The organism is Gloeotrichia echinulata CP02 (genome assembly GCA_038087035.1).
Taxonomy (GTDB): Bacteria; Cyanobacteriota; Cyanobacteriia; order Cyanobacteriales; family Nostocaceae; genus Gloeotrichia; species Gloeotrichia echinulata.
Genome location: CP051187.1, coordinates 5400001 through 5861373, shown reverse-complemented (window position 1 = coordinate 5861373; position 461373 = coordinate 5400001). Strand labels below are relative to the sequence as shown.

Annotated in this window: 425 protein-coding genes, 2 tRNA genes and 11 pseudogenes (2 of these 438 cut by a window edge); 226 read left to right on the top strand and 212 right to left on the bottom strand. The window is 42.2% G+C overall.

Annotation, left to right across the window (positions count from 1 at the left end):
• Nucleotides 1-3346, top strand: partial view of a DUF4912 domain-containing protein gene (locus HEQ19_26030; protein WYM02421.1) — the 3' portion only. The gene continues 1454 nt to the left of window position 1, outside the view; 3346 of the gene's 4800 nt are visible here — the last part of the coding sequence; its start codon lies off the left edge, out of view; it ends in the stop codon at nt 3344-3346.
• A 281-nt stretch (nt 3347-3627) separates the two neighbouring features.
• On the opposite strand, the gene HEQ19_26025 is transcribed toward HEQ19_26030, so the two are convergent.
• Both HEQ19_26025 and HEQ19_26020 read right to left on the bottom strand, forming a co-directional pair.
• Nucleotides 3628-5262 carry an AAA-like domain-containing protein gene (locus HEQ19_26025; GenBank protein ID WYM03632.2) on the bottom strand — a complete coding sequence of 545 codons (1635 nt, stop codon included), beginning with the start codon at nt 5260-5262 and terminating at the stop codon, nt 3628-3630.
• Nucleotides 5255-6586 (bottom strand): transposase, encoded by a 1332-nt coding sequence (locus HEQ19_26020; GenBank protein ID WYM02420.1) that lies wholly within the window; start codon nt 6584-6586, stop codon nt 5255-5257. Before HEQ19_26020 ends, HEQ19_26025 begins: the two co-directional genes overlap by 8 nt.
• Before the next feature lie 281 nt (nt 6587-6867).
• On the opposite strand from HEQ19_26020, the gene tnpA (HEQ19_26015) reads away from it, so the two are divergent.
• Nucleotides 6868-7299 carry an IS200/IS605 family transposase gene (tnpA, locus tag HEQ19_26015; GenBank protein ID WYM03631.1) on the top strand — a complete coding sequence of 144 codons (432 nt, stop codon included), beginning with the start codon at nt 6868-6870 and terminating at the stop codon, nt 7297-7299.
• A 124-nt stretch (nt 7300-7423) separates the two neighbouring features.
• Here the strand turns inward: tnpA (HEQ19_26015) and HEQ19_26010 are convergent, their stop codons facing one another.
• Nucleotides 7424-8491 (bottom strand): AAA-like domain-containing protein, encoded by a 1068-nt coding sequence (locus HEQ19_26010; GenBank protein WYM02419.1) that lies wholly within the window; start codon nt 8489-8491, stop codon nt 7424-7426.
• A 438-nt stretch (nt 8492-8929) separates the two neighbouring features.
• Here HEQ19_26010 and HEQ19_26005 point away from each other — a divergent pair, with 438 nt between their 5' ends.
• Nucleotides 8930-9421 carry a hypothetical protein gene (locus HEQ19_26005; GenBank protein ID WYM02418.1) on the top strand — a complete coding sequence of 164 codons (492 nt, stop codon included), beginning with the start codon at nt 8930-8932 and terminating at the stop codon, nt 9419-9421.
• 66 nt (nt 9422-9487) lie between these two features.
• Here the strand turns inward: HEQ19_26005 and HEQ19_26000 are convergent, their stop codons facing one another.
• The 4 genes from HEQ19_26000 to HEQ19_25985 form a co-directional block, all read right to left on the bottom strand.
• Nucleotides 9488-9775 (bottom strand): TMEM165/GDT1 family protein, encoded by a 288-nt coding sequence (locus HEQ19_26000; protein WYM02417.1) that lies wholly within the window; start codon nt 9773-9775, stop codon nt 9488-9490.
• A 34-nt stretch (nt 9776-9809) separates the two neighbouring features.
• Nucleotides 9810-10241 carry a TMEM165/GDT1 family protein gene (locus HEQ19_25995; GenBank protein ID WYM02416.1) on the bottom strand — a complete coding sequence of 144 codons (432 nt, stop codon included), beginning with the start codon at nt 10239-10241 and terminating at the stop codon, nt 9810-9812.
• A 146-nt stretch (nt 10242-10387) separates the two neighbouring features.
• The gene (locus HEQ19_25990) at nt 10388-11494 is read right to left on the bottom strand and encodes an RNA-guided endonuclease TnpB family protein (GenBank protein ID WYM02415.1); all 1107 of its coding nucleotides are present in this window, start codon (nt 11492-11494) and stop codon (nt 10388-10390) included.
• Nucleotides 11495-11754: 260 nt separating this feature from the next.
• Entirely contained in the window at nt 11755-12105 is a 351-nt protein-coding gene (locus HEQ19_25985) for a YkgJ family cysteine cluster protein (GenBank protein ID WYM02414.1), read from the bottom strand.
• On the opposite strand from HEQ19_25985, the gene HEQ19_25980 reads away from it, so the two are divergent.
• Both HEQ19_25980 and HEQ19_25975 read left to right on the top strand, forming a co-directional pair.
• Nucleotides 12099-12317: a hypothetical protein gene (locus tag HEQ19_25980; GenBank protein WYM02413.1), complete on the top strand. Its 219-nt coding sequence runs from the start codon at nt 12099-12101 to the stop codon at nt 12315-12317. The genes HEQ19_25985 and HEQ19_25980 overlap by 7 nt on opposite strands.
• 149 nt (nt 12318-12466) lie before the next feature.
• Nucleotides 12467-12589 carry a photosystem II reaction center protein Ycf12 gene (locus HEQ19_25975; protein WYM02412.1) on the top strand — a complete coding sequence of 41 codons (123 nt, stop codon included), beginning with the start codon at nt 12467-12469 and terminating at the stop codon, nt 12587-12589.
• A 32-nt stretch (nt 12590-12621) separates the two neighbouring features.
• On the opposite strand, the gene recJ is transcribed toward HEQ19_25975, so the two are convergent.
• Nucleotides 12622-14688: a single-stranded-DNA-specific exonuclease RecJ gene (gene recJ, locus HEQ19_25970; GenBank protein ID WYM02411.1), complete on the bottom strand. Its 2067-nt coding sequence runs from the start codon at nt 14686-14688 to the stop codon at nt 12622-12624.
• A gap of 459 nt (nt 14689-15147) precedes the next feature.
• Here recJ and lepB point away from each other — a divergent pair, with 459 nt between their 5' ends.
• A complete protein-coding gene (lepB, locus tag HEQ19_25965; protein ID WYM02410.1) occupies nt 15148-15741 on the top strand; it encodes a signal peptidase I in 594 nt (197 codons plus the stop codon).
• 572 nt (nt 15742-16313) lie between these two features.
• On the opposite strand, the gene HEQ19_25960 is transcribed toward lepB, so the two are convergent.
• The 3 genes from HEQ19_25960 to HEQ19_25950 all read right to left on the bottom strand — a co-directional run bounded on the left by HEQ19_25960 (nt 16314) and on the right by HEQ19_25950 (nt 18681).
• On the bottom strand, nt 16314-16847 hold the full coding sequence (locus HEQ19_25960) for a ComEA family DNA-binding protein (GenBank protein WYM03630.1): 534 nt from the start codon (nt 16845-16847) through the stop codon (nt 16314-16316).
• A gap of 15 nt (nt 16848-16862) precedes the next feature.
• Entirely contained in the window at nt 16863-17237 is a 375-nt protein-coding gene (locus tag HEQ19_25955; GenBank protein WYM02409.1) for an NINE protein, read from the bottom strand.
• Nucleotides 17238-17349: 112 nt separating this feature from the next.
• On the bottom strand, nt 17350-18681 hold the full coding sequence (locus HEQ19_25950) for a transposase (GenBank protein ID WYM02408.1): 1332 nt from the start codon (nt 18679-18681) through the stop codon (nt 17350-17352).
• A gap of 281 nt (nt 18682-18962) precedes the next feature.
• Between HEQ19_25950 and tnpA (HEQ19_25945) the strand changes: the two genes are divergently transcribed.
• From tnpA (HEQ19_25945) to HEQ19_25930, 4 genes are all read left to right on the top strand, one after another.
• On the top strand, nt 18963-19394 hold the full coding sequence (tnpA, locus tag HEQ19_25945) for an IS200/IS605 family transposase (protein ID WYM03629.1): 432 nt from the start codon (nt 18963-18965) through the stop codon (nt 19392-19394).
• A 254-nt stretch (nt 19395-19648) separates the two neighbouring features.
• Nucleotides 19649-21478: a calcium-binding protein gene (locus HEQ19_25940; protein ID WYM02407.1), complete on the top strand. Its 1830-nt coding sequence runs from the start codon at nt 19649-19651 to the stop codon at nt 21476-21478.
• A gap of 138 nt (nt 21479-21616) precedes the next feature.
• Nucleotides 21617-21781, top strand: coding sequence for a hypothetical protein (locus tag HEQ19_25935; protein WYM02406.1), 165 nt, complete (start codon nt 21617-21619; stop codon nt 21779-21781).
• Nucleotides 21782-21838: 57 nt separating this feature from the next.
• On the top strand, nt 21839-22162 hold the full coding sequence (locus tag HEQ19_25930; protein WYM02405.1) for a DUF1825 family protein: 324 nt from the start codon (nt 21839-21841) through the stop codon (nt 22160-22162).
• A gap of 286 nt (nt 22163-22448) precedes the next feature.
• Here HEQ19_25930 and HEQ19_25925 read toward each other — a convergent pair whose 3' ends face one another.
• Nucleotides 22449-24371, bottom strand: coding sequence for a transglycosylase domain-containing protein (locus tag HEQ19_25925; protein WYM02404.1), 1923 nt, complete (start codon nt 24369-24371; stop codon nt 22449-22451).
• A gap of 176 nt (nt 24372-24547) precedes the next feature.
• Between HEQ19_25925 and tyrS the strand changes: the two genes are divergently transcribed.
• From tyrS to HEQ19_25890, 8 genes are all read left to right on the top strand, one after another.
• Nucleotides 24548-25744 carry a tyrosine--tRNA ligase gene (gene tyrS / locus HEQ19_25920; GenBank protein ID WYM03628.1) on the top strand — a complete coding sequence of 399 codons (1197 nt, stop codon included), beginning with the start codon at nt 24548-24550 and terminating at the stop codon, nt 25742-25744.
• Between the two features lie 72 nt (nt 25745-25816).
• Nucleotides 25817-26530 carry an orotidine-5'-phosphate decarboxylase gene (gene pyrF / locus HEQ19_25915; protein ID WYM02403.1) on the top strand — a complete coding sequence of 238 codons (714 nt, stop codon included), beginning with the start codon at nt 25817-25819 and terminating at the stop codon, nt 26528-26530.
• A complete protein-coding gene (locus HEQ19_25910) occupies nt 26527-27150 on the top strand; it encodes a hypothetical protein (protein ID WYM02402.1) in 624 nt (207 codons plus the stop codon). The genes pyrF and HEQ19_25910 overlap by 4 nt, the downstream gene beginning before the upstream one ends.
• Nucleotides 27123-27245, top strand: a complete 123-nt coding sequence (locus tag HEQ19_31365; protein ID WZI67024.1) for a hypothetical protein — start codon at nt 27123-27125, stop codon at nt 27243-27245. The genes HEQ19_25910 and HEQ19_31365 overlap by 28 nt, the downstream gene beginning before the upstream one ends.
• A gap of 560 nt (nt 27246-27805) precedes the next feature.
• The gene (locus tag HEQ19_25905) at nt 27806-28618 is read left to right on the top strand and encodes a carbon-nitrogen hydrolase family protein (GenBank protein WYM02401.1); all 813 of its coding nucleotides are present in this window, start codon (nt 27806-27808) and stop codon (nt 28616-28618) included.
• 36 nt (nt 28619-28654) lie between these two features.
• Entirely contained in the window at nt 28655-28864 is a 210-nt protein-coding gene (locus tag HEQ19_25900; GenBank protein WYL98133.1) for a hypothetical protein, read from the top strand.
• 193 nt (nt 28865-29057) lie between these two features.
• Nucleotides 29058-30233, top strand: coding sequence for a phosphodiester glycosidase family protein (locus tag HEQ19_25895; GenBank protein WYM02400.1), 1176 nt, complete (start codon nt 29058-29060; stop codon nt 30231-30233).
• Between the two features lie 210 nt (nt 30234-30443).
• On the top strand, nt 30444-31511 hold the full coding sequence (locus tag HEQ19_25890) for a polysaccharide deacetylase family protein (GenBank protein ID WYM02399.1): 1068 nt from the start codon (nt 30444-30446) through the stop codon (nt 31509-31511).
• A 261-nt stretch (nt 31512-31772) separates the two neighbouring features.
• On the opposite strand, the gene fba is transcribed toward HEQ19_25890, so the two are convergent.
• Nucleotides 31773-32852, bottom strand: coding sequence for a class II fructose-bisphosphate aldolase (gene fba, locus HEQ19_25885; protein WYM02398.1), 1080 nt, complete (start codon nt 32850-32852; stop codon nt 31773-31775).
• A 474-nt stretch (nt 32853-33326) separates the two neighbouring features.
• On the opposite strand from fba, the gene HEQ19_25880 reads away from it, so the two are divergent.
• Nucleotides 33327-33512, top strand: coding sequence for a high light inducible protein (locus HEQ19_25880; protein WYM02397.1), 186 nt, complete (start codon nt 33327-33329; stop codon nt 33510-33512).
• Nucleotides 33513-33858: 346 nt separating this feature from the next.
• Here the strand turns inward: HEQ19_25880 and HEQ19_25875 are convergent, their stop codons facing one another.
• The 4 genes and pseudogenes from HEQ19_25875 to HEQ19_25860 all read right to left on the bottom strand — a co-directional run bounded on the left by HEQ19_25875 (nt 33859) and on the right by HEQ19_25860 (nt 38001).
• Nucleotides 33859-34974: a saccharopine dehydrogenase NADP-binding domain-containing protein gene (locus tag HEQ19_25875; GenBank protein WYM02396.1), complete on the bottom strand. Its 1116-nt coding sequence runs from the start codon at nt 34972-34974 to the stop codon at nt 33859-33861.
• Nucleotides 34975-35055: 81 nt separating this feature from the next.
• Nucleotides 35056-36750, bottom strand: coding sequence for a beta-carotene ketolase CrtO (gene crtO / locus HEQ19_25870; GenBank protein WYM02395.1), 1695 nt, complete (start codon nt 36748-36750; stop codon nt 35056-35058).
• A gap of 202 nt (nt 36751-36952) precedes the next feature.
• A pseudogene (locus HEQ19_25865) lies at nt 36953-37786 on the bottom strand (ATP-binding protein).
• 2 nt (nt 37787-37788) lie between these two features.
• A pseudogene (locus HEQ19_25860) lies at nt 37789-38001 on the bottom strand (response regulator).
• 338 nt (nt 38002-38339) lie between these two features.
• Here HEQ19_25860 and HEQ19_25855 point away from each other — a divergent pair.
• Nucleotides 38340-39434 carry a cysteine synthase family protein gene (locus tag HEQ19_25855; protein ID WYM02394.1) on the top strand — a complete coding sequence of 365 codons (1095 nt, stop codon included), beginning with the start codon at nt 38340-38342 and terminating at the stop codon, nt 39432-39434.
• Between the two features lie 356 nt (nt 39435-39790).
• On the top strand, nt 39791-41116 hold the full coding sequence (locus tag HEQ19_25850) for a hypothetical protein (GenBank protein WYM02393.1): 1326 nt from the start codon (nt 39791-39793) through the stop codon (nt 41114-41116).
• An 82-nt stretch (nt 41117-41198) separates the two neighbouring features.
• Here HEQ19_25850 and HEQ19_25845 read toward each other — a convergent pair whose 3' ends face one another.
• Together HEQ19_25845 and HEQ19_25840 are read right to left on the bottom strand one after the other, a co-directional pair.
• Complete coding sequence (locus tag HEQ19_25845) at nt 41199-41882, bottom strand: DUF305 domain-containing protein (GenBank protein WYM03627.1); 684 nt, start codon at nt 41880-41882, stop codon at nt 41199-41201.
• A gap of 240 nt (nt 41883-42122) precedes the next feature.
• A complete protein-coding gene (locus HEQ19_25840; protein WYL98132.1) occupies nt 42123-42548 on the bottom strand; it encodes a hypothetical protein in 426 nt (141 codons plus the stop codon).
• A gap of 245 nt (nt 42549-42793) precedes the next feature.
• Between HEQ19_25840 and HEQ19_25835 the strand changes: the two genes are divergently transcribed.
• Entirely contained in the window at nt 42794-45007 is a 2214-nt protein-coding gene (locus HEQ19_25835; GenBank protein ID WYM02392.1) for a phosphoketolase, read from the top strand.
• Between the two features lie 214 nt (nt 45008-45221).
• The gene (locus HEQ19_25830) at nt 45222-45587 is read left to right on the top strand and encodes a hypothetical protein (protein ID WYM02391.1); all 366 of its coding nucleotides are present in this window, start codon (nt 45222-45224) and stop codon (nt 45585-45587) included.
• A 163-nt stretch (nt 45588-45750) separates the two neighbouring features.
• Here HEQ19_25830 and HEQ19_25825 read toward each other — a convergent pair whose 3' ends face one another.
• The 4 genes from HEQ19_25825 to HEQ19_25810 all read right to left on the bottom strand — a co-directional run bounded on the left by HEQ19_25825 (nt 45751) and on the right by HEQ19_25810 (nt 47216).
• Nucleotides 45751-46152 carry a PIN domain-containing protein gene (locus tag HEQ19_25825; GenBank protein ID WYM02390.2) on the bottom strand — a complete coding sequence of 134 codons (402 nt, stop codon included), beginning with the start codon at nt 46150-46152 and terminating at the stop codon, nt 45751-45753.
• 14 nt (nt 46153-46166) lie between these two features.
• On the bottom strand, nt 46167-46403 hold the full coding sequence (locus HEQ19_25820; protein ID WYM02389.1) for a DUF2281 domain-containing protein: 237 nt from the start codon (nt 46401-46403) through the stop codon (nt 46167-46169).
• A 244-nt stretch (nt 46404-46647) separates the two neighbouring features.
• Nucleotides 46648-46872, bottom strand: a complete 225-nt coding sequence (locus HEQ19_25815) for a DUF4926 domain-containing protein (protein WYM02388.1) — start codon at nt 46870-46872, stop codon at nt 46648-46650.
• Complete coding sequence (locus tag HEQ19_25810) at nt 46869-47216, bottom strand: DUF6883 domain-containing protein (GenBank protein ID WYM02387.1); 348 nt, start codon at nt 47214-47216, stop codon at nt 46869-46871. Before HEQ19_25810 ends, HEQ19_25815 begins: the two co-directional genes overlap by 4 nt.
• 411 nt (nt 47217-47627) lie before the next feature.
• Here HEQ19_25810 and HEQ19_25805 point away from each other — a divergent pair, with 411 nt between their 5' ends.
• The 7 genes from HEQ19_25805 to HEQ19_25775 all read left to right on the top strand — a co-directional run bounded on the left by HEQ19_25805 (nt 47628) and on the right by HEQ19_25775 (nt 51405).
• Nucleotides 47628-47903 carry a hypothetical protein gene (locus HEQ19_25805; protein WYM02386.1) on the top strand — a complete coding sequence of 92 codons (276 nt, stop codon included), beginning with the start codon at nt 47628-47630 and terminating at the stop codon, nt 47901-47903.
• Nucleotides 47904-47966: 63 nt separating this feature from the next.
• On the top strand, nt 47967-48257 hold the full coding sequence (locus HEQ19_25800; GenBank protein WYM02385.1) for a type II toxin-antitoxin system HicB family antitoxin: 291 nt from the start codon (nt 47967-47969) through the stop codon (nt 48255-48257).
• Between the two features lie 27 nt (nt 48258-48284).
• Nucleotides 48285-48839, top strand: a complete 555-nt coding sequence (locus HEQ19_25795) for a hypothetical protein (GenBank protein ID WYM02384.1) — start codon at nt 48285-48287, stop codon at nt 48837-48839.
• A gap of 50 nt (nt 48840-48889) precedes the next feature.
• Nucleotides 48890-49141 carry a type II toxin-antitoxin system ParD family antitoxin gene (locus HEQ19_25790; protein WYM02383.1) on the top strand — a complete coding sequence of 84 codons (252 nt, stop codon included), beginning with the start codon at nt 48890-48892 and terminating at the stop codon, nt 49139-49141.
• A 55-nt stretch (nt 49142-49196) separates the two neighbouring features.
• On the top strand, nt 49197-49778 hold the full coding sequence (locus HEQ19_25785) for a Uma2 family endonuclease (protein ID WYM02382.1): 582 nt from the start codon (nt 49197-49199) through the stop codon (nt 49776-49778).
• A gap of 79 nt (nt 49779-49857) precedes the next feature.
• The gene (locus tag HEQ19_25780; GenBank protein ID WYM02381.1) at nt 49858-50151 is read left to right on the top strand and encodes a hypothetical protein; all 294 of its coding nucleotides are present in this window, start codon (nt 49858-49860) and stop codon (nt 50149-50151) included.
• Nucleotides 50152-50439: 288 nt separating this feature from the next.
• Nucleotides 50440-51405, top strand: a complete 966-nt coding sequence (locus HEQ19_25775) for a DUF4760 domain-containing protein (GenBank protein WYM02380.1) — start codon at nt 50440-50442, stop codon at nt 51403-51405.
• Nucleotide 51406: 1 nt separating this feature from the next.
• Here HEQ19_25775 and HEQ19_25770 read toward each other — a convergent pair whose 3' ends face one another.
• A complete protein-coding gene (locus tag HEQ19_25770) occupies nt 51407-52549 on the bottom strand; it encodes an IS4 family transposase (protein ID WYM03626.1) in 1143 nt (380 codons plus the stop codon).
• A gap of 497 nt (nt 52550-53046) precedes the next feature.
• Between HEQ19_25770 and HEQ19_31360 the strand changes: the two genes are divergently transcribed.
• The gene (locus tag HEQ19_31360) at nt 53047-53436 is read left to right on the top strand and encodes a hypothetical protein (GenBank protein WZI67023.1); all 390 of its coding nucleotides are present in this window, start codon (nt 53047-53049) and stop codon (nt 53434-53436) included.
• 295 nt (nt 53437-53731) lie between these two features.
• On the opposite strand, the gene HEQ19_25760 is transcribed toward HEQ19_31360, so the two are convergent.
• Both HEQ19_25760 and hisF read right to left on the bottom strand, forming a co-directional pair.
• Nucleotides 53732-53923, bottom strand: coding sequence for a hypothetical protein (locus tag HEQ19_25760; GenBank protein WYM02379.1), 192 nt, complete (start codon nt 53921-53923; stop codon nt 53732-53734).
• Nucleotides 53924-54100: 177 nt separating this feature from the next.
• Nucleotides 54101-54892, bottom strand: coding sequence for an imidazole glycerol phosphate synthase subunit HisF (hisF, locus tag HEQ19_25755; GenBank protein WYM02378.1), 792 nt, complete (start codon nt 54890-54892; stop codon nt 54101-54103).
• A gap of 154 nt (nt 54893-55046) precedes the next feature.
• On the opposite strand from hisF, the gene ruvB reads away from it, so the two are divergent.
• The 3 genes from ruvB to HEQ19_25740 all read left to right on the top strand — a co-directional run bounded on the left by ruvB (nt 55047) and on the right by HEQ19_25740 (nt 58002).
• The gene (gene ruvB, locus HEQ19_25750) at nt 55047-56147 is read left to right on the top strand and encodes a Holliday junction branch migration DNA helicase RuvB (GenBank protein ID WYM02377.1); all 1101 of its coding nucleotides are present in this window, start codon (nt 55047-55049) and stop codon (nt 56145-56147) included.
• 466 nt (nt 56148-56613) lie between these two features.
• Nucleotides 56614-57369, top strand: coding sequence for a tetratricopeptide repeat protein (locus HEQ19_25745; protein ID WYM03624.2), 756 nt, complete (start codon nt 56614-56616; stop codon nt 57367-57369).
• A 132-nt stretch (nt 57370-57501) separates the two neighbouring features.
• A complete protein-coding gene (locus HEQ19_25740; protein ID WZI67022.1) occupies nt 57502-58002 on the top strand; it encodes a cytochrome P450 in 501 nt (166 codons plus the stop codon).
• A 457-nt stretch (nt 58003-58459) separates the two neighbouring features.
• Here HEQ19_25740 and HEQ19_25735 read toward each other — a convergent pair.
• Nucleotides 58460-59729 (bottom strand): annotated as a pseudogene (locus tag HEQ19_25735) (transposase).
• A 258-nt stretch (nt 59730-59987) separates the two neighbouring features.
• Here HEQ19_25735 and HEQ19_25730 point away from each other — a divergent pair.
• Nucleotides 59988-60647, top strand: a complete 660-nt coding sequence (locus tag HEQ19_25730; protein WZI67021.1) for an FkbM family methyltransferase — start codon at nt 59988-59990, stop codon at nt 60645-60647.
• 98 nt (nt 60648-60745) lie between these two features.
• Here the strand turns inward: HEQ19_25730 and HEQ19_25725 are convergent, their stop codons facing one another.
• From HEQ19_25725 to HEQ19_25715, 3 genes are all read right to left on the bottom strand, one after another.
• Nucleotides 60746-61531, bottom strand: a complete 786-nt coding sequence (locus HEQ19_25725) for a TIGR01548 family HAD-type hydrolase (GenBank protein ID WYM02376.1) — start codon at nt 61529-61531, stop codon at nt 60746-60748.
• 139 nt (nt 61532-61670) lie between these two features.
• Complete coding sequence (locus tag HEQ19_25720) at nt 61671-62147, bottom strand: DUF29 domain-containing protein (GenBank protein ID WYM02375.1); 477 nt, start codon at nt 62145-62147, stop codon at nt 61671-61673.
• 27 nt (nt 62148-62174) lie between these two features.
• Nucleotides 62175-63230, bottom strand: a complete 1056-nt coding sequence (locus HEQ19_25715) for an RRXRR domain-containing protein (protein WYM02374.2) — start codon at nt 63228-63230, stop codon at nt 62175-62177.
• Nucleotides 63231-63673: 443 nt separating this feature from the next.
• Between HEQ19_25715 and HEQ19_25710 the strand changes: the two genes are divergently transcribed.
• Nucleotides 63674-63973, top strand: coding sequence for a 30S ribosomal protein PSRP-3 (locus HEQ19_25710; protein WYM02373.1), 300 nt, complete (start codon nt 63674-63676; stop codon nt 63971-63973).
• A gap of 96 nt (nt 63974-64069) precedes the next feature.
• Here the strand turns inward: HEQ19_25710 and HEQ19_25705 are convergent, their stop codons facing one another.
• Nucleotides 64070-65827, bottom strand: coding sequence for a serine/threonine-protein kinase (locus HEQ19_25705; GenBank protein ID WYM03623.1), 1758 nt, complete (start codon nt 65825-65827; stop codon nt 64070-64072).
• 541 nt (nt 65828-66368) lie between these two features.
• On the opposite strand from HEQ19_25705, the gene HEQ19_31355 reads away from it, so the two are divergent.
• Nucleotides 66369-68663: a carotenoid oxygenase family protein gene (locus tag HEQ19_31355; GenBank protein ID WZI67020.1), complete on the top strand. Its 2295-nt coding sequence runs from the start codon at nt 66369-66371 to the stop codon at nt 68661-68663.
• A 748-nt stretch (nt 68664-69411) separates the two neighbouring features.
• On the opposite strand, the gene HEQ19_25695 is transcribed toward HEQ19_31355, so the two are convergent.
• The 4 genes from HEQ19_25695 to HEQ19_25680 form a co-directional block, all read right to left on the bottom strand.
• On the bottom strand, nt 69412-71526 hold the full coding sequence (locus tag HEQ19_25695; protein WYM02372.1) for a flotillin family protein: 2115 nt from the start codon (nt 71524-71526) through the stop codon (nt 69412-69414).
• A gap of 181 nt (nt 71527-71707) precedes the next feature.
• Nucleotides 71708-72121: an ATP synthase F1 subunit epsilon gene (gene atpC / locus HEQ19_25690; GenBank protein ID WYM02371.1), complete on the bottom strand. Its 414-nt coding sequence runs from the start codon at nt 72119-72121 to the stop codon at nt 71708-71710.
• 103 nt (nt 72122-72224) lie between these two features.
• A complete protein-coding gene (gene atpD / locus HEQ19_25685; GenBank protein WYM02370.1) occupies nt 72225-73673 on the bottom strand; it encodes a F0F1 ATP synthase subunit beta in 1449 nt (482 codons plus the stop codon).
• A 422-nt stretch (nt 73674-74095) separates the two neighbouring features.
• Nucleotides 74096-74275 carry a PEP-CTERM sorting domain-containing protein gene (locus tag HEQ19_25680; GenBank protein WYM02369.1) on the bottom strand — a complete coding sequence of 60 codons (180 nt, stop codon included), beginning with the start codon at nt 74273-74275 and terminating at the stop codon, nt 74096-74098.
• A 21-nt stretch (nt 74276-74296) separates the two neighbouring features.
• Here HEQ19_25680 and HEQ19_25675 point away from each other — a divergent pair, with 21 nt between their 5' ends.
• The gene (locus HEQ19_25675; GenBank protein WYM02368.1) at nt 74297-75115 is read left to right on the top strand and encodes a SirB1 family protein; all 819 of its coding nucleotides are present in this window, start codon (nt 74297-74299) and stop codon (nt 75113-75115) included.
• Between the two features lie 157 nt (nt 75116-75272).
• Here HEQ19_25675 and HEQ19_25670 read toward each other — a convergent pair whose 3' ends face one another.
• On the bottom strand, nt 75273-75716 hold the full coding sequence (locus HEQ19_25670; GenBank protein ID WYM02367.1) for an SRPBCC family protein: 444 nt from the start codon (nt 75714-75716) through the stop codon (nt 75273-75275).
• Nucleotides 75717-75999: 283 nt separating this feature from the next.
• Here HEQ19_25670 and HEQ19_25665 point away from each other — a divergent pair, with 283 nt between their 5' ends.
• On the top strand, nt 76000-77655 hold the full coding sequence (locus HEQ19_25665; GenBank protein ID WYM02366.1) for a mechanosensitive ion channel: 1656 nt from the start codon (nt 76000-76002) through the stop codon (nt 77653-77655).
• Between the two features lie 128 nt (nt 77656-77783).
• Nucleotides 77784-78035 (top strand): hypothetical protein, encoded by a 252-nt coding sequence (locus HEQ19_25660; protein WYM02365.1) that lies wholly within the window; start codon nt 77784-77786, stop codon nt 78033-78035.
• Nucleotides 78036-78230: 195 nt separating this feature from the next.
• Here HEQ19_25660 and argC read toward each other — a convergent pair whose 3' ends face one another.
• The 3 genes from argC to HEQ19_25645 form a co-directional block, all read right to left on the bottom strand.
• Entirely contained in the window at nt 78231-79202 is a 972-nt protein-coding gene (gene argC / locus HEQ19_25655; GenBank protein WYM02364.1) for an N-acetyl-gamma-glutamyl-phosphate reductase, read from the bottom strand.
• A gap of 155 nt (nt 79203-79357) precedes the next feature.
• Nucleotides 79358-79645, bottom strand: coding sequence for a type II toxin-antitoxin system RelE/ParE family toxin (locus HEQ19_25650; protein ID WYM02363.1), 288 nt, complete (start codon nt 79643-79645; stop codon nt 79358-79360).
• Nucleotides 79646-79769: 124 nt separating this feature from the next.
• Entirely contained in the window at nt 79770-80855 is a 1086-nt protein-coding gene (locus HEQ19_25645; protein ID WYM02362.1) for an RNA-guided endonuclease TnpB family protein, read from the bottom strand.
• 71 nt (nt 80856-80926) lie between these two features.
• Between HEQ19_25645 and HEQ19_25640 the strand changes: the two genes are divergently transcribed.
• Nucleotides 80927-81100 carry a hypothetical protein gene (locus tag HEQ19_25640; protein WYM02361.1) on the top strand — a complete coding sequence of 58 codons (174 nt, stop codon included), beginning with the start codon at nt 80927-80929 and terminating at the stop codon, nt 81098-81100.
• Nucleotides 81101-81128: 28 nt separating this feature from the next.
• On the opposite strand, the gene HEQ19_25635 is transcribed toward HEQ19_25640, so the two are convergent.
• The 3 genes from HEQ19_25635 to HEQ19_31350 form a co-directional block, all read right to left on the bottom strand.
• The gene (locus HEQ19_25635) at nt 81129-81401 is read right to left on the bottom strand and encodes a ribbon-helix-helix domain-containing protein (protein WYM03621.2); all 273 of its coding nucleotides are present in this window, start codon (nt 81399-81401) and stop codon (nt 81129-81131) included.
• A gap of 53 nt (nt 81402-81454) precedes the next feature.
• On the bottom strand, nt 81455-82900 hold the full coding sequence (locus HEQ19_25630; protein WYM02360.1) for a GTP-binding protein: 1446 nt from the start codon (nt 82898-82900) through the stop codon (nt 81455-81457).
• Nucleotides 82901-83645: 745 nt separating this feature from the next.
• The gene (locus HEQ19_31350; GenBank protein WZI67019.1) at nt 83646-84056 is read right to left on the bottom strand and encodes a hypothetical protein; all 411 of its coding nucleotides are present in this window, start codon (nt 84054-84056) and stop codon (nt 83646-83648) included.
• Nucleotides 84057-84096: 40 nt separating this feature from the next.
• Between HEQ19_31350 and HEQ19_25620 the strand changes: the two genes are divergently transcribed.
• From HEQ19_25620 to folP, 4 genes are all read left to right on the top strand, one after another.
• Nucleotides 84097-84420, top strand: a complete 324-nt coding sequence (locus HEQ19_25620; GenBank protein WYM03619.2) for a hypothetical protein — start codon at nt 84097-84099, stop codon at nt 84418-84420.
• A gap of 114 nt (nt 84421-84534) precedes the next feature.
• Nucleotides 84535-85287, top strand: coding sequence for a triose-phosphate isomerase (gene tpiA / locus HEQ19_25615; GenBank protein ID WYM03618.1), 753 nt, complete (start codon nt 84535-84537; stop codon nt 85285-85287).
• Nucleotides 85288-85573: 286 nt separating this feature from the next.
• A complete protein-coding gene (gene iscB, locus HEQ19_25610) occupies nt 85574-86857 on the top strand; it encodes an RNA-guided endonuclease IscB (GenBank protein WYM02359.1) in 1284 nt (427 codons plus the stop codon).
• A 163-nt stretch (nt 86858-87020) separates the two neighbouring features.
• Complete coding sequence (gene folP, locus HEQ19_25605) at nt 87021-87851, top strand: dihydropteroate synthase (GenBank protein WYM02358.1); 831 nt, start codon at nt 87021-87023, stop codon at nt 87849-87851.
• Nucleotides 87852-88563: 712 nt separating this feature from the next.
• On the opposite strand, the gene HEQ19_25600 is transcribed toward folP, so the two are convergent.
• From HEQ19_25600 to HEQ19_25595, 3 genes are all read right to left on the bottom strand, one after another.
• Nucleotides 88564-89403 carry an SPFH domain-containing protein gene (locus HEQ19_25600; protein ID WYM03617.1) on the bottom strand — a complete coding sequence of 280 codons (840 nt, stop codon included), beginning with the start codon at nt 89401-89403 and terminating at the stop codon, nt 88564-88566.
• A 266-nt stretch (nt 89404-89669) separates the two neighbouring features.
• The gene (locus HEQ19_31345) at nt 89670-89828 is read right to left on the bottom strand and encodes a zinc ribbon domain-containing protein (protein ID WZI67018.1); all 159 of its coding nucleotides are present in this window, start codon (nt 89826-89828) and stop codon (nt 89670-89672) included.
• A 3-nt stretch (nt 89829-89831) separates the two neighbouring features.
• Complete coding sequence (locus HEQ19_25595) at nt 89832-90860, bottom strand: transposase (protein WZI67017.1); 1029 nt, start codon at nt 90858-90860, stop codon at nt 89832-89834.
• 51 nt (nt 90861-90911) lie between these two features.
• On the opposite strand from HEQ19_25595, the gene tnpA (HEQ19_25590) reads away from it, so the two are divergent.
• Entirely contained in the window at nt 90912-91313 is a 402-nt protein-coding gene (tnpA, locus tag HEQ19_25590) for an IS200/IS605 family transposase (GenBank protein WYM02357.1), read from the top strand.
• A gap of 144 nt (nt 91314-91457) precedes the next feature.
• Here tnpA (HEQ19_25590) and HEQ19_25585 read toward each other — a convergent pair whose 3' ends face one another.
• Nucleotides 91458-91700 carry a hypothetical protein gene (locus HEQ19_25585; GenBank protein ID WYM02356.1) on the bottom strand — a complete coding sequence of 81 codons (243 nt, stop codon included), beginning with the start codon at nt 91698-91700 and terminating at the stop codon, nt 91458-91460.
• 180 nt (nt 91701-91880) lie between these two features.
• Between HEQ19_25585 and HEQ19_25580 the strand changes: the two are divergent.
• Nucleotides 91881-92291: pseudogene (locus tag HEQ19_25580) on the top strand (RNA-guided endonuclease TnpB family protein).
• Between the two features lie 144 nt (nt 92292-92435).
• Here HEQ19_25580 and HEQ19_25575 read toward each other — a convergent pair.
• Nucleotides 92436-93530, bottom strand: a complete 1095-nt coding sequence (locus HEQ19_25575; protein WYM02355.1) for a tetratricopeptide repeat protein — start codon at nt 93528-93530, stop codon at nt 92436-92438.
• A gap of 211 nt (nt 93531-93741) precedes the next feature.
• On the opposite strand from HEQ19_25575, the gene HEQ19_31340 reads away from it, so the two are divergent.
• Both HEQ19_31340 and HEQ19_25570 read left to right on the top strand, forming a co-directional pair.
• Nucleotides 93742-94113, top strand: a complete 372-nt coding sequence (locus HEQ19_31340; GenBank protein WZI67016.1) for a transposase family protein — start codon at nt 93742-93744, stop codon at nt 94111-94113.
• 9 nt (nt 94114-94122) lie between these two features.
• Nucleotides 94123-94947, top strand: a complete 825-nt coding sequence (locus tag HEQ19_25570; protein WZI67015.1) for an ISL3 family transposase — start codon at nt 94123-94125, stop codon at nt 94945-94947.
• Here HEQ19_25570 and HEQ19_25565 read toward each other — a convergent pair.
• From HEQ19_25565 to HEQ19_25555, 3 genes are all read right to left on the bottom strand, one after another.
• Entirely contained in the window at nt 94936-95328 is a 393-nt protein-coding gene (locus tag HEQ19_25565) for a hypothetical protein (GenBank protein WYM02354.1), read from the bottom strand. The two genes, HEQ19_25570 and HEQ19_25565, sit on opposite strands and share 12 nt — an antisense overlap.
• A gap of 370 nt (nt 95329-95698) precedes the next feature.
• Complete coding sequence (locus HEQ19_25560) at nt 95699-96208, bottom strand: transposase (protein ID WYM02353.2); 510 nt, start codon at nt 96206-96208, stop codon at nt 95699-95701.
• Complete coding sequence (locus HEQ19_25555) at nt 96171-96542, bottom strand: transposase (protein WYM02352.1); 372 nt, start codon at nt 96540-96542, stop codon at nt 96171-96173. The genes HEQ19_25560 and HEQ19_25555 overlap by 38 nt, the downstream gene beginning before the upstream one ends.
• A 379-nt stretch (nt 96543-96921) precedes the next feature.
• Between HEQ19_25555 and HEQ19_25550 the strand changes: the two genes are divergently transcribed.
• On the top strand, nt 96922-97530 hold the full coding sequence (locus tag HEQ19_25550; protein ID WYM02351.1) for a DUF3318 domain-containing protein: 609 nt from the start codon (nt 96922-96924) through the stop codon (nt 97528-97530).
• Nucleotides 97531-97587: 57 nt separating this feature from the next.
• Here HEQ19_25550 and HEQ19_25545 read toward each other — a convergent pair whose 3' ends face one another.
• Nucleotides 97588-99321 (bottom strand): glycosyltransferase, encoded by a 1734-nt coding sequence (locus HEQ19_25545; GenBank protein WYM02350.1) that lies wholly within the window; start codon nt 99319-99321, stop codon nt 97588-97590.
• A 219-nt stretch (nt 99322-99540) separates the two neighbouring features.
• A complete protein-coding gene (locus HEQ19_25540; GenBank protein ID WYM02349.1) occupies nt 99541-99696 on the bottom strand; it encodes a hypothetical protein in 156 nt (51 codons plus the stop codon).
• Nucleotides 99697-99756: 60 nt separating this feature from the next.
• Between HEQ19_25540 and HEQ19_25535 the strand changes: the two genes are divergently transcribed.
• Nucleotides 99757-100956 (top strand): transposase, encoded by a 1200-nt coding sequence (locus tag HEQ19_25535; GenBank protein ID WYM03616.2) that lies wholly within the window; start codon nt 99757-99759, stop codon nt 100954-100956.
• 51 nt (nt 100957-101007) lie between these two features.
• On the opposite strand, the gene HEQ19_25530 is transcribed toward HEQ19_25535, so the two are convergent.
• Nucleotides 101008-102231, bottom strand: coding sequence for a glycosyltransferase (locus HEQ19_25530; GenBank protein WYM02348.1), 1224 nt, complete (start codon nt 102229-102231; stop codon nt 101008-101010).
• Between the two features lie 1454 nt (nt 102232-103685).
• On the opposite strand from HEQ19_25530, the gene cofH reads away from it, so the two are divergent.
• The 7 genes from cofH (at nt 103686) to HEQ19_25495 (ending at nt 109464) form a co-directional block, all read left to right on the top strand.
• Nucleotides 103686-104828 carry a 7,8-didemethyl-8-hydroxy-5-deazariboflavin synthase subunit CofH gene (cofH, locus tag HEQ19_25525; GenBank protein WYM02347.1) on the top strand — a complete coding sequence of 381 codons (1143 nt, stop codon included), beginning with the start codon at nt 103686-103688 and terminating at the stop codon, nt 104826-104828.
• Nucleotides 104829-104906: 78 nt separating this feature from the next.
• Nucleotides 104907-105305 carry a photosystem II protein Psb27 gene (psb27, locus tag HEQ19_25520; GenBank protein ID WYM02346.1) on the top strand — a complete coding sequence of 133 codons (399 nt, stop codon included), beginning with the start codon at nt 104907-104909 and terminating at the stop codon, nt 105303-105305.
• A gap of 208 nt (nt 105306-105513) precedes the next feature.
• Nucleotides 105514-105735 carry a hypothetical protein gene (locus HEQ19_25515; GenBank protein WYM02345.1) on the top strand — a complete coding sequence of 74 codons (222 nt, stop codon included), beginning with the start codon at nt 105514-105516 and terminating at the stop codon, nt 105733-105735.
• Between the two features lie 5 nt (nt 105736-105740).
• Entirely contained in the window at nt 105741-106154 is a 414-nt protein-coding gene (locus tag HEQ19_25510; protein WYM02344.1) for a hypothetical protein, read from the top strand.
• A 367-nt stretch (nt 106155-106521) separates the two neighbouring features.
• A complete protein-coding gene (locus HEQ19_25505; protein ID WYM02343.1) occupies nt 106522-107706 on the top strand; it encodes a transposase in 1185 nt (394 codons plus the stop codon).
• 14 nt (nt 107707-107720) lie between these two features.
• Complete coding sequence (locus tag HEQ19_25500; GenBank protein WYM03615.1) at nt 107721-109220, top strand: family 10 glycosylhydrolase; 1500 nt, start codon at nt 107721-107723, stop codon at nt 109218-109220.
• Nucleotides 109186-109464: a hypothetical protein gene (locus tag HEQ19_25495; protein ID WYM02342.1), complete on the top strand. Its 279-nt coding sequence runs from the start codon at nt 109186-109188 to the stop codon at nt 109462-109464. Before HEQ19_25500 ends, HEQ19_25495 begins: the two co-directional genes overlap by 35 nt.
• Nucleotides 109465-110054: 590 nt before the next feature.
• On the opposite strand, the gene HEQ19_25490 is transcribed toward HEQ19_25495, so the two are convergent.
• The 6 genes from HEQ19_25490 to HEQ19_25465 form a co-directional block, all read right to left on the bottom strand.
• Nucleotides 110055-110486: a ferritin-like domain-containing protein gene (locus HEQ19_25490; protein WYM02341.1), complete on the bottom strand. Its 432-nt coding sequence runs from the start codon at nt 110484-110486 to the stop codon at nt 110055-110057.
• Between the two features lie 589 nt (nt 110487-111075).
• Entirely contained in the window at nt 111076-112017 is a 942-nt protein-coding gene (locus HEQ19_25485; protein WYM02340.1) for an FTR1 family protein, read from the bottom strand.
• Between the two features lie 87 nt (nt 112018-112104).
• Nucleotides 112105-112539 (bottom strand): ferritin-like domain-containing protein, encoded by a 435-nt coding sequence (locus HEQ19_25480; protein ID WYM02339.1) that lies wholly within the window; start codon nt 112537-112539, stop codon nt 112105-112107.
• Between the two features lie 179 nt (nt 112540-112718).
• Nucleotides 112719-113762, bottom strand: a complete 1044-nt coding sequence (locus HEQ19_25475; protein WYM03614.1) for a helix-hairpin-helix domain-containing protein — start codon at nt 113760-113762, stop codon at nt 112719-112721.
• 179 nt (nt 113763-113941) lie between these two features.
• Complete coding sequence (locus HEQ19_25470) at nt 113942-114238, bottom strand: hypothetical protein (GenBank protein ID WYM02338.1); 297 nt, start codon at nt 114236-114238, stop codon at nt 113942-113944.
• 78 nt (nt 114239-114316) lie between these two features.
• The gene (locus HEQ19_25465) at nt 114317-115312 is read right to left on the bottom strand and encodes a multicopper oxidase domain-containing protein (GenBank protein ID WYM02337.1); all 996 of its coding nucleotides are present in this window, start codon (nt 115310-115312) and stop codon (nt 114317-114319) included.
• A 602-nt stretch (nt 115313-115914) separates the two neighbouring features.
• Between HEQ19_25465 and HEQ19_25460 the strand changes: the two genes are divergently transcribed.
• The 6 genes from HEQ19_25460 to HEQ19_25435 all read left to right on the top strand — a co-directional run bounded on the left by HEQ19_25460 (nt 115915) and on the right by HEQ19_25435 (nt 120344).
• Complete coding sequence (locus HEQ19_25460; protein ID WYM02336.1) at nt 115915-116838, top strand: energy-coupling factor ABC transporter permease; 924 nt, start codon at nt 115915-115917, stop codon at nt 116836-116838.
• Nucleotides 116831-117484 (top strand): energy-coupling factor transporter transmembrane protein EcfT, encoded by a 654-nt coding sequence (locus HEQ19_25455; protein ID WYM02335.1) that lies wholly within the window; start codon nt 116831-116833, stop codon nt 117482-117484. Before HEQ19_25460 ends, HEQ19_25455 begins: the two co-directional genes overlap by 8 nt.
• A 14-nt stretch (nt 117485-117498) precedes the next feature.
• Entirely contained in the window at nt 117499-118263 is a 765-nt protein-coding gene (locus tag HEQ19_25450) for an ABC transporter ATP-binding protein (GenBank protein ID WYM02334.1), read from the top strand.
• Between the two features lie 293 nt (nt 118264-118556).
• Nucleotides 118557-119036 (top strand): hypothetical protein, encoded by a 480-nt coding sequence (locus HEQ19_25445; GenBank protein ID WYM03613.1) that lies wholly within the window; start codon nt 118557-118559, stop codon nt 119034-119036.
• Between the two features lie 485 nt (nt 119037-119521).
• Nucleotides 119522-120190 carry a DUF1361 domain-containing protein gene (locus HEQ19_25440; GenBank protein ID WYM02333.1) on the top strand — a complete coding sequence of 223 codons (669 nt, stop codon included), beginning with the start codon at nt 119522-119524 and terminating at the stop codon, nt 120188-120190.
• On the top strand, nt 120138-120344 hold the full coding sequence (locus HEQ19_25435) for a hypothetical protein (GenBank protein ID WYL98131.1): 207 nt from the start codon (nt 120138-120140) through the stop codon (nt 120342-120344). Before HEQ19_25440 ends, HEQ19_25435 begins: the two co-directional genes overlap by 53 nt.
• Nucleotides 120345-121093: 749 nt before the next feature.
• Here HEQ19_25435 and HEQ19_25430 read toward each other — a convergent pair.
• The 4 genes from HEQ19_25430 to HEQ19_25415 all read right to left on the bottom strand — a co-directional run bounded on the left by HEQ19_25430 (nt 121094) and on the right by HEQ19_25415 (nt 129732).
• Nucleotides 121094-123466 carry a putative PEP-binding protein gene (locus tag HEQ19_25430; protein ID WYM02332.1) on the bottom strand — a complete coding sequence of 791 codons (2373 nt, stop codon included), beginning with the start codon at nt 123464-123466 and terminating at the stop codon, nt 121094-121096.
• Between the two features lie 63 nt (nt 123467-123529).
• Complete coding sequence (locus HEQ19_25425) at nt 123530-125008, bottom strand: transposase (protein WYM03612.2); 1479 nt, start codon at nt 125006-125008, stop codon at nt 123530-123532.
• Between the two features lie 521 nt (nt 125009-125529).
• Entirely contained in the window at nt 125530-126663 is a 1134-nt protein-coding gene (recF, locus tag HEQ19_25420) for a DNA replication/repair protein RecF (protein WYM02331.1), read from the bottom strand.
• A gap of 186 nt (nt 126664-126849) precedes the next feature.
• Nucleotides 126850-129732, bottom strand: a complete 2883-nt coding sequence (locus HEQ19_25415) for a cation-translocating P-type ATPase (protein WYM02330.1) — start codon at nt 129730-129732, stop codon at nt 126850-126852.
• Nucleotides 129733-130023: 291 nt separating this feature from the next.
• Here HEQ19_25415 and HEQ19_25410 point away from each other — a divergent pair, with 291 nt between their 5' ends.
• The 4 genes from HEQ19_25410 to HEQ19_25395 all read left to right on the top strand — a co-directional run bounded on the left by HEQ19_25410 (nt 130024) and on the right by HEQ19_25395 (nt 132627).
• Nucleotides 130024-131694 carry a transglutaminase domain-containing protein gene (locus HEQ19_25410; protein ID WYM02329.1) on the top strand — a complete coding sequence of 557 codons (1671 nt, stop codon included), beginning with the start codon at nt 130024-130026 and terminating at the stop codon, nt 131692-131694.
• A gap of 19 nt (nt 131695-131713) precedes the next feature.
• Complete coding sequence (locus HEQ19_25405) at nt 131714-131854, top strand: hypothetical protein (protein ID WYM02328.1); 141 nt, start codon at nt 131714-131716, stop codon at nt 131852-131854.
• Between the two features lie 329 nt (nt 131855-132183).
• A complete protein-coding gene (locus tag HEQ19_25400) occupies nt 132184-132369 on the top strand; it encodes a type II toxin-antitoxin system HicA family toxin (protein ID WYM03611.2) in 186 nt (61 codons plus the stop codon).
• Between the two features lie 21 nt (nt 132370-132390).
• Nucleotides 132391-132627: a type II toxin-antitoxin system HicB family antitoxin gene (locus HEQ19_25395; protein ID WYM02327.1), complete on the top strand. Its 237-nt coding sequence runs from the start codon at nt 132391-132393 to the stop codon at nt 132625-132627.
• A gap of 58 nt (nt 132628-132685) precedes the next feature.
• On the opposite strand, the gene HEQ19_25390 is transcribed toward HEQ19_25395, so the two are convergent.
• The 3 genes from HEQ19_25390 to HEQ19_25380 all read right to left on the bottom strand — a co-directional run bounded on the left by HEQ19_25390 (nt 132686) and on the right by HEQ19_25380 (nt 137153).
• A complete protein-coding gene (locus tag HEQ19_25390) occupies nt 132686-133885 on the bottom strand; it encodes a hypothetical protein (GenBank protein ID WYM02326.1) in 1200 nt (399 codons plus the stop codon).
• 101 nt (nt 133886-133986) lie between these two features.
• Entirely contained in the window at nt 133987-134202 is a 216-nt protein-coding gene (locus HEQ19_25385) for a hypothetical protein (GenBank protein ID WYM02325.1), read from the bottom strand.
• Nucleotides 134203-135260: 1058 nt separating this feature from the next.
• A complete protein-coding gene (locus tag HEQ19_25380) occupies nt 135261-137153 on the bottom strand; it encodes a PatA/PatG family cyanobactin maturation protease (protein WYM02324.2) in 1893 nt (630 codons plus the stop codon).
• Nucleotides 137154-137647: 494 nt separating this feature from the next.
• Here HEQ19_25380 and HEQ19_25375 point away from each other — a divergent pair, with 494 nt between their 5' ends.
• Nucleotides 137648-138199 (top strand): DUF6036 family nucleotidyltransferase, encoded by a 552-nt coding sequence (locus HEQ19_25375; GenBank protein WYM02323.1) that lies wholly within the window; start codon nt 137648-137650, stop codon nt 138197-138199.
• Nucleotides 138196-138486, top strand: a complete 291-nt coding sequence (locus HEQ19_25370; GenBank protein WYM02322.1) for a hypothetical protein — start codon at nt 138196-138198, stop codon at nt 138484-138486. Before HEQ19_25375 ends, HEQ19_25370 begins: the two co-directional genes overlap by 4 nt.
• A gap of 3 nt (nt 138487-138489) precedes the next feature.
• On the opposite strand, the gene HEQ19_25365 is transcribed toward HEQ19_25370, so the two are convergent.
• Together HEQ19_25365 and HEQ19_25360 are read right to left on the bottom strand one after the other, a co-directional pair.
• Nucleotides 138490-139614 (bottom strand): mechanosensitive ion channel domain-containing protein, encoded by a 1125-nt coding sequence (locus tag HEQ19_25365; protein WYM02321.2) that lies wholly within the window; start codon nt 139612-139614, stop codon nt 138490-138492.
• A gap of 30 nt (nt 139615-139644) precedes the next feature.
• Nucleotides 139645-140694 carry a mechanosensitive ion channel domain-containing protein gene (locus HEQ19_25360; GenBank protein ID WYM02320.1) on the bottom strand — a complete coding sequence of 350 codons (1050 nt, stop codon included), beginning with the start codon at nt 140692-140694 and terminating at the stop codon, nt 139645-139647.
• Between HEQ19_25360 and HEQ19_25355 the strand changes: the two genes are divergently transcribed.
• Both HEQ19_25355 and HEQ19_25350 read left to right on the top strand, forming a co-directional pair.
• Nucleotides 140678-140944 carry a hypothetical protein gene (locus HEQ19_25355; protein WYM02319.1) on the top strand — a complete coding sequence of 89 codons (267 nt, stop codon included), beginning with the start codon at nt 140678-140680 and terminating at the stop codon, nt 140942-140944. The genes HEQ19_25360 and HEQ19_25355 overlap by 17 nt on opposite strands.
• 760 nt (nt 140945-141704) lie before the next feature.
• Complete coding sequence (locus HEQ19_25350) at nt 141705-142295, top strand: Uma2 family endonuclease (GenBank protein ID WYM02318.1); 591 nt, start codon at nt 141705-141707, stop codon at nt 142293-142295.
• A 116-nt stretch (nt 142296-142411) separates the two neighbouring features.
• Here the strand turns inward: HEQ19_25350 and HEQ19_25345 are convergent, their stop codons facing one another.
• Nucleotides 142412-143266 (bottom strand): PD-(D/E)XK nuclease family protein, encoded by an 855-nt coding sequence (locus HEQ19_25345; protein ID WYM02317.1) that lies wholly within the window; start codon nt 143264-143266, stop codon nt 142412-142414.
• Between the two features lie 106 nt (nt 143267-143372).
• On the opposite strand from HEQ19_25345, the gene HEQ19_25340 reads away from it, so the two are divergent.
• A complete protein-coding gene (locus HEQ19_25340) occupies nt 143373-144800 on the top strand; it encodes a phosphoglucomutase/phosphomannomutase family protein (protein ID WYM03610.1) in 1428 nt (475 codons plus the stop codon).
• A 100-nt stretch (nt 144801-144900) separates the two neighbouring features.
• On the opposite strand, the gene HEQ19_25335 is transcribed toward HEQ19_25340, so the two are convergent.
• Nucleotides 144901-145062, bottom strand: a complete 162-nt coding sequence (locus tag HEQ19_25335; protein ID WYM02316.1) for a hypothetical protein — start codon at nt 145060-145062, stop codon at nt 144901-144903.
• An 88-nt stretch (nt 145063-145150) separates the two neighbouring features.
• On the opposite strand from HEQ19_25335, the gene HEQ19_25330 reads away from it, so the two are divergent.
• The 7 genes from HEQ19_25330 to HEQ19_25300 all read left to right on the top strand — a co-directional run bounded on the left by HEQ19_25330 (nt 145151) and on the right by HEQ19_25300 (nt 148841).
• Nucleotides 145151-146551 carry a transposase gene (locus tag HEQ19_25330; protein WYM02315.1) on the top strand — a complete coding sequence of 467 codons (1401 nt, stop codon included), beginning with the start codon at nt 145151-145153 and terminating at the stop codon, nt 146549-146551.
• Between the two features lie 118 nt (nt 146552-146669).
• Entirely contained in the window at nt 146670-146945 is a 276-nt protein-coding gene (locus HEQ19_25325; protein ID WYM02314.1) for a LapA family protein, read from the top strand.
• Nucleotides 146946-146993: 48 nt separating this feature from the next.
• Entirely contained in the window at nt 146994-147281 is a 288-nt protein-coding gene (locus HEQ19_25320) for a BrnT family toxin (GenBank protein ID WYM02313.1), read from the top strand.
• On the top strand, nt 147235-147528 hold the full coding sequence (locus HEQ19_25315) for a BrnA antitoxin family protein (GenBank protein WYM02312.1): 294 nt from the start codon (nt 147235-147237) through the stop codon (nt 147526-147528). Before HEQ19_25320 ends, HEQ19_25315 begins: the two co-directional genes overlap by 47 nt.
• Before the next feature lie 15 nt (nt 147529-147543).
• A complete protein-coding gene (locus tag HEQ19_25310) occupies nt 147544-148164 on the top strand; it encodes a hypothetical protein (protein WYM02311.1) in 621 nt (206 codons plus the stop codon).
• A gap of 213 nt (nt 148165-148377) precedes the next feature.
• Nucleotides 148378-148584, top strand: coding sequence for a hypothetical protein (locus tag HEQ19_25305; protein ID WYM02310.2), 207 nt, complete (start codon nt 148378-148380; stop codon nt 148582-148584).
• Complete coding sequence (locus tag HEQ19_25300) at nt 148581-148841, top strand: hypothetical protein (GenBank protein ID WYM02309.1); 261 nt, start codon at nt 148581-148583, stop codon at nt 148839-148841. Before HEQ19_25305 ends, HEQ19_25300 begins: the two co-directional genes overlap by 4 nt.
• A 74-nt stretch (nt 148842-148915) precedes the next feature.
• On the opposite strand, the gene HEQ19_25295 is transcribed toward HEQ19_25300, so the two are convergent.
• Nucleotides 148916-149320, bottom strand: a complete 405-nt coding sequence (locus tag HEQ19_25295; protein WYM03609.2) for a hypothetical protein — start codon at nt 149318-149320, stop codon at nt 148916-148918.
• Between the two features lie 2 nt (nt 149321-149322).
• On the bottom strand, nt 149323-150294 hold the full coding sequence (locus HEQ19_25290) for a hypothetical protein (GenBank protein ID WYM02308.1): 972 nt from the start codon (nt 150292-150294) through the stop codon (nt 149323-149325).
• Nucleotides 150295-150679: 385 nt separating this feature from the next.
• Here HEQ19_25290 and HEQ19_25285 point away from each other — a divergent pair, with 385 nt between their 5' ends.
• The 7 genes from HEQ19_25285 to HEQ19_25260 all read left to right on the top strand — a co-directional run bounded on the left by HEQ19_25285 (nt 150680) and on the right by HEQ19_25260 (nt 152318).
• The gene (locus HEQ19_25285) at nt 150680-150880 is read left to right on the top strand and encodes a type II toxin-antitoxin system HicB family antitoxin (GenBank protein WYM03608.1); all 201 of its coding nucleotides are present in this window, start codon (nt 150680-150682) and stop codon (nt 150878-150880) included.
• Nucleotides 150877-151086 (top strand): type II toxin-antitoxin system HicA family toxin, encoded by a 210-nt coding sequence (locus HEQ19_25280; protein WYM02307.1) that lies wholly within the window; start codon nt 150877-150879, stop codon nt 151084-151086. The genes HEQ19_25285 and HEQ19_25280 overlap by 4 nt, the downstream gene beginning before the upstream one ends.
• 65 nt (nt 151087-151151) lie before the next feature.
• A complete protein-coding gene (locus HEQ19_25275; protein ID WYM02306.1) occupies nt 151152-151376 on the top strand; it encodes a hypothetical protein in 225 nt (74 codons plus the stop codon).
• Complete coding sequence (locus tag HEQ19_25270) at nt 151373-151717, top strand: type II toxin-antitoxin system PemK/MazF family toxin (GenBank protein ID WYM02305.1); 345 nt, start codon at nt 151373-151375, stop codon at nt 151715-151717. The genes HEQ19_25275 and HEQ19_25270 overlap by 4 nt, the downstream gene beginning before the upstream one ends.
• A 25-nt stretch (nt 151718-151742) precedes the next feature.
• On the top strand, nt 151743-151877 hold the full coding sequence (locus HEQ19_31335) for a hypothetical protein (protein WZI67014.1): 135 nt from the start codon (nt 151743-151745) through the stop codon (nt 151875-151877).
• Between the two features lie 7 nt (nt 151878-151884).
• Nucleotides 151885-152115 (top strand): DUF433 domain-containing protein, encoded by a 231-nt coding sequence (locus tag HEQ19_25265; GenBank protein WYM02304.1) that lies wholly within the window; start codon nt 151885-151887, stop codon nt 152113-152115.
• A complete protein-coding gene (locus tag HEQ19_25260) occupies nt 152112-152318 on the top strand; it encodes a DUF29 family protein (protein WYM02303.1) in 207 nt (68 codons plus the stop codon). The genes HEQ19_25265 and HEQ19_25260 overlap by 4 nt, the downstream gene beginning before the upstream one ends.
• A gap of 189 nt (nt 152319-152507) precedes the next feature.
• On the opposite strand, the gene HEQ19_25255 is transcribed toward HEQ19_25260, so the two are convergent.
• The 3 genes from HEQ19_25255 to HEQ19_31330 form a co-directional block, all read right to left on the bottom strand.
• Nucleotides 152508-153230, bottom strand: coding sequence for a Uma2 family endonuclease (locus tag HEQ19_25255; protein ID WYM02302.1), 723 nt, complete (start codon nt 153228-153230; stop codon nt 152508-152510).
• A gap of 292 nt (nt 153231-153522) precedes the next feature.
• On the bottom strand, nt 153523-155097 hold the full coding sequence (ndhD1, locus tag HEQ19_25250; GenBank protein WYM02301.1) for a photosynthetic/respiratory NAD(P)H-quinone oxidoreductase subunit D1: 1575 nt from the start codon (nt 155095-155097) through the stop codon (nt 153523-153525).
• 307 nt (nt 155098-155404) lie between these two features.
• A complete protein-coding gene (locus HEQ19_31330) occupies nt 155405-155539 on the bottom strand; it encodes a hypothetical protein (GenBank protein WZI67013.1) in 135 nt (44 codons plus the stop codon).
• A gap of 478 nt (nt 155540-156017) precedes the next feature.
• Here HEQ19_31330 and argB point away from each other — a divergent pair, with 478 nt between their 5' ends.
• The 4 genes from argB (at nt 156018) to HEQ19_25230 (ending at nt 158628) form a co-directional block, all read left to right on the top strand.
• Nucleotides 156018-156911, top strand: coding sequence for an acetylglutamate kinase (argB, locus tag HEQ19_25245; protein ID WYM03607.2), 894 nt, complete (start codon nt 156018-156020; stop codon nt 156909-156911).
• A 112-nt stretch (nt 156912-157023) separates the two neighbouring features.
• Entirely contained in the window at nt 157024-157545 is a 522-nt protein-coding gene (locus HEQ19_25240) for a tetratricopeptide repeat protein (protein WYM03606.1), read from the top strand.
• 4 nt (nt 157546-157549) lie between these two features.
• A complete protein-coding gene (locus HEQ19_25235; GenBank protein ID WYL98130.1) occupies nt 157550-157726 on the top strand; it encodes a hypothetical protein in 177 nt (58 codons plus the stop codon).
• Nucleotides 157727-157803: 77 nt separating this feature from the next.
• Nucleotides 157804-158628, top strand: a complete 825-nt coding sequence (locus tag HEQ19_25230; protein WYM02300.1) for a DUF3153 domain-containing protein — start codon at nt 157804-157806, stop codon at nt 158626-158628.
• Nucleotides 158629-158957: 329 nt separating this feature from the next.
• On the opposite strand, the pseudogene HEQ19_25225 reads toward HEQ19_25230, so the two are convergent.
• The 7 genes and pseudogenes from HEQ19_25225 to pdxH all read right to left on the bottom strand — a co-directional run bounded on the left by HEQ19_25225 (nt 158958) and on the right by pdxH (nt 164675).
• A pseudogene (locus tag HEQ19_25225) lies at nt 158958-159086 on the bottom strand (IS4 family transposase).
• Nucleotides 159087-159195: 109 nt separating this feature from the next.
• Complete coding sequence (locus HEQ19_25220) at nt 159196-160401, bottom strand: ISL3 family transposase (protein ID WYM02299.1); 1206 nt, start codon at nt 160399-160401, stop codon at nt 159196-159198.
• A 227-nt stretch (nt 160402-160628) separates the two neighbouring features.
• Nucleotides 160629-161264, bottom strand: coding sequence for a transposase (locus HEQ19_25215; protein WYM03605.1), 636 nt, complete (start codon nt 161262-161264; stop codon nt 160629-160631).
• A gap of 142 nt (nt 161265-161406) precedes the next feature.
• On the bottom strand, nt 161407-162549 hold the full coding sequence (locus HEQ19_25210) for an IS4 family transposase (protein ID WYM03604.1): 1143 nt from the start codon (nt 162547-162549) through the stop codon (nt 161407-161409).
• A gap of 103 nt (nt 162550-162652) precedes the next feature.
• Complete coding sequence (locus HEQ19_25205) at nt 162653-162952, bottom strand: hypothetical protein (protein ID WYM02298.1); 300 nt, start codon at nt 162950-162952, stop codon at nt 162653-162655.
• Between the two features lie 392 nt (nt 162953-163344).
• Nucleotides 163345-163794, bottom strand: a pseudogene (iscB, locus tag HEQ19_25200) (RNA-guided endonuclease IscB).
• Between the two features lie 236 nt (nt 163795-164030).
• Nucleotides 164031-164675 carry a pyridoxamine 5'-phosphate oxidase gene (pdxH, locus tag HEQ19_25195; protein ID WYM02297.1) on the bottom strand — a complete coding sequence of 215 codons (645 nt, stop codon included), beginning with the start codon at nt 164673-164675 and terminating at the stop codon, nt 164031-164033.
• Between the two features lie 127 nt (nt 164676-164802).
• On the opposite strand from pdxH, the gene HEQ19_25190 reads away from it, so the two are divergent.
• The 5 genes from HEQ19_25190 to HEQ19_25170 all read left to right on the top strand — a co-directional run bounded on the left by HEQ19_25190 (nt 164803) and on the right by HEQ19_25170 (nt 170177).
• A complete protein-coding gene (locus tag HEQ19_25190) occupies nt 164803-165894 on the top strand; it encodes an AI-2E family transporter (GenBank protein WYM02296.1) in 1092 nt (363 codons plus the stop codon).
• A gap of 277 nt (nt 165895-166171) precedes the next feature.
• A complete protein-coding gene (locus HEQ19_25185) occupies nt 166172-166516 on the top strand; it encodes a LapA family protein (GenBank protein WYM02295.1) in 345 nt (114 codons plus the stop codon).
• 34 nt (nt 166517-166550) lie between these two features.
• Entirely contained in the window at nt 166551-167348 is a 798-nt protein-coding gene (locus tag HEQ19_25180; protein WYM03603.1) for a ScpA family protein, read from the top strand.
• 159 nt (nt 167349-167507) lie between these two features.
• On the top strand, nt 167508-168773 hold the full coding sequence (locus HEQ19_25175; protein ID WYM02294.1) for a transposase: 1266 nt from the start codon (nt 167508-167510) through the stop codon (nt 168771-168773).
• Between the two features lie 237 nt (nt 168774-169010).
• On the top strand, nt 169011-170177 hold the full coding sequence (locus tag HEQ19_25170; GenBank protein WYM02293.1) for an NDP-sugar synthase: 1167 nt from the start codon (nt 169011-169013) through the stop codon (nt 170175-170177).
• A gap of 108 nt (nt 170178-170285) precedes the next feature.
• Here HEQ19_25170 and speA read toward each other — a convergent pair whose 3' ends face one another.
• The gene (gene speA / locus HEQ19_25165) at nt 170286-172310 is read right to left on the bottom strand and encodes a biosynthetic arginine decarboxylase (protein ID WYM03602.1); all 2025 of its coding nucleotides are present in this window, start codon (nt 172308-172310) and stop codon (nt 170286-170288) included.
• 316 nt (nt 172311-172626) lie between these two features.
• Here speA and ndk point away from each other — a divergent pair, with 316 nt between their 5' ends.
• Complete coding sequence (gene ndk, locus HEQ19_25160; protein WYM02292.1) at nt 172627-173076, top strand: nucleoside-diphosphate kinase; 450 nt, start codon at nt 172627-172629, stop codon at nt 173074-173076.
• A gap of 248 nt (nt 173077-173324) precedes the next feature.
• Here ndk and HEQ19_25155 read toward each other — a convergent pair whose 3' ends face one another.
• The 6 genes from HEQ19_25155 to HEQ19_25130 all read right to left on the bottom strand — a co-directional run bounded on the left by HEQ19_25155 (nt 173325) and on the right by HEQ19_25130 (nt 179499).
• Nucleotides 173325-174047, bottom strand: a complete 723-nt coding sequence (locus HEQ19_25155; protein ID WYM02291.1) for a hypothetical protein — start codon at nt 174045-174047, stop codon at nt 173325-173327.
• A 301-nt stretch (nt 174048-174348) separates the two neighbouring features.
• A complete protein-coding gene (locus tag HEQ19_25150; GenBank protein WYM02290.1) occupies nt 174349-174564 on the bottom strand; it encodes a hypothetical protein in 216 nt (71 codons plus the stop codon).
• Between the two features lie 115 nt (nt 174565-174679).
• The gene (locus HEQ19_25145) at nt 174680-176083 is read right to left on the bottom strand and encodes an EH signature domain-containing protein (protein ID WYM02289.1); all 1404 of its coding nucleotides are present in this window, start codon (nt 176081-176083) and stop codon (nt 174680-174682) included.
• 135 nt (nt 176084-176218) lie between these two features.
• Entirely contained in the window at nt 176219-176869 is a 651-nt protein-coding gene (locus tag HEQ19_25140; GenBank protein ID WYM02288.1) for an OmpA family protein, read from the bottom strand.
• Nucleotides 176862-179138: a hypothetical protein gene (locus HEQ19_25135; protein WYM02287.1), complete on the bottom strand. Its 2277-nt coding sequence runs from the start codon at nt 179136-179138 to the stop codon at nt 176862-176864. The genes HEQ19_25140 and HEQ19_25135 overlap by 8 nt, the downstream gene beginning before the upstream one ends.
• A gap of 16 nt (nt 179139-179154) precedes the next feature.
• Nucleotides 179155-179499, bottom strand: a complete 345-nt coding sequence (locus HEQ19_25130; protein WYM02286.1) for a hypothetical protein — start codon at nt 179497-179499, stop codon at nt 179155-179157.
• Between the two features lie 252 nt (nt 179500-179751).
• Between HEQ19_25130 and HEQ19_25125 the strand changes: the two genes are divergently transcribed.
• From HEQ19_25125 to HEQ19_25115, 3 genes are all read left to right on the top strand, one after another.
• Nucleotides 179752-179907, top strand: a complete 156-nt coding sequence (locus HEQ19_25125) for a hypothetical protein (GenBank protein ID WYM02285.1) — start codon at nt 179752-179754, stop codon at nt 179905-179907.
• Between the two features lie 146 nt (nt 179908-180053).
• Complete coding sequence (locus HEQ19_25120) at nt 180054-182144, top strand: thioredoxin domain-containing protein (protein ID WYM02284.1); 2091 nt, start codon at nt 180054-180056, stop codon at nt 182142-182144.
• A 130-nt stretch (nt 182145-182274) separates the two neighbouring features.
• Nucleotides 182275-182895, top strand: a complete 621-nt coding sequence (locus HEQ19_25115; GenBank protein WYM02283.1) for a molybdenum cofactor guanylyltransferase — start codon at nt 182275-182277, stop codon at nt 182893-182895.
• 28 nt (nt 182896-182923) lie between these two features.
• On the opposite strand, the gene HEQ19_25110 is transcribed toward HEQ19_25115, so the two are convergent.
• Together HEQ19_25110 and polA are read right to left on the bottom strand one after the other, a co-directional pair.
• Nucleotides 182924-183910 (bottom strand): DUF4351 domain-containing protein, encoded by a 987-nt coding sequence (locus HEQ19_25110; protein WYM03601.1) that lies wholly within the window; start codon nt 183908-183910, stop codon nt 182924-182926.
• Nucleotides 183910-186852, bottom strand: a complete 2943-nt coding sequence (polA, locus tag HEQ19_25105) for a DNA polymerase I (GenBank protein ID WYM02282.1) — start codon at nt 186850-186852, stop codon at nt 183910-183912. The genes HEQ19_25110 and polA overlap by 1 nt, the downstream gene beginning before the upstream one ends.
• Before the next feature lie 486 nt (nt 186853-187338).
• On the opposite strand from polA, the gene HEQ19_25100 reads away from it, so the two are divergent.
• Together HEQ19_25100 and HEQ19_25095 are read left to right on the top strand one after the other, a co-directional pair.
• Nucleotides 187339-188064 (top strand): choice-of-anchor E domain-containing protein, encoded by a 726-nt coding sequence (locus HEQ19_25100; GenBank protein ID WYM02281.1) that lies wholly within the window; start codon nt 187339-187341, stop codon nt 188062-188064.
• 409 nt (nt 188065-188473) lie between these two features.
• Nucleotides 188474-189319 carry a Cof-type HAD-IIB family hydrolase gene (locus HEQ19_25095; protein ID WYM02280.1) on the top strand — a complete coding sequence of 282 codons (846 nt, stop codon included), beginning with the start codon at nt 188474-188476 and terminating at the stop codon, nt 189317-189319.
• A gap of 1069 nt (nt 189320-190388) precedes the next feature.
• Here HEQ19_25095 and HEQ19_25090 read toward each other — a convergent pair.
• Nucleotides 190389-191294 (bottom strand): DALR anticodon-binding domain-containing protein, encoded by a 906-nt coding sequence (locus tag HEQ19_25090; protein WYM03600.2) that lies wholly within the window; start codon nt 191292-191294, stop codon nt 190389-190391.
• Nucleotides 191295-191603: 309 nt separating this feature from the next.
• Between HEQ19_25090 and HEQ19_25085 the strand changes: the two genes are divergently transcribed.
• Nucleotides 191604-192323, top strand: coding sequence for a Crp/Fnr family transcriptional regulator (locus HEQ19_25085; GenBank protein WYM03599.1), 720 nt, complete (start codon nt 191604-191606; stop codon nt 192321-192323).
• Between the two features lie 194 nt (nt 192324-192517).
• On the opposite strand, the gene HEQ19_25080 is transcribed toward HEQ19_25085, so the two are convergent.
• From HEQ19_25080 to HEQ19_25050, 7 genes are all read right to left on the bottom strand, one after another.
• Nucleotides 192518-193588, bottom strand: a complete 1071-nt coding sequence (locus HEQ19_25080) for a PstS family phosphate ABC transporter substrate-binding protein (GenBank protein ID WYM02279.1) — start codon at nt 193586-193588, stop codon at nt 192518-192520.
• A 75-nt stretch (nt 193589-193663) separates the two neighbouring features.
• Complete coding sequence (locus HEQ19_25075; GenBank protein ID WYM02278.1) at nt 193664-194698, bottom strand: PstS family phosphate ABC transporter substrate-binding protein; 1035 nt, start codon at nt 194696-194698, stop codon at nt 193664-193666.
• Nucleotides 194699-194775: 77 nt separating this feature from the next.
• Nucleotides 194776-196194, bottom strand: coding sequence for an ABC transporter substrate-binding protein (locus tag HEQ19_25070; protein ID WYM02277.1), 1419 nt, complete (start codon nt 196192-196194; stop codon nt 194776-194778).
• Between the two features lie 132 nt (nt 196195-196326).
• Nucleotides 196327-197811 carry an ABC transporter substrate-binding protein gene (locus HEQ19_25065; GenBank protein ID WYM02276.1) on the bottom strand — a complete coding sequence of 495 codons (1485 nt, stop codon included), beginning with the start codon at nt 197809-197811 and terminating at the stop codon, nt 196327-196329.
• 72 nt (nt 197812-197883) lie between these two features.
• Entirely contained in the window at nt 197884-198789 is a 906-nt protein-coding gene (locus HEQ19_25060; GenBank protein ID WYM02275.1) for a hypothetical protein, read from the bottom strand.
• A 309-nt stretch (nt 198790-199098) separates the two neighbouring features.
• A complete protein-coding gene (locus HEQ19_25055) occupies nt 199099-200541 on the bottom strand; it encodes a serine/threonine-protein kinase (protein ID WYM02274.1) in 1443 nt (480 codons plus the stop codon).
• 117 nt (nt 200542-200658) lie between these two features.
• Nucleotides 200659-201672 carry a LysR family transcriptional regulator gene (locus tag HEQ19_25050; GenBank protein WYM02273.1) on the bottom strand — a complete coding sequence of 338 codons (1014 nt, stop codon included), beginning with the start codon at nt 201670-201672 and terminating at the stop codon, nt 200659-200661.
• 221 nt (nt 201673-201893) lie between these two features.
• Here HEQ19_25050 and HEQ19_25045 point away from each other — a divergent pair, with 221 nt between their 5' ends.
• Entirely contained in the window at nt 201894-202607 is a 714-nt protein-coding gene (locus tag HEQ19_25045; GenBank protein WYM02272.1) for an NnrU family protein, read from the top strand.
• A gap of 176 nt (nt 202608-202783) precedes the next feature.
• Here HEQ19_25045 and HEQ19_25040 read toward each other — a convergent pair whose 3' ends face one another.
• Nucleotides 202784-202960 carry a hypothetical protein gene (locus tag HEQ19_25040; GenBank protein WYM02271.1) on the bottom strand — a complete coding sequence of 59 codons (177 nt, stop codon included), beginning with the start codon at nt 202958-202960 and terminating at the stop codon, nt 202784-202786.
• 50 nt (nt 202961-203010) lie between these two features.
• Between HEQ19_25040 and HEQ19_25035 the strand changes: the two genes are divergently transcribed.
• Both HEQ19_25035 and HEQ19_25030 read left to right on the top strand, forming a co-directional pair.
• On the top strand, nt 203011-203397 hold the full coding sequence (locus HEQ19_25035) for a thioredoxin domain-containing protein (GenBank protein WYM03598.1): 387 nt from the start codon (nt 203011-203013) through the stop codon (nt 203395-203397).
• A gap of 748 nt (nt 203398-204145) precedes the next feature.
• Nucleotides 204146-206254: an NAD(P)H-quinone oxidoreductase subunit 5 gene (locus HEQ19_25030; protein ID WYM03597.1), complete on the top strand. Its 2109-nt coding sequence runs from the start codon at nt 204146-204148 to the stop codon at nt 206252-206254.
• 154 nt (nt 206255-206408) lie between these two features.
• Here the strand turns inward: HEQ19_25030 and HEQ19_25025 are convergent, their stop codons facing one another.
• Nucleotides 206409-206591, bottom strand: coding sequence for a hypothetical protein (locus HEQ19_25025; protein WYM02270.1), 183 nt, complete (start codon nt 206589-206591; stop codon nt 206409-206411).
• 24 nt (nt 206592-206615) lie between these two features.
• Nucleotides 206616-207905 (bottom strand): transposase, encoded by a 1290-nt coding sequence (locus HEQ19_25020; protein ID WYM03596.2) that lies wholly within the window; start codon nt 207903-207905, stop codon nt 206616-206618.
• A 35-nt stretch (nt 207906-207940) separates the two neighbouring features.
• Between HEQ19_25020 and HEQ19_25015 the strand changes: the two genes are divergently transcribed.
• Nucleotides 207941-208096, top strand: a complete 156-nt coding sequence (locus tag HEQ19_25015) for a hypothetical protein (protein WYL98129.1) — start codon at nt 207941-207943, stop codon at nt 208094-208096.
• A gap of 169 nt (nt 208097-208265) precedes the next feature.
• Nucleotides 208266-208871, top strand: coding sequence for an ATP-dependent Clp endopeptidase proteolytic subunit ClpP (gene clpP / locus HEQ19_25010; protein WYM02269.1), 606 nt, complete (start codon nt 208266-208268; stop codon nt 208869-208871).
• Between the two features lie 103 nt (nt 208872-208974).
• Here the strand turns inward: clpP (HEQ19_25010) and HEQ19_25005 are convergent, their stop codons facing one another.
• Nucleotides 208975-209799: a hypothetical protein gene (locus tag HEQ19_25005; protein ID WYM02268.1), complete on the bottom strand. Its 825-nt coding sequence runs from the start codon at nt 209797-209799 to the stop codon at nt 208975-208977.
• Between the two features lie 617 nt (nt 209800-210416).
• Between HEQ19_25005 and HEQ19_25000 the strand changes: the two genes are divergently transcribed.
• From HEQ19_25000 to HEQ19_24985, 4 genes are all read left to right on the top strand, one after another.
• On the top strand, nt 210417-210668 hold the full coding sequence (locus tag HEQ19_25000; GenBank protein WYM02267.1) for a hypothetical protein: 252 nt from the start codon (nt 210417-210419) through the stop codon (nt 210666-210668).
• A 120-nt stretch (nt 210669-210788) separates the two neighbouring features.
• Entirely contained in the window at nt 210789-213143 is a 2355-nt protein-coding gene (locus HEQ19_24995; protein WYM02266.1) for a ribonuclease R family protein, read from the top strand.
• A 16-nt stretch (nt 213144-213159) separates the two neighbouring features.
• Nucleotides 213160-213780, top strand: coding sequence for a flavin prenyltransferase UbiX (locus HEQ19_24990; GenBank protein ID WYM02265.1), 621 nt, complete (start codon nt 213160-213162; stop codon nt 213778-213780).
• 227 nt (nt 213781-214007) lie between these two features.
• The gene (locus HEQ19_24985; protein WYM02264.1) at nt 214008-214697 is read left to right on the top strand and encodes a LapA family protein; all 690 of its coding nucleotides are present in this window, start codon (nt 214008-214010) and stop codon (nt 214695-214697) included.
• On the opposite strand, the gene HEQ19_24980 is transcribed toward HEQ19_24985, so the two are convergent.
• Nucleotides 214694-214900, bottom strand: a complete 207-nt coding sequence (locus HEQ19_24980) for a hypothetical protein (GenBank protein ID WYM02263.1) — start codon at nt 214898-214900, stop codon at nt 214694-214696. The two genes, HEQ19_24985 and HEQ19_24980, sit on opposite strands and share 4 nt — an antisense overlap.
• Before the next feature lie 465 nt (nt 214901-215365).
• Here HEQ19_24980 and HEQ19_24975 point away from each other — a divergent pair.
• The 6 genes and pseudogenes from HEQ19_24975 (at nt 215366) to HEQ19_24945 (ending at nt 221086) form a co-directional block, all read left to right on the top strand.
• Nucleotides 215366-216028 (top strand): annotated as a pseudogene (locus HEQ19_24975) (NB-ARC domain-containing protein).
• Nucleotides 216029-216578: 550 nt separating this feature from the next.
• Entirely contained in the window at nt 216579-217139 is a 561-nt protein-coding gene (locus HEQ19_24965) for a shikimate kinase (protein ID WYM02261.1), read from the top strand.
• Nucleotides 217140-217674: 535 nt separating this feature from the next.
• Nucleotides 217675-219645 carry an acetate--CoA ligase gene (gene acs, locus HEQ19_24960; GenBank protein WYM02260.1) on the top strand — a complete coding sequence of 657 codons (1971 nt, stop codon included), beginning with the start codon at nt 217675-217677 and terminating at the stop codon, nt 219643-219645.
• Between the two features lie 178 nt (nt 219646-219823).
• Nucleotides 219824-220144 (top strand): transcriptional regulator, encoded by a 321-nt coding sequence (locus HEQ19_24955; protein ID WYM02259.1) that lies wholly within the window; start codon nt 219824-219826, stop codon nt 220142-220144.
• Between the two features lie 14 nt (nt 220145-220158).
• Nucleotides 220159-220317: pseudogene (locus tag HEQ19_24950) on the top strand (Uma2 family endonuclease).
• Between the two features lie 82 nt (nt 220318-220399).
• A complete protein-coding gene (locus tag HEQ19_24945; protein ID WYM02258.1) occupies nt 220400-221086 on the top strand; it encodes a tetratricopeptide repeat protein in 687 nt (228 codons plus the stop codon).
• A gap of 19 nt (nt 221087-221105) precedes the next feature.
• Here the strand turns inward: HEQ19_24945 and HEQ19_24940 are convergent, their stop codons facing one another.
• Complete coding sequence (locus HEQ19_24940; GenBank protein ID WYM03595.1) at nt 221106-221687, bottom strand: Uma2 family endonuclease; 582 nt, start codon at nt 221685-221687, stop codon at nt 221106-221108.
• Nucleotides 221688-221832: 145 nt separating this feature from the next.
• Between HEQ19_24940 and HEQ19_24935 the strand changes: the two genes are divergently transcribed.
• From HEQ19_24935 to HEQ19_24915, 5 genes are all read left to right on the top strand, one after another.
• Complete coding sequence (locus HEQ19_24935; protein ID WYM02257.1) at nt 221833-222630, top strand: PD-(D/E)XK nuclease family protein; 798 nt, start codon at nt 221833-221835, stop codon at nt 222628-222630.
• Nucleotides 222631-222669: 39 nt separating this feature from the next.
• Complete coding sequence (locus tag HEQ19_24930; GenBank protein ID WYM02256.1) at nt 222670-223311, top strand: GNAT family N-acetyltransferase; 642 nt, start codon at nt 222670-222672, stop codon at nt 223309-223311.
• Between the two features lie 5 nt (nt 223312-223316).
• A complete protein-coding gene (locus HEQ19_24925) occupies nt 223317-223742 on the top strand; it encodes a hypothetical protein (protein WYM02255.1) in 426 nt (141 codons plus the stop codon).
• Nucleotides 223743-223865: 123 nt separating this feature from the next.
• Entirely contained in the window at nt 223866-226406 is a 2541-nt protein-coding gene (locus HEQ19_31325; GenBank protein WZI67012.1) for a DHH family phosphoesterase, read from the top strand.
• 245 nt (nt 226407-226651) lie between these two features.
• On the top strand, nt 226652-227329 hold the full coding sequence (locus HEQ19_24915; protein ID WYM02254.1) for a Uma2 family endonuclease: 678 nt from the start codon (nt 226652-226654) through the stop codon (nt 227327-227329).
• A 287-nt stretch (nt 227330-227616) separates the two neighbouring features.
• Here HEQ19_24915 and HEQ19_24910 read toward each other — a convergent pair whose 3' ends face one another.
• From HEQ19_24910 to HEQ19_24890, 5 genes are all read right to left on the bottom strand, one after another.
• Nucleotides 227617-228045 (bottom strand): hypothetical protein, encoded by a 429-nt coding sequence (locus tag HEQ19_24910; GenBank protein WYM02253.1) that lies wholly within the window; start codon nt 228043-228045, stop codon nt 227617-227619.
• 87 nt (nt 228046-228132) lie between these two features.
• A complete protein-coding gene (locus tag HEQ19_24905; GenBank protein ID WYM03593.2) occupies nt 228133-231831 on the bottom strand; it encodes a tetratricopeptide repeat protein in 3699 nt (1232 codons plus the stop codon).
• A gap of 443 nt (nt 231832-232274) precedes the next feature.
• Nucleotides 232275-232601, bottom strand: a complete 327-nt coding sequence (locus HEQ19_24900) for a hypothetical protein (protein WYM03592.2) — start codon at nt 232599-232601, stop codon at nt 232275-232277.
• Nucleotides 232602-232741: 140 nt separating this feature from the next.
• Nucleotides 232742-232885 carry a hypothetical protein gene (locus HEQ19_24895; protein WYM02252.1) on the bottom strand — a complete coding sequence of 48 codons (144 nt, stop codon included), beginning with the start codon at nt 232883-232885 and terminating at the stop codon, nt 232742-232744.
• Nucleotides 232857-233555 (bottom strand): YdcF family protein, encoded by a 699-nt coding sequence (locus tag HEQ19_24890; protein WYM02251.1) that lies wholly within the window; start codon nt 233553-233555, stop codon nt 232857-232859. The genes HEQ19_24895 and HEQ19_24890 overlap by 29 nt, the downstream gene beginning before the upstream one ends.
• 311 nt (nt 233556-233866) lie before the next feature.
• On the opposite strand from HEQ19_24890, the gene ctpB reads away from it, so the two are divergent.
• The 3 genes from ctpB to HEQ19_24875 all read left to right on the top strand — a co-directional run bounded on the left by ctpB (nt 233867) and on the right by HEQ19_24875 (nt 237298).
• Nucleotides 233867-235204 (top strand): carboxyl-terminal processing protease CtpB, encoded by a 1338-nt coding sequence (ctpB, locus tag HEQ19_24885; GenBank protein ID WYM02250.1) that lies wholly within the window; start codon nt 233867-233869, stop codon nt 235202-235204.
• A 330-nt stretch (nt 235205-235534) separates the two neighbouring features.
• Complete coding sequence (locus HEQ19_24880) at nt 235535-236503, top strand: glycosyltransferase (GenBank protein WYM02249.1); 969 nt, start codon at nt 235535-235537, stop codon at nt 236501-236503.
• 99 nt (nt 236504-236602) lie between these two features.
• Entirely contained in the window at nt 236603-237298 is a 696-nt protein-coding gene (locus HEQ19_24875; GenBank protein ID WYM02248.1) for a response regulator transcription factor, read from the top strand.
• A gap of 1091 nt (nt 237299-238389) precedes the next feature.
• Here HEQ19_24875 and HEQ19_24870 read toward each other — a convergent pair.
• A complete protein-coding gene (locus HEQ19_24870; GenBank protein WYM02247.1) occupies nt 238390-238671 on the bottom strand; it encodes an Npun_R1517 family heterocyst differentiation transcriptional regulator in 282 nt (93 codons plus the stop codon).
• 911 nt (nt 238672-239582) lie between these two features.
• On the opposite strand from HEQ19_24870, the gene HEQ19_24865 reads away from it, so the two are divergent.
• Nucleotides 239583-239933, top strand: coding sequence for an NAD(P)H-quinone oxidoreductase subunit M (locus HEQ19_24865; GenBank protein ID WYM02246.1), 351 nt, complete (start codon nt 239583-239585; stop codon nt 239931-239933).
• 778 nt (nt 239934-240711) lie between these two features.
• Here HEQ19_24865 and HEQ19_24860 read toward each other — a convergent pair.
• Both HEQ19_24860 and HEQ19_24850 read right to left on the bottom strand, forming a co-directional pair.
• Nucleotides 240712-241584, bottom strand: a complete 873-nt coding sequence (locus tag HEQ19_24860) for a lysophospholipase (protein ID WYM02245.1) — start codon at nt 241582-241584, stop codon at nt 240712-240714.
• Between the two features lie 802 nt (nt 241585-242386).
• Nucleotides 242387-243970, bottom strand: coding sequence for a hypothetical protein (locus HEQ19_24850; protein WYM02243.1), 1584 nt, complete (start codon nt 243968-243970; stop codon nt 242387-242389).
• Between the two features lie 105 nt (nt 243971-244075).
• Between HEQ19_24850 and HEQ19_24845 the strand changes: the two genes are divergently transcribed.
• The gene (locus HEQ19_24845) at nt 244076-247171 is read left to right on the top strand and encodes an alpha-mannosidase (protein ID WYM02242.1); all 3096 of its coding nucleotides are present in this window, start codon (nt 244076-244078) and stop codon (nt 247169-247171) included.
• Nucleotides 247172-247307: 136 nt separating this feature from the next.
• Here HEQ19_24845 and psbN read toward each other — a convergent pair whose 3' ends face one another.
• On the bottom strand, nt 247308-247439 hold the full coding sequence (gene psbN, locus HEQ19_24840; protein ID WYM02241.1) for a photosystem II reaction center protein PsbN: 132 nt from the start codon (nt 247437-247439) through the stop codon (nt 247308-247310).
• Between the two features lie 394 nt (nt 247440-247833).
• Between psbN and psbH the strand changes: the two genes are divergently transcribed.
• The 4 genes from psbH to pth all read left to right on the top strand — a co-directional run bounded on the left by psbH (nt 247834) and on the right by pth (nt 250775).
• The gene (psbH, locus tag HEQ19_24835; GenBank protein ID WYM02240.1) at nt 247834-248040 is read left to right on the top strand and encodes a photosystem II reaction center protein PsbH; all 207 of its coding nucleotides are present in this window, start codon (nt 247834-247836) and stop codon (nt 248038-248040) included.
• 311 nt (nt 248041-248351) lie between these two features.
• Nucleotides 248352-248597 (top strand): TatA/E family twin arginine-targeting protein translocase, encoded by a 246-nt coding sequence (locus tag HEQ19_24830; protein ID WYM02239.1) that lies wholly within the window; start codon nt 248352-248354, stop codon nt 248595-248597.
• 201 nt (nt 248598-248798) lie between these two features.
• Nucleotides 248799-249905: an RNA-guided endonuclease TnpB family protein gene (locus tag HEQ19_24825; protein WYM02238.1), complete on the top strand. Its 1107-nt coding sequence runs from the start codon at nt 248799-248801 to the stop codon at nt 249903-249905.
• Between the two features lie 228 nt (nt 249906-250133).
• Nucleotides 250134-250775 (top strand): aminoacyl-tRNA hydrolase, encoded by a 642-nt coding sequence (gene pth / locus HEQ19_24820; protein WYM02237.1) that lies wholly within the window; start codon nt 250134-250136, stop codon nt 250773-250775.
• A 192-nt stretch (nt 250776-250967) separates the two neighbouring features.
• Here the strand turns inward: pth and rpsU (HEQ19_24815) are convergent, their stop codons facing one another.
• From rpsU (HEQ19_24815) to HEQ19_24800, 4 genes are all read right to left on the bottom strand, one after another.
• The gene (gene rpsU, locus HEQ19_24815; GenBank protein WYM02236.1) at nt 250968-251147 is read right to left on the bottom strand and encodes a 30S ribosomal protein S21; all 180 of its coding nucleotides are present in this window, start codon (nt 251145-251147) and stop codon (nt 250968-250970) included.
• A 270-nt stretch (nt 251148-251417) separates the two neighbouring features.
• The gene (locus tag HEQ19_24810) at nt 251418-251687 is read right to left on the bottom strand and encodes a hypothetical protein (GenBank protein ID WYM02235.1); all 270 of its coding nucleotides are present in this window, start codon (nt 251685-251687) and stop codon (nt 251418-251420) included.
• A complete protein-coding gene (gene rsmI, locus HEQ19_24805; protein ID WYM02234.1) occupies nt 251684-252544 on the bottom strand; it encodes a 16S rRNA (cytidine(1402)-2'-O)-methyltransferase in 861 nt (286 codons plus the stop codon). The genes HEQ19_24810 and rsmI overlap by 4 nt, the downstream gene beginning before the upstream one ends.
• 110 nt (nt 252545-252654) lie before the next feature.
• Entirely contained in the window at nt 252655-254697 is a 2043-nt protein-coding gene (locus HEQ19_24800) for a S8 family peptidase (protein WZI67011.1), read from the bottom strand.
• A 174-nt stretch (nt 254698-254871) separates the two neighbouring features.
• On the opposite strand from HEQ19_24800, the gene HEQ19_31320 reads away from it, so the two are divergent.
• Entirely contained in the window at nt 254872-255078 is a 207-nt protein-coding gene (locus HEQ19_31320) for a hypothetical protein (protein ID WZI67010.1), read from the top strand.
• Nucleotides 255079-255243: 165 nt separating this feature from the next.
• Nucleotides 255244-255723, top strand: a complete 480-nt coding sequence (locus tag HEQ19_31315; protein WZI67009.1) for a transposase family protein — start codon at nt 255244-255246, stop codon at nt 255721-255723.
• Nucleotides 255724-255883: 160 nt separating this feature from the next.
• On the opposite strand, the gene HEQ19_24790 is transcribed toward HEQ19_31315, so the two are convergent.
• Nucleotides 255884-256264, bottom strand: coding sequence for a hypothetical protein (locus HEQ19_24790; GenBank protein ID WZI67008.1), 381 nt, complete (start codon nt 256262-256264; stop codon nt 255884-255886).
• A gap of 19 nt (nt 256265-256283) precedes the next feature.
• Nucleotides 256284-257294: an AAA family ATPase gene (locus HEQ19_24785; protein ID WYM02233.1), complete on the bottom strand. Its 1011-nt coding sequence runs from the start codon at nt 257292-257294 to the stop codon at nt 256284-256286.
• A 281-nt stretch (nt 257295-257575) separates the two neighbouring features.
• Between HEQ19_24785 and HEQ19_24780 the strand changes: the two genes are divergently transcribed.
• The gene (locus HEQ19_24780) at nt 257576-257776 is read left to right on the top strand and encodes a hypothetical protein (protein ID WYM02232.1); all 201 of its coding nucleotides are present in this window, start codon (nt 257576-257578) and stop codon (nt 257774-257776) included.
• Nucleotides 257777-258051: 275 nt separating this feature from the next.
• Complete coding sequence (locus HEQ19_24775; protein WYM02231.1) at nt 258052-258915, top strand: sugar kinase; 864 nt, start codon at nt 258052-258054, stop codon at nt 258913-258915.
• A 94-nt stretch (nt 258916-259009) separates the two neighbouring features.
• Here HEQ19_24775 and HEQ19_31310 read toward each other — a convergent pair whose 3' ends face one another.
• Nucleotides 259010-259141, bottom strand: coding sequence for a hypothetical protein (locus HEQ19_31310; protein ID WZI67007.1), 132 nt, complete (start codon nt 259139-259141; stop codon nt 259010-259012).
• Between the two features lie 7 nt (nt 259142-259148).
• On the opposite strand from HEQ19_31310, the gene HEQ19_24765 reads away from it, so the two are divergent.
• The 5 genes and pseudogenes from HEQ19_24765 (at nt 259149) to HEQ19_24745 (ending at nt 263754) form a co-directional block, all read left to right on the top strand.
• Nucleotides 259149-260012: a 3'(2'),5'-bisphosphate nucleotidase CysQ gene (locus HEQ19_24765; protein WYM02230.1), complete on the top strand. Its 864-nt coding sequence runs from the start codon at nt 259149-259151 to the stop codon at nt 260010-260012.
• Nucleotides 260013-260366: 354 nt separating this feature from the next.
• Nucleotides 260367-260684 carry an RNA-binding protein gene (locus HEQ19_24760; GenBank protein ID WYM02229.1) on the top strand — a complete coding sequence of 106 codons (318 nt, stop codon included), beginning with the start codon at nt 260367-260369 and terminating at the stop codon, nt 260682-260684.
• Nucleotides 260685-260806: 122 nt separating this feature from the next.
• A complete protein-coding gene (rpsU, locus tag HEQ19_24755; protein WYM02228.1) occupies nt 260807-261001 on the top strand; it encodes a 30S ribosomal protein S21 in 195 nt (64 codons plus the stop codon).
• A 765-nt stretch (nt 261002-261766) separates the two neighbouring features.
• Nucleotides 261767-262315, top strand: coding sequence for an alkaline phosphatase family protein (locus HEQ19_24750; GenBank protein ID WYM02227.1), 549 nt, complete (start codon nt 261767-261769; stop codon nt 262313-262315).
• A gap of 215 nt (nt 262316-262530) precedes the next feature.
• Nucleotides 262531-263754, top strand: a pseudogene (locus tag HEQ19_24745) (alkaline phosphatase D family protein).
• 134 nt (nt 263755-263888) lie between these two features.
• Here the strand turns inward: HEQ19_24745 and HEQ19_24740 are convergent.
• Nucleotides 263889-264842, bottom strand: coding sequence for a DUF4351 domain-containing protein (locus HEQ19_24740; protein ID WYM02226.1), 954 nt, complete (start codon nt 264840-264842; stop codon nt 263889-263891).
• A gap of 1216 nt (nt 264843-266058) precedes the next feature.
• Here HEQ19_24740 and HEQ19_24735 point away from each other — a divergent pair.
• Nucleotides 266059-270351, top strand: a complete 4293-nt coding sequence (locus tag HEQ19_24735) for a choice-of-anchor I family protein (GenBank protein WYM02225.1) — start codon at nt 266059-266061, stop codon at nt 270349-270351.
• Nucleotides 270352-270493: 142 nt separating this feature from the next.
• On the opposite strand, the gene HEQ19_24730 is transcribed toward HEQ19_24735, so the two are convergent.
• A complete protein-coding gene (locus HEQ19_24730) occupies nt 270494-271459 on the bottom strand; it encodes a DUF4351 domain-containing protein (GenBank protein ID WYM02224.1) in 966 nt (321 codons plus the stop codon).
• A gap of 784 nt (nt 271460-272243) precedes the next feature.
• Here HEQ19_24730 and HEQ19_24725 point away from each other — a divergent pair.
• A complete protein-coding gene (locus HEQ19_24725) occupies nt 272244-273101 on the top strand; it encodes a pentapeptide repeat-containing protein (GenBank protein ID WYM02223.1) in 858 nt (285 codons plus the stop codon).
• A 362-nt stretch (nt 273102-273463) separates the two neighbouring features.
• Here the strand turns inward: HEQ19_24725 and mnmE are convergent, their stop codons facing one another.
• Nucleotides 273464-274858, bottom strand: a complete 1395-nt coding sequence (gene mnmE / locus HEQ19_24720; GenBank protein ID WYM02222.1) for a tRNA uridine-5-carboxymethylaminomethyl(34) synthesis GTPase MnmE — start codon at nt 274856-274858, stop codon at nt 273464-273466.
• Nucleotides 274859-275051: 193 nt separating this feature from the next.
• On the opposite strand from mnmE, the gene HEQ19_24715 reads away from it, so the two are divergent.
• Nucleotides 275052-275252, top strand: coding sequence for a hypothetical protein (locus HEQ19_24715; GenBank protein ID WYM02221.1), 201 nt, complete (start codon nt 275052-275054; stop codon nt 275250-275252).
• 16 nt (nt 275253-275268) lie between these two features.
• On the opposite strand, the gene HEQ19_24710 is transcribed toward HEQ19_24715, so the two are convergent.
• From HEQ19_24710 to HEQ19_24670, 9 genes are all read right to left on the bottom strand, one after another.
• Complete coding sequence (locus HEQ19_24710) at nt 275269-276000, bottom strand: Uma2 family endonuclease (GenBank protein WYM02220.1); 732 nt, start codon at nt 275998-276000, stop codon at nt 275269-275271.
• Between the two features lie 450 nt (nt 276001-276450).
• The gene (locus tag HEQ19_24705; protein ID WYM02219.1) at nt 276451-278073 is read right to left on the bottom strand and encodes a mucoidy inhibitor MuiA family protein; all 1623 of its coding nucleotides are present in this window, start codon (nt 278071-278073) and stop codon (nt 276451-276453) included.
• Between the two features lie 517 nt (nt 278074-278590).
• Nucleotides 278591-279532 carry a LysR substrate-binding domain-containing protein gene (locus tag HEQ19_24700; GenBank protein WYM02218.1) on the bottom strand — a complete coding sequence of 314 codons (942 nt, stop codon included), beginning with the start codon at nt 279530-279532 and terminating at the stop codon, nt 278591-278593.
• A 289-nt stretch (nt 279533-279821) separates the two neighbouring features.
• Nucleotides 279822-280595, bottom strand: coding sequence for a BMC domain-containing protein (locus HEQ19_24695; protein WYM02217.1), 774 nt, complete (start codon nt 280593-280595; stop codon nt 279822-279824).
• A gap of 47 nt (nt 280596-280642) precedes the next feature.
• A complete protein-coding gene (locus HEQ19_24690) occupies nt 280643-281410 on the bottom strand; it encodes a transferase (GenBank protein WYM02216.1) in 768 nt (255 codons plus the stop codon).
• A 72-nt stretch (nt 281411-281482) separates the two neighbouring features.
• Nucleotides 281483-283138 (bottom strand): ribulose bisphosphate carboxylase small subunit, encoded by a 1656-nt coding sequence (locus tag HEQ19_24685; protein WYM02215.1) that lies wholly within the window; start codon nt 283136-283138, stop codon nt 281483-281485.
• A gap of 89 nt (nt 283139-283227) precedes the next feature.
• The gene (locus tag HEQ19_24680; GenBank protein ID WYM02214.1) at nt 283228-283530 is read right to left on the bottom strand and encodes a EutN/CcmL family microcompartment protein; all 303 of its coding nucleotides are present in this window, start codon (nt 283528-283530) and stop codon (nt 283228-283230) included.
• 6 nt (nt 283531-283536) lie between these two features.
• Entirely contained in the window at nt 283537-283881 is a 345-nt protein-coding gene (locus HEQ19_24675) for a BMC domain-containing protein (GenBank protein WYM02213.1), read from the bottom strand.
• 89 nt (nt 283882-283970) lie between these two features.
• Nucleotides 283971-284279, bottom strand: coding sequence for a BMC domain-containing protein (locus tag HEQ19_24670; GenBank protein ID WYM02212.1), 309 nt, complete (start codon nt 284277-284279; stop codon nt 283971-283973).
• A 591-nt stretch (nt 284280-284870) separates the two neighbouring features.
• Here HEQ19_24670 and HEQ19_24665 point away from each other — a divergent pair.
• Nucleotides 284871-286727 carry an NAD(P)H-quinone oxidoreductase subunit F gene (locus HEQ19_24665; protein WYM02211.1) on the top strand — a complete coding sequence of 619 codons (1857 nt, stop codon included), beginning with the start codon at nt 284871-284873 and terminating at the stop codon, nt 286725-286727.
• Between the two features lie 46 nt (nt 286728-286773).
• Nucleotides 286774-288276 (top strand): NADH-quinone oxidoreductase subunit M, encoded by a 1503-nt coding sequence (locus HEQ19_24660; protein WYM02210.1) that lies wholly within the window; start codon nt 286774-286776, stop codon nt 288274-288276.
• Here the strand turns inward: HEQ19_24660 and HEQ19_24655 are convergent.
• Entirely contained in the window at nt 288273-288500 is a 228-nt protein-coding gene (locus HEQ19_24655; protein WYM02209.1) for a hypothetical protein, read from the bottom strand. The two genes, HEQ19_24660 and HEQ19_24655, sit on opposite strands and share 4 nt — an antisense overlap.
• Nucleotides 288501-288538: 38 nt before the next feature.
• Between HEQ19_24655 and HEQ19_24650 the strand changes: the two genes are divergently transcribed.
• The gene (locus HEQ19_24650; protein ID WYM02208.1) at nt 288539-289669 is read left to right on the top strand and encodes a CO2 hydration protein; all 1131 of its coding nucleotides are present in this window, start codon (nt 288539-288541) and stop codon (nt 289667-289669) included.
• A gap of 59 nt (nt 289670-289728) precedes the next feature.
• Here the strand turns inward: HEQ19_24650 and HEQ19_24645 are convergent, their stop codons facing one another.
• Nucleotides 289729-290463, bottom strand: a complete 735-nt coding sequence (locus HEQ19_24645) for a DUF1995 family protein (GenBank protein WYM02207.1) — start codon at nt 290461-290463, stop codon at nt 289729-289731.
• A gap of 425 nt (nt 290464-290888) precedes the next feature.
• Entirely contained in the window at nt 290889-292055 is a 1167-nt protein-coding gene (locus HEQ19_24640) for a cysteine desulfurase family protein (protein ID WYM03590.1), read from the bottom strand.
• A gap of 95 nt (nt 292056-292150) precedes the next feature.
• On the opposite strand from HEQ19_24640, the gene HEQ19_24635 reads away from it, so the two are divergent.
• Complete coding sequence (locus tag HEQ19_24635; GenBank protein ID WYM02206.1) at nt 292151-293557, top strand: phospholipase D-like domain-containing protein; 1407 nt, start codon at nt 292151-292153, stop codon at nt 293555-293557.
• A 507-nt stretch (nt 293558-294064) separates the two neighbouring features.
• Here HEQ19_24635 and HEQ19_24630 read toward each other — a convergent pair.
• From HEQ19_24630 to HEQ19_24615, 4 genes and pseudogenes are all read right to left on the bottom strand, one after another.
• On the bottom strand, nt 294065-296125 hold the full coding sequence (locus HEQ19_24630; GenBank protein WYM02205.1) for a ribonuclease R family protein: 2061 nt from the start codon (nt 296123-296125) through the stop codon (nt 294065-294067).
• 110 nt (nt 296126-296235) lie between these two features.
• Nucleotides 296236-296451, bottom strand: a complete 216-nt coding sequence (gene rpsR / locus HEQ19_24625; GenBank protein WYM02204.1) for a 30S ribosomal protein S18 — start codon at nt 296449-296451, stop codon at nt 296236-296238.
• 2 nt (nt 296452-296453) lie between these two features.
• Nucleotides 296454-296648 carry a 50S ribosomal protein L33 gene (rpmG, locus tag HEQ19_24620; protein WYM02203.1) on the bottom strand — a complete coding sequence of 65 codons (195 nt, stop codon included), beginning with the start codon at nt 296646-296648 and terminating at the stop codon, nt 296454-296456.
• 574 nt (nt 296649-297222) lie between these two features.
• Nucleotides 297223-297642 (bottom strand): annotated as a pseudogene (locus HEQ19_24615) (RDD family protein).
• An 812-nt stretch (nt 297643-298454) separates the two neighbouring features.
• On the opposite strand from HEQ19_24615, the gene glp reads away from it, so the two are divergent.
• The gene (glp, locus tag HEQ19_24610) at nt 298455-299693 is read left to right on the top strand and encodes a gephyrin-like molybdotransferase Glp (protein WYM02201.1); all 1239 of its coding nucleotides are present in this window, start codon (nt 298455-298457) and stop codon (nt 299691-299693) included.
• Between the two features lie 138 nt (nt 299694-299831).
• Here glp and HEQ19_24605 read toward each other — a convergent pair whose 3' ends face one another.
• Nucleotides 299832-300482 carry an HAD family hydrolase gene (locus HEQ19_24605; GenBank protein WYM02200.1) on the bottom strand — a complete coding sequence of 217 codons (651 nt, stop codon included), beginning with the start codon at nt 300480-300482 and terminating at the stop codon, nt 299832-299834.
• 60 nt (nt 300483-300542) lie between these two features.
• Nucleotides 300543-301736, bottom strand: coding sequence for an NAD(P)/FAD-dependent oxidoreductase (locus HEQ19_24600; GenBank protein ID WYM02199.1), 1194 nt, complete (start codon nt 301734-301736; stop codon nt 300543-300545).
• 589 nt (nt 301737-302325) lie between these two features.
• Here HEQ19_24600 and HEQ19_24595 point away from each other — a divergent pair.
• The 8 genes from HEQ19_24595 (at nt 302326) to HEQ19_24560 (ending at nt 313061) form a co-directional block, all read left to right on the top strand.
• Nucleotides 302326-303468 (top strand): radical SAM protein, encoded by a 1143-nt coding sequence (locus tag HEQ19_24595; protein WYM02198.1) that lies wholly within the window; start codon nt 302326-302328, stop codon nt 303466-303468.
• Between the two features lie 277 nt (nt 303469-303745).
• Entirely contained in the window at nt 303746-304774 is a 1029-nt protein-coding gene (locus HEQ19_24590) for a hypothetical protein (protein ID WYM02197.1), read from the top strand.
• Entirely contained in the window at nt 304771-305217 is a 447-nt protein-coding gene (locus HEQ19_24585; GenBank protein WYM02196.1) for a hypothetical protein, read from the top strand. Before HEQ19_24590 ends, HEQ19_24585 begins: the two co-directional genes overlap by 4 nt.
• A complete protein-coding gene (locus tag HEQ19_24580) occupies nt 305162-306184 on the top strand; it encodes a UbiA family prenyltransferase (GenBank protein WYM02195.1) in 1023 nt (340 codons plus the stop codon). The genes HEQ19_24585 and HEQ19_24580 overlap by 56 nt, the downstream gene beginning before the upstream one ends.
• A 215-nt stretch (nt 306185-306399) precedes the next feature.
• Entirely contained in the window at nt 306400-309030 is a 2631-nt protein-coding gene (locus tag HEQ19_24575) for a PEP/pyruvate-binding domain-containing protein (protein ID WYM02194.1), read from the top strand.
• A gap of 111 nt (nt 309031-309141) precedes the next feature.
• On the top strand, nt 309142-310254 hold the full coding sequence (locus HEQ19_24570) for a DUF3419 family protein (protein WYM02193.1): 1113 nt from the start codon (nt 309142-309144) through the stop codon (nt 310252-310254).
• A gap of 123 nt (nt 310255-310377) precedes the next feature.
• Nucleotides 310378-311391, top strand: coding sequence for a GNAT family N-acetyltransferase (locus tag HEQ19_24565; GenBank protein ID WYM02192.1), 1014 nt, complete (start codon nt 310378-310380; stop codon nt 311389-311391).
• Nucleotides 311392-311483: 92 nt separating this feature from the next.
• Nucleotides 311484-313061: an AMP-binding protein gene (locus tag HEQ19_24560; GenBank protein WYM02191.1), complete on the top strand. Its 1578-nt coding sequence runs from the start codon at nt 311484-311486 to the stop codon at nt 313059-313061.
• Nucleotides 313062-313103: 42 nt separating this feature from the next.
• On the opposite strand, the gene HEQ19_24555 is transcribed toward HEQ19_24560, so the two are convergent.
• From HEQ19_24555 to HEQ19_24545, 3 genes are all read right to left on the bottom strand, one after another.
• On the bottom strand, nt 313104-313625 hold the full coding sequence (locus HEQ19_24555; protein WYM02190.1) for a Ycf51 family protein: 522 nt from the start codon (nt 313623-313625) through the stop codon (nt 313104-313106).
• A 733-nt stretch (nt 313626-314358) separates the two neighbouring features.
• Nucleotides 314359-315687, bottom strand: a complete 1329-nt coding sequence (locus tag HEQ19_24550; protein ID WYM03589.1) for an O-antigen ligase family protein — start codon at nt 315685-315687, stop codon at nt 314359-314361.
• Nucleotides 315669-316514 (bottom strand): YaaW family protein, encoded by an 846-nt coding sequence (locus HEQ19_24545; GenBank protein ID WYM02189.1) that lies wholly within the window; start codon nt 316512-316514, stop codon nt 315669-315671. Before HEQ19_24545 ends, HEQ19_24550 begins: the two co-directional genes overlap by 19 nt.
• A gap of 599 nt (nt 316515-317113) precedes the next feature.
• Here HEQ19_24545 and HEQ19_24540 point away from each other — a divergent pair.
• From HEQ19_24540 to HEQ19_24525, 4 genes are all read left to right on the top strand, one after another.
• Nucleotides 317114-317488 carry a hypothetical protein gene (locus HEQ19_24540; protein WYM02188.1) on the top strand — a complete coding sequence of 125 codons (375 nt, stop codon included), beginning with the start codon at nt 317114-317116 and terminating at the stop codon, nt 317486-317488.
• Between the two features lie 194 nt (nt 317489-317682).
• On the top strand, nt 317683-319389 hold the full coding sequence (locus tag HEQ19_24535; GenBank protein WYM02187.1) for an AIPR family protein: 1707 nt from the start codon (nt 317683-317685) through the stop codon (nt 319387-319389).
• Between the two features lie 21 nt (nt 319390-319410).
• Nucleotides 319411-321048, top strand: a complete 1638-nt coding sequence (locus tag HEQ19_24530) for a site-specific DNA-methyltransferase (GenBank protein ID WYM02186.1) — start codon at nt 319411-319413, stop codon at nt 321046-321048.
• Nucleotides 321048-323738, top strand: coding sequence for a DEAD/DEAH box helicase family protein (locus HEQ19_24525; protein ID WYM02185.1), 2691 nt, complete (start codon nt 321048-321050; stop codon nt 323736-323738). Before HEQ19_24530 ends, HEQ19_24525 begins: the two co-directional genes overlap by 1 nt.
• A 224-nt stretch (nt 323739-323962) precedes the next feature.
• On the opposite strand, the gene HEQ19_24520 is transcribed toward HEQ19_24525, so the two are convergent.
• Entirely contained in the window at nt 323963-327589 is a 3627-nt protein-coding gene (locus HEQ19_24520; GenBank protein WYM02184.1) for a hydantoinase B/oxoprolinase family protein, read from the bottom strand.
• Nucleotides 327590-327883: 294 nt separating this feature from the next.
• On the opposite strand from HEQ19_24520, the gene HEQ19_24515 reads away from it, so the two are divergent.
• The gene (locus HEQ19_24515) at nt 327884-328774 is read left to right on the top strand and encodes a bestrophin family ion channel (GenBank protein ID WYM02183.1); all 891 of its coding nucleotides are present in this window, start codon (nt 327884-327886) and stop codon (nt 328772-328774) included.
• 5 nt (nt 328775-328779) lie between these two features.
• Here the strand turns inward: HEQ19_24515 and HEQ19_24510 are convergent, their stop codons facing one another.
• The 5 genes from HEQ19_24510 to HEQ19_24490 form a co-directional block, all read right to left on the bottom strand.
• Nucleotides 328780-328947 carry a hypothetical protein gene (locus HEQ19_24510; protein WYM02182.1) on the bottom strand — a complete coding sequence of 56 codons (168 nt, stop codon included), beginning with the start codon at nt 328945-328947 and terminating at the stop codon, nt 328780-328782.
• A 55-nt stretch (nt 328948-329002) separates the two neighbouring features.
• Nucleotides 329003-329188, bottom strand: coding sequence for a hypothetical protein (locus tag HEQ19_24505; protein ID WYM02181.1), 186 nt, complete (start codon nt 329186-329188; stop codon nt 329003-329005).
• Nucleotides 329175-329825: an XcyI family restriction endonuclease gene (locus tag HEQ19_24500; protein WYM02180.1), complete on the bottom strand. Its 651-nt coding sequence runs from the start codon at nt 329823-329825 to the stop codon at nt 329175-329177. Before HEQ19_24500 ends, HEQ19_24505 begins: the two co-directional genes overlap by 14 nt.
• Nucleotides 329822-331318: a DNA methyltransferase gene (locus HEQ19_24495; protein WYM02179.1), complete on the bottom strand. Its 1497-nt coding sequence runs from the start codon at nt 331316-331318 to the stop codon at nt 329822-329824. The genes HEQ19_24500 and HEQ19_24495 overlap by 4 nt, the downstream gene beginning before the upstream one ends.
• A 67-nt stretch (nt 331319-331385) precedes the next feature.
• Nucleotides 331386-332231: a M28 family peptidase gene (locus tag HEQ19_24490; protein ID WYM02178.1), complete on the bottom strand. Its 846-nt coding sequence runs from the start codon at nt 332229-332231 to the stop codon at nt 331386-331388.
• 246 nt (nt 332232-332477) lie between these two features.
• Between HEQ19_24490 and dnaK the strand changes: the two genes are divergently transcribed.
• The 7 genes from dnaK (at nt 332478) to HEQ19_24455 (ending at nt 339243) form a co-directional block, all read left to right on the top strand.
• Nucleotides 332478-334625, top strand: a complete 2148-nt coding sequence (gene dnaK, locus HEQ19_24485) for a molecular chaperone DnaK (GenBank protein ID WYM02177.1) — start codon at nt 332478-332480, stop codon at nt 334623-334625.
• A 93-nt stretch (nt 334626-334718) separates the two neighbouring features.
• A complete protein-coding gene (locus HEQ19_24480; GenBank protein WYM02176.1) occupies nt 334719-335717 on the top strand; it encodes a DnaJ C-terminal domain-containing protein in 999 nt (332 codons plus the stop codon).
• 110 nt (nt 335718-335827) lie between these two features.
• Nucleotides 335828-336058: a hypothetical protein gene (locus HEQ19_24475; GenBank protein WYM02175.1), complete on the top strand. Its 231-nt coding sequence runs from the start codon at nt 335828-335830 to the stop codon at nt 336056-336058.
• Nucleotides 336039-336320, top strand: coding sequence for a type II toxin-antitoxin system YafQ family toxin (locus tag HEQ19_24470; GenBank protein ID WYM03588.1), 282 nt, complete (start codon nt 336039-336041; stop codon nt 336318-336320). Before HEQ19_24475 ends, HEQ19_24470 begins: the two co-directional genes overlap by 20 nt.
• Nucleotides 336321-336664: 344 nt before the next feature.
• Entirely contained in the window at nt 336665-337198 is a 534-nt protein-coding gene (locus HEQ19_24465; protein ID WYM02174.1) for a J domain-containing protein, read from the top strand.
• 26 nt (nt 337199-337224) lie between these two features.
• Nucleotides 337225-337497: a DUF3143 domain-containing protein gene (locus HEQ19_24460; protein WYM02173.1), complete on the top strand. Its 273-nt coding sequence runs from the start codon at nt 337225-337227 to the stop codon at nt 337495-337497.
• Nucleotides 337498-338271: 774 nt separating this feature from the next.
• Nucleotides 338272-339243, top strand: coding sequence for a hypothetical protein (locus tag HEQ19_24455; GenBank protein WYM02172.1), 972 nt, complete (start codon nt 338272-338274; stop codon nt 339241-339243).
• A gap of 138 nt (nt 339244-339381) precedes the next feature.
• On the opposite strand, the gene uppS is transcribed toward HEQ19_24455, so the two are convergent.
• The 4 genes from uppS to lysA form a co-directional block, all read right to left on the bottom strand.
• The gene (gene uppS / locus HEQ19_24450) at nt 339382-340131 is read right to left on the bottom strand and encodes a polyprenyl diphosphate synthase (protein ID WYM02171.1); all 750 of its coding nucleotides are present in this window, start codon (nt 340129-340131) and stop codon (nt 339382-339384) included.
• A complete protein-coding gene (cdaA, locus tag HEQ19_24445; GenBank protein WYM02170.1) occupies nt 340128-341051 on the bottom strand; it encodes a diadenylate cyclase CdaA in 924 nt (307 codons plus the stop codon). Before cdaA ends, uppS begins: the two co-directional genes overlap by 4 nt.
• A 321-nt stretch (nt 341052-341372) precedes the next feature.
• Nucleotides 341373-342674, bottom strand: coding sequence for an RNA-guided endonuclease IscB (gene iscB / locus HEQ19_24440; GenBank protein ID WYM02169.1), 1302 nt, complete (start codon nt 342672-342674; stop codon nt 341373-341375).
• Nucleotides 342675-342935: 261 nt separating this feature from the next.
• Nucleotides 342936-344345 carry a diaminopimelate decarboxylase gene (lysA, locus tag HEQ19_24435; GenBank protein WYM02168.1) on the bottom strand — a complete coding sequence of 470 codons (1410 nt, stop codon included), beginning with the start codon at nt 344343-344345 and terminating at the stop codon, nt 342936-342938.
• Nucleotides 344346-344575: 230 nt separating this feature from the next.
• Here lysA and rimI point away from each other — a divergent pair, with 230 nt between their 5' ends.
• The 5 genes from rimI to HEQ19_24410 all read left to right on the top strand — a co-directional run bounded on the left by rimI (nt 344576) and on the right by HEQ19_24410 (nt 349170).
• Nucleotides 344576-345124 (top strand): ribosomal protein S18-alanine N-acetyltransferase, encoded by a 549-nt coding sequence (gene rimI, locus HEQ19_24430; protein ID WYM02167.1) that lies wholly within the window; start codon nt 344576-344578, stop codon nt 345122-345124.
• A gap of 356 nt (nt 345125-345480) precedes the next feature.
• On the top strand, nt 345481-347949 hold the full coding sequence (locus HEQ19_24425; GenBank protein WYM02166.1) for an ATP-dependent Clp protease ATP-binding subunit: 2469 nt from the start codon (nt 345481-345483) through the stop codon (nt 347947-347949).
• Between the two features lie 344 nt (nt 347950-348293).
• Nucleotides 348294-348446 (top strand): hypothetical protein, encoded by a 153-nt coding sequence (locus tag HEQ19_24420; GenBank protein WZI67006.1) that lies wholly within the window; start codon nt 348294-348296, stop codon nt 348444-348446.
• A 192-nt stretch (nt 348447-348638) separates the two neighbouring features.
• The gene (locus HEQ19_24415; protein ID WYM03587.2) at nt 348639-348830 is read left to right on the top strand and encodes a cold shock domain-containing protein; all 192 of its coding nucleotides are present in this window, start codon (nt 348639-348641) and stop codon (nt 348828-348830) included.
• 142 nt (nt 348831-348972) lie between these two features.
• A complete protein-coding gene (locus HEQ19_24410) occupies nt 348973-349170 on the top strand; it encodes a hypothetical protein (GenBank protein WYM02165.1) in 198 nt (65 codons plus the stop codon).
• Nucleotides 349171-349426: 256 nt separating this feature from the next.
• On the opposite strand, the gene HEQ19_24405 is transcribed toward HEQ19_24410, so the two are convergent.
• A tRNA-Ala gene (locus tag HEQ19_24405) sits at nt 349427-349499 on the bottom strand.
• Nucleotides 349500-349994: 495 nt separating this feature from the next.
• Nucleotides 349995-351692, bottom strand: coding sequence for an S-layer homology domain-containing protein (locus tag HEQ19_24400; protein ID WYM03586.2), 1698 nt, complete (start codon nt 351690-351692; stop codon nt 349995-349997).
• A 933-nt stretch (nt 351693-352625) separates the two neighbouring features.
• Here HEQ19_24400 and HEQ19_24395 point away from each other — a divergent pair.
• From HEQ19_24395 to HEQ19_24380, 4 genes are all read left to right on the top strand, one after another.
• Entirely contained in the window at nt 352626-353825 is a 1200-nt protein-coding gene (locus HEQ19_24395) for a transposase (protein ID WYM02164.1), read from the top strand.
• 431 nt (nt 353826-354256) lie between these two features.
• Complete coding sequence (locus tag HEQ19_24390) at nt 354257-354988, top strand: hypothetical protein (GenBank protein WYM02163.1); 732 nt, start codon at nt 354257-354259, stop codon at nt 354986-354988.
• A 149-nt stretch (nt 354989-355137) separates the two neighbouring features.
• On the top strand, nt 355138-355905 hold the full coding sequence (locus HEQ19_24385; protein WYM02162.1) for a DUF1350 family protein: 768 nt from the start codon (nt 355138-355140) through the stop codon (nt 355903-355905).
• A 467-nt stretch (nt 355906-356372) separates the two neighbouring features.
• Nucleotides 356373-357509, top strand: coding sequence for a SpoIIE family protein phosphatase (locus HEQ19_24380; protein WYM02161.1), 1137 nt, complete (start codon nt 356373-356375; stop codon nt 357507-357509).
• On the opposite strand, the gene HEQ19_24375 is transcribed toward HEQ19_24380, so the two are convergent.
• From HEQ19_24375 to grpE, 3 genes are all read right to left on the bottom strand, one after another.
• Entirely contained in the window at nt 357510-357836 is a 327-nt protein-coding gene (locus HEQ19_24375; GenBank protein ID WYM02160.1) for an STAS domain-containing protein, read from the bottom strand. It abuts the gene before it with no gap.
• Nucleotides 357837-358417: 581 nt separating this feature from the next.
• Entirely contained in the window at nt 358418-360982 is a 2565-nt protein-coding gene (locus HEQ19_24370) for a PAS domain-containing protein (protein WYM02159.1), read from the bottom strand.
• A 15-nt stretch (nt 360983-360997) separates the two neighbouring features.
• Nucleotides 360998-361687: a nucleotide exchange factor GrpE gene (gene grpE, locus HEQ19_24365; protein ID WYM02158.1), complete on the bottom strand. Its 690-nt coding sequence runs from the start codon at nt 361685-361687 to the stop codon at nt 360998-361000.
• 138 nt (nt 361688-361825) lie between these two features.
• Here grpE and HEQ19_24360 point away from each other — a divergent pair, with 138 nt between their 5' ends.
• Nucleotides 361826-363040 carry an RNA-guided endonuclease TnpB family protein gene (locus HEQ19_24360; GenBank protein ID WYM02157.1) on the top strand — a complete coding sequence of 405 codons (1215 nt, stop codon included), beginning with the start codon at nt 361826-361828 and terminating at the stop codon, nt 363038-363040.
• Between the two features lie 152 nt (nt 363041-363192).
• Here the strand turns inward: HEQ19_24360 and HEQ19_24355 are convergent, their stop codons facing one another.
• Complete coding sequence (locus HEQ19_24355) at nt 363193-363456, bottom strand: sulfiredoxin (protein ID WYM02156.1); 264 nt, start codon at nt 363454-363456, stop codon at nt 363193-363195.
• 112 nt (nt 363457-363568) lie between these two features.
• Between HEQ19_24355 and HEQ19_24350 the strand changes: the two genes are divergently transcribed.
• Complete coding sequence (locus HEQ19_24350) at nt 363569-365236, top strand: SpoIID/LytB domain-containing protein (protein WYM02155.1); 1668 nt, start codon at nt 363569-363571, stop codon at nt 365234-365236.
• Nucleotides 365237-365440: 204 nt separating this feature from the next.
• Here HEQ19_24350 and HEQ19_24345 read toward each other — a convergent pair whose 3' ends face one another.
• Together HEQ19_24345 and HEQ19_24340 are read right to left on the bottom strand one after the other, a co-directional pair.
• A complete protein-coding gene (locus HEQ19_24345; GenBank protein WYM02154.1) occupies nt 365441-365740 on the bottom strand; it encodes a ferredoxin in 300 nt (99 codons plus the stop codon).
• Nucleotides 365741-366037: 297 nt separating this feature from the next.
• Nucleotides 366038-367285: a transposase gene (locus HEQ19_24340; protein ID WYM03585.1), complete on the bottom strand. Its 1248-nt coding sequence runs from the start codon at nt 367283-367285 to the stop codon at nt 366038-366040.
• A 183-nt stretch (nt 367286-367468) separates the two neighbouring features.
• Here HEQ19_24340 and HEQ19_24335 point away from each other — a divergent pair, with 183 nt between their 5' ends.
• Entirely contained in the window at nt 367469-368473 is a 1005-nt protein-coding gene (locus tag HEQ19_24335) for a Gfo/Idh/MocA family oxidoreductase (protein ID WYM02153.1), read from the top strand.
• 17 nt (nt 368474-368490) lie between these two features.
• Entirely contained in the window at nt 368491-369255 is a 765-nt protein-coding gene (gene map, locus HEQ19_24330) for a type I methionyl aminopeptidase (GenBank protein WYM02152.1), read from the top strand.
• Between the two features lie 111 nt (nt 369256-369366).
• Here the strand turns inward: map and HEQ19_24325 are convergent, their stop codons facing one another.
• From HEQ19_24325 to HEQ19_24315, 3 genes are all read right to left on the bottom strand, one after another.
• Nucleotides 369367-369750, bottom strand: a complete 384-nt coding sequence (locus tag HEQ19_24325) for a type II toxin-antitoxin system VapC family toxin (GenBank protein WYM02151.1) — start codon at nt 369748-369750, stop codon at nt 369367-369369.
• Nucleotides 369747-369944 (bottom strand): hypothetical protein, encoded by a 198-nt coding sequence (locus tag HEQ19_24320; GenBank protein ID WYM02150.1) that lies wholly within the window; start codon nt 369942-369944, stop codon nt 369747-369749. The genes HEQ19_24325 and HEQ19_24320 overlap by 4 nt, the downstream gene beginning before the upstream one ends.
• A 74-nt stretch (nt 369945-370018) precedes the next feature.
• On the bottom strand, nt 370019-371386 hold the full coding sequence (locus tag HEQ19_24315; protein WYM02149.1) for a pentapeptide repeat-containing protein: 1368 nt from the start codon (nt 371384-371386) through the stop codon (nt 370019-370021).
• 489 nt (nt 371387-371875) lie between these two features.
• On the opposite strand from HEQ19_24315, the gene HEQ19_24310 reads away from it, so the two are divergent.
• The gene (locus HEQ19_24310) at nt 371876-372619 is read left to right on the top strand and encodes a tetratricopeptide repeat protein (protein WYM02148.1); all 744 of its coding nucleotides are present in this window, start codon (nt 371876-371878) and stop codon (nt 372617-372619) included.
• 7 nt (nt 372620-372626) lie between these two features.
• Nucleotides 372627-373505, top strand: coding sequence for an NAD(P)-dependent oxidoreductase (locus tag HEQ19_24305; protein ID WYM02147.1), 879 nt, complete (start codon nt 372627-372629; stop codon nt 373503-373505).
• A gap of 26 nt (nt 373506-373531) precedes the next feature.
• Here the strand turns inward: HEQ19_24305 and HEQ19_24300 are convergent, their stop codons facing one another.
• The 4 genes from HEQ19_24300 to gcvT all read right to left on the bottom strand — a co-directional run bounded on the left by HEQ19_24300 (nt 373532) and on the right by gcvT (nt 379671).
• On the bottom strand, nt 373532-374440 hold the full coding sequence (locus HEQ19_24300) for a hypothetical protein (GenBank protein ID WYM02146.1): 909 nt from the start codon (nt 374438-374440) through the stop codon (nt 373532-373534).
• A 324-nt stretch (nt 374441-374764) separates the two neighbouring features.
• Complete coding sequence (gene gcvP, locus HEQ19_24295; GenBank protein WYM02145.1) at nt 374765-377728, bottom strand: aminomethyl-transferring glycine dehydrogenase; 2964 nt, start codon at nt 377726-377728, stop codon at nt 374765-374767.
• 192 nt (nt 377729-377920) lie between these two features.
• Nucleotides 377921-378310, bottom strand: coding sequence for a glycine cleavage system protein GcvH (gene gcvH, locus HEQ19_24290; GenBank protein WYM02144.1), 390 nt, complete (start codon nt 378308-378310; stop codon nt 377921-377923).
• 221 nt (nt 378311-378531) lie between these two features.
• On the bottom strand, nt 378532-379671 hold the full coding sequence (gene gcvT / locus HEQ19_24285; GenBank protein WYM02143.1) for a glycine cleavage system aminomethyltransferase GcvT: 1140 nt from the start codon (nt 379669-379671) through the stop codon (nt 378532-378534).
• 8 nt (nt 379672-379679) lie between these two features.
• Here gcvT and HEQ19_31305 point away from each other — a divergent pair, with 8 nt between their 5' ends.
• On the top strand, nt 379680-379808 hold the full coding sequence (locus tag HEQ19_31305; GenBank protein WZI67005.1) for a hypothetical protein: 129 nt from the start codon (nt 379680-379682) through the stop codon (nt 379806-379808).
• Between the two features lie 71 nt (nt 379809-379879).
• Here the strand turns inward: HEQ19_31305 and HEQ19_24280 are convergent, their stop codons facing one another.
• On the bottom strand, nt 379880-381394 hold the full coding sequence (locus HEQ19_24280) for an NACHT domain-containing protein (GenBank protein ID WYM02142.1): 1515 nt from the start codon (nt 381392-381394) through the stop codon (nt 379880-379882).
• Between the two features lie 269 nt (nt 381395-381663).
• On the opposite strand from HEQ19_24280, the gene HEQ19_24275 reads away from it, so the two are divergent.
• From HEQ19_24275 to HEQ19_24260, 4 genes are all read left to right on the top strand, one after another.
• Complete coding sequence (locus tag HEQ19_24275; protein ID WZI67004.1) at nt 381664-382410, top strand: hypothetical protein; 747 nt, start codon at nt 381664-381666, stop codon at nt 382408-382410.
• Nucleotides 382411-382474: 64 nt separating this feature from the next.
• Nucleotides 382475-382930, top strand: coding sequence for a DUF29 domain-containing protein (locus HEQ19_24270; protein WYM02141.1), 456 nt, complete (start codon nt 382475-382477; stop codon nt 382928-382930).
• Nucleotides 382931-382935: 5 nt separating this feature from the next.
• Nucleotides 382936-383097, top strand: coding sequence for a hypothetical protein (locus HEQ19_24265; protein WZI67003.1), 162 nt, complete (start codon nt 382936-382938; stop codon nt 383095-383097).
• 394 nt (nt 383098-383491) lie between these two features.
• Complete coding sequence (locus tag HEQ19_24260) at nt 383492-383695, top strand: hypothetical protein (protein WZI67002.1); 204 nt, start codon at nt 383492-383494, stop codon at nt 383693-383695.
• A 269-nt stretch (nt 383696-383964) separates the two neighbouring features.
• On the opposite strand, the gene HEQ19_24255 is transcribed toward HEQ19_24260, so the two are convergent.
• The 5 genes from HEQ19_24255 to HEQ19_24235 form a co-directional block, all read right to left on the bottom strand.
• A complete protein-coding gene (locus tag HEQ19_24255; protein WYM02140.1) occupies nt 383965-386175 on the bottom strand; it encodes a tetratricopeptide repeat protein in 2211 nt (736 codons plus the stop codon).
• Nucleotides 386176-386941: 766 nt separating this feature from the next.
• Nucleotides 386942-387121: a ssl1498 family light-harvesting-like protein gene (locus HEQ19_24250; protein WYM02139.1), complete on the bottom strand. Its 180-nt coding sequence runs from the start codon at nt 387119-387121 to the stop codon at nt 386942-386944.
• A gap of 241 nt (nt 387122-387362) precedes the next feature.
• Nucleotides 387363-389333: a glycine oxidase ThiO gene (gene thiO, locus HEQ19_24245; GenBank protein ID WYM02138.1), complete on the bottom strand. Its 1971-nt coding sequence runs from the start codon at nt 389331-389333 to the stop codon at nt 387363-387365.
• Between the two features lie 83 nt (nt 389334-389416).
• Nucleotides 389417-389800, bottom strand: coding sequence for a hypothetical protein (locus HEQ19_24240; GenBank protein WYM02137.1), 384 nt, complete (start codon nt 389798-389800; stop codon nt 389417-389419).
• Nucleotides 389801-389816: 16 nt separating this feature from the next.
• Nucleotides 389817-390155 carry a 2Fe-2S iron-sulfur cluster-binding protein gene (locus HEQ19_24235; protein WYM02136.1) on the bottom strand — a complete coding sequence of 113 codons (339 nt, stop codon included), beginning with the start codon at nt 390153-390155 and terminating at the stop codon, nt 389817-389819.
• Between the two features lie 77 nt (nt 390156-390232).
• Here HEQ19_24235 and cimA point away from each other — a divergent pair, with 77 nt between their 5' ends.
• The 3 genes from cimA (at nt 390233) to HEQ19_24220 (ending at nt 392752) form a co-directional block, all read left to right on the top strand.
• The gene (cimA, locus tag HEQ19_24230; GenBank protein WYM02135.1) at nt 390233-391912 is read left to right on the top strand and encodes a citramalate synthase; all 1680 of its coding nucleotides are present in this window, start codon (nt 390233-390235) and stop codon (nt 391910-391912) included.
• A 201-nt stretch (nt 391913-392113) separates the two neighbouring features.
• Nucleotides 392114-392428, top strand: a complete 315-nt coding sequence (locus tag HEQ19_24225) for a type II toxin-antitoxin system RelE/ParE family toxin (GenBank protein ID WYM03584.2) — start codon at nt 392114-392116, stop codon at nt 392426-392428.
• A 15-nt stretch (nt 392429-392443) separates the two neighbouring features.
• Complete coding sequence (locus tag HEQ19_24220) at nt 392444-392752, top strand: HigA family addiction module antitoxin (protein WYM02134.1); 309 nt, start codon at nt 392444-392446, stop codon at nt 392750-392752.
• Nucleotides 392753-393061: 309 nt separating this feature from the next.
• Here the strand turns inward: HEQ19_24220 and HEQ19_24215 are convergent, their stop codons facing one another.
• A complete protein-coding gene (locus tag HEQ19_24215) occupies nt 393062-393295 on the bottom strand; it encodes a hypothetical protein (GenBank protein WYM02133.1) in 234 nt (77 codons plus the stop codon).
• A 159-nt stretch (nt 393296-393454) separates the two neighbouring features.
• On the opposite strand from HEQ19_24215, the gene HEQ19_24210 reads away from it, so the two are divergent.
• A complete protein-coding gene (locus HEQ19_24210) occupies nt 393455-395545 on the top strand; it encodes a flavin-dependent dehydrogenase (protein WYM02132.1) in 2091 nt (696 codons plus the stop codon).
• A gap of 773 nt (nt 395546-396318) precedes the next feature.
• Here HEQ19_24210 and purF read toward each other — a convergent pair.
• The 4 genes from purF to HEQ19_24190 all read right to left on the bottom strand — a co-directional run bounded on the left by purF (nt 396319) and on the right by HEQ19_24190 (nt 401222).
• On the bottom strand, nt 396319-397824 hold the full coding sequence (gene purF, locus HEQ19_24205; protein ID WYM02131.1) for an amidophosphoribosyltransferase: 1506 nt from the start codon (nt 397822-397824) through the stop codon (nt 396319-396321).
• A 299-nt stretch (nt 397825-398123) separates the two neighbouring features.
• Nucleotides 398124-400487 (bottom strand): phosphoribosylformylglycinamidine synthase subunit PurL, encoded by a 2364-nt coding sequence (gene purL / locus HEQ19_24200; GenBank protein WYM02130.1) that lies wholly within the window; start codon nt 400485-400487, stop codon nt 398124-398126.
• A 41-nt stretch (nt 400488-400528) separates the two neighbouring features.
• Entirely contained in the window at nt 400529-400921 is a 393-nt protein-coding gene (locus tag HEQ19_24195; protein WYM02129.1) for a type II toxin-antitoxin system death-on-curing family toxin, read from the bottom strand.
• Complete coding sequence (locus HEQ19_24190; GenBank protein ID WYM02128.1) at nt 400908-401222, bottom strand: hypothetical protein; 315 nt, start codon at nt 401220-401222, stop codon at nt 400908-400910. Before HEQ19_24190 ends, HEQ19_24195 begins: the two co-directional genes overlap by 14 nt.
• Nucleotides 401223-401308: 86 nt before the next feature.
• On the opposite strand from HEQ19_24190, the gene HEQ19_24185 reads away from it, so the two are divergent.
• Nucleotides 401309-401602, top strand: coding sequence for a hypothetical protein (locus HEQ19_24185; protein WYM02127.1), 294 nt, complete (start codon nt 401309-401311; stop codon nt 401600-401602).
• 46 nt (nt 401603-401648) lie between these two features.
• On the opposite strand, the gene HEQ19_24180 is transcribed toward HEQ19_24185, so the two are convergent.
• The 4 genes from HEQ19_24180 to HEQ19_24160 all read right to left on the bottom strand — a co-directional run bounded on the left by HEQ19_24180 (nt 401649) and on the right by HEQ19_24160 (nt 405605).
• Nucleotides 401649-402311, bottom strand: a complete 663-nt coding sequence (locus tag HEQ19_24180) for a hypothetical protein (protein WYM02126.1) — start codon at nt 402309-402311, stop codon at nt 401649-401651.
• A gap of 722 nt (nt 402312-403033) precedes the next feature.
• Nucleotides 403034-403519, bottom strand: coding sequence for an allophycocyanin subunit alpha-B (apcD, locus tag HEQ19_24170; protein ID WYM02125.1), 486 nt, complete (start codon nt 403517-403519; stop codon nt 403034-403036).
• A 505-nt stretch (nt 403520-404024) separates the two neighbouring features.
• Entirely contained in the window at nt 404025-405308 is a 1284-nt protein-coding gene (locus HEQ19_24165; GenBank protein WYM02124.1) for a transposase, read from the bottom strand.
• 123 nt (nt 405309-405431) lie between these two features.
• Nucleotides 405432-405605, bottom strand: coding sequence for a hypothetical protein (locus tag HEQ19_24160; GenBank protein WYM02123.1), 174 nt, complete (start codon nt 405603-405605; stop codon nt 405432-405434).
• 258 nt (nt 405606-405863) lie between these two features.
• Between HEQ19_24160 and rlmD the strand changes: the two genes are divergently transcribed.
• Both rlmD and HEQ19_24150 read left to right on the top strand, forming a co-directional pair.
• The gene (gene rlmD, locus HEQ19_24155) at nt 405864-407234 is read left to right on the top strand and encodes a 23S rRNA (uracil(1939)-C(5))-methyltransferase RlmD (GenBank protein ID WYM02122.1); all 1371 of its coding nucleotides are present in this window, start codon (nt 405864-405866) and stop codon (nt 407232-407234) included.
• Nucleotides 407235-407664: 430 nt separating this feature from the next.
• A complete protein-coding gene (locus HEQ19_24150; GenBank protein WYM02121.1) occupies nt 407665-408117 on the top strand; it encodes an anti-sigma regulatory factor in 453 nt (150 codons plus the stop codon).
• A 148-nt stretch (nt 408118-408265) separates the two neighbouring features.
• Here HEQ19_24150 and HEQ19_24145 read toward each other — a convergent pair whose 3' ends face one another.
• A complete protein-coding gene (locus HEQ19_24145) occupies nt 408266-408568 on the bottom strand; it encodes a DUF6439 family protein (GenBank protein ID WYM02120.1) in 303 nt (100 codons plus the stop codon).
• A gap of 67 nt (nt 408569-408635) precedes the next feature.
• Here HEQ19_24145 and HEQ19_24140 point away from each other — a divergent pair, with 67 nt between their 5' ends.
• The 3 genes from HEQ19_24140 (at nt 408636) to HEQ19_24130 (ending at nt 411677) form a co-directional block, all read left to right on the top strand.
• On the top strand, nt 408636-408998 hold the full coding sequence (locus HEQ19_24140) for a hypothetical protein (protein WYM02119.1): 363 nt from the start codon (nt 408636-408638) through the stop codon (nt 408996-408998).
• Nucleotides 408999-409001: 3 nt separating this feature from the next.
• Nucleotides 409002-410393 (top strand): asparagine--tRNA ligase, encoded by a 1392-nt coding sequence (gene asnS / locus HEQ19_24135; protein WYM02118.1) that lies wholly within the window; start codon nt 409002-409004, stop codon nt 410391-410393.
• Between the two features lie 930 nt (nt 410394-411323).
• Nucleotides 411324-411677 carry an NIL domain-containing protein gene (locus tag HEQ19_24130; protein ID WYM03582.2) on the top strand — a complete coding sequence of 118 codons (354 nt, stop codon included), beginning with the start codon at nt 411324-411326 and terminating at the stop codon, nt 411675-411677.
• Nucleotides 411678-411753: 76 nt separating this feature from the next.
• Here the strand turns inward: HEQ19_24130 and HEQ19_24125 are convergent, their stop codons facing one another.
• Nucleotides 411754-412431: a response regulator transcription factor gene (locus tag HEQ19_24125; GenBank protein WYM03581.1), complete on the bottom strand. Its 678-nt coding sequence runs from the start codon at nt 412429-412431 to the stop codon at nt 411754-411756.
• A gap of 368 nt (nt 412432-412799) precedes the next feature.
• Nucleotides 412800-413234 (bottom strand): ferredoxin, encoded by a 435-nt coding sequence (locus HEQ19_24120; protein ID WYM02117.1) that lies wholly within the window; start codon nt 413232-413234, stop codon nt 412800-412802.
• 488 nt (nt 413235-413722) lie between these two features.
• Here HEQ19_24120 and groES point away from each other — a divergent pair, with 488 nt between their 5' ends.
• From groES to HEQ19_24105, 3 genes are all read left to right on the top strand, one after another.
• On the top strand, nt 413723-414034 hold the full coding sequence (gene groES / locus HEQ19_24115) for a co-chaperone GroES (GenBank protein WYM02116.1): 312 nt from the start codon (nt 413723-413725) through the stop codon (nt 414032-414034).
• 70 nt (nt 414035-414104) lie between these two features.
• Complete coding sequence (gene groL / locus HEQ19_24110) at nt 414105-415739, top strand: chaperonin GroEL (protein WYM02115.1); 1635 nt, start codon at nt 414105-414107, stop codon at nt 415737-415739.
• A gap of 494 nt (nt 415740-416233) precedes the next feature.
• Complete coding sequence (locus HEQ19_24105; protein WYM02114.1) at nt 416234-417016, top strand: class I SAM-dependent methyltransferase; 783 nt, start codon at nt 416234-416236, stop codon at nt 417014-417016.
• A gap of 126 nt (nt 417017-417142) precedes the next feature.
• Here the strand turns inward: HEQ19_24105 and HEQ19_24100 are convergent, their stop codons facing one another.
• Complete coding sequence (locus tag HEQ19_24100) at nt 417143-417514, bottom strand: hypothetical protein (GenBank protein WYM02113.1); 372 nt, start codon at nt 417512-417514, stop codon at nt 417143-417145.
• Nucleotides 417515-417654: 140 nt separating this feature from the next.
• Between HEQ19_24100 and HEQ19_24095 the strand changes: the two genes are divergently transcribed.
• From HEQ19_24095 to HEQ19_24085, 3 genes are read left to right on the top strand one after another with little or no spacing between them, the layout of a single operon-like run.
• Entirely contained in the window at nt 417655-418500 is an 846-nt protein-coding gene (locus HEQ19_24095) for an urease accessory protein UreD (GenBank protein ID WYM02112.1), read from the top strand.
• 27 nt (nt 418501-418527) lie between these two features.
• On the top strand, nt 418528-418830 hold the full coding sequence (gene ureA, locus HEQ19_24090) for an urease subunit gamma (GenBank protein WYM02111.1): 303 nt from the start codon (nt 418528-418530) through the stop codon (nt 418828-418830).
• A 30-nt stretch (nt 418831-418860) separates the two neighbouring features.
• Nucleotides 418861-419166 (top strand): urease subunit beta, encoded by a 306-nt coding sequence (locus HEQ19_24085; GenBank protein ID WYM02110.1) that lies wholly within the window; start codon nt 418861-418863, stop codon nt 419164-419166.
• 109 nt (nt 419167-419275) lie between these two features.
• Here the strand turns inward: HEQ19_24085 and HEQ19_24080 are convergent, their stop codons facing one another.
• Nucleotides 419276-419653, bottom strand: coding sequence for a GxxExxY protein (locus HEQ19_24080; protein WYM02109.1), 378 nt, complete (start codon nt 419651-419653; stop codon nt 419276-419278).
• A 79-nt stretch (nt 419654-419732) separates the two neighbouring features.
• On the opposite strand from HEQ19_24080, the gene ureC reads away from it, so the two are divergent.
• The 4 genes from ureC (at nt 419733) to HEQ19_24060 (ending at nt 425425) form a co-directional block, all read left to right on the top strand.
• Nucleotides 419733-421439, top strand: coding sequence for an urease subunit alpha (gene ureC, locus HEQ19_24075; GenBank protein ID WYM02108.1), 1707 nt, complete (start codon nt 419733-419735; stop codon nt 421437-421439).
• Nucleotides 421440-421442: 3 nt separating this feature from the next.
• Nucleotides 421443-422396, top strand: coding sequence for a transposase (locus HEQ19_24070; protein WYM02107.1), 954 nt, complete (start codon nt 421443-421445; stop codon nt 422394-422396).
• A 496-nt stretch (nt 422397-422892) separates the two neighbouring features.
• Complete coding sequence (locus HEQ19_24065) at nt 422893-424038, top strand: hybrid sensor histidine kinase/response regulator (GenBank protein WYM03580.1); 1146 nt, start codon at nt 422893-422895, stop codon at nt 424036-424038.
• A gap of 4 nt (nt 424039-424042) precedes the next feature.
• Nucleotides 424043-425425, top strand: coding sequence for an aldehyde dehydrogenase (locus HEQ19_24060; protein WYM02106.1), 1383 nt, complete (start codon nt 424043-424045; stop codon nt 425423-425425).
• Between the two features lie 140 nt (nt 425426-425565).
• Here HEQ19_24060 and HEQ19_24055 read toward each other — a convergent pair whose 3' ends face one another.
• The 4 genes from HEQ19_24055 to HEQ19_24045 all read right to left on the bottom strand — a co-directional run bounded on the left by HEQ19_24055 (nt 425566) and on the right by HEQ19_24045 (nt 427387).
• Nucleotides 425566-426156 (bottom strand): sulfite oxidase-like oxidoreductase, encoded by a 591-nt coding sequence (locus HEQ19_24055; GenBank protein ID WYM02105.1) that lies wholly within the window; start codon nt 426154-426156, stop codon nt 425566-425568.
• On the bottom strand, nt 426116-426301 hold the full coding sequence (locus HEQ19_31300; protein ID WZI67001.1) for a hypothetical protein: 186 nt from the start codon (nt 426299-426301) through the stop codon (nt 426116-426118). Before HEQ19_31300 ends, HEQ19_24055 begins: the two co-directional genes overlap by 41 nt.
• A 31-nt stretch (nt 426302-426332) precedes the next feature.
• The gene (gene rpmF, locus HEQ19_24050) at nt 426333-426506 is read right to left on the bottom strand and encodes a 50S ribosomal protein L32 (protein ID WYM03579.1); all 174 of its coding nucleotides are present in this window, start codon (nt 426504-426506) and stop codon (nt 426333-426335) included.
• Between the two features lie 398 nt (nt 426507-426904).
• The gene (locus HEQ19_24045) at nt 426905-427387 is read right to left on the bottom strand and encodes a hypothetical protein (GenBank protein ID WYM02104.1); all 483 of its coding nucleotides are present in this window, start codon (nt 427385-427387) and stop codon (nt 426905-426907) included.
• Between the two features lie 303 nt (nt 427388-427690).
• On the opposite strand from HEQ19_24045, the gene HEQ19_24040 reads away from it, so the two are divergent.
• A complete protein-coding gene (locus HEQ19_24040; protein WYM02103.1) occupies nt 427691-429652 on the top strand; it encodes a caspase family protein in 1962 nt (653 codons plus the stop codon).
• Nucleotides 429653-429865: 213 nt separating this feature from the next.
• Here HEQ19_24040 and HEQ19_24035 read toward each other — a convergent pair whose 3' ends face one another.
• Nucleotides 429866-430243, bottom strand: coding sequence for a Mo-dependent nitrogenase C-terminal domain-containing protein (locus tag HEQ19_24035; protein ID WYM02102.1), 378 nt, complete (start codon nt 430241-430243; stop codon nt 429866-429868).
• Nucleotides 430244-430696: 453 nt separating this feature from the next.
• Here HEQ19_24035 and HEQ19_24030 point away from each other — a divergent pair.
• Nucleotides 430697-430816: pseudogene (locus HEQ19_24030) on the top strand (anion transporter).
• A gap of 182 nt (nt 430817-430998) precedes the next feature.
• Here HEQ19_24030 and HEQ19_24025 read toward each other — a convergent pair.
• The 6 genes from HEQ19_24025 to HEQ19_24000 form a co-directional block, all read right to left on the bottom strand.
• Entirely contained in the window at nt 430999-431613 is a 615-nt protein-coding gene (locus HEQ19_24025) for a Uma2 family endonuclease (protein ID WYM02101.1), read from the bottom strand.
• A 305-nt stretch (nt 431614-431918) separates the two neighbouring features.
• On the bottom strand, nt 431919-432971 hold the full coding sequence (locus HEQ19_24020) for a Bpu10I family restriction endonuclease (GenBank protein ID WYM02100.1): 1053 nt from the start codon (nt 432969-432971) through the stop codon (nt 431919-431921).
• Nucleotides 432972-432982: 11 nt separating this feature from the next.
• Nucleotides 432983-434161, bottom strand: coding sequence for a DNA cytosine methyltransferase (locus HEQ19_24015; GenBank protein WYM02099.1), 1179 nt, complete (start codon nt 434159-434161; stop codon nt 432983-432985).
• Nucleotides 434162-434400: 239 nt separating this feature from the next.
• Nucleotides 434401-436173, bottom strand: coding sequence for a ribonuclease J (locus HEQ19_24010; GenBank protein WYM02098.1), 1773 nt, complete (start codon nt 436171-436173; stop codon nt 434401-434403).
• Between the two features lie 257 nt (nt 436174-436430).
• Complete coding sequence (dapA, locus tag HEQ19_24005; protein WYM02097.1) at nt 436431-437315, bottom strand: 4-hydroxy-tetrahydrodipicolinate synthase; 885 nt, start codon at nt 437313-437315, stop codon at nt 436431-436433.
• A 160-nt stretch (nt 437316-437475) separates the two neighbouring features.
• The gene (locus HEQ19_24000) at nt 437476-438519 is read right to left on the bottom strand and encodes an aspartate-semialdehyde dehydrogenase (protein ID WYM02096.1); all 1044 of its coding nucleotides are present in this window, start codon (nt 438517-438519) and stop codon (nt 437476-437478) included.
• Nucleotides 438520-439982: 1463 nt separating this feature from the next.
• On the opposite strand from HEQ19_24000, the gene tig reads away from it, so the two are divergent.
• From tig to HEQ19_23970, 6 genes are all read left to right on the top strand, one after another.
• Nucleotides 439983-441401, top strand: a complete 1419-nt coding sequence (tig, locus tag HEQ19_23995) for a trigger factor (GenBank protein ID WYM02095.1) — start codon at nt 439983-439985, stop codon at nt 441399-441401.
• A 275-nt stretch (nt 441402-441676) separates the two neighbouring features.
• Nucleotides 441677-442375, top strand: a complete 699-nt coding sequence (gene clpP / locus HEQ19_23990; GenBank protein ID WYM02094.1) for an ATP-dependent Clp endopeptidase proteolytic subunit ClpP — start codon at nt 441677-441679, stop codon at nt 442373-442375.
• A 9-nt stretch (nt 442376-442384) separates the two neighbouring features.
• On the top strand, nt 442385-443728 hold the full coding sequence (clpX, locus tag HEQ19_23985; GenBank protein ID WYM02093.1) for an ATP-dependent protease ATP-binding subunit ClpX: 1344 nt from the start codon (nt 442385-442387) through the stop codon (nt 443726-443728).
• 210 nt (nt 443729-443938) lie between these two features.
• Entirely contained in the window at nt 443939-444859 is a 921-nt protein-coding gene (locus HEQ19_23980) for an alpha/beta hydrolase (protein ID WYM02092.1), read from the top strand.
• Nucleotides 444860-445157: 298 nt separating this feature from the next.
• Nucleotides 445158-445394, top strand: coding sequence for a DUF433 domain-containing protein (locus tag HEQ19_23975; protein WYM02091.1), 237 nt, complete (start codon nt 445158-445160; stop codon nt 445392-445394).
• On the top strand, nt 445391-445744 hold the full coding sequence (locus HEQ19_23970; GenBank protein ID WYM02090.1) for a DUF5615 family PIN-like protein: 354 nt from the start codon (nt 445391-445393) through the stop codon (nt 445742-445744). The genes HEQ19_23975 and HEQ19_23970 overlap by 4 nt, the downstream gene beginning before the upstream one ends.
• 15 nt (nt 445745-445759) lie before the next feature.
• On the opposite strand, the gene HEQ19_23965 is transcribed toward HEQ19_23970, so the two are convergent.
• Both HEQ19_23965 and HEQ19_23960 read right to left on the bottom strand, forming a co-directional pair.
• A complete protein-coding gene (locus HEQ19_23965) occupies nt 445760-446014 on the bottom strand; it encodes a UPF0175 family protein (GenBank protein WYM02089.1) in 255 nt (84 codons plus the stop codon).
• A 289-nt stretch (nt 446015-446303) separates the two neighbouring features.
• A complete protein-coding gene (locus HEQ19_23960; GenBank protein WYM02088.1) occupies nt 446304-446540 on the bottom strand; it encodes a hypothetical protein in 237 nt (78 codons plus the stop codon).
• Nucleotides 446541-446700: 160 nt separating this feature from the next.
• Between HEQ19_23960 and HEQ19_23955 the strand changes: the two genes are divergently transcribed.
• The gene (locus HEQ19_23955) at nt 446701-446874 is read left to right on the top strand and encodes a hypothetical protein (GenBank protein WYM02087.1); all 174 of its coding nucleotides are present in this window, start codon (nt 446701-446703) and stop codon (nt 446872-446874) included.
• Nucleotides 446875-446974: 100 nt separating this feature from the next.
• On the opposite strand, the gene HEQ19_23950 is transcribed toward HEQ19_23955, so the two are convergent.
• A complete protein-coding gene (locus tag HEQ19_23950) occupies nt 446975-447526 on the bottom strand; it encodes a hypothetical protein (GenBank protein ID WYM02086.2) in 552 nt (183 codons plus the stop codon).
• 206 nt (nt 447527-447732) lie between these two features.
• On the opposite strand from HEQ19_23950, the gene HEQ19_23945 reads away from it, so the two are divergent.
• Nucleotides 447733-448230 carry a helix-turn-helix domain-containing protein gene (locus HEQ19_23945; protein ID WYM02085.1) on the top strand — a complete coding sequence of 166 codons (498 nt, stop codon included), beginning with the start codon at nt 447733-447735 and terminating at the stop codon, nt 448228-448230.
• A gap of 237 nt (nt 448231-448467) precedes the next feature.
• Here the strand turns inward: HEQ19_23945 and HEQ19_23940 are convergent, their stop codons facing one another.
• Both HEQ19_23940 and HEQ19_23935 read right to left on the bottom strand, forming a co-directional pair.
• Nucleotides 448468-448713 (bottom strand): Uma2 family endonuclease, encoded by a 246-nt coding sequence (locus tag HEQ19_23940; protein WZI67000.1) that lies wholly within the window; start codon nt 448711-448713, stop codon nt 448468-448470.
• 92 nt (nt 448714-448805) lie between these two features.
• A complete protein-coding gene (locus HEQ19_23935) occupies nt 448806-449789 on the bottom strand; it encodes a GntR family transcriptional regulator (protein WYM02084.1) in 984 nt (327 codons plus the stop codon).
• Nucleotides 449790-450146: 357 nt separating this feature from the next.
• On the opposite strand from HEQ19_23935, the gene HEQ19_23930 reads away from it, so the two are divergent.
• Both HEQ19_23930 and HEQ19_23925 read left to right on the top strand, forming a co-directional pair.
• Nucleotides 450147-450887 carry a dienelactone hydrolase family protein gene (locus HEQ19_23930; protein ID WYM02083.1) on the top strand — a complete coding sequence of 247 codons (741 nt, stop codon included), beginning with the start codon at nt 450147-450149 and terminating at the stop codon, nt 450885-450887.
• A gap of 125 nt (nt 450888-451012) precedes the next feature.
• Nucleotides 451013-451915: a S1 RNA-binding domain-containing protein gene (locus HEQ19_23925; GenBank protein ID WYM03578.1), complete on the top strand. Its 903-nt coding sequence runs from the start codon at nt 451013-451015 to the stop codon at nt 451913-451915.
• Between the two features lie 30 nt (nt 451916-451945).
• On the opposite strand, the gene HEQ19_23920 is transcribed toward HEQ19_23925, so the two are convergent.
• Nucleotides 451946-452467, bottom strand: a complete 522-nt coding sequence (locus HEQ19_23920; protein WYM02082.1) for a hypothetical protein — start codon at nt 452465-452467, stop codon at nt 451946-451948.
• 181 nt (nt 452468-452648) lie between these two features.
• On the opposite strand from HEQ19_23920, the gene HEQ19_23915 reads away from it, so the two are divergent.
• Complete coding sequence (locus HEQ19_23915) at nt 452649-452861, top strand: helix-turn-helix transcriptional regulator (protein ID WYM03577.1); 213 nt, start codon at nt 452649-452651, stop codon at nt 452859-452861.
• A 46-nt stretch (nt 452862-452907) separates the two neighbouring features.
• Nucleotides 452908-453120, top strand: a complete 213-nt coding sequence (locus HEQ19_23910; protein ID WYM02081.1) for a helix-turn-helix transcriptional regulator — start codon at nt 452908-452910, stop codon at nt 453118-453120.
• A 97-nt stretch (nt 453121-453217) separates the two neighbouring features.
• Here HEQ19_23910 and HEQ19_23905 read toward each other — a convergent pair whose 3' ends face one another.
• Together HEQ19_23905 and HEQ19_23900 are read right to left on the bottom strand one after the other, a co-directional pair.
• On the bottom strand, nt 453218-455392 hold the full coding sequence (locus HEQ19_23905; GenBank protein ID WYM02080.1) for an ATP-binding domain-containing protein: 2175 nt from the start codon (nt 455390-455392) through the stop codon (nt 453218-453220).
• A 242-nt stretch (nt 455393-455634) separates the two neighbouring features.
• The gene (locus HEQ19_23900) at nt 455635-456669 is read right to left on the bottom strand and encodes a serine/threonine-protein kinase (protein ID WYM02079.1); all 1035 of its coding nucleotides are present in this window, start codon (nt 456667-456669) and stop codon (nt 455635-455637) included.
• A gap of 208 nt (nt 456670-456877) precedes the next feature.
• Between HEQ19_23900 and HEQ19_23895 the strand changes: the two genes are divergently transcribed.
• Entirely contained in the window at nt 456878-458224 is a 1347-nt protein-coding gene (locus tag HEQ19_23895) for a hypothetical protein (GenBank protein WYM02078.1), read from the top strand.
• 43 nt (nt 458225-458267) lie between these two features.
• Nucleotides 458268-458981, top strand: coding sequence for a flagellar motor protein (locus tag HEQ19_23890; GenBank protein ID WYM02077.1), 714 nt, complete (start codon nt 458268-458270; stop codon nt 458979-458981).
• Between the two features lie 26 nt (nt 458982-459007).
• Here HEQ19_23890 and HEQ19_23885 read toward each other — a convergent pair.
• Together HEQ19_23885 and HEQ19_23880 are read right to left on the bottom strand one after the other, a co-directional pair.
• Nucleotides 459008-459092 (bottom strand) — tRNA-Ser (locus HEQ19_23885).
• A 65-nt stretch (nt 459093-459157) separates the two neighbouring features.
• Nucleotides 459158-460087, bottom strand: a complete 930-nt coding sequence (locus HEQ19_23880) for a TIGR04168 family protein (GenBank protein ID WYM02076.1) — start codon at nt 460085-460087, stop codon at nt 459158-459160.
• 167 nt (nt 460088-460254) lie between these two features.
• On the opposite strand from HEQ19_23880, the gene nadA reads away from it, so the two are divergent.
• Nucleotides 460255-461229 (top strand): quinolinate synthase NadA, encoded by a 975-nt coding sequence (gene nadA, locus HEQ19_23875; protein ID WYM02075.1) that lies wholly within the window; start codon nt 460255-460257, stop codon nt 461227-461229.
• A gap of 58 nt (nt 461230-461287) precedes the next feature.
• On the opposite strand, the gene HEQ19_23870 is transcribed toward nadA, so the two are convergent.
• On the bottom strand, nt 461288-461373 hold the 3' end of the coding sequence (locus HEQ19_23870; protein WYM02074.1) for a hypothetical protein. The gene runs 790 nt beyond the window's last position; 86 of the gene's 876 nt are visible here — the last part of the coding sequence; its start codon lies off the right edge, out of view; it ends in the stop codon at nt 461288-461290.

Sequence of the window (461373 nt, the reverse complement as noted above, 5' to 3'; positions counted from 1 at the left end):
TTGGTCTACGGTTTCCGGTACAGGAGCAGAGTCTGAACCAGCTAATGATACAGCTATTAGGGATTCAGTTGCAGTAAATCCTCCTGAATCAGCCGAAAATGCTTGGGATATAGAAGCACCGGCGGCGGTTGTCAATACTTCCTATCCGCAACTGTCAGATGTCACCCCAGATGTGGAATTACCCACAGTTGAAGCTACCACAATTCCTGAATTGCCAGAGGTAACATCAGATGTAGAATTGCCTACAGTTGAAGCCACTGCAATTCCTGAATTGCCAGAAGTGACAGCAGATGTAGAATTGCCTACAGTTGAAGCTACTGAAATTCCTGAATTGCCAGAGGTAACATCAGATGTAGAATTGCCTACAGTTGAAGCTACCACAATTCCTGAATTGCCAGAGGTGACAGCAGATGTGGAATCACCCACGGTAGAGAACCCAGAACAACCGCAGACAGAATCCAACTGGCTAGAGAATATCACCTCAACTGGAGGAGCAACCTTAGCCGCAGGTGCAGCCTTAGCCGCAGGCGCCGGAACGGTCATCTGGTCTAGCATCTCCGGCAAAGGAACGGATTCACAAAATGGCGAAGAAGTCAATACATCGATTCAATTGCCAGAAGTGACAGCAGATGTGGAATTACCCACAGTTGAAGCTACCACAATTCCTGAATTGCCAGAAGTGACAGCAGATGTAGAATTGCCTACAGCCGAAGCTACCACAATTCCCGAATTGCCAGAACTGACAGCAGATGTGGAATTACCCACAGTTGAAGCTACCACAATTCCCGAATTGCCAGAAGTGACAGCAGATGTGGAATTACCCACAGTTGAAGCTACCACAATTCCCGAATTGCCAGAAGTGACAGCAGATGTGGAATTACCCACAGTTGAAGCTACCACAATTCCCGAATTGCCAGATGTCACCCCAGATGTGGAATTACCCACGGTAGAGAACCCAGAACAACCGCAGACACAATCCAACTGGCTAGAGAATATCACCTCAACTGGAGGAGCAACCTTAGCCGCAGGTGCAGCCTTAGCCGCAGGCGCCGGAACGGTCATCTGGTCTAGCATCTCCGGCAAAGGAACGGACTCACAAAATGGCGAAGAAGTCAATACATCGGCTCAATTGCCAGAGGTGACAGCAGATGTGGAATTACCCACAGTTGAAGCTACCACAATTCCTGAATTGCCAGAGGTGACAGCAGATGTGGAATTACCTACAGTTGAAGCTACCACAATTCCCGAATTGCCAGAGGTGACAGCAGATGTGGAATTACCCACAGTTGAAGCTACCACAATTCCCGAATTGCCAGAGGTGACAGCAGATGTGGAATTACCCACAGTTGAAGCTACTGAAATTCCCGAATTGCCAGATGTCACCCCAGATGTGGAATTACCCACAGTTGAAGCTACCACAATTCCCGAATTGCCAGAGGTGACAGCAGACGTGGAATTACCCACAGTTGAAGCTACCACAATTCCCGAATTGCCAGAAGTGACAGCAGATGTGGAATTACCCACGGTAGAGAACCCAGAACAACCGCAGACAGAATCCAACTGGCTAGAAAATATCACCTCAACTGGAGGAGCAACCTTAGCCGCAGGTGCAGCCTTAGCCGCAGGCGCCGGAACGGTCATCTGGTCTAGCATCTCCGGCAAAGGAACGGATTCACAAAATGGCGAAGAAGTCAATACATTGGCTCAATTGCCAGAACTGACAGCAGATGTGGAATTACCCACAGTTGAAGCTACCACAATTCCCGAATTGCCAGAAGTGACAGCAGATGTGGAATTACCCACAGTTGAAGCTACTGAAATTCCTGAATTGCCAGAAGTGACAGCAGATGTGGAATTACCCACAGTTGAAGCTACCACAATTCCTGAATTGCCAGAACTGACAGCAGATGTGGAATTGCCTACAGTTGAAGCTACCACAATTCCCGAATTGCCAGAAGTGACAGCAGATGTGGAATTACCCACAGTTGAAGCTACCACAATTCCCGAATTGCCAGAAGTGACAGCAGATGTGGAATTACCCACAGTTGAAGCTACCACAATTCCCGAATTGCCAGAGGTAACATCAGATGTAGAATTACCCACAGTTGAAGCTACCATAATTCCTGAATTGCCAGAAGTACCAGATGTAGAATTAAATGCAGTAGCAGATGAAGCTGAATCAACTGGCAATTTTACGGAGGAAGATATCACCGAAATCCCCTCTAATCAGCCAGAAGAGACAACAGAAGATGATAGGGGTATCAACCCAGTAACTATAGCAGGCGGTGCAGCCTTAGCAGCAGGTGTAGGGATTGCAGCCTGGGCGAACATTGATGGTATTCAGGAATCTCTGGAATCGGAAGTACAAACTCATAACCAGGGTGACAATGCACCAGTAGTTAGCCACGAAACGGCTGATTACCCAAATGCAAGTATTATCCTCAGACCCCACACTCCCAAATGGGCTTATGCATCGTGGGAAATTTCTGAGATTCAGAAGGAAGCATTGCAGAATGCAGATATATATCAATTAACACTGCGTCTGTATGATGTAAACGAAATTGATCTCAGCTATCAGAGTCCCCACCTTGTCGAGGAGTATGAAGTTGAGGAAACAACACAAGATCGGTTTGTCGCCATTCCCACAAGCGATCGCGACTACATAGCCGAAATTGGCTACGTCACTGATGACGAACAGTGGCTGACCATCGCCCGTTCGGCTACTGTTCGAGTTTTCAGCAATGCCCACCTAGAGGAAGAAACTGCTGATACACTAGATGCTAATGCTCAAAGCAGTATTATTCTCACACCCCGCACTCCCAAATGGGCTTATGCATCGTGGGAAATTGCCGACACTGAAAAAGCAGCCTTGCGGAATGCTCAAATATCCCAATTGGCATTGAGGCTGTATGATATCACAGATATTGATCTCAGCTATCAGAGTCCCCATCTGGTACAACAGTATGAAGTCGAGGAAATCACACAAGATCGGTTTGTCGCCATTCCCACAAGCGATCGCGACTACATAGCCGAAATTGGCTACCTCACTGATGAGGAACACTGGGTTTTAATCGCCCGTTCAGCGACTGTTCGCGTTTTTAGCCGTCCCCACACAGATTTCTGGTTTGTGGCTGATGCAGAGCTAATTATCCACGGAGCAACTACCCCAGATGCAAACGTCACCATTGCCGGTCAGTCCATCAAACTGAAGCCAGATGGTACTTTCCATTTGCGTGTTCCATTTTCCCAAAGCTTAATTGAATATCTCATCACCGCAGCTGCTGCTGATGGACAACAAGCTAGAACTATCCATAAAAAGTTCTCTCAGGAAACTCCAGAAGACTAGCGTTTGAGGATCATTGTCCCTAGGGGCGCAAGGCCTTGCGCCCCGACAAATCATCAAACAACGCCAAAAACCCTAATTTTTCCGTCCTATGAGGGGTAACACCCATTTTATCGGCTATGTGAGGAAGGATGATTGTCCCTAGGGGCGCAAGGCCTTGCGCCCCGACAAATCATCAAACAACGCCAAAAACCCTAATTTTTCCGTCCTATGAGGGGTAACACCCATTTTATCGGCTATGTGAGGAAGGATGATTGTCCCTAGGGGCGCAAGGCCTTGCGCCCCTACAAAGCTCTAAAATACTGCCGATATAATTCACAGGTTGGTATCACTTTATGTCTTAACTGTTTAATCAGCCCCATACGGCTGAGTTTATACGTCATCAGCGAATCTAATGATATCGGTTCTGGAGCATTGATGACGGTATCTAATGCTTTTGCTAATTCAGGTTGTTCTTGCAATATTACTTGATAACGCTGCAAATGAGAAGAATAAATTCCGCTTGATGTAGCTGCTGTATCGAGGAATTGAGCAAAGGTAATTTCGCCCCGACTGAGATGATAAATAGCCATATGTACCAATGCTGGATGTCCTTCTACCAGAGTCATCAGTTGTGTAGCTTCCTGTCCATCAGTCCAGTTGAGTCCATAGCGTTGAGCTAACTGCTGTACCTGCTCTAGATTGAAATTATTTAACTCTATGGGTAGCCCGACATTAAATGGAGATTGCTTTAACTGCAGAGGTACATAAATTTCTGTTGAGTGAACTATAATCAGCCGTAACTTTTGCCAGATTGGTTCTCTCTTAGCGTCCTCATACCACGAACGAAACAAAGGTAAGACATCTTTCGCTACCAAAGGATGCTCAAAAATACATTGGACTTCATCTAGTGATAATAGCACAGGAGCATCAATTTGCTTTAATATATGGTTGCGAAAATAGAGGGAACAACTAATTTTGCTGCCGATCTCTTCATCCCAATAATCATCTAACTTAACTTCTAACTTAAGTTGATAGGTAACATTGGCACACAGCCAGCGCAAAAATCGCTGCAAATCGTTCAAAATTACATCGTCAATTTGCTCTAGATTTAAACTTACAGTGTGGTAGCCTTGGCGCGAGGCATAATCTAAGGTTCTTAATAGTAAAGAAGTTTTACCCATTTCTCTCGGTGCTTTAATCCGGACTAAAGCACCTGGTTTTTTGATTTCTTCTCTAATTTGTGTTTCCACCGCAGATCGTTCTATATAAAAAGGCGAATCGAGGGGAACTGCGCCACTTGGGTAAGAAGGGAAATTAACGGAGTTGACAGTATTTTTGATAGACACAAAACGATAGGAGCTAATGTGGTATAAATAGACAGCTTCTGAAATATCTTTGAAGCTGTGCTGCCCCAAATTAAGAGCATTTACCTGTAAGTGATGTTTAACTTGCTCGTAGACGGTTTGAGTTAAGCAAATTCCTCCGGGTTCAGCCTTTGTGTGGACTTGTACCACCAAGTTTACCCCTTGGACTAAAACATCATCGTCTCTGATAGATACCTCTCCCAGGTGAATGCCAATTTTATGCACCAGTCTATCTGATTGTGGCAAATTAGTGGCAGCGATCGCTAGGTTTTTTTGTATCTCTATCGCACTGTTAACTGCAGTTTTAGCACTCTCAAAGGAAAATAATAATCCATCGTCGAAAGACTTGAGAAATTTTCCGCCAAATTGTTGGCAATAGTGACGCATCTGTTCCCAGTCTTGCTGTATAATCTTAGAGGTATCGTCTTGAGAACCTCCTATCCCTGTAAACATCAGGGTAGATTTGGTAGAAACTATCTTGGAATTTGCAACTTGTTCTGCTAAGTTTTGATTTATCCAATCCAAATTGAAGACTCTAGCGTAGATTGGGTTCTTGACTGATGAACTACCCACAGTTGGCTCCGCCTGAACTGTGGGTTTCTACGTCCCTCAGTTCGTTTCTAGCAAAGCTTTCTGTAGATTTTTGACGCTTCTTTGCCCCTAGTTGCTTCATGCTTCCCGCTTTTTTGCGAGTACATGAAGTAGAGCTAGATGGCTCTGCGCCTACGAAGCCAGTTCCTGACTCCGGTAGAGTGCCTTTAGCCCAGTAAAGCATTACCTCGGCAGCAGCAATATCTCTGTCCTGACGGTATCCACAAACACCACACTCGTGAACTCTAATATCAAGTGTTTTCTTATGTTGATGACCGCACTTTGGACAGGTTTGGCTAGGCCTTACCTTCAGGGTTGGAACTTCTACAAATACACCACCAATTTGTTCTACTTTGTATTTGACAGTATCGCGTAGCATCCCAAAACCTACGTCAAGTATTGACTTATTCAAACCCGATTTTTGCTTCTTGCGCTTACCTTTTTTAGCCTTGCTGGTCATCTTCTTTACTTCTAGTTTTTCAGTTGCAACGAAGCTATTACCGCTGACTATTTCTGCTGCAACTTGATGCACCCAATTCTGTCTTTGATTAGCAACCTTGCGAGTTATCTTGCTAACCTTAGCTTGGGATTTTTTCCATCTTCTAGAAGCTTTAATTTTTTTCTTTCTATTTGGTGCGCGTTTGCGTCTCTTCTCTTTAGACGCTTTTTTTATTTTCTGTTCAGCATTCCTCAAAAACTTTGGCGCTTCAATCTGTTGATGATTTTCGCCATCAGTAATTGACAATGCTGCTTTACATCCTAAATCTATACCAATAGCACCCGTTGGTAAAATTTCTGGCTTGAGAACTTGGTCTAAAGCATCAATTGTGATTGATGCGTACCATTTACCATTTCTGTAAACAATTGTGCAAGTAGTTGGTTTACCCCAATACTTAGCTTTACCCCTCATTTGAATTCGTCCAATTTTAGACAGATTCAAATACCCATTTTCGCCATTAGATTCTACAGAATAACCAGTTTTAGCTGGATATGTCCAACCAGAATAATGGCGAATTGACTTGTATTTAGGGCGTTTACCCAATCCTACAAACCAGCGTTGGAAAGCAAAATCAACACGTTTTAAAGTTGCTTGTAGAGCTTGTGAATTGATTTCTTTATACTCTATCCAAACTTCTTTGAACTCTGGCAAACAATTCTGTTGTTCAAAATAATCAACCTTGTGGTTGAACTTTTGATATTGAGTGAATCTGTTATAAATAGCAGCATTATACAAGTCTTTATGGAGCTTTCGGTGATACCGCAAAGACTTCTCTATCTGCTTATTTGGGTATAACCTGAAAGTCATCCGTCTTGTAGCCACTGATTTATTTGCCTCCTTTTTACATTTATTCTATGATATTACAGTTGACCTATAGGCTTGTCAAAAGAGGCAGGGGAGCAGGGGGCAGGGAGCAAGGGGGAAAACTGAGACGGAGCTTGTACTCCGCCCCAGTAAGAGCGCCCTAGAAGGGCGGGGCTTCTCTTCGAGACGCTCCGCGAAGATACCCATGTTCCGCTCCGCTTCACGGCTTCTCTGCGAGACGCTCCGCGAACGGGACAGGGATTGCTCCCCCTGCTCCCTGCTCCCTGCCCCTCCGCCTCTTTGGTCAAGTTCTTCCCAGAAAAGGCTCTCATTCTGTTTTCTCTATTCGCCAACATTTTGTGTTTGTAACCAAGTACAGACGCAAAACAATAACCGCTTCAATGTTGGAACGGTTGCCAGAAATATTTGCAAATGTCTGTAGAAAAACCAAGTGCAGACTAATCGAGTTTTCAGGCGAAGTGGATCATGTTCATTTGCTAGTTGATTTCCACCCAGATAACAACTTATCCGTTCTTGTAGGTAGTCTAAAATCAGCATCAAGCAGAATTATTCAGAAAGAATTCTCAGAACATCTATCTAATTTTTATCGTCAACCTGTTTTTTGGTCTAGTTCATATTATGTCTCTTCTACTGGCGGCGCACCAATTGAAAAAATCAAGCAATATATACAATCTCAAGAATCCCCAAATGAATGAATGGCTACTCCTCATACATCCATTCCCTTATCAACCTTGCGGTCGATTTTGGTCATAGATGCAATCGTCGCAGCCCGCTATTCATCCCCACCTTGCGAGTACGCTGAAGGTGGGGACTTTCGCGCTACGTTAAACTTCCTTGGTATTGGGCGACAAGTCCGGTCAACCGCAATTCCAGATGTTCCGAGGAGTTCTGAGCGGGGATTCTTCCCTGTTGGAGAATCTGCTGGGATAGTTGTAATAATTGTTGGCTTCTTGAAGAATTACGCAGCAGGCGATCGCGAATAGTTCTTAAATGCTCAGGTTCGTCCTGAGCTTCCCAATTTTCAATAATTTTGCTCTGCACAATTTCCTCAACCCACGCCTGTTCTTCGCCTGCTTGAGGAGGATGAATTTCTGTGCTATTCAGGTAAAAATGGACAATCAACCAACAGAGTTTTTGAGTAAGAAAAGGCTGTCCATTAGTCCAATATAAAACTTCTTTTAAGACGGCTTCCGGGTTGCTAACTTTGCCGACAAATCCGTTGACCAAAGGCTGGCTCTCGTTGACATTGAACCCTTGAATTTCAATGGCTCGACCAATGTTAAAAGGCGTAGAATAGTGTTTGTCTTGAATCAAATCTGAGGGCGTAGCTACTCCCAACAAAGCAAAAGACAATCGCCTATAGGCTGGTTTAATAGCTCTATTTTCATAGCAATGACGAATCAGAGAAAAAAATTCGTCAGTGGAAAACTTCAAACCCAGTACGCTATCAATTTCGTCGATAAAAATGACAATTTTTGTTTGAATCTGCGTCAACAAGACTGTTTCAATAAATTCATTTAAGCACTGGATGGGGGAAAGATCGTCCCTTTCTTTTAACCAACTGCGCCGGTTTATTTGCAACCCAAAACCGCTGACCAATTCCTGAATAATCCCCCCATACCATTGCGAAGCAGTTATTTGCTGGCTACCAATCCCGCTCAATTCAATTTCTGTACAAGCAAATCCTGTAGATCGCAACTTCTCCATTGTCCGCACTCTTAGGCTGGACTTCCCCATCTGTCTAGCGTTGAGGACATAGCAGTACTCAAGAGCTAATAACCCTTCGTAAAGTTCAGTATCAGCCTGTCGCACTACATAAGTTGGCGCATCCGGCGGAAGACTACCACCAGGCTGATACTGATAGTTGGGGTTAAATTTGGCAAACATTGGTATTTTCAGCTGCTCAAGACCTTGGTAAGTCTTAATTTTCACACGTTTTAGGTTGCTTAAGACCTGAATTTAACTGAGATTGACCTGAATTTAACTGAGATTGACCTGAATTTAACTGAGATTGACCTGAATTTAACTGAGATTGACCTGAATTTAACTGAGATTGACCTGAATTTAACTGAGATTGACCTGAATTTACAGCCATCTTCAGGTAAATAGACCACGCTTTTGGGGCGCAAGGCCTTGCGCCCCTACAAGAATCTGTGGTTATTGCATGAAAATTACTGTAAACAAAAATTAATATTTATTAATCTAATATAAGCTGGCAACCCTGAATTATTTAATCTTTTCGCTGTTTTGTAAAAGTTAATTGATAAGTGTTGTCAAACTAACTCCTAGGTTAGAAACTAAAGATACAACAGAGGCAATTATTTTATGAATGCTATTTCTAACCTTCAATTCAATCAGTCAATTTGGCAAAGAGCTATCTTATTAACTCTAGGCTTCTGGCTGAGTGCTAGCCTAGTTTTAGACTGGGTAATTATGCCTAGTATGTACATTTCTGGCATGATTACCCAAGCGAGCTTTACTACAGCAGGCTATGTGATTTTTTGGAATTTTAATCGCCTGGAATTATTATCTGCATCTGTAGTATTGACTGGCATACTAGCTTTGAGTAAAACTCAATCTCAGTGGCGTCTAAATGGCATTATTTTATCTGTAATGCTGCTGGCTGTAGCTCTGCTGGAGACCTATTTTTTTACACCGCAAATGTGCGCTACAGGAGTTAATCTCAACCTATTTGCAGGGGAGACAACAATTCCAGCCACGATGAATTTACTCCACGGTGGTTATTTTGCACTCGAAGCAGTCAAACTCGTAGCCGGTGGGATACTTTTGAACTGGTGTTGGCGACAACCAGTGTAAAATCCTCAGAACCCCTCCCCGCAAGCGAGGAGGGGTATTTTTGCCTTCATCAACAGTGGAGTGGAGTTATGGTGCTTGTTCGGAATCGCTGAATAACAGCAGACGTGTAGCGAGGATCGCAAATCCCACAGCGGCGATCGCCTTTAACAAGCGTGTAGGTAATAATTCCGCCACCGCACCCCCTGCTAATGCTCCCAATAAACTAGTTAAAAGCAGGGCAGCAGCTGTGCCAAAAAATACAACACGCGGAGATTGACTGCGACCAGAAAGGGCGATCGCCGCTAACTGACTCTTGTCACCTAATTCTGATAAAAAAACTGTAATAAAACTTAATCCTAAAAGATGCCAATCCATGATATTTTTTTGAAGGTTGATAACTGACTATTGACTATTGACCAATCACTACATCCCAAAACAACATCACCGAAATCAGCAACAACATTACTCCTGCTGATTTTTCTACGGTTTTCGGGCTAAGTCGAGCAGCTATCCAACTACCTAACAATACGCCTAATAAGCTGGTGGTTACAAGTGCCGCCGCAGACCCAATAAATACTACCCACGGCGCATGGGATTCCGCACTCATTAACAGGGTAGATAGCTGAGTCTTATCTCCAATTTCTGCTAAAAAAATAGTCGCGAAGGTCGTAGCGAAAACAACCGCCAGTGATTCTGGCTTTTTTGGACTCTCGACAACTATCGGCGCAACCCCATCAGCGATCGCACTAGTTAAGTTACTATCGGTGCTGTCTTTTATTTCTGACTGGCTGACAGTCTCAGATATGCCAGAAAGGCTTAAAGGTACAGATTCAAGTTTCACAGGCAGTAGTATTGTTTCTAGTTTGTTTTCATATTCTTTTCATTTTCTCAGATCTCTGTCATAAATTGCAACTAGGAGATTGCTGCTACATAAAAGCTGGACAAATCCAGACATTACTTGACGTTTCAACGGGAGCATGGGAGCGGCTATCCCTTAACGTCCAGACACGCTTTAGCCTGACGTGCATATTTTTCGAGATTTTTAGATGCATTTAAATCTCTGTCTTCAGTATGCTGACATTTTTTACACTCGTAAACCCGCTGTGATAGACTAATTTCTTGAATTTCTCCACAATTTGCACAAGTTTTACTAGATGGGTAAAATCTATCTACAAATACGACAGTTCCACCATATCTAATTACTTTATATTCTATTTGTCTACGGAATTCATAAAAATTGGCATCGCTGACAGCACCGGCTAACTTATGATTTTTCAACATCCCCGAAGTATTCAAATCCTCCAAAGCAACAACTGCGTGGTTTTTGCAGATAAATGTAGTTGCTTTATGAGTGGCATCAATACGTATATTAGTAATACGTCGATGCAGTTTAGATATTCTCAACTTTTGTTTTTTGTAACGATTACTTCCCTTAATTTTTCTTGTAAGTTGACGTTGTAATCTTGTTAACTTTCTCCTGGCACTTTTTAAAGCTTTCGGATTGACAAAAATCACTCCTGTTGATAAGGTAGCTAAGGTTTTTATGCCTAAATCAACCCCGACATAATCATGTTCTTTTTTGGTAATTTCTGGTTCTATTTCATAAGAACAAGAAATGTACCAATCTCCCGCAGATTGAGATATAGTAACCTTTGTGGTTGTGGTGTGAAGTAAAGATTCATAAGTTGCAACCCAGCCAATCGTTGGTAATTTAATGCGTTTACCACCGATATTTATTGGTTTACCACCTGCATTAATTGTAAAACTCTCATTTCTGCCTTTTCTTTTAAACTTGGGATACTCTGCACGTTTACAAAAGAAGTTCTTAAAAGCTTTCCCTAAATTATCAAAAGCAAATTCCGTGATTTTTTGACAAATACCTTTTTCTTTAATCCATGTCAAAAATGGCTTGACTTCATTATTAAAGAACTTTTTCAAAATCAAGTGATTGGGTTGATATCCTGATTGATACAATGCTTGCCATGTGGCGAGTCCCCAATTGTATGTAAATCGGGATATGCCGGCATGTTTTGACATCAGAATTTTCTGGTCGGCAGTCAATTTTAACTTGGTTTTGATAGAAGTCAGTAACACAAATTTACTTGTAAGGCAAGCTTTTCAAATCATCACATAAACAGTACAGGTGGGTCTAGAAGGTTTATGTAAATTTTCTTGAAACATGTGGTGAGAGAAGCCCTGTGAGCGCGTAGGGTCTGCACCATACGCGTGCAAGGTTTTTGGTGCGGTTTGTCAATAAATGTCCGTGGAAGTCCGGCAAATACTTGACTAGGAGATTGCTCTCCCAATCCCCAGTCCCCAGCGATGCACTGAGCTTGCCGAAGTGTCCCCAATCTTCACAGTCCCACAGCTTTGTCGAAGCGTAGCATTTCCAGACTTCTGTCACCGTACACCCCTTCTATTTGTTGACGACAGCAGTCAATGGCGAAATCATTCACGTCTTCAGGCTCAATCCCATACATATCGCCAAATATATGTGCTTCTACACGACAGAAACGAGGACGATTTGCGTAGATGCGGCATTCTCTTGTGGTATGGTCAAAATTAACGCACCATCCCCCTTCGCCTACCATGCTGAAATAAAGTTCCAGTTCTGCGGGTGAGAGATACTCCTCTATGTCTGGTCGATCTGCTGGCTCAAGATTACAGCAGGCGCCACATTGCTTTACACATTGCCAATTTGCCATTTTTTCACCTTCATTTGTCATTTGTCATTTGTCATTGGTCATTTGTCATTGGTCATTTGTCATTTGTCATTTGTCATTTGTCATTTGTCATTTGTCTAACTCCCAATCGCCAATCGCCAATCGCCAATCGCCAATCCCCAATCGCCAATCCCCAATCCCCAATCCCCAATATTTTACGTTTTTATGTATTTTTTTATAATTTTGTTAAGTAAATTAAATGTTACACCCCATAGACAGATATGATCAATTGCGGGTTTTGCAATTAAGCTAGTCAACTACCTACACTGACCTTTGGTAGAGTGTAGGCTTACAAGAATCAGCTTTTGAATTTTTTCAGGCAATTGAGACAAAAGGAGGAAAAATGTTTGACGTTTTAGCCAACATCAATTGGGAAGTGATTTTTCAGCTACTGTTTGTCGGCTTAATCGTGATAGCCGGTCCAATAGTAATTTTTGTCCTAGCATTTCGCAACGGCGACCTTTGACACAGTTAGGAGTGAGGAGTACTCTTAACTCCTCACTCCTGACTCATGACTGATAACGCTTGCAGGGCAGCTTGAATAATTTTGTCATAATGTGGTAGAGATATATCAACCTCTACAGCATCTTGACGATTATTGCCCAATAAACCCATTTTCTGTCCTGGCTGCATAACTAAAATTTTTCCTTCAGGATTTTTAATTCTTAATTCTGGTATGGAACCCTGATGATACATAGCGCAAGTGTAGGGACGCCCATTGTACTCAAAGGTGGCTTTTGAGGTAGGGGGTGAGGGGAAAAATGGGTGAATCTGGGTTGGGAGTCGGACTCCGATTAATTCCATCTCGATAGTGGTATTGCCATTAAAGTAATTTTCTCGCAGTTTGTAGGCGATATCGACACGGGTTGGTAGGGGGAAGTAGTCACCCCAACGCCAAGCGATCGCCTTAATTGTATACTGTTGATCAGCGACGGTTTGAGCAACGGTGAGCTTGATGTGTCCCTTCCCCACGATTTTTTGCTCAACCACTTGGACATTGGCTGTCCAGAAAACTGGATCGGGATTGTCGATACCGCAAGGATGGAGAGTATTTAACTGTTGGTAAAGTTGGTGATTGATTTGACTGAGATTAGCTTGAGTATCAATCTTGAGTAATGGCTTGAGGTGTTGGGGTTCTAGACACTGGTTAGCAAATTCAATCAAACGCGATCGCAATTCTGGTAAATTCGCCGCTGGTAAAGAAAATCCCCCCGCTGCTTTGTGTCCGCCAAATTTACCTAGTAAATCGTGACAAGCTTCTAAAGCTGCAAACACATGAAACTCAGGAATTCCCCGCGCTGAACCGCGAATATGTTCCTCATCCTCATAAGTACCAATGAACACCGGGACACCGTAGCGTTCCACCAAGCGCGAGGCGACAATACCAATCACGCCGTGGTGCCATTTGGGTTGGACAACGACTAATACACGGTCAAGTAGTAGTGATGTTGCATATAATGATTCTACATGAGCGATCGCTTCAAGTTCAATTTGCTCACACATTTGTTGACGCTGCAGGTTAATCGATTCGCACTGCCTTGCTCTTTCGAGGGCTATTCCCATATCATCTGTAGTCAGCAGTTCAATGACAATCTGCGGATCAGCAATCCGACCAATAGCATTAATTCGCGGACCCAACCGAAAGCCAATATCCTCCGGTTTCAACGATTTTGGATTTTGGGAGTTGGTCTCCCCCTCTCCCCTCACCTGCACCCCAGCTACTTGAATCAGTGCCTGCACACCTGGTAATTTAGACTTGGGTAAATATTGTAAACCGCGTTTTACCCAGCGACGGTTAACCCCAGTCAAGGGAGCTAAATCTGCTATCGTTCCTAAAGTAAATAGTGCTAACATGGGAGGGATTAAGCCGTGAGTCTTCCCTAATTGTTGTGCCAGACACACCGCCAAGATATAGGCAACACCAACACCAGCCACACCCCGGTAAGGTGAAGATTCTGCTATGAGTTTGGGGTTAAGGATAGCATTAGCATTTGGTAATTGTTGTGGGATATCGTGGTGATCGGTGATAATCACCTTCAAACCCAGTTCTCTAGCTCTTCTTATTGGTTCAACCGCCGAGATCCCATTATCAACAGTCAGAATCAGTCCGACACCTTCACTATGGAATTCTTCCACAATCCGCTGATTAATCCCATAGCCATCGTGCATCCGACTGGGAATAGCATAATTCACATCAGCACCTAAACTGCGGAGACTCCGCAACAATAAAGCCGTGCTAGTCATCCCATCAGCATCATAATCACCACATATAGCAATTTTTTCTCCAGCGGCGATCGCATTTTCCAATAACTCTACACTAATTGGCAGATCAGGAAATTCCTCCAACGGCGAAGGTAAGACTAAAGACTCTGGATCTAAAAATATTTGCGCTTGTTCTACCGTTTCCACACCCCGATTTACCAGCAATTGGCTGACAATCGGCGAAATATTCCTCGTTAGCGCCAGTTTTTGAGCAAATTCTGTCTGCTGCGGCGAAATTTGCCAACGTTGATTAGGTAAACGCCTGCGGGGTGTTGAAGATTCGTCGAGAAATTGGTCTAGCACAAGAAAAGTTAGGAGTTAGGAATTTGGAGATAGGACTTAGAAATGCTAACTCATCATATTATCTGTTGAGGTCGCAAAGGGAAAGGTTAATCAACAGACAAGCAAATAAGACCTTAACCTCTCACGAATGCTCTGAGATCGACTTTCTCAAAAATGGATAAAGTCGAGCTAAGACAATTGCATAAAAAAATAAGTCAAACCTATCAAGTGATTAAAAAAGTTAATTCTGTACTCATCTTACCCAGATAAAATTCTTTTTTTTACCGTTCGTTGATAAATCTTACAGCCTCCCCACCTCATCAATTAGCGTTGAATGATGGGACAAATTTTATCCTCGCGCTTCGCTTATTATTGATGTTTGTATGGGTTGGTGCAAAACCCAGCTTGCTTACAAGCATACTTTTAGCGTAAAAATAATCAAAGTATTTGTTCCACTTTTCTAACTGGCTGAAAAATTTTATGACGACTCACGAAAGTGATGTGAAAGAGGCTCCTGCATCGGCGAAAATATTCCGTAATTGGCAGGAAAATCTGACTCTGATAGCGATCGCCCTGTGTTTGGCCTTCCTGATTCGGACTTTTATCGCTGAACCCCGTTATATACCCTCAGACTCAATGGTGCCAACCTTACATACAGGCGATCGCCTAGTAGTAGAAAAAATCTCCTATCATTTTCACCCCCCCACAATTGGTGATATTATTGTTTTTCAGCCTCCGGCAGAACTACAAAGGCGCGGATATCCTAAAGACCAAGCTTTTATCAAGCGCATAATTGGTCAGCCTGGAGAGATCATTAACGTTGCTGATGGCAAAGTTTACATCAACGGTCAACCCTTGCAAGAAGACTACATCGCTGAACCACCAAATAGTCCCTTCCCACCAGTAAAAGTCCCCGAAGGCGAATTCTTTGTCATGGGAGATAATCGCAACGATAGTAACGACTCCCGCTACTGGGGTTTTTTACCGAAAAAAAATATCATCGGTCGCGCCACATTTCGCTTTTGGCCTCTTGATCGCTTTGGGTTGATTGAAAGAGCGAGCAGTGAGCAGTGAGCAGTGAGCAGTTTGGATTGTAATATCCTTTAGCTTAACCCGGCAGAAGCCCCACACCATACCCGAAGTTGGTGTGGGATGAATGACGGGATAAAAACGAGACGCCCTCTAATTGTTTTTTACCGCAAGTAAAACAGATTAGAGGGCAGTTGAGTTTTTATCAATATCTTGAGATAGGTAATCACTTCTTGCTAGAATATATAAGTGACGACAAAGCCTAAAATGCTGGTCTAACATAGTACCTTCTCCCAAAGGGAGAGGCTGCGCCAAGAAAACTGAAAATATGGGGTTTTATAGGGAAATGCAACCGTGTATGCGTTGCTACCTCCTGTAAGTAAAATTTTCAAGGAAACTAGTTTGAACTTGGAATTTTTTTAAGACCAAGAGTGGGGCAGGGCACGTACCTCACTATAAAATGCTGTGGTGGGAAAAATGGAGTACCACTAAAGAAGTTCCTGATATCCTTAACAGGACTCGGAAGCCTACACCACATTGCTTGCAATTGGTGTAGGAGTGTCACCTACATCATAGCCCCCTCATCCCTTGCGGGGGTGGTCTATTGTACCTGACTTTTAAAACCTTAAATAATACATTAACTGAGCGATCGCATCGCCAGGTAGTTGTAACCGTTGCTGGAAATCAACTAGGTTACGGTATAGTCCACCTGATAAACGATTTTCCACCACTGCTTGGGCTAGAGACAAATCTATAAAGGGAACTTCTGCTAGCTTCTCAACTGTGGCTGTATTTGGGTTAACTATATGCGTAATATTGACTAGAGATTCTTCGTCATAGTAATTAAAACTTAACACCTGCTTCAGTGGTTCTAGTCGCTGTACTGGCATTGCTAAAGCTGCAGCAATATCTTCTATACAGTAATATTTAACACCTGAACGCGAAAGTTCAACAAGCGATCGCGCTTGGTGAATTGACAAACCTGGTAGACGTAACCAATCATCTACAGTCGCCTGATTAGCGTCAATTTGCATCCCCAGTTTTGCTGCTATCTGAATTTCTTCCCCAGATTGTAATCGATAGTAGGGGTCGTTGAGGATTTTGGCACGGAGTTTTTGTAACCTCAAGTTCAAAGGTAGCCAGTTGTTCATCATGATTAGCTTAGGTTAGGTCATTTGGTCTAGCAGCTGGCGGCGTTTTTGCTCAAATTCGTACTCTGTAATCAGTCCATCTTGGCGCAGAGCATCTAACTCCCGCAAGGCGTTAGCCACTGTTTCTACCTGATTGCTTACCTGCGGTGAGTTCAAGACTTGCGACTTACCCTGATTAAAATTCCGATCAAAAGCTTCTTCATCTAGCGCTAAGTACCAAACTCCCTCAATCGCACTAGCTACCTTGGGGATAGGCGTCCAGGAAAGCAAGACATACAACACACCCCATAGCGGCTGTCCTAAATAAAACTTATGTAATCCAGAAACGGTCAGCGTGCCAGCAAAAGCTAGAATAGCGGCAACACTGCGGCTTTTTCGCTTAATTAACATATTTTCAAATATACCACTACCACATTACTAGTATTAGAGCAGAAAGCCCACCCCTAGAGGCGCAAGCGCCCCTACGGCTATCTGTGGTTATTGCATGAAAATTGCTGATGAACTACCCACAGTTGGCTCCGCCTGAACTGTGGGTTTCTACGTCCCTCAGTTCGTTTCTAGCAAAGCTTTCTGTAGATTTTTGACGCTTCTTTGCCCCTAGTTGCTTCATGCTTCCCGCTTTTTTGCGAGTACATGAAGTAGAGCTAGATGGCTCTGCGCCTACGAAGCCAGTTCCTGACTCCGGTAGAGTGCCTTTAGCCCAGTAAAGCATTACCTCGGCAGCAGCAATATCTCTGTCCTGACGGTATCCACAAACACCACACTCGTGAACTCTAATATCAAGTGTTTTCTTATGTTGATGACCGCACTTTGGACAGGTTTGGCTAGGCCTTACCTTCAGGGTTGGAACTTCTACAAATACACCACCAATTTGTTCTACTTTGTATTTGACAGTATCGCGTAGCATCCCAAAACCTACGTCAAGTATTGACTTATTCAAACCCGATTTTTGCTTCTTGCGCTTACCTTTTTTAGCCTTGCTGGTCATCTTCTTTACTTCTAGTTTTTCAGTTGCAACGAAGCTATTACCGCTGACTATTTCTGCTGCAACTTGATGCACCCAATTCTGTCTTTGATTAGCAACCTTGCGAGTTATCTTGCTAACCTTAGCTTGGGATTTTTTCCATCTTCTAGAAGCTTTAATTTTTTTCTTTCTATTTGGTGCGCGTTTGCGTCTCTTCTCTTTAGACGCTTTTTTTATTTTCTGTTCAGCATTCCTCAAAAACTTTGGCGCTTCAATCTGTTGATGATTTTCGCCATCAGTAATTGACAATGCTGCTTTACATCCTAAATCTATACCAATAGCACCCGTTGGTAAAATTTCTGGCTTGAGAACTTGGTCTAAAGCATCAATTGTGATTGATGCGTACCATTTACCATTTCTGTAAACAATTGTGCAAGTAGTTGGTTTACCCCAATACTTAGCTTTACCCCTCATTTGAATTCGTCCAATTTTAGACAGATTCAAATACCCATTTTCGCCATTAGATTCTACAGAATAACCAGTTTTAGCTGGATATGTCCAACCAGAATAATGGCGAATTGACTTGTATTTAGGGCGTTTACCCAATCCTACAAACCAGCGTTGGAAAGCAAAATCAACACGTTTTAAAGTTGCTTGTAGAGCTTGTGAATTGATTTCTTTATACTCTATCCAAACTTCTTTGAACTCTGGCAAACAATTCTGTTGTTCAAAATAATCAACCTTGTGGTTGAACTTTTGATATTGAGTGAATCTGTTATAAATAGCAGCATTATACAAGTCTTTATGGAGCTTTCGGTGATACCGCAAAGACTTCTCTATCTGCTTATTTGGGTATAACCTGAAAGTCATCCGTCTTGTAGCCACTGATTTATTTGCCTCCTTTTTACATTTATTCTATGATATTACAGTTGACCTATAGGCTTGTCAAAAGAGGCAGGGGAGCAGGGGGCAGGGAGCAAGGGGGAAAACTGAGACGGAGCTTGTACTCCGCCCCAGTAAGAGCGCCCTAGAAGGGCGGGGCTTCTCTTCGAGACGCTCCGCAAAGATACCCATGTTCCGCTCCGCTTCACGGCTTCTCTGCGAGACGCTCCGCGAACGGGACAGGGATTGCTCCCCCTGCTCCCTGCTCCCTGCCCCTCCGCCTCTTTGGTCAAGTTCTTCCCAGAAAAGGCTCTCATTCTGTTTTCTCTATTCGCCAACATTTTGTGTTTGTAACCAAGTACAGACGCAAAACAATAACCGCTTCAATGTTGGAACGGTTGCCAGAAATATTTGCAAATGTCTGTAGAAAAACCAAGTGCAGACTAATCGAGTTTTCAGGCGAAGTGGATCATGTTCATTTGCTAGTTGATTTCCACCCAGATAACAACTTATCCGTTCTTGTAGGTAGTCTAAAATCAGCATCAAGCAGAATTATTCAGAAAGAATTCTCAGAACATCTATCTAATTTTTATCGTCAACCTGTTTTTTGGTCTAGTTCATATTATGTCTCTTCTACTGGCGGCGCACCAATTGAAAAAATCAAGCAATATATACAATCTCAAGAATCCCCAAATGAATAGCGGGCTACTCCTCATACATCCATTCCCTTATCAACCTTGCGGTCGATTTTGGTCATAGATGCAATCGTCGCAGCCCGCTATTCATCCCCACCTTGCGAGTACGCTGAAGGTGGGGACTTTCGCGCTACGTTAAGCGCAAATATTTACGAAAACTTCATATTACAAACCGTTCATTGTGGACAATTTAATGATTTATTTATATTTGTATAGAGTTAAATCCAGGCACATATTCAACGGAAGGAAAATCAAAGTATATGGCTATATCTGTATTGAACATTGAGAACATTGATACCTTGGGTGAGAGCTTACTTGCCGGCAAAGTCGCTGCTGCTGATTTCGCCCGTCAGCTCAGTGATTCAGCTTTTGTTGAAAAAACCCGTTTGGCTAACCCAGCGGCTGAAACTATTGAAACTAATAGCGATGTAGCGACTGAGTTTGTTTTCAAATTTGCTCCTGATGTAGCAAAGAACGAGGTCGCTTTCAAGACATTCTTGACCGCTAATCAAACAGCCTCTACTGATGTAGTAAATAACGAGGTCGCTTTCGAGACATTCTTGACCGCTAATCGAACAGCCTCTACTGACGTACTTTTAGCCCCCTCCCAGGCTGATTCCAAACTGCTAGCTCCTGCTGTGGCTCCCAAGTTCGTTCAAATCCTTCATCCACTGAACATCATTATTGGAACACCTAGTAATAACATTTTGATCGGTACAAACACCACCCGTGATATCATTTTCGGTCTGGATGGTAATGATCTGCTCTTCGGACAAGGCAAGAATGACTTCCTTTTTGGAGGCAATGGCAATGATATCCTGATCGGTGGAATCGGTAACGATCTTCTGTTTGGCGAAAACGGAAATGACATTCTGATTAATTGTGCAGGCAGTGATATCCTCTTTGGTGGTGCTGGTAATGATTCCTTTTTCGTGTTAGATCCCAGTGGTAGCAGCCAGATCAACGGTGACACTGGATTTGATACGGCCAACTATAGTGGTTTAGGTCAGGCAATTACCCTGAAGTCTACTGGAATCGTGACAAAAGGAATCGGGTTTGGTACAGACCAACTGGTTCAAGTCGAGCAAATTATTGCAACTTCATCACTCAACGACTGGATTGATGCATCTGATGCAATCAGTCCAACTTCAGTAAGCGTTGATTTATTGAACCATTCCCTGATTGTGAATAATGTTCCTGGTCTAGGAACGCTCAACTTTACTGTCAAAAACTTTGAGAACGTCAGAGGTACGGCTCAAAACGACAGCATTACTGGTAATGCTAGCAACAACATTCTCGGTGGAGGTGCTGGCGACGATGTGTTGGGTGGTAGCACGGGCAATGATACCCTCAACGGTGATGCAGGTATTGATACAGCAAACTACAGTGGTTTAGGTCAGACAATAGTTCTCGGTACTACGGGTACTGTCACCAAAGCAGGTGGAGGTATTGACCAGTTGAACGGGATTGAAACCATCACGGCTTCTACCCTGAAGGGCGATACGATTGACGCCTCCGCTGGAACTGGTAGCACCAGTATTACGGCGAACCTGGCTATCAATAGCTTGACTGTGAATAATGTTCCTTTTCTGGGAACGCTCAACTTTACTGTCAACAACTTTGAGAATGTGACAGGTACCGCTAATAATGACACGATTATTGGCAATGCTGGCTACAATATCCTCCGTGGGGGTGCTGGCGTTGATTTCTTAGTGGGTGACGCTGGTAACGATACCCTCACCGGTGGTAGTGGTGTTGATTTCTTAGTTGGTGGTGTTGGTAACGATGAGTTCACCTTCTCAAATCCTACAGAAGGTCTAGATTTCATCACTGATTTTGTTTCTGGGTCTGATAAGATCGTGGTTTCTGCCTCTGGTTTTGGTGGTGGTCTAACCCAAGGTCTGCTTGCTGGTGGTAACTTCTTTGTGGGTGGTGCTGCAACAATCGGCACTCATCGGTTTATCTATAACAATTTTACGGGTGGATTGTTCTTTGATGTCGATGGTAACGGTGCTGCTGTACAACAGCAAATTGCTACCCTAACTTCTTTACCAACCCTGACATTCAGTGACATCCAGGTCATTGCTTAACGACTACTTGTCGTGAACTACCTACACACTCACATTGGATGAGCGCGTGTTTGAATGTAGTCATTGCTCCTTCAGTATTAATAGAGACTGAAGGAGCAATTAATTTGAGTAAAGTCGTCAGTTAGACGATGTTAGCCTGTGGACTGGTTAACGCGGACGTTACCAGAGCGTTCGCTGCTACTGCTCACTCCTAACTCCCAACTTCTAACTCCTGACACGCAAGAGTCAAGTGTTGAAATTTCGGTAATTAACCGTACTGCAACCGAAGCTTGTTCTCTATCTGAATGCCCTAGAGTAGAATAAAGATATAGGCAAAACTTTAGGCTACTGAGTGTTAGCACTCAGATTAATATAACTAATATGGGATTTTTTGATTCTGATATAGTTCAACAAGAAGCAAAACAGCTGTTTGACGATTATCAAGCGCTCATTAAGCTAGGTAATAACTACGGCAAATTTGACCGCGAGGGCAAAAAGCTGTTTATTGACCAAATGGAAGCCATGATGGATCGCTATCGCATCTTTATGAAGCGCTTCGAGCTTTCAGAAGATTTCATGGCACAAATGACTATGGAGCAAATGAAAACTCAGCTAGGTCAGTTTGGCGTCACCCCACAACAAATGTTTGACCAAATGAATCTTACCCTAAAACGGATGAAAACTGAGTTAGAAAAACAAGCTTAGGGACTGGGAATTTCCTGTTACTGAATGCGATCGCCTGGAAAAATTTTATTCAGGACTTACGCTAGTGTCACATTTAAAGAATGGTGCGTGACGCCACAACTCTTGTGACTGCGTACAATATTTATCGAAGCGTCACGCACCCTACGATTATTAATATGCCCCCAGAGTAGGTACTATTGTACTATTATTGTTCATTGTTCAGAATTGTTGTCTAATCCCCAATCCCTGGTCCCCAATCCCCAGCGATGCACTGAGCTTGTCGAAGTGTCCCCAATCCCCAATCCCTCTAATTCGATTTGGGTCGAGGAAACTCAGAAGGTGGCTTGAATTTCTCTACTGGCACATCTTTCAGGGCTTTTTCCATGAAATCGCGCCAAATTGGAGCTACCATCACCCCACCGGTTGCGCCGTGGGCTAATTGTCTGTTGTCATCCCTACCTACCCAAACAGCAGTGGTTAACTGGGGGACAGTTCCCACAAACCAAATATCCTTTTCTGAGGATGTGGTTCCCGTCTTACCAGCGGCGGGGCGACCTATGGCAGCATTTTTACCTGTGCCTTCAGTAATTACCGATTGCATCACATCAATCACTGCGGCCGAAGCCCAAGGGTCAAGGACTAGTTGGGGTTTGGGTGTGTTGTCTAGTAACACATTACCGCTACTATCGGTTACACGTGCAATGACTGTTGGTGGCGATTGCCAGCCATAATTAGCAAAGGTCGCATAGGCGCTAGTGATTTCTAGAGGTGTTACCCCAATTGCACCCAGAGGTAAAGAACTCACTGGTTCCATCGGACTCATAATCCCCAAGGTACGACAGGTTTCGATGACTTTATTCATCCCCACCGTCTTACCAATTTTGATCACGGGGATATTTCGAGACTGGGCGAGGGCTGTGCGAATTGACATCGCTCCCGCAAAGCTACCATCATAATTTCTGGGATAGTACCAACCATCACCATCTCGATAGCTGACTGGGGTATCGTACACAGTTGTATCTGGGGCAAATTTGCCAGTGGCAAAACCAGTATAGTACACAAACGGCTTAAAGGAAGAACCGGGCTGACGTTTAGCTTGAGTAGCGCGGTTAAACTCGCTGGTTTTGTAATCTACGCCACCCACTAGTGCTTTGACAAAATGGGTGCGGGGGTCAATGGCTACCAAAGCCATTTGATTTTTAGATAATCCCTGACTTTGGAGTGATTCATGCCATTTTTTGACAGTTTCCTCTGCCATTCTTTGGAAGTCGGCGTCAACTGTGGTTTGAACCCGCATTCCACCTTTAAGCAGCGCCTCACGCCCAAACTTTTTCGCCAACTCTTGGGCGACGGTATTAGTTACATAAGGTAAGGCACTACCTTGAAATGATCTGATTTTCCCAAGTTTGATTTCTTGATTTAGAGCGTCGTCATACTCTTGCTGGGTAATCCACTTCAAGACTAACATCCGTTCTAGCACTTCTTTTTGCTTCTGTTTGGCCAGCTTCATGCTCGCAAAGGGGCTGAATTCTTCTGGCGCTTGAATTAAACCAGCCATCATCGCCGATTCACCCAAGGTCAGGGTTTCTGCTGACTTATTAAAATAACTGCGCGCTGCTGTTTGAACACCATAATTGTTATGACCCCAATAAACTTGATTGAGGTACATTTCTAAAATTTGGTCTTTGGTGAGAATTTGCTCTAGGCGAATTGCTAGTACCGCTTCTGCTATCTTACGGGTAAAGGCACGCTTTTGAGTCAAAAATATGTTTTTCACCAATTGCATGGTGATGGTAGAACCACCTTCGCGCACTCCACCGGCTACGGCGTTAACGACTAAAGCACGCCCAACGCCACTAGGGTTAATCCCGTGGTGATCGTAAAAGTGGCCATCTTCACTGGCTAATACCGCCCGTTTTAGATTTGGGGAAATTCTATCTAGAGGTATGACTTCCCGATTGGCTTCCCCGTGAATACTCGTTAACAGTTTGCCTTTAATGTCATAAATATAAGTGGTTTCTGAGGGAAAGAAGTTGCGTAATTGTCTGACATCTGGCAAATTACGGAAACTAATCGCTAAACCAACTAGTCCTCCGGCTACAATAGAACTTGCCAGCATCGTAATTGATAGCAGAGTTCCGCCAGCTACCTGACCTACTCCTTTCAAAAACTCAAAACCTGATGAAGCCTTATTTGATGGCTCCTTGTCTTCAAAAGTCCTAGACGACACGGCGATTTCACTTCCTCACTGGTAAATATAACTGTAATTCATTCGGCGAAGCAAGGGGGTCGATTTTTTGCAATTATAGTAGTTTGGCAGATGAGAAAGCGAACAAATTGCAAGTGTTCACAACTAACCCTACTTCTAAAGTCGAAAACATAGTTAATAATGATGAATCTCCTAGTATGGCTCAAGATTTAACTTGGTTGCGTCGTGGTATCGTCGAAATTTTTCCACAACCAACTGATGCTGACAGTGAAAGTGAAAGTCTCGAACGGCGGTTAGCCGCTACAAACCGCCCTTTAAGGGTAAAATTGGGAATTGACCCTACAGGTGCCGATATTCATTTCGGTCATAGCATACCAGTGCGAAAACTGCGAGCTTTTCAAGATGCTGGTCATACAGCGGTGCTGATTATTGGTGATTTTACGGCGCAGATTGGCGACCCGACGGGTAAATCGGAGGTGCGTCGTCAACTGACAGCAGCAGACGTGGCGCAAAATGCTCAGACTTATCTCGATCAAGTGCGTCCTATTTTGGATTTTGACACACCCGGACGGTTAGAGATTCGTTACAACTCCGAATGGCTCTCTGGTCTAAATTTAGGGAAAATTTTAGAATTACTCAGGACGATGACAGTTGGACAAATGTTGGCTAAAGAAGGATTTGCAGAACGCTATAAAAAAGAGAATCCAATTTTCCTTCATGAGTTCCTCTATCCGTTGATGCAGGGTTATGATTCTGTCGCCGTCGCAGCCGATGTCGAATTAGGCGGTACTGACCAGAAATTTAACATTGCTGTGGGGCGAGACTTGCAACGCCATTTCGGTCAACAGCCTCAATTTGGCTTGTTGTTACCAATTTTGATTGGTACTGATGGTGTGCAAAAAATGTCTAAGTCTTTAGGTAATTATATAGGCTTGTCTGAACACCCAACACAAAAATATCAAAAGCTGCAAGGAGTGGGAGATAATCAACTGACACAGTATTTTGAACTGTTGACAGATTTACCTTTAGATAAACTGCCAGAAAATCCCCGCGATCGCCAAATACTTTTAGCCTGGGAAGTTGTTAAACAGTATCACGGCGAACAAGCAGCTAATGAAGCCAAGGAAGCCGCAAAAAGCGGTGGTAAGGAAGGTACTGTTCCCGAATTTTCTTTGGCTGAAATTTCACAGTTCCCCGTCAAGTTAGCTTATCTGCTCAACGTCACCGGCTTGTGCAAAAGTAGCGCCGAAGGTAAGCGAAAAATTCAGGAAGGTGGGGTGCGTCTAGATGGCGATCGCATTTCTGATGTTGATACTAGTTTCGCCGCTGCAATTGAGTTAGATGGTAAAGTTTTGCAAGTGGGTAAAAATAAATTCGTCCGCTTAGTTCCTTAATGGGGACTGGGGATTGGGGAGTAATGAGTAATGAGTAATGAGTAATGAGTAATGACAAATGACAAATGACAAATGACAAATAGAATTATTGTCCCCTTGGATGTGCCGGATGAAAAAAGTGCGATCGCCCTTGTGGATCTACTTCCCGAAGTCGGTTTCTGGAAGGTGGGTTTGGAGTTGTTTACTAGCACAGGTCCTTCAATTCTGGAGGTGCTAAAATCCAGGCAAAAGCGCATTTTCCTGGATTTAAAGTTTCACGATATCCCCAATACAGTCGCTGGTGCTTGTCGCGCTGCGGCTGGTTATGGCGTTGATTTATTGACAATTCACGCTACTTGTGGTAGAGATGCTCTGTTGGCTGCATCTGAGGCGGTACAAATAGGGGCGGCACAAGCGGGGGTGAAACCGCCGAAATTGATTGCAATTACTCTATTAACGAGTATTTCGGCTAGAAGGTTGGCGTTTGAGTTGAAAATACCCATAGAATTGCCAGAATACGCTCTAGAAATGGCGTTGTTGGCGAAAGAGGCGGGGTTAGATGGGGCGGTTTGTTCACCCCAAGAGGCGGCGCAATTACGGCAAACTTGCGGGGATGATTTTCTGTTGGTTTGTCCAGGAGTGCGTCCCACTTGGGCAGATAAGACAGATCAAAAGCGATCGCTTACACCATCCCAAGCTTTGAAAGCCGGCGCCGATTACCTCGTCATTGGTCGTCCCATCACCACTGCTGCTGAACCTGAGTTAGCCTGGAAGAGGATTTGTGAGGAGTTGACTTTGGTGACATGAAGGTAGGAGCAAGTTCCAACATTCAAAATTCAAAATTCAAAATTTGTTTGATGGCTGGTGGCTTCTGGTTGGTAGCAAATAGCTTTGATAACACCGCATTATCGCAGAACCTCACCCCCAGCCCCTCTGGGCAACCAGAGAGGGGAGTGAAAGTTATTTGCCCTGAAGAAAATTTAAAAGCATTAACTACAGAGTTGTTGCGTAATTTACCTAGCTATACTAATCGCACCACTCAACGCGCCCGCCGCCGCAGTAGAGGTTATGAAGTTTACAGCTATATGCTGCTGGCGGGTAGACCGGAGTTTACGCCCCTACCCCTGAATCCTGATGAGTCTACTTTAGATTTACAAAAAAGTGCTGCTTCTGGAGTTGAGCAGGTTTTCTTTACTACTTTAGAACGGCAGTATATAGGTGGAAAAGCGGTGGAATTACAGCAATTTCATCGGCTGTTTTTGACAAAAACAAAAAATGGTTGGCGTCTGGTGATGATGTTTACTCGATCTGATGTGTCTCAATTAGGACAACCACCATCGCCAGCACGGGATAGCAGCAAAAGTGCGATCGCCCAAGCAATTAACGATTGGTTACGGGATTGTCATGCGGGAAGCGTGCGGAAGTAGCACAAGAGACTGGGGATTGGGGATTGGGGACACTTCGACAAGCTCAGTGCATCGCTGGGGATTGGGGATTGGGGATTGGGGAAAAGTTTTTGTGAAAAATAATTTATTCTTGTATACCAAAAAAAACTGGGTCTAGAGCCACCGTCCTTCTAGGACGGCTTTTTGGTAAAATTGTTTTGTCTCAGGTAGAATATCCGCCGATACAGGACGACTCAATTGTTGAGTCAGACACGATAGGTCGGGAAAAAATAAAGACAACTCGGTGGCGAAAACGAGTCTAATCAAAGCTAGGGAAATCAACAGAGTACCACCAGCCAGAAAACAAAATATTCTTGTCTGTTAACGTATCGTGGGGCGCACGAAAACGCTAGATTGCATATTCTAGTAAGTCTCTGGAGATGTAGCCCTCTGGGATCGACTAAGTTAGACTCGTTAATTGGTTCTATTGAACGGTTAATTGGTTTAAGCATTGCCAGCAATGGATAGTTGATTTTAAGGTTTGTCGCTGAAAGAGAAAACCTAAAAAGTAATTTTTGGAATCACCGCACTTTTAGGGCGGTGAGAACGTCAAGCAATTCTAATTAAGCTCCACAGCCCTTGAAGTAAGGATATATTTGAGAATCTATCCTGAACAAATCCACTGTTTGTTGAATCTATGAAGTCTTATTTAGCAGCCGCTATTCAATTGACCAGTGTGCCCAATCTACAGAAAAACTTAGCACAGGCGGAGGAATTAATCGATCTGGCTGTGCGTCAAGGTGCTGAATTGGTGGGACTACCTGAAAACTTTTCTTTTATGGGAGAAGAAAACGACAAACAGGCTCAAGGGGGTGCGATCGCCCATGAATCGGAAATATTTCTCAAAAAAATGGCGCAGCGCTATCAAATTACGATTCTCGGTGGTAGTTTTCCACTTCCTGTAGACAATACGGGCAAAGTTTACAACACCACCCTCCTCATTGACCCCAACGGAGAAGAACTCACTCGCTATTATAAAGTACACCTATTTGATGTTAATGTTCCCGACGGTAACACCTATCAAGAATCCAGCACTGTGATGGCTGGTAAGCTCCTACCCCCCGTCTATTTTTCGGAAAAACTGGGTAATATAGGACTTTCTATCTGCTATGATGTCCGCTTCCCTGAATTGTACCGCCATCTTTCAGACAAGGGAGCAGATGTCATATTTGTACCAGCAGCTTTCACTGCTTTCACGGGGAAAGACCACTGGCAAGTATTACTACAAGCAAGGGCGATTGAAAATACCGCCTATGTGATTGCTCCCGCTCAAACCGGTAATAACTATGGTCGCCGTTACACCCACGGACACGCGGTAATTATCGACCCCTGGGGCGCAATTTTAGCTGATGCTGGCGAACAACCAGGAATTGCGATCGCAGAAATTAAACCCACACGTCTCGAACAAGTCCGCCGTCAAATGCCCTCCCTGCAACATCGAGTATTTTAACCTAAAAAGGATGGGCACAGCGGGGGGATGAAGGGGATGAAATATTCTCCCTCATCTCCCCCTGCTATTGAACTTTTGTCATTTGTCATTTGTCATTTGTCATTTGTCATTTGTCATTTGTCATTTGTCATTTGTCATTGGTCATTGGTCATTTGTCATTACTCCCCAGTCCCCAGTCCCCAGCGATGCACTGAGCTTGTCGAAGTGTCCCCAATTCCCAATTCCCAGTCCCCAGCGATGCACTGAGCTTGTCGAAGTGTCCCCAGTCCCCAGCGATGCACTGAGCTTGTCGAAGTGTCCCCAGTCCCTGTCTCAAACTTGAACAAGGCTTAAAACATTGTTCGCTTTTCCTTAATTAATAAAAGTTAAAGTATAAGCATTGTCTTTTTCTTGAAGTAAGATTTCGGTTATAAATCTGAATTGTTATGAACAAGGAAGTATGTCGTTAAATTCTACTAATAGTAATCCAGACTACAAACATCAGATTTGTAGCCCTCTAGGCAAATGTCGAATAATTATCGCTCATTTTTTGTGGCTATTTTTGAGTTCATATAGTTCATTACATTTATCTTCCAAGATTGCTGTTGCGGAATCTCCCACCGTCAGCGAGACTAAGGAACAAATTTGCAGTGAAAGTTTAGAGCCACATCAGCAGGTTGCTCTTGTAGCAAGCGCTTCTGTGGAAATATCTACTTGGATTAGCGAACCACAAACAAGGGTTACAGCACTAATTGACACCTTTGGTGCTGATATGTTAACTCACTTAGATCGTAATGGCTTTGGTGAATCGAAATTAGATTTGGCAATGGTCCAAATCTGGCAAGAAATTGTCTTACCTGTGTTGAACTCAGGTTTTAATTTTACAAATCCTGTACAATTGACTGAAACGACTATCGATCAAATTCCGCTAATCCTAATTAAAGGTGGTAAACCAATCACCATTCATGCTGATAGTCGTTATCAGCTGCCAGAATTGTTAGCCAAAAGTGGCACTAATGCTATAGCGGCTGTAGACGGCACCTTTTTCTCTTTGAAATACTTAACTTCTAATGTCATCATTGGCCCAGTGTTGAGCCAGGTTAATAACCAATTTATTCCTGGTAACAATAGTGAAAACCAGAAATTAACTGGACGGCCTCTGGTGGTGATTAGTCCCCAAGCAGTACGTTATATACCATTTAACCCTGCCCAGCACAACACCTTAGAGGGAATACAAGCCGAAATGCCTAATCTTACCGATGCTTTTGTGGCTGGAGCATGGTTAGTCAAAAACCGTCAACCAGCTTCTAAAGAAAGCTTTAATGGTCTTTATGGTGCTGATGTAGCGCGTCATCGAGCTTTTTGGGGGATTAACCAACTTGGACAACCAACAATCGGTGTATCTACACAACCAGTTGACTCGGTAAGTTTGGGTGAGATCTTAGTCAAAGCCGGACTGCGTGACGCGGTGATGCTTGATTCTGGTGCGAGTACTTCTCTGGCTTACAAAGGTGAATCTTTAGTAGGTTATGTTCCTCGTCCCGTACCCCATGCTGTAGCTCTGATACCGCCATCATCTATGACTAATTTCTCTTGCTTATTGGAAACCCCTAAAACCAAAAACGGCAAATCCTAACTATTTCTAGTCTACCACATTAATTTTGAAAAGTAGGTAATATTTGTAGGCTAGGCAATGCCAAGGACATCCGGGGTTTTGTGGGCAATGCCTACCCTACACAAAAGAGCAAAATTTTTGTGGTTTACTACAACGATTCTTCATTAGCATCTAGGAATTGGCAACAGAGTGGAAGGCATGAAAAAACCGATAAACCACAGATAAACACAGATGAACACAGATAAATTCGTACCTTATTTACATCAGAAACGCCATATTTTTTCTGCTTTTCTCTGGGTAGTTTGTGCTGTTACCGGATTCTTACCCAGAGTTGCAATTGCCGAATCTTCAAATGTTAATCTGACGACGCTCAAAAGCTGGTCGCTAAAGGAAGATGCCTATAGTGATTATCTCGTAATAAATGATAGAGTTGCTAGTTTTGTAAGTACTTTGGCGATGATATCAACTTTGTCAAAACAGCCGAATCCTTACTTAGAGCCACTCATTGAAACATTCTCTCCCTATGTTCTGGCTTTTTTCCAGCGAAGTCCTTGGCCAAGCATTAATGAACAGGCAAAGCTGGCAAGAGTACCGATTATGATGTACCATGATATTTTGCCAACGAAAGAAGTATTTTTTGATGTTACTCCTAGTGAATTAGAAGAGCATTTTGAGCTAATAAAAGCCCAAGGTGTTACCCCCATCAGTCTTGATTTGCTGATGACCCATTTGCAAACAGGAATCCCACTACCAGAAAAACCAATTCTGTTAACCTTTGATGATGGTTATGGGGGACACTATGAATATGTTTATCCACTGCTGAAAAAATACGGATATCCGGCTGTATTTTCGATTTATATCAAGGGAGTAGGCAATAATGTTGGTAGAACCCATGTAAACTGGGAACAACTCAGGGAAATGGCTGCTAACCCCTTAGTCACCATCGCTTCTCATAGCGTCACCCATCCAAATGATTTAACAAAACTACCAGATGAGCAACTGCAAAAGGAAATTGTCGAGTCCAAGAATATTCTAGAGACACAATTGGGTCTGAATATCCGCTACTTTACTTATCCTGTAGGCAAATATGACCCTCGCGTAGCTAATTTGGTATCTGGAGCAGGCTATCAGTTAGCATTAACTATGAACGATCTTGATGAGAGATTTGCCGGCGCATCAGAAAATTTATTGGCAGTTTCGCGCTTTGGTCAATCAAAATTAAAAGAGGCGATCGCCCAAGCTTGGGGAGGCCCCAAATTACCCTCCCGAGAAAATAGGCGCCATCAATCGTACAAATAATTTGGTTGGGATAATTTATAGCAACCGCCAAAGTGCTTAGGACATTAACTGATGATAAAACCTAGACACAATCAGACTTGTAACCCAGCGATGCACTGAGCGGTCGTTGTGTCCCCAGTCCCCTGCTATATTTTTTGCAAGTTTCTCAATCAATAAGACAAAAAACCGGGGAACTTGTCACCCGGTTGAGATCATATCATGAAAATTTGCAGTCTGATCGGAGCATAGCAGTGCTATGTTCCTACTGATTTTGTGGCAAAATTAAACCTTAGCAGCGGCCTTGGTAACAACGTTAAGTTCGCCCTTAGCGTATTTAGCAGCAAAATCTTCTAAAGAAATTTGCTTAATCTTGCTAGCGTTACCAGCGGTACCAAATTGCTTATAGCGTTCAGAGCAAACCTTCTGCATATATGTAATAGAAGGCTTGAGGAAGTGACGAGGGTCAAATTCCTTGGGATTTTTTGCCAAAGCTTCACGTACCGCAGCAGTAATCGCCAAACGGTTGTCGGTGTCAATGTTTACCTTACGCACACCGCTTTCGATTCCTTTTTGGATTTCTTCTACAGGTACGCCGTAGGTTTCAGGAATTGCACCACCATACTGGTTAATCAGTGCCAGTAAATCTTCTGGCACAGAAGAAGAACCATGCATTACCAAGTGGGTGTTGGGTAAACGGCGGTGAATTTCTTGAATCCGGCTGATTGCCAAAATTTCGCCAGTCGGCTTGCGGGTAAACTTGTAAGCACCGTGGCTTGTACCAATAGCAACAGCCAAAGCATCTACTTGAGTTTGTTCTACGAAGTCAACAGCTTGGTCGGGGTCGGTCAGCAATTGGGAGTGGTCGAGTGTACCCTCAAAACCATGTCCATCTTCAGCTTCACCAGCACCAGTTTCTAGAGAACCCAAACAACCGAGTTCACCTTCAACGCTGACACCCAAGGAATGAGCTACATTTACCACTTCGCGGGTAACATTGACGTTATACTCGTAGCTTGCGGGGGTCTTAGCATCAGCTTCCAGCGAACCATCCATCATGACGCTGGTGAAGTTGTTCTTAATTGCTGAGTAGCAAGTAGAAGGAGCATTGCCATGATCTTGGTGCATGACAATGGGAATCTGAGGATAGGTTTCTACTGCTGCTAAAATCAGGTGGCGCAGGAAGTTTTCTCCTGCATAAGCACGAGCGCCACGAGAAGCTTGCAAAATTACAGGGCTATCTGTTTCTACAGCGGCCTTCAGGATTGCCTGAATCTGCTCCAAGTTGTTAACGTTGAAAGCTGGGATGCCATAACCGTTTTCAGCCGCGTGATCCAACAACAGCCGCAATGGTACAAGCGCCATAGATAGTCCTCCTAATGTGGTTTTTAGCTGGTCGGTTTCAGAGAAGCGTAATTTCTACTCTATTGTAATTGTTACGCTAATCTTAAGAGTTTTTTCAACATATAGGAAATTATAACTAGTGACGTGTGTTTATGTTGAAAAACTTTACGCCATCGTTATAGCCACATAATTGCAGGTTTTTCATGTCGGGTGGCGATGGGGCGAAATTGTTTGAGCAAATAATCTCAAGAATAACACATCTGCTTCATCTTCATCATCCGTGTAATCTACTAATCCGTATCAATCCGTGATTCTGACAATCGGGGAAATGTGATGAACCAGGTCAGACCTAGCAAGGGTTTTAAAGCACTTTGCCGATCTACTGAATTTAAAGTCACCGGAAAATTACCACAATATGGAATTTTTGTAAAAAATACGTTACACTTGTTAGCATAAGGTTACAAACCTTAATAATCGTAGTTGAGATTACTAATCATGTCAGATACAACAACAAAAAAAGTCAATGCACCTGTAACGGAAGACCGTAATGCTTGGGCTTGGGGTTTCACTCCCGAAGCGGAAGTGTGGAATGGTCGTTTGGCTCAGATTGGGTTTTTGGCTGCAATTTTAATCGAACTGTCCTCCGGTAAGGGAGTTTTACACTTCTGGGGTATTCTGTAGGTTTGTGCCAGTTTAAATTGACAAAAAAAATGGGATTCAAGCCCCGTCCTTCTAGGACGGCTTTATCATAAAATTCAGGTATAGTCGCCATAGGGCATTGGGAGACTTTAAACGGACATGGAGGGATGGTAAGACCACTTGTGGCGCAACCCAGCGAAGTGTCAAGGAATCCTCGCTCCTTTAGGAAGAGGAAGTATGTCAAAAATACTTGATGTTTATATTTAAACCTGGGAAGAATTGTGCTTGTCTTCCCAGGTTTTTAATTTTCAGGATATTTTTTTAGTTCAAAAAGTCTATATCCTGCACGCTTTTGGTGAAAAAATAAAAGTTCCCTGGCGATTATAAATCAAGGGTCGTAATTGTAACTGGCTGTAATTTTCATTTCTCGACTTTGCATAGCTTGCACAAATAAATCTGTGGTCAGAGCCTCTTCTACAGTCCATACTCCTGGTTTTTTGAGTTTACCTTCTAGCAAGAATTGAGCAATACTACCTGCACCGCAACCTGCAGCTAATGCTGTGTTTTGATATTCTAAATTTGCACAATAAATGGCTGTTTTCCCATTTTTTTGTCCTGTAACTTCGGCGCGGACTGCTACACCAATCCCCGTAAAAGGGTTGGTGAAGCCGGTCATAAAATGACTGACATGAGATAAAAATTCAATCATGCTATCACGCTGAATTAACCATTTAGGAAATACATGTGCAGTCATCCAAGTTAGATGATTGTAAAAATCAGGAATTGAACCAAATTTAGTAATTACTGTTTTCACTGATGGGAAAGATTTGGGCATTGTAAAAGTTTCTGGCATATCAAACCAGTAAACGCCACTGCGTCCATAGGGGGGCGGAAATTCAATTGTTTCTCTATCAGAATATGGTTTAACTAACTGCCATTTACCGCCTATCCAAGCTTTAAAAGGATGTTGCAATCCCAGAAAAGTTGTCCGCATGACTGTGACGCCAGCACCACCAGAACCAGCAACTAAATAACTTAAATGCACCTTTTCTGGCTGGTCAAATTGCTCAATTCCCTGACGTACCATGCTATTAGAAATACCGGGAAAAATTCCAGTATTAATAATCGCCGTTACCCCAGCAGCGGCGGCTTGTTGATGATAATTTAAAGCCTTGCTGGTGTAGGAACGGTGGTCACTGACATCTACATAATTAACGCCTTGTTCAATGCAAATTTGCAGAACATTGGTGTCTCGGTAATGAAAAGGGCCTGCACAATGGATGACTAAATCAGAGTTGGCGATCGCCTCTCGCAATTTGTCAATTTCCGCCAAATCTAACACCAAAAGCCGTATTTGTCCGGTCGTTGGCCAACTGATAGCCCCCTGGGTAAGAGGGGAACGTCCAGTGATTGTGATTTGTGCCTGGGTGTGGGTGGCTAAATCCTGGGTAACACTGCTACCAATTCGTCCCCGTCCTCCAAGTATTAAAACGCGGTGTGTCATGACTCCTGCATGGGCAAAACTAAATTTATTTCACCAGTTTTTCGTGAAGTTTGTCATCGGTAATAAGTATGACTTAGCTGGCTAATAAATTCCGAACACCGACCCAACAGTTGATTTAATCGAATCCCTCGCATCCTTCAAAGTTTGGGAAATTGGATGCTTAGTTTGCAAAAATACCCTGGCACAATTACGACCTGGCATTCCGGAAATTGAACCGCCGGGATGTGTTCCCGCACCAGTTAAAAATAAATTCTCAATTGGTGTTTTGTAGTTAGCTATTTCTGGTAATGGACGGAAAAATATCATCTGATCTAAACTCATATCAATGTGGTAATAATTCCCTTTATAACTGCCTAATCTTTCTCCTAATTCTGCTGGACTTTCAACGCGACGGGCGATGGTTGCTTGTTTCACATTTGGTGCATAAGTTGCCAATTTATCAATTACTCTGTCTGCGACTTTGTTTTTCAATTCATCCGTCCAACCAGTACCTTTTAAACCAGTACCTTCAGCACCTGCAATTTGATAAGGGGCGAAAAATTCAATCCACAATGTATGTTTACCTGGTGGTGCTAAAGTTGGGTCAAGGGCGCTAGGCATGACAATATACATCGATGGGTCAGCATCGGGAATTTCTCCCAAGATACATTTACTATGTGCTTGTTCAACGTGAGCCACAGAATCTGCTATTAAGATTGAGCCAATAAGATATTCATCTTTGTGGTCGTGGTATGGAAAGCGTAGGGGTTCATCTAAAGCCAAATCTATCTTGAGGATAGTTTCATTATTGTTAACGATGCGGCGTTTTAATCTCTCCCATAAATCGGGAGCGACTGCATCGATATCGCTTTTATCAGTCATTTGTAAAAATAACCGTTGGGCATCAATATTAGAAATTACCCCATATTTAGCGCGATATTCTTTACCACCAGCAACCCTGACACCAGCGGCTTTATTATTATCAATCAGAATTTTTTCTACATGCTGGTCTGTGAGAATCACGCCTCCTTTGCTTTTGACTAAATTTACCAAAGCTTGCACAAGTGCGCCAGTACCACCGCGAGGTCTGGCCATACCAGGATTGTGACGCATTGCCATCATAATTGCACCAATGGCAATGGTTTTTTGTGATGGCGGCGCACCCAATTCTGATGCTAGTCTTGCCAAAGGTGCTTTGAGAAATTCCTCATCAAACCACTCGTTAACTAAATCTTCAGCGCTGGTCAACATGTTGCGAATAAAGTCCAGCGTTTTGTTTGGTGAACCAATAACTGAAAATAAATCTTTGAGTTTTTTGATATCGTAGTTACCAAAAATATCTATAATTGATTTTGGTGGAGCATTAAACATGGGAATCATTGCACCCAATGCCCGCTGCCAATAGTCTGTAAACTCGGCGTATTTTTTGGCATCCCGTTCATTATAACGGGCAATTTCCGCACAAGTTTTTTCTAGGGACTTATGAGCTAAAAAATACTTACCATCAGGATGGGGACAAAAAACAACTGGGTCGCACTCTAGATATTCCAACCCGTATTTTTCCAGTTCTAATTCTTCGACAACTGGACCAAGGTGGATAAATTCGTGGTCAATGGCGCACAAGTTAAATTTAAATCCTGGCGCTTCTTTGGGAATGCATTCTTCAGTTGTCGCGGCGCCACCGGGGACGGAACGCTTTTCTAGCAGTAGGACGCTATAACCAGCTTTCAGCAAATATGCTGCACAAACTAGTCCGTTATGTCCTGCACCGATCATCACAATATCATATTCTTCCATATGTTTAATTTTGGAATCAAGTAGCTTACTAATTATGACAAGCTTTGAAAAAATTTACATCCTTGACAATTATCAAAACTTAGGGTCTACTAAATCTGATAATTTTAACTATAAAGCCCAGTGTCAGGGATTTGGAATTAAAAAAATATCCAAGTCAGTAAAAGGTTAGGGGCGCCAGGCCTGGCGCCCCTACAAATGTATTTCAATAGTTAGATCTGACGCACCCTAGGGCTGATAATTTTAACTGGTAATCCCAGTGTAAGATGAGGGTATTTGTCTTACAGTAGCTCGGACTAAAATTATCAAAGAGTTTAGTCAGTTGATGTAAACGCCCATACAACTTCTTCAAGGAGAAGATAGAGCGAACACTATTAAGGGGAGGGATATCGAGGGGTAATTTAATAGTAAAAATACTACCTTTATTTAATTCACTTTGCACATTTATGCTACCGTGGTGTGCTTGAACAATAGCTTGAGCGATCGCTAATCCTAATCCTGAACCACCTGTACTGCGAGAGCGATCGCTATTGACTCGATAAAAGCGATCAAAGATTCGCGGTATCTCCTGCGCTGGAATCCCAATACCTGTATCTTGAACTTGAATCACAGCATGATAGTCATTGCGGTCTAAGCACACAACTACTTTACCACCTGAGGGCGTATATTGAATGGCATTAATGATTAAGTTAGACAACAAACGATAAAGCTGGTTTTGATTACCAAAGACATTGAGAGGAGTTGACACCTGTTCTACAGATGTGAGTGTAATATCAGAGGCGATCGCCAACGCTGCAAATTCTTCGATTAAGTCGTTGACAATATCATTCAAACAGCATACCTCAGACCGCATCGGCAGAGATTGTCGATCCCAGCGAGCCAGTAACAATAAATCTCCTACCAAAGTTGTGAGTCGCTGATTTTGACGGTGTATGGTTCGTAAAATCTCCTGCGTCTCTATTTCATCCCCTTGGGATATCATCAGTGCTGATTCTACCGTTGCTTGCGTTGCGGCTAAAGGTGTCCGCAATTCGTGAGATGTCTACGGCGCAGTTTTTCACACAATTCTAAACCAGAAATACCCGGAATCATCCAATCAAAAATCCCTACTGTATATTGTGCAAAGCTATTTTCTAAATACATCCATGCTTCATTCCCATCAACTACCCAATCCACCAAATACTTGTGTTGAGTAAGAGTGCGCTTAATAGCAGCACCCAAATCTGGTTCATCCTCTACTAGTAATACCCGCATAACATTTTCACAATTATCTCTCAAAGGGACTTTCAGAAATTAAATTATCCACAATACGAATAATTTTTGGCTATGTCAGGAGTTTCTCCCTCCTGACGCACCCTACAATTGTATATTTTTTTATTTGCAAGTCCCAAACTCTTACTCTGGGCGCCTCTGTGTGAACTAAATTAATATTCTTAATCAGCAACACCGCAAATTTCATCTTGATTTCATATTTATCCTCCAAGATAAAAAAGTAGGTCAATTCCATCATGCATATCAAGACTTGTAGCGTTGCTCAATAGCAAGCAGACGCGATAATTTATCCTATTTTCTAATTTTTCTGAGGAATTAATATGAATCAGCTTGTACAATACTCATCTATCGAAAACTTTTCTAACTCTCAATTACACCATCATAATAGATGGAAAAAGATTACTGCGGCTGATGTGACAGAAGCCATTGGAAATGTGCCGATTGTCAAACTCAGAAATATTTCCCCTATATGTGATATCTCTGAATGCTTAATCAAGCTAGAAAGTTGTAATCCCGGAGGATCTATTAAGGAGAAAAATGCAGTTTACCTTGTCAAACGCGCCGAAGAACAGGGGCTACTTGTACCTGGTGGTACGATTATCGAGTCAAGTTCAGGTAATTTCGGCGTTGGTTTGGCAATGGTAGGAGCAGTAAGGGGGTATCGAGTTATTATTGTAGTCGATGCAAAAACTGCGCCACCCTTTAGAAGGATGCTCCAAGCCTATGGTGCAGAACTTGTAGATGTACCGCTTCATAAAGCAGATGAATCAGGCTCGATGCAGAAGGCACGGATGAAAAAAGCTAGAGAGTTAGCTGCAACGATTCCTCATGCATGGTATCCATGTCAGCATTTAAATCCTTTAAATACGGAAGCACATTCATATTATACTGCCCGTGAGATTGCATCTCACTTTGGTGATGAACTCGATGCAGTAGTAGTTGGTGTTAGCACCGCTGGACAAATCATGGGAATTGCGCGTTATCTTGTCCCAAGATTTCCTCAACTGCGGATTGTTGGCGTTGATGTGGAAGGATCTGTGATTATGGGAACGCCAGCCAAACCATACAAAATGACGGGGATTGGGTTATCGTTTTTTCCACCTAATCTGGAGCTTTCACTGCTGAATCGTGCTTACATAGTACCGGAAATCCTCGCCTACTCAGTCTGTCATCAGCTAGCACGTCGTGAGGGATTGCTTTTAGGTGCTTCCACAGGCGCAATTGTCGCAGCTGGTTTGCATTTAGCCAGTGAAATGGGTGCTGGGGCGCGAATTCTCATGATTAACCCAGACCGAGGGGATAGATATCTAGAAACAGTGTATGATGCCCATTGGCTTTCCCGTCATGGATTTACCCTGCAAGAGGGGGAGCATCTTGATGATGCGATCGCCTCACTGAGTCCTGTGTATTTTTAAGTAGCTATCATCAACTATGTAAAGCAGTTAGTAGTTAGTAGGTTGGGTTGAGGAACGAAACCCAATCGAAACCCAACCCAAACATTCACGTGGCTTTGTTGGGTTGCGCTTCGCTTAACTCCCCACCATAACCAGTAATTGTAGGTTGGGTTGAGGAACGAAACCCAATCGAAACCCAACCCAAACATTCACGTGGCTTTGTTGGGTTGCGCTACCCTACGGGAACGCTCCGCGAACGCTTAACCCAACCTACGTTTTCTCCCCACCATAACCAGGATAAGGTGGGCATAGCCCTAACTACGTGAATTTCAAAAATCAAAAGTCCTATAGCTCATTATATTGTATTGAAACAAGTTATGAATTCCTCACCCTACCAGCAACAGGAAGGTAACAACGCACTTCCCAAGCGATCGCTATTGATGTTATTGTCACAGTTTATACCGCTTTCTCTGTCAGATGTGGCAATGACTCTAGGTGATCCGCTGCAGACAGCTGCACTCAGTCGTCTTCCATTCCCTGAAGAGACATTAGCCGGAGTAGGGGTAGTCAAAGGGGTGGCTATATTTCTGGAAAGCCCCATTATCATGATACTTCATGCCTCAACTGCCCTGGGAGGACAAGCCAAATCTCGGCGTGCATTATGGCATTTTACAGTAACTGCGGGGCTACTTCTGAGTAGTATTTTGCTATTGCTGACTTGGGAGCCTTTATATAATTGGCTACTTTTCGATGTATTTGGCGTTACTCCCTTGATTGCGACACGGGGGAGAACTACTTTCGTGTTAATGTTCCTCTGGCCTTTCGTCATTGCTTGGCGGCGATTTTTTCAGGGAATACTGATTCGCGCTCACAAAAGCATAGCCGTAGGATGGGGAAGTATTGGACGATTCACATGGGTAATTGTAGCACTGACAGTGGGCGTCACTGTCGGCACTGATGGGGGATTACTTGCAGGTATCACCATGATAGGTGCCGTAATCATTGAAGCAGTAATGGTGACATGGTTTTGTCTGCGTCTTGGAGCTATATTTATTCTTAACCAGCAAATAGAGCCTGAAAATACCAAACTTCCGCAAACCTTCCTCAGTGTCACCCTTTACTATCTGCCTTTAGCATCAACAATGCTGGTAGTTTGGGGTGCAAGGGCAATACTTTTGAGTCTGGTTGCTCGCGCATTTGATGGTAGTATAGCACTTGCTGTATGGCCTGCTGCTTGGGGATTGATGCTGTCCATTGCCAACGGTACACGAATGATTCAACAAGTGGTGATTACTGCTGAAAAAGAAACTTCCAAGCGGACACTTATGACTTTTGTCGCTATTGTGGGGTTAAGTTTTACCTTAATACCCTTGTTTCTGGGCTTTACAGATACAGGATTGTGGTTACTGCGTCAGTTTTTGGGGAATAATCCACCCCTTGTAGCCGCAACTCGTCCAGTTGTACAAATACTATCATGTTTACCCCTGCTGTTGGCATTGCAAAACACCTTTCAAGGGCTACTTATCCATCGGGGAAAGAACTGGTTGATTAATATTGCCACACTAATTGCTGCAGCTTTTACACTATTAATATGTGCAAGTCTGATTTTTACCCAACATAGCGGCGCTACTTCAGCAGCTTATGGAATGCTGGCGGGGATTTTCAGTGAAATTATAGTATTGTTTTTCGCACTGCAGCGATAATCTTCCGGGGCGCAAGGCCTTGCGCCCCTACGCGGATCTGTGGTTATTGCATGAAAATTGCTGTAATTGCTCCCACACTATATTACTGCTTATACCAAGCTTTGCGCCACTGCTGCATTTGGTTAATCTCTGTATTTTGTGCTTTAATAATCCCTTGAGCTAATTTCTTAATTTCCCCACGCTGAGATTTTTGCAAAGCATCTTTACCCATGATTACGGCAGCTTCATGGTGAGGAATCATGGCGTTAATAAAGCGCAAATCAAATTCTGTATCTGCAGCACCTAAATCCATATTCATCGTCATCGCTTGCATTTGCTGCGATGACATTTCTATGGTTTTTTGCTGTTGAGCATCATAAGCCATTGGTTTATTTGAGGCTTTGGGATACCAAGTTTGACGCCAGTTTTTCATCTGGGTAATTTCTTGATTTTGGGCTTTGATAATTTCCTCCGCTAATTTTTTAATTTCCGCACGCTTTGATTTTTGCTGCGCGGCTTTCGCCATTTCTATTGCACCTTGATGGTGCGGAATCATCGCATCAATAAATCTTAAATCATAGTTAGCATCGGCTGTGCCTAAATCCATCATATTGTGGTTCATACCACCATGATGCATCGGTTGCTTGTCGCTGGTATTGGTGATGTTTTCTTGGTGGTTTTGATATTGGGATGTCGCTGGGAAACAGGCGGTTAATACAGTGGTAGAAATAGAGGTGACTACTAATGTCAATGCCAAGAGGCTATGGTTGAGATTGGGGAAATGCATAAGTATCAATTAATATTTTTTTGATTTCATATATATTTTGACAGCCCAAAATGAAATCAAGATGAAAAACTCCGATCCGTGGGTGCAGTTTTTCATTTTTGTTTTGACAATTGGGTGTTTCGCGCACACAGCAGCAGCTATAGCACTTCCTATTCAGATGAGGTACAAAATTGTATCACGCGATGTAGGGGCACGGCACTGCCGTGCCCTTACCGATGTACCTCACTAGGGCGAGAAACGCTATACAGCTTTAACGTTATCAGCTACAGCCTTGACAATTCGGTGTTTCGCGCAGTCGGTAGCAGCTACAGCCTTGACGTTATCAGCTACAGCCTTGACAATTCGGTGTTTCGCGCAGTTGGTAGCAGCTACAGCCTTGACGTTATCAGCTACAGCCTTGACAATTCGGTGTTTCGCGCAGTTGGTAGCAGCTACAGCCTTGACGTTATCAGCTACAGCCTTGACAATTCGGTGTTTCGCGCAGTTGGTAGCAGCTACAGCCTTGACGTTATCAGCTACAGCCTTAACAATTCGGTGTTTCGCGCAGTCGGTAGCAGCTACAGCCTTGACGTTATCAACGAGAAGTTTCTCTAACTCTTCGGCGCGCTTTCCTGCATATAGTCCAAACACGGCTTGCATAATTACCCGCATGGTGATAATTTGCATTGCCGATCGCACACCAGAAGGGATGTAGGACTACTTGGCAGTTTCATAGCCTTTTTTTTGCAGAGTCTCTTCTGTTGTGCCAAAGAAATGGCAAAAAGTAAATTAATTTTTTTGAAGAAATATTAACTGTACTTATCCTTAAGATTGCAAAATAGCTATCAGCTGTGACAACCTGAAAGTTGTAAAATCTTTGTTAACTTGGACGAGCATCTACAGTTGCTCCTCTTACTTATAAGGTACTCAGCATGACGGCAATAAAACCAAAAGCATCTTCAGCGCTTCCCGATTTTTGTGAAGGAATCCAATATTTTGGGGAAGCGTTACCGGGTTTTGAAATCTATGGTGCAACTCCTGCTATCGAATCAGGTAAAGTAGCGATCGCCGATCCGAGCGAGCCATCTGCAGTCTATCAAACTTTACTCGCTGCCGATGCTTTACGTTACCTGACGTTACAAATCACCGGTAGTAAAGCCTCTGGGCATCCTGGGGGATTTGCTAGTCAAGCGGAAGCTTATGCAGCGCTTGTCATGTTGGGATACAAGAACATTATCACCGAAGTCGGACACCACGCCCCCGGATTTTATAGTGCCATATTTCTGGATCGCTCGTTGGAAGATATGGGAATCTTTACAGTCCAACAATTGCGCGATCGCTTCCGGGAAAAGCATGGACTTTTAGGACACCTTTCCGGTTACATGCCCGGTATTCTCGCACCTGCTGGGCCTTTAGGACAAGGACAACACTTTGCCATGTCTGCTGCATTATTGCACAAAGATAAATTATTTCCCTTCACCGTGGGCGACGGTGGACTAGGGGAACCCTATATTATGAGTTCGATGGCGCACTTTAACACCGCTTACCCCACCGTCACCAACTTTTTACCGGTGCTGGTGTGGAATGGTTATAGCCAAGAACACCATAGTATGGTATCTCTGAAAACTAACGAAGAGATGATAGCCTACTGGAAAGGTAACGGTTTCACCGAAGTAATATTAGTAGACGCGAAAGAATTCGACGACCAAAATCAACCAGGCGATTACGTTGACAGTACCGTCTTCTCCTTCCAAAAACGCCTAGAATTTACCAAAGCCGTACTCGTTGCTGTCGATAAAGCTGCAAAATCTGCCTTAAATGGACAGCTTACCGTCTTCATCATCAAACAACTCAAAGGTGCAGGGGTTCACGCCACAGGTTCAAAATCACACAACCTCTATCCTAAAGATACCTTAGATGCGCCCCATATCATCAGCGCCTTGCAAACCCGCGCTTTATCAGCAGCAGCTTGGCAAACAGTCCGCACCAACGCCGAACGCGCCGGTGGTGGACCGGCTGGTAAAACAGTAGTCACAGAATTTGAATTACCATTACCAGAAATCGGCGAATTACCATTAGAAGAATATACAGTAGGTGGAGATCCAAAAGTTTCCACAACCGCAATGGGAAGATTAGTGGGAATAGTTGGAAAGAAAGATCCAAATTTCCTCGTCACCAACGCCGACGGAAACGAAGCATCAGGAATCGCCAATATTAACCAAGCATTAAAGATTATTCACCCCACAACCGACGACTTATATAACCAAGCACCAAACGGACAAGTTTACGAACCATTAAGTGAAGATGCTTGTGCAGGATTAGCCGCTGGTTTATCCTTAATGGGTGCAAGAACCTTGTGGTGTTCTTACGAATCTTTTGCCATCAATGGTTTACCAATTTGGCAAACTGTCACCCAAGCAATGGCAGAATTACGCCGTCAAACTCCTTCAACAATTACATTATTTACTGCAGGCGCATTAGAGCAAGGGCGTAATGGTTGGACACACCAAAGACCAGAAATTGAAGCTTACTTTGCTTCGTTGATGAGAACTGGAAATGTTTTCCCATTATTCCCCCCTGATGCTAACAGTATCCAAGTTGCTTATGACTGGGCTTTGCAAACAAAAAATAAGGGAATTGTGATTACAGCCAGTAAATCACCCTTACCAATTCGCACCACTTTAGAACAAACTCGCCAAGGTTTAATTGATGGCGCGGTGTTATTACATGAAGTTGGTGGTGGGAAACAAGTTGTGTTTGCTGTGATTGGCGATATGACATTAATTCCCGTCTTTGAAGCTGCAGCTTTCTTGGAAACTGAAGGTATTGGGGTGAAGATTGTTTCTATTATTAATCCTCGTCGTTTATATCGTCCTAATGATGTTGCTTGGGATACTTGTTCAGAACCCGATGGTGGCTTTTTAGATGATGATAAATTTGCCGAATTATTTGGCGGTGATGCGTTAATTGGTGTTACTGGTGGTGCTGCGGCGATGCTGGAACCTATTATGTTGAGGAGTAATTCTCGCCGTGATACTTTCGCTTGGAAGCGTGGGGAAACTACCGCGAGTGCGGGTGAATTGATGGCGTTTAATGGGTTGACTGCAGAGGCGTTGACTAAGCGAGCAATTGAGTTGGTGCATTAATATTTAGGTAGGATTTTTTAACCGCAGATGTACGCTGATAAATAGACATCTCCAGAAATGAAGTATCGACCGTGACGACACAAGGCTTTTATATTCTTTTTCGGAGATGTCTAATGCGGATAATTTTACGTTTTATAACGTACATTTGCGAGTCAAAAAAATTATGGTATTATTTATAATAAATTTCTTCATTCTAAGATGGTGTAGAATAATTATGGGTAATTTTGTGATTAAATTTTTAGACCATAATGGAATGCGTCCGGTGATTGTCTTGGTTGTGATTATCGGTGGTATTTTAATAACTTTGAAAAGCGATAAGATTTGTGTAATTCAGGAACCTCCTTCAGTTACTGGAAGTCAAGCCAAAATCATCTTGAGAGATAATCCTGTTTGTTCAAAATATTTTGAAATGGGAGCATTAGTTATTGGTGGAATATTGGGACTAACCGTTCCAGCACAGGGTAAAAATGCATCAGATTCACGGGTTGCTCAACAACAAAACAACATGGAAAGCACACCATCATCATCAGATCCAACAAATACAAAAGGGTCTGAATCACAGAATACACCAAGTAAGTGAATCCGAGACTCAAGCAAGTAGAGGGACATAAGGTTTACTCTTAAAAAAATCTCCAATTTGTAGCAAGTAGTAGGCGTAACGCACCGCCAATAAAATCAAAGATGGTGCGTTCCCTCTGGGAACACACCCTACAAAATATAGGATAATTTATTGTTTGCCATTACTACTGTGGCATAATTACAGGAATAATTTGATTTTTTTGCCGACGATAGACAAGAAAGTCGCTATCAAAAGTTAATAAAACACTATTTATATACTGTTCAGACATCCGTACTAAACAAGCATCAGCTAAAGACATAGGCACAGATTGATAAGTCTTGAGAAGTTCGCCAATAATGACAGCTTCATCATCCAATTTAAAAGGTATGTCAATCACTCCATTCTTGACCAAATTTATCACAGCTTCTTGACCGCCGTAGACATTTCGCAATAAAAAACAAGCCTCAGAAATTACAGCTTCACAAGTTAATAAAGGCGGCTCAATATTAGCCCACTGTGCTGTTACCCAGCTATGAAATTGATCACGGCGATTAATTACAGCAACCAATGGACCCGTATCTAGCAATACACATCGCCTCATCACGAACCGTAACCATCCATATAATCTTTATTAGTAGACAAGTCACTTGCTGCTTCCACACAACCAATGTATTCTTGAGCCAGAGTCAAAGCTGAAACCCCTGATTTTATTCTTTGAGCAGATAAATCTTGTTTTGGCATTTTCGCCAGCAAAAATTCTACAAAATCTAACGCTTCTTGTTGCTTGTCAGGAGGTAATATTCTTACCTTTTCTAGGATGATTTCTTCAATAGTCATTTGATTTGTTTCTGAATTAAATTTATATAGTTTTAAATTGAAAGCATTACCAGCTTTGACATTTTATCATATAACCTTATTAGATAGGGGGTGTTACGCTGAGGGTACGGCACCGCCAATAATATCAAAGATGGTGCGTTCCCAGGGGGAACACACCCTACAAAATATGGGATAATTTTATTGTTTGGCATTCCCTAAATAGACGACGCGGTAGGGATGCAAGGACTTGATCGCACTGTTCATATTAATTCATCAGGCGCGATCGCGCAATTTCTCTTCTACCAATGGGACGCACTTGTATGCTGTGAAGTGAAACAATTGCCACAGTCTCCCCATCCAATGTAACAAATTCAACCTCATATCCTTTGCCACCCTGATGTACTAAAACAACTGTACCTATATCACCCTGTTCTAAACTATATTCTGGGAGATCACTAGTCAGAATAACCCTATCAAGTTCTTGAATCATTCTTCTCTCCGTTTTAGTGGGTATGAAGTAACAAACTTAGGAATAGTTTCCCCTGTTTCAATAAACCAAGCCGAAAGAATCACAGGATTTCTACCATCCGGTGAAAGCAGTCTACCTTCTACAGCATATCGAGTTCCGAATGGTGAATCTTCAATTTTTGTAACATCGTTATCAGCAACATGATTTAATAATGCATTAGCAAAAGTTTCCCAATCATCTACTGAAAAACCAAACGCAGTGAAAAACTTTTCCTTGCTCCGTCCATCGGGGTGAGTTGGTGATAACAGATACTCAGTTATTTTTCGCTGTGGCACAACTGCTAGTTCATAATTCGGCAGTTTCAATCCGCCTCTCCTACATTCTTATCTTTAGTTAATCTCCATTTATCTCTTAATTTATCTCCTTTTTGAGCATTATATTTATTTTAGGCGCTCAACTATACTAGCCAGTAAGGTGCATTATCACTGAGACTACGACACAGCCAATAATATCAAAAATGGTGCGTTCCCAGAGAGAACACAGCCGAAAAAATATGGGATAATTTATTGTTTGCCATTACCTAAATAAACCACGCGGTAGGGATGCAAAGACTTGATCGCACTGTTGACATTAATTCATCAGGCGCGATTGATCGCGCAATTTCTCTTCTACCAATGGGACGCAATTGTATGCTGTGAAGTGAAACAATTGCCACCGTCACAATTTTTTTAGATAAAATAGGAGAATATTGAGTTCAATAGCTGGATATAATTTGCATGGAAAATCCCCATCCAACATCAGACCAGCCTCTAAGTATTCTCACAGTAGCAGACTTGGAAGCTTTAATTGTCAAAATTGTTCAAAAGGTTGTCAATCAACAAACACAGAATTTAAAACAGCAGGATTTACAAATTGAAATAACGCAAGCAACCCATCCACCACAAGCTTTTTTAGCAACCTTTGGAACTTGGGAAGATACACGCACCGCAGAAGAAATTATTGATGATATATATTCAAGTCGGACTGTCAGCGAGCGAGATTATACCTTGTGAAATATTTACTTGACACTGATACATGCATCTATTATTGTTCACAACTAGATAAACCCATCCTGTATGAAATTCCAAGTAATATTCACATTTGATGCAGAATATGCAGGTTACGTTGCTGAAGTTCCCGAACTTCCAGGCTGTGTCAGTCAAGGAAAAACCTTAGATGAAGCAATTGAAAATATCAAAGATGCTATCAAAGGCTATCTTGTCGTCTTAGAAAAACATGGTAAACCTTCAGAAAATCATAGTCAGGAAAAAAGTCTCTATGACAAGTTTGATGAAATTGGATTAATTGGTTGTTGTTCCGTTGATGAAAATTTATCAACTACATATAAAATAGCATTATTTTCATGACTACAGAATTACAACGGAGATTTCATCATGAAGCTGGCATATATGATTACAGAAAGTGATAAAGATGTAGAAATTTTACAGAGATTGCTACCACGAAATCTAAGTCAAAATATCAAATTCATAGCAGGTGAAAGTTCTTACAGAGCGCGTTCTTTAGCTAGTTCACTGCTGGCTACTCGGAAAACACCTGTTGCTCTTGTTTTAGATGCACATACAGATAACAAATCTCAAATAGTTGAAAGATATGATTTAATTGATTATGTATTAAATCAAGTATCATCGGGGATATCCTACAAAGTTTTTATGGCGATTCCTCAATTAGAAATTGTATTTATTCAAGATAAATCATTAATTGAGAAAATAGCACAACGCCAATTTAATGATTTAGAATGGCAATTGGCTCAAACCAAACCTAAAGAATTTTTAGAGACAGTATTTGGCAATAGTAAGGAGCAAATAAATGCCAGAATATTTGGCAATATCAATGATGAAGAAATTAAAAAATTACAACAACATCCATTAATACAAGAAATAATTAATTTTCTATCATCGCTTATTCCATCTTCTATTGCCATGACATAAAATGACAAACATGCCATAATATAGAAAAACAGATTCAGGAAATAACCCTTGTGAAAAGTATCAATATTTCCTTACCTGACACTATACAAGCTTATGTAAAAGAACAGGTAGCTCAAGGTGGTTACACCAGCGTCAGTGAATATTTTCTTGAATTAGTCCGACAAGACCAAAAACGAGTAGCGCAAGAACGTCTAGAAACAATGCTTCTAGAAGGATTAAACTCAAAAGATGCAACAGAAATGACTGCTCAAGATTGGGAAGATATACATCAAGCAGTATTCCCGCCCTGTACTAAGCTATAATTCAGAATGCATAACTGAAGTAGTGCTAACCACAGGGCTTGTGAGGTTATCCGCCATGAACACATTGACCAAAAAACTGACCCTGGAAGAATATCTGGCTTATGACGATGGCACTGATACCAAATATGAGCTAGTCGATGGGGAATTAGTCGAAATGCCACCAGAAAATGATATAAATAACTTGATTGCCCTCTACTTGCTGACGCAATTTCTCAACGTCGTCCCCATACAACTCATCCGTCATAAAGATATGGAAATTGTGGTGACAGGAAATCGCACTCGTGTCCGCCTACCAGATTTGATTATATTAACAGAGGAGTTATTTGCCGCAATTGGTGGCAGACGCGCTACAATTACTCAGGATATGCCATCTCCCGCACTAGTGGTTGAGGTTGTCTCTCCTGGGAAAGTCAACGAAGATCGGGACTACCGCTACAAACGCTCAGAATACGCAGCGCGGGGAATTCCCGAATACTGGATTGTTGATCCTGGTAAAGAAAAAATCACAGTGCTGACCCTGGTAGACGGATTATACGAAGAAGCAGTATTTCAAGGTAGCGATGATATCGCCTCCTCAGCCACTTTTCCTAATTTGAAATTAACTGCGGCGCAAGTCTTGGGAATCGGGAAAGAGTGATTTTACTCATAATCTGCCATAACTGCGTAGTTTATAATATGAGCATATGGCAAATTTTTCGTCAATTTAGAAGTTAATTATGGTAATAAAATTTGAAGAAATATCTAGAGATATTGATACCTTACCAGAAGAAGCCCAAATTTTACTACTTGATTTTATTCAGTTACTCAAAAAGCGTTATCCACAAACAGAATCAGATAATACACTCATAACGAATGAGATAATTTTGTCATCTACCCAAAAGCCCAAACAGCATCCATTAGACACATTTATAGAAAAACATGGTGCTTGGGAAGATGAACGCACAGCAGAAGAAATAGTCAAAGAAATTTATGATAGCCGGACTATTTCTAACTATGATATTAGTTTATGACTTATTTATTAGATACTGACACTTGGGACGCACTTGTATGCTATGAAGTGAAACAATTGCCACGGTACCACCCCAATACTGCTCGGTTAAGCCTCTTTTGAGCATTCTAGACAACGATATTGCAAGGGTTTCAGCCTACTTTATTTCCTTAACCGAGCAGTATTGGGATGCTTTCTGTCCATACCTTCGGCTTAGTTATCTCTAACTTTTGTTAGATGTTTAAGCATCAGAACATATCATAATGATATGTATATTTGGAATTTGATTTTTAAGAGGTTTATAATTGTTATGAATGATTCTTCTCAAGATCCTCAAAAATTGCATAAACTGTTGCAAGATAGCAATCTTCAGTTAACTCAGATACGAGTTCATAGTAACCGTTCTTTTATGATTTGTGTAGAAGATTTTTCAATCAGAGTAAGAAAGTTTATCAGACAGCGACATCTAGATATTATTATTCCAAGCTTAATAGTAGCCTCTGCTTTTGGTTTTACTATATTTTTCATGATAAATGCAAAGGAACAAGAAAAAAAATGCTACTATGACTTAGGTGGAAATGTAAGTGCTGTAATAGGCGTTGGAGTGGGAATTTTATCTGCAATAAATACTTTTCATGATCAGTATCACTACAAGAAACTTGTTAAAGCTTCTGATTATATTAAGCTATGGCATAGTGAACATATTACTAAATTAGATATAAACAGAGGCAAGATAGTAAAAGAAGTATTTTATGATAAACATCCAATAGAATTTGATCCTATTCTTTTTAACCAGAGTCATAACCCTTTAACTGAATTTAAAAAAACTCCTGATGGAGTTGAAATTTTGAAAAAAGTCCAATATGAGATTTTAGAAAGATTAACTAAACATAGTACAGAAGAAGAGGATATTGTTAGTCTCCTAAATTTTTTTGAATATATGGGACAAGATATAAAACTTGATGTTGTAGACTCCAATTATCTCAAAGACTATTTTTATTCAGTTGTAGTCTCTCTTTATGAATGTTTTAGAAAATATATAGAATATAACCAGTTTGATGTGTGCAACAGACTTAAATTTTGCAACTTTATTTACCTAGCACAAAGATGGGAAAAAGAAGGAGATCCGCCAGAGATACCAGAAATTTGTAAAAGACCTTTAATCATTACATCTGATGATATTACGACAATTAAAAAGATAAAAGAAAAGATACAAGAAGAAAAGATACAAGAAGAAAAGAGGTTCTTGCGTATATCTGAGGGGGCGACGAAATAAGCTAAAACATAGACTCGATAAGCTTCATAGCCCTCAATCCCTGTTGATAATACTTGCGCTTATTACGATTAATTCTCATTAATTCTGTCACTAATTCCATACAAATATCTGTGAAATTGACCCAAGTTTGACCATACAAGCCAACATAAAAACTACTATGTCTCCGCACAGAGCGACCAGACTCTTTAACACGAGCTACATATTTTTGTATTCCTTTATGTTTAATTTTTTGACCCTGAATCATGGCAGAAGTGTAAGCGAGCGTTATCAGTAAAACTAGAGAAATAAATCGGTTGCCTTCAACATTAGTCTCTTCTAAATTATAACCACCTGTTTTAAAATCTCTAAACATTTCTTCTATATCAAATCTTTGTTTATAGGCAGATATTGCCGACTCTAAGTCGTCAAAATTTGTTAAAATAAACCATCCTTCTTTCGGTGCTACTCCATTGATTTTACGTTTCCATTTAGCCGCTACATTAAAGCTCATAAAACCCCGAGTCTTTGTCACTTTAACTCCTTTGATAAAAAAAGAAACTCCCGGTACTAAACCCAGATTTTTTAACTCAACAAAAACATCTTTTTCAACTTGCAAAAACTCATTCTTTTTTAATCGCAAACAAAAATACACATCCAATCCCTGGAGATACTTTGCCAGTTTGACAGAGCAAAATTCTCTATCACCTAATACACAGATTTTATAGTTTTTAAAGATTGGTATTACTTGAGACAATATTTTTTGTTGTTCAGCGATGTTACTATTACCTAATTTTGGCAATAAAGTAAAATATATTGGTACTGCTCTTTTATCCCAAATGATACTCACCATGAATAAATTTATCCGACTCCAATTAGTTCTATCAATTGCTATATAAATAATTTTTTCATCTTTGAAGTATGTTTCCAGCCATTCTTTAATAATGGGAAACCAAACTTTCTCAATGGTGAGATTTGGTAATGATAAAAATCTTTGTATTCTCTTTCTTCTACTCTCAAATTTAACTGCCAAAGGTAGCGCATTTGCTAACTTTTCTAAAGTTACTTCTTTGATTGACTGTAATAGATGGATTAAAATTTTTAGCAGCAAGTATTCTGCTAAACTTAATTGACTTTTTAAGTGGTTTTGGTAGAATGCAGGTAACATTATCATTAGATAGGTCTTATTGACAAAAGTAGACCTATCTTTTTCTACCACAAAACGTTGCCCTCCTTACATACAAAGCTTTTGAGCTTGTTTCGTCGCCCCTTCAGTGCGTATATTTTATGGTAATTGAAGATTGATGACAACAAAACCTTTATGGGGTAAGCCTTCTAAACGATTATGTCCAATATTTTCAATGAAATACCGACACAATAAGGCTTTCAAAGATTTTGAACTGAGTTCTCCATAAAAAGTACCGAAGAACCAGAAAAGATAAAAGAAAAGATACAAGAAGAAAAGAATTAGACGCTATTTTGGAGAAAAATAAATATGTAATTAATTTTGCATATGTACTTATCAATCTTTTGTTGGGGAAATAGTCGTATAAATGGGACGGTTATCAAATATTTCCGGTCTTGTAGCCAAAACCTCATTCCTACAGCATTCACTTCCACTAAAATCAAAATGGAAACATGATGCTATAAAAACTTACGCGAGTAATGTCAGAAAAAAACTTAGAAGCTTTAATAGTTAAAATTGTTAAAAAAGTGATCAAAAAAGAAACAAGTAAGCACCAGGATGACTTACCAATTGTCTCAACCACCAATAATCACCCAATAGAAAGATTTGTAGAAAATGTTGCTACCTGGGAAGACGAACGCCCAACAGAAGAAAATATTGATAATATATATACCAGTCGTTACGCAAGCGTACTTTCAAAAGAAGATGCAGAACTTGAGCGCAAGTTGCGAGAACTCAAGTTTAAGCAAGAACTGATAAAAGATTGGATATCATTTCTTGTCAGGGATGTAATAGTATATTCAGCGACTACCATTTTTATATTTGCTGTCGCCGGATTTTACCTATTCACTCTGATTACTAGAAATTAACTACAGCATTACTGGGTGTGAATCAGAATCTGGATTATCATTTTCAATTTGATATTAGCCCTTAAGCACTTTTCCATACCTAAGAAAACCAGCTTATTACTCACGCTATAATAAGGGTTTTAGCCATTTATCTCAACTTCCTACATAAATGCCATTGAAGTACTCTACCAACTGAGCTATAGTACCTTCAAAATTCTTGTCGATTATCGCGTAATCATTGGCAATTTGTCAAGTGGACTCGAAAAAAAATGTAAAGTACTGTTGCTGATATCAGGATTCAGCACTCAGCACTTGACTAAGACACCTTCAGTAAATAGCTCATACAGTGCCCCATGAGAAAGTAGACTACTAACATGGCAGCAGCGGCGAGGGCAACTAATGTCCCAGCTAACATCAGAGAGAATTCTTTATGTTGGAAGGCTTTCTCCATTAGGTGGAGTGACCAAGCCACGAGCGCCACATCAAAAAGCAAAATAGGAATCAACATATTTCTTAATATTTATTAATACTTGTAAACTAATGTTAACACTGTTTTGGGGAACTGTCTCTAACTAGGGATAGATGTAGTTGGATGCTGAATCTCAAAGTAAACCCCCATGTACTTAACACACAAACAACAATGAAAATCTTTCTGCTGCTGAGAACACACCACTAGAACGAAGTATCAGGCACTAATTTCCAGATTAGAGAGCATTCGTACTGGTACAGAGCGATCGCGCAGGTAATTTTTAATTTGGGCGACGCTTAATTCGCCATAATGTAACAGGGAGGCGAGTAGTGCGGCTTCGGCTTTACCTTCAGTCAATGCGGTGTGGATATGTTCACAATTACCTGCACCTCCAGAAGCAACTACAGGAATTTGTACAGCATTAGCGATAGATTTTGTCAACTCGATGTCATAACCGGCTTTAGTGCCGTCAGCATCCATACTTGTTACAAGCAATTCACCAGCACCGCGTTTTTCCACTTCTTGCGCCCAGAGTAAGGCATCTTTGCCTGTGTTTTGTCTGCCACCTCGTACATACACATCCCAACCAGGATTCATGGGGTCTAGTCTTCGTCTAGCATCAATAGCAACAACTATGCACTGATTACCAAAGCGATCGCTTGCCCGATTAATAAAGTCTGGGTCACGTACTGCCGCAGAATTAATACTAACCTTGTCAGCCCCAGCTCGTAACAAACCTTTAACATTTTCTAAGGATTGGATACCACCACCCACAGTCAAGGGAATAAAGACCTGCTCTGCAGTGCGGTACACCACATCAATAATCGTATCCCTGTCTTCATGAGTAGCTGTAATATCCAGAAACACTAACTCATCAGCACCGGCTTCGTTATAAACCTTTGCCAGTTCTACCGGATCACCCGCATCCTGAAGATTAACAAAGTTAACTCCTTTAACAACTCGTCCCGCCTTCACATCCAAGCAAGGTAAGATTCTTTTAGATAACATAACAACTTTTTCACTCCTGGGTAATTGTCCGGAATTTAAATTTTAAATGGGCGCGTGTATTTCAAAAACAAAATTTTGGCAACCGTGATTTCTCGCAGTTTTCCCGCCAAGATGGCGCTGACACAATCCTCAAGTTGAAGTTGATAGCTGAATTATGGCGATTATCTCCTCGAAAAAACAGCCTCAAGAACCCAATGGACAACCAAAGCAGCATCGAGAGTCGGCGAAAGCCTCTCCTAAACCAGACCTTTTGCAAGCTGAAGCCGCTATTGATGAACAAGATAAGCAAGAAGAGAGTATTCGACCCCAGCGATTTGCTGATTACATTGGACAAAAAGACTTAAAGGATGTGCTAGATATTGCAATCATTGCAGCTAAGTCACGGAGTGAAGTGTTGGATCACTTGCTGCTGTACGGGCCGCCGGGATTGGGTAAAACCACAATGGCAATGATTTTAGCATCGGAGATGGGGGTAAACTGCAAAATAACTAGTGCGCCAGCACTAGAACGTCCACGAGATATTGTAGGGCTACTGGTGAACTTAAAACCAGGGGATATTCTGTTTGTCGATGAAATTCATCGTCTTTCGCGCATGACCGAAGAAATTCTTTATCCGGCAATGGAGGATTATCGCTTAGATATTACCATTGGCAAAGGTTCTAGCGCTCGCATCCGCAGTATACCCCTGTCAAAGTTTACCTTAGTCGGTGCCACAACTCGCGCCGGCGCCCTTTCTTCACCACTGCGCGATCGCTTTGGCTTAATTCAAAAACTGCGATTTTACGAAGTTGACGAACTGTGCCAAATTGTCCGACGAACCGCACAATTACTCCAAACCGCGATCGCCGAAGATGGCGCTACAGAAATTGCTCGTCGGGCGCGGGGAACACCACGTATTGCCAATAGATTACTTAAACGAGTCCGTGATTATGCTCAAGTAAAATCCTTGGGTGAAATAAACGAAAGCGTTGCAGCCGAAGCATTGCAACTATTTCAAGTAGACCCATGCGGATTAGATTGGACAGACAGAAAAATGCTGAGTGTGATTATTGAACATTTTAATGGTGGTCCAGTCGGATTAGAAACCATTGCAGCTGCGACCGGAGAAGATACCCAAACCATAGAAGAAGTTTATGAACCTTATTTAATGCAGATAGGCTATTTAAGCCGGACTTCCCGTGGTAGGGTAGCCACAACTGCAGCCTACAAGCATTTAGGCTTTAAGCCGCCTAATGAGCAGTTGTCTTTGCTTTAAAAGGGACACTTCGGCAAGCTCAGTGCATCGCTGGGGACACTTCGGCAAGCTCAGTGCATCGCTGGGGACACTTCGGCAAGCTCAGTGCATCGCTGGGGACTGGGAAGTTTTGATCTCGGAGTTTGGAGTTTCCAGTTCCAAGCCTGAAGTTTCCAGTTCCAAGCCTGAAGTTTCGTGTTCCAAGCCTGAAGTTTCGTGTTCTGAAGCTAAAACTTCTCCCCCAATCCCCAATCCCCAATCCCCAATCCCCATGATTAAGTTAATTAGTATTTTTCTCAGTCTGTTGCTTGTGTTTGGCTGCGGTACACCAGTAGGGGCGCAAGGCCTTGCGCCCCTACCATTGGGACTTGCGCCCCTACCATTGGGATTTACGCCCCTACCATTGGGATTTACGCCCCTACCATTGGGATTTACGCCCCTACCATTGGGATTTACGCCCCTACCATTGGGATTTACGCCCCTACCATTGGGACTTGCGCCCCTACCATCCCCAGGGACTAGCATTACTGAAGAACAGTTAAAACAAGGGGATGAGTTGGCTAATAAAGCGTTTGAGGCGACAAATCAAGGAAATTTTGCCACAGCTGAACGTTATTGGACAGAGATTATTGAAAAATTTCCTACGAATGCTGGAGCATGGAGTAATCGGGGAAATTCGCGGGTAAGTCAGAACAAATTGGAAGCAGCGCTTTTGGATTACAACAAAGCCATTGAACTGGCGTCCAATGTCACCGACCCTTATTTAAATCGGGGTGCGGCGTTGGAAGGTTTAGGAAAATGGTCAGAGGCGATCGCCGATTATAATCATGTTCTAGAACTCGATCCTCAAGATGCGATGGCGTATAACAATCGCGGTAATGCCAAAGCAGGTTTAGGTTCATGGGAAAAAGCGATAAAAGACTACAAAAAATCTTTTGAAATAGCCCCAAATTTTGCCTTCGCCCGTGCTAATTATGCCCTAGCGCTGTATGAAACAGGCGCAAAAGACCAAGCCATCCGCGAAATGCGAAATATTGTCCGCAAATATCCGCAATTTGCTGATATGCGTGCTGCGTTAACAGCTGCGTATTGGGTGAGTGGAAACAAAGGCGAAGCCGAAAGCAATTGGGTAGCAGCTTTTGGACTGGATAATCGCTACAAAGATATCAACTGGGTAGCAAATATCCGCCGTTGGCCTCCTAGTGCGGTGGCTGCTTTGGATAAGTTCTTAAAATTGCAGTAGTTGCATTTTTAGAGGATTTTGGCAACCTACCGTAGAGAGATTTACTGGGTGTGTTTTTTTGTATTAGTTGATTGGTGGCTATTAAGGTAGTATCTGGGTAATCTGAAGTTTTTAGTGGATAAAGGCGGATTCATGTTTCAAAACATTACTGCTCAGATTGATTATTCTGACTCACTTCCATATTTAGCCACAGTCTTAGGCGTTACTACCATAGCGGGAACAATTGGGTGGCGCTGGTGGAAACAAAAGAACACATACAAAGCGCTACAATCACTCCCTTCTCCTCCCAAACACTGGCTGTTAGGAAATCTTCCGCAAATATTAGCAGCAGTGAAACAGAAGAAATTATTCCGGCAAATGTTTGATTGGAGTCAACAACTAGGGCCGATGTATGTGATGTGGAATGGCAGTTCTCCAGTTGTCATTTTAAGTAAGCCAAAAGTTATCGAAGATACCATTGTCAATGGGATGAGAGATGGTAGCTTAATTAGATCTGAGCGATTACGCAAAGCTTGGAACGATATCAGTAGTCCCATTATGCTAGGAGAAACCGGGACTGAGTGGCAGTGGCGACGCAAGGCTTGGAACCCGGAATTCAGTGGTTCTTGCGTACTTAACGTGCTAAATTTTTAATTACAGTCGATAACTTTGTTTTAAAATCAAGGCTTACAGGCGCTTATAGCCAAAATTTTAATCATCAGACCTAAAAGGCAGTAAATAATGGCTGTCATCTTATCCCAGCAAGGAGTTCAAGCTTATTTTTCAACATATTTAGCACGCTAAGTACGCAAGAACCAAACCTCTCTCCTACAAGGAGAGAGGCTTTGAAACCCCCATTCCCTACAAGGGAATGGGGGTTAGGTTTCTGAGCTTTTGGTGTTAGCAATAATACTTTTCAAACATCCTCTTAGACATCGCTTTTACCAAGTAACCCCTCTAAGGTATGATTTTTGTATTATTTTTGCCATCTTGGTAACGTATTTATGCCAACTTTGATGCCTCAAACTACGCTTCCCAACGGGATGAAAATATCTTGCTTGCGGAAAGATGAAGTGCAATTGATGTACCAGGAATTGACATCCTCCCACCACTAATTCGGAGTACCGAATATAGTGGGGGATTCCAAAGATCGCTCTTTGGGTTTCCTCTTTCCACGACCCGACTTACTTGGAGGAGTTTCCCCACCCATACAGAGGTCGATGTCTCCAGAGGCGTTAGTTCCGACGTGACCCGCCGTACTCAATCCTTTTGCTAAAATGTTCCGCGCTGCGTTCCAGTCCCTATCTTGGGTATGCCCACAATGAGGACAAATATGAGTTCTGGTGCTAAGAGTCTTTTTGACAACCTCTCCACAATTAGAGCAATTCTGTGAGGTATAATGTGGTGGAACAGCAACCGTGACAACACCAAACACCTTACCAAAATACTCAACCCATTCACGAAACAGCGACCATGAAGCGTCACTAATCGACTTAGCCAATCGGTGATTTTTCACCATATTCCGCACCATCAAATCCTCATACGCCACGAGGTCGTTAGACTTCACCACGCACCTTGCTGTCTTAACAGCAAAATCTTTACGCTGGCGACTTACTTTGAGGTGTTTACGAGCAAGTTTATTTCTAAACTTAATTCTATTTTGAGAACCTTTTCTAGTCTTAGACATCCGCCGTTGCAAACGCCTCAAGGACTTTTCACTTTTACGAAGATGTCTAGGGTTGGCGACTGTTTCTCCGTTACTATCTGTATAGAAGTGGTTTAACCCCACATCAATACCAATAGTTTTACCAGTTGGTTCTCGCTTTTCTACTCGTTTATGGTCGATGCAAAACTGGCAATAATAGCCATCTGCACGACGCACAACCCGCACCCTTTTAAACTGTTTCTTGTGGTAGAAATGCAGGTCACTGGTTCCCCAGAGTTTGAAAGTTCCCGCTTTAAATCCATCAGAAAAAGTGATATACCTGCGGTCATCAGAAAGTTTCCATCCACAAGTTTTGTACTCAACAGAACCATGTGTTTGTTCTTTCTTAAACTTTGGATATCCCTTTTTTCCTGGCTTATTTTTCTTGCAGTTATCAAAAAACCGAGCAATAGCAGACCACGCTCTTACCCTTCGGGAAGGCTTCGCCAACAGCACTAGCTTGACGAGCCATCGAATTAAGCTTGGCGACCCAAGGAAACTCAATATTAGCCGCAAGTACAGCGCAGAACTTACTGAGGTCGTATCGCCCAATACCCTTGTTATCCATCCAGTATCTAAGGCTGGCATTGCGAACAAAACGGGCAGTTCTAATCGCTTCATCAAGCGCTTGATACTGTCCGTCTTCTCCCTCAAGTTTGGCCTCAAATACCAGCATATTTACGTCATGTACATTAACGTAAACTATAACATGGATTGGCAAAAAACTCAACTGTTCCCTTTCCCTTACTGGCTTACAGCCAGTTGTGGTCGGGGAACGTTTCGTTTTTTACCCTCGATTCATCTCGCCGCCAAATCAAAGATTATGGCGGGAGCCTTCTCTCCGATTTAGGTAAAGTCATACTTAAAACATGGAATTAAGTTGGGTGAGGGTGACACAGTTTTTGATGTGGGAGCCAACATAGGTTTATTTACAATGTTGGTGACTCAACATTGTAACCAAAATGTGCATGTCTATGCTTTTGAGCCTATCCCGGCAATTTTTAAAGTGCTTAACAGCAATGTCGAACGTTTGGCGTTAAAAAGCGTGAAGGTTTTTCCCTGGGGATTGTCCCAGGAATCGAAGACTATGAGCTTCGCATATTATCCCAAAATAACTCTCGGCTCTACTGCATATCCAATCAGTTCTCAGGAGGAACTAGACAAACTCAAGAAAATGACTTTGGCTAATTTCAAAAACTTTCCTGCTTCTATTAGTTGGCTGCGTTGGTTACCAAAGTCTCTATTTTCGCTGATTATCGATCGCAAATTTGCTACGGCTTTTCAAGCAGAGCAAGTTATGTGCCAATTGAAAACCGTATCGCAAATGATTAGAGAGCATAATATCCAGCAGATTGACTTGCTCAAAATAGATGTAGAAAAAAGTGAGATGGATGTGCTGCTAGGTATTGAAAATCAGGATTGGCCAAAGATTAAACAACTGTTTATTGAAGTGCATGATTTAGAGCATCGCATCCAAAAGATTACAGCTTTACTTCAAGAACAGGGTTTTAGTGAGATTAAAGTTGAGCAAGAACCGATTCTCCTGGGTTCTGATATTTTCAGTTTATACGCTTGGCGATCGCCAGAAAATTAAAACAACCTCGTTTACAGCCGTTTTCAGGTAAATATACCATATGGTAGGGGCACAGCAATGCTGTGCCCTGACGATAGATATGATTCCAATGCTTGTAATCAGCTTACCAATTCCTGAATTTGCTCTGGCGTCAACTCCTGCACATTACTCAAAACTATAGCCGCTCCAGCTTTTTGTAATGTCTCACTATAAGCATCACGCCGCGCTGCAGTTTCTTGAACGTGAGGCGGTAAAATACCTACACCAATCCAATTCCTATCTGGTTTCAACTCTCGCGCTTTTTCTACTGTGTACATATCTGCTACAGTATCTCCCATATACACTATTGTTGAATTATTGTCAATATTAGTTTCTAACAGACTAAGAGTGGCAAAAAGTCCTGTGGGGTCTGGTTTACCGGGTGCATCTTCCATCGCAATCAACACCGGCGACTGTAAACCCAAGCGTTTTTCTAAGACATAGGTAGCCGAAGCGCGAGTAGCACCGCTGAAAAAGCCCCAAGGAATCCCTGCTTGTGTTAGTTCTTCTAAATAGCTAGGCTTTAATAATAAGGGTTCATGACAGATATAACCAGTCCAATTGTCGGGGTCAGAGCCTCGGTAACGGGATTGAAAAAAACTCACAATCTCGCTGTAGTCAAGTTGTAATTGCTCACGGGATTGTCCTTGAGATTGAAAGTAGCGGTAAATAAATTCTTGGGATGCTTCCCAATCGTTATTCCAGATACCTTCAGATTTCAACTGGTCAATGTCTAGTGGTGTTGGGCGATAAGCTTGGGCTGTAAACTGCTCTACGGTATCTGCTAGCGCCCGACGATAGGAACCACCGACATCGCGAACAACACCATCAATATCAAAAACTGCGATCGCTTTGTGATTTGTCATTGGTCATTGGTCATTGGTCATTGGTCATTTGTCATTGGTCATTTGTCATTGGTCATTTGTCATTTGTCATTTGTCCCCAGTCCCTAGTCCCCAGTCCCTAGTCCCCAGTCCCCAGTCCCCAGTCCCCAGTCCCCAGTCCCTAGTCCCCAGTCTCCGGTAAAAAATCAGGGTCAAGGACTTGCTCTGGCGTGAATGGAGATTGCTGGGGGAAGGTAGCAAGATGCAATTCGGTTTCATCGGCAGCTAGCAGTCTAGCATGGTCATAACACTCGGAAAACACTTCATAGAAATAGGGTTGGAGGCTAGGACTTTCTACAAAAGCAAGTCTTAGGCGTTTGCGATGTTCCCGAATTGTCGCTCGCCAACTACCAGAACGCTTTTCGGCTTGATATCTATATTTCAATAAATGCATCAGTACCACTTCCAGATTGCTTCTGGTGGCTTTCTTTTCACTGCGGCCCATTGTGGTAAGTTCTTCAATCAAATTCTCTAAATCCAGTTCTGTGAGCCGACCTTGCTGCAGGAGTTCTATATTGGTTTGAATCCACAGATAAAAATCTTGGTCATACAACTGTGAACAAGATGTATTTGGCGATTGGGGTAATTGGGCAGTCATCAGAATTCTTGGGTAGAAACCCCGTCCTTATAGGACGGCTTTGCTTTGATTAGTGACAATTAGTCCAGTTGAACGCTGAATCAATCGCACTTTGTTTTTGCTGAATTGACCTAACCGCTTCCAGTCAGCATCAGAGACAGAAACTTGTTTTTCAGTATCGCCACTTACCCAGCCGCGATAGGTTTTATTACCTTGGGTAGCCTCAACGTAGTCGCCCTTTCGGAAACCGTGACGGGTAACAGTACCGCCGTATTTCCTTCTAATCCCACCTTTTGAGGGAACCATTAGATGAAGTTGGCGGCGCGATATTGGCGGACGACGAATAACTGTAAATGGTGCGGGAGTTACGGTAACATCCCCTTTCCAGCCTCTTGAATGGCGGTCAATGATGCCGTATTTGATGAATACACTGCAAGCGAGCGCTATACCATCTACTGCGTGAGTTGCTGGAATTGCATCGCCTTTTGAGTGTTTCTGTTTTTCTAGTCCCAGTTCCCGCCTAATGTTTGAGGTTTCCCACCCGTTAAGTTCAAAGCAGAAGTCCCAATCGCTGCGGAGATTTTCTAACTGCCATTTTTGACCCACCATTACAGGACTAAATTCCTTATCTCCACGCGCTTTTATTACTTCGTAGACGATGGTAGTGATGGGGTAAATCAGCGATAACTCGTCCAGCACTCTTAGTTCTAATTCTCGATTAGCCAGAATGCTAGGAGGAATACCACGTTGGCGACGATTATCAAATCTTGCTTGACGATGAGCGCGAAGTTTAAACGCTATTTTGCGGTTAATTCTGCGACCCCGGCGACCCCTTCGCATCATGGCGCGTTGCTCCATACGGTCTCGCACGGTTTTAAATGGTAATTGGAGATGCGCTAGCCAGAGGGTAAACTTCGCAGATTGTACCGCCATACCCGTGTATAGCTTTCCTGGGTCAATTCCTACGGCGATAGGCTGGGTATTCTTAGTTTTTAGATAGTGGCGGTTGGTTAGTTGGATTTGGAAAATACCCAGGTCGTTGTGAATGACCTTTGCTTTCCCCTCTTTCAACCAACGTCTTGCTCTGCTAGCCTTTGTAGGCATTAATGGTTTCCCGCTATACGCTAATACTGGTACTCGCAACATGGAGATAATCCTCGGAGTAAAGTAGTAAGTCCCCTCGCCCAACTAATCCAGAATGTCTTGGCATTACCCAACGACTTAACAAAAAGTCTTGCAACTTGTCCGAACTGGGGAAGTATTCGGAGGTGCGTATCAGGATTAGTCTCAATGGGCTAGTCAAACACGTAAGATTTGTTTCTTACAAGCTCCGTACCTTCAGGTCGGAGTTATTGACAAGCATCTCAAAAAGCGCTGACTACAATTTATGATAAACTTTCTAGGTATCAGGAATCTGGGCATCTTCCCTACCTGAGCGTAAATTAGCTTAAGCCAAAAGAAGTATGCCCCCATCTGGTAAGGTATTGGGTTACAATAGGCGATCGCTAAGTTATTAAGCTATGCCCGGATATTCCCCGGAGGTGTGATTGACCAAGTTTATTTTGAAGATTCTTTGGTTAGACGAAAACGTCGCTCTCGCAGTTGATCAGGTTGTAGGCAAAGGCACAAGTCCTTTGACTAAGTACTTTTTCTGGCCTAGGAATGATGCCTGGGAAGAGTTAAAAAAAGAACTTGAATCCAAACACTGGATTACTGACCTTGATCGCGTTGAGTTGCTCAATAAAGCAACAGAAGTGATTAACTACTGGCAAGAAGAAGGCAGAAACCGCCCAATGGCGGAAGCTCAATTGAAGTTTCCTGAAGTTGCCTTTACAGGTAGCGCCTGATATTATCTATTGGGCATTGGGCATTGGGCATGGGGCATGGGGCATGGGGCATGGGGCATAGGGCATAGACTCTTGACCCTTGACTCTTGACAACCTTTAAGGCTGCCATAATTTGATAGTCTTGTCCCTGCTACCGCTAGCAATCAGTTGTCCAACTTGGCTCACAGCAATGGCAGATACGGAGTCTACGTGACCCCATAAAGTAGCAATTTCTTGTGCGGTACTTACTCTCCACAGTTTAACTGTCTGATCCCAACTGGCACTAATCAGCGTTTCGCCATCAGCAGTGAATGCTAATGCTACCACTGACCAGGAATGTCCTGAAAGTGTGGTAATTATCTGACCAGTGTTTACCTCCCACAATTTTATTGTGTTATCGTCGCTACCCGATGCCAAAATTTTGCCATCGGGGCTAAAAGCGATTGTTAAAACCGTCCTAGTATGTCCTGAAAAGGTGCCTAACAAGGTATAATCTAGGCGGTTTTTCAATTCTCTTGCAGGAAGTTGCCACAGGCGAATGGTTCTGTCAAAACTGGCGCTGGCTAAAAGTTCTCCTTGGGGACTAAAGGCTACTGAACTTACTTGTAATTGATGTCCAGTCAGGGTACAAATTTCTTGGCTTGTATTTACATCCCAGAGTTTGACGGTTTTATCCCAACTCCCACTAGCCAAAATTTGCCCATCTGGACTGAAAGCTACTGATTTAACTGCATTTGTGTGACCGAGTAGGGTAAAAATTTCTAGGAATGTGTTGAGATTCCACAATTTGATAGTTTGATCGTCGCTACCTGTTGCTAAAGTTTGCCCATCTGGACTAAAAGCTACAGATTTTACGGCTTGAGTATGTCCTCTGGGGCTAGTTAGCAGTTTTTTGCTGTTTAAGTCCCATAATCTCATGATTTTGTCATCGTCACCACTGGCGAGGGTGTTACCATCAGGGCTGATGGCTAGGGCATTGATACTAGCAGATATACCGGAAAATCTACTTATTGTATGTATGCATTGCCACTGTGGATGAATTGGGAATTTTGCACCGCTGATAGACTCTACAGTTATTGCTGGGTAACTGTATGTATTGGCGATACCCATTGTTTGCATGACTTCATCGGCTGTTTGAAAGCGTTGGGTAAGGGGATTTTGTAGAAGTTTATTGAGGATTTGCGTCAGGCGGTTACTGACTCTGGTGGTAAGATACTGTTGCCACACCCAGCAATCGTTAGCAATATCAAATAAATCAAAGGGCGGAATCTGGGTAAGTAGGTGAATGCAAGTTACACCTAGGCTGTAAAGGTCACTCGCAAAAACTGGTTTTCCCTGGGCTTGTTCTGGGGCGATATATTCTGGACTACCAACACTATTTTCAACAGTTAGCTGGTTAATTGCGCTGGTAATTATAGCCGCGCCAAAATCGACTAAGACGAGATTTCCGGGGGATGTACGAATAATATTTTCTGGTTTAATATCGCGGTGGATGAGATGGCGATCGCTAATCAATTTAATAACTGGTAATATATTCTCTAAAAGTTGCCAAATTTGAGTTTCACTAAATGTTCCCTCTTCTGCCAATAAGGTAGTCAAATTAGCGCCAGCAATAAACTCCTGCACCAAATAAAAATACTGATCATCTTGGAAGTGTGCAAGTAAAGCGGGAATTTGTGGATGCTGTCCTAGTTCCTCTAGCAACTGCGCCTTTTGCACAAAGGCTGCTGGTGTTTGGTTGTCATTAGAAAGTTGTTGAACAACACAAGGAACTGGGGGAAATTCGCCCTCGTCTACACCGAGGTAGGTTTTACAGAATCCACCTCTACCAATTAACTTGAGTAAGCGATAACGTTCGTGTAAGAAATTCAAAATTTTTTATCTTCCGAAATTAACAAAACATCCTCTTAACCAAATCTATGATTGCATCTGCTGGGCGCAGGTAGATACTTGATTGAGACTTTATCCTGGAGTTTAAAGAATTGGTATGACATCGGAATATTTTATTTAGATTAATTTAATGTTATTTTTTATACTAATTTGTGAAAACTAAAAACACAAATAAGACACTTAGAGACTGACAAGGAAAAAAATGTCCAATTTGGAGGGTACGTCATAAAACCAGAAAAATGATATGCTTTCAAGATTTTAGGTCTGACGCACTCTACCCTCACTCGGAATATTAGATAGTAAACTTTGAAACAATATATGGAAAATTTTCAGTATAAATATTTATTCTATTACAAAAATCTATCAATTGCAATATTTTGTAATATTTAATACATTTTTGCCTGTTGACAAATTTAGAAAATTGTCTAATTATAACGAAATAATGAATCATAAACAACGCTTTTTAGCATAAAAGGCGTAGGTTGGCAATTTCATTGATGAACATTTTATCAAGTGGAGGATTACCATGTTATTTAAAGTAACAGGAAGAGTTTACGAAGCTGAAAGCGGAGCAGGACTTAATAATTTAGTTGTCGAAGCATTTGATAAAGATATTTTGAAGAATGATAAATTAGGGCAAACACAAACTGATAATGATGGCAACTTTGAAATTACTTACACGGAAGCAAATTTCAAAAATGCATTAGAAATATTTGAAGGTAATCCCGATTTATATATCATCGTCAAAAACCCTGAAATTTCCGAAATTTTTTACAGCAGTGAAAAGAATATTCGCAATGATGCAAGCAATAACGAACATTTTGATATAGCCATTCCCAAAGCTACTTTACTTGCTTATCAACAAAAATCTTTACAAAAGAATAAGGAATTGTTCAAAATTCTGGTTGGAATGGCTTGGCTTGATGGTGTACTCGAACCCGGAGAAAAAGAATATTTAGCCAAAGTTGCAACCCAAAAAGGCTTGGCTGAAGATGCAGAGATTCAAGGTTTATTATCCGACAGCAAGCCAGTACAACCCCAAGAGTGCTTTGATTGGTTACAAGCTTATTTAGGAGAAAATCCCAGTCCGCAAAAATTCGCTACACTAGACGAAGTTCTAGAAAGCTTAGTGACAAGTGATGGGGTAATTGACGAACGGGAAAAAGAACTCTTAGCAGCTTTTGCTGACAAAAATACTCGCCAAACGGCTCTCCAGAAACGTTTAGCCAGTATCTTCCTCGATCCTAATTTCCTGGCTAAAGTGACTCCTGATACCCCCGACTCACCAGAAATAGCCGGAAAAAACCTCAAAAAAGGCTTCGCTTATGCTCGCGTTCCCCAAGCAATTTTTAGTAAAATTACAGCATCACAGTCAGACCCAAAAGTCAAAGAAGAATTAGCCCATCGCTTCTTAACCTCCAACTTCGCACCGGTTCATCAAGAAATTACGGCAGACAACCTAGAAGTCATTGGTAAACTACCACAAGAATTGTCGGGAATGTTTTTTCGGATTGGGCCGAACCCCCATTTCTTCCCCTTGGATCTGTATCATTGGTTTGATGGGGATGGCATGATTCACGGAGTACACATTCTTGACGGCACAGCCAGTTATCGTAACCGTTACGTTCGTACCGAAGGGTTTAAGATCGAAGAAAAAGAAGGTCAAGCAATTTGGCCAGGGTTACTCAATCTCCCTCGCTTCGATCAACCTCACGGGTTCATGATGAAAAATGTCGCCAATACTGCTCTAGTTTGGCATCATGGACGGTTGCTCGCTCTTTGGGAAGGAGGAGAACCGTATGAACTGAGCGTTCCCGATTTAGAAACTGTTGGCCCTTATACCTTTAATGGACAGTTGACGTTCCCCTTCACCGCTCACCCAAAGGTCGATGCTAAAACCGGGGAAATGATCTTCTTTGGCTATCAACCTCTAACTAAACCCTACGTTCAATATGGCATCGTCTCACCAGAAGGAAAAATTGTCAAAACCATACCCATTGACATTCCTTCGCCGATCAGTATGCATGATTTCGCCATTACTGAAAAATACACGATTTTCATGGATATGCCTCTAGCCCTCAAGCCGATGCGAATCATGCAAGGTAAAATACCCCTCGTTTTTGAACGCAATAAACCCAGTCGTTTTGGAATTATCCCTCGACATGGGGGAGAAATGCGCTGGTTTACTGTGCCAAACTGTATGGTTTATCACGTCGTCAACGCCTACGAAGAGGGTAACGAGGTGATTTTAGTCGCATATCGCATGGATTGGACGCAACTATTTATCCCTGACAAAGAAAATCCTGTTGATTTTGACAGCACTAACAGCTCGGCGACAAAACTTGAACCAGAACTCACTAAATTGTATCGTTGGCGGTTTAATCTATCTACTGGTCAAGTTCAAGAGGAAATGCTTGACGACGAAGTTTGTGAGTTTCCCCGCATCAACGATAACTTAATCGGACGCAAGATGCGCTATGTGTATGCGGGAATTGGCGCCATGTACATGGAACGACCACTATTTGATGGAGTCAAGAAGTATGACTTAGAAGCAGGAACAGCGCAATCTTATCATTTTGGCCGTGGACGCTTTGGTGGTGAATGTGTGTTCGCACCGCGTCCAGGTAGCAAAGCTGAAGATGAGGGATGGGTATTAACCTATATTCACGATTCTATTACCAAGCGCTCGGAATTGATTATTTTGGATGCTCAGAATATCACCGCTGAACCTGTCGCTCGCCTAATTATCCCCCAACGAGTTCCCTTTGGTTTCCATTGTGAGTGGGTGAGGAACTGTAACTTAATTACTACCCACATGTAGACATTACTGGACAAAAATGGGGAGTATTTGCTCACGCTAACCCTATTCTGATATTCTGAGAGTAGGTAAAGCCGCCGTCAAATCGGATGTTTTGCAGTACTTTATCTATTTTTTAGCCAAGACAACTTCAACAGTTGAATCTATAGGCTTAATCCAGCTAGAAAAGTAATCCCCAATTTGTTTGAGGGGATAGAGGGATTGCCGTTTATCCCTGTAGTTTTAGGACTTTGGACTTTGATTACAAACGTAGTTGTCTAGTATTGTCTATTCTTGGGTAGCTTTGTCCAGATTTCTATGAACGGTTTCTTCTGAGAAAATAGCAACCACTAACAGATAAAATTGAACAAAAATGTTGAGCGCAGTCCCTACCTATAAGGAAGTTTAGGTAGGGTTAGCGAAACCCAGGGTACGTGGTACAATACAGTTGGTACGGTAAAAGGTAAAACCTGGAGACACGACCATTTTTATATTAGTAATTATTAGTTTTGTTCCTAATATTACTAACATTTTTACTAGAGTGTATGCGCGGAGCGCAGGCTTCGCCAACGTAGGCAAAAGTTCCAACGACACACTGAGAACGCCAGTTTTTCTGGTAACGCTATTTTTAGCGCAAAGTTTCCCCAACTATATTGCCTTTATTGTTGGGGTGCGTTCAAAAAGAAGCAAGGGAGCAGGGAGCAGGGGCGCAAGGCCTTGCTCCCTTACCCTGTGGTCTGTTTACCTAAAAATGGCTGTAATTGGAAATCCGTTAGGGAGTGTGAACTTTCGGTAAATCTACAACTATCGGCGGAATACCATTTTGTGACGTGGATTGGCTTTTAACTACTGCTTGGGTATGCAATGGTGTTGGTGTCACTTCGCCTTGCTTACCGGTTTGATTCCATAAAATCATCGAAAGTAACCCATCGACCAAGCCGTTGGTGCTACCGTTGCTACCACCAACCAGGATATCTGGTATCAATCGGACGTTGCGATCGCCGATAATTTGCATCAGCTGCATTGCTGTATAACCTTGTGTTCCCAAGGCTTCCACACCAGTGCGGTAGGTTTCAGCTTTGGCGTTACCTGTGGCACGGATACCTTCAGCCTCCGCAATTGCCCGTAGTTTTGTGGACTCGGCTTGACCATTAGCTTGCTTAATTTCGGCTTGGGCTTTGAGTTCGGCAATTTGTACACTCTGCTCGGATTTCACCATTTCTTGCTGAATATCAGCCAATGCTGTCTCCCTTACTAGTTGTTGGCGTTGGGTTTGCGCCATTTGCTGCACTTCATAGGTTTTGCGTTGTTCTTCGGCAATTTTCCGGTCTGTCTGTGTCTGCATTAAGGACGCTGGCGGCTGAATATCACCGATGAGGGTGTCGATCGCTTGCACGTCATAAGCCCGCAGTGCTGTTTTAATATACTCAGCGGCTTCCGATTGGCGTTCGCTTCGGGCAGTGAGAAAGTCTAGTACAGTATAGTCTTGGGCGGAGTTGCGGAAATAGTTACCGATGGTCGGTTCTAATACATGGTCTACCAGATTTTGCATGGCACCAACGCGAGAAATTACCTTTGGCGCATCTAAAGCACCCACATGGATAATTTGCGCTACTTCTAAATCAAAGGCAAACCCATCACGCGATCGCACTGTCAGGGAAGCTAGTTTAGCATCATAGCTGTGGCGTTCGGTGCGACCTGACCAGTTTAAAACAATGTTGGTCGTAGGCACCAATTCAATTTTCATAATCCGGGAATTAATCGGGTGCTTACCAGGATAAAGTGGTTCTACCCACACGCCCTTATGTCCCTGATTCACCAAGTTACCGTGGGTGAAGGCTGCACCACTGACATCTTGATGGGCTTTCCCCACGAAAGAAATGACCACGCCCACATAGCCAATGGGAATTTCTGTCATTGGGACTTGTTCAACCTGGACAAACCAAGGATTCAGGTTCCAGGAACCAGAAAGTAGAATTTGCTCTTGCAAACCCCGTCTTCCACCGCCATCAATAAATTTCTGACCACTTTGGAAGTTATCATGTCCACCAATTATCGGACCTGCAAGTTCACCACCGGGAATTGGTAAACCATCCAAGGTAGTGACAATCCCAACTTTATCGGCGGCTAGATTATACACCCGCAACTGTTCTGGATTCATGCCGTGAGCGCTGGCGTTTGATGCCATAATCACTTTAAACAGGGCGGTGTTGATGCGGTATGTACCCGCTGTGAGAAAACCCATTTGCCGACCTTTTTCGCCACCGTGGGTGAGGAATTTCCGCGCATCTTGAAAGTTATCACAATCGACGATTTTGCCCAAAATCCGCTCTGGCGGGTTGGAAGCCCCATCTGCAGCCACAATCAGGGCGATTTCCCCTTGAGGGACAACAACCACCTGCTCTTTGCGAACTGAGTACTGCCAAGGCCAATAACCCCAGTGCCAACCAGGCGCGAGAGTATCCGCTTGCAAACCTGCTTCACCATTGAGAGCAATTAATCCTCCAGATGGGATTCCACGCCCGGAAAGGGTGAATTTTCTCACCACAATACCTACTTCCCGTTCACCAATGACGACCAATCCGCCAAAGAACAGGGTACCAAAGATGATCACACCACCAAAAAGCACAATGGGGATGATTATCCCAGGAGACAGTTCCATCGCCTGATATTGAGGCTTGTTGGTTTGTAACTGGGCAATGACTGGTTTTGTTTGATTTAGTTGGACTGATACAGGGCTATTTTGTTTTGCAGTAGCTGTTTTTACGGGAGTAGCATTAGCAGAATTAATACTTACCACCAGTGCCAATGTACCGACTATAGAAGCTGCAAAATGACCGAATTTATTCTGATTGCGCTTACCAAGAGAACATGAATAACTTTTCATAATTTTTGCCCTTCTGGGCAACTAATTATCTAAGTTATCACTACACTTTGGTGATGTCAGTTTTCTTAAACTTAGTGTAATTTTGTTAGCTACATTAATTTTAGGGAGAGAGGGAGAGAGGGATAGGGGGGAATAACTGGAAACTCCTAACTCCTAACTCCTAACTCCCCACTGTCAAATTTTAGACCGAGCCGCCTGCAGCTTGAAAGCGAGCGCGGGCGCGTTTGAAGGCTTGATTTGCCTGGAATTGTGCTTGGCGATCATCTGCTGTTACCTGACTTAGCCCTGCTTGTGCTTCGTTAAAAGCAGCACGAGCTTCCTCAATGTTAATAGTGTCGCCACGTTCAGCACTGTTAACCAGAATTGTCACTTCATTGTCATCGACTTCAGCAAAACCACCCAAAAGGGCGATCGCTTGCCAATTCTGATTTTTGCTGGCACGAACTCGCATGACCCCGGTATCTAGGGCGGTCAAAAGTGGCGCGTGACCACTCAAGATACCTAGTTGACCAGTGGTGCTGGGTAAAACTATTTCTTCAGCTTCAGCATCCCAGACTGTTTTATCTGGAGCAATTACACGGACGGTTAATGTCATAAGTTTTCAACAATCAAGAGTCAAGTGTCAAGAGTCAAGTGTCAAGAGTCAAGTGTCAATATTTTGACGTTGGACTCTTGACTGTTTGACTTTGGACTAATTTCTAACCTTTGAGTTTTTCAGCTTTAGCTTTCGCTTCGCTAATGTCACCTACTAAGTAGAAAGCCTGTTCTGGTAAAGCATCCAACTCACCAGACAGAATTTGCTGGAATCCTTTGATAGTATCTTCCAACTTCACATACTTACCAGGAGAGCCGGTGAATACTTCTGCTACGAAGAATGGCTGAGATAGGAAGCGCTCAACCTTCCGCGCCCGTGCTACGGTAAGACGGTCGTCTTCAGACAATTCGTCTAAACCCAGAATTGCAATAATATCTTGGAGTTCTTTATAACGTTGCAGGGTTGCTTGTACAGCACGGGCAGTGTTGTAGTGTTCATCACCGACAATGTTGGGCTGTAGCATGGTGGAGGTAGAATTTAAGGGGTCCACAGCTGGATAAATTCCCTTAGATGCCAAACTCCGAGACAGCACTGTAGTTCCGTCCAAGTGAGCGAAGGTGGTTGCAGGTGCGGGGTCGGTCAAGTCATCCGCTGGTACGTAGACGGCTTGAATGGAGGTGATTGAACCTTCTGTAGTTGAGGTAATCCGCTCTTGTAATGCACCCACATCGGTTCCTAGTGTAGGCTGGTATCCTACCGCTGAGGGCATCCGACCCAACAGCGCCGATACTTCTGAACCTGCTTGTACGAACCGGAAGATGTTGTCAACAAACAGCAACACGTCTTGCTTGTTAACATCACGGAAGTACTCAGCTACTGTCAATCCAGACAGACCCACGCGCATTCTTGCTCCGGGTGGCTCGTTCATTTGACCGTATACCAGAGCAATTTTCGATTCGTTGAGGTTGTCTTTGTTGATCACCCCAGATTCAATCATTTCGTTGTAGAGGTCATTACCTTCGCGGGTGCGCTCACCCACACCAGCAAAAACCGATACACCACCGTGCTGGGTAGCGATGTTGTTGATCAACTCCATCATGATCACGGTTTTACCAACACCCGCACCGCCGAACAGACCAATTTTACCACCGCGTCGATAGGGAGTTAGCAGGTCAACCACTTTAATCCCAGTCTCGAATACAGAGGGCTTGGTTTCTAGTTCAGTGAATTTAGGAGCAGGGCGGTGGATGGGTAAAGTGGCCTCAGCGTTTACAGGGCCTTGATTATCAACTGGTTCGCCAAGAACGTTGAAAATCCGACCTAAAGTCGCTTTACCAACTGGCACGCTGATGGGAGCGCCAGTATCAACGACTTCCAGACCACGTACTAAGCCATCGGTGGTACTCATAGCGACAGCCCGCACTTGATTATCGCCCAGCAGTTGCTGTACTTCGACGGTCAGGTTGATGTCCTGTTTAGCTTCGTTTGTGCCTTTGATGGTCAGAGCGTTATAGATTTGTGGCAATTTCCCGCCGGGAAATTTTACGTCTACAACCGGACCGATGATTTGGGTAATGAAACCGATGTTTGTTGTTTTTACAGTGGTGACCATGCTGCGCCTAATGGTTGAAGCTATATTTCAGATAGGGCTTTGACACTCCCATACCTGCAATGTCATCTTTCACTTTACCACTGGAGGGAGCATATCGGCTTTAGCATTTCCTTAAAAAACAGCGTGACCGCTTAGGTTCGCAGCGCATTGTCAATAGGCTAAATCATAACTGCCGGATCAGCGCTCCCTGATCCGGCAGTTAGAACCTAACGTAGTCTTTTATGCTACACAAATAATTGGTGTCAACTTCAGCCGGAAGTATGAAAAATCAACGTTTTGCCCGAAAGATTAAAACCTAATACGCAATATGTCGTAGGGGCACGGCATCCACAATCTTTTGGTATATATATACAGTAATATTATCGACGCCGTGCCCCTACCATCTGTCTTAACACCAAGCGTATTGGATTAAAACCTGTCGCTTAAGCTTGCTCTTGCGGCTTATATTTTCGGCGCAAAGCTAAACCAAAAGCACCAGCTGTCAATGAACCCAATATACTCAAAGGTTCAGGAACCGAATCAACAGTGAGATTGTCATACAAATTGCATTTGCAAATTCTCTTAATATCCCTAAGATAAATATAAAACTGCTTTATCTTCATACCTCCATCGAGTGATTGCTTATGATTTTCTCGTCAGCGCGACAATATTTTTACCAGGAGATTCAGCAGCTTGACGAGCATATCGACCTGGCTAAAGCAGCTTTATATATTGCCCAAGAAGAATATCCCGACCTTGACCCAGAAGAATACCTCAATGCCCTGGATACAATGGCAGTGGAACTCCAAGAACGCTTGCCTGACTCACGCTATCCGCTGCGGGTTATACAATGTATTAATCAGTATTTATACGATGACTTGAGATTTTCTGGCAATAAAATAGACTACTACGACCCCCGCAATAGCTTTCTCAATGATGTCATTGACCGCCGACTGGGAATTCCCATTACTTTGGCGCTGGTTTACCTGGAAGTGTCGCGACGAATTGATTTTCCCATGATGGGAGTGGGAATGCCAGGACATTTCTTGATCCGCCCAGATATTTCTGATGTGGAGATGTTTGTGGATGCGTTTGATCGCGGTAATGTAATATTTTCCCAAGATTGCCAGGAACGACTTTCGGACATGTTTCAGCAACCTGTGACACTAAAACCAGAATTTCTAGCCCCGGTAAACAATCGGCAATTTTTGGCGCGGATGCTCACGAATCTGAAATTTATTTACCTCAAACAGCAGAATTTAGCAAAAACCCTAGCCGCTGTAGACCGAATTTTGCTGTTGTTTCCCGATGTCAGCTTAGAATTGCGCGATCGCGGTCTTATCTACTATCAACTCGGTCACTACCCCCAAGCTGCTGACGACTTGCAAACCTATCTAGCCAAGGTTCCCCAGGCTGAGGATGCAATTGTCATTCGCCGTTTGCTTACTGAGATGGGCGGTTAGGGGGGAGAATCACAATAACCAATATCAAATCCGCTTAAATGAACACACAAACGTTCGGGAACAGTGCTGTGCCCCTACAAATACCATGTGCAATCAACCGGATTTGATATCACCAATCACCAATGACAAATGACCAATGACAACTGACAAATGACCGTCAACGTACTTCTTCAGCTACGCGCTTGAGACGGCGTAACTGTGCTTGCATATCTTGTTGAGTCCAAGAGGCTGCAAAGGTGTTGAAGCCCCAACTGACTAGGGGATTGGGAACATCGAACTCAAAGCGGTTGAGTAGCTGTGTTCCCTTCTCTATTGGTTGACATTCCCAGCGATCGCGTCCCGTGAAAAATCCCTGAAATTCCCAGACTACTAAACCTGGTTTTCTTTCGACGACAACGCTGTAGAGCGTGGGTTTAATTACAGGAATTTGAATTATAAACCGACTTTGACTGCCAACATCGGTACTCCAAACTCCCTTCACAGGTTCACAACGCAGAACTGGGTTAAGCCAGCGGTGCATGAGAGTTAGATCGGTAATACAACGCTCAACCACCGTTGCTGTAGCATTAATTTGAATCGACTGTTCCAAAACTTGGGACATTCTACATTTTTGATGCAGTTGTCCACCTAGTCTAGCTCAAATTGAACACATCCAGTTAATTACTGGATCAATTGACTCTTGACAATCCCTACGAAAAAAATATGATACGCAGCTTTAGTCCTAAAAGTAAAAATTACTCTTGATATCGGCGACAGATATGTTTTTACTGGTAAGTTGATAAGCAAAACACTAATGTACGTACAGGGAAGATTGTTCCGAACAATTTACTCCAGTAACATCTGCAGTGTTTTCGGCGAACACTTAACCTTAATTCCAGAAACCCATGAACACAACTTGGCCAGGAATAACTCAGGTGATGGAAGTTGGTTTGTCGATGAAGGTGCAGCAATTGTTGGCACAATCGCCAAGTCTACCAACTAATCAACCAGAGGCGCAGCAAGGAATTGGCGGTCCCCAAGAGATTTTAAATCATCTGTGGGACTCTACCCCCCGCTTACTCGAAGCAGTAGCAATTTTATTCATTGGGTTGGTAATTGCTGCGGTTGTAGCAGCAGTGATCAGGGGAATCGTCAATCGTACAGACATAGATAACCGCATTGCTTCCGGGTTGACAGGTCGAGATAATCTTCCCCAGGTGGAGCAATTAATCTCCGGCTTAGTCTTTTGGAGCATTGTCCTGTTAACGGTGGTCGCAGTTTTAGATAAACTAGATCTGCAAGTAGCCTCTGAACCCCTCAATAATTTTCTCAATCGAATTGTTGGCTATTTGCCAAACTTACTGGGTGCGGGAATTCTTTTGGGTGTTGCTTGGTTATTAGCAACCCTTGTGAGGCTGGTTACGGTACGCGCATTACAAGCCCTGAGATTGGATGAGCGTCTGAATGAGCAAACACAAGATGGTAGACCAACTCCCAATCAGTTGTCTATTAGTGAAACTATTGGGACTGCGCTTTACTGGTTCATCTTTTTGCTGTTTCTCGTCCCAGTTCTCACTAGTCTGGGGCTAACACAGGCACTACAACCAGTACAAGCTCTGATTACGGAAATTATCTCAATTTTGCCCAAGATTCTAGGGGCGACAGGAATTGCAGTAGTTGGCTGGTTCGTGGCAAATATTGTCCGCCGAATTGTCAGCAACTTACTAGCGACAACAGGAATCGACCATTTAGGCAGTCGGTTTGGACTGTCTCCATCAACAGGAGCGCAATCTCTATCAAGTATTATAGGCTTAATTGTCTATATTTTGATTTTGATTCCTGTAGGGATTTCCGCCTTGAATGCTTTGGAAATTAAGGCCATCTCAGACCCCGCAATTGCGGCGTTACAAGAGATTCTCAAAGCCTTACCCGGAGTTTTCACCGCTGTAGGCATTTTGATTTTTGCCTATTTCCTGGGACAATTTGTGTCGGATCTAGTTACCAGCATCCTCACAAGTATAGGCTTTAACAACATTTTCCAGATCCTGGGTCTACCAGTCCCCTCCAGAGAAACAGCATTCTCTGAAGAAGAAGGAACAACAGCGCCAGCACCAACTCGCACCCCATCAGAAATCGTTGGGATTATTGTCTTAGTTGGGATCTTACTGTTTGCAACTGTCGCAGCGGTGAATATTCTGAATATTCCAGCCCTGACAGTACTGGTAACTGGCATTTTAATCATCATCGGACGGATTTTAGCTGGATTAGTCATATTTGCCATTGGCTTGTTCCTCGCCAATCTAGCTTTTAACATCATTACGAGTTCCGGCGATTCCCAAGCACGAGTTTTAGGTCAAGTAGCGAGGATTTCGATCATTACTCTAGTATCTGCAATGGCGCTGCAACAAATTGGGGTTGCTCCTGATATTGTGAACTTAGCCTTTGGACTTTTACTAGGTGCGATCGCAGTTGCTATTGCTTTAGCTTTTGGTCTGGGTGGTCGCGATATTGCCCGTGAGCAAGTGCAAAATTGGTTAGAGTCTTTCAAAAGTAAAAACTAACTTCGACAAATAAAGGGGCAGATTTACCCTGAGTTCTCAGCAAGTGCAGCTACAAGCATCGAAAGTGTAGTCAATATCCCGGTAATTCTGCTCCAGAAGTGTAAAATTCTCGCTTTGAGCTTGGATGTTTGAGTCTAGAACTTGACACTCCGAGTTCAAAGCTTAAATTTTGCTGTTTGAAACAGGAATATTCTCGTTTGAAACAGGAATGTTCTCGTTTGAAACAGGAATATTCTGGTTTGAAACAGGAATATTCTGGTTTGAAACAGGAATATTCTGGTTTGAAACAGGAATGTTCTCATTTTACCGAAAAACTGAGTTGCCCTCGTTCCCAATACTGCGTAGGTTTTGAGCGTTATACCACAATACAGTTCAGTTAGGCTTGAATGATATACACTGTAGGGAACATCCAAAATTTTTTCTTCTAATGACAATTTTATTCGTGCCGTGCCCCTACGACAATTTTCCTTAACTGAACTGTATTGCGTTATACCATTTCACCAAAACTCTGATACATATAGAAGCCAGTAGGGGCACGGCATTGCCGTGCCCCTACCAACGTATTTGTATCATACTTAAAGTAATCCTAATTCTTCTGGAAAACCCAGCATAATGTTGAGGTTTTGGACAGCGGCGCCCGATGCGCCCTTACCCAGATTATCGAGACGCGCCACTAACAGAGCTTCTTGGGTATGATCATTGGCGAATAGGAAAACCTGAACAATATTAGTGTCGTTAAGAGCGATCGCATCTAAAAAAGTTCCATCGCGCAACAGTGTAGAATCTTGAAATGGAGCGACATGGACAAATTTTTCGGTTTGGTAATAGTCGGCGATCGCATCATAAATAACTTTACCTGCGGGTGGATGCGGCAAACTCCACAATGGCAAAGGTATCTGTACCACCATTCCTTGTTCAAAATCTCCGACTGCTGGGACAAACAACGGGGGTGATGCTAACCCAGAGTATTGATGCATTTCTTTAACATGTTTATGTCCAAACTGCAAACCATAGACACCATAGGAATAAAGCGATGTTTTGCCTGTTTGCTGTTCGTGGAATGTATCATACTTTTGGATGAGATTTTTACCGCCACCAGAGTAGCCAGAAACTGCATTAATAGTGATGGGAAAATTCAAAGGAAGCAGTTCCTTAGCTATCAACGGACGGATACAAGCCAAAAAACCTGTAGGATAACAGCCTGGGTTGCTGACAAACTGGGCGCTGGCGATTTTCTCTCGCTGGACTGGGTTTAATTCGGGAAAACCATATACCCACCCTGAAGCTGTGCGATGGGCCGAACTCGCATCGAGAATTTTCACCGTCGTACTGCTGACTAAGCTAACAGCTTCACGGGCTGCGTCATCAGGTAAACAGAGAATAGCCACATCAACAGCATTAATCAGTTTCGCACGTTCAGTTGCATCTTTACGCTTAGATGCTTCCAGGCTAACTAACTCAATGTCATCCCGTCCGTTGAGGCGCGAGTATATCTGTAAACCTGTGGTACCTGCTTCCCCATCAATAAAAATCTTCGGTTTAGTCATGCGTCCAGCATTTTGAGGGATTGCCAACCTTTAAATTATCTGATATTTGACGCCATAGGAAGTAGCATCACCGATGACTTTAACTCGTCACAGGCTTCTCAACTGCCCAAGGACACAATAAAAAACGCTGGAATGTTATCTGAATTTCACCCAGGTTAATCGCGGTTTTCCTTGCTATGCCATACCCTAATAATCACCACGATGCCCACATCCACCCTGTAGCGTAGAACATAACTACCTGTTCCGAAAGGCAAGAATAATTCACGCCGCCCTGTATCATCATTCATGGGCTTACCTATTTCGGGAAAATCTGCAAGAGTTTTCGCACCACCACGTATAACCTCAGCGGCTCGGCTAGCCGCCTTTGGGCTTTGATCTTCAAGGAAACCTCGTAGCCTGACTACATCTTCCAGGGCTTCCGGCAACCAGACTATTTTGGACATGGTAACTCGCTTTCACTTCCGTTACATAAGACTTAGACAAAGTTAGACAAACCTGTACTTTGTTGCTTACTTCCTGCTTTATCCTGGTAACGTCGGCGTTATCCAGTCCACAGGCTAACACTGTCTAACTGACAGCTAGGCTCAAATTGATCGCAGCGTTCAAATCACGGTCAATGACAAAGCTACAATGACCGCATTCAAACACTCGCTCATTTAAGGTAAGTGTTTCTTTTTTTGTTCCACAATTCGAGCAAGTTTTAGAACTGGGAAACCATCTGTCAACTACAACCAGCTTAGAACCGTAAAGTTCACATTTGTAGGTTAATTGACGGCGAAACTCGTAAAAACCCATATCTTGGATAGATTTAGCCAGTTTATGATTAGCCATCATCCCAGACACATTGAGGTTTTCAATCACTACTGTGCCGTGGTTCTTAGCAAGTAATGTTGTCGCTTGGTGCAAGGTATCTTTTCTAATGTTGGCTATTTTTTTATGCAGTCTGGCTATTTGCAATTGTGCTTTCTTCCAGTTAGCGGAACCGATAATTTTGTGGCGATGTAACCATTGCATTTTGCTCAACTTGACTTGGTACTTCTTGTAGGACTTTGCACCGGGAATTACCTCACCAGTAGAGAGAGTAGCCAAGGTTTTGATACCAAGGTCAACACCTACAACATCTGTGTGTTCTGATTTTTGAGTTTCCAGTTCAAATCGAAAACTAATAAACCATCTATCAGCTTGACGGCTAATTGTGGCAGATTTAGTTAATACTTGAGGTAGTCGCTCATAGGTTTTGAGAACACCAATTACAGGCACTTGAATCTTGTTGCTGCTTAAGATTTTCACTGTGCCTTCAAGCGTGAAAGAATCACGTTTACCTTTTTTCTGGAAACGGGGAACACCAGATGTTTTATTAAAACAACGTTTCCAAGCTTCTCGCAACGCCATTAAAGCTTGCTGTGGAGTGCTTTTAGAGCATTCGTAATACCATTCATTTTCTGACTTTACTAGTGCTACTAACCATTTATGAAGGTCAATAGCACTAGGAAATTTGATTTGAGAATCAGGATTTACCTTGTTATGGTCTAAGATTTGTTTTGTTAAAGCCAGTCCCCAATTCCAAGCATGACGAGCTACACCACAATGCTTCATTAATGCAGTGCGTTGTTGATTGTTCAGTTTCAATTCTGTCTTGAAACCTAATAGCATGACAATTCGAGAACCTCCTAGCTAAAATCCTCTATAATATCTAGTATATCAGACAATACAGTTAATTAATCATGCCCAGAATAAAGTTTAAGCCAGACAACGAAGTGGCGTATGATAAAGTTCCGGTACAGTTCAAAGTCTTACCCGGAGTCAAGGAAAAGCTCAGAGCCGTTCCTAACTGGCAAGAACGGCTAAGAGTATTCGTTGATGAGTTAATTGCTGAAAACTTACCCAAAAATGAGTAGCAATGGGTAGAGATGGGTAGAAATTAAGTTACAGTTTCATACCCCACGAAGCCAACCATTGATCAACGGCTTCACTAGAAACAGCATTGCCGCTCGCCTGGTAGCGCTCCCATCTCTCCCTGTCCTCACGCTTTTCACGCTCATAAGCCTCTTCGCGCTCAACATATTCAGCGATAGCAACGCACATTAACCAATGTGGGCTACGGTCTTTTACCTGACTAAGCGCCTTAAGCCGCTCATGAAGCGCGGCATCCAGCTTGACACCAGTATTAACTGTTTTAGACATTTCCGGTTCTAACATATAACACCTCTTACAACCTAGTTATACCATTTACAACCTCTTACAACTTACGGTCAATTTCTCAATCTTACCTTGTTTTGTAATTCATCTTTAATTCTGTTAAGAATAGAATTTTCATCCAGAGTTGCTAAAATTTTGCTGACAACTGCTTTTGGTCCATCTGGTCCCCAAGTCGCGCCATTGGCTAAATAAACTTTGGTCACTTGTCCAATACCATAGGAAGAAACACCAGCTACACCTGCTTGTGTGAGGGCGACTGATATATAGGGTCCAATAGCCGCACCAGCGGTAGCGGTTGCAGAGATACCAAGTAAAGTTTTCAGTCCACTTAAACCTAAATTTGCTAGTAGTTCGCTGACACCAATACCGCCCATACTCAGGGCAATTTTTTTGAGTAATTGTAAGGCACCGGTTTCGGTCATGGGGATGCCGTAGAGTTTAGATAAACCTAAAATGAGAAAAATATCGATAACAATACTACTAAGTATATCTACAACTGTCACCGGATTGAGAGCGATCGCCGTTGCTTTGGTCATGACAGCTTTCCAAATCAACTGATTAGCAGCTTGTTCGCGAATTATCAATTTACGCTGCACTAATTGCTCGTTCACAGTGTCAGCATAAAGCATCGTGTTGAGAGCTACCAAGGCTTTCCCCTCCCGCTGCAAAATCTCTAAAATTTTCAGCTTCAGTTCTTCAACTTGGGCGTTACCTGTCCGCAATTGCACACCCCTGCTACCATCGGGGCGACGAATCGCCATTTTTACCAATGGTGATGCTGCAGCCATGACAATTTCTAGGGGCGAGACTAACTCTTTTACTCTGTCATCCCTAATTTTATGATAAATTGCCATGCGGTCTGCTTCTGGATACTGGTCTACTTTGTTAAACACCAGAATTATCGGCTTACCAGCTTGGCGCAATTGGGAAAGGGCTTGGTGTTCTAGCTTTGTCATATCACCAGAAATCACAAACAGAATTAAATCTGCTTGTTTTGCTATCTGTTCAGCTAATGCAGCACGGGTTTCACCATCGATTTCGTCTAATCCTGGTGTATCAATTAATTCTACCTGTGATTGACCTGTGCCCGGTAGGGTGACTCGTAAAGACCCCCCAATCCCTTCTTCATGAATACTCCAATTTACACACTGGGCATCACGGGTAACACCGTGTAAAGGGCCAGTTTCAAACACAGGTTTTCCCACCAAGGAATTGAGTAAAGAAGATTTACCCCGTCCCACCATCCCAAAAGCCGCAATTTGCACCACCATGCGGTCTAATTTACTGAGCATGGTTGCTAAATCAGTAATTTCGGTTTCCAAGCCGGCTTTTTCTTGGGGGCTGAGGTCGAGACTGGCTACCAAATTACGCAGCGCCGTTTGTGCTTGTTTATAATTGAGTTCCGTTTGAATGTCTTCAAAGCTGAAAATGGCACTATCTAGTTCTTCGGACCAATTGGGCGAGTCGCTGTGATGTGGTTCTGGTAATGTCGAAGTCATGTCAATCTTGGATTTTGGATTTACCTCTGTTGCGATCCTAGTTATTTTTAGCAGAGGTTGACAAATGGGGAAAGAGCTAAAAAACAGAAGTGAAATAGGTTGCAGTCTTGAACTGGGACTCACAGACTCAATCTCGTCTGAAAATCCTCACCCAAAGATTTTATGGGCTTTTCGAGGCACGACTAAATAATGTGATCGGCTGCGTCGTCAATCAAATCCATATAAATATTTCATGAAGAAGTATTTTCTTCTGGTGAATGGTAGGTCTGATCCCACACCCAAAGATTTTATAGGCTTTTTGAGGCAACACCCTCTAATGGGATCAATTGTCTTTCAAGGGTAGGTATTTAACAAAGGTATGTTTTAGCAGGTAAAATACTTATCTGACTGTCCTCAGCAAAAATATCTAAGGGTGCATCAGGGGAAGGCAAGTAATAAAAAGTGAGGAATTAAGAGAATAGACTAGAAAAATGATTGAAAAAATGCCAAATCTCACAAAGCCTCAAGCAGTTGTACTAGCAATGTGGACTTTTGGGATAGTAATGACCCAATCAAGCGGGTTAACAACAGTTTCAGTTTTTTTTAGCAGAACTACTGGGCAAAAAGGAAAATATTGTACGTCAGCAACTGCGAGAATGGTATCGAGACGCATCCGATAAATAGTCTTGTCCCAGAAGTTGGTCAGTCATTCGAGGCATTTGTTTATTCGCTACAGAGATATTTTTGAATTTGTTAGTCCCTCATGTCAGCGGCGATCGCGCTCTAGGTCGTAGATCACTTTTTCCAAGTACCAGTTATCTGATTGCCCTGGTTGTTTTCGCCGCTGGTGTGCCAAAAGTCTTTTGGCTAATGCTACGTCACCTTTGACCAGAATGAGCAAGTCGCTTTGGAGGTATCTATTTTTGGGGTCAGTGCGGTATGAGCGAGAAACTTTACCCCGTGGGCGGCTGGTAAACTTGGATACGAAGGTTTGCCACTCGCAATGAATATACTGAAACAGTCGTATCAAAGCGACTATGCAGTAATAGATAATCAAAAGGTTGAGCAGAAGATTGATGAGAATTTCCATAGGAATTAAAAGGTAGATGTTCAATTCCACGATGTGGGGAACTTCCTGATAGAAACATCGGGAAAACCTCGGATTTTCAAGTTTCACAGCTACGTTATGAAAAAACCGTCCACACCCCTGCGGTAACATGAAGGCGGAAGCTGCTACAGGGTTGACGGAAGCTGCTACAGTCTGCGCGAAACACGCAAACGTGAAGGCGGAAGCTGCTACAGGGTTGACGGAAGCTGCTACAGTCTGCGCGAAACACGCAAACGTGAAGGCGGAAGCTGCTACAGGGTTGACGGAAGCTGCTACAGTCTGCGCGAAACACGCAAACGTGAAGGCGGAAGCTGCTACAGGGTTGACGGAAGCTGCTACAGCCAGCGCGAAACACGCAAACGTGAAGGCGGAAGCTGCTACAGGGTTGACGGAAGCTGCTACAGCCAGCGCGTATTGTCTAACAGAGAAATAATTTCGTGACTATACCTTCCCAATCCCCAATCCCCAATCCCCAATCCGGTGGGACGTAAAAAGTAGTAAAGTGAAAAATGCATCTCGTAGCGTTAGGAACTTGACTAAATCACCTGTGCGGAAAATCGTTATTGCCGGTAACTGGAAAATGTTCAAAACTCAGGCAGAGTCCAAAGAGTTTTTACAAGGATTTCTGCCCACCTTGGAGGAAACCCCCCAAGATCGGGAGGTTGTATTGTGCCCTCCCTTCACTGACTTAAATATTTTGTCACAGAGTTTGCATGGTAGCCGTGTACAACTGGGGGCGCAAAATGTCCACTGGGAAGAAAATGGAGCCTATACGGGTGAAATTTCTGGCCCCATGCTCAAAGAAATTGGTGTGCGTTATGTAATTGTCGGTCATAGTGAACGACGCCAATATTTTGGCGAAACAGACGCAACTGTTAATTTACGCCTAAAAGCGGCGCAAAAGTACGGTTTGACGCCAATTCTCTGTGTCGGCGAAACTAAAGAACAACGGGATGGGGGAAAGACGGAATCGCTGATTATCAGCCAGCTAGAAAAAGACTTGGTGGATATTGATCAAAATAATTTAGTAATTGCTTATGAACCAATTTGGGCAATTGGCACAGGTGATACTTGTGAATCTACGGAAGCTAATCGAGTCATTCGCTTAATTCGTAGTCAGTTGAGTAATCCTCATGTTTCGATTCAATATGGCGGCTCAGTCAAGCCAAATAATATTGATGAGATCATGGCTCAACCAGAAATTGATGGCGCTTTAGTGGGTGGCGCGAGTTTGGAAGCTGAAAGTTTCGCCAGAATTGTCAACTATTCTGTAGTCGTCATTCCCGGTGTACACCAATAACAGGTCAACCACCCACCACTAATTGCTTTCGCGGAGCGTGTCGTAGACAAGAGCAATCTAGTGGGGGCTTGAAAGAGTCCAGTTGACCAGACTAAGTACTTTGAGTACTACGTTAGAGGCAGGAGTTTAAAGACCTACCAGGGAATGCGTAGCTAGTTCCCTGCTCTAGAAATTGAGGATTAAACATCTGTACAAGGGTTAAGGAAGTGTTCTCAATATAGTTACCGACCTCTAACATTGTCGAAGCTAACATTACCCGTAAGGAGGCTCGAATGAGCAGAACATTATGTCCAAAGTATTTGTTTTAGACACAGAAAAAAGACCATTAGACCCAATTCATCCCGCCAGGGCTAGACAGTTATTAAGGAACAAAAAAGCAGCGGTATTTAGACAATTTCCGTTCACAATCATCCTCAAAAAATCTCATCCTGATTTACCAGTAACACCACTGCGATTAAAGCTTGATACTGGTGCTAAAACAACAGGAATAGCATTAGTCGATGATGCTACTGGAGAAGTTGTATTTGCTGCTGAATTAAAGCATAGAGGCTTTGCAATTAGAGATGCTCTAACCTCTAGGAGACAATTAAGACGTAGCAGAAGAAACCGTAAAACTCGTTACAGACAACCACGGTTTTTAAACAGAACTCGCCCAGATAAATGGTTGCCACCGAGTTTACAAAGTCGGGTTGAGAATATTAAAACTTGGGTTGAAAGATTACGTAAACTTGCACCAATACAGGCTATTAGTCAAGAGCTAGTTCGCTTTGATATGCAGTTAATGCATAACCCAGATATCCAAGGTGAAGAATACCAACAAGGTACACTTGCCGGTTACGAGACGCGAGAATATCTACTAGAAAAGTGGGGTAGACAATGCGCTTATTGTGGTGTTAACAATGTGACTTTTCAGGTTGAACACATTCACCCACGAGCTAAAGGAGGTTCAAATTCGATTACAAATCTTACCTTAAGTTGCGAGAAATGTAATACTAAAAAAGGGACAAAAGACATTAAAGACTTTCTGAAAAAAGACCCATCAAAATTAAACAAAATTTTGACACAAGCTAAAAGACCGTTAGCCGATGCAGCAGCAGTAAACACAACTCGGTTTGCATTGTTGAACGCATTAAAAGCAACGGGATTACCTATAGAAACAGGTTCAGGAGGATTAACAAAGTTCAATCGTAGTCAACAAAATTTAGAAAAATCTCACTGGTTAGACGCGGCTTGTGTTGGGAAAACAACGCCAAAATTGATTATTAAAGGTGTTAAACCATTGTTGATTACAGCTAACGGTCATGGCACTAGGCAATCGTGTCGCACAGATAAATTTGGTTTTCCAAATCGACATTGCTCTAGAACTAAGTTTCATTTTGGTTTTCAGACTGGGGATATTGTTAAGGCTGTTGTCACTACTGGTAAAAAAGTTGGTGAATATATTGGAAGAATAGCAACTCGTACAACTGGAAGTTTCAACATCTCGACCAGAAACGGATTAGTTCAAGGAATTAGTCACAAAACTTGTAAACACATTCACAAAAAAGATGGTTACTCTTACGCACAATAAAAGATTTAGAAATTACTCAACTGTTTCCCTTACGGTTTCTGCTGTGCAGAAAAATGTTCAGGAACCGTTTGCCTGCGGCACGCTACGCGAACATAATTTCTCTCCCATTCCTCCCACCACTAATCGGAGTACCGATATAGTGGGGGTCTCCTGGGAGGTTTAGATGATGATTCGCGATCGCTGTTTCCACTGGGGACAGCAAAGTTATCTTATGGGCGTTTTAAATGTCACGCCTGATAGCTTTAGTGATGGTGGTGAGTTTAACTCTACCACTACTGCTTTAGCACAAGCTCAAGCTATGGTAGCTGCTGGTGTTGATATTATCGATGTGGGTGGTCAATCAACTCGACCAGGGGCTAAACAAATCACCCTTGCAGAAGAACTTGAACGGGTGCTATCGGTGTTGCAAATCTTACGCCAAGAGATTTCAACACCGATTTCTGTAGACACAACTAGGGCTACTGTCGCTAAAGCCGCTGTGTCCTCTGGGGCAGATATGATTAATGATATTTCTGGCGGTACATTTGATGCTGAAATGTTGCCAACAGTCGCCAGCTTAGATGTGCCAATTGCGCTAATGCATATCCGGGGAAACCCGCAAACTATGCAACAACTGACTGATTATCAAGATTTAATGGCAGAGATTTCTAGTTTTTTGTCACAACAAATTACGGCTGCAACTGCTGCAGGGATTAAGCCGGAGAAAATTATTATTGATCCTGGGATTGGCTTTGCTAAAAATTATGAGCAAAATTTAGAAATTTTGCGCCGCTTGCGGTCATTAAAAGCGCTCAATTGCCCAATTTTAATCGGAGCATCTCGTAAAAGTTTCATTGGTCGCATTTTAAACCAACCAGATCCCAAAGCGCGAGTTTGGGGAACAGCAGCAGCTTGTTGTGCGGCTATTTTTAATGGTGCGGATATCCTCCGAGTTCACGATGTCAGAGAAATCCGCGAAGTGTCGCTGGTGGCTGATGCAATCTGGCGACAGTAGAAGCCAAAATAACCAAGGAACTAAGTAGGTAGGCGCAAATAAACCTTACTTGCTTTGGTCGTCATTTGTCATTTGTCATTTGTCATTTGTCATTTGTCATTTGTCATTTGTCATTTGTCATCGGTAAGGGTTTGGGGAATATTTACGTTTTGTAATATAGTTCGGTGCAATTACCGACTTACTTAACAAAAAAATAAATTATCAGAGAAAATCAGGGTTTTTGGCGTCGTTCGATGATCTGTAGGGGCGCAAAGCCTTGCGCCCCAAACCATAATCAAGCTCACATAGCCAAATGGGTCTTACCAAAAAAACTGGGTCTAAAGCCCCGTCCTTCTAGGACGGCTTTTTGGTAAAATAGTGGCAACAGGCAGGGCATTGTCTGTCGGGCTAGGTGATGTAAGACGGGCTATGCCTGCTATTGCTGTTTGAATCCAGAATCCCTGAACTTTCAGATCAGGGAGTATGTCAACTCTATTCGCCACCAGCTGCTAGTAGTCTGTCAATTTTGTTTTGCAATTTTGTTTTGAGGGATTTTTGGTAGTGTGAGCGTCTCGCTCACGCGGGCAAGATGCCCGCACTACAGTCCATCATTTTTATCTTGACAGAGTACTAGGGTTGGGGAAAAATTCAAAGCCTCTCCCCTTGTAGGAGAGAGGTTTTCCAGATCCCGTGAAAAGTCAGACAAATTACAGATTTTTTTAATTGAAAGTCCCTAAACACCATTTTCGGAGTTTTTACCATTAGGGTCGTGAACTACAGACTCAGCAATCAACTCCTGAAACATTTCTGTGGAGTTGGCTGGATCAACAAAGACAATTTTGGCATTATTGCTCTCACCGAGTTTTTGGCTGGCCTGGACATAATCTTGAGCGACAAGATAGCGCAAGATTTCCTTGCTTTCAGGATGCGCCCGTAAAGCCTCCGCAATTATCTCCACTGAAGTCCTAGTTCCTTCTGCTTTCTTAATCGCAGCTTGTCTTTCTCCTTCTGCTGCGGAAATTACCGCCCGTTTTTTGATTTCAGCGGCTCGCTCCTCTTCCATTGACTTCCGCACACTTTCGGGCGGGTTAATGGACTGAATATCTAACCGGATAATCTCGACTCCCCAATCTGTCGTGATCGGATTCAATTGCTCTAATATAGCTCTGTCCATATCAGCTCTTGACATAGTAGCCTCCTCCAAGGATCTTTGGGCAATAATTTCTCGGAGTGTGGTTGTCGCTAGCTGGTTCAAGGATGCTTGGAGGTCGTCAATTTCATAAAAGCTTTTTTGTATATCTCTAATCCGCCAGTAGAGAATAGCATCTACTTCCAGGTAAATGCCATCTCTGGTGATCACGTTTTGAGGCTTGATGTCTAAAAGCTGCTCTCGTGTTGTATCCTCCATCACAATCTGATCGACGAAGGGAACTATGAAGTTCAATCCGGGCTTAAGTTTGCGATGATACTTCCCTAATCGTTCCACTAGGGCTTCATTACCTTGATTAATCAGCTTGGCAGATCCTAATGCATAACCTATAAGCGCTAAGACTATAGCAATGATTGGCTCCATATATGCTCCTATGAGTGCTGTTGGCGCAAGAGATTTTAGTTTAAAGGACATGGTACTACCTTGTCCTACCTTTAAGTCTAATGTTTTGATTATGTAATTTTAGAAACACCAGCAGTAATGTCTGATGACAAGTCGCCGTGGATCTTGTGGGTCTTTTGCAGGCAGGACAAGTTATCGGAACGCAATCGCTATTAAAGCACCTTGATTACACGCTGGCAAGCAGTTACTTCTTGACATACTCCCCGGCGTGAACGCACGGGGATTCTTCACGCTTCATTGACAGATACTACCGAAGTAGGTTTACTCCGTCTCGACGTGCATTTAGAGTCGTGGCAATGCCCTATCCCGACTTTTTCTATATTCTTAGCAGCATTTCCATCGCGATCATGTTCGGTCCCGCAATTTAAGCACTTAATCTGGCGCACCTTTCAATCAAGTTTGCCCCACTTAAAACCGCATTCAGAACAGACTTGACTAGTTGGTTCCCATCGACTAATGACATGGAAAGTTCTATCATATTTTGCCGACTTAGCCTCGCATTGTGTCCGAAACTCACGCCAACCCTGCAAACTAATTACTCTTGAAAGTTTGCGGTTTTTAACCATCCCAGACACATTCAAATCTTCTAAAACAATAGCTTGGTTTTCGCTAACAATCTTAGTTGATAATTTGTGCAGAAAGTCTCTGCGGGTGTCGGCGATTTGGTTATGACGTTTTGCGATTTGAATCCGGGTTTTGTCCCGCCGCTTTGAATCTTTATGTTGTCGTGCTAATTTCTTTTGTAGTTGGCGAACTTTCCTGTCAAGCTTTTTATAGCTAGGACTTTCAGCTTTTTCACCATTACTCATTACCGCAAAAGTCTTGATACCTAAATCAATCCCGATAGCGCCAGCGTTAGCGACGCAGGAGCGTCTAGTTTGGCTTTTAGTATCAAGGCTGACAGGCTCAATATCAACCACAAAACTTAAAAAATAGCGATTAGCACAATCTTTAATAATAGTAACTGAGCTAGGTTCACAAGGTAATTGCCTAGACCAAATTGGAGCAACATTTCCAATCTTGGCTAGGTACACCACCTCTTTACTAATAGAGAAACCGCCACGAGTAAGACGCGCAGACTGTTGATTCGTTTTCTTTTTAAATCTAGGGCTACCTAGTTTCTTGCCTTTTCTTTTGCCTTTTAGGGAATCAAAAAAGTTCTTATAAGCAGTTCCTAAATCCGCGACTGATTGCTGCAAAGCAATGCTAGCTACGCTACTCAGCCAAGAACGCTGCTCAGTCTTTTTACTTTGGGTTAATACTAATTTTTGCAGATCCCCATTGCTAGGAAGTTTCTCGGACTGTTTGCACAAAGCCAAAGCATCATTCCAAACTACCCGCACACACCCAAACAACTGAGCTAGGCTCGTTCGTTGTTGATCTGTTGGATAGAATCGGTATTTATATCTGGCTTTCACGCTTTGTGTTATAGTTGGTCTGTATCTATAATATAACTTGGTCTGTAGAAAATGTCAAGTGATTTTCGTCGCGAAAGACACAGTGTTACAGACTTAAAACTTCACTTGGTCTGCATTACTAAATATCGATTGCCTATACTCACCAACGAGAGTCTTGCTTTGATTAAAAAGTCATTTAGCGAAGTATCTGAAAAGATGAATTTCAAAGTACAGGAACTTAACGGGGAGGTAGACCACGTACACGTATTAATTGAATATCCTCCTAAATTGTTTATCTCTCAGATAGTGAACGCGCTCAAAGGGGTTTCGAGTCGTCGCTATGGACAAGAGGGATTTAAGAAACCGCTAGGAAAAGACGCTTTATGGAGTCCTTCTTATTTTGCCTCTTCAGTAGGCGGCGCACCCTTGGAGGTACTAAAAAGATATATACAGAATCAATTAAAGCCGTCCTAGAAGGACGGGGCTTTTACCCATTTTTTCGGTAATTAACTTTACTGGCAATGGTTATTTAGCAGAATATCAAAGCGAAAAGTGGATTGCCGACAAACCTGAACCGCTATAATTAGGCAAAAAAACGGTTTTGTTCGGGTTTTTCCATCAATGATAAGATAAATCTGTAGGGGGGCGATCGCTACTCCAAGCCCACCAGACAAAACCACATTGGCAATTGTAGAACTCTTGCCATTTGCGCCCATGCGCTTCTGTCAACACAGGCGATCGCCGATTGATCCAAACTTGTACAGCTTCTCGGCTACTTGAGTTACAACTAGGACAACAAAACTTATAGGCGTGAATTGCCTGATTCGTCCATTCAGGGGGAACGGGAGCAAAAGCATCCATGTACTTCACCAATCAGTGACCAGTTATCAGAATACAGGTTGAAAACCCCTTGCCTTTTGTCAACGTGATAACTGTTTACGACTCTACAGCAAGCTTTGTAGGGGCGCAAGGCTTGCGCCCTTACCAAAGAAATGGGTTTAAAGCCTCGCCCTTCTAGGGCGACTTTGATATAATATTGCCATGATTACACTAAAGTTTAAGCTGTACGAACACAAAAGGAATAGACACCTGAAACGCATGATCAACGCCGCAGGGGTGATCTATAACCATTGTATTGCTCTACATAAACGGTACGAAAGCATGTGGAGCAAACACTTAAACTGTGCAAAACTCCAGTCTCATATTGCCAAATTAAGAAAACGTCATCAATTTTGGCAATCAATAGGTTATAAAGCAGTGCAAGATATCTGTCAACGCATAGAGAAAGCCTACCAATTATTTTTTAAACATAATAAGAAAGGAGTCAGACCACCGGGTTTTAAAAAGGTTAAAAAATCCAAATCATTCACGCTTAAACAAGCAGGTTATAAACTCTTAAGTGGGAATAGAATTAAAATTGCCAATCGAGTTTATCAATTTTGGAAATCTAGATAGGTAGAGGGCAAAATCAAAACATTAACCATTAAACGCACTGCACTCCGAAATTGCTAATACCCAGGCTGTAGCTCTTATTAGAGTACTGAATTATAAATAACTCCGAATCGCACACTCATTTCACACTTGAAACTGCTTTGACTACTGCTGAAGCTTTTTGATCCGCTCTAATGTCTCTTGGTGGTCTTTTGTCTGACCTTGTTTTTGATACAGTTGTGCAGCTTTTTGAAAATACTGTACTGCTGCCTGCTTATCTCCTAATTTGGAATGGGTATTTCCCAGATTGTAGAAAGCATCAGCATCGTTGGGATTAATACGGATTGCCTGGTTGTAATCTTCAATTGCTTTCTGATAGTTTCCAAGATTGTCGTAGGCATTACCACGGTTATTGTAGGGAACACTGAGTGGATCGTATTTAAGCTCGATAGCTTTGTTGTAGTCAGCGATCGCTTTCTCGTATTTACCTTGCTCGTTGTAAGCTAACCCTCGCATGTTATAAGCGTAGGAATCCTTGGGGTTAATTTGGATAGCTTTGTTTAAGTCAGTGATTGCCTGCTCGTACTTACCCAAATTATAGTAAACATTCCCTCGGTTATCGAGAGCATCGACATCATTGGGATTGTGCTGCATATACTGGTTAAAATCCTCAATTGCTCCTTTGTAGTCTTGTATTTCAGCACGGGCATAACCACGTTGGTAATAGGCAAGTATATTATTAGGCTCTAGCTGAAGTGCTTGGTTGAAATCTTCAATCGCTCCTGTGTAGTCTTGTTGATTATATTTATCGAGTCCCCTTTCGTATATTTCCTTTGCTATTATCGTGGTGGGTGTAGAAATATCTGTGGGGTTTGCAGTGGATGTAGGTTCCTTTTCTGGTCGCGGAGGCGTTCTAGGCAGAAAAGTAAGCATGAGAAGCACAACAGTGACAATACCTGCGCCAATGATAATTTTAGGTTTTCTAAAAATTGAAATAATAAAAGTAGTAAAAATTCTTCTAACCCTGATGATTGGTGGCTCAATTCTAGCTACAATCGGGGCTATATCTTCTTCTCTTAGACCCAAAACCTGCCGAAAATGTTTTAACTGGTCACTAGTACTTTGACTGAGAGGAAAATGCTCCCGTTGAATTGCCTCAACTAATGCCTGCTCATATATCCTCAATTTTTCCTTGTATCGTCGGTAAGGTTTAAGAACTTGAGCTTCAATTGCAGCAGTTTCTTCAGGCAGTAATTCCAAAGTATTTGCTAGAGCGTCTAATATTTGGCGAGAAATAATCGAAATATCGCCATATTTGGCACAACGTTCAACTTCTTTTCGATATCTAAGTTTTGGATCGTCTGGATATGGTGTATTAAACAGCAGAATCTTGGGTTCTTGGTTACTTAGCGTGCTAAAATGTTAAGATATTTTTTAATAATGTTTAATAAAATAAATTATGAAACGAATAATGACTCAACTCCTAAATTTGCCTGAAGTATTAGTAGAATCAAGCCTACAAGAGGGTCAAGTCCTAATTCTATCAGTAGGTAAAAAAGCGAAAAGTGCATCGTGCCCACACTGTGGTCAAAACTCAAGACATTTACATCAAAATCAAAAATGTTTAGTGAAAGATTTACCGATGGGGGATTTTGAAGTAATACTGAATGTCAATAGACGAAGATTCAAGTGTAAAAAATGCCGAAAAACATTTAATGAAAAGCTAGATTTTCTAGGAGCAAGAAAGAGGTATACATACCGATATGCGGAATATATTATCAAACAAGTGATTAATAGTAATGTAAGTAATGTGGCAAGAAATAATGGACTAACTAATGAATAAGTCATATCAATGCTTGAAGATGTAGCTAAAAATGTGATGCCAATAGATGTCAAAGATTTAAGAAGATTAGGAATAGATGAAATTAGTTTGGTCAAAGGACAAGGAAAATTTATTGTCGTGCTAGTAGATATAGATTCAGGTAAATTGATAGGTTTAGTAAAAGAAAGAAAACAAATTGAAATCAAAAAAACCATGAGAATGTGGGGAGAAAAAGTTTTGTCACAAATAGAAGAAGTAAGTATTGATATGACAGGCAATTATAAATCTTTAATTGAGAAGATTTGTCCAAACGCCCTTGTAACGGTAGATAGGTTCCATGTTACTAAATTAGTACATGAAGAATTAAATCGAGCTAGGATAGCAGAAAATAAAATAGCATCTGAGTTAAATGCCCCGGAAAGAAAAAAAGTATTTGAAAGTTTAAAAGGAAATAAATTTACAATTCTAAAAGCCGAGAATAAGCTCACCGAAAAGCAAAAAGATAAATTAAATAGAATTAAACAAGCTTCTCCTTTAATAGCTAGAATGCATTCATTAAAAGAAGATTTTCACAATTTATTTGAAGACAATAAAAATGTGGTAACGGGAACGCTAGAATTAATCAATTGGTTAAAAAAAGCTGAACCATATTATCAAAGAAGTGTGCAGACAATTAAACGGTGGTTTGGAGAAATAGTCGGATATTTTGAACGAAGGACTACCAGTGGAGTAGTAGAAGGAATAAATAATAAACTGAAGTTAATAAAGCGAAGTGGATTTGGATTTAGAAACTTTCGTAATTTTGAGATTAGAGCTTTACTTTCTTGGCATTATCCTATCAATTTAGCACGCTAAGTACGCAAGAGCCACAAATTGTTCTGCTGCCTGAATTGCTGCTAATAATTCTTGTCGGCTACTAGCTTTTACTTTCAGTTTTTTACCGTTAGCTTCAACTTCTAGTTCCACGGTGTTGCCTGCAAGACGCTCCCACAAAAACCCCATGAAAGTTTTGAAACTTGTGAAACTCACCTCAGCATTCAGAATACCTATGAGAATGCTTCCAATACTCTTAGCTCCTTCTGGTATTTCTCCAACTTCTACTAAGCTAGCTTGTTCGACACCATCAAATTCTTTGATTTCTCGCAGCAGATTTCGAGTTATCTGATCTAGTCTCTCTTCGTCTGAGTCCGGTTCGTTTAAAGCAATAGTGAGTTTAACAGTGGATTCACTTGTCATGCTGCCCCCTATGTGACCCGTCAATTTTAAAGATTTTTTATGTTGAATAATTTTATACTGGTTGTTTTTAAGTAACGGTTAATTGGTTCTTGCATTGCTTTTATGGTGCGGCATTAAAATTGAAGGTTTATAGGAAATCTCCAAACTTTAAAATCCATTCATAGTAAGGAACGCAGCCTATAATTAAGTTTTATTTTTTATTCGATTCCATAAAATTAAGCCGAAGAGTCGATTAATTTAACCTTGATAATAATCAAGTTATCTAACTGCACCTCAAATAAAACTTTCTAAAGATATACTTTTGGTAAAGATGGTTCTGTGCAATGGCGTAGACGTTGAGCCGAGATCATTGGTGACAACTTAAAAGAATCTATCCCACTAATAATATTTTGTTAATCCAGATGTGGATTGTAGCAAGGTCAATGAATGCGTCAAAGTAAACTTTTTGACGTTCCCATATTCCGACGAGACGGCGGTATTTTCGCTGATACCAAGCAAAACACCGCTCTTGCTGAAATCTAGGAACAGAGATTTTGATTGGTCTTCCTCTGTTTTTCTTGGTTTTCCAAACTCGTTTCGGGATTTGAGGACGAATACCTCGTTTGCGTAAGTCAGCGCGTTTTTGCTTTGAGTCGTAACCTTTGTCAGCAGCCAGCACCTTGATTCGCTTACGTGGTCTACCCCGCCTCAAAGTTTTTAATTTTACCTTGTCAAGCAAAGGTAATACTTGTTCTCTTTCACTACCGTTAGCGGCAGTTGTAGAGTTCGCTAAGGGCATTCCATTACCCTCAGTAAGAGTGTGAATTAGAATACCTTTGCCTTTGCCACCATAAGCAACCTCTTCACCACCACCCTTTCCAGGGGGAAAAAGACCCGTCAACCGCGCCAAACTCCCAATTTATTAGTCCTTTTTCATCTGCGTAGGCGTAGCCCGCCGCAGGCATCGCTAAGACACGCGCTTGTAAATGCTCCAATGTTCCGTCTTCACGCCACCGCTTTAACCATCGATGGGAAGAGCTTTTTGATGCCCATCTATCCCCCTGTGGTAGATCACACCATCGACACCCAGTAATCAAAATATACAGCAGACTATTTAATACATAGCGATACGGGACATGAGGCATTCCTTTGCCACGCTTTTCTGGCTCCTTGGGAAACATATCCTCAAATAACTTCCATTCCAGATCGCTCAATCCTTCAAAACGTCCGGCCATCACACCATACGCTCAACTCTATTGAGAAGTAGATTACCATATTCTTATATTAGTGGGATAGGTTCAAGAATCTCCGCACTTTTAGGGCGGAGAGCGTCAAAAATGGTAGTTTGTAGAGGTTGATTCTTGCAACTGCAATTGACCTAATAAAAAACTCCACGCCACTTGCGGGATGGAGTTTTAGGGCATGGGGCATGGGGCATGGGGCATGGGGCATGGGGCATGGGGCATGGAGAAAAGCGACCAATGCCCTATGCCCTATGCCCAAAGTCGGCGGGCGGCTGTCCCTCTCCACCCACTCTTGGGATGGAGTTTCCCGCCGACTTCCAATAAACCTTCCAATAAACATAGTTGGGCTAATTATTAAATAATTAAATTTATGGAGCCAAAGGTTGAAATTCGCCGTTTATTAGATATAATGCCTGCTTCTAGTCGCATGACCACAAAAATTGTCAGTAAAGCAGAACAGGCGAAGGTAATTGAGGCTTCCTTTCCATTGCCGTGGAATCGAGAGCGACCAATATATATTAATTTCGATCTGTGGGGTCGCTTGACGAAACCACAACGAGACTTGCTGCTATTGCAAACGGTTAGCTGGTTGACGGGGGTGAAGTGGTTTAAACCCGATATCTATCAAGGTGTGGTCGTGGCGGGGCTATTGGGCGGATTAATAGAATCAGCACAGTCGGATATCGTGGGTGTGGCGATCGCCGGGGGATTAAGTGCGATCGCCGCACTTCGCATCTGGCGGAGTAACAAATCTCAAGAGTCAGACTTAAATGCTGATATAGCAGCCATTCGCGTAGCACAGCGGCGCGGTTACTCAGAAGCTGAAGCTGCAGCACATTTGTTATCTGCGATTGAGTCGGTAGCCAAAATAGAAGCACGTTCTGGTTTAAATTTTACCGAGTTGATCCGTTCCCAAAACTTACAGGCGATCGCTGGTTTGTCACCTGTGGGTGTCCCAAAAACTCACAAAAGCATTTAACAATCCCAGTCCCCAGCGATGCACTGAGCTTGCCGAAGTGTCCCCAATCCCCAGTCCCTATTTTCCAGCTAGATGACAGTGATAAATTTTGTATTCATAGCCGTTGATTGCTGGTAAAGATTGAGTGTCAACAACACAGTTTTTCACTTCCTCTGGCTCGGTGGCTTGAAAGTTCACTAACCATAAATCCAGGGGTCGGGGAAAATCTTTTAACGTATTTTGCAAAGTAATGGTGGGAATATTGGGGTCTTCGTCTTGATGCGCCAGGAGAAACAGAGAAAATGGGAATTTTACATTTTGCATTTTCAATTCCCTCCCTATTCCCATCATTTCGCCAATCTGCACATGGGTTTGTTGAGTTGTAGCAATCAGCACTGGTACTTTAGATGTTTGTTGAATTAGTTGCACTAACAGGTCAGGACGGTAGTATTTTTGATAACCCAGATTCGAGATGACCGTAACGGCGCTCACAAATCCCATCAGCCAAATTAGCATCACGGCTTTTTTGCTGGTGATTTTCCATCTTCTGGTTACGTCCTGCGGTAGACGCCAAGAAACTGCGAGACTTGCTCCTAATAAAACTATAACAGCGGGAAAATAAACAAAATTATAGCGGGCGCCCCTTGTGAGATTAATACCAAGAAAGTATGTAAAAACAAAAAATAAGGCGATCGCTGCTACCACTATCCCAGCAAACAACTGAGTCATGGAACGGGTTTCAGGTTGCTGTAGTTGAACTTTGAACCCACGAATCAGAATCGGTATCGCCCAAATCAAGAAAATCAACATTACCAACCCAGAGAGAATCACAACCACTAACTGCGGTGCTTCCACTGGTGGTAAACAAAACATTGTAGTCCAGGCGGCTAAAACTTGAAAAATTGGTTTTAACCAAGTAAATCCTGACAGTGGATGCTGTATCCATTCCGTTAATTTACTACCGTAACGGTTGTGTGAAAATACCGGAATCCAAACCACAAACGTGACAAAACTACCAACAGCAACGGCATAGAGACGATTCCAGGAAGGGTATGAGAGAATGGGTGGAGAATTTTTGCTACTAATGTGAGTTTGAAGTCTCACCAGAAAAACTAAAACCAGGGCTTCGGTACAAATCGTCAGGATGAAGAAGTAGTGAGTAGCAATACCTAAAGCATTAATTCCCACCCAAGAGAGTACAAGCCAAATAGGTAACTGTGTGCGGTTTTCGATGTGACGGACAGCAAATACCAAGCAGGCTAGGGAAGCAATTACCCATAAAATTGCCAAGGTGTAATGACGCGCTTCTTGAGAGAGAAAAATGCCATAGGGTGACACTGCCATCATAGCAGCGGCTAAATGACTAACTAACACAGAGCGAAAGGAAAGCCAACTTAAAGCATAAATAGCTGGAATCGATGCGACACCAAAAAATGCAGCCAGCGATCGCGCCCCCCATAAAGAGACTAAACCCTGTTGTGTCGGAAATAATTGCATCCACCAGTGAGCCAGCACAAAGTATAATGGGGGGTGATTAGTTTCATGACTCAAGTGTGCCCATAACTCTTGGATATCAGCGGTGGGTTGTGGTTGTAGGGGTTGCAAAAGGACATCAGGAGCGATCGCTTGATCTAGGGGTACTGACAAAAAACTATTCCCCAAGCTAAACACCAAGGTAGAAAACTCATCAGTCCAAGGAGGTTTGTCCGTCAAGTTGGCTAGACGTAACCCAATACCGATAATTAACCACAACCACAGCAACCACAGGTGAAGCCAGCGAGACTTTTGGAGAGGAATGGTTAGACTTGACATTTTGAATTTAGAAAATTCCAAATAAAAAACATTCAATCATAACCATTAACCTTTAACACTCAACTGTTATTGTGATTATAAGGAAGGCAGGCCCAAAACCCTTGAGGAACAGGCGCACCGCGCCGTATTCCGTACTTCTCCCTTGGCGTTAGCCTCTCCCTTTGGGAGAAGGGGAGACGCTGCGCGAACAGGCAAGGGATGAAAGCTGCCAGAAGCGGTTTACCGCTCAGTGATGTTCTGATTTTTTGGTTCTGGTAAAGAATCTATCCATTCATCTACAAGACTGCTGATAGTCCTATCTATCTGCGTAGATAGCATTACTAACTTGTAGTAGCGCTTGTCAGTTAGTCGCACATTTAATCTTTTATTTTTCATCTTGCCCCCCGTTGGCGTCACAAATATGTTAGCATAAAGATAATAAATAAAAACAAGGAGGTGATTAAGTTGCTAGTTCTAGAGTACAAAGTTAAAGCTAAAAAACTTCAATATTTAGCAATTGAGTCAGCAATAAAAACTACCCAATTTGTCAGAAACAAGTGTTTAAGATATTGGATGGATGCGCCAAGGGAGGCAAAACTCAACGGGTATTCATTAAACAAATACTCAACAGAACTACGCAACGAATTTCAGTTTGTAGCTAATTTAAACTCAATGGCTGTGCAAGCTTCAGCAGAAAGAGCATGGCTTTCCATATCGAGATTCTACGAGAATTGTAAAAAGAAGGTATCTGGCAAGAAAGGATATCCACAATTCCAGCATGATAACCGTTCAGTAGAATACAAAACCTCTGGATGGAAGTTAAACCCGGTTAAACGACGCATCACCATTACCGATAAAAAGGGAATTGGTGAGTTGAAATTGTTGGGTAAATGGGATATCCAAACCTACCCTGTCAAGTCAATTAAGCGCGTTAGATTAATACGCCGTGCTGATGGCTATTACTGTCAATTTTGTATTGATGTTGAAGCTGCAGATATTCAACCATCGACAGGTAATGAGGTTGGCTTAGACGTAGGGTTAGAGAGCTTTTACACTGACTCAAACGGGCATCAAGAACCGAATCCAAAGTTCTTAAAAAAAGCCGAGAAAGCAGTTAAACACTCTCAAAGGCGTATTTACAAAAAGAAAAAAGGTTCATCAGGACGTAAAAAAGCTAGAGCTATATTTGCCAGAAAACATTTAAGAATAAGTAGGCAACGGAATGAACACGCTAAAAGAATGGCGCGTAACGTGTGCAAGTCTAACGACTTAGTAGCCTATGAAAACCTTCAAGTGCGTAATCTACTCAAAAACCATTGTTTAGCTAAGTCAATTAGTGATGTTAGCTGGTCAATATTTAGACAATGGATTGAATATTTTGCTGGTAAATTTGGACGGCTAGCGGTTGCTGTACCACCTCATTACACCTCACAAAAATGTTCAAGCTGTGGTGTAATTGTGAAAAAATCTCTATCAACTCGCACCCATGTTTGTAGTTGTGGATGTAGTTTGCATAGGGATGAAAACGCGGCAATTAATATTTTAAATCTTGTCTCCGACACGCTCCGCGATGCAAAACAAGCTAGGGACGGGCAGTCCCGAAGTAACGCTAATGGACTAGATGCCCTCTACTCTTTCTGGCGAAAGCCTGACTGAGCAAGTAACTAGGAAGAAATTAGAATCCCCGTACCTTTAGGTCGGGGAGTGTCAATTAACATCAGTTACGCGCCAACTCAGTTTCAAATTAACTGAAAAATTCCAGATAGTAGCAATTGCGATCGCAATCAGGTTAGCAATGTACTGATTATATCTCAGGAAATTGAATAAGAGATTCAACACCAGCACATTTAACCCCAATCCCGCAAGACAAATAATATTAAATTTCAAAAAGCGCTTCACACGATGACGCCATTCTTGCTGCTTCATGGTGACATCCGCAAAAGTCCAAGCATCATTCCACAAGAAATTATTGAAAATAGCAATTTCCCCAGCGATAATTTTGCTGCGAGTCAGGGGTAAAGCCAAGGTTGTCGGATCACTGAGCAAGTAAAGTATCACCATATCCACAAATACCCCACTCAGACCCACCAAACCAAAGCGGAGGAATCGACCGACGGGGAACTTCCCTAAAAAACCTGTGGAAAGACGCAACCGCAATAAGTGGTGTATATATTCCACATATTGCTTCCATGTCACCTTACTTTCACCCTGTTTACGCTCACAGAAAACATAACCAACTTCAGCGATTTCCCGCACCTTACCGCGTCCGATGATCTCTAAGAGAATTTTATATCCTACTGGATTGAGTATTGCATCGGCGATCGCACTCCGACGCACCATAAAATAACCACTCATCGGGTCAGTCACTCTCCCCAGTACCCCTGGTAAAATCATCAATCCCAAAACCTGGGCGCCACGGGACAAAATCCGCCTGACAATACTCCAACTACTAACACCACCGCCTTCCACATGACGGCTGGCTACAGCCAAATCTGCTCCCTGTATCATCTCACGCAACAGTTGCGTCAACACCTCTGGGGGATGTTGCAAATCCCCATCGATTACCCCTAAAATACTTCCCTTGGCTACTTGCCAGCCCCTAATCACCGCTGAGGACAATCCCCGTTCCTGTTGGCGTCGCATCACCCCTAACTGCGGGTATTCTTCGATGAGCGATTGTGCTACTTCCCAAGTACGGTCTGGACTATCATCATCTACTACAATCAATTCATAGTCCCCTGGAATCGACTCATCAAGTAACTGGCTCAATATCCTGACAACCTTCTCAATATTCTCACGCTCTTTGTAAGTAGGAATTACTAAAGAAAGAAGAATGCCAGCACCAATATCCACACTACTAGGAGACAATGCAGGAATTTGTAAAATGCCGGTAGGTTCTAATAACAAGGAATTAGGGTAACTGTTACTCATGGAGTCAAATAAATACAATTGGTGAAAGAATATATGGCAATCTTCAAGATTTAATATAGCGGCTTTTAGAGAATAAGTTACATATTTATCTGCGGCAATTCGCAGTTAATTAATCCTTCTTTTCAGCTAATAGCAAACCGCTATACATTAATTTTGCATTGGTTGGATTGATTTTATATTGGAGTTTTCATTATCTATAACATAATTACGAATTACTATGAGACTGCGTATAGAGTCTGATGGTAAAGTTATCTAGAGACATAGTACCCGAAAGCTTTTCAGTTTTTATTAGCTGAAACTGCGATGATAAAACTTGTTGAATTTTCTGTCTTTCCCTTTCTTTTGCCGCTTCTGTATCTAAAATAGACCAAACAGGATCGCTACTATCTAACCAGAGTAGGATTTACTAGAAAAGTATCTTGTTGTGAACAAGTTATAGCAAAACTCGAAAAACCCTCACAGAGGATAAGTAATTTTGGTTACATAATTAGATTTTATCAGCCGTGAATTATTCATAATCTTGCTAAAAATTCTGTATATAATTTGTTACTCTATTTGACTATTACAAAACATACTAAAACCAATAATTTAACCAAAAAAATATATATTTCGGATCATGTCTGAATTAATGAACAGATAAAGAAAATGCCAAGCTAGTAAGCGAAAATCTTTGGTAATCCAAGTTACCCAGATAATATGCAAGATATATATCAAGGTACATTCCAATACTGTGTAGATTTTGAGCAGGGAAACAAATTTATAGCTTAAAAGATTACCAATTAAGCTTTGTAGGGGCGCAAGGCCTTGCGCTCCTACTTTAGCTATGAGCAATAAATTGGGTAAAACCTACGCAGTATTAAGGCATATTCCACGCAATAGCAAATAAATACAAAAGTCAAGTAAGTATTCTAATATCTCAACTTAAATTAAATTTTGCTGCATGTTGCTTTTTTACAAAAAGTTCTGATAAAAAAATAAATAAAACCCAGGAAACAATCCCTAATCAACCATTTTTATTTTTTCAAAAAAAATAGAAATGTGATGAATTAAATCTGGTATACAATACTGATTTAATGGTAGTTATTTAACATTCCCAGCTTAAACTAATTTGATTAATAATAGCTAGGTAAAATATACTTATTTTGAAAAAAAAACAACAGATAAGCTGAAAACAGATTTTGGTAAAATCAGCAACATGCTGTTATGCGAGTACTAAGTAATCAAGCTGATTCCACATAATAAATTATTAAAGATAGCCACCCACGGATCGGGAATTTTGTCAGTAGCAAGGGTGAGGTCTTTGTATACGCGCAGTTTCCTGTTATTTATTGATCATAATTGAGTTATAAAAAATATCAGTAGTGACTGTTAACAGTCAACCAAATTATTTATGACTGCTATAGTACAGTTTCCTGCCAAAATAATAGAAGTAACTTGGTTGTCACTAATGCCCTGTGAAGCTTAAAACTGTTGATGCAATTCTGAACCGTGCCCTGATGGGGTATGATATATCGCCCGCAGAGGGAGTGGTATTGTTAAAACAAACAGACCCAGAGGCGATCGCCGCCATTCGCGCCACAGCTGACAAACTCCGCTATACTCAAGCAGGCGATACCGTCACTTACGTAATTAACCGCAATATTAACTTTACTAACATTTGTGAGCAGCACTGTAGTTTTTGTGCATTCCGTCGAGATGATGGAGATGCCGGGGCTTACTGGTTAGATTGGGCACAAATTTTAGAAAAGACTACAGATGCAGTGGGGCGCGGTGCAACGGAAATATGTATGCAGGGGGGATTGAATCCACAAGCACAGATCAACGGTAAATCTTTGGCTTATTACTTGAAGCTAGTAGAAACCATCAAACAGGAATTTCCCCACATCCACTTACACGCATTTTCACCCCAGGAAGTGCAATTTATCGCCAGAATTGACGGACTTGAGTATACTGATGTAATTGGTGCTTTGCGAGATGCTGGGGTGGGTTCAATGCCAGGAACAGCAGCCGAAGTATTGAATGATGCGGTAAGACGGATACTATGTCCAGAAAAAATTGACACAGCTACTTGGCTAGAAATTGTCAGTACAGCCCATAAATTAGGCTTGCATAGCACTAGCACCATGCTATCTGGGCATATTGAAACACCAGAACAGCAAATAGAGCATTTAGAAAAATTGCGATCGCTCCAACAAACCGCCGTAAATCAAGGTTATCCAGCGAGAATCACTGAATTTATTTTATTACCATTCGTCGCACAAGAAGCGCCTAAACCCTTACGTCGTCGTGTCGGAAATGAACAACCAATTTTGACAGATGCGCTGTTAATCGGCGCTGTAGCGCGGATTTTTCTAGGAAATTGGATACCCAACCATCAGCCCAGTTGGGTCAAACTAGGACTAGCGGGAGCAACAGAAGCCTTAGTCTGGGGTTGTAACGATATTGGTGGCACCTTAATGGAAGAACATATATCGACAATGGCTGGAGCTAATGGTGGTACCTGTATGGAAGTAGAAACCCTACAAACTGCGATCGCCTCCCTAGGAAGACCTTACCAACAAAGGAATACTCTTTATCAATTGACGGTTGACTCCTAACTCGTCACTCTCATGATCCCCAGGATACCAATCCAGGATAGGATGGACGTTGATTTATAGGTTGTTTTAGAAATGCTTATGAAACGTTATTGGTCGCGTCTGCTTGCCCTGGTTTTAGTTGTAACCCTTGGTCTGATGGGTTGTTCTGGCAGTCCAGATAGTTTGACAGGGGATTATCGTCAAGACACTTTGACTGTAATCACCAGCATGAGAAATGCTCTTAATTTATCACAAGATTCGCCAAACAAAGCTGAAATTCAAGCAGACGTGCGTCAAAAAATTAATGACTTTTCAGCTCGCTACCAGCGGGGTAACTCTGTTTCCACTCTTAGTTCCTTTACAACCATACGCACAGCCCTCAATTCTCTAGCGGGACATTATACTTCCTATCCTAATCGTCCCGTACCAGAAAAACTCAAAACTCGTCTAGAAAAAGAGTTACAACAGGTAGAGACAGCGCTGAAACGTGGTGCTTAACTGACGACTTGATAAAATTGAAGTGATAAGTTGTAGCGCATCTCATTTGCACATTAATTACTCAAGGCTGTCAAAAGTCCCAAGTCTAGATTCACCTTAATTTTTAACTTTTGACTCTTGACAAACCTCATGAGTAACTATGTAATTTAAAAGCGTGAAAGCTTATCGCTTCAAAAAAATATTTTTTAACTAACTAGGAGTATTTAAGATGCCTTGGTGGTCTAGAAGTACTGCAAATGAAATGGGTGATTACTTACCCGATGATCAAGCAACTTTGCAGGAAGAACAGATTCGTGTTCAGGGTAAAAACGAGCAAGAGGCTAGGGAAAAATGCAGGGAAGAAGCTTCGCAGTATGACGCAGTTGAATCAGACGTGGAGCCAACAAAAGACGATAATACCTGGAATTGTAAATTTAAATTCTGGGGCTAGTCGCGATGAACGAGATCGTAAAAAATGCTTGGTCGGGAGATCCTCCCAGGGTGAAAGCAATTTCACAGCCGCTACCTAACGCACCATATCTATCTTTGTCTGGGGGAGGATGTGGTGATATCTCTCTTGATAGCTACATCAAGGACTTAGAAAAGGACGTTAGAAGCCAGTCCGGCAAATATTTCGCTTATGTAAGAAATAGCGACGGAGACGAAGCAGACACATTCACCCTGCGAACATGGGAAGTTTACACATCCCCAGAGTCCTGTTATGAAGCGTTGGTAATTCTTTACTATGCACCCCTAAATGAGTATCTGTGTCTGAAAAAGCATAAAGGGGAGGCCACAGCCCAAGAATACCTGGACAAAATTAAGGCTAGAGAGACAGCGATCGCTGCTTTAGCCGATGTTTTGTCATAAAATTAACACTACGTTTTCTGCGATATCTCTCATGGTATCGCATTTTGTATAGCGTTTAGATGGCGAATGAATTCGTCTAGACGCTTATCCCCATGTCTGAATGCGACGCAATATCATTGATTTTCGGTCATTGACTATCAAGCCAACTAGCAGTAAATTGGGCTAGAGCATGAGTATCTTCTAGAACTTAATTATGGGAAACTCACTGAATTTAGTTTTGTCGTTAGCAGTCAGTTAGACGATGTTAACCTGTGGACTAGTTGATAATTTTTTCCGACTTCTATATTTATTTTCGACTGACCAATGTAGAATACTTTAACAGACCAATCCTACTAACAAAACCCCGTCCTTAAGGACGAGGCTTGATATGAAAGCTAGGTATCAGTACAGATTCTATCCAGCAGAGCAACAACGGCAGAATTTAGCCCAGTTGTTTGGGTGTGTTCGGGTTGTTTGGAATGATGCTTTAGCGTTCTGTAAGCAATCTGAAAAACTGCCAGGATATAATAAACTCTCGGCAATGCTTACCCAATCTAAAAAGACTGATGAAAGAAAATGGCTATCTGATGTTGCTTCAGTACCATTGCAACAGTCTCTTAGACATTTAGATACTGCTTACAAAAACTTTTTCAATTCTCTTAAAGGTAAGCGAAAAGGGAAAAAGGTTGGTACGCCTAGATTCAAGAAGAAAACTAACTCACAATCAGCAGAATTTACCAAAGCAGGTTTTTCTGTGAAAGATGGAGAAGTTTATTTAGCTAAAATTGGGACAATTAAACCAATATGGTCAAGAGATTTACCTTCTGAACCTAGCTCAGTCACAGTAATTAAAGATTGTGCCAATCGCTATTTTCTTAGCTTTGTAGTAGAAGTTGAACCCAATGTTACTACTGCTAAAAACCAAAGCATAGGTATTGACTTAGGTATAAAAACTTTTGCTGTAATGAGTAATGGTGAAAAAGCTTTAAGCCCTAGCTACTCAAAGCATGACCGCAAGATTCGTAAATTGCAGCGAAAATTAGCACGTCAGCAAAAAGACTCAAAAAGGAGAAATAGAACTCGCATAAGGATAGCTAAACTACACAACCGCATGGATGATACTAGAAAAGACTTTTTACATAAGCTATCAACCAAAATAGTTAACGACAACCAAGTAATTGTTTTGGAAGATTTAAACGTATCAGGAATGGTCAAAAATCGTCAGCTATCTAGGGTAATTAGTTTGCAGGGATGGCGAGAATTTAGAAACCAATGCGCCGCTAAATCGCAAAAGTTTAACCGTGATTTTCGCGTAATAGATAGGTGGCAACCTACTAGCCAAGTATGCTCATGCTGTGGTTTTCGTTGGGGTAAAATTGACCTTTCTGTGCGCTCAATTCTTTGTTTAAGTTGCGGTACTGAGCAGGAAAGGGATGAAAACGCATCTAGAAATATAGAAATGGTCGGCATGGGGCATCGGCACGACCTAAAATGGACGGGGAGCGACTGTCAGACTACTTCGGTAGCTAGTTGCTGTGAGCCGTCAAGAATCACTGCCCTTCAAGCGGAGTGAGTATGTCAACAAGTATGTCTATCCGTCCCTTTAACGTTGCCAAACCAATTTTATTTTACCGACGCATATTTGCTGTCATTTTTAGTAGTATTTTATTGATTCCCAACTTTGGTAGCCAACCAGCAGGGGCGCAAGTAACAGAATATTGCCAGTTATCACCAGCAGCAGCGCAAAGAAAAGAAAAGTTACGCTTGTTAGCACTACAAGGTGAAAAAGATGCTCAGATCCTCTACCAGCAACTGTTAAAAAAACACGCGCAAGAAGTACAAGAATGCCGTAATCGTACTTGGCCACAAACTCAAGCTATTTGGTTACGCTTGTATCCCTGTGACGTTCAACCCGGAGCAATTGACCAAATTATGGATCGAATTGTCAACCGTGGCTATAACCAAGTTTATTTAGAAGTATTTTATAGTGGGCAGGTACTATTGCCTAATGGAGCTAATCCCACGGTTTGGCCGGCGGTGATTCGCAGCCGAGGTAGTGGAAAATTTGATATGCTGGCAGCAGCGATTCAAAAAGGGCGAGAACGGGGTTTAAAGGTCTACGCCTGGATGTTTACTACAAATTTCGGCTATAGCTACGCCCTGCGTCGAGATCGAGAAGGGGCGATCGCCCGGAATGGCAAGGGACAAACAAGCTTATATGTTGTAGATAATGGCAACCAAGTATTTATTGACCCCTATAACCTACAAGCCAAACGCGACTACTACCAAATGGTACAAGAAGTCGTGCGTCGTCGCCCGGATGGGTTACTATTTGACTATGTGCGCTATCCAAGACAAGCCGGAAGTGATTCCATCGCCACCAAAGTTACAGATTTATGGCTATTTAGTGACGCCACCCAATCAGCTTTATTCCAACGCGCACGCAATAACAAAGGCTTAGACTTGATTCGCCGCTTTTTGAGCAAAGGATACGTCACCACAGGAGATATAGAGGAAGTCGATCTACTTTATCCTCTTGAAGTTGAACCCCTTTGGCAAGGTCGGACACCACAACCAGGACAAAAATCCATCTTGAGTGCTATTGACAAACAACCACTTTTGCAATTGGAATTGTGGCAACTTTCCGTAGCCCATGCAATGCAAGGTATCTTAGATTTTGTCAACTTGGCCAGTTACCCAGCACAGCAGCAAGGTATTCCCGCCGGAGTGGTGTTTTTCCCTGAAGGAAACCAAACTGTAGGACAAGGGTATGATTCGCGCTTACAACCTTGGGATCGATTCCCTAGTTCCCTAGAATGGCATCCGATGTCTTATGGCAATTGTGGTAACGTTAGTTGTATTGTAGCGCAAGTACAGCGGGTTTTGAGCATGGCAAAACCGGGTACACAGGTGATTCCAGCTTTAGCCGGCAAATGGGGAGAATCAGTCAGTAATCGTCCCCCACTAGAAGTACAAATGCAAGCACTGCAGCAATTTGCTCCCCAACTCAAAGGAGTCAGCCATTTTGCCTATTCTTGGCAAGAACCAGGAGATGATAGCGATCGCAAATTCTGTCGCCCTCAATAGACTGGGGACTGGGGACTGGGGACTGGGGACACTTCGGCAAGCTCAGTGCATCGCTGGGGACTGGGGACTGGGGACTGGGGACACTTCGGCAAGCTCAGTGCATCGCTGGGGACTGGGGACTGGGGACTGGGGACACTTCGGCAAGCTCAGTGCATCGCTGGGGACTGGGGACTGGGGACTGGGGACTGGGCTTCGGCTTAAGGGACTTCCAAAGAACAAATTACTCAAAAAAATCAAAAATTAAGATAATAAAGTTAATAGGACTTACGCACTGTACAAATTAATCATTGTGTGCATTTATCAAAATCCTGACTTTCAGGCTTTGATTAATCATTACGTTGATGGTAAATAGATCCACGCTATGCAGGGTTTAGCATTGCTAAACCCCTACTTTCGATGTGTTTCTCCAGCATATTTGGTGTTTACTGTCAATGCGTAAGTCCTAGTTAAATAGCAATGATAATGATTATGAGGCGACAATCGGCTTGCTTGCAGTTTAGTGTCCCGATGTTTGGGGATGGGGTTTTACGCGCTATAAATAAAAATAATATTATTAATAGCAATCTGGCGAATCATCATATTTGTTACACAGTAAACAAGACTTTTGCCGATGATTACTCTATATTAAATAAAGCATTTCTCAATAAACCTTGTATAGATAATGACGAGTAGGACGGTCATATATTCCTTGAGGAATTTTGACTTACGTCTTTACTCGTTTTTTTTTGCACCCTATTCGCCAGCAGCGTCATGTCAGGGTAGTTCACTGTGCAATAACCCCGGTTTGTTGAAGAAACCGAGGTGCTGGGTTTATGTTAGATACGAATTAAAAGTTTATAAATCCCGGATCATTTCTTCTAATTGTATGTGGTGGCTTCCTTCTTCTTCAATCATGTTCCGAGCAAACTCTTCTAGCTTATCGTTGGTATTCTTAGCATTTAATAACAATTGTTTATAAAGTTCCAGAGCTTTTTTTTCATGAGCTAGACTTCCTATCAAAACATCTTTGACCGAGTATTTTTCACTATCTTCAATTAAAGCAATACGAGGTCTAGGGTATCCATCTAAACTAGTGAGCATTTCTCCCACTTTTTGAGCATGATTGAGTGACTCACTTGCTTGCTCTTTGAGAAAATCCACAATCAAAGTGTTGTAGGAACTATTTACTACCAAAGAATAGTGAGTGTAGCGGACTACTCCTGCTAATTCAAATTCCATGATGGTTTGCAGCAGGTTAAGAGTAATGTTGTGGTTAGATTCTTTCATCAGTGGGTTGTTTCAAGATTTTAGTTTAGTTGTCCAGCATTGTCGCTTCGTAACCAAGAATTACTCACATCAAGTTTTGTCTTTGAATCTTTTGCACAATCCAAATACTAAGACTATCTACTGGAGGTAATCTTGGCTTTTGCAACTTCCTGAGATTGCACCCATTTATCTGTTTCGATGACAATAAAGTAGGAGGAACTTCCATATCGCTTTTTTTGCCCCTTTTAGGGACTTCCAATTGAAAAATATCCCATCTCCAGGGCGCAAGGCGTTGAGGGCGCAAGGCCTTGCGCCCCTACAAATATACAAATAATTTGGGATAATTTATTTTTTGGAACTCCCTTGAGAGGAATTTAAGGAAATATGCAAGAAATTAAGGTATTGGAAGAGACTCTTCAAACATCCTCTCAAATTTATTATATAATAATTACTGATATTTTTTTAACTTTTTGAAAGGTTATATTTGATTTTACCTGTATTTGGATATGGTGGGCGATGCCCACCCTACAGATACTAACACTTAGTTCTGTTCAAAAATAAAACCATATTCCTATATTGGTTTCTATTTCTTCACAGAATTAATTGGTTTTTAACTCACTCGCTGCTTCTTTATGGGTTGAGTAGAACTACCTGTAATACTGCCCAAATAAATACCGCCAATGGTTAGTAAAAACACAATATATGCTACTGCTTGCAGGAGATATATATTATCTCTGTAGCCAAACAAAGATTTGAGAATAATGCCGGGAAACTGGTCGTCAGGTAAAATGTTGGAGGTATTGGAAACTAGGGGTCCTAAAATACAAGAGTGGAGTTTAGCAAAGCGTTCATAATAAAAACAAAGACTTTCTGAGGCGCGATTGCTGAGGGCGAGGTTAGCTATACCATCATCAAAATGTTTCAAGCCAGATACTACCAAGCCGGCAACAATTAAAACCAATAAAACGCCCATCACCTGGAAAAATTGGCGGATATTAATTTTCACACCCACTTTAAATAAGAGTACCCCAATGCCCGCTGCTGCTACTAAACCACCAATAGCACCTAAAGCTGGTGCTAATCCCTGTTGAAAATTAGCAGCGACGAACAGAACAGTTTCAAAGCCTTCGCGGACAACAGCAACTAAAATTAAAGTAAAAACGCCCCAACCAGCATTTGAATTTTGTGTCAGTGTTTCTGTTAGCGCTCCCTCAACTTGAGCTTTCATAAATCTGGCTTGTTTAGTCATCCAGATGAGCATCCAACTGAGCATTGCAATTGCTAACACGCTAAATACACCTTCAAGCATGGGTTCAACAACTGAGGTGTATTGAGGATTAACCGCTCCTAAAACTTGAATTATCCAACTAAACAGCACACCTATCATAGCACTGACAACAATGCCAACGCCGACACCAGCATATACCCAAGAATTAAGTTGTGATTGTTTGGCTTTTTTTAGCAAAGCCAATACAATTCCTACAACTAAGGCGGCTTCTACTCCTTCTCGGAGTGTGATGACAAAAGTAGGTAAGGCAGTAGTAAAATTCATTTTTATTAGTAAAGAGGCAAGTGTCAAGTGTCAAAAGTCAAGTGTCAAAAGTTTGGCTAATGACAAATGACTAATGACTAATGACTATTAACTAAAATCGCGTAACATCTTTTTCAATTCGAGATTATGCATCTCTTCTTGACCAATCATGCCACGAGCGAATTCTTCTAGATAGATGCTAGCATTTGTAACGGTTTCTAGGAGATTTTTATACAAATCTAACGCCTTTTTTTCATGAGATAAGCTTTCTGCCAAGATATCCTTGACTGAATGCTGATAAGTTTCTTCCATTGGGGAGATTTTCAGGGAAGGATGTCCATCTAAACCTGTCAGAATTTCTCCCACTTGTTGAGCATGAAGTAGAGATTCACTCGCTTGTGCTTTGAAAAAAGCCACAATGGGAATGCGGTTTTGACCTGTCACCATGAGGGAATAATGTGTGTAGCGCACTACCCCCGCTAGTTCAAATTCCATGATGGCGTTCAGGAGGTCAATGGTTTTTTGGTGGTCAAGATCTTGCATCAGTTGTTAAGTTAAGCAAAATTACAAAGGTCGGATGATGAGTTATGAGTAATAAGTTAGGAGTTATACTGTTTTCAGGTATTCAAAAAACAGGCTATCTAGATTCTTAACTTCTAACTATTTCCTCACTTCTCACTTATTTTAAATCCTTCCTTTGCATATCCAATCATCCCAAAATATTATCTTTGTGCTTGGGTGCTGGATTTTTCAATCACTATTTGAGAGTTTTGTTCAATGGTTTTCACCAGTTTGGTAACATCTTCAGGAGTTTTTACTGGTGTCGCTGGGGGTATAGCAGCAGGCCAAACTTTTGTCAATTCAGCCAAAGTAGTATTAATTTCTTTATGTGCTTTGGGATTTGTTTGAGCTACTTGGCTAGCAATTCCTTTATATAACTCATTGACGTAGACTACAAAGCCACGAGAGTCTTGATATTCAATCGCTGCAGAGATTTTACCATTGGCGATCGCGGCTCCATATTCTGAGGTAGCTGCATCTAGCAACTCATTAATCACCTGTAGCACAAATCCTGGTTTCGAGCGTTGAGCATCTGGTAAAGTGGCGATCGCTCCATCAATAGCCTGTACTGAAGCCACAAAGTTAGTTTTAACTGTGGCATTCTTGGGATTAGATTTCACTAAATCTTGCAAACTCACCAAAGTTGTCTTAAATTCTTTCACTTTGCGCTCATTTAATTGCTCTTCTATATCAACATATATCTCTTCAACTGGATGTCCTATATGAGGTTCGGCTTGTTTCGGCTGATTCTGCTCTAGCAGTTCTTTTGCTACTAAAAGATGTCCTTTCATTAAGCCTAACTTGGTCATATAGTCAACATCTTTTGCTTCACCTGTAAGCACCTGTTCCTCAATAGATACCAAGTCTTTAATTTGGTCAAGCTGTTGGGGGGTAATTACTTTTTTGCTGACTAAATCTTCGGGACTGGCGTAGGGACGATTAGCCTGGATTTTGTTCGATAATGCTGGCACACCTAGCTTGGCTTCCAATTTATCCAACTCTGACAAGATAGCATTATTAATATTAATTTTGCCTTTACTACCGTGATTATTGTGATTGTTATGACTCACAGCTTCTGTAATCTGAGGGCTGGAATTGCCACCAGGCACGGATGTATTTTCTGTGGTTGGCGTACTGTTACAGGCGCTGAGAGTAACTATTGCGGCAGTAGCAATACTTAAACAAATATAACGAAATTTTCTCATGTTTGCTCCTGGCAAGATTTTAACGGTAGCGATGGCAAGATTTAAAACTACTATCAGCACTTGGTTTGACGCTATGTCCTAGATTTGACTGTTCCATATAATGACATTTTTTGTCAACTAGTAGGAAAACTTTTCCAGATAATTTAATAATTTTTTTGAATTTAGTATCCAATTTCTGTCTAATAAGCTAAAAGAACTACTCCCCAATCCCCAATAGTAATGAGTAATGAGTAATGAGTAATGAGTAATGAGTAAATTAATCCAATCCCCAATCCCTGGTAACAGAGCGGAGCCGTTCGCGTAGCGTCCGCACCAGAAGTGCAATCCCTGGTAACAGAGCGGAGCCGTTCGCGTAGCGTCCGCACCAGAAGTGCAATCCCTAATCCCTGGTAACAGAGCGGAGCCGTTCGCGTAGCGTCCGCACCAGAAGTGCAATCCCTGGTAACAGAGCGGAGCCGTTCGCGTAGCGTCCGCACCAGAAGTGCAATCCCTAATCCCTGGTAACAGAGCGGAGCCGTTCGCGTAGCGTCCGCACCAGAAGTGCAATCCCTTTTTCATGAATTCAAAACTTCAAATTGACCCATACAACCGTTTTCGGCGATCGCATCTTGATGAGGATGAAACATATACTTACCGGGATAGGTATAGGCAAATTCTAAGATGTGGCGTTCTGCTGTCCCCATTGTCACTACATCAGCTTTTTCACTGGGTTTCATCGTCATACCACTGCGATATAACTCAAAAAAGTTACCATGAATATGAAAGGTCACTGCCGGATCAAATTCAATCATGTTGAGGACATATAGCCGAATCAACTGATTTTGGTAGATCTGAATCGGGTGATGCATGTAGTGGTGTGGCACGCCGTTAAAAGCATAAAATTCGTTGTGTCTGTCTTCATTTACGTCATAACCAGCCATAATCAACACCATTTCATCAGCTGGTGGACGGGGAGTAGGCGGATCGATGATAAACATTCCGTATAATCCCTTGCCGATATGACGAGTGACAGGTTCCGTATGGCAATGATACAAGTGAACACCAAAAGGTGCTACGTCAAACTCATAAACAGTAGCTGAACCATGACGCACTGGGCGAACACCATCCATTTCTGAACGATGAATACCATGAAAATGCATTGAATGGGAATGCCCCCCCTGGTTGAGAAACAACACTCGGACGCGATCGCCCTGTTTTGCTCTGAGTGTTGGACCGGGTACGCGATTATTAAAATTCCAGGCGTTGAAAGAGACTGCACTATTGAGTTGAATCGTAGAATTTCCAGCCGTAATCCGAAATTCTCGGATAGTGCGCCCATTTTCTCGCTTCAATGTCCCGTAATCAAAATCCCTTAGCACCTTCATTGGATTAACAACGTTGCTAGGTGCTTCCATCTCTGGTGGTGGTATCCTGACTATTGACTTACTTTGTACATTCAAAATCTGCCAAAGCGCCGCTGCAGCCGTCACACCACCGCCTGCTAAACCCAGTGTCAGCATTTGACGGCGACTCCAAAGTATTTCTTTCCCCAGAGCGAAGTTTTTGGGCATGACTTACGGTTAGCGCTCAACAACAGAATTGCAAAAGATTTGCAATTACTTTTGTGTATACTATCGGACTCCTTAATTATTGTCAATAATTCTCAAATACTTTTTAGCCCCTATTTAAAGGCAGATATCTCTGATAACTTCCCCACTTTTATTATTTATTTTAAGTAAATTTACTTTGAATTAAGTTATAAAAAACTCCAATCACCAGGGGGATGGGGCATGGAGAAAAGTCACCAAGAATGAGGCCAATACTGCGTAGGATTTGCAGGGGAGGCAAAACTCAACGCCAGCCTCCATTTCTCCCCCTGCTCCAAGAGCTTGCTTCAACCAAGAAATTCCTTAACCTACGCAGTATTGAGAATGAGGCAGCGCAAAAACACCGAATCTAAAAAGAAAATTAACAAAACTTCATATAATCAGAAAAATTGTATAGTTGTATAATATCTCACGTATATTTGAGGAGCAATCTGCCAGAAGTAGCACGAGAAAATCCCCCAACAGGGCATTGCAAAAAGGATAAAAATTTTGTTTCTTATTAAAGAGATGCCGTAGTTACATCGATTGGTTTGTGCTAAAAAACACAATAAATAACGGAGCAAAGAATGCATATTCCTGATGGGTTTGTTTCTGTTCCAGTGGCAGCAGCTACCAGTGTGATTAGCGTTGCAGCACTCAGTATTGCGTTGAGGCGATCGCAAGAAGCCTTGGGAAATCGTCACGCACCGATACTAGGCTTAACCACAGCCTTTATTTTTGCCGCCCAGATGATAAATTTTCCTGTAGCAGGAGGCACCAGTGGTCACTTGTTAGGAGGAACCTTAGCAGTGACCGTTTTGGGTAGCCCTTGGGCAGGTACATTATCCATTGCCACAGTTTTAATTATCCAAGCTGTGTTGTTTGCCGATGGTGGGATCACAGCCCTAGGGGCGAATATTTTGAACATGGCGGTAGTTGGTGTTTGGGTAGGCTGGGTATTAACTCAAACCTTACAGCGGCTATTTGGCGGATCACAAGGGCGTTTACCCCTAGCTGCTGGGATTGCGGCTGGTATTAGTGTAGTAGTAGCATCTATAGCTTGTGCCATTGAGTTAGCCCTTTCTGGAACAGCACCAGTAGCCATAGTTTTACCAGCAATGACAGGGACTCATATTTTGATTGGCATTGGTGAAGGACTGATTACCGGCAGTGTGTTGACTTACTTAACCAAAGCCAGACCAGATTTGTTACCAGGAGAACAGCAAAAGTTTCGGGGGTGGTTGGTGCCGATTGTTAGCATTGTCCTAGTTGCAGGTGTATTGTCACTGTTTGCGTCAGCATGGCCTGATGGTTTAGAAAAAGTTGCCGAAAACATAGGCTTTATTGGCTTATCCGAGAAAGTGCGGGTGGTGGTACCGACGCCCCTAGCTGACTATGGTATTCAAGATTTGGGAGCAATTGGTACCTCGATTGCTGGACTAATAGGAGCCACGGTTTGCTTTACTGTAGCCTTTGGGATTGCGAAGGTGGTGAAACCGAAGAATGCTTAAAATTTCTTTGCCATTACGCTTGCAACTTTCCCTAGTGATTGTAGTGGGAGCAGCTTTATTAAAGCATCATGCTTGGCTTTGCTTGGGTGCATATGGCGCGATCGCACTTTTGTGGGCGGTACTATTGCGCGTCAAAATTCGCCAAATTGGCACATTACTGGGTACAGAATTGATTTTTCTCTCATTGCTAGCGTTACCCTTGGGATGGGAGCGTGCTAGTTTTTTGTTAGTGCGCTCTGTCGTTTGTCTGATAACGATGAATAGTTTTTTGTTAACTTTACCGCCCCATAGCTTCGGTATTGCCCTCAAAAGTTTACCAGTACCAGCCGCGCTAAAACAAAACCTGCTTTTGACTGGTCAATACATGGAAATTTTGCTGGCGGAAGTTACAAGAATGCAGCGCAGCGCTCAATTACGAGGTCTTAACGGTGCCGCCGGCTGGGTGCGCTACGCTAGTGCAGCGATGATTGGCGCCTTGTACCTCCGCAGTCTCGATAGGGCAGAAAGAGTTTACGCAGCAATGATAACACGAGGTTATCACGGAGAGTTACCGGTAGATGCATCATTAAGACTCAAAGACCGGATTCTCGTGTTAACAGCTTGTGCGATCGCTACTGGTTTAACCGTAACTTCTTACAGAATTTAACCTAGTTGTAAATCTTGAAATCTTTAACATCTCATCCCCAAACTCCAAAGAGTAACCCGCACCCTGCTGTGGTCGAAGTTCAAAATTTATTCTATGCCTATGCCAATCAAAAACCAGTACTACGCGATATTTCTTTTAGCTTAAACCCAGGCGATCGCGTGGCGTTAATGGGAGCAACAGGTTCGGGAAAAAGCACCTTGCTAGAGAACCTGATTGGCTTAAAACAACCGCAAACCGGGAAAATTTTGATTAATGGTCTTCCCGTAGAACCGAAAACCTTACCCCAAGTGCGTCGTCAAATTGGCTTTAGCTTTCAAGACGCCAACGATCAATTATTTATGCCAACCATCTTAGAAGATGTTACCTTTGGACCACGCAATTATGGAGTACCACCAGCAGTAGCAATTGAGCAAGCGCGGGAGTTATTAGCTGATTTTGGACTAGAAGCCTACGCCAACCGTTCCGCCCACGAACTTTCTGGAGGACAAAGACGCCTAGCCGCCCTAGCCGCGATTTTAGCCCTAAAACCAGCAATTTTGATATTAGATGAGCCAACTAACGGACTTGATCCCGCATGGCGTCGTCACTTAGCCCACGTGTTATTAAAATTGCCAGTGCAGGTGATGTTAATCGCCTCCCATGACCTCAATTGGTTAGGCAAAGTTACTCAACGTGCGTTAGTGCTTGCTGATGGTTATATTCCCATCAATCGGGAAATTCAGCCACTTTTACGAGATGGGGAGACCTTAGAAAAGCTGGGTTTACCAGTAGGTTGGTAATGTTTTTGGCGTCAAACGATGATCTTCCGGGGCGCAAGGCCTAAGTCCCCTACCTCTATCAGATACTGGTGGCGAATGGTGGGTTTAACCCATCATAGGACGGGAAAATGAGGGTTTTTGGCGTCAAACGATGATCTTCCGGGGCGCAAGGCCTTGCGCCCCTACCCATAATTGTCCTCACATAGCTGATAAAACAGGTGTCGTCTCCTATTCGTTAGCGGTATCCTAATAGGGGTGGCAGTATGTCAATAATTCGGTACTATTATTTGGGTTTTACCGCTGGTGGCGTATTAATGTTTATTTCACGTACATATACCGTTATTGCTCATGTTAGCCTGAGTATCGCTTTGTTGGTTACTGGTTGTAGCGAGACAAAGGTCGCTCAGTGTCAGCGACTAATTAAGGTGCTGAATGAAGGAAATTCTCTGATTGACAAAAATAAAGGACAGCAGGTGACAACCAGCTTACAACTGTCTAAGGATTTAGCAACTGTTACTAAATCCTTAGAAGATCTGAATTTAAAAGACCCCAAGTTGAAAGAATTCCAAAGCCGTTTTGTCAAGGTGTTTGACAATCTCAGTCAAGCGATCGCCAAAGCGGCTAAGGCCTTAGCTTCAGCAAAAGCAGCCGAAGCCTCGCCATCTGGTAGGGAAAAACTACAAAAGGCTAGAATAGAAATCGACACAGCCTTGACAGCGGCCGCTAAAACTGCTGGTAAGGATTCAGATGCGTTAGTCGGTGAAATGAATAAGTACTGTAGTCAACCTGATTGACAATAAAAAACTTCTTATTCCCCTCCATCTCGTGGTGGAGGGGCTAGTCCCGCGATTTCAAACTATTTGTTTAGCCGGATAAATTTTTAGATACCCCTAAATCCACACGATATGATACCAGCTGTAGGGGCACGGCAATGCCGTGCCCCTACGCTAAATCTACATGTGTCAGCGTTTTAGTGGTATTGTATAAGACTTTGAAATCGCGGGACTAGGGGTGGGGTGTTATTCCACAGCTAGGTAAGTATATGAGCGGGAAGGGAGATTTTTTTTGGCAGGGTTGCCTCTGATGATTTTCTAGCTATACTAGTACATTAGACTGATTAATTGACAAATGACACACTAGCCAGTTTCACCATCTAGGTTTGTTGTGCTTGGCATTGCTCACCCTATGTGTAATTCAAACATCAAATATTAATCCTATATAACTGATAACTGTTAAATCAAAAACCCAGAGCAATCACAAGTCTTAGGAGTAACCATTTATGAAAGAGGAACTAATTGAGTTGATAGCCACAGTTTTGCAGGTCTTAAGAATCAATATGAGCTGGATGACTTGGAATCTATTTCTGGCTTTTATACCTTTAGTTTTGAGTGTGTGGCTATTTCGTACCAAACTCGGACGTTCTTGGGTTTGGTGGCTAGGATTTTTAGTTTTTTATGCTTTCTTACCAAATGCACCTTATTTGTTAACTGATGTCATTCACCTGATAGACGATATTCGCAGAATTCAATCGGTTTGGATGATAACTCTGGTGCTACTTCCAGTCTATTTACTAGTAATTTTGGCTGGATTTGAAGCTTATGTAATATCTTTAATTAATTTAGGTTACTACTTACACCGCATCGGTAAGAGTCGATGGATTTTGTGGGTGGAATTGATTAGCCATTTTCTCTCTGCAATTGGGATTTATTGGGGTCGGTTCTTGCGTTTTAATAGTTGGGATTTTATTACTCAACCAGATGCATTGCTGACTAAAGGTGTAGAGGAACTTCTGGGTAAACAACCTTTGGTGATTATTGCTATCACCTTTGTCGTACTGCTAGGTTTGTACGCGATTATGAAACGAGTGAGTTTGGGTTTTGTGCGCCAACCACACAATGAGATCCCAATTCAATCAGGACAAGCTAATCCTAACACCCCTAATTTTTAACCTGGAGACTGGAGACTGGAGACTGGGGACACTTCGGCAAGCTCAGTGCATCGCTGGGGATTGGGGACACTTCGGCAAGCTCAGTGCATCGCTGGGGACTGGGGACTGGGGACACTTCGGCAAGCTCAGTGCATCGCTGGGGACTGGGGACTGAGGAAGATGGGGAGAATAATAACTCCTAACTCCTAACTCCTAACTCCTAACTCCTAACTCCTAACTCCTAACTCCTAACTCCTAACTCCTAACTCCTAACTCCTAACTCCTAACTCCTAACTCCTAACTCCTAACTCCTAACTCCTAACTCCTAACTCCTAACTCCTAACTCCTAACTCCTAACTCCTAACTCCTAACTCCTAACTCCTAACTCCTAACTCCTAACTCCTAACTCCTAACTCCTAACTCATTACTCCTAACTCCTAACTCCTAACTCCTAACTCCTAACTCCTAACTCCTAACTCCTAACTCCTAACTCCTAACTCCTAACTCCTAACTCCTAACTCCTAACTCCTAACTCCTAACTCCTAACTCCTAACTCCTAACTCCTAACTCCTAACTCCTAACTCCTAACTCCTAACTCCTAACTCCTAACTCCTAACTCCTAACTCCTAACTCCTAACTCCTAACTCCTAACTCCTAACTCCTAACTCCTAACTCCTAACTCCTAACTCCTAACTCCTAACTCCTAACTCCTAACTCCTAACTCCTAACTCCTAACTCCTAACTCCTAACTCCTAACTCCTAACTCCTAACTCCTAACTCCTAACTCCTAACTCCTAACTCCTAACTCCTAACTCATTACTCATTACTCATTACTCATTACTCATTACTCATTACTCATTACTCATTACTCATTACTCATTACTCATTACTCCCAATCCCCAATCCCCAATCCCCAATTTAATTTTAAATTTGGTGAGGGAGTCGGCTACGTGCTGCTGCTAAAATTAGGCGTTGTTCAGCACGAGCGATCGCCTGATATGTTCGCTGGACTGCTTCCGGTTCTACAGAAATCGAAGTAATGCCCCATTCTACCAGTCGATCAATGATTTCTGGATAGATCGCTGGCGCTTGACCGCAGATTGAACAAGGAATCCCCGCATCTTTTGACATCGCGATTAGTTGGGCGATCGCTCTGGTAACTGCTGGATGACATTCATTAAACACTCTCGCTAGCTCTCCTTGGTCTCGATCTACTCCTAGCAAGAGTTGAGTTAGGTCATTTGTACCAATCGAAATTCCCGCTACACCCGCTTTCACATAGTCTGGTAGCAAAAATAAAACGCTGGGAACTTCTGCCATGATCCATAATTGAAACTGGGGCACCAAAGTTAACCCTGCTTGCTCAACTTTGTGTCGGCAAACTGTAAATTCTTCAACACTGCGAACAAAAGGCAATAATAGGTTAATATTGGTATAGCCAGCTTTTTGTACAGTTGCCAAAGCTGTCAGTTCCAACTCAAAAACTGCGGGATTTAGTAAATAACTGAAAACCCCACGTTCACCCAGGATCGACTGTGAGGAAGATTGAACATTCTGGGTCAATGATGGTAACTCATGCGATCGCCAATCCAAAGAGCGATAAAAAATTGGTCGTGGTGCAAAAGCACGGGCAAATTTTATCATCTCACCAGACCAGCGTGCTAACAATTCTGCCTGACGCCCATCTACAAGCCAATTATTCGGGTGTTGTCCCTCCAGTATGTTTAGCGCCATCAGTTCTGAGCGTAACAATCCTACTCCATCTACTGGTAAGCTTTGCACTTGCTCGATTAAGCTGGACTGGCTGAGGTTAAGCAGCAGTTGGGTAGCAATCATCGGTTGACCCGAAATCAAGCCAGGATGGGGGTCTCTTAAGATTGGAGAAGACTGGTAATTGAATTCTAGATTCTCCTGTTCTCCCATTTTCCCCCTTTCCCCAACTCTTGTTTTGTCTTCCGTGAGTCGATGAATTTCTCCCCTATCTCCATCTAGCAGCAATCGTTCCCCGATTTCAATTAAGCCTGTCGCATTTTTGGCACTGACTACTGCGGGTATACCTAATTCTCTCGCCAAAATTGCCCCATGACTAGTTAACCCTCCCTGTTCCGTAATAATCCCATTAATTCCATGCATTAAATGTAACCAATCAGGAGTGATGGCTGGTGCTACTAAAATCACTCCCCTGGGTATTTGTTCGGGTTTAGGCAGACCCTTGCTAAGTACATACGCAGTCGCTGTTACACGCCCCCCTGCTGCCCCTATTCCCTTAATGATGTGTAAATTTGAACTAGAAGATGGGGGATTACTAATTTGCGTGATATAGATCTTAGGGTTCGGGGTTTCTTGAGATATAGTCCAGTCAATGCTAAAAGTTTTACCTAGCTCACCGAGAAGGTCCTTCCCCAAAGCAATGACTTTTTGCAAGTTCTCTGCTTCTAAAGAGTACTGTTTTTGTTCGCTTTCCTCAAGCAAATAGGCAACCAGACATTGATTATCTACTGTCAGCACCGATTTAGGCGCGGGTTGCAAATAACCCACAGGAACGGGAGCATCAAGACGATAAGCCAAGATTTTATTCCCCAGTTGCTGCTCTAACACCACACCAGTTTCCTGCTGGATGTAGTAGACATCTGGTAAAACTTCCCCATTAGCGATCGCTATTCCTAATCCCGACGTAGCTTCAATTTCCCAACCAGAAGAGTTAGCCTTGAGTAAACCACTAGCGATCGCATTTTGAACAGGTTGTACCAAAACTGCTAAATTAATTCGTTGCAGGTTAATTCCTGAGCGCTGCCAATATAATAAACTTCTGGCACGAAATAGTTGACTCCAAGTGCGCTTTAATCCCTGGGCGATTGCTTCCTCATCACAACCGCAGAAAACCGACTCTAACAACCCAGATATATTCCCTACTCCAGGAGTCACCCTCTGTAACGCCAAACTTGGTCGCAAAATCAGACAGCCCGTTTCCCATTCTCTCGCTGCTTTAAGAATTGTGTTGATCCAGTGCGGGGGCACCGTAGCTGTGATAACTTCCTGACGTAAGCGACCAGCTACCTGCTGAAGTTGACGCCAATTAGCTACATCTAGATGTAACGAAGAATGGGGTAAGTCAGCGATTAATGACTCTGAACTGTTGAGAGTTTCGAGAAATTCTCGCAAAACTTCCGCGCCGACTACAAAACCAGGCACAACCGGGTAGCCACGCTGCATGATTTTGCTCAAGTAAAAAGCTTTGTCACCTACTTTAGCACGGTCTTGCAGTTTAATTTGGTCCAGCCAGTAGAGTTTGTCCACTCAATTTGTTTAATTGTCAGTAGCTGTACGGTTTTTTGTTTGTGTAAGTGGTTAATGAGTGAACTACCTACACCGATTTGGAGTACCAAATACGGTTGCAGCAACTGGTACATTTCGCAATGCTGCCAGAACTTCCCTTGAGGTACTATTAGTAGTAGAATCACCCACTACCGGATTCCCTTTACGGCGTTTTATTGTTGGGAACAGTCCCAGCCCAACACGCTTTATATTGATAGCAGCATTAACATCCCTATCAACATAAAGCAATTCTTTTTCATCCCAGTAATTACGAATGTTGCAATCAGTGAAGATAAATTCATCACGATATGCAAGCAATTGAGATGTGTATGCAGGTTTTACCGCTATTGTCCTAGCCCCAGCTTTTCCAGCTATGTATTCTAGGATTGTGAAAAATTGTCCAAACGCCGCATCGTTCCAGGATTTATTTAATCCTGATTTAGCTGATTGACCGTTGGGTAAATATTTCCCATTTTCATCTTGTTTGGCTTTATTTTTCTTTGATAAAGCTCTTAAATTTAAATCTTCATATACAAAAACTTTCTTCCCAGTTTTGAGCAAGGTATGGGCAGTTTTAAAAGCATGGTCAATTCTAGCTCTGGCAATACGTTGATGTTCTTTTGCTTCTTTTTTAGCTAGTTTACGGCGTGATTTACTGCCCTTTTTCTTGGTGGATTTACGTTTGGATATATCTGCTAGTTTCTTTTCGGACTTAGAGAAAGATTTCAGCGATGGTAATTTGGTATTATCTGAAGTTGCCAAGTAATCATCTTCATGTAATACTGCATCCAATCCAAGAGTGTTTTCCCAAGTTGGAGCAATTTCATCAGGTGTAAAGGTAGGAATATTTGGGTCTGACAAACAAATGGTTACGTACCACCCATCCGCCTTTTTTGTCAAAAGAGCATTTTTTAACGTAAACCCATTAGGTAATGGGCGATGTAAACGCACCTTTACCCAGCCTTTTAATTTTGAAAATGACAAAAATAGCCATTCTTGCTCAACACGTTCGACAGTAATAGCTTGACCTTCAATTTTTATTGTGCGATAACGTGCCGAATTTTTAATACGAGGTTTACCGCTACGATTTCCTTTGTAATCACCTTCAACAAAGCGAGAGAAAGCTAAGTCTACACGCTTTGATACATCCTGTAATGTCTGAGATGGAACACTTGTAAAGTCTAGTAGTTCACCAGAATGACTTACCTTTATCAAATCGGACTTAATAACAGGAAGTTGTTTTTTTTGTGAGTAATAGTCGGGGTTGTCTCGTAATTTTGGTATTGAACAAATTAACGGACAAAAATTAATTGCAGTCCGATTATACTGATACCAGTCGAACCTGTCTCCTAACTGCCTGTTGTACCAGTATCGACAAATTCTTAACCAATTGTTTAGCTGGATTTTTTGCTTGGTGTCTGGATAAGCGCGGTACTGATAGTTGAGCAGTATAAAGAAATCACCTACTTGGTTGCATTTACTGTTGACATTTATTAAGATAAAGTATCGAGAAGGAAAAGTCAACGTTGAAACTCTCAAAAAATATGTCGAATCCACTAGATTTGCCAAAATAAAACAAAAGATTATTAATTACGAAACGCCCCAGTTACCGAATCAGCCTATGGCTAATATTGGTAATTAGGGCGTTTCGTAATTAATCGCCTTATATCCCGACACCAAACTGAGTACAGTTATGGTGCCAGGCTAAGGCGTAAAGCTAATTACACCGATTCTTCTGCGGTGGGGTAGCCGATCCAAAAAAGCTAACAAATGCTAACAAATGTCCGCTTGATGGCGGCTAGCCGCAGGGGAATTTATTGATCGTCCCCATGATATAATAGTAAATAGAAAGATTTATTGCCTAAAGTTTCGACCAAAAGTGTTGGACTAAAGTGCTACTAAAACAAATAGTATTTGTGGAGCAGTGGTATCCATCCACTAAAACCTGGCTAACGCCACGCTGCGCGAATAGCGCAGCGTGGCGCAACTACAAACGATAGACTTTATTTTCATTTCGTCACGAACTTGTACAATCCTGTACTAAGTCACGAGTAAGCATTAGACGATGAAATTTCTCCAGCCTTGACAAACAAGATTTGGGAGGAATTTAACCACTGAGAATCAAAAGCACTAAGATGAGTGGTAGTAATTAGAGTTTGAAAGCGGTCTTGAATAGCATCAAGCAATTGATTTTGGCGGGATGGGTCGAGTTCGGCTAAGACATCATCGAGTAATAGTAGTGGTGGCTCCCCAACTACTTCTTCGATTAATTGTAATTCTGCTAGTTTCAGAGCTAGTACCAGGGTGCGTTGCTGACCTTGGGAACCGTATTGACGAGCTGGTGTTTGGTTAATTGTTAATTCTACTTCATCGCGATGGGGTCCGACAAGGGTAGTTCCTTGGCGCAGTTCAGCGATCGCTCTTTGCTGAATTTTGGCTAAAAAAGCTTGTTGGACTTGTTCTGGTTGGTTTTGCTCCAAAGGAACACTAGGCGCATATTTCACTTCCAGCTTTTCTGTACTACCACTAATGCTAGAATGCCAAGTAGTAGCGATGGGTGCTAACCGCAAGATAGCGCGATCGCGTCTTCTAATGACCCGTGTCCCTGTGGTAGCCAACTGAGCATCCCACAGCGCTAGTTGTGAGTTTAGAGAAGTTGCATGTAACGTCTCTAGATTTTGTTTCAAAAAAGCATTCCGCTGGCGCAAAACCTGGTTATATTGCTGTAGAATATGAGCATAAACAGGTTCAAGTTGGATTAATAGAGTATCTAGCCAGTGACGACGAGTTTCTGGGCTACCGCGCACCAAATCCAAATCCAAGCTAGAAAATTCCACTGCATTTAACACACCAAGAAAATCCATTTGACGACGCACAGACTCGCCATTGATAGCAACAGTCCGGCGACCATTACGGCGGAGAGTTAAAGTTAACTCACTATCGCCAACGTCTCGTTCCAGAGTAGCATTAATTTGGGCGATAATTTCCCCTTCTTGAACCAAATCGCGATCACGTCCCATACGGTGCGATCGCAATGTCGCCAGCAACTCCACAGCTTCCAACAAATTGGACTTTCCCTGAGCGTTATTTCCTACCAAAATCGTTTTCGCAGCAGTGAAAGCAACCTTTTGGTCTTTGTAATTCCGAAACTGTCTCAGGTGAATAGTTTTGAGGTACATAAAAAAGTTAGGAGTTATGAATTAGAGCCTGACAATTAAAAAAATCTCCAATTTGTAGGATGCGTCAGGAGCGATACAACTTGGGTTAAGCAAGAGATTACTAGTACTGACGCACCCTAGGGACTCAAATATTGGGTAATTGATTTTTTGGCGTTTCTAACTTTTCACACCCAACTCCTAACTTTTTCACACACTCTTCTTACCCATAAAGCGGAAGAAAAGCTTCTCCCCTTCAATCCAGATAAACATCAACGCGCTGAAGCCAACACAAATACCCAACTCCTCCAAACTCAGCGAGTGGGTACCAAAGAAAGCTCGCAGGGGTGGCACGTAAATTAGCATCAGCTGTAAAATTGTAGTTAAGACCACAGCCCCCAGCACATAGGGATTTGATAAGGGATTCATTTCTATGGTCAGTTGGTTGTTGGAACGAATGGCGATCGCATGACCCATTTGAGCTAGACACAGGGTAGTAAATACCATTGTCATCCAAGTATCGCGATCGCCTTGATAACCAGCTGCATGGGTATGGTTATAAGCCCACTCCATCAGAATAATGGTGATGATAGCAAAGATAATGCCAATCCGCACCATGTAAGAACCCAACCCCCTAGCAAAAATACTTTCACGCGGACTGAAGGGTGGACGCTTCATCACATCTGGTTCTGGGGGTTCGACTGCTAATGCTAAAGCTGGTAAACCGTCTGTTACCAAGTTCATCCACAGAATTTGTAATGGAGTTAGGGGTACACCTCCCAATCCCAACAGCGGTGCTGAGGCGATAGTGATGACTTCGCCGATATTACTCCCCAGGATGTATTTAATAAAGCGGCGGATGTTGGTATAAACAACTCTACCTTCCTTAGTGGCAGCGACGATAGTGGCAAAGTTGTCATCGAGCAATACCATGTCACTAGCTTCTTTGCTCACATCTGTGCCTGTGATGCCCATAGCGATGCCGATATCAGCTTGTTTGAGGGCGGGGGCATCATTGACGCCATCGCCTGTCATAGCCACAAATCTGCCCCGGCGTTGCAATGCTTGGACAATTCGCAATTTGTGTTCTGGGGCTACTCTGGCATAAATACTTACCAGGTCAACGTTTTCTTCCAGTTCCTGGTCAGTCATCCGCTGTAGTTCTTGACCTGTGAGGACACTATCGCCTTCCTTGGCTATACCCAAATCAACGGCGATCGCTCGTGCTGTTAATTGATGGTCTCCAGTAATCATCACTGGGCGAATTCCAGCTTCGCGACATTCTTGGACTGCAGCCCTAACTTCTGGCCGTGGTGCGTCTAGCATCCCCACCAATCCCAACCAGACCAAGTTATTTTCCGATGTTTCCTCCGACCCTTCCGGCGGTATTTCTGTCAGGGGTTTGTAGGCGAAACCTAACACCCGCAGACCTTTACTCGCCATCTGGTCGTTTTCTGCCAGAATTGTTTGGCGTTGTGCTGCGGTGAGGGAAACTGAGTTTGTGCCTAAATGAATCTCAGTGCAACGTGCCAAGGTTAACTCTGGGGAACCTTTGGTAAACATTAAATAACTTTCAGATTGCAAAAAGCTAGCTATGGTTGGATCTACTTGGGTGACTGGCGATACACCTGTTGCTACTTCTTCAACCTGAGAAATCACGCTCATCCGTTTGCGTTCTGAGGAGAAAGGAAATTCGGCAACACGGGGTAATTTACTATTCCATTGGTCTTTTTCAATACTAGCTTTACCTGCCAAGGTGAGCAAAGCACCCTCTGTGGGGTCGCCCAAAATTGCCCATTCCCCTTGTTCCTTTTGCAGCACCGAGTCATTACAAACGGCACAGGCGACTAGTAAAGCGGAGATTTCGGGATATTCATCGACAGGAATTTTTTGTCCATTTAACTGAAACTCACCCGTAGGAGCATAACCTTCACCTGTGACGCGAAAGACCGAATTATTGGTGTAAACTGATTGCACCACCATCTTGTTCTGAGTCAAAGTCCCAGTTTTATCAGAACAAATTGTAGTGACAGAACCCAAGGTTTCCACAGCTGGGAGTTTGCGAATCAAGGCGTTTCGGCGTACCATCCGCTGAGTTCCCAAGGCGAGAGTCACGGTGATGACGGCGGGTAAGCCTTCTGGGACTACAGCCACCGCCATACTCAAGGATACTTCCAACAGGTCTTGTAAGTTGCTAAAACCTTGTGCCTGGATGATACCGCCAATGACGACGAATGCCACTAAAATCAAAGAACCTGTAACTAGGGTATTACCTAGTTGGGTCATCCGTTGCTGTAGGGGCGTAGGTTCAGTTTCCACAGCCTGCAACATCGCGGCAATTTTACCGAGTTCTGTTTGCATCCCGGTGTTAGTTACCAGAACCTTAGCACGCCCTTGCACGACTTCTGTACCTTGAAATACTAAATTCAGGCGATCGCCCAAAGATGTATCTTCAGGTAGTTGCAATTTCGCTTGTTTGTTCACAGCTACGGCTTCACCGGTCAGTGCTGACTCGCGCACTTGTAAGTTAGACTGTTCTAGCAAGCGGCCATCGGCGGCTATCTGCACCCCCGCTTCCAGCAGCATCACATCCCCTGGTACTAATTCCTTAGCGGCTATATCCAGCAGTTTACCGTCACGAATCACCCTAACCAAGGGAGAAGTCATTTTTTTCAAGGCTGCTAGGGCTTGTTCAGCACGGCTTTCTTGAACATAGCCAAGTACGCCATTCAGGATCACAATAGCCATAATGGCGATTGTATCCTTGAAGGGTACTTCACCCGGCTTTAAGTTACCCCCTTGTAAAGCAATGAGGTCTAAAAACCCCGAAATTAGGGCGACGCCAATCAGCATCAACAACATAATGTTCTTGAACTGATCGAGCAAAATCTCCCAAGCGCTGCGGCCACCACTTTCTTCTAGCTCATTCGGTCCATATTTTTGCAACCGCGTTTGAACTTCTTGGGGTGTTAAGCCACTGTCTGCGTTACTATCAAGCAGGTCTAGCGCTTCTTCAAATTCTAAACTATGCCAAATGGCGGCACCTTCTCCTGACGGAGACGCTTGGCGAACAGGCAGAGAATTAGCAGACATCGTGTAAGTCACAAGAAATGGTTACAAAATTCGATCATAATTTAGTGATGACTCGAAAACCATCAACTAAAGTTACATTAGGTTTATTTCCAAGTTGGATGATTGTAAGTGTTATTCCTGACATTTGCCAAGGTTTTGTTCCGATAACTCCTATGTATTTTTGTGTAGATATTTGTGGTCTTGAACACAAAGTACAGAAAATTAGGGGTAAAAGGAATCTAAACTTTGGTAACACAATACATACCACAATTGATTCTAAACGTGCTAGACGGTTCAATGAATATGCTTAATATGAGTTTTGCACTACCAAGTTTGACCGTTAGCCAGATGTTTGGGCAAAAGACTATTCGACCCCTCAGTGCTGCTACCCTGTATGGCATTGCTTTCATCAAAGATACGCTCATCGCGATTGACACGACTAAAGGCCATCTCCTGGAGATTGACCCCATATCAGACAATAGCAAAATTCTCAATCCCCACCAAGTTAAGGAATTTAGCGAAGTCACAGGTCTAGCAGTATGGGAAGATACCATCTGGATTAGCCGTGGTAACAGCGTTTATTTGTCTAAGCTGTCGTCTTTAGGTCTAGAGCATTTTGTCACATTACCTTATCCTGCCAACGGCATTGCTGTTTGGGAATCAACAATCTATGTTAGCTGTCAAAGGCTGGGCTATATTCTGATATTTGACCGCGATACCCGCAAAGAAATTACCAGATTTTATGCGCCTGGGGTGGGGGTAGAAAATTTGGCAGTCAATCAGGATACTCTTTGGGTATGCGATCGCACAGAACAAACAGTTTACTCTGTAGATCGAGCAACTGGGGAAATTCAATTTAGTGTGTTGACACCCTTTGACTCTCCCACAGGCATTGCCATACATCAAGATGCCGATACAGGTAAAGAAAGTCTGTACGTCGCCTACGCCTCTGAGGAGCCATATATTCGGGATAACCCCAATGCTGACCCCAATCATGAGATCACGTACCGCGATCGCACTTTTATTCACCCCCTGTATTATCATTATGAGCCAGATCAACACTACGCCCTCTCTAATGGTTATCTCATTGAAATGTCCTATGCTGAGGAAATTTCGCCCCTAGAAGAGGTATACTTACCAGAAGTAGAATGGCGTATTGCCTTGCCCTCAGAAACTGAGCGTCAAAAATTAAAACACGTTGAACCTATTGGTGTCCCCTTTACAGAAGAAATCATCGATGGTCAACGAGTCGCAGTATTTAAATTTGATGCCCTTACCCCAGGGGAACGACACATATTTGGCTGGAAAGCCCTTTTGGAAGTCCGAGGGATTAAATATCGCATTATACCCAGAGATGTTGAGGATATTCCCGAACTATCTCCTGAGTTTCAACAGCGCTACCTGGTAGACGATGATGATTTAGCAATGGATAGCTCCATTGTCCAACGTGCCGCCCGTGAAGCAGTAGGTTCAGAAACCAATCTGCTGCGAAAACTGTACAGCATCCGTAACTACGTTTACGATGAGTTGTCATATGGCATTAAACCATACATTGATACCCCGGATATCGTTTTAGATCGGGGTGTGGGTTCCTGTGGCGAGTATGTCGGCGTATTGCTAGCCCTGTGTCGTTTAAATGGCATTCCCTGTCGCACCGTCGGCAGGTATAAATGCCCACCCAACGCCGAACAGCAAGGCGTCCCCCTACAACCAGACTTTAATCATGTGTGGCTGGAATTCTACATCCCTGAATTTGGCTGGTTACCAATGGAATCCAATCCTGATGATATCGGCGACGGCGGCCCATATCCTACACGGTTTTTTATGGGTTTATGCTGGTATCACATTGAGATTGGCAAAGGTGTATCTTTTGAAACAGTCAGTAGTCAAGGAGTGCGCCTGACTAAAGAAGATATCCCCATTGGCGATCTAGCAATTAATCACATTCGCTTTACAATTCTTAAAGAACTACCAGGGTTTTGAAGGGAATAGGGAATAGGGATTGGGGATTGGGGATTGGGGATTGGGGATTGGGGATTGGGGATTGGGGATTGGGGATTGGGGATTGGGGATTGGGGATTGGGGATTGGGGATTGGGGATTGGGGATTGGGGATTGGGGAGATCAAGGACTTGAGAACTTGATCGAACGTTCAGAAGCTAATCCAAAGGAGGGTCGGTCATGAGGCTAAATTCTATTTATGGGGGCTAGGGCGTGTTTTCAAAGTCTTATACAATACCACTAAAACGCTGACACATGTAGATTTCGCGTAGGGGCACGGCAATGCCGTGCCCCTACAGATGCTATCATATCGTGTGGATTTAGGGGTATCTAAAAATTGATCCGGCTAAACAAATAGTTTGAAATCGCGGGACTAGGCGCGGGCGATTTCAATCGCCGTCCCCATTCCTCAACAAGTACTGGCACTAATCCCTCGGGTTACAGCTTTATTTTTTATGTTATCCCAAGTTGTTTGAGTTTAAAAAACAGTCATTTTACCTTTGATGAGTTTGAAACTCTCCTAACGCAGAATGGGTGGGAATTGAGCCGTCAAAACGAAAGTCATCGTTTATGGTATTCACCAAAGGGTCAAGCTTTACCAATTCAACCCCGAAAAGATGGGAAAGCAAAACTCTATCAAATTCAGCAGTTTTTTTGAATATCAAGAGGTAGAAGAGTAATGAGTTTCAGTAACTATGATTTTAATGGTTTTACGATTAATTTATATGTTGATGAACAAGGAGATTGGCTGGCACATTTTCAAGAAATGCCTAATATTTCAGCCTTTGGTGATACTCCTCAACAAGCTTTAGAGGAATTAAAATTAGCTTGGGAATTGGTTAAAGAAGATTATCAACAAAAAGGTAAAGATATTCCTGTTGCACCAATGCGTCAAAAATTATCTTCTTTATTGTAAGGCGATCGCACTCCTTTGCATACATCAAACAAAATGCGATCGCACTTAGGATACTCTTTTACTTAACACTTACTGAGTAAGTGCGATTGCTAGACTGAGCAAAAGAAGAAACAGTTGGATCAACACTATAAGTTGTCAAAAGAACTTTTCTACTCAAGTCGCCAGTATTCAACGCAGAATCATCTCCAGAGAAACTAACAGAGCCTCGATCTGGATAGTACAAGCCAACAAAATCTCCTTTTTTGACCTTAATGGGGCTGGAAAGCGAAAAAGAATTTTTTCCTACATTAGGGGTTTTTTCATCACTTTTACCAACTATAGACCAAGAAGTTACACCCGAAGAAGAAGTTGCACCTTTTCTGAAAATAATTAATTGTACATTCGAGGAATTTTTTGCCCAAATCTCCCAATTTTTTAATTCTCCATCCTCATTGATGGGAGCATTGGTATCAACTAGGTAGAAGTTTCTTCTCGTCGTATCCACATTGGCTCTTTCTATAACATCATTACCTCCTTGAATGGGTTTAACTTCCGGTTTAATCTCAAGCATTACAATAGGAGGCATTACAATAGGAGATAGAGAAATTCCTTTCAATACTTCTCCTAATATAATGGTTTCTCGATCAATCTGAGATATTTTATCTTCTCGCGTTTTTGATACCAAGTCTGCACACAACTTTCCGTTCACCCCAGGCTTATAGCAATCTTTAATTTGCTTTCCAGATGCCTCCTGTAGCTCAGATTTCTTCTTGTCTAGTTGAACTTTTTTCTGCTGTGAATAATCTTTTAGCGAATCCGAGCATATTTTAGCTGTTTGAGAGCTTTCACTTTGGCATACATTAAATAAGCTTGCCTTCTTGTTTGGTTGTTCCCATGCAGTTTCAAATCTTTTAAAAAATTCATTTTTAAGATATTCATCAGAAGCGTCAGCAATTAAATGAGTAGATTCTGTTAAATCTAACTCTCTAAACGTAATGTTTTCAGCAATAAATTGTACTGTTGCTGACTTAAATTCTCCAGAGGTAAGAATGTTTGTATCAGCAAAGCTACTTACTGATGTAAATGACCACAAGAGAATTGTCAGGAGGGCGATGGCGAAACGCTTAATGTTAAGGTAAGTACTGATTTTCCCACCTTTTCTGGAAATAAGAAGTTGCTTGAACAATTTCATGTTTTTTCCCATCCTTGTAATTAATTCCGACAAATATTTAGAAGAAGCTTTATTTCCCAGAACACCATCTCTCGCAAGAGATGGCATTCTTGAGTGAGTTGATAACTCCACTTGTTACTAAATGCAGGATATGTTAGGAATAAGATCACCTCTTAAAAGAGATGGTATTCTTAAGTTAATGACCCTAATTACCCAATGCTCATTCCACCACCAATGCATTTTACGAAAGGTCTACCCTCTGGAATACAGCCTTGAACTTCGACCCCAAGAAAGCAGTATTGCTTCATACAGAGATTGCCACAACATTGCTCGTGAACCTGCATGAAGGAGGGGGCGACACCGACTTTTGCGGCTAAAGCATTCGCACCTTTGACAATTGGTTGAGATTGAATTGGAAGTTTCATGATTGTTTTTCCTCATTTTAAATGTTGGATGTTTGCCTAACACGTACTACGAGATCGCGGTACGTGTCCGGCTTGAATTAGAACTTTCATAAACACTCATTCCAATACTGCTCGGTTAAGCCCAAAAACCTTAAAGAGGGTAGGTTGGGTTTCGTTCCTCAACCCAAGCTACGATTTTCCTTCCGGTTTAATCTCAGGCATTACTAGAACCCCACCGTAAGCGGCGGGGTTCTTTACTTCAACCTGCCTAGAGGCGTTGGATTTCCTATCCGTCTATCCGACTACGCAGTCACAGCTCATAAAGCCAGTGTCTCTGCAGTAACGGCCTTGCCCGCAGTTGACCACGCCACACCCAAACGGACAGTAGAACTGAGGCATCACGGCGTTGGACACTTCGACGACGTTATGTTGCATTGCCGCTTGGCGATTAATGGGTTGAGATTGAACGGGTAGTTTCATGGTTTTTTTTTCCTTTTTTCAGTGTTGAGTGTTCATTGTATGAGGTGATAGCGGGAAATTCCCTCCCTCACACATTAGGTAGCCTGATCAAATCCAGTTAAATAACCACACTAAAAAGAAGCTACAAACCCGTTTTTTAGGGAATTGAAACTATGTGCAATTATCCGGATTTAATATCTTTTTACTAGCTGGCTAACTACAGGGGGTGTGGCATCTGCTATTATAAAAGCAAGATTTGCCCCCAGAGTTCTTGCAATTGTGAGGATCTTTGTGATTAAGGATCTTGCCTTCACAGTTCTTGGGGCTGTAGCAGTCGGTAGGCACTGCTGCTTTCAAACCATTTTCTCCTTTTAGTTTTGTCGTGCTGACACCTCTGATTACAGGTTGAGCTTGGATTGGAAGTTTGATAATTGTTTCTCCGTTAAAGTTGTTTTGGGGATTGAGACCAAAAGCACAGTTTACCGATAGTGACAAGAATCACTTCACTCAGTCCAAGAACTAGCTTGACCAATAGTGACGGGAATTACATCGCTGACATAAATAGTTAACAGAAAAACTCTGTTAGAACGCTGGTTATTTTCTGGGTCAGAATATTTTCATTAACTAGCTACAGACCAAGAACGAACTTGACCAATGGTGACAGGAATTACTTCACTAACATCAACGGTAAATCTGTAGACCTTTCCAGCTCTGCGGCTATCTTGAAGGTTAAAAAACTGTAGCGTTACATCATAGCAATCTGAATCAGGACGACAGATTGGACTCTTTGTTACTCCAATGCTGTTCAGTCCTAATTGAGCATCTACCGCAGTAGCCAAAACCTGTGTCACTTGAAAAGCATTTGTAGCTGAGAAGTTAAGCGCCCGTTCCTGTGGTGTTACACCTAAGTTGCGGAATTCATAATAAATCCGCTCTAAATACTCTCGAATTTTTACAGTTAAATTCTCCCGTGTTTGCGCTGGGTAAGCCGCTACTAATGAATCAATGACAGCTGGAATTGTCCAACTATATATACCCCGCAATTCTGGAACAATGACAGGAACAGTTTGACCAGACATCAGCTTAATGCTGCTTGCAATACGTCCAGGGATTGAGACTCGCTCTACACTATCACCCTCTGCCAATATTTGCCGCAACCTGTCGTAACCAAAAGCTGCATAAGCACCCACAGGCACGATCGCATAAATTGGTGTAGCATCCAGGCTCAGAGTCCAAATTAGTGATTGTGCTTCGTAAGGATTTTGATTGAGATACTCAACCAAACTTACATCAGGAGGCATCATTTGGATAAAGGAGTCTCGGCGAGCTTCAGTGCCGAAATCTGTCCCCAATTGTCCTAGCGCGTAAACTATTGGTGGTGGTGCAGCTTTTTCTCCCGCACAAGTGGCACATTCGGAAGGTGTTACAGCAGAAGGAACTACACTAGCTTCAGGTTGTAGGTTCATCATGGGTATTGAGTAGCTGGATTCTAGCAAATTTGGCACTTGCACTACTGACTCTGTGAGTTGATTAGCCACTTCTGGCTCAATGTTGTTAACTTCACTTGCTTGAATCATGACTTCTTCTTGATTAGACATTTGTTGTATTCCTTCTTTTGTAATTAGGGATTTTACGCCAGGGATATTCAGACTTCCGACTAAACAACGTCGGCTATCTAAACCTTCTAGTTTGCAAGGCAATGCACTCCGAAGAATGGCATCACGAATAGCGTGAGGATCGGGCTTCTCACCTCTTTGCAATTGAAGACTGAGCAATAAGGCCACAATTCCTGAAACAATGGGAGCCGCAAAGCTAGTACCAGTTGTGGCGGCAGTTCCACCACCAGGGATAGCGCCTAAGATGTTTTCCCCAAGAGCAAGAATGCCTTGGTAACGATAAGCTTCACCCCAGTTACTAAAACCAATGGGTTGGCCAGCTGAGTCCATTGCGCCTACTGCTAATACCGACTCCAGCGCAGCAGGAATATGAAGGCAATCACAGCCATCATTACCAGCCGCTGCAACAATAAGAACGTTTCTCTCAGCACAAAGGCGGACTGCATTCGCGAGTAATTTATCTGATTCAGCAGAGGCTGCTAACTGACCACCGCTAATATTAATGACATTGGCTCCCTTCTCCACCGCTTGAGTGATTGCCCGTGCTAAGTCAATCTGAGAACAGGGGGAAATCCCTCCTTGACTCCCATTTGTAAACACTGGGACAATTAACCCGCGACATCCCGGAGCAATACCACGAATGGAACTATCATGTTGACCAAATATGACGCTGGCAACGTGGGTTCCATGCTGGGAAGCTGACCCTTGATCTGCAACACCCGATACTAAAGTTGATATCGAAGTAAGGTTGGCACCGTCGAAACAGGGGTGAGATTTGTCAACTGGTCCGTCGAGAACCGCTACACATATACGAGGGTCGCCGAGAGATTCAGCCCACAGGGATTGGAGTCCGGGGAGTGCCGCAATGCTACTGAAACCATCTGTTGCAGCTACCATCGTTGACACATTAAACCCCATTTTTTTTATTAGTTAGATGAAAGAACTAGCAACTTGGGTTAGTAGTAAGTTATGAACTGTGCTAGGACTAGCGATCGCTCACTTTCACTCTCATACCTCAAGCTCTGGTTTTTTCTTCCCACACTTTTTCGACGCTTTCCCACCCCAATTCCTGAACTTTTCGAGTTACGGGCACTTTTTCTCCAGAAAAATAAAATTCAAACCCCACAACCCTTACGCCTCTTGCCTTTCAGCCGCTGCATAATTTTTCTCAATTACGAGCTAGCGGGATAAAAAGGAGGATAAAAGCTACTGAGTATCAATAAAAAATATATTTTCAGTATGATAAAGTTTGGTATGAGAGAAATCGCTAGAGGAGCGTAAAGCTTATCGCGAGGCTAATAACGACTACTAGATGCAATATTGGCTCTAGCTCGCCATCGCTCTCCCTGTACCATGAAAAATTATTCCAAATCCTGATCACGGCAAAAAACATGCGCCCAAACGTAGACGCTCAGAAAATTGAACGCCTGATGCAAATCTTAGGTCGAGAAGCTCAAGGTTCAGGCTGCATTTACTTTACAGGTGGTGCTAGCGCTCTCCTGATTGGTTGGCGTAGTTCCACAGTCGATGTCGATATCCGTCTAGACCCTGAACCTCCAGGCATTTTTCAGGCAATTGCTAAACTTAAACAAGACTTGAACATCAATATCGAATTGGCTTCTCCACAGGATTTCTTACCAGCTCTTCCAGGATGGCGAGAGCGGAGTGTGTTCATTGGCAAACGAGGTCAAATCTCGTTCTATCACTATGATTTTACTGCCCAAGCTCTCTCTAAACTCTCTAGAGGATTTGATCGTGACCTTAATGATGTCCAAGCCATGTACGAACAGAAATTATTGTCCTTGAAACAGTTACGAGATTGTTTTGAAGCCATTGCACCCGAATTGATTCGATTTCCTTCTCTTAACCCTGACGTAATTAGAAGCAGAGTTGATAACTTCATCGCACGTTCAGAAGCTAATCCAAAGGAGGGTCGGTCATGAGGCTAAATGAGTTACCAGGAGCAGAGTTAATCTTGCCTGGACTAGATGACCTTCGCAATGGTAAGACGAATACGATTGGGTCCTTGTTAGTGACAATCGCTGCAACACGCTTAACCGCAGCAGGTATAGATATCCCCAAAAATCATTTAGTCCCAGAACCAGAGTTAACCCTGTATTCCTACCTTCAAGCTGAACGAGATGATGCCTATTCCTACTACAATGCTTTGTTGGGTTGCCTCAATAGCTTTTGCAATGCACTTGAACTCAGTTACAAATATAAGCTGTGATAGCTAAATTGAAACAGGAGATTCTAGATAAATAGTTGGCTCTTGCATAGTAAATTCTATACCATGAGTCTGAAGCTTTTCCGAGATAGATTCATTGGCTAACTCTAACAAACGCTTGCGGAATTCAATCGAATTTTCATTTGAACCTAAGATAAAGAAACTCACCCTAGCACGAACTCCCTTGAGATTATCTCCATAGGGAAATAAACTAATTTTTGTACTGTTTGGATCTATGCCAAACAATGAGCAAGTACTTTCCTTAATGACTTTTTCTAACAACGCTTGTTCAAATCTCTCTAACTGTCGAGCAAAATCAAGATATAGTAAGACCATAACCTTTTTCCCTCTGGTTACATTTTCTATATCTACTGAGGCCATCAATGAGTTGGGAACCACTATGAGGGTACTTTTTGCGAGTGTTCGCAGCTTCGTTGAACGCAAACCAATAGACTCTACACGCGCCAATAAAATTCCTTGTGAACTTAAACTAACACGAATATATTCTCCAGCAATAAAAGGACGATCCAGGTAGATAACAATTGTTCCCAAAATCTGTTCTAAAGTGTTTTGAGCCGCAAAAGCAACTGCTATACCCCCAATCCCTAAACCAGCAAGTAAACCAATCAAATTAATGTTCTGGCTTTGAGCAAATGCTATCGCCACAACAAATCCAATGATAATGTTAGCAATTGTTTCAAAAACGAGTACTAACTCATCAATCTCAAAACCTAGTTTACGAATCAGTTCAATTCCATACACACGGACGAAATTCCGAAAAAAACCAGAAATTAATGCACCGAGGGTAACAGCTATGGATAGGTCAGAGAAAAATTTCAAGAATTTGTACAATCCCGTGTATTGTTGAATCAGATTGAGACAAACTCCAATGAGAATTACTGTTGCTACTATCCCAATTAGCTTTTCAAGGGAATTGGTTAATTTTTCATAAACTGTGAAAAATATTTGGGGTGAAAATCTTCTAACAATTGTATTCAGAAAGCGGGGGAATGATTTTCCAAGTATGAAAGCCAGGAAAATAAAAATTAAGAAAACTGCTAGTTGAATTCCAATTGTAATCAGCAGTTTTTGCGTCGCTTCATCCAATGAAAACGAAGGTTTTATATTCAAGAGAATTTGCATTTCATTCCAATAGTTAATTTAGATAGTAATGGGTGCATCAACATCAACCGCCCTTTCTTCAAGGTCGAAAGCAATACCATAACCTTTTAATTGCAGAGTTATGCTTTGTTTCGCTATATCTATCAACTGGCGGCGCATTTCCATTGACATCTCACCAGAACCGAGAATGAAAAAGTTGATCTGAGCCTGAGTAACATTAACTCTTGCCTCTGGGGTAATATCTTTAAGTATCACATCCGAATTGCGAGAGTCGATCAATACATTAATTTTTGCATCTCGGGGAATTTCTTTAAATATCACATCTGTATTCCGAGAGTCGATACCAAAAATTTCTCTGGTACTTTCTAATATGACTTGCCGAATTAAAGCACTTTCATCTTCTAGCAATTGTTTATAGAAAGTTAGATAAACCAAGGAAACTAATTTTTTCGCTCCTGTAAAGTTCTCGATACTCATATTTGCCAGGGAACTATTAGGAACTATAGTTAAAGTTCCTTTGCCAGAATTACGAATCTTTGTAGAACGCAACCCAACTGATTCAACTCTACCAAATGTGCCATCAGGTAAACCGATATAGTCATCAATGACAAAAGGTCTATCAATATAGAGAATGATTCCACCCAACAATTGCTGCAAAGTCTCTTGTGCTGCGAAAGCGATGGCTAATCCCCCAAGTCCTAAACTTGCTGTTAGCGCAAAAACATTTATCTGGTGTGTCTGAGCAAAAATGAAGAAAATAATGATAAAAATGACTGCATCTGCTATGAGATTAATAACTATTAGTAACTCACTGTTTATTTTGCGGCTTAAGGCATTTTCTTGCAAGTAAGTGTCGTAAAATCTCTTAAACAAACGAGAACTTAGCCAGCCTGTCGTAATAGCTACTAACACCGATAGCGCCAATTCTATATAGTTGACCCAATTAGGTTTGGGAATTATTAATAAAGTTAAGTCAAGCAGAATTAAGATTATATTTAATACCAAAAAATTTTGATAATTAGAGATGACTTTGCTATATAATCTTCTGCCTTCAACAGATAAGAAACGAGTTGTGATTGATTCAGTCATTTTTTTCAATAAAAACACTAGCAAAAATAAGGTAGTAGAAAAAACTACAGCTACGCCTATGGCAGAGGTAATTATGACAAGAGGTAAGAGATTATCTCCAATCGTTTCCGAGAAAAAATTGATATCCAAATTAAACATACCTAAAATTATACTAAACATACTGGCGCATAAAATACCAGTTCCTAGTAAGGACTTTAGTCCTTATTTTCTCAGCATTAAAGTGCTTCTTACTACAAATCCTGAAAAATAGTTTGTTAAAATTCTATTAATTTGCGTTTAAGTATCTGTAGGCTAGGCATTGCCAAGCACATCCGGGTTTTGTAAGGCATAGCCCTAGCTACGTGTATTTCAAAAATCAAATAGGAGTCCTATATTAATTTGCGTTTAAGACTTTGAAAGATTTCATGATCAGTCAGGGTTTAACATCATCGGCAATAACCATAATTTAACCTGATATCAACAGCAGTAAACTTGAATCCACGGGTTTTTAATAGATAGTTAGATGAACCCCAGCCACATTTTAAAACAGAAATATACTCTGTTGTCTAGTAGTCCCATGTAATTTCACATCTAAAAGGAATACCGGGAGGATGACAAAAACCTTTGAACCAAAGACGCAGCAAGGGTTTTGAACGGTTAAGTCATGAAAAAATGGACATCATGTTCCGAGTTTATTGATTTCATTCTCATTAATCACAGTCCGACAGTCTGATTTTACTGTTAAATTAGATTCCCAATTTGCTTGACTCGTTTCCATGCTTACACTCCTAAAAACCTTATGAGATAAGGCTTTTAGACCATATCAATAACTCAGTATAACATAGAGTGGTATTATAAAGCAAATTTTGTCTATGTAAATTACACATGGGAATCGAATTCCGATTCTATGGGTTAGCGTTTAAAAGCGACACTGGTCAAACGCCCAGTACAATGAGGATGGAACTGGTAAAGATAGACCATGATCCTGGTTTCACTCAACAAATATTAACAGCACAATAGGTTATATACTTATGCAATTAAAAACAAAAACACACTATTACACACCTGAAGAATATTTAGAACTTGAAGAAAAGGCAGAATACAAAAGTGAATACCGTGATGGAGAAATCGTACCTATGACTGGCGGAACAACAACTCACAATAAGATTGCAGGCAATTTTTATGCTTACTTAAAGTTTGGTCTCAGAGGGAAAAAATACGATATTTATATTGGTGCTGTCCGTTTGTGGATACCCCGTTATCGTCAGCATACCTATCCCGATGTCATGGTAATTGAGGGAGAACCTATGTATACGGAAACGAATACAACAACTGTAATGAATCCTTGTTTAATTGCCGAAGTGTTATCTAAATCCACAAAGAATTACGACCAAGGAGATAAGTTTCTTTACTATCGCTCTATTCCCGAATTTAAGGAATATATTTTAATTGATCAATATAATTATCATGTGATGCAGTATGTCAAAACTGCAGAAGGTCAATGGTCATTTACTGAACTTGAAGGTGAATCTGCAATTTTATCACTGCAAACGATTGATTTTCAGCTAGCACTGAGCGAACTTTATGAGCAAGTAAATTTTGCTGATGGCGACGAAGATTAATATTTATTTTTTGAATTATAGCGTTATCAGGTATAAGAACCCCACCCCCAACCCCCTAAGCGCAAGCGAGGAGCTTGCTTTGATATTACAACCATCCCTATACTCCCACTGTCCTATTAAACATGAATTTTTAAGGTTGGTAATGGATGTGGTAGAGACTGTTTATCATCAGAAAAATCACAGATAGATTGAAAAGGGCAAAAGCGACAGTGAGAACCTGGATTTGGTGGAAATATTTGGCTAAAATTACTAGCTTCTTGCTGATATTTTTGTAAATCTTGTTGGTGCTTTAGCGCAATATTAGCTAACTCAAATTCTAAAGATTCTAACTCGCTATGATTAACAGTAATTAAATCGGATTTTTTACATATTTCTAAATTATAAAATGATGCAACAGCATGATGACCAGGATAAAGATAATGGGCAGCTAGCAAATAAACTAATGCCTGTCGTCTGTCAAAGGTGGATTTTCCTGTTTTAAAATCTAAAATATGCAACGTGTGATCAGAATCAATAAAAACGCAATCCATAGCTGCATATAAGCGGAAACAATAATCATCCTGGTCAATTAAAATCGGTTTGGGAAAGCCTTCATCGCCTGGGGTTAATTGGATAATGTTTTTATCCAAAAGCAATGGCGCATTGTGATATTTTCTCAAAATTTGCAACACACGCTGCTGCACTTCGTAAGCTGCGTAGCTCAATTTGAGAATTTGGGCAACTTTTTCGACACCATCGGATTGCTTTAACAGATGTCGATTATGATGAAATTCATAAACGCCTTTTTGGGCGAGTATACCAATCCGCTGGGGTGCAGTGGCCCTTGCCAGCAGTGCTTTGACTTGGGCTTCATTTTGACGCGCTTTGACAAACCCCCGTCTCATCTGGCAATGCCAGCGTTCTTGTCCCATCGCTGGGGCAACTAAAGACCAAAGGTGATAACTGGCAAAAGGGCGATCAGGGGTTGACATTGCATTAGAAGCAGTGAGAAAAAATACGGTGGAGATACTTGCGGCTACGCACGCTTTGCGGGAAGCTTCCTATAGTATTCAAGTTCGACGGGAGACAGTGGCAAACATGAGCGCTAGTAGCAATTCCAGCAAAATAAAATTTGGCACTGACGGCTGGCGAGGAATTATCGCCGATGACTTTACTTTTCCCAACGTGCGGAAAGTAACTAGGGCGATCGCCAGTTATTTGGAAACAGCCTATAGCAAAGACAGACCAGTTCTTGTAGCATACGATACGCGATTTTTAGCTGACCAGTTTGCCCAGACAGCCGCCCAAGTCCTGGCAGACTTGGGTTGGACGGTTAAAGTTACTGATCGGGATTGCCCCACACCAGTAATCGCTTACAACGCCCGTCACTTAAATTCAGCGGGGGCGTTAATGTTTACTGCGAGTCATAATCCTGCACCATACTGTGGGATTAAATATATCCCTGATTATGCTGGACCTGCCACTCCAGAGATTACTGATACTATTGTGGCAAACATTGAAAGTGCATCGGATGCGCTGCCTAGTAGCAACCCATCAGGTTCTATTTCTATTTTTGATCCCAAACCCGATTATCTGCAATTTATCTACACCTTACTTGATGTAGAAAAGATCAAAAGTGCCAATTTAAAGGTTAAATACGACGCGCTGTATTCTACTTCTCGCGGCTACTTAGATGAAGTTTTGCAACACAGTGGTGTGGAGTTAGAAAGTTTCCACGCTTGGCGGGATGTGCTATTTGGCGGCGGGATGCCAGAACCCAAAGGCGAACAACTGGTAGAGTTAGTAGAAGCAGTCCGCCGAGATCATGCTGATTTAGGTTTGGCAACGGATGGCGATAGCGATCGCTTTGGGATTGTCGATGAACTAGGTAACGTCCTCACCCCCAACACTGTGCTGCTATTGCTAGCACGTCATTTAATCAAAAACAAAGGTAAAACCGGCGCTATTGTCCGCACTGTGGCTACAACCCACCTGCTGGATAATTTCGCCGCTAAATATGGATTGCCAATTTATGAAACAGCCGTAGGCTTTAAATACATCGGTGAAAAAATGCGGGAAACCACCGTGTTGATTGGTGGGGAAGAATCAGGCGGTTTAAGCGTGATTGGGCACATCCCCGAAAAAGACGGCGTGTTAGCCGATATGTTAGTAGCAGAAGCGATCGCCTATGAAGGTAAACCCCTGAGTCAACTTGTCAAAGAAGCGATCGCCGAAGCAGATGGGCCGTTGTATAATAACCGTCTCGATTTACACCTCACAGAGTCCCACAAAATAGCCGTTATCGACGCTTTCACCAAAAACCCACCGACAGAAGTCGCCGGGATTAAAGTTAAAGAAGTCGGGCGTAAAGACGGGATTAAGCTGTATTTAGAAGAAGGTAGCTGGGTGTTACTGCGTCCCTCTGGTACAGAACCACTGGTGCGGGTATATATGGAAACAAATTCGCCAGAAAAACTCAGCACAATCGCGCAAGAAATGCAGAGTGCGATCGCTAAACTAGAGTAAGAGTTTGATCACTAAGAGTTAGCTTAAACAGCAAGAAGCCCCGCACCATACACTTCGTGTTGGTGTCGGGATGAATTGCGCGACAAAAAGGAGACGCCATTCAATCAATTTTTACCGCAGGTGAAACAGATTGAATGGCAGTCGAGTTTTTGTCAATTTCTGGATTCGGTAGTGAATCGATAAATTCTTCTAAAACTTGTGTCATTGTTTTATCAACTTGTATTGAATATAACTGCAACTTATTATATCTACGTTCAGACATCCTTAACCCTAATCTTTTTCATGATGGCTGTACATTGTTTGTACATTCATGCTAGCATATAACAAGTTAAGTGAGAGGTCGAATCACGATGAAAACAACTTACCAGTATCAGTTTTACCCAGATACTAATCAAAAGATAGAGCTTAACGAGTGGTTAAGAATATCTCGTTATTGGTACAACCGACAATTGGGTGAGCGGTTTTCATGGTGGCAGAACAATCACTTGCAGCTAAAAGCGTTTCCTTTTTGGAAAGACACTTTCCCTGGTTTATTTGAGCGGCCAAGTTACTACTCTCAAAAGTTGCAATTACCAGAAATAAAGAAAGATTTTATCAAGGTAATGCATAGTGGAGAGTTACTAGATTTTTCTCGTGTTAATTCAACTGTTTTGCAAGATATTTGTAAGCGAGTTGATAAGGCTTTTGAAAGGTTTATAGTTGGTGATAAAAAGGGTAAGCGTTCGGGTAAGCCACGTTTTAAAACAGCAGCTAGTTTTGGCACAATGACTTTTGCAAGTGCTAAAGATGATTGGATTAAACTAGTTCGGAAAAACTGGTTATATCTAAGATTACCTAAATTGGGTGTTGTACAAGTCAGAATGCATCGACCTTTGCCCAGTGGTTTTAAACTTAAACAAATCAGCGTAACCAAAAAAGTAGATGGTTGGTATATCCAGATGTGTCTGGAAGATACCTCTGTACCTGATTTTAATCCTGATTTAATTGTTCCAGCTTGGGATAATTCAATGGGTTTGGACGCTGTTTTACATGGTGATGATTATCTGGCTACATCCGCAGGTGACAAACTACCTTCTTTAAAATCACTACGTAAAAACCAACATAAACTGGATAAAGTATCAATCAAGAGAAATAAAAGAAAACCTGGTAGTAAACCTAGAAGAAAACTAGCTAAAAAAGAAGGTAAACAGCATCAACGTATCGCTAGAAGTCGTAAGGATTTTCAATATAAGACTGCCCATAAACTTGTAAGAAGTGGTAAGAAAGTATTTTTCCATGAAAAACTTAATTTACAAGGTTTGAGTAAAAGAAATGCACCAAAGCCAGACGAAAATGGTAAGTTTTTACCCAATGGACAATCAGCAAAGTCTGGATTAAATAAATCTTGGATGGATGCAGCATTTGGACAGTTTTTTGAGATATTAGGTTACATAGCCGCAAAAGCTGGTGCCGTTGTGATACCTCAAAATCCTGCTTATACTAGTCAAATTCTCAGTTATCGGAACGAGATAGTATTTCCTAATCTTGATACTAGAGATTACTGGGATGAGATTGAATCTTTGAGAGTTGATAGAGACATTAATGCCGCTATCAATTTGAAGAGACTTGGCTTGGGCATTATGCCAAGTATAAAACGCCGTAGTAAGAAAATAGACATAGTTGGAACTATGTCTGACAGTATTACAAAGGAAATTTTGAACATCCTTAACAGGACTTCAGAAGCCTACACCATACCCGTAGGGTTGGTGTAGGAGATGTCACGAGTCAAACATTATATCGCCAAGTGTAGGGGCACGGCAGTGCCGTGCCCTTACGGGTGTACCTCACGCTTGTCAAGAAACGCTATAATTCCTAACTGTTGTCAAAATTATGAAAACTATTGTTAATTTATTAATATCTGTAGTTATAGCTGTTTGGGTAGTGGCGATCGCGATTATCTCAGTCCAAAATGCCACACCAGTATCGTTAAAATTCTTTACATTGCAATCGATTCAGATACCCTTTGGTTTATTATTGGCCTTTAGTGCTGGTGTGGGGTTAATTGGGATAGCAATATTGCAGCCTTTGTGGGCTTTGGGTGAATCTCCCCAAGATTCACGATTGGATGAGGATGCTGAGTTTTTTGTCGATGATGAAGATTTTTGAAGATTTACAACAACTACTGCAAATAGGTTTCTGTGGTAGATTGAGTCTATGAAGTTTGAGTGGGATGAGCGTAAAAACCAAAGCAATATAACAAAGCATGGTTTTGACTTTGCTGACGCTTACCGCATCTTTAATTTCCCGATGCTTGTCTCCCTGGATGATCGAGAGGACTATGGTGAGGAGCGATATATTGGTATTGGACTACTTGATGGAAGAGTCATAGTAGTTGTTTACACCGAGCCTGATGAGGCAATAGTTCGTATCATATCATTACGAAAGGCACTGTCTCATGAACGAAAACGCTATGAACAATACCTCAAGAACCGATTGGGCTAGAATTGATGCCATGAGCGACGAAGATATCGACACCTCAGATATTCCACCCTTGTCTGATGAATTCTTTGCTAAAGCACAATTACAAATGCCCAAGTCATCTGTAAAAATTACAATTCAGATAGATTCTGAAACTTTTGCTTGGTTTCAAGCACAGGGTGACACTGCACAACAGCAGATGGCTGTAGCATTAAAAATTTATGCAGAAGCACACAAAGCTTATCCAGAGTATTTTGGGAAGTCAGCCTAATTTGGATCAAAGATAATGCCATACAGTCAATTCAGTATAGAAACTGTGGAGACAACCTTTGGAATCAGCATTATGGAAGCTGCGGGAATTTTTGCTGATATATCCCCAGTAGAATACAGTGATTTTTTGGCACAAATCCTCAAAAGATATCTACCATTAGCATTAGCGATTGGCACTGAAAAAGCCCGCTCTGAATTAATATTGACACCAATTCTTGTAGAACTCAAGGAGCAATTACAAAATCAAATCAGTTTGTTTTCAGGTCGAGAATTTAACGTCAGTCCAGAAAAAGGTTTAAATGGTTTTTGCGATTTTCTGATTAGTAAATCGCCAGAACAGATAATTATTAAATCACCAGTTATTGCTTTAGTAGAAGCCAAAAATGATAATATTCAATCTGGCTTAGGACAATGTATTGCCGAGATGATAGCCGCACAGTTATTTAACCAGCAAAAAGGAAATGAAATCCCTACTGTTTATGGTAGTGTAACTACTGGTACTAACTGGAAATTTATGCGCCTGACTGGGCAAATAATTGAGATTGATTTAAATGAATATTTTATCAATGATGTGGGAAAGATTTTGGGAATTTTGAACCATTTTTGTGAATCAAGTAGTAATATCAAGTCTGGATAATTAGTTATGATTCACACAGCCATTGCATTCCACCCCAAGGTAATATTTTATTTGTGATAATCTTGTAAGATCAAGTTATATTGCAACGTATCACAGATACAATGTGATGTGAGGCGATCGCCATCATCCCGTCCCAAAATGGCGCACAACACCAAGAAATTCTGAAGCGCATATTGTATATTTGAACTAGTAGAATAAATAAGCTAGCTGTCTATGGACATGAATACTTTGCAAGAAATTGAACGCGCTGTCAGTCAACTTTCACCAGAGGAACTTGCTGCTTTTCGTGCTTGGTTTGCAGAATTCGATGCGGAAGTCTGGGATAAAAAATTTCAGGCTGATGTAGTTGCTCTTAGGCTTAATTCTTTGGCAGAAAAAGCTCTGCGAGACTTGCGCGAGGGACGCTGTACTGATTTGTGAGATACCGAGCCACTCCAGATTTTTGGTATTGCTATCGACAGTTACCTGCTAATATCCAAGAGCTAGCAGATCGATGCTATGAGTTGCTTAAACAAAATCCTCGGTATCCATCACTGCATTTTAAAAAAGTGGGTAGTTTTTGGTCTGTACGAATCGGGTTGCACTATCGAGCAGTTGCTGTAGAGCAAGATGCTGATCTAGTTTGGTTTTGGATTGGTTCACATGCTGAATATGACAGACTTTTGGGGAATGATTAGTAGATGATGCCAAGAGGCGAAGAAAAACTTTGCATCTTGGCATCAAATGTTATTGTGCAATGCTGGCTATAAAATTAAAATGTCCATTCGTGGTTTGGATCATCTAACGCAGCACGGACAGAAGCTATGTTAGCCAGCTCTTTGAATGGGCTGAATTTAGCGATTTCTGTGATTGCATTTAAGGTAAGTGCTAGTTGCTCGTTATTGCCAGATGCGATGGCACTATCAACTACAGCAAACAAAGCCCGAAAGTTTTCTGCACGTTGATCAAATGAGCGATCTAAATACGCCATCAAAAACTCTCGTTGGGCGTTAATTTTAGCGATCGCTTCTTTTTCCCAAGCATCAATCTCTCTTCGCTTCGTCTGTTCTTGCTCGGCAATTATCTTGTATTCAGCGTAAGCCGAAACAATTTGCTGTAGGGATTCAGCAGGGTTGATATCTTTGAATAATACTGTAGTAACTTTATTTACCGACATTTCTAATTACCTCCCAAAGTACGATACTTTGCACGGATAGTCGCAGTAGCAGGATTTAACTGCCCTTCACTATCTAAAACAGGAGTTTTCATGATTTCTGCAAGAGCTTTTACTACAAGTGCTACCTGTTGAAACCTAGTAGCGTCCCTATTTTTGTTAAATGACGGCAGTGATTCTAGTTCGTCTAAACCCATAGCAGCAAGATCATTGAGAGTTTTAAGCAAATCCATTAACTCGGTAATTCGCCGTTTTACTTGTTGCATAAAGTCTTTTGCTGTTTCAATTTTAGCGATCGCAATGTTGACTTCAGCTTCGTACTCCCGCGCTTTGGTTAAAGCTTTCTCACCTTCACCAGCAAGCACAAAGCCTCCAATTAACACAGCAGGTCCAACGGTAATACCACCTAACACCAGAGAACCAAGAGCCATACCGCCGCCACCGGCTGCAAGTGAGCCACCACCCAACCACGCTAGAGTTGCATTCCAGGCTGCAGCACCGCTGAGTCCTCCTATAAGTGTTCCAGTACTGGCTACTCCTACAGAGGTAGCAAGACTCATTGCACCACCGTATCCTGCTGCTGCTGCACCAACAGCCTTAGCACCACCTTTGAAAAACTGTTCAGCTTCTACTGCAGCAGTTTTGTACTCTTTTATCTGTTGAACTGAAATTCCGTCCAGTCCTTCTAAAAACTCCTTCTCGTTTTGTTTTGCTTTACCAATATTTCGTTCAATAAAGTCAACAAAGCGCCCAATTGTGTTTTTCATTACATCAAGCTGAAGCTGACCATACTCTTGTGCAAGCTCGTTAGTCGCCTCCCAGTCTGCTTTCAAATCGCTGACAGCATCCTCATGACGCTTTTGGGCGCGGTTACCAATTTCTTTGGCTTCATTCATGTCGGAAAAACCTACAGCGCCTGCACCTACACCAAGAACAGCGCCAGCTATAGCAACAGCACCCAAGATAAGTGGAATCATAAAATACTCCTGATTGTGATTAGCTGTAAAAAAGGTTTATGAACGAATTTTTGCGACTACCGTTGAGTAATCGTATACATATATTTCCCTGAGTAACGAGCTAATCACCATTGATGAAGCCGATCCATGTGAAACTTTGATAAAGTTTGGGTGAGATGATTATGGTGAAGCAACTGTGAGCTTTTTTGTAGAGCGTTCAGTAGACCTCTTGCGTCCTCATTTTCGCGCTCTTTCTTTGCGCCTTTTCTTCGAGACGCTCCGCGAATGCGCCTTTGCGTGAGAATGAGGTGAAACTTTCAAGTTAGGATAAGGGACAAAAGGATTGATTATCTCCACTAGCGCCCAAGTATTGATAGCCAAGCGTAGAAATTCACACAGCATCAAAATGAAAATTAAAGCAGTTATCTGGCAAGAAGACGGTGTTTGGTGTGGTTCTGTACCTGCTTTACCAGGATGTCACACTTGGGGAGACAGCTACGAACATCTGTTAGAGATGCTACAAGATGCGATTCAAGGTTGGTTGGAAGTAGCCAGCCAGCAACAAGAGGTTGAACCTGAAAAACAGTTGATTGAGCTATCGCTATGAAAGCGATTTCTGGTAAAGCCCTGTGTAAAATTTTAGAACGGCAAGGTTGGCAACTCAAATGGATTACTGGTAGCCATCACATTTACGCAAAAGCAGGTGTTGACGTGATTCTTTCGATTCCGGTTCACAGTAATCGGGATTTACCTATTGGGACTTTGAAAAGTATCATGAAAGATGCTCAACTTACCGAAGAAGATTTGGACTAATACCAAGTTGCGATCGCCTACACACGACAATTAGGTAAACTCAAACAGGGACAAAAGGATTGATTATGTCCACTAGCGCCCAAGAAATATACACAGAAGTTATCAGTAAACTGTCACCAACAGAGCGGCTACGCTTGGCAAATCTAATTCTGAATGATTTAGTTGAGCAAAACTTGTCTGTCATCGACTACAGCGATACCTGGACTGACGAAGATCAGCTTGATTTAGCATCCTTCTGTTTGCAGCACGCAGCTTCAATTTTTCCTGACAGCGAGGAGACATCTGAGTGACATTTAATCCTGGTGATGTGGTTACAGTCGATTTTCCTGGTGTCACAGGAATCAAGCGCCGTCCGGCTGTAGTACTGTCATCCGCAACTTATAACAGCATCCGTCTTGATGTCATAGTCGGACTGATAACTACTCAGACAAACGCACTGGGAGTGACTGACTACGCACTTCAAGACTGGTCAGCAGCGGGTTTGCGCGTGGCGTCGGTATTCCGAAGTTTTATTGTGACACTTCCACCCTCTGCTAATTTAGTTTTGATTGGTCATTTGTCAGAACGTGATTGGCAGGGTGTTCGAGTCTGTGTGAAGATAGCACTTGCTGAGTTGGATGATTCTAATTGATAGCCAAGCGTAGACGCACAGCGGCTTGTCGATAGACATCGCCTACACATCGCGATTAGATAAGCTAAGAATGAGCGATCGCTCAGATGATGACGAAACAAACTGGAGCAGATGGGAAAATAAGGTGAAGAGCGATCGCCTACCCACGACAATTAGGTAAACTCAAAATGAGCGTAAATTACCAAAATATTATTACGATTGAACCAGGGAAACGAGGTGGTAAGCCTTGTATTCGCGGAATGAGAATTACAGTATATGATGTTTTATCATATCTTGCCTCTGGAATGACCTACGAGGAAATACTTAATGATTTTCCTTATTTGACACAAGACGATATTTTAGCTTGCCTAAGCTACGCAGCTGATAGAGAAAGACAAATGCTGATGATGCAAGCATGAAGTTACTATGTATCAAGGGCTACCCTACAGAACAGCTTAACGACAGCTATCAAAGGGCACGTCGCCAAGCAGCCCAGCAAACGGGTATGCTGATTTCAGTATTTCCAGAAGAATGTCCCTATTCTTTAGAATTAATCTTGGATGAAGACTGGCTACCAGCAGAAAGCCACTCCCGCATTTCTCACAAGGAGAGAAGGGATTGAACTTGGCAGATTGAACTCTCCCAAAGCGCGAACCTCACGGGCGAAGTAAGAAGTAAGAAGTAAGATTCATTACTCATTACTCATTACTCATTACTCATTACTCATTACTCATTACTCATTACTCATTACTCATTACTCATTACTTATTTAATTATTGAGATGTGGTGAGAAATTCGGGCACTGAGGTATTTAAGCCAAAGTTTCCGGATCAACACCCAAAAGCTTTAACCTTTCCGCCAATAATTGCGCCCGTTGTTCTGCTTCCACCCGTCGCTGTTCTTCAAAGCGAATGCGTTCTTCTGCTTCGCGAATGCGTTCTTCCGGCGTCAGCAACCTTTGTCCTTCCTCGTCATACCAAAATAGCCATTCTCTGGCTATACCTTGATAAATTCCTCGTTCTCGCCCAATTCCCAAACCAATCTCCGGTAGCCAAACAGGACTTCCACTCATCAGGATATATTCCCCATCTACTAGCTGATACACCTCCAGAGGAGGCTTTTTACGACGATTGGGACTATAGACAACGTAGTATAAAATTCCTAATTCTTTGGCATATAATTCTTTTTTCGTACTATATTCTCCGTGATATGTTTGGGAAACAACTTCTAGTGCCAAAATTGGCAGATGATTTTCTTCCCACAGCACATAACTCAGACGCAAATCCTCATCAATAAAACGCTTCACACCTAAGCTGAGAAAACCATTAGGAACAATTGCAGGTTGATCAGGGCGATAATAAATACCCATATCAACGCCAAAGAAGTAATCCCAACGGTCTGACCACAGTAAAGTCAGCGTAGTTTCTAAAAGAGCAGGAATCAGATGTTGTACTTGATTATCCACAGGGGTTTCATCAGAATCAGGTAGCTCTTCGCAAGATGGCAAACAATGGAGTAGATTGTAGTTTAACATGAGTAATTTTGCCATAACTAAATTCTACATTGATTGTAGAAATTATAATTAAATATCTGGCAAAAAGATTGCGATTGATAAAAAAACTACAGATACATATCGCCACACCCAAATATACCGTAGCTGCACAAAAAAAAAGGGCAGGCATAAAATCCACCCTCAAAGTCATAATTAATTTCCAGTATTAAGCACTTAGGACTTACGCACTTGTGACGAAAAATCAGCCTTTGCGATTACGTCGCTACCCTCGTAATGACCTAAAATCGTAGTTCGTGCGTAAGTCCTACCACTACTAATTACCAATTGTTGGCGCACTCAAAGAAACCTTTGGTGCTTCTTTTTGCTGTGCTAAAGTCGGCACTGAATCACGCAACCGCGCTGTTAACTGCACTGTTGTAGCGTCGTACATCTGAGTCAGTAATTTGGGATAAAAACCAATCCCAATAATTGGCACTAACAAACAGGCGATAATAAACACTTCACGAGGTTCAGCATCTATTAAAGCTTGGTGAGAAACTAATTCCTCATTTTCTTGTCCGTAGAAAATTTCTCGCAACATTGACAGCAGATAAATTGGCGTTAAAATCACGCCAACAGCCATCAAAATCACCACGATGACTTTGAATGTAGAGTTATAAGCATCACTCGTAGCAAAGCCCACAAACACCATTAACTCTGCCACAAAACCGCTCATCCCTGGTAATGCCAAAGAAGCCATCGAACAGGCGGTGAACATAGCGAAAATTTTCTGCATCCGTTTACCGACACCGCCCATTTCATCTAACATTAGGGTGTGTGTCCGGTCATAAGTCGCGCCGACGAGGAAGAACAAACTCGCCCCAATCAGCCCGTGGGATACCATTTGTAATACTGCCCCACTTAAGCCCAAATCGGTGAAAGAGGCAATACCAATTGTCACAAAGCCCATATGGGAAATTGAAGAATAAGCAATTTTCCGCTTCAGGTTCCTCTGGGCAAAGGATGTCAAGGCAGCGTAGATAATATTAACTACCCCCAAAACCACCAATACTGGTGCAAAATAAGCGTGGGCATCGGGGAGCATTTGGGCATTCATGCGAATTAAGGCATAACCGCCCATTTTCAGCAGAATACCTGCCAGTAACATGTGTACAGGGGCTGTAGCTTCACCGTGGGCATCTGGTAGCCAGGTATGCAAGGGAATAATCGGTAATTTGACAGCGTAAGCTATCAAGAACCCTGCATATAGTGCCAGTTGGAAATTGAGGGCGAAGTTCTTGAGAGCCAATTCTCGCATATCGAACGTCACCGTATCGCCGTAAAATCCCATTGTCAGGGCAGACAGCAAAATAAACAGCGAGCCGCCTGCGGTGTATAAAATAAACTTGGTCGCTGCGTATTGCCGCTTTTTACCGCCCCAAATTGACAGCAGAAAGTAGATCGGCACCAATTCCAGTTCCCACACCAGGAAAAATAACAGCATATCCTGGACAGCAAATACGGCGATTTGACCGCCATACATCGCCAGAATCAAGAAATAAAATAGCCTGGGCTTGAGCGTCACAGGCCAAGCTGCTAAAATCGCGAGCGTAGTAATGAATCCAGTCAAAATAACTAGGGGCATAGACAAGCCATCTACCCCCACTGACCAATTCAAATTGAGTTGTGGCACCCAAGTATAACTCTCAAACAGCTGCAAATCTGGATTCGAGAAGTCATACTCAGTATAAAAAGCGTAAACAATCAGCGCGAAATCAACTAGCCCCACAATCAGGGAATACCAGCGCACTGTTTTACCGTCTTTATCCGGGATAATCGGAATCAGCAGTGACGCCGCTATCGGGAACAGAATAATCGTCGTCAGCCACGGGAAATTAGCTGTATTCATCTCAATTTGTCTGCAATCAAAATCATGTTTGGCAAAAAGTCACTAGCTATTAACTAGCAGCTTTTTCGCGGTTTGGGCTTCATTGTTAGCTTGATTTAATAAAATTGGCAATCCCCCATCTTTTCTCTTGGGAGTCTCTTTTGACACTTGGGGGGCGGAATGTGGGCTAGGATACTCCAAGTGAAAAATTTACCTAAAAAAGCCGCTAAATTCTCAACTAGAATTCTAGAGATGCGATGCCGGAGGCGGGCTGCGCCATCGCCACCTCCAACAGCTTACCATTTCCACCACTGCGATTCACCTCATCTTAAGCCCCAGCCACACCCCTGATGATTTCTTTTGCTACATTCAGATTGCCACCAATCGGCACGCTGACTGCAATTTTCAGGTATTTGCTTTCTTGACACTCCCCACGGATAAATCCGGGGGATTCCAGCGTCACTGACGTTCCTTGCTTTTGCAGGTCTTCTCACTCGGGGAGACGCCAAGGGCGATGCGACCAACAGAAGTAGAGGGCACATCACTAAAAAGCGTTACTTCCCGGATGCCCGACCGTAGCGTTTGCACGAACGCCAGTTGCCTCAAGTCGGGAAACCCGCCCACGGCACTGGCTCCTTAAAATTACTTTGGCTGCATTAATATCTCTTTGTTCAATTTGGTAATTTATGTTGTTGATTTAACCATCATTAAACAGGTTTTGGAAATCTACGCATATTACACGATGAAGTGCGGAAAGCCGGTTAAATAAATTAATCCCTCCATTTTCAGGATTAGCACTGCAATTAAGCAAGTATAAAAACGATTATTTGAGATAAATGGGTGTTCCTAATGCAGTTGTAAAAATTGTCAAACATCAGATTGTTACCAGTGCCAAAGTCTTCTAAACTGACTGGATAGGTTTTAAGTCTCAACGGCTCTTCATGATGGTCAAAGATACTGAGTACATCAGGCAAGCTGAAGCCACTCGTGTGCAAGTGTTAAGCGAAGCGCTACCTTACATACAACAATTTGCCGGTCGCACCGTGGTGGTCAAATATGGCGGCGCAGCAATGAAAGATAGCAATCTCAAAGATAAAGTCATCCGCGATGTTGTATTTTTATCTTGCGTCGGCTTGCGACCAATTTTAGTTCACGGCGGTGGACCTGAAATTAACAGTTGGTTAGATAAACTGGGAATCGAACCACAATTTAAAAATGGTCTGCGAGTCACTGACGCTGCCACAATGGATGTGGTAGAAATGGTTTTAGTCGGTCGCGTTAATAAAGAAATTGTCGAGTTGATTAACCAAGCTGGGGGCTTGGCAGTCGGACTTTGCGGCAAAGATGGTAATCTGATCACAGCCCGTCCCCAAGGGGAAGAAGGGATTGGCTTTGTCGGAGAAGTCAGCAATGTAAATATCAAAATTTTGAATACACTGGCTAGCAATGGCTATATCCCGGTAGTCTCAAGCGTAGCTGCAGACGATACCGGTCAGGCCTACAATATTAACGCCGATACCGTAGCCGGAGAAATAGCTGCAGCCCTAGGCGCAGAAAAATTAATTTTACTGACAGACACCAGAGGGATTTTAAAAGATTACAAAGATCCGTCTACCTTGATTCCCAAAGTAGACATTCCCGAAGCCCGTGATCTAATTGCAACTGGTATAGTCAGCGGTGGGATGATTCCCAAGGTAAATTGTTGTGTGCGATCGCTTGCTCAAGGCGTCAAAGCTGCACATATTATCGATGGACGCATTCCCCACGCCCTACTACTGGAAATCTTTACAGACGTTGGTATCGGTACCATGATTCTCGCTTCCCAGTTTCATTGACATACTCCCACCCCTCTTGTTGGGGTGGGATTCTGGATTCAAATAGTGATTGCGGTTCTATATTTGTCTCAATTTTGGCAAAATTAAAGCAGTGCCGATTTGTGTGCAGAATGTGAGTGCAGAAAGTTTAGAAATTGCCAAAACCCTCTACCAAACTGGAAAATTAGCCTTTGAAAATGGCCAATACCGGGAAGCTGTGGAAAAATTAGAAAAGGCTACCGCCCTTTTGACACGTAATTCTCGCCTTGGGGGTGAAGTAGAAATCTGGCTGGTGACAGCTTATGAAGCCGCTGGAAGAACAGAAGAGGCGATCGCCCTTTGTCAGCAACTCAAACGCCATCCCTTCTCAGAAACCAACCAACAAGCGAAGCGATTACTCTACATCCTACAAGCACCAAGGCTACAAAGACCCAGCGAATGGATGACCAAAATTCCTGATTTGGGCGCATTGTCCGATAATGAATCCAAAATTCGTGTAACTGTCAATCCTCGCAAATCTTCCCAACAGCAGCGCCCTCAAGAACGAGAATTCGTTGACCTCAGTCAGGTCAATACCAGCGATAATCGCTTTATCTGGCTAGCGCTCATTGTCATTGGTTTAACTCTCTCATACTTGCTTTGGTCGAGTATTTGATCATTTGTCATTTGTCATTTGTCATTTGTCATTTGTCATTTGTCATTGGTCATTGGTCATTGGTCATTTGTCATTGGTCATTTGTCATTGGTCATTTGTCATTTGTCATTTGTCATTGGTCATTGGTCATTGGTCATTGGTCATTGGTCATTGGTCATTTCTAACTACTCTTGACCCTTGACCCTTGACCCTTGACCCTTGACCCTTGACTCTTGACTCTTGACTCTTGACCCTTGACTTTTCAGGAGATTTATAGTAATGAATACATCATTTTTAGGAAAGATTCTAGCTTGGTTAATCAGACCATTTAGTTTCAAACCGATTTTGTGGCTAGTAGTATTAGCTTCGCTATTGCTATCTGGTTGTGTACAGTACGACCTAGGGCTAAATTTTGACAACTCAAATCGTGGCGAACTGGTGCAGCATATTCAATTGGGAGAACGACTAACGAGTTTTAGTGGCGACTATGTATATGATTGGTTGAAAAGCCTAGAAAGTCGCGCCCGCAAAATAGAAGGTAACACGCGGCGAGTTTCTCCAGAAGAAATTATTGTGACAATTCCCTTCAGTAATGGTGAGGAATTGCAAGAGAAGTTCAACAAATTTTTCAATTCCCGTGCTAATCAAAAAACTGACTCAGTAGAAAACGAAACTGCTTCAGAACTGCCAAAAATTGAATCCAACATCATTTTGGAGCAGAACAATTTTTTCTTCTTAGTACGAAACCGATTAGTTTATGACTTGGATTTGCGATCGCTCTCCTTAATTTCTAGCAAAGGCAACGTCCTAGCCAATGCCGGTTCGATTCTCGATTTGGATTTTACCTTAAACACCCCTTGGGGAGCCAAGAATATTCCCATCGCTGAAAATGCGATCGAACCAGAAACAAAGGGAAATCAACTCGTCTGGAAGCTCAATCCCGGTGAACTCAACCACATCGAAGCAGTTTTCTGGCTTCCCAGCCCCGTGGGTATTGGTGCATTGTTAATTATCTTATTTGTCTGGGGAGGACTGTACCTGAGATACAATTTCCTACCAGATCCCAGGATTCAGTTTGCACCCAAAGCTACGGCCATACAGTAGTGCTGAGTGGTGAGTACAGGCGGCAATACTGCGTAGGTTTTGGAATTTCTTGGTTGAGGCAAGCTCTTGGAGCAGGGGGAGAAATGGAGGCTGGCGTTGAGTTTTGCCTCCCCTGCTTCCCCTGCCTCCCCTGCCTCCCCTGCAAATCCTACGCAGTATTGGTACAGGCGGGATTTTGAACAAAACCTACCCCTATTGTACCCACTCCTAACTCCCAACTCCTCAACTAGACTGTCAGGAGTCCCCCACTGTATTCTGTACTCGGAATCAGTGGCGCTCGGAATGGCAGGGGAATTGTGAAACGTCTCCTGACTAATTTTTTGCTTTATTAAGCTATTATCCAGCGCATAAGCTAACCAACATTCAACGAAAAGACGACTATTCAAAACTGGATAATCATTTTTTGGTATCCCTCTGAGGATATCTTTGACAATCTTGGGAAATGAGTTTACAATCATTGTGAATCGAATATATTTTAATCCTTCGCTCAAAATTTACCATATTTTGGGCTGTTTTTATCATTGTTTTTTTAACATTCAACATTTCTGGATTGCGGCTCTTGCGTACTTAGCGTGCTAAATTGATAGGATAATGCCAAGAAAGTAAAGCTCTAATCTCAAAATTACGAAAGTTTCTAAATCCAAATCCACTTCGCTTTATTAACTTCAGTTTATTATTTATTCCTTCTACTACTCCACTGGTAGTCCTTCGTTCAAAATATCCGACTATTTCTCCAAACCACCGTTTAATTGTCTGCACACTTCTTTGATAATATGGTTCAGCTTTTTTTAACCAATTGATTAATTCTAGCGTTCCCGTTACCACATTTTTATTGTCTTCAAATAAATTGTGAAAATCTTCTTTTAATGAATGCATTCTAGCTATTAAAGGAGAAGCTTGTTTAATTCTATTTAATTTATCTTTTTGCTTTTCGGTGAGCTTATTCTCGGCTTTTAGAATTGTAAATTTATTTCCTTTTAAACTTTCAAATACTTTTTTTCTTTCCGGGGCATTTAACTCAGATGCTATTTTCTTTTCTGCTATCCTAGCTCGATTTAATTCTTCATGTACTAATTTAGTAACATGGAACCTATCTACCGTTACAAGGGCGTTTGGACAAATCTTCTCAATTAAAGATTTATAATTGCCTGTCATATCAATACTTACTTCTTCTATTTGTGACAAAACTTTTTCTCCCCACATTCTCATGGTTTTTTTGATTTCAATTTGTTTTCTTTCTTTTACTAAACCTATCAATTTACCTGAATCTATATCTACTAGCACGACAATAAATTTTCCTTGTCCTTTGACCAAACTAATTTCATCTATTCCTAATCTTCTTAAATCTTTGACATCTATTGGCATCACATTTTTAGCTACATCTTCAAGCATTGATATGACTTCTTCATTAGTTAGTCCATTATTTCTTGCCACATTACTTACATTACTATTAATCACTTGTTTGATAATATATTCCGCATATCGGTATGTATACCTCTTTCTTGCTCCTAGAAAATCTAGCTTTTCATTAAATGTTTTTCGGCATTTTTTACACTTGAATCTTCGTCTATTGACATTCAGTATTACTTCAAAATCCCCCATCGGTAAATCTTTCACTAAACATTTTTGATTTTGATGTAAATGTCTTGAGTTTTGACCACAGTGTGGGCACGATGCACTTTTCGCTTTTTTACCTACTGATAGAATTAGGACTTGACCCTCTTGTAGGCTTGATTCTACTAATACTTCAGGCAAATTTAGGAGTTGAGTCATTATTCGTTTCATAATTTATTTTATTAAACATTATTAAAAAATATCTTAACATTTTAGCACGCTAAGTACCCAAGAACCGTTATTATATAGTTAATAAATTGTTATTAGTGGGTTAATTAAGATATAAGTTTCGCTACTTTTGGGTTAAATCACATTGATTAGGGACTTGCACGAAAATAAAATACCAGTTAGAAAAAGCGTAACTACTAAAAATCAATTGCATCAACTCACATCTTGCACCTGGAAGTATGAATGTCAAAACCACAACTACGTGCAAGGGGAGCTAGGCGTTCAATTTCAAGTAAAAGAAGAGACACAACTATTTGGGGAAAGATAGACTCTAAAGCAGTTTGTGCCGCTTGACCCCAATCAGGTGGTGATGGTACCTGAGTATGCAGATAGCTCCAATGGGCTATGAGGTAAGCAGTTAGAGAAAGGATGAGCCAGCGATATACACCAAGCAGAGTCCCTTGCCCAAAACGATGTAAACCGAAGCGATGCTTGGCAGTTTTAAACCATCCTTCGATCTGCCAACGACGTTTACCCCACCATTTGAGAGTAGAAGCTTTTATGGGTCGAGTAGATAAAACAAAACGTTTTTCAAGCTTGCCGTTATCGCGCTTTGAGTAATACCAAGTTACAGTAACAGGAAATTTTAAGCCAACTAAACGAACTTGTTGTCCTGGCTTTTGTAAATCTTTTAAAGCTCTGCCATCAATTAGTTTACGATTAATAGCTACACCTGTAACCGCATGATATTTAAACTTGCGTAGACCGTGAAGAAATTCTACACTGCTAAAAGCTGTATCAGCCAAAATAATTACGCGAAAATGTTCAGTTAAAGATTTAGGTAAACGGTTGATTAGCTTTAATCCTAACTGTGCCGGTGAGGAAGTACCCTTGCCTCTCCAAACTCGGAAGCTCCTTCGCGTAGCGTCTCCCTAAGGAGAAGGTATACGCCACTTTCCTACAACTAAATAAACTCTGAGGGGGCGACGAAATAAGCTAAAACATAGACTCGATAAGCTTCATAGCCCTCAATCCCTGTTGATAATACTTGCGCTTATTACGATTAATTCTCATTAATTCTGTCACTAATTCCATACAAATATCTGTGAAATTGACCCAAGTTTGACCATACAAGCCAACATAAAAACTACTATGTCTCCGCACAGAGCGACCAGACTCTTTAACACGAGCTACATATTTTTGTATTCCTTTATGTTTAATTTTTTGACCCTGAATCATGGCAGAAGTGTAAGCGAGCGTTATCAGTAAAACTAGAGAAATAAATCGGTTGCCTTCAACATTAGTCTCTTCTAAATTATAACCACCTGTTTTAAAATCTCTAAACATTTCTTCTATATCAAATCTTTGTTTATAGGCAGATATTGCCGACTCTAAGTCGTCAAAATTTGTTAAAATAAACCATCCTTCTTTCGGTGCTACTCCATTGATTTTACGTTTCCATTTAGCCGCTACATTAAAGCTCATAAAACCCCGAGTCTTTGTCACTTTAACTCCTTTGATAAAAAAAGAAACTCCCGGTACTAAACCCAGATTTTTTAACTCAACAAAAACATCTTTTTCAACTTGCAAAAACTCATTCTTTTTTAATCGCAAACAAAAATACACATCCAATCCCTGGAGATACTTTGCCAGTTTGACAGAGCAAAATTCTCTATCACCTAATACACAGATTTTATAGTTTTTAAAGATTGGTATTACTTGAGACAATATTTTTTGTTGTTCAGCGATGTTACTATTACCTAATTTTGGCAATAAAGTAAAATATATTGGTACTGCTCTTTTATCCCAAATGATACTCACCATGAATAAATTTATCCGACTCCAATTAGTTCTATCAATTGCTATATAAATAATTTTTTCATCTTTGAAGTATGTTTCCAGCCATTCTTTAATAATGGGAAACCAAACTTTCTCAATGGTGAGATTTGGTAATGATAAAAATCTTTGTATTCTCTTTCTTCTACTCTCAAATTTAACTGCCAAAGGTAGCGCATTTGCTAACTTTTCTAAAGTTACTTCTTTGATTGACTGTAATAGATGGATTAAAATTTTTAGCAGCAAGTATTCTGCTAAACTTAATTGACTTTTTAAGTGGTTTTGGTAGAATGCAGGTAACATTATCATTAGATAGGTCTTATTGACAAAAGTAGACCTATCTTTTTCTACCACAAAACGTTGCCCTCCTTACATACAAAGCTTTTGAGCTTGTTTCGTCGCCCCTTCAGAAATAAACTACAACTATATGTAGACCACGTTTACCATTATAGACTCTTATTAAATCTTCAAACTCTTTGAATTTACCCAGTTTTTCCAGAGTTGTTAGGTCAATGATAACCTGTAAAAATGGTCTACGTCCTTTGCCTGATGCTGATAAAGCCTTGAAAACTGTATCTAATATATGGCTGCGAATAATACGAATCATATCCCTTGTTGACCAAGAATTGATATTTAGAAACCGACTCAATGCACTTGGAGATTTGGCTAATGAGTGTTCGGGTAAAGGATGCCCTTGCGCCGACAAAAATCATCCCAGCATGGCATCAAAATTATCTTTTTGGTATTGCGTCGGCATTAACTCTTTGAGATTGTATACTAGCTTTTGGGCGTAGGTAAGCATTGTTCTTGCGATAAAAAATTCAATATTTCACGCCCTTTTTCTCATACTTCCTGCTATCAAAGCAAATTCAGATTTTGGAATTAAAGTTAGCGATACGCCTTCGGCGTCAAGCGGAGCTTATCGCAGTCTGGGATGACACAAATAGTCATAGCTCCATCTTGTCTTCCCGGAAACTAACTATGTAATATTACTGTTCTAAAGGTCTTTGTTTAACTGTTATGTACTTACAATGTCATCTTCATCTTATGTTATATTTTTGAATTCCTTATTTGCCTTTTGCGGGTTTGTTCGGTCAGGTGCAAGATGTGAGGTAATCTATTAACCCAAGTTTTGGTATTGTCAACCCGACTTTGTAGGCTTGGTGCTAACCATCCTTCTGGGCGTGTTCTATTTAAGAATCTTGGCTTTCTGTAACGAGTTTTCCTAGTGCGTCTACTGCGTCTTAATTGTCGCCTAGCTGTTAAAGCTTCTCTGATTGCAAAGCCGCGATGCTTTAATTCAGCAGCAAATACAACTTCTCCTGTAGAATCGTTAACTAATGCAATTCCCGTGAATTTTGCGCCAGGGTCAAGTTTTAACCTTAGCGGTGTTCTAGGCAATTCAGTACGTGACGTATGCAGAATAATTGTGAATGGGAATCGGCGATAAATAGAAGCTTTTTTGTTCCTTAACAATTGCCTTGCTTGTGCTGGATGAATTGGGCTTAATGGTCTGTATATAGTGTCTAAAATAAATACTCTGGACATTGCTGTCCCTCCTTACGGGTAATGTTAGCCTGGACAATGATTTAAAGGCTTTTTACGCTAACAGCACTGACTCAAACCCAATGATTCTGTTTAACTGTTAACCTCAGAGCTATAAACTGGCTGCGTATTCGTAGGTGAGATGACCTAAAAATCGTAGTACTCAAGGTACTTAGTCGGGTAAACTCTGGGCTTTTAAAGCCCCCACTGTACCTGTACTCAGGTCAGTGGTGGGTAGTTTACGGTGATAACCGCTCAATTTTCCAACTGCCATGATCTAAGCGAGTATAGAGCAAGCGATCGTGCAGGCGGCTGGGGCGTCCTTGCCAAAACTCAATTTCTGCGGGGATCACTCGCAAGCCTCCCCAATGAGGTGGGCGGGGAATATCTTGATTATCATATCGGCGCTGAAAGTCTTGCCAACGTTGCTCCAGCACTTCTCGACTTTCTATGACTTCGCTTTGATTAGATACCCAGGCACCGAGACGACTGTTTTCAGGACGACTGTCATAATACTTATCTGACTCGTTTTCCGAAATTTTCTCTACGCGCCCACAAATACGGACTTGGCGTTCCAATTCTACCCACCAGAAAACCAAGGCCGCCTGGGGGTTTTCTGCGAGTTCTTGACCTTTGCGGCTATTGTAATTGGTGAAAAAAACAAAGCCGCGTTCATCAAAATCTTTGAGCAGCACCATTCTAGCTGCAGGCTTACCATCTGGCGTCGCCGTGGCTATAGTCATCGCGTTGGGTTCAGGAAGTTGGGCTGCTAGTGCCTGCTGGAACCATTTTGTAAATTGTATAAAAGGATTATTGTTAACGTCTGTTTCGTTTAAACCTTCCAAGGAGTAGTCTTTGCGAAGGTCGGCTATTGTTTGATCCATCGTGATTTACTTCCTGTTGATCAGATACACATATACATCTGTGGGTTAAAAATATCTATGATGATGATCAGCGCCAGCACCAGTTCATCAAATTTTCTCACCGAGTCTTAAAAACAGATTACACCAGATGCGCCGTTCAGCCTCCCTGCAACGTTTGTTAATCTATGGTCTGAGCGGTCCGATTATCGCTCTGAATATCTGGTTGCTGTCGGTACTGTTTCACTACTTCCAGCATCCCATCACCATCCTGAGTACAGCGGCAATTCTAGCTTTTTTACTAAATTACCCGGTTAAATTTTTTGAACGCGCTCGGATCAGTCGCACTCAGGCGGTGATCATCGTTTTGCTTGTCACGTTAACACTGTTGGTGATTCTGGGCGTTACCCTAGTTCCATTGGTAATTGACCAAACAATTCAACTGTTAAATAAGATTCCTGATTGGTTAGCCACTAGTCAAAGAAACTTGGAGCAGTTTGAAGAATTGGCGAAACAGCGCCGTCTACCGCTGGATCTGAAGATTGTCAGTAGTCAAATCAATACCAACATCCAGAGTCTGGTGCAGCAAATAGCTTCCGGTGCCGTAGGATTCGCTGGGACGCTGTTATCAGGACTACTTGATATAGTGTTAGTAGTCGTGCTGGCATTTTATATGCTTGTATATGGAGATCAAGTTTGGTTGGGATTGGTCAAGCTTTTACCAGCTTATCTGAGATTACCCTTGACCAAATCTTTACGGCTCAATTTCCAGAATTTTTTCCTCAGTCAGTTGTTGTTGGGGCTATTCATGATAATCAGCCTCACGCCAATTTTTTTAGCACTTAAAGTGCCGTTTGCCCTCTTGTTTGCTATATTAATCGGTATTTCCGAACTCATACCCTTTATCGGGGCAACTTTAGGCATTGGCCTGGTGACGATGTTGGTACTACTGCAAAATTGGTGGTTGGCAGTGCAAGTTGCCTTAGCCGCAATTATCATGCAGCAGATTAAAGATAACCTGTTAGCCCCTAGGTTACTGGGCAACTTTATCGGACTCAATCCCATCTGGATTTTTGTGGCTATTTTAATGGGATTCGAGATTGCTGGATTATTGGGGACACTAGTAGCAGTGCCGATTGCAGGTACTATCAAAGGCACTTTCGATGCTCTCAAAACCAGCAATTCAGGTGATTTTACATCACCTTTCAGTATTGCTGATGATTATCCTGCTGACGAAGATTAGTGGTGATAATTGCTACTTGATTACCACCAAACAATAACTAGATGAAGGGTGATGATTTATTTTGAATTCCCTGAAATTTTTAATTGATTTTTTAAGTATAAAAATATCATGCTATACTATGTAATTTAGGATAGTAATTTTACTATGGGTTGTTTGCTGATAAGATTTGTATGTCTGAGAAAGTCTCAAATCAAAACTTCCGCAATCTGAAAGCACAATTCAGAATGGTGTTGATTACAATCATCCGGAGACTTTAGTCATTACCATCGAAAGTCCAATGAAACAAATAAACTTTGTACTAATTTTTATCGTTTGTTTAGCCTTGGTTGTATTTGCCATTCAAAACACTGAACTAGGGACAGTTCATGTTATTCCAGGCATCCAAGTGCAAGCTCCTATGGCAGTTGAGTTGCTGTTAGCATTTGGTTTAGGAGGAGTTTTTGCTTGGCTATTTAGTATCTGGACACAGTTGCTAAGATATTTAATATCAAGTAAAAAAGTGCGGCAAAAAAATGTCCAAATTAAGGAGTTAGAGACGAAGGTACAAAAGTATCAAGCAGAAATTAAAACGTTACAACCTGCCCTACCGCCAGCAAGTGATTCGCTCACAAAAGAAGCATAAACACTCGTCCAATAACTCTATTGTTTAATAATTGATGGATGCTTCCGAGTTATTAGAAACAATTACACTTCTCATTCACCAAGCAGAAAGAGGGGAAATAGACCCTTGGGATGTCCAGGTAATTGAAGTGATTGATCGTTATCTAGAACTAATGGCACCAGAAGCGACGCCAAGGGGCTACGAAGCCGATTTATCCCAATCTGGTCAGGCTTTTTTGTCAGCCTCAATGCTAGTGTTATTCAAGGCAAATACCTTGATGCAATTACAATCAGCAGCAGATGAACCTGAAGGTATAGAAGATGATACTCTATTAGAAGGTGAAACTGGGCTATTACAACAGGCGCAACGCCTGCAATTAGAGCGGCATTTGCGTCGTCGTCCAGCCGCAATGCCGCCCCAAAAACGCCGTGTGACGCTGCAAGAGTTGATTGACCAATTGCAAATCATGGCCAATCAGCTCAAGCTTGTACAAAAAGACACAAAACCGATTCGTCCTCGGCGTCAGCCCAGTGTCCAAAGTATGCGAGCGGCGTTAGAATTGGCGCACCAGGAAAATCTTACGGAAGTAGCTGGAGAACTAGAGCAGGTGTTAATTCATTCAACGGTTGAGCTAAATTTAGGGCAAAGTTGGTTGAATTTAGAGCAGCTAGTAGATTTGTGGCATCAGACAAAGCAACCCCAGCAACACCAGTCTGCCCATGAGTCAGAACATACCCACCTAGTAAGTGTATTCTGGGCACTATTACTGTTGTCGGCTCAATCCAAAGTAGAGCTATTTCAAGAGGAGTTTTACCAAGAGATTAAAATTCGGTTACTGCTACCTAAACTGTAGACCAATATGCTCATCTGTCCTCTGGGTGAGGTTTCATGGGATCAAGTCGGCTTACCAAAAAACGGGATGAAAGCCCCTGGCTTTAGACATGGGGATGAAATCCAAGGCTGTTTCAACAGCCGTCAAAATTCATTATTGTATTCATTTGTGAAGCATAAAATGTCTGAAGAAATAATCTATGGCTGTCAACAAAATTTAATTAGCCCAGATAAAGAATTAGCTGCTGTTCTGGAGTTTATTTGTTCCGAGTCTAACAAGCTAACCAATTCTGGAATATACTACGCTAGACAATTATTCTTTAAAACCAAAAAGATTGTCGGCAAGTATGACTTAGAAGCTGAGTACAAAACTAATCCTCATTTCCAAGCTTTGTATTCCCAAGCAGCACAACAAATCCTCAGAAGTGTAGCAGAATCCTTTAAATCATTTAAGGAGTTGTCAAACAGGTTTAGAAGAGGAGAACTGAAGAACAAACCATTTCCTCCTAACTATCGTAAACCTAAAGGGTTAGCATTAGTAACATATCCTAAGCAGGCATTGAAGTTAATAGATGGATTGATTAGGATTCCATTAGGTAATACGGTTAAGAGATGGTTTAAGTTGGATAGCTTCACCTTAATAATGCCATCTAATCTAAAGTTTGAAGACATTAAGGAATTGAGAATACTTCCACGTAACCGATGTTTTTATGTAGAATTTGTCTATGAACAGAAATCTGTTGATCTGGTTAGCTTAGACTCGTCAAAGGTATTGGGCATAGACCACGGGGTAGGTAATTGGTTAACTTGTGTGTCTAATATAGGGACAAGTTTTATTGTTGACGGATTAAAACTTAAAAGCATTAATCAGTTCTACAACAAACAAATAGCTACTATCAAAGAGGGTCAGCCACAAGGTTTTTGGTCTAACAAGCTTGCTGCCATAACAGAAAAGCGTAATCGGCAGATGCGAGACGCAGTTAACAAAGTAGCTAGAATTGTGATCAACCACTGCTTAGTTAATAAGATTGGGACTGTTGTTTTTGGCTGGAACGAAGGTCAAAAAGATAGCAGCAATATGGGAAAAAACAACAATCAAAAGTTTGTTCAGATCCCGACAGCGAAATTGAAAGCTAGGATAGCTCAATTATGTGAGCAATATGGAATTCAATTTGTAGAAACCGAAGAAAGCTACACTTCACAAACATCGTTTCTAGATAATGATGTGCTACCTAAGTTCGGTGAAAAACCTGATAGGTGGCACTCCAGTGGTCAGCGAGTTGTGCGTGGATTGTTCAAGACAGCAAAAAATCTTTTAATTAATGCTGATTGTAACGGTGCTGCAAATGTTGCACGTAAAGTAGCGGCGACTCTAGGCTTAGACCTAGCAGGAGTCAGTAGAGGCGCTTTGAGTACGCCTTTAAGGGTTCATTTTTGGACTCCTTAAGAATCCCCCGGATTTATCCGTGGGGAGTTTCAAACATTTTTGCTTCAGCCGACCCCAAAATCCTAGTAAATTGAAATAATCACCAATAACTGGTCATTAGGCTATCGCTATGGTTGTAAAAACCAGAAAATTGCTGTTATCCCTGTGTTTAGAGATAACTGAGAGCAGAAAAAAACAGTGCTGATTAAGTATCATTCAATGAAAGTAAACTGGCTTTTGGTTGAGGAATAAATTTTTATGAAAGCAATGATTCTTGCAGCGGGTAAGGGTACTCGCGTGCGTCCGATTACTTATACAATTCCCAAACCGATGATTCCGATCCTGCAAAAGCCAGTGATGGAATTTTTGCTGGAACTTTTACGCCAACATGGGTTTGATCAGATTATGGTCAACGTTAGCCATTTGGCTGCGGAAATTGAAAACTATTTCCGTGACGGTCAGCGGTTTGGTGTGCAAATTGCCTATTCTTTTGAAGGGGAAATTGTGGACGGTACACTGGTGGGACAAGCCGTCGGTTCCGCCGGTGGGATGCGCCGCATCCAAGACTTCTCGCCGTTTTTTGACGATACCTTTGTGGTGTTGTGCGGTGATGCGTTGATTGACTTGGATTTAAGTGCAGCAGTAAAGTGGCATCGAGCCAAGGGGGCGATCGCTACTATTATCACAAAATCCGTCCCGCGAGAAGAAGTTTCTAGCTATGGTGTAGTCGTCACCGACGAAGATGGACGCATCAAAGCTTTCCAAGAAAAACCCTCAACGGAAGAAGCTCTCAGCACTAACATCAACACAGGTATTTACATTTTCGAGCCAGAGGTATTTAATTATATACCTTCCGGCATCGAATATGACATCGGCGGTCAACTATTCCCCCACCTAGTAGAAATCGATGCTCCCTTCTACGCCATCCCGATGGACTTTGAATGGGTAGATATTGGGAAAGTCCCAGACTATTGGCGGGCGATTCGCGGTGTACTACTGGGTGAAATTAAAAACGTCCAAATCCCTGGTCATGAAGTCGCACCGGGAATCTATACTGGCTTAAATGTCGCTGTGAATTGGGATAAAGTGGATATCACAGGCCCAGTTTACATCGGCGGTATGACCAGGATTGAAGACGGTGCTAAAATCGTCGGTCCAGCCATGATTGGCCCCAACTGCTGGATATGCAGTGGTGCAATGGTAGAAAACAGCGTGATTTTTGAATGGTCGCGACTCGGACCTGGAGCTAGCTTGGTGGATAAGCTGGTGTTTGGGCGTTACTGCGTCGATAAAACAGGCGCAACCATTGATGTCCAAGCCGCAGCCTTAGACTGGTTAATTAGCGATGCTCGTAAGACAGTATCATCTCAGACCCCTGTAGAGCGACAAGCGATCGCCGAATTGCTAGAGACAAACGTTAGTTAGTCAAGGGTCAAGGGTCAAGGGTCAAGGGTCAAGGGTCAAGGGTCAAGGGTCAAGGGTCAATATTTGAACTCTGGACTTTTTGACTCTGGACTTTTTGACCCTTGACCACTAACTATTGAGATACGTATATCTTCGGAGACTCTGCTCGTAGGTTTGTAGCAGTCTTTGCGATTCTGCTAGCGTGATGCGCTTTTCCTCTAGGGCTTTTTCGCAACGCTGGCGGATATTTTCCACCATATCCTCCGAGTCATATTGCACGTAGCTGACCACTTCACTCATGGTGTCGCCTTTGACAACATGTTCAATCTGGTAGCCTTTGGGGGTCAATTGGATATGAACGGCGTTGGTATCGCCAAACAAGTTATGCAAATTACCCATGATTTCTTGGTAAGCTCCGTTGAGGAACATCCCCAGATAGTAGGGTTCTCCTTGTTTGTAGGGGTGCAATTCTAACACCGATTTGACATCGCGCAGGTCGATAAATCGGTCGATTTTACCATCACTATCGCAGGTGAGGTCTGCCAAAATTCCCCGCCGCGTTGGTTCTTCGTCTAAGCGGTGTAGGGGCATAATAGGGAATAATTGGTCAATTGCCCAGCAATCTGGTGCTGATTGAAACACTGAAAGATTGATGTAGTAGATGGAAGCCATGATTTTTTCCAGGTCTTCCAATTCATCGGGTACGTATTCTTGTTGTCTAGTAATGTCAAGGATTTTTTTGCAGCAAGCCCAGTAAAGTCGCTCGGCTTTGGCTCGTTCTCTCAGACGCAAAATGCCTAAATTGAAGCGGCTAATGGCTTCTTCTTTAAATTGCGTGGCGTCGTGATAGAACTCCTGATAATTTTCTTTGTTAATCGATTGGTAGGTTTCCCAGAGGTAATTAATTACTGGGGATTCTCCCTCTTGTGGAGGTTCTGGGGGATCAAAGGGGACATCACTGGTGCTGAGAACGTCAAAAATTAGCACCGACTGATGGGAGGCGATCGCCCTACCACTTTCACTAATCAGTGTTGGCACGGTAATCTGCCGTTCAGCACAGGTATCTTTTAACTCTGCCACGATGTCGTTGGCATAGTTCTGCATGTTGTAATTTTTCGAGGCGTAGAAGTTGGTTTGCGAACCGTCATAATCTACACCCAAGCCACCACCGACATCGAGGTATTTCATATCTGCCCCCAGCATCGCTAATTCCACATAGATGCGGCTAGCTTCTTGGATGGCATCTTTAATCACATTAATCGCCGAGATTTGCGAGCCGATATGGAAGTGCATCAACTGCAAAGAATCGAGCAACTCAGCCTGGCGTAATTTGTCCACAGCCTCGATAATTTCAGGCATTGTCAGACCAAATTTAGCGCGATCGCCGCTCGATGTTCCCCACCGTCCCATACCTTGGGTACTGAGTTTAGCACGAACTCCCAAAATAGGCTTAATTCCCAGCTGGCGATTAGCAGCAATCACCAGATCGACCTCTTCAATCTGTTCTAAGACGATAATTGGTGTTTGCCCTAGTCTTTGGGCTAACATCGCCGTTTCGATGTATTCTTGGTCTTTGTAGCCGTTGCAAATTAACAAAGCTCCTGGGGTATCCAGCAAAGCCAGAGCGATCATTAATTCTGGCTTGGAACCGGCTTCTAAGCCAAATTGATGCGGCTTACCAAACCGGACTAAATCTTCAATTAAATGGCGTTCCTGGTTGCACTTGACGGGAAACACGCCACGATAGACCCCAGGGTAATTGTAGCGGGCGATCGCTTTGGCAAAACAAGCATTCAACCGCTCAATGCGATCTTCCAAAATATCAGAAAAGCGGATCAACATGGGAAGCCCCAAATTCCGCTGCTTCAAGGCGTTGACCAATTCAAACAAGTCTAAAGAACCGCCACGATCTCCCTTGGGAGAAACAGTGATATGACCAGCAGCGCTAATCGAAAAATAAGGCTGTCCCCATCCTTCAATGCGGTAAAGAGCTTCGCTATCCTCAATTTTCCAAGACCGAGGCAAATCTTCTGTAGTACTACTACTAGGTGGTAACAACTTTTTTTGCCTTTGATTTCTTGTTTCAAACTTTTGGTGTCCATTGGCGGACAGCTTAACTACCTCATCAGATGCAGCAGTTGACTCAACACCCATTTCTTCGTGACCTCTTTGTTTCACCCACGAATTATCAATTTAACGCATTCGTTTGAGAAGTGATATGCACTCAGGGATAATTTGTAAGATACACTCTGATTGGTCATTGGTCATTGGTCATTGGTCATTGGTCATTGGTCATTGGTCATTGGTCATTGGTCATTGGTCATTGGTCATTGGTCATTAGTCATTGGTCATTGGTCATAAGTTGTCTAGATGAATCAAACCTCGACAAAAGGCTAAAAATCAACGACAAAGGACAAATGACAAATGACAAAGGACAAATAAAAATTTTCTCAAATTTTAGGAGTTAGCTTTGGAACGCTCATTTATCGCGATTAAACCTGACGGCGTACAGCGCGGACTGATAAGTGAAATTATCCGTCGCTTTGAAACTAAAGGCTTTACCCTTGTTGGTTTGAAATTCCTCAAACCCAGCCGCGAATTAGCTGAACAACACTATGATGTTCATAGAGAAAGACCCTTTTTCGCTGGTTTAGTAGAATTTATCACTTCCGGCCCCGTAGTAGCGATGGTATGGGAAGGTGATGGTGTTATCGCCTCCGCTAGAAAACTCATTGGTGCGACAAACCCCTTGAATGCAGAACCAGGGACGATTCGCGGCGATTTAGGAATTAACATTGGTCGTAACATCATCCACGGTTCCGATGCTCCAGAAACAGCGCAAAAGGAAATTGCTCTGTGGTTTAAGGATGAAGAATTGGTAAGTTGGGAACCCCAGTTAACGCCTTGGTTACATGAGTAGGGGATGGGGGGATGGGGAGATGGGGAGGATAACTCCTAATACCATTTCACCAAAACCCTGATACATATAGAAGCGAGTAGGGGCACGGCATTGCCGTGCCCCTACGTATTTATATCGTAATTCAAGTGAACCGGTATAATATCAAATCCGGTTGATTGCATATGGTATATGTAGGGGCACAGCACTGCTGTGCCCCTACCTTTTGTGTGACTCCTCACTCCCCACTCAGCGGAAGCATCAAGCACTGCTTACTTTGACACTTCGGTCTTTTCAGGTGTTTCTTGCGGTAATTCGACGACATTCCGCTGAGAAAAACCCCAAGTTAAAATTAAGCCAATTGCCGTAATCATTATCCATTCTGGTGGGACTAAAGCATCGTTGACCACTTTTAACAACAGGCGTAAACCTACTAAAGCCACAGTAATATAGCCTGCGTCTTCTAGGTTCTTAAATTCGTCTAGCCAACGGATAAATAATTCCGCCATGAATCGCAGGGTGATAATCCCAATTGTTGTCCCTGTGAGTACCAACCAGGTTTCTTGAGAAACGGCGATCGCTGTGGTAACACTATCCAAGGAAAATGCTAAGTCTGTTAAAGCAATTACTGGTATTACTTGCAACAAAGAAGTAAATCGTGGTCCATGATGCTGATTTTCGTCGTCTTCTTCAGATGTGAAGTGTTGGAATACTAGCCACAGCAGGTAACCTGCACCTAATAACTCAAATTGCCAGAAATTTTGCACCCAGGTAGCGGTCAGTAGTAAAGTGATTCGTAGGACATAAGCGACAACTAAACCCAAGTTTAGAGCTTGCTGCTCAAGTTTTTTGTCTTCCAAACCCTGGGCGATAGCCGCAAGGGCGATCGCATTATCAGCTGATAGCACCGCCTCTAACAATACCAGGATCAGCAGCACAATAGGTGCTTCAACACTAAAGTGAAAGTGAAGGTAATCAAAAATTTGGTCTAGCATCCCAGGTATCTCTAGCAGGTAAAATTAAAAATTTAACAGCAACCGGAAACTTAATCTAAAATTTCCCATAAATTTCTACACTCCTACAGCTTAACGTGGTTAGGCTGCATTTTGAAGATCGTCCTATACATGCGATCGCACTACCTGTAGGTTTTTTGCGATGTAATTCAATATACTAATAATTTTAAAATTTCGCTGGATTTGGTGAGTGACGGTTGACGGTTGACTGCTAACCCTCAACTATAGCTTGATTTGTTAACGATAGAGCCAAATATTGGCATCAACAAAGTATCGCACCGGATCACCAGCGTTCATTCGCTTGTTCTCTGGTAAGTGGTTTGAAACCTGCAATCTGGATCGGATTTGCGGTTAACTGGGCGATGATACCCTTGTCTGGAGCGGGTTGTAAAATAACGATTTGCACCATTTCGGCGTTGTGTATCTCGTCTTGATACTCAACAGGAATTTCGGTTTTGCCATTGTTGATTCTAGCTTTAAAGTGTGTGTTGATAGTCATAGGTCAAGCTTTACTGAGTTTACTTATTAGATTTATGGAGAATAAAATAGCCCTGTCTATAATTGTAGCTACTGTTTCTTATTCCCCATTATCTATTTTTTGAATTCAGTTCAATTTATTCAAAACCAATTCTGTTAAAGTAGGCTATAGCTTCGCGTTCTAGACTTTCAATTTCCCTTGTCCAGCGCTCAAGCCTGGTTTCTCTTTCTAGCAATTGAGATGCTGTAGGGTTTCTGGAAGGCTGGGTATTTGAATTAGGCAAAATTCCATGATTTTTCAGCCATTTAGGGGAAAATACTTGCCAGAGAAAAACATGATCGTGTCTATCGCCACCCAGACAACGAATTTGTTTAACTGAAAGTGTGGATTCACCAAAGAGGATTTGCTGATTTCTAGAATTGTTAGGAATTAGGCGCGTCTCACTACCTCTTCCACGAAAGAACTCGACTACAAACCACTCACCAAAATCGAAGATACAAACCTCTGTCTGATCGCTACCATCATCCTTTAGTAGATCAACATCACCATTGATTTGATCCCCTATAGCAATTTGTGAGGTTCTGGGTAACAGGATACGAAGCCGCTCAAAGCGGTTGCTGTAATTAGCCCAAAATTCACTGCGTCTACGTAGCTGATTTGACTCGAAGTCTTGTAATTCGAGCCTGTTTAATATTAGATCTACTAATCTTTGGAAATCACGATAATTAATACCGCCAATCCATTCTCGGAGTTTTTTCCTTCCCGGCTCTGAAAGCTGATACCACTTATCACCATATCGATAATTTTTTCGCAACCACTCAACTAGAGGTGGATGATTATTATCTACATTATTGTGAACAGTAGTTAGTAAGTGATTAACGGCTTGTATTTGCTGCATTGTTGACATTTCATCTAAACAGCGTAATAGCCAATTTATCTGCTGCTGATTCGGAGAAATGATATCTAAAAAACAGGAACTTATGTATTCTGTAAATTTTGTAAAACCTGGAATATATATAGGTAAATAACCATCAATTCTCTTGAGCAATTCAGTTCTATTTAAATTCTGTTCACAAGCTATTTTCGCTAATTTACTACCTGAGTCTTGACTGCGAAGCGCCAGAATAATTTTAACTGGTAGTCGTTGGTTAACTGATTTATCATTAGCAAAAATTTCAAAAGATTCAGCTAGAGACTTTGCTAATACCTGCTCTTGCTGACCACTATAATAAAGAGCAATACGATAAAGCAAGTAATTTTGTAACCATGATTGAGAAATTGCTACTTCCCAAATGGCTGCTGATGTCTTCCTGGAGCGTTCAATATTCTGCTTATCCCATTCTGGTTTAGCATAGATACAATAAACCCACTCTAACTTACTTACTTCAGCAGCTTTAGCATTTTGAATAGCTTCTAAGACTTTATCAACAGTTGGTAGGGATATATTTGTATCTGGTAATTCGCTGGCAATTTCCAGAAGTTTGTTAGGAATAAATTGGGTAACTTCAGATGTGGGAGGAAGGGTAAATTCAAATGTCAAAGTTTTTCTCCTTTGTGATTGACAAATAAAAAATATCCAATTTGTAGGGTGCGTCATAAAATTAGATATATGCCATCCTGTAAATTTCTAATGCTGACGCACCCTATGCAGTAAAAATTCAAGGTTATTTCTCCTTTAAGGAGAAGTTTTAGCGATATTTTTCTTTAACTCATCACTGCGAAACTGAAAACGAAAAACAACTTTGCGATCAGCAGGATTATCACGTTGCTTGTCAGATTCAATTTCCCCACGACCAGCTGCTAATATTTTCTGGCTTAAAGGCACTTTTTTAGGGAAAATCATGTCATAAAAAATGTATTTATAAACTGATGAAGACCTCAATACACTCAATAGGAGATTTGTTTTATCATCTCCTTCTGAGCTAGTATGACCTTCTATAACAACGCGGCTAATTTCCCTTTCAAATTCTGGCTTAGAAAAAATTACTCCACTGTAAACGGGAATAAATCGACGTAAAAAAGCTTTACCTTCAGGTTTCAGGTCAGAACTTCCTTGAGGAAATAAAATGGATTCTTGGATACTTACATCCCCTGTTTCTGGGTTAACTTTGACATTGATATTATTGCTTTTCATCTGTCCCACAACATTTCCAATTACTACCCGTTTTGGTACATCTTTTTCTGCAAGCTGCAGTAGTGCAGTAATAAATAACAGTGCAAAAAACATCAGCAAGCCTGACATCAAATCGCCAATCGAGAGATAGATACTAGAGTCATCATCTTCTGTAATTTCTGCGTCCATTTCACTTGTGATAAAATCATCCATGATAGTTTCTCCGATTACCCTTGTCACCGTTATCATTTGCTGCTACTAGAACTTCTGCTGTCCTGAGTAAATTGTCACACACTCTAGCCATAGAACTATCAGCTTTATCGAAAAAGTGTGTTTGTGATTCATTAAAGTGATTTTGCCAAGTCATGAGAGAATCGCTAAAACTGCTAGATAGTTCCCTATATGAATTGTCCACTTTCTGCACTTGTTCACCAATACCACGAGCAAGTTCTTGTAATTGTAATAATCTTTGGCTATCATGTAGCCCCACAGCATTAACTAGTCTCCCAACTTCTACAGCAGCTTGGCGAATTTGATTCATGCTTCTGTCTACTTCTTCAGATAATTGACTACGCCTTTGCGCTTCTGCTTGGAAGACGTGATCTAAATTCGTCACTACTCTAGCTAATCCATCTCGTTGTTCGCCTAGTGTCTCCTCTAGTAAGTTGTTTTGTTGTTGAAATAACATTTGTAAATTAGCTTGATATTCTTGACGGAACTTTGTCAAATCTTCTTCTACAGTTTGGCGGGTTGCTGTGAGTGTTTCATGGATATTTCCTAACGTAGCGACAAGATTATCTTTCGCATCATTCATCAATCCAGAAGCTTGAACACCCACCGCTTGTAGCGTACTAGTCTGCTGTTGAAAAGAGCTATTCGCTTGTGTGAGAATTTGGATAATTCCAGTCTGAGTAGCTTTCAACATCTGTTGTTCTACTTCAGCACGTGTTTGTAATGCTGTTTGCAGTTCTTCTCGAATTCCCCGGAAAGTCGCAGATGCTTGTTCTGCACTTTCTTGAAAAGCGCTTCGCTGGGCGATCATTCCTTGAATACTTTGCTCTACGGCTCGATGAATCTCAAGAGATGTTTGTTGTAAAACACCTGTTGTATCTGTTTGGAATTGATTGAGAGTTAACCCCAAATTGTTAGCAAAATCTTGATGCATCTGTTTTTCTACTTCAGCACGTGTTTGTAATGCTGTTTGCAGTTCTTCTCGAATTCCTCGGAAAGTCGCAGATGCTTGTTCTGCACTTTCTTGAAAAGCGCTTCGCTGGGCGATCATTCCTTGAATACTTTGCTCTACGGCTCGATGAATCTCAAGAGATGTTTGTTGTAAAACACCTGTTGTATCTGTTTGGAATTGATTGAGAGTTAACCCCAAATTTTTAGCAAATCCTTGGAGTTCTACTAAAGTCTGCTTTTGAAAGTTCTGAATTGTTAATATAGAACTTGCCAAACTTTGAGATATACCACCCAATTCCTGATGCAAAGTCATCACCGCTTGGGAAGCTTGTTGGGTTAATTCTGCACTTCTATCTAAACGAACTGCAATTGGTTCAAGTACCTGAACTCGCAAATCTTGAATCAGTTCTTCTAAAACTTTCTGTCCCTGATTTTCTTGGAGTTGTCGAAGTTGTTGCTGTTCTCTAAAAATTGCTTGCAAAGCTGGTAATATAGCTGATCGCACTTGCTCTCCTACAGCTTGACCAATAGCATTGGCTGACAATTGGTTTAAACCTGCAAACTGTTCTGCTATGCTGTTACCTACGGCTTGACCAATAGCTTCAGAACTTAGCTTATTTAGACCTGTCAATTTATTAGATACACGGCTAAGTGCTGCAACTACCTCACCATTAGCATTATCTGTTGTTTCTAACGTTGCGATCTTGTTCAAACTCTGACGTAAACTATCACGCCGTTTCTGTCGAAATACATCGCTTCCGAACAAAACCAAAGTGAACAAGCTACCAGAACCAAGCCCCATCAAAGAAGTTGAAAAAGCTGTTTTCATCCCAGATAGTAGGTTTGTACTAGAAGCCATTAGTTGTTTGGAATCTTGTGTAGATAGGTTGATTCCTTGTAATCCGTCTTGGATACCATAAAATGTTCCCAAAACACCAATAGCAGTACACAAAGTAGTCACAAAGCGTAGAGAACTACGCGGTATGGGACGAGCTAAAACACTTGGATAATTTATTAGTAGAAATTTGTCATCCTGCTTTCTGAATTTGCTTGGATCATCGGTTCCTAAATGCTTCTTTAACCAGGGACGATATTTTTCTTTATCTTTAAGTGTTTTTGTTCTACCTTTGTGGTAATCACTCAAAAATTTAATTGCGGCTGCAGTTTGACCACAATCTGAGTGCCAATATTGCCATACTGTGAAAAACTCTACAATGATTGCCAGTCCGAATACAATGACAGTAGCCCAGTGAAAAGGTTCATTATCCCAAATAATGTCCCAAATTTTTGCTATTCCCATACAGCACCCCTATTTTCTATTTATGTTCAAATTGCTTTAATTCTTCAGACGTCAGAACATCTTGTGCTACCCGTACCGGGAGATGTTCTGCATACTGGCGGTTGTGTACAGGTTCTCGCAGGTATAAACTGTAAAGCCTCTCGCCTTCTGCGTTTTGATCCTCAATTAAATAAACCTGTTCTGGCGCATAGTTTCTTAACAACCGCAGTTGCAAACAGGTTTTTAAATCTCTTGATGAGGTGGATAGGGGAGAACTGTCACCAAAAAGTTCACAAGCCACTTTCCAAGCGTGATTAACCGCTACAATCTCCCTCACCAGCTGCTCAATGGAGGGATTGATTATTTCAGTATTTTCAAGCATAAGTTTTGTTATCTGGTTTACCTAAGCTGCGACCAACTTATTGTTCCCAGATATCAAGCATGATTTAACTTTTTTGACTATTTTACCTATAGCTTGGCACCCATTGTCAGACATCGGTAACTTTTTAAACATTTATTAAGCATACTTTTGAGCAATTATCCGGATATTTTTCGCAATTCCGGTAAATCGATAATACGGGGTGTAGTTAGAGTAACTAGTCCTAATTAATATGCGAACAAGCGATATAATGCCATGCAGGAAAAACTTCTCCAAGCCGCTATCATCACCTTCTTGCTTTACCTAATAGCAGGACTTAGCCCAAATACTAAAGTACAGACCAAAGCTGCAACATCTTTACCAGAAATGCAAACACCCATTGCTAGCTCCCTGTTGCCCACTTTGCGGTAACAATAAGTATGGTCATTGGTCATTGGTCATTTGTCCCCTTACACCAGCCCTACGAAAGATTTTTCCAGCCTATATAGCTGTTGGCGTTTCGTTGAACACCATAAGAAGGTACACTGAAGATAGAAGGCAACTATTTTCATCTGCTCATGACTAATCGCCTTGTCGAAGCTAAGAGTCTCTACCTGCGAAAACACGCCGAAAATCCTATTGATTGGTGGCCGTGGTCTGATGCAGCTATCACAACTGCAAGGGGACAAAATAAACCAATCTTTCTCTCTATAGGTTACTCTAGTTGCCACTGGTGTACTGTGATGGAAGGAGAGGCTTTTTCTGACCTGGCGATCGCCGAATACATGAATAGCAATTTTCTACCCATCAAGGTAGACAGGGAAGAAAGACCAGACCTCGATAGCATCTATATGCAGGCTTTGCAGATGATGAGTGGTCAAGGAGGTTGGCCTTTAAATATCTTTCTCTCCCCTGATGATTTAGTGCCGTTTTATGCTGGGACTTACTTTCCTGTAGAGCCGCGCTACGGTCGTCCTGGCTTTTTGCAAGTCCTGCAAGCTATTCGCCGCTACTATGATACAGAAGTTGAGGATTTGCGTCAACGCAAAGCCGTAATTATTGAATCTCTCCTCAGTTCTGCGGTATTGACAGATGCCACTAATCAAGATATACAAGAAAATCAATTACTCCGCCAAGGTTGGGAAACCAGTACACGCATCATAACTCCTAATCAATCCGGCAATAGTTTTCCGATGATTCCCTATGCGGAATTATCCCTGCGCTTAACTCGGTTTAACTTTCCATCTCAGTATGATGGTAAGCAAGTTGTTACCCACCGAGGACTAGATTTAGCTTTGGGTGGTATTTATGATCATGTGGGTGGAGGCTTTCACCGCTACACCGTTGACCCCACTTGGACAGTACCCCACTTTGAAAAGATGCTCTACGACAATGGTCAAATTGTTGAGTATCTCGCGAATTTATGGAGTGCGGGAGTACAAGAACCGGCTTTTGCACGGGCGATCGCCAAAACGGTAAAATGGCTCCAGCGAGAAATGACCGCTCCTGAAGGTTACTTTTATGCATCTTGTGATGCTGATAGCTTCATCAACCCCACAGCCGCAGAACCGGAGGAAGGAGCGTTTTACGTCTTTACTTACAGCGAACTTCAGCAATTACTCACCCAAAACGAACTCACAGAATTACAACAGCAGTTTACAATCACTCCTAATGGCAACTTTGAAGGTAAGAATGTGTTGCAAAGGCTGCATTGCGGAGAACTAAGTGAAAACGTAGAAACGGCTCTGGGTAAGTTGTTTGCGGCTCGTTATGGTACAACACCAGAATTACTTGATACTTTTCCCCCAGCCCGAAATAACGAAGAAGCCAAAACCATCAATTGGCCTGGTCGCATTCCTTCGGTGACAGATACAAAGATGATTGTCGCCTGGAATAGTTTGATGATTTCCGGCTTGGCAAGGGCTGCTAGTGTATTTCAACAACCATTATATCTCGAAATAGCCGCTAAAGCTGCAAATTTCATCTTAAATAATCAGTTTGTCAATGGGCGGTTCCAAAGACTCAATTACGAAAATCAACCGACCTTATTAGCTCAATCCGAAGACTACGCCTTTTTTATTAAAGCACTGCTAGATTTACACCAAGCAACTCTTGCTCTGGGCAATCACCACTCATCTTGGTTAGAAAAGGCGATACCTGCGGTGAGCTGCGCCTGCGCTCTCCAAGACGAATTTAACGAATTTCTCTGGAGTATAGAATTAGGTGGATACTATAACGCATCAAGTGACGCTAGTCAAGATTTAATCGTCAGGGAACGCAGTTATACAGATAATGCCACACCCTCAGCCAATGGAGTAGCGATCGCCAATCTTGTCCGTCTTGCCTTGCTGACTGATAATTTACATTATCTAGATTTAGCTGAACAAGGTTTGAAAGCTTTTAAAAGTGTCATGGGTCGCGCTCCCCAAGCTTGTCCAGGTTTGTTTACAGCTTTGGATTGGTATCGCAATTCTACCTTAATTCGTACCACAACTGAGCAGATTAACACACTCATTCCCCAATATTTGCCGACAGCAACGTTTGCCCTAGTCTCAGATTTACCAGAAGATAGTATCGGCTTAGTCTGCCAAGGTTTGAAATGTCTAGCTCCAGCAACAAGTGTAGAACATTTGCTACAGCAAGTGCAGCAAAGTCAGAATCGGGGTTGATTACTGTTGACACAATACCTAGGATTTCCTAAGATGCGGCTGATGTAAATCGCGTAAAACTATGGATAGGTACGTAACAATAAGCGAAGCCTCCCAAATAAAAGGTTGATGGTTGATTGACAAATGACAAATGACAAATGACAAATCACAAATCACAACTGACAAATTAACCGCTATTGTTTTAGCAGGCGGTAAAAGTTCTCGTATGGGTCAGGATAAAGCCCTGATTCCCATTCAAGGGATACCGTTGTTACAGCGTGTTTGTGGGATTGCACAACAGTGTGCTGATAGAGTCTATATAGTCACTCCCTGGCCAGAACGCTATCAACACTTGCTTTTACCTAATTGTCACTTCATCCAAGAACAACCTTTACCCAATCTCCCCACCTCCCCACCTCCCCACGGCCCACTGGTAGGGTTTTCCCAAGGACTGGCGCAAGTACAAACAGATTGGGTGCTGCTGTTAGCTTGTGATTTACCTAGATTGCGCGTTGAGGTGTTACAAGCATGGGCTGATGGACTCGATACTGTCCCTGATCAAGCGATCGCCGCTTTGGCTCATCATGCTAAAGGATGGGAACCTTTGTGTGGTTTTTATCGCCGTCGCTCATTACCAGAATTGTTGGATTTTGTCAATCAAGGGGGGCGATCATTTCAGTCATGGCTGAGAGAACATACTGTGCAAGTTTTACCCTTACCAGAACCCCAAATGCTGTTTAACTGTAATACACCAGAAGATTTAGCATGGTAAATCCTGGCTAAATAGGATATTTTATCACTCACGATTGCTCGCTCATATCCAAAGTTCCTGCTGTCTGCTCTAACCAAGCTTCTAAATCTCTTACAGAAGAGAAATCTAGCAGCGCTACAGCCAAATCTTCTAACTGTGTCAACGATAACTGCTGAACACGCTGTTCTAACCCAGGGGTTAGCGAACCAACTCGCCGAGGAAGTTGGCGCATAACTAGGGATAGCGTTGCTAGTTCCTTTCCCTGTTCAATTCCCTGTTCAATTCCCTGTTCAATTCCCTGTTCAATTCCCTGTTCAATTCCTTCTTCCATCCAACTGGTAACGATTTGCATAACTACCTCCTGTTCTCTTGGTTCTATGGTAACAAGATCAGCTTTTAACAGCCGTTGCTCTTCCGCATTCAGGCGCAAATAAGTATCAATAAACCCAGAAATCAACCGCATCCGTGCTGGATCTAATCGCAATGTTGCTAGCAGACGCAAGCATTCCAACTTTACTTGGCGGCGTTCTGCTGGTGCAATATTCATTTTTGCCATTAATGCACTAGCTACCGGATTTTGTTGACGCACAAAATCTCGCCAATTCAGGCGATTTAATTGAATGACATCATAGTTAAACTGCAAAACTACTTTATTGGGAAATACTATTTGATGTGAATTTGGTTCTGGGGTTTTGGGATAATCGTAAGAAAATAAAACCACCGGATACACAGGTAAATCAAATTTTTCATACAAACGAGAAAAGTAACGAAACATCCGCTTGTCAAAGTCTTGCTGTTTATACGATTGGTTCTCTACATGAATCAGAAAACAAGTATCTTGTCCACGAAATTTGACTTTAACAATTAAATCAGCCTCGTAACGTACTCCAGCAGTGACATCAGTAAAAACTTCTTTGTCTAAAAACTCGATAGAATCCCGTTCTAAATAAACCAGGACTTCTGGCAAAAATAATTCAAGGAACTCCACAAAAAAAGTGGAGAGGAGTTCCTTAAACAAGCGATCATGATCAATCATCACTTTGTTTCCATCCAATTCTCACCCGCACGCACATCCACCACTAAGGGAACACTTAATTTTACAGCATCTTCCATCACCGATTTAATTTGCGGTTGCAATTCTTCCCACTCTTGGTGGGGAACTTCAAATACCAATTCATCGTGAACTTGTAACAACAACTGCGCCTGATATTTACTTAAAATCTCATGCATTCTCACCATTGCTATTTTGATAATATCGGCGCTAGAACCTTGAATTGGTGCATTAGCAGCGGAACGAAGTAAACCCGCATCGTAAGCACCCAAATTCTTTAATGTGGTCAAATCAATATCTTCTGGATTACTACCTTTTAATTTGCGTAGACTGTTATTTGTAAACTCTAAATAACGACGACGACCGAGAATTGTTTCTACATAACCTTGAGCTATTGCTTGTTTTTTTACTCCTTCTAAATATTCAAAAACCTGGGAATAACGACTGTTAAACCGCTTAATAAATTCATTCGCATTTTCTTTGTTTACACCAGTGGAACGGGCAAATTTTAAACTTCCCATTCCATAAATAACGCCAAAGTTTATAGTTTTTGCTAACCGCCGTTCATCTGCTGTGATATCTTCTTTTTCAAACACCAAACGCGCTGTGACAGTGTGAATATCTTCATTTTCTTGGTAAGCTTTCACTAATACTGGCTCTTGACTCAAATGAGCCAAAATCCTTAATTCAATTTGTGAGTAATCAGCAGCCACCATTAACCAGCCAGGTTCTGGTAAAAACGCCTTACGAATTTGGCGACTAAAAGCTGTGCGAATAGGAATATTTTGTAAATTTGGATTAGAAGAAGATAATCTACCTGTTGAGGTCGCTGTTTGGTTAAAATCAGTATGCACTCGCTGAGTATCCAGACGCACTAATTCAGGTAATGCATCTACATAAGTAGACTTCAATTTCGCTAGGGTGCGGTACTCAATAATGGCATCAACAAAACCAGTTGTATCAACTTCTTGCAGTTTTTCTAAAGTGGCTGCATCTGTAGAGTAACCAGTTTGAATTTTTCGCGAATACTTAGTGCTTAAACCCAATTTTTCAAACAATATCAAGCTCAATTGTTTGGGAGAACCCAAATTGAATTTTTCCCCAGCTATCCCAGTAGCCTGCTCCTCTAACCTGGCTAAATCTATTTCTAACTGCTGCGAAAGTTCTTGCAGATAAGCTGAATTAATGCGAATTCCTAGGTATTCCATTTCCGCTAAAACTGCTTCTAGCGGCTGTTCTACTTCCAGCAATAGCTTATATAAAGTGGGAATCTTTTCTAGTTCCTCACGCAATTTTGCCACCAAACCAAATGTAGAATAAACATCCATACCGCAGTAATCTGCTACAATAGGAATGTCTAAATCAGCAATGGTTTTGCCTTTAGGAACTAAATCTAAATAACTTTTTGCCTTCAAACCCAAGTAACGCAGCGCCAAATCACTTAAGTTATGGCTAGCATCTGGATTTAGCAGGTAACTAGCCAGCATAGAATCAAAAACCACTCCCGCCAAATTAATGCCTTGACACCTCAGAATTAAGCGGTCAAACTTGGCATTTTGCAAAGCTTTTGGATAATCCGCACTTTCTAAAATTGGACGTAGTGTTTCTAAGGCAAACTCTAAATTTAGATTCTCCCCTATTTTGTGACCAAGGGGAATATAGGCTACTTCATCTGGCTGATTTCCCCAGCAGCAACCAATTCCCACTAAAGCGGCGTCCCGTGGTTCTAAATCAGTGGTTTCCGTATCCCAAGCAACGGGTGTCTCTGGGTTGGTAAATCCTTGTAAAAGATTAACCAAATCAGTTAGTTGCGCTTGGGTATTGATGATCCGTGGTTGAATTGGAGAATCAGGTTTTTGGGTAACTGCTGAGGTATCACCAGGACTAAAAAACCAGACATCATCATCTTGATCACTGCTGAGTTCTAAGTTCTGAATACTGGGTTTTTCTGCTGTTTCTGTCCCTGGCGTTTCTTCAACTTTGCCACCAAACCGTTGCTGTATTTCTTTGAGTTTTCCTAAAAATAACTTTAATTCTAATCTTTCTAAAACTGGTATCAGGACGTTAGTATCAAAACCTGTTAATTTGCAAGCTTCTAAATTAACTTCTAGCGGCACATCAACAACTATACTTGCTAAGTAGCGAGATTTTTCAGCATCTTCTCTACCTACAGACAGTTTTTTCTGAATTGCGCCTGGAATTTCACGCAATGCAGCATAAATCCCAAATAAAGAACCGTAGGTATTTATTAGCTGCACAGCCGTCTTTTCACCAATTCCTTTAACTCCAGGAATATTATCTGATTTATCACCGCAAAGGGCTTTAAAATCGACAATTTGCGAAGGGAGAATGCCTAATTTTTCTTTAACTTGTTCTGCTCGAAATTCAGTAATGCTATTTGTGGAACGTTTCAGAGAATCTGGACTAAAATAGAGAACAGTGATTTCCTTATCAATGTCGATCAGTTGAAATAAATCGCGATCGCCTGTTAAAATTTTCACTCTATACCCAGCAGCAGTGGCTTTTTGGGCTAAGGTTCCTAAAACATCATCAGCCTCATAACCAGGAGCCGTAAAAATTGGCAAATTGAAGCCTGCGAGTAACTCCTGCAGATTTTTTAAATCAGCAATAAAGTCTTCAGGTGTTTCTGGACGATCAGCTTTATAAGTATCATCAGCTTCGTGGCGGAAAGTTGGTAAGCCTAAATCAAAGGCTACAGCCATTGCTTGGGGCTGTTCTGTAGCCATTAGGTCTATCAGCGACTTGAGAAAGCCAAAGCATACATTTGTAGGAATACCAGTCTTTGTCCTCAGTCCACCATCTCGTGCTTTGGCCAGAGCGAAGTATGAACGAAAAGCCAGCGAGTGTCCATCTACCAGGATGAACGTAGGGCGTGTTGCTGTTGGAGAATCAGAAGTTTGCGACATAGCTTTATTTTATAGGAATTACTGCTACATAAAAGCTGGACAAGTCCAGACATTCAACCACCAACTCCGTAGTATAAAACAACAGTGCTTAGATCTATCCTTCCAGGATGTAAATTTATTTTTTCTCCATTAAGTGAATACGCGATGATAGACACAAGATTCTTCTAAACCTAGCACAGGCTATGCTTTGGCCTATTTTAAACCACTATATAGTGCATTTTTATAGATAACCCGTATTAATAAAATTTAAGTAAACACTCTGAAGACCCAGAAAAACTAGTTTGCTAATCTAAAAGCTGGTACTATTTAATCTCATCTTCCTTACAATAAATTTATAGGAAATCGCCCAACCGCTGGTTTTTGGGCAAATATCCTCATTCAAGCTTTATAGAAATTTCGGTAGATGTATCAAGCCTACAACTAAACCATCAGAGTTAGAAATAAAGGAGCAATCTAACAAACACTTTTTTCCGACACAAGATTACTATGGCAAGCAAACTTTTCACAACTCTAGCCGCCGCTACAACTTTAGCAGTAATTGTCACCACCGCAGGCGCTGCTAATGCAGGTACATTCACACAATCTGTTGAGTACAAACCGAAAAATCCAGATACAAAAATATTGGACGGTGGTTATGTTGCGACCGATATCAATGATACCATCAGCTTTAAAAAGTTCGACTCAACTCTAGGCAAGCTCAAGAGTGTCACTATAGATTTTAGCAGCGACTTGAAGGGAAATGCACAGGTTACAAACAAGGAAGCGAATAGTACTGACGTGAAAGTAATTCTTTCTGGTCTGCTAAAATTGCAACTACCAAAGAATGTGGAGCGGTTCGAGATCAATCCGACAGAAATTTACAACTACACTCTCGCTGGACGTGAAACAAAGGAACTTGCTGGACTTACAGCTAGTATCAAACGTACAAAAGAATTCACTGAAGATGAATTCTTGCAGTATTTTATTGGTAAAGAAAACCCAAATTTTACTTTCATAGCAAATGCCCAATCCGGCTTTCTCGGAGGGGGAAATCTTAAACTTGCTACAAGTATCGAGACATATGCCAAAGCAGGTGTCACCCTCACATACAACTACGATGCTAAATCCGTACCTGAACCCTCTGCTCTACTTGGAGTTGGTTTAATTGCCGGTTTTGGTCTGATGTCAAAAACCAAAAAAAGCTGGCTCAAAACATCTAATTCTAATGTGTAGAGTTTGTATAATGGGTGATTTTGCCCATTATACAGATTAACTGGCTATTAATTTAGTGCATTATTGAATAATATCAAATATTTGCCCCAGTTAGTCTATCAAATTTCAACTGCTAAAACCGACTGTTATTTTAAGTTGATTGTGATGGATAGCTTTACAAATATAAACCCGGAGGCTCTACAAATCCGGGTTTTTTTGCAACTGCAATAATTTTGTTGGGCTGTTTGTAGTTGCGCTTTAGCGCTCCATTAATTAAAAGCGCTAAAGCCCAGAACATTTTTCCAGCTAGTCATTCACGCTCAAATCCCACAACCAAGCAGGAAAAACAACTTTCCCAAATCCCAGTCCCTATTTTCAAGGTTGTCGAGAATAGTGCAAGATATTGAGTGAGTAGAAAACTGGGGAATTTATGCACAAAGTTTCTGTGGCTGCACAAGAGATTAAATTACTGGTTCTAGATATAGATGGCACAATATCGGGGCACTCTAACACAATTAGCGCACCTGTAAAGCAAGCGATCGCTGCAGCGCAAGCAAGAGGAATTCAAGTAGCGATCGCCACTGGACGGATGTATCGTTCCGCCTTGCGCTTTCACCAAGATATCAACTCTACTTTACCATTAGCAGCATATCAAGGAGCCTGGATTCAAGACCCAGCTACCCAGAAAGTTCATCGCCATTTGGCTCTTTCTCGAGAAATTGCCCACGAGCTACTAGACTATTTTGAACAGCCGCAATTGCAATCCCTCGTCTCTATTCATTTGTACATCAATGACCAGCTCTACGTCCCAGAATTAACCCAAGACACCAAAATGTATGTCAAACGTTCCCATATTCCCGTCATTCCCGTAGGTGATTTGCGCCAAGTCTTAACCAATGAACCTACCAAAATTTTGGCTTTGTGCGACGACACAAATCTCATCAACGAGTTATTGGTCGATTTGCGCCGCCAATATACACCAAATGAACTTTACCTCACTACATCGACTCCGACCTACTTAGAAGCGACTAACGCCGCTGTAAACAAGGGTGCTGCTGTGCGTTACCTAGCTGAAGAACTGCTGGGATTACAAAGCGCCAACGTTATGACCATTGGCGATAATTTCAACGATGTAGAAATGCTGCAGTATGCTGGTATTGGTGTTGCAATGGGCAATGCACCAGCACCAGTTCAAGCGATCGCCCACTGGGTAGCTCCCACTGTAGAGGAAGACGGAGCTGCTGTGGCAATTGACAAATTTATTGTTGGAGCCTAAAACCCCATCGTTTTATGAAAGCTAGGTTATCGGCTATGTGAGAACGATTGCACGTAGGGGCGCAAGGCCTTGCGCCCCCGAAGCTCATTCAACGACGCCAAAAACTCTTTTAAACACTCTTTCTTTAATTACAAATTACGAATTATTTTTCGGCTATTCTTTCAAACAATCCACCAGTCAACCGCCACACCCACAAGGGGATTTGGCTTGTAACTAACCGAAATAATCGGTTGAAACATACGGGTAATTGACTGTACCCTGTCTCCCCGGCACATCCGAACTGTTTGTAGGGAGAATAATTTGAACAAAAATGTTTCGCGCAGTCCCCACCTAAAAATACTATAAAAATATCTACATTTTAGGTGGGGTAAGCGAAACCAGTATAAAACGCGCAGCAACAATTATTCTTTCATGCTATCATTCTAGTAATTAGTTTTTGCGGTACTGTAAAAGCTTTACGGCCGGAGACATAGACCAATTTCACTAATTATTTATAACGAGTAAAAAGTCATTATATTAATAATACTTTTTACTAGGGTGTCCGTCAGCGAAAGTTCTAACGACACACTGAGAACGCCAGTAACCCTGGTAACGCTCAAGAAGTATTACAGCTTCTTAGCGCACGAATCCCCATCTATAATCTTTGATTTAGATGGGGTGCGTTCAATCCATTTCACTTTGTGAATATAGATTCAGTTGATTTCTACCGTCACGGACAAACCACTTTTTCTGATTTTTCAACAACTAGTGTTGCGGTCAAGAAATGTCATGTCTCAAGTAGATATTCGTATTGTACCAGAGACTCTGGCTCACTTACATCCCCACCCATAAAGGGATGGGGTTTTACGCTCGATCAATAAAAACAAAAATCAGAAAGGGCACCGACGACTGGCCGTGTTTCGTCTCGGTGCCCTTGCTGGTTCGCTCCTCACACACCTGATAGTGTAGCCAAGGTGTTTGATTGTGTCAATAGGTATTATGAAACTTTTTATTTTCTTTGTCAGAGAGGGGACTGGGGACCGGGGACTCAAACCCAAGTATGAATTACGAATTACTGGCAAGGGAGTAATTATAACTCCAGGGGGGCAATAACGCCCAATTTTTCTTCTAGCAAAAACCTGAACACAGACTGAGTAGCCATGACTAGTCCCAGTCTAGCTTGGGCTAACTCTTGTGAGGTAATTTTCACCTCGCCCCAAATACGGCATTTGCAGTAGAAAGCTTCAAAGGTTTGGCTCAAATCCAAGGCGATTTTTTCCCACTTCACACCATCGCCAACAGAATCACACTCCAAGTCATCTACAACTTGGACTAAAGAAAAAATCAGATCACCCTCTGCTGGGTCATTTAGACGCAGTTTCTCTTCACTATTGAGCCACGGTATCGGGTCAGGGGAAATTAGACTCCTAACGCCGATTAGAGAACCTTCCAGTGGTCGCTGCTGTCCTGATTCCCTCAGTTGAATCAACCCCTCTCGATCTGCTAGTCGCAATAGAGAGCAACAGCGTGCATGAGCATATTGTATAGGAAACAAACTATAAGAATTGTGAATTTGAGATTTTGTCTTTTGAATTGCGATTTCTTGGGACCTCTCCCCATTCCCCCTCTCTCCCAATCCCCCAAGGGCAAGATTTTGCAACCAAGCCGCTAACACAGGGTGAGTTAATTCTAAATGAATCCAGCCAGGGGGAACTATTTGGATATGAAAAACGTCCCCGCAGACTGCTAATAATTGCGAGGCGATCGCCTGAGCCAGATCCATCGCTTCTGGATTCTGAGATTTTGATAGCTGTAGGGCTACACCTGAAATATATATGATTTTACTATGATCTCTACCTTTATACAGAGGACTTTTGGTGGCTTTTATGCGTATAATCTTTGTTTGTTGAGTATGAATACTTATGCAACTCAACATATAACTGTATAATAACTGCTTGATGGCTATGTACTTGCTAACTAGTAGTCTATGATGCACGTAGTAATTCGGAGAGAACTCAGTTATGTATATTTATCGATTTTATGTCATCTATCTAAAGAGAGAACTTTAATCTAAATAGAGAAAAATGAGAAATCCATAAAATTTGATGAATAATCGATGAATAATGAGTAAACTTTACTACCATCATTGTACAGTAAGAAGTATAACAAAAGAGTAGACAGCAAATTTGCTTTCTACGCTTTGGATGGCAGGCGCTTAGGCGTTATGCCTACATCGCCAACACAAAGACACTCCTTGCACCCTTTTATCACGTCTTTGTCTTCAGCCGAACGCTCTTTGTTACCTATGCAATCTCCATCTTCCTTTTCTGAGGCATCACGCCCTTTTCTGACTTGGCAACGAATTCTTGACTGGGCACAAGAACACTACCGCTGCCGCACCTTTAGCAAAGATGAACGCATTCCAGCTCGACCTGGATTGCTGTATTTAGTGCAAAGGGGTGCGATCCGCATGGTGGGAACCGCCCAAGTGAGTGCTACTGCCAGTCAACTCACATCTCGACGAATCAACAGAACTCCTGAAGAAGCTTTCTTGGGCTTTGTAGGAGCAGGACAACCGTTTGAAATTGTTGCCCAGTCACCATTCACACTCCAGGCCTATGCCCATGTAGATCAAACTGCAGTGCTGTGGATGTACTGGCACGACTTAGACAACTGGCCTCACTTCCGCCGGGAAGTTATGGATGCTTTTAGGTATCAGCACCAGCGCAAATTGCTGTGGCTAAGTGCCTTGGGACAACGGCGCACAATTGACCGACTCTTAGGATTTCTCACCTTGTTGATTGAGGAATATGGGGAGCCGGCGATGAGTGATACCGATCCCGATGTGATTCGTGGCTATTGTCTACCCTTCCCGCTCACCCATGCCCAAATTGGCAGCGCGATTGGTTCGACTCGTGTCACCGTCACCCGCTTGATGGGTAAATTGCGTCAACGTGGCTTAATCCTCACCCAAGGGGATAATCTCATTTGCTTGCCAGCAGAGTCGATTAATCGAGCCGGCTAAAACGCGGTTCTGATCTCTGACGAATAGCCGCCCTTTGGGAGGACACTAATATGGGTAGGTTTTTCGACTTCAGGAGTCAGTTTCTTGGGAAGGTAGTGATTACCATCCACTCTGCCGACTTAAAACAACTGGCGTCAAACTGTCCATTGGTCTAAGGCAGAAGCCGCCGCTCTGCCTTGGTCTAATTGCAAATGTCACCGTATTTTGACAAATCCAGTTTGGCTAATCAGTTCCTGTCCCTGTTGAGTCAGCAGTAAATCGCCATAAGCAACACCTGCTTGCTGCTCGGTTTGACCATTTTGCTTGACCACCACAAACAGATTGCGGGTAATCGGGTACTTTCCTGATTGGAAAGCCTCAATGTTTAATTTGTTGCGTTTACCAGGACAGTCATTCGGGAGGACTAAAGGTTCTTGGTAGGGAGCAATGTATTCGCCTGACGTCCGCCCCAACGGCAAGGGTTTGATTGAGCATTGAGGAACCACCTCTGGGGCTGAAGCGTAGTAAATACCACCAGGACTACCAGCCAATTTTTGTAAGGCTTGGGTGGTCGTGGAGACAAACTCCACATTGGGGCCGAAAGGTTGACCACCCAAGATGTCTTGCATAAACAGTTCTACCGTGCCGCCATCAGTGGTACGGCGAGAATAAGGCTTAATCGGGAGATTGGGACCGCCGACCAAGCTCCAATTGTTAATCTTGCCTGCATAAATTGACTTAAGTTGGTCTATTGTCAATCCTGGTATATTGAGGTTGGGGTTAACTGCTACCGCCAATCCATCAATAGCTATGGGAATTTGTTTGAGTTCAAATCCCCGCTGCTTGGCACGAGCCAATTCCTGATCCAGAAGTGGTCGTGAGGACTGGACAAAGGCTAATTGACCGTCGATGAGGGACTTGATCCCTGAATTAGAACCAGGAGTTTCACCGTTAGGTTCTAGATAACGCAGCCGAAACTCTGGTCGCGCCGTTTGAATTGCTTGGTCAACTACCAATCGAATCGGTGCCCAAGATGTGCTGCCTCCGTAGTTAAATAATCCTGTAGGGACATTTTGTACAGAAGCGAAATTTGTACCGCTAGTTTGTCCTGGTGGAGCTATGGGCGGATTAGTACTGCCAGAATTAGGATTTGCCGGCTGGGAGCCGATAATTTGATTGGGGCTAAAACCAGACTTGTTGGTGAACCACCAAAAGCCGCCAGCTATCAACCCACCTGTGATCAAAAAGGATAAAACCAGAACAGGTATTTCATTTTTTTGAGACATAGTAAAATTACCCCAAATGTGGGTTAAATAAAACTGTTTAATTGTAGAGAGTGTAGTTGGAGTGCGGATATTTGACTACCGAATTTTGACAAATCCGGCTTTAGTAATTAATTCTTGACCAACAGGGGTAAGCAGCAAGTTAGCGTAGGCTTCCCCTGCTTGTTGATCGATTTGTCCGTTTTGTTTAACAATTACAAATAACTGTCTGGTGATGGGGTAATTACCTTGTTGAAACGCGGTTGCATTTACTTGGTTGCGCTGTTGCGGACAGTTTTCTGGGGGGATAAAAGGCTCCTTGTAGGGGGGAACAAATTGGTCAGATTGACGCCCCAAGGGTAAAGGCTTCACACCACATTGTCCGACTATTTCCGGGGCTGAGGCATAGTAAATACTCCCTGGATTTTTATGCACTTCTCTTAAGGCTTCGGTTGTCGTGGGGATAAATTGGACATTGACACCAAAATTTTCTTTCTCCAAAATATACTCATGGAAAAATTCGATAGTCCCGCCATCTTCCAAGCGGCGAGAGTATGGTATAATAGGCAAACTTGGACCACCAACCTGTTGCCAATTAGTTACCCTGCCAGTATAAATATCTTTTAGTTGGGCAAGGGTTAAACCAGGAATTTCGAGATTGAGGTTAACGGCGATCGCAATACCATCAATTGCCACAGGAATTTGTTTCAATGTAAACCCCCGTTGTTGCGCCTTCTGGTATTCCTCATCTTTAATCGAGCGAGACGACTGGGAAAAAACCAACTGGTCATTCAACAACATTTTAATCCCCGAACCAGAACCAGGGGGATCTGTAATGGGATCAGTATAACGCAGCCGAAAGCTAGGCCAAGCCTTTTGTATTTCTGAGTCTACTTCTCTACGGATGGGCGCCCAAGTCGTACTACCGCCATAGGTAAATAATCCGGAGGGCACGTTTGACACTTGGGCAAAACTGTCACCATTCGACTGTGCGCTTTGGTCAGGGGAATTTTTACTATTGATCACATTAGAGTTGTGCGCCAACAACCAAAACATTCCACCCACCAGCCCCAGTGTGATACTCAAGGATAGAACCAAAACCGCTATTTCATTAGTCCCATTTTTTTGTGACATAGTTGTTGTTTTGACTTTTGCCGATACACACAATGTCACATTTTGAACATCCCTTGTGGTTAATGATGGGTTAAATTTTAATTTTTGATTACAGTTGCTGGTAGGGGTACAAAGTCATAGCCAGTACCAGAACGAGAACCGGGAACGATGTTGACAAGTTGGACTGGGGCGTTGCGATCGCCTGATGGTAAAAAACGAATTGTGCCAGAAGCCCCAGTGGTGGAAAAATCCGAGGAAGAAAGAATTTGTTGTACTCCTAATCGCGTCGGATTGCGTGCTAATGCGGCGATCAAAGCGCGTGTAGCATCATAGGATAAAGCAGTGCGCCAGTTGACATCAGCACCCCATAATTGCCGCGATTTTTGGGGAAAATCTGACTTGGGATCAGCATCAATATGCCAAGGAACTGCTACTATCATTCCCGTAGCTTGCTGTCTACCAATTTCTAAAGTTTTGAGAGTGTAAATAGTATCTCCCCCTAGAAGTGTTAACTTTTTCTGGTTAACTTGAACTACTTGTAGGGCTTTGTCTAGATTGTCAGTATCTGGCGCTAACATTAAGACTTCTGCGCCTTGTTTAGTAGCTTGTTCTATACTTTTAGCTGCACTAAAATCTGACTTAGACAAATCAAATTCGCTGGATACTTGTCCACCTTCCAGGGAGACAGATGAAACAAATTCTGATTTGAGAGACTGACTATAATTACTCTGGGAATTAAAGAAAACCGCTGCATTTTTTTTCTGCAAAGTTTTCACCATATAATTAGCTAGGGTTCGAGCAGCCATGAAATCGCTAGGAACCGTGCGGAAAATGTAGCGGCTAAAGTTGCTAATTTTAACAGAGCTACTAGTAGGAGTAATAGCTACAAGTTGTCGAGAATCATAGACCTTACCTGCTTTTAAGGTAACATCACTACCAGAAGGACCAACTACACCTAATACTTCTGGATTATTAACTAAGACAGTGGCAATTTGTTGGGCAATTTCTGGGTTACTTTCATCATTAGCGATCGCCACCTTCAAGCGCACTCCCCCAATCCCCCCAGAGGTATTAATTTCATTTTGGGCTTGAGCGATACCCCGTAAAATTTCTAACGAGGTATTCGGGTCACTACCCATAGGTACAGATGCAGCAATGGTATAGCTTTTTGCCGAGCCAATGCGGGCATTATTGAGAAATATCAGCGCCTCTGGGTCATTGCGCTTGACTTTGAGGGACGCTTCTAAATTAGCGATCGCTCTGTCGTAACTTTTATTAACTAAGGCCTGTACGCCTTCTTTTTTGGCGGGAGAAGCTTCCCCCGGAGTGAAAATTTTCTCACCAAAAGTAATACGTTCTTCGAGAGCTTGTTCATTACCATTTTCCTGTTTATCAGAAATGGGTGTGGTAAAATTCAAGCCAAATTTGGGAGCAAACAACCAAGCAGCACCAGCCACAATTCCCGCTGTTAACAGGAGTGCTAAAAGCAAAACCTTAGTTTCGTTTTTTTGGGACATAGATATTTTTTTATTTTTTACCTAGTTGTCTTGTGCTATTAACATACAATCATACCTAGTCACATGGGCGGTACATGATACGATGTTGACAAGTTAGATAAAAGCAATGCTGCCTAGTTGATTTACTTGTTTTCATGTATCACATTTATCAGGTTGTTTGAGCTTTTGTATTGGACAAAAATTATCTTCACCATTCTTATTAGGAAAGACTTTCACAAGTTGGAATGGAGCATTGCGTTCGCCTGATGGTAAAAATCGAATCGGTCCTGAAGCACCATTAGGTGAAGAAAAATCTTTGTCTGAAAGAGCTTTTTTTATATCTTCTCTCGTGGGATTGGGATTTTGATTTTTTTTCAATGCTTCTATAAAAGCTTGTGTGGCATCATAAGCGAGAGCAGTTCGCCAGTTTACATCTGGAGTACCCCAAAGCTTCTGGGCGTTATCGCTAAAGGTTAAGGTCTTATCGCTAAGTTCTTTATGCCAAGGAGCAGCCACCACGATTTCATTTGGGGCCTGTTTCCATTCCAAAGTGTTTTTCCTGTAAAGAGCATCTCCACCAAGCAGAGTAAATTCTGGCTGTTGTTGAGCCAAATCCGCTGCTTTCTCGAAGGAGTCAGTGTCCAAGGCTAAAATCAAGACTTCGGCACCTAATTCTGTTGCCTTATCCAAACTAGTACGTGGAGTACCTGGCATACTTTTAACGTCAAATGCTTGTTGATTTTCTTGTTTATTCAATACTTGTCCCCCTTCCAAAGAAATAGCTGTTTCCAATTGAGATTTTAGAAGAAGACTATAATGACTGTCTGAATTGTAGAAAACAACTGCTTTTTTCTTCTTTAAAGTTCTCACCATATACTCAGCTAAAGCTCTCGCCTGAACTGCATCACTGGGCACTGTAGTAAAAATATAGGGGTTAATTTGGTTTTCAAGTTTAACAGAAGTACTGGTGGGAGAAATGGCTACTAATTTTTTGTTGCAATAGACACTTCCTGCTTCTTTAGTAGCATCGCTAGTGAAATGACCGACTACACCTAAGACTTCCTCTTTGTTCACTAGGGCTGAGGCGATTTCTTTGGGCTTGTTTTTATCACTGTCATCAGCGATAGCTACTTTTAATTTCTTGCCATTCATTCCGTCGGGAGACTTATTGATTTCATCTTGAGCTTGAGCTACTCCACGTAAAATCTCTAATGCAATTTGCTGATTCTTCGGCACAGTCACAGCAATTGTGTAGCTGTTGGCATTGTTCAATCTGATATTAATATTATTTAAGAAAATGAGTGCCTCTGGGTCATTTGGATTATTGTTTATCGCAGTTTCTAGCTTCTTTTTTGCATATTGATCGTTTTTGTTTTTTATAAAATATATACCATCTTTTCTTTCTGAAGATGGATTTCCCTCTGGTTGAATGAAGCTAGTTTCGCCAAAACTGATGCCGTTACTCTGACCACTTGACTCGGTATTTGGAGAAGTTTGATTATTTGGACATAATCTGCTAGCTTTTCTGGGCGAAAGATTGTTTATGTTAGGCAAACATAACAACAATAGACCATAAAAAGTAAGACTTCCTACTTTGAACAAAGTTAAACGATCTGGTTTCTTAAATGTTGGCAGCATAATCCTCGTCAAAAGTTTTGTGAATCATCTAAATATGCAGAAATGAGAACACCTATCATCGGATAAGACTTACTACTGTGATGCTTGATTGTGAAAATTATCAAATTCTTTTGGTATCCTTTCTCTACGCCCATATACAAACCATTCCGCCGAGAATAATATAAAAGTTAAGTTACCGAAAAAGGTATATAAACTAAATCCAATTATTCTCACCCAATACAACCAATTACCTGCTTGTTCCCAATCCCAATAAAGCCGGTAGACAAGTAGAAAACTCACTAAAGTTGCAAAAAATGCTGACCCCAGAGCTATTTTAGCTATTTTGGATCTCTGATTGAAGGATAGGCTGGCTCTGCTCTGACTATAATTTACTTTTTTGATATCAAACCCGTTTAAATTATTCTCTCCATTACTATCTACTACATTAATTGTTGAATTTGTATCTCCTGTATGAATAATTTGAATGCTTGCTCCTTCATTTGGAGCTAGATTATTAAAACTAATATGCACTTTTGACGCTTCTTTTTTATCGTCGTAATTAAATCTATTAATTGTTGAGTTATTTTTTTTTGGCTGATCTAAAACATCTACAGCAATGATTTCTTCTCTATTTGCTAACTCGATTATTAATGGGTTGTTGTTTATATCATTATCCGTAAATTTTTCGGTTCCTGCGTTCCAAATTGCTATTCCTGTAAGAGTTAACTGAGCAATAGATTTATCATCAATTTTTTTCTTTATTTCAAGTGCATCATGATATTTAATACTAAAGCTCCTAAATGAATACCTAATTTTTTTAGTCGGTCTAGCTGCGAATTGGACGATAACTAAAAGTACGAAAAAACCAGCCCCAAATGAATTATTTAATCCTGCGAATACTTGAAAAGTGAGGATGCCTAGCATACCTAATACAGGATCTATTGTCTGTACAAAATACCGAAAATAATTATTGAATTTAACTAACTTGTTTGAACTCATACACTAAAACTCCAATATTTTATATTTCAGACATATTTTGCACCCTCGACTGATAAAATCTGCTTGTGGAAATGGGAGACGGGGAATTAATGATTTAAAATACTTAAATAGGTAAAATTATCATCCCAATCCCTAGGCACGCGAAAATAGTAGACATCAGAACTTGAGGTGCGAAATGGGTGAAAAACGCCACGTCCGCACATAAAATTACTACTAAATTTATAATACCAGTAATAAGTAAAGCCAAGTGATACTTGGATCACATTGGCTAAAAATGTATTTTTATCCGTAAAACCTATAAACTGCGACTCACAAAATCAGAGAAAGCAATTTATAAATCAACCGAAATAGGGCTGTAAGCGCAATAGTTACCAATGCGGCTGCAACTGCTAAAAAAACGACTTGCTCAATTCCCAGACCAGCTTGCAAAAATTTTAGAAAAAAGATAATTGCAAACGTAAGTCCTGAAATAATTAACAAATCAAATCTTTCGATCCACCGCCTAGTTTGAGCAAAAATTAGTATCCCCAAAATCACGGCGGAAATCCCCAGAGTAATTGTTGGGTTATGCAGCAAACTAAAAAGAGCTATGCCAATCAATGCACCTTCAAACCCACTAAAGGCGGCTCCAGTTAATAATTCTAATGTAGAAAATGCTGGTGTATTTGCTTTAGTTGGTGGGGGTGCTGGGGGTGTTGGGGGTGGTGAAACAACTGGATGAGAAACTGGTCCAGATGGTAATGATGTGGGAAAAATGGTTGGGTCTGGAGGTTGTGTAGGTGGTATGAATTGTGGTGTATTGGTTTCTACTAAAGCATCTAAAACATCTTGGGCTGACTGAAAACGTTGATTGGCTGCAGGTAGCAGCATCTTGTCTAAGATATCAGCCAGATGGGGGTTGACAGTGGCTTTTCCTCGCCAGTTCCACTGGTTAGTATAAGCATCAAATAGCTTACTTGCTTCCTGACCTGTGACTAATGTCAGAATAGTTACAGCCAAGGCGTATAAATCTGTAGATGGGAATACTTGATTTCCAGCCATCTGCTCAGGGGGTGCAAACCCCAGAGAATAAATTCCCGTGGAAGAAGCATTAGCACCAGCAGGGGCGTTTGTGACTTGTTTAACTGCACCAAAATCGAGAAGGAAGATTTTGCCATCACGACGACGCATGATGTTAGAGGGTTTAATATCTCTGTGGATAATGCGTTTGTCATGGACAAACTTGAGTACCTTGAGAATTTCTTGCAGCACTTCCAAAATTTCTGCTTCAGAGAATCTACCCTTTTGAATTAATTCTTCCTCTAGATTTTTGCCATTGATATATTCCTGCACCAAATAAAAAAACTGGTCTTCCTGTCCTGGTTGTAGACTGGGAACTGTCACCGGAAAAAAAGCAAATAAGTTGGGGATTTGGTCGTGTTCGTTACCTAATTCTGCTAAAGTATCTGCCTCTCGCTCAAATAGTTGTTGCGCCAATTGTAGTTGAGATGAAGTTAAATTTCCTGCAGGTTGGAACTGTTTAACGACGCATTGACGCATTCCAGGAATCCGGCGATCGCGTGCCAAAAAAGCTGCGCCAAAACCTCCTCTTCCTAGCAGCTTGGTAGGCACATATCGACCATCTAACATGAGTGGCATTCCACAGCTAGTGCAGTATTTTTGCTGTGTTGTTTTCAGCGTCGTCTGATCATCTAAATCAGCAAACAAATTTTGTGGGCGCGGGCAACGTGGACGAGTGCAGTAAACTTCCATTGTTTTGGTGTGTCCTTTGTCAGTTCAAGAAGCCAAAAGCCCTATAGGAATAACTAATGACGATTTTATGGGCACGGCGACACCGTGCGCCTACTGACTAAGGACTATGAACAAATACTAGCCTTCGTCAGAGGCGTTGGGTGTCACTGTATTCAATGTAGTTACTACTAGGTTTTTTGGTGATGATTTTAACACATCTATGCTCCATTCAGGTGTAGCAAAATGGGGTAAAATTTCTTGACTAAAGGCTTCTGCTGCTTTGGATCTATAGCGATTGGGATTAAAAATTAGCCACAGTGTCCGCTTGACGATAACGCCATCAATTGGGGCACAGTGCAGCACGCCCATTTGTAACTCTTTGGCGATCGCCGAGGTAGAGACAAAAGCAGCTCCCAAACCAGACTGTACGGCATTTTTAATTGCTTCAATGGAATTTAACTCCATTTCGACTTTAAAACGCCTGGCGTCAATATCGCAGCGGCCGAGTACTTGGTCGATGACCTTGCGAATAGTTGATTGAGAATCAAGAGCGATGAATTGTAGTTTATAAAGGTCTTCTCTGTGAATTGTTTGGAGTTTGGCAAAGGGATGAAAGACAGGTAAAATAAGTGCCAATTCATCTTCGGCGTAGGGAATAATTTGCAAAGATTCTACCAACTCCCCTGGAATTTCACCGCCAATGATGGCGAGATCAACTTGTCCATTAGCGACACTCCAAGCAGTGCGGCGGGTAGAGTGGACGTGAAGTTGTACGGCGACATCGGGATATTTTTGCCGAAACATCCCAATCATTCTCGGCAAAAGATAAGTGCCGGTGGTTTGAGAAGCACCGACAATCAAGGTTCCGCCTTGGAGATTTTGTAGATCCTCAATGGCGCGACAGGTTTCCTGACACAGACTGAGGATTTTCTCACCGTAATTTAGAAGTAGATGCCCTGCTTCGGTTAATTGTGCCCGACGGCCTCCACGGTCAAACAAGGGAACATCCAGCTGGCGTTCAAGGTTTTGAACTTGTAAACTCACAGCCGGTTGAGAGACGTAAAGACTGTCAGCGGCGCGTTTGAAGCTCCCTTCTACGGCGATCGCTTTGAGAATACGTAACTGATCTAAAGTGAAAGGAAGGTCAGACATAAGGCTAAACCCACGAACAAGAAAGGAGCAACTTTGGCAAAAATCATTGGTTTACAGCTTGCTAGCTGGCCCTGATTTATTGCATCTTAAACTTGAAGGCTTTACTCGAAAAAGACAGTAGCACAACATCTTGACTAAAGTCCCCTTTTGTTTACTTTGTGCTATTTGGTTGTATTGAACAAAGTTTTCTTTAAATTACTTCACCTACGTATATGTATATTATGCCGATTTCTTGGTTGACTCCCAGTCATTTTGTCATACTGGGGTTACAATTAGCTTTTGCGATCGCTCACAGTGGCGGAGCCGCCTTGCGTCCTTGGGCAGAAAAACACATCGGCACAAGGCTTTATCGCATTTTTTTTGCTTTAGTCAGTCTGCCATTAGCAGTCATCTTAATTATTTACTTTTTTAACCATCGTTATGATGGCTGGGAACTGTGGCAAGTCAAAGGTGTGCCTGGAGTGCAGACCTTTGTCTGGGTGTTGTCAGCGATTTCGTTTTTGTTTTTGTATCCTGCTACCTTCAATCTACTAGAAATTGCTGCCATCCAAAAGCCCCAGGTTCATCTTTACGAGACCGGAATTATTCGTATTACCCGCCATCCGCAAATGGTGGGGCAAATAATTTGGTGTATTGCCCATACTCTATGGATAGGTAGTAGTTTTACTCTGATTACCTCCCTCGGCTTGGTATTGCATCACTTATTTGGTGTGTGGCATGGCGATCGCCGCCTCAGTTACCGCTATGGGGAAGCCTTTGAAAGTGTCAAACAGCGCACTTCAATTATTCCTTTTCTGGCAATTATTGATGGTCGTCAATCTCTCCAATGGGAGGAATTTCTCCGTCCTGCCTATTTAGGAGTTGCCATTTTTGTGGCTGTACTTTGGTGGTCTCACCCCCTGTTACTAGAAGCAAGTAGTAGGATATCATGGTAGTTTAAGTTGATCCCCAATATTTGCGGATACGACCCAGTAATTGAATAGATTACCTTAACAATTGCTACCGAATCAATGTAGGATAAATTCAAACAACTATCAGTGGGGGTGCATTCACTCAGCTAGAGATTTTAGTATTGGTAGTTGCGCGTTAATTGCTTTTTCTAGGGAATAAATCACACTGCGGTCTCAATACCCTCCCTAGCAATGGCAATCAGCACTGGAACATCCAAAAAAGCCAACGCGATATTCACGGTGGCCTTTTTGTCAAAGTCCCAATCAATGTGCTGAATTTTTGCATAATTATCTGTGTAACCAGAGCATCTATCGGCGGTAAATAGCTTGCGAATCACTCCTGCTGATAGTTAGTTTGATAAAAAAAACCTATAATTCTAGAGGCGTCATGGTGTTGTCGGTTAGTGAGCGGACATTTACTCAAGAAGTTTTAGAATCTCCTATTCCGGTGTTAGTGAATTTTGAAGCCCCCTGGTGTGGCTTGTGCCGCATCATACATCCGCTGTTGTTGCAATTTCAAGCCCAATGTGGGGAAGAGATAAAATTAGTCGGGGTTAACGCCGATCAAAATTTTAAATTATCTACCACGTATCGACTGAAATCATTGCCAACTTTACTGTTGATTGAAAATGGCACAATCCAGCATCGGCTGGAAAGTTTTCGCGGTAGAGAGGATTTATATCTAGCTTTAGAAGAAATTAAACTCACCTACAGCAACCGTTCTAAAACTTACAGTAGTGCGAAAATCTTAGATTTGGGATGCCGGACAGCATAAATATGGTCAAGAGTCAACCAATTTTGGATTTTAGATTTGCGTGCTTCGTAGCGTAAAGCCTACGGCATAGCTTCGCTTAGAGCGACGTAGGAGCGTCTTTTGGATTGACCCCGACCACAAGGGTGCCTTGCTCGGGGATTTTAGATTGACGTGCTTCGTAGCGTAAAGCCTACGGCATAGCGTAGCGTAAAGCGACGTAGTAGTCTGTCAATTTTGTTTTGAGGGATTTTTGGTAGCGGGCAAGATGCCCGCACTACAGTCCATCATTTTTATCTTGACAGAGTAGTAGGAGCGTCTTTTAGATTTTTCCACCCACTAGGGGTCTTGCTCGTACCCCAAAAATCTAAAATCCAAAATCCAAAATCTAAAATTCGGAGGGTCAAGTGTTATCCTTTTTGACCAAAAAAATGGGATTCAAGCCCCGTCCTTCTAGGACGGCTTTATGATAAAATTCAGGTATAGTCGCCATAGGGCATTGGGAGACTTTAAACGGACATGGAGGGATGGTAAGACCACTTGTGGCGCAACGAGCGCGAAGTGTCAAGGAATCCTCGCTCCTTTAGCACGAGGAGGTATGTCAAAGTTGATTGATGACTCTGGACTGGGCAAAGCCAGTGCCAAATCTAAAACCATAGTTAACACCCCACCCAAAGGTCATTGGGTGGGGTATTTTATGCTAAAGAGTGTGTGTCACAATTATTAACAGTTTCGACAAGTTAGTCAAGAATCCTAAAAGTAAGCGTCAGTGATGGAAGTAATCTATGAATATGCCTGGCTGATTCCTGTATTTCCTCTTTTAGGGGCAATGCTAGTCGGTCTAGGGTTAATCTCGTTAAATCAGGTAACCAACCGCCTGCGTCAGCTCAACGCTGTCGTGATTATCTCCCTGATGGGAGCAGCGATGGCGCTGTCGATAGCCTTGCTATGGAGCCAAATTCAAGGTCACGCAACTTATATCCGCACCCTAGAATGGGCAGCAGCAGGCAGTTTTCATCTGAGCATGGGCTACACGATTGACCACCTGACAGCTGTGATGCTGGTGATTGTGACAACGGTAGCCGTATTAGTCATGGTCTACACCGATGGCTATATGGCTCATGATCCAGGATACGTAAGGTTTTACGCCTATCTGAGCTTATTTGGCTCCTCGATGTTGGGTTTGGTGGTCAGCCCCAACCTGGTACAGATTTATATCTTCTGGGAACTGGTGGGGATGTGTTCCTACTTGCTGGTCGGCTTTTGGTACGATCGCAAGTCAGCCGCAGATGCAGCCCAAAAAGCCTTTGTCACCAACCGTGTGGGTGACTTTGGTCTGCTACTCGGCATTTTGGGGCTATTCTGGGCAACGGGAAGCTTTGATTTTACTATCATGGGCGATCGCCTTGCCCAACTGGTGCAAACAGGTTCTATCAGCAATTTTCTTGCCATCCTGTTGGCAATTTTAGTGTTCTTAGGCCCAGTGGCGAAATCAGCCCAATTCCCCCTGCATGTCTGGCTACCAGACGCGATGGAAGGCCCTACCCCCATTTCTGCCCTCATCCACGCAGCAACAATGGTGGCGGCTGGTGTTTTCCTCATCGCCCGGATGTACCCAGTATTTGAACATGTTCCCGCAGCAATGACCGTTATTGCCTTTACTGGAGCATTTACTGCGTTTTTGGGAGCAAGCATCGCTATTACCCAAAACGACATCAAAAAAGGCTTGGCTTACTCCACCATTTCCCAGTTAGGTTACATGGTGATGGCGATGGGAATTGGTTCCTACAGTGCCGGCTTATTCCACCTGATGACCCACGCCTACTTCAAGGCGATGTTGTTCTTGGGTTCTGGTTCTGTGATTCACGGGATGGAAGGCGTCGTTGGTCACGACCCCGTATTAGCCCAGGATATGCGCTTAATGGGCGGACTGCGAAAATATATGCCGATCACGGGGATCACCTTCTTGATTGGTTGTTTGGCAATTTCTGGTATTCCTCCCTTTGCTGGTTTCTGGTCAAAAGATGAAATTCTCGGCGCCGCTTTTGAAGCCAACCCATTTCTCTGGTTGATTGGCTGGCTAACTGCCGGTATCACGGCTTTCTATATGTTTAGAATGTATTTCTCAACATTTGAAGGCAAATTCCGGGGAACTGACGAGAAAATTCAAGCAAAACTCAAGAAAGCAGCTACTATTGTCCTAGAATTAGAGTCAGCAGAACCAGCGCCTAATTTTGGACCTGGGGCAATGAAAAAAGGAGAATTGGCTGCTACTGGTGATCACCACGAATCCCATGACTCCCATGACTCCCACGGTCATCATAGTGATACTCCCCACGAATCTCCGTGGACGATGACCTTACCCTTGGCACTATTAGCAGTGCCTTCAATTTTGATTGGTTTGCTAGGTACACCCTACGCCAATTACTTCGAGGAATTTATCTTTCCACCTACCGAAACCCTCTCTGAAGTCCTAGAAAAAGCTGCCGAGTTTAACCCGACGGAATTTTATATTATGGCGGGGGCTTCCGTGGGCATTTCCTTGATTGGCATTACCTTGGCTTCGCTGATGTACTTGCGGGGTAAAATCGACCCAGCGGCGATCGCCACCAAAATTAAACCACTTTACGAGCTATCCCTCAACAAGTGGTACTTTGATGACATTTACTATCGTGTCTTTGTCTTGGGTTTACGTCGTCTAGCTAGACAAGTGATGGAAGTTGACTTCCGCGTGGTTGATGGTGCCGTTAACCTCACCGGCTTCTTCACCCTTGTCACGGGCGAAGGTTTGAAATACCTAGAAAATGGTCGCGCTCAATTTTATGCCTTGATTGTGTTTGGGGCAGTTTTGGGCTTAGTGATTGTCTTCGGTATTACCTGATTTTAATCGGGGTGGACGGGCCTCGATACGTGTCAAATTAACTTTAAATCAGCGGTTAGAAACCGCGTCTACACAAGCGAAACCCACCGACCTGGGTTTCAAACCCCCAAGTTTATTAGGAGCCTAATTTAGACTCCTTTTTTTTTGTTGCTAGTCAGTAATTAAATATTAAAGTCCAAGCTGTAGCTTGTCCTATGGACTCTTGCAAATCGGCTAGATATTTGTGCTTTTGGCTGCAACCGAGTAGCAAATCTCCTACTGGGTATAACTTTTTGCCATTATGTTTCCCAATCGTTAGTTCACAAGTTGCACAACCAGCTATATTGACACTCCCCACGCATAAATGCGGGGGATTCCAGCGTCACTGACGTTCCTTGCTTTTGCAGGTCTTCTCACTCGGGGAGACGCCAAGGGCGATGTGACCAACAGAAGTAGAGGGAACATCTCTACTGGCGTTAGTTTGGGATTGCCCACCCCTACCGTTTGCACGACTTAAAATTACTTTGGCAGCATTCACATCACGTTGTTCAATATATCCGCAATGTGGACAAGAATGGGTACGGGTGCTGAGAGATTTTTGCACTCTAGCACCACAATTACTACATTCAATGCTTGTGAAGTGGGGAGGAACTGCAATGATTTCCCGTCCAAATTTTGCACCAAAGTATTCGAGCCACTGACGGAAGTTGTACCAAGAAGCATCAGAAATGCTCAAGGCTAGTTTGTGGTTTCTTACCAAGCCGGAAATATTTAAATCTTCCAAAGCTACCTTAGCGTTAGCTAGGCATAAGTTACGCGCCATTCTCTTGACGTGTTCATTCCTTTGTCTTGTTACTTTTAAATGTTTACGAGCATAAACACCACGCGCTTTTCTTCTGCCAGATGACCCTTTTTTCTTCTTGTAAATGTTACGTTGAACCCGCTTAATATCTTTCTCTGCTTTGCGGAGAAATCGCGGATTCTCCTCTCTGCGAGACGCTTCTCTGCGAGACGCTGCGCGAACGCGAAGATGATTACCATTGCTATCAGAGTAGAAATATTCCAAGCCGACATCAATACCAATTTCTGATGTAGTTGGTGGTGCCTCTTGCTGATTATCAATCTTGACGCAAAATTGCACATAGTATCCATCCGCTCTACGCACAATCCTCACTCGTTTAATTAGTTCAACAGGGTATTGATGAATATCCCATTTACCTAATAGTTTGAGTTCGCCAATACCTTTTTTATCAGTGAAAGTTATACGGCGCTTTGTTGGGTGCAACTTCCACCCAGACACCTTATATTCGACTGAACGACTATGCTTTTTGAACCGGGGATAACCCTTTTTTCCAGGTAGGTTTTTCTTGCAGTTATCAAAAAACCTATTGATAGCACGTTCTACATTTTCTACTGATGCTTGACAAGCATGACTGTTTAAATCATTAACAAATTTAAATTCTGCTCTTAATTGAGTGTTGTACTGATATAGTTCTTTCTTGCCGCATTTTAATGCCGAAGGCTTAACGCCGCGATTATCCATCCAATATCTAAGCACTTTATTTCGGACAAATTGAGAAGTACGAATAGCTTCATTTATTGCTGCTAATGTGGCTCTTTTGACAACTGCTTTGTATTCTAGTACCAACACTCTTGCATCACCTCCTTGCATCTGTTAACCTCTATCTAGTGTAGCAGTTGGTTATTATGATGACAACTAAAAAAGGGATAAAAAGGATGAAAAATCAACCAGTTTATCACGATGAAATCAAAGGTAAAATGACTGTTTTTTTAACTCCAACAGCTTGGGATATCATAAAAAATGAAGCTGCAAACCGAGGAATTAGCGCCAGTACTTGTTGAGGAATGGGGACGGCGTAAAGCCTGCGGCATAGCTACGCTTAATGCGCAGCGTCTCGTAGAGATTGAAATCGCCCGCGCCTAGCCCCCATAAATAGAATTTAGGGGCTTGCTCGGCGCGGATAACTCAGTCATCGATAAAATAGATGTTAAATAGCTACAAGCAGGCCACATGATTCCTATCGTTATTGAACAATCTGGTCGTGGCGAACGCGCCTTTGATATCTACTCACGGCTTTTGCGTGAACGCATCATCTTTCTGGGACAACAGGTTGATAGCACCATAGCCAGCTTGATTGTTGCCCAATTGCTGTTTTTAGATGCTGAAGACTCCGAAAAAGACATTTATCTGTATATCAACTCTCCCGGTGGTTCAGTGACTGCGGGTATGGGCATTTTCGACACCATGAAACACATTCGCCCGGATGTGTGTACCATTTGTACTGGATTAGCAGCAAGTATGGGAGCTTTCCTCCTCAGCGCTGGTGCCAAAGGTAAGCGGATGAGTCTACCCCATTCTCGGATTATGATTCATCAACCTTTAGGCGGCGCTCAAGGACAAGCGACTGATATTGAAATTCAGGCGCGGGAAATTTTATACCACAAAAAGCGGCTCAATGACTATTTAGCGGAACACACAGGTCAGCCAATTGATCGGATTACCGAAGATACCGAACGCGACTTTTTCATGTCGCCAGAGGAAGCCAAGGACTACGGCTTAATTGACCAAGTAATTGACCGTCACGCTGCAGGTAGTCGTCCAATAGCTGTTGTATAGTCAAGAGTCAAGAGTCAAGAGTCAAGAGTCAAGAGTCAAGAGTCAAGAGTCAAGAGTTAATCTATTCTGGACTGTGGACTCTAGACCCTAGACTCTTGACTAATTAAAATCCTGTGAGCGGATCTATGGGTGTCGTTTGTGATTCCAAATATTTCAGGAATCCATGTAATTCTTCTACGGTGAGCAAGGTCCGCCCCCGCTTACCGTAGGTTTTAATTAAATGCTCCCGTCCCTGTTCTGGTGTCCAGCCTAAGCGCTGAAGTTCCACATCTGTTTTGGCTAACACATCTGACAAATCTACCGGTTCACTCTTTTTCTTTTTCTTCCCTGTGCTGATGGGCGTAGCTAACTCCTCTGGAGGAGTATAATTACGAGGTGTAAATGGTGTGACGTTACTAGCAGCCATTCCTGGTTCGTATTGGTTGTCTGGTTCGCTAGCAGATGTTATTGCAAAGTTTTCCATTGGTGGCATTTCAAATTCTGGCTCTTGGTTGGTGGTCAAAGAATTAAGTTGACCTAAATTCTGGTTATAGATATCTCTTGTATTGGCAATTTCCCTGTCATTTGTTACCGTATCTGAGTGGACTGGCGGCGAGGATACTTCTTGACCGCTGACCGCTGACCACTGACTACTGACGAAATCTTCGCCTGTTGTCTTCACTGAAGGGTTGCTCGGTACTGGTGATATTGATTTGGGCGAAACCGCTGCTGTTTCCTGTGGCGCCTTCGTCATAGACAAAACCATCAGCGCTCTATTTCTAGCTTGGTCTTCTGCGGATTCTACCGTTTCTGCTGCTGCCATACCAGTAGCACGAGTTACACCTTCAATTTGGACACTGACACGGACAATATATTTTCCTTGAAAAATTTGTACTAATTCTGAAATTAGACTGCCGTTGGGATACAAGCTCTGGAATTGAGCCAACATAATACTGCCACCAATTTAAGTCTGTTGAACAAGGGGACTGAGGACTGGGAGACACAAGCATGGTGCTTTTCAAGCTCCTATGTCCCGATTGTACCAGTAGCGCAATTCCCAGGAAAATGTTTAGCTACTGCTGAGGTTCTCTGAGCGATCACACCTTCAATGCTATACTAATTACCCAATTCTATATCTAGAACTATTTTCTGGAAGTGCCCTCTAAATCTACAATAATGAAGATAAGGTTCGCCCTCACTGCTTGTTAAGCCGCTTACCTAATTGTTACCGATTCTACATGGGGGAAAATTAGGTTGCTCGGCAGTTTTTCCTAGTTAAAAATCAGAGTTTAATGGTGTAAAGTACCTTCAATCTAGACAATCGAACACCTGTTCCCCTAGATCATGCTTTTGGGTAGTGTCGAGAGTTGTCCCAACCAAGCCTCTCAAAAACCCGTCGCGTAATGATCTTTACGGGGGTAAATTTGAATCAGGGGTGCTTTGTCAGTTTGACTGGATGAAGGAACTCTAACGCCAGTCAATTCTGATCTGGTCGTGCAGTGAGAAGTCTGTAGACGCTTATACGCTGAAGCAGCGCTGCAGGAGGGGAGTCGTCACGACATTCCTTTGGCTTCCAAAGGTCGAGCAAGTGCCGTTTTTTCTCCCTCAAGCGACTGCGAACTTCGTAGCGGTAGCAAGGTACGAGTGTCACCTGATGGGCTACCCACCTTGGGGGTAGATTTTCTGCCCTTGGAACTTCAAAAGCCCAGCTTCAGGGCAATTAGTTTCCAGCTAGTGTCTGTAGTCCATGACGGTATACAGCACAGAACCAGATTAAACCAGTTAACAGTTAACAGTTATCAGGTGTATGGTGGATAGTGTAGTGTAAAAACGCACTAAAGCTTAAGTATAATTGGGGGCTTCAAGCCAAGCGATCAAACTGATAACTGGTAACTGTTAAAGAAAAAATGATGTTTTGACCAAAGGTCGGTTCACTGCATGGAATTTTCAATCGCTACACTCCTTGCCAATTTCACCGATGATAAATTGGTAGCTCGTAAAGTTTTGGAAAAGAAACTTGGTTGCGAGGATGAAATTAGTTTACACAAACTTCACATTGCTTTGGAAGTGTTGGAGAAAATTGGCCTTTTGGTCAAGGAACGGGGTAAGTATCGCAGAATACCAGAAGAAGGACTGATAGAAGCAAAACTCCGTTGTTCTAGTAAAGGCTTTTGCTTTGCTATTCAAGACGTGGAAGGCGCAGAGGATATTTACATCCGCGAAAGTCATCTCAGTAATGCGTGGAATGGCGATCGCGTTTTGGTCAGAGTTCTCAAAGAAGGTAGTCGCCGTCGCTCGCCAGAAGGAGAAGTCAAGCTAATTCTAGAACGCTCCAATCACACCTTGCTAGCGCGGATAAAGCAAGTAGAAAGCGGTTTTCGAGCGGTTCCCTTAGACGATAGATTGCTGTTTGAACTGAAACTGCAAACAAACGGTATGAAATTAGAAGAGGCGATCGATCACCTAGCCCATGTAGAAGTCCTGCGTTATCCCCTAGCACAATACCCTCCATTAGGTCGAGTTGTACAAATCCTCGGCAGCGATGCCGAAGCCGCTGCTGATATCGATTTGGTAACATGTAAACACGACCTATCCCGCAATTTTTCCGATTCAGTGCTAGACGCAGCAGCAAAGTTGCCCAAAAAACTGCTGAAAGCCGACCTAAAAAATCGGCTGGATTTACGTAGTTTGTTTACTGTCACCATTGAGGGGATAAACGGTAACTCGAAAGTTATCGAAAATGCCTTTAGCTTAGAAAAAACGGCAAATGGAAATTGGCGTTTAGGCTTTCATATTACCGATATTTCCCATTATATTCAACCAGATGAAGCCCTCGACCGAGAAGCATTCAAGCGCGGTAAGTCGGTGTATCTGGGAGAATTAGTACTGCCAATGTTACCAGATGCGGTGGCGGAACGCTGTTCTTTAGTTCCTCATAGCGATCGCTTAACCCTCTCGGTGTTGATTACCATCGATTCCAAATCGGGAGAAGTGCTGAATTGGGAAATTCAATCGGCTGTCATCAACGTAGATACTGCACTGACAAAACAACAAGCCCAAGCTATCCTCACTAATCAATCAACAAATGCATCCGACCAGGTAATCCAGCTTCTGCAAGACCTGGAACGATTATGCAAAGCAGTCAAACAGGTGCGCTTGGATCGTGGTAGCTTACAGCTAAATCTACCACCCAATCAAAACCCCTACTATGATGAGGGCATTTTGGGGGCGGTGGTAGTGAATGATATCCCTGTGCGCTCCCTATTGACCGAGTTGGTGCTGCTGGTGAATCAACTAGTAGCAATTCATTTGAACGCGCTGGGAGTTCCGGCTATCTGGCGAGTCCAAGGGGCACCCGATCCCGAAGATGTCCAAGAAATGCTGAAATTAGGGATTAATTTAGGCGTAGAACTGACACTCGAACCCGAAATTGATATCCAGCCTTTAGATTATCAACATTTAACCAGGGCTTTTGCCGATTCTCCATCTGAGCAAGTTCTCACCTACTTATTGCAAGACACACTCAAGCCATCTGTGTACAGCACCACCAAAGGACTGCACTTTGGACTGGCACTACCGGAATATGTCCATTTTACAGCTCCGTTGCGGCGTTATCCAGATATGCTCATGCAGAGAGTATATTATACACTAGTGGAACATGGGCGCGATCGCCGCAATACCCGTGTCAAAGAGCGCGTTAACCTCCGCCACTCCTCTTGTCACGCTGAAATTAACTGGAACGTCTTGGCCCCAGAATTGCAACAAGAACTCCAAAGCGATTTAACCAGGGTCATTGTCCAGATTAACGACAGGGAAAAGGAAGTCCAAGAAGCCGAAGCCGATTTAGCCGGACTGCAAAAAGCCCAACTGATGAAACAGCGCATCGGGCAAGTATTTCATGGTGTAATTACTGGTGTGCAATCTTACGGTTTCTTTGTCGAAATTGAAGTACCAACAACAGATTTTGTGGTAGAAGGTAATCCTGGCGTACCTCTGAGAGTGGAAGGACTAGTACATGTCAGTTCCCTCAAAGATGATTGGTATGAATATCGCGCTAGACAACAGGCGCTGTTTGGGCGGAAAAATCGCGCTTCTTATCGACTAGGCGATCGCGTCGGCGTACAGGTTAAAAGTGTTGATTACTACCGACAGCAAATTGATTTAGTAACGGTTGGTAGCGATGGTGTTGCTAAAGGCTTGGATGTTAACACCCCCAATGATGATTTATCGGATATCTACTTACCAAACGATCTTGAATCTAGCGACTTAGATCCCTACGCAGAGGAGGAGTAAATTCTACTAGGAAAATGTGGTAAATAATACAAACCCTTTGATTTTAGGCGTATCCGGTGCATCTGGACTGATTTACGCAGTTCGTGCTATCAAGTTTCTGTTAGTAGCCAACTATCAAATTGAACTGGTAGCTTCTAAATCAACTTACATGGTTTGGAAAGCGGAAGAGGATATCCAAATGCCATCAGAACCCCTAGCTCAAGAGCAGTTCTGGCGTGAGCAAGCAGGAGTTCCCCAGGCGGGTAAACTCCGCTGTCACCCTTGGAGTGATGTCGGAGCGGGTATTGCTAGTGGCTCCTTTCGCACCTTGGGGATGATTGTCATGCCATGTAGCATGAGTACTGTCGCCAAGCTAGCAGTGGGCTGGAGTTCTGACTTGCTAGAACGAGCAGCCGATGTCCAACTCAAAGAAGGGCGAAAGTTAGTCATCGTTCCCCGTGAAACCCCTTTTAGCTTGATTCACCTGCGGAACTTAACTGCTTTGTCAGAAGCTGGAGTGAGAGTTGTCCCGGCTATTCCTGCTTGGTATCACAAACCCCAAACTATCGAAGATTTAGTTGATTTTGTAGTAGCTCGTGCTTTAGATCAACTAGATATTGACTGCATCCCCATTCAGCGCTGGGAAGGTCATCGGTAACGTTTCTCTGTGTTCTTTGTGCCTTTGTAGTTAAATAAATTACTTTTTAACCGCAGAGGCATAAGTATCACAAAAAATTCAAATGTTTTCTGGATGCATACACTAAATAGTCCTTTAAGTCAACAATGCTTAGTGAATTGATTTGTTCGTAGTTGCGCTGTAGCGCTATCGACAATCAAGAGCGCTAAAGCGCAACTACAAACAACCTGACAACTAACAAAATTGCTATGGCTATAATTCGGTTAATTCTTTTGGTAGCGGTACTGGGAGGACTAACGCTGTTGTTAGCCCAAAATTGGTTTCCCCCACTATCGCTAACATTTTTGGGTCTGCGGACTCAACCATTACCACTGGCAATGTGGATATTGTTTAGTACAACAGCTGGTGCTTTAACATCTGTATTGATGACTACATTGTTTAATTTAGCAAATTATTTTGCCGGACTTCAACGGCAAACCCCTTTTGCATCAGCAGCAGCTTCACCACATACCAAAGCCACCCCTAGGGAACAACCTACACGTGCGCCTAGCAATCCACCACCACCAACTAGCAAAACTGACACATTTGATGATTGGACTTATAACAGTCGAGATGATGACTGGAACTTTGATGAGCAGTCACAACAAGCACCTACTTCTAAAGCGCAAAGTCCAGAATTTCAGGACTCTCAAACCTACGAACGTCCACAAGAGCCTAAAAGCAGTTCTCAGTCTGGTTCAGTTTACTCTTACAACTACCGTGAGCCAAAAAATACTGCGGTAGGCAAAACGGAATCAATTTATGATGCGGATTATCGGGTAATTATCCCGCCTTATCAACCACCAACTAGCAATCAAGCTGATCAAGCTGATGAGGATGATTGGACATTCTTGGAGGACGACGATTTTGATGATGAAAATGATCGTAACCGCCGCTAGCACTTTACTGATTTGATAGCACACCGCTCACGGGATTCTTGCTTGACTCTACCGCTCATAGCAGCTTCCTGCAAAGTCATAAAAGCATTCAAATCTTCTAAGTCATAAGGCGTGGTCAACAAATGACGCAATTGATTTTCTGCTTCCACAGTCAGATAGCCAATTGCTAAAGCTTTTTGCACAACATCACGAATTCTAGTCATGGTTTACACCTCATTCATATCCTAATGATTGATTTCGACGCACTCAGCTGAGATCTACAGTATTTTGTGTGGCTAAATCATCCAGTTGGCAAAAGTTGTTTGTACAATCTGACAAAACAAGTCTTCATTTACACCGTGGTCTACTAGAGTTATTAATAGGAGCTTGTGAACAGTACATTTTAGAATGTTCAGCTTGTGCTGAAAGAAACACAGTATGTACAATTAAATTTCTCCGGTTAGAGAAAGACTCCTATTTATTCCTATTGACAGTATATGCATCCTTAAAGTTTCAAACAATCTTTATTAAATTTCCATTAAGCTTAAACATACCTAAATCATAACTGCTAAGTCACCTAACGAAAGTTATTAAATTCGTTATAAATTTATCATTTATTTATTCTGATTTCATAGGAAAATCGTTAATATATTGCATTGGGTTATATTAAATACACAAATATCAAGCTAATGACAGACGTTGATCCTACTCAGATAGAAGATGAATTTATAGAGGCTAAAAATAACTGGGAGTTAGAAAAGTTATACGTAGATTTATCCTTAGCAAAGGGTAAGGCCCTCACACCTGTAGAAAAGAAATTCCTCAGAGGTTTGCTTTGCGGTTGTAGTCCTGGGGAAATAGCTAAGATTGTTTATCAAAGTCCTACCAGTAGTACTGTTAGGGTCTATTTGTCAAATGGATTATATAAATATATAGAAGAAATGCTGAGTAATCGCCTAGGATACTCAGTCAAGGTAAAAAATTGGAGTCGCGTGACTCATTTGCTAGAAAAAGCTGGGTATAAAAAAGGTTGGCTTGCATTAGAACCAGTCATCACTCCGATTAAAACTCACAAAGAACCAGAAATTGATTTTGTCGCCAATAAATTAGCTCAATGTCAAGATTGGGGCGAAGCAATTGATGTCAGCGCATTCCAGGGACGCCAGAAAGAACTAGTTCAAGCTAAACAATGGATTGTGGAACACCGCTGTCGGTTAGTTGCAATTTTGGGTATGGGTGGAATTGGTAAAACAGCTTTTTCAGTCAAATTGGCAGAAGAAATTCAAGGTCAATTTGAATATGTTATTTGGCGATCGCTACATTTAGCCCCACCCCTAGAGGTGTTATTGAACGCAAAGCATCAAGCTTTCACCTCAACACCGTGTTGAGAGAGTATATAATCGAACGTTTAATTGAAGAAAATTTTAAATTAAGTGAAGAACAAGATGACTACTTGTTGATGAGCCATACAATTTTTGCAGCGCATTTCAAAAACTACACAGTCAGGAGTGAGGTGTGAGCAGTTGGGAGTAAGGAGTTGGGAGTTGGGAGTAAGGAGTTGGGAGTTGGGAGTTGGGAGTAAGGAGTAAGGAGTAAGGAGTAAGGAGTAAGGAGTAAGGAGTAAGGAGTAAGGAGTAAGGAGTAAGGAGTAAGGAGTAAGGAGTAAGGAGTATTGGATGTAATTCCTCACTCATAACTCATAACTCATAACTCATAACTCATAACTCATAACTCATAACTCATAACTCATAACTCATAACTCATAACTCATAACTCATAACTCATAACTCATAACTCATAACTCATAACTCATAACTCATAACTCATAACTCATAACTCATAACTCATAACTCATAACTCATAACTCATTACTCATAACTAATAACTGGAGCAAAATGACAGGTGAGTAGCTTATTGCAAGGGGTTAACGTTTACTTAATTGGTATGATGGGCACTGGTAAGACGACAGTAGGACGCTTACTGGCAAAGCAACTGGAATATGGGTTTGTGGATACCGATGATGTAATTGTGCAAGCAGCAGGAAGATCTATCAATCAGCTATTTGCCCAAGAAGGGGAGATAGGGTTTCGCCAATTGGAAAGTGATATACTCGCACAAGTTTGTGCTTATACCAAATTGACGATCGCCACTGGTGGGGGTATTGTACTGCGAACAGAAAACTGGAGTTACCTACACCACGGCTTGATTGTGTGGCTAGATGCGCCAGTCGAGTTACTTTACACCCGCTTGCTAGAGGATACCACAAGACCACTGCTACAAGATATTGATCCACAAGCCAAACTGCGATCGCTTCTGGAACAACGACAACCACTTTATTCTCAAGCGGATTTGCGAATCACCGTCAGCGAGGGAGAAACGCCAGAAGCAATTGCTCATAAAGTAATGGAAGCAATACCTAGCGTTCTCAAATCAACAGTTTTTCACCAAAATGGTTCTGATTAATACCAATTTCATGTGAAGTTGCACATATCTCGATCCCCCTAAATCCACGCCAGTCGCTCCACCTTGGAGACCAAAGGATCGCGCTGGCTCCCCTTCTCAAGGGGGACTTTGATATATGGTTTTCCGGTTCCCCCCTTAATAAGGGGGGCTAGGGGGGATCGAATTCTATGCAGCTTCATAAAAAATTGGTATAAGTAATATATTTCTGTACCACCGACTTGTTCAGGACTTACGCTAGTGTCACATTTTAACAATGGTGCGTGACGCCACAAGTCTGGTGACTGCGTACAATACTTATCGCAGCGTCACGCACCCTACGATTATTAATGTGCGCCCAGAGTAGGTCCTATTGTTGAGAATTTTTTATCAGATTGTATACAGCACTCTAATATTCCCGTGAAAATGACTGCTATTTTAGCAGCTACATAGTATACCGAAGGTATCTGCTATTTCTTAACGAAACTCAAAACACTTCTGAGTAAATAGCAGTCCAAAATAGTGTTCAGTTACAAACCCATGACAAATAGCAATAATTATGTCCCAACCAACGATAGAATCTATCCTGCAAGAGAAGCGGTTATTCCATCCTCCTGCTGAATTCTCGCAAAACGCCCAAATCAAAAGTCTGGAAGATTACCAACGTCTTTACGACGAAGCTAAAGCTGATCCGCAAAAATTCTGGGCGAAATTGGCCGAAACTGAGTTGCATTGGTTCCAAAAATGGGACACGGTGCTAGACTGGCAACCACCATTTGCTAAATGGTTTGTCGGTGGTAAAATTAATATTTCTTACAACTGCCTTGACAGACACCTCACCACTTGGCGTAAAAATAAAGCGGCACTGATTTGGGAAGGAGAACCAGGAGATTCTCGTACCCTGACATACGCCCAACTGCACCGGGAAGTTTGTCAATTCGCCAATGTACTCAAGCAATTGGGAATCCAAAAAGGCGATCGCATTGGTATTTATATGCCGATGATACCCGAAGCTGCGATCGCGATGTTAGCCTGTGCGAGAATTGGCGCCCCTCACAGTGTGGTATTTGGTGGTTTTAGTGCCGAAGCTTTGCGCGATCGCCTCAATGATGGCGAAGCTAAACTGGTAATCACTGCTGATGGTGGTTGGCGTAAAGATGCGATCGTTCCTCTCAAGGAACAAGTAGATAAAGCCTTAGCTAATGGCGCCGTCCCCACCGTCAAAGATGTCCTCGTCGTCCAGCGCACAAGTCAAAAAACTCACATGGAAGCTGGGCGAGACCACTGGTGGCATGATTTGCAAAAAGGTGTTTCCGCTGATTGTCCCGCCGAACCGATGGACAGCGAAGACATGCTTTTTATTCTCTACACCTCTGGTAGTACAGGGAAACCGAAAGGCGTTGTCCATACCACTGGTGGTTATAACTTATACAGCCATATCACCACCAAATGGATTTTCGACCTGCAAGATACAGATGTATACTGGTGTACAGCTGACGTAGGTTGGATTACTGGTCACAGCTACATTGTTTACGGTCCCCTTTCCAACGGTGCAACCACGCTAATGTATGAAGGTGCGCCCCGCGCTTCCAACCCTGGTTGCTTCTGGGATGTGATTGAAAAATATGGCGTCAATATTTTTTATACAGCACCTACAGCAATTCGCGCCTTTATTAAAATGGGCGAACACCATCCCAAATCCCGCAACCTATCTTCCTTAAGGTTACTGGGAACTGTCGGCGAACCGATTAACCCAGAAGCTTGGATGTGGTACCATAAAATAATTGGCGGTGAACGCTGTCCCATTGTGGATACTTGGTGGCAAACGGAAACCGGCGGTATCATGATTACACCGCTACCAGGAGCAATTTCCACCAAACCCGGTTCGGCGACTCGTCCTTTCCCCGGTATTCTCGCAGATATCGTCGATTTGGAAGGTAATTCTGTACCACAAAACGAAGGCGGTTACTTAGCAATTCGTCATCCTTGGCCAGGAATGATGCGGACAGTTTACGGCGATCCCGAACGCTTCCGCCGCACCTACTGGGAACACATTCCCCCGAAAGATGGTAACTATACTTACTTTGCCGGTGATGGTGCAAGGTGCGATGAAGACGGCTATTTCTGGGTAATGGGACGGGTAGATGATGTGCTGAATGTCTCAGGACATCGCCTGGGTACGATGGAGGTAGAATCAGCCTTAGTGTCCCATCCAGCCGTTGCAGAAGCAGCGGTGGTGGGTAAGCCAGATGAACTCAAGGGTGAAGAAGTTGTGGCTTTTGTTACCTTGGAAGGCAGTTATCAAGGTAGTGAGGAATTGAGTAAAGAACTCAAGCAGCACGTCGTGAAAGAAATAGGTGCGATCGCTCGTCCTGGGGAAATTCGCTTTACAGAGGCTTTACCGAAGACGCGATCTGGTAAGATTATGCGGCGGTTACTGCGGAATTTGGCGGCGGGTCAGGAGGTGTCTGGTGATACTTCGACTCTGGAGGATCGCACTGTTTTGGATAAGTTGCGCGAGGGGGCGTAATTTAGGATAGCGATCGCGCACAGACGCAAAGGCGCTAAGGGTTTTTTGGCGTCTTTGCGTTTTTATAGATTTTTAAAGCTGAAGTTGATTATCAATAAAACTTTTGCCTTGACATTGCAAGGAGAGCAAAATTGCCAATCCGAACTTTGTCAAAAATACATACTTGTATTATAATATTATGAAAGACGTGAAAACGCCAACAAGTAGCAGTTACCATGATTATCTAATTTCTTCTCTCAAAAATCCAGAACACGCTACTGCTTATCTAGAAACTTTTTTGGAATTAGAAGCAGAAGGTCGTGAACCTGAACTGCTGCGTTCAGCTTTGAAAGATATTATTGATGCACGTTTGCAATTGAATAATCTCTCACAAGAAGCTAAAGAAACTTATGAACAGCTTGATAAAATTCTGTTAGAGAGTGGCGGATCTGAAATTTACACTCTGATTGAGTTTTTGGATGCCCTAGGCTATCGGATTGCATTAGTCCCTAAATATTAAATTATATAATACTTTGGTTGCGCTGGTGGGATGCACAAGGAAATTTATTGCTGACTGGTGAGGAACGTGCTGAAGTTGAACGACACAAGCGAGAGAGAATTGTAGAAAAATTACGAAATCTTTCTGCTGAACAACTCCAAGCTTTAGGAATTGATCCAGAAATGTTGGAGTAAACACTATATTTTACAAGGTTTATCCCCTATTTTAGAATTATCATACCTGGAGGTGACAATAAACCTGATGAGGATATAACTGATGCTCAAACAAAATGTGGCAATTTTTGCCTGTTTATTATTGAATTTCTCCTTCAGCGCCCAATTAGCTAATGCTGCAACTAAAGCCAGTGATTATCGACAATTAGGATTATTGTATCGTCAACAAGGCAGATATGCTCAGGCAATTGAGGCGATGCAAAAATCAGTAGAACTCGAACCTGAAAATACTATGGGACGAGTTAATTTGGGTTGGACATTGCATTTGGCTAAAAGGGAACAAGCAGCGGCGCAATCTTTATTACAAGCTATATATCAAAAGCCTTTTTTTGTTCCTGCTTACAATGCTTTGGGAATTGTTTATCTAGTCGATAGTAATTTAACGGCTGCGGTGATAGTTCACACTTGGGCAGCAATTCTTAAGCCAGATAATGAAATTGCTTATTATAATTTAAGTTTAGCATTACATCGTCTGCAAATTTATAAGTTAGCTATTGCTTGCGCTAATCGTGCTGTTACTCTGGAACCAAATAATCCTCATCCTTTAGTTGCTGGTGCTATTTCTTATTGGGATTATGGCGATAAAAATACGGCTAAACAAGTTTATGCTAAAGCGATAAATTTGGATTCTCGATATAGCGATCGCACCTTTTTAACCAATCTCCAGCAAGCAGCATTTAGTAACAGTCAAATTCAAACCGTTGACACATTACTTCAGAGTCAAAAATAATCAACTCAGAAATATTATCTCAAGCAACATCATCCTCTACCAACGTCACATCTTCATATAGCGCTGCTATGGGACAAGAAAAATCAACGCTCGCTAAATTCACCTCATCATCCTTCCCATAAGCGAAAAGTTCCCACCTTCCTTTCTCATTGCGACGGAAACAATCCACACTCATTCTGTCTGACGAAATTAGTACGTATTCCTGTAGTGAATCTAAATGTCGGTAGCTAGCAAATTTCTTACCTCTGTCAAAGCTTTCTGTTGACTCAGAAAGGACTTCGACGATCAAGGAAGGATAAGACTTAAAATATTTAAATTCCTTATCCCTGGCATCGCATGTTACCATTACATCTGGGTAGAAATAGCGATTAATGGATTCAATTTGCGCTTTCATATCTAGCATATAAACACGGCAACCACTACCCCGCAAATGGTTTCGCAGTATGGAAAACAGGTTTCCTGTTACGGTAACATGGGCATCGCTGGCACCAGCCATTGCGTAAACTTGCCCATCAATATATTCGTGTTTAATTTGACTGAATTTCTCGCTCTCTAGATATTCTTCGGGGGAAATATAGTAATCTCCTTGGCTAATCATGATCTTCGTGTCTTGGTGGTTTTGTATAACATTTTATCTGATATCTTGCACCATTTTCAATGACCGTAGGGTAGCAGAGCCAGTTCTACAAAAATTGATTTGTGGTTTTATACAACATTTTAACCGATAGCATATCTAAAATATAAGTATGCTATCAACTCAACTTCAACTATTACGCATTTCTCAAGGACAACTTAACCTCCTAGAACGTTGTCCCCGTCAGTTCCAACACGCCTACTTAGAACAACTCCATTCTCCCGCAAATCCAGAATACGAGGAACGGCAAACTTTGGGTAGTCGCTTTCACCTGCTAATGCAGCAGCGAGAAATGGGTTTACCAATTCATAGCTTATTGCAAGAGGATACCCAATTACAAACCTGGATGACAGCCTTTGCAAATGTAGCACCAGAAATTTTAAACCCTCCCAGCAATCAGCAAACTTTCCGAGAAAGTGAACACTACCGCACCTTGCAATTTCAAGACTATTTACTCACAGTTGTCTATGATTTATTGATTGCAGATCATCAGCAAGCCCAAATCCTCGACTGGAAAACTTATCCCAAACCAGAAAATAAACGCAAATTAGAACAGAATTGGCAAACACGGCTATATATGTACTTGTTAGCCGAAACTAGTGAATATGTACCCGAAAATATTTCTATGACATACTGGTTTGTTCAGTCTAAAGGAAAACCGCAAAATATTAATTTTAGTTACAATACTGCCCAACACAAGCGCACAGCCAAGAAGTTAAATCAACTGTTAACTCAATTAACTAATTTGCTCCAACTGTATCAAAATAAAGTACAATTTCCACAATTACCAGAAGGTAGTAAAGTCTGTGATGATTGTCCATTTGCCGCTCGCTGTGAACGTATACAAATTATGGATATAGAGAGGAACTCCTTACCAACTTTCGAGAACATCGAAGAAATATCACTTTGATAACTAGTTGGATAGCAATAAATATCACTTTTGACAATTATGACGAACTTTGATGATATGGACGCGGCGTATGTGCGCGATTTAGGAATTGATGACATAGCCCCTGTTTATCATTTGGGGGAAGAATTATTTACAAGCGATCGCTATCCTTATTTATATCGCACCTGGGACGAATGGGAAGTGATTGGACTTTACAACACAGATCCAGAATACTGTCTCGTTGCTGAAATAGATGAGGAACTCGCAGGATTTATTTTGGGAACCATCATTACTAAAGCATCCTGGACTTATGGATATATTATTTGGTTAGCGGTTAATCCCAAATTTCAGCGTCGGGGTGTAGCAGATAAATTAGTTGATAAAGTCGTCGCCCGCATGATTGAAGACGGAGCGCGGTTTATGTTAGTAGATACCGATCCTGCTAATATCCCAGCAGTGAAATTTTTCAACCGCAAAGGTTTTGGTAATGTCCGTCAGCATATTTTCTTATCAATGAATTTAAGTAAGCATCCATATTATGGCAGACTGATAGATTATGAACATCAAAAAGCCGAACGCGCAGGTTATCGCCGTTCTCGTCCTACCATGCGTACCCGTAAGTCTGAAGGAATTTCTGGTGAAGTAGTCCTTAATCCCTTAGTAAATGAACCTCCTATTGATTTAACTATTAATGATGAATAGGTCATTTGTCATTTGTCATTTGTCATTTGTCATTTGTCATTTGTCATTTGTCATTTGTTATTTGTCAGTCTCAACTCCCAAACTCCTGTACAGGCGGGTTTATTAAGAATGTAGTCTACCCACAGATAAACTCGTTAACCCGCCCCTACCCACTGTACAGCGATTTTCAGGTAAATGAACCACATTTTTATATCTCACGCATTCTCTACGAGACGCTCCGCGAACGCGCAGCGTCTCGCAGAGAAGGCGCATTCGCGAAGCGTTCTCGAAGAGTAGGCGCATTCGCGGAGCGTCCCGTAGGGAAGGAAGAAAGAAATACAGATATCGAGGTGTGGTCTAAATACCTGAAAACTGCTGTAAACTCCAAACTCATTGCTCATTACTCCTTACTCATTACTCATTACTCATTACTCCTAACTCCTAACTCCTAACTCCTAACTCCTAACTCCTAACTCCTAACTCCTAACTCCTTACTCCTTACTCCTTACTCCTTACTCCTTACTCCTTACTCCTTACTCCTTACTCATTACTCCTTACTCCTATCCCTAATAAAAATGCAGTGGATTCTAACAGTAACTGAACAACCTCCAGAGTGGTTTATCGAAGTGGTGAAACGGTATGTACCTGCATCAAATGGAATTTTTGCTGCTCAATTATTATGGCAACGGGGAATTAAAGATGAATTAAAATTAGCAGCTTTTATTAATCATAAAACTTATCAACCAGCCAGTCCTTTTGAGTTTGGACAAGAAATGCATTTGGCAATGGAAAGGCTACAACAAGCACGCTATGCTGGTGATAAAATTGCTATTTGGGGTGATTTTGATGCTGATGGCATTACTTCCACTGCAGTTTTGTGGGATGGTTTGGGACAATTCTTTCAGCAAAATACTCAGTTAACTTATTACATTCCCAATCGTCTAAAAGAATCTCATGGACTCAATAATTCAGGAATTGAACTGTTAGCTAAACAAGGTTTTACATTAATTATTACTTGCGACACTGGCAGTACAAATATAGATGAAATTACTTATGCAAAACAGCTGGGTATTGATGTCATAGTTACAGACCATCACACCTTACCCGCAGAACGTCCACCTGTGACGGCGATGATCAACCCCCGCAATTTACCCAATGAACATCAGCTATTTCATCTATCTGGGGTCGCGGTGGCGTATAAATTGGTGGAAGCATTGTATCAAACCTTGCCAGATGTCCCCCAACAGCCGTTAGCCGATTTAGTAGACTTAGTGGCTATAGGCTTAATTGCTGACTTAGTGCAGCTAAGTGGAGACTGTCGCTATTTAGCTCAATTGGGAATTCAACAACTGCAAGCAGACTTCAAACAACCACCTGCAGCGCGACGACGACCAGGGGTAGGGCGATTATTAGAATTATGCCAGAAAAGTGGCGATCGCCCCACAGATATTTCCTTCGGTTTAGGGCCGCGCATTAATGCAGTCAGTCGCATCCAAGGCGATGCTAGTTTTTGCGTAGAATTGCTCACCAGCAGAGATATTCAATACTGCAATCAACTCGCAGAAATGACCGAACTAGCAAACTCTCGCCGCAAGTCATTACAGAAAGATGTCCAAACCCAAGTAGCTCAAAAGCTTGCCCAGATAGACTTATCCACCACCAGCGTTATTGTCCTCGAAGATACCCAATGGCCTGTGGGCGTCTTAGGCTTAGTCGCCGGACAAGTAGCACAGGAGACAGGACGCCCAACGATTTTGTTGAGTTCTGAGGGAGTGGGGACTGGGGACTGGGGGCTGGGGACTGGGGGACAAGGATACAAGGGGACTGGGGAAGATTCTTCCCAATCCCCAATCCCCAATCCCTGGTCACTGAGCGGAGCCGAAGTGCAATCCCAAATCCCCAATCCCTGGTCACTGAGCGGAGCCGAAGTGCAATCCCTGGTAACAGAGCGGAGCCGTTCGCGTAGCGTCCGCACCAGAAGTGCAATCCCCAATCCCTGGTCACTGAGCGGAGCCGAAGTGCAATCCCTAGCCCGTGGTTCCGCTCGTTCGGTGAATGGGGTAGATTTATACCAATTGGTGAAAGACCAAGCACATTTATTGCATCGCTTTGGTGGACATCCCTTTGCTGCGGGGTTGAGTTTGTTGGTGGAGAATATTCCTTTATTTACTGCAGCAATTAACCACCAATTACGACTATCTTTAGGTGGTCAAAGTCTGACGCCAACAGTGCAAGCAGATTTAGTAGTTACAGTAGCAGATTTAGGGCAAGAACTGTTTTTAGAATTCAAAATTTTAGAACCTTGTGGAATGGGTAATCCTGTCCCCAAATTACTGATTCAAAACTGCTGGTTTGAAAATACTTGGCATCGCAATCAGGAAGATTATAAAGGTAAAAAGATACAGTATATTAAAACCGAATTTGACATTCGCGATGATTCCACTCGCAGTCCCTTTCCGGGTATTTGGTGGGGACATTATAAAGATGAATTACCCATTGGTAAATGTGATTGCATCGCCGAAATAGACTATAACACAGTTAAAAAACGCTACGAAATCAGATTAATTGCTGTCCGTCCCAGTGTTAATTCAGGATTTAGCACTCAGACATCAGCAAATATCCTCGACTGGCGGAATCAAGAACAGTCAACAATTAACAATCAGCAGTCAACTTTAGTGATGGAAGACTGTCCCACTAGTTGGGATGATTTACGGGTGTGGTGGAAAAAATCGCTTTACAATCAACAACAATTAGCCCTGAATTGGAATAAACCCAACCATCAACCACAAACAGAAATTTGGCGTACATTGGTGGGACTGGCTAAATATTTGAGTCGCACAAATCAACTAGTTACCCGCGTCGAACTGTTAAATAAAATTGGCATCAGCGACCAAACATTATATGTGGGAATCAAAGCATTAAAATATTTAGGTTTCACAGTCCAATTACAAGACCGTTATTTGCAAATTAGTTATGATTCTAGCAGCACTTGCGAAACTATTATTGAGGCGGCGATTGCCAAATTTTTAGCCGCCATTCAAGAAGAACAATTTCAGCGCCAGTATTTTGCAGAAGTACCTTTATCTACTATTGTGGCGATGGTTAATCGTCAGTAGGGTTTCAGGTAAATAGACAACGCGGTAGGGGCACGGCACTGCCGTGCCCTTACAATATATATATATGGCAATACTCATCCGTCCTTGAGGCGGAGCCTCTTATATCTCGCTCCCACGCAGAGCATGGGAGCGAGACATTACAGCAGTTTTCAGGTAAATAGACAACGCGGTACGGGCACGGCAGTGCCGTGCCCCTACAATATATATGGCAATACGGTTGAGTTAAGGAAAATGGCCATCAGATCATGCTACAGTACGATCCGCTAGACTGCTTACCCTCCGCTGAGGATTTGCTTGATTCTGACGATAGCCCCGTGGATAACGAATTACAAAATTTAATTTCCGGTTTACTCAAAATCATCTTAGGTATGGTATGGGCAGACCGGATGGATTGGTTCTTTGGCGTTTATATGGGGATTTATTACGATCCTAATCAGCCGGCGATTGTACCAGATGGATTTTTGAGTCTCGGTGTTGAACGAATTATCGATGAGGATTTGCGCTTAAGTTATGTTCTTTGGGAAGAACAGCGCGTACCAATTATGACCTTAGAGGTGGTTTCTCATCAACGGCGCGGAGAATACAGCACCAAAAAAGATTTTTATGCTCAGTTAGAGGTTTTATATTATGTCGTTTATAATCCCCAGCGGCGGAGAAAACCACCTTTAGAGGTGTATCGGCTGGTAAATGGGAAGTATCAATTACAGCGGGGAAATCCCGTCTGGCTACCGGAAATCGGTTTAGGAATTGGCTGTGAACGGGGCACACATATAGGAGTTACCCGTGAGTGGCTTTACTGGTATGACGAGCAAGGTCAGCGCTTTTTAACACCAGAAGAACGGATGCGACAAGCAGAACAACGCGCTCAAATGCTGGCTGAACGTCTCAAATCCCTTGGTGTAGATCCTGATTCTTTGGTTTAGTCACCCAGTAGGGTGCGTTAGGCTGCAGGCTAATACCATTTCACTTTAAGTATGATACAAATACGTTGGTAGGGGTTTAGCAGTGCTAAACCGGGTTTAGCAGTGCTAAACCCCTACTGGCTTCTATATGTATCAGAGTTTTGGTGAAACGGTATATAGCGGTTCTCAGTTGGATGCAATACAAAATTATATCGTCGCGTGTAGGGGCACGGCACTGCCGTGCCCTTGCGAGTGTATTGGACTCAACCGATAATCGCTATAACATACCAACCGAGATTTTTCCTGGGTTAGTCAGTAGCAGCAATCGAGATTTTCGGTGCGTTAGGACTAAAGTTCATAACGCACCCTACTGTTGACTCATTAATGGAGTTAAAAGCTGCGTCGTCGGAGTTAAAAGCCTCGTCGTCGGAGTTAAAAGCTCCGTCATCGGAGTTAAAAGCTGCGTCGTCGGAGTTAAAAGCTGCGTCGTCGGAGTTAAAAGCTGCGTCGTCGGAGTTAAAAGCTGCGTCGTCGGAGTTAAAAGCCTCGTCATCGGAGTTAAAAGCTCCGTCATCGGAGTAAAAAGCTGCGTCGTCGGAGTAAAAAGCTGCGTCGTCGGAGTTAAAAGCTGCGTCATCGGAGTTAAAAGCTGCGTCGTCGGAGTAAAAAGCTGCGTCGTCGGAGTAAAAAGCTGCGTCGTCGGAGTAAAAAGCTTCGTCAGCGGAGTTCAGAGACACATTCTCAGGCAAATATACCACGCATCCGGGGCGCAAGGCCTTGCGCCCCTACGAGGATAGGTGATTATTGCCTGAAAATTGCTGTAATTACGAATTACGAATTAAATCTTGCACTCTCGCTACCATTTGCCCCACACTGTTAGCATGAGGCGATTGGATACGCTGCAATATCTCCCAGGCTGGCTGCAAATAATCTAGTGCTTGATTATAATCACCCTGTTGCTCTGCAATATGCCCTAACCACCACAGCGTCATAGCCTGACCTTGGACATAGCCGATTTGTTCAGTGATAGCCAGGGATTGTTGAAAAAGGGCGATCGCTTCTTCGATTTCTCCTCTATTGGCTTTGAGACTTCCCAAATTTTGCAACGTCGCCGCTTTACCTTGGACATCGCCGATTTGTTCCTTAAGAGCCAGGGATTGTTGATAAAGGGCGATCGCTTCTTCGATTTCTCCTCTATTGGCTTTGAGACTTCCCAAATTTTGCAACGTCGCCGCTTTACCTTGGACATCGCCGATTTGTTCGTTAAGAGCCAGGGATTGTTGAAAAAGGGCGATCGCTTCTTCGATTTCTCCTCTATTGGCTTTGAGTATTCCCAAACAGTGCAACGTCGCCGCTTTACCTTGGACATTGCCGATTTGTTCCTTAAGAGCCAGGGATTGTTGATAAAGGGCGATCGCTTCTTCGATTTCTCCGCTATCGGCTTTGAGTATTCCCAAACAGTGCAACGTCGCCGCTTTACCTTGGACATCGCCGATTTGTTCGTTAAGAGCCAGGGATTGTTGATAAAGGGCGATCGCTTCTTCGATTTCTCCTCTATCGGCTTTGACTCTTCCCAGTTCGCGCAACGTCGCCGCTTTACCTTGGACATTGCCGATTTGTTCCTTAAGAGCCAGGGATTGTTGATAAAGGGCGATCGCTTCTTCGATTTCTCCTCTATTGGCTTTGAGCATTCCCAGTTGGTGCAACGTCGTCGCTTTACCTTGGACATCGCCGATTTGTTCCTTAAGAGCCAGGGATTGTTGATAAAGGGCGATCGCTTCTTCGATTTCTCCTCTATTGGCTTTGAGCATTCCCAAACAGTGCAACGTCGCCGCTTTACCTTCGACATCGCCGATTTGTTCCTTAAGAGCCAGGGATTGTTGATAAAGGGCGATCGCTTCTTCGATTTCTCCTCTATTGGCTTTGAGACTTCCCAGTTGGTGTAACGTCGCCGCTTTACCTTGGACATTGCCGATTTGTTCAAATAGAGCCAGGGATTGTTGATAAAGGGCGATCGCTTCTTCGATTTCTCCTCTATTGGCTTTGAGATTTCCCAAGTTGTGAATAATTGCTGCTTTTTCTTTTTTGTCTTCTGCGGGACAACTATCTAAAGCTTGCTGATAATACTTTTGGGCTTTTATGACTTCACCCAATTCTTTTTCAGAACGGGCTAACCCATGTAACACTGAATAATTTTCAGCAATTTCTAGAGTAGATTTGCACAATTTCACAGCTTCTCGAAATCGGCTTTTACTTTGCCAACTGTGTGCCAATTTACCTGCAATTTCTACAGCAATCTTTTCTTCCTTCCCCCGCAACGCCAGCCGATGAATTTCTAGCGCTTGTTCCTCGGTTGAAGTTTCCGCCTCTTCCCACCACAGACTATACAACACCTCAGCCGCTTGCTTATGCAAACCCTCCCCACCTTCCAACTGTACAGGCAAAATGCGCGGCACTCGCAACGCCTCATCATGGCTCACTTCCAACAGTCCCAACGCCACCGCCCGATTAATATAATGTTCCAAACTAGGGATATTCTCACAAACTGCGGCGAAAGCTTTCCTCGGTACTGGTAACTCAAACACCAAACCCCGTGATAACATCGCCCGCATTGTTTCATCCATCTGTTCCAGCAGCGCTTTAGCCAAAACTTGCTCTCGCAACTCCACCGGATCTGCTGCTAACCGATTCAAAATTACAGCCACATCAACAGTTTTATTTTGCAGAATCTTATCCAACCACTCCAGCAACAGAGGATTACCATCCGCCAATTTCTGCGCCTGCAATTTTAACCCCTCATCCACCTGAGATTTATCACTAAAGGCGGTGAGACGATTAAACTTTTTTCGCAAATCTGCGCCTTGCAATGCATCCAAAGGCTGCTTGTAGAAATACTGCAACTGGCTAAATGCAAAATCGTAACGGCAAGTAATAATGATGCGGTGGGAGGTGTAATTGTCACGAATTGCCCAAATTAAAGCTTTCAATACCTCCGCTGCTTCCGCTTGCAATACATAACTGTCATTGCGAGGTTCTAAATTCGCTTCAAAGTCATCCAGCACCAACAAAAACGGCTGTGCTTGCTGATGTAACTGCTCAAAAACTCGCCGCAACCGATATTTCAATTCTTCATCGTAGTTTTGTAAGCTTTGGCGTTGTTCGTTGTCATCCAACTTTTCTGTTAACCGATACACCAAACTCGCTTCATCGATGAGTCCCACCCAGACAACCCGCTGAAAATTCGGCAGTCTGTCGCACAGCCTAGCTGCTAAACTACTCTTACCCAAGCCGCCCATACCATGAATCAACACACCCACTTCATCGGTTGATTGACTCAGCACCCTTAAACAATATTGCAATTGACGGCGACGACCAACAAAACTCTCCCGCGTCGGGACTTTTACCTTACCCGCAGGGTCTAAAAACTCGGTAGTAACAGTAGGCGCTGGTGCTGGTTTCCTTCCAGGTTTCCGCAAGGGTGTAACTAAAGAACTTGGTAAATCCCCTGCTGCATATAACCGCAATAAATGCCAATCCCGCGCTTGATTCTTAATTAATGCTTGGTAGGTCAGCGCCACAGCCTCGGTGATTTGCTTTCCCGCTGATAATTCCTGATACAATGCAGCTGCGGCGGCGGAAGCATCACGATCTAAAACCTTTTGACCCCAACCCAAAACCGCTTTTGCTCCCGATTTCAGCAATTCTTCCGCCATTGACGGCACAGAACCGGCATTACCAGCTTGCCCAGTGTGACAACCAGAGAGGAAAATTAATTTAGGCAGTCGAAATTGTAATTCTTGGGCGATATCATCAGCAGTGGCATAGAAAGCTTCACCCGTTGCCGTTTCTGTAATAAAACGGGGTTGCCCATCTTGTAAAGTAGCATGACCCGTCACGTGTAAAACATCAAAATAATCGCTGTCGTAATTATTAACCAAATCACCCAACTCCGACAAACAGCCGCTTTCTTCCACCGTCAGTGCTAAAGGTTGCCGCGCCGTGGCTTCCAGAATCCGTGCTTCCTCTGCCTCAAAATCCAGCACAGGTTCGACATTCAAGGGAGAAGTCGCCATAAACAAGACTTGCAGCGCCCGGTTTTCTGCTTCCCCATCAACCGTCAATTTTTTCACCGTGCTATCCGACACCCACCGCAGGGGCACAATTCCCCGCTGCACGAGGAAACTACTACCATCGTGCAGCACTTCCCAAGGCAGATGGGCGAGTTTTTCTGTTGTGGCGATCGCTAAAACTATACCCTGACGCCGATATTTATTTAACAAAGATTGTAGCCATCGGTCATTGCCATCCAACCAGTTATACAATTGTTGCCCAGTGACTGTATAATCTTCCGGGAACGCGGAAACATAATAATCTCGCTCCGCCAACCGAATCAAGTCCCTGATTTGCGACAGAGGGAGCGATCTTTTCTCATACTGATTGGGATTATCAACAAAATAACGCAGATCTACATAATTCTCCGCAACTAGCTTTAGGTCAAGATGTAAAATTTGCACATTCCGCATCCCAATACTTCAGTATTTACCTCAAGTCTAGCACCCCCAATTACGGAACTCCTTACTCCTAGGACTTACGCACTGTACAAATAAATCATGATATGCTGTCACCAAAATAGGTCATTTCCAGCTTTGATGAATAATTGCTTGATGGTAAATATAGCGGTTCTCAATTGAATGCAATACAAAATTATATTGTCGCGTGTAGTAGCACAGCACTGCCGTGCCCTTACGAGTGTATTGGACTCAACCGAGAACCGCTATAGATCCGCGCTTTTGGGGTTTAGCAGTGCTAAACCCCTACGACAGATGTAATTTTCCTGAAAAACATATTTAGTAGTTTTTGTCAATGCGTAAGTCCTAACTCCTAACTCCTTACTCATTACTCATTACTCATTACTCATTACTCATTACTCATTACTCATTACTCCTTACTCCTAACTCCTTACTCCTTACTCTTCTAAAATTTGGCGAATTTCTTCTAGAGTTGCATCCTCCAAAAGCAGACGCCTACCATTGCGCCCGACAATCAACACCTTTTCAATGCGTTTACCAGATTGTTGCGCCTTATACTCCTGATACCACTTACGGATTTGTTCAGCAATGGCGATCGCTCCCCCAACAATACCAATAATTGTTGCCACCGTTGCCACCACCGTCTCTCTTGTCGGTGCTTCTGAATTCACAGAATAGTTACCGGATATACCAGGAATTGCCAAAAGCGCCTCCGTAGCTGCGATCGCATCTTCTCCCTCAATCGCCAACCGAATTTCTGCCATACACTCACCTGCAACTATCTCCAGACTCATTTTACGCCCTTCCCACTGGAAGATTACCGTTCGCGGAGCGTCCCGTAGGGAAATAATTTTTAGCTCACGCAAAGGCGCAAAGGCGCAAAGAAGGAAAATTATAGGTAATCTTAGACCGGGAAGGGAGTAAACTCAATCCCCAATCCCCAATCCCCAATCCCCAATCCCCAATCCCCAGTCCCCAGTCCCCAATCCCCAATCCCCAATCCCCAATCCCCAATCCCCTCATCTCCCCAACTTCCCCTGATATTCACACGTAAAACCTTGACGTTCCCAAGATTGCATATCCACATCAGTAAGTTTCGTCAAATTTGAACATTTGGGTTGCATAAATTGACTGAAACCAGCCCAAAAAACACTACGAGTTACATCCAATCCAGTTTTCCACCAAGACTCATAATTACCAGGAATACCTTGCTCTGGAACAATATCAGTCTCTACCCAAATACCATGAGATCCCAAGAGAATCTGGGCTAACCATTTCGCACGTGGTAAGTGAGTTGCAGAGGTGATTAATTTGACTTTATGTACACCCCAAAGCCGCAAAATAGGAATGTTATAGTAAAAATTTTCAAAAGTCGAATTAGCACAATTTTCTAACCAAACATTTTGTAACTCTGCTGCTTCCCGTTGAAAAATTAACCAAATACAGGGGTCTAGGGAACCATGAGAAATGAGGATCGGGGTTTGCGGGGATTTTTTAGCTAATTGGGCGACATAGATTTCCCTCTGAATACTACCACCAAGCACAAAATAGGTATCTACTGGCTGGGAAGATGCAGAAACTAGGGTTATAGTGGTACAAATTAGCCAAATACCCAAGATAACGCTCACACCCCAAGCTAGTCTTTGTAAAACTTGCAACAGTTTACCAAACTTAACTCTAGGAAAAATTGTTGATTTGATGGTATCTTTACGTTTCATGACATCCGTAAGAAAAGCATAGTTGATTCATGACTAAAATAGCTGCAAGTCAACTAGCAAAGTGCTATCTTATAAAAGTAATCAAGGGTGTAAAGAGGACACAACTAAAAGTGTCACATCATCGCCTCATAGTTCCAGAAAAAACTAGGCAAGGGAGAAATCATTATTCAATGGTAAAGCTTTATTCTTAACACTTTTACCAGAGAAAAATGATTAAAGGAGAATAGCTAACATTGGGTATAAAAACTTAAAATTTTCTGGAAAGCCTGATTGCTAAACTGTCAACAACACAATTATTCCACCTGATATACATGAACCTATCTGCGAAACGTTACTCGCTGCTCCAAGTAGCCTTAATTGGTGGAGCGATCGCCACGACGGCTACTGTATCTGTGTTTGGTCCTGCTTGGACTCGCAGCGTTCGTGCAGCCTTACAAGATAGCCCGAAAACAGTAGTTGACCAAGTGTGGCAACTGGTGAATCGTGAATATGTTGATGGCAAATTTAATCAACAAAATTGGCAAGCAATTAGGCAAAGCCTTCTCAATAAAGACTATTCTTCTCGTGAGGAAGCTTACGTCGCCATCCGCGAAGCTTTACAAAAGTTAGGGGACCCCTACACTCGGTTCATGGACCCCAAACAGTATGAAGCCCTGACCAATCAAACATCTGGGGAAGTCTCAGGGATTGGCATTCGCATGGAATTAAACGACAAAACCAAGCGCCTAACTGTTGTCGAAGCTATCGAAAATTCTCCCGCACTCAAAGCTGGTATCAAAGCAGGCGATGAAATTTTAGCAATTGACGGTAAATCCACTCTGCAAATGAAAGTCGATGATGCGTCAAAGCTGATTCGTGGTAGTGCTGGTACTCCTGTGACACTCCGCCTGGGACGGACAGGACAAAATGAATTTGATCTCAAGCTGACCAGAGCGACGATAGAAGTACCAACAGTGCGTTATACCCTCAAGCAAGAAGGAAATCGCCGCATTGGCTATATCCGGTTGCGAGAGTTTAGTTCCCACGCCGCCGATCAAATGCGACGAGCCATCCGCGATTTAAACAGTAAGCAAGTCAATGCCTATGTGTTAGATTTGCGCGGAAATCCTGGTGGTTTATTGCAGGCGAGTATTGAAATCGCTCGCATGTGGATGGATAATGGCGGCATCGTCCGCACAGTAGACCGTCAAGGAGGAACTGAGGACACCAAAGCTAATCGCACTGCCCTGACAAGTCTTCCCTTAGCAATACTAGTAGATGGTAATTCAGCTAGTGCCAGCGAAATTTTAACAGGGGCGCTGAAAGATAATAAGCGGGCTGTAGTCATTGGTAGTCAGACCTTTGGTAAAGCTTTAGTCCAGTCAGTCCATGAACTCACAGATGGTTCTGGTTTAGCAGTCACCATTGCTCACTATTACACCCCCAAAGGCACAGATATTAACCATAAGGGGATTACACCAGATATCAAGCAAGAGTTGACAGATGCCCAAGAGCGTCAGCTGGCGCTCAATCCCAACCTAATTGGGACTGAAAACGACCCCCAATATGCCAGAGCGATCGCCGTTCTATCGAGTACCAACTACGCCCAACCCCCAGCCAATCAACCCAGCGGATCGATGAGTTCTCGCGCCAACGACTTGAAATTTTAACTACTCCCTTCCCGGTCTAAGATTACCTATAATTTTCCTTCTTCTCTGCGTTCGCGTAGCGTGTCGAAGACAGACGCTGCGCGAATGCGCCTTCTCTGCGTTCGCGTAGCGTGTCGAAGACAGACGCTCCGCGAATGCGCCTTCCCTACGGGACGCTTCGCGAATGCGTGAGATCAAAATTATTTCGGTAATCTTCCAGCGGTTCGGGAGTAAAACAAAAATTCATTCCATGTCTCACCCGAAATGGAGCCTGGAATGAATTTTTGGACTGATTTTCGGGTTTTGGTTTGGGAATACTAACAATTAATCCCAGAGCCAACACCCGGCATTATGAATCATCAACCAATTGATACCACCAGCGCCAACAGCTTTTTGCCAATGGTGTCGGTGGTTGTCCCTATTTATCAGGGAGAGGGCGATTTACCAGATTTAATATCCTGTCTGTCTTCTCAAACTTACCCTACAGACCGAGTAGAGTATTTACTGGTAGACAATAATAGTAGCGATCGCACTTTAGCTATCCTCAAAACAGCCGCTGAACATTCTCCAATCACAATTCGCCCCTTGAGCGAAAACCAAATTCAAAGCTCCTACGCAGCCCGTAACACTGGTATTCGTGCGGCCGTAGGCGAATTGATGGTTTTTACTGATGCAGATTGTCGTCCCCAGCCACAATGGCTACAATCCTTAATTCAGCCTTTTATTAACCCTGATGTCGTGATTGTCGTCGGTGAAATTACGGGATTACCAGGAAAAAATCTGCTAGAACAACATGCAGACAGCCAAGAAACCCTATCGCAAAAGCACACTCTTGCTCATCCCTTCTGTCCCTATGGTCAAACCGCTAATTTAGCAATTCGCCGCATCGCCTTAGAAAAAGCCGGTTTATTTCGTCCTCATCTAACTACTGGTGGCGATGCAGACATGTGCTGGAGAATACTCAAAGCCAAGATTGGGCGTTGGGAATTTGCCCCAAATGCTATCGTCCAGCATCGCCACCGCGCCACATTTGAGGAATTGGCTAGTCAATGGCGGCGCTATGGGCGCTCAAATCGCTATTTGCACGAACTACACGGAGCAGATTTAATGCCAGGATTGACACCCAAGCAATACGGCATCCGCTTGGCACGTTGGTTATTAAAGGAACTGCCAAAAAATAGTCTCAAGGCGATCGCAGGTCAAGCTACTCTTGTAGATTTATTAAGTACTCCCATTGTTTTGTTTACAGCCAAGGCGCGTTATTCTGGACAAACCGAGGCGAAACTGCCAGAAAAAGCCAAAATCATTGATTGGCTATAAGGGACTAATCCCCAATCCCCAATCCCCAATTTGTCTGTTTTGTTCAATGCCTGCCAACTTTCGCTACATTGGAAAAAGATAGAGACAAGGAAATTTTAAATGTCAGCACAACTGTTACTGGTCGATGATGAACCGGGATTGCGCGAAGCCGTCAAAGACTATTTGCAAGAAAGCGGGTTCGGCGTTCAAATTGCCAGTAACGCCCGTGAGGGATGGGATTTGATGCAGCTAAATACACCTGACCTAGTGATTTCTGATATCATGATGCCCCAGGTAGATGGCTATCAATTCCTCAAGCAACTGCGAGAAGACCCCCGCTTCCAAGCACTCCCAGTAGTATTTTTAACAGCTAAAGGCATGACAGGCGATCGCATTCAAGGCTATCAAGCTGGTGTGGATGCTTATCTGACCAAGCCTTTCGATCCAGATGAGTTAGTCGCCATTGTTGAAAACTTACTCACTCGTCGCGCCGTCAAGCCTCAACCTACAGGTGAAGAAGGTGAAACTCCTGATATCGCCGAATTAGCCCATCAGATTTCCCAAATTAAAGCTTTGTTAACTCAAAGGACTGCGATTTCGCAAACACCAGCGCCATTCAAAATCGACTTGACCCCTAGAGAACAAAGTGTTTTAAACTTGGTGGCTGAAGGATTGATGAACAAAGAAATCGCCCGTCGCTTAGAAACCAGCGTCCGCAATGTCGAAAAATACGTCAGCCGCTTGTTTAGTAAAACCGGCACAAATAGCCGCACAGAATTAGTTCGTTTTGCTTTAGAACACGGTCTGGCTAAATAAAAAACTCCACCCACAAGCGGATGAAGTTTTAGGGCATAGTTCATGGGCCATAGAGCATGGAGAAAAGTCCCCAATGCCCTATGTCCCAAGTCGATGTATCCCTCTCCCCCATAAGGGGATGGATAAACCGCCCACTTCCAATAAATCGACATTCCAGCTGATCAGGTGTCACATTCAAATAATTTCTCCTCTCAAAGAGTTTTACACTATTGCAGTGTAATAGTTTGAGAGCTTGATGAGAGCTTGGAATCCCAACATCGTTAAAGCCAAGGGCAGAAAATAGCCCTATAGGCTACGCCGACTCAAATTTTCCTTCTGTGCGCCTACCATTCTCTAGTGGACGCACTCACCTGGCTTGGTTCAGCACAGGAGTAAGGGTTCTGTTTTGCACTATGCGTGAGCCTAAAAATTCTTTTGCCGATTCGGGAGTAAGAGGACTGATACCGTTTCACTTTAAGTATGATACAAATACGTTGGTAGGGGCACGGCATTGCCGTGCCCTTACGGGAAATCTATATGTATCAGAGTTTTGGTGAAATGGTATGAGGCGAGTGGCGATTGAAAAAAGTAGACGCGGAGCGGTTCATCTACAAAAAAAACCGTTCCCCATCTACCTTACTCAACCGAACCGACTAACTCGAAAAAGTCTCGGCAGAATGTGAGTTAAGGAACACTATGTATTAAATTAAACATTATAATATCTCAAAACATGAACCATCAATTGAGAAATGCTAAAGATCTTGAGATATTTAACGGTAGTAGTTAAGCACCCAACCAAATACGAATGAAAATTGAACTAAAACCCTAGTTAAAGGTATTCCCCTGATATATAAAACTTAAAAAACCGTAACCTGCCGTGGTAGTCAGGAATTATTGCATTAGTAGGCACCCAATATGTCCGTAGTGCAAAGCGTGAGGGCTACTGTAAACGCTTACTTCGGCTTCTCGGAAAGTCAGGTAAGCTCCAAGCCTTGGGGTTAGGTTATACAAGCCAACTCAATGTTAGAACAAATAGTCCAATGGACAAATTTAAAAAATTTACCATTGTACGCCAGATCTACAATTTGCCACTACTGAGATTATACAGTTAATTATGGATTATTCTCGGCTACATTACGTAAGCGCATCAGCTGACGCCGCATTTGTGGCGAGGCTTTAAACTCAGAAATTTCCTGAGCCTTAACAGACGCTTGTAACGTCTCGAGAAAATCGTCAGACCCTTCAGTCAAAGCGTCTAGCAGCACCTGTAACAGTTGCTCTCGATCGCTCAAGAGACTTTTTTCCTCAATCAGCCGGAATTTGAGATGTAATTCGCACTCATAAACACCTACTTCGATATTATTTAGCTGACGTGGTAAGGCTTTGGAGTTCATACTTTTGAAGATTCCTTTACTTGGTGGTCGTTAGGTTGAGGAGCTAAATATCCTACAAAAATTCTTTATATTTGTTTTTGAATCCAAAGTGTTTGAATTAAGAATTGTTCTTCATCCATCACATTTGTATTCCATTTGTCCCTCCTGTGTTTTGGTTTCACGTTAGAATTTTGACTGAGTAAGTTGTCTTCTGAACCCAAGGTGGTTCGAGTAAGCCATAACTATTATTCAGTTTTTAAGATTCTATACAATAAAGTTTCTGTAAGAAGTTGTGTGAGCTTTTTAAAGGTTTTTACATCAACTTTATCTAGACGTCAATAACAGTTTGAGTTTTTACTTACATTATCGTATTTATACGTAAGTAAAAACGCTGCTTCTTTTTTTTTCATGAAAGCCAGACGTAGTTTAGACATATTTGCGTAAATTTACGAGATGTACATTTTTTCATCAGAAAATTCAGGAGATTTTGTTGAGCAAAGTTATCAAACACGGAATTTTGCTGCCGACAAATAACTGAGGCATCGACAATACTTATTACACTTGTGACAGTCAACTACCCTACCCTGATGTTTTCTGGACTTGACGAGTACGAACAAATCGATAGCCAAGCTTTGTCATGATTAACTGACAGCTACAGCAAACTCGTGGTTCCGCCAGAAATAAAAACAATCTACCCTCTGATTGCCCCAGCAAAAAAGCTCAACTGTGGTTGTTCACAGAATAAACCCATTTTGCCTTAGATGCTAGCAACGTCACCATTGATTTTGAAAATCATTAATTTGTTGACGCAGATGGCTTTTTCTGCTTATGCCTCGATGACAGGTATGATTCCTGATCGTTTGAGGCATTCAAGCTTAAGCATAGCGTTTACAATGATTTCAGTTTAATCAACCCAAATCTTACACCCTTTTATGGACAACGCGACGCTGCTCAAGTCCACAACCCGACATATTCGCATTTTTGCGGCTGAAATAGACCGGGATGGCGAACTGGTTCCCAACAATCAAGTCTTAACCTTAGACGTGGACCCAGACAACGAATTCAACTGGAATGAAGATGCACTGCAAAAGATTTATCACAAGTTTGATGAATTAGTAGAAGCATCTAGTGGTGCAGACCTAACAGACTACAACTTACGCCGCATTGGCTCAGACTTGGAGCATTATTTACGATCGCTCCTGCAAAAAGGCGAAGTTAGTTACAATCTATCGTGCCGCGTCACCAACTACAGTATGGGATTACCCCAAGTTGCAGCTGAATAAAATACGTAGATTTGACTAATTTTAGTTTGATAATTTTAGATTTTTGATACATAGATTTGGGATTGACCAAAAAAATCTTAAATCTAAAATCAAATCTAAAATTAGTAGTCAACAGCGATGAGTTATCAGTGTTGTAACTTTTAAAGCATTAGGGGTATGGTACATACCTGCCCCTAATAAATCTTCAAATGGCGCACTACACTTGACATATTTGCTGTTCAAGCCAATCTCCGAATTAATCATTCAATAAAGCGATAGCGGACAATCTTTCCCCCAAGTAGTTAATTGCCCTGATCAAATTGAAATAAACCCAGTTTAGCCGAACTTTGAAGGGATGACCACCATCAATCTGGACTTAACTGACAATTTTTGCAATTTTCTCATAAATATTATCAACTTTTATTGGCAGTTAAAATTTAAAAATTTTCGCTTGAGGGATGGAAAAGGCTATGGCGCATCAATTACCCGCCTTAATGCTCATATCCTCAAAAGTAATTTCTGATATTTTCTTTCACTCAGAAACTTGGTATAATTTTGCAGCATAATCACAGATATCTACAGTGAGACCAGGATAAATACTGAGTGTTGACATGGGTTTTTGATCAGTTATAGATATCAGTATAGGATTGCACAAGTTCGTGACGAAATGAAAATAAAGTCTATCGTTCGTAGTTGCGCTTTAGCGCTATTCGCGCAGTGTGGGGTTAGCCACGCGCAAGTAGGAACCAAAACGCCACGAATGAGGGAGTCGGCTCCAACAGTCCCCAATCCCCAGTCCCTATTCCCTGTTACCTATTTTTAAGCTAGGTGCTAGGTGGCTGTGCAGCCAATCTTCCAGGTCAGCCAGCACCTGTTGGTAATTGATATCATTCTGCAGTTCGTGATAAGATTGGGGATATTCCACTCGCAGCTTATCTACACTTGGTATCCGTTGGTAGAATATGTTGCTGCTTTCAGGTAAAGCCACTCTGTCTGCTCCACCGTGGAGAATCAGTAATGGCAATTGCCAATCAGCGACATGGGCATGAATCCAAGCCACAGTGTCCAAGAATTCTGTCGCCAAACGCGCACTGGCGCGGGTATGGCGTAGGGGATCTTGGGCGTAGACGGTTAAAATCTTCTCATCCCGTGAAGCAGCACTGAGGTCAAGACCTGTATTCAGTGTGAAACGCGGACACACACCAGAGAGCATTTTTCCCAATAACAACCGCATGGGGGAAACTCCCACCTTACCTATCGCTGGAGCTAAAGCAATTACACCTTGCAGTACGGTTGCTTCTTGGGGATAGCGCAGGACATAATCGAAGACAACCACCGCCCCTAAGCTATGACCCAAAACAAAAATTGGGCATCCTGGGTGCTGGGACTGAATCAACTTGAGGAAGGCTTGTAGGTCTTCGCGAAACTCACTCCAAGCATTAATATAGCCTCGCTGACCTGGTGAGCGACCATGACCGCGCAAATCCAAGCCATAGACAGCATATTGCTTAGGTATTAATTGCTGAACCACATTACCGTATCGTCCGCTGTGCGCTCCGAGTCCATGCACAATGGCTAATATAGCCCGTACTTGACCTTCTGGTTGCCAGCTTTGGTAATACAGGTCAAGCCCGCCTACACCCTTAAAAGTGCTTTCACCATGATAAATCATAAGTTTGCTATTTTACGTCTTTTGCCAGCATTGTAATAGCTGATTAGCGTAACATTTTAGGCAAAAATGCTGCTATTTTGCAGAAAAAATATATATTCAGTCAGCTTTTTAGGGGATCTAGGCCTTGCTCCCCCAGTACTTCTCGGATACCATAGAATGGTAGGTTTAACCCCTCATCGCCCGCGAAAATTAAGGTTTTTGGCGTCGTTTAATGATCTTCGGGGGCGCAAGGCCTTGCGCCCCTACCCATAATTGTCCTCACATAGGCGATAAAATCGGTGTTAACCCCTATTCCCCAGCGGTATCCTTCAAGGGGTAGCAGTATTACTCTAAAAAGTTCGTAACTTTGAAATTCGATGTCCCCTCCCAACAGTGGTTTAAACATGCGTTGACCCTAGCATCTGCTAAATCACCCGATTCCCTAGATGCATTAAATTGTACTACAGTAACAATGTACTCAAAAATAATCACAAACTGCTTCGTGGGTGACATTCTCTCAACCACAATTGTTTCCCCTATTTTGGGGATTTGAGGTAAGTTCACCACAAATGTTTCCATTTTTGGTTTGTCTAGTGGATTTTTGAAATTGAAGTATTTACAGTAAACCAGAATTTTCACTAACAAAACCACCAAAAGTTTTCAACAATTCACAAATAAAGACTGGGGATTGCACTTCTCTGCGAGACGCTACGCGAACGGCTCCGCTCAGTGACCAGGGATTGGGGAAATTACGAATTACGAATTACACACAGCGGTATCAGTCTCTTGTTTGTATGGTACTGATGTACTAGTTTAATGAAGGCTACTTACCTCGCCAAATCTGGTGTACAAACTGAAAAATCTTGACAATTTTTGCTTCCAGCCAAAGCATAGCACTATCGAGCCATTCCAGAATTTGCTCTAAAATATGCTTTTCATATCCCATTGATGTTGCTTTGGTTTCTATCCAGTCTGACGTTGCTTCAAATTGAGGATTTTGACTTATTTTCTGGCTAATTTCCTCCTGATGATTCTTACTTTCAGATTGAGAAATGCTAGATGTTGTTACCTTACTAGAGACAACTTTTGCAGATTTTTTGTGGGTAGATGTGAGATGACGGCGTGGTTTTTTCTGTTGTACCAAACCAGATTTTGATTTTGATTGTTTGACAATCAAATCTTTTGGCGCTGGATGTGTTACTAATGGGCTGGAGACTTGGGTATAATTTTCTGTTAGAGAGGGTCGAATTGGCTTGTCAGTCTGTGTTTCGGCGTCAGCAAACAAATCATTAAATGATAGCCAAGTATCTGCTGCTGTTAAATCATCTTTCTCTAACTGATTGCTGCTGGGTAAAGTCTGGGAAGGATGATGGGGTAATCTTTTATCTTGTGATTTTATATCTGGATATTTTGATTGGAGCTTTTTATTAGTTCCATCTCCAAAAAAGTAATTTATAGCTGCAGCAATCAAGGCTTGAAAATTCATGTCTTGAGTTTCTAAAGCATTATTATTAACTGCAATTTGTCCTCTAGCGGCTAACTGTTCTTTTCCATAAATAAATATATCTAATTGCGTTTGAGCAACTCGGATAATTTTTTGGCTATGTTGTTTCAGAGGGACTAAAGCCTTGAATTCTAAATTCGCGACTACTGCGTCTAAAAATCCTAATGCTCTGTTTGACTTCAATAAATATTGAGATGCAAATTCTTCAGATGTTATTGTCTCTGATGCTATTGTAGCTATATTTTGTGGCTTTTCACCAGTCAGCTTTGCTAATAATCGGTTGATTTCCGGTAATATCTCTGTTTCTTTTTTATTTGAGAAAAATTGCAAGTCACCCCAGTATTTACCAATTTCACGAATAATTTTGTCTTCTAATATTTTCTGCTGTTGGAGTGTCAAAATATCTAGAATTTCATTATCGGCGTTGACGAGTACCAAATTGCGATTCAGTAGATTTGTCGCAATTCCCCGCACTACTGGATGATGGACTTTGAGTGCATCGTCATCTGGATTAACTAGAATAGGTGTTGACGGGTGCTGGGGAAAAATTTTTGACCACAAAGACCCAAAGAAAGTTAAGGGATTTAATCGTACAGAGGTTTCCTGGGGTGGTAAATTTTTAACATCCTCTAATACATGCTGAATCGGGGTGTCAGCAGTTGGGGGAGTTTCCGGTTCTAACTCTAACCTAGTTTGTGGTTCTTTGGTATACAGTTGTTTTCCAACTGATTGAACTGAGTGGAACAGTAGGTACATAGGGTAAAATATTACCTCGACACCCCACCGAGTGCCAACTTGCACTTGTCGAAATGTGTGTTCCCATTGTTCTGTCAACCGCCGGGATTGTTGGTGGATGAAGTTAAATAGTCTGCTTTGATAACGACCAGAGTAACCAGAAGACATGGTAGTGATTTTTTAGTTTAACCTTTGTTGAGTTGAGAAACTCCCGCCAAACAATAACAACGACAAACTGTTAATTATCGTAAGTCCCCTGATATTAGCGAAAATATGACCCCTCAATTCATTTTGGAAGCAATTGAAAAACTGCGCTGTTGTTGTCAACTTAATATCCAGTCTAGTTGGGTATATCAGGAGTTTGACAGGGATATTACGGATATTTTGGCTGATGAATCGTCACTGTGGACACCTGTTAAGCTAAACACCAAAGGAAATATTGCTTGGACAAAGGGAAAAAAAGTCCTGTGGGTGGTGCAAAAATTTGTAGTTCCCCAGGATTTACAAGGTTATCCCTTGGCTGGATTGTCTTTGCGGTTAGCGCTGTTGTGGTGGGCAGATTCTGCCAAAATTTATGTGAATGGGGAATTAGTACTTGAGGGCGATTTATTTGATTGTTCACCCAGAGTGCTTCTGAGTCAAGAGGTAACGCCGGGGGAAGAATTTATTATAGCTTTGCGGCTGGTGAGTCCGGGACATGATGATGGTGCTTTGGTGCGATCGCTTCTAGTTTACGAATCTACTGATTATAATCGTCCCGATCCGGGTTTTGTGGCTGATGAGTTAGCTGTGATCCAGCTTTATTTACAAAGGTTTGCGCCACAGATGTTGGATGTTTTGGCTACGGGTGTGGGGGAGGTAATCAACCACACAGAGTCTGAGTGGGAAAAAACTCTGTTGGATCTGCGGCGTTTATTGTTGTCTATGGGCAATTTTCAATCTAAAATTTATTTATTGGGTCATGCTCACTTAGATTTAGCATGGTTATGGCCTGTCAGTGAAACTTGGAATGCTGCACAATGCACTTTTGCATCGGCGCTGAAGCTACAAGCAGATTTTCCGGAATTGATTTTTTGTCATTCAACGCCGGCGCTTTATGCTTGGATTGAAGAATATCGCCCAGATTTATTTCAGGCGATTCAACAAGCGGTAGCTGCTGGACGTTGGGAAGTTGTCGGTGGTTTTTGGGTGGAGCCAGAACTGAATTTAATTGCTGGTGAATCGATTGTCCGTCAACTATTGTATGGTCAGCGTTATACTCAAGCAAAATTCGGTAAGCTTTCCCCTGTTGTCTGGGTTCCTGATACTTTTGGTTTCTGTGCGACTTTACCCCAGTTTTTTGTTAACGCTGGGATTGAGTATTTTGTCACCCAAAAGTTGCGGTGGAACGATACTACTAAGTTTGATTATGATGCTTTTTGGTGGCGATCGCCTGATGGCAGTGAAATATTTAGTTTTATGTCGGCACCTATCGGCGAAAGCATCGACCCGGTTAAAATGGTAAGTTACGCCTTAGATTGGCAAAGCAAAACTAGTATAACAGACGCCCTCTGGCTTCCCGGTGTCGGCGACCACGGCGGCGGTCCTACCCGTGATATGTTAGAAATCGCCCAACGCTGGCAAAATTCGTCTATATTCCCTAAGCTCGAATTTACCACCGCCGAAAAATATTTACATCACATCAAAGACAACTCCCCTCCTCTCCCCACATGGGAAGACGAACTCTATCTAGAATTCCATCGCGGTTGCTATACTACTCACGCAGACCAAAAACGCTGGAATCGGCAATGTGAAAATTTGTTGTACCAAGCTGAATTATTTGCTACTTTGGCAACAATTGGTTATGGGGCGATATATCCCCAAGCGGAAATCGAAACAGCCTGGAAACAAGTATTATTTAACCAGTTTCATGATATTTTGCCTGGTTCTTCAATTACCCAAGTTTACCAGGATGCCTTACCCCAGTGGCAGCAAGTCCAACAAGTGGGAACCAAAATATTGCTTGAATCACTGTTAGCGATCGCCTCCCACATCAATTTACCAGAACCACCACATCCTGATAGTGTACCTGTTCTAATTTTCAATTCACTCAATTGGCAGCGTTCTGAGGTAGTCGCACTCACCTTACCCACACCAGCTACAGTTAATCAACAATGGCTGATTTCCGATATTTCGGGAAATCAACTCAGATCTCAATTATCTGAACCATCAACCCTACTTTTTCTCGCCAGTAATATCCCACCCGTAGGTTATCGCCTTTTTTGGCTTTCCCCCACCTCCTCACTCCCCCCCTCACCCCCTCTTCCCCCTGACTGGATTCTCGAAAATGAATTCCTCCGGGTTCTAATTAATCCTGAAACTGGAGATTTATCGAGTGTTTTTGACAAAACCCATCAACGAGAAGTGTTGAATGGTGCGGGTAATCAACTACAAGCTTGGAAAGACAGCGGTCAATATTGGGATGCTTGGAATATTGACCCCAATTACACCCAGCATCCTTTACCCCCAACAACTCTCAAATCTATTCAGTGGTTAGAACAAGGCCCAGTGCAAAGTCGTGTGCGCGTGGTACGTTTGTTGGGTAATTCGGAATTTTGCCAAGATTACATTCTCCAAGTCGGTGTACCGCTGTTGACAATCGCCAATACAGTAAATTGGCAAGAAAGTCAAGTGCTAGTCAAAGCAGCCTTTCCGCTCAACATCGCTGCAGACTTTGCTACCTATGAAATTCCCTGTGGAGCGATTCGCCGTCCAACTAAACCCCAAACCCCCGCAGAACAAGCAAAATGGGAAGTACCGGCATTACGTTGGGCTGACTTGACACAAGAGACAGAGCAAGGTATATATGGTGTAAGTTTGCTAAATGATTGTAAATACGGTTACGACAGTCAACCAAATCAACTACGCCTGACTTTATTACGCAGTCCTCAGTGGCCTGACCCGGAGGCAGATAAAGGCTGGCATGAATTTACCTATGCTTTGTATCCCCATGCGAGTACTTGGGAATCAGCCCATACAGTAAAGCGTGGATATGAATTAAATATCCCCCTACAAATAATAGTCAATCCACCCTCAACTGTGCAGTCACAACTCAGCACTCCACAGAGTTTTAGTTTCCTCAATTTATCAGCTGATAATTTAATCTTGATGGCACTCAAACTAGCAGAGGATGAACCAAAACAGGTAATCCTCCGGTGTTATGAATGTCATGGAGAAACAGCCGAGTTATTTTTGCAAAGTGATTTAGGATTGACTTTGGGAGATCCAGTAGATTTGTTGGAGCATTCCTCTGCTACTACAGAATTATTATCTGAGCAACAAATCTTTACTCTACAGCCTTGGAAAATTGGCACTTTCAAACTTAGGTGAGTTGTCAAATGAGTAATGAGTTATGAGTAATGAGTTATGAGTAATGAGTAATGAGTTATGAGTTATGAGTTTTTTTGACCCTTGACCCTTGACCCTTGACCCTTGACCCTTGACCCTTGACCCTTGACCTGATGTTCTAATCTTCGTGATCTTCATATGGATCAGCCAATTCCTTACTAGGCGGTCCAAAAGAAGTATAAATCGCAAACCCAGTAATAGCTGTCACCACGGCGGCGACGGAAATGATAAGAACTGTTGCGGATTCCATAGTTGAGGTATTGTTTATAAAATAATTGCAAGAAACCACTGTGAATTCAGTGTCCTGCTCTGGTAAAGCAAGTTTTCAATAGTCTCTATTATGGTATTGTAATGTAATCAAGGATAAGTAAGCAACGCAAACAGTATTTCCTATCGAAATACTGCGTAAACCAATCTCAAGATTGAGTAGCCTACGAAACCAGACCAACACCAAAAATAGTAAGAGTACCTAGGGACACTGGGGAATTTACGCTTGGGGAGAAGATGCCTATGCTTTGGTTGGATGCGTCCTATTAAAGCCAGCATCCTCGTGGAACCAAGAATCACTTGACTTGTAATCAGGTGAGTGTCAACAATATTACAGAAGATTAAAAAAAGCTTTGGCAACAGATCTTAGGTGAACTATGGCACAAAGGACTTGGTTGGGAGATATTCTCAGACCTCTAAACGCTGAGTATGGTAAGGTTGCTCCAGGTTGGGGTACGACTCCAGTAATGGCTGTTTTTATGCTGTTATTTTTGGTGTTTTTGCTGATTATTCTACAACTTTATAACAAGACAATCCTGGTTCAGGATGTAGTTGTAGATTGGCGTAGTTTAGGCGGTAGCTGATACATCGCTTGTGCTGAGTGGTGAGTATCGTCAGCGAACCGACACCCGGCTAGTACTGAATGTCTTAATTTTGAATGGTTGTTTGTAGTTGCGCTACCCTAGGGGAAAGCTGCGCTACGCTATTGATTGGGGAAGCGCTAAAGCGCAACTACAAACGAACCTATCATAATTAATGACATGGACTGCTAGTCTGGGTTTTTTTGTGTTTTTCATACTAAAAAAATTACGTTAAAACAAGTAAACATAATATAGATGGGGAGATTGCAAATCGCCTTTCCCCTGCTCACCTGTAAATTTATAGGAGAAACCGCGTGAATGTATTTGGTATCGGTCTGCCGGAAATGGCTGTAATCTTGGTAGTGGCGCTATTAGTCTTTGGTCCGAAGAAGTTACCAGAGATTGGACGTAGCTTCGGTAAAGCACTTCGCGGTTTTCAAGATGCTTCTAATGAATTTCAAAGCGAGTTCAAGCGGGAAGCAGAACAACTCGAACAAGTTGTGAAAACAACAGCTGAACTTGAACCTAAGCAAATTGAATCTGCTAAAAAACCGGAGTAATCTCAAGCGTTAAGTATTTGCTGGACTTCCACGGACATTTATTGACAAACCGCACCAAAAACCTTGTGCGCGTATGGTGCAGACCCTACGCGCTCTCAGGGCTTCTGTCACCACATATTTCAAGAAAATTTACATAAACCTTCTAGACCAACCTGTACTATTTATGTGATGATTTGAAAAGCTTGCCTTACAAGTAAATTTGTGTTACTGACTTCCATCAAAACCAAGTTAAAATTGACTGACGACCAGAAAATTCTGATGTCAAAACATGCTGGCATATCCCGATTTACATACAATTGGGGACTCGCCACATGGCAAGCATTGTATCAATCTGGATATAAACCCAACCACTTGATTTTGAAAAGGTTCTTTAATAATCAAGTCAAGCCAGTTTTGACTTGGATTAAAGAACCAGGTATTTGTCAAAAAGTCACGGAATTTGCTTTTGATAATTTAGGAAAAGCTTTTAAGAACTTCTTTTGTAAACGTGCAGACTATCCCAAGTTCAAAAGAAAAGGGAGAAACGAGAGTTTTACAATTAATGCAGGTGGTAAACCAATAAATATCGGTGGTAAACGGATTAAATTACCCACCATTGGCTGGGTTGCAACTTATGAATCTTTACCTCACACCACAACCACAAAGGTTACTATATCTCAATCTGCGGGAGATTGGTACATTTCTTGTTCTTATGAAATCTCCCCCGAAATCACCAAAAAAGAACATGATTATGTCGGTGTAGATTTAGGGATAAAAACTTTAGCTACTTTATCAACAGGAGTTATTTTTGTCAATCCGAAAGCCTTAAAAAGTGCCAGGAGGAAGTTGACAAGATTACAACGTCAACTGACAAGGAAAATCAAAGGGAGTAATCGTTACAAAAAACAAAAGTTGAGAATATCTAAACTGCATCGACGTATTACTAATATACGCAAAGATGCGACTCATAAAGCAACTACATTTATCTGCAAAAACCACGCAGTTGTTGCTTTGGAGGATTTGAATACTTCGGGAATGTTGAAAAATCATAAGTTAGCCGGTGCTGTCAGCGATGCCAATTTTTATGAATTCCGCAGACAAGTAGAATATAAAGTAATTAGATATGGTGGAACTGTCGTATTTGTAGATAGATTTTACCCATCTAGTAAAACTTGTGCAAATTGTGGAGAAATTCAAGAAATTAGTTTATCACAGCGGGTTTACGAATGTAAAAAATGTCAGCATACTGAAGACAGAGATTTAAATGCGTCTAAAAATCTCGAAAAATATGCACGTCAGGCTAAAGCGTGTCTGGACGTTAAGGGATAACCGCTCCCATGCTCCCGTTGAAACGTCAAGTAATGTCTGGATTTGTCCAGATTTTATGTAGCAGCATGATTCTACTGGTTCTTCTCCAGTTAGCTAGATTGGGGACTACCAAAAAATAAATTACACAATATTTGAGTCCGTAGGGCGCGTCAGGTACGAGAAAACTTGGGTTAAGCAAAAGATTACTGGTACTGACGCACCCTACAATATCGATTAATTAGCTGAAAAATGACAGAAGCTGCTACACAACAAGTTTTGGTGATTCCCCAGCTAATTGTCGGGTTGGGGAATCCAGAGCCTAAATATGACCAAACACGCCACAATATCGGCTTTGCTGCTGTGGATGCTCTCTCCCGTTTTTGGCAAATTCCCCTAGGGGAAAATCGCAAGTTTCAAGGGGAATTTGGCGAAGGAATGGCTCCAGTGGGAGGTAAAATCCGGTTGCTGAAACCATTGACTTATATGAATCGCTCAGGACAGGCTATACAAGCGGTGACTAATTGGTATAAATTACCGCCAGAGTCTGTGCTGATAATTTATGATGATATGGATTTACCTCTAGGAAAGACTCGCTTACGCTTGTCTGGTTCCGCTGGGGGACACAACGGGATGAAAAGTGCGATCGCCCATCTGAGCAGCCAAAACTTCCCACGCTTGCGAATTGGGATTGGTAAACCCAAAGGAGCAGCGAATAACGATGACTCAGGTACTATTTCCCATGTGCTGGGGCGCTTTTCTGCTGGGGAAAATCAACTGATGTCGCTCGTGCTTCAATTTGTGATTGAGTGTATAGAACTCAGCCTCAAACAGGGAGTAGAAAAAGCAATGAATCGTTGTAATAGCCGTACTATTGATATTTCCGAATCTTAAGTTTAAGTAAATACCACCCTGGAAATTTTCTCACCCTAGTCTGAGCTATTGCGTGTCGATTTTGGTTGATGGGCAGCGATTTTAGCTGACTCCATCCAACCAAAGTCAGACACTTAATAATTTGTAAGATTGATGGCAACGTCTTGTTGCTTGTTTACGAACGTCTTCAAATAAAGCCACTACTAAATAGGTTTATTTAAAACGTCGTTTGCGTCTAGCTGCCACTGCCTTACGTTTACGCTTTTCTAAAGGTGTTTCAAAGTGCCGATGATACTTTACATCAGCTAATATACCAGCTTTAGAGACCTGGCGTTTAAACCGACGAAGAGCCGAATCTATGCCTTCGTTCTCCCCTAAAACCACTTGGGTCATTCTTGCCGTATCCTCATTATCGATCAGTTTCCATTGTAATATTAGCCTCAAACTTAGAGAAATTTACCCAGTCAAAAGCCTGTACGAGAAGCCACAAATGCTCAAAAGACGAGCATGTGTCTGCATCGTGGGACTGACTTTAGTAATCAGCCACTAATTGATGGTATTACATAACTTACCAATCTGATGTGGGCTACTGCTGCTAATGATCCAAGGTCGTTATGAACGCCGATTAGCCGTTTTTAGCTAGGGACTAAGACCGCACCAGCATCAGAGATTCTCTGGTCGTTTTAATTGAGCGATAAAATTTGTACCATCTTTCACAAGATTGGGATATTTATTGAGAATATAATTAATCTTTTGTTTTTGATTATCATCCACGACAAGATTATAGCTTTCTACAAAATTAAAGCTTCCTACCAGATACTTGGCTCCTAATTTTTCTTTGGCGATAATATATTCTTCAGGGATTAAAAGATAAAATAAAAGACTTCGGAAAATTTGGCAATCCTTTGTTAGTCCGATTGGATCTGTCTTCAAGAATCAGTGAGTAGTGTAATAGAAAGAGCCAGTTGATAAAGTTGGCGTCGGGGAAGGGACGTAAATTTTGCTAACTGTCGGCTAGCTTGCGATCGCGAGATTCCCTGACTAATTAATTGTTCTAATTCGGCTTTGAGTTGTGCTTCTGTTAGCTGGGGTTGACTGGCAGAAATTCCCGCCACCACTAGGGTATACTCGCCTTGGGGTTCACGCTGATTGTAGTAGGCGATCGCCTCCGTAATTGTCCCCCGCCAAAATTCTTCATACAATTTGGTTAACTCCCGCGCCAACACAATCTGGCGATCGCCTCCCCACACCTCTGCTAAGTCTTGTAAAGTATCTCGCAAGCGGTGCGGCGATTCATAGAAAATTATAGTGCGGGCTTCTGTTTGCAAAAATTCTAACTGGGTGCGCCGTTGTTGACCTTTGGGGGGTAAGAAACCTTCAAAAACAAATTTATCTGTGGGTAAGCCTGATGCACTCAAAGCGGTTATCGCCGCACTCGCACCAGGAATGGGGACTACCGTAATCCCATTTTCAATACAAGCTTTGACTAGTTCATATCCTGGATCAGAAATTGCCGGCATACCTGCATCGCTTACGAGGGCGATCGCTTGACCATTCTGGAGATGATTTAATAATTCCGGGATGCGACTGGTGCGATTATGTTCATGGTAACTCACCTGGGGGGTTTTGACTTGCAAATGTTGCAGTAACTTCCCCGTGTGGCGCGTATCTTCCGCTGCGATTAAATCCACTGTCTGCAAAATTCGCACCGCCCGCAAAGTGATATCTTCCAGATTACCAATGGGTGTGGCGACGATGTAAAGCGTTGCGGGTTTCGGTTCGGTTTGCATGAGTTGGGGTGTGGGGAGATGGGGACTAATATATCATTTAGCATCATTTAGCAAAATGCTTACACAAAATGTCTATTTTTTTATTACGTTAATTTTCAGATTTTTAATATTTAAACCCTTGCTCGATTTCTTTCTCTTAGATCAATTTCATCAACCTTGAGTTTCAGACGATTATATAAATTAACTTGAGGATCGGAGTGACTAATACTAACAACTAAAGCATAACGTTGTATTTTAATTTCATCTGGATTTGCCCATTTACGATTACAATTCACAACCAAATTCATAGGTAAATTATTATATTTTTGAGCTTGTTTTGTTAGTTTTATTGAGCCTCTTTGTATAGTTCCTTTCTTAAGGAGAGTAGAATTTGGAGATAAATCAACATTAATACTACATCCTTTATGTTTTTCTTTTAAAATGTCCATTGATATTTCTGCAAATTTATCAGGCTTATCTGTTTTACTGGCATCTACATAAGCATTGACTACACTTTCTCTAGGAATACCTTTAAAAATATTAAATCCCATTGTTACCCCTAAATATGAGTCGCCACGAGTTGGACGAGTTGGAGGATCAAATGCCAAGGTAACTGATAGTATACGAGTACCTTTTACATCAAAAAATTCCTTTGGTAGTTGGGGAATTTCATAAATATGAAACTTTCCCACTGGAATAATAATATTATCTTCTGATAGAACAACATAGTTCTCAGCAGAATACATCGCACGTTCTAAATCAGTCTGTCCATAGCCATAGATTTGTAGCTGCTTTTTAATTTTTTGAGATTCTGTACCCTTACTAAATTCATCTGGAATTTCTTTGGGAAGCACCGCAGAGTTAACGATCAATGCTCGAATGAAGTTAGAACTGGCATTTGGATATTTTGTGAAGAGTTGAGCAGCAATGTTAGCTACACGAGGTGCAGCAAAACTTGTACCGCTACAGATGTGAAATAAAGAGTCTTTAGAGTTTGAGAAAGTAACAACAGAAACCCCAGCGACATTATCTCCTAATTGACTAACTTTAGGCAAACCTAAACCTTCTCGATAACTGAGGTCTAATGCTAAATCTCCACCAAAATCTACAACATCAGGCTTAATCATTCCATCTACTCCAAAACCATTTCTGGTAAAGGGAGAAGGGTATCCTCGTAATTTTGCGATCGCCTGACGACGCACATCAGCAGGTTCTGTAATACTACCACGACCATAAGATAAAGAACCTACAGTTAGTGCGATCGCAGAAGTTGCTGGATCAATAATTCGAGCATTCTTATTCAGTAAATAATTTGGGTATTCAGTTCGTAATTTTTCATACTCTAACTCTTCATGATAAGAATTTCCTGCTGAAATTACAAAAATAATGTTTTTATGCTGGTATTGATAAGCAATTTCATCTATCTTTGCTGCTAATCGAAACTGCTTCATTCCATCCATATAAATTTGTTCAGCATTACCTAATGATATATTGATTACTTTACAGTTAGGATACTGATCCACAAAAGCATGAATAGCTTGATCTAGTTGAGTTTCTACAAGAAGATCCTCATCATATTGGCATTTTTCATTTGTTACACGAGCAGAAAATAACCAAACTGTTGGATCAAATGACAGTTTTTTAATACAGTTTTCGACATCTCCATAGATAGCAATGCCAGCAACACTTGTACCATGTCCATTTACATCCTCTGCACCACCTTTTATTAATTGATGTCCTGGATCTGGAAATACATCAGCTTCACCCAGCACTGGCGCAATTAATGGATGGCCACTTTGTACACCTGAATCTATAACAAGAATGCCGCAATTCTCTTCAGGTGGAGGAATAACTTCGGGTAAACTGGAAATTGGTAAATTATAATCAGCAGTTCTCTCAAATGCAGGTTGGGGAGGACGATCAATTTCTTTGACGATTTCTACTTCTAGCAAAAGCTCTAAAACTTCGTGAGTGACTTTAATTCGAGCTATACACAGATAATCACCAACATAGCTATCACTCATTCTCATAGGAGCAGTATCACTGGATAAGCTCTCTAGCACCTCGGTAATATCATCTAAATACTTTTGCATTTCCTTGCGATCGCCTGTGTGCCAGAGTTCCAAATCTAAAGCTGCAAGTTCACCTGGTTGTAAAGGTTTTAGCTCTAACAAACGACCAATGCGATCTTCACGTTCAAGGGGGACTAACTCATCAATTGCCCCTAAATAGACCTGTCCGGAATATTATCTGGGTGCCCAAAAAATGGTAGAACGGAATTTTGACCGTCTACCAAAATGAAAAATCCACTTCATTATATTCAACAATATCCGCACCGCGCAAAACAAATGCTCGGAATAAGCAACGACCAGTTTCGAGACTTATTAGCCCAAGCCGAGATCCATCATAAACAAATTCAAGCTGAGATAGAACGTAATAAGGTGCGTATAAATCAGAAAGGAGGAGGACGTAAACCGAAACTAGAGATAAAGGAAGAGGTATGTTTATGTTTATTTTACTTGAGACAAATGCCAACATTTGAGGTTTTAGGGTGACAATTTGGAATATCAAAAACTGAGGCTAATGATACGTTTCATTACTGGCTAGGGGTATTAGGGGAGATATTACCTGCTAGCCTGCTCGATCAAGTTGAAAAAAATCACAGTGATTACGCGATCGCCTTAGAACTATTGAAAGAATTTCAATTAATCGTGGACAGCATGGAACAACCACGGGAACGCCCTTGCAACAATCAGGAACAGAAAGAATATTTCTCAGTCAAGAAGAAACAGCACACATTTAAAAACCAATTTATTATCCTACCAGAAGGAAAAGATATTGTCGATGTAGAGGTGGGAGAGAAGGGTCCGACAAGTGACATTAGCTTGTTTCGGGAGCAACAAGAAAAGTTTGAAGCCGACCAAATGTTTGAAGGTGATAAGGCGTATCAAGGAGGAGAGAATATTACGACTCCCCATAAGAAGCCACGAAAAGCAGAATTAACTACAAAGCAAAAAGCAGAAAACAAAGAGTTTTCGAGTAAACGCATCTTTGTTGAACACGTAATTAGACTCGTCAAAATTTTCCAGATTGCACGGGAAAGATTTCCACTTCATTCTCGAACTTACGAGCAGGTAATTCTTACCATTTGTGGATTGGTTCGACTCAGAATCGGTGCGCTAATTTTGCCATTTTCATAAAAGTTGTAAACATGAGGTAAGTTATGAATTAGCTATCAACAGTTTTACAGATAGTTGCTATCAGTAATTATCCCAAACCCTTATTCTTACGTTGGATCTGGTTAACAGTCAACGCTGTCCAAAACCAGGCTCAGAGCGTGTTGTAAATTTTCGGACGAGTCTAATATGAATATTCGGGTCCTTCTGTAATCTGACTGTAATTTTCTAAACGTTTCCTAAATTCTTTTAACTCCAGATCAGACGAGAAGACAACTATGGCTTTATCAGGCTCAAATGCTAGTATATCTAATCCTGTCTGATTAACTAGCTCGTCTGAAAGTTTTTTAGTAGCTTTAATCTTAAAAATTAATTTTGGGTTAAGACGGAAAGGGTTACTTTTTTGCTTTGTAGACTCACTCAGTCCAGAAAGTTGATCTAATAAATGCTTACCATGTTCAATGAAATCAGCGCGTTTTCCACCAACTCCACCACCATGAGATCGTCGTGGTAATTCGATATTGATGATTCTCGGTAATTTTAGGTGTTCAAACTGACTTACCATGAGGATTTGACGTAGATGATTATTTTGAGTTTGCTATTATACTTTGCCTTTCTAAAAAACGTCCTATCGCAACTTCTAAATCATCAGTCGTCAAGGTACGCTCCCCCCGTAAAATTACGGCTTTAATTGCATCAGAACAAATACGTTCTATATCTGCTCCAGTTGCATTTTCTAGCCGTTCTGCAAAAGTAGATAGATTAATAGCAGTATAACGGATACCAGACAGATAACGGCTTAAAAGAGCCGTGCGTAATTCCAGAGTTGGGTTGTCAAAGAAAATCACCTCATCAAATCGTCGCCAAACTGCACTGTCTAATAGTTTTTCGTGATTAGTCGCTGCAACAAATATACTTTGATTGGTTGCATTATCAATGAGTTGTAACAAGCTATTGACAAGGCGTTTGACTTCACCATGTTCATTTAAGTTATCTCGATCACGAGCGATCGCATCAAACTCATCGAACAAAACAAGCCATTCGCCTTTTTCTATGTAGGTAAAAATTTTCTGAAGATTGGTGGCTGTTTCACCTAAGTAAGAAGAGAATACTGCTGTTAGGTTCACGTAAACCAGTGGTAGACTCAAGACACTCGAGAGGACTTTTGCCGTTTGGGTTTTACCGCAGCCAGGTGGTCCACAGAATAGTAGTTTGTTTTTGGGCTTGAGGTTATAAGCTGTAAGGATATCTTGCTTACGGTTTTCCAGAACAATTTCTTGCAGGATATCAAATATTTTTTCACTGAGGACGATGTGATCCCATGTCAGGTCAAATCGCTTGACATCCAGTAAAGCTAGTCCAGTGTCTTTATCTTTGGGTGGTTCAGGAAATTGATTCCAGGGAGCTAAGTTAGATGCTAGGGGTTTGGTGTAGCCATTGCCATTGTGCAGCAGTTTTTCCAAATCTCTAGCCAGCAGGATGTGATTTTTATTTCTTTCTTCTTCTATCAGTTCGTTAGCCGCAGCTAAAAACTCTTCTCTCTCGTTGCGAGAGAAGCTTTTGAAGAGTTTTCTGAGAATTTCGCCGCGAGCCATATTTTACAACTGCTATTGGATACTTTGTCTACCAGTAATCAACCCTCATTGGCATAGATCAATTGTACTACTAAAACCAAAATTACTTATTTTAGCACTAAGATATTATATTTGTCTCCAAATTAATCAGCATGGGAAATTCATTACTAATATTACTGAAGGTCGAAATATTCGCATTGGCGACGATTATCGCAAATAAAAGGGAATAGGGATTGGGGACTGGGGAGATGGGGAGGTGGGGAGGTGGGTAGACAAGTTTAAGGTTTAGGTTGAAAGCCTCAATGTTCGAGCAAAAAGCCTCAACGTTCGAGCAAAAAGCCTCGACGTTGGAGCAAAAAGCCTCAACGTTGGAGAAAAAAGCCTCAACGTTGGAGCAAAAAGCCTCGACGTTGGAGCAAAAAGCCTCAACGTTGGAGAAAAAAGCCTCAACGTTGGAGAAAAAAGCCTCGACGTTGGAGCAAAAAGCCTCGACGTTGGAGTAAAAAGCCTCGACGTTGGAGCAAAAAGCCTCGACGTTGGAGTAAAAAGCCTCAACGTTCGTGTTCAGATCAAAATAATTGTAGACGTAGGGTGCGTCAGACCTAAAATATTGACAGCGCATCAGTTATCTACTTAGCTGACGCACCCTATAAATTGCACTTCTTATTCCCCTCCTCGCTTGCTCTGAGGGGCTAGGGGTGGGGTCTTATTTTCAAGCTAGTTAAACCGAAAAAAAAGATAAAACTCCATCCCCCCATTCCCCAATCCCCAAGACAAAATGCAGCATGGATTATTTATTGGCTTAATCACCTTAGATTTTATCTACCTAGCCGAGTCTCCCCCCAAGAACAATCAGAAAATTGTCGCCATTGACTACACTGTAGCTGCAGGAGGTCCCGCGACCAATGCATCTGTCGCTTTCAGCCATTTAGGTAATCAAGCCAAAGTCTTGGGTGTATTGGGTTCCCACCCCATGACACAATTAATTAGGGAAGACTTGGGAAAATATCGAGTGGCGATCGCCGATCTAAATCCCACGACTACCACAACAGTCCCAGTCTCATCGATTATTGTCACCCAAGCCACAGGTGAACGGGCAGTAATTTCCATTAATGCTGTCAAAACTCAAGCCACGAGTTCATCTATCCCGTCAGATATCTGGCAAAATGTCGCTATAGTTTTAATTGATGGGCATCAGATGGAGGTTAGTCGTGAAATTGCGCCCATAGCCAAAAGTCAGAATATCCCCATTGTCATTGATGGTGGCAGTTGGAAGCCTGGATTTGAGAAAATTTTGCCTTTTGTAGACTACGCCATTTGTTCAGCCAATTTTCATCCTCCTGATTGTCACACATCAGCAGAAGTTTTTACCTATCTGTGCAGTTTTGAGATTCCCCACATCGCCATCACCCACGGAGAACAACCAATTGAATATATCAGTGAAGGAAATACAGGCGTTATCAGCGTACCCCAGATTACAGTAATTGATACACTAGGGGCTGGAGATATTTTTCACGGTGCTTTCTGCCATTACATCTTACACTCTGGGTTCACTGATGCCTTAGCCAAAGCTGCAAACATCGCTGCTACAGCTTGTCAATCATTTGGTACCCGTCGGTGGATGGAAGTGGAAGAGAGTTAGGAGTAATGAGTAATGAGTAATGAGTAATGAGTAATGAGTAATGAGTAATGAGTAATGAGTAATGAGTAATGAGTAATGAGTAATGAGTTAGGAGTTAGGAGTTAGGAGTAATGAGTAATGAGTAATGAGTAATGAGTAATGAGTAATGAGTAATGAGTTGGGAGTTAGGGGGACAAGAATACAAATGACAAATGACAAATGACAAATGACAAATGACAAATGACAAATAACAAATGACAAACTTACAAGAAATATTAGCGATCGCACGAGAAGTAGGTTGGGGTGCTACAGATATATTGCGGTCTTATTATCATGGAACGGTAAAAGACTCTAACCTCGATGTGCAATATAAACAAAATGAGCCTGTCACTGTTGCTGATGTAGCTGTGAGTGAATACATTTTGGATAGGCTACAAGCAGCTTTGGGAACTGAGGATTTTGCTTACATTAGTGAAGAAACTTATCAATCGCAACTGGGTAGAGATGAGTCTAAGTTAGTGTGGATTATTGATCCTTTAGATGGCACACGAGACTTTATTCAAAAAACTGGAGAGTATGCAATTCACATTGCTTTAGTCAAGGAAAACCGCCCAATATTAGCAGTGGTAGTAGTACCAGAAGCGCAGAAGTTATACTTTGCTACCATTGGCGGAGGTACATTTGTCGAAACCCGTGATGGTTCTGTTCCTTTGCAACTATCTTTAGAAGGAAACGCAAAACCCATTGAAGCATTCACTTTAATTGTTAGCCGTTCTCACCGTAATGAAAGGTTAAATTATCTCTTAGAAAATTTACCTTGTAGTCATCAAAAAGAAGTCGGCAGCGTGGGTTGCAAAATTGCTGCTATTATTGAGCGACAGGCAGATGTCTACATTTCTCTTTCGGGAAAATCTGCCCCTAAAGATTGGGATATCGCCGCCCCAGAATTAATTTTGACAGAAGCTGGAGGCAAATTTACCCATTTTGATGGCACCATCTTGCAGTATAACACCGATGATATTAATCAATGGGGTGGTTTGCTGGCAAGCAACGGTCAGTATCATGAAGTGCTGTGTAAAGAAGCCGAAAAACTTTTAGAAAATTGGACTAATGGCTAAAGGGTAAATAATTTACAGACCAATCATTACGGGAGTTTTCAAAGCTCCCGTTAGGTGGGACTAAACCCATAACAACTTATTGTAAAACATCTATCATTGATTATGATTGCTGTTGGAAATTGCAATGAACGTGTGATTATGTCATAATAACCACAGCGTAATCGTAAATAAAAGCTTTTGGGGCTTGTACTGTAATTTATCTCCCCAAAATCCAATTTTGTCGGAGTTTATTTTCTATTACCGTGCTATAGTAGGTTCTATAAAGATTATATTCGGTTGAATGATTGGTTTTGACTTCTCAAAAGCGTCTCTCCGAATTTAAGTCTCTACACTCTCTGAATTCGGAGACATGATATGTCGATTTACGTTGGCAATTTGTCCTATCAGGTTACAGAAGATGATCTGAAAAGGGCATTTGGAGAATACGGAACAGTTAATCGCGTTCAACTACCAACCGATAGGGAAACAGGTCGTCCACGTGGGTTTGCTTTTGTAGAAATGCAAACAGAAGCTCAAGAAACCGCTGCTATTGAAGCCCTAGATGGTGCTGAATGGATGGGCCGGGACTTGAAAGTGAATAAAGCTAAACCTCGTGAAGAAAGAGGCGGAAATTCCTCTCGTGGTGGTGGTAGCTGGGGCGGAAATAATGCTCGTAACAATCGCCGATTTTAAGCCTTAAGCTAAAAATTTAAAATCTAGAGTCTCCAGCAGATAAGGCCCAACGCTTGACTCTGCTGGAATATTTTATTGGCTCTCTAGCCATCAAGCATTCATCCATATAAGGAGAAATAAGAATGACACAAGTAGTATTAGGGGAGAATGAAGGTATTGAATCAGCCTTGCGAAGATTTAAGCGGGAAGTTTCTAAAGCAGGAATTTTCCAAGACATGCGGAAAAAGCGTCACTTCGAGACGCCATTAGAAAAAGAGAAGCGTAAAGCAATTGCTAGACACAAGCAAAATCGTAGACAACGTACTCGCTTCAAATAACAACTCTAAAGTAAGTTGGTCTTCGACTTAATTGTCGTGTTTAACTTCAATGAATAAGCTGCAAATACAGCAGATTGCAGGTAAATGAGGTACAGATATTACAATGATTTTCAGGTAAATAAACCACGCTTTTGGGGCGCAAGGCCTTGCGCCCCTACAAGGATATGTGGTTCAAAGAAATGAAAATTACTGTAAGTAAGCAGACATCAATAAATAACAATGTTATACCAATTCAAAAAATCTTGGCAACACATCCATAATCTGTAGGGGCGCAAGGCCTTGCGCCCCTACCCTATTTGTCTCATTCTTTTTTCAAATACGAATTTAGTTTTTTAACCTAACTGAGATAATTTTTTTCAAAGAAAATACAGCTATGTTTAGAGAAATGAACCAGGTTTTTATGTCTCAAAAAAAAGAACGCAGGGGCGTGATTCATTGTATTTTAATTTTCTCTAAACATCAAATTTGTTGTATTTCATATTACTAAAATTTTCCTCTCAATTATTAACCTTGTCCTAGTCATTTATTAACATTGGTGCGATAGATTTTTTATGCCTCTCTCAATGAGAATATTGCTGCCAAATCTATGAAATATGACGGTTTTATTCTATTCTAAATTTTTAGAATAAGCAACCGTACCTATTCTGATAAACACAGCAATAATCCTTATTTCGTATAAAAAACCCAAAGTGTATCAGTTTATATACTTTGGTTATTAGCGATTGAGCGAGAAAATTTCCACCAAACTAATTGCAAAAAATAATTATGGACAACCAACCCAAAGTTGTTGTTCTTTCCCTAGATGGTAATACTTACTCTTTACTCAAGAATTACCTGGATACCAATCAGATCGATCCCACAAAAGGTTTAGGGTTACTCAAGAGCAAGGGAGTATTTTTACCCAACACGACTGTCACCCCTTCACTGACGGCGCCTGGTCACATTGCGATCGCCACAGGTTCAACTGCTGCAAAAAATGACATCAATGCCAACACTTTTCACCTAATTGATAGTCCCTTCAACTTTAATATTAGTGGCTTTGGCGCTCCTATTGGAGGATATGATGCCCTCAACCCTGATGGACCAAAAGAAAGCAGCAATCCGACAGCAGAACCCTTATGGGTAGATTTGCGTGCTAATGGTAAAAAAGTAGTAGCAGCCACATTTCCTGGTGCTGATGGCGTTGATGTCAAAGTTCCTGGATTGACTAATAGCCCAATTATTCAGTCTAAAGCAGAGAGAACAGTAGATTATACCGTCCCCTTTGGTGCTTTTGGTGGACTTGGTGGCAAAGGCTGGCTCTTCCGTACTTAGCGTGCTGAATTTATTAAATAATCAGCTTGAAACCCTTGCAGAGCTAAGATAATAGCCATTATTTTCTGTATTTTATATCATATTGCTAAAAATTAAATTATGAACGCCTGTAAGCCTTACTTTTAAAGCAAATTTATAAACTTTAATTAATAATTAAGCACGCTAAGTACGCAAGAACCGCAGCTTTCCCCAGTGACGATCCTAACGCTCTGATTAACGACAGCAAACTGTATGAGAACGGCTTACAGGCTTTCCAAGAATACAATCCCATTCAGGATCAATTCTATGGACAAACTGGTGATGCTAAAACTGCGGGTGAACGCAAACTTTACCGCTACAATACCTATGGTAAAGATGCTGCTACTTTCGTCCTCGATGCTCGCTCTTTCCGTGATACCGAGTTAACGGATGTAACTAACACCAGCGACCAGACCCAGGTAGCTAACTTCCTCGCTCAGTCTTTCGATCCCAAGCGCACCCTACTGGGGCGATCGCAAGTTGAAGATCTCAAACGCGACTTACTCCAAGCTCAGAATAACGGCACCACCTGGAAGTTCATTATGATTCCAGAGCCGATTCAAAATCTAGGGGTAGCGGTCGCTGCTGATAGATTTGAGGGTTATGCTGCTGAACGGACAGAAATTCTCAAATTCATCAACGACAACAATATCAGTAACGTTGTCTTTGTTTCTGCTGATATCCACGGCACCTTGGTTAACAACCTCACCTATCAAACTGCACCCGGTCAGCCGCAAATTGCTACCAGTGCTTTTGAAGTTGTCACTGGTTCTGTTGCTTATGATGCACCTTTTGGCCCAACTGTAGCCTCATTCTTCCTCAACCCTACTCAGAAAGCCACTTATGATGCTTTACCTGCGGCTGGTAAGGATGCTTTTATTAAGCAAATAGTCAACGCTGGTATTACTCCTCTAGGTTATGACCCTCTTGGTTTAGATAATAATCTCTCCCAAGCTAATGGTTTGATTAACGCTAAACTGTTGCAAGGCGATTATCTTGCTACCAATACCTACGGTTGGAAAGATACCCTCCGCAGCAGCGGTAGCAATAACCGTCTCTACGGTGGTTCTGGCGATGACAAACTTTACTCCAATATCAAGGACTTGCTGTCTGGTGGTGACGGTGATGATGTATTGTTTGCTGCTGCTGGTGGTGGAAACCGCTTAACTGGTGGCGCTGGTGCTGACCAATTCTGGATTGCAAATGCGAGTCTACCAACTAGCAAAAATATTGTCACTGACTTCACCGCAGGACTTGACTTGATTGGAATTGGTGGAATTGCTACAGCTACTAAGTTTAGCGACTTGACACTGGTGCAAATTGATAGTGATACTTTGGTGAGATCTGGAGCGACTGAGTTGGTTTCATTGGTGGGTATTACATCTACTACCCTGACTGCTAATAACTTCACTTTCGCTTAGTAACACAAACATTCAGGGCACAGCAGTGTTCCCTACAAATACCATGTGCAATCACCCGGATTTGATATCAAATCTGGTTACGGTCACACAAACATTCAGGGCACAGCAGTGTTCCCTACAAATACCATGTGCAATCACACCGTAAACCAGCGAACCAGATCGTCAATTTCTGTGAAATCTAGTAGAGCTTCAGCTAATTCTTCTAATTGAATAACATCCAGAGATTGAATAGAAGCGATCGCCTCAGATGGTAACTCCCCGAACCGTTTTTGCAATAGCTTTAGAATAAGCCTTTGTTCACCTTTCTGCTCACCTTCCTCTATTCCTCGCTCGTAGCCAATGCGTTCACCTGTGGTAACGTAAGTCATATTTCGCTCCTGTTCAAATTCTTTTAGCTCTTGCCAAAATTCCGCGTCCAACTGTTTTGGTAATAGCATAACCCAATCTATAAATCGGTACAAACTGCGAACATCTGTTTCTTGCCAACCTAGTTCATAAAGTCGGCGAACTAGGCGAAATTTCCAATTTTTACGTTCCCTTGCTTGATTCCTAGTTTCTTGAGTCTTTAAGTGCGCCATCACAACCATTGCAAAAGGATTGTCACTCGCTTCTAACTCTGACCATCGGTTTTGGTAATCCAAAAGTTTAACTGTACTAAATTCAAAATTATGTTTTGTACCTGGACACTCAAAACTATACTGATTCGGACGCCAATCGCTGTTTGAATCACACAAAATAGCTAGGCTCGTGGCAGGTTTACCATAATAATCGAAAATCCGTATATTGTACAAAAACATCCTTTCTGGAAAAATATCTTCTGATTCTGCTTGAACTTCTATGTGGATTAATAACCACAGTTCTTTTCCTTGAAGAAGCCTTGCACTGACTAGCTTATCTGCATACAATCTTCCTTTAACGGCATCATAAGCAATCGCTTGAAATTCTTTATCTAAAAATAGGTGAGGGTGATTCCAGTCAATCAATGCAGCTATTTGAGGGAAAAAGAACTGCATTGCTTGAGGAAAATAAGCTTCTAAAACTTCTTTCCAAGGACTATTGTTATCTGCTCTCTTTTTTTCCTCTGTCATATATTATTTTATCCTACATCCATGTTTTTATTGTACTGTAAAAAGTATTTGTGTGGAAGATAAATTGAGGATTTATTATTATTAATATGGACTGATATCGCTGATTATTTAAGTTACTGAAATCAGAATATTCTTGAGTCAAATAAACAAACTACGAGAACAAACCAATGCGTAAGTCCTGTAGTTTTGAAAAATTGTTTGCGAGGCGATGCAATCGTATTGTGAGCCGACGCAATCGTATTGTGAGGCGATGGCGTAGCCCAGAGCAAGCATCGCGCAAAATCACACCGATGAGCGGTAAACCGCTTAAACCTGTTTTCATCCCTTGTCTAAAGCACAGATTCTCTCGTTCAAGGGGAGTAAAAATAATTGGCGTTGCTGAATCAGAATATCAACAATATGATGATGTCTTAAACTTTTTATAGTTTTTTCTTAACATAACAGATATATAGCAATCCTATTTGAGATCTGAACAGAGGAGACAAGGAGGATTTGGGAGAGGTGTTTATACAGCATATTTCAGGTAAATGAGGTACGCCGGTAGGGGCGCAAGGCCTTGCGCCCCTACAATTATCTGTACCTCACCAACTTGCAATCTGCTGTAAATCATTTAGCATTGTTATCATTTGAAGGAGATAAGAAAAAAATGAATAGATATAAGCTTATGGTAATTATTGAATTTAATAATATTAAAATTTGTTTGCTTTCTGCGAAACAATTTTCTCGGCAATCAAGACATTGGACTTGGGATTTTTCACAAAGTCTTATCCTATGACAAAGGGTTTCAAACTTATTTTTCAACAAATTTAGCACGGGCTTTGTAGGCAAGAACCGGGAGTTGATGAGTTTTTTATGCGATCGCCCTGACTTGGAAATACTTTTTTTAGCTAATTGTGTGATTTATCATACTTTTAATTTAGTCCTCATCACTAGATTTTGATATCCTTATAGATGTTACCAGTGACATCAACTAAGTTAACGATTCGTAATTCGTAATTGGATTACGGAAAGTACACCAACCCTTAACGGGACGAAGAGTCATGATCGCCTCCTCTGTCCGCGTGCGGACTCGCTATTGCTACGAGGCGCGGTTTAATTACGAACCACGAATTAGTAATTATTGTTGACAGGAACGATTGATTTTGTTCGCATTCAGTTCCGAGATTTGTGACCAAGAAAGAAACACAACCAAAATTCAGTAATTACAGGCTTAACCATGACTGATCTAATTAACTTGAAATTTGCTGGGACTATTAGCTTAAATGGCGCAGAAATTTCTGATTTTGACCCAAAAACTCAGCGCTTATTTGTCACTGGAGAAGTTGCAGGTAAGCCAGTTTTACAGGTAATTAATGTTTCCAACCCTAATCAACCTGTCAAAATTGGTGATATTGACCTTTCCAGCTTTGGTGCAGGAATTCAGAGTGTAGCTGTGAGGAAAGGCATAGGTAGTAATACCAGCATAGTTGCTGTTGCCATCTCTGCCACTACTTCCACTGACTCTGGTAAGGTAGTATTTTTTAATGCCAACGTTGATGTTGCCAATCCCACAGCGTTGTCTCAGGTGACAGTAGGCGCTTTGCCTGATATGCTCACCTTTACCCCCGATGGTAGCAAATTATTGGTAGCCAACGAAGGGGAACCAAACGAAAACTACACGATTGATCCAGAAGGCTCAATTAGCATTATTGACGTTTCGGGAAATATTGCGACTTTAGATAATACTAAAGTGACAACTGCCAACTTCACAGCCTTTAATGGTCAAGAAGCAGCTTTAAAGGCACAAGGTATCAGAATTTTTGGTCTGAATGCTTCAGCGGCTCAAGATTTTGAACCAGAGTACATCGCAATTTCTCCTGATAACAAAACAGCTGTTGTTACTCTGCAAGAGAATAATGCACTAGCAATTGTTGACATTGCTACTAGTAAAGTTACCAGCGTTGTTCCCCTAGGGTTCAAAAACCACAACCTACCAGGAAATGGTTTAGATGCTAGCGATAGAGATGTTAATGGTAGCAGCAGTGGTGGCGGTAAAATCAACATTCAGAACTGGCCGGTTTTGGGGATGTATCAACCCGATGCAATCTCATCATTCCAAATTGGCGGTAAAACCTACTATATAACCGCCAACGAAGGAGATTCTCGCGTTCGTCCCACAGCCAATAATATTGTACCTGGTCAGGGAGAGGGAGGTATTTTCAACGAAGAAACACGGGTTGCTAGTGTCAAACTTGACCCCACAGCCTTTCCCAACGCCGCTACTCTGCAAAATAACGCTAATCTCGGTCGTTTGCGAATCACCAACACCTTGGGAGATACCGATAAAGATGGAGATTTTGATCAGTTATACGCCTTTGGCGGTCGTTCTTTCTCTATTTGGGATGACCAAGGAAAATTAGTATTTGATAGTGGTGACCAACTAGAACAGATTACAGCGCAACAAACACCGACCTTTTTTAATGCGAATAACGGATCAACAGCGGATTTTGACACTCGTTCCGATGATAAAGGGCCAGAACCAGAAGCTGTAACTGTAGGTTATGTCAGCGGGAAACCCTACGGCTTTATTGGTTTAGAACGTGCTGGTGGTGGGGTTATGGTTTATGACCTGAGCAATCCCGTTGCGCCGCAATTTGTCCAGTACATTCGCACTAACACAGATATTAGTCCTGAAGGCTTGAAGTTCATTCCTGCGTTTGACAGTCCTAATGGGAAGCCACAATTAGTAGTAGCGAATGAAGTGAGTAACACGGCTACCTTCTATGAAATTGAAGCACCAAATTTCCAACTGCAATTGTTACACGCATCAGATCAAGAAGCTGGCGTTCCCGCACTAGATGATGCACCCCGGTTCAGTGCTGTTTTGAATGCACTCAAAAACCAGGATGGGAATAAAGATGGTAAACCAGACTACGCTAACACAATTATTCTTTCTTCTGGAGATGCATACATCCCCAGTCCATTCTTAAATACAGCAGAAGATCCTTCTTTAGCACCTTTATTAGGTAAAGTTGGGAGAGGTCGCGCTGATATTGTAATTCAAAATGAATTAGGTTTTCAGGCGATCGCCTTTGGCAACCACGAATTTGATTTAGGTACACCCTTTGTTAGGTCTGTAATCGCTCCCGATGGTGCTTATCCCGGTGCAAAATTCCCCTACTTAAGTTCTAACCTCAATTTTGCACCTGACACTAACTTAGCTTCCTTGGTAACTGCTGACGGTCAAGAAGCCAGCACTATTCCCAACAAAATTGCCAAGAGTACAGTAATTACCGTCAACGGCGAGAAAATAGGTGTAGTGGGTGCTACTACCCCCACACTAAAACGGATTTCTTCTCCTGGTAGTGTAGAAGTTTTACCACTAAATGCCAATGATATCGCTGCATTAGCTGCAGAAATTCAAAAGTCAGTAGATGCTCTCAAAGCAACTGGTATCAATAAAATTGTCCTGCTCGCGCATATGCAGCAGATTGCAATTGAGCAACAATTGGCAGGTCTGCTCAAAGATGTAGATATTATTATGGCGGGTGGTTCCAATACTCGCCTAGTTGACAGCACAGACCGGCTGCGTCCAGGAGATACCAAGCAAGGTGATTACCCCATTCTGCTAAAATCTGCTTCCGGGGAAGATGTTGCTGTCATTAACACAGACGGTAACTATAAATATGTTGGTCGCTTAGTAGTAGAATTTGACAATCAGGGTAGAATTATTCCTGCTAGCATTGACCCCAAAATCAGTGGTGCTTACGCTACAGATGACCAAGGAGTTAAAGACCTCAATGCTGAGAATTTAGTAGACCCAGAAATTAAAGCCATTACCGATGCACTAGGCAAGATTATCCTTCAAAAAGACGGTAATTTGTTTGGTAACACTCAAGTATTCCTCAACGGTACTCGCGCTGATGTCCGTACCCAAGAAACTAACTTAGGGAACTTGAGTGCTGATGCTAACCTGAATTACGCAAAAAACCTTGATCCCACCGTAACTGTTGCCTTTAAAAACGGTGGTGGTATTCGTGACAATATCGGTACTATCTTAGCTCCGACTGGTTCAACTGAGTTAGTTAAATCTCCTCCTCCAGCCAACCCTTTGTCAGGAAAACCGGAGGGTGGTGTTTCTCAACTAGACATTGAAAATTCTCTGCGGTTTAATAACGCACTGACTCTAGTAACGGTAACTGCGGAACAATTAAAGCAGATTCTGGAACATGGTGTAGCAGCTTCAACCCCTGGCGCCACTCCTGGTCGGTTCCCACAAATTGGCGGTATTTCTTTCAGCTTCGACCCCAGCAAAGCAGCAGGTTCTCGCGTTCAAAATGCGGCAGTTGTCAACGAAAATGGAACTATCACCGATGTCCTAGTCAAAGATAGTCAGCTACAAGGAAATAAAGACCGTAGTATTCGGATTGTTACCCTTAGTTTCTTAGCTGATGGTGGTGATGGTTATCCCTTGGGTGATTTTATTAAAGCTAATCCCACCTTTGCCAATCGAGTAGATTTAATTGGGGAGACAGATAAAGACCTGAACCTCAATGGGAAGATAGACGCACCTGTTGACTCAGCAAAATTTGACCCAGGTAAAGCCAACTTTGCGACTTCTGGAACCGAACAAGATGCATTTGCAGAATATCTAGGTGCAAACTTTAGTAATTCTGCTTTTAATATTCCAGATGTTGGACCTGAGTTAGACACCCGCATTCAACGCTTAAATGTGCGTGAGGATGGCGTATTTGCCAATTATACCCCATTATCCTTTGGTTCTACCACTGGTGATGATGTCACCCTCAAATCCAAGCAAATTTTCTTCGCTGGTGACGGCGCAGATACAGTAGAATCTACTCAATCTCACACCACAATCAACGGCGGCAATGGTGATGATACGGTGTCTGTCGCCAGTGACTCTTCTGTGTTTGGCGGCGAAGGTAACGATACAGCCATTATTGGTGCAACTGGTCAGGCTGGCAATACCAATGTTGATGGTGGTAATGGTAATGATACCATCACTGTGGTAGAAGCCAAGGCAAGTAATAATCTGTTTGGCGCTGCTGGTGATGACAACCTCCAAGTAGTTGAGGGTTTTGGTCAATTGCTGTTCGGCGGTTCTGGTAAAGATACCCTCCGCAGCAGCGGTAACAATAACCGTCTCTACGGTGGTTCTGGCGATGACAAACTTTACTCCAATATCAATGACAAGCTGTTTGGTGGTGACGGTGATGATGTATTGTTTGCTGGTGCTGGTGGTGGAAATCGCTTAACTGGTGGCGCTGGTGTTGACCAATTCTGGATTGCAAATGCGAGTCTACCAACTAGCAAAAATATTGTTGTTGACTTCACTGTAGGACTTGACTTGATTGGAATTGGTGGAATTGCTACAGCTACTAAGTTTAGCGACTTGACACTGGTGCAAATTGGTAGTGATACTTTGGTGAAAGCTGGAGCGACTGAGTTGGTGTCATTGGTGGGTATTACATCTACTACGCTGACTGCTAACAACTTCACTTTCGCTTAGTAACACAAACATTCAGGGCACAGCATTGCTGTGCCCCTACAAATACCATGTGCAATCACCCGGATTTGATATCAAATCTGGTTACGGTAACACAAACATTCAGGGCACAGCATTGCTGTGCCCTTACAAATACCATGTGCAATCACACCGTAAACCAGCGAACCAGATCGTCAATTTCCGTGAAATCTAGTAGAGCTTCAGCTAATTCTTCTAATTGAATAACATCCAGAGATTGAATAGAAGCGATCGCCTCAGATGGTAACTCCCCGAACCGTCTTTGCAATTGCTTTAGAATAAGCCTCTGTTCACCTTTCTGTTCACCTTTCTGCTCACCTTCCTCTATTCCTCGCTCGTAGCCAATGCGTTCACCTGTGGTAACGTAAGTCATATTTCGCTCCTGTTCAAATTCTTTTAGCTCTTGCCAAAATTCCGTGTCCAACTGTTTTGGTAATAGCATAACCCAATCTATAAATCGGTACAAACTGCGAACATCTGTTTCTTGCCAACCTAGTTCATAAAGTCGGCGAACTAGGCGGAATTTCCAATTTTTACGTTCCCTTGCTTGATTCCTAGTTTCTTGAGTCTTTAAGTGCGCCATCACAACCATTGCAAAAGGATTGTCACTCGCTTCTAACTCTGACCATCGGTTTTGGTAATCCAAAAGTTTAACTGTACTAAATTCAAAATTATGTTTTGTACCTGGAGACTCAAAACTATACTGATTCGGACGCCAATCGCTGTTTGAATCACACAAAATAGCTAGGCTAGTGGCAGGTTTACCATAATAATCGAAAATCCGTATATTGTACAAAAACATCCTTTCTGGAAAGATATCTTCTGATTCTGCTTGAACTTCTATGTGGATTAATAACCACAGTTCTTTTCCTTGAAGAAGCCTTGCACTGACTAGCTTATCTGCATACAATCTGCCTTTAACGGCATCATAAGCAATCGCTTGAAATTCTTTATCTAAAAATAGGTGAGGGTGATTCCAGTCAATCAATGCAGCTATTTGAGGGAAAAAGAACTGCATTGCTTGAGGAAAATAAGCTTCTAAAACTTCTTTCCAAGGACTATCGTTATCTGCTCTCTTTTTTTCCTCTGTCATATATTATTTTATCCTACATCCATGTTTTTATTTTACTATAAAAAGTATTTATTTAGAAGATAAGTAGGCGATTAATTATTATTATTTTAGACTGATATGGTTGATTATTTAATTTACTGAAATCAGAATATTCTTGAGTCAAATAAACAAACTATGAGAACAAAACAATGCGTAAGTTCTGTAGTTTTGAAAAATTGTTTGTGAGGCGACGCAATCGTATTGTGAGGCGATGCAATCGTATTGTGAGGCGACGCAATCGTATTGTGAGGCGACGCAATCGTATTGTGAGGCAATACAATCGTATTGTGAGGCGATGCAATCGTATTGCGAGGCGATGCAATCCTATTGTGAGGCGATGGCGTAGCCCAGAGCAAGCATCGCGCAAAATCACGCCGAATTATCAGTGGTTCCAATACGTGAAAACTGCTATAAAATAATTAAGACATATAAAAACTTGTACAAACGTTACATATAGCGTTTATACGTATTTTAACCGAAAACCATTGAGTATAGCTGTATGAATAAGCCACGCAAACAAGTCTGGGAAAGCTGGTTCTTGCGTACTTAGCGTGCTAAATATGTTGAAAAATAAGCTTGAACTCCTTGCTGGGATAAGATGACAGCCATTATTTACTGCCTTTTAGGTCTGATGATTAAAATTTTGGCTATAAGCGCCTGTAAGCCTTGATTTTAAAACAAAGTTATCGACTGTAATTAAAAATTTAGCACGTTAAGTACGCAAGAACCGGGTTTACTCACGGAAATTCCTAATTTCCCTTGGGAGATGTTATTTAAACGTTTAGAAAAGTTTTATCGTCGCTGGTGTCAGGGAAAATTTATTGACTCTGCAGAAGAGACTTTACCCCAAAAAAAGCTGCGACAGTTGCAAAAGTATAAAATTATAGGGCTTGGTCAGCGTCAGGTTGATATATATGCTGGGTTGAATGTAATGATTTTGCTGTTGGAGTTGCACCGCTATGCTCAAGGGCGAGATGACCTCACGCAACAAATCATTTTTTATCCATCTGATAAACCAGAAAAATATCCTTTGACAACCCAACTGCTTCGCATCATTAATTATAGTGATGGTATTAAGTTGGGTAATTTTAATAGTGTAGTTGGGCGATTTCTGAGCCGCGCAAACCTCAGCGGCGCAAACCTCAGCGGCGCAAACCTCAGCGGCGCAGACCTCAGTAGCGCATACCTCAGCCGCGCAGACCTCAGTAGCGCATACCTCAGCCGCGCAAACCTCAACAGCGCAGACCTCAGGGGCGCAAACCTCAGCAGCGCAGACCTCAGGGGCGCAAACCTCAGGGGCGCAAACCTCAGCGACGCAGACCTCAGCAGCGCAAACCTCAGCGGCGCAATCCTCAGCCGCGCAAACCTCAACAGCGCAGACCTCAGGGGCGCAAACCTCAGCAGCGCAGACATCAGGGGCGCAAACCTCAGGGGCGCAAACCTCAGGGGCGCAGACCTCAGCAGCGCAAACCTTAGCGGCGCATACCTCGGCGACGCATACCTCAGCAATGAAGTCTTGGGAGATATCCGCTGGGATGAAAATACAAAATGGGAGGGTGTGCGAGGACTGGATACAGCAAAGAATGTGCCAGAAGCGTTAAAACTGCAGTTGGGACTGAGTTAGCAGGTGGAGTCTCAATTCTCTGCTGAAGTAAGTCGGCGCGAAAAAACAAAACTATATTACGAAATGTAAGGGACTTCTAAAAAATAAATTATCCCAAATTATTTGCACATTTGTAGGGGCGCAAGGCCTTGCGCCCCTACAGATTATCGATGTGTTGCAAAGATTTTTTGAATTGGTATAAATATGTCTCATACCGTTTCACTTTAAGTATGATACAAATACGTTGGTAGGGGCACGGCAATGCCGTGCCCTTACGCGAAATCTATATGTATCAGAGTTTTGGTGAAATGGTATCAAATGCTTACCAATGACCAATGACAAATGACGACCAAAGCCAGTACGGTTTATTTGCGCCGACCTACTTATTTGCCAATACAAAATCTACTAAAAATCCGGTCAAGGACAGATTCTGTCACTTCTTCGCCGGTAACTTCTCCTAAAGCATGAATCGCATCTCGTAAATCAATTGTCCAAAAATCTAGAGGTAGCTGCTGGGCAATTGTTAGTTGTAGTTGTTCTAAGGAAATTTTCGCTTTGATTAATACTGCAGCTTGTCTTTGATTAATTGCTAAATCTAAATCAGCAGCTTGGATTTGACTGGTTTTTACTATGTCTAAAATTGCTGTTTCTAAAGCTTCAATTCCTTGATTTTGGGCTGCTGCTGTGAAAATTTTAGATTTGGCTGTGGGAATTTGGAATAACAATGTATTTCTGAGACTTTCTGCTAATAAATCAATTTTGTTAATCACCAAAATTAACGGACGGTCTTGCACTTGTGCGTAAATTTCTTCATCACCTGCTGTCCAACCGGCTGAGGCGTCGATAGTCAATAGGACTAAATCTGCTGCACTGGCGGCTCGGCGCGATCGCTCGACGCCAATTTTTTCTACTTGGTCGGCTGTTTCCCGAATCCCAGCTGTATCTAACACTTGTACCGGAATTCCCCCCACAACTAGCTGGGATTCGACTACATCGCGGGTTGTGCCGGGTAAGTCGGTGACAATGGCGCGATCGCTCTGGCTCCAAGCGTTCAACAAGCTGGATTTACCAACATTCGGACGCCCCACAATCGCTACTTTTAATCCTGTCCGCAGCAGTTCGCCTTTGTCTTTGGTTGCTAATAATCGCGAAATTTCGGCGGCAATGTTCTCAATTTCTGATATGATAGTTTTATAGTCCAGCGGGGGTAAGTCTTCCTCAAAATCTATCCGCGCTTCAATTTCTGCCAAGATATCCAAACAGTTGGCGCGTAACTGACGGATGGGATGAGCTAATTTGCCTTGTAACCCAGCCAGGGCAGTTTGGGCAGCTTGGGGTGATTGCGCTCCCACTAAATCGGCAATACTTTCTGCTTGGGTCAAATCCACGCGCCCATTCAAAAAGGCGCGGAGGGTAAATTCTCCGGGTTGGGCGAGCCTAGCGCCATGTTCCAAACACAGATGTAGCACCTGCTGCACGGCGATAATTCCCCCGTGACAATGGAATTCCACCACATCTTCACGGGTGTAAGAACGGGGGGCCTTCATAATCAACAACAAAGCTTCATCTACCAGTTCTCGCGTTTGGGGATGGCGGATGTAACCGTAGAGAATCCGGTGAGTTTCCCAAACTTGACGCCCTGGTGCATAAAACAAAGTGCGGGCGATCGCCATTGCTTGCGAACCAGATAAGCGCACAATCCCCACACTACCTTGTTGAGGCACAACAGCAGTAGCGATCGCGGCAATGGTTCCACTAGTGGCAAAAATTTCCGACATCAGCGACCTTTTCAGCAAACGTTTCCATATAGTTAGCGTAGCAGAAGGGTCAAGGGTCAAGGGGTAGGGGCGCAAGGCCTTGCGCCCCTACGATGATCTGTGGTTATGGCATGAAAATTAATAGGATAGCAAGTGGCAAGGTAAAATTTATTTAGGCTTTTTGTTTTAAGTTTTAGAGAGAGGGAATTTGACTGTGGAGCCACAAATTAATTGCGCTGAAGCTTGCGTGAACGGTTGTGTTTTAGGGGATAAATGCCCGAATATCGAGTTTAGACAAGCTACAGCCAAATTTCTCGAAGAGACTTCCTTAGATAAAATGCTGGAGTTGGCAGAAGAAAGACTGCGGAAAAAAATGACGGAACCGCCAAAATGGGTGTTTCCCGAAGATCAATAAGATTTGTGTCAACTAACTAGATAGTATCTGGATCTATACCTAATTCTTGCAGTTTTGCTGCCAAGCGATCGCTGCGTTGTTTCTGGTGTTCAGCCCGCTCCTTTTCTTGTTCAGCGCGTTGCTTTTCTTGTTCAGCACGTTGCTTTTCTTGTTCCGCTACTTCTTCTGGTGTCGGAACCAATTCCCCTTGAGGCGTAAAAAACCGTAACTTTTGTTGATAAACCCCCAAGTATAACTCTAGCTGCTGACTCCAGAGCCAGCCTTGAATATTGGGTGTCAATGGTTGATATTTACCAGCTACCAAGACAAACCCTGCAAATTCTAAATTATTTGGGTCAAACCAGAAGTATTCTGGAGTGCGAAAGGTGTCTTGATAAATTTGCTTTTTCAAACCTTTGTCGGTTGCGGCTGTGGAATTTGATAACAGTTCTACAATGACGTTGGGATAGTTACCATCTTCTTGCCAAACAACCCAACTTTTACGGGGTTGGCGTTGAGTCCCCAGCACGACAAAAAAATCTGGCCCGCGAAAATCTTCTGACTTGCGCTGACGTGGGCTGTAATAGATTGTAATATTTCCTGAAGCATAAAAATCATTACGGTTTCGCCATAACCACTCAAAGCATTGGATGAGTAAGGTCATTTGTAGGCGATGCAAATCAGATTCCAAAGGCGGTTCGTCACTATATAAATCCCCTGGAGGAAATATAACATCTTCTGGGGTTTGTAAATCTTGGGCGACAGACATGGCAGCAATTGTCTCAGTGCTATAAGTTTAGCGTAGCAGTCAAAACGGATGACTCTTGCTCAAAGAATGTGTAAGTACATCCTCGCGGGTAAGGTGGGGGCGCAAGGACTTGCGCCCATACTGACAGCAATTTTCATCGATTTGAACCACATTCTTTGTAGGGGTTTAGCATTGCTAAACCCCTACCGCGTGGTCTATTGACCTGAAAACTGCTGTAAGATGTGCTTGGCTAGCTATAGATAATATAAAACTATCTCTGTTCATGCTTGAATAACTGGTCAACCCTTGAAATTGCTTTTTTATGACTTTTTCAGCAAGCCCTAATTATTCATAATAAAAACACCCTACCTCCAACCGCTCCCCTCAGAGCTTGCGGGGAGGGGTTGTAGTTTTAGGGTACTTTTGCAATTAGATTTCTCTAATTGCTCAGATATAATATTCAGCAATGCCCTAAATATCTAACCCAATAACTGTCAAGTCTGGCGGATGTTCAACGGTAAATTGATAATATACCTCTCGTTTTTCTTGAGGTGGAAGCGTTAACACCCATTCCAAAATCCCCAGTTCACCAAGTTGAATTTGTGGGTTGCTGCGGGTGAGCCGGACTTTAATTTGCTCGTTGCGGCTGACTGGTAATTGTTCTGTTAATCTCAAATTAGTTTCTTGGTTGAGCAAGTTAGTAATTATTAGCCGATAACCATAAGTAATTCGCCGTTGATTGCTCATCAATTTTTTATCAACTTGACGCTCAACTAAATCACGCTCAATTTTTAAACCTTCGTCAATTCCTAAATTAAGTTTGAATTCTTGTCCTGGGGCAATATTCTCTAATTTTGTTGTCCCTACAAAAACATTGTCGCGGAAAATATTCGCTTTTCCTGGTAACAAAGTCGCACCATTAGAACTATTTTTCACATTGGCTTGTAGATAAGCAAAACTTACCAAGCGCGGCATTGCTACATAATCAAAATAACTTGGATAATCGTCGTTGAAAATTGTTGTTTTATGGGGTGTACCGTCACTGGGAATGTTACCACCGCCATTGAGTTTAAAAGTAACTACACTTCCTTGTTGAGATACTTCGGCGATTACAGTTTCCGCCTCAATCAAACTGTCTTCCTCAGCTTCTGCTGCTGGTGCTGGTGCTGGCTGAGGTGCCATCATCGCCATAAGCGGTGGTGCTGATGGCGCTTGTCTGGTTCGTGTCGTGTATTCTGCTCGTGGCTGAGGTATATTAATGTACCAAGATTGAAGTTTAGGGGGAATTGTACCTAACCCTGGTTTAGCAGTAGAAAGGGTAAGGACTACATCAAGCCAATCTTCGCCTGTGCTTTGGGTTACTTCTGCCAGATAACTCAAATTCACAACATCACTATTAGTGGTAAAACGTAAGTCATAAAGTGGCGTCCAACTAGCGCGGTTGACTACGTAAGACACCTCTAGCTGAAACTCGCCTTCACCCGCGACTTCCACGGGGATAATTAAGCGCAAGCTTTCTTTGGGATGGGGTGTTTGAATTTTTTGCAGTGAGGTACGCAGTGCTTGGAGTTGCTTGTCTAATTCCTGTAGTTGGCTTTTGCATTCTCCAGAGGCGATCGCGTATTCGCTGTACTGACTACCCAAAAAGTTGAGGAAATCCAAAGTTTCGCTGAGGCTGAGATTTTTCCGCGATAGACTCTGAGCAAAGGGTTCTTCGGTTTTTTCCCGCAAGCCGTCGATAAACCTAGACTGCAAAGCAAAAGCATCTATTTGAGCTTGTTGATGCCGTTTTTCCGCTTCTAGCTGCTGAATTTGCCTTGTCAACTGCGCCACTCGTTCCGCCACAGGTTCAGTAGTGTAAAGGCGATCGCTGCTGACTCCTAGCAAGCGCACCCCTACAGTACCCTTACCACTAACCCTAACCGACTCAGTTTCCAGAGTCACCGGCAATGGTGTAATCACTAATTCCCGTTCCGCGCCTGTTAAGGTAACGATACCCCGGCGTGTAACTAGAGCTTTGTCACTATAAACGGTAACAGCGACAATCTGACTTTCTACTATTTTCCGTGAAGGTGCTATTTCTGGATTAACCACTGCCAGTTTTCCCCCATTGTTAATGGTGCTGCAGGTTTATTGTTAATCGTGAAAGGCCTCACCGTCAACCGATTTTGGATTTTGGATTAAATCTAAAATCTAAAATTGGCTTGGTCAAGCCAGCTGAGTTAGGAATCAATACTGCGTAGGTTTTGAGCCGGGAAATAAATTTCTAGCTTCAAGCTTAAACCCATTTCAATGGGTTAAAAGCCTACCTAGTAAGCTTTGTAGGGGATCTAGTCCTAGATCCCCTACAAAGCTATGAGCAATCAATTTATTGCAGGGCGAGGTTTCGGGCTTAACCTACGCAGTATTGACTCCTAACTCCTAACTCCTGAATAATGAGTAATGAGTAATGAGTAATGAGTAATGAGTAATGAAAGAATTATTAAGATATTAACAACTTCAATCAACAAGTTGAAAGAAAAATAAAAAATAATCCACTCCTAACTCTTAACTCCTCACTCCTAACTCCTAACTCTTCACTCCTAACTCCTCACTCCTAACTCCTCACTCCCTAGCCTTGATCTTGCTCAAAGGTCCCCCAAGCAAAAGCAGTATTTTGCTCGACAAACTTCTTAGCTGCATCTAGCAGATACTCGTAATAGGTACGAGCAACAATAGATAACTGTTTACCAGAGGGGTGAACCATGTACCAAGTGCGTTTAATGGGAAAGTGCTGAACATCGAGAATGCTGAGATCTGAAGTCTCTGTGATTAAGGTATGGCGAGATAAAACCGAAATTCCTAACCCACCAGCAATCGCTTGTTTAATTGCTTCGTTACTCCCCAATTCCAGCTTAACTTTCACAGCCACTCCATGTTTTTCTAACAAACTTTGGACAGCGCGGCGTGTTCCTGAACCAGGTTCGCGCATAATAAAAGGTTCATTGGCCAGGCGTTGGATGGGGATGTTTTGCTCTTTCGTCAATGGATGATTAATTGGTGCAAATACTACCAAAGGATTATCTAAAAATGGTTGACAATTGACATCGAGATTTTCTGGAACTTGGCTCATCACATACAAGTCATCCAGATTATTCATCATCCTCTCTAAAATCCCTTCATGATTGGTTACTTGTAGAGAGATATCAATTCCTGGATAAAGTTGGCAAAAAGGCCCTAACAACCGAGGTACTAAATATTTTGCTGTTGTAATTACGGCTAAACGTAATTTCCCCTGTTTTAGCCCTTTTAAATCTGCCACCTTCATTTCAAATTGAGCTATATTCTCAAAAATTTGCCGACAAGTGGCAAATAATTCTCTTCCCGCCTCAGTTAGATACAAGCGCTTACCCACTTGTTCAAACAATGGTAAACCTACCGATTTTGTCAGTTGCTTAATCTGCATAGAAACGGTGGGTTGGGTGAGAAATAATTCCTCGGCCGCACGCGTAAAACTACTGTGCCGAGCTGCAGCCTCGAACACCTTCAACTGGTGTAGCGTCGCTTGGTTCAAGGGTGATTCTCCTCTTAATGGGGATTCATAGATATAAATCTAGTATCACTGAACACTTGCATATGTCATAGCTTTGGTTATAGAAAAGTTATGAGTTTTATTATAGACAATAATCTATCATCCCTATTAAAAAAACATGTTTTATTTATGGTAATGAGAAGTTATCATCAAAACAACAAGCAAAGCGTAAGATGCCTTCCAGTTTAAGATGAATGCTGAATGCTGAATGCTGAATGAGGATTGCCCACAATTCATCATTCCTAATTCATATTCACCATTCATCATTCCATCATTCTTCTGGAATTTTGACGGGTAACTTGGTTAAATCTGGCAACTGAAGTACTTCTAATTCGGCAACTTGTTCCTTGATATTGACGGGCAACTTTAAGGGTTGACGTTCTTCTATCCAGCAACTTGCTAATGGCAAAGTTTGCTCTAATTCATCTAAGGGACGAGGAATCACCATCACAGCGTTTAATTCTCCAATGCGTTCTGCTTCGTACATACCCGCTTCCACTGCTACCGCAACATTTGCCACGGAGCCACGAATAATGGCTGTACACAAACCCGCACCGATTTTTTCATACGCTGCCAAATGAACATCAGCAGCTTTGAGCATGGCATCACATGCTCCTACCATCGCCGGAAAGCCCCGTGTTTCTACTAATCCAACTGCTTGATTACTCAGGCGGCTATAACCGCCCTCTTCCATGATTTTACTGAGACGATTTGTGATGGGTAGCACTACATCTAAGTTAGGAAAAGGCCTGGCAATCACTAAGCTAGAAACCAGCTGACCAAACTGTTCAGCAGTTTGGACACCAGCTTCTACGGCAAGACGGACATCAGCGATACCACCCCGAACAATGGCTGTACAGTGTCCACTACCAATTTTTTCATAGCCTATTAGATGAACTCCTGCCGATTTGAGCATCATATCCGCCGTGCCAACAATCGCTGGAAAGCTTTTGGTAGATACTAAACCCAAGGCAGTATCTTTGAGGCTGTCTCGACGCTGGGATGCCTGGATTGTGCTAATAGGCCGTTGATGAAATGTTTCCATGTGAATTTTCCAGGATACTCACGAAACTAACAACTTACAATTAACACTTACTCAGACTGATTGTCAGAGATTGGTTCGCTCAAGGTTTGCCGATGTGGAAATAATGTGATTAATAGTCTTTGTATGCTTCCTTGACCGTAAATTTGAGTACCAAAAGTATTCACAGATTCAGTAGCAGGGGGGCTGCGTTGAGAATCATCGTTAATTTCTGTAGGCGCTGCGGCGATTTCCTCGACGGGAGGAGATTCGCTGTTGGGAGTGGTAACAGGACTTGAGAAGGAAATAGTCTGGTATTCTAACTCTAGAACAGGGGCTGCCGAGGTTTTAGTTGAAGAAATCGGTTTTTCCTCACCTGAAAGCTTTTGTTCCTTTGTCTGATTTTCTGGTTCTTCCTTCTGGTCTTGTGTAATTGTCGAATCTGAGTGAGTGATGGAAGGTTCAGGTTCTGTAATTTGCCGAATCTGGCGACTGGTGTCACCCAAAATTGAACCTGGTGCAACTACTTGTCCTGGTGCCACCGAAAAGTAGAAAACTGTTGTAGCAGAACCAATACAAGCATTTGAACCAATTTTACCATTGCCAACCATCAGGAAACCGGCTCCCAAGTTCACTCCGGCTTCTACTTCTAGGGTTCCTTCATAAACTTGGAGAATCGACCCCATACCAATACAGGCCCCAGGACCGATGATGATCTTGCTGTTTGTAGCCGCTTGGAGTATCACCCCTGGTGCGAGTACCGCACTTGGATGAATACTCACCTCGCCACTAATGTAGGATTCAAAATTATTACTGAGGCGCAGTGGCGGCACAGACATGGAAATTATCACCTCGGAAGCCGGACAAAACTTAGAGAGTTAGGAGTTAGGAGTTAGGTAACCGATAACTCTTTATGGCCGTTGGATAATCGCTTCCAATACCCGACGCTTGGCTTTGGGTTCGATACCAATTAACCGGACATATTCCCCTTCATATTCGGCGATGTGCGCTTCTAAGGCGGCGATCGCTTCTCTTTCTGAGGAGGCTTGAATTTGACCTGCGCTAGTCCAAGAACCTGTGCGGAAGCGTCTTTGGTCTACGTGTTCTACGCTAATTTTATAGCCACCTGTCAAGAGTTGTCGTAGTTGGTCTACTACTTCAGCACTCAGGCGGTTACTGGTAGCAGTTGCGGTTGTAGGGGCTGCAGTTGTACTAGCAAATGACTGCTTCTGGCTGCTAGCTGGGCTAACTTGACCATTAGGCCGTTGAATTATGCTTTCTAACACTCGCCGTTTGGCTTTGGGGTCAATGCCAATTAAGCGCACATATTCGCCTTGATGGTTGACTATACAGTCTTCTAAGGCGGCGATGACTTCATTTGTCGAATTTACGTTAATTGGCTCACAACTTTGCCAAGAACCCGTGCGGAATCGCCGCTCATCTACGTGTTCTGTGCCAACTTTGTACCCACCAGCCAATAGTTGGCGGATTTGCTCGATAGTTTCGGCACTGAGTTTGCCATTACCATTACCGTTACCATTACCATTGCTGCTGTAGCTGCTGCCGTTAGACTGATTTACAGGCGCTCTAAAGCTGGCTGGTGTGGCTACTGTGCCATCTGGACGTTGGATGATGGTTTCTAGGACACGTCGTCTACCGCTGTCAATCCCAAACAGCCGGACATATTCACCGCTGTGGTCTGCTAGACAACCTTCTAAAGCGCCGATCGCTTCTCCTAATGTTCTTGCTTCCACTGGCTTGCAACTAGTCCAAGAACCGGTGCGGAACCTTCTTTGGTCTACGTGTTCCGTGCCAATCTTATACCCTTGCTCTAATAAATAGCGCACTTGTTCGATTGTTTCTGCACCCAAACCATTGTTCGCCACTTCACTACTCCTTTCTAACTCTAAAACAGTAATTCCGTTACTTGTATAAGATTTAGCGTTCTCGTCCCGAATGGGTGCTATACATTTCTTATCGGCTGCACAGCGATAACCAGCTCGCAGTGCCTGATTTATTCCAACTACATGATGGGCGAATTGCTCATCCTGGTCTTGGACATCTGGTAAGCGGTCTGCTTGCTGCTGACTAGTAATTATCGCTCCCGAAGGTACATATTTACCTGGGGGAATTTCTACATCTTGAATCAAAGCGTGCATCATGACGATGCAACCTGCTCCTACCCTGGCATTAAACACTGTGGAGCGAAAGCCAATGAAGGAACTATCCCCAACATAAGCCGGTCCGTGAATGAGCGCCATGTGGGTAATGGAAGCATTTTTGCCAATCCATACCGAGTATTGATTTTGGTCATCACCAATTACTCGGCCTTGTTCCAACCCATGAATCACTACACCATCTTGAATATTGGTGTTTTCACCAATGTAAAAAGGTGTGCCTTCATCCGCTCTAATCGAAGTTCCCGGAGCAACGATTACATTTGCACCTATCCGCACGTCTCCAATAATATTGGAAAAGGAATGTACAAATGTGCTTTCATGGATTTTTGGCTCAGCTAAATTCCTCGACCACGGGGTTGGGGGCGCCGCCGTGCTGCTGACTGCCATTGTGAGATTCCTCCTAAAATAAGCTTCTATAGTCAATAGTCCATAGTCAATCGTCCATAATTAACAGACTCTTGACTCTTGACTCTTGACTATCTGTATTGGTCTTTTTTGCTGTAAATGAGACGATCTTCTACGTGAATAGTATCAATTATCGCCACCACTGCTGCATCCAATGGACGCTGTTCATTACCAGGAACTTGACGAGCCGCACTACCTCTGCTGACTAGTACCCACTCATCTACTCCTGCTCCCACGGTATCCGCCGCTACTTCATAGTTGGGCAGCAGGTTTCCTGCTTCATCTACTAACTGCAACATCAGTAGTTTGACACCTCGAAGACTTGGTTCTTTTTGCGTGCTAACTACTGTGCCACGAACTTTAGCAATTTGCATTAGCTATTACGGTCTTCTACCAAAAGGACGAATCGCGTTCACGTTTTCCCGGAATTGCTCTACGTCTTCTGTATAACGAATTGGCAAGACATATTCTAAGTTTTCGTGAGGACGGGCGATGATGTGGGTAGACAGGACTTGTCCACCGTTCACTCGCTTGACAGATTCTACTCCCGCTGCTACGGAAGCTTGGACTTCGGAAACGTCGCCTCTAACGATGACTGTCACCCGACCGCTACCGATTTTTTCATAGCCTACCAGAGTGACGCGAGCCGCTTTTACCATTGCGTCCGCTGCTTCCACTACCGCTGGAAAGCCTAGCGTTTCTACCATTCCCACTGCGATGGACATTCTTTCTAATCCTTAATCAAGTTTCTCAATCTGGACAACAGAAGTACTCAATTCGTCAAATAGCCTTAATTACTTTGTTTTACCAGTTTTTATGTGCGGAACTGTTCTACTGCTTCGGTATACCGAATCGGCAAGACGTATTCTAGGTTCTCATGGGGACGGGCAATGATGTGAGTGGATACTACTTCACCGCCATTTACTCTTCTGGCGGCTTCCACCCCAGCCGCTACTGAAGCTTGTACCTCAGACACGTCTCCCCGGACTATCACTGTTACCCGTGCGCTACCGATTTTTTCATATCCTACCAAGGTTACACGTGCGGCTTTCACCATCGCATCAGCAGCTTCTACTACCGCCGGAAAACCTTTTGTTTCAATCATTCCAACTGCAATTGGCATCGCAGAACTCCTAAAAAATTAATCCAATCAGTACTGAGGTTTGAAATTTTTGACGCTTAAGCTGATCTTGAGCTAAGAAAACACTCCCAAATTAAGCATAGGAAAGCTTGGCGTCCCTGGCAATATAAATTACTATAATAGTTTATGATAAAACTGTTTAAGAAAACTTAACAAAAATTAATAGTGCCCTCTGGCTAATGGAATTTTACGGATTGCTAGAGCAGCCAATTGGGTTTTATAATTTTTTAATTACATTTGTTAAACCTGGGTTAACAAACTCTACAATTCTGTAACGAGGAGAAACAACAGGAGGCTCAAGGGTTTCCCCTAACTGTCTTTCTCTGTTTTGTGCTGTCTATATAAGCACAGCAGGAAAAGTGTATAAGTTTTTCTAATATTCGATATAAACTAACGATGTAGAAGTAGGAATTCCAATGCTATAAGTAGAGGATAGTGGGATAACTAAATATTTTTATTTTGTTATAACAATTTTTTTAAGGGTGTAAATTCAAGCTAAATTATAAAAAATACATTTTATTAAAGCTGATTTAAAAAAAGGTATTCCATCCTCAGTCGTCTCAGGAAATTTAAATGAATCATCTTCTCTACACAACAAGTTGGTTGGTGCCTTTTTATGGTTTAATAGGTGCTATTTTAACTATACCGTGGGCAATCGGAATTATTCGCAGAACAGGGCCAAGACCAGCGGCCTATTTCAACATACTGACGACAATTTTGGCTTTTGCCCATAGCCTGTTTGTGTTTAAAGATATTTGGGACAGAGAACAAGAAACTTTACTGATTACCTGGTTCAAAGTCGCAGATTTAGATTTATCGTTTGCCTTAGAAATTTCACCAGTCAGTATTGGCGCAACGGTTTTAATTAGCGGATTAAGCTTTCTGGCACAAATTTACGCCCTAGGTTACATGGAAAAAGACTGGGCGTTGGCACGTTTTTTTGGGCTGATCGGATTTTTTGAAGCAGCGTTGAGTGGTTTAGCCATCAGTGATTCCTTGTTTCTCAGTTATGCTCTTTTGGAAGTTTTAACGCTATCCACATATTTACTAGTGGGATTTTGGTATGCACAACCACTAGTAGTCACAGCAGCGCGGGATGCGTTTTGGACAAAGCGGGTGGGAGACTTGTTACTGCTGATGGCTGTTGTCACCCTTTCCACCTGGACAGGGAGTTTGAACTTTTCAGATTTATCAGAGTGGGCGCAAACAGCTAACTTAGATCCAGTCAGATCAGCGTTACTGGGTTTGGCGTTGATCGCCGGGCCTGCGGGTAAATGTGCCCAATTTCCCCTGCATTTGTGGCTAGATGAGGCGATGGAAGGCCCTAACCCCGCCTCGATCATGAGGAACTCACTGGTGGTAGCTGGTGGTGCTTATGTGTTGTATAAACTACAGCCATTATTAGTGCTGTCCCCAGTTACTTTGAATGCCTTAGTAATCATGGGAACACTGACAGCAATTGGTGCCTCTTTAGTGTCTTTAGCACAAATTGACATTAAACGGGCATTATCTCATTCCACCAGTGCATACATGGGGTTGGTCTTTTTGGCAATGGGGTTAGAGCAAGGGGGTGTAGCCTTAATGTTGTTGTTAACCCATGCGATCGCCAAAGCACTATTATTCATGAGTTCTGGTTCAATCATTTACACTACCCACACCCAAAATTTAACCGAAATGGGGGGTTTATGGTCAAGAATGCCAGCAACTACCACCGCCTTTATCGTTGGTTCTGCGGGAATGGTGACACTGCTACCACTGGGAAGCTTTTGGGCAATGCTAGCCTGGGCTGACGGCTTAGTACACATTACCCCTTGGGTAATCGCAGTCCTGGTATTAGTCAACGGTTTGACCGCATTAAATTTAACACGGATATTCCGATATATATTTTGGGGTACACCGCAACAGAAAACCCGCCGCGCCCCAGAAGTCGGTTGGCAAATGGCATTTCCTATGGTATCTCTGACCATTGTCACCCTACTATTACCCCTGATGCTACAGCAATGGTACTTACTACCCGATTGGGAAAGTCTTGATTGGTATGTGTTATTAACCTTGCTGTTTTCTACAGTACTTGGGGTATGTATCGGTACCACAATGTATCTACACAAAGCCTGGTCAAGATCGAGAATTCTGGCATGGCGATTTGTGCAGGACTTATTAGGTTATGATTTTTACATTGATCGCGTTTATCGAGTCACAGTAGTAAGTGCCGTAGCCTTGCTGTCGAAAGTTTCAGCTTGGAGCGATCGCTATTTGATTGATGGTCTAGTAAACTTGGTTGGGTTTGCCGCAATTTTTAGTGGACAAACATTAAAGTACAGTATTTCAGGGCAATCTCAGGGCTATATGTTGACAATCCTAGTCGTCATCAGCGTACTGGGTTTTTTCATTAGCTGGTCATTAGGGCTACTAGATAAATTACCTTTTTAGAATTTGTTATTTGTCACTACTCCCCATCCCCTCACATCCCCATTTTATGCTGAGTGCGTTAATTTTAGTGCCGTTGTTCGGTGCCGCTTTAATCGGTTTTTTCCCCCCTGGGATGAGTGATAAAGTCTCCCGTGGGTTGGCTTTGACATCTGCTGGTATCACTTTCTTGCTGACTATTGTCTTAGCTGCTCAATTTAATCCAGGGGAAGTTAATCAACAGTTTACAGAATTCCTTCCCTGGGTAGATGCTTTAGGTTTAAGCTATAGCCTGGGAATAGATGGTTTGTCTTTGCCTTTGCTGCTTTTGCAAGGATTGCTAACTTGTATTGCGATTTACAGTAGTGATACATCGCTACAACGTCCTAGATTTTATTACTCTTTGATATTGCTGCTCAGTGCTGGGGTGACTGGAGCTTTTCTGGCACAGGATTTACTATTATTTTTCCTGTTTTACGAGCTTGAACTGATTCCCCTGTATCTGTTGATTGCAATTTGGGGTGGTGAAAAGCGGGGTTATGCTGCTACAAAATTCCTGATTTATACTGCTGTTTCGGGAATTTTGATTTTGGCAAGTTTCCTTGGTATGGTGTGGCTGAGTGGTTCTTCTACTTTTGCCCTAGCAACTTTAAATGCTAAATCTCTACCTTTAGCAACACAACTATTGCTATTAGGAGGAATTTTAATCGGTTTTGGCATTAAAATTCCTTTGGTTCCCTTTCATACTTGGTTACCCGATGCTCACGTCGAAGCTTCGACACCAATTTCTGTGCTGTTGGCTGGGGTGCTGTTGAAATTGGGAACCTACGGCTTATTGCGGTTTGGAATGAATTTGTTACCAGACGCTTGGAGTTATATCGCTCCCTGGTTAGCGAGTTGGGCGGTGGTGAGTGTGCTGTATGGTGCATCCTGTGCGATCGCCCAAAAAGATATGAAGAAAATGGTAGCATACAGCTCTATTGGACACATGGGATATGTGCTTTTAGCTGCAGCCGCTGCTACACCTTTAAGCGTGTTGGGCACTGTGATGCAAATGGTTAGCCACGGCTTGATTTCCGCCTTACTGTTCTTGCTGGTGGGAGTTGTGTATAAAAAAGCAGGTAGCCGCAATTTAGATGTTATCAGAGGACTGCTCAACCCAGAACGAGGTATGCCTGTAATTGGCACATTGATGGTGTTGGGAGTTATGGCTAGTGCTGGTATCCCTGGAATGGTCGGGTTTATTTCAGAATTTGTCATTTTTCGGGGTAGTTTCCCAGTTTTTCCCGTGCAGACCTTGCTCTGTATGATTGGTACAGGATTAACTGCTGTTTACTTCTTGATTCTGGTCAACCGTGCATTTTTTGGTCGCTTATCTGAACAAGTGATGAATTTACCGCGTTTATATTGGAGCGATCGCATTCCATCTTTCATTTTAGCTGTGCTAATTATCATTTTTGGTATCCAACCTGCTTGGTTATCTCGCTGGACTGAACCAACAATTACATCAATGGTGAGTACACAAAATGTATTAGCAACGGTGTCTTTGAATAAGGTAAAAAGTAAAAATTAACAGTTGGGGATTGGGGATTGGAGGACAAATGACAAATGAGTAAGGAGTAAGGAGTAATGAGTAATGAGTAATGAGTAATGAGTAATGAGTAATGAGTAATGAGTAATGAGTAAGGAGTAAGGAGTAAGGAGTAAGGAGTAAGGAGTAATGACAAATGACAAATGACAAATGACAAATGACAAATGACAAATGACAAATGACAAATGACAAATAACAAATGACAAATGACTAAAAATATTTTTACTGTTCAGGAGAAATAATCATGGTAACTATTAAAAACAAGCCTAATAATAATCCCTTAGCTGAGTATATCAAACGCCTGCAAACAGGTGAAGCACTGCTGGCTGATAGTCCAGAAAACGTCCTGGAAGTAGTTGGCATTCTCAAAAGCTATGGCGTAGTTATTGATGCCTACTCGAACAATCTAAACTATATTGCTGAAAACCAATTTTTAGTATTTTTTCCGTTCTTTAAATACTTTAATGGTGAATTTTCTTGGACAAAGTTACTGCGTCACTGGTGGCATGATAGAATCAATTTTGAATATGCCGAATATTGTATGAAAGCAATGATGTGGCACGGTGGCGGGGGACTTGATACATATTTGGATACCAAGGAATTTGAAGTAAGAGCGCAAGCGGTAATTGCCGCAAAGTTAAAAAATAATCCTCTATTTTTGGGAATAAATCAACTGTTCCCCGACTTCTTAATTGAACAGTTACGAGTTTCTGTTTACTACAGTGGTTTGGGTCAATTTTGGCGGGTGATGGCGGATATGTTCCTCAGTTTATCTGACCGTTATGACAATGGCGAAATTAAATCCATTCCCCAAGTTGTAGACCATATTAAATCGGCGTTGGTAGCTAATGCATTAAAGCCAATTACCTACGATGTAAAAATTAACGGTAAAGTGTATGAAATTATTCCCAAAAATATCGGTTTGACTTTCCTTGCAGATACGGGTTTACCTTATGTAGAAGCAGTTTTCTTTCGGGGAACCCCTTTCGCAGGTACAGTTACATACAACGCCCAAGCATACGAAATCCCACCGGATCAAGCTCGATTTCAGTATGGTGCATTATATGCAGATCCTTTACCCATTGGTGGTGCGGGTATACCTCCTACCTTGCTGATGCAAGATATGCGCCATTATCTCCCAGAATATTTACATGATATTTATCGTCGCAGTCCCAGGGGAGAAGATGATTTGCGAGTACAAATTTGCATGAGTTTCCAAAAATCCATGTTTTGTGTGACGACTGCAGCAATTTTGGGACTGATGCCTTATTCTTTGGATAGTGAAGACCCATCTGAGCAAAAAGCTAACCAACTCTATTTAGAAAAGTGGATGGCTCGTCTGACAACTTCTCGCTTGTTGGCTGTAAATAGTTGAGACGCTTGAGATTACTCCCAATCCCCAATCCCCAATCCCCAATCCCCAATCCCCAACTCCTAACTACTCAACGCCTTTAAGAAACGTTGCAAACTCTTGAACACACTGGGCTTTTTCGCCGGTGCGGCGCCTGTTGCGGTTTGCGGTTGTCCTTTCATCAGAATTAAATCTAGTTCATCACCAGATGGTCTTTTAGGTAATTCGGCAATTTTTTGATACTCACCGTTGGCTTCTACCCAAACTTCCCACAGTCCAGGGTAGCAGCGAAAGACGGCAGTTTGATCATCGACGGGGCGTAAGTAGTAGCATGGTTCAATGGTGCTAATGAAACGCTGGCGGGTTTGCCTAGCTGCGTAACCAATACCTACAATCCCGGAATCTTCTAAACGGGGATTTAATAGAACCATAGGGCGATCGCCAATTGTTTGACAGATCTTTTCTAATTGGGGTACTTCTACGGAAGTAGGAGTAATAAACAGAAAAATTCCATCCTCTGGCTGAATTTTGGAGGCTATGGAAGCAGCCCTACCCGTACCGATATCCAAAATTGTAAATGGTGCCTCTGCCCAATCGCGACGGGCGAGAGCGGCGCCACCAGCATCAGCAAAGAAGACTTTCAAACGGGAATCATATTCTGCAAACAGGGGCAAAAATTGCTCTGCTACTGGCATAATTTTGAGTTCTGGGAACAGGAACTCAACCTGTATGCGTTTTAAACCGTCTGCAATGGCTGCTTGGGTAGCTGTTTGAGATTGGGCGATCGCATCTTCAAGACTTTTCGGAAGTTCAGACATAATCTATATCGTGCTGTCGTTTCTACTTCCATTGTTTCAGCATTGGCTGCGTCAAATGCCAAAAATCTGTGGTTCATTTATTTTAGCTTTCCCGACAGAAGCCCCACGCTCACTCGAATGAGCGTGGGATGAATGGCGCGTGAGTGACGAATTGACCAACGAGCGAAATTGAGCATAGCGAAATCAGCAATGTTGGTCGGTGAGGAATGAACACTTTCTTGTTTTTTTTTTCAAAATATTTGATATAATTTTAACCAGTAGGTGTAATCCAATTAAATGCTGAAAAGCAGCCTATTAAAATAAAAGCTAATTGTTTGGCTTAACCAAAGAACCGTGGGGCGCACGGTCTTAAAGCTCAGTCAATGTCTTCATAGAAGAGTCGCTGAGAAGCCCACACTCACCTGAAAGGGAGTGTGTGGAGTACGTCACCATAAACGAACAACTAAAGATGTCAGTCGCCGTAAAACCTGCTTTAATACCATAGCCGTCCAATCCACATCAGATTGGGTGGTATCGCGCCCCAGTGTCATGCGAATCCCGCCCAAAGCCGCTTTTTGGGAATAGCCCATCGCTAAAAGTATAGGACTAGGACTAAGTTTACCACTGTGACAGGCAGAACCGGCGCTGATGGCAATGCCAGCGAGGTTTAATTGTCGCACCAAGGTTTTACCGCTGAGTTTTTCCCCATCGGCGTATTCTAGACAGAAACTGACATGGTGGGGTAAGCGGTGATAGCGATCGCCTGTGGGAATCAAACCGGGAATATCAGATAATTGGGTAAACAGGCGATCGCGTAACTGAATTAACCGGGGTGTTTCCGTCGCTAATTCTTGGACTGCTAGTTCTGCTGCGACTCCAAAACCGGCGATCGCGGGTGTAGCTTGAGTCCCAGAACGCAATCCTCTTTCTTGTCCTCCCCCACCCAGCAGGGGTAATAACTCCACACCAGGACGCACATACAACGCCCCAGCCCCTTGAGGACCATATAATTTATGACTGGATAAACTCAATAAATCTACAGGTAATTTTTGCACATCAATGGGTAAGCGTCCCACCGCTTGCACTGCATCTGTATGGAATAAAGCACCGTGTGCCCTAGCAATATTACTGAGTTCGGCAATTGGTTGTACTGTCCCGACTTCACTTTGACCATAAATCACAGACACCAAAACGGTGTTATGACGCAATGCGGCTTTTAAATCTTGAGGGTTGACTACACCCTTAGCATCCACAGCCAGATAAGTTACATCCCAGCCCCATGTTTGTAACAATTGCACTGGTTCAGAAATTGCCGAATGCTCAACACTTGAAATAATAATATGTTGAGGCACATGGTATAATCGGGCAACACCCATAATTGCCAGATTATCTGCCTCAGTACCACCAGAAGTAAAGATAATCGATTCGGGAACCGGGGCGTTAATTAATCCTGCAACTTGGATTCTGGCTTGTTCCACAATTGTAGCTGCCCGTTCTCCCCAGGCATGTAAACTAGAAGGATTGCCCCACTGTTGAGTCAGGACTGCTTGCATAGCGGCGATCGCTTCTGGGCGAGGGGGAGTAGTAGCACTGTAATCTAGATATATTTGCATATAATCGATAATAGTGGGAACACAAGCAAGTTTTGCACTGGGTATTTTGGGAATTATAAATCTGTACACCCCCAATCTACTTTTAGCAGATTACTGTGCAACTTTTTACTAGGCAAAGGTCTTTTTCTTATATCTTTTTACTGATATTTACCACCGTTGCTTGTCAACGAGTCGAGTCTTATAATCTGCGTCCCGCACCCCTACCGCAAGATCCTTTAGTTCAAGCTTACTTTAACCATTCCGAGTCTTCAGAATACAAAGAAATTTACCGCCAAAAAACGCGACTTGGGGATGATTTAGAAAAACAGATTGTCGATGCTATTTCCCAAGCTAAATCTACCGTAGATGTGGCTGTGCAAGAATTGCGCTTACCGAAAATTGCTCAAGCACTGATAGATAGACAAAAAGCTGGGATTAAGGTCAGAGTAATCTTAGAAAATAACTATAGTCGCCCCTTGAGTAATTGGACAACCCCAGAAGTAAGTAAGTTAGCGAAAAGGGAACGGGAACGCTATAACGAATTTCGCCAATTTGTAGACGTAAATCAAGATAATCAACTCAACCTTGAGGAAATTAATCAAAGGGATGGGTTAGCCATGCTCCAAAATGCTCAAATTCCCTGGTTAGATGATACAGCAGATGGCTCACAAGGCAGCAGTTTGATGCATCATAAATTTGTGATTGTAGACAATCGCCTTGTGATTATAACTTCTGCTAATTTTACTTTGAGCGATACCTATGGCGATTTTACAAATTCTCGCAGTTTAGGTAATGCCAACAATTTATTGCAGATTAATAGCCCAGAATTAGCGGCTTTATTCACACAAGAGTTTAACATCATGTGGGGTGATGGACCAGCAGGTAAGCCAGATAGTTTATTTGGTGTGAAAAAACCGCAGCGTTTACCCAAAACAATTACTTTGGGTGAAACTAAAATTACTGTCCAGTTTTCGCCTAGTTCCCCAACTCTACCTTGGAGTGACAGCAGTAATGGTTTAATTGGTAAAACTTTAGCATCAGCAAGCAAATCTATAGATATGGCGTTGTTTGTATTTTCTGAGCAACGTCTGGCTAATATTTTAGAAACTAGCCATCAACAAAATGTACAAATTCGCGCTTTAATTGAACCGCAATTCGCCTATCGTCCCTATAGCGAAGCTTTAGATATGATGGGATTTGCACTGAGTAATAAATGTAAATATGAGGTCGATAATCATCCTTGGAAAAATCCTATTACCACCGTAGGTGTACCAAACCTACCCAAAGGTGATTTATTGCATCACAAATTTGCTGTAATTGATAATCACACAGTAATTACAGGTTCTCATAATTGGTCAGCAGCAGCCAATAATGGGAACGATGAAACACTTTTAATAATTGAAAGTCCTACAGTCACAGCCCATTATATGCGAGAATTTGCAGGTCTTTATGCTAAGGTAATACCTGGTTTACCGCCTACAATTCAAGCAAAAATTAAATCACAACAAAAACAATGTCTCTAGTGAGGAGTAATGAGTAATGAGTAATGAGTAATGAGTAATGGGTGAGGAGTAATGAGTGAGGAGTAATGAGTAATGAGTAATGAGTAATGAGTAATGGGTGAGGAGTAATGAGTGAGGAGTAATGAGTAATGAGTAATGAGTGAGGAGTTAGGAGTTACTCCCGAACCGGTCTGAGATTACCTATAATATCATGTCCGGGAGCTTACCCATAATACCCGCAATGTAGAGACGTTACATGTAACGTCTCTACAGAATATTTTATTACGGTCATATAACCGGACATGATATAACTGGTTCTTTCGCCACTTTTATGGAACCTTTGCTTCAAAATAGTTGAAACCCAAATCATGTGAGCATTTCCTTTAAAACTTCAGCATAATTCTTTGTAAACCTTACAGGACAGGGGTTTTATCATAATCAATCCGCAATTTCCATAAAACGGACGCAAGAACCCTATAACTTTCCTTCTTCTCTACGTTCGCGAATGCGCCTTTGCGTGAGCTAAATTCAAGACACTGCTGATTGGGCTTCTTGGTAAATTATTTCCTGAAATTGAATCATATCCTTTTGCGGGTCGGAAAATCCCACTTTCACTAATAAATGTTCACCTAAATTGACAGTTCGTTTAAAAGACATTGGTAATTGTAAACCCAAATCTTCTAAGAGAATTAGTGCTAAGTTGCTATCTTCGCGTAGCCACATTAAGACTGTGGCGTCCCAAATTTTCTCTGGATGACGGCGCAAATATTCTAGTGCATAATATCTATTAGTTTGCCGTTCTACCATTGTCAGTTCTTGGGTGGTACTGGTGACGGTCATCATCACTTCTTTGAGTTGTTCTGCAGAAAAAGGTAGAACTTCGCCGCGCAAATGGGCTTTTAATTGAAAGTGGGTGAGCAAGTCGCTGTAACGCCGGATGGGAGATGTCGCCTGGGTGTAGGTATTTAAACCCAAACCTGCATGACGCACAGGGGTGATGCTCATTTCACTTTTTGGCATACAACGACGCATAGCGCAAGCGCGGACGAATCCAGCTGGTAGCTGGAGTAATTCCTCGTCTGGGGGTAATTCTGGCTGTGGTTGACCACGGAAAGGAAGGGGAATGTTATGTGTTTGACCGTAACGCGCTGCTACTTCCCCGGCCAGAATCATCATTTCGGCTACGAGTTGGCGGGAGCGGGAATCATCTAAAATATCAATGCTGATTTCCTCACCTTTGACTTTGATCATCGCTTCTGGCATATTGATGCTGATGGCGCCTTGGGTGTAGCGCCAAGCTTTGCGCTTGTGTGCCCAATTGGCGATCGCTTCAATTTCCGGTTCAGCTTCTGGGACTAATTCCAGCATCTCATCTACATCTTCGTAGGTGAGGCGATAAGTCGGTTTAATTAAACTGGGATGAATGCTGTACTCTTCTACTGCCCCAGTTTGATCTAAAATAATCCCAAAGCTGAGGGCGTAACAAACTTTGCCCTGTAATAGGCTCATGGGTCCTGTTGCCAATACTTCCGGGAACATGGGTATCATTCCCGTCGGTAAATAAACCGTACTACCGCGCTTTCTCGCTTCTAGGTCTAGGTCATCTTCCGGTACTAATAACCGGGTGGGATCAGCTATATGCACCCACACCCGTTCCCGTGTTTCTGGGAGTAATTCCCAACTTATACCATCATCGATTTCGGTGGTACTTTCATCATCAATTGTGTACACCTTCAGGTGCGTCAGATCCAGGCGGTCTGTATCGGGGCTAGATGGGGGGGAATCCAAACGCTGTTGCGCCACTTCTAATACCTTACTAGGAAACTGAACCGGAATTGACGAACGCCGCAGGAATAAGTTTTCATGCGGACCCCACCAACCCAAGTCTACTAACAGTTGTAAGGCTCCTTGGGGGGTAGCAGTGCGCCCCAGGATGGTCATGGTTTCCAGTACTGGGGCTGGGGGAGGACAGGAGCGAGCTAAAGTGTCGGAATTTACCCCCATCCGCACGATATCTGCCAGTAGGGCTGCGTATTTTTCCAGTCCTTCTAATCGCTGGCGATCTTGCCGTTGCCATTCTACACCTTCACCCTTGAGCGCCTGTTCGACGCGAGCCAAAAATTCCTGCTGTCCCTTGGCTTTTTGCGCCTCTACTTCTAACTGGTGTTTGCGTTCTGCTACTTGAGCCGCAGTACGCGGTTCGTAAGCGTCGGCTTTTTGCTTGAAATAGAGTTTATCATCTGACAACAAACAATAGGCGGCGTAACAATGGGGTGGGTCTGATTCGGAAAATAGCAGATTCGCCATTTGGGATGGGGTGATGGTTTCCCCATCTTCAACCAGTAATTCCCAGGCCACTTCCAAGCTCGATGGATCTAAATATGGCTTGACCAAATCTAGAAACCGGGCTATTTCAGAAGACTTATAGGTTTGTCCGTTAACAGTATAGGTAATTTGTCTAGGCGCGAGGCTGTGGGATTGATCGCGTTCATCTACCACAAACCAACGGGTTTTTCCATCTGGGCGATCTACCACTCCCAGACGGCGATCGCCTTGAACCCTAAATTCAACCAGCGTCCCCTTCTCCACAATCCTCGCAATTATTTAGTGAACAGTTTAATTAAATAGTTTTTAGTTAAGAGTTAGGAGTTAGGAGTTTAAAGTTCAACTCATAACTCATCACTCAAAACTCATTCTTTTTAGCCTTCGGCATTGATAAATGGCAATAAAGCCACAATCCGCGATCGCTTAATCGCTAATGTCAAATCTCGCTGTTGCTGAGATGTCAGCCCAGTGATCCGGCGTGGTAGTATCTTACCCCGCTCGGTGATAAACTTACGCAACAAATCAACATCTTTATAATCTATTGGTTCTCCTGGCTTAATCGGAGACAACCGCCGACGAAAATAACTCATTTTTACTTGATTTCCTTGTGAACTGTATGTGTGTTGCAATGAGGACAGAACTTTTTGAGTTCTAACCTATTAGTCGTGTTCCGCCGATTTTTGGTTGATGTATACCGATTAACACCAGGAGAGCGCTTGTTAGCGTTAGTGCGACACTCGGTACATTCTAGTGTCACTATTATGCGGACACCTTTGCTTTTAGCCATAGTCTTAACAAACTGTAAAGCCTGAAGAGAATTAACACAAATGACTATCTTCTCACATTTTGCCGCACAGTTTCAAGTAGTCGCTTGATTTTTATATCGAGCGAGTAACCACGACGCGACGAAACTATGATAGTTCCAAAATAGCGGTCATGCAAAGCCTGACGCAACTGGTTATCATCAAAATCTTCACTTCGTGACGCTCTGCGCGAACGCGCCGTGGAAACCCCTGCATTCATGCATGGGGGTAAGGCGCAGGCGAATTTATTCGCTGTCCCCCTTTCGGGGCTGGATAAGCAGAGGAGTAGTACTTATCCATTTCCCTATATGCCGGGAATCGCCTTGCTACTCCAGTAAAGTTAGCTTCGACAATGTTAGAGGTCGGTAACTATCCAAACGACACTAGTTTAACCCCTTTAAGCCTGTTTAATCGTTCGGTTCTAGAGCAGGGAACTAGCTACGCATTCCCTGGTAGGTCTTTAACTCTTGCCTCTAACGTAGTTCAGTTAAGAACTTAGTCTGGTCAGGTTAAGGCTTTTTCAAGCCCCCGCCTTTAGGCGTGGGGTTCCTGACACAAAGCTGCTCCACAGTCAATTGCCAAGGGCAGTGTTAGAAGTATAGCAGTGGGATTGGCGATTATGTTCCTCAAAGCAATTGAGACCAAAAGCGCACCCCCACCAATTATCGCCTCCCGTGTCACCAAGGCTTGTAACCTGGGAATTCTCCCCATGATTTCCCCATCTTCCACCTCCAGCACCTTTAAATCAAAAGCCCATCGTCCTAAACTCTGTCCTTGATTGTTATACACTACTAGCACCCGCAAAACTAGCCAGGCGATGAGAAATATCAGAATTTGAATCAATTGAATCCCCAGATCGCCACTACCTAAAAGCGAACTAATTAACCAAACACCAAGGAAATCCAGCGCTAAGGCCATACCTCGGCGTCCAATCTCAGCCTTGGGATAGTATTTTTGGCGGACTTTTTCGATAGTCATAAAAAATAAGTATTTATCACATGGAGGTTAGAAGTTAGTTTTGAGTGTTTGTTCTACCCCAATCTTAATGGATCAGTCTTAGCAATCAAAATTACTTAATCACTTGTATTCCAGGGGACAAACTTTCTCCACAAATTATCCTGGAAGTGTATTTAATCACCTGAAATATTTGTTGTGCATCAGTGAATTTTCTGCTGCAAAAAATTTATTTTATGAGTAAGGAGTGAATAAATGTGGTTCTTGCGTACTTAGCGTGCTTAATTATTAATTAAAGTCTATAAATTTGCTTTAAAAGTAAGGCTTACAGGCGTTCATAATTTAATTTTTAGCAATATGATATAAAATACAGAAAATAATGACTATTATCTTAGCTCTGCAAGGGTTTCAAGCTGATTATTTAATAAATTCAGCACGCTAAGTACGGAAGATCCCTAGTTCAAGACCATAGATTATACCCATTGTAAGAAATGCACCAATGAATGCAACTAATACGCGAGTTATAGGTCTTCTGAAAAAAGATACTATTTGTTGTCTATATGAAGTCCGTTTTTTTTGCTGTTCCTTCCTGTCACTCATCTGTTCATCTCTCCTCAGTCCGAACTATGTATTAATTAATACAGAGATAATTATGCTAAGTAGCTAGTATTATATAATACTAGTTTTTGCTTATTAATCCAAGAGAAGTAGCTTAAGTTAATATTGGAAGAGATTTTGCACATGACAGCACTAATCTATAGTTGTCAAGACAAATAGGTATCAAAATGATAGATATTTAAATAATCATTACAATTATCTAATCAGAGGCACTAGCCATGTTATCAGTGAGAGATACAGAAGCAATTATTTTAAATTTGGTGCAACCTCTAGAGGATACAGAAGTTGTAGATTTATTAGCAGCAGCAGGACGCATTCTCGCCACACATGTCATCAGTAAATTGGACTTTCCCCATTGGGATAATTCCGCAATGGATGGCTATGCAGTACGTTTTGAAGATGTGCAAAACTGTAGCGAAGAGGTACCTAAAATTTTGGAAATTGTCGAAGAAATTCCCGCCGGCTATCAACCGAAATCTACCATTCAACCGGGACAAGCGGCGCGGATTTTCACGGGTGCGGTGATTCCCCAGGGTGCGGATACTGTAATTATGCAGGAGAAAACCCGCCGGGAAGCAAACCGCGTTTTCATTCTCGCAGCAGCAAAACCCCAAGAATTTGTCAGACGCAAAGCATCTTATTACCAAGCCGGGACACAATTACTACCAGCCGGAATTATTTTAAATGCACCAGAAATTGCTATATTAGCTGCTGCACAATGTGCTGAAGTCAGTGTTTACCGCCGTCCCAAAGTGGCAATTTTTTCCACAGGCGATGAATTAGTAACACCTGATAAACCGTTACAACCAGGACAAATTGTGGATTCTAATCAGTATGCCTTAGCAGCTTTGGTCAGGCAAAGTGGGGCAGAACCTGTAATTTTAGGTATTGTTAAAGATGAGCCAATTACCCTGCAAGAAACTATAGCCCAAGCTATTATTAATGCTGATATAGTGATTTCTTCCGGTGGGGTTTCGGTGGGAGATTATGACTATGTAGACAAGATTTTAGAGTCATTAGGCGCAAAAATCCACATTCAATCTGTGGCGATGCGACCAGGTAAACCGTTGACTGTGGCTTCACTCCTCACTCCTCACTCCTCACTATATTTTGGTTTACCAGGAAACCCTGCGGCTGTGTTGGTAACTTTTTGGCGATTTGTCCAACCTGCGATTAAGAAACTTGCGGGAATCAGTGCAGGTTGGGAAGTAAAATTTGTGAAAGTGCGATCGCATGACGAGTTGCGATCAGATGGTAAGCGTGAAACTTATGTTTGGGGTCGCTTACAGTTAATTGATGGAGTTTACGAATTTCACCAAGCTGGTGGTAGTCACAGTTCGGGTAATTTGATTAATTTGGCTCAAACTAATGCTTTAGCTGTGTTAAGAGTGGGGACAACTTTAATTTCTGCAGGGGAAGAGGTAGAAGTTTTGAAAATTTACAGCAATTTTCATTGATTTGAACCAGACAGGACTTACTTACGTGTCACATTTAAAGAATGGTGCGTGACGCCACAAGTCAAATAAGCTGCGTACAATATTTATCAAAGCGTCACGCACCCTACGATGATTAATGTGCCCCCAGAGTAGAATTGTTTACTGCTGATGGCGATTAATCCAAATACCACGCAAGCCAGCTGCCTTGGCGGCGTGATAATCTTCTGTAATGCTATCGCCGATATGCCATGCTGCATCAGGTGAACAATTATGTTTTTCTAAGGCTATGGCAAAAATTTGCGGATCGGGTTTAGCAGCACGTACTTGGGTCGCAATGGTAATGGAGGCGAAAAAGTCTTTCAATCCCAAATCTTGTAATACTGAATAGATTCGGGAGTCGAAATTAGACAGCACCCCCAGTTCAATTCCCATGCGTCGCCAGTTTACCAAGGCCGCGAGGACATCGGGATAGACAAACCACGCTTCGCCGGTGCCAAAATGTATATAGAGTTCGCTAAAAAAAGCGGAAAAATCAGAAAATTGCTTGAGAACACCAGCGCTTTCAAAGGTGTTAAGGGCGATGATCCGCCACCAATCAAACTCACGCTGGGGAAGATCTTCCAATTCTGCATCTGCAAATATCGGTGGTGGTGCTGCTTTGAAGCTTTTGATGAATGCTTGATTCAATGTCTCGGCTGAAACTTCAACACCAAATTCCTGCGCTATTTGACTATAAATTTCGCCCACACTTCCTTTGACGCCGAAGAGTGTGCCTACAGCATCTAAAAAAATAACTTTCGGTCGTTCCATTAAACTGTTATAATTCTCAATCTTGGGTTTTACATTTACGCTGATGAAAGCTTCAGTCTACTATCGAGAAATCGTATCTATGATAGGACGGACTAGCCAATTAAAACCAACTCTGAGCTGATGGTCTAAGGTTGGTAGTCGGTACAAATAGGCAAGACGACGGGCAACATAAGCTAATGTTCCGTCTAGTTTGATACCTAAGCCTGTCAGGGTAGCGTTGTCTATGCCTAATGTCATCATTTCCCCTAACTGTTGGTAGCGGAAGGGAAGTAAGGGGCGATTAGTTAAAGAAGCCCAGATATTCCAGGCGGTATAATCGGCTTGTTGAAAAGCAGCTTGGGCGGTAGCAGGAATTTGTTTACCTTCTGCATCTTGAGTGTCGGCTAAATCTCCTAGGGCAAAGATTTCTGGATGGTCAAGAACTTGCAGGGTTGGTGTAGTGCTAATTTGACCACGCTGGTTTTGTTTGAAAGGGAGCGCTTGCACTACAGGACTTACTTTTGTCCCCACTGTCCAAATTACCAAGTCTACAGGAATCTTGTCTACCTGATTTTTGTACTCTAGGGAGATGCTATCAGCCCCAATTGATTCTACCTTGGTTTCTAAATCAATGAATACTCCCCGTGCTTCGATTGCTTTTTTCGCTGATTCACGGTTAAAATCTGGGGAATTTCGTAAAATTTGGTCGCCGAGTTCAATTAATCGCAGGCGTCCTCTTTCTCCTAGTCTATCTGCCAGTTTACAGGCTAATTCCACACCACTGTAACCAGCGCCAACAATTGCTACCCGAATTTTATCAGCTTCGGATTCTTCTAAAATTCGCAGGCGTTCTTCTAGACGATAGACATCAGCGATGGTGCGGAACGGGTAAGCATAAGATGTCGCACCGGGAACTAAATCCAGCGGTGTTTCGCCACCCAAGGCCAACACTAAGCGATCGTAAGGAATTTGGTTCCCATCCTGTAATTGTACCCGTCCCTGGTCTGTGTCAATTCCAGACACAACTGCTTGATAAAAACGCACACCTGTGCCTTGTAAAAGTTCTGCAAAGGGAGGCGCAATTTCCCAGGTTTGCAGTTCACCAGTCAGTAATTCGTACAGTAAGGGAGAAAATAGAAAGCGATCGCTTTGATCTACCAAAACAATTTCCGGTTTTTGTGTAGATTCCCAAGGTAACTTGCTTAAGCGCAACGCTGTGTAGAGACCGCCAAAGCCTCCACCGAGGATACAAATTCTAGCCGTTGGTTGAGTCATTGTATTTATGGGACTGTTCTTAAGAGCAGGGCAACTTATCTTCAGTCTAATAACTTACAAAGCAGTTTTCACCATTCCCCAAAAACTTGGGGTCATGCGCCAAGTGCTAGCCTCTGCTTGTGATCACATGGTAATCATACCATCCTCAAAAATGCGATCGCCGAGCCAGTGTCATGAATATGTATAACAAGTAACCTGACAATCTAAGTTTGTACTTATCGTTTTGAGAGGAATTTTCATCCCATAACCACAGATACTTGTAGGGGCGCAAGGCCTTGCGCCCCAAAAGCGTGGTCTTATTTACGGGAAGATTCTATAAATTGCAATTAGCCAAAAAATAAAATAATAATTAAATTTACACCTATCCAAGAGTTTTAAACTGTATTCTAACTATGTGTTTTATATAGTAATCATATTTGATTTCTGAAAAAATCTCAGTATCTGTAGGCTAGGCAATGCCAAGCACATCCAGGTTTTGTAAGGCATAGCCCTACCTACGTATATTTCAAAAATCAAATATTAGTCCTATATCTAATAAAAAAATACTTCTGTAAGCAACTATTAAAATACACAAAATAATAGATAAATTATGAATTCCCTGCTAGCAAACTTGCGTCTAAAGTGGTTTTTAGCTACTAGCGCTCTTGACTATAGTGCAGATTTTGTGAATATACTTTATCGAATTTATTTGAATCATAACAAAATCATACATTTTCGCAACGGTTATCCGGTTTATTCATTATCTACGCCAGCTTTATTTAGTAAGCCAGCAGCTAACTTTATTTCTCGTATTTTATATCGAAGTATTCAAAACAAAAATTTACCAAATATGATGAGCTTTGCCGTCAATGATATTTGTAATGCTACTTGCGAGCATTGCAGTTTCTTTACGGCGGTGGAGGAGAAAGGTAGACATTGTTTGACATTAGAACAGGCTCAAAAGTTGATTCAAGATTCCCAGGATTTGGGTGTATCGGTGATTAATTTTGTAGGTGGTGAACCTTTATTAAGAGAAGATTTACCGGAAATAATTAGTTCTGTAAATAAAGATTTCGCCACAACTATTTTATTTACTAATGGTTGGAATTTAGCTGAACGAGCGATAGAGCTTAAAAAAGCTGGTTTAGATAGTATTTATATCAGTATTGATTCAGCTAATCGAGATAAACACGACAGCTTTCGCTCAAAACAAGGTTTATTTGATCAGGCAATTAAAGGAATAAAAAAAGCCAAAAAATTAGGTTTTTCTTGCGGAATTTCTACCACAATGACCCCAGAATCTTATGCGGAAGGAGAGTTAGATAAAATTGTCGAATTAGCTAAAGAAATTGGAATTCATGAGGTTTTAGTTTTTGATGCATTACCAACAGGAAGATATAAACAACGTGAGGATTTAGTCGATAATCACCACTGGGTAGAAGAGATGATTCATTCAGCCAGAAAATACAACCAAAATCCTAGTTATCCGGGAGTGGTTTTCTTTGCTTATTTTTCTAGCTACAAAAGTGTGGGTTGTTCTTGCGGTACTAGTTATTTTTACACTTCTCCCTATGGTGACATTATGTCTTGTGATTTCAATCATGCTAAGTTTGGTAATATTCTTGAAGAACCTCTTTGGAAAATTTGGGATAGGCTCACAACTTTACCAGAATTTTGTCAGGCTAAATGGGGAGGATGCAAAATTAAAGATTCTGAATTTCGCCAAAAAGAAGTGGTATCTGGTGGTAAATAAAAAACCTCTTATTTCCCTCCTCGGTCGCAATGATACAATACATACAGCAATTTTTATTTCTTTGAACCACAGATCCTTGTAGGGGCGCAAGGCCTTGCGCCCCTACAAAGGCCTTGCGCCCCTACCAAGGCCTTGCGCCCCAAAAGCGTGGTCTATTTACCTGAAAATCATTGTAATATCTGTACCTCATTTACCTGCAATCTGCTGTAATTCAAAACTCCAGGTTTCAACATGGACTAGGTTTAAATATAAAATCCCTAAAATCCTCAATTATCTTATGATTTCATCTCTCGTTTTTAGTCCAATTTTTGCTAATTGTAGCTTTGATAAAACTCCAACTGTACCGATTGTAATATTTGAGTTGTTTGTTGTTGCAGTGTTTGCTGGGTCTTTATTGTTTCTATCTAAAATTAAAGATAGAATTTGGCTCAGGTTTGCCATTATGGCTGTGGGAGTGTTGATATTTGAGTTATTTACGGCTCCTATGTGGAATAATCATAAGATGGGTCAGTGGGCTTATCTATATCATGATGTGAGTTGGGTGCTGACAATTGGTTGGACTTCTTTGATAATGATGGTTGTTTTGTTGGTAGATAGGTTATTACCAACCGTTAAAGAGTGGAAGCGATTTTTTTTGTACTTAGTGATATTAACCTTCACCATTATTTGGTTAGAAATGTTGGTGGTAAATATCGGTATACGCAGTTATTCTCCTGAGGTACAAAAGGCTATATCTGGTGTGTTTATTTGGGGAGTTCCGATAGAACTTCTGTACTACACACCAGTATTTACAGGTTTAATTATTAGCTTTTATAAATATTGGACTTTTGTCATTGAGGATGTGCCATTAGTACCTTTAAAGCGGATAAAATGGCTGCGGGATTTTATAATTACTTTTCTTGGCGTCTTTTTGTTGGAAGTGATGGTTGAGCCGATGGTACAGAATCAAAAACTTCCTCAGTGGTCGTATATATTCCACGATATTAGTTTTTTGATTACTGGAATGTGGATTGCAATTATTGCTGTGACGGCTATTTTAGTTGGGAAGTTTTTTAGCTATTTTCCGATGGGTTACCGATTTTTAGTGGCTTTAAGTATTACAACTATTCTCGCAGTTCCGCTTGAGTCTTGGTTGATTGTTAATGGTTTTAGGGTATATAGTGCTAGCGCTCAAAAGTTTTATCTAGGTGTGTTAATTCCTGGTTTAAATGTGCCTGTGGAAATAGCTTTTGCGATTCCTTGTTATATGGCGTTAATTATTGCTTTTATTCGGTATTGGGAAAATCTATTGGATAACAGTTTATGATGTTTTTTTTCCGAAATCCAGCACTGATTTGTTTGGGTGCGTTAATTGTATTTATATCCATAGCAGTAATTTCTGGTGGAATTGAAAATGCTGGGATGATTGTATCTGCTTCCATTGTTTGTACTTTGGGAATTAGTCTACTGATATGGATTCCCCTTTGCTGGGTTGTTGGTTGGACTGTATTTGAAATTTGCAGTTTGTTGTTTGGAGAAGAACGGATGAGAAGAGCTTTTAGAATAGCAACTGCTGATGCTGATCAAACGCCAATAAATCTACCAATTAATAATACCGAACTATTATCTTTAGTTGATTACATCAAAAAATGTCAAAGACAAGGTTGGAGTGATACGCAAATTTATAGCAGGTTAAAAGCGCGGGGATGGGAAGATGAAGAAATTGAACAAGCTCAAAACCTCGCCAATTCTCGAAGAGAAGAAACTTGATTCTGTGGTTGATTTTAAATCAAATTTGAAACGTAATATTAAAAAATGGTGGGTATATCAACAGGAGCGTTTCCCTGTCATCAAAAATGGGTTGTTAATTGCGGTTTTTAGTAGCTCTGCAGTTTGTTACTCTGTTTTATTGCGGGGTGGAAAAATAAATTTTTATCCTCTATTTGCTGCTTTTTTTGTGGCCTTTACGTGTGTGTTTTTATTCTTTTTACAACTGCGGATAGCCGATGAATTTAAGGATTTTGCAGACGATAGCCTTTACCGTGCTTACCGTCCAGTTCCGAGAGGTTTAATTAGTTTACCAGAGTTGGGTTGGTTGGGTGTTATGAGTGCGATCGCTCAGTTGGGTTTGAGTTTCTGGTTGGCGCCATCGTTAATTTTACCTTTAGGTGCTGTTTGGCTTTACTTGGGTTTGATGAGCAAAGAGTTTTTTATAGCGCAGTGGCTCAAAGCTCATCCGTTAATTTATATGTTGAGCCATATGGTGATTTTACCACTCATCAATCTGTATAGTACTGCCTGTGATTGGTTGGTGGCTGGGACTATAATTCCTGTAAATAGCTTCTGGTTTTTATTAGCTAGCTTTTTTAATGGGATGGTGATCGAAATTGGTCGCAAAATTCGAGTTCCTAGCGATGAAGAGTTTGGCGTTGATACCTATAGCGCAGTTTGGGGATATCAAAAAGCTGTGAAAGCTTGGCTTTTGGTACTTCTGTTAACTGCAGTTACAGCTGTTTGCGCCGCAAATCAATTGCTGTTTCTGCTTCCTGTTGCTGCTTTGTTACTGGTAATGTTTGCTTGTGCTGTGGGGGTCGCTTGGTTATTTATCAAAAAACCTACAACTCGAAAAGCAAATGCAATTGAAACGATGTCTGGATTATGGACTTTGTTAGTTTACCTCAGTTTGGGTATCTTACCAATGTTGTTACATTCCCCAAAATTACAGGACTTACGCTAGTGTCACATTTAAAGAATGGTGCGTGACGCCACAAGTCTTGTGACTACGTACAATATTTATCGCTGCGTCACGCACCCTACAATTATTATTGTGCCAGTTGCGTAAGTCCTAAATTACTATAAATCTAAAATTGTTTGACTAATGACTAATGACTAATAACAAATAACCAATGACGACCAAAGCTAGTATGGTTTATTCACCCCGATCTACTTAATATGAATTATATTCTGCGTTTGGAAAATCAAGCCACAGAGTCTTTATTGGGTGGTAAGGCCAAAGCTTTAGGACAGTTGGAAAAAGCAGGTTTTCTGATTCCCAAGGGGTTTGTTGTCTCCAGCGCAGCGTGGGAATTTAGTCTCACAACAGAACAACTCTCTGGCTGGAAAAGTATTCAAGATGAGTCGGAAATAGCAGCTTTATTATTAAAATTACAAAGGTTACACCAAAATTTCCCACAAATACAACTTCACCCATTGATTTTACAAGAATTACAGCAGGCTTTAGCTGAACTTTCTCCAAGTGGCGAACTAGTAGCAGTACGTTCTTCTGCTGTGGAGGAGGATGGTTTGCAATATTCTTTTGCAGGACAGTTAGAAAGCTTTTTGAATGTATCCTTGGAGGAAGTAGCCGAAAAAATTACTCTGGTTTGGCGATCGCGTTTCTCTGAGCGCGTGTTAATGTACTGTCGTGAACGGGGATTAAGCCTCATTCCCCAACCCCCTGCAGTGTTGATTCAACGTATGGTGTATCCTCAAGTGGCTGGAGTGGCTTTTGGGGTAGAACCTGTAACCGGAACCCAGGGAATAGCTGTGGTTAGTGCTGTCTCTGGTAATGGTGCTTCTTTGGTTTCGGGGGAAAGTGACGCAGATAGTTATTATGTGGATCGAGCAGGTAAGATTATTAAGTGTCAGATTGTTGATCAACCAGTGCTAGATGATGGGCAAGTTCAAGCAGTCGCAGGTTGCGTGCGTCAAGCTGGGAGATATTTTCACCGTCCCCAGGATATTGAGTGGGCGATCGCCAATGGACAACTCTACCTCCTACAATCCCGTCCCATTACGACTTTAGGGCAAATCGCACAACCAGATGGTGTCCTGAATTTATGGGATAATAGTAATATAGCTGAAAGCTATAGTGGTGTTACCCAACCCCTGACGTTTAGCTTTGCCCGTAAAGCCTATGAAGAAGTATACCGTCAATTTTGCCATTTTATGGGCGTACCTCCAGCTAAAATTGCCCAACATCATGATACCTTTGCCCGGATGATTGGCTTAATTCGCGGGCGTGTTTTTTATAACCTGCTCAGTTGGTATAAAGTTCTGGCTTTGTTGCCCGGTTTTACTGTGAATCGGCGCTTTATGGAGCAAATGATGGGGGTAAAAGAATCTTTGCCGGACAGTATTATCGCGGAGTTACAGGCGGCAACTTGGCAAAATCGGTTACAAGATAGTTGGTATTTGTGCAAGACTGTTGTGGGTTTAATTAGTAACTATTTTTTGCTCCCAGTTCGGATTCAGCAATTTTATACCAGAATAAATCAAGCTCTGTCTTTGCCATCACTGAATTTAGAGCATTGGCGTGCGGATGAGTTGGCTACTTATTATCGCCAAATTGAGGGTAAATTACTGACTCATTGGGATGCACCCTTAATTAATGATTTTTTTGCCATGATTTTTTATGGTTTATTGCGAAGTCTGACAGCCAAATGGTGTGGTGATGAATTAGGAAGTCTTCAAAATGATTTGATTGGCTTAGAGGGAGGTGTTATTAGTGCAGAACCTGCCAAAAGAATGCAGAAAATGGCAAATTTAGCCTCAGAAAATCCTGAGTTTGCCAAATTACTTTGCCAAGGTTCGTTAGATGCTATTTTACAAGTAATGGAAACCATACCACAGTTTCAGTTAGAGTATCAGGAATATATCGAAAAATTTGGCGATCGCTGTTTGGATGAATTGAAGCTAGAAAGTCCGACATTACACGATCAGCCTTTGCTGTTGTTGCGTGGAATTGGGCAATTAATCCAGATGGGTGTCATCTACCGAAACAAACCAATTATATCTTTTCGTCAAGCCGCCGAACAAAAAGCACATCAGGCTTTAAGAGCCAATCCTCTACGCAAATTAATATTCAATTGGGTATTAAACAACGCCAGAAAACGAGTGCAATCGCGGGAAAATTTGCGGTTTGAACGAACTCGTGTTTTTGGTAGAGCTAGACGGGTTTTTGTTGAATTGGGACGGCGTTTTTATGCTTTAGATTTACTGATATCTCCAGCAGATATTTTCTATTTAGAAGTAAACGAAATTCTCATGTTTATTGAAGGTACAACTACCTGCACCAATTTAAAAGGATTAGTAGCATTACGTAAAGCTGAATTTGCCGAATATTATTTACAGACGCCGCCCTCATCTCGTTTTGCAACTCGTGGTATTGTTCACCAAGGTAATTCTTTTCAACAGGAGAATTTAACTGCAAAACAAGAAGAATTAAGCCAACAAAAACAAGGAATTGCTTGCTCCCCAGGTGTTGTGCGTGGTCATGTACGTGTAATTTTTGATCCCCAAGAAGTTTTAACTAACGATAATAATAACCTGTTAACCAGTGGTACAATTCTTGTTGCCGAACGTACAGACCCTGGTTGGATTTTGCTATTTCCTAGCGCTGCAGGCTTGCTAGTAGAACGTGGTAGCTTGCTGTCTCATGCAGCAATTGTCGCCAGGGAATTGGGTATACCCGCCATAGTTTCAATTTCTGGGGTGACTCAGTGGTTAAAGGATGGAGATTTGGTAGAAATGGATGGTAGTACAGGAAAAATTACTCGGTTACAGGGATTTTCAGGTACATAGACCACGCTTTTGGGGCGCAAGGCCTTGCGCCCCTACGAGGATTTATGGTTCAAAAAAATCAACAAAAATACCCAATTCCCGATGACCAATGGCTAATGCCCACAATATATAATGCCAAGTGAAATTACAGCTAAAGCAGATTTTTCTGATATTCGTTATGCCCAATGTTGGGAAGATACGGACATCTTAATAGAAGCTCTCGACATTCAATCAAGTGATGTTTGTCTCTCTATAGCTTCGGCTGGAGATAATACCTTAGCAATGTTAAGCCGTAACCCCAAAAAAGTGATTGCAGTGGATTTAAATCCTGCACAAATTGCTTGTTTGGAGTTGAAGGTTGCAGCATACCGAGAATTAAACCACACCGAACTGCTAATGTTAATTGGTTCCATCGTTGCTGATGGTCGAGATCGCATTCAATTATATCATCGTTGCTGTAGTCAGTTATCGCCAAATACAAAGCAATTTTGGGACTCGCGCCCAGCAATTATTGCTCAAGGTATCGGGAGGGCTGGTAAATTTGAGCGCTATTTAGCTTTATTTAGTGATAGAGTTTTGCCGTTAATTCATAATCGCCAAAAAATTAGTGATGCTCTTGTAAATAAAGCCCCGTCCCAGCGTCTGGCTTTTTATGAAGAGGAGTGGAATAATTGGCGATGGCGATTATGTTTTAAGCTATTTTTTTCTCGGTTTTTACTAGGACGTTTAGGACGCGACCCCAGTTTTTTTGATTATGTTCAAGATAATAGTATCGCCAAGCATCTTTTACAGCGAACTCGCTACGCTATGACAATTTTAAATCCTAGCGAAAATCCTTATTTACAATGGATTGCTACAGGACAACATCTGAAAGCATTACCCTGCGCTTTTAGGCTGGAAAACTTTGATAAAATTCGCGATAATCTTGATCGCTTAGAATGGTATTGCATCGCCATTGAAGATTTTATAGAAACTATTGATGATAATTATTTTGATAAATTTAATTTAAGTAATATTTTTGAATATATGTCTGTCGAAAATTACTACAAGCTATTAAAACAATTGGTACGTGTCGGTAAAAGTGGCGGTCGTTTAGCTTATTGGAACCTCCTGACAAAGCGTTGTAGCAATCAAAATACGCATTTTTTATTAAAACCTCTCGATGATATTGCCCAAAGACTGTATCAACAAGATAAAGCTTTTTTTTACAGTAACTTTATAGTAGAAGAAATTAGGGAAAAATAATTCTGAATTTTATTTATATTCATAATTTTTACAGCATCTTGCTGTAAATAGACCACGCGGTAAGGGCGCAAGGCCTTGCGCCCCTACAATGACAAATGAAAAATCAAAAATGACCAATGACAAATGCAAAAATTAATTACTGTTAATACTCTCGAACAGCAGCAATATGCTAAATTTTTACAAAAACAAAAACAATGGTCTTTTAGCATACAAAACCTTGATTTTAAAGATATAAATATTCACCGTCCTAACCTCCATTATCTGTTAGTCAGAGATAACAGCGATGTGGTGGGACGTTGTTCTTTGTGGTGGGAGAAAACCCCATCATTACCAGACCACCAAGTGGGTTTAATCGGACATTATGCTGTTACCGATGCAGAAGCAGCAGCTGATCTATTGGATGCTGCTTGCACTCAATTAAAGGCTTCAGGCTGCACCTTGGCTATTGTACCGATGGATGGTAATACTTGGAACAGTTACCGCTTGTTGGTAGAAAGGGGTAAACACCCGGTTTTTTTCTTGGAACCAGATAATCCCGATGATTGGCCGCAACATTTTGGCGATCGCAACTTTAAAATCCTGGCAAATTACACTTCCGCTTTGAATACTAATTTATCCCAAACAGATGATCGTTTGCACAAAGTTAGTCAGCGTTTAAATAAAATTGGTGTATCAATTCGTTCGGCAAATTTACAAAGTTTTGAGTTAGAATTACACAAGATTTATGATGTCGCCATTCAAAGCTTTCGCCATAATTTCTTGTTCACATCCATTAGTGAAACAGAATTTATTACTCGATACCTTTCTTTATTACCCTACGTCCAACCGGAATTAGTCTTAATCGCCGAACATAACGATAATCCTGTCGGTTTTATATTTGCTATACCTGACTTTCTGCAAAAAATACGAGGAGAAAATATCAATACTATCATCATTAAAACTGTCGCTATAATCCCCAATCGTATCTATGCAGGTTTAGGCAATTTACTAGTAGCAAAATGTCAGCAAATAGCTGTCCAGCTAGGTTATTCCCAAGCTATTCACGCATTGATGCATGATAATAATCCTTCAATAAATTTAAGTAAACGCTATGCTCAAACAATAAGGCGGTATCGTCTTTTTGCAAAAGAATTGTGAATAAAATAACAAATGACAAATGACAAATGACAAATAACAAATAACAAATGACAAATGACAAATGACAAATGACAAGTTGATGATGGCTACTTATGAATATAGTCAATATCCTCAATAATGTGGCAGATGCTTATCCCCAAGTACCAGCCATTATTGATACCCATAAAGGGCTGAGTCGTACTACTACCTTTGCTGAATTGGAAAAATCAGCCGCCAAGGTTTCCACCCTATTGCGTCAAAATGGTTTGCAAAAGGGTGATGCTGTACTGATTTTCTACCCCATGTCAGCAGAACTGTATATTACTTTACTAGCATTATTTCGCTTAGGGCTAATAGCCATGTTTTTAGACCCTAGTGCAGGTAAAAAACACATCGAGTATTGCTGTAGTTTATACCAGCCACAAGCACTGATTGCTAGTGATAAAGCACACCTATTGCGGTTGCGATCGCCTGCTTTACGTCATATCCCCTTAAAGTTTGTTATTGGTTTTCCTCTACCGGGTGCAATATCTTGGAAAATTGCCAAAAAACTAGAACCTGACTCGGAAATTGTCCCCTGTCAACCAGATACTCCAGCTTTAATCACATTTACTAGCGGTAGCACAGCCCAACCCAAAGCCGCACTACGTACTCACGGGTTTTTGTTAGCCCAATACCAAGTTTTATCACAGACTCTCCAACTGAAAGCCAAAGATATAGACCTAGCAACTTTACCAATTTTTGTCTTTGCCAATTTAGCAGCTGGTTTAACTACCTTAATTCCCAATGTAGATTTACGAACACCAGGAAAAACATCTGTAAAACCTGCGATCGCCCAAATCTTAACTCACAAACCTTCTCGGACTGTAGCATCTCCTGGATTTTTGTCTGTATTGGCAGAATATTGTCAAGAACAGGGTTTAACTTTACCTAGCCTGGAAAAAATCTTTATTGGTGGCGCCCCTGTAATGCCGAGAATACTATCAACATTACAGCAGATTGCCCCCAACGCTGAGATTGAGATCGTCTATGGTTCCACCGAAGCAGAACCCATTGCCCATATTTCTTACCAGAATATCCCACCAGCAGATATTGCTGCAACCCTAGCAGGACGGGGTTTATTAGTAGGAAAACCTGTATCTGCAATTCAACTAAAAATAATTAGTTCTTCTTGGGGTAAACCTATTACTTCTTATACTAGCCTAGAATTTGATGCTGCTTGCCTACCTGCAGAAAATCCTGGTGAAATCGTTGTTAGTGGGAACCATGTTTTACCAGGATATTTATACGGACATGGTAATGACCAAACAAAGTTTACTGTAAATGGTACTCCGTGGCACAGAACCGGGGATGCTGGATACATTGATACACAAGGTCAGTTGTGGCTTTTAGGTCGCTGCTTAGGATGTATAAAAGATGTAGATGGTACTTTATATCCCTTAGAGGTTGAAGGCATATTACAAAATTATCCAGGTATTCGTCGTAGTGCGGTTGTTCTCCATCAGAGAAACCGAATTTTGCTAGTGGAATTAGACAAAAAAAGAGCTTTTGAGGTAAACTGGAAAAAGCTGGAACAATATGCCGCAAATATGCATATTAAAACCGTTAAGGTCTGTCGGCATTTGCCTGTAGATAAACGGCATAATGCGAAAATTGATTACCCCACTCTGATGAAGCTTTTGGAAGGTTGACATCACACCTAGGGTGGGCATTTCCCACCCTACTATTAACTATTAAGCCGTAGGTTTTGGTAATTGAGCGAATTTTTCTGGGTAAATTTCCACCGCCATTTGAGAATCTTCACGAGTCGCGAGCGATCGCTTGAGCTTACCCAAGTATAATGGTACAGAAACCCCAGGTTCTGGGTGAATAATAGTACGGGCGCGAACCGTCAATTGGTTTTCTTCACGTGAACCTAAGCGACCATAGGAATACAGATTACTAGCCGCTTGTCGTAAAGTTGCTTCTAATTGTGTAGGAGTAATTTGCGGTGAGGTAGCAATCACCGCTTGCGTCGAACCATTGTCATAAACCAGAGTAAACTTAGTAGCACCAGGAATCACAGTGCGACTCAAAGGCACTATCGACAGTGCAAATAAACCAGCCGTCACCACCAGCATAAAGCCAGTTGTACCCACCAGCCGAAAGCGGATACCCCATTTGAAAATTAAACCCAAAACCGTGAGTCCGGCGAATACTAACGTAGCTATTCCCGACCATTGGGTATACTGCAGAAAATCAGCTGTTGTGAGCATAAAAGTTGACTACTAAGGCGTCTTTTTTTTCAGTTATCGATAGACTCATTCTACCGAGCGCTGACACCAATTTTATCGGCTATGTGAGGACGATTGTAGGGGATCTAGGGCGTGTTTTCAAAGTCTTATACAATACCACTAAAACGCTGACACATGTAGATTTAGCGTAGGGGCACGGCAATGCCGTGCCCCGGAAGCTGGTATCATATCGTGTGGATTTAGGGGGATCTAAAAATTTATCCGGCTAAACAAATAGTTTGAAATCGCGGGACTAGGCCTTGCGCCCCCGAAGATCATCGAATAACGCCAAAAACCCTTATTTTCCCGTGGGATAACCTAATGATGATACTACAAATGCGAAGCATGATGACAATAATTTCATAAAAAAAATATATGAATTTGAAAAATAGATTGGGTAGGGGCGCAAGGCCTTGCGCCCCTACAATTATTGATGTGTTGGCAATATTTTTTTAATTGCTTAACTTGCAAAAAATGATCCAAAATAAAAGGGCATCTACAAGAGATGCCCGTAATGCATGAAAACCCCTTAAGGAGTATCCATACACCTTCCCAACAATCAGCAACAGTGACTAATTTGCGATTAGCCACACTCACAGTCACAGACGTGAATATAGTAATCTTATTAACTTAGTCATGCGAATGACCTTAGTATATACACGGAAAAAAGCTGGGGTTTTTTGAAATTTCGTGGATGCTAACATTGCCTGAGTCGCTAATTCTGATTAGCATTAAGCCTATCTTCTCGGTTATAGCGGTACACGACTCCACAAGCGGCAGATAATAGCAACCACGAAAGCGTATTCAACCGGAAATCGTATAGGGTTACGTCTACGGTATTGAATAGCACCCAGCCAAACAAGACGAGAAGATAACTAAAAAATATCAACTTATCTTCTGGATCTATATAGTTTGAACGGCGCAAAAGTTGTAGACCTGCAAACAAAATCCAACCAATTAACCCACAAAATAACAGAGTACTTGGCAAACCAGTTTCAGCAGCTAGCATCAAAAAAAAGTTGTGGGGATGACCCAAACTCAGCTGGGTGTGAACTTGATAAAGTGCAGAGAAACTGCGTAATCCCCAGCCATTCCAGGGGTGCTGCTGAGTTAAAGACCAAGCAAATTCCCACTGAGTTTTTCGCATTAAAGCAATTGGTCTGTCAGGATACAGATCATCGTTTAACCGCGCCCAAAAGAAAGCCGGAACGAACCGCCGAAACAACCCAGCGACCGGTGAGGGCGCAAAAGCTGCTAACAAAAAGCTAGCGATCACAGCGGTGACACCACCCACCAGAATCCGCCAACCTTGGTAGAGTGCATAAGCTAAACACGCACAAATTGCGATCGCCCACCCATTGCGTGAGTTGGTCAAAATCAAAGCGATGAAATTGGTAATTGTCGCTGCTGTCAGGAAAAGCAGGGGGGGATGGGTTAACTGTTGACTTTTGACCCTCAGTTGCTGAAAGTTTTCTAACCACAACCCTAACCCCAGGATGAAAATTATCACCAAATAAGCGGCTAAAGTGTTAGCGTGCATGAGGATGGAAGCCATACGCCCTGGTGGTTCGCCCCCAGGTGCTAGAGTCCATTCCAATACAATCCACAAAAACTTGAAGTTCAGATTCCAGCCCAAAAAAAACTGCCCAAAGCCCATAATTACTAATGGCACCGAACCGATGAGCAATATCCAGGCGATTTGTCTTAATTGGGCGATTGTCTGAATTAGACCGCTGAGTCCTGCGAAAATTAAAAAAAACGGGATTAAATTAAACAGTCCCAGAAGAGCCGATGTTTTGTCATCAGCTAAACCAGCGGTAATGATCAGCAATACACTCAAAAGTGCAAATCCCCAATTGAGGGGACGGCGAATAATGGTGCGGTATTGTTGCAACCAGGTTAGCAATGATGCCAAAATTATCCCCACAGCCCCCAAAAATGGACTCAATGGGAAGAAAAGTAGTCCCAATTGAGCCGAATTCCAAGCGGGTTGCAAACTAGGGTGAGGATGGTAAAAAGCCTTGTTCAAGCTGGCTCCCACAATTCTTCAGCATGGGTGAGACGGATTTGAGCTAAAGCGAAAATGGTGGGGATGATTCTACCGTAGTTAGTGGCGATCGCTCTCCATCCCAAATCCGCAAAAAACCAAGCCCACATCATCGGTCCAATCACAGCAAAGATACTGCGAACAGCCCCATAACGAGCCGCACTCATCGTCATACCCCGCCGCGCCATTTGCAGTGTTACATAGCTTTGAAACTGTGTTGTAGCAGCCTCTGTGCCTTTAATTGCTGCTTGTTTCGCTACTTGATAGGTAGCAAAATGCAACGCAAATTGACGGGCGATTTGTTTGAGGACTACCGGAGCGATAACAGATGTCACCGCCAAAGCACTACCGCCTTTAAAAATCAACCCTAATGGGTCACTTTGTAATAAAATTGGTAGGGGTTCCCGTAGTTCTGATTTGCTCAGGTGACGCTGCACCCGCACAGTCAGTTTTTGCTGTTCCGGTTCTGGTAATTTTTTCCACACCTTCCCTAATAGATGTAAAAATACTTCTGCTTCTAAATCAACGGTTGCGAGTTCCTGAGAATAAGGTATTTTTAAATACCTACATACTTGAATAAGCGCCTGTCGGTAAGTTACCTTATTGGTACGTCTTTGCAATACCGTCATCCCATCTGCTGCCAAAAAACGAAAGCGATTTTCTAGGGCGTCTAACCAAGCTTTACGGTCTTGGCTCTGTACCTCAATGGGTTCAGGCGTGCGAACATAGTCTAGGGGATTAAATTTACGACTAAAAAGAATTGCCGTTAAATCCTGCAATTCTTCCTCCGTTGCTAACTCTAAAGCCGCCCTCAGTTCATCCAATGTCCTTCCTCCCTTGCTTGCTGGTTCCTGTACCCTATTCTACTATTAGCTTTCAGCACTCATTAGTAGTCCTTTGTACGAGTCACATTGAGATTGGCGATTGGGGATTGGGATTTTCTCGTGAATAGCTGACTTGAAAAGGTGCTTGATGCTTTAGCCCAAGCGCTGAGTCCAAAATACTCATCGCTAATCCCTTCTGGGCAAGCCGGGAATCACATCAAGTGATTACTTACTATAATAAGTTATTTTTGTTGTAACTTCTTCCATTAACGTATCAATTGTTTGTTTTCTAAATTACATATATTTAACATCAAATCAAAATAGCCACAATCAGCAGTAATTTAGTAAGTAATGTAACTTACACAGCTAGTTAATCTTGACTAAATAGTGGACAATAATCAATTTTAATTATCTAGTCTTACAATTGATCCCCAATAGATTATGATGCGTTTTGTGTAGTTTGCTGGCAATAAATTAGAAATCGTAAATAATTGATATAGAGATCGATTTTCCCTAATTGGCCAGTCTATTCAGTCCTCCTGTGATAACAAAATTGCACTTTGGCATCTTTGCCCAGATAAAAAAGGAGATAAAAACCAATGAAAACCGTAGTCAAATTAACACATCAATCAGTGCTAGGAGAGATTGAAAGTGTTTTAGATACCTATCCATACCATCCTTATCAACAAGCCTTTGCGATTCCTGACTTACGCCAACAACTAATAGCTTTTGTTCTCTACCGTATTCCTTGTCTTGACTACACAAAGTTTGAGGGAAAAATTCTGCTCTCCCATACCGATCAAGAGTTCTTGCTCAACAAATTACCCCGTAGTCCGTTAGAACAGCAACTATACGTACAAAATTTGATTCACCAAGGAATTTACTCTATCTTTCAACAGAAATCAGATTGGATTAGCCATCAGCTTTCTGAAAAAGTTCAACCTGGTTTAGAACCGTCTCACTGGTTTGGTTAATATTTATCATAGGATTTGGCATTGGACAATATAGGATTATTATTTGATTTTTGAAACATCCGTAGGGTGGGCATTGCCCACCCTACTTATGTGGTACAATACTGCGTAAGTTTTGCCCGAAAACCCGCCCAGAACTGGGATAATGTTATGTAATAGTAGCTTGTAAAAACAATTCAAATACTAGCGATCGCTCAATGCCTAAGCCAAATACCAATGCCCAAAAGACTCAAATAATTGAGGTGCTAACGCAAGATTATTTTCCTATGATTCCTCAACTTCCGAGGAATTGGAAGCCAGAGGATCATTATAAAAATCGTCTGAGCCGTTCTTTGGCTGCATTTGCGATCGCCAATCTTGCTGATGTTACTCCTGCTCAAGCCGCTAACTCAATTATCAATGGCGAAAATGATAATGGGATTGACGCAGTTTACTTTGATCGGATTCAAAACTTCCTGTGGTTGGTGCAGGCTAAGGCGGGGAATGCTCCAAACATGGGTGATAATAAAAAATTTTGTGATGGAATTCGGGATCTGGTAGATAGACGCTTTCAAAAATTTAATGAGGGCTTTTCCCGGTTACAGCAAGATGTTGAGGATGCTTTAGACGCAAATAGGCTAAAAATAGTTGGCTGTAATGTGTATCTGGGTGGAAGCCTTGGCTCTCATGTAGTTAATGATCTCAATCAGTTGAAGGAAGAACTGAATAAGTTTGCTGAACGCTTTGAGTGGCGTGATCTCAATATTAGCCAGACTTACGCTTGGCTAACAACAAAACAAGCGATCGCTCCTGTTGATGTCGTCTTGACGTTAGAAAAATGGCATTGTTTAGATCAGCCGCGTAGGGCTTTTTATGGATTAGTTAAGGCTTCTGAACTTGCCTCTTTATATCAAAAGCATAATAAGTCATTATTTGAGCAAAATATTCGTTATTACCTGGGTACGCAGGATGTTAACTTAGCAATTGCTGAAACGGTGAAAGAACAACCATCTGAACTTTTTTATCTCAATAATGGATTAACAATTACTTGTACAAAAATTAGTTTGCCATCTGGACATAATCAGGAATCAACTAAATTTACTCTAGAGGGCTTCTCCATAGTTAATGGAGCGCAGACTGTGGGATCTATTGCATCTGTATTTAATGCGAATAGCTCAATATCTACTGATGCAAAATTATTAGTAACAATTATCGAAGTAGGAACAAAATCAGATAAAATAGGAGTAGAAATTACTAAAGCAAGAAATACACAAAATACTGTACGTGATATTTATTTTGCAGCTTTAGATCCTAATCAAGAACGTTTGCGGCAGGAATGTATGGTATCAAATATTGTCTATCAATATCGCCCATCAGCAGATAATCATGATGCTATCACCATTGAACAAGCTGCAATTGCACTTGCTTGTTTTAGTGGTAATACTGAAATAATTGTTGCAGCTAAGAGAGAGATTAGTCAGCTTTATAAGCGCGAGTACCATTATTCGACACTCTTTAGTGAGCAGCTTTCAGGGATTATCCTTTGTCGCTACGTCCGCATATTTCAATATCTTGATCAGATTTTTACAAATTCTCAAAAAGCGGAGACAGAAAATCGTCGCAAAAAGTTCTATCAGCATGGTAGATTTTTTATTCTATATATTTTATCAAGATGCTATAAACCTTTAATCAATAAGCCAGAAGTTGATTTATCTCAAGATGATGAGACTGAGCTTTCACGAATTGCACTAGAGCTTGCCGAGTTAATTTATACTCTCGCTGAATCTAAATTTGGCAACAACCAGAAGGGATATTTTGCTATTTTTAAGAGTTTAACGGATGTTGTGCCGTTGACTAGCAATGTGATCCAGGAATTAGCTCGCAGGGATGCTCAGGCTGCAAATACGAATATACCTACAGTTTAACTTTTGAGATAGAAATTAATTATGGCTAAAAAGCAGAGACTCGAACTTACATGGATTGGTAAGGAAATTCGCCCCAAATTAGAGCCGCGAATTTTGTTAGAGGATGCTGAGAAGTCTTATCATGCTGCACATCGGATAAGTGAAAACGACATTTTTGATAATCGCTTGATTTTTGGGGATAACTTGTTAGCTTTAAAGGCATTGGAGCAGGAATTTACAGGGGAAGTTAAATGTATCTTTATTGATCCTCCCTACAATACTGGTTCAGCTTTTGAACATTATGATGATGGAGTTGAACATTCTATCTGGCTTGGCTTAATGAGGGATCGTCTAGAAATTTTGCGTAACTTATTATCTGAAGATGGTTCGTTGTGGATAACTATTGATGATAACGAAGCACATTATTTGAAAGTAATGTGTGATGAAATTTTTGGGCGTGTAAATTTCGTTGCTAATGTAATCTGGCAAAAGAAATATGCTCCAGCTAATGACGCACTATGGCTCAGTGATAGTCATGATCATATATTAGTTTTTTCCAAAAATAAGTCTATTTGGCGACCAAATAAACTTGCTAGAACAAGTAAACAGAATCAGCTATATTCCAATCCCGATAATGATCCAAGAGGAGCGTGGATGTCAGATAATTATACCTGTGCCAAATCTGCTAATGAACGTCCTAATCTGTATTATGCTATTCAAAATCCCAACACTAATGAAGAAATATGGCCAAAGCAAACTCGTGTGTGGGCATTTGATCAGTTAACCCATCAACAACATATAAAAGAGAATAAGATTTATTGGGGGAAAGATGGAAAAAATAGTACTCCCCGCCTTAAAAAATTTCTTTCAGATCTGCGTTCACAAGGACGAGTTTCTTCAACAATATGGCTTTATGAAGAGGTAGGTCATACCCAAGATGCTCGAAGAGAAATACTTGCGCTGAATCCTAAAAATCCCTTTGCCACTCCAAAGCCAGAGAGATTAATTCATCAAATCATTGAAATTGCATCAAACCCCGGTGATCTAATTTTAGATTCATTCGCAGGTTCAGGAACAACAGGCGCAGTAGCCCACAAAATGGGAAGACGCTGGATCATGATTGAACTAGGCGAACATTGTCATACCCATATTATTCCCAGACTAAAAAAAGTGATTGATGGTGAAGATCAAGGTGGAATTAGCAAAGCAGTAAACTGGAAAGGTGGCGGTGGGTTTCGTTACTATCATCTTGCGCCATCACTCCTAGAAAAAGATAAATGGGATAACTGGATTATCAATAAAACCTACAACTCCGCCATGTTAGCCGAAGCACTATGTAAAATTGAAGGCTTCACCTATGCACCATCAGATACCTTCTACTGGCAACATGGCTACTCCACCGAACGGGATTTTATTTATGTCACTACACAAAATCTCAGTCACGAACAATTATCTAAACTTGCCGATGAAGTAGGACAAGAACGCACTCTACTTGTTTTATGTAGCGCCTTTTGTGGCAAAGTCGATATATTCCCAAATCTTACCATCAAGAAAATTCCTAAACAAATACTTGCACGATGCGAATGGGGACACGATGATTACAGCCTCAAAATAGAAAACCTGCCCAAAGCGCCCCAAAAAATCGGACAACTATCACTATTTGACATGGAAAACCTATAATGAATCAATTTGTTAATAACATTGCTAATCGTCTCAGCTTACGTCATCCCCAACGCGAATCATTAGAAATCCTAGATCGTATTTGTGAACTATTGCCCATTAAAGCACAAACAGATATAGCCACAAGTCTAGCCGCCATTAAAACTGAATTTCCAAACGTTACTGACTTCGAGCGCGAATTTCCCTCACTATGTTTTGCACTAGCAACAGGTGTTGGTAAAACGCGACTAATGGGAGCTTTTATCAGTTACCTAAACCAAGCTCATGGTATTAAAAACTTCTTCGTTTTAGCGCCTAATTTAACCATTTATAAAAAACTAATTACTGATTTCACGCCTAACACATCAAAATATGTATTTACAGGTATTTCTGAATTTGCGATCAATCCACCAGAAATCATCACAGGTGATAACTACGAAAAGTCATCTATCATTCCTGATTTTACCCGTTGCAAAATCAATATTTTTAATATCTCAAAAATTAACTCTGAAGTGCGCGGTGGCAAAATTCCAAAAATTAAGCGATTATCCGAATATATTGGCGAAAGCTATTTTGATTACCTATCCGAGTTAAAAGACCTAGTAATCTTAATGGATGAATCCCACCGCTATCGAGCCTCAGCAGGAGTTCGCACCATTAACGAATTAAAACCACTAATGGGTTTAGAACTAACAGCCACACCCTCTGTTGAAACCAGTAAAAAACCAATATATTTTAAAAATGTTATTTATGAGTATTCTTTGGGACGGGCAATCATAGATGGGTTTGTTAAAGATCCTGCCGTCGTCACCCGCAAAGACTTTAATCCTGCGTCCTTTTCACCACAAGCAATCGAGCGAATAAAGCTAGAAGACGGAATCTATCTGCACGAAAATATTAAAGCTGAATTAGAAACATATAGCCTCCAAACTGAAAAGCCAATTGTCAAGCCATTTATGCTTGTCATTGCCCGTGACACTACCCATGCAACACAACTTGTAGAACTGATTAAATCTGATGAATTTTCAGAAGGTTATTACAAAGATAAAGTCATTCAAGTTGATTCCAGTAAAACAGGCGCTCAGGAAGATGAAATGGTAGAGCGATTGCTCAAAGTAGAACATCCAGATGAACTAACTGAGATAGTTATTCATGTGAATATGCTCAAAGAAGGCTGGGATGTTACCAATCTCTATACAATAGTACCTTTAAGAGCCGCAAATTCTAGAATCTTGATCGAACAATCCATCGGGCGCGGCTTACGTTTACCTTATGGTAAGCGCACAGGTGTAACCATTGTAGATCGCCTTAACATTGTTGCCCATGACAAATTTCAAGAAATTGTCGAAGAAGCAAAACGCCCAGAATCACAAATTAGATTACAACAAATTATCCTTACACCTGAAGATTTACAGCAAAGAACAGAAACGGTAGTTTCTCGGTCGAAACTAGCTCAAAATTTAGAAATTACCGCTGAACAAACTATAAACTTGCCCGAAACAGAAAATAAAAATAGTCAACCACCTATATTTGAATCGCCAATAGAACAAAAAATCGCACAGCTTACTTACCAAGAAATTCAGAAGCTTGAGAATCACCCTGAAGAAGTACCAACCACAGCATACCTCTCATCACCAAAAATTCAGGCAATAGTGCGTGAAGCCGTAACTAGAGAATATCAGCCAGAACAACTGGAAATCGAAGGCGTAACTCCACCACCAAATATTGAAGCGATTGTTGCTAAGACAACTAATTTAGTAATTCAGCAAACTATTGACATTCCCAAAATTATTGTCATTCCTAAAGGAGAAGTGCGATCAGGTTTCAGATCTTTTGCCCTAGATATAACAGGCTTAAATTATCCCGTTCCATCCGAAGAATTACATATTCAATCTCTGGCAACTAATGACTCTGCATCCGTAGAAATAAAAAAAACAAACTTTCAAGAGTCTCGGATAGAAAACTATATTGTCAAAAATTTAGTTAATTTTGATGATATTTCCTATGACGAACACGCTGATTTACTCTATGATCTAGCTGGTCAAGTCGTAAGTTATTATCTCACCCAATTCTCTGAGGATGATGCACGCAGTATTTTACGTTATTACCAACGTGAAATCGCCAATTATGTCCATAGCCAAATGCAAAAACATTTTTGGGAAGAGACAGTAGATTACGAAGTCAAAATCAGTCAAGGTTTTACAACCCTAAAAGATAGCGCCTACACCACAAACGCAAATGACACTCTCGATTATCGGTATTCGCCACCAGATAAAAGTAAGATGTCCAAATACCTATTTACAGGCTTCTCTAAATGCCTCTATCCAGAACAGAAGTTTCAATCCGAAGGCGAGAGGGTGTTATCTATAATTTTAGAACGAGATGCAATTAAATGGTTTAAACCTGCAAGAGGACAATTTCAGCTTTATTACAAATGGAATGGATCTTACCTAGAATATCAACCCGATTTTGTTGCAGAGACAGAAGAAATTATCTATATGCTCGAACCTAAAAATCGAGATGAAATAGATGATCCTCAAGTAGTTACTAAAAAGGAAGCAGCAGTAAAATGGTGTCAAAATGCTTCTGACTATATGCTAAATCACGGTGGAAAACCTTGGGTTTACGTCTTGATCCCCCATGATGAGATCGCCCAAAATATGACACTGAAAGGACTAGCTGATCGCTTACAGCACTTTTCAGGTATTTAGCCGACTTTCCGCACTTCATTGTGTAATATCATGTTCTGTTGATCGCTTATAAAATGTTATTGCAAGCGTTGCGTTCTCTACGAGCGCCGAAGGCTACGCAATGACAAGTATTTATCCGAACATGATATTACAGCAATTTTCACCCAATAACCACAGATACTCGTAGGGGCGCAAGGCCTTGCGCCCGCGCCCCGTCAGGGTCGATTTACTAATACTATTAAACATTATATTTCCAACTCACCATAACCCCCACCCCCAGGAGTTTCAATCACAAATACATCACCAACATTCATCGTAACTACAGCTTTACTTCCTAATTCATCTACCCTTCCATCACCACTTTCAACATAATTTTTTCCTACCTTACCCGCTTCAGCACCACATAACCCAAAAGGTGGAACAACGCGGTGATTAGAAAGAATTCCCGCTGTCATTTCTGCTAAAAAACGTAGACGACGAATGACCCCATTTCCCCCACGATGATTTCCTTGACCACCACTATCAGGACGAATACCAAAACTTTCTAAAAGCACAGGAAAACGCCATTCTAATACTTCTGGATCAGTAAGTCGGGAATTTGTCATATGAGTCTGAACTCCATCTGTACCATCAAAATCTGCACCCGCGCCCGAACCACCGCAGATGGTTTCATAATATTGATAGCGTTGATTACCAAAGGTAAAATTATTCATGCTTCCCCCAGACGCAGCTAAAACACCCAACGCACCATACAAAGTATCGGTGATAGCTTGAGAAGTTTCCACATTTCCCGCAACAACAGCCGCAGGATAACGGGGATTTAACATACAACCTTCAGGAATAATAATTTCTAAAGGCTTGAGACATCCTGCATTTAAAGGAATGTCATCATTTACCAAGGTGCGGAACACATATAAAACTGCTGCTTTACACACCGCCGCCGGAGCATTAAAATTATTAGGTAACTGGGGAGAAGTGCCAGTAAAATCAATTTTGGCACTACGATTTTCTCTGTTAATGGTAATTTTGACATGAATGACACTACCATCATCTAAAGCATAACTAAAACTGCCATCTTGTAAAACTTCAATCACACGGCGTACCGATTCTTCCGCGTTATCTTGCACAAATCCCATGTAAGCTTGGACAGTTTCTAAGCTGTAATGTTCCACCATTTTTTGCAGTTCTTGCATCCCGCGTTCATTGGCAGCAATTTGTGCTTTTAAATCTGCTATATTCTGAGTTATATTCCTGGCGGGGTAAGGTTCACTAGCCAGCAATTCGACTAATTCTGTTTCTCGAAAATTGCCGGCAGCAACTAACTGAAAATTATCCAATAAAATGCCTTCTTCTGTTACACTTTCACTATGAGGTGGCATCGAACCGGGAGTAATACCGCCAATATCTGCATGGTGTCCCCGTGAGGCGAGGTAGAACATGGGGAGATGGGAAGAATTAGGGAAAACTGGGGTGATGACGGTAATATCTGGTAGGTGAGTACCACCGTTGTACGGGTTATTGGAAGCGAATATATCACCTGGTTTGATAGTATTGCCATAAGCTGTAATTAAAGCTTGGACACTTTCACTCATCGAACCAAGATGCACAGGAATATGTGGCGCATTTGCCACCAATTGTCCAGAACCATCAAAAATTGCACAGGAAAAATCCAGGCGTTCTTTAATATTGACTGAAGAACTAGTATTCTGTAAAGATATCCCCATTTGTTCTGCGATCGCCCGCAACAAATTGTTGAAAATCTCCAACATCACCGGATCTGGTTTTTGTCCTATGTCATTCGTCCTGATTTCTTGATCTTTAACAACTGACAACTGACGACTGACCACTGACAGAACCAGATGATTCAGTGGGGTTAACTCAGCTTGCCAATGTGGTTCAATAACATTGGTACCAGTCGCTTCCACAATAATTGCAGGTCCACAAATACAATCCCCTGGTTGCAAATCCTGCCGCTGATACACTGGTGTAGTATGCCATGCCCCAGCCGTATACATTTGCACAGTAGCAATAGCCACGGCTTCATCATCATTTCTGCGTGAAACTACCAATTCTGGCGGCGCATCATTCTTCGCCACCACCTCAACCGAAACCGCCTCAACAATTAGCTGCTTTTCAGGCGCAATAAACCCGTAACGCTGACGATGTAACCCCTCAAACTGAGACTTCATCGCCACCACATCGCCAAAATCCACAATTAACGGCGCATCCGTCCCCTCATAGCGCAAATGCACCTTCCGCAACACCTCAATCTCCGAATCCTCTGCGCCTCTGCGGTTCGTCTCCTCTTCTGACTCCCTCACCAACACCGCCAAAACCGACTCCAACCCCTCACTCAAAACACCTTCCACCGCCCGCTCTCGAATCACCCGCACATCCGCCAAACCCATACCATAAGCAGATAAAACCCCAGCATAGGGATGGATAAACACCTGCTTCATCCCCAAAGCATCTGCAATTAAACAAGCATGTTGCCCACCAGCGCCGCCAAAACAACATAAAGTATATTCAGACACATCATAGCCGCGTTGGAGAGAGATTTTTTTAATTGCATTCGCCATTTTATCAACTGCGATCGCCAAAAATCCCGCCGCTACCTCTTCTGTCCGGCGATTATCCCCAATTTGGGCCGCCAACTGGGTAAACTTCTGGCGGACAATCTCTACATCCAACGGTAAATCTGCATTCTTTCCAAACACTTGAGGAAAAAACGCTGGTTGCAACTTACCCACCATCACATTACAATCAGTCACCGTCAGCGGACCCCCCTTCGAGTAGGAAGCAGGTCCAGGATTCGCTCCCGCTGACTCTGGCCCCACCCGATAGCGAGAACCATCAAATTGCACAATTGAACCCCCACCAGCAGCGACAGTATGAATAGCCATCATCGGCGTCCGCAGACGCACACCCGCTATTTCGGTTTCAAAACTGCGTTCATATTCACCATTGTAATGAGCTACATCCGTAGACGTGCCCCCCATATCAAAACTAATGATTTTATCAAATCCAGCCCTCAGACTTGTTTGCACCGCCCCCACAATTCCGCCAGCCGGTCCTGATAAAATACTATCCTTACCTTGAAACTTTTCAGCATCAACCAGTCCCCCGTTAGATTGCATAAACATCAACTTGACTGGGGACTGAAAATCCGTCTCCCTCTCCCCATTTCCCAACTGACTCGCCACTTGCTCCACATATCGGCGCAAAATTGGCGACAAATAAGCATCAATCACCGTCGTATCGCCCCGACTAACTAATTTCATCAGCGGGCTAACTGTGTGAGATACTGAAACTTGAGTAAAACCAATGTTTCTCGCTAAAATTGCCACCCTATTTTCATGTTCGGTGTAGCGGTAGCTGTGCATCAAAACAATAGCACAAGCACGAATTCCATCATCATATGCTGCTTGCAATTGTGGACGCACAGCCTCAAGATTGAGGGGAATTAACTCTTCACCTTGAGCAGTGTAACGTTCTTCGACTTCAATCACCTGCTCATATAATATTTCTGGCAAAATAATCTCACGAGCGAAAATATCAGGACGGTTTTGATAACCGATTCGCAGCGCATCCCGAAATCCTTTGGTGATTAGTAGAATTGTGCGGTCGCCTTTTTTTTCCAATAGCGCATTCGTCGCTACCGTGGTTCCCATCTTCACCACTGCAACCTGTTCTGCTGGAGTTGGCGCATTAGCAGCAACACCCAAAATCTCGCGAATTCCTTGGACTGCTGCATCGGTGTAGCGTTCAGGATTTTCTGACAATAGCTTATGAATTACCAGTTGCCCATCGGGGCGCTTTGCTATAATATCAGTAAATGTACCACCCCGATCAATCCAAAATTCCCAAGTCATCGTAGGTTCCTCAATTGCCAGATATACTATTTGTAAGTTATCAAAAAACAAGTAAGTCAACCTAATTAAACAATAAAAAACTCCACCCCCTTGTGCCTGGAGTTTTTGGGCAGGGGGAGTGTGAAAGGTTAAATTTATAGAGGTCTAGTAGGGTGGGAATTTCCCAGATGATCAAGTTTTTGTGAGCAATTCCCACCCCACAGATACTTAGATTTGGGTAAAATCTAACCGGATGACTATAGAATTATTATCTGATATCAATTAATTTATTCCTTAAATCTTCAGGAAACGTCGATGAAAACTGAAAAAGGGCAATCCCTACCAATGGTTTTCCAGCTTAAAGGTTCGGTAATCACAGCCATTTATAAAAATGTCTTATGGTGTGGATTTTTTGGTTTCCTAATTTCCGTACTTCATTTTTTCAAAATCCCTGTTTCCCAACCTATTTTAGCAGGTGTCATTCCCAGTATCGTTTTAGGCTTATTATTAGTTTTTCGTACAAACACAGCTTATGACCGCTTTTGGGAAGGGAGAAAATGCTGGGGTTCTATAGTAAATAATGTCAGAAACTTGACACGGCAAATCTGGGTATCTGTAGAAGAAATTTCCCATGAAGATAAAGAAGATAAAATTAAGGCATCGCGTTTAATAGTAGCTTTTGCTGTAGCCACAAAATTGCATTTGCGAGGAGAACCGGTAAATAGTGAACTAGAAGAACTTATGCCATCTTCTATGTATCAAGAACTGAAGATTATGAATAATCCTCCCTTAGAAGTAGCTTTCTGGATTGGAGATTATTTACAGCAGCAATATCATCGCAATTGTCTAAATAGTTACCAATTATCTTCCTTACAAGAATTGTTGAACAATCTAGTGGATAATTTAGGGGCTTGTGAGAGAATTTTGAAAACACCTATGCCCTTGGCTTACGCCATACATCTTAAACAATTATTATTACTTTATTGCCTGTTGCTACCATTTCAAATGGTGCATAGTCTCGGTTGGTGGACAGGTTTAATCTCTGCTTTAGTGAGTTTTACATTGTTTGGTATTGAAGCCATCGGACTAGAAATCGAAAACCCTTTTGGTTACGACGCTAACGACTTACCCCTAGATGCAATTTGCAACACCATGAAACGCAATATGGAAGATTTACTCAGCCTGAGTCCCAGCAGGAAAGCATAATGCAGTTATTCTGCTGGGAGGAGTGAGAACACTTCTTGCACAAATTGGTCGTATTGTCTTGAATTCTCACTCAATATTTCTGTTAAGTTAAAATAAGCGGAAATTGTGGAGTCAGTTTTAATCCGATTATCCACCTCACTAGTGATACAGCTAGCAACGAGAATGGTTCTCACATCGGAATTCCTCCGCAAACCTTCCTCAAAAGATTTTTTAGCAGCCCCATAGCGTTCAAGCGCCCCAGGCCGGATCAGCTCCTCCTTTTACCTCAATTATACCCACTGTTGTACCTTGATTATTTAACAGTGAAATATCTGGCTCATTAGAAAACAGTATTGAGGTGTGGTTAGCTAGCATCACACCTCGATAGCATTCAATATTTCCTATTTGTTCCTCAAGTCTATCAGGATTGTTCAACTCCCGTATTCATCCGGGGGATAAAAGCAGCAAGAAGATTTCGTTCTTCAGCCTCTTTAATAATAAGTCTTTGCACAACTTTTTCTGCTTCTTCTCCAATAGCATTACGCCATGAACCGTCAATTTGTGACCCAGTTGAAGCTAGTAATATTCCATATAATTCTTCTTCTGTAATATTGTTGATAGAACTATCAATAATGAGCGATATATGTTCATTAAACAGTCGAGAAAGTTCCAAGGCTTGGTCTTCTGTCAAAGAATACCGATTAACTGCATCGGTTTCAATTTTTTTGACATTTATTTTTACTAAATAACCAACTGCTTTCTGTGAAAGTGCTGCAATATTCCGATAATAAGCTAATAAAGTCGAATGTTCTCGAATTAACCTGGGGTGGCAAAATACCTGAATTAGTTGTAAAGTGGGATGCTGATTGATATAAGTAAATGCATCTTCCCCAATACCCCAGCTTGTCCTACCTTCCCAAGTATATAAATGCTGGACAGGTAATAGCGCATTAATTCTTGCACGAAAAGATAGTGTGTTGTATTCCTTAAGTTTGCGATAAAAGAAGGTTGAACGCAATCTGTAATTTATGCGATTTGCTTCAGTTAAGATATTTGTGTCATCTATTGTCACGGTACTTGCTTTTCCCAAATATATACACATTTACGTAGTTCTGAACGACCGTGATTTCCCATTTGCTGGCTACTGTTACCTTTTCCTCGCCCTAATGTCCAAATGTAGCGCGTTTCTAGTCCGAAAGACTCTGCTATGTCAGATAAAATTAGGTCTACAGGAATTTCTTCGCCGGCATATTGAACATTATCATTTACCATTGCTACTATGCCACCAGGTTTAAGGACACGAGCTAATTCATGGATGACAAAGCACATTTCGTAAAAATAATTACTTATCATTCTTACAATGTTTTTATTATTCAGTTTTCCTTGTTTTCTATAATTATCTAGAATTGTTAGTATTTCTTGTAACGCCGCCTGATTTTGGAAGATCGAATCTATTTTTACAAAATCCTTATGACGCTTTATACTAAAATAATAATCTTCTAAATAATTACGCTTTTCACGATTTTCTACAGTACATGACAACATGGTCTGACGTAAATGCTTGACTGTTTCTTCACCACATCCCAAAAATGCTAGCTCAAGAGCATATGTGCGAGTGTAATCATATCTATTAACATAAGGAGGCGAGGTCATGACAAAATCAATACTGCTTTCTTGGAGAATTGGCAGAATTTCTAAACAGGAACTTTGGTAAAGAGCAGGTTCTATATTTTCGCCTTTTTCAAATTTGTCTACGGTCAATTTTGCTGGTAGATGATTACCAAATAAATCCAATTGAATAGAACCGACATCTAAATCTGATGCTATTTGATTTAACTTTTGGTGAATTGCATCTGCAAAATTTAACACTTCTCCCTTATTAAACTCTTTCTTGCCTTTAGAACGACTTGAACGAGTATCCCAACGCAGATACTGTCCATCTTTCCTGGTATAGCTAATATCTTCAAGGATACAAAAAGCAGCGTACATAAGTAGGTTACGTATATCCTCATTCAGAATATAATTATGGCAATAGGAAATATAACCAGCTAATTTATCTTCATTTTCGCGAGAAAACGCTCCACGGGTAATTGCCAAATGGTTAAATGCATAACTTTGGTCATAGTAGTCAGAAAAATTTACTTTCTTTAAATCACAAATTATGGTATTTAATGTTTCTATATCAATTTTTTGAGCGATAATTCTTGCTTTTGTCGCAAAAATGCCGACAGGTAAAATTTCAATTCCTATAGCTTTCCACTGCAAAGCATTTGCAGCAAATAGAGATGAACCAGAACCAGAAAATGGATCGAGTAAAATTCCTGGTTGTGGCTTTAATTCTTTAAGAAGATAGGTAACTAGGCGTTCGGAAAAACCTTCTCTATACTTGAACCACGAAGAAAATGGAGCTTGTTTATTTGCTTGGAAACTAACCAACGTTCTATCTAGATAAGAATTGTGAATAATTTTTGATTTTAATTTATCATACAAATTCATTCTTTCAACAGAAGAAGAAATGACTGGCACAGATTGATTTAATGATGATAAATTACTGTTTTTCAGCATTCAAATTATTTGTATATTGTCTTAATCGACTTTCTTCAACAGATATTAACTGTTATAGGCGAATTTTTTACAGTCGCCGAATTCCCAATTCTAACCCGGCACAGACACCAGCCAGAAAATCTAAATCTAAAGTAGCGATCGCATCACTAGGTTTGTGATAATGGGGATTCCGCAAAAATGCTGTATCTGTCACCATAATTGCTGGATACCCTGCATCCCAAAAAGGTGCATGATCACTCAGTCTGGTTTGGGGAACAATTAAACCCCTGTTTGGTACTGGTAGCCATTGGCTAGATACGCCAACTTTACGAATATTACCGCTGATGCTAATTAAATCAGGTATTGTCCGCAAATTGCCAATTAAAGCGATAAAATCGCCTTGATTCGGGTAAAATCTTTCTAACGGGGGCGGGTAACTTTGAGATCCGGGAGTAGAATCTTTATATCCCAGCATTTCTAGGGACATCATTAAACGTAGCGGTTGCTGTTGTTGGCGTAACACGGCTACATACTCAGTGCTACCCAGTAAGCCATATTCTTCCATATCAAACGCCACCAGCCTTAAAGGATATTTTACAGGTTCTGTGGCAAACTTTCTCGCTAGTTCCAGCATTACTGCCACACCTGTGGCATTATCATCAGCTGCTGGTGTTCCTGGGACAGCATCATAATGAGCTGCAATTAAAATTGGTGGTAAATCCCGCTTTTGCTGTCTAGCTTGACCGGGTAAATTTAATATGAGATTTTTACAGATTTTGCCCCTGACTTCAAAGGTGTGGATTTCCACACTTCCCCATTGGGCAAATTCTTGGCGAATGTATTCTTGGACAAAAAAATGTCCGGCTGTCGCCATGTAAGGATCGCGTTCTCTGGCTATCGCACCCAAGTAACTTTGTAATCGTTCAAGAGTCATCAGTCATCAGTTAACCGTAAATTAGACTACCAAAACGACAAGAATTGAGACTGATTGGGCATAGTAAGTATCGTCAATGCTATCCTAGTCTTGCAACTAGCTACTTTAGCTAAACTTTTAATTAGTTCCTAGCTTAATGATGATTATTATACCATTAAGGACTTTTCATCCAATAGCATCAAGCTCAAGATAGTCCCGCTCAATCATAATAAATTATAGTAAGACACAGTAGGAGAACAGTAACGCATGGGCAAGGTAGTCGGCATCGACTTGGGTACAACCAACTCAGTAGTCGCCGTGATGGAGGGTGGCAAGCCGGTGGTGATTGCCAATGCAGAAGGAATGCGAACAACCCCCTCCGTAGTTGGTTTCAGCAAAGAAGGTGAAAGGGTTGTCGGGCAAATGGCACGGCGTCAAACCGTCCTCAACCCCCAAAACACCTTTTTCTCCGTTAAACGGTTCATTGGGCGCAAATATGGCGAACTGAATCCAGAATCAAAGCGGATACCTTACACCATCCGCAAAGACGAAGTTGGTAATATTAAAATTTCCTGTCCCCGTTTGAATAAAGAATTCGCCCCAGAAGAAATTTCGGCCATGGTGCTGAAGAAGCTGGCTGATGATGCTAGTCGGTATTTGGGTGAACCAGTGACAGGGGCAGTAATTACAGTTCCTGCTTATTTTAACGATTCCCAACGCCAAGCAACCAGAGATGCTGGCAGAATTGCCGGTTTAGAAGTACTGCGGATTCTCAATGAACCTACCGCAGCCTCTTTGGCTTACGGATTAGATCGTGGTGACACTGAAACCATCTTAGTATTTGACTTGGGTGGTGGCACCTTTGACGTATCGATTCTCGAAGTCGGTGATGGCGTATTTGAAGTCAAAGCTACTAGTGGAGATACTCAACTTGGCGGTAATGAATTCGACAAAAAAGTTGTAGACTGGTTGGCAGACCAATTTTTGGAAACCGAGGGAGTAGACTTAAGACGCGATCGCCAAGCTTTGCAACGGCTCATGGAAGCAGCCGAAAAGGCCAAAATCGAACTTTCAGCCGTCAGCGTCACCGATATTAACTTACCCTTCATCACCGCTACTGAAGATGGCCCCAAGCATCTAGAAACCCGCCTGACTCGTTCTCAATTTGAAGGTTTGTGCGGTGATTTGGTGGGACGGTTACGAACCCCACTCAAACGCGCCCTAAAAGATTCCGGTCTGACACCCGCAGATATTGAAGAAGTAGTATTAGTAGGTGGTTCTACCCGAATGCCAATCGTCAAGCAACTAGTGCGTGACCTGATTGGTACAGAACCAAACGAAAACGTCAACCCTGATGAAGTGGTAGCAGTCGGTGCAGCAATTCAAGCAGGCATTCTCGCAGGTGAACTCAAAGATGTGTTGCTCTTGGATGTCACCCCCCTATCGATGGGATTGGAAACCATTGGCGGTGTCATGAAAAAACTAATTCCCCGCAACACTACTATACCAGTCCGCCGTTCCGATATTTTTTCCACATCCGAAAATAACCAAAATACCGTGGAAATTCATGTTGTCCAAGGCGAACGGGAAATGGCAGCAAATAACAAGTCCCTGGGACGCTTTAAGTTGTATGGCATCCCGCCAGCGCCTAGGGGAATTCCGCAAGTACAGGTATCATTTGATATTGATGCCAACGGAATTTTACAGGTAACAGCCCTGGATAGAACCACCGGAAGAGAGCAGAGTATCACAATTCAAGGCGCTTCTACCTTAAGCGAATCAGAAGTGAATCGGATGATACAAGAAGCTCAAAAATATGCCGAAATCGACCGCGAACGCAAAGAAAGGGTAGAAAAACGCACACGTTCTGAAGCCTTGATTTTACAAGCAGAACGCCAACTCAGAGAGGTAGCGCTAGAATTTGGAATGCAATTTGCCCGCAATCGCCGCCAAAAGATAGACAATATTAGTCGGGAACTACGGGAAAGTTTACAAGAAAACGACGATCGCGGAATTGACCAAGCCTACGCCGACCTACAAGATGCTTTGTATGAACTAAACCGAGAAGTCCGCCAGTATTATGCTGAGGACGAAGACGATGATTTATTTGGTGCAATTAAAGAAATTTTTACCGGCGACAAAGACCGAGAACGCGATACTCCCAGAGATACATACCGCGATCGCGATTCCTCTGGGAGAAACTCCGGTAGGGATTATGGCAGAGATTCCGGTAGAGATTATAACCGAGATTCCGGTAGGGATTATAACCGAGACTCCGGTAGAGATTATAACCGAGATTCCGGTAGAGATTATGGGAGGGATACTCGTTCATCCGCCCCAGACAACCGTTCCCCTCGCAAATCGCGACCCAGCTACCAAGATAACTGGGATGATGACGATAATGATTGGTTGTAATCAGCCTCATAAAAGTTAGGAGTGAGGAGTTAGGAGTAATCCTAACTTTTTACCACCATCTAAAATCTAAAATCTAAATTTAAATAACTGGCTATGCAAAATTTGCAGAATTTTCGCGATTACTACGAGATTTTAGGAGTACCTAAAGAAGCCACCAGTGAAGAAATTAAAAAAGTTTATCGGCGATTAGCACGACAATATCACCCTGATCTTAATCCAGGAAATAAAGAAGCAGAGGAAAAATTTAAAGATATTGGAGAGGCTTATGAAGTCCTGTCTGACCCAGCTAAACGGGCGCAGTACGACCAGTTTAGCCGCTACTGGAAGCAAAAAGGCTTTGCCAATAAACAGACACCAAAAACCAAAACCTGGGATAATCCTTCTAACGGTCGCAAAGGCAATCAAGATGTAGACCCTAGCCAATTTGCTGATTTTGAAAGCTTTATCAATCAAGTAATTGGTGTAGGCGGTCGCAAAGAGACTAAAACTGGGGGAAATAGTACCACAACTAGCGATCCATTTCGTACCCCAAAAAGCCGAGTGGAATACACAGTTCCTCCCAGTCCACCACGCGCTACCCGTCGGGATATCGAAGCTAGATTAACTTTACCACTAGAAAAAGCTTATCAAGGCGGCAATGAACGCATTCGTTTAGAAGATGGGCGATCCCTAGAAGTTACTATGCCTCCTGGTATGGTTACAGGTCAAACTATCCGCCTCCGCAACCAAGGTATTGGTGGGGGTGATTTGTACTTAAAAATTACCGTCGAACCCCATCCTTTATTTAAGCTAGATGGTATCAACATATCTTGCCAAGTTCCTGTCACACCCTCTGAAGCAGTTTTAGGCGGACAGGTAGAAGCACCAACTCTTGATGGTCCAGTGAAAATGACAATTCCTCAAGGAGTTAGGTCTGGTCAAAAATTCCGGTTAGCAAATAAAGGCTACCCCGATGATAAGGGGAAACGAGGCGATCAATTGGTCGAAATTCAAATAGTTACTCCCAAAACTATTAATGCTGAAGAACGGGAACTTTACGAAAAACTGCGCCAAATTGAAACCTTTAAACCCCGTGCTGATTTATTAGGTTAGGGATGAGAATGAGTCCAGAAGTAAAATTGAGGAAAAATGCTAAGATTCAATGAACACATTAAAAGAAAGATTCATGGTAGATGAAAAAGAACATCGTGAGAGGAAGTTCTATGATGACTTTACAAGAAATTATTAATTCTATTGAAAGTTTGCCCACAGAAGATCGAGAGTATTTATTTGAATTTCTTCGCCAGCAACGAATTGAAAATCGGCGGGTTGAAATTTTGGCTAATTTTCAGGAAGTAAAACAGGCTTTTAAAGATGGAACAGCTCATAGGGGAAGCGTTGATGATTTGATCGCTGATTTACTAGGAGATGATGATGGAAGTTGTCTGGAGTAGTGGATTTAAGCGGTCTTTTAGAAAAATTATCAAGAAAAACCCGGAATTAAAAAATAAAATTGTTAACGTATTAAGGCTTTTGGCAGATGCTCCATTTATACCATCGTTAAAGTCTCACAAATTAACAGGAGATTTAGCGGGATTGTGGTCTTGTTATGTTGCTTATGATTGTAGAATCATCTTTAATTTCTCTGAACATGAAAAATTGTTAGAAATGGTTATTTTATTAATTGATATTGGCAGCCATGATGAAGTTTATTAAATGGTAAAATAAATGTAGGACTGACGAACGAACTAGGATTTTACGTCATTAAGTATCCTTCGAGAAGCCGTTCCCGGATTGTCCCGAAGGGTGGGTCGCGAAGTAATCGCAAAGACTGATTTTTCGTCACAAATGCGTAAGTCCTAATAATTTCGATGAGCGTTTAAATATTTTCGAGATTAATTCTCATGTCCATCACATCTCTTTTAATGCTTTAATAAATATTAAATTAGATGCTAAACCTGCTGTGTGTGCTTGGCTCTCTCCACATTCACAATCGATTTAGAATATAAAAAACATCTTGAAGCAAGGTGACTCAAAAAGCCGTGAATCAAAATGGGGCAATGCCAACAAGCAGTGAACCAACATACTACACCCTGCTAGAACTGCATCCCTCAGCATCGGTTATCGACATCCGTCGTGCTTATCGAGAACTGAGCAAACGCTATCATCCAGATACTACAGAATTACCTGCGGCTCTGGCTACACCTAAATTTCAGCTTCTTAATGAAGCCTACGCCACCCTGAGTAATCCAGAACGACGGTTAAACTATGACCTGAAAATTGGCTATTCCCGTTTTGGAGTGATTCAAGCACCTCCCGATTTGAATCATTCTATGGTCAATCCCTATGATTGGTCAAAATCAGCTTACCTCGACGCCAGCGATCGCCCCCTGTCAACTGGTGAAATTTTTGCTTTGTTTATCTTGGGGTTGACGTTTTTGGGTTGTCTACTGTTGGCGATCGCCATTGGCTTAACTCGTGGTGAGGCTGCTTTCCAAACACAAATACTACCACCACATCCATCAGTACCACAGCAAATTCACCATCTTTCCCAAGAGAATAACCTTTGGGGAAATAAAAATTATTTTTGTTAATTTTGAATTTTGAGTCTTAATTACTTATGGCTTTAGTTTCCCCTGACACTCCTCTATATAACCATACCTTGCCACAAATTGAGCAGTGGCTCAAAGACCAAGGCTGTGAACAAGATGAAGCACAGCTACATTGCTGGCGTTTACAGCGTCCTCGTTGGCAAGCCGAAGTATTACTCGATGTTGAGCAAATTGTCGTCCGATATATCGAAGCTGGGGAAAATCGGCAAGATATCCAACGCTCGTTTAAGTATTCTCTCAGTCGGGAAGATATTGAACAAGCAGTTTTTGCAGGACCTTAAGCCAATACGGTTTAGTTAAGCCTAAAATTGAACATTTCCGTAGGTTGGCTTGAGGAACGTAGACCCGAAGGGGCTTCTCGTTCGCGTAGCGTCTCCGCAGGAGAAGAGTAACCCAACAAAACCCCCCCAAATATTGGGTTAGCCTACGGCTAGCTTGCTACGTCCCTCAACCCAACCTACAATTTTCCCTAACTCAACCGTATTGAGCTATGAATTTATTAACGTAAGTTGCTAAGTAAGTAGGCAGAAATAAACCAAACTATGTTAAGAAAAGTAAACAAGCCTGAAACTCTTACCAATGACCAATGACAAAGGACAAATGACGACCCTCGACCGTACGGTTTATTTGCGCCGACCTACTTAGTTAGATATGGATAACTGTATAGGTTAGAAAAGTTAACTGGCGGATAAATCCGAGTAAAATCTAGATTATTTTATATAATTACTCGCCATCCATGTGATAGTAGATTAATTATAAAACAAAAAATAGAACTTCTTTGATTGCAACTAAAATTGTTTTCTTACTCAGCATTTAGCACTAGTACCTTCAATAAATTAAGCAATTTTTCCCAGAAATATTGTTTTTATTTTTGAAACAACCTATTCTTTTGTATTAATTTGATATTGCTAACACCCTATATAGTCAAGATAAAATTAATCTAGCCTAGAGATATCAGAAAATAAAATTTATGATTTCTCTAGGTAATTGTTCAGGGAATTTTTAAGTTTTTTGAGCATTTTTTCATTCGTGGTAAGTTCTTAACAGAGTGAATTATGACGAAAAATGAATTGACTTTATCCCAGCCTCTGGCTAATCCGGTACTAATTCAAAGTAGCTTTGGCAATCTGGGTAATTTTGAACTGGTAGTCCCTGCAAATGACGGTGGTTTAGCATTCTACTGGCGGGATAATGATGATGAAAACCTGCCTTGGAATGGACCTATTTTCTTTGCTCAAGAACTAGGTCAAGTAGATGCCGTGACGATGATCCAAAGCAACTTTGGTCATGTAGGTAATTTGGAATTAGTGGCGCGGATTGGCAACCAATTGGCTTTCTTTTGGCGCGATGCTGAAGCTGAAAGTCAATGGTATGGGCCATTCGTTGTCGGTTCGGTTGAAGTGCCAGGAAATCCGGTACTAATTCAAAGTAGCTTTGGCAATCAAGGTAATTTTGAACTGGTAGTACCTGCAAATAACGGTGGTTTAGCATTCTACTGGCGGGATAATGATGATGAAAACCTGCCTTGGAATGGACCTATTTTCTTTGCTCAAGAACTAGGTCAAGTAGATGCCGTGACGATGATCCAAAGCAACTTTGGTCATGTAGGTAATTTGGAATTAGTGGCGCGGATTGGCAACCAATTGGCTTTCTTTTGGCGCGATGCTGAAGCTGAAAGTCAATGGTATGGGCCATTCGTTGTCGGTTCGGTTGAAGTGTCAGGAAATCCCGTACTAATTCAAAGTAGCTTTGGCAATCAAGGTAATTTTGAACTGGTAGTACCTGCAAATGACGGTGGTTTAGCATTCTACTGGCGGGATAATGATGATGAAAACCTGCCTTGGAATGGACCTATTTTCTTTGCTCAAGAAGTAGGTCAAGTAGATGCCGTGACGATGATCCAAAGCAACTTTGGTCATGTAGGTAATTTAGAATTAGTGGCAAGAATTGGCAACCAATTGGCATTCTTCTGGCGCGATGCGGAAGCAGAAAGTCAATGGCATGGGCCGTTCTTTTTCGCTGAGTAATCCACTCAAAAAAATGCCCAGCCATCGTTAACCATCAGAAAAAATTGGCATCTGCACGATTAAGCATTGAGATCTCACAATCAACGAATAGAGTTGGGCATTTTTTCTCGGCATAGTTAGGAACTGACACAGAAAAAATTAAACTGTCCCAAATCTCCTCTCTCGTTGCTGGTAAGCAGACAAAGCGCGGTGAAATTCAGTGCGGTCAAAATCTGGCCAGAGAGTATCGGTGATATAAATTTCCCCATAAGCCATTTGCCAAAGCAGGAAATTTGACAGGCGCATTTCTCCACTAGTACGGATTAATAAATCTGGGTCAGCAATTCCTGCTGTGTAGAGGTGGCGTTCAAATACCGCTTCATCAATTTCATCAGGTTGTAACAAACCCTGTTGGACTTTTTCGGCGATCGCTCGACAAGCCTGTAAAATTTCTTGTCGTCCACCATAATTTGTGGCTACTGTAAACCGGATAGCACGATTATTGAGAGTTTCTGCCATTGAGCGGGAAATCTCCTCTTGGAGCGATCGCGGTAAGGCCTTCAAATTTCCCACAAACTGAATTTGAACATTTTCTTCCACCATTTCTTTCAGTTCTTGGCGCAAAACTCTTTGGAACAGAGTCATTAAAAAATCTACTTCTTCCTGCGGTCGTTTCCAGTTTTCCGTCGAAAAAGCATAAGCCGTCAGGGCTTCTATTCCCCAATCTTTACAGCAGCGGAGTAAATCCTTAAGAGCATCTACTCCCCGTTTATGACCCATAATTCTGGGTAGACCTTGACGTTTAGCCCATCGACCATTGCCATCCATAATCACTGCAACGTGCTTGGGTAGTAATTCTCGTTTTAAGCCAGGAGGCAAATCTTCCAGTTCAGTTTGTTGTGCTGTCATTTTTTATTCCGAGAAGCGGTCGATGGTAATCGGAGTAAACGCGAAACTAGTGCTAGTGTATTTATACCAAGTTGACGACCCAAACTTAACAAACCAGGAGCAACAGCTTCCCGATCTCCAGATGGGGACAATCGAGCATCTAAAGACTCTTTCAGTGTCCTAATCGTCAGAGGTCTATTCAGGCTTCCCCGTTCTGCTAAGGAAATAGAACCTGTTTCTTCTGATACAACGACACAAATGCAATTTTCGACCCGCTCAGTAATTCCCATTGCCGCCCGATGGCGTGTTCCCAACTGGCGCGAGGCTGTGCGTCCCGAAAGTGGTAAAATTATACCCGATGCTACAATCCGTGAGCCACGGATTAAGGTCGCGCCATCATGTAACAAAGTTTTTGGCTGAAAAATTGTCTGTATTAGTTCCTTAGAAACCTCAGCATTCAATTTTACTCCGGGTACAGAAAAATCCCGCTCATCAATCGGGCTTGTTGTTTCCAAAATCAGCAATGCTCCAATCCGGTTTTTCGACAGTTCTTTAACTGCTTCTACAATTTCATCAATTACACTATCGGATTTTGGCACTGCAAGACTGGATGGTTGAAATAACTGACGGAATTCGCCACGTCCTAATTGTTCCAAAAATCGCCGAAACTCTGACTGGAGAGCAACCGCCATCGCCACAGCACAGCCAATGACCAATTTTTCTAGTACAAAATTTAACAATGGTAGCCCTAATCTGTTACTGATTGCTGAGGCTAACATCAAGATAATAAATCCGCGTACCATCCACAGTGTTCGGCGCTCACTAATAATAACTAGTATCATGTACGTCAGCGCCAAAACAAACATAATATCCAGAGTCCCAAGCAGCAAGGACTGCGACCATCCCAGGTTTGTCAGCCATTGCTTTGACCAATCTCTCATGACATCTGGATTACAAATACAAATACAAATACAAATACACTTAGGAGTTAGGAGTTACTCCTAACTCCTGACTCCTCACCGAATTTTAGATTTTAGATTTTAAATAATGGAATTGAAGATTCAAAATTTAAAATCTAAACTGGTCCCAAGCCCCCGAATTTATTCGTGGAATAAATCTAAAATCCAAAATCCAAAATCCAAAATTGATTCACTCCTCACCAAAGTCCTCACTTCGTGACGCTACGCGAACGCGCCGTGGAAGCCCCTGGCTTTAGACATGGGGGTAAGGCGCAGGCGAATTTATTCGCCGTCAAGATTGCTTCAAAAGGCATAACTATATCCATCCTTTTTGTGAATCGCTGAACAATATTTATGGCTTATTCCTGATATTCTTCCGGTCTTGGTAGCGATATCAAAACTACCCGTGGCACGACACAAAACACGTCCTAAATATTCGCCAACTTTTTTACCACTGGTAACAACCGCTTTAATAATATCTCCAGTTTGAAATCCAAAATGGATTTGTTTATTTGAACGATGACGAGTAGGGAACCCGAATTTATCAGTGCCAGCCATCTGCCTTGTTCCGTGTCCATTAGCTGTAATCAACAATGGTTTGATACCTTTGATATTTAATGTTGGTGTTGATTTACCAACACAAGCAGCATCAATCCAATGAGTCTTGATTAATTGCTGACTAGTTCTATTGAACTTTGTTAGACCTCCAGAGCCACATTCAACGGGTAAACCCGTAGATTTCAAAACCTCTAAAAGCTTGTATCTAGTAGCATTAACTGCTGCTGCATCAGCCAACGGTTTCTTAGCTTGTGCCAAGATTTTCTGTAACTTAGTAGGGTCTTTTTTGTTGGCGCAGCCTCTCGTAGAGAGGAAATCCTTAATATCCTTAGTCCCTTTTTTGATGTTGCATTTTTCGCAACTTAATGCAAGGTTTGTGATTGAATTAGACCCACCTTTAGAACGTGGGTGAATGTGTTCAATCTGCAAAGGTACGTCTTTGACACCACAATAGGCGCATTGCCGATTCCACTTTTCAAGTAGATATTCTCTGGTTTCATATCCAGCTAATGTACCTTGCTGATATTCCTTGCCTTCGATTTCAGGATTACGCATTAATTGCATATCAAACTTGACTAATTCGGTACTAATCGCTGTGATTGGTGCAAATTTACGCAATCTGTTTACCCATGTTTCAACATTGTGAACCCGACTCATAAGGCTAGGTGCTAACCATTCTTCTGGGCGTGTTCTGTTTAAGAATATGGGTTTTCTGTAACGGGTTTTGCGATTTCTTCTGCCACGTCTTAATTGTCTCCTTGAGGTAAGAGCATCTCTAATCGCAAAACCTCTATGTTTTAATTCATCAGCAAAAACTATTTCGCCAGTTGCATCGTTAACTAATGCTATACCTGTGGTTTTAGCACCAGGGTCAAGCTTTAATCGCAGTGGTTGTACTGGCGATGAGTGTAATTCTTTAAGAATAATAGTGAATGGAAAGCGGCGATAAATGGCTGCTTTTTTGCTCCTTAATAGTTGTCTTGCTTGTGCTGAATGAATTGGGTTTAGTGGTCTTTTTTCGGTATTAATTACAAAAACTTTGCACATAAAGTGCCTCCTTTCGGGTAATGTTAGCTTCTCCTAAGAGGAGACGCTGCGCGAACGCCAATGTTAGTGGTCGGTAACTATCCAAACTGCACTGACTTAACCCTTGTACATCTGTTTAACAGTTTGGTTCTAGAGCAAGGAACTAGCTACGCATTCCCTGGTAGGTCTTAAACTCTTGCCACTAACGTAGTCAGTTAAGACTTAGGCTGGTCAGATGGGCTTTTTCAAGCCCCCGCCTTTAGGCGTGGGGTTTCTGACTCTTTACTTAAGTCTTTCTGGTAGGCAATCTTGGCGAATCACATCTTGATAAGTTTCACGCCGTAAAATCAAGTTGGCTTCGCCATTTGCCACTAAAACTGCTGCCGGTCGCGGTAAGCGGTTATAGTTAGATGCCATACTGTAATTGTACGCACCAGTTCCCATAACTACGAAAATATCTCCTGGTTCAGTTTTTGGCAGGCGGGCATTTTTGATTAAAATATCCCCTGATTCACAATGTTTACCGGCAATTGTGACAGTTTCTGTGAGCGGAGCAGATATTTTATTGGCAACTACTGCTCGATAAACTGACTGGTAAGTAATTGGGCGCGGATTATCCGACATTCCTCCATCAACTGCCACGTAGGTGCGAATTTCTGGAATAACTTTGGATGAACCAATAGTATAAGCAGTGACGCAAGCTGTGGCAATCAGCGATCGCCCCGGTTCCGATAGTAATTTTGGCAAAGGCAGATTTTCGGCTGCACAAGCGGATTGAATTACTTCACAAATCGCCTTTACCCATTCTTCAATACTCGGGGGGTCGTCAGATTCTGTATACTTAATCCCTAAACCACCACCAACATTTAACTCGGTAATATTTAAACTATATTTTCCTGCTTCTCGTAACCACTGCACCATCACAGCAGCTAAATCTTGATGGGGTTGGCGTTCAAAAATTTGGGAACCAATATGAGCATGTAACCCTACGCAGTTAAGGCTAGATTGCTGACTGACAAAGCTGAAAACTTCATCTAAATCATTTGGATCAAAGCCAAATTTACTATCTAAGTGTCCAGTACGAATGTATTCATGTGTATGACATTCAATACCTGGAGTTACCCGTAGCATAATCGGAGTGCTGGGGAGAGAACTTCCCCTGTTCTCCCCATTTATCTGGACTAGGGTCTTTAACTCATGCCAGTTATCCACCACAATGGTGACACCAGAGTCAATAGCTAAAACTAGTTCTTCACGAGATTTATTATTACCGTGGAGATAGATTTTATCAGGATTGACACCAGCACTCAGGGCGGTGTATAGTTCACCACCAGAAACCACATCAATTCCTAACCCTTCTGATGCGGCGATCGCACAGACTGCTAAACAATTCCACGCTTTTGAGGCATATAATACCTGAGATTCACCTTGATAATATTGCTTGAAAGCATCCCGATATTGCTGACAAGCCGTACGCAGGGTTTCTTCATCTAAAATATACAAGGGTGAGCCAAACTGTTGAACTAGGGTTGTGATATCACAACCACCAATTTCCAGACATCCATAACTATTGACTTTGGCACTCAAAGGTAGAAGTTCCTGATTGGGCGAAATATTCCCATTTGTGCTGCTCCCTTGAGCTAAAAATTGACTGCCAGCCTCTTGAACCCCAGCAGGGTAAGTCGATACCATAATATAAAAGTTGTCCTTAATCAAATTACGGGCGTGAATATTTGCCTGATAAAACTTACACAAATCGAGGAAAACTAAATATTTACTTCGATTTGTGTAAGTTTACTTCTCGTTTCCACCAAGCCCGCCGGCGGGTCTTGTCCACGAGCGTTGATTTCGCGCTGGCCGCACGTATTTTCTCGTCTCCCGATTCTCAGTTTACAAAGAGTTTGCTTTTCTTTCCAACACTTGTGATCTCATTAGATTTAGAATTACAATCACTGACATCAGATCATCTGAGTGCATTGCTGGAACTTGATCAAGTTTGTTTTGGCGGTATGTGGACTCTAGACGCCTACCAACGAGAATTGGACAGTCCCAACAGTGATTTACTTGGTTTATTCTCCCCTCCCTCTAGCTTGAATCTGCTGGGAATGGGTTGCTTTTGGTCAATTTTAGAAGAAGCCCACATTACAATTTTGGCAGTTCATCCCGAATATCACCGTCAAGGTTTAGGGCAGGCTTTGCTATGTGCCCTTCTCAAGACAGCTAGCGATCGCGGCTTAGAACGAGCTACCCTCGAAGTCCGAGCTTCCAACTTGGGGGCTATATCTTTATATCAAAAATTTGGCTTCAAAACAGCTGGACGCCGCCCACGTTATTACAAAGATCACGAGGATGCTTTAATTCTTTGGCGTTCAGATTTACAACAGCCCCAATTTTCCGCAACTTTACGCCAGTGGGAGACTATTGTTAGCGATCGCCTCAGCAAATCCTCTTGGCATATGAAAAAAACATAAACTTTTCTTTACCACTTTATATGAGAATTATTTATTTCGATACAGTTTTTAATTTAAAAAAAATATCATTCCCAAAAATAGTTGATTTTGCGAAATAGATATGATACATATCTTCCTTTGGAAGTGGTTGAAAAAAGTTCAATTCCGAGGCTTTTTTGTGCGTAGTTAATCCCAAAAACCCTAGGAAATTGTACTTCATCAGTACCGAATCCAGACATAAGTTATAAATAATTAACGATTACGCCATCAACTTGAGTAATAATGCGTGGATGCCGATTTTTTGATACAAGCATCTAAAATCTTAGCCTGTGCTAAAATCAGCATACCGGCACGACGCAGGTGATGGGAAAAATGCCATGTTTGAACGCTTCACAGAAAAAGCCATTAAGGTAATCATGCTGGCCCAAGAAGAGGCCCGCCGTTTAGGCCACAATTTCGTCGGCACTGAACAGATCCTCCTGGGTCTGATTGGTGAAGGGACGGGAGTTGCGGCTAAGGTGCTGAAATCAATGGGGGTCAATCTCAAAGACGCCCGAATTGAAGTAGAGAAAATCATAGGCCGGGGTTCGGGCTTTGTGGCCGTGGAAATTCCGTTTACGCCACGGGCAAAGCGAGTTCTGGAACTATCCTTAGAAGAAGCGCGCCAATTAGGCCATAACTACATTGGCACCGAGCATCTGTTGTTGGGCCTGATCCGGGAAGGGGAAGGTGTAGCAGCCAGAGTGCTAGAAAATCTTGGTGTGGATCTATCTAAGGTAAGAACCCAAGTAATTCGGATGCTGGGAGAAACAGCAGAAGTTTCTTCGCCTGGACAATCAGGACGCACCAAAACTCCAACCTTGGATGAATTTGGCTCCAACCTGACCCAAATGGCAACGGATAATAAACTCGATCCGGTGGTAGGACGCGCTAAAGAAATCGAGCGTGTAATTCAGATTTTGGGACGCCGGACGAAAAATAACCCAGTGCTAATTGGCGAACCAGGGGTTGGTAAAACGGCGATCGCTGAAGGTTTAGCGACACGGATTGCTAACAAAGATGTCCCCGACATCCTGGAAGATAAGCGCGTAGTTACACTGGATATCGGCTTGCTGGTAGCAGGTACCAAGTACCGAGGCGAATTTGAAGAACGCCTAAAGAAAATCATGGATGAAATCCGCTCGGCGGGTAACGTGATTCTGGTGATTGACGAGGTACACACCCTCATTGGTGCGGGTGCGGCTGAAGGAGCGATTGATGCGGCAAATATCCTCAAGCCAGCATTGGCCAGAGGGGAATTGCAATGTATCGGCGCGACAACCTTGGATGAATACCGCAAGCACATTGAGCGGGATGCAGCATTAGAGCGGCGCTTCCAGCCAGTCATGGTAGGTGAACCCTCAGTTGACGAAACAATTGAGATTTTGCATGGGCTGCGTGAGCGCTACGAGCAACACCACAAGCTGAAAATCTCTGATGAAGCATTGGTAGCGGCGGCGAAATTATCTGATCGTTATATTAGCGATCGCTATCTTCCAGATAAAGCGATTGACTTAATTGACGAAGCCGGTTCTCGCGTGCGCTTGATTAACTCCCAACTACCACCAGCAGCCAAAGAGTTAGACAAAGAACTGCGCCAAATCTTAAAAGAAAAAGATGACGCCGTTCGTTCCCAAGACTTTGACCGAGCCGGGGAACTGCGCGATCGCGAAATGGAAATCAAAGCCGAAATCCGGGCGATCGCTCAAACCAAGTCTAACGCCACTGGTAACGAAGGTCTAGAACCTGTGGTGACAGAAGAGGATATTGCCCACATCGTCGCTTCCTGGACTGGTGTACCGGTGAACAAACTCACCGAATCCGAATCTGAGAAGCTGTTGCACATGGAAGACACCTTACACCAGCGTCTCATCGGTCAAGAAGAGGCTGTAAAGGCAGTTTCCCGCGCCATTCGTCGCGCTCGTGTCGGCTTGAAAAATCCCAACCGACCCATCGCTAGCTTTGTCTTCTCAGGTCCGACCGGCGTTGGTAAAACTGAGTTAGCGAAATCCTTGGCTTCTTACTTCTTCGGTTCTGAAGAAGCGATGATTCGCTTGGATATGTCGGAATACATGGAGCGCCACACCGTCAGCAAACTGATTGGTTCGCCTCCTGGATATGTTGGTTATAACGAAGGCGGTCAGTTGACCGAAGCCGTGCGGCGGCGTCCTTACACCGTGGTGCTATTCGACGAAATCGAAAAAGCTCACCCCGATGTCTTCAACATGCTGCTGCAAATCTTAGAAGACGGTCGGTTAACCGATGCCAAAGGTCGCACGGTGGACTTCAAGAACACCTTGCTGATTTTAACATCAAATATCGGTTCTAAGGTAATTGAAAAAGGCGGCGGCGGTATCGGCTTTGAGTTTGGCGAAGATCAAAGCGAATCGCAGTACAACCGCATTAAAAACTTGGTGAACGAAGAACTGAAGCAATACTTCCGTCCAGAGTTCCTCAACCGTCTAGATGAAATTATCGTCTTCCGTCAGTTGAGCAAGGTGGAAGTTACCCAAATCGCCGAAATCATGCTCAAAGAAGTGTTTGGTCGCCTAACAGAAAAAGGTATCACCTTAGAAGTGAGCGATCGCTTCAAGGATCGCTTGATAACTGAGGGTTACAGCCCCAGTTACGGTGCTAGACCCTTACGTCGGGCGATTATGCGCTTGTTAGAAGATAGCCTAGCAGAAGAAATTCTGTCTGGTCGCATTAAAGATGGCGATATCGCCTTCGTTGATGTCGATGAAACCGGCACTGTAAATGTAACTTCTCAACAGCGACGGGAATTATTACCTCAAGGGGTTGAGTAAGATTTAAAATTTCAAATTTGGGATTAAATCTCAAATAATAAATTAGAAAACGGTAGAGTGTTTATTGCTCTACCGTTTTTTTGTTTTCTTGCCGGTTATGGATAGGCTGTTGATGTAAAGTATAAAAATACGAATAATGAATAAAATTGAGCATGAAATTATTCTTGATGCTAGACAAGTTGCCAAGCATATAGCCCAATACAGTTCAGTTAAGGAAAATTGTCGTAGGGGCACGGCACGAATAAAATTGTCATTAGAAGAAAAAATTTTGGATGCCGTGCCCCTACAGTGTATATCATTCGAGCCTAACTGAACTGTATTGGCATATAGCCGGTACACCTCAAATGCAAAGACTCCTTAAACGAGGACTAGCGGCGCATGTGTTTGACGATGAGACTACCATGAACCAAGTAGCTCAAGCCATAATAGAAAATGGAGATTTCACTGGAATAATTCGCGGATATCAGCGCTACGGAATGTGGTTCTTGCGTACTTAACGTGCTAAATTTTTAATTACAGTCGATAACTTTGTTTTAAAATCAAAGCTTACAGGCGCTTATAGCCAAAATTTTAATCATCAGACCTAAAAGGCAGTAAATAATGGCTGTCATCTTATCCCAGCAAGGAGTTCAAGCTTATTTTTCAACATATTTAGCACGCTAAGTACGCAAGAACCAAAGAGTACAATTGTGAACTTAAAGCAAGGTTACGGATTCATTAAATGGCCGCCTAATAATTTGTTCTTTCACTATACCGATCTCGTTAATGCAGATTTTAATGATTTAACAGAAGGAGCAAGTGTACAGTTTTCTATAGGTAAAAATGATCAGGGGGAAGATGTTGCTAAAAACGTTCAGCTTTTAGCAGAATCTGATTCATAGAAAAAGTACAACATCTGCAAATATAGCAATAATGTTTTATTTCTTTATCCGATACAAGTATCTGTAGGGTGGGCAATGCCCACTCTTGGTGTATTTCAAAAATAAAATAGTATCCCTATAGACTAACCTCGTCTGGCCTGGTGTGGATCTAATTGTTAAAGGCGAAGTAAGAGCGGACGAGTTACTCAATAAATTCCCTCTACAAACTATCCGAGTCACAGAAACTTTGCCGACAAAACCGTGGAATATCTTGATTCTTATTGCCATCATCACTTTGATTGCTATCCTGGGTTCAGGATATTCGTGGTTATTGCACTCTGGTAATGTTTTTAGTCTATAATTAGGGGAGTGCTGATGATATCGTTACCATGCAGAGCCTATAGGTGACAACTTAAGAAAAAGGTAAGCTTGTCAACAAGATTATTGACAACTCATACGTCCATTTCCTTATCAACCACAGGTTCATAAGGGAATGGATGCAATCGTGTCTACGGCACGCTGCGCGAAGGTCAATCCCCACACTGCGAGTACGCTGTTCGCGTAGAACAATTTCAACTTTTTTCTTTAAAAGTGAGAATAATTATTTAATCTTCAAATGGAGCTAAGCGGATTCGAACCGCTGACCCCTTCAATGCCATTGAAGTGCGCTACCAACTGCGCTATAACCCCTTAAGTCTTACAGAGTAAGTATTCTAACTTTCCTCTCTTTAAACTATTCACTAATATTATGACAGTTTATCACAGTTTTTGCTTCTCTTAATAAAACTTAATATTTAAAGTATAAAAAAATAACAAACAACCCTAGTCTTTCTAGGGAAAGCTAGAGGATATTGTATTTAATACTCAAATGATATTTGTATTCACATTTTAGGCAAATAATCTGTGTTTTAAAATACAAATTAGATGCGCTTACCCTGATGATAACCCAATACAGTTCAGTTAGACTCAAATGGTATACAGTGTAGGGGCACGGCATCCAAAATCTTTTCTTCTAATGACAATTTTATTCGTGCCGTGCCCCTACGACAATTTTCCTTAACTGAACTGTATTGGATGATAACCCCCTCCTTGCTTGCGCTTAGGGGGTTAGAGGTGGGGTTCTTGTACCTGATCAATCGAGCATATTCATAAGATAATGGTGCAAGATATGACACTACTTAACTCTTAAAAGTTATAGCCAACTCCGAATAGCAGTCCCACATCAGTTTCATTCAAAAAAGCTGCATTTATTGCGCCTGTTACCGTAAAACGCGAACTTAAAGGAATGTCTACACCGCCAGTTAGCAGCAAACCAAAATTAGTATCGCCCTTGGCTTCAACAGCTAGACCAGCACCTACATAAGGAGATATCGGAAACATTTGTTCACCTGTAGGATTGACTGAACGGGGAAAGAAATCCAAAGTCACAGGCACGAAAAACAGTGTATTTTCGCCAAAAATGACCGATGGTCGTACTGATACAGCGTTTGTCAGACCAATTTTGCTAATAACCGCTACGTTACCTTCGCTGATAGCTGCATTACCAAGTAAACCAATATTACCAGCAACGCCGACATAGCTAGAGCCACCGCGAGTGCTTGTACCTGGTGTCACACCATTGGTAGTAGTTCCTCCCTGATTAGTTCCCTCTGGCGGCTGTTGACTAACTCCTAGGGTAGGTGGTAATAGGACTTCGTTAATAGGATAGATCACACCATTGCTGGCTGGAACTCCTGTTTGGAGAACTCTTGCGCCATTGACTGAAATTTGATTGCTAGCAGGATCAGTTTTGATGTTTACAGGCGCGTTCTCAACCGTTGTCACTTCAGAACCCGAAAGTTGACTAGCAGTTAGTTGACCAGGAACCACATGGTATCTCAAAATTTTAATCAGTGTTTCTCGGTTTTCTGGTAGCTGTAGCTGTTGTATAGTCCCAGGAGGTAAAGCCGCAAAGGCTGCATCAGTGGGCGCAAAAACTGTATAAGGCCCCGATTGTTGTAGAGTATCTGTTAGACCTGCTGTTTTTAATAACAAGGTCAGGGTTGTCAAAGAATTACTAGATGCAGCAACAGAAACAATGTCATTTCTGGTTTGAGTATTTCCAGTTTGAGTATTGCCAGGAGTTCTACCCGCGATATAATTAGCGGCGGGTTCGTTGCTAGCAAGGGGTGGTAATTGTCCCTGCTTAACCAAAGCTTGATACAAAATTGCCGCAGCTTCAGCACGAGTTAAAGGCGCTGCTGGATTAAGTTGATTTACATTGGGATAGTTGACAACAAGATTGGCTTGTGTAGCCGCTGCGATATTATTCATCGCATAATTTGGAATCGCTGAGGCGTCTGTATAATAGGTATCCGCACCACCTAACCCAGTTTGGCTAGTATTTAAACCTAAACCATTTGTTATAGCTACAATCGCCTGTACTTTAGGAATTTGCTGATTTGGTCGAAACAAATTACCCGGATAACCCGTCATAAATCCAGTTTCATAAGCTTTCTGAATTGCTGTAGCCGCCCAGTAATTAGCAGGAACATCACTAAATCTAGTTGCACTTTCGCGAATTGGGTTTTGGTTAAAAGCTTTTTGAATCATTGTCGCAAATTCAGCCCGATTCACTGGTTGGTCTGGCTTAAAAGTTCCATCAGGAAAGCCAGCAATAATATTTCTTTTGACTAGGGCTTGAATAAATGGATGCGCCCAATAATCTGAACCAACATCAGACAAATTAGCAGATGAAGCAGGAGTATTTGAGGGGGTTGTACTCGGAACAGGAGTTTGAGCTAAACCTACATGAGAAATTGTCATGGGAGTTAACATAGCGGCTGTTATTCCCAGGGTTAACAAAGTTACCTTTGCTGATGACCAACAAAATAAATTACCCACAAAAATGTCCTCCAGAAAATACTAGAATCGTTTTTACAATAAATAAAATATCTTGAAATTCACTTGTAGCCGCTGTCTAACATTAGTTAGAAATAGTGAATATAGAACAATACGCTTGGTGTTAGGGAGAATCGTAGGTTTGGTTGAGGTTTTTCGCTCTAACTGAACCGTCTTGTAATATCTGAATTTTCCTGGTCTACTGAGCTATATCAGAGCAAGCTCCTCGTTTGGGCTTAGGGGGTGGGGTTATGGTACCTCACTCAACTGAAAACCGACATACAGGATTCCTATTAGTATCAGGGAAATGAATTTCTCTGGCTATTTGTCCTGGTTATTTATATTTCATTCCAATATATTGTCTTGAATATTGAATATACAACTAGCTAACGGACGCATGTTTAACTAGATTTTTCAGCCTTTAGATAGTTGACAGCAATGGTACATAAAAAAATATGATGGACTTGTTGTAAAAGTAGATTTTTTTTGAATTGAACTTACAAAATTTCGACTATCAGCCCCAAGAGGTAAAAGAGTACAGCACTTTTGCAGAGAGTTAGCACAGCAAAGTCAAGGATATTAGCCTCAACCATTGCCCTTAGACTATTGGCTAGCTAGAATAGTGACAAATAGCCCTCTAGCTGTGGAGCATCTTATCCTGGAAACTTTTGCCTGGTAGCAACTTGGGTTATGTAGTCAGCGTCTCTATCTCTGTTTGTATCCCTGATCTTTGGGACTAAATTGCTCTCTTCTCTGGGAGAGGCTACGCCAATGAGACGCTGGGCGTATCTTGATTCCCCAGAGGGGTTGTGAACAGTAAACAGTAAAGCTCATAAATACTACTAAATACTATTTAAATCTGATAAGGTTATGCTATATAGTATATGTATTGGAGTAAATTGCTATGCACAGCATAGCAGAAAGAAGGAGGAAAAAATGATTTTAGTTGAAAGACATATCATTAAACAATCTCACCCACATTGGCAACAGATTGATCAACTATCCTTCCTGTCAAAAAACTTATACAATGCAGCTAATTACATTTGTCGTCAACATTTCTTTGCTACTGGTAAAAAGTATAGTCTGACTGATCTTTATCATCTGACTAAAGACTGTGTAGATTATCGTGCTTTACCGACAAAAGTTAGTAAACAAATTATTAAACGACTGGTTTCTACTTGGACTGGTTACTTTGAAGCACACAAAGAATGGAAGAAGAATCCTTCTAAGTTTTTAGGTGAACCGAGAATACCAGGTTACAAGGATAAGACTAAAGGACGCAACGTAGTTATCTATTATCATGAGTCAGTATACAAAGCTGAACTAAAACTTGGTATCTGTCACTTGTCAATGAGTGATATTCAGATTCCAACTAAGGTAGATAATGTAGTTGAGGTGCGATTAATACCTCGTCCGACTTGTTATGTAGTTGAGATTGTATATTATAAGCAGGAAGAGGAACAATCTACCAGTGAGTATGTAGCGGGCGTTGACCTTGGTTTAACTAACTTAGTAGCCTTAACTTCAAACAAAGGCGGATTTACACCTTTGTTGATTAATGGACGACCTTTAAAGTCAGTAAACCAGTTCTATAACAAAACTAAGGCTAAGTTACAAGCTCAGTTAGGTGAGAAACGCAAATCAAGTAAGCGGATTCAATCTCTAACTACCTATAGAAACAATTACGTTGACAATTATCTGCACAATACAAGTAGAACCATAGTTAACCTACTTAGAGCTAGTGATATTGGTACTTTAGTTATAGGTAAAAACAATAACTGGAAGCAAAATATCAATATAGGTAAAAAGAACAATCAATCTTTTACACAGATTCCCCATGCAAGATTAATTGACCAGATAACATACAAATGTCAATTAGCAGGAATCAAAGTTGTAGTGACTGAAGAATCTTATACCAGTAAGACAAGTGCATTAGACCTAGAGCAGCCCGTTAAACACTCTACGTATTTAGGTAAGAGAGTTAAGCGTGGTTTATTTGAGTCTAGTAATGGAACCAAGATTAATGCAGATGTCAATGGTTCTTTACAAATATCTAGAAAAGTATTCCCCAATGCTTATACAGCAGAGGAGATAGTGAGTGCAGCCGTTGCACCTCTAAAGGTTTTGCCTTTATAAAGACGAAAACCATTACGCATTTCTACACTAGTAGATTTTAGTAGGTTTTGTCAAACGGTTTATGACTGAATTAAAATAATATCCCAGTTGCGTAAGTCAATCAGGTAAGTAGACTTAAATAAACAAAACTATGTACTTTGCGTCAAAATACCTGAAAACCTTACCAATGACCAATGATGACCTTTAGCAGTACACATTATTTGTGCCCACCTATTTAGCTATTTAGTTGATTGGCTTGCGCCTACGCTAATCTCTAGCTATAAATAATTATATTGGCTATATTGGCTCAAAAGTATCAGATTGTAGAGAAAATGAGTTATTTGTTGCTCACGATTAATTAATAAAAATTACATTTTCGGGATAAAAATATTGTTTTATCAGCATCCCAGGAATTTGATTGTTATATTGTATTAAATAACTATGCTGGCGAGGTGAAGAAAGCTGTGCGTGATGATTTACGGGGATTAGAGATTAGTCCAAAAGAACTGCAAGATTTGACTAACTTGCCTGTTGAAGATGAACTTTTAATTATAATTAATCCTGTCAGAAAATTTGTCAAGCAGATTCTAGCAAAAATCAAAGGAACTGAGAGTGCTACTGTAGTTTTTATTGGCTTTTCTATATTTGTGTTTGGCTATCTGCTATTTGATGTTTTTATCAAGCTATTTGCAAGTTGGATTGCACTGCCATCCTGGATAGTATTCATCATCTTTAGTTTGTGGGTGGCTGGGGTTATACAAACAGGCTTATATTTACTCTGGAGACAACGCAGCAAAGTACTGAAAACTAAAATGACAAATTCTCTGGAAATTTTGTTAACCGATGTTGAGAGGTATAATGCAGTAATCAAAGCTATAGATATCAATGATCAAATCGAAGATGCAGGTAATCCAGATGTGAGCATCAAGCAAAGAGAGCTAGTAATTGAAGCGCTACAACTCACAAGATCTGATTTGGTTCGCGCTTTGAAGACCGAAAAAATTTTGAGAGAAAACAAAAATTTTATTCTCGGTAATACGGAACTATTTATCAATAACTTAGCAGCTTTAGCCGCTATGCAAGTCACTGAACAAGCTACTGAACATGGACGCTTATTAAATGAAGCATTGCAGATTGCTTTAGATGTACAACACGAAATGAAAAGGCTGCAAAGTCAGCGTTAAATCTGTTGACTGTTGTTCAAACCTATACTTTGGGGTACAATCGTCATTGACATAGTTGGCACTTTCATGGCTTTTGCCAGAAAGCACCCCACTACCGCAATCCTCGGTCTAAGATAAAAGATGTGTGAATCAAGTAATCACCTATCTGCATGGACTGGAAAGAAATCAAAGGTAACTGGGTACTCATTCCCCGAAATCCCATCGGTATCATTCATTTCTTGGGGGGTGCATTCGTAGCCACTGCACCACACGTAACTTACCGTTGGTTACTAGAACACCTGGCTACTAAAGGATATGTAGTTATTGCTACGCCCTTTATCAATACATTGGATCATACGGCGATCGCTCAATCTGTATTGCTCAATTTTGATCGCACTATAGAACGTTTACACGACACAGCAGCTTTACGCAAACTCTACCTCCCCATCTACGGTATGGGTCACAGCATGGGTTGTAAACTCCACTTGCTCATTGGTAGCCTCTTTAGAGTCGAACGCGCAGGTAATATTTTAATATCCTTCAATAACTACGCCGCTAGTGATGCTATCCCCTTAGTAGAACAGTTAAATACTGCTTTGGCGATTGAGTTTACCCCCACGCCGTTGGAAACCAATAAACTTGTACAAGAACGCTACGATATCCGCCGCAACTTATTAATAAAATTCAGCAATGACACTATAGACCAATCAGCAATTTTAAGCAAAATATTACAACAACGCTTTCCTCAAATGGTGACAGTCCAAACTTTGCCAGGAACTCATACCACACCCTTAGGTCAAGATTTGAAATGGCAAACAGGAGCATCTTTCTCACCTTTGGATGCTTTAGGGCAATGGTTCAAGCAAGAAGTATATCGCGATCTCAACCAGCTAAAACACGCCGTGCTTTTATGGTTAAATCCTCTTGCACCGCCTTAATATTTATTGGATAAGTAAATCGGCTCAAATCAACCTTACTCCTGTGGCTCGTCATTGGTCATCGGTCATTGGTAAGATTTTGGGTGCGAGATATTTACATAGCGGTAGCCAACGTGCTGCGCCCCTACTAAGATAGATGGTTAAATTAACGAAAAATTGCTGTAGAATGCCTGCCCAGAGCGATAAATCGTTCATTACGAGCGAAAAGTTTTTCTACATTCAATATTTAATTAAGTCTACCTATTTATCGTCGCAGGAATAATAAGTATTTCGACTAAAAAAGTTACAAAGTTACGCCGTTTATAATAGCACTTTAACTGTATTATATTTATATATATATATGAGCTAAATCGCTATTATAACCATATAACTATTTGAAATTTAATTAAGTTTACTTACTTATTAGCCATGATCATATTGCAATTTTTTAGTTTTATAGTAATTATTAATTAGTGTTACTTCTGCCGATGTTTAAAATCCTAGTAATTGATGATGACATTTCAATACAAATACTCCTGAAAAGAATGTTAGAAAAACAGGGTTATGCAATAATTACTGCTTGTAATGGTGAACAAGGTATTGCTCAGGCACTTGCTTACCATCCAGCCCTAATTATTTGTGATTGGATCATGCCGGGATTGAATGGACTAGAAGTGTGTCATCATCTGAAAAAAGAACCCCATTTATCCACTACCTTCTTTATTTTATTAACATCCTTAGATTCGGTTGCTGATCGAGTCAAGGGATTGGATGCTGGAGCCGATGATTTTATTTCCAAACCTATCGAACAGAATGAATTGCAAGCGCGGGTAAGAGCAGGATTGCGCCTACATCAGTTGAGTCGGGATTTACAAACCCAAAAGCGGCTTTTAGAAATAGAACTCTCGCAAGCAGCAGAATACGTGCGATCGCTTCTACCTCTTCCCATGACTGAACCCTTCAGCATTCATTCCTGCTTCATACCCTCGCGCCAACTTGGCGGTGATTGTTTTGATTACTACTGGCTCGACCCCGATTATCTGGCCATTTATTTATTGGATACCGCTGGACATGGACTTAAGGCTACCCTCCCCTCGGTTTCAGTGCTAAATTTGCTGCGTTCCCGCGCCCTTAAAAGCCTGAATTACTATCAACCAAGTCATGTACTCCAGGCTTTGAATGACACCTTCCAGATCAATCATCAAAATGACAAATACTTTACTATCTGGTATGGAGTGTATAACAGACTCAAACGCCAATTAGTTTATGCTAGCGCTGGTCATCCACCAGCAATATTGTTATCTGCTCAATCTGCAAATAACACCGAAGTTCAACGCTTGAGAACTCCTGGTATGCCAATTGGTTTATTTCCTGAGGCCAAATATAGTGATGGGTTCTGCGATATTGATATATCCAGTACCCTTTACATTTTTAGTGACGGTGCTTACGAAATCACTAAACCAGATGGCACACTTTGGAGTTTAGATGCTTTCATTCAGCTATTGGTTAGCTTACCTCATAAGGTTGATGACCAACTCGACCATGTACTTAATTATCTCATCTCTTTGCACTCACAAGAGGTGTTTGAAGATGATTTATCCATACTCAAAATTAAATTTGATTAATCACGTCTTCGATAATACTGCTTCATCAAATTCAGCTTGGCTGGGAAAAATATCAAAGACTTTATCCATACTCGTCAGTTCAAACAATATTCTGACTTGCTCATTAATCGAACAAATAGCAAGTTTAGTATCTGCAGCCCGCAGCGTTTTGAAAGCTAACACCAAAGCACCCAGACCAGAGCTATCCATAAATGTCACATCTTTACAGTCAATCAACACAATCTTGGCATTTTGTTCTAAACTTTCAGTTATCCTTTGACGCAATTCTTGGGATTTGGTAGAATTGATAGTTCCACTGAGTTTAATAACTGACACTGGCTGTCCCATAGGATAATGTTCCTGAGTGTTGTCAATGTTGTCCTAAATTGTGATAGTATTATGTACTTATCTTCATCCTTTTTTCAAAGGCTGGACGGATAAAGTTATCAAATACTAATCGGGAGTGATTAATAATAAATCATAAATTATTAATCACAGATGATCAATCAAATCAAAATTGGGCATGATAAGTAACTATTAATGTAGCACTAAAAATGTGTAAAAAATGTCATCTCCAGCATAGATGAGTTCAATTTATCATATCCTGAAGCCTTGGAGTCTAGGCTTTAAAAGTTGCTAATCATAGGCCAGTACTGCTACGCCATATTCAAAATACCCTACTCTCAAGCTACGCCTACAAAATTCAAAATGCTTACATTGCAAGTGTTTTGGTGATTTGGTAGATGTGTAGCGACTTCACGCAGGGTATGGTAGCTTTATTTCCTAGATGCACTACCAGGTTTTTCAGTTTTCAGGTTTCAATTTTCAGTTTTCATTTCGGTACGAATAATTTTGCAGCGAGAATGCACTCATAAATACATTGGTAGACGCACAGGGCTACCCATAAGTTTCAAATTCAGCTAGAATTATTAACTCAAATCTTGGCGCAGAGGAATAGTAATCACAAACTCAGTACCTTGTCCTGGCTGCGAAAAACATTCTAAAGAACCACCGTGCTTTTGTGAAATAATCTGATAGCTAATGGACAGACCCATACCAGTACCTTTACCAATAGGCTTGGTTGTGAAAAACGGGTCAAATAGTCGCTGTTTAACTTCTTGAGATATTCCCGGTCCATTATCGGCGATGCAAATTTCGACTTTATTTGGCTCTACCAGTTGAGTATAAATGAGAATCTGGGGCTGCTCAGGCGTCTTTTGTGTGTCGTCGGTTGTATCTGGATTGACCACCGTAGACCCACTACTGAGTGATGAATCTTCCAAAGCATCAATCGCATTCGCTAAAATATTCATAAATACTTGGTTGAGTTGTCCAGCATAACATTGCACCAAGGGCAAGTTTCTGTATTGTTTGATAACCTTTATGGCTTTGCTGTTAGGTTTGGCCTTGAAGCGATGTTCTAAAATCATCAGAGTACTATCGATTCCCTCATGGATATCTACCTGTTTCATTTCCGCGTCATCCATGCGGGAGAAGGTGCGTAGAGAGATGACAATTTCCCGAATCCGCTGGGCGCCTACTCTCATGGAGTTGAGGAGTTGGGGTAAATCCTGCATCAGGAATTCTAGGTCTATCTCTGTTGCTAATTCCTGAATTTCAGGTATGGGTTGTGAATAGTGTTGCTGGTATAGTTGCACTAGTGCCAGTAGGTCTTGGGTGTAGTCGTTGGCGTGGATGAGATTACCATAAATAAAGTTGACAGGATTGTTGATTTCGTGTGCTACCCCTGCGACTAATTGACCCAAACCAGACATTTTCTCACTTTGGACAACATGCATTTGCGCCTGCTGGAGTTCTTGGACGGCTGTTTCTAATTTTTTTGTCTGCTGCTGTAGTTGAATTTCTACCAGTTTGCGCTTGCTAATATTCAATGTTGTTCCTACCAAACGGTAGATTCTACCTTCACTATCTTTGAGCGGATTTAGCGTCGTTAGCCACCAAGTTTCTTCATTGTGGAAAGATAGACACTCTTCGTAGGTAATGGCTGTACCCGCTTGTAAGCATTTGAGATAATTTCGATGAGCTGCAGCACCATAAACAGCACCATACACATCAGCTGGTGATTTACCAATTACCTTGCTTCTACTCAGACCAGTCGCACGTTCTGTCGCTGGGTTCCAACCTGTATAGCAAAATTCACTATCATCTATAATATCTACCACAAATATTAGATGTTCAGACCCATCATAAACAGTGCGGAGGAATTGCTCTTGTTGCCGCAGTAATTCTTCTGACCGTTTACGCTCAGTGATATCAGTAATTGTACCAACTAACCCGATATGATTACCTGCAGCATCTTTGAGTGGATAAGCTCTCAGGAAAGTCTGCATTATCCGACCACCAGCAGACTGTTGCTCGACCTCACCAATCCACGATTGACCCGCAACAGTAGTTTGCCATATCTCTTTGGCAATTACTGGGTCAGTAATTGCTATAGGTAAACCACCAAATTTGATGAATTCCTTCACTGTTTCACATTCATACAATTTACCAAATGCCGGATTTTGGTAAATGTGATTACCAGCTGCATCCGTTATGGCAATAGCATCACTTGAGCTTTCTACTGCTTGTTTGTAAAGTAGCAGGCTTTTTTCTGTTTGTTGGTCTTCGGTGAGATCCAACATCTTTGATACCAGCCCAATCCGCTCACTATTATCACCCACTAAAGGGCTTTTATACCACTGACAGATAATTCTGTTATGTACTTGTACCCCCAGCAGTTGAGAAAATTTCTGGTTGCAACCTAGATACACTGAATGAGGGTCTTGAGAAAAAATCGTTGGCGGAATATTGTCTATCACCAGTTGCGGTAGCTGTTGGGACTGACCCAGTTCAGCTTCGACTTGCTTATACTTTGTGATGTTCTCTGTTATGTCTCTAATAGTACCAACCAAAAACTTATTGCCTGTAATATCCTCAAACAAACATTTTTTGGTAGAAATCAAATGCGTTATACCCTGAGCATCGGTAAAACATTCTTCATTTTCATCAGTAATACCTGTGCTGAAAACGATCTCATCTTTTTCCCACAAAACATCAGCTTCAGCTTTGGGGAAAAAGTCATAATCTGACTTACCAATCAGTTCTTCTCGGTTACGTCCTATGAAATTACAGAACCCATCGTTGACCAATACCCAGCAGTGATGGCGGTCTTTGACAAAAATGGGGTCAGATGTGCCGTTGATGATTTGGAGTAGAAAAGTTACGGAAAAATTTTCCTGCTGCTGAGTGCGTGGACAATTAGTGGCGAGTTCCTGCAGATGATCCCAGGTTTTATTGTCGTTTTCCATACCCAAAGTCCTTGTTGTCAGAGTTTCGATCTGCAATACCTGGAAGTTTAATGAATACACCACATCTGATGAAACTCTCACAGGCGATCGCTGTGGTTTTAGTGTTCCCAAGGTTGGAGATTTTTTAACACGCAGTACTGGGGGGATGAGGGAGATGAGGGAGTAATTTTCAAGAGTTCCCAATCCCCATTCCCCAGTTCAAATAGGACTGACTTTAGCTCGATATAACAGCCTTTCACCTTGACGATAGCCAGTGTAACGCACCTTGACTATTTCACCTGGTTGTGAATTTCCCTCCATTAATTGGTGTAGCTGGGGGTCATAAGGTAGTTCTGCTCCCACGGGTGCGATCGCTTCTATTCCCCACTGTTGTAAAAGTTGTTCGAGGGGTTTTTGCACCAAGGGTACTATTTTCACCGCTGCTAACTGGGGATTTTCCTGTGCTTTGTGGGCTGCTGTGGGAAATTGCAATATCAATGATTCTATGATCTGCAAACTCGACTGCTGGAACTCTTGCTGTAATAACTCTCGCTGCTGTTTTATTTGTTGTTGCGATCGCTCATATTCTCTCTTTAAATCTCCTATTTCTTGTAATAATTCTTGCTGAGTGTCGAGTGCTGAGTGTGGAGTGGTCAGTGGTGAGGGAAGATTTTTAGTTTCTGTGACACCCAGCACTGAAAAATTAGCTATTAATTCACTTAAGGGGATTTTTAGCACCAGAGACAGCTTGAGCAGTATATCCACTCGCATCTGCTCTAATTTTCCTCGCCGCAAGCGCAAAATTTGCCGCTCTGAAACACCAGCAGTGCGACTGAGGGATTTAAAGCTGGAAATACCCACTTTTTGCATTAAGTCTTGCAATAAGTGGGTGAAGTCAGTATTTGTCATGGGGCATAGGGCATAGGGCATGGGGCACCGGGCATGGGGTATTATGGGGCATGGGCATGGGGTTTTTTCATCAGAAAAATGGGTAGAAACCCCGTCCTTCTAGGACGGCTTTACATAGAATATGGTAGAATGTAATGTATGGAAAAAGCCTACCGCTACAGATTTTACCCAACTACTGAGCAAGAACAAATCTTGCGTCGGACAATTGGCTGTGTGCGGTTGGTTTTTAACAAAGCTTTGGCAGCGAGAACTGAGGCTTGGTATGAAAGGCAAGAACGAATAGACTACGCTCAAACCTCTACCATATTGACCCAGTGGAAAAAACTTGAAGAACTTCAGTTTTTGAACGAGGTAAGTTGTGTACCACTGCAACAAGGCTTGAGACATCTGCAAACAGCCTTCACTAACTTCTTTGCCGGAAGGGCAAAATACCCCAACTTCAAAAAGAAACGCAGTGGTGGTAGTGCAGAATTTACCAAATCGGCTTTCAGATGGAAAGATGGGCAAGTCTACTTGGCTAAATGTTCTCAAAGCTTGCCAATTAAATGGTCTAGGCAACTGCCCAAGGGATGCCAACCCACAACCATCACAGTCAGACTTGAACCCTCTGGACGCTGGTTTGTCAGCTTGAGGATTGATGACCCAACAGATGAAAAACTGCAACCAGTTGACACTTCTGTAGGGTTGGATGTTGGAGTTAGCAGCCTTATTACTTTGAGTACGGGTGAAAAGATTGCTAACCCCAAGGCGTTTGACAAGCACTATCAAAAGTTGAGGAAAGCACAAAAGTCTTTGAGTCGCAAACACAAAGACTCTCGAAATCGAGATCAAGCTAGGCTCAAAGTAGCTCGTCTTCAAGCTAAAATCTCTGACGCAAGGATTGACCATCTGCACAAACTGACAACTCGACTGATTCGTGAAAACCAAACGATAGTAGTTGAGGATTTGGCAGTTAAGAATATGGTTAAAAATCCGGTTCTTGCCCGTGCCATCAGTGATGCCGCATGGTCCAAGTTGGTGAGACAACTGGAATATAAAGCTCTTTGGTATGGTCGAACCTTGGTAAAAATTGACCGTTGGTTTCCCAGTTCTAAACGCTGTGGGCATTGCGGTCACGTTGTGGAAAAATTGCCGTTGAGTATCCGAGAGTGGGATTGTCCTAACTGTGGGACGCACCACGACCGAGATATCAATGCAGCAAAAAATATTTTGGCGGTGGGACACACCGTTACAGTCTGTGGAGCGAACATAAGACCTGCTAGGCATGAGTCTAAAGGGCAGTTGCAAAAAACCCGTTCGGCTGACGCTCACGGCGTCAGCCGAACGGGAAGGAAACAGAAACCTAAGTCGTGAGTCTTAGGAATCACCGCACTTTCAGGGCGGTGAGGATGTCAACAATGCCGATATTCACGGGTACTGCTGGAGATGGCATAATTTTATCCTAATTTTTCCTAATTGCTGATTTATTCAGTTATGATTTGTCAGCCTGTACACTGACTATTGACTCATGCGAGGTGCATTTTGAGAACGCTTTTGGGAGCTTTGCGGACTTTGGCTAAGATGGTTTCTTTGCCTAAACGCTGACAAGCCTCATAGCGATGGCAACCCGAAAAGCCATAATATTGTCCATCTACCTCTAAAACATCAATCGGTTCTTGTTGTCCTATTGCGGCGATTGAATCCATTAAGGCTTTCACTTTATTGGGATCGTTCTCGCGGGGCAAGGGACGTTTAATCTGGTTTAAGGGAATCTCTTGAACTCTGACCATAATGAGTTCTCCTAAGTAGTTCCTGTTTGTGTCTCTAAATAAATCATAATCGTTATGACTTCGTTTTGCAACTTTTTGGGGCAAAACTGGTAATGGTATCATTGGAGCAATCATGCGACAAAACCACTACGGTACGACAGAAGTGGACAATCAGCCCCAAAGCCGCACAGAGGGGCAATTTAAAGTGTTGACCAAAATTTCGTTCTGGCGTTTTTCTTATAGTTTACTGACGATATTTTGCTTATTGGGACTGACAGCTGCATCAGGTCCAGATAGTCAAACAAAGGATGTGATCCTGAGAGTGGGGGTTATACAGCGATTTGGAGAACAACCAACAGCCAAACTGCAACTAGAACCCACAAAAGGCGATCGCCTCAAACTGAAATTTAAAGCAGGTAACAGAGAGCAAATTTTGGTCTCCCAAAACCCGCTCAAGTTAGAAACAGTCATGCAAGCTTTACCACAACCAACAGTTAATGAGGTGGTGGTTTTGGGCACATATCGCACCTTTGAAACTGCCGAAGACAGTGCCAAAAACTGGCGTAAACGGGGAATAGAGGTAGAAATAGCCCAGCCAGACCGCTGGGAAGTTTGGGCAAAACGGGATGTTTACAATACACCCTTACTGCGACGCTTGCTTTTTCAGAGCTTGGAACCTGCTGATCAAAAATTGGTAGTATTAGATACCACAATTATATCACAAGTGCCGCGAGTTAGTTGGGTAGTAAATGGCAAGCGCTATAGTGAAAATTCTCTGAAAATTAGCACTGACAAAAACTTGATTCGGGTGAATAAAGGTGAAAAACCAGAGACGGCTCGGCTGTACGCAGGTGAAATGAACTTACAGCCAAATGCTTACGGCACATACACTCTAGTTAACGAAGTGCCATTAGAAACCTATTTACGCGGGGTTGTACCATATGAAATTGGCACAACTGCGCCAATGGCAGCAATGGAAGCTCAAGCGATTCTGGCGAGAACTTACGCCCTGCGAAACCTACGTAGATTTGCGATAGATGACTACCAACTATGTGCTAATACTCACTGCCAAGTTTATGATGGATTGAATGGAGTGGCGAAGAACACAGATCGAGCGATCGCATCTACCAGAGGTATGGTACTAACTTATCAAAACCAACTAGTAGATGCCCTCTATTCTTCTACCACTGGCGGCGTCACTGCCAACTTCAGCGATGTCTGGAATGGTGAAGACCGTCCCTATCTGCGGCCAGTAGTCGATGCGGCGATTAATATTTGGGACTTGTCTAAACAGAATTTAGCAGATGAAAAGAACTTCGAGCAATTTATCACTCTGCAAGAAGGATTTAATGAAAGCAATTGGGATCTATTCCGTTGGCGCAAAGAAACCAACCTAGAAGACATTACCAAAGATTTGCAGAAATTTTTACAGGTGAAAAACAGTCCCTATGCGAAATTTAAAACAATTGAAGCGATGGCTGTAGTCAAGCGTTCTTCTAGCGGACGCATTCTCGAACTAGGGGTGAAAACTGATATTGGCACCTTTACCCTATATAAAGATGAAGTTCGCAGCGCCTTTGCTGCTCCCAGAAGCACACTTTTTTACCTACAAGCCTTAAACAAAGGACAACCAGGGCTGTGGGGATACGCCTTTGTCGGTGGTGGGCTAGGACATGGAGTCGGCTTAAGTCAAACAGGCGCTCAAAATTTAGCTAAATTAGGTTGGTCAAATCCCAAAATCCTGCAATTTTACTATCCTGGCACTCAAATTAAAATGCTGAGTGACGAGATTAAGCCCTAGGGGATTGGGGATTGGGGAGTTAGGAGTTAGGAGTTAGGAGTTAGGAGTTGGGAGTTAAATACAAATAACCAATGACAAATGACAAATGACAAATGACAAATGACAAATCACACATGACAAATGACAAATGACAAATGACAAATGACAACTGTCAACCGTTAACGGTCAACAGTTGCGACTGAAGATTTATTATTTAGAAGTCCCTTAGTAAAGTTCTTCTTCTTTGTGAGTTTCGATTGTGACGTCAGAAGTTGGGTAGGCGACACAGGTCAGCACATATCCAGCTTCGATCTGATCATCGTCTAAAAAAGACTGATCAGACTGATCAACGGTACCTGTTACGAGTTTACCGGCACAGGTTGAACAAGCACCAGCACGACAGGAGTAGGGTAGGTCAAGACCAGCTTCTTCAGCTGCGTCTAGAATATAAGTATCGTCATCAACGTCAATTGTTTTGTTCAGTCCTTCAGCTTCGTGGATCAGTGTGACTTTGTAAGTAGCCATTTAGTATTCCTCTCTTTTGCTAACGGCAGCATAAGTTATCTTAAAGCAATGAGTGCGGCTAGTCTGGTGGGATGAGCCGCTGTTTAAAATTTGCTTCAATTCTGATACTACGAGAAAAACTAATGGATGTAACTGAAATTTGACCACGATTAGTAATGAAATTTAGTTATTTAATACCAATAAGTTTTCCTTATGTATATACCGGGAGAATCAGCCTCATATTAGAAAAATTTATACTTACGGGAATGAAACGTGAGTTTGTCAATCAATCAGAGAAATATTGACATCCTCCCACCACTAATTCGGAGTACCGAATATAGTGGGGGATTCCAAAGATCGCTCTTTGGGTTTCCTCTTTCCACGACCCGACTTACTTGGAGGAGTTTCCCCACCCATACAGAGGTCGATGTCTCCAGAGGCGTTAGTTCCGACGTGACCCGCCGTACTCAATCCTTTTGCTAATATGTTCCGCGCTGCGTTCCAGTCCCTATCTTGGGTATGCCCACAATGAGGACAAATATGAGTTCTGGTGCTAAGAGTCTTTTTGACAACCTCTCCACAATTAGAGCAATTCTGTGAGGTATAATGTGGTGGAACAGCAACCGTGACAACACCAAACACCTTACCAAAATACTCAACCCATTCACGAAACAGCGACCATGAAGCGTCACTAATCGACTTAGCCAATCGGTGATTTTTCACCATATTCCGCACCATCAAATCCTCATACGCCACGAGGTCGTTAGACTTCACCACGCACCTTGCTGTCTTAACAGCAAAGTCTTTACGCTGGCGACTTACTTTGAGGTGTTTACGCGCTTGTTTATTTCTCAACTTAATTCTATTTTGAGAACCTTTTCTAGTCTTAGACATCCGCCGTTGCAAACGTCTCAAGGACTTTTCACTTTTACGAAGATGTCTAGGGTTGGCGACTGTTTCTCCGTTGCTATCTGTATAGAAGTGGTTTAACCCCAGGTCAATACCAATAGTTTTACCAGTTGGTTCTCGCTTTTCTACTCGTTCATGGTCAATGCAAAACTGGCAATAATAGCCATCTGCACGACGCACAACCCGCACCCTTTTAAACTGTTTCCTGTGGTAGAAATGCAGGTCACGAGTTCCCCAGAGTTTAAAGGTTCCTGCTTGAAACCCATCGGAGAAAGTGATATACCTGCGGTCTTCAGAAAGCTTCCATCCACAGGTTTTGTACTCAACAGAGCCATGCGTTTGTTCTTTCTTGAACTTTGGAAATCCCTTTTTTCCTGGCTTATTTTTCTTGCAGTTATCAAGGAACCGAGCAATAGCAGACCACGCTCTTTCAGCACTAGCTTGACGAGCCATCGAATTAAGCTTGGTAGCATAAGGAAAATCGGGATTAGCAGCAAGCACAGCGCAATATGCGCTCAACTCGTATTTACCAATGCCCTTATTATCCATCCAGTATCGAACACAACTGTTGCGAACAAAACGAGCAGTACGGATAGCTTCATCCAGCTTTCCGTACTGCTCGTTCGTTCCTTCCAGTTTGGCTTCAAATACCAGCATTTTTACGCTCAACTCAATGGCGTAATCATAACATGGATTTGCGAAAAACTCAACTGTTCCCTCTCCCACGCTTGCTTGAAAGCAAGTAATGGTCGTAGAACGTTTCATTTTTCGCCCTCGATTCATCTCGCCGCCAAATCACAGATTATGGCGGGAGCCTTCTCTCCGAATAAGGTAAATATCATGTATAGTGTCGAAAACCCTTTGGACAAGGCAAAAGTGCGGGCGGGTTTAGTTGGTACTGGGAATGCGGCAAAGCTACGGGCTGAGGCCTTGGTGCATGATGAGCGATCTTCTCTAGTCGCGATCGCCGGACATACACTAGAAAACACAACAGCCTTTGCCAAAAACTACCAGGCTGAGGCTTTGAGTTCTTGGCAACAGCTTGTTGAGCGAGAAGATATTGATTTAGTGGTGATCTCCAATGTGAATCGAGATCATGGGACGATCGCTCGTGCAGCACTCAATCATGGTAAACACGTGATTGTGGAATATCCTCTATCTTTGGATGTAGTAGAGGCTGAGGAACTGATCACCTTAGCCAAAGCCCAAAATAAACTGCTACATGTGGAACATATTGAACTTTTGGGTGGATTGCATCAATCTTTAAAGCAACATTTAGCAAAAATTGGTGACGTTTTTTATGTTCGCTATAGCACTATCAACCCCCAAAATCCCGCACCTCGCAAGTGGACTTATAGCCATGAGCTTTTCGGTTTTCCGTTGATTGGTGCGCTTTCGCGATTACATCGGCTCATGGATATCTTTGGTCAAGTCTTGACGGTTAATTGTCATAATCGATTCTGGGGTACAGAAACAGAATACTACCAAACCTGTTTTTGTATTACCCAACTGTGTTTTACTAATGGACTGTTAGCACAAGTAGTTTATGGCAAAGGTGAAACCCTGTGGCAAGCAGAACGCAAGTTTGAAGTGCATGGCGAAAACGGGGGGTTAATTTTTGATGGTGATACAGGATGCTTGATTCAGGCTGGAGTATCAACACCTATACAAGTTGGAACTCGTCGGGGTTTGTTTGCCAAAGATACTAGTATGGTGTTAGATAATCTTTTTTATGGTACTCCTTTGTACGTCATCCCAGAGGAGAGTTTGTACACCTTAAAGGTGGCTGATGCAGCTAAAAGAGCTGCTCAGACGGGGTTGACTATATTTATGGCAGATTTTTGAGTTGTAGAGAAGCGTTGATGAAAACCGAACTGATTGTTATTTTATCCCAGCGAGAACTAGAAAAGATGCGTCAGGCTGGACGCTTGGCAGCCAAACTATTACAGCATCTTGAACCTTTAGTCAAGCCAGGGATTAGCACCCTCGAACTCAATGATGAAGCTGAACGTTGGACGCAGGCGCATGGAGCCAAAAGCGCACCTCTGGGCTACAAAGGCTTTCCTAAATCAATCTGTACGAGTGTGAATGAGGTAATCTGTCACGGAATTCCCAATGCCAAGCAAATCCTCAAGGAAGGTGATATCATCAATATTGACGTGACGCCGATAGTTGATGGCTACCACGGCGATACTTCCAAGACATTTTTGGTCGGCACCCCTTCCCCAAAGGCGCAAAAGCTGGTAGAGGTGACACAGGAGTGTCTGCGTCTAGGGATTGCGGAGGTGAAAGCTGGCGCACGCATTGGGGACATTGGCGCAGCTATTCAAGAATATGCGGAGTCCCAGGGCTTTTCTGTAGTTAGAGATTTTGTGGGACACGGTATCAATAATGTTTTCCATACACCACCGGATATTCCTCACTACGGGACGCGGGGTAAAGGTAAACGTCTCAGAGCCGGAATGGTGTTTACAATTGAGCCAATGATTAACGAGGGTACCTGGGAAGTCGAGATGCTGAGTGATGGCTGGACTGCGGTGACTCGCGATCGCCTGCTTTCGGCTCAATGTGAGCATACTTTAGCGGTAACTGAAGATGGGGTGGAGATTTTAACCCTTCCTGATTGACCGGAGACGGAGCCTCTCCGGCTCCGCTCTTGTCTGCGACACGCTGCGCGATGACAACCAGAGCGAAAAAAATATGACAATTGCGTAAGTCCTACAAGATATAAATATACGCTAATTAACAAAAGGATTTTCAATCTTTAGTCCAGCAATTCCTTGAAAATCGCCAACATTTCTTGTAACTAGAGATGCGTCTTGACTTAGTGCAGAAGCCGCAATAATTGCATCAGGAAGCTTAATTTTATACTGTTGTTTTAACTGGATTGTCAAATTTTCAATTTCTCGCAACAATGGAACCAGTTTAAACTGCGATAGTAAATCTTCGATTGCCTGTTCTTCCTCATTTGATAAGCCTGAAAAACTCAGCAACTCAATGCGGACAATCGGTGAAACGAAAACTTCATGCAAATCCAAAAAATTTTCTGCAAAGAATGAACTAACCTTTAATTCATCCGCAAGATAGTAAATAAAAATATTTGTATCATAAAGATATCTCATTCATTCCATTCCTGACGTAGAGTTTCTAAATGTATCAGGATTGCTTGCTTCTTATGCTTTAAAAGTCCCTTGGCTTTAGTTATTTTTTCGTAGTCCTTTTTCCAAAGTAACAGCATTGATTCTGGTAAATCTACCGTAATTGAATCTTCATCCTGAGAGACTAGATAATGTCTTGGTATTTTGATTATTGGCACAGGTTTCTCCTTTTGTTTCTTTTAATGCTTGTAGATAATATGTTTCAGTTTTAACCGCTTTCAAATTTATAATATCAAACCTGCTTAGAGGATGTTTCCAATTTATTGGGGATACCTTCACAACCGCCAGGAATAGTAGCTCTGGTTTTTTCTCCACACCAGGCGCAGCAGTAGTAGCGTGCAGATTCAGAGAGGCGTTGCACATTGCTAAAATCGGCATCTTTGATGACGGCGCCAGTGTGTTCGCCAGTTTCGTAGTTTGGTGGTGCGGTGCGGCTGCGGGGTGATGCTTTTTCTACTGAACCATAAAATAGACGAATACCGTTGAGGTCAGCATTACAGAGTTTGGCATCATATAAAATGGTGCGGGAGAGGTTAGCTTTGACCAAATCGCTACCACTGAGATTAGCGCGGACAAGATTCGCTTCGCTTAGATCAGTCCAACGCAAATCGGTATAAGAAAGGTCTGCTCCGGCTAACATGACGCCTAAATCGATGACGCGCACACCATCTAGGCGATCTTCGGCGTAACCGCCACTCCCGTTGAGAATGGCTCGACCTAAACGGCGATCGCGCTTTAGGGGTGTGAGTAATTTAGACCGGGAGAGAAACCGGAGAATTTTTGCTTTCCCACTACCATCAACACTACTAAAAATTGCCGCTGTGCGTCCTTCGGCGATCGCTCTTTCTTGCGGCCAGTCTTCTAATAATCCTTCTTCATCTAATACCAAATCGGAGATGCCTTGAAAGTAGGAATCTATCGTCTGCTGCTGGGTGATGATATTTTGCTGAATTGTCAGATTGTTTTGCTGAATTGTCAAGTCTTTAGAAATGACGTATTGTCGCCAAGCAACATAAACAGCGATGATAGCAATGGAAATTTGCCCCAAAGCACCAAACCATTCTGCCAATGTACCAGAAGCATCCCAGTTAATTTTCTGTACCCAAGCCAGCAGGTAAGTCCCCAAACCTGTAAACTTCAACAAGCCAATTATCGCTACTACTACTCCCAAAAACGCGACTAACAATGTACAGTCTTTGACTGAAAACCACTGTTTGACTAGTTCTTGCAACCAAGGACGGAGCATCGCTAAGGATAACAGCAAAGTTACCAGAGTACCCAAAATGCCAATTAACCAAATATTAAGCAGCAGTCCCAGGATAGTCAAGGCGATCGCTCCCAGGGTGATTACCAATGCCCTAGGTTGTACTGAGAATTGATTGTTACTTGGTTGCTTCAGGCTGGAACGGGTTTGTTCTGAAGCAATTGTATTTTGCGGAGATTGCAAAGAGGCAATTGCTGCTAAAGTTTGAAGTCTTGCTAACCCCAATGGCGTCAGGCTATTCTCATTTGTCCCACCGTCAAAATCATCTGGGTCTAAGTCATGTTCCGGGATGGGTTCTGGGGTTGGTAAATTGGAGGAATTGGATTCAATCATCATTCTTTCTATTTTGCCCCAGCAGACTCAGTTCAACACCTGTTTTATGTTAACTGCTACATTATACATCTGACAAAAGGAGGCGCAATTTTTTATCAAAATGATACATCCTCCCAGGGACTGAGAAATTAAAAGATATCCAATTTGTAGGGTGCGTTACCAGCAAAAAACTCTGGAAATACCCACAAATTATTGGTACTGACGCACCCTACCCTCAGCCAATTTGGGATAATTTATTTTTTGATCTTCCTTTAAGGATAATTGCATAATTTCTCCACTCGATTTGTATATTAGTCTACTGTTTAGATTTTCTTATAACAAAATTTATTAAAATTTTAGCCAATCAATTGCATAATTCCCGCTGAATATGGTATTCTTTAGCCAAAGTTAACCAGAAAAAGCCTTGAAAACTTAATATAAATAGCGCATCTTCTGGCGCTATTAAAATTAAAATAGGTTTTATCATAATACTAGAACTTCTGTATGTACAATATGGTCTTTTGGCGTTGCTTGATTGCCTGGGGTTTTATGACTTTCTTGACATTGGGCTGTAGTGATATGGCAAACTCATCGGCAGAAAATACCAAGCAAGTTGTACAAAAAAGTAATATTACCCAGATGCTTATAGAAGCACAAACTAACCAAAAAGCAGAAAGTTTGCTGAATCAAGGTAATAGTTCGTTAGACGCACATCGCTACGACAATGCGATAGAAGTATACGACAAAGCAATTGGTATTAAACCGGCAAATGTGGAAGCATGGATTAATCGAGGAATTGCATTAACAGCTTTGCAAAGGTACCAAGATGCACTCGCATCTTACGACAAAGGGATCTCCATTGAACCTGACAAATATGAAGCGTGGTATAATCGAGGGATTGTGTTAACAGCTTTGCAAAGGTATCAAGATGCACTCGCATCTTACGACAAAGCGATCGCCATCAAACCTGACAAATATGAAGCCTGGATCAACCGAGGAATTACACTGACAAAGTTGGAACGCTACCAAGATGCACTCGCATCCTACGACAAAGCGATCGCTATCAAGCCAGATCAGCATGAAGCATATTATAATAAAGCTTGCTCCTATGCCTTACAGAGCAATGTCAAATTAGCAATTGAGAATCTCAACAAAGCAATGAAGTTGAATGCTAGTAAATACCAGAAATTAGCAAAAACTGATACAGATTTTAACAATATACGTCATGAAAAGCAATTTCGGGAATTAATTGAATAAAATTCTGATGAAAAAGCTATTAATTACGGGTGGTAGTGGGTTTTTAGGATGGAACCTTTGCCAAACAGCAAAGCAAGAATGGGAAGTTTATGGAACTTATTTTTCCCATAAAATAGAAATACCCGGCATCAAAATGCTGAAGGTTGATTTAACTGATTTGTCCCAATTAAAGCACATATTTAATGATGTCAGACCGACAGCAGTAATTCATACTGCAGCACAATCTCAACCTAATTTTTGTCAAACTCACCCCCAAGAATCACACGCAATTAATGTCACAGCTTCCTGCAATATCGCTGGACTTTGTGCGGATGCTTCTCTTGCTTGTGCTTTTACATCAACAGACTTGGTTTTTGATGGTTTAAATGCTCCTTATAGTGAAACAGATCCCGTGTCTCCTGTCAACCTATATGGTGAGCAAAAAGTCATGGCTGAAATTGGTATGCTAGAGCGATATCCTCAGACTGCAGTGTGCCGAATGCCGTTAATGTTCGGCACAGCAACACCTACAGCTAAAAGTTTTATGCAGCCATTTATTGAAGCTCTCAAAGCCGGAAAAGAACTAAACTTATTTATAGATGAATACCGCACGCCTGTAAGTGCCAAAACTGCAGCCCAAGGACTTTTATTAGCACTAGAAAAAGTTAACGGACTAATTCATTTGGGCGGAAAAGAACGAATTTCTCGTTATGATTTTGGGCAATTATTAGTAGATATATTTCAACTTCCTAATTCTGGCTTAAAATCTTGCCGCCAACAAGATGTAAAAATGGTAGCACCCAGACCAGCGGATGTTTCTTTGGATAGTTCCAAAGCGTTTGCATTGGGGTATAAACCTCTATCTTTAAAAGCAGAATTAGAAAAGTTAGAAGTTAAATCCCGATGATCCAAGTTTTCTTTCAAATTATGGACTTAGCCTTTAGGTTTTAATTTTGGCTTGGAGATCTCAGGCGCAGAACTAGTTTCTGTTTTGTCTTGTTTTTTGACAATTACCTTGGGTTTAACTTTTTGTGGAATCTGTTCATTCCCAGCATTTTGTCGTTTATTTGCTAACTTACTTTTAAGCGCTTCCGCCTTATCTTTCTTCCCAGCTTTCAGGTACTTTGGTGCTTCTTCCTGAGGTATAGCAACTAAAGAATCAAAACCAAAAACATCACGACCAGGGATAAACCTGGCTTTGATACTGACAAACATAGCCTTACCCTGCTGTTCCTTTTCTGCTTTTGGATTAAATCTAAAAGGATTGACCAGCGCATCTTTCCATATTAAGGGAATATGACTCGCCTTCATGAAATTAACTTTACTAGTTAGTTCAGCTTGCTTAATGTACTGGAGCCGTTCATCACTGAAATTCTTCATCACGGTGATACATGGTGTTCTACAAACCGGGATAAATTGCCATAGTCCAGATAGCTTAAATTCAAAGTCATTCAATTCCCTGGAAACTGAACTTTCTATAACCTCTTTCTCGATTAAATCCTCTACCATCTGTTTCTCAAAAGCAACTAATTGGAAAGCAATCTTATGTTGCTGTTCCTTCCCTGGATAGTGCGTAACTTTCGGATAGACAATCAATTTCTGTTTGCTAATACCTGTAGATTCTATATACTTCCGTAGTCCGTTGAAAGCATTTGATTTACTCCCTGAGCCAATGGGGTATAGATTGTATTGGTATTGTCCGATAGTAATATTTGCTATGTATTTATTTTTATCATCTTGAAATATAAATTGGACATCGCCCGTGACAACGCCAATTGCTTGAAATATACCGGTGGGTGAAACATCCTGCTTGGTTTCTTTTTGTGTTTGTTCAGTAGTCATTTGATAAAATACCTGATTTTGTTAGTTGAAAAGCTACCTATCAATTACATGACTTTATTTTAAGTCTTATAACCTTTACATCCGCAAGATACCAAAGTAAAGGGTATCGGTATCTCAACAAAATCAACCCCGCTCACGGTTTTTGTGGAGGAGGAGACTGGGTTCGCCGATACTATGCAACTGGAGTTCAGGAAGGGGACGCACTCGCTCAACAAAAAACGAATAACCATGACGCTTCTTGGGCTAGACAAATCAGATTTCGGGTCAGATTTGTCAAGGAATGAGGAGTTTCAATTCCTCACTCCTCACTCGTAACTCTTTACTTTATCCTGAATAAGCCTCCATTGGTGGACAAGAACAAACGAAATTCCTGTCACCAAAAGCCGCATCAATTCTACCCACACTTGGCCAGAATTTATGTTCTCTTGTCCAAGGTGCAGGGTAAGCAGCTTGTTCGCGAGAGTAGGGATGAGTCCATTCTCCGGTAATTAAACTTTCGGCAGTATGGGGTGCATTTTTCAACATGTTATCATGAGCATCCACCTTACCTGATTCAATGGCGGCAATTTCTTGGCGAATGGCTATTAAAGCATCACAGAAACGATCTAATTCTTGTTTAGATTCGCTTTCTGTGGGTTCCACCATGATTGTACCAGCCACAGGCCAGGAAACAGTGGGTGCATGGAAACCATAGTCCATCAGCCGTTTAGCGACATCATCGATTTCGATACTGGCTGATTTTTTGAGCGAGCGCAAATCTAAAATACACTCATGGGCAACTAGACCATTTTTCCCTTTGTATAAAACGGGATAATAAGTTTCTAGTCTCTTGGCGATGTAATTAGCGTTGAGAATTGCCACTTTGGTTGCTTCTCTTAAGCCATCAGTGCCCATCATCACAATATACATCCAAGAAATTACTAGGATACTAGCACTACCCCAAGGCGCTGCAGCCACCGCACCAAATTGTTTGGTATCAGAAATCTTCTCTGGGACAGTCCCCAGCGATGCACTGAGCCGGTCGTTGTGTCCCCAATCCCCAGTCCCGATTACAGCATGTCCCGGTAAAAAAGGCACAAGATGGTCAGCAACGCCAATGGGTCCCATACCGGGGCCACCACCGCCGTGGGGAATACAAAAAGTTTTGTGTAGGTTCAAGTGACAGACATCGGCGCCAATATCTCCAGGACGACAAATTCCCACTTGGGCGTTCATATTCGCCCCATCCATGTAAACTTGTCCACCGTGACGATGAACAACAGCACAGATTTCCTGAATTCCCTCCTCAAACACACCGTGAGTTGAGGGATATGTCACCATCAAAGCAGCGAGTTCATGACTATGTTTTTCTGCCTTGGCTTTGAGGTCATCTAGGTCAATGTTACCTTGATCATCACAGGCGACTGCAATCACTTTCATCCCACACATCACCGCACTCGCCGGGTTAGTACCATGTGCGGAGGTGGGTATTAAACAGACGTTGCGGTGTCCTTGTTTTCGACTTTCGTGATATTGACGAATCACCAACAAACCAGCATATTCTCCTTGAGAACCAGCATTTGGTTGCAGAGAAATCCCCGCAAACCCAGTAATCTCCGCTAACCACGCCTCAAGTTGCTGAAAGAGGATTTGATAACCCCGCGTTTGCGAAGTGGGTGCAAAGGGATGAATATTCCCAAATTCAGCCCAAGTTACTGGTATCATTTCCGCTGTGGCGTTTAACTTCATCGTGCAAGAACCCAAGGGAATCATCGATGTAGTTAAAGATAAGTCCTTAGTTTCTAGCTGATGTAGGTAGCGCAACAACTCAGTTTCTGAGTGATAGCGGTTAAAGACGGGGTGGGTGAGGTAAGTACTGGTACGGAGGTTGGGAAGATGGATGGAGGGAGTTAAGTCTTCTAGGGTGAAGGGGAGGTGATCAAGTCCTGCAAATATTTGCCAGAGGTCGATTAAGTCTTCTGGTGTGGTAGTTTCGTCTAGGGAGATACCGACAGCAGTATCATCGAAAATCCGCAGGTTGATATTTCGTGCTGTCGCAGCTGCGATAATTGTGTCTAGGTTGCTTGTTCCCAACTCTAGGCGCAGGGTATCAAAGAAATATTCCGAACTAATTTTGTAACCTAGGCGCTGTAATCCTGTTGCTAATATTACCGTTAATTGGTGAATATTTTCCGCAATTTCTCTGACGCCTTCAGGACCATGATAGACAGCATACATACTCGCCATCACCGCCAATAATACCTGGGCGGTGCAGATATTACTCGTAGCTTTTTCGCGGCGGATGTGTTGTTCGCGGGTTTGTAAAGCTAGACGTAATGCAGGCTTACCATTGACATCTTTCGATACACCAACAATTCGCCCTGGAACTTGCCGCTTATACTCTTCTTTGGTAGCAAAATATGCCGCGTGGGGTCCCCCAAACCCCAGCGGAATCCCAAAGCGTTGGGTGCTTCCGACAGCGATATCAGCGCCAAATTCGCCAGGAGGCGTCAGCAAAGTTAAACTTAAAGGGTCAGCCGCTACCGTCACCAATGCGCCCTCAGCATGTGCTTTGGCGATAAAAGCGCGGTAGTCGTAAATAGTCCCATCACTAGCAGGGTATTGGAGAATAGCGCCAAAAATCGGTTGCTGGAAATCAAAGGTTTGATGGTCGGCGACAATGATCTCAATACCTAGGGGTTCAGCCCGTGTTTGCAACACATCAATGGTTTGAGGATGGCAGTCACGAGAGACAAAATAGCTATTAGCTTTATTTTTGCACACTCCATAGCTCAAGCTCATCGCTTCTGCGGCAGCGGTGGCTTCATCGAGTAATGAAGCATTAGCAATTTCCAAACCCGTCAAATCGATAATCATCGTTTGGAAATTGAGCAGCGCCTCCAGACGCCCTTGGGCAATTTCCGGTTGATAGGGGGTGTAAGCAGTATACCAACCAGGATTTTCTAAGATATTACGCTGAATTACCGGTGGGGTGATACAGTCATAATATCCTAGACCAATAAATGAGCGGAAAACCTGATTAGTATCAGCAATTTTTTTTAACTTTGCCAGTGCGGCGTATTCAGTTTGCGCTTCTGGTAACTGTAGCGGTTGGTTCAGCCGGATAGCCTGCGGTACTGTTTGGTCAATGAGAGCATCCAGGCTCTCAATTCCCAATACCTCAAGCATTTGTTCGATATCATTGGCGTTAGGTCCAATGTGTCGTTGTGCGAAATTCTTGGATTTCTTGCTCCTTTCGTCTAGGATTTGGCGATCGCTAGATTTAGGAATAGAGACGTAACTTACCACAAATCGCTCTCCAGACGCAACTATTTAATATTTTGCAACAAATACCTTTGACAAATCGGAGTTTACTTAAGCAATTTATTTAAATTTCATAATCTATTTGCGGACACTGGGGAGATGGGAGGAAGCCCAGATGAGCCAGATGAGGGAGATGGGGGACAAAAAAATGACCCTTAACTCCGCGCCTCCTAACTCCTACACCCCTGCTACCTGGTCGCTATACTCATCCGCTGTCAAGGTATCCTCATTAGCTTCATCAGGGTCATTGATGCGAACTTTCAAGAACCAACCTTCTCCGTGGGGGTCTTCAGCTATTTGTTCTGGTTCATTTATCAAGGCTTCATTGCGTTCTACAACTGTGCCGCTAACAGGTGAATTTAGGTCTTCAACGGCTTTTACAGATTCAATGTTACCAAAGGTATCTCCCTTGGTAATTACCTCGCCAATGTCTGGTAGCTCCAAAAACACGATATCACCCAATTGCTCTACAGCAAAGGCGGTAATGCCAATAGTGGCAATTTCCCCATCTACGCGCACATATTCGTGAGAATCCAGGTATCTCAAATCCTGAGGATATTCAGACATATTACTTCCCCTGACAGATCAAAAAAATTATTGTTCCAAAAGAAATACGAGTCGTATCTGCTAATTAACCATGAATGATTAACTCAAAAAACATTATTCCTTAAAACTTGTACGGTTGTTAGGAAACTCCAAAAAATCACAGGACTTAACATCGATCATCTGAAGGGAAGCAAGGCCTTGCGCCCCTACCCTCTCTGTCCCATTCTTTTTTCAAATTGGTATTAGTTGCTGATCCGATTTTTTGAGCGATAAAAGGGACGTTTAACCACAGATGTGGAGTAGGTTTTGCCACGAATTTCCACTTCTAGCTGTTGACCAACGGCTGCTAGTTGGGAAGGAACGTAGGCTAAAGCAATGGGATATCCAAGTGTTGGTGAAATTGTACCACTAGTCACTTCACCTATTACTACTCCTGACGATAATACTGGGTAGCCGTGCCGGGGAATGTTACGCCCTGGGGTTTGTAAACCTACCAAACGGCGCTCTACTCCCGTGGCTTTTTGCTCTGCTAAAACTGACCGACCGATAAAATCGCCTTTGGTATCAAGATGCACCAACCATCCCAAACCGGCTTCTAAGGGGGTGGTATTATCGTCGATATCTTGACCATAAAGCGCCATTGCAGCTTCTAAGCGCAAGGTATCTCTTGCACCGAGTCCACAGGGAATGACACCAGCATCATAGAGACTTCGCCACAATTGTACACCCACTTCTGGCTCCACCATCACCTCAAATCCATCTTCCCCGGTGTAACCTGTGCGGGCTAAGAAACCAGGTTTACCCAGCACCGTTGTTTCTAAATGACCAAAGGCTTTAACTGGTTTTAAATCTGCTTGTACAAAAGCTTGGAGATAGTTAACAGCTTTTGTCCCTTGGACAGCAATTAAGACTTTTTCCGCCGAATTATCTTGGAATTTTACTTCATTTAGGTCAAGGTGTTGCAATAACCATGCTTTATCTTTACCCGTAGTTGCCGCATTCACAATAATCGCTGCCCGTTGTTTACCAGTGGCGTCTTCACCTTGATAATAGACAATGATATCGTCAATAATGCCAGCTTGCGGATTTAACAATACAGTGTACTGGGCTTGACCAGGTTGCAATCGACTCAAGTCTGAAGGAACTAAACCCTGGAGTTGGGAAATCAGATTTTGTCCCTGGAGAGTAAATTTACCCATGTGGGAAATATCGAACATACCCGCTGCAGTTCTCACAGCCTCATGTTCGCGGCTGATACCACTATATTGTACCGGCATTTCCCAACCGCCAAAGCTAGTAAACCTTGCTTTGACTTCTACACCCAATTCATATAAAGGAGTTCGCGCCAGAGATTCGGCGATTTCGGTTTCTTGATTAGCCACAGGTAATTTTGCGATCGCACCTCAACATCTATATATACTACGGGATTGTTTCCAGTTTCGCAGAATGGGGACTGGGGACACTTCGGCAAGCTCAGTGCATCGCTGGGGATTGGGGATTGGGGATAAATCACAAATGACCAATGACCAATAGTTACTTATTTTGCACCTTTGCGCCTTTGCGCCTTTGCGTGAGCTAAAAATTATTTCCCTACGGGACGCTCCGCGAACGGTAATCTTCCAGCGGTTCGGGAGTAATATCTTTTTCAGCTAAATATTGCTGAAATGCAACATGAGAAAAAGAATAAACTCCCCGCGCTTGCTCTACCAATAATCCATGTTGAGCAATCATAGATTTTAAAATTGTTTCGCTGTCTATTTGCAATAATTCTTGGTCTGTATTTCTCTGCTGCAAATTGTGAATATACTCGGTAATCTGCTGCTGAATAAACTTTTGATTAAATAAATAATTTCCTTGCTCCCAGGTAGTTTTGGCAATTTTTATCAGTAATTCTTCTTTATGCTGTGGTCTAAGTTGATAAACTTGCTCTCGCTGAATATGACGTTGAGCATCCCATTTTTTCAGGAATATATCCAATCCTTCTTGATACACTTCTGCAAGCCGAACCGAAAAATCACTTCTTTGCTCAAAAATCAAGCTCATCAATGTAAGCATTAGGGGATTAGTTGCTAATTCTTGCAGAGTTTTACTTTCTTGGATTTTCGCTAAAAATCGTTCTGTTTGCACAGGATTTTTCACCTGAAACCACTTCGTTGCAAAATCAGTAATCTGCTGATGATTAAAATCAGCAATTTCCACTTCTGTGAACTGCTCAAAAATATATTCCTGTGCAGCAATTCGAGAGGTGATGATAAAATAATTGCCATAAAACCGCGTTGTAAATCGGCGAATTTCCGGCAATACTCGGTCAAGATCGGCTGCTCTGACTTCATCTAACCCATCGAGTAAAACCATTACTCGTCCTTGATTTAACAAAGTTTCCACTGTCTGCGGTTCCACAACTCCACAATTTTTCAATTGTTTTGCAACGTATGACTTTAAGCCTGGTTGCTTTTTAGTCTCAGCAAACTCTTTGAGACTAATAAAAATCGGTACGCGATCGCCTCTCCATTCACCCAAGTTACACTTAATTGCCAGCCATTTCAAAAATGTGGTCTTTCCCGTTCCCGGTTTACCTAAAATCATCAGTTTGTCGTACCGTTCTACCACCGCTAGTCCGGGAAACCATTTTTTTGGTTTACTATTCAGGTTCTCTGTGTCAATATTTTGTAATAATTCTTCAATATCTAAGCGCCTGCGTCCACTCACTCGCTCCAGAATGTTGACGCTGGTGTAAATATTCGTCAACCTCATCGGCTGCTCCATATCTAGCACCCGCATTATACCACACTTGTTGTGAATATTTTGATAGATTTGTGCGCGTACAGTCTGGACTAGACTTTCCAGTTGAGAAATGCTCACAGTCTGTTCAGCTTCAGGAAATGACGAAAAAGTGATAATCTCTTCCCAATCTAGGTTAAGTTTTTGGCAAATTGTCACAAAAATGCTGCGATCAACTGGTTTACCTTGAAAAAACTTGGTAACAGGCTGACGGCTAATCCCCAATTCTACAGATAACCCCTGCTGCGTCAATGAATGACGGATCAGCGCTGCTTTGGCTTTACTAATTCCCTTGCTTGATGCTTCGAGCGATCGCCTAGTCATACCAATTTTAGATTTTAGATTTTGGATTTTGGATTTTAGATTTATCTTTTCCCATCGAAGACAGGAACGAAATGAAAATCTATCTTTTCTCTGCCCATTCCCCCAATCAATAATAAATCATACATATCTGATGCACAAGTCATACATAAAACATTCACACATCTGGATGTAAATCATCCAGAAAAATGCGAATCTAGAGATCTAGATATTTGACATCTCTTACATTACTTAAATTAATACTATGTTATGCTGTCACCCCAGGAGGACTTATGAGTGGAATTAACGTCACAATAGATAGTCCTACCGCAAAAGACGTAATGCAAGAAGCCTTAGAGCGAATCGCCTTGGGATTTCAGGATTATCTAAATTCGCTACAGCCAGATGAAATTACTTGTTTAGCACAGCAACTAGAAACTACTCATACTCCGCCCAAATATTCCAAAGCAGAAACTGACGTTGCTGTCAAGCTGGGTGCTAATCAAGTTAGTGATGAAGAGCGAGGTAGATTAGAGATTGCGGCGATTACCAAAAATTTTAAATTTAGACACGAGTTACTCAAGTCTTCACTAACGGCGCCACAGGTGGCTGAACTGCTGAATACCACTCGTCAAACGCCACATGATCGCCTAAAAAAGAATACCTTAATTGCTGCTCAAGATAATGGAGTCTGGAAATTTCCTACTTGGCAATTTGATCCAGAAGGGCCAGATGGAGTGCTAGTAGGATTACCTGATGTTTTAAAAGTTCTGAATGTTCCCGCTTTATCGAAAATTAGTTGGTTGACTCGACCAAACAAAGGTTTGAATGGGCTTACCCCAATAGCAGCTTTGAAATTTGGTCTGATAAATGACGTGATTGCTGAGGCTAGAACTGTGGGAGCTTCATTTATAATGCAATACAGTTCAGTTAAGGAAAATTGTCGTAGGGGCACGGCACGAATAAAATTGTCATTAGAAGAAAAGATTTTGGATGTTCCCTACAGTGTATATCATTCGAGCCTAACTGAACTGTATTGATTTATAATGTTGTCCGGCATTTTTTTACGTCGAATTAATGTCATCCGTAAAGTTGAGGTTAAAAATGACGATCAACACTAACTTAACATCTCTTTATGAGAGTGAATATGAGCAATGGTTAGGGCAAACGATTAACCTTTTAAAAGAAAACCGATGGGATGAGTTAGACAAGGAGCATTTAATAGAGGAGTTAGAAGAATTGAGTCGGCGAGACAAAAAAACCGTTGAAAGGTTGCTCGAACAGATTATCAGACATTTACTTCTTCTCCAATATTGGACTGCTGAATATGAGTATAATGCCAATCATTGGCAAGCGGAAATTATGAGTTTTAGAACACAAATTAATGAAGATTTAACTCAAAATTTACGAAATCATCTACAGGAAAACCAAGCAAAAGTTTATGAAAAAGCATTAAAATATGTGAGCCAAAAGACAGGATATGAGATAATCTTTCCAGAAGACTGTCCTTATAGTCTCGAACAATTATTTGAGATAAACTGGCTACCAGAAAGAGGGTAAAATCAGTGCGGCTTCTTGTGGAGCAGGATGCTTTAAAAGCAATACGCCTTGCTGAGTTGGCTCAAGCGATTCAGCAAGGGATTGACAGCGGAGAATCTACACCCCTAAATATGGATGAAATCATAAAATTGGCAAAACAACAACGGCAGAAGAGAGAATCCACGTAATGGCGATAGTTCTCAAAAAACCGCTGGCGATATCCAAAGTCTTTTTGAAGATTCACAAGACGATGAGTACAAGTCGCCTTGAAAACCCTACCCTCATACCCCATACCCGAAAAAATAGTTAAATTTGCTCACCTGCTCGACTGATAAACGTATCAGGGATTACACTTAAACAAATAAAAATTTCCGGAAGTGCGTCTAAGACCTTGAATTTTGGAGTATGTAGGGCTGTCAAGTCCTGATTGTACAAAATACATCAAGCGTCTTAAATATTAATTATCCCCAGTTTGTCAGTACACCAGATCAGGAGTGATAAAGGTGGTACAACTAATCCTTCCACCACCTTGCTTGAGCAAGCCGAAACCAAAATTTTATAACTTAAAGAAAGGTACAGAAGTTGTGCGAATTTTCCGTTTTTGAGCAAACTTGTGCATTACGCGCCACCGAAAAGATGGTATCCAAACTCAACCCTCAACAACAGAAGGATTTAGCTTCAGCGCTGATACATCAACGCAATTTCAATGAAGCCGAAAAGCGTTGGATTCGACCGAATTCTCATCGTTGGTCTCTGAGCGATCGCATCTTATCAGCTTTAGCTTAAACCGCAAGACACCGCTCATAGGAATCTGTACAAAGCTACCCAAGGATAGACAATACTAGACAACTACGTTTGCAAGCAAAAGTTTTCTGTCTACTGAATATGTATGAATAAAGCTCCCACAGATATTTCTTGGGAGCTTTTTAAGTGTGAAACAGTTAATAACTAAAATTTACCGATGATAATTGGTATAATCGTCTATCTTCAGAAAGGACATAATATTAAGCTAACTTGTACTCAGGAATACAATCGGCGGATGACAAATTTTCACTTTACAACTTAGACAAAATTTCTGGCAATAACTGAGCAGGTACTTTAGATAAAGCTAAATTTTGTCCTTGTATTCCTAATTCGTTATGGAAAGCACGAATTGTTTTCACCACATAGGCGAAGGTAGTGTGATAGGTCTCTGGTTGTTGGCTTAATCCATATAAAGCTTGCAAATGGTTTTCTAATGCTGCTTCTAAATGTTGAGAACGTGTTGCTTTATCGCCATTAAAATACTTATCTGTGACTAGTTGATAATGGGCTAATCCTAAATTATTATGAGTAGCAAATAAATCAAAACTTAAAGCGGTAGTCTTCAGTGAGTGAGCTAGAGTCAGGGCTTCTTCGTAAGCGGTGATGCACAGTTGTAAATACTTTTGTTGCACTTGCTTACTTATCTGGGATAAATTTGCTAAATGCCAGTATGCTGTACCCAGATTATTTTGTGTAGCGGCGCAGGCGCTGGGAACATTAGTGGGAGTGCGATATTGGAGGGCTTCGCGGTAAACATCTATCGCTAGCTGGAGATTTTCCATTGGTTGTTCGTATTGTGCAAGATTCCAGTAAGCTGTGCCGATGTTGTTTTGAATCATGCCATACTTGAGTGGTTCTTGTTCTGGTCTGTAGTGAGCAAGTGCTAGGTTGTAAGCTGCGATCGCATTTTTTAAATGCACAGTCGGTTGATTGTATTGCCCAAGATGCCAGTATGCAGTACCTAAATTGTTCTGGCAAGCTGCGTACTTTAATCCATCCATTTGGGCTGTACGATAGTTGAGGGCTTCATTGTAGGCAAAAACTGCTTGTTCCCAGTTTTCGGCTGGGTTGGAAAAACGCGCTAAATCACCGTAAGCTGTGCCTAAATTATTTTGCACACGCCCATAAGTTTCTGGGTGTGTCTGGGGTGATATCAGTTTTAACGCCAACTGATAAAATTCTATTGCCTGCTCTATGTAAGTTTTTCCCTCTTCCGAAGCGGATGGTATGCGGTATAGCATCCAGTAGAGTGTACCCAAATCATTCAAGATATCCGGTAATTGCGGTGAGGTGTCATCATAGGAAATTGCCTCCTGATAGGCGATAATTGCCACCATCAAGTTTTCTATAGTTGACTGTCCTTGTTCAATGCGAAGGCGATATAAGTTGCCCAAGCGATGATACGCTACTGCTAGTATTTCCCCTTCAGCTTGTTGTGAATGTAATTGTTCAATTTCAATCAAAATTTGCTGCGCTAGCGAATTATCCTCTCCATCTTCAGCACTCTTGGTGTCATTTGTGCCGAATACTAATTCTGTTAATTCCTGGCTAACATTAGATAAATACGGCAGTGAGGTCCTATTATTGACATTAGATTGAGCCAAAGTTTCTTGCTGTTGTACCTCAACATTCAATAATTTCAATTTTGATGTAGTCATTTCTTCAGATTTACGTCCACCATGTACTGGTGTATCTGTTTCAAAATTGAAATTTTCTTGGTACTCCAATTCACCAGCAGCTGCTTTCATTTCTGCTTGGATAATCGCTTCTTCAATAGTCGATTTCTTAACCTTTCCTAAATCCAAACTTCTAGAATTAGAAACCTGTTCTGGATCACCTGAGTTGTGTATCGTTGGTGTCGGTTCCCCCGCAAAAGCAAACACACCAGTACGACAACGCCAAAACTGTGGCGCCGATTGCTGAATAGCAGACAACCAAGGACGCGATACCCACAACAGCAGGCTAGATTCTTGGAATTTATCGGCTTCTTGAGTACACAAATATTCTTCGCTTAAACGGAGATAGTGTAAAAATAAACGCTGTACTGCTACTGATTGCTTGGTTAGCTGTTCCACACCGACAATTTGAAATGCAGGTATCGGTAACGGTCGCCCTGGGGTGTCCTTTGATGCTCCAACAATCGGCGGTGGATAATTACTCAGCCATTGATTTATTTGAGCTATGGGATTGGGCTCGTTTAAATTCAACCGCAGAGTGACTAATCGTGGGTAGGCTGGTGTGCTATCTTCTTGACCATCCAATGTTTTATATAGCACTTGCCCAACTGGATAAGCCAATGTAGAATGCAAACGAGCAGCAACTTGATTTCTTAAGTGCAAATCATCACAAACTGCCAAAAACAGTTGTCGTCGTAAGCCCAGACTTAAGGCAAGTTTTAGACGTTGATAAACTTGCCGATTCCAAGCAAAATTATCTGTGTGTACAGTATCATTCACGCTCATGGCGGCTACAAAGCCAAAACACAGTGTACATCTCCTGATGGGGTATATCCAAGCAGGTGAAAAATCAAACTAAACTAAGCTACAACACATCTTGATTGCATAATCACTTCCTGGGGTTGAAGACTTATGACTTTTCACAGTCAATAGTTAACAGTCAACCGTCAATATGATGAAATATGCTTGTTTAATGTGGAACAGCTTATGACTATGGTTTTCAAGTAGATGTTGTTCTGTTCAGGATAAATCCAGGCTTTAAGGTCTGGAATTTTAAGTATCTAATTATACTTATACTATTTGTAATTCTAACAAAAAATAAAAAAACTAGGCTCATACCTGATGGGGAACCTGAAAGATCCAGGACTTACGCTAGTGTCACATTTAAAGAATGGTGCGTGACGCCACAAGTCAAGTAAGCTGCGTACAATATTTATCGAAGCGTCACGCACCCCAATACTGCGTAGGTTTTGCTCAAAAAACTTAAAATTCGTAGGTTGGGTTGAGGAACGTAGCAAGCTAGCCGTAGGCTAACCCAACATGGACGGGGCTTTGTTGGGTTACCCTGCGGGTTCTCCGAAGGAGTACGCAGAGCCTCAACCCAACCTACGATTTTCCTTAACCGAGCAGTATTGTCACGCACCCTACCATGATTAATGTGCCCCCAGAGTAGATCCTAAGATCTTAAAAATTTAATCTTAGTCATGTTCTGCCCACTTTGCCGAGTAAACGGAGAGTGGGCACCTGATCGCAGCGTTAAAATTATTTCTATTTAACCAACATGGGAAACAGAATAGGCGACTACAATCAAGCCGACCACCAAAACTGTCGCCGCGATTCCCAAGAAAATATAGGTTCGCTTTTGCCCTGCATTGGGAGGTTCTGCCGTATAAATCTTCGGTTCACGAGCAAAATTATTCAGACGACCACCTTCTTCAGTTGTATAGGGCATGGATTAATTCCTTCTTAATTATTGTTTATGTAATCTTAACATTGGTGGGGCATGGGGCATGGGGCATGGGGCATGGGGCATGGGGCATGGGGCATGGGGCATGGGGCATGGGGCATGGGGCATGGGGCATGGGGCATGGGGCATGGGGCATGGGGCATGGGGCATGGGGCATGGGGCATGGGGAAGAGTTTTTTCTATACAATGCCCAATCCCCAATGCCCAATGCCAAATCCCCAATGCCCTAACTATTAATTGTCCCAGTCAAAGGTGAGCTAGCGCTGGCGTAGTTTTTGATGGGCATTCTGCCGGCAAGGTATGCGAGACGACCGGCGACTGTGGCCAGGTTCATGGCGCGGGCCATAGCGGCGGGATTTTGAGCTAGAGCGATCGCACTATTAATCAATAAGGCATCTGCCCCTAATTCCATTGCCTGAGCGGCTTCTGATGGCGCTCCAATGCCAGCATCTACTACGACGGGTATGCCGGCATTTTCAATGATAATCTGGATATTAGCGGTTGTTTTTAGTCCCTGTCCTGAACCAATGGGCGCTGCTAAAGGCATGACTGTGGCACAGCCTACATCTTCTAAGCGTTTGGCTAGCATGGGGTCAGCGTTGATGTAGGGTAATACAGCAAAACCTTCTTTTACCAGTTGTTCTGCAGCTTGCAGCGTTCCAATGGGATCGGGAAGTAAATATTTGGTATCTGGTATCACTTCTAACTTGACAAAGTTATTATCTTCCTGTCCTAATAGTTTCGCCATTTCTCGCCCCAAACGGGCGACGCGAATTGCTTCTTCTGCGGTTTGACAACCGGCGGTGTTGGGTAACATCCAGATTTTTGTCCAATCCAATGCTTCAGCTAAACCCTCATGTCCGCTGGCTTTGGTTTGTACCCGCCGCACTGCTACGGTGACAATCTCACAAGCACTGGCGATCACACTTTGCTGCATTTCCTCGATGTTGCGATACTTACCAGTACCTGTCATCAATCGAGATTGGAAGGTTTTACCAGCAATGATTAGTGGTGAGTCCTGAGTCGGGAGTGGGGTATCGGGAGTGGTAAGTGTCGCAGAAAAATTTACCGGGTGAGTCAGCATGGATTTGGAGGTAGATGACTTAGTTTGAAACCGAGAATAATGGAAATGAGTCAGTAGGGGGTCAGACTTTTGCTCCCAGATCAAATCAGCAATTAATGCGGCTGTGATCGGCGCAAGCAGAATCCCATTGCGATAATGGCCAGTGGCTAGGGTTAAATTTTTACAGGGGCTAGGGCCAAGAATCGGTAATTCATCGGGAGTAGCTGGGCGAAATCCCCACCAGAATTCCTGGATGGGGTAATGCTGTAATGGGGGATATAGCCGGATGGCTGCTTGGAGTAAATTTTGAATACCCGCTGGGGTGTTGTGGGGGGTAAAGCCAACATCTTCGCTGGTTGCGCCAATGATGATTGAGCGATTTCGCCTCGGTACGATATAACTATTTTGTCCAAACAAAACCCTTGTTAAAGGTAATTCCGGCAGAGATTCCGGCACCCGTACACTCAACATTTGTCCTTTTCTGGGTAGCACGGGTAGGGGTAACAATTCATTTGACCAAGCACCCGTTGCCAAAATATAATGTCCGGCACGAATTAGACCAGCATTGGTTTGCACACCCACAACCTGTCCCTGCTGCTGGGGAATTGCTTCGACGCTAATACCTTGTTTAAGTTCTACGTCTAGGGACTCGGCGGCTGTCAACAATGTCCGCACTAATGCCCGATTATCAACTTGTCCATCTTCAGGATACCACCACCCACCAACTACTTCTGCTGCCAATCCTGGCTGATATTGATGAATTGCGTCTTCATCTAACCAATATGCAGGGGATGAGGGGGATATTAGTCCCCCATCTCCCTGTGTTACGCTGTCTACCGCCTGTTCATAAACAGGTGCTAAGATACCGCAGGGCCAATAGCCAGTATTTAAGCTAGTCAGTTCTTCGAGTTGGCGCGTCCAGTCTAAATATAAAGAACGCGATCGCCAACATAACGAACGCATGGCACCACTGGAGATCTTTTCTGCATCTGGTGCTAACATACCGGCTGCAGCGTGGCTAGCGGCGTGAAAATCGCGACAAAGCACGGTGACACTTGCTCCGCGCAATTTGAGTTCAACGGCGATCGCCAAACCAATAACGCCGCCACCAATAATTAAAACATCACTAGTCATTAGTCATTGATCATTAGTTACTTATCATTAGTACATAACTAATAACTCATAACTAATAACTCACTAAAATCACTTAACAGGCTCTACCACAAGGCTCGAATCGGTTGGTTATTTTGGCTTGTATCATTTGATGATGTATCTGTAGATTGAGTCTCTGTAGATTGAGCGTTGAGGGATTGACTATCTGTAGTAGTTGCGTCTGGGGTATTCTCCGTAGCTGTGCTGGAGTCATTATTGGTGGAGGTGTTATTTTGAGCAACACTCCTTCTACTTTCAGTCGTGGAATCATTATTCCGTTCAGCAGCTGTGCTATTAACATTAATATTAGCCGGAAGCACGCTGGATTTTCTGTTGCTCACAGGAACGCTGGCACTTTGCCCACCCATCGGAAAGTTGATGCCGAGTAATGTACCCAGTAAAATCGCCAAACCGCCAGCCATCAGAATTAGCGGTGTCCATCTACCCATCTTGTTTTGCTCCTTATTAACCTTCTGGTGTCCACTTGATTTGGGAACTTTCTCCCCAAAAACCTGCAAATTTTGTTACTCTTACATCGCCCAAAACCTCAGTTTGACAGGCTAACCGTCGGTCTGATGTGGGAGAATGAGGAGGAAGCGAACGCCGCGTTTTGTCACGCCAATTCGCCGCCGACACTTCACCCTCAACCTTGACCGCACAAGTACCACAGCTGCCAATACCCCGACAGTTTATGAGATTAGCACCGCCATTGTAGAGGTCAATACCATTTTGCAGCAAAATTTTGCGTAAATTCACATTGCGATCGCACTCAATTGTTTGGCCTTGAGCTAGTACCCTGGGCATAGTTTTAGATTACCAAACTGACTTTTTGTTGTATATTGGCACATTGCCTCAAAAGTTGTCTCGCAGGTCTCAGTCTTATGACCACAAATCCCTCACATCAACTTTGGCTCTATGACACCACACTACGGGATGGCACACAGCGGGAAGGCTTATCAGTATCCATAGAAGATAAGTTACGCATTGCCAAAAGGCTCGATCAACTAGGAATTCCCTTTATTGAAGGCGGTTGGCCTGGTGCCAATCCGAAGGATGTACAATTTTTCTGGCAATTACAAGAAAATCCGCTAAAACTTGCAGAAGTTGTTGCTTTTTGTTCAACTCGTCGCCCCAATAGTACTGCAGCTACCGAACCCATGCTACAAGCAATTTTGGCAGCTGGTACTCGGTGGGTGACAGTTTTTGGTAAGTCTTGGGATTTACACGTGACAACAGGTCTGAAAACGACTTTAGACGAAAATTTGGCGATGATCCGCGATACGATTGAGTATCTTCGTTCTCAGGGGCGGCGTGTCATCTATGATGCCGAACATTGGTTTGATGGCTATAAGCAAAATCGAGATTATGCTTTACAGACATTAGAGGCGGCGATCGCAGCTGGTGCTGAATGGCTTGTCCTCTGTGATACCAATGGCGGTACTTTACCCCATGAAGTTAGTGAAATTGTCCAAACTGTGGTAAGAGTGACTGGGGACTGGGGACACTTCGACAAGCTCAGTGCATCGCTAGGGACTGGGAAAGACACAAACCTCTTCCCAATTCCCCAAATTGGCATTCATACTCATAATGATTCAGATATGGCGGTTGCCAATGCCTTAGCTGCTGTTATGGCAGGGGCAAGGATGGTACAGGGTACAATTAATGGTTATGGTGAACGTTGTGGGAATGCTAACCTCTGTTCGTTAATTCCTAATTTACAACTGAAGCTCGGTTATAGTTGTATCGCAGAAGACCAGCTCACCCAACTGACAGAAGCTAGTCGCTTTGTCAGCGAGGTAGTTAATCTCGCCCCTGATGAACATGCACCTTTTGTAGGATTGTCGGCTTTTGCTCATAAAGGTGGTATTCATGTCTCAGCGGTAGAACGTAATCCCCTGACTTATGAACACATTCAGCCAGAACAAGTCGGAAACCGTCGCCGCATTGTGATTTCTGAACAATCTGGACTCAGCAATGTGTTGGCTAAAGCTCGCACTTTTGGTATTGAATTAGAGCAGCAGAAATCAGAAGCCCGTCTACTTCTTCAACGCATGAAAGACTTGGAGAGTGAAGGATATCAATTTGAAGCTGCAGAAGCAAGTTTCGCTCTGTTGATGTATGAAGCTTTGGGAACTCGTCAGCAGTTCTTTGAAGTTAAAGGTTTTCAAGTACATTGTGACTTGATTGAGGGCAAAGAAACTACCAATTCTGTAGCGACAATTAAAGTAGCTGTCAATGGTGAGAATATTTTGGCTGCAGCAGAAGGGAATGGACCAGTTGCGGCTTTGGATGCTGCTTTACGCAAGGCTTTAGTCAACTTTTACCCCCACATTGCAGCCTTTGAATTGACCGATTACAAAGTGCGGATTCTCAACGGACATACGGGCACAGCCGCCAAAACCCGCGTGTTGGTAGAATCAGGAAATGGTCAACAACGCTGGACAACTATAGGCGTTTCCACCAACATTTTGGAGGCTTCTTATCAAGCGGTGGTGGAAGGATTGGAATACGGTTTATTGTTGAATTTTCAAGCAGAAACCAAGGTGATTAGTAAAACGTAAAATTCAGCCCGCAAATCCAGCGTATTTCAGATCAATGAGATACGCTGGTAGGGGCACGGCAATGCCGTGCCCCTACGAGTGTATTAGACTCAAGCGAGAACCGCTATATTATGGCGAACCACTACTTAGCTGACTTGAGCGCTTTCCAGCCTCCGGCTGGAAACGAGACTTGTCTTGGCAGTTAGCAGTGTATACTAACGGTTGACGATAGTAACGCAAACCGATAGTATAGTGATTGTTAGTTTTAAATCTGAAGAGACAAAGCTGCTCTTTGACAACTTTACATCTTCTGAGTATCCGCCCAATATCCAAAAAACTGCTTTACGAAAACTGCTGATTCTTGACGCAGCAACATCAATTAACGATTTGCGTGTTCCACCTGGTAATCGCTTAGAAAAGCTAGTTGGTGATAGAAAAGGGCAGTACAGTATTCGTATTAACGATCAATGGCGAATCTGCTTTGTTTGGACCGACGAGAATAATGCTTCGGAAGTTGAAATAGTTGATTACCACTGACACATAAAAATAATTATGAATAACAACCGTCTGCCAAATATCCACCCTGGAGAAATCCTACAATTAGAATTTTTAGCACCCATGAATCTCACACCTTATCGATTAAGCAAGGATATAGGTGTAGCTCAGACACGGATTAGCGAAATTTTATCTGGAAAACGCAGTATTACAGCAGATACAGCTTGGCGTTTATCCCACTATTTTGGTAACAGCGCTCAATTTTGGCTGAATTTACAAACTCAATATGATTTACGCCAGGCTCTTGAAGAAAATGCAGAGGTTTACAATCAAATCCGTAAAATTTCGGTAAATAATGTAGCTTAAGTTACTCACTGCCGAGGCAGTGCTAAAATTTGTGGAAAAATTCTTAACCAAGACTCTGCACCCCTTTGCGCTGTCTCTAGGTGCCTAAAAAATTTAGAATCAGAAGTTTGTGCTGAAAGTTGTACCAAGTCCTGATATGGTTAAAAAGGTGGTTGCTAGGCGGTAAATCCAACATCAGGAACCAAATTGCGAATCTGACAGGAATGATCACTCCCACACCTAAAAAAAGCGATACTCTTTGAGAGTCACTCTGTGGACGCAATTTGGGCAAACACCGAGAAGTCCATCCACAAGCTCAACGACACTCCTCTAGGTAAAACTTTCCCAAGCTTGAGCCACCACTTTACACAGCCAGCGTCTTTGCTGCTTATCTAGCAGGGGGTCATCAGCTAGCACCTGGGCGGTTAATTCTTCCAAAGATTGACCCTGAGAACGGACAATTTTAATCACTCCGGCGATCGCCGCTGCAACTAGTTCTTCATCAATCGGCTTTTGTCGCAGGGCAACAATTTCTTGAGGGCTGTCTGGAATGCGATAATTCATGGCGTGGGTTTAGAGAAATAGAGAATGAAAAATAGATTTGACAAAATATTAAATTTTCTTCACCGAATCTTTATGGAACTGATAGCGGGGAGTTTAGCGTATTTTCAGCCTTATACAAATCTGTCTTAGTGAGTAGATTTATCGGAGATTTGAAAAAAAATGCAAGAAATTCTTTATTTGGAAGTTCCTACTCCCGATACCGCTGCTGTACGCCATTGGCTACAAGCAGACTTTGAACCTGGAAATGGCGAAAAAATACTGACCCCAGAAGGCTTTCGTCTGAAAACTCAAGATGCAACTACAACAGTTGGGGCGACTATTTCTGAAAAGTTACCAAAGGAACTTTCTGTATTTATTTGGTCGCTACAGCGAACTACCTATTTAAAAGTATTCCGGTGGACAGATAAACCCTTTCCTCATGAGCAACAAATCCTACAACGGCTAACTACTCAAATCAGAAGTAAATTTCCCCATCAATACCCAGAACCGCCAGCAATTGATCTGTCCCAACAATCAATATTTGCAGCCCTGGCGCCCTATTATCCCCTGACAGTCAAATACTTTGAAAAAATGCCCAATGGGGAATATGACCTCAAACGCGCCTATTGGTGGGAACAACGATGGCGTGAAGGTGTACGGAATCCCCAGCAGCCACGTCAGGTGGTATTTTCCCATAAAGGGGATTGGGGAAAAGAAAATCCTCATCCCCAGTACGATATCATCTACATCGGTGGCGCTTTAGGCGCAATTCATGCGGCGCTGATGGCGAAATTGGGGTATAAAGTATTATTGATAGAGCGTCTGCCTTTTGGGCGGATGAATCGAGAATGGAATATTTCTCGCGATGAAATCCAAAGTTTAATTAACCTGGGTTTGGTGACTTCCGCAGAACTGGAAACCATCATTGCGCGGGAATACAAAGATGGATTTAATAAGTTTTTTGATGCCAATAATCCTTCTAAATTGCGATCGCCTGTCTTACATACTCCCACAGTCTTAAATTTAGCCTTGGACTCCGAAAAATGGCTGCAAATGTGCGGGCACAAGCTGCGGGCTACTGGTGGTGAAATCTGGGATGAAACAGAGTTTATCAGTGTTCATATAGATAATACACAAGTTATAGTAAAAGTCAAGCATTTGCCTAGTGAAAATGAGAAGCAAGTAACTGGGCGATTGCTAGTAGATGCAATGGGCACCGCCTCCCCCATCGCTTGGCAATTAAATGGTGGTCGCGCTTTTGACAGCGTTTGTCCGACGGTGGGAGCGGTAATTGATAGAGGATTTGACCCTGGAGTTTGGGATTCTCAGTATGGAGACGTGCTATACAGTCACGGCGATATTTCCAGGGGAAGACAGTTGATTTGGGAATTATTTCCCGGAATTGGCGAAGAATTGACGATTTATCTATTTCATTACCACGAAGTCAATCCTGAAAATCCCGGTTCCTTACTGGAGATGTACGAAGACTTTTTCACGATTTTGCCAGAGTATCGCCGATGCGACATGGATAAACTTGTGTGGCGAAAACCGACATTTGGCTATATACCCGGACATTTTAGTGTCGGGAGTAGCGATCGCACCGTAGCCTTTGATAGATTAATTGCCATCGGTGACGCTGCTTCACTGCAATCTCCCCTGGTATTTACTGGCTTTGGTTCCCTGGTTCGCAATTTAGAACGCTTAACAACCCTTTTGGATGTCGCCCTTAAGCATAACCTCCTGAGTTTCAGCAATTTAAACCAAATTCGCGCCTACCAAAGTAACGTTTCCGTCACGTGGCTATTTTCCAAAGGGATGATGGTCCCCACAGGGAAATTTTTACCACCCCAAAGGATTAACGCCATGCTGAATACCTTCTTTGGGCTATTGGTAGACGAACCCCCAGCAGTAGCAGATAATTTCATCAAAGATAGATGTGATTGGTTAACCTTTAACCGCCTCGCCATCAAAGCAGCTCGCAAAAATCCAGAGTTGTTATTGTGGATTTGGGAACTAGCAGGACCAAGGGATTTGATCAGGTGGCTTGGTAATTATTTTAACTTTGGTCGTTCAGCGCTAGTCAGCGCTGTGCTGAGTGGATGGTTCCCCCGTTTCCTGGAGAAAATTGGTACTTGGTTGGAACCTCGTTATCCCGCATTTTGGTTAAAGCTGTTGACTATTAACTACGCTATCACCACAGGCAAACCGCGATCGCCAACTCAAGTAGCACAACTCAACCCAAAAGAGCTGATTCCAAATAATCTGGGGTGAGGAACTGTAACTTAATTACTACCCACATGTAGACATTACTGGACAAAAATGGGGAGTATTTGCTCACGCTAACCGTATTCTGATATTCTCAGACTAGGTAAAGCCGCCGTCAACCGATTTTGATTACAAACGTAGTTGTCTAGTATTGTCTATCCTTGGGTGGCTTTGTCCAGATTTCTATGAACGGTTAGCTTAACCCGTCATTCATCCCACACCATACCCGAAGTTGGTGTGGGATGAATGACGGGATAAAAACGAGACGCCCTCTAATTGTTTTTTACCGCAGGTAAAACAGATTAGAGGGCAGTTGAGTTTTTATCAATATCTTGAGATAAGTAATCACTTCTTGCTATTGTATCAGTGACGACAAAGCCTAAAATGCTGGTCTAACATAGTACCTTCTCACTTTGGGAGAAGGTACGCCAAGAAAACTGAAAATATGGGGTTTTATAGGGAAATGCAACCGTGTATGCGTTGCTGCCTCCTGTAAGTAAAATTTTCAAGGAAACTAGTTTGAACTTGGAATTTTTTAAGACCAAGAGTGGGGCAGGGCACGTACCTCACTATAAAATGCTGTGGTGGGAAAAATGGAGTACCACGTTCGCGTAGCGTCCCGCAGGGAAAGAAGTTCCTGATATCCTTAATAGGACTCGGAAGCCTACACCACATTGCTTGCAATTGGTGTAGGAGTGTCACACAAAAAAGGCGATCGCCTCCCCAATCCCCAATCCCCAATCCCCAATCCCCAATCCCCAATCCCCAATCCCCAATCCCTACACCACTGCTTTTTCTAAGATCAACTTAGAACGCTTCACCTGATCAGGAATCGGAACAGGATAATCGCCGGTAAAGCAAGCGGAACAGAAACTATTAGTATCTTCCCGTGTGGCTTCTAGCATTCCTTCCCAACTGAGATAGGCCAGGGAATCTACTTCCAGTTGCTGGGAAATTTCTGCTACTGACTTGGTAGCAGCAATTAGCTGGTCTTGGGTGTCCGTGTCGATACCATAGAAGCAGGGGTGAGTCACAGGGGGAGAGGAAATTCGCATGTGGACTTCCACAGCACCGGCGTCACGTAAAGTTTTCACGAGTTTGCGGCTGGTGGTTCCCCGGACAATGGAATCATCTACAATGATGACGCGCTTACCCTTTAGCACATCTTTGAGGGGGTTAAGTTTCATGCGGATACCAGACTCGCGCATGGTTTGGGTTGGCTGAATAAAGGTGCGCCCAACATAGCGATTTTTAATCAGTCCTTCAGCGTAGGGAATACCAGAAGCTTGGGAATAGCCAATGGCTGCGGGTATTCCCGAATCAGGAACACCAAAAACTATATCCGCATCAACAGCAGATTCTGCTGCAATTCGCCGCCCTAAACGCATCCGATAACTATACAAACTTTCGTTGTGCATGATGCTATCAGGACGAGCAAAATAAATCATCTCAAAAATACATAGCTTGCGCTGGGGCTGTTGATTCCAGTGGATGGAAGTCAAACCGGCTTCAGTAATCCAAACTAATTCTCCTGGTTCCACCTCTCGCAGGTACTCAGCACCAATGATATCTAAACCACAAGTTTCTGAAGCCAAAACGTAACGCTCAGGATTACCAGCCAAAGTGCCAATGACTAGGGGACGAATCCCATGAGGGTCACGCACACCCATAATACCAATGGGAGTGCCAATAACTAAACTAAAAGCGCCTTGACAGCGGTGAAACGCCCGCATACAACCATCTAGCCAATCTGCAGTGGCGTTGACTTCTTCGGCGATCGCAAAAGCAATCATTTCTGAGTCTGTTGTCGTCACTAAGTTGCATTTGTTCTTCAGCAACTCTTCCCGCAGCTGCACAGTATTGACTAAATTGCCATTATGTGCTATGGCTACTGTACCTAAGTCAGTTTCGACAACAGCCGGCTGGGCATTAACTTTGCGGCTAGAACCAGTGGTGGAATAGCGGGTGTGACCAATAGCTAGGTTTCCCGGCAACTCGGTTAAAATAGATTCATTAAAGACTTGAGACACCAAGCCCATATCTTTGTGCAGGTGTACCTGTGTACCTGCAAATGTGGCAATCCCAGCTGATTCTTGACCCCGGTGCTGGAGGGCATACAATCCAAAATAGGTCAGTTTAGCAACGTCTTCTCCTGGTGCGTAGATACCAAAAACACCACAAGCTTCTTCTTGCTTGTCGGGATGATTTTCATGACTGTGAACTTCTTCTGGCTTGTGATTCTGCTGGGGATAATCATCCGAAGTGACGGGATGAATGGGAATCATGGTAGCTTTGCTCCTGGTGCGGGTGTCAAGTCACTGGGATAACCGGTCTGTGGAAGCCCCTACATTCATTAATGGGAATGTATGGGGGAAACCCACGGGCGATTTTATTCGCTGTCCCCTTCCGGGGTTGAATCTAGTCAGGTTAAAGCTTGAACTCGCCTCCGCCTTTAGGCGTAAGGTTCCTGACTGGGATTATGTCGATAGATAGTGGCAGATGTCTTAATAAATCTTTAACCATCTATTAAAACATTATCGTATTTATGCTCATTGACGTTAATAATCAAAAGTTCCTAACTTTTCTAACTAGGGGTAGTAGCTGGGATAGTCAAACGTCTGGCGATCGCCTGGGAATAGCGATCGCTCACATCTGTGATGCTAAGGTTGATTAATGCTTGGTTTTCAGTGGTTAAAACCCTTAAACCCAAATCAGAATTAGCAACCGTGCCTAGCTTTTGCCATTCTTTCCCCAGGTGTTCCTGTAAATAGGATTCCCAAATTCCTTGCTGTTCTAATCCTACAGAAACTAAAATCCGTCCACCACCTTCAGCAAATAAGACTTCATCGAGGCGAACTGACTGATTTATTGGGATTTCTAATGTAATTTGAGCGCCAAGGTTGCCAGAAATGCAAGATTCTGCTATGGCAATAGCTAACCCTCCTTCAGCACAATCATGGGCTGAACGTACCCAACCCTCACGAATTCCTGCACGACAAACTGCCTGTACGCGACGTTCTAAGTCAAAATCTACCCTAGGGGGAATGCCTGCAACCGTATTGTGGATAGTAGCTAAATATTCTGATGCTCCCAAAGTTATTTTGGATGTCACAGGCAATCCTAATAAATAAATTAAATCACCGACTGCCTGCCAACCTTGACCACAAATTTTGCTGATGTCAGAAATCAACCCCACCATCCCGACAACTGGGGTAGGATAAATAGGTTGGGGGTTGCCTTGAGAATCTAGGGTTTCGTTATAAAGAGAAACATTTCCCCCAGTGACAGGTGTAGCCAATTCCCGACACCCTTCAGCTAAACCACGACAAGCCTCTGCTAATTGCCAGTAACCAATCGGTTTTTCTGGACTGCCAAAATTGAGATTATCCGTCACCGCCAGGGGTTGGGCACCCACACAACTCAGATTGCGTGCTGCTTCTGCCACTACAGCCTTAGCACCCTCATAAGGGTCAAGATAAACATAGCGCGGATTACAATCCACCGTCGCCGCCACACCTTTGTTACCGCCTCCTTTCACGGTTGACGGGGGTTCTAAAGGACGTAACCGCACCACCGCCGCATCTGCCCCACCTGGTAAAATTACCGTATTATTCTGCACCTGATGGTCATACTGGCGATATACCCAGCTTTTAGAAGCAATGGTGGGTGTATCCAGCAAAGTTAACAAAATATCATTCCAACTGTGCAAATTTCCTTGAATTTTGATCCCAGCAGTTGTGCAGTCCGGTAAGGAATCAGGCTTCCATTCCCAAGCTTTAACTGCATATTCTGGCGGTTCTGTCAATAATTCTCGGTGATAAAGTGGCGTATTTTCTGCCAAAGCATCGGCGGGAATTTCTGCAGCTACTGTACCTTGAAAAAGAATCCGCACAATCGGTTCTGCAATCACAGTCCCACCGACTACCGCATGTAGTCCCCAACGGTGAAAAATATCGATTAATTCTTGTTCCCGTCCCTTGTGGGCGACAAACAGCATCCGTTCTTGAGATTCTGAAAGCAGGTATTCATAGGGAACCATACCAAATTCTCGCGCCGGAATCTTATCTAAATCTAGTTCAATACCGACACCACCTTTAGCAGCCATTTCCGAAGTTGAACAGGTGATCCCAGCAGCCCCCATATCTTGGGCTGCGACAACAGCACCAGTTTTAAACGCTTCTAAACAAGCTTCAATTAACGACTTTTCCAAAAATGGGTCGCCCACTTGCACAGCGGGACGATTATCTATAGACTGATCGCTTAATTCAGCACTGGCAAAACTTGCGCCTCCCATACCATCGCGTCCGGTGGTGGAACCGACATATAAAACCGGGTTTCCTATACCAGCAGCCCCAGATTTAACGATTTCTGGCGTTTCCATCAATCCCAAGGCCATCACATTCACCAAAGGATTCCCAGAATAAGCGGCGTTAAAGTAAACTTCACCGCCCACGGTGGGTACCCCAACGCAGTTAGCATAATGTGAAATTCCCGCTACCACACCTTGAAATAACCTTTGGGTTTTAGCATCATCCAAGGAACCAAACCGCAGGGAATTTAATAAAGCAATGGGACGGGCACCCATTGTAAATATATCTCGCAAAATCCCACCCACTCCCGTTGCCGCGCCTTGAAAAGGTTCGACAGCTGAGGGGTGGTTATGGGATTCAATTTTAAAAGCTAGTTGTAGTCCATCGCCTAAATCGACAACACCAGCATTTTCACCAGGACCTACCAGAATCCTCGGTCCGGTCGTGGGAAACTGTTTGAGTAAAGGGCGGGAATTTTTATAACAGCAATGCTCTGACCACATTACCCCAAACATACCCAGTTCAGCTTTGTTGGGATGACGCCCTAAGCGTCGGACAATTTCTGCATATTCTTCTGGCTTGATACCTTCTGCGGCAATTTCTTGAGGGGAAAAGGGAGTAGGAGACGTGGCTGTCATGGAAATAATGCACCAAGGGGACAGAGCATTATTCTACCGATTTACTTGCTCATAAGATGCAGTTTTAGGAATGCAGATAATTGTTCTTTGGACATTTCCCGTTGAACTACTTGAATCACCAAGTTATAAGTTTGTTCGTCTGATAAATCTAAACTGTAGCCATTCAAGGTGATGAAGGTATCCATCACGGCGAAAGCAGTACGCTTATTACCATCGATAAACGGATGGTTCATCGCTAGATGGTACAGATAAGCAGCTGCTTGTTCATAAATTGTTGGATGCAAGAGTTCACCGCCAAAAGTAGCTTGAGGTTGCGCTAGTGCGGAATCTAGTAAGCCTTCGTCTCTAATACCAAAAGTGCCACCAAATTTTTGAATCTGGCGGTGGTGAATCTTGATAACTTGGGCATTAGAAAGAAATTTAGGAGTCTGCAAGGCGGCGATATACCTCTTCCCTTTTTTGCTCAGAAATTAAGTAAGCCTGCCATACTTCGTTATCTGTAGCAATCTGATTTGAGGTATTATCCCATAATTTGTCTTTGCTGTTTTCGGTTTCATGGAAAGATGCAGCAAAACCAGGAATACTCAATAATTTTTCAGTTACATCTTGTTCATCTGTTTTTTGTAGGTAAGTCAGAAAAGCAACTGCGATTTGCAACTGTTCAGGAGAAAGCTGGCGTAATTGGGTTTCTGCTGCCAATAAATAGGTGCTGTGCTTTTGTTCTGCTGCCATCATTACTCATTCCAGTATTTTTACTATACCGAGGTAAAAAACATTTATATAGTATAGAAATTGTTAAATAATTTAAACATTTTAATTATATGCATATTTTTCAAGTATTGTTTGGGCAAATTCCAGCTTGTCATAATCCTGATCCAATACAATGGCCTATTATAATTTCTGCAATTGGCGGAATTTTAGTTTTTTCTGGTGTCGGTGCTACTGTCATTGCTTCTGTGGCAAGTGCTGTGGTAACAATGCTGGTGGCAGGATCTAGCTTTGAGACCATTGCAGGAGCAACAGCATCATTACTTCACACAATTTCTACAATCAACGTATCACTGGAGTTAGTTGCTCGGTTAGTGAATGCCGTTAAAACTATTTTAGGATGCTAGTAGGGTGGGCATAGCCTTACCTACAAATACTACTCTTCCCCAGTCACTAGTCCCCACGACTAACCTCCAGATTCTGTAAAATCAAATCTGCTCTTGGTGAAAAGCCGTCACCATATTCTCCTGGGAATTGGCTAATCACATAAAAAGCCTTACCATTTTGTTGACCAATATACACATTACCCACTATATCTTTACCCTTACTAAAAACAATCTTTTCTTTCGCCCACCGATAGGAAACATTTTGCGTCCGACTCACAACCCGCCACCCATTAGATGCAATTAATCCCTTCTTAGCATTCACAAAAACTCTTACCTGTTCTAGGGTTTTGAGATTTTTCAAGAAAGCAACATGGACATAGGCATTTTCATTTTTGCTTCCGCCAAAATTGGCAATAAATCTCACTCCGGTTCCTTCACTAGAACTACCCCCTTCAACAATAAAATCCTGCACAGGAAAATAGGTAGTGAATAAATTACTGAACTTGTTGTACAGTTTCACGGTAATCGGGATTTTTTCCCCTTCAACATAAATTGTGGCAGATTTAGTGGGCGGTCTCTTTGTTTTTGAGTTATAACTAACGAAAATCGCAGTGGGTGCAGTTGTTAAGCTGTTGCTATGGGAAACTCCGTTCTGTGCTGGTATAGCGCAACCCAAAGATCCTACCAAAAGGATTGTCCCAGCTATTCGATTGACAAAATTCAGATCCATTTTCCTTAAGGATGTCTAGTATTTATTAGAGAAAAATTTTGTAGTCTAGAGTACAGTTATTATTGTCATAGTATGCATTGGTCTGCCTCAAGTGAGAAATTTGTGAAGTAGATACAGTTTGCCTGTAACAGTCAAGTGATGACAATCACAAGTGTAGATGACTAAGATCGTCTCGCCATACTTTCTAAATGGGCATAATTACTACAACTGAACTCTAGCCGAGTCATTAATAGGGAACACACTAATTGCCGACAGATTCTCACAAAGAACTGTCGGCTTTTTGTATTTGGTCACTGGTCAAGGGTCAAGGGTCAAGGGTCAAGGGTCAAGAGTCAAGGGTCAAGGGTCAAGGGTCAACGGTCAACGGTCAACGGTCAACGGTCAACGGTCAAGGGTCAAGGGTCAAGAGTCAAGAGTCAACGGTCAAGAGTCAACGGTCAAGAGTCAACGGTCAAAAACAAATGACAAATGACAAATGACAAATGACAAATGACAAATGACAACTGACAAATGACAAATGACAAATGACAAATGACAAATGACAAACCCATAAAATTTCCCCACAGATGGTTGTTAACTTGACACAGAGCGTGCCAGAGCCACAACCAAGTGTGGGGAGGGTATGATCAAATTAGAAATGTTATGGGTATATGAGTGCTAAGATTTCGCACTCTCTCTAGATAGACCAAAAGACCACCAATGGAACTAGCGCACACTTTGGATCAAGACATTGCTTGAATTATGTAATCAAAGTATGGAGCTGTTTGGGCGGCGTCTTCGGCACTGAGTAACTCAAGGGAGGCTTTTTTCAAAGAATTGATGGCTTCTACCATTCCAGGTACGGGAACACCCAAGGAATTGTACATTTCCCGCACGCCAATCAAACCAATTTGTTCAATTGGTTCTTTGTCACCAGCAAGTACGCCATAGGTAATTAGGCGCAAGTACCAGCCAAAGTCCCGGATACATAGAGAACGCTGGCGTTCTCCGTAAGCATTACCACCGGGGGAGATAAAGTCAGGACGTTTCTGCCAAAGTTGTTTAGTTGCTTCCTGAACTATCTTTTTTTCGTTTTCCGCTAGGGTAGAAGCAATCCGTGTCCGCTGTACACCGGTCTGCAAAAACTCTTGGATAGTCTTGAGTTCACCACTGCTGGGGTAACGCAGTTCGTCGTCGGCTTTGAGAATTACTTGGTTAACTACAGTCATGATTATTGCAATCACGCGAAATAATATTACTTGTTAGTGTGAAGTACCCCAACCTGCTTCGCTGAGGTTGGAGCTTGCCAACTTCAACTCAACTCAGGGACGGTCTTATTCGTCGTGCGGAGTTTCCCGTCTCAACCGCCGTGGCCTCTTTATGCAAGCATAATTTGGTCTTACACAGCGTCCACAGGCAGACACCCGTCTCCCCCAGGTGTATACTTTACGTACAACATGGCTTGGTCTATACTTTTACCGCAGAACTTAATCATGCGAACCAGTGGTCATGTTCTTTCCCCGAACTGCCGATTTATCTGCGGCAAGAGGAGGCAGTGCGGTGGGCGGGTTCCCCGACATAGAGCAACTGCCGTTGGTAACTCTACTTTGAAGTTAGCCTGTCTGTTCAATACGGTCGGGAGGGTCAGCGACCATCTAAATCATACTGTATTTGGCTACTGTTAATAGTTCCAAATCACATAGTCAAATATAGTCAGACTTATGCAATTTAGCTTTAAGCGACTCTACTTTCAGCATGGACACGCTTAAATAGTGGAGTTATCCGCCTTGGATGTACTACCAGACACCCCCTATCCCTTAGAATAGACTGGAGACAGTCAAATCCTTCAGGATTACTTTTTCTGCCGATGTTGTACCCTGCGTTCACGTCGGCATGAATCTTCAAACCATCTTTACTGATATACCACGCACGTTTGACACGTTTTCCTGAGAATACATGCTTGATCTTGTTGTTAGGTTGATAAGTTGGGATGATGTCCCAATCAATCGCTGAAGCCTTACTTGTGTAAGATTCTTCTGCTACCTTAACGGTAATACCGACTCTAACTAATTTATAAGTCAGCATTTCGATAAATATTGCGTGTGGTATCTGAGTAAAATTTTGGTTTGTACGTTTACCTAAATTAAGACGTGTTTTCCATTGTTCGTTTTTCCCGATTGAGACGTGAGTTACACCAAGAGATAGAAGTTCATCCACAATCATTTTTGTGGCTTGATGTAAATATGAAGAAACAAATTGATGGCGATTACGAACGATGTTTGCAATTCGCCTTGACCGAGCTTTCCTATTGGGTAGAAAACCTCGAAACTTGGCAATCTGCTTGTTATAAAACTGGTTGGCTGATTTCAATGGTTTACCATTTACAATAATTGGTTGTATTGCTAGATCATTGAAAACAATCGTCGCTAGATTATCTAAACCAATATCTATCGCCGCATTCAGTTCAGGATTCAAACTACAAAAAAACTCTGACAACTCGGTAATTTCATAGACTATTTCGATAACGAAGCATCCAGTTTTTGGGATAATTCGTACCTCACACAAGTCCTCAAACTTTAGTCCAGGCTTTACTGGAATCCTGATTGGCGACATTGATGGGATAATGAAACCTTTATTAAATTCTCTTTTACCAATTGCTTGATTATTGAATTTAACTACGTTTTTGTCATCAACATAATTAGGTGGTTTTGGTCTACCAGTGAACTTAGTTGGTTCAAGTTTATAAGCCACTAATGCTTTGTAGTAAGCAATCCACGCATCTGCATTCTGTTTTAATACGAGTTGAGCTACTTTTGCGCTTATTGCTTTGTAGTTCTCGTTTTGTTTAAATAAAGTGTCTAAGCTAGCTTGTGATTGAGTTCCCCATCCGTAGAAAAAACCTTGACGCTGAGTGAATTGAGCAGTGTTGTAAAGCTGCCGGGAAATAGTGGTAATGTCACTACAATAATCAAACCAGTCATGTCCTTCTTTGATTATGTGCTTTTCTACTTGACGCATATTTATACTGAGCGTAGTCAAAGTATTGATCAACTTTGGCAATGAAATTAGTATATCATTCAAGATCCAGTAAGATATGCTTGACTAGAAAACTTAATCAATCTGTTGGAGAATTTAAGGCTTCTACAATTTTTTCGGTTTTGCGCTTTGCCCTGATATCTTTTTCGGGTCGTAATCAACAATTACCGTACCCGTGGGAAGTTGCTCTGTTGGATATGGTATTTTACCTGCTTTGTCATGTCGCCAAGCGGTAAGGTACGAAATCCCCAAGGTTTTAGCATAATCAGATAATTTCATTAGGACTGTCTTTTAGACTATATCTGACTATGCTAGACTATATTTTGTTTAAAGTTTTATCATACATCTTCTGGCTGTCTTTCGATGGAAAGATTTACTCAAAGATGTAATCGTCGTAGCCCACTCCCTATACCCACTCTGCTACGCTCTTAGTGGGGACTAGACCCTATCGTCAATGTTTGGGAATTGGGGATTGGGGAGAATAATTAATTACCATTGCCTATTCCCTCTTGCATCTTGACTCTTAACTTTTGACTAATGACTAAACTTCTTTGGCAACAGGGTGATTTAATTGAAGTGACGATTACGGATTTGAGTGACATGGGTGATGGCGTGGGACGTTGCGGGGACGATCGCGTAGTTTTTGTCCCAGATGCTGTACCAGGCGATCGCGCTGTTGTCCGTTTAGCACATGTTAAGCCTAATTATGCCCACGGGAAACTTAAAGAAATATTGCAACCATCGCCCCATCGCATCCGACCGAGTTGCATTGTGGCTGATAAATGTGGTGGTTGTCAGTGGCAACATATTAACTATGAGTTCCAAGTAGCCGCAAAGCGTAATCAAGTTATCCAAGCTTTGGAACGTATTGGCTCTTTTGTTCAAGCACCAGTAGATCCTGTGCTGGTAGCTGCTTCATCTAGTGACTATCGCAATAAAGCTACCTATCCTTTAGGAAAATCAACAACCGGACAAGTACAAGCTGGTTACTACCAAAAAGCTAGCCACCAATTAATCAACTTGAATCAATGTCCAGTTCAAGATTCAAGATTAAATCCCATGCTAGCTGAAGTTAAGCAAGATATCCAAACGCGGGGTTGGCAAATTTATGACGAACATCGTCACCAAGGACAAGTTCGTCATCTTGGGTTACGCATTGGACGCCGCACTGGCGAAATATTACTGACTTTGGTCGTCAAGGACTGGAATTTAGCGGGAGTTGAAACCCAAGCCCAGGAATGGTTAAAACGCTATCCCCAGTTGGTGGGAGTGTCGTTAAATCGCAATAGCGATCGCACAAATGCTATCTTTGGATCACAAACCAGTTGTATTGCTGGTGTGCCCTACCTGCGAGAAAAATTTGCTGGATTGGAATTTCAAGTCCGCCCAGATACATTTTTTCAGGTTTATACTGAAACAGCAGAGGCACTATTAGAGGTGATTCAGTCGGAACTGAATCTTCAAGGGTATGAGATGTTAGTTGATGCTTATTGTGGTATTGGGACTTTAACTTTACCCCTAGCCAAACAAGTCCGTCAAGCTATGGGTTTGGAAGTACAACCAGCCGCAGTCGAACAAGCAATTTTGAATGCCGAACGCAATGGAATTCATAACGTTACATTCCAAGTTGGGGCGGTAGAAAAAATCCTGCCAAATTTAGGAATCATCCCAGAAGTGGTATTACTTGATCCGCCGCGCAAGGGGTGTGATCCTGTTGTCATCGAAACTTTACGGCAATTGAAACCATCTCGGATTGTTTACGTCAGCTGTAAAGTAGCCACCCTCGCTCGTGACCTGAAATTACTTTGTCAAGGTGGGCTATATACCATTAAAAGGGTACAACCTGCAGATTTTTTTCCCCAAACTGCTCATGTGGAAGCAGCTGCATTTCTTGTGCTATCACATTGAGACAAGGGAACTGCAATCCTTTACAAATCCACAAATTTTCAATTTGTAGTCTAGTGCATAGTAAAAATGCTAAAATTGAATTAAGCTAAATAATGTAATTGATTTTGTTTAAAGAATTTGATGTTGCATAGGCTCTTAAAAGTGTGAATGGGGTTGTTTAAATTACAAATCGGCAAATAACAGAGTATAACCATACTCTTGCCAGTTTCTAGCATCTTTTGAGGAAGTTGCTATACACCTGACCTATCTTTTATGGCCGTTTTATATATAACCAATCCCCTTTCATAAACTGAGTCCATGCTCCCCAGCATTTTAAAAATTTAGTTTTAAAGACGCAAGTTTGAAGGCAGCATGACCACCTCAATTTTTATCAGGGTGCCTGTGACAGCAAACTGATGTCTAGCTAACTGAAGGCTATGGGGTTTCTCTTGTGATTACCATTTCGCTCCGTCCTGTTGGACGCTATTGGGGTACGATTAGTTTCGCCTCAACTCTATATCTTTGTCCAATTTTAGATTTATTATTGGCAGAGATTCCCGCTAAATTGCAGGCAGAACTGCGGCTAGGACTTCAAGAAGCCTTAGTAAACGCAGCAAAGCATGGCAATAATCTTGATCCTAGTAAAACAGTTGTAGTGCGGTTTTCGTTAATAGACAATCAATATTGGTGGGTAATCTCAGACCAAGGAAGCGGCTTTACTCCGTCATCTGAATCCGATGATATCGATCCTATCGACTATCTACCACCAGATGAAGCAGAAAGCGGTCGAGGGCTGTGTCTTCTCCATCAAATTTTTGATCAAGTACAGTGGAATCGCAAAGGCACAGAATTAAGGCTTTGTAAACAGCTGGAAAACCGCCCCCGCCTATCTCTGCGACGTTGAAGAGAGATGAGGGATGAAAACCATGTGGAATTTATCACATATATCTGCCACATCACACACATCTCCTACATCTCACACATAGCACATATCTGCTACATCTCATACATATATCTGCTACATCTCATACATAACATATATCTGCTACATTTCACACATCCGATACATGTCTCAGTCCTTTATCACCGTGACTGGGACAGCTAGGTGCAGAGATCGAGCGATCTAACCAACCACTGGCCTGTTCTAATCGAGCCAGAGCTTCTTGCGGCTGATCTTTCAGCAAAAACACAAGAGCGGCTGCTGCTTGTTCACTAGCGCGGGAATTGCGGTTAGACTTGAGACGATGCCAATCATCAGGAGAAATACTGAGCCTTTGCATCAGGGCTTGGGCTAGTTCCAAGGTGCTAAATTCATTCAGTTGGCTGGTTTTAGGTAGCTGGCTAGATTGTGTCATGATTGATTATTAGTGCTGAGTTCTGAGTCCAAATGACTGCCGTTCCATACTAGTTTACAACTTGTGCATGAAGCCGCCTAAACAACCCCAGCCACCTGAAGAAAATCAACAACCAGATTTTGAACAAGAACTCGAACAGGTAGAACAATCGCTCATAGCCTTAAAAGAACGTTACGCCCAAGTGCAAAGCGATCGCCAAAAAAAGGCAGAATGGCAACAGCGCCGCCAGCAACTACAACAAAATAAGTATCAACCGCCAGAAATCAAAGCTGAGTTAAGACAAATTAAACAGCAGTTGGAACTGCTAGAACTTAATTTAGAAAGCCAGTTATTTTCTTGGACTAGCTTCAAGAGACCTTTTTGGCAAGCCGTCCGCTTTGGTGGAATGGGCGTTATCATAGGCTGGATATTAAAGTCCTGTGCTGGGTAAATTATGGTAAATCGACGGATTGCAGAAATATTACGAAGTGGTCAACCTGATGAGTCCCTCCTGGTTCAAGGCTGGGTACGGACAAAACGTGAGTCCAAAGGGTTTGCTTTTATTGAACTTAATGACGGCTCATCATTAGCTAATTTGCAAGTCGTCATTAATCAGGATTTACCAGACTACGAAGCGTTATTGAAACAAATCAACACTGGTGCTTCCGTGGAAGTCACAGGGGTACTGGTGGCTTCTTTAGGTAAAGGACAGCGGATTGAATTAAAAGCCGACTCGCTGAAAGTCTACGGGGAAGCTGATCCCGACACTTACCCACTGCAAAAGAAACGCCATTCTTTTGAATTTTTGCGAACTATTGGACATTTGCGATCGCGCACTAATTCCTTTGGTGCAGTTTTCCGCGTCCGCAACGCCTGTTCCACAGCGATTCACCAATTTTTCCAACAAAGAGGCTTTTTGTGGGTACACACACCCATTATCACCGCTAGCGACTGCGAAGGCGCGGGGGAACTATTTAGCGTCAGTAGCTTAAATTTCCAAAATATTCCCCTGACGCAAAATCACGCAGTAGATTACAGTCAAGATTTTTTTGCTAAACCTACATATTTAACAGTTAGCGGTCAGTTGGAAGCGGAAGTCATGGCGATGGCGTTTACTAACGTCTACACCTTTGGCCCTACCTTCCGCGCCGAAAACTCTAATACTTCTCGCCACTTAGCAGAATTTTGGATGGTTGAGCCAGAAATGGCTTTTTGCGACCTGGAAGGCGATATGGATTTAGCTGAGGCGTTTCTCCAACACATTTTCAAATATGTCTTAGAAACTTGCCCAGAAGACATGGAATTTTTCAATCAGCGTATTGATAATACCGTATTAGCTACCGCCGAGAATATTATTAATAATCAATTTGAGCGTCTAACTTATACCGAAGCCATCAAACTTTTAGAAAAAGCCGATTTCCAGTTTGAATATCCGGTAAGTTGGGGCTTAGATCTACAATCGGAACACGAACGCTACCTAGCTGAACAAGTGTTCAAAAAGCCAGTAATTCTCACAGATTACCCAGCGCAAATCAAAGCCTTTTATATGCGCTTAAATGACGATGAAAAGACCGTCCGCGCAATGGATATTCTTGCCCCCAAAATTGGCGAAATTGTTGGCGGTTCCCAGCGCGAAGAACGCCTAGAAGTCCTAGAACGCCGCGTACTGGCGCAAGGAATGAAACCAGAAGATTTGTGGTGGTATCTGGATTTGCGTCGTTATGGTACCGTTCCCCACGCTGGGTTTGGCTTAGGTTTTGAGCGACTCGTGCAATTTATCACGGGGATGGGAAATATTCGGGATGTGATACCGTTCCCACGTACACCTCAAAACGCTGAGTTTTAGCACCAGTTTCATCTAATTTATCGTTAATTTCTCGTTCCCAGGCTCCAGCCTGGGAATGCTATTTTCTCGTTCCCAGGCTCCAGCCTGGGAATGCTATTTTAGAGGTTCTACCTCTGGTCAATTCAAATGACTCAAAGGTACTGAGTTAATCAACTACACGCATCAAAATATAAAAGTTCGTTGCTGAATATTTTTTTAGTCAGGTAAAGAAGGAAACTTCTAAGTACCAATGTTACTGTAATTATCAAAAAAATTAAGTATTTTTGAGGACATCATTATCCAACAAATGCCTTATCATTGTTGGGTTTCCTGCCTCAAACATCAGGACAAAACTCAAAAGAAAATGACAGTTAAAGAGTTGAATTTTTGACACTGCCTATGATATCATTTATGCGAGGTAAATTGAAATAATGATACTGGTATTCAAGGAAAAACTACTCTGAAAACAGAATTTATCATCATCTATTGCTGATTGGTTGATTTCGGGATGATATCAGTTTGGTTCCATTCCATGAGTAAGCAGCAAAGTCTGGAGGTAGTGATATTGATAAATTTTGTAGCTCCTAGCTTTGCCTAATAACCTATGGGGATTATTCAACGATTGAACTCGTTTGAATGTAATTGTTGTCTGCCAAAATGATTCATCAAACTAAAAGCTGACCACTAAGTATTACAAGACAGTTAATCACGGACGGGAAAATACCTATACCCCTGTCCCCTATCCTGTCTTATATTTTCGACTTAGACAGCCATAGGCGATCGCCCACAGCCAAGCTACTCATGGGAAAATCCCACAACCAAACATGAAAATCTCCTTCCCTAGCCCCTAGTCCCTAGCCCCCAGTCCCTGTTTTCAAGACAGAGACAGCATTTGCAGATGCTGTCCCGCTTGTTTTTGTTCTATTAGTGACGGTATTGTGGAAAGAAATTGTGCAACGTAAAAGCCCTATCCCAGAAGTTGAACAGGAAGCTACAATGGCAATTCCCAGTAAACAGGTGACATCTACTACCAATGGTGGAGATAACCGACCCACTAAAACACTGATCCAGGTTTGCATCCCCAAAGAGTTGCACCAAGAACCAATCATTTCGCGATTAGTTTCTCACTACGGCGTCACAGTAAACATTGCTGCTGCTCAGATGGACGCCAACGTGATAGCAGATAGCTGCTTTGTTCTGGAACTACGAGGAACAGTCTCCCAGATTGAAAGCGCCTTAATCTACCTGGATGAACTGGATGTTGAAATTTCGCACCAATCAACCCCCGAAGAAGATGGCTGGTAGATGTTGTTAGAAGTTAGAAGTTAGAAGTTAGGAGTTAGGAGTTAAACAACTCATAACTCTTAACTCTTAACTGTATTTAAGCCATTTGATTTTCAATCGCCCACCGCGCTAGTTCAGTGCGGTTGTGGAGATTGGTTTTGCCCAACATATTGGACACATGGCTTTCAACGGTACGCTGGCTGACATTTAATTCTTCAGCGATTTCCCGGTTAGCTAAACCCCTGGCTACAAACTGTACAACTTTCAGTTCGGTTGGGGTTAACTGGACATCGAAAGGAACCTGGATACGGGAACCGTTTTCCCCTCCTTTTGCTTGGTGTTCTTTCCAACGGATAGTTTGCTTCAGCGAAGATTCTACTTGCGCTACCAGTTCTTCTGGCTCAAAAGGTTTGACCATATATACGTCAGCACCTTTATTTAGACCCTTAACTCGGTCTGCACTTTGTCCCTTAGCTGATAGGAAAAGAACGGGAATCCAACTAGTACGTTCGTTTTGCCGGACTTGTTCCACAAAAGTATATCCGTCCATTTCGGGCATCATCACGTCGCAGATGATCATATCTGGAACATCCTGTTCTAAAATTTCCAGAGCTTCTCGTCCATTTTCAGCGGTGATGACTTCATATCCCCGGAATTCCAAGTAATCCTTCACCAGCAAGATGAGGTTAGGGTCATCATCAATCAGTAGAAGTCGTTTGTGATCTTTCATGCTGGGCTCTTTCATAGCAGTGGCACTTGTCGCGCTTCGGTCCATCAAGGTCTTGTATAGTTATCCTCTATGGTGGATTATTTGAGATGTTGTCGTTCCTTTCCCACTTAACTTGCCATTGCTTCTCGGAACTCTCAGAAGTGGTAATCACTTTTGGGAGACTGCTAGCTAATTGGCAAAAGTCCAGTAAGGATACGTAGAACAGTAGTATTTATAATGCGTTATTATATATCGCTTTGAAACTGGCGGGTGAAAAAACGCTGATTAAATAATAATCTTTCCGGTTCACAAGTTAAGTATTGGCTCAAGATGACCCCAGCTCAAAACCAACCCCCGCTTCAGAGCGTTTACTGCTCTACTATATCCTTCGGATGTTAAGCCTCTATCAGATGTTGACAAGCGACCAGAGAAGTTTAAGACATTAGATGGGTTAAAAATGCAAATTCTTCAACCACCATTATGCCTATCAAGTGTTCTTGGATGATCCGCTCAATAACTCCTGGGCTTGCTTGGCGATACCAGACACCATCCGGGTAAACAACCATTATCCGTCTAGAACTACAAACTCGCAAGCAATTGGCTTTAGTTCTAAACATGCAAACGGGATAACTGTTATGCGACTTGTCGAGTTTGAGCTTCTGGAGCCGCTTTTTTAAGTATTCCCAGAATTCCAGACTAACTTGTTTTGAGCCGCAATGAACAATTGTCTGGTCAGCACAATGAAAAATGTGTAGCTGAGTTTTTGCACGTCCTAAAGTTTCTACACAATGACTTAAGAGTTGATTGCCTAGATATTTAGTAGTTACGGGGATTTGACTGCTGGACTGGATCACTGTATTGTTACTCATCGAGCGGCTCCCTGATTACAGTTCTATAACAATTTCCTCGCTTTGCAAATAAAGTTGGCAAAGATTGGGATTGCGGATTGGGTTAAAGCTGTACCCTTGCTTGTCACCTAGTCCCCAGCCCCCAGTCCCTGACCAAGCCAATTTTAGATTTTAGATTTTAGATTTTAGATTGTTTCGGTTCCTTGCAGGCCCCTTGTGGGCGGAACAAATCCAAAATCCCAAATCCAAAATCCTTGAGCAAGGTACCCTTGTGGTCGGGGTCAATCCAAAATCCCAAATCCCAAATCCAAAATCGTTTGACCATATAAAAATATTCGTCAGATGGAGAACAGAACCAGTAAGCTCTGAACAATTAGGCATTTGTACCTAAGTAAAGACGTGATCGCTGAGTTCGGGAACCCGTACACTAGGAATTCTTGCCATGAGATGCTGCCTTTCGCTAAATTAGCACTCAGGAGTCGAGAGTGCTAAATCGGGAGAAAATTCGTATGGCAGCTGTATCTCTAAGCGTTTCAACAGTTAAACCTCTAGGCGATCGCGTTTTTGTGAAAGTGAGCGCCTCTGAAGAAAAGACCGCAGGTGGTCTGTATTTGCCCGACACCGCCAAAGAAAAGCCCCAGGTAGGGGAAGTAGTTGCCCTAGGACCTGGTAAGCGTAACGACGACGGTAGCCGTCAAGAATTGGAAATCAAAGTGGGAGACAAGGTGTTGTACTCCAAGTACGCGGGTACAGACGTTAAGCTCGGCACCGAAGAATACGTCCTGCTTTCTGAAAAAGACATTTTAGCAGTAGTTGCGTAATAGTCATAAGTCATTGGCTGATGACAACTGACAACTGACAAATAACAATTGACACTGGACAAATAAGACTATGGCAAAACGTATTATCTACAACGAAAACGCCCGTCGCGCTCTAGAGCGAGGTATTGACATCTTAGCTGAGGCTGTAGCTGTTACCCTAGGTCCCAAAGGCCGTAACGTGGTACTAGAGAAGAAATTTGGCGCACCACAAATCGTCAATGATGGCGTTACCATCGCCAAAGAAATCGAATTAGAAGACCACATTGAAAACACAGGCGTGGCTCTGATTCGCCAAGCCGCTTCTAAGACCAACGACGCCGCAGGTGATGGTACAACCACCGCCACCGTTTTGGCTCACGCGATCGTCAAAGAAGGCTTGCGGAACGTTGCGGCTGGTGCAAATGCAATTTTGCTCAAGCGCGGTATTGACAAAGCAGCTGGTTTCTTGGTAGAGAAAATTGCTGAACATGCTCGTCCCGTAGAAGATTCCAAAGCCATTGCTCAAGTAGGCGCAATTTCTGCTGGTAACGACGAAGAAGTCGGTCAGATGATTGCTCAAGCAATGGACAAAGTAGGTAAAGAAGGCGTAATTTCCTTGGAAGAAGGAAAGTCCGTCACCACCGAACTAGAAATCACCGAAGGGATGCGCTTTGACAAAGGCTATATCTCTCCCTACTTTGCTACCGACACCGAGCGGATGGAAGCCGTTTTCGATGAGCCTTACCTGTTGCTCACCGACAAGAAAATTGCCCTAGTACAAGACCTCGTACCCGTACTTGAGCAAGTAGCGCGTGCTGGTCGTCCTTTGGTGATTATCGCCGAAGATTTGGAAAAAGAAGCTTTAGCAACCCTGGTAGTTAACCGCCTACGTGGTGTGCTGAATGTGGCAGCTGTGAAGGCTCCTGGATTTGGCGATCGCCGCAAAGCTATGCTAGAAGATATTGCCATCCTCACCGGTGGTCAATTAATCACCGAAGATGCTGGTCTGAAGCTGGATAACACCAAGCTCGATAGCCTGGGTAAAGCTCGCCGCGTCACCATCACCAAAGACAACACCACCATTGTGGCTGATGGTAACGACGTTGCTGTTAGGGCGCGTGTTGAGCAAATTCGTCGTCAAATTGACGAAACCGAATCTTCCTACGACAAAGAAAAACTACAAGAACGCCTGGCTAAATTAGCTGGTGGTGTCGCTGTAGTCAAAGTGGGAGCAGCCACTGAAACCGAAATGAAGGACAAGAAGCTGCGCCTAGAAGACGCCATCAACGCTACCAAGGCGGCTGTAGAAGAAGGTATCGTTCCTGGTGGTGGTACAACTTTGGCTCACCTCGCTCCTCAGTTGGAAGCTTGGGCTACCAGCACCCTCAAGGATGAAGAATTGATTGGTGCTTTGATTGTGGTTCGCGCCTTACCTGCTCCTCTCAAGAGAATTGCGGAAAACGCTGGTCAGAATGGTGCTGTCATCGCTGAACGCGTCAAAGAGAAGGATTTCAACATTGGCTACAATGCTGCGACCAACGAATTCGTCGATTTGTTTGAAGCTGGTATTGTTGATCCCGCAAAAGTAACCCGTTCTGCGCTGCAAAATGCGGCTTCCATCGCGGGCATGGTGTTGACAACCGAATGTATCATAGTTGACAAGCCAGAGCCTAAAGATGCTGCTCCTGCAGGTGGTGGTGGCGGTGGTGGTGACTTTGATTACTAAGGTTATTTAACCCCCTATTTGTGAAAACAGCTGCTTCCTCCGGGAGGCGGCTGTTTTTTTGTGTGTCATCCTCCAGGCGTTTCAATCGAGAAAATATAGCTAGGGATTAGGGAATAGGGACTAGTCCCGCGATTTCAAACTATTTGTTTAGCCGGATAAATTTTTAGATACCCCTAAATCCACACGATATGATACCAGCTGTAGGGGCACGACAATGCCGTGCCCCTACGCGAAATCTACATGTGTCAGCGTTTTAGTGGTATTGTATAAGACTTTGAAAACACGCCCTAGGGGCTATAGGAAGAAGGGAATAATACCATTTCACCAAAACTCTGATACATATAGAAGCCAGTAGGGGCACGGCACAGTGATTACGTTTCAGCCATTTTAATTTCTATCATATCGCTTTCCTAAATTACATCACCTCTAAACACTCTTTTATTCTCTGGACACCATCTGCGCCTGGAACGGTTCGTTTTCACAACCCAAAACCCATGAGCGAAAAATACACAAACACAACCCCCCTACACACCCTGAACCCCCTAAATCGATTTTCCGACAGAGCAGGCGATTATGTAAAATATCGCCCCAGCTATCCAACCTCAGCAATTGATATTATCCTCGAAGGATTAAATACAAATTCGCGAATTGTCGCCGCAGATATTGGTGCTGGTACAGGAATTTCTTCACGAATATTAGCTGAACGCGGAGTTAATGTAATCGCTATCGAACCAAACGCGGTGATGAGAGAATCTGCTGCATCTCATCCCTTGGTAGAGTTTCGTGATGGAACGGCAGAATTTATCCAATTAGTAGATAAATCTGTTGATTTAGTAACTTGTTTTCAAGCCTTTCATTGGTTTAACCCAGAACCAGCTTTATCGGAGTTCCGCCGGATTTTGAAACCCACAGGACGGTTGGCGGTGGTGTGGAATAACCGCGATAAAGATGATGTTTTCACCTCCGAATATAGCCGTTTGGTACGTGAAGCATCCAACAATCACCCAGCAGAATCGCGGATGCAGTTAGTGGAACCGCTGTTAGCAACGCCTCATTTTATTAATATCCGCGAACATAGTTTTATTTATCGACAAGAATTAGATTTAGCTGGACTTATTGGACGTGCAAAAAGTGTTTCTTATCTACCAAGTGAAGGTTTAGCATACGAACAACTTCTTTCTAGTTTGCAGGATTTATATCAGCAATTTCACAATGAAAACGGCTTTATTTATATGGTTTATCGTACCAGTGTACACCTTGGGGATGTGGTGAATTAAATCTCAGATAAAGATGTAAAAATACTAAGCTAATGCAATTTTAGTATAACCAGGGTGGGCAAGATTTCCACCCAACAATAGGGTTTAGCATTGCTAAACCCCTACAAATTACAGGTAAAATACAAGTTAAATCTCCAGTAGTATTTTTTCAGCTTCTAACAACATCTTCCATCTATCTTTAGAAGAGATATAATCTAACGTTTCTTGGTTTTTTTTGAAGTTTTTAAGACGAATAACCCAATAAATTATGTGTCCAGTTGTTCTATCATAATAAAATTTTTGTTTTTTCTCCCAACCAAGAAATTTTTTTGGAGATATTAAATAGTCTTTTTTTTGAACATTAGAACCATTGGGATGCTTGACAAAATCTTTAACCAATACTTCAATTTTCTGATTATATAAAGAGCAGAATTGTAATAACTTTTTCTCTTCAAAAGTCAAACCAGGACAATCAAAATCAAATTTTCTTTCTACAGCTTCACGTAAAGCGTTAGACATTGACTTTTCTCCTTGTATATTAATCCCATTTTACTTATACAATTATGCTTGCCGCCTCCCAATTTTCACTGCAATTATCATCAAGATATAATCAAGATATAATAGGTATCGCACCGAGATGCGATACCAAATACAAAATTATGAGTGAAACTCTAGCAAAAGAAGTTTCTCATGCTTGGCATGGCAAACTTAACTTAGTCTACGCCCATCGCCAAAATTCGACCCAGCTAATTTACAACCACCAGCAAGCACCCTTGAAAGTGCAACGCCCATTTTATCCAGAGGGCGACAAAGTTTGTCATAGCGTAATTTTACATACTGCGGGGGGCGTCGTGGGAGGCGATCGCCTTTCCTCAAATATCCACCTCCAACCAAATACCCAAGCATTAATCACTACAGCCGCTGCTAGTAAAATCTACCGCAGTAACGGCTTACAAGCTAGGCAAAATATCCAAATCCAAGTTGATGCTGGTGCTTGTTTAGAGTGGTTTCCCCAAGAAACAATTTTCTTTAACGGTGCTAGTTATCGCCAAGATTTACGGGTAGAATTAGCACCCGGAGGTAGTTTTGTCGGCTGGGAGATTACGCGATTTGGTCGTAGCGCTAGAGGGGAGAAATTTTTAGAGGGAGAATGGCGATCGCACACCGAAATTTACCAGCAAGGTGTTCCTTTGTGGATTGACCGTCAATGGTTACCGGGTAGCGAAGAAGTGTTTCACAGTCCCCACGGCTTATTGGGAAAGCCCATCGTGGGTAGTCTCGTTTGGGTTGGTAATGCTGTTTCCGCCGAAATTGTCGCCAAAGCGCGTAATTTGTGGCTGGGTACAGGTGAAGCTGGTGTCACGCAGTTAGAACATGGATTTTTATGTCGATATCGCGGTGATTCTACATCTGAGGTGAGAAACTGGTTTACGGCTGTGTGGCAGATGCTACGAGTGTCTTTTTTGCATCGAAGTTTTTGTATACCTAGAGTTTGGCAGGTTTGAACCCCAGAAAACACAGAGGAGGAAGAAATGCAATTGACGCCGCAAGAGAAGGATAAATTATTGATTTTTACGGCTGCTTTGTTAGCAGAAAGACGTAAAGCAAGAGGGTTGAAATTGAATTATCCCGAAGCGGTGGCTTATATTTCTGCTGCTATTTTAGAAGGTGCGAGAGATGGACAAACTGTAGCAGAATTAATGAGTTATGGTACTACCTTGTTAACGCGGAATGATGTGATGGAAGGTGTCCCGGAAATGATTCATGATGTGCAAGTGGAAGCAACTTTTCCTGATGGGACAAAGTTGGTAACAGTGCATGAGCCAATTCGTTAATTGTCGCACAAAGGAGCAAAGGAGCAAAGTATGATTCCCGGAGAAATCATCACACCAGAGGGAGAAATTGAATTAAATTTCGGTCGTCCAACTACCAAATTAATCGTAGCAAATACAGGCGATCGCCCAATTCAAATCGGTTCCCATTTTCACTTTTTTGAAGTCAACGCCGCTTTGAATTTTGACAGAGAACAAGCCAAAGGAATGCGTCTCGATATTCCCGCCGGGACTGCAGTTCGCTTTGAACCAGGTGATGAAAAAGAAGTCACTTTAGTTCCTTTAGTTGGTAGTCGTCAAGTCTACGGTTTCAATGCCAAAATTAACGGAAACCTCTAAAAACCTTTGCGTAACTTAGCGCTTCCCTTTGTGCCCCTTTGCGTTAAAAAACGGTATATTTATTTTTTAACGCAGAGGAACGCTGAGGTAAACGCAAAGGTACGCGGAGTTAGAGTTTGTTCGCTACACGTTTGATGCCTTCTTTGAGGTGGAGAACATTAAAATTGAGGAGAAGACCGAGTTTACAATTAGTGAGTTTCAGGTAAGTTAAAAGTTGTACAGAGTGAATTGGTTTGATAGATTCCACAGATTTGACTTCAATAATTACTTTATTTTCTACCATTAAATCCAATCGGTAAACACAATCCAATTCTACCTCTTCGTATACCAGGGGTAACGGAACCTGCTTACCAACACGAAATCCCTTCTTCTTCAATTCATAATACAAACACTCTTCATACGCTGATTCCAACAACCCTGGCCCCAACGCAGTATGAACTCGCATTCCACAACCAATTATTACCCCACTCAAATCATTCTCATCCATACTCAGCGTACCTCCGCGTTTACCTCAGCGTTCCTTTGCGTTTAAACTCAATTCTAACCTCAGTTTTTAGGAGTATATTATGCCTTACAGAATGAATCGCCGCGCCTACGCCGAAACCTATGGACCAACCGTAGGCGATCGCATCCGACTTGCGGATACAGAATTATTTATTGAAGTTGAACAAGACTTCACAACCTACGGTGATGAAGTTAAGTTTGGCGGTGGTAAAGTTATTAGAGATGGCATGGGACAATCCCCTATTTCTAATGCTGATGGGGCGGTAGATTTAGTGATTACTAATGCTTTAATTCTCGATTGGTGGGGAATTGTTAAAGCGGATATCGGCATTAAAAATGGGAAAATTTTCAAAATTGGTAAAGCAGGTAATCCCTATATTCAAGACAATATAGATATTATTATTGGACCGGGAACTGAAGCTTTAGCCGGTGAGGGAATGATTCTCACGGCTGGTGGGATCGATAGCCATATTCATTTTATTTGTCCCCAACAGATTGAAGTGGCGATCGCTTCTGGTATTACTACCATGATTGGCGGTGGTACCGGACCTGCTACGGGTACAAATGCCACTACCTGCACCCCCGGACCCTGGAATATTTACCGAATGCTACAAGCCGCTGATGCTTTTCCGATGAACTTAGGATTTTTAGGCAAAGGTAATGCTAGTCAACCCCAAGGGCTTGTAGAACAAGTGGTAGCGGGGGCAATGGGGTTAAAGCTGCACGAAGATTGGGGAACTACTCCGGCAACAATTGATACTAGCCTCACTGTTGCCGATGAATATGATATTCAGGTAGCTATTCATACAGATACCCTCAACGAAGCGGGATTTGTCGAAGATACTATCGCCGCTTTCAAAAATCGTGCTATCCATACCTACCACACGGAAGGCGCTGGGGGAGGTCACGCACCGGATATCATCAAAGTCTGTGGTCAAGCCAATGTTCTCCCCTCTTCCACCAACCCCACACGCCCTTACACCGTCAACACCTTAGAAGAACACCTGGATATGTTGATGGTATGTCATCACCTCGACTCTGGAATCCCGGAGGATGTGGCTTTTGCTGAGTCCCGCATCCGTCGCGAAACTATCGCCGCTGAAGACATTTTGCACGACTTGGGCGCTTTTAGCATGATTTCTTCTGATTCGCAAGCTATGGGCAGGGTAGGTGAGGTAATAATCCGCACATGGCAAACAGCCCATAAAATGAAGGTGCAGCGTGGAAGCATTGCAGGAGATGGGTTAGCCGATAATAATCGAGTCAAGCGATATGTTGCTAAATACACGATAAATCCCGCAATTACTCATGGCATTTCTCAGTATGTGGGTTCAGTGGAAGAGGGGAAATTCGCCGATTTGTGTTTGTGGCGTCCGGCGTTTTTTGGCGTCAAGCCAGAAATTGTGATTAAGGGCGGTTTGATTGCTTGGTCACAGATGGGCGATGCTAACGCCAGTATTCCTACACCGCAACCAGTGCATATGCGACCGATGTTTGGTAGTTTTGCTGGTGCGCGTCACGCTACATCATTAACTTTTGTTTCACAGGCGGCTTTAGAAAGGGAAATTCCGCACCAATTGGGTTTACAAAAAATAGCGGTTGCGGTTTCGGGAACTCGCCAATTAACTAAGCGGGATTTGAAGTTGAATGATGCATTACCTCAAATTGAAGTAGATCCGGAAACTTATGAGGTTAGGGCTGATGGTGAGTTGCTGATTTGCGAACCCGCAACAGTTTTACCAATGGCGCAGCGTTATTTTTTGTTTTAATTTATGACCGAGCAATCTATAGATTACGATAGTCCTTGGAAAGAAGTTATTGAGTTATATTTTCCTAACTTTCTGGAATTCTTTTTTCCCCTAGCTTACGCCGAAATTGACTGGACACGACCTTATGAATTTCTCGATACGGAACTCCAACAACTAGAACCAGATGCAGAAATTGGGCGGCGTTTGGTCGATAAAGTCGCCAAAGTTTGGCTGTTGGATGGGGAAGAGGCTTGGGTATTAGTTCACGTAGAAGTTCAAGGAAAATATGACAGCCAATTTCCCGAACGGATGTACACCTACAATTACCGCTTGTTTGACCGTCATAAAAAGCGAGTCATTAGCTTGGCTGTGTTAGCTGATGAACAAGCCAATTGGCGACCTTCCAGCTACAGCTATCAACTTGGGGGATGTCGTGTCAGCTTAGAGTTTCCCGTAGCGAAACTGTTGGATTATGAACAAAGCTGGGAAACCCTAGAGGAAACTACCAACCCCTTTGGGGTAGTTGTGATGGCGCATCTAAAGACCAAGGCGACCCACCGCAATCCAGAGAGTAGGCTACAGTGGAAATTAAGCCTAGTCAGAAGGCTGTTTGAGAGGGGATACAGTCGCGAAGATGTTCAGCAATTGTTTCGATTTATCGACTGGATCATGGTTTTGCCAAAAGAGTTGACAAGTAGTTTCAAAACAGTAGTGAGAAGTTACGAGGAGACAAGTAGAATGCGGTATGTAACTAGTATTGAACGCCTCGCAAAAGAAGAAGGAATTCTTCAAACAAGTCGAGAAAATGTGATTGAAGTTTTAGAAACACGGTTTGCAGAAGTGCCAAGTGCTATTGTGGAAGCTATCAATGGGATAGGAGAACCATCAGTACTAAAAACACTGCATAAAAGAGCGATCGCTATTCCTTCGGTGGCAGAATTTCAGCAACTCTTGGAGAATATTGGCTCCCAAACATGAGCATATAGGATGAAGGATATGCTGGCGATCGCTATTCCTTCATCCTGCAAAAAGCTCAGATAAAAATGTTAAAAATATCATCCCAATTAAGCATTTCTGCTACCTATTAACTTGGATGAGATGAGTGGATTTTATTGCGAGTTTCTCGAAATCTCTAACTCCTAACTCCCCTCCACAGTCAATCTACTCTATAACAAGGGGTACGTCGCCTATCCCTCCATATGCCTTATCCGTATGTATTAGTATAATAAAAGACTAAAATTGCGTCGTTATCTGCTGTATTCAGTTTTCAAAGTTTACCAGCCATGATTCAATGAGTTAGTAATTAATCTAGCTCTCTTGAAGCTAATCTAAAATTAAACAGGGATTTAATACTTATTTACAGGTAAATAATGTTTCTGGAATGGGGGGGGTAAAGTCCAGAAAATATCAACAAATTGTTACAAATACAGCTAATATGGCAAAAGCTTACGTCAACTATATATCTTACTGCTATATGAATTCCCCATCTTCCCGCCCTGACAAAATTTTGGTTGTAGACGATTCTCCAGATAACGTGTTTTTGATCAAAACTATTTTGGAGGAAGAAGGCTACACAATTAGCACCGCAGAAAATGGTGCTTCCGCATTGACGCAACTGGAAAATTCCCCTTGTGACTTGGTTCTACTGGATCTAATGATGCCTGGTATGGATGGTTACGAAGTTACCAGACGTGTCCGTGCAAATACGAAATTACCACAATATATCCCCATACTGCTGATTACTGCCCACGATGCGCCGAATGTCGCTCAAGGATTAGACTTAGGTGCTGATGATTTTATCCGCAAGCCTGTAACAGTAGATGAATTGCTAGCCAGGGTGCGATCGCTGTTGCGGTTGAAGCACAGTATCGATGAACGGGATGAAATCGCCCGTCAAAGAGAAGATTTTGTCTCCCGTCTCACCCACGATTTACGCACCCCCTTAGTAGCTGCTGATCGCATTCTGATGCTGTTTCAACAGGGTGCTTTGGGCGCTTTATCCCCGCAAATGCAGGAAGTAATTACGATCATGGCTCGTAGTAATACTAACCTGCTTTCTATGGTCAATACTTTATTAGAAGTTTATCGCTTTGAAGCCGGGCGCAAAACCCTGGCGTTTCAACCAGTCAATCTCGGCCAGTTACTAGAGGAGGTGGTTGGCGAATTGACACCCTTAGCTGAACAAAAAGCACTACCAATCAATCTCGATTTTCCGCCGAATTTAACCATCAGCAAAGTCATGGGCGATCGCTTAGAATTGCATCGCTTATTCACTAACCTTATCGGCAATGCTATCAAATTTACTGACTCTGGCTCAATATCTATCCGCCTCACCTCGGCGCTGGAAAGTGGCAAAAGTTTCTACTCCGAGTTCAGTTTCAATTCTACTGGCACTGACTATATTACTATTGAATTAGCGGATACAGGCCCTGGTATCCCCCCCCAAGAACAAGCTACTTTGTTTCAACGATTTCGCCAAGGTAGTCACAAGAGTGCCGGTAGCGGCTTAGGTCTTTACCTTTCTCGCCGAATTGTCGAGGCACATCAAGGCACTATTCTGGTAAATTCTGAATTAGGTAAAGGTAGCGCATTTATTGTCATTCTACCTATCAAACAGTAAAAAAATGATGATTACTGAATTATCAATTCCCGCTGAAATTATTCGTCAACAACGTCAATTTTTTCAAACTGGTAAAACTAAAGATGTTGCTTTTAGGATAGCCCAACTGAAAATTATCAAACAGGCAATTCTGGAGAATGAGCAAGAAATTCTACAGGCTTTGAAAGCAGATTTAAATAAACCAGAATTTGAGACTTACGCAACAGAAATTTTAGTAACTAAGGAAATTGATTATGCCATAAAACATATTAAAACTTGGACAAAACCCAAAAAAGCAGAAGTTCCCATTGACTTTTTTTCATATAGTGCCCGAATTTATCCAGAACCACTAGGGGTAGTTTTGATTATTGGTCCTTGGAATTATCCATTTCAATTAGTTATTTCACCTTTAGTAGGTGCAATAACCGCCGGTAATTGTGCAATTATTAAACCTTCAGAACTTTCCCCCCATACTTCTCGTCTCTTAGCTGAAATCATTGGCAAACATTTTGATCCTGCATATATTGCATTGCTGGAAGGAGGGAGAGAAACCAGTCAAAAACTCATAGCAGAAAAGTTCGATCATCTCTTTTTTACTGGTGGTACAGCTGTGGGCAAAATTGTGATGGAAGCCGCAGCTAAAAATCTCACACCAGTTACCTTGGAATTAGGCGGTAAAAGTCCTTGTATTGTAGATACTGAAATTAATCTAGAACATACTGCCAAAAGAATTACTTGGGGTAAGTTTATTAACGCCGGACAAACTTGTATTGCTCCTGACTATATTTTAGTAGATAAAAAAATCAAAACTAATTTAGTAGATAGTCTGAAAAAATGCCTTCAGGAATTTTATGGCGACAATCCCGCAACCAGTCCTGATTATGCCAGAATTATTACGCAACAACACTTTGAGAGATTAGTCAATCTACTCAAAGATGGTGAAATTCTCATTGGCGGAGAAACTGAACCAGGAGAGCGTTATATTGCTCCGACAGTAATTCATAACGTTTCCTTGACAGATCCCATCATGCAAGAGGAAATTTTTGGGCCGATTCTGCCAATAATTGAATATTCTGATATTACAGAAGCCATCGCCTTAATTAATTCTCGACCAAAACCCTTGGCTTTATACCTATTTTCCCAAAACAAAAACCTGCAACAGCGTATCTTGCAGGAAACTTCATCCGGTGGAGTTTGTCTTAACGACACAGTAATGCAAGTTGGCGTTTCATCTTTACCATTTGGTGGTGTAGGTGATAGCGGCATTGGCAGCTATCATGGTAAAGCTAGTTTTGACACCTTTTCCCATTACAAAAGTGTTTTGAAAAACTCCTTTTGGTTAGATTTAAAATGGCGATACGCTCCCTATAAAGGCAAATTGCCTATAATAAAGCGGCTATTTGGCTAGTTTAACCGGTTTTGACCTCATCGACCATTAACTACGTTCGCGTTAGCGTCCCGAAGGAAGAATTCAAGGTTTCAATGAGTCCACTTAGCCTAGACCCCTTGCGGTATCTAAGCCAGAGGTGGTTCTCTACCCAGTTCTCCCTAACTATAACGTTCCTCTGCCCAAGGTTCGCCACGGAGATGGTAGCCATTGCGTTCCCAAAAACCAGGTTGTTCGCGATCTAGAAACTCCAAACCATTAATCCACTTGGCGCTTTTCCAAGCGTAGAGGTGGGGAACCACTAACCGCATCGGACCACCGTGTTCTGCTGATAAAGGTTCACCAAAAACTTTAAAGGCAAAAAAGTTTTCTTCCTTAACAAAATCTTCGATAGAAATATTGGTGGTATAACCGCCATAGCAATGTTCCATAATGTGAACTGCTTTGGGATCTACCTCAATTAGACCCATGAAGTCTGTCACCTTAATACCAGTCCACTTAACATCTAGTTTAGACCAGCGCGTTACACAGTGGAAATCCGCTGTAAATTCGTGTTGAGGTAAAGCCATAAAGTCAGCCCAGGTAAAGCTGACAGGTTTTACCAAACCCCAAACCCTCAACTCCCATTCCTCCGTACTGATTTGCGGGGTCGCACCATAGGTTAATACTGGAAAACCCTTAGTCAAGTATTGACCAGGAGGAACGCGATCGCTATCTTCCTGCTGCGGTTTCTGAAAAAATTTTCCTAGCATATTCGTAGAAAAATAAAAACCCAGTTATTTTGGCAATTAGTCCCCAGCGATGCACTGAGCGGTCGTTGTGTCCCCAGCGATGCACTGAGCGGTCGTTGTGTCCCCAGCGATGCACTGAGCGGTCGTTGTGTCCCCAGCGATGCACTGAGCGGTCGTTGTGTCCCCATACATATTGATTATTCTTCTGCTTCCTCGTCTTCAGCAGTTGGATAGACGAATGTAGAGCGTCCAGTCAAAATCGACTTACCTAGGGAAAGAGCTTTTTTAGCTTCAACGGCAGCTTTGTGCCTCCAGGTAGCTCGGCGTTTATCTCTTTTGGACTTCGATGTTTTCTTCTTAGGAACAGCCATGATAGCGGATATCGCAATTCTTGACAACCTTTTTATTCTAAGCGATCCATTGACTTCCACAAGTACAAAAGTCAAAACAATCCCCAATCCCCCTTACTACTAGTCTGTCAATTTTGTTTTTAGGACTTACGTATTGACAAAAAACACAAAATATGTTAATAAAAAACCGGAGATTTCGTAGGGGTTTAGCAATGCTAAACCCCGAAAACGCGGGTCTGTTTACCATCAAAGTAATAATTAATCAAAGCCTGAAACAACGTATTTTGGTAAAAGCATACCATGCCAAATTTGTACAGTGCGTAAGTCCTAGTTTTGAGGGATTTTTGGTAGTGTGAGCGTCTCGCTCACGCGGGCAAGATGCCCGCACTACAGTCCATCATTTTTATCTTGACAGAGTACTACTTAGGTGTTTGCACTGAATTAGGGATTTTGGAATTTTGATCAAACAACAGAAGCGATCGCGCAGTTTTAAAATAAGTTGCCCACTTTTGGGGGTCGGGGCGATTACGCCATTTGGGACGACTTACATCTAAAGCTAGAACTGGTGCGATCGCTCCCTGATTTTGTACGGATATAAAAATTGAAACATCTGTCACCAGAATATCTTGGTCGAAGCTTCGTTGAGCCGCAGCCCTAGCCGCCGCTTCTGCTCTTCGCAGAATGGTTTCGTAGTTTTCCTCCGGTAGGCGGTCAATGGCCAAGTCAACTCTAGCTGTATAAGCTCGAACAATTTGGGGCGCGATCACTTCAGACGCCAACCACGCAGGAACTACAGATGACAGCAAAACTATTAGCGGAACTATCCGAATTTTTGTGGCAATTTGGCTAATAACTGAAAAGAAAATGATCAATGATAGTTGGTGAGCAACATTCCTGCTCATAAACTTATAGCTCCTGACTAAGGATCGGTAATTTTAATTGGGTGAAAGTATTTTCCGTTGAAAGAAAGTAAAAAATATTACCTTAAAATAGGCATTAAATGAGAATTTTCCACGCTATCAGGGACTTGCAAGTAAAAAATATTCCATCATCAGTGTTGACAATTCACCGTCAACAGTCAACCGTCAACAACTTCCAGTGGTGTTTTTAGCACTTGGAGTTCCCACAGACATAGGTTAGCTTTGTTTATCCAGCAAAGCCAACCGTAATTTTAGGCAAGTAAACAATAACCGACAAAGAGCGGGATGGCAAATTACTGGGCGATCGCTATTGGCATCAATCAATATAATTTATTTCAACCCTTGGATTGCGCCCAAGCAGATGCTGAAGCGCTAAAGGATTTTTTGGCGACAGAAGCAGGTTTTATGCCCCAAAAGTGCCTGCTAATGACAGATACTTCGCCACCGATGGGAGATAGATCCACCTATCCGACCAAGGAAAATATTCTCCTGTTGCTAGAAGATTTAGCAGCAGCGTGTTGGCAACCCCAAGATCATGTATGGTTATTTTTTAGCGGTTATGGGATCAACTACAAAGGTCAGGATTATTTGATGCCAGTAGCAGGAAACCCTGACCTTGTGCAAGAGACTGGCATAGAACTGCGATCGCTGATGCAAAGTCTACAACTTGCCCAGCTAAATGTATTATTAATCCTCGATATCAATCGCGCTTTTGGTACCCAAGCGGATGCTCCTGTAGGGCAAGAAACCATAGAAATCGCTCAAGAACTCCAAGTAGCGACCATTCTCTCTTGCCAACCAGAGCAATTTTCCCACGAAAGTAGCGAATTAGGTCACGGATTCTTTACAGCAGGCTTGTTAGCTGCTTTGCGTTCCGGTCATGGTAGTAGCTTGACAGAACTAGCAAATTACCTGAGCCTTCGCACCCCCGAATTATGTCAACACCATTGGCGCCCCACACAAAATCCTGTCACTGTCATCCCATTCCCACAGCAATCCATCTTGCCGCAATTCGGTAGCAATCACACACTAGCCAACAGCGAAGTTGCTCCAATTATTTTTCCTGAAGAATCCTTTGCTGTGTCTTTTGCGGCTCCCTCCCTGACAGAAAATTCCCCTCCCAGACAAAAAACGGGTAGATCGAAAGAAAATCAAGGAGTAGAAACCACCGTTACCCCCAAATCCAAACAAGGGATCGAAAACTCCCACAGACAAAAACTTCCAGGTACAGCTTCTGAGGGAATTACCCAACCACTTGTTAACCAAAATCAAAAATTTCCTCAGCCATCCCAAATACTCCCAGCTTCCCCAGAAGTAGGTGGAAGCGGAAGGTATATCCCGACTTCTTCGAGATCTTCCCTTTCTCCATCACATTTGAGTCAATCCAAAACCCCATTTTGGCAACAATTTTTATGGTGGTGTGGAGGCAGTATCCTGCTATTAGGATTAATCACAGTAGTTTTTCTCCGCAATCAGACAGGATTTAAAGGTCAACAAATATTAAGAACAGCGCCCAATACCGCTACTAGTGATAGCCAAGTTGTCAAGACAATACCAAATAGCCGCTCAGTTTCCCAATCCACCACACCAACTCCACCAAAAACCCAAAAAAGCACCCAAATAGCTGCTAATTCCGAGACTCAAAAACGAAATCAAGCAGTATTAGAGCTAGCCAAAATGTCGCTCCAACAAACACAAGCTAGCGATTTGAGCGTGGCGATCGCCACAGCCCGTAAAATTACACCAGGTGAACCGCGCTACGAACAAGCTCAAGAAAATATTCAGATTTGGAGCCAGATGATTTTAGATTTAGCCGAGGGTCGTGCTAAACAAAAACAATATACACACGCCATCGCCGCTGCTCAATTAATCACCAAAGACTTACCAATTTATCCCCCAGCACAAGCAGCAATTAACCAATGGCGACTAGAAGCCAAGCAATTTGTCAGCAACAAAACCCTTTTAGACGCAGCTAACGCCTTAATTCGTCCAGAACAGGCATCCACCTACAATCGTGCCATCGAAGTAGCCAAAAAAGTATCACCAGGTCAACCAGGCTTCGACATGGCGCAAAAATCCATTAATAAATGGAGTGAAAAAATTTTAGAAATGGCCAAAACTCGCGCCCGCAAAGGAGAACTGAATGCAGCCATTGAAACAGCCGCCTTAGTCCCAGAGACGACATCAGCCTATGAAGATGCTCAAGAAGCAATCCAAAAATGGCAAGTCAGGCGAATTAAAAATTAGTTAAGACCTACTCTGCGGGCACAATAATAATCGTAGGGTGCGTGACGCAGCGATAAATATTGTACGTAGTCACAAGACTTGTGGCGTCACGCACCATTCTTTAAATTTGACACGTAAGTAAGTCCTGTTAATCAAAAGTCCAAAGTCAAGAGTCAAACGTCCAGATTAAACTCTGGACATTTGACTCTTGACACTTGACTTTTGACGCAACACTCAACAATACTGCGATACATCCTCGCCGCATTCGTCCGCTAGATAGCACAGCGCTCGGAAACGTAAGCCCACTACTTCTTCATATAAGGGGTTGAGCTTACACATGGGAGGAATATGAAATATGGTCTTACCGAACAATTTGACATCGCGCTCAAAAGGACATTGAGCCGGGATCACTTTGCACAAGCGATGAGCTAATTGGCGATCTTGGACTTGAATGCTGTCTACCCGCTGTCGTAGGGGTTGCAAAATATCACAATAACGCTTGAAACTAGAATCTTGCTGCTGGGGTAGATGAGTGTTACTCGCTTCTGATGGATTTATCGATACCCAGCTTGCAAGAAAAATTCTTTTTGTGGTATTATGAAATACCTTCATGATTAGTCCTCTATTTTTGTGAGGGTATTCACCTTTCCAGTGAAGATATACAACGTGGAAACAACCTTTACCGGAAAAATGCTGTCCTAACCCAGATGTGGGCAGAATTGTGTCCGTAGCCACTTAAGTCAGAACATATTTCTTACTACGTCAAGTTAAACGCAATTTCCCTGAAAGCGAAAGTGTAGTAAACAGATCTTCTTCATAACTTGACCCACTTTAAATTTTAGTGAAGACATCTATCTTATGGTAGGTTTTTTGGTAACATTTACAAAACTTAATATAGTAAATTTTTGGCAGTATTTCTCTTGAGTATCAATATCACTGTTGTAAATAATTGGGATCGTGGCTGAATCCGGTACGCTGAGGGAGTCTCGTCACTAAAACATCACTGCTCGCAACGACTCAGTGATTATCATGCAATTTGCAATTCATGGATTGTTCGTGTAGCGACTGACTTACCTGGGGTTAGCCTTGGGCGATATTGCTGGTTTACCCATGAACCGCGCCACCATCGCCTTAGTGGGGTCAGCCTTTTTAATTGCACTGGGTGTTTTGAACTTGCAGGAAGCATAGGAGGCGATTGATGTCAATACCATTGTCTTAGAGGATAGTAGTTGTCACCTTCATTCGCCGAGAACTTTTCAAACATGCTCTAACTTTATTTGGCTCAATCGCTAATTTAATAGTTGTAGAAGCTACCCCTAATTCCTGAAAAAAAATTAAAAATTAAGCAATTAAAATTTAATTTTTGCCTACAAAGCCGCATCAAAAATCTGTTGAGCAGTTAAATTTAGTTGAGGAAAAGTAGGGGAAACAATTGCAGCATTACCTCTAAAATGATTCATTTGGTATTCACCATCAATAAGCTGGCATACAAATATAGTAGGACTTTTAGGATTGCCAATAAAATTACGTCCACCCAACGCAGCATAATCAGCAATCCAATATTCAGCTATACCCATTTGTTCATAATCAGCATATTTTTTGTGGTAATCATCACGCCAATTGGTACTAACTACTTCAATTACTAAAGGAACTGATGCACTTTGGCTGACTGTTGATGATTTTTGCCACAAGGGTTCATTATTAAGATGATCAAGATTTAATAACAAGACATCAGGTGAATAAGCTGACTCAGCTTTAGGTGGTCTAACAAATGCAGTTTTAGGAATCGCATAGGGTAGTGCAAGTCTGTCAAACTCCACAGTTAGTTTACGTGCTAAAAATGCCACAACTTTCTCATGATCGCCTGTTGGTGGTGCCATCTCAACAATTGTTCCATTGTGTAATTCATAGGGTATTCCGTTGTTGGGATACCAGGTTATAAATTCATCAAAATTTACTAGCTTTGATATAACTTGTGTCATAGCACACTTTTTGATTTTGTATTTGTTTCTTGTTTTTCCAAGCTTTTACAGTTTCTTTGTTCTTCATGTATTATCAATTTATCTCACGCAAAGAGTTAGAATCAACACCGCACTTGCCAAAGAAGTACTTTTTGTGGGGATTTTTCGCGAAGTAACTCAGGTCTAAGTGTGGGTGTTGGCATCTGTGCTAATTGCTGTTGGTAGCGCCGCCCAAATACCTATTCCCCCTGGATAATCATCTGGATTGATCAGCAGTGAGTTGTACAGGCGACAAATTTTTCTCTAAAAGCAACTTGGGTTATCTATTAAATCAGCCAACCACGTTTGAGTCCTTGCTCTACACCACCTGCCCAGTCTGTAGTTAAGTGTTTCCGTACACTATCAAACAGATGCCACACTACATGATGATCAATTGGATTCTTAACGTAGTTATCAAGGTATCTATATTCTCTATCGGTGTTTTTTTGTTTACGTAAGACATAAATTTGATCAACTTTGTATTTTCGTAAATTAACTGCATCAGAAAGCTTGAGCCACTCCATCACCACAATATATAATCCGTTTGGATTTCGAGCCTTCACTTCTTCGGCTGCTCTGGATGAGCCTTCTAACATTGTTTTATCAAGATAGGTTTTGCACTCTATTGCAACTACAGGAATATCAAAGAAATGCTCTTCTGAATTACCAGCATTCAACGTTTTACTAAATGCCGATAAGCTTTCAGCAGGTACTACCACTCCGCTGTCTATTCTCTTGTTTCTATTTTGCTCTAATTCTTTGAGAATGTCTGAAGCTTTTTCTTCTGAATCATTTACTACTTCAGTTTGTTTTTCGGAATCTGAATCATCAACTTGTATCGTGGATAAACCAGATTTACTGGTCTGCAAAGAAGCTAAAACTGTGACTCCTATAACAAAATCATGATCTTTTTTCTCAATTCTTGCGTAAGGTGTCTCCAACATTTTGGCGTAACTGGGAGCCGCAAAGAAAATATCCTTGAAAGTATGAGATTTACCCATCAGTGCCCGGTCTCCAAAATCACTCACCATATCCTTAAACAAATAGTATAAAAACTCTTCTAAAGCACTTGAGTGTAAGTTTGATCTAGAGTCAAATTTTTCAGCATAATTCTGTTGATCAATAAAGTTTTTATATTCCTCAAAAAAAGCTACACGTTGTTTTACTGTTTCTATATCAGTCTCATGGCCAATCAGACAAGGACCTACTAAATCTATATTCTGCTTGTGCCAATTATTATATTTAGACCGAATTTCAGCTAAATATTGTTTACTTACAGAATCCTTATACTTGGTTTTATGATTCTCTTTTGTACTTAAATTTGCTCCATGTACTAGCATAATTGTTTATTTTATTTCTGAATATTTTCAGCAATTAATTTTCCTAAGAGTGGCGGTACAGCATTACCAATTTGATTATATTGGCAGAGATGTTTTTCATCTGTTCTACCTTCCCTTTGAAGTAGCTTATGACTTACAACTGTCGGTTTACCCTTAAAGACAAACCAATCTGGAAATGATTGAATTCTTGCGCCCTCTCTAGCAGTAAAATTCCTATTTTTATATGGATGTACAAAATTTGCATAAAATGATGCAGGAATAGTATGACAAAGTTTATGTGGATGTAATCTTCTACTGTTTTGATCGTATACCCTTTCAGAGATAATTCCATTACTACTTCTTTTATAGGGTCTTAAATGGTAGGGAACATCAGCCAGTGAGTCTCCCCAAGACATTAATTCAAAACGTTCTATAGTTCGCCTTGAATGTTTCATTGCTACGTGGTTGTAGACTTTTTGTGAACCAAGTCGGATTTGATGCTGATACTCATTAATAGGTTCTCTATCATATTTCATTTCTTCCTTACCTTCTCTAGCATTTATATCAGGTAAATCTGAAATGGCATCCCATAATGTGGGACATAATTTGAGTGTAGAATCAAAAATTTGTAACTGTTCACTATCTGGAAAATAGTGAGTAGCCTCTGGGAAAGGTCTTTTCATCGGATAACGAGATGCAATAATAAAGAGTCTACGTCTTATTTGTGGTATCCCATATCTAAAAGCTTCCAGGATATTAATGTATACATGATATCCAATTCGTTCTAGTTCTACTTTTATAATTTCAATAACAGGCTCTCCTAAGATGGTCTTAGCCTTGATGAGTTCAGGCACGTTCTCCATAATTAATAACTCCGGTTTGAATAAATTTCCAACTCTTATAAATTCTAGAAAAAGAGAGTTTCTAGGGTCTTTTGGATCACCAGAATTTTTTCTACATATTGAGTATCCCTGACAGGGTGGACTACCTAAAATAACATCAGGTAAATTTTTTTTAAACTCACCAATCAAGTATTCATCTGAAAATTTTTGTATATTTCCAACAAGTACTTTGGCGTCTTTGTGATTATATGCAAACGTTTCCGCAGCCCATTGGTCTTCTTCTATGGCTCCTATAATGATATTTCCTGCCAGCTTAAACCCCAGACTAAATCCACCAGCACCTGCAAATAAATCAAGTACTTTTAGCAATTAGATACCTCCTTTAGTCAATATTTTTATTCAATTCACTCTTATTTGTATAGGATATTTTACTACTAAGACTGTTTCGCCATGTTAAGGATTATGAGTTGGCATCGAGGTATTTTGACACAAGAACCAAAATAACTGTATGACATATACAAAAAATTAAGGGTGGAAGGCAAAGCCACTCCAACCCTTTACAGACGAGGAAATTCTGTCCCTCAATTTGAATTTTGAATTCAAATTCCCTAAGATGCTACCTGCGCTGCAGTGCGAGTGCGCCTTCTTCTCCCATCAGCAACCTTCACCGGCGGTTCATCAGGAATTTGCATCAACAAAGTCACCGTTGGTTGACATTGCAATTCCCGGCGAATTGAGCGTTGTAATTCTCGCTCTAAAGTTGCTTGCAATCCACCCCAGTCTACATCGGTTTGCTCACCTTCTTTCGGTTGGGTAAATTCTGACCAGCGAACGCCCAATATTTCTTCAATGCGCTGTTGTACCCATTTTTGCAGGAGCGATCGCTCGATACTGGTGACGACACCCCGCAGGTGAATTTCTGGTTTCGCCAGTAGTTTACCATGCCAATCAATAGCGGCGGCGATGGTAACAATCCCTTCTGAAGCCATACGTTGTCTTTCTTGCAACACTTTGGCGCTGACCATACCCGAACTAGTAGTATCCACCAGTTCAATACCTGATGGTACTTTACCAGCGACGCGGATGGAATTTTCGGTTAATTCTACGACATCCCCATTTTGGATAATGATCATGTTTTCTGCGGGGATACCCATACTTTGAGCGGTTTCGGCGTGCTTGACTAGCATCCGATGTTCGCCGTGAAATGGGACAAAGAATTTGGGTCTAGTTAAGGCCAGCATCAGTTTTTGGTCTTCTTGACAGCCGTGACCAGAAACGTGAATTCCTTTTTCGCGACCGTAGACTACTTTTGCTCCCTGTACCATCAATTTATCGATGGTGTTGACGACTGCGATAGTATTTCCGGGAATCGGGTTGGCGGAGAATACTACTGTATCGCCTTCGCGAATTCTAATATGGGGGTGTTCTTTGTTGGCAATGCGCGTCATTGCTGACATTGGTTCACCCTGGGAGCCAGTAGTTAAAATTAACACCCTTTCGTCCGGTAGATTGCGGATACTTTGCAAGGGTTGCAACAGGTTATCCTCACACTTGATGTATCCAAGGTTACGGGCATGAGCAATTAAATTCAACATGGAACGCCCGACCACGGTGACTACACGGTTCTGCTTCTTCGCCAGATCCAAAATCATGTTGATGCGATGGACGCTGGAGGCGAAGGTAGTGACAAATAGTCGTCCTGTGGCTTGATAGAATACCCGATCAAGGTTGGGGTAAACGGAACGTTCCGAAGGCGTAAATCCGGGTACTTCCGAGTTAGTTGAATCACTCAAAAGACAAAGCACGCCTTTTTCACCATGTTCTGCTAGCCGTTGTAAGTCAAATTGTTCACCATCGACTGGGGTGTGGTCAATTTTAAAATCCCCTGTGTGGATGACTATACCTAGGGGTGTATGGATAGCCACAGTAAAGCTATCGGCGATGGAGTGGGTATTGCGAATGTATTCGACAAAGAAATGTTTGCCAATTCGCACGACATCACGGGGTAGGACTGATCTTAACTCTGTGCGATCGCGGACTCCCGCTTCTTCTAATTTTCCTTCTAGCATGGCCATTGCTAGTCTCGGTCCATAAATCACGGGGATTTCAAATTGCTTGAGGTGAAAAGCAATCCCGCCGATATGGTCTTCATGACCGTGAGTAACGATCATGCCTTTAATTTTATGCCTATTTTCCCGGAGATACGTCGTATCAGGTAGCACAATGTTTACCCCATGCATCGCGTCTGTGGGAAATGCCAAACCGGCATCTAACAGGACAATTTCCTCATCGTACTCGAAAACACAGGTATTTTTACCAATTTCATGCAAGCCGCCCAAAGGAATAATTTTGAGGGCGGAGTTAGCTTCGTTTTTAGCCATTTTCTCCTGAGATTGTGTTTGTGGTTAATTTAAGTTAAAAGTTAGCGCTCTTGTATTAAAGACAACATTAGCTGTCGATGAACTCACTCTGAAAGCAGCCAATTTTGAATCAGAATCTTGAATTGTTTGTTCAATAAAATGGACTTGATCGCTGAAGGATTGATAGTATATCTATCAGTGGCAACATCCCAATTCTGCCCATTCTTTATATGTATCTTTGGCAACCTGAAGCTTGCTGATGCCCCACAAGTTGCTGCTTAGACTAAACTAAGTTCTTTCAGTACCACCTCTAACTTTTGACTGACCTCTGAGTCAGCGTCGCATAGTGGTGGACGAGTGGAACCAACCTCCCAACCTTGAAGTTTCAAAGCGCTTTTCACCGGAATGGGATTTGTCGTTACAAATAAAGCTTTAAACAAGGGGAAAAGTTGGAGATGGATGTTGGTGGCGACTTGAGTTTTACCCTCACTAAAAGCTTGGATCATCTGCTGTAGTTGGTTTCCTACCAGATGAGAAGCCACACTGACCACACCCTTTGCCCCGATCGCTAACAAGGGCAGGGTTAAAGAATCATCTCCAGCGTAAATCTGAAATTCTTGTGGTGTCAAGCGACGAATTTCACTCGCTTGGTCTAAATTGCCACTAGCTTCTTTAATGCCAACTATATTATCAATTTTAGCTAATCGGGCAACTGTGTCGGCATTGAGATTTTGACCGGTTCGACCAGGAACGTTATATAACAACATCGGTAGGTCGGGACAGGCTTGTGCTACCGCCTGAAAGTGCTGATAAAGTCCAGCTTGGGGCGGTTTGTTGTAATACGGAACTACTTGTAAAGAACCATGTACTCCTATTTTAGCTGCCTTTTGGGTAGCGGCGATCGCTTCTTTTGTAGAATTGGAACCACATCCTGCTATCACCTGGGCTTTTCCTGCTACGGACTGCAATACTTCTACAAACAACTGGTATTCCTCGTCCCAAGTCAGGGTAGGGGATTCTCCTGTTGTCCCACACACTACCAATGTATCTGTACCATTGTTAGCTAGATGTGCTGCTAGTTCTGCCGCTACATCATAGTTGACACTCCCGTCTGGTTTAAACGGCGTAATCATAGCGGTTAAAACTCTGCCAAAATCTCCCACCCTATTTTTACTCCTAATTACCTTTTTTGTTTTTTGTATCTTGGTGGTTTGGTTTTTTCACAACCTATTCGCAAAGTGTTTTGGCTGATGAAACCCACATTTGCGCTGATTTTTTATATCTTTGGATTCCCGAATTATCGAAATCTAATTTTCTATTTTTCTAACTCGAAACGTATGCCTTTGCAGGTCTTAGCAGATTTTTTTCTACCAACAATTCGGCAATTTGTACGGCATTTAAAGCTGCGCCTTTGCGGATTTGATCTCCACACAGCCACAGTTCTAAGCCACAGGGATGAGAAATATCCTGGCGAATTCTTCCCACTAAAACTTCATCTTTTCCAGTGGCTTCAATTGGCATGGGAAAATGATTTGCCTGCCAATCTTCTACCAATTTAACACCAGGAGAATGACTTAAAATTTCTCTGGCTGCATCTGGACTAAACGGAGTTTCAAATTCTAGGTTAATCGCTTCTGAATGGGCACGGAGTACGGGAACCCGTACACAAGTGGCTGTAATTCTGATCTGCTGCGTTCCAAAGATTTTCCGAGTTTCGTTGACCATTTTCATTTCTTCTTCACAGTATCCCACATTATTTAATGGGGAGTTATGGGGGAATAAATTAAATGCCAACGGGTAAGGTAATACCTCGGCTACTGGCGATTGTCCTTGTAAAATAGCACTAGCTTGGGTTTTCACTTCTGCCATTGCTAAAGCACCCGCCCCACTAGCTGATTGGTAGGTAGAGGCAACAATTCGTTGCACTGGCTTGACTTTATGCAAAGGCCATACTGCTACTGCCATCAAGATTGTCGTGCAGTTGGGGTTAGCAATAATGCCTTGGTGGGTGGCTGCAGCTTGGGGATTGACCTCTGGTACTACTAAAGGTACTTCGGGGTTCATCCGAAAGGCGCTGGAGTTATCTATGACCACTGCACCCTGTTTTTGTGCAATGGAAGCCCAAGTTTTGGATGTGGAACCACCCGCACTCGCCAGGACGATATCCACATGCTCAAAAGCGCGATCGCTGACTGGCTCTACTGCTAAATTTTCTCCTTTAAACTTTAGCGTTCGCCCTGCACTCTTCTCTGAAGCCAATAACTTTAAATTCGCTACTGGAAAATTCCGTGACTCCAGTAATTCTAGCAACTCTGTGCCCACAGCACCAGTCGCCCCCAAAATAGCCACACTATAGGATTTAGACAACCTAACTTCCTCCTTTAAGAGGTTATTTGCGATTTATTGGAACCGTTCAAGTTCAAACAAAATTTACCCGTATTTAAATTGTAACAACAGACATTAAATAAAACTTTCTTTAATTTAGCGGCTCTTTTTTAATTTAATACATTTATTTTCTTGATGAAATAAATTAAGTGATGTTGCAATTTCCCCCAGTTCCTGCCCATTTTTTTCAACTTTTTCAAGTATATATTTATTATACAACAAACTGGAGATATATGCGCCTAGGCATTATACAGGTTAGGGACTTGTGATGTAAAGATAAATTTCGTCGCTCAAGTGCTTTGTCAAGACAATTGATGTACTATGATCCAAATGTACGAAAACAAGCACTCCAATAATTTCAGCTATGCGACAAGGCAATAGCTAGGCTATTGGCAAGCAGACCAAAATCAATGGTACAACGAGTCAGGAACCCCACGCCTAAAGGCGGGGGCGCAGAAATTGCCTTAACCTGACCCAACTCACGTTCTTAACTGAACTACGTTAGAGGCAAGAGTTAAAGACCTACCAAGGAGAGTGCGAAGTTCCCTGCTCTAGAACTGAACGATTAAACAGGCTTAACGGGGTTAAACCAGTGTCGTTTGGATAGTTACCGACCTCTAACATTGTCATTCGCGCAGCGTCTCCCCTTGGGAGAAGCTCACATCACCCCGCAAGGGAGGCTCTTGGCTGCGCCACGCTGCGCGAATGGAGCAAAACATTATGCGTACAGGGTTGTAAAGTTTGAAACGGTAATTGTCCCGTTGAAAGTACAAAACAAAGGTACACCGAATGCAGCAACCCCCGTATAATGTGACTGCGATTGAAATCGCAGTTCGACAGGCTCACTGTAACACCTGAGCCTTACCCCCATGCATGAATGCAGGGGCTTCCACGGCGCGTTCGCGTAGCGTCACGAAGTGAGGACTTTGGTGAGGATGAATTGCCTGGTAAGAACTAGGATATCACGGTGTTAGCCCTCTGATAATAAGTCCAACAGTTCCAGGTGTCTAGTGATGACGGAGAAACCCGCAGCAGCAGAACCTTGAACAGGTTTTTCCATGATCAAGGCTGATAGCGGTTCAGCCCTGATGAACTTCCCAGGTGTCAAAGGTAAAGTTATTGCGGTAAAGTGTCAAGTACTTTGCAATTCGCAGTAAACTGGACTCTGCTGTAGGGCGCCCATCCAACTTTGGAATCTGATGATGCTTTGTGGGCACCGCCAATCCCAGTCAAGTGTCATGAAGGGGACTGGGGACTGGGTAAGAAAAAAAACCACAAGGGCCGAAGTTTCGACCCTCCCTCAAAGCAGAAAAATTCCGCCGACAAGGGGCGGGGTTGGTATTGCGAATCTTCCCAATCCCCAATCCCTTTGCTCAACGAACAGAAGCGATAAATCGCGTCTGGTGTGTACTCAAAGTCAAAAATAGCAGAAATACTTTAGAAGCATGAAAGTCACCCAGGAGAAACTTCCCGCCAGTCAAATTGGATTGGAAATAGAGATTACGCCAGAAATTACCAAGCAAACTTACGAACAGGTGATTAAAAACTTAGCTAGTACGCTAAATATTCCTGGGTTTCGTAAAGGTAAGGTACCTCGGCAAATATTGCTACAGCGCCTCGGCTTAACTCGCATCAAAGCAGCAGCCTTGGAAGAATTAATTCAAGATGGGATCGAGAAAGCGGTTCAACAAGAATCCATTGCGGCGATTGGTCAACCGCAATTGCGTTCTTCCTTTGACGAATTGATTACTAATTATCAACCAGGTCAGCCCCTGACGATTCTCGCCTCTGTCGATGTCGAGCCAGAAATAAATCTAGTCCAGTACACCGATTTACACGCCAAAGCAGAGGAAGTCACCTACGACCCAACTCGTGTAGAGGAGGTGATCGAGAAGGAACGTCAACAATTGGGGACGTTGATTCCGGTAGAAGGACGTGCAGCCCAAATTGGTGATCTCGCTGTTCTCGATTTTAAAGGCGTGTTGGCGAAAACTGAAGGCGAAGACGAATCAGCCGAACCTACACCAATTCCGGGAGGCGAAGCAACAGACTTTCAAGTCGAGTTGCAGGAAGATAAATTTATTCCCGGATTTGTCTCTGGTATAGTAGGGCTAAATCCAGGAGAAACCAAGGAAATTTCGGCTCAGTTCCCAGATCCTTATGGTAACGAAGAGTTGGCAGGAAAAGCCGCTGTCTTCACAGTCACTCTCAAAGAAATCAAGGAAAAAGAATTACCAGAAGTTAATGATGAGTTCGCCCAAGAAGTGAGCGAATTCGAGACATTAGCCGAGTTACGGGCGTCTTTAGAAGAGCGATATCAAAAAGAAGCTGAGGAAAAAACCAAAGCGAATAAGCAGGAGGCTTTGTTAGCGGAACTGCTCAAACACGTAGAAGTTGACCTACCAGCAACCTTGATTGAGCAAGAAGTCGATGCGATGCTGACCCAAACAGCCATCCGACTTTCGCAGCAGGGACTGGATGTCAGGAAGTTGTTTACTTCAGATATTATTCCCCAATTGCGGGAGCGATCGCGTGAGGAAGCAATTGAACGCCTCAAACGCTCCCTGGCTTTACGGGAAGTCAGTAAACGAGAGTCTATCGAAGTGACACCAGCAGAAATTCAAGCTAGAGTCACAGAATTGTTAGCACAGTACCAGGATGAAGAAATTGACGAAGACAAACTGCGATCGGTCGTAGAAAATGAACTATCAACCGAAAAAATCGTTAATTGGCTCTTAGAACATTCAACAGTGGAACTTGTCCCTGAAGGTTCTTTGAGTCCTGTAGAGGAAGCAGAAACTGTAGCCCAAAGCGAAGAGCCAAGCGGTGAAGCTACCAGCGACGAGTCTACAAGTCCTGAGTAAAGGAGATGGGATATGGGGAGAGGGGAAAATGACTCCTCACTCCTCACTCCCAACGCTGCTTTGCAAAGGTGGCATAATTAAAATGCCAAGGTGAGGACTTTGGTGAAAATTCTGAGGTTTGGGAGTGTCAAACGAGAATAATTTAGATAAGGCATAATGGTTAAGACATAGCTCGAAGAAAAATCCCATTCATCAAAAAGGCAGCCTCCGCCCTTGGGATTGGCAAAGCCATCGCTGCTTTTGATCCTGTCCTACATATCCTCAAATGTTATTCTATGCTTGTATCGCAGTCGGGAAATTACCCAATCAGCAGTTTGAGTCGAATAGACATTAACTCCCACTTGAGTGGACCGAGTAACATCGTGCCGATGGTGGTAGAACAATCCGGTATGGGAGAAAGAGCATTTGACATCTACTCCCGTCTGCTGAGAGAGCGGATTATTTTTTTAGGAACACCCATAGACGATACGGTCGCCAATTCCATTGTTGCCCAGTTATTGTTCCTAGATGCGGAAGACTCAGAAAAGGACATTCAACTGTACATTAATTCTCCTGGTGGCTCAGTTTACGCAGGGATGGCAATCTATGATACAATGCAACAAATACGTCCTGATGTTGTAACCATCTGCTTTGGACTAGCCGCGAGCATGGGGGCTTTTTTGTTAACAGCAGGGGCCGCCGGTAAGCGGATGTCTCTACCTGACTCCCGAATTATGATTCACCAACCACTTGGTGGCGCTCAAGGTCAAGCCATTGACATAGAAATTCAAGCCAGAGAAATTCTTTACATTAAGGCTAAGTTGAATCAGTTAATGTCCCAACATACTGGTCAACCCTTAGAAAGAATTGAAGCAGATACAGAGCGCGACTTTTTCATGTCGGCAGAAGAGGCGAAGAACTACGGTTTGATCGATCAGGTCATTTCCAGGCAAAATATTCCCTCACCTAGGGAAAACGTCACCATTCTGAAATAAGAGGCTGGTATGTCTAAGTACGACTCCCATTTGAAATGTTCGTTTTGTGGCAAGTCCCAAGAGCAGGTGCGTAAGTTGATCGCAGGGCCGGGAGTCTACATCTGCGATGAATGCGTTGACTTGTGTAATGAAATACTAGATGAGGAGTTACTCGACACAAATGGTGCAACGGCGGCGCAACCGGCACCACGGTCAGAACCACCTCAGAAACGCCGTACCCGCTCTTCCAGTCTCTCGTTGAATCAAATACCCAAACCAAGAGAGATTAAAAAGTATTTGGACGAACACGTTATTGGCCAAGACGAAGCCAAGAAAGTTCTGTCAGTCGCTGTTTACAACCACTATAAGCGTCTGGCGATCGTGCAGTCTAAAAACAATGGCAAAGCTGGGGCGGAAGATGCAGTTGAACTGCAAAAATCTAATATTCTGTTAATAGGTCCGACTGGTTGCGGTAAGACTCTCTTGGCGCAAACCCTGGCAAAAATCCTGGATGTCCCCTTTGCGGTCGCCGATGCGACGACGCTGACGGAAGCGGGGTATGTGGGAGAAGACGTGGAAAATATCTTGCTGCGACTGTTACAAGTGGCAGAGTTAGATGTTGAGGAAGCGCAGCGGGGGATTATCTACATCGACGAAATTGACAAAATTGCGCGTAAGAGTGAAAATCCCTCGATTACACGCGATGTGTCTGGAGAAGGCGTGCAGCAAGCTTTGCTGAAAATGTTGGAGGGAACGATCGCCAATGTACCACCCCAAGGCGGCCGTAAACATCCTTATCAAGACTGCATCCAGATTGATACTAGTAACATCCTTTTCGTCTGTGGCGGCGCCTTCGTTGGTTTAGAGAAGGTTGTAGATCAGAGAGTGGGCAAAAAGTCAATGGGCTTTGTGCAACCAGGAGAAGGTCAAACGAAAGAAAAACGGGCGGCGGATACCCTGCGTTATCTAGAACCGGATGATTTGGTGAAATTTGGCATGATTCCCGAATTTATCGGGCGGATACCAATGGTAGCGGTGGTAGAGCCACTGGATGAAGAAGCACTGATGGCGATTCTCACCCAACCACGGAGCGCCTTAGTGAAGCAGTACCAGAAACTGCTGAAGATGGATAATGTACAATTAGATTTTAAACCAGATGCCTTACGAGCGATCGCCCAGGAAGCCTACCGCCGGAAAACTGGAGCCAGAGCGTTGCGGGGGATTGTCGAAGAACTGATGCTGGATGTAATGTACGAGTTACCATCTCGCAAAGATGTGACTCGCTGCACTGTCACACGAGAGATGGTGGAAAAGCGGTCAACCGCCGAACTGCTAGTACATCCCTCCTCACTACCTAAGCCAGAATCAGCGTAATAGTAAAGAGTCAAGAGTCAAGAGTCAAGAGTCAAGAGTCAAGAGTCAAGAGTTATGAGTTATGAGTTATGAGTTATGAGTGATGAGTTATGAGTAAAATGAGGAGTCAAGAGTTAATTGCAAAACCTACAACTCCCAACTCCCAACTCCCAACTCCTAACTCCCAACTCCTAACTCCCAACTCCTAACTCCTAACTCCTAACTTTTAAAATGCCTTACATTAAAGTTCGTGGCGTTGAGCATTACTATGAGTGGGTGAAAAAACCATCTGCTTCTTCAGTCAAGCCAGTGATGGTGTTTATCCACGGTTGGGCTGGTTCAGCTAGGTACTGGACTACAACTGCTAATGCTTTGTCAGACAAATTCGATTGCTTGCTCTACGATATGCGGGGGTTTGGGCGCTCCCGTGGAAAACCGACCATCGCCCAAGTGAGTGAGTCTGTGGTCGAGTCTCGGTCTCCCCAAGAGGAATCAGCAGCAATTAAAGAGTTAAGTTATGAATTAGAGGAATACGCTGACGATTTAGCAGTATTATTAGATGGCTTGCAAATCCAGCGTGTGTATATCCAAGCCCATTCAATGGGCGCCTCCATCGCCACTTTGTTTCTCAACCGCTACCCGCAACGTGTGGAAAGAGCGATTTTGACCTGTAGCGGAATTTTTGAGTACGACGAAAAAGCCTTTAGCGCCTTTCATAAATTTGGTGGCTACGTAGTCAAATTTCGTCCCAAATGGTTAGGGAAAATACCATTTGCGGATAGAATATTTATGGCGAGGTTTTTACACAAATCCATCCCCAAGGCTGAACGTCAGGCGTTTTTGCAAGATTTTTTGGAAGCTGATTATGATGCAGCCCTAGGTACAATTTTTACTTCCGTTAGTAAGGCTCAGGCAGAATTTATGCCTCACGAGTTCGCCAAGCTGACAGTACCGACACTGTTGGTGGCTGGGGAGTATGACAAGATTATACCAGCTGCTATGGGGCGTCAAGCGGCAGCTTTGAGCGAGAAAGTCGAGTTGGTTGTGATTCCTGATACAGGGCATTTTCCCATGTTGGAAGACGCGCCGACTTACCTGAAGCGGGTGGGGGCGTTTTTGGGAATTGGGAGAGTAGAAAAGGTGGTTAGTTGATGAAGAAGTGTTGAGTAAAAATATTTTTTGTTAAAGAAACTTACGGCTATGAAGAAATTGATCAAAGCCAGTAAGGTACACCCGTAGGGGCACGGCAATGCCCATAGGTGTCAACTTAAGCCCCGGCGAATAGAATTCGCGGCTATACAGGCAAAGTCCGCCTCCGCGGACTAACGAAAAATGCTGAGAGTCTTGGTTGGAATCTGAAAATTAATGAAGAACGACAAATGCAAACTGCTAAATAGTCTAAACTACTGTAACCTAGTAGTTGAGTTTAATGTTGCGGAGGATTGCTGGCATGGATGACACACTGTTACAGCGCATCACCCATAATCCTGATATCTGTCATGGTAAACCCTGTATTCGAGGACTTCGTTATCCAGTTGAGTTTATCCTCGAATTACTCAGTTCTGGTATGAAGAATGAGGAAATCTTGGCAGATTATGAGGACTTAGAGTATGAAGATATTCTGGCGGTTTTGTTATTTGCGGCTCGACTCAGCCAAGTCAAAAGCATTTATAAGATTGCTTCATGAAATTTCTTGTTGATGCTCAGTTACCAGTTCGCCTCGCTCGGTTCCTAAAAGCTTCAGGCTACGATACAATCCACACGATAGATTTACCTCAACAAAATGGTACTTTAGATACTGAAATTAATGCCATATCAATTCAACAAAATCGAATTGTAATTACAAAAGATTCCGATTTTGTCAACTCTTTTTTAATAATTCAGCAACCGTATAAACTGCTTTTAATCACCACAGGCAATATCAAGAATGTAGAACTTGAAAGTCTGTTTTCCGCTAATTTACAATCTTTATTTGAACTGTTTGACCAGCATTCCTACATTGAAATGAGTCGCGATACAATTATTGTACATCAGTAGTAGCCTATGACGCGACTAATCGACATTCATCAGTTCCTCGGCTAACTCTTGGGCAGTATATTGCATAAAATCTACTTGGTAGCGTGATAAAGCATTGATAAATTCTGCCCGAGTAAGTCCAGCAATTTCTGCAGCTTTAGCTTGCGATATTTCACCTATTTCATACCATTTTACTGCTGCTGCAATTCGCATTTCTTGCACGAATTCTTCAGGATTTTTGCGAAGTGCTGAAAATACTGTTTCTGGTAATTGGATTGGTATTGTTCGCATAAATTGATAATCTGATAGTCGTTAAAATATTTTATATGTATATTATAGCGGTTTGTGAGGTACAAGAACCCCACCCCCAATCCCCTCCACCACGGGATAGAGGGGGCTATGATATAGGTTATGTGATTAGGAGAAGCTATGTATGGCGATTTTAAATTGTTGGGGAAAAATTAGAACCCCGACTTGTTGAATAAGTCGGGGTTCTGGGAAAAGTCCAATGATGACAAATAAGTGAGAAAATGGAGAGATGTGATGAGAATAGGAGAAGATTTTGAAAGGCTCTCTCAGGTCAATCCGAATAATCATCGATATTTTCCGTTGCTTCCCTTAATCTTAGTAACCACCAAATTCCAAAACGCTTAAAACCCTTAAAAATTCCAAACTTGGCATTTCCAGCAGTTAATAGAAGGATTAGTATATCAATTGGTATACCTAAGACTGCTAATGCCAAACTGGCAAGACCTATTGGTAAAGCTATGAAAATGTAAATGGCAAACAAAAGTAATAGATACAAAGCTTTCCACATAGAAGTTAGTCGGTTTTAATCTTATTAACTGGTTTCTGAAAACCAAGGAGATGCTGATAAGGAATTTCCAAGAAATAAATTATCCAATCTTGTGGGGTGGGCATCTTGCCCGCTTTTGTCTATTGGCGGGCGAGACGCCCACCCCACAATAAATTATTGGATGTTTTTTATTTGGAAGCAGACTTTAGGTTGGATAGAGGAACGAAACCCAACATATGATTTACTGGTTTTACGACAAGATATTCTGTTGGGTTACGGCGCAAATATTAATTACCCAGCAAAAATGAAAAATCTTCGTGCGCCTAACCCAACCTACGCTGTTGAAATTGTTTAACTGGGAAAGCGTCAATGATTACAAATAGGTGAGAAAATGGAGAGGGCTTGGTGATGCGCTGTGTTTAACTAAACTACATAAGAACAAAAGACTTACACATTTACTTGACTCTCCTGAGAGTCACAGTGGCATCATAAGCACTTGTTTTGTTGGAACCATAATTAGTCCCATTAACAACAGCAGCATTGATATTACTGCTGCCCCATTGAATATTCATTACAGGCGGCTTTTGGCTGAAATCTATGATCCCACCAACAAAAGATTTTGCTCTCGAAACCTGAGTATTTGAGGTTCTGGAACCTTGAAAAGATAATTTCTTGCCTTGAACCCTGTAATATCCTGTTATTGGGTAAAGGTCGGTACGAGTATTCGGTAGATAAAAAACAAAAGTTCCATCATCATTAAATTGCCATTGTGCGCCTAAAAGTCTCTGGGTATTGTTTTGTAACCACTGAGACGTATCAGCGTTAACAGTCAGTCCTCCAATCGTTGTGCTACCAGTTTCTAATGGAGTAATACGAGATATGTTCTGTGTCGAAAAAATTAATTCAGCAAGAGCTGGAGTAGTGTTAAAAATGGCAAATGAGCTAATAGCAAATAACGTAGCGATACTAGTTTTAACACTCAATTTATTCGGAAATTTGAACCACATTATCTGTATCTCCTTTTCTGGAAATTGAAAGTAATTGTCTTGAATCGTCTCGACCATCTATATCAACCTTGCACCCGCATTAATACTTAATTATTAGTCTTATTTATCCCGATACTCTCAGTATATTCCACATAAAGCTAGCCATTAGCTGATAAAAATCAGGATTTACGTTAGAATTACATCAGGAATTAGTGAGGATAGCACTGATGGCAGCCACTGATGAGCATTTCTCCCAAGCAGCTAACCACTGGGATTTGGAAACTCTCTACACTGACTTAGCCTCTGCTAAGGGAAAGCGCCTGACACCAGTGGAAAAGCTACACCTGCGGGGACTACTTTGTGGTTACAGTCCGCTGGAAATTGCCGAAAAGCTCAGTAAAAATTGTAAGGGTGTGGAAACTGACCTTTGTGCAACTGTGTATAAATACGTTAAGGGTTTGGTTGATAAGGGTAATGGGAAGATAGAAAATTGGCGAAATATTTCTGAATGGCTGGAGGAAGCTGGGTATAAAAGTCTCTCGTCTGCAAAAGTTCAGGGATTAGAGTTATTACCTGAGAAAAGTATTATGAATATTACAAATATCAATATTGAACAAAATCAATTAGTAATTGCTTTTAACCTGCGAATTCCTGCTAAATTATCTGCAGATTTGTCGATAGAAAATTTAGGCGAAGATATTTTAAAAGACGTGCGATCATCGTAGATTGAGTTGAGCAATGTAGACGCGGAGCGGCTTCCCGCAGGGGAACTCAACATTCTTCTCAATTCTTCTTACAGCAATTTTCACTCATTTGAACCACAGATCTTCGTAGGGGCGCAAGGCCTTGCGCCCCAAAAGCGTGGTCTATTTACCTGAAAATGGCTGTAAGTTATAGCGATTCTCAGTTGGATGCAATACAAAATTATATCGTCGCGTGTAGGGCGCCGGCAAAACGTGCCCCTACGAGTGTATTGGACTCAACCGATAACTGCTATATTGCAGGTTGTGCAACCAAGTCGATTTTCTCCCTATTTTCGCACTTTCGTCATCAAAGGTTCGTTCGAGAAACTTGGAAATTCCGCCGTGCTTACCAGTACCGACACTCATGGGAATTAATTCTCCATCCACCAATTCGTATTGAGTATCGGTGCCATCGTTATATTTGAGATATTCTGCAAAAGTTAGTTTTTTGGTTGCTGTGGTCATAGCGATCGCCGCTCCTCATCCACTACCCCTATTGTATTATACGGGATGCTGTGCCTCTGTGAAAATCAAAAAACCACAGAGACACAGGGAAATTAACCCAAACCCAACTCTCGTTTCAACAAATTGATGGATTTGGTGCCAATGTAATTTTCGACCTTAATCAACTTGGGTGGACGAATAATGTCTTCCGCAGCTGCTTGCACAGCGGCTTGCACTATGGCATAACTGGCTTGATCGCTGAGAATTACCTCAGCTCGCTTGACGATCGCCTGAAGTTTGTAAGCATCTTTTGGCTGAGAAGTCATCACCAGTAGTTGATCGCCACGTAAACCATGCAGAATCACTTCAGCTTGGCGGCCAATCCCAGAACTGAGGCTAACTATACCAACACAATTTTCCTTCGGTAGGGTTTTGAGCAGGTTAATTTCCTTACTGTAGTCGTAGATATCTAGGGGGATTACACGGACAGCTTTCGGCGCGGCGATCGCTTCCACATCACTGATAAAATACCGACTTGTTACCACCGTAGCAGAGGTTGTTTTCTCTAGTACAGCAGCTAATTGGTCAATAGGGACTAACTGCAGTGGTATTTTTAGGGCTTCCTCCAATTCGTATACCATCAATTCGCCCACACCCAAATCTTGAGATGGTGCGGCTACAAGCACTCGCGTGCTACAACGCATACGCCAATCGATTTCTGCTAAAAATAGTTCTCGTGCTTGGGAGAGTGTACATCCTTGGGACAGTAGCTCATCAAGTGCTTGCTGAACAACCGTGTCTGCTTCTGGATGTTGTTTGAGAATGGGCGATTGTAGTTTACTACCGCCCTCATGACCTTGGGCACGGACATAAATTCCCGAACCTGCTAAACTTTCGACAAATCCGTCATCCTCTAGTTGACGATAAACCTTGCTGATAGTATTGCGGTGTAAGCCAGTCTGCATTGCTAGCGCCCGTGTGCTTGGCAATTTATATCCAGGTGGATATTGGCGAGAGGCGATCGCAAATCGGATTTGATTAAACAGCTGGGTTGATGCGGGAATTTCACTGTCTGGCTGAATGCGGAATTGAATCATCACCAAACCTCCTAGTACCACTACGCGGAATTTATCAAAATCTTGCCCTCGAATCCTTCACTTCGTTCAAGGGTAAACTCCGTGAAGGGTTAAAATTCAAAATGCCTCATTGCCTGGATTGTGAGCTTCGTGAGATGGTATGTTTATTTTTACCCTGCTGCACTCGGTGCTAGTAGCAGCATGGAACCAGCTGCCTATCCTACCTGTTAAATATTTTATTTATACCTTGAATTTTTCTGGGAAAAAATTCTCACTTCTTGACTTTTCCTAATTGATAATTTAATTGGTAATTGGGGATAGGTTTGAGATCCTGGCATAGTTATATCAAATAATCACACAACACTGGTAAAAAATATTATGACCGAGCAAGTAATACATACCACAACCGTGGAAATTTCGCAAGGTAATGTCGAACTTGTGGCATATTTGGCACAACCACAAGGGCCTGGTTCTTACCCAGGAGTGATTGTATTACAGGAGATTTTTGGTATCAACGTCCACATTCGCCAAGTAACAGAACGGATTGCTCAACTTGGTTATGTGGCGATCGCCCCCGCACTCTTCCAACGTATTGCCCCTGGCTTTGAAACTGGTTACACTCCAGAAGATATTGAAACTGGGAGAAGCTATGCGATGCAAACGACAGCTTCAGAGTTATTGAGCGATATTCAGGCGACAATTGACTATCTCAAAAGCCTCCCCCAAGTCAAACCAGATGGCTTTGGCTCCATTGGCTTCTGTTTTGGCGGTCATGTAGCATATCTAGCTGCTACCCTACCAGATATCAAAGCTACGGCTTCCTTCTATGGGGCGGGAATTAGCACCCGTACACCAGGAGGTGGCGAGCCTACTGTCACCCGTACCAGGGACATTCCCGGCACCCTCTACGGCTTTTTTGGCACCGAAGACGCCAGCATCCCTCTAGAGCAGGTAGACAAGATTGAAGCAGAGTTAGAAAAATACAAAATTTCCCATCGTGTGTTTCGCTACGATGGAGCTGACCACGGATTTTTCTGTGACCATCGTGGCAGTTATAATCCTATAGCTGCAGCCGATGCTTGGGAGCAGGTGAAACAACTGTTTGGTCAACTAACCTGACAACCTAAGCAACCGTTCGATACTGTTCGTTCAGGTTGTCCTAAATCATTTGTCATTTGTCATTTATAAGACCAAAGACAAATGACAAATGACAAATGACAAATAAAAATTTATCTTCAAAAGTCATGAATTCCGAATCGAAACTTTCTCAAACAGCCAATTCGTCATTTACAATGGACGATTTTGCCAAAGCACTGGAAAAACACGACTACCAGTTTCAAAAAGGACAGGTTGTACATGGTAAAGTGTTTCAACTTGACCATGATGGCGCCTATGTTGATATTGGTGGTAAGTCGTCAGCTTTTATCCCCCGCGATGAGGCTTCTTTGAGAGCAGTCACCGATTTATCGGAGGTGCTACCATTACAAGCGGAACTAGAGTTTTTGATTATCCGCGAGCAGGATGCAGAGGGTCAAGTAACTCTTTCTCGAAAACAGTTGGAAATTCAGCAAATTTGGGACCGACTGGCGCAAATGCAAGAAAATTCCCAAACGGTACCAGTGCGGGTAATGGGTGTGAATAAAGGTGGTATTACCGTTGAAATTCAATCTTTGCGGGGATTCATTCCGCGATCGCACCTGGTTGAGCGTGATAACTTAGAATCACTCAAAGGTCAAACTCTCACCGCTGGCTTTTTGGAAGTTAATCGCAACACTAATAAACTCATTCTTTCCCAGCGCTTGGCGACTCGTTCGAGTAACTTTAGCTTGTTAGAACTAGGTCAATTAGTGGAAGGTAAAATTACTGGGATCAAACCTTTTGGCGTCTTTGTCGATTTAAATGGTGTTAGCGCCTTGCTTCATATCAAGCAAGTCAGCCAAAAATTCATTGAATCTCTAGAAAAAGTTTTTCAAATCGGTCAACCGATTAAAGCTGTAATTATTGATTTGGATGAAGGTAAAGGTCGGGTGGCTATTTCTACAAGAGTTTTGGAAAATTTCCCTGGTGAAGTGGTGGAAAATTTCGATGAGGTATTCGCCTCAGCTGAAGCACGGGCTAATCGCGCCAGTAATAAACATGCTGAATAGTTAAGTGTTACTTAATAAACGCTTTTGTCGCTAACCACATCTTAGGGACGAAAGCGTTTTTGCGTGAGATATAAATAGGGATTTTTCTTGGCGGTAATTATTTCTCAGGGTCTCCAAACTTTCTTCACTAAAGGCGAATTTGATTAACCCAATCAATTTTCCCCAACTGTATAATATAGGCTCCGAGAAAGCTTGACAAAATTCCTCAGCAAAAAATTCTTTCCACCACCTGGGTGCGTGCTGTCTTTGAGCATCATCATGTTGTTGACGCCAACGCCTGCGCCATTTGACAATCTCTGCTGGGGTAGGTGGCTTTACTCCCACAATTGGCGGAAAATCGGCGTAGCTGACAAACTGGCTCAATCCTTTGGCGTGGACGTAAACTATGTAGCGCCAGCATTGCACGGTATAGATATCTTCAAGGCGGATGTTAAACATCAGGCAAACTGCTTCTTCCGTAACAAATCTTGTGAGTGGGTGAAGTGTTGAAGATTTGTGAACAATTTTTGATGCACGAATGACGAGCGTTTTTGGCTTGAAAGATGATACCATAAAATTAGCCTGTGGAATAGGTAGATTTTTCCCTGTCAGTAGATAGCGGAGACATCATCCCTTTCACGGGATGTGTTTTGTAAATAATGCGATCGCCCTTTAGTTTTGGATGACGTGGGGCGATCGTTTTATCGACTACAATATATTAAACGACTCATATAAGTCATTTGTCAAGCAAATTATGGGAATGATTAGGCTCAAGATTCGAGAATTTGCTGATGAGAACGGTTGGACGCTAAAAGAGGTGTCTGAACGTTCTGGTGTAGTCTACAGCACTCTCAGAACCTACGCCCGATCACCTGGACTAGCCACTGTTGACTTCACCGCAATTCAGAAGTTGGCAAGGACTTTTGATGTGATGATTGAGGAATTGGTGGAGGTAGTACAAGAATAAATGCTTCGGGTTAATCTACTAAATACAAGTATTCGCCAATATAAAAATGGGGCTGATTAGGCTAAGAATTCGAGAATTTGCTTTGGAGAAGGGTTGGACACTGAAAGATGTAGCTGACCGTTCTGGAGTAGCCTACAGTTCAGTTAGAGCCTATGCACGAGCGCCAGGGTTGGCAATGGTAGACTTTACTTCAATAATGAAGATGGCCCGCGTCTTTGATGTTATGATTGAGGATTTGGTAGAAGTGGTAGAAGAGTAAATGTCTGGATTTGTCCAGCTTTTATGTAGCAGTAATTAAACAGCAAAGACGCAAAGACACAAATCTTTGCGCCTCTGCGTGAGACAATCACCAAAACTTATTCCCCATCACCAATATCCCGCTTGGGAGGGCGCTTATAATTAAAAGTGAAACTATCACCACTAGCAATCACGCGCCGCATCTCATCATACATAGGATAATTACCCACACCACTCAAACTCGCCCAACCCCGCGTTCTAGTTAAAGCCACAAATAACTGGTTGCGGAAATTGACATCACTTTCATTGCGAGCGACATGATCACAGCCAATCACATACACAATATCAGCCTCATGACCCTTGGCGCGATTGATGCGAGATACAGTAACACCGTCATCGTGCCAGAATTTATCAGGGTCGTGGTTAGGCCATTCCAACATTAAATCATTTAACTTCACAGCAGTGGGGACATAAACATCAATGTCATGCTCCATTAAAAAACTCGCAACATGAGTTTCTAACTCGATAGCGTCATAAGTCGAGCCTAAAACTATCACTAAAATATCGCGGCTGGGATTGAGACCGTCATGAACAATATTATGCATAATATTCTCAGCCAGAGCCGTCATTTCTTCTTGGCGAGAATCATAAGTTTCAAAATCTAATACAGGTTCTCCCCAAAGTTCTGGAATCGGATTTGGTGAATATTGCGGTTGTCTTGTAACAGTTATTGGCTTACCAATACGCCGAAAGTCTCCCTTAACTTCGTAACCAATTCTATTCCAATCATCTTTATTCGTGATACCTGTGAGCATTCCCTCTGGACGTAATAAACCCATCCCAATTGCATGGGCTGCTGTGAGAATTGGCCCTGGTGTGCGATAACAACGGCGCATCACTTCTGAACGTTTGATACCCCCTGGATATTGCGGTTGCTTATTTAAAAGATTGCTGAGGTTTTCACCAAATACTTCTTTGGCTTTGGGGACTGCTAGAGTATCAAGGCTTTGTGCTTCATCGTAAGCCCAAATTAACCGCCTTTCTTCGGGTTTTTGGTCAGTTACAGGTCGCAATGTTTGATAAGCTAACCAATAGATAGCTTGTTTGTCTTGATATTTCAAATCATCTTCGGCTACTAAATCTTGACCTTCATCAATTAAGATGGCATCAAACATCGGTTCAATTTCGATTTCTTCTAATAGCCGCTTACTCAAGTCTACCAAGCCTCGGGTCGGCTGTTTTTCATTAGTATCTTTGATTGTTCCGCGTCTTTTTCCGTGGTAATCACAAATTGTTCCGTAGAAACCGGGTTGTTCTTTTGCTCCCCAAGCATGAAGTACTTGCAACTTCAAGTTAGTTTTTGGGTCGTAGTGTATCTCACCACAACTGAAGTGACGTATCCACTGATCTAATAACCCAATCATTAAATCGTAGAGCGATCGCGTGAAAAATACTAAAGCAATATCCCAATCTGGATGTTTGAGGTGCATATGGGCTGCTTTCTGACATAGCAGCACTGTTTTACCGGAACCAGCAATACCCCGAATTCGTTGCGGTCCTGGGGGTATTTCTTTACCGATATGTTCTTGCTGTAAATCGATTTCGTAGAGTTTTTCTCGTAAACTGTCAATTACGCTAGCGCGGCTTTTACCTGTAGTTGAGATTCTGTTGCGCTCCGGTTTACGAAATACAGGTGTACCAGCAATCACTGACAGTAACAATTCCCAATCTTTATCTTCTAAATTTTCCCCTGACACGACAACAGTAGATTGGGGAATGCGTTCTAGTAAACCAATTTTGCCTAACTGGTCTTGGAAAATGAGCGAATAGTTGGATAATTGCTCAAAGCCTCTTTGGTGCCATTGTTCTTGGGTAATTAAAGGCAATGTGACAATGACTCTACCAGTAACTTTACGACAAATTGCGCTTTCGCGATCGCAGTATGATATCAATGCGCGTAACTGATGTTTTGCTTGCTGTTGAAGATTTACTTCTGTAGCTTCTGAATTTTGCAATTGCAATTTTCCACCATCAACGCTAACTATTTGGTCAATGGTGACAGCTTTAATTTCCATGACCACTAAACCAAACTCTCGATCCACAATCAAGATGTCAGGCTCTCGAAGAATCTCTCCCACCTGCTTGAAAATGGGATAACGCCAGTAACCGATACATTTCCTTTCAGCAAACGCACTGCGGACAGCATCCCAAACTTTTTGTTCAACAACATCACTAGCTTTTAGTGGTTCTGTTGTGATAAATTTGCTACCCTGTTCTTCATTTCCAACAGCCATTTAGCAAGCACTCCATTAGTTAAATTTGTGACATCAAAATCATGTGAGTAATCCTGCAAAGCTAGCACTGCTTATCTGCTCTTTGCCAGTGCAGATATACGGATGGGGGAAATTTATATCCATATCAAATACGTAAGTATTTTTATTTATTTATATTAATTATTGAATTGTATTTTTGAGTATAGTACGTATGAGGAAACAGGGAAAGGAGCGTAGGCGCAGCGCGTTGTAGACATCGCCTTCTATTGAACATCTAAACTCAAAACTTTTTCTATTAATAAGGACTGTTGTTTTTTAGGCTCTGTATTTTTTGCATTGGGTAGTACACCAGAAACATACAGGAGAGCAATTATTCCCATTAATATCAGTAGCGCAAATAAAATCATATCAATTTGATCGTGATTTTGTATTGAAGCAGGATTTGGTATTGGTGTACTAATAACTTGAGTTTTTTGTGAAGCTCCTGGAGGTGTTATATTATTTAAATCGTTGAGTACGTCGTTGACTGATTTATATCTGTCTCTAAAGTCATAGCGCACCATTTTAGACAAAATGTCTGCTAGCTCCTGACTAACCACTATTTGTGGATTTTGCCAGACAACTTCTAGGCAATTATCTATTGGTAACTCATGAGGTTCTAGACCTGTCAATGCTGAAATAGCAGTCATTCCAACTGCGTAAATGTCACTATTAAATTGAGGCTTTCCCCGATTTTGCTCGGTGGGCATATAACCTAGTGTACCAATTACAGTTTTTGGGTTTAATGAAGTGGTTTGAGTAATAACTTCTTTGACTGCTCCAAAATCAATTAAAACCAACTTACCATCCTTTTTTCGTCTGATAATATTGTCTGGTTTAATATCACGATGAATAATGTTTTGAGAATGAACAAAATCGAGGATGTTCAATAATTCATTTAATAATTTAATGACTTCGCTTTCCTCTAACTTGTTACCTGGTTTTATTTCATTGCTGAGAGTAATTCCCTCAATATACTCTTGTAGTAAATAAAACTCTTGATTTTCCTCCAAAAAGTCAACAAATTGGGGAATCTGCGGATATCCATTTAACTGTTTTAGGGTTGTCACTTCCCGCTGGAAAAGTTCCCCAGCTTTGGCGAACTGTGGGTCACTACTGGGGACGGTAAAATGCTTGGCCGCATACTGGCTAGGAGTTTTCAAGTGTTTCACCAGATAAGTCTTGCCAAAACTACCCTCACCAAGCAATTGGATGATTTCGTAATTTTCACCGATAATGTTTTGGATTCTTGTATTCATCTCACACCACCATGAAAGCGATCGCCCGTCCCTATGCTTGTAAAATTATATTCAATTCCCTCTATCAAAGCTGAGAAACAAGCTAGAACTAGAGGAAGACTGTAAAAACTATAGCACAGGTAATTTATTTTACAATAAAACCCAAAAAAATACGATATACTTGATTGTAGTTTTTCTTTGATCAATAAAGTATTGAGATGTCAAAATTATGCCAAAAAACACATTGCGCGGTATAGTTATAATAATTGCATTAATATTATTATTTCTTTATTTTATTGCCCCTTCATTTTTATCTTTCGTCCCGTTATTAGTGGTAATCGCTTTTGTCGGATTCACTATCAAATTTACTGTAGATGGAATTAAACTAAAGAACACACTACTAAATGATATATATCCAATTAAAGCAGAAATGTTGAATGCCCTGAAAAACAATAAAATTTTAAGTCATCAACAAGATAAAATTAATAGATTAGCTCTTATCGAAAACACTTGTAGTGATAATCAAAAGCTTCAACAATGGGAAAAAAATAAACGATATTACCAATCACTCCCAAACTTACTACTAGCTCTTGGTTTATTGGGAACCTTCTTAGGTATTACGATGAATTTAATTATACTTAGCAGAAATATTGGTGATGAAATTACATTACAAAAAACTTTATCAGCTATTATAGGCTCAATGGGAATTGCTTTCTTTAGTAGTCTTATATCGTTGACTTGTAGTTTTTTTATAACAAAATTCCATCCTTCCTATGATTTAGATATAGAGAAGGATAAACTCCTTGTTTTTTTAGAACATGAACTTGATAATATTTTATTTATAGAGAAAGATAAAATCGATTTACTTATTAAGACCATAGAGACTTATTCTAATAACTTAAGTAGGTTTGTAAATAGCTTACCTGAAAATACTAGAAATTTTCAAAATGCTGTAACAGCAGCTTGCAATACACTTAACACCAGCGCCAATAATTTTCAAACTGTAGTTACTCAGTCTTCCCTGGCAATGCAAACAGGTGCTAATGTTTTAATTAATGCTACTAACAGTTTGGCAGGATTAACAACAACTTACTCAGATATCACAAAAACTCTTGAGAAATCAACGATATCTCTTGACAAGGCTACTTCAGAGTTACACAGCTATACACAGCAAAACCAAGGTATTGGTGATGCTTTGCTGGAAAATTCTTCCGAAATACAAAATTTAATTCAAACTAATCAACAAAACCTTACTGATATCTCTGGGAAAATTGTGCAAAATACCCAGACTCTTTCAGTCGCAACCCAAGATTTTAATACTAATACATATAAGATAACAACAGCCTTAAATCAGCACACAGGACAAATAGTAACCCACAATGATAAATTACAGAATATCGCTGTGGTACTTCAAGCCACTACACAGTCATTTAATAATGACATATCTCAGGTAATAGCCACCTTAAATCAGCACACCTCAATTGGGGAAAACCACAATCAGAATTTGCAAAATGTAGCTAAACAAATTGAACAGTATTCCGAAGTTGTGGGAAGAATACAAGCTAATTTTAAATAACTCACATAATCCTTGATAATATCATCAATGGAGAAATTTTAAAATGCCCAGAAGAACAAAGAGTACGCCTACTACTGAAACCTTCAGCATCTGGACTTCTTTCACGGATCTGATGTCTAATGCTTTCATGGTTCTGACAGTACTTTTATTATTGGTAATAGGTCAGTCCTCGAAATCTCCACCATCTATTCGAGATAAAGATGGTAAACCAAAAATCATTGAACTACGCTCTGAAAAGTATAAATTCAATTCAGGAAGTGCTGTTTTACCGCTAAATTTAAAAAACGATATTAGTGGAAAGAATGGCATAATTTTCAGAGATATTGAAAAAATCATAGAACAAAATGAAAATAATAATCAAAAAATTGATGTCATAGAAGTTATCGGACATACGGATGGTGAAGAGGTTGGTGTCCTGAAATCATGTAATAATCAGAATGGAGGAAATTTAGATCAACAGCTAGAAGCCGTATCTACTCTCAATAAAAATGTTGCTATTCTTTGTCCAGGTTCTAATGCTGATTTAGGTTTGATACGAGCTTTAGCGGTAGTCAAGGAACTTAAAAACGTTCAGATTCAAAAAAAGAAAGGGCGTTTCAAACAACTAAATTTTAGAGCCTATTCTGCGGCACAACTACTTTTACCAGAAGATAAAGGATTTGCCAAGCCAAATAGAAATTCAGATGCAAACAGGAGGCGAATTGAAATCCGCTTTGCACAACTTGGTCAATATACCACCCCTGGAAACAACCCCTAAAAAAGCTAGTAATTACAAATTACCAACGGAGAAGGGGAGATTCGAACTCCCGGAACCTTTCGGTTCATCCGATTTCAAGTCGGACGCAATCGACCACTCTGCCACCTCTCCAGTAAACTGTCAAGCCAGTGCCGCAGCGGGCAATAAAACTGACAGATAATATTATATATCATAATCTAAGCAGATTGCACTATTGAATCTGATCGCTCGTACAAAATTTCTGCGGACTCTACCTGGTAATCATTCCCCAGCCAAACTAGAGAGGCTTGGGACACCACACCCGCCTCTAGGGTGACAAGGGAGAAATTCCGCAGCTTTTGACCGTTATTTTCGACAATTCTGGGCACTCTGGCGGCATTTAAGTAAATTGTCCCCTCTGGACTTCTAAATACTGGTTTTCGCAGCACTTTTTTAGTGTGTCTGAGGGTATGGTGCATGTGACCAAAGGTAACGAGGGGAATGGTTTTACCAGCGGTGAGACTTTGGGAAATCGCTGCACCAAAATCTGGATCGCCAAAGTCCCCACCAATAGGATGCCAATCTTTACCACAGGGGTCTTCTGGGCGATCGCCTAATCCACTAGGTCCATTATGACCGATAAAGATAATTGTCTCATAGGCGGCGCTTTTGACTGCTTTGAAGATTTTGTCTGCGGACTCTTCGAGATCGGTGACTCCATAACGTTCGTCACAGATTTGGGTAAATCTCCACTCTGTCCCACCCCAGGTAAAGGGACGACCCCCGACTACAGTTAATTGCCAATCGGGAAAATCCAGTTTACCGTAACCGACATGGGCTGAACCTAATAAATCCAGTTGTTCCTGCACCCAGTCTTCTTTGGATCGGTCGTAGGGACACTTCTTGCGTCCCCATTCTGTAGCAGTGTACCATGCATCGTGGTTGCCCATCACGGCTGCTTTAGGAATGTCGAGGGAGGCGATCGCTTTGACCACTTCCACCGATTCGTTGCCAAAATCCCCAACAAACAGCGCTAAATCAACACCCAGATGCTTGAGTGCAATACCATCTTCTACTTCCCATTGGTCGTGAACATCGCCAACTATTGCTATTTTCAGGGTTTTTGATTGAGTTTTCTGAATGGTCATGCCACTGTCCTTGCCGTCTATTTCCAGGATATGAAACTCAGCCGGATTTGCACACAATCTGCAACAAGAGTCTATGAGTTTTGGTAAAAACCACTATATTTTTTGGTAAAAACTACTATAATTGATTACACAAGACAAACACTTGCAACCCTAAGCAACTCCTAATTGTGTTTAAGACTGCACTTGCTCAAAGAGACAAAACCCAACCGGGTGTACTACCACTAGATTTATTTGCCGCTATTGAGAGTCTCAAAAAGGAACTCAATGCGGTTATCCTGGCGCATTACTATCAAGAGTCAGATATTCAGGACATTGCAGATTTTATTGGGGATTCATTACAACTAGCAAAAGCAGCAGCCAAGACAAATGCAGATGTCATCGTCTTTGCTGGTGTTCACTTTATGGCAGAAACAGCCAAGATACTCAATCCAGATAAATTGGTGCTGTTACCAGATTTGAATGCTGGTTGTTCTTTAGCAGACAGTTGTCCAGCAGAGGCGTTTGCAGCTTTTAAAGCGGCACATCCTAATCATTTGGTGGTTTCTTACATCAATTGTTCTGCTGAGATTAAGGCGATAAGTGATATTATCTGCACTAGTTCCAACGCTGTCAAGATTGTGCAGCAAATACCCCAAGAACAGCCGATTATTTTTGCCCCAGATCGGAATTTGGGTCGGTACGTCATGGAACAAACAGGGCGAGATTTAGTCCTGTGGGATGGTAGCTGTGTTGTGCATGAAACCTTTTCGGAAAAGAAAATAGTCCAGTTAAAAATTACACATCCCCAAGCGGAGGCGATCGCTCACCCGGAATGTGAAACTTCAGTATTGCGCCACGCCAGTTACATTGGTTCTACAGCAGCGTTACTCAAATATTGTCAAGAAAGTCCAACAAAAGAATTTATCGTGGCTACGGAGCCTGGGATCATTCACCAGATGCAAAAATTAGCACCTCACAAGCATTTTATTCCCGCACCACCGACGAATAACTGCAATTGCAACGAGTGTCCATTTATGCGGTTAAATACTTTGGAGAAGCTGTATTTGGCAATGAAAAATCGCACTCCAGAAATTACTATGTCTGAAGAGATCCGATTAGCATCTCTGCGTCCAATGCAACGGATGTTGGAGATGAGTGTTTAGGTAGATTTTGAGAATTTAAGGATGGGGAGTTAAATTTCCCCATCCCTAGATAATTTCATCACTGACCTTTCTGAGCTTGTACTTGAGCCGCTTCGCTATATTTCCTATACATTGAAATCCGAATCTGAGCTTCTTGATACCGAC

Excerpts from the sequence above, each read along its gene's own strand:
- ureA (WYM02111.1), top strand. The coding sequence starts at position 418,528 with ATGCAATTGACGCCGCAAGAGAAGGATAAATTATTGATTTTTACGGCT.
- HEQ19_24680 (WYM02214.1), bottom strand. The coding sequence starts at position 283,530 with ATGCAAATTGCTAAAGTTCGTGGCACAGTAGTTAGCACGCAAAAAGAA.
- HEQ19_25675 (WYM02368.1), top strand. The coding sequence starts at position 74,297 with ATGATTTTCTCGTCAGCGCGACAATATTTTTACCAGGAGATTCAGCAG.
- crtO (WYM02395.1), bottom strand. The coding sequence starts at position 36,750 with ATGGAAGAATATGATATTGTGATGATCGGTGCAGGACATAACGGACTA.
- apcD (WYM02125.1), bottom strand. The coding sequence starts at position 403,519 with ATGACTGTAGTTAACCAAGTAATTCTCAAAGCCGACGACGAACTGCGT.
- HEQ19_25380 (WYM02324.2), bottom strand. The coding sequence starts at position 137,153 with ATGGTAGCTGCAACAGATGGTTTCAGTAGCATTGCGGCACTCCCCGGA.
- HEQ19_25085 (WYM03599.1), top strand. The coding sequence starts at position 191,604 with ATGCAATCTCCATCTTCCTTTTCTGAGGCATCACGCCCTTTTCTGACT.
- HEQ19_31325 (WZI67012.1), top strand. The coding sequence starts at position 223,866 with ATGCAGTGGATTCTAACAGTAACTGAACAACCTCCAGAGTGGTTTATC.
- HEQ19_24280 (WYM02142.1), bottom strand. The coding sequence starts at position 381,394 with ATGACTAGGCGATCGCTCGAAGCATCAAGCAAGGGAATTAGTAAAGCC.
- HEQ19_24935 (WYM02257.1), top strand. The coding sequence starts at position 221,833 with ATGCTATCAACTCAACTTCAACTATTACGCATTTCTCAAGGACAACTT.
- HEQ19_24250 (WYM02139.1), bottom strand. The coding sequence starts at position 387,121 with ATGCCCTATACAACTGAAGAAGGTGGTCGTCTGAATAATTTTGCTCGT.
- psbH (WYM02240.1), top strand. The coding sequence starts at position 247,834 with ATGGCACAAAGGACTTGGTTGGGAGATATTCTCAGACCTCTAAACGCT.
- HEQ19_24020 (WYM02100.1), bottom strand. The coding sequence starts at position 432,971 with ATGCTAGTACATGGAGCAAATTTAAGTACAAAAGAGAATCATAAAACC.
- HEQ19_24570 (WYM02193.1), top strand. The coding sequence starts at position 309,142 with ATGCCAAGTGAAATTACAGCTAAAGCAGATTTTTCTGATATTCGTTAT.
- HEQ19_24060 (WYM02106.1), top strand. The coding sequence starts at position 424,043 with ATGATGATTACTGAATTATCAATTCCCGCTGAAATTATTCGTCAACAA.
- HEQ19_25905 (WYM02401.1), top strand. The coding sequence starts at position 27,806 with ATGAAGTCTTATTTAGCAGCCGCTATTCAATTGACCAGTGTGCCCAAT.
- HEQ19_24730 (WYM02224.1), bottom strand. The coding sequence starts at position 271,459 with ATGACAGAGGAAAAAAAGAGAGCAGATAACGATAGTCCTTGGAAAGAA.
- HEQ19_25455 (WYM02335.1), top strand. The coding sequence starts at position 116,831 with ATGCTTAAAATTTCTTTGCCATTACGCTTGCAACTTTCCCTAGTGATT.
- HEQ19_24385 (WYM02162.1), top strand. The coding sequence starts at position 355,138 with ATGGACTGGAAAGAAATCAAAGGTAACTGGGTACTCATTCCCCGAAAT.
- HEQ19_24395 (WYM02164.1), top strand. The coding sequence starts at position 352,626 with ATGATTTTAGTTGAAAGACATATCATTAAACAATCTCACCCACATTGG.
- HEQ19_24740 (WYM02226.1), bottom strand. The coding sequence starts at position 264,842 with ATGACAGAGGAAAAAAAGAGAGCAGATAACAATAGTCCTTGGAAAGAA.
- HEQ19_25730 (WZI67021.1), top strand. The coding sequence starts at position 59,988 with ATGTTGGTGACTCAACATTGTAACCAAAATGTGCATGTCTATGCTTTT.
- HEQ19_25255 (WYM02302.1), bottom strand. The coding sequence starts at position 153,230 with ATGTTAAACTACAATCTACTCCATTGTTTGCCATCTTGCGAAGAGCTA.
- cdaA (WYM02170.1), bottom strand. The coding sequence starts at position 341,051 with ATGAGAGATTGGTCAAAGCAATGGCTGACAAACCTGGGATGGTCGCAG.
- HEQ19_23970 (WYM02090.1), top strand. The coding sequence starts at position 445,391 with ATGAAATTTCTTGTTGATGCTCAGTTACCAGTTCGCCTCGCTCGGTTC.
- HEQ19_23915 (WYM03577.1), top strand. The coding sequence starts at position 452,649 with ATGGGAATGATTAGGCTCAAGATTCGAGAATTTGCTGATGAGAACGGT.
- HEQ19_25360 (WYM02320.1), bottom strand. The coding sequence starts at position 140,694 with ATGACTGAATCAATCACAACTCGTTTCTTATCTGTTGAAGGCAGAAGA.
- HEQ19_24850 (WYM02243.1), bottom strand. The coding sequence starts at position 243,970 with ATGTCTTCTGGTTACTCTGGTCGTTATCAAAGCAGACTATTTAACTTC.
- HEQ19_25515 (WYM02345.1), top strand. The coding sequence starts at position 105,514 with ATGCCTTGGTGGTCTAGAAGTACTGCAAATGAAATGGGTGATTACTTA.
- HEQ19_25325 (WYM02314.1), top strand. The coding sequence starts at position 146,670 with ATGAAAACTATTGTTAATTTATTAATATCTGTAGTTATAGCTGTTTGG.
- HEQ19_25440 (WYM02333.1), top strand. The coding sequence starts at position 119,522 with ATGAAAGAGGAACTAATTGAGTTGATAGCCACAGTTTTGCAGGTCTTA.
- HEQ19_25530 (WYM02348.1), bottom strand. The coding sequence starts at position 102,231 with ATGAGTAACAGTTACCCTAATTCCTTGTTATTAGAACCTACCGGCATT.
- HEQ19_25845 (WYM03627.1), bottom strand. The coding sequence starts at position 41,882 with ATGCATTTCCCCAATCTCAACCATAGCCTCTTGGCATTGACATTAGTA.
- HEQ19_24955 (WYM02259.1), top strand. The coding sequence starts at position 219,824 with ATGAAAGACGTGAAAACGCCAACAAGTAGCAGTTACCATGATTATCTA.
- HEQ19_24235 (WYM02136.1), bottom strand. The coding sequence starts at position 390,155 with ATGCCCAGGGTACTAGCTCAAGGCCAAACAATTGAGTGCGATCGCAAT.
- lysA (WYM02168.1), bottom strand. The coding sequence starts at position 344,345 with ATGGTATCGACTTACCCTGCTGGGGTTCAAGAGGCTGGCAGTCAATTT.
- HEQ19_24665 (WYM02211.1), top strand. The coding sequence starts at position 284,871 with ATGAATCATCTTCTCTACACAACAAGTTGGTTGGTGCCTTTTTATGGT.
- HEQ19_23955 (WYM02087.1), top strand. The coding sequence starts at position 446,701 with ATGTTTTTTATTTGGAAGCAGACTTTAGGTTGGATAGAGGAACGAAAC.
- HEQ19_25960 (WYM03630.1), bottom strand. The coding sequence starts at position 16,847 with ATGAACAACTGGCTACCTTTGAACTTGAGGTTACAAAAACTCCGTGCC.
- HEQ19_25370 (WYM02322.1), top strand. The coding sequence starts at position 138,196 with ATGAGGCTAAATGAGTTACCAGGAGCAGAGTTAATCTTGCCTGGACTA.
- purL (WYM02130.1), bottom strand. The coding sequence starts at position 400,487 with ATGACAGCCACGTCTCCTACTCCCTTTTCCCCTCAAGAAATTGCCGCA.
- HEQ19_25670 (WYM02367.1), bottom strand. The coding sequence starts at position 75,716 with ATGTCCCAAGTTTTGGAACAGTCGATTCAAATTAATGCTACAGCAACG.
- HEQ19_25550 (WYM02351.1), top strand. The coding sequence starts at position 96,922 with ATGGAGCCAAAGGTTGAAATTCGCCGTTTATTAGATATAATGCCTGCT.
- psb27 (WYM02346.1), top strand. The coding sequence starts at position 104,907 with ATGAAACGTTATTGGTCGCGTCTGCTTGCCCTGGTTTTAGTTGTAACC.
- HEQ19_24490 (WYM02178.1), bottom strand. The coding sequence starts at position 332,231 with ATGACTCTTGAACGATTACAAAGTTACTTGGGTGCGATAGCCAGAGAA.
- HEQ19_25335 (WYM02316.1), bottom strand. The coding sequence starts at position 145,062 with ATGTCTGAACGTAGATATAATAAGTTGCAGTTATATTCAATACAAGTT.
- HEQ19_24350 (WYM02155.1), top strand. The coding sequence starts at position 363,569 with ATGCGACAAAACCACTACGGTACGACAGAAGTGGACAATCAGCCCCAA.
- groL (WYM02115.1), top strand. The coding sequence starts at position 414,105 with ATGGCAAAACGTATTATCTACAACGAAAACGCCCGTCGCGCTCTAGAG.
- pyrF (WYM02403.1), top strand. The coding sequence starts at position 25,817 with ATGACAAATAGAATTATTGTCCCCTTGGATGTGCCGGATGAAAAAAGT.
- HEQ19_25125 (WYM02285.1), top strand. The coding sequence starts at position 179,752 with ATGCAGGAAAAACTTCTCCAAGCCGCTATCATCACCTTCTTGCTTTAC.
- HEQ19_25260 (WYM02303.1), top strand. The coding sequence starts at position 152,112 with ATGAAGTTACTATGTATCAAGGGCTACCCTACAGAACAGCTTAACGAC.
- HEQ19_25850 (WYM02393.1), top strand. The coding sequence starts at position 39,791 with ATGAATTCCTCACCCTACCAGCAACAGGAAGGTAACAACGCACTTCCC.
- HEQ19_24305 (WYM02147.1), top strand. The coding sequence starts at position 372,627 with ATGAAAAAGCTATTAATTACGGGTGGTAGTGGGTTTTTAGGATGGAAC.
- HEQ19_25505 (WYM02343.1), top strand. The coding sequence starts at position 106,522 with ATGAAAGCTAGGTATCAGTACAGATTCTATCCAGCAGAGCAACAACGG.
- HEQ19_25290 (WYM02308.1), bottom strand. The coding sequence starts at position 150,294 with ATGATTCCACTTATCTTGGGTGCTGTTGCTATAGCTGGCGCTGTTCTT.
- rsmI (WYM02234.1), bottom strand. The coding sequence starts at position 252,544 with ATGCAAACCGAACCGAAACCCGCAACGCTTTACATCGTCGCCACACCC.
- HEQ19_25890 (WYM02399.1), top strand. The coding sequence starts at position 30,444 with ATGAACACAGATAAATTCGTACCTTATTTACATCAGAAACGCCATATT.
- HEQ19_23925 (WYM03578.1), top strand. The coding sequence starts at position 451,013 with ATGAATTCCGAATCGAAACTTTCTCAAACAGCCAATTCGTCATTTACA.
- HEQ19_24675 (WYM02213.1), bottom strand. The coding sequence starts at position 283,881 with ATGTCCATCGCAGTGGGAATGGTAGAAACGCTAGGCTTTCCAGCGGTA.
- HEQ19_24530 (WYM02186.1), top strand. The coding sequence starts at position 319,411 with ATGGCTAAAAAGCAGAGACTCGAACTTACATGGATTGGTAAGGAAATT.
- HEQ19_26020 (WYM02420.1), bottom strand. The coding sequence starts at position 6,586 with ATGACTTTCAGGTTATACCCAAATAAGCAGATAGAGAAGTCTTTGCGG.
- HEQ19_23935 (WYM02084.1), bottom strand. The coding sequence starts at position 449,789 with ATGATTCAATTCCGCATTCAGCCAGACAGTGAAATTCCCGCATCAACC.
- HEQ19_24580 (WYM02195.1), top strand. The coding sequence starts at position 305,162 with ATGAAGAAATTGAACAAGCTCAAAACCTCGCCAATTCTCGAAGAGAAG.
- iscB (WYM02359.1), top strand. The coding sequence starts at position 85,574 with ATGTCCAAAGTATTTGTTTTAGACACAGAAAAAAGACCATTAGACCCA.
- tig (WYM02095.1), top strand. The coding sequence starts at position 439,983 with ATGAAAGTCACCCAGGAGAAACTTCCCGCCAGTCAAATTGGATTGGAA.
- HEQ19_24640 (WYM03590.1), bottom strand. The coding sequence starts at position 292,055 with ATGCAAATATATCTAGATTACAGTGCTACTACTCCCCCTCGCCCAGAA.
- HEQ19_24495 (WYM02179.1), bottom strand. The coding sequence starts at position 331,318 with ATGCTGAAAAACAGTAATTTATCATCATTAAATCAATCTGTGCCAGTC.
- HEQ19_24905 (WYM03593.2), bottom strand. The coding sequence starts at position 231,831 with ATGCGGAATGTGCAAATTTTACATCTTGACCTAAAGCTAGTTGCGGAG.
- HEQ19_24185 (WYM02127.1), top strand. The coding sequence starts at position 401,309 with ATGCATATTTTTCAAGTATTGTTTGGGCAAATTCCAGCTTGTCATAAT.
- HEQ19_25635 (WYM03621.2), bottom strand. The coding sequence starts at position 81,401 with ATGTTAGAACCGGAAATGTCTAAAACAGTTAATACTGGTGTCAAGCTG.
- HEQ19_25070 (WYM02277.1), bottom strand. The coding sequence starts at position 196,194 with ATGTCCCAAAAAAACGAAACTAAGGTTTTGCTTTTAGCACTCCTGTTA.
- clpP (WYM02269.1), top strand. The coding sequence starts at position 208,266 with ATGATTCCTATCGTTATTGAACAATCTGGTCGTGGCGAACGCGCCTTT.
- polA (WYM02282.1), bottom strand. The coding sequence starts at position 186,852 with ATGTCGCAAACTTCTGATTCTCCAACAGCAACACGCCCTACGTTCATC.
- HEQ19_25185 (WYM02295.1), top strand. The coding sequence starts at position 166,172 with ATGAAACAAATAAACTTTGTACTAATTTTTATCGTTTGTTTAGCCTTG.
- HEQ19_25395 (WYM02327.1), top strand. The coding sequence starts at position 132,391 with ATGAGTTTCAGTAACTATGATTTTAATGGTTTTACGATTAATTTATAT.
- HEQ19_25030 (WYM03597.1), top strand. The coding sequence starts at position 204,146 with ATGGAAGTAATCTATGAATATGCCTGGCTGATTCCTGTATTTCCTCTT.
- HEQ19_24930 (WYM02256.1), top strand. The coding sequence starts at position 222,670 with ATGACGAACTTTGATGATATGGACGCGGCGTATGTGCGCGATTTAGGA.
- HEQ19_24590 (WYM02197.1), top strand. The coding sequence starts at position 303,746 with ATGATTTCATCTCTCGTTTTTAGTCCAATTTTTGCTAATTGTAGCTTT.
- HEQ19_25035 (WYM03598.1), top strand. The coding sequence starts at position 203,011 with ATGGTGTTGTCGGTTAGTGAGCGGACATTTACTCAAGAAGTTTTAGAA.
- HEQ19_24360 (WYM02157.1), top strand. The coding sequence starts at position 361,826 with ATGGAAAAAGCCTACCGCTACAGATTTTACCCAACTACTGAGCAAGAA.
- HEQ19_24325 (WYM02151.1), bottom strand. The coding sequence starts at position 369,750 with ATGAGATATCTTTATGATACAAATATTTTTATTTACTATCTTGCGGAT.
- HEQ19_23905 (WYM02080.1), bottom strand. The coding sequence starts at position 455,392 with ATGGCTGTTGGAAATGAAGAACAGGGTAGCAAATTTATCACAACAGAA.
- HEQ19_23930 (WYM02083.1), top strand. The coding sequence starts at position 450,147 with ATGACCGAGCAAGTAATACATACCACAACCGTGGAAATTTCGCAAGGT.
- rpsU (WYM02236.1), bottom strand. The coding sequence starts at position 251,147 with ATGACCCAAGTGGTTTTAGGGGAGAACGAAGGCATAGATTCGGCTCTT.
- HEQ19_24355 (WYM02156.1), bottom strand. The coding sequence starts at position 363,456 with ATGGTCAGAGTTCAAGAGATTCCCTTAAACCAGATTAAACGTCCCTTG.
- HEQ19_25555 (WYM02352.1), bottom strand. The coding sequence starts at position 96,542 with ATGGCCGGACGTTTTGAAGGATTGAGCGATCTGGAATGGAAGTTATTT.
- thiO (WYM02138.1), bottom strand. The coding sequence starts at position 389,333 with ATGACTAGTGATGTTTTAATTATTGGTGGCGGCGTTATTGGTTTGGCG.
- HEQ19_24120 (WYM02117.1), bottom strand. The coding sequence starts at position 413,234 with ATGAGTAACAATACAGTGATCCAGTCCAGCAGTCAAATCCCCGTAACT.
- HEQ19_25820 (WYM02389.1), bottom strand. The coding sequence starts at position 46,403 with ATGACTATTGAAGAAATCATCCTAGAAAAGGTAAGAATATTACCTCCT.
- HEQ19_25485 (WYM02340.1), bottom strand. The coding sequence starts at position 112,017 with ATGAATTTTACTACTGCCTTACCTACTTTTGTCATCACACTCCGAGAA.
- HEQ19_24870 (WYM02247.1), bottom strand. The coding sequence starts at position 238,671 with ATGAACTCCAAAGCCTTACCACGTCAGCTAAATAATATCGAAGTAGGT.
- HEQ19_24255 (WYM02140.1), bottom strand. The coding sequence starts at position 386,175 with ATGAGCGTGAATGATACTGTACACACAGATAATTTTGCTTGGAATCGG.
- HEQ19_25095 (WYM02280.1), top strand. The coding sequence starts at position 188,474 with ATGCACAAAGTTTCTGTGGCTGCACAAGAGATTAAATTACTGGTTCTA.
- HEQ19_26010 (WYM02419.1), bottom strand. The coding sequence starts at position 8,491 with ATGTTTGCCAAATTTAACCCCAACTATCAGTATCAGCCTGGTGGTAGT.
- HEQ19_24985 (WYM02264.1), top strand. The coding sequence starts at position 214,008 with ATGGCTATAATTCGGTTAATTCTTTTGGTAGCGGTACTGGGAGGACTA.
- HEQ19_25320 (WYM02313.1), top strand. The coding sequence starts at position 146,994 with ATGAAGTTTGAGTGGGATGAGCGTAAAAACCAAAGCAATATAACAAAG.
- HEQ19_24555 (WYM02190.1), bottom strand. The coding sequence starts at position 313,625 with ATGCTCACAACAGCTGATTTTCTGCAGTATACCCAATGGTCGGGAATA.
- atpD (WYM02370.1), bottom strand. The coding sequence starts at position 73,673 with ATGGTCACCACTGTAAAAACAACAAACATCGGTTTCATTACCCAAATC.
- HEQ19_24470 (WYM03588.1), top strand. The coding sequence starts at position 336,039 with ATGGAAGTTGTCTGGAGTAGTGGATTTAAGCGGTCTTTTAGAAAAATT.
- HEQ19_25015 (WYL98129.1), top strand. The coding sequence starts at position 207,941 with ATGATGACAACTAAAAAAGGGATAAAAAGGATGAAAAATCAACCAGTT.
- HEQ19_25480 (WYM02339.1), bottom strand. The coding sequence starts at position 112,539 with ATGCAAGATCTTGACCACCAAAAAACCATTGACCTCCTGAACGCCATC.
- ndhD1 (WYM02301.1), bottom strand. The coding sequence starts at position 155,097 with ATGAATACAGCTAATTTCCCGTGGCTGACGACGATTATTCTGTTCCCG.
- HEQ19_25230 (WYM02300.1), top strand. The coding sequence starts at position 157,804 with ATGAATACATCATTTTTAGGAAAGATTCTAGCTTGGTTAATCAGACCA.
- ruvB (WYM02377.1), top strand. The coding sequence starts at position 55,047 with ATGGCGATTATCTCCTCGAAAAAACAGCCTCAAGAACCCAATGGACAA.
- tnpA (WYM02357.1), top strand. The coding sequence starts at position 90,912 with ATGTCAAGTGATTTTCGTCGCGAAAGACACAGTGTTACAGACTTAAAA.
- HEQ19_24890 (WYM02251.1), bottom strand. The coding sequence starts at position 233,555 with ATGAAACGTAAAGATACCATCAAATCAACAATTTTTCCTAGAGTTAAG.
- HEQ19_31355 (WZI67020.1), top strand. The coding sequence starts at position 66,369 with ATGTTATTTAAAGTAACAGGAAGAGTTTACGAAGCTGAAAGCGGAGCA.
- rpsR (WYM02204.1), bottom strand. The coding sequence starts at position 296,451 with ATGAGTTATTTTCGTCGGCGGTTGTCTCCGATTAAGCCAGGAGAACCA.
- HEQ19_25345 (WYM02317.1), bottom strand. The coding sequence starts at position 143,266 with ATGTCAACCCCTGATCGCCCTTTTGCCAGTTATCACCTTTGGTCTTTA.
- clpX (WYM02093.1), top strand. The coding sequence starts at position 442,385 with ATGTCTAAGTACGACTCCCATTTGAAATGTTCGTTTTGTGGCAAGTCC.
- HEQ19_25330 (WYM02315.1), top strand. The coding sequence starts at position 145,151 with ATGAAAACAACTTACCAGTATCAGTTTTACCCAGATACTAATCAAAAG.
- HEQ19_24690 (WYM02216.1), bottom strand. The coding sequence starts at position 281,410 with ATGTCTGTGCCGCCACTGCGCCTCAGTAATAATTTTGAATCCTACATT.
- HEQ19_23940 (WZI67000.1), bottom strand. The coding sequence starts at position 448,713 with ATGACCACAGCAACCAAAAAACTAACTTTTGCAGAATATCTCAAATAT.
- HEQ19_24345 (WYM02154.1), bottom strand. The coding sequence starts at position 365,740 with ATGGCTACTTACAAAGTCACACTGATCCACGAAGCTGAAGGACTGAAC.
- HEQ19_25445 (WYM03613.1), top strand. The coding sequence starts at position 118,557 with ATGTTTATTTCACGTACATATACCGTTATTGCTCATGTTAGCCTGAGT.
- HEQ19_25940 (WYM02407.1), top strand. The coding sequence starts at position 19,649 with ATGGCTATATCTGTATTGAACATTGAGAACATTGATACCTTGGGTGAG.
- psbN (WYM02241.1), bottom strand. The coding sequence starts at position 247,439 with ATGGAATCCGCAACAGTTCTTATCATTTCCGTCGCCGCCGTGGTGACA.
- HEQ19_24875 (WYM02248.1), top strand. The coding sequence starts at position 236,603 with ATGTCAGCACAACTGTTACTGGTCGATGATGAACCGGGATTGCGCGAA.
- HEQ19_24605 (WYM02200.1), bottom strand. The coding sequence starts at position 300,482 with ATGGAACGACCGAAAGTTATTTTTTTAGATGCTGTAGGCACACTCTTC.
- HEQ19_24650 (WYM02208.1), top strand. The coding sequence starts at position 288,539 with ATGGTAACTATTAAAAACAAGCCTAATAATAATCCCTTAGCTGAGTAT.
- HEQ19_25760 (WYM02379.1), bottom strand. The coding sequence starts at position 53,923 with ATGTTGATTCCTATTTTGCTTTTTGATGTGGCGCTCGTGGCTTGGTCA.
- HEQ19_24125 (WYM03581.1), bottom strand. The coding sequence starts at position 412,431 with ATGGACCGAAGCGCGACAAGTGCCACTGCTATGAAAGAGCCCAGCATG.
- HEQ19_25005 (WYM02268.1), bottom strand. The coding sequence starts at position 209,799 with ATGTTGGCTCAATTCCAGAGCTTGTATCCCAACGGCAGTCTAATTTCA.
- HEQ19_25170 (WYM02293.1), top strand. The coding sequence starts at position 169,011 with ATGAAAGCAATGATTCTTGCAGCGGGTAAGGGTACTCGCGTGCGTCCG.
- HEQ19_25830 (WYM02391.1), top strand. The coding sequence starts at position 45,222 with ATGGGTAATTTTGTGATTAAATTTTTAGACCATAATGGAATGCGTCCG.
- HEQ19_25770 (WYM03626.1), bottom strand. The coding sequence starts at position 52,549 with ATGTTACCTGCATTCTACCAAAACCACTTAAAAAGTCAATTAAGTTTA.
- HEQ19_25055 (WYM02274.1), bottom strand. The coding sequence starts at position 200,541 with ATGGAAGTTTACTGCACTCGTCCACGTTGCCCGCGCCCACAAAATTTG.
- HEQ19_25815 (WYM02388.1), bottom strand. The coding sequence starts at position 46,872 with ATGATTCAAGAACTTGATAGGGTTATTCTGACTAGTGATCTCCCAGAA.
- HEQ19_24070 (WYM02107.1), top strand. The coding sequence starts at position 421,443 with ATGACCGAGCAATCTATAGATTACGATAGTCCTTGGAAAGAAGTTATT.
- clpP (WYM02094.1), top strand. The coding sequence starts at position 441,677 with ATGCTTGTATCGCAGTCGGGAAATTACCCAATCAGCAGTTTGAGTCGA.
- HEQ19_25110 (WYM03601.1), bottom strand. The coding sequence starts at position 183,910 with ATGATTGATCATGATCGCTTGTTTAAGGAACTCCTCTCCACTTTTTTT.
- HEQ19_26000 (WYM02417.1), bottom strand. The coding sequence starts at position 9,775 with ATGGATTGGCATCTTTTAGGATTAAGTTTTATTACAGTTTTTTTATCA.
- HEQ19_24765 (WYM02230.1), top strand. The coding sequence starts at position 259,149 with ATGACAAACTTACAAGAAATATTAGCGATCGCACGAGAAGTAGGTTGG.
- HEQ19_25180 (WYM03603.1), top strand. The coding sequence starts at position 166,551 with ATGGATGCTTCCGAGTTATTAGAAACAATTACACTTCTCATTCACCAA.
- HEQ19_25130 (WYM02286.1), bottom strand. The coding sequence starts at position 179,499 with ATGCTTGAAAATACTGAAATAATCAATCCCTCCATTGAGCAGCTGGTG.
- HEQ19_25410 (WYM02329.1), top strand. The coding sequence starts at position 130,024 with ATGAGTTTTGCACTACCAAGTTTGACCGTTAGCCAGATGTTTGGGCAA.
- HEQ19_24790 (WZI67008.1), bottom strand. The coding sequence starts at position 256,264 with ATGGTAAGTCAGTTTGAACACCTAAAATTACCGAGAATCATCAATATC.
- HEQ19_25780 (WYM02381.1), top strand. The coding sequence starts at position 49,858 with ATGGTAATAAAATTTGAAGAAATATCTAGAGATATTGATACCTTACCA.
- HEQ19_24780 (WYM02232.1), top strand. The coding sequence starts at position 257,576 with ATGTTCGAGCAAAAAGCCTCAACGTTCGAGCAAAAAGCCTCGACGTTG.
- HEQ19_24340 (WYM03585.1), bottom strand. The coding sequence starts at position 367,285 with ATGCTGGTATTTGAAGCCAAACTGGAAGGAACGAACGAGCAGTACGGA.
- HEQ19_24760 (WYM02229.1), top strand. The coding sequence starts at position 260,367 with ATGTCGATTTACGTTGGCAATTTGTCCTATCAGGTTACAGAAGATGAT.
- HEQ19_25100 (WYM02281.1), top strand. The coding sequence starts at position 187,339 with ATGGCAAGCAAACTTTTCACAACTCTAGCCGCCGCTACAACTTTAGCA.
- HEQ19_25190 (WYM02296.1), top strand. The coding sequence starts at position 164,803 with ATGCGCCGTTCAGCCTCCCTGCAACGTTTGTTAATCTATGGTCTGAGC.
- mnmE (WYM02222.1), bottom strand. The coding sequence starts at position 274,858 with ATGTCGGAAATTTTTGCCACTAGTGGAACCATTGCCGCGATCGCTACT.
- HEQ19_23965 (WYM02089.1), bottom strand. The coding sequence starts at position 446,014 with ATGCGAACAATACCAATCCAATTACCAGAAACAGTATTTTCAGCACTT.
- HEQ19_24725 (WYM02223.1), top strand. The coding sequence starts at position 272,244 with ATGTTATTTAAACGTTTAGAAAAGTTTTATCGTCGCTGGTGTCAGGGA.
- asnS (WYM02118.1), top strand. The coding sequence starts at position 409,002 with ATGGTAAATCGACGGATTGCAGAAATATTACGAAGTGGTCAACCTGAT.
- HEQ19_25155 (WYM02291.1), bottom strand. The coding sequence starts at position 174,047 with ATGCTAGACCAAATTTTTGATTACCTTCACTTTCACTTTAGTGTTGAA.
- HEQ19_25210 (WYM03604.1), bottom strand. The coding sequence starts at position 162,549 with ATGTTACCTGCATTCTACCAAAACCACTTAAAAAGTCAATTAAGTTTA.
- HEQ19_24215 (WYM02133.1), bottom strand. The coding sequence starts at position 393,295 with ATGAATTATCGCATTCCAGACAGCCCTCAAGAAATTGTTGCCCTGCGA.
- HEQ19_24775 (WYM02231.1), top strand. The coding sequence starts at position 258,052 with ATGCAGCATGGATTATTTATTGGCTTAATCACCTTAGATTTTATCTAC.
- tyrS (WYM03628.1), top strand. The coding sequence starts at position 24,548 with ATGGCTCAAGATTTAACTTGGTTGCGTCGTGGTATCGTCGAAATTTTT.
- HEQ19_23895 (WYM02078.1), top strand. The coding sequence starts at position 456,878 with ATGCCAAAAAACACATTGCGCGGTATAGTTATAATAATTGCATTAATA.
- HEQ19_24380 (WYM02161.1), top strand. The coding sequence starts at position 356,373 with ATGTTTAAAATCCTAGTAATTGATGATGACATTTCAATACAAATACTC.
- HEQ19_24525 (WYM02185.1), top strand. The coding sequence starts at position 321,048 with ATGAATCAATTTGTTAATAACATTGCTAATCGTCTCAGCTTACGTCAT.
- HEQ19_25285 (WYM03608.1), top strand. The coding sequence starts at position 150,680 with ATGAAAATTAAAGCAGTTATCTGGCAAGAAGACGGTGTTTGGTGTGGT.
- HEQ19_24275 (WZI67004.1), top strand. The coding sequence starts at position 381,664 with ATGAGTGGAATTAACGTCACAATAGATAGTCCTACCGCAAAAGACGTA.
- HEQ19_25950 (WYM02408.1), bottom strand. The coding sequence starts at position 18,681 with ATGACTTTCAGGTTATACCCAAATAAGCAGATAGAGAAGTCTTTGCGG.
- HEQ19_24035 (WYM02102.1), bottom strand. The coding sequence starts at position 430,243 with ATGAAGGTATTTCATAATACCACAAAAAGAATTTTTCTTGCAAGCTGG.
- dnaK (WYM02177.1), top strand. The coding sequence starts at position 332,478 with ATGGGCAAGGTAGTCGGCATCGACTTGGGTACAACCAACTCAGTAGTC.
- HEQ19_24465 (WYM02174.1), top strand. The coding sequence starts at position 336,665 with ATGCCAACAAGCAGTGAACCAACATACTACACCCTGCTAGAACTGCAT.
- HEQ19_25840 (WYL98132.1), bottom strand. The coding sequence starts at position 42,548 with ATGCAAATTATCACCATGCGGGTAATTATGCAAGCCGTGTTTGGACTA.
- HEQ19_24945 (WYM02258.1), top strand. The coding sequence starts at position 220,400 with ATGCTCAAACAAAATGTGGCAATTTTTGCCTGTTTATTATTGAATTTC.
- HEQ19_24080 (WYM02109.1), bottom strand. The coding sequence starts at position 419,653 with ATGGATGAGAATGATTTGAGTGGGGTAATAATTGGTTGTGGAATGCGA.
- HEQ19_25645 (WYM02362.1), bottom strand. The coding sequence starts at position 80,855 with ATGCTATTAGGTTTCAAGACAGAATTGAAACTGAACAATCAACAACGC.
- HEQ19_26005 (WYM02418.1), top strand. The coding sequence starts at position 8,930 with ATGAATGCTATTTCTAACCTTCAATTCAATCAGTCAATTTGGCAAAGA.
- HEQ19_24735 (WYM02225.1), top strand. The coding sequence starts at position 266,059 with ATGACTGATCTAATTAACTTGAAATTTGCTGGGACTATTAGCTTAAAT.
- HEQ19_25020 (WYM03596.2), bottom strand. The coding sequence starts at position 207,905 with ATGCAAGGAGGTGATGCAAGAGTGTTGGTACTAGAATACAAAGCAGTT.
- HEQ19_24695 (WYM02217.1), bottom strand. The coding sequence starts at position 280,595 with ATGGAAACATTTCATCAACGGCCTATTAGCACAATCCAGGCATCCCAG.
- atpC (WYM02371.1), bottom strand. The coding sequence starts at position 72,121 with ATGACATTAACCGTCCGTGTAATTGCTCCAGATAAAACAGTCTGGGAT.
- HEQ19_23980 (WYM02092.1), top strand. The coding sequence starts at position 443,939 with ATGCCTTACATTAAAGTTCGTGGCGTTGAGCATTACTATGAGTGGGTG.
- HEQ19_24475 (WYM02175.1), top strand. The coding sequence starts at position 335,828 with ATGATGACTTTACAAGAAATTATTAATTCTATTGAAAGTTTGCCCACA.
- HEQ19_24845 (WYM02242.1), top strand. The coding sequence starts at position 244,076 with ATGACCCCTCAATTCATTTTGGAAGCAATTGAAAAACTGCGCTGTTGT.
- HEQ19_25280 (WYM02307.1), top strand. The coding sequence starts at position 150,877 with ATGAAAGCGATTTCTGGTAAAGCCCTGTGTAAAATTTTAGAACGGCAA.
- HEQ19_23945 (WYM02085.1), top strand. The coding sequence starts at position 447,733 with ATGGCAGCCACTGATGAGCATTTCTCCCAAGCAGCTAACCACTGGGAT.
- HEQ19_25695 (WYM02372.1), bottom strand. The coding sequence starts at position 71,526 with ATGAAAAGTTATTCATGTTCTCTTGGTAAGCGCAATCAGAATAAATTC.
- HEQ19_24300 (WYM02146.1), bottom strand. The coding sequence starts at position 374,440 with ATGACTACTGAACAAACACAAAAAGAAACCAAGCAGGATGTTTCACCC.
- HEQ19_24480 (WYM02176.1), top strand. The coding sequence starts at position 334,719 with ATGCAAAATTTGCAGAATTTTCGCGATTACTACGAGATTTTAGGAGTA.
- HEQ19_25910 (WYM02402.1), top strand. The coding sequence starts at position 26,527 with ATGAAGGTAGGAGCAAGTTCCAACATTCAAAATTCAAAATTCAAAATT.
- HEQ19_25955 (WYM02409.1), bottom strand. The coding sequence starts at position 17,237 with ATGTTAATTAAGCGAAAAAGCCGCAGTGTTGCCGCTATTCTAGCTTTT.
- HEQ19_25665 (WYM02366.1), top strand. The coding sequence starts at position 76,000 with ATGAACACAACTTGGCCAGGAATAACTCAGGTGATGGAAGTTGGTTTG.
- HEQ19_24900 (WYM03592.2), bottom strand. The coding sequence starts at position 232,601 with ATGGCAGAAATTCGGTTGGCGATTGAGGGAGAAGATGCGATCGCAGCT.
- lepB (WYM02410.1), top strand. The coding sequence starts at position 15,148 with ATGACGACTCACGAAAGTGATGTGAAAGAGGCTCCTGCATCGGCGAAA.
- HEQ19_23900 (WYM02079.1), bottom strand. The coding sequence starts at position 456,669 with ATGAATACAAGAATCCAAAACATTATCGGTGAAAATTACGAAATCATC.
- HEQ19_24670 (WYM02212.1), bottom strand. The coding sequence starts at position 284,279 with ATGCCAATTGCAGTTGGAATGATTGAAACAAAAGGTTTTCCGGCGGTA.
- uppS (WYM02171.1), bottom strand. The coding sequence starts at position 340,131 with ATGACAGCACAACAAACTGAACTGGAAGATTTGCCTCCTGGCTTAAAA.
- pdxH (WYM02297.1), bottom strand. The coding sequence starts at position 164,675 with ATGGATCAAACAATAGCCGACCTTCGCAAAGACTACTCCTTGGAAGGT.
- HEQ19_25315 (WYM02312.1), top strand. The coding sequence starts at position 147,235 with ATGAACGAAAACGCTATGAACAATACCTCAAGAACCGATTGGGCTAGA.
- HEQ19_23890 (WYM02077.1), top strand. The coding sequence starts at position 458,268 with ATGCCCAGAAGAACAAAGAGTACGCCTACTACTGAAACCTTCAGCATC.
- HEQ19_24240 (WYM02137.1), bottom strand. The coding sequence starts at position 389,800 with ATGGGTAGATGGACACCGCTAATTCTGATGGCTGGCGGTTTGGCGATT.
- HEQ19_24085 (WYM02110.1), top strand. The coding sequence starts at position 418,861 with ATGATTCCCGGAGAAATCATCACACCAGAGGGAGAAATTGAATTAAAT.
- HEQ19_25175 (WYM02294.1), top strand. The coding sequence starts at position 167,508 with ATGTCTGAAGAAATAATCTATGGCTGTCAACAAAATTTAATTAGCCCA.
- HEQ19_23920 (WYM02082.1), bottom strand. The coding sequence starts at position 452,467 with ATGGTATCATCTTTCAAGCCAAAAACGCTCGTCATTCGTGCATCAAAA.
- HEQ19_25465 (WYM02337.1), bottom strand. The coding sequence starts at position 115,312 with ATGCCCAAAAACTTCGCTCTGGGGAAAGAAATACTTTGGAGTCGCCGT.
- HEQ19_24685 (WYM02215.1), bottom strand. The coding sequence starts at position 283,138 with ATGGCAGTCAGCAGCACGGCGGCGCCCCCAACCCCGTGGTCGAGGAAT.
- groES (WYM02116.1), top strand. The coding sequence starts at position 413,723 with ATGGCAGCTGTATCTCTAAGCGTTTCAACAGTTAAACCTCTAGGCGAT.
- HEQ19_24190 (WYM02128.1), bottom strand. The coding sequence starts at position 401,222 with ATGATGGCAGCAGAACAAAAGCACAGCACCTATTTATTGGCAGCAGAA.
- HEQ19_23910 (WYM02081.1), top strand. The coding sequence starts at position 452,908 with ATGGGGCTGATTAGGCTAAGAATTCGAGAATTTGCTTTGGAGAAGGGT.
- HEQ19_25115 (WYM02283.1), top strand. The coding sequence starts at position 182,275 with ATGACAAATGACAAATCACAAATCACAACTGACAAATTAACCGCTATT.
- rpmF (WYM03579.1), bottom strand. The coding sequence starts at position 426,506 with ATGGCTGTTCCTAAGAAGAAAACATCGAAGTCCAAAAGAGATAAACGC.
- HEQ19_25715 (WYM02374.2), bottom strand. The coding sequence starts at position 63,230 with ATGCCTACAAAGGCTAGCAGAGCAAGACGTTGGTTGAAAGAGGGGAAA.
- HEQ19_25540 (WYM02349.1), bottom strand. The coding sequence starts at position 99,696 with ATGAAAAATAAAAGATTAAATGTGCGACTAACTGACAAGCGCTACTAC.
- HEQ19_24315 (WYM02149.1), bottom strand. The coding sequence starts at position 371,386 with ATGATGATTGAATCCAATTCCTCCAATTTACCAACCCCAGAACCCATC.
- rlmD (WYM02122.1), top strand. The coding sequence starts at position 405,864 with ATGACTAAACTTCTTTGGCAACAGGGTGATTTAATTGAAGTGACGATT.
- hisF (WYM02378.1), bottom strand. The coding sequence starts at position 54,892 with ATGTTATCTAAAAGAATCTTACCTTGCTTGGATGTGAAGGCGGGACGA.
- fba (WYM02398.1), bottom strand. The coding sequence starts at position 32,852 with ATGGCGCTTGTACCATTGCGGCTGTTGTTGGATCACGCGGCTGAAAAC.
- HEQ19_25475 (WYM03614.1), bottom strand. The coding sequence starts at position 113,762 with ATGAGAAAATTTCGTTATATTTGTTTAAGTATTGCTACTGCCGCAATA.
- HEQ19_25875 (WYM02396.1), bottom strand. The coding sequence starts at position 34,974 with ATGACACACCGCGTTTTAATACTTGGAGGACGGGGACGAATTGGTAGC.
- HEQ19_25150 (WYM02290.1), bottom strand. The coding sequence starts at position 174,564 with ATGACTATCAACACACACTTTAAAGCTAGAATCAACAATGGCAAAACC.
- HEQ19_24210 (WYM02132.1), top strand. The coding sequence starts at position 393,455 with ATGCAAGAAATTCTTTATTTGGAAGTTCCTACTCCCGATACCGCTGCT.
- HEQ19_24310 (WYM02148.1), top strand. The coding sequence starts at position 371,876 with ATGGTCTTTTGGCGTTGCTTGATTGCCTGGGGTTTTATGACTTTCTTG.
- HEQ19_24055 (WYM02105.1), bottom strand. The coding sequence starts at position 426,156 with ATGCTAGGAAAATTTTTTCAGAAACCGCAGCAGGAAGATAGCGATCGC.
- HEQ19_25620 (WYM03619.2), top strand. The coding sequence starts at position 84,097 with ATGAAGGCGGAAGCTGCTACAGGGTTGACGGAAGCTGCTACAGTCTGC.
- HEQ19_24750 (WYM02227.1), top strand. The coding sequence starts at position 261,767 with ATGGACAACCAACCCAAAGTTGTTGTTCTTTCCCTAGATGGTAATACT.
- argB (WYM03607.2), top strand. The coding sequence starts at position 156,018 with ATGATGGTCAAAGATACTGAGTACATCAGGCAAGCTGAAGCCACTCGT.
- HEQ19_24515 (WYM02183.1), top strand. The coding sequence starts at position 327,884 with ATGAAAACTGAAAAAGGGCAATCCCTACCAATGGTTTTCCAGCTTAAA.
- HEQ19_24520 (WYM02184.1), bottom strand. The coding sequence starts at position 327,589 with ATGACTTGGGAATTTTGGATTGATCGGGGTGGTACATTTACTGATATT.
- HEQ19_25435 (WYL98131.1), top strand. The coding sequence starts at position 120,138 with ATGAGATCCCAATTCAATCAGGACAAGCTAATCCTAACACCCCTAATT.
- HEQ19_31320 (WZI67010.1), top strand. The coding sequence starts at position 254,872 with ATGCTCGGAATAAGCAACGACCAGTTTCGAGACTTATTAGCCCAAGCC.
- HEQ19_25310 (WYM02311.1), top strand. The coding sequence starts at position 147,544 with ATGCCATACAGTCAATTCAGTATAGAAACTGTGGAGACAACCTTTGGA.
- HEQ19_24065 (WYM03580.1), top strand. The coding sequence starts at position 422,893 with ATGAATTCCCCATCTTCCCGCCCTGACAAAATTTTGGTTGTAGACGAT.
- HEQ19_25065 (WYM02276.1), bottom strand. The coding sequence starts at position 197,811 with ATGCTGCCAACATTTAAGAAACCAGATCGTTTAACTTTGTTCAAAGTA.
- HEQ19_25350 (WYM02318.1), top strand. The coding sequence starts at position 141,705 with ATGCAATTAAAAACAAAAACACACTATTACACACCTGAAGAATATTTA.
- HEQ19_25375 (WYM02323.1), top strand. The coding sequence starts at position 137,648 with ATGCGCCCAAACGTAGACGCTCAGAAAATTGAACGCCTGATGCAAATC.
- speA (WYM03602.1), bottom strand. The coding sequence starts at position 172,310 with ATGGGTGTTGAGTCAACTGCTGCATCTGATGAGGTAGTTAAGCTGTCC.
- HEQ19_25795 (WYM02384.1), top strand. The coding sequence starts at position 48,285 with ATGAAGCTGGCATATATGATTACAGAAAGTGATAAAGATGTAGAAATT.
- grpE (WYM02158.1), bottom strand. The coding sequence starts at position 361,687 with ATGACAAATACTGACTTCACCCACTTATTGCAAGACTTAATGCAAAAA.
- HEQ19_25640 (WYM02361.1), top strand. The coding sequence starts at position 80,927 with ATGCCCAGAATAAAGTTTAAGCCAGACAACGAAGTGGCGTATGATAAA.
- rpmG (WYM02203.1), bottom strand. The coding sequence starts at position 296,648 with ATGGCTAAAAGCAAAGGTGTCCGCATAATAGTGACACTAGAATGTACC.
- HEQ19_25390 (WYM02326.1), bottom strand. The coding sequence starts at position 133,885 with ATGCCATCTCTTGCGAGAGATGGTGTTCTGGGAAATAAAGCTTCTTCT.
- HEQ19_24565 (WYM02192.1), top strand. The coding sequence starts at position 310,378 with ATGCAAAAATTAATTACTGTTAATACTCTCGAACAGCAGCAATATGCT.
- HEQ19_23950 (WYM02086.2), bottom strand. The coding sequence starts at position 447,526 with ATGTGGTTCAAATTTCCGAATAAATTGAGTGTTAAAACTAGTATCGCT.
- HEQ19_25600 (WYM03617.1), bottom strand. The coding sequence starts at position 89,403 with ATGGAGCCAATCATTGCTATAGTCTTAGCGCTTATAGGTTATGCATTA.
- HEQ19_24025 (WYM02101.1), bottom strand. The coding sequence starts at position 431,613 with ATGACACAAGTTATATCAAAGCTAGTAAATTTTGATGAATTTATAACC.
- HEQ19_25220 (WYM02299.1), bottom strand. The coding sequence starts at position 160,401 with ATGACTCAACTCCTAAATTTGCCTGAAGTATTAGTAGAATCAAGCCTA.
- HEQ19_25385 (WYM02325.1), bottom strand. The coding sequence starts at position 134,202 with ATGAAACTTCCAATTCAATCTCAACCAATTGTCAAAGGTGCGAATGCT.
- HEQ19_24575 (WYM02194.1), top strand. The coding sequence starts at position 306,400 with ATGAATTATATTCTGCGTTTGGAAAATCAAGCCACAGAGTCTTTATTG.
- HEQ19_24040 (WYM02103.1), top strand. The coding sequence starts at position 427,691 with ATGGCAAATTACTGGGCGATCGCTATTGGCATCAATCAATATAATTTA.
- HEQ19_24375 (WYM02160.1), bottom strand. The coding sequence starts at position 357,836 with ATGGGACAGCCAGTGTCAGTTATTAAACTCAGTGGAACTATCAATTCT.
- HEQ19_25900 (WYL98133.1), top strand. The coding sequence starts at position 28,655 with ATGAAATATTCTCCCTCATCTCCCCCTGCTATTGAACTTTTGTCATTT.
- HEQ19_24600 (WYM02199.1), bottom strand. The coding sequence starts at position 301,736 with ATGACTCAACCAACGGCTAGAATTTGTATCCTCGGTGGAGGCTTTGGC.
- HEQ19_24220 (WYM02134.1), top strand. The coding sequence starts at position 392,444 with ATGAATAACAACCGTCTGCCAAATATCCACCCTGGAGAAATCCTACAA.
- map (WYM02152.1), top strand. The coding sequence starts at position 368,491 with ATGAAAACCGAACTGATTGTTATTTTATCCCAGCGAGAACTAGAAAAG.
- HEQ19_24270 (WYM02141.1), top strand. The coding sequence starts at position 382,475 with ATGACGATCAACACTAACTTAACATCTCTTTATGAGAGTGAATATGAG.
- HEQ19_23880 (WYM02076.1), bottom strand. The coding sequence starts at position 460,087 with ATGACCATTCAGAAAACTCAATCAAAAACCCTGAAAATAGCAATAGTT.
- HEQ19_25805 (WYM02386.1), top strand. The coding sequence starts at position 47,628 with ATGGAAAATCCCCATCCAACATCAGACCAGCCTCTAAGTATTCTCACA.
- HEQ19_25305 (WYM02310.2), top strand. The coding sequence starts at position 148,378 with ATGGACATGAATACTTTGCAAGAAATTGAACGCGCTGTCAGTCAACTT.
- HEQ19_25570 (WZI67015.1), top strand. The coding sequence starts at position 94,123 with ATGCTTGAAGATGTAGCTAAAAATGTGATGCCAATAGATGTCAAAGAT.
- gcvH (WYM02144.1), bottom strand. The coding sequence starts at position 378,310 with ATGTCTGAATATCCTCAGGATTTGAGATACCTGGATTCTCACGAATAT.
- HEQ19_25785 (WYM02382.1), top strand. The coding sequence starts at position 49,197 with ATGAACACATTGACCAAAAAACTGACCCTGGAAGAATATCTGGCTTAT.
- HEQ19_25140 (WYM02288.1), bottom strand. The coding sequence starts at position 176,869 with ATGGATGATTTTATCACAAGTGAAATGGACGCAGAAATTACAGAAGAT.
- HEQ19_25340 (WYM03610.1), top strand. The coding sequence starts at position 143,373 with ATGAGCGCTAGTAGCAATTCCAGCAAAATAAAATTTGGCACTGACGGC.
- HEQ19_24785 (WYM02233.1), bottom strand. The coding sequence starts at position 257,294 with ATGGCTCGCGGCGAAATTCTCAGAAAACTCTTCAAAAGCTTCTCTCGC.
- HEQ19_24560 (WYM02191.1), top strand. The coding sequence starts at position 311,484 with ATGAATATAGTCAATATCCTCAATAATGTGGCAGATGCTTATCCCCAA.
- HEQ19_25080 (WYM02279.1), bottom strand. The coding sequence starts at position 193,588 with ATGTCTCAAAAAAATGAAATACCTGTTCTGGTTTTATCCTTTTTGATC.
- HEQ19_24165 (WYM02124.1), bottom strand. The coding sequence starts at position 405,308 with ATGCGTCAAGTAGAAAAGCACATAATCAAAGAAGGACATGACTGGTTT.
- HEQ19_25630 (WYM02360.1), bottom strand. The coding sequence starts at position 82,900 with ATGACTTCGACATTACCAGAACCACATCACAGCGACTCGCCCAATTGG.
- HEQ19_24880 (WYM02249.1), top strand. The coding sequence starts at position 235,535 with ATGAATCATCAACCAATTGATACCACCAGCGCCAACAGCTTTTTGCCA.
- HEQ19_25800 (WYM02385.1), top strand. The coding sequence starts at position 47,967 with ATGAAATTCCAAGTAATATTCACATTTGATGCAGAATATGCAGGTTAC.
- HEQ19_24995 (WYM02266.1), top strand. The coding sequence starts at position 210,789 with ATGGAATTTTCAATCGCTACACTCCTTGCCAATTTCACCGATGATAAA.
- HEQ19_25500 (WYM03615.1), top strand. The coding sequence starts at position 107,721 with ATGTCTATCCGTCCCTTTAACGTTGCCAAACCAATTTTATTTTACCGA.
- HEQ19_25725 (WYM02376.1), bottom strand. The coding sequence starts at position 61,531 with ATGACAAATCACAAAGCGATCGCAGTTTTTGATATTGATGGTGTTGTT.
- HEQ19_24915 (WYM02254.1), top strand. The coding sequence starts at position 226,652 with ATGCTACAGTACGATCCGCTAGACTGCTTACCCTCCGCTGAGGATTTG.
- HEQ19_25510 (WYM02344.1), top strand. The coding sequence starts at position 105,741 with ATGAACGAGATCGTAAAAAATGCTTGGTCGGGAGATCCTCCCAGGGTG.
- pth (WYM02237.1), top strand. The coding sequence starts at position 250,134 with ATGACAGAAGCTGCTACACAACAAGTTTTGGTGATTCCCCAGCTAATT.
- HEQ19_24535 (WYM02187.1), top strand. The coding sequence starts at position 317,683 with ATGCCTAAGCCAAATACCAATGCCCAAAAGACTCAAATAATTGAGGTG.
- HEQ19_23960 (WYM02088.1), bottom strand. The coding sequence starts at position 446,540 with ATGTGGAAAGCTTTGTATCTATTACTTTTGTTTGCCATTTACATTTTC.
- recF (WYM02331.1), bottom strand. The coding sequence starts at position 126,663 with ATGTACCTCAAAACTATTCACCTGAGACAGTTTCGGAATTACAAAGAC.
- HEQ19_25720 (WYM02375.1), bottom strand. The coding sequence starts at position 62,147 with ATGACTGCCCAATTACCCCAATCGCCAAATACATCTTGTTCACAGTTG.
- HEQ19_25835 (WYM02392.1), top strand. The coding sequence starts at position 42,794 with ATGACGGCAATAAAACCAAAAGCATCTTCAGCGCTTCCCGATTTTTGT.
- HEQ19_31340 (WZI67016.1), top strand. The coding sequence starts at position 93,742 with ATGACTCAACTCCTAAATTTGCCTGAAGTATTAGTAGAATCAAGCCTA.
- HEQ19_24180 (WYM02126.1), bottom strand. The coding sequence starts at position 402,311 with ATGGATCTGAATTTTGTCAATCGAATAGCTGGGACAATCCTTTTGGTA.
- HEQ19_25545 (WYM02350.1), bottom strand. The coding sequence starts at position 99,321 with ATGTCAAGTCTAACCATTCCTCTCCAAAAGTCTCGCTGGCTTCACCTG.
- HEQ19_24425 (WYM02166.1), top strand. The coding sequence starts at position 345,481 with ATGTTTGAACGCTTCACAGAAAAAGCCATTAAGGTAATCATGCTGGCC.
- HEQ19_25740 (WZI67022.1), top strand. The coding sequence starts at position 57,502 with ATGTTTCAAAACATTACTGCTCAGATTGATTATTCTGACTCACTTCCA.
- HEQ19_31315 (WZI67009.1), top strand. The coding sequence starts at position 255,244 with ATGGAACAACCACGGGAACGCCCTTGCAACAATCAGGAACAGAAAGAA.
- HEQ19_25265 (WYM02304.1), top strand. The coding sequence starts at position 151,885 with ATGAGCGTAAATTACCAAAATATTATTACGATTGAACCAGGGAAACGA.
- ureC (WYM02108.1), top strand. The coding sequence starts at position 419,733 with ATGCCTTACAGAATGAATCGCCGCGCCTACGCCGAAACCTATGGACCA.
- HEQ19_25585 (WYM02356.1), bottom strand. The coding sequence starts at position 91,700 with ATGGATGCTTTTGCTCCCGTTCCCCCTGAATGGACGAATCAGGCAATT.
- HEQ19_24460 (WYM02173.1), top strand. The coding sequence starts at position 337,225 with ATGGCTTTAGTTTCCCCTGACACTCCTCTATATAACCATACCTTGCCA.
- HEQ19_24540 (WYM02188.1), top strand. The coding sequence starts at position 317,114 with ATGAAAACCGTAGTCAAATTAACACATCAATCAGTGCTAGGAGAGATT.
- HEQ19_24335 (WYM02153.1), top strand. The coding sequence starts at position 367,469 with ATGTATAGTGTCGAAAACCCTTTGGACAAGGCAAAAGTGCGGGCGGGT.
- HEQ19_31360 (WZI67023.1), top strand. The coding sequence starts at position 53,047 with ATGTCAGAAAAAAACTTAGAAGCTTTAATAGTTAAAATTGTTAAAAAA.
- HEQ19_24145 (WYM02120.1), bottom strand. The coding sequence starts at position 408,568 with ATGACACAATCTAGCCAGCTACCTAAAACCAGCCAACTGAATGAATTT.
- ctpB (WYM02250.1), top strand. The coding sequence starts at position 233,867 with ATGAACCTATCTGCGAAACGTTACTCGCTGCTCCAAGTAGCCTTAATT.
- HEQ19_24160 (WYM02123.1), bottom strand. The coding sequence starts at position 405,605 with ATGAAATTATCTGATTATGCTAAAACCTTGGGGATTTCGTACCTTACC.
- HEQ19_24140 (WYM02119.1), top strand. The coding sequence starts at position 408,636 with ATGAAGCCGCCTAAACAACCCCAGCCACCTGAAGAAAATCAACAACCA.
- HEQ19_25045 (WYM02272.1), top strand. The coding sequence starts at position 201,894 with ATGCCGATTTCTTGGTTGACTCCCAGTCATTTTGTCATACTGGGGTTA.
- HEQ19_25775 (WYM02380.1), top strand. The coding sequence starts at position 50,440 with ATGAATGATTCTTCTCAAGATCCTCAAAAATTGCATAAACTGTTGCAA.
- acs (WYM02260.1), top strand. The coding sequence starts at position 217,675 with ATGTCCCAACCAACGATAGAATCTATCCTGCAAGAGAAGCGGTTATTC.
- HEQ19_25495 (WYM02342.1), top strand. The coding sequence starts at position 109,186 with ATGATAGCGATCGCAAATTCTGTCGCCCTCAATAGACTGGGGACTGGG.
- HEQ19_24095 (WYM02112.1), top strand. The coding sequence starts at position 417,655 with ATGAGTGAAACTCTAGCAAAAGAAGTTTCTCATGCTTGGCATGGCAAA.
- HEQ19_24010 (WYM02098.1), bottom strand. The coding sequence starts at position 436,173 with ATGGCTAAAAACGAAGCTAACTCCGCCCTCAAAATTATTCCTTTGGGC.
- HEQ19_25060 (WYM02275.1), bottom strand. The coding sequence starts at position 198,789 with ATGAGTTCAAACAAGTTAGTTAAATTCAATAATTATTTTCGGTATTTT.
- rpsU (WYM02228.1), top strand. The coding sequence starts at position 260,807 with ATGACACAAGTAGTATTAGGGGAGAATGAAGGTATTGAATCAGCCTTG.
- HEQ19_25120 (WYM02284.1), top strand. The coding sequence starts at position 180,054 with ATGACTAATCGCCTTGTCGAAGCTAAGAGTCTCTACCTGCGAAAACAC.
- HEQ19_24045 (WYM02104.1), bottom strand. The coding sequence starts at position 427,387 with ATGAGCAGGAATGTTGCTCACCAACTATCATTGATCATTTTCTTTTCA.
- HEQ19_24420 (WZI67006.1), top strand. The coding sequence starts at position 348,294 with ATGCAAAGACTCCTTAAACGAGGACTAGCGGCGCATGTGTTTGACGAT.
- HEQ19_24585 (WYM02196.1), top strand. The coding sequence starts at position 304,771 with ATGATGTTTTTTTTCCGAAATCCAGCACTGATTTGTTTGGGTGCGTTA.
- HEQ19_24100 (WYM02113.1), bottom strand. The coding sequence starts at position 417,514 with ATGTCTAACGCTTTACGTGAAGCTGTAGAAAGAAAATTTGATTTTGAT.
- cimA (WYM02135.1), top strand. The coding sequence starts at position 390,233 with ATGACCACAAATCCCTCACATCAACTTTGGCTCTATGACACCACACTA.
- HEQ19_25050 (WYM02273.1), bottom strand. The coding sequence starts at position 201,672 with ATGTCTGACCTTCCTTTCACTTTAGATCAGTTACGTATTCTCAAAGCG.
- HEQ19_25930 (WYM02405.1), top strand. The coding sequence starts at position 21,839 with ATGGGATTTTTTGATTCTGATATAGTTCAACAAGAAGCAAAACAGCTG.
- HEQ19_24710 (WYM02220.1), bottom strand. The coding sequence starts at position 276,000 with ATGTCTGTCGCCCAAGATTTACAAACCCCAGAAGATGTTATATTTCCT.
- HEQ19_24595 (WYM02198.1), top strand. The coding sequence starts at position 302,326 with ATGAATTCCCTGCTAGCAAACTTGCGTCTAAAGTGGTTTTTAGCTACT.
- HEQ19_25985 (WYM02414.1), bottom strand. The coding sequence starts at position 12,105 with ATGGCAAATTGGCAATGTGTAAAGCAATGTGGCGCCTGCTGTAATCTT.
- HEQ19_25295 (WYM03609.2), bottom strand. The coding sequence starts at position 149,320 with ATGTCGGTAAATAAAGTTACTACAGTATTATTCAAAGATATCAACCCT.
- HEQ19_24660 (WYM02210.1), top strand. The coding sequence starts at position 286,774 with ATGCTGAGTGCGTTAATTTTAGTGCCGTTGTTCGGTGCCGCTTTAATC.
- HEQ19_25075 (WYM02278.1), bottom strand. The coding sequence starts at position 194,698 with ATGTCACAAAAAAATGGGACTAATGAAATAGCGGTTTTGGTTCTATCC.
- HEQ19_25565 (WYM02354.1), bottom strand. The coding sequence starts at position 95,328 with ATGACAAGTGAATCCACTGTTAAACTCACTATTGCTTTAAACGAACCG.
- HEQ19_25490 (WYM02341.1), bottom strand. The coding sequence starts at position 110,486 with ATGAAAGAATCTAACCACAACATTACTCTTAACCTGCTGCAAACCATC.
- HEQ19_25880 (WYM02397.1), top strand. The coding sequence starts at position 33,327 with ATGTCAGATACAACAACAAAAAAAGTCAATGCACCTGTAACGGAAGAC.
- HEQ19_24105 (WYM02114.1), top strand. The coding sequence starts at position 416,234 with ATGAGCGAAAAATACACAAACACAACCCCCCTACACACCCTGAACCCC.
- HEQ19_25855 (WYM02394.1), top strand. The coding sequence starts at position 38,340 with ATGAATCAGCTTGTACAATACTCATCTATCGAAAACTTTTCTAACTCT.
- HEQ19_25680 (WYM02369.1), bottom strand. The coding sequence starts at position 74,275 with ATGAAGATAAAGCAGTTTTATATTTATCTTAGGGATATTAAGAGAATT.
- HEQ19_25460 (WYM02336.1), top strand. The coding sequence starts at position 115,915 with ATGCATATTCCTGATGGGTTTGTTTCTGTTCCAGTGGCAGCAGCTACC.
- glp (WYM02201.1), top strand. The coding sequence starts at position 298,455 with ATGTTATCAGTGAGAGATACAGAAGCAATTATTTTAAATTTGGTGCAA.
- HEQ19_25975 (WYM02412.1), top strand. The coding sequence starts at position 12,467 with ATGTTTGACGTTTTAGCCAACATCAATTGGGAAGTGATTTTTCAGCTA.
- HEQ19_24980 (WYM02263.1), bottom strand. The coding sequence starts at position 214,900 with ATGACTAGAATTCGTGATGTTGTGCAAAAAGCTTTAGCAATTGGCTAT.
- iscB (WYM02169.1), bottom strand. The coding sequence starts at position 342,674 with ATGTGCAAAGTTTTTGTAATTAATACCGAAAAAAGACCACTAAACCCA.
- HEQ19_25895 (WYM02400.1), top strand. The coding sequence starts at position 29,058 with ATGTCGTTAAATTCTACTAATAGTAATCCAGACTACAAACATCAGATT.
- HEQ19_24455 (WYM02172.1), top strand. The coding sequence starts at position 338,272 with ATGACGAAAAATGAATTGACTTTATCCCAGCCTCTGGCTAATCCGGTA.
- HEQ19_25275 (WYM02306.1), top strand. The coding sequence starts at position 151,152 with ATGTCCACTAGCGCCCAAGAAATATACACAGAAGTTATCAGTAAACTG.
- HEQ19_25415 (WYM02330.1), bottom strand. The coding sequence starts at position 129,732 with ATGTCTGCTAATTCTCTGCCTGTTCGCCAAGCGTCTCCGTCAGGAGAA.
- HEQ19_25135 (WYM02287.1), bottom strand. The coding sequence starts at position 179,138 with ATGGGAATAGCAAAAATTTGGGACATTATTTGGGATAATGAACCTTTT.
- argC (WYM02364.1), bottom strand. The coding sequence starts at position 79,202 with ATGACTAAACCGAAGATTTTTATTGATGGGGAAGCAGGTACCACAGGT.
- HEQ19_23975 (WYM02091.1), top strand. The coding sequence starts at position 445,158 with ATGGATGACACACTGTTACAGCGCATCACCCATAATCCTGATATCTGT.
- HEQ19_24865 (WYM02246.1), top strand. The coding sequence starts at position 239,583 with ATGGACAACGCGACGCTGCTCAAGTCCACAACCCGACATATTCGCATT.
- HEQ19_24860 (WYM02245.1), bottom strand. The coding sequence starts at position 241,584 with ATGATTTATCATGGTGAAAGCACTTTTAAGGGTGTAGGCGGGCTTGAC.
- purF (WYM02131.1), bottom strand. The coding sequence starts at position 397,824 with ATGATTCCCATTCATCCCGTCACTTCGGATGATTATCCCCAGCAGAAT.
- HEQ19_24645 (WYM02207.1), bottom strand. The coding sequence starts at position 290,463 with ATGTCTGAACTTCCGAAAAGTCTTGAAGATGCGATCGCCCAATCTCAA.
- HEQ19_25650 (WYM02363.1), bottom strand. The coding sequence starts at position 79,645 with ATGTCCAAAATAGTCTGGTTGCCGGAAGCCCTGGAAGATGTAGTCAGG.
- folP (WYM02358.1), top strand. The coding sequence starts at position 87,021 with ATGATGATTCGCGATCGCTGTTTCCACTGGGGACAGCAAAGTTATCTT.